At 71.3% G+C, this 461,373-nt stretch carries 382 protein-coding genes, 6 tRNA genes, 3 rRNA genes, 1 other RNA gene, 3 pseudogenes and 2 riboswitches (2 of these 397 cut by a window edge); of the genes and pseudogenes, 180 read left to right on the forward strand and 215 right to left on the reverse strand.

Translation table 11 applies throughout. From position 1 onward, the window contains the following. On the forward strand, positions 1-822 hold the 3' portion of the coding sequence (locus RI138_RS09805; protein ID WP_311119592.1) for a heavy metal translocating P-type ATPase. Its footprint begins 1,656 nt before the window's first position; the window shows 822 of its 2,478 coding nt (coding positions 1,657-2,478); its start codon lies beyond the left edge, outside the window; its stop codon occupies positions 820-822. Between the two features lie 594 nt (positions 823-1,416). Here RI138_RS09805 and RI138_RS09810 read toward each other — a convergent pair. The 3 genes from RI138_RS09810 to RI138_RS09820 all read right to left on the reverse strand — a co-directional run bounded on the left by RI138_RS09810 (position 1,417) and on the right by RI138_RS09820 (position 5,769). Further along, on the reverse strand, positions 1,417-2,715 hold the full coding sequence (locus RI138_RS09810; RefSeq protein ID WP_096632892.1) for a citrate synthase: 1,299 nt from the start codon (positions 2,713-2,715) through the stop codon (positions 1,417-1,419). 214 nt (positions 2,716-2,929) lie between these two features. Then, positions 2,930-5,155 (reverse strand): SF1B family DNA helicase RecD2, encoded by a 2,226-nt coding sequence (recD2, locus tag RI138_RS09815; RefSeq protein WP_311119593.1) that lies wholly within the window; start codon positions 5,153-5,155, stop codon positions 2,930-2,932. 53 nt (positions 5,156-5,208) lie between these two features. After that, positions 5,209-5,769 carry a MarR family transcriptional regulator gene (locus RI138_RS09820; protein ID WP_398864233.1) on the reverse strand — a complete coding sequence of 187 codons (561 nt, stop codon included), beginning with the start codon at positions 5,767-5,769 and terminating at the stop codon, positions 5,209-5,211. Here RI138_RS09820 and RI138_RS09825 point away from each other — a divergent pair. After that, a pseudogene (locus RI138_RS09825) lies at positions 5,668-6,111 on the forward strand (MFS transporter); the annotation flags it as partial. The gene RI138_RS09820 and the pseudogene RI138_RS09825 overlap by 102 nt on opposite strands. A gap of 181 nt (positions 6,112-6,292) precedes the next feature. Continuing rightward, on the forward strand, positions 6,293-6,799 hold the full coding sequence (locus RI138_RS09830) for a DUF6584 family protein (protein WP_311119594.1): 507 nt from the start codon (positions 6,293-6,295) through the stop codon (positions 6,797-6,799). Here the strand turns inward: RI138_RS09830 and RI138_RS09835 are convergent. Then, positions 6,772-7,113, reverse strand: coding sequence for a hypothetical protein (locus RI138_RS09835; protein ID WP_311119595.1), 342 nt, complete (start codon positions 7,111-7,113; stop codon positions 6,772-6,774). The genes RI138_RS09830 and RI138_RS09835 overlap by 28 nt on opposite strands. 229 nt (positions 7,114-7,342) lie before the next feature. Here RI138_RS09835 and RI138_RS09840 point away from each other — a divergent pair, with 229 nt between their 5' ends. Continuing rightward, a complete protein-coding gene (locus RI138_RS09840) occupies positions 7,343-8,167 on the forward strand; it encodes a helix-turn-helix domain-containing protein (protein ID WP_311119596.1) in 825 nt (274 codons plus the stop codon). Then, positions 8,154-8,378 (forward strand): DUF397 domain-containing protein, encoded by a 225-nt coding sequence (locus RI138_RS09845; RefSeq protein WP_311119597.1) that lies wholly within the window; start codon positions 8,154-8,156, stop codon positions 8,376-8,378. The genes RI138_RS09840 and RI138_RS09845 overlap by 14 nt, the downstream gene beginning before the upstream one ends. A gap of 222 nt (positions 8,379-8,600) precedes the next feature. Here RI138_RS09845 and RI138_RS09850 read toward each other — a convergent pair whose 3' ends face one another. From RI138_RS09850 to RI138_RS09870, 5 genes are all read right to left on the reverse strand, one after another. Beyond that, complete coding sequence (locus tag RI138_RS09850) at positions 8,601-9,248, reverse strand: peptidoglycan recognition protein family protein (RefSeq protein WP_311119598.1); 648 nt, start codon at positions 9,246-9,248, stop codon at positions 8,601-8,603. A 142-nt stretch (positions 9,249-9,390) separates the two neighbouring features. Then, on the reverse strand, positions 9,391-10,272 hold the full coding sequence (locus RI138_RS09855) for a lysozyme (RefSeq protein ID WP_311119599.1): 882 nt from the start codon (positions 10,270-10,272) through the stop codon (positions 9,391-9,393). Positions 10,273-10,717: 445 nt separating this feature from the next. Beyond that, positions 10,718-11,551 (reverse strand): sugar phosphate isomerase/epimerase family protein, encoded by an 834-nt coding sequence (locus RI138_RS09860; protein WP_311119600.1) that lies wholly within the window; start codon positions 11,549-11,551, stop codon positions 10,718-10,720. Then, positions 11,548-12,702: a dihydrodipicolinate synthase family protein gene (locus tag RI138_RS09865; protein WP_311119601.1), complete on the reverse strand. Its 1,155-nt coding sequence runs from the start codon at positions 12,700-12,702 to the stop codon at positions 11,548-11,550. Before RI138_RS09865 ends, RI138_RS09860 begins: the two co-directional genes overlap by 4 nt. Then, positions 12,699-13,850, reverse strand: a complete 1,152-nt coding sequence (locus RI138_RS09870) for a Gfo/Idh/MocA family protein (RefSeq protein WP_311119602.1) — start codon at positions 13,848-13,850, stop codon at positions 12,699-12,701. The genes RI138_RS09865 and RI138_RS09870 overlap by 4 nt, the downstream gene beginning before the upstream one ends. 108 nt (positions 13,851-13,958) lie before the next feature. Between RI138_RS09870 and RI138_RS09875 the strand changes: the two genes are divergently transcribed. The 5 genes from RI138_RS09875 (at position 13,959) to RI138_RS09895 (ending at position 23,877) form a co-directional block, all read left to right on the forward strand. After that, positions 13,959-15,032 (forward strand): LacI family DNA-binding transcriptional regulator, encoded by a 1,074-nt coding sequence (locus tag RI138_RS09875; RefSeq protein ID WP_311119603.1) that lies wholly within the window; start codon positions 13,959-13,961, stop codon positions 15,030-15,032. A gap of 271 nt (positions 15,033-15,303) precedes the next feature. Then, positions 15,304-18,465, forward strand: a complete 3,162-nt coding sequence (locus RI138_RS09880; protein WP_311119604.1) for a type 2 lanthipeptide synthetase LanM family protein — start codon at positions 15,304-15,306, stop codon at positions 18,463-18,465. A 99-nt stretch (positions 18,466-18,564) separates the two neighbouring features. After that, on the forward strand, positions 18,565-18,762 hold the full coding sequence (locus tag RI138_RS09885; RefSeq protein ID WP_096625724.1) for a hypothetical protein: 198 nt from the start codon (positions 18,565-18,567) through the stop codon (positions 18,760-18,762). Positions 18,763-18,841: 79 nt separating this feature from the next. Continuing rightward, positions 18,842-21,763, forward strand: coding sequence for a helix-turn-helix transcriptional regulator (locus tag RI138_RS09890; RefSeq protein WP_311119605.1), 2,922 nt, complete (start codon positions 18,842-18,844; stop codon positions 21,761-21,763). A gap of 206 nt (positions 21,764-21,969) precedes the next feature. Next, the gene (locus RI138_RS09895; RefSeq protein ID WP_311119606.1) at positions 21,970-23,877 is read left to right on the forward strand and encodes an AfsR/SARP family transcriptional regulator; all 1,908 of its coding nucleotides are present in this window, start codon (positions 21,970-21,972) and stop codon (positions 23,875-23,877) included. Here the strand turns inward: RI138_RS09895 and lanKC are convergent. The 4 genes from lanKC to RI138_RS09915 all read right to left on the reverse strand — a co-directional run bounded on the left by lanKC (position 23,864) and on the right by RI138_RS09915 (position 28,389). Then, positions 23,864-26,479, reverse strand: a complete 2,616-nt coding sequence (lanKC, locus tag RI138_RS09900) for a class III lanthionine synthetase LanKC (protein WP_311119607.1) — start codon at positions 26,477-26,479, stop codon at positions 23,864-23,866. The two genes, RI138_RS09895 and lanKC, sit on opposite strands and share 14 nt — an antisense overlap. Positions 26,480-26,490: 11 nt before the next feature. Continuing rightward, positions 26,491-27,789, reverse strand: a complete 1,299-nt coding sequence (locus RI138_RS09905) for an MFS transporter (protein WP_311119608.1) — start codon at positions 27,787-27,789, stop codon at positions 26,491-26,493. Between the two features lie 190 nt (positions 27,790-27,979). Beyond that, positions 27,980-28,138, reverse strand: a complete 159-nt coding sequence (locus RI138_RS09910; RefSeq protein ID WP_179500030.1) for a hypothetical protein — start codon at positions 28,136-28,138, stop codon at positions 27,980-27,982. A gap of 92 nt (positions 28,139-28,230) precedes the next feature. Then, positions 28,231-28,389 carry a hypothetical protein gene (locus RI138_RS09915; protein ID WP_179500029.1) on the reverse strand — a complete coding sequence of 53 codons (159 nt, stop codon included), beginning with the start codon at positions 28,387-28,389 and terminating at the stop codon, positions 28,231-28,233. Positions 28,390-28,674: 285 nt separating this feature from the next. Between RI138_RS09915 and RI138_RS09920 the strand changes: the two genes are divergently transcribed. The 7 genes from RI138_RS09920 (at position 28,675) to RI138_RS09950 (ending at position 36,617) form a co-directional block, all read left to right on the forward strand. Further along, positions 28,675-29,826 (forward strand): radical SAM protein, encoded by a 1,152-nt coding sequence (locus RI138_RS09920; RefSeq protein WP_311119609.1) that lies wholly within the window; start codon positions 28,675-28,677, stop codon positions 29,824-29,826. Positions 29,827-29,888: 62 nt separating this feature from the next. Further along, on the forward strand, positions 29,889-30,572 hold the full coding sequence (locus RI138_RS09925; RefSeq protein ID WP_311122835.1) for an iron-containing redox enzyme family protein: 684 nt from the start codon (positions 29,889-29,891) through the stop codon (positions 30,570-30,572). Continuing rightward, on the forward strand, positions 30,569-30,787 hold the full coding sequence (locus RI138_RS09930; protein ID WP_096625710.1) for an aroma-sacti cluster domain-containing protein: 219 nt from the start codon (positions 30,569-30,571) through the stop codon (positions 30,785-30,787). Before RI138_RS09925 ends, RI138_RS09930 begins: the two co-directional genes overlap by 4 nt. Before the next feature lie 181 nt (positions 30,788-30,968). Continuing rightward, a complete protein-coding gene (locus RI138_RS09935; RefSeq protein WP_311119610.1) occupies positions 30,969-34,199 on the forward strand; it encodes an adenylate/guanylate cyclase domain-containing protein in 3,231 nt (1,076 codons plus the stop codon). A gap of 35 nt (positions 34,200-34,234) precedes the next feature. Next, a complete protein-coding gene (locus RI138_RS09940) occupies positions 34,235-35,128 on the forward strand; it encodes a S8 family peptidase (RefSeq protein ID WP_096625706.1) in 894 nt (297 codons plus the stop codon). Beyond that, a complete protein-coding gene (locus tag RI138_RS09945; protein ID WP_311119611.1) occupies positions 35,112-35,783 on the forward strand; it encodes a GAF domain-containing protein in 672 nt (223 codons plus the stop codon). The genes RI138_RS09940 and RI138_RS09945 overlap by 17 nt, the downstream gene beginning before the upstream one ends. 45 nt (positions 35,784-35,828) lie before the next feature. Beyond that, on the forward strand, positions 35,829-36,617 hold the full coding sequence (locus RI138_RS09950) for a sugar phosphate isomerase/epimerase family protein (RefSeq protein ID WP_311119612.1): 789 nt from the start codon (positions 35,829-35,831) through the stop codon (positions 36,615-36,617). A gap of 57 nt (positions 36,618-36,674) precedes the next feature. Here the strand turns inward: RI138_RS09950 and RI138_RS09955 are convergent, their stop codons facing one another. Beyond that, positions 36,675-37,853, reverse strand: coding sequence for a 4-hydroxy-3-methylbut-2-enyl diphosphate reductase (locus RI138_RS09955; RefSeq protein ID WP_311119613.1), 1,179 nt, complete (start codon positions 37,851-37,853; stop codon positions 36,675-36,677). A gap of 176 nt (positions 37,854-38,029) precedes the next feature. Further along, positions 38,030-39,421: a hypothetical protein gene (locus RI138_RS09960; RefSeq protein WP_311119614.1), complete on the reverse strand. Its 1,392-nt coding sequence runs from the start codon at positions 39,419-39,421 to the stop codon at positions 38,030-38,032. Between the two features lie 340 nt (positions 39,422-39,761). On the opposite strand from RI138_RS09960, the gene RI138_RS09965 reads away from it, so the two are divergent. The 8 genes from RI138_RS09965 to RI138_RS10000 all read left to right on the forward strand — a co-directional run bounded on the left by RI138_RS09965 (position 39,762) and on the right by RI138_RS10000 (position 49,274). Beyond that, positions 39,762-40,724, forward strand: coding sequence for an ACP S-malonyltransferase (locus RI138_RS09965; RefSeq protein ID WP_311119615.1), 963 nt, complete (start codon positions 39,762-39,764; stop codon positions 40,722-40,724). 207 nt (positions 40,725-40,931) lie between these two features. After that, positions 40,932-42,764, forward strand: coding sequence for an acyl-CoA dehydrogenase family protein (locus tag RI138_RS09970; RefSeq protein WP_311119616.1), 1,833 nt, complete (start codon positions 40,932-40,934; stop codon positions 42,762-42,764). Continuing rightward, positions 42,761-43,834, forward strand: coding sequence for a 3-oxoacyl-ACP synthase III family protein (locus tag RI138_RS09975; protein WP_311119617.1), 1,074 nt, complete (start codon positions 42,761-42,763; stop codon positions 43,832-43,834). Before RI138_RS09970 ends, RI138_RS09975 begins: the two co-directional genes overlap by 4 nt. Then, positions 43,831-44,673 carry an SDR family NAD(P)-dependent oxidoreductase gene (locus tag RI138_RS09980; protein ID WP_311119618.1) on the forward strand — a complete coding sequence of 281 codons (843 nt, stop codon included), beginning with the start codon at positions 43,831-43,833 and terminating at the stop codon, positions 44,671-44,673. The genes RI138_RS09975 and RI138_RS09980 overlap by 4 nt, the downstream gene beginning before the upstream one ends. A gap of 16 nt (positions 44,674-44,689) precedes the next feature. Continuing rightward, positions 44,690-45,766, forward strand: a complete 1,077-nt coding sequence (locus RI138_RS09985; RefSeq protein WP_311119619.1) for a beta-ketoacyl-ACP synthase III — start codon at positions 44,690-44,692, stop codon at positions 45,764-45,766. A 10-nt stretch (positions 45,767-45,776) separates the two neighbouring features. Beyond that, entirely contained in the window at positions 45,777-46,037 is a 261-nt protein-coding gene (locus tag RI138_RS09990; protein WP_096625686.1) for an acyl carrier protein, read from the forward strand. Continuing rightward, positions 46,034-47,257: a beta-ketoacyl-[acyl-carrier-protein] synthase family protein gene (locus RI138_RS09995; protein WP_311119620.1), complete on the forward strand. Its 1,224-nt coding sequence runs from the start codon at positions 46,034-46,036 to the stop codon at positions 47,255-47,257. The genes RI138_RS09990 and RI138_RS09995 overlap by 4 nt, the downstream gene beginning before the upstream one ends. Positions 47,258-47,402: 145 nt before the next feature. Then, a complete protein-coding gene (locus RI138_RS10000) occupies positions 47,403-49,274 on the forward strand; it encodes a glycoside hydrolase family 3 protein (protein ID WP_311119621.1) in 1,872 nt (623 codons plus the stop codon). Positions 49,275-49,386: 112 nt separating this feature from the next. Here RI138_RS10000 and RI138_RS10005 read toward each other — a convergent pair whose 3' ends face one another. The 3 genes from RI138_RS10005 to RI138_RS10015 form a co-directional block, all read right to left on the reverse strand. Then, entirely contained in the window at positions 49,387-50,871 is a 1,485-nt protein-coding gene (locus tag RI138_RS10005; RefSeq protein ID WP_311119622.1) for a S28 family serine protease, read from the reverse strand. A 97-nt stretch (positions 50,872-50,968) separates the two neighbouring features. Beyond that, entirely contained in the window at positions 50,969-51,334 is a 366-nt protein-coding gene (locus RI138_RS10010) for a hypothetical protein (RefSeq protein ID WP_311119623.1), read from the reverse strand. Positions 51,335-51,480: 146 nt separating this feature from the next. Beyond that, positions 51,481-55,254 carry an ABC transporter ATP-binding protein gene (locus tag RI138_RS10015; RefSeq protein WP_311119624.1) on the reverse strand — a complete coding sequence of 1,258 codons (3,774 nt, stop codon included), beginning with the start codon at positions 55,252-55,254 and terminating at the stop codon, positions 51,481-51,483. A gap of 183 nt (positions 55,255-55,437) precedes the next feature. Here RI138_RS10015 and RI138_RS10020 point away from each other — a divergent pair, with 183 nt between their 5' ends. Beyond that, positions 55,438-55,806 (forward strand): type II toxin-antitoxin system RelE/ParE family toxin, encoded by a 369-nt coding sequence (locus tag RI138_RS10020; RefSeq protein ID WP_311119625.1) that lies wholly within the window; start codon positions 55,438-55,440, stop codon positions 55,804-55,806. 27 nt (positions 55,807-55,833) lie between these two features. Next, the gene (locus RI138_RS10025) at positions 55,834-56,286 is read left to right on the forward strand and encodes a helix-turn-helix domain-containing protein (RefSeq protein ID WP_096625674.1); all 453 of its coding nucleotides are present in this window, start codon (positions 55,834-55,836) and stop codon (positions 56,284-56,286) included. Positions 56,287-56,297: 11 nt separating this feature from the next. Here RI138_RS10025 and RI138_RS10030 read toward each other — a convergent pair whose 3' ends face one another. The 3 genes from RI138_RS10030 to RI138_RS10040 form a co-directional block, all read right to left on the reverse strand. Further along, on the reverse strand, positions 56,298-57,980 hold the full coding sequence (locus tag RI138_RS10030; RefSeq protein ID WP_311119626.1) for a thiamine pyrophosphate-binding protein: 1,683 nt from the start codon (positions 57,978-57,980) through the stop codon (positions 56,298-56,300). Continuing rightward, on the reverse strand, positions 57,977-58,957 hold the full coding sequence (gene speB, locus RI138_RS10035; RefSeq protein WP_311119627.1) for an agmatinase: 981 nt from the start codon (positions 58,955-58,957) through the stop codon (positions 57,977-57,979). Before speB ends, RI138_RS10030 begins: the two co-directional genes overlap by 4 nt. Before the next feature lie 107 nt (positions 58,958-59,064). Then, complete coding sequence (locus RI138_RS10040) at positions 59,065-59,235, reverse strand: hypothetical protein (RefSeq protein ID WP_311119628.1); 171 nt, start codon at positions 59,233-59,235, stop codon at positions 59,065-59,067. A 124-nt stretch (positions 59,236-59,359) separates the two neighbouring features. Here RI138_RS10040 and RI138_RS10045 point away from each other — a divergent pair, with 124 nt between their 5' ends. From RI138_RS10045 to RI138_RS10110, 14 genes are all read left to right on the forward strand, one after another. Then, positions 59,360-61,027, forward strand: coding sequence for a PucR family transcriptional regulator (locus RI138_RS10045; protein WP_311119629.1), 1,668 nt, complete (start codon positions 59,360-59,362; stop codon positions 61,025-61,027). 91 nt (positions 61,028-61,118) lie between these two features. Beyond that, a complete protein-coding gene (locus RI138_RS10050; RefSeq protein ID WP_096625666.1) occupies positions 61,119-61,385 on the forward strand; it encodes a hypothetical protein in 267 nt (88 codons plus the stop codon). A 99-nt stretch (positions 61,386-61,484) separates the two neighbouring features. Further along, positions 61,485-62,828 carry a type VII secretion integral membrane protein EccD gene (gene eccD / locus RI138_RS10055; RefSeq protein ID WP_311122836.1) on the forward strand — a complete coding sequence of 448 codons (1,344 nt, stop codon included), beginning with the start codon at positions 61,485-61,487 and terminating at the stop codon, positions 62,826-62,828. A gap of 55 nt (positions 62,829-62,883) precedes the next feature. Beyond that, positions 62,884-64,116 carry a MinD/ParA family ATP-binding protein gene (locus RI138_RS10060; RefSeq protein ID WP_311119630.1) on the forward strand — a complete coding sequence of 411 codons (1,233 nt, stop codon included), beginning with the start codon at positions 62,884-62,886 and terminating at the stop codon, positions 64,114-64,116. Positions 64,117-64,121: 5 nt separating this feature from the next. Next, positions 64,122-68,114 (forward strand): type VII secretion protein EccCa, encoded by a 3,993-nt coding sequence (gene eccCa, locus RI138_RS10065; RefSeq protein WP_311119631.1) that lies wholly within the window; start codon positions 64,122-64,124, stop codon positions 68,112-68,114. A 137-nt stretch (positions 68,115-68,251) separates the two neighbouring features. Then, a complete protein-coding gene (locus tag RI138_RS10070) occupies positions 68,252-69,670 on the forward strand; it encodes a DUF6177 family protein (protein WP_311119632.1) in 1,419 nt (472 codons plus the stop codon). A 141-nt stretch (positions 69,671-69,811) separates the two neighbouring features. Beyond that, complete coding sequence (locus RI138_RS10075; RefSeq protein WP_311119633.1) at positions 69,812-70,144, forward strand: hypothetical protein; 333 nt, start codon at positions 69,812-69,814, stop codon at positions 70,142-70,144. Between the two features lie 55 nt (positions 70,145-70,199). After that, entirely contained in the window at positions 70,200-70,511 is a 312-nt protein-coding gene (locus RI138_RS10080) for a pore-forming ESAT-6 family protein (RefSeq protein ID WP_311119634.1), read from the forward strand. Between the two features lie 58 nt (positions 70,512-70,569). After that, positions 70,570-70,995, forward strand: a complete 426-nt coding sequence (locus RI138_RS10085) for a DUF6507 family protein (protein WP_096625744.1) — start codon at positions 70,570-70,572, stop codon at positions 70,993-70,995. Next, positions 70,992-73,967, forward strand: coding sequence for a hypothetical protein (locus tag RI138_RS10090; protein ID WP_311119635.1), 2,976 nt, complete (start codon positions 70,992-70,994; stop codon positions 73,965-73,967). Before RI138_RS10085 ends, RI138_RS10090 begins: the two co-directional genes overlap by 4 nt. Positions 73,968-73,978: 11 nt before the next feature. Next, the gene (locus RI138_RS10095; RefSeq protein ID WP_311119636.1) at positions 73,979-74,836 is read left to right on the forward strand and encodes an immunity 49 family protein; all 858 of its coding nucleotides are present in this window, start codon (positions 73,979-73,981) and stop codon (positions 74,834-74,836) included. Between the two features lie 230 nt (positions 74,837-75,066). Next, positions 75,067-75,777 carry an immunity 49 family protein gene (locus RI138_RS10100; protein WP_311122837.1) on the forward strand — a complete coding sequence of 237 codons (711 nt, stop codon included), beginning with the start codon at positions 75,067-75,069 and terminating at the stop codon, positions 75,775-75,777. A 226-nt stretch (positions 75,778-76,003) separates the two neighbouring features. Next, entirely contained in the window at positions 76,004-76,774 is a 771-nt protein-coding gene (locus RI138_RS10105; protein WP_311119637.1) for a hypothetical protein, read from the forward strand. 150 nt (positions 76,775-76,924) lie between these two features. Continuing rightward, positions 76,925-77,854: an immunity 49 family protein gene (locus RI138_RS10110; RefSeq protein WP_311119638.1), complete on the forward strand. Its 930-nt coding sequence runs from the start codon at positions 76,925-76,927 to the stop codon at positions 77,852-77,854. A 300-nt stretch (positions 77,855-78,154) separates the two neighbouring features. Here RI138_RS10110 and RI138_RS10115 read toward each other — a convergent pair whose 3' ends face one another. After that, positions 78,155-78,607, reverse strand: coding sequence for a hypothetical protein (locus RI138_RS10115; protein ID WP_311119639.1), 453 nt, complete (start codon positions 78,605-78,607; stop codon positions 78,155-78,157). Between the two features lie 346 nt (positions 78,608-78,953). Here RI138_RS10115 and RI138_RS10120 point away from each other — a divergent pair, with 346 nt between their 5' ends. Both RI138_RS10120 and RI138_RS10130 read left to right on the forward strand, forming a co-directional pair. Then, on the forward strand, positions 78,954-79,871 hold the full coding sequence (locus tag RI138_RS10120) for an alpha/beta hydrolase (protein WP_311119640.1): 918 nt from the start codon (positions 78,954-78,956) through the stop codon (positions 79,869-79,871). Between the two features lie 167 nt (positions 79,872-80,038). Next, the gene (locus RI138_RS10130) at positions 80,039-80,533 is read left to right on the forward strand and encodes a hypothetical protein (RefSeq protein ID WP_311119641.1); all 495 of its coding nucleotides are present in this window, start codon (positions 80,039-80,041) and stop codon (positions 80,531-80,533) included. A 10-nt stretch (positions 80,534-80,543) separates the two neighbouring features. Here RI138_RS10130 and RI138_RS10135 read toward each other — a convergent pair whose 3' ends face one another. After that, positions 80,544-80,888: a hypothetical protein gene (locus RI138_RS10135; RefSeq protein ID WP_311119642.1), complete on the reverse strand. Its 345-nt coding sequence runs from the start codon at positions 80,886-80,888 to the stop codon at positions 80,544-80,546. Between the two features lie 132 nt (positions 80,889-81,020). Between RI138_RS10135 and RI138_RS10140 the strand changes: the two genes are divergently transcribed. Both RI138_RS10140 and RI138_RS10145 read left to right on the forward strand, forming a co-directional pair. Further along, on the forward strand, positions 81,021-81,818 hold the full coding sequence (locus tag RI138_RS10140) for a helix-turn-helix domain-containing protein (protein ID WP_311119643.1): 798 nt from the start codon (positions 81,021-81,023) through the stop codon (positions 81,816-81,818). After that, complete coding sequence (locus tag RI138_RS10145; RefSeq protein ID WP_311119644.1) at positions 81,811-82,020, forward strand: DUF397 domain-containing protein; 210 nt, start codon at positions 81,811-81,813, stop codon at positions 82,018-82,020. The genes RI138_RS10140 and RI138_RS10145 overlap by 8 nt, the downstream gene beginning before the upstream one ends. A 53-nt stretch (positions 82,021-82,073) precedes the next feature. Here RI138_RS10145 and RI138_RS10150 read toward each other — a convergent pair whose 3' ends face one another. From RI138_RS10150 to RI138_RS10165, 4 genes are all read right to left on the reverse strand, one after another. After that, positions 82,074-84,461, reverse strand: coding sequence for an excinuclease ABC subunit UvrA (locus RI138_RS10150; protein ID WP_311119645.1), 2,388 nt, complete (start codon positions 84,459-84,461; stop codon positions 82,074-82,076). 89 nt (positions 84,462-84,550) lie between these two features. Continuing rightward, entirely contained in the window at positions 84,551-84,967 is a 417-nt protein-coding gene (locus RI138_RS10155) for a VOC family protein (RefSeq protein ID WP_096625736.1), read from the reverse strand. Between the two features lie 10 nt (positions 84,968-84,977). Beyond that, entirely contained in the window at positions 84,978-85,397 is a 420-nt protein-coding gene (locus tag RI138_RS10160; RefSeq protein WP_311119646.1) for a helix-turn-helix transcriptional regulator, read from the reverse strand. 51 nt (positions 85,398-85,448) lie between these two features. Beyond that, a complete protein-coding gene (locus tag RI138_RS10165; RefSeq protein ID WP_311119647.1) occupies positions 85,449-85,790 on the reverse strand; it encodes a DUF5713 family protein in 342 nt (113 codons plus the stop codon). Positions 85,791-85,999: 209 nt separating this feature from the next. On the opposite strand from RI138_RS10165, the gene RI138_RS10170 reads away from it, so the two are divergent. The 3 genes from RI138_RS10170 to RI138_RS10180 all read left to right on the forward strand — a co-directional run bounded on the left by RI138_RS10170 (position 86,000) and on the right by RI138_RS10180 (position 89,169). Next, the gene (locus RI138_RS10170) at positions 86,000-87,157 is read left to right on the forward strand and encodes an acyl-CoA dehydrogenase family protein (RefSeq protein WP_096625640.1); all 1,158 of its coding nucleotides are present in this window, start codon (positions 86,000-86,002) and stop codon (positions 87,155-87,157) included. A 101-nt stretch (positions 87,158-87,258) separates the two neighbouring features. Next, positions 87,259-88,152 (forward strand): acyl-CoA thioesterase, encoded by an 894-nt coding sequence (locus RI138_RS10175; RefSeq protein WP_096625638.1) that lies wholly within the window; start codon positions 87,259-87,261, stop codon positions 88,150-88,152. A 51-nt stretch (positions 88,153-88,203) separates the two neighbouring features. Then, positions 88,204-89,169: a cation diffusion facilitator family transporter gene (locus RI138_RS10180; protein ID WP_311122838.1), complete on the forward strand. Its 966-nt coding sequence runs from the start codon at positions 88,204-88,206 to the stop codon at positions 89,167-89,169. A gap of 100 nt (positions 89,170-89,269) precedes the next feature. Here the strand turns inward: RI138_RS10180 and RI138_RS10185 are convergent, their stop codons facing one another. Next, complete coding sequence (locus tag RI138_RS10185; protein ID WP_311119648.1) at positions 89,270-89,704, reverse strand: YdeI/OmpD-associated family protein; 435 nt, start codon at positions 89,702-89,704, stop codon at positions 89,270-89,272. 140 nt (positions 89,705-89,844) lie between these two features. Beyond that, positions 89,845-90,696, reverse strand: a complete 852-nt coding sequence (locus RI138_RS10190) for a phosphatase (RefSeq protein ID WP_311119649.1) — start codon at positions 90,694-90,696, stop codon at positions 89,845-89,847. Between the two features lie 418 nt (positions 90,697-91,114). On the opposite strand from RI138_RS10190, the gene RI138_RS10195 reads away from it, so the two are divergent. Both RI138_RS10195 and RI138_RS10200 read left to right on the forward strand, forming a co-directional pair. Continuing rightward, a complete protein-coding gene (locus RI138_RS10195) occupies positions 91,115-92,800 on the forward strand; it encodes a glycosyltransferase family 2 protein (protein WP_311119650.1) in 1,686 nt (561 codons plus the stop codon). 14 nt (positions 92,801-92,814) lie between these two features. Beyond that, positions 92,815-94,989, forward strand: coding sequence for an acyltransferase family protein (locus tag RI138_RS10200; protein WP_311119651.1), 2,175 nt, complete (start codon positions 92,815-92,817; stop codon positions 94,987-94,989). On the opposite strand, the gene RI138_RS10205 is transcribed toward RI138_RS10200, so the two are convergent. The 3 genes from RI138_RS10205 to RI138_RS10215 form a co-directional block, all read right to left on the reverse strand. Beyond that, positions 94,990-96,213: a DUF418 domain-containing protein gene (locus RI138_RS10205; RefSeq protein WP_311119652.1), complete on the reverse strand. Its 1,224-nt coding sequence runs from the start codon at positions 96,211-96,213 to the stop codon at positions 94,990-94,992. Between the two features lie 144 nt (positions 96,214-96,357). Then, positions 96,358-97,023 (reverse strand): GOLPH3/VPS74 family protein, encoded by a 666-nt coding sequence (locus tag RI138_RS10210; protein ID WP_311119653.1) that lies wholly within the window; start codon positions 97,021-97,023, stop codon positions 96,358-96,360. 93 nt (positions 97,024-97,116) lie between these two features. Further along, positions 97,117-97,737, reverse strand: a complete 621-nt coding sequence (locus RI138_RS10215) for an SACE_7040 family transcriptional regulator (protein ID WP_096625624.1) — start codon at positions 97,735-97,737, stop codon at positions 97,117-97,119. A 123-nt stretch (positions 97,738-97,860) separates the two neighbouring features. Between RI138_RS10215 and RI138_RS10220 the strand changes: the two genes are divergently transcribed. The 12 genes from RI138_RS10220 (at position 97,861) to glmS (ending at position 113,223) form a co-directional block, all read left to right on the forward strand. Continuing rightward, positions 97,861-99,483 (forward strand): carboxyl transferase domain-containing protein, encoded by a 1,623-nt coding sequence (locus tag RI138_RS10220; RefSeq protein ID WP_311119654.1) that lies wholly within the window; start codon positions 97,861-97,863, stop codon positions 99,481-99,483. A 7-nt stretch (positions 99,484-99,490) separates the two neighbouring features. Beyond that, entirely contained in the window at positions 99,491-101,443 is a 1,953-nt protein-coding gene (locus tag RI138_RS10225) for an acetyl/propionyl/methylcrotonyl-CoA carboxylase subunit alpha (RefSeq protein ID WP_311119655.1), read from the forward strand. A 20-nt stretch (positions 101,444-101,463) separates the two neighbouring features. After that, complete coding sequence (locus RI138_RS10230; protein WP_398864236.1) at positions 101,464-102,429, forward strand: hydroxymethylglutaryl-CoA lyase; 966 nt, start codon at positions 101,464-101,466, stop codon at positions 102,427-102,429. A gap of 7 nt (positions 102,430-102,436) precedes the next feature. Further along, positions 102,437-103,603, forward strand: coding sequence for an acyl-CoA dehydrogenase family protein (locus RI138_RS10235; protein WP_311119657.1), 1,167 nt, complete (start codon positions 102,437-102,439; stop codon positions 103,601-103,603). A 151-nt stretch (positions 103,604-103,754) separates the two neighbouring features. Next, on the forward strand, positions 103,755-104,621 hold the full coding sequence (locus tag RI138_RS10240; RefSeq protein WP_311122839.1) for a siderophore-interacting protein: 867 nt from the start codon (positions 103,755-103,757) through the stop codon (positions 104,619-104,621). 224 nt (positions 104,622-104,845) lie between these two features. Further along, positions 104,846-106,294, forward strand: a complete 1,449-nt coding sequence (locus RI138_RS10245; RefSeq protein ID WP_311119658.1) for a pyridoxal phosphate-dependent decarboxylase family protein — start codon at positions 104,846-104,848, stop codon at positions 106,292-106,294. Next, the gene (locus tag RI138_RS10250) at positions 106,278-107,555 is read left to right on the forward strand and encodes a lysine N(6)-hydroxylase/L-ornithine N(5)-oxygenase family protein (RefSeq protein WP_311119659.1); all 1,278 of its coding nucleotides are present in this window, start codon (positions 106,278-106,280) and stop codon (positions 107,553-107,555) included. The genes RI138_RS10245 and RI138_RS10250 overlap by 17 nt, the downstream gene beginning before the upstream one ends. Beyond that, positions 107,552-108,136, forward strand: coding sequence for a GNAT family N-acetyltransferase (locus tag RI138_RS10255; protein ID WP_311119660.1), 585 nt, complete (start codon positions 107,552-107,554; stop codon positions 108,134-108,136). Before RI138_RS10250 ends, RI138_RS10255 begins: the two co-directional genes overlap by 4 nt. Next, on the forward strand, positions 108,133-109,911 hold the full coding sequence (locus tag RI138_RS10260) for an IucA/IucC family protein (protein WP_311119661.1): 1,779 nt from the start codon (positions 108,133-108,135) through the stop codon (positions 109,909-109,911). The genes RI138_RS10255 and RI138_RS10260 overlap by 4 nt, the downstream gene beginning before the upstream one ends. A 170-nt stretch (positions 109,912-110,081) precedes the next feature. Beyond that, positions 110,082-110,951, forward strand: coding sequence for a DUF4429 domain-containing protein (locus tag RI138_RS10265; protein ID WP_311119662.1), 870 nt, complete (start codon positions 110,082-110,084; stop codon positions 110,949-110,951). An 86-nt stretch (positions 110,952-111,037) separates the two neighbouring features. After that, positions 111,038-111,313 carry a hypothetical protein gene (locus RI138_RS10270; protein ID WP_003968990.1) on the forward strand — a complete coding sequence of 92 codons (276 nt, stop codon included), beginning with the start codon at positions 111,038-111,040 and terminating at the stop codon, positions 111,311-111,313. Between the two features lie 80 nt (positions 111,314-111,393). Then, positions 111,394-113,223, forward strand: coding sequence for a glutamine--fructose-6-phosphate transaminase (isomerizing) (glmS, locus tag RI138_RS10275; RefSeq protein WP_311119663.1), 1,830 nt, complete (start codon positions 111,394-111,396; stop codon positions 113,221-113,223). 89 nt (positions 113,224-113,312) lie between these two features. Here the strand turns inward: glmS and RI138_RS10280 are convergent, their stop codons facing one another. Beyond that, on the reverse strand, positions 113,313-113,834 hold the full coding sequence (locus RI138_RS10280; protein WP_096625600.1) for a universal stress protein: 522 nt from the start codon (positions 113,832-113,834) through the stop codon (positions 113,313-113,315). A 369-nt stretch (positions 113,835-114,203) separates the two neighbouring features. On the opposite strand from RI138_RS10280, the gene RI138_RS10285 reads away from it, so the two are divergent. From RI138_RS10285 to RI138_RS10300, 4 genes are all read left to right on the forward strand, one after another. After that, entirely contained in the window at positions 114,204-114,461 is a 258-nt protein-coding gene (locus RI138_RS10285; protein WP_373558723.1) for a hypothetical protein, read from the forward strand. Positions 114,462-114,870: 409 nt separating this feature from the next. Beyond that, entirely contained in the window at positions 114,871-116,088 is a 1,218-nt protein-coding gene (locus tag RI138_RS10290) for a helix-turn-helix domain-containing protein (RefSeq protein WP_096625598.1), read from the forward strand. Between the two features lie 10 nt (positions 116,089-116,098). Then, positions 116,099-116,704, forward strand: a complete 606-nt coding sequence (orn, locus tag RI138_RS10295; RefSeq protein ID WP_096625730.1) for an oligoribonuclease — start codon at positions 116,099-116,101, stop codon at positions 116,702-116,704. A 120-nt stretch (positions 116,705-116,824) separates the two neighbouring features. Further along, positions 116,825-116,897: transfer RNA gene (locus RI138_RS10300), tRNA-His, on the forward strand. Positions 116,898-116,961: 64 nt separating this feature from the next. Here RI138_RS10300 and RI138_RS10305 read toward each other — a convergent pair. From RI138_RS10305 to RI138_RS10345, 9 genes are all read right to left on the reverse strand, one after another. Further along, complete coding sequence (locus tag RI138_RS10305; RefSeq protein WP_311122840.1) at positions 116,962-119,055, reverse strand: TerD family protein; 2,094 nt, start codon at positions 119,053-119,055, stop codon at positions 116,962-116,964. Between the two features lie 182 nt (positions 119,056-119,237). Further along, entirely contained in the window at positions 119,238-120,275 is a 1,038-nt protein-coding gene (locus tag RI138_RS10310; protein ID WP_311119664.1) for a LacI family DNA-binding transcriptional regulator, read from the reverse strand. Between the two features lie 118 nt (positions 120,276-120,393). Beyond that, entirely contained in the window at positions 120,394-121,851 is a 1,458-nt protein-coding gene (locus RI138_RS10315; protein WP_311119665.1) for a GH1 family beta-glucosidase, read from the reverse strand. An 85-nt stretch (positions 121,852-121,936) separates the two neighbouring features. Next, positions 121,937-122,857 (reverse strand): carbohydrate ABC transporter permease, encoded by a 921-nt coding sequence (locus tag RI138_RS10320; protein ID WP_311119666.1) that lies wholly within the window; start codon positions 122,855-122,857, stop codon positions 121,937-121,939. Between the two features lie 14 nt (positions 122,858-122,871). Continuing rightward, on the reverse strand, positions 122,872-123,885 hold the full coding sequence (locus RI138_RS10325) for a carbohydrate ABC transporter permease (protein ID WP_311119667.1): 1,014 nt from the start codon (positions 123,883-123,885) through the stop codon (positions 122,872-122,874). A gap of 82 nt (positions 123,886-123,967) precedes the next feature. Further along, complete coding sequence (locus RI138_RS10330) at positions 123,968-125,290, reverse strand: ABC transporter substrate-binding protein (RefSeq protein ID WP_311119668.1); 1,323 nt, start codon at positions 125,288-125,290, stop codon at positions 123,968-123,970. 342 nt (positions 125,291-125,632) lie between these two features. After that, complete coding sequence (locus RI138_RS10335) at positions 125,633-127,126, reverse strand: glycoside hydrolase family 18 protein (protein WP_311119669.1); 1,494 nt, start codon at positions 127,124-127,126, stop codon at positions 125,633-125,635. 261 nt (positions 127,127-127,387) lie between these two features. Next, complete coding sequence (locus RI138_RS10340) at positions 127,388-128,845, reverse strand: HAMP domain-containing sensor histidine kinase (RefSeq protein ID WP_311119670.1); 1,458 nt, start codon at positions 128,843-128,845, stop codon at positions 127,388-127,390. Beyond that, the gene (locus tag RI138_RS10345) at positions 128,842-129,573 is read right to left on the reverse strand and encodes a response regulator transcription factor (protein ID WP_311119671.1); all 732 of its coding nucleotides are present in this window, start codon (positions 129,571-129,573) and stop codon (positions 128,842-128,844) included. The genes RI138_RS10340 and RI138_RS10345 overlap by 4 nt, the downstream gene beginning before the upstream one ends. A gap of 135 nt (positions 129,574-129,708) precedes the next feature. Between RI138_RS10345 and RI138_RS10350 the strand changes: the two genes are divergently transcribed. Further along, a complete protein-coding gene (locus tag RI138_RS10350) occupies positions 129,709-130,254 on the forward strand; it encodes a hypothetical protein (protein WP_311119672.1) in 546 nt (181 codons plus the stop codon). Positions 130,255-130,269: 15 nt separating this feature from the next. On the opposite strand, the gene RI138_RS10355 is transcribed toward RI138_RS10350, so the two are convergent. Continuing rightward, positions 130,270-131,181: a spermidine synthase gene (locus RI138_RS10355; protein ID WP_311119673.1), complete on the reverse strand. Its 912-nt coding sequence runs from the start codon at positions 131,179-131,181 to the stop codon at positions 130,270-130,272. Positions 131,182-131,257: 76 nt separating this feature from the next. Next, positions 131,258-131,692 carry a hypothetical protein gene (locus RI138_RS10360; protein ID WP_311119674.1) on the reverse strand — a complete coding sequence of 145 codons (435 nt, stop codon included), beginning with the start codon at positions 131,690-131,692 and terminating at the stop codon, positions 131,258-131,260. A 253-nt stretch (positions 131,693-131,945) separates the two neighbouring features. On the opposite strand from RI138_RS10360, the gene RI138_RS10365 reads away from it, so the two are divergent. Next, positions 131,946-133,346: an ATP-binding protein gene (locus RI138_RS10365; RefSeq protein ID WP_311119675.1), complete on the forward strand. Its 1,401-nt coding sequence runs from the start codon at positions 131,946-131,948 to the stop codon at positions 133,344-133,346. A 131-nt stretch (positions 133,347-133,477) separates the two neighbouring features. On the opposite strand, the gene RI138_RS10370 is transcribed toward RI138_RS10365, so the two are convergent. After that, positions 133,478-134,074 carry a histidine phosphatase family protein gene (locus tag RI138_RS10370; protein WP_311119676.1) on the reverse strand — a complete coding sequence of 199 codons (597 nt, stop codon included), beginning with the start codon at positions 134,072-134,074 and terminating at the stop codon, positions 133,478-133,480. A gap of 242 nt (positions 134,075-134,316) precedes the next feature. Between RI138_RS10370 and RI138_RS10375 the strand changes: the two genes are divergently transcribed. From RI138_RS10375 to RI138_RS10405, 7 genes are all read left to right on the forward strand, one after another. Beyond that, positions 134,317-135,318 (forward strand): phosphatase PAP2 family protein, encoded by a 1,002-nt coding sequence (locus RI138_RS10375; protein WP_311119677.1) that lies wholly within the window; start codon positions 134,317-134,319, stop codon positions 135,316-135,318. A gap of 106 nt (positions 135,319-135,424) precedes the next feature. Then, positions 135,425-136,432 (forward strand): hypothetical protein, encoded by a 1,008-nt coding sequence (locus RI138_RS10380; protein WP_311122841.1) that lies wholly within the window; start codon positions 135,425-135,427, stop codon positions 136,430-136,432. Continuing rightward, positions 136,423-138,126: a hypothetical protein gene (locus RI138_RS10385; RefSeq protein WP_311119678.1), complete on the forward strand. Its 1,704-nt coding sequence runs from the start codon at positions 136,423-136,425 to the stop codon at positions 138,124-138,126. The genes RI138_RS10380 and RI138_RS10385 overlap by 10 nt, the downstream gene beginning before the upstream one ends. Positions 138,127-138,181: 55 nt before the next feature. Next, complete coding sequence (locus RI138_RS10390; protein WP_311119679.1) at positions 138,182-139,516, forward strand: AAA domain-containing protein; 1,335 nt, start codon at positions 138,182-138,184, stop codon at positions 139,514-139,516. A 127-nt stretch (positions 139,517-139,643) separates the two neighbouring features. After that, positions 139,644-139,985, forward strand: coding sequence for a hypothetical protein (locus tag RI138_RS10395; RefSeq protein ID WP_311119680.1), 342 nt, complete (start codon positions 139,644-139,646; stop codon positions 139,983-139,985). 221 nt (positions 139,986-140,206) lie between these two features. After that, entirely contained in the window at positions 140,207-140,896 is a 690-nt protein-coding gene (locus RI138_RS10400; protein WP_311119681.1) for a bifunctional DNA primase/polymerase, read from the forward strand. Then, positions 140,887-140,960: transfer RNA gene (locus RI138_RS10405), tRNA-Lys, on the forward strand. The genes RI138_RS10400 and RI138_RS10405 overlap by 10 nt, the downstream gene beginning before the upstream one ends. Before the next feature lie 66 nt (positions 140,961-141,026). Here RI138_RS10405 and RI138_RS10410 read toward each other — a convergent pair. Then, positions 141,027-142,271, reverse strand: a complete 1,245-nt coding sequence (locus RI138_RS10410; RefSeq protein WP_311119682.1) for a M6 family metalloprotease domain-containing protein — start codon at positions 142,269-142,271, stop codon at positions 141,027-141,029. Between the two features lie 397 nt (positions 142,272-142,668). On the opposite strand from RI138_RS10410, the gene RI138_RS10415 reads away from it, so the two are divergent. Continuing rightward, positions 142,669-144,603 carry a putative bifunctional diguanylate cyclase/phosphodiesterase gene (locus RI138_RS10415; protein WP_311119683.1) on the forward strand — a complete coding sequence of 645 codons (1,935 nt, stop codon included), beginning with the start codon at positions 142,669-142,671 and terminating at the stop codon, positions 144,601-144,603. Between the two features lie 20 nt (positions 144,604-144,623). Here the strand turns inward: RI138_RS10415 and RI138_RS10420 are convergent, their stop codons facing one another. Next, the gene (locus RI138_RS10420; RefSeq protein WP_311119684.1) at positions 144,624-145,739 is read right to left on the reverse strand and encodes an LLM class flavin-dependent oxidoreductase; all 1,116 of its coding nucleotides are present in this window, start codon (positions 145,737-145,739) and stop codon (positions 144,624-144,626) included. Positions 145,740-145,843: 104 nt separating this feature from the next. Continuing rightward, positions 145,844-146,608 carry a maleate cis-trans isomerase family protein gene (locus RI138_RS10425; protein WP_311119685.1) on the reverse strand — a complete coding sequence of 255 codons (765 nt, stop codon included), beginning with the start codon at positions 146,606-146,608 and terminating at the stop codon, positions 145,844-145,846. A 260-nt stretch (positions 146,609-146,868) separates the two neighbouring features. On the opposite strand from RI138_RS10425, the gene RI138_RS10430 reads away from it, so the two are divergent. The 7 genes from RI138_RS10430 to RI138_RS10460 all read left to right on the forward strand — a co-directional run bounded on the left by RI138_RS10430 (position 146,869) and on the right by RI138_RS10460 (position 152,284). Continuing rightward, positions 146,869-147,921, forward strand: a complete 1,053-nt coding sequence (locus RI138_RS10430; RefSeq protein WP_311119686.1) for a D-2-hydroxyacid dehydrogenase — start codon at positions 146,869-146,871, stop codon at positions 147,919-147,921. Between the two features lie 147 nt (positions 147,922-148,068). Further along, positions 148,069-148,971 carry an ectoine/hydroxyectoine ABC transporter substrate-binding protein EhuB gene (ehuB, locus tag RI138_RS10435; RefSeq protein WP_096625554.1) on the forward strand — a complete coding sequence of 301 codons (903 nt, stop codon included), beginning with the start codon at positions 148,069-148,071 and terminating at the stop codon, positions 148,969-148,971. An 18-nt stretch (positions 148,972-148,989) separates the two neighbouring features. Continuing rightward, positions 148,990-149,721 carry an ectoine/hydroxyectoine ABC transporter permease subunit EhuC gene (gene ehuC, locus RI138_RS10440; protein WP_311119687.1) on the forward strand — a complete coding sequence of 244 codons (732 nt, stop codon included), beginning with the start codon at positions 148,990-148,992 and terminating at the stop codon, positions 149,719-149,721. Then, entirely contained in the window at positions 149,718-150,359 is a 642-nt protein-coding gene (ehuD, locus tag RI138_RS10445) for an ectoine/hydroxyectoine ABC transporter permease subunit EhuD (RefSeq protein WP_096625551.1), read from the forward strand. The genes ehuC and ehuD overlap by 4 nt, the downstream gene beginning before the upstream one ends. Continuing rightward, positions 150,349-151,206 (forward strand): ectoine/hydroxyectoine ABC transporter ATP-binding protein EhuA, encoded by an 858-nt coding sequence (ehuA, locus tag RI138_RS10450; RefSeq protein ID WP_311119688.1) that lies wholly within the window; start codon positions 150,349-150,351, stop codon positions 151,204-151,206. The genes ehuD and ehuA overlap by 11 nt, the downstream gene beginning before the upstream one ends. A gap of 167 nt (positions 151,207-151,373) precedes the next feature. Continuing rightward, positions 151,374-152,126: an IclR family transcriptional regulator gene (locus RI138_RS10455; protein WP_311119689.1), complete on the forward strand. Its 753-nt coding sequence runs from the start codon at positions 151,374-151,376 to the stop codon at positions 152,124-152,126. An 84-nt stretch (positions 152,127-152,210) separates the two neighbouring features. Further along, positions 152,211-152,284 (forward strand) — tRNA-Lys (locus RI138_RS10460). 54 nt (positions 152,285-152,338) lie between these two features. Here RI138_RS10460 and RI138_RS10465 read toward each other — a convergent pair. From RI138_RS10465 to RI138_RS10480, 4 genes are all read right to left on the reverse strand, one after another. Continuing rightward, positions 152,339-153,991, reverse strand: a complete 1,653-nt coding sequence (locus RI138_RS10465; RefSeq protein WP_311119690.1) for an AMP-binding protein — start codon at positions 153,989-153,991, stop codon at positions 152,339-152,341. A gap of 26 nt (positions 153,992-154,017) precedes the next feature. Then, entirely contained in the window at positions 154,018-154,608 is a 591-nt protein-coding gene (locus tag RI138_RS10470) for a lytic polysaccharide monooxygenase auxiliary activity family 9 protein (RefSeq protein WP_096625543.1), read from the reverse strand. Between the two features lie 235 nt (positions 154,609-154,843). After that, positions 154,844-156,646, reverse strand: a complete 1,803-nt coding sequence (locus tag RI138_RS10475; RefSeq protein ID WP_311119691.1) for an SPFH domain-containing protein — start codon at positions 156,644-156,646, stop codon at positions 154,844-154,846. A 592-nt stretch (positions 156,647-157,238) separates the two neighbouring features. Then, entirely contained in the window at positions 157,239-158,534 is a 1,296-nt protein-coding gene (locus RI138_RS10480; RefSeq protein ID WP_311119692.1) for a peptidoglycan-binding protein, read from the reverse strand. 194 nt (positions 158,535-158,728) lie between these two features. Here RI138_RS10480 and RI138_RS10485 point away from each other — a divergent pair. From RI138_RS10485 to RI138_RS10495, 3 genes are all read left to right on the forward strand, one after another. Then, a tRNA-Lys gene (locus tag RI138_RS10485) sits at positions 158,729-158,802 on the forward strand. Positions 158,803-159,317: 515 nt separating this feature from the next. Further along, positions 159,318-161,246: a glycosyltransferase family 2 protein gene (locus tag RI138_RS10490; protein WP_311119693.1), complete on the forward strand. Its 1,929-nt coding sequence runs from the start codon at positions 159,318-159,320 to the stop codon at positions 161,244-161,246. Next, entirely contained in the window at positions 161,243-163,180 is a 1,938-nt protein-coding gene (locus tag RI138_RS10495) for a radical copper oxidase GlxA (protein ID WP_311119694.1), read from the forward strand. The genes RI138_RS10490 and RI138_RS10495 overlap by 4 nt, the downstream gene beginning before the upstream one ends. Positions 163,181-163,296: 116 nt before the next feature. Here the strand turns inward: RI138_RS10495 and RI138_RS10500 are convergent, their stop codons facing one another. From RI138_RS10500 to RI138_RS10560, 13 genes are all read right to left on the reverse strand, one after another. After that, the gene (locus RI138_RS10500) at positions 163,297-164,343 is read right to left on the reverse strand and encodes a glycoside hydrolase family 6 protein (RefSeq protein ID WP_311122842.1); all 1,047 of its coding nucleotides are present in this window, start codon (positions 164,341-164,343) and stop codon (positions 163,297-163,299) included. Positions 164,344-164,768: 425 nt separating this feature from the next. After that, positions 164,769-165,482 carry a class F sortase gene (locus RI138_RS10505; RefSeq protein ID WP_096628660.1) on the reverse strand — a complete coding sequence of 238 codons (714 nt, stop codon included), beginning with the start codon at positions 165,480-165,482 and terminating at the stop codon, positions 164,769-164,771. A gap of 1 nt (position 165,483) precedes the next feature. Beyond that, positions 165,484-166,044 carry a hypothetical protein gene (locus RI138_RS10510; RefSeq protein WP_311119695.1) on the reverse strand — a complete coding sequence of 187 codons (561 nt, stop codon included), beginning with the start codon at positions 166,042-166,044 and terminating at the stop codon, positions 165,484-165,486. 113 nt (positions 166,045-166,157) lie between these two features. Beyond that, entirely contained in the window at positions 166,158-166,964 is an 807-nt protein-coding gene (locus RI138_RS10515) for an HAD-IIA family hydrolase (RefSeq protein WP_311119696.1), read from the reverse strand. A 74-nt stretch (positions 166,965-167,038) separates the two neighbouring features. After that, positions 167,039-168,586, reverse strand: a complete 1,548-nt coding sequence (locus tag RI138_RS10520) for an alkaline phosphatase family protein (protein WP_311119697.1) — start codon at positions 168,584-168,586, stop codon at positions 167,039-167,041. A gap of 155 nt (positions 168,587-168,741) precedes the next feature. Continuing rightward, the gene (locus tag RI138_RS10525) at positions 168,742-169,794 is read right to left on the reverse strand and encodes a 2-aminoethylphosphonate ABC transporter substrate-binding protein (RefSeq protein ID WP_311119698.1); all 1,053 of its coding nucleotides are present in this window, start codon (positions 169,792-169,794) and stop codon (positions 168,742-168,744) included. A gap of 55 nt (positions 169,795-169,849) precedes the next feature. Then, positions 169,850-170,647, reverse strand: coding sequence for an ABC transporter permease (locus RI138_RS10530; RefSeq protein ID WP_311119699.1), 798 nt, complete (start codon positions 170,645-170,647; stop codon positions 169,850-169,852). Next, positions 170,634-171,557, reverse strand: coding sequence for a 2-aminoethylphosphonate ABC transporter permease subunit (locus RI138_RS10535; RefSeq protein ID WP_311119700.1), 924 nt, complete (start codon positions 171,555-171,557; stop codon positions 170,634-170,636). Before RI138_RS10535 ends, RI138_RS10530 begins: the two co-directional genes overlap by 14 nt. Further along, positions 171,554-172,657, reverse strand: coding sequence for an ABC transporter ATP-binding protein (locus tag RI138_RS10540; protein ID WP_311122843.1), 1,104 nt, complete (start codon positions 172,655-172,657; stop codon positions 171,554-171,556). The genes RI138_RS10535 and RI138_RS10540 overlap by 4 nt, the downstream gene beginning before the upstream one ends. 77 nt (positions 172,658-172,734) lie before the next feature. After that, entirely contained in the window at positions 172,735-173,487 is a 753-nt protein-coding gene (locus RI138_RS10545) for a phosphonatase-like hydrolase (RefSeq protein ID WP_311119701.1), read from the reverse strand. Between the two features lie 4 nt (positions 173,488-173,491). Then, complete coding sequence (locus RI138_RS10550) at positions 173,492-174,616, reverse strand: TIGR03364 family FAD-dependent oxidoreductase (protein ID WP_311119702.1); 1,125 nt, start codon at positions 174,614-174,616, stop codon at positions 173,492-173,494. A 229-nt stretch (positions 174,617-174,845) separates the two neighbouring features. Continuing rightward, the gene (locus RI138_RS10555) at positions 174,846-175,616 is read right to left on the reverse strand and encodes a GntR family transcriptional regulator (RefSeq protein ID WP_311119703.1); all 771 of its coding nucleotides are present in this window, start codon (positions 175,614-175,616) and stop codon (positions 174,846-174,848) included. 219 nt (positions 175,617-175,835) lie between these two features. Then, complete coding sequence (locus RI138_RS10560; RefSeq protein WP_311119704.1) at positions 175,836-176,849, reverse strand: peptidase; 1,014 nt, start codon at positions 176,847-176,849, stop codon at positions 175,836-175,838. 348 nt (positions 176,850-177,197) lie between these two features. Between RI138_RS10560 and RI138_RS10565 the strand changes: the two genes are divergently transcribed. Then, on the forward strand, positions 177,198-178,448 hold the full coding sequence (locus RI138_RS10565) for an ABC transporter substrate-binding protein (RefSeq protein ID WP_311119705.1): 1,251 nt from the start codon (positions 177,198-177,200) through the stop codon (positions 178,446-178,448). A gap of 14 nt (positions 178,449-178,462) precedes the next feature. On the opposite strand, the gene RI138_RS10570 is transcribed toward RI138_RS10565, so the two are convergent. After that, positions 178,463-179,476: a hypothetical protein gene (locus RI138_RS10570; protein WP_311119706.1), complete on the reverse strand. Its 1,014-nt coding sequence runs from the start codon at positions 179,474-179,476 to the stop codon at positions 178,463-178,465. Then, positions 179,469-180,074, reverse strand: coding sequence for an RNA polymerase sigma factor (locus tag RI138_RS10575; RefSeq protein WP_311119707.1), 606 nt, complete (start codon positions 180,072-180,074; stop codon positions 179,469-179,471). The genes RI138_RS10570 and RI138_RS10575 overlap by 8 nt, the downstream gene beginning before the upstream one ends. Before the next feature lie 170 nt (positions 180,075-180,244). Between RI138_RS10575 and RI138_RS10580 the strand changes: the two genes are divergently transcribed. The 3 genes from RI138_RS10580 to RI138_RS10590 all read left to right on the forward strand — a co-directional run bounded on the left by RI138_RS10580 (position 180,245) and on the right by RI138_RS10590 (position 182,759). Next, on the forward strand, positions 180,245-181,384 hold the full coding sequence (locus RI138_RS10580) for a hypothetical protein (RefSeq protein ID WP_311119708.1): 1,140 nt from the start codon (positions 180,245-180,247) through the stop codon (positions 181,382-181,384). A 191-nt stretch (positions 181,385-181,575) separates the two neighbouring features. Beyond that, complete coding sequence (locus RI138_RS10585; protein ID WP_311119709.1) at positions 181,576-182,172, forward strand: matrixin family metalloprotease; 597 nt, start codon at positions 181,576-181,578, stop codon at positions 182,170-182,172. A 140-nt stretch (positions 182,173-182,312) separates the two neighbouring features. Beyond that, positions 182,313-182,759: a hypothetical protein gene (locus RI138_RS10590; RefSeq protein ID WP_311119710.1), complete on the forward strand. Its 447-nt coding sequence runs from the start codon at positions 182,313-182,315 to the stop codon at positions 182,757-182,759. An 84-nt stretch (positions 182,760-182,843) separates the two neighbouring features. Here the strand turns inward: RI138_RS10590 and RI138_RS10595 are convergent, their stop codons facing one another. Then, positions 182,844-183,968, reverse strand: a complete 1,125-nt coding sequence (locus tag RI138_RS10595; RefSeq protein WP_311119711.1) for an ROK family transcriptional regulator — start codon at positions 183,966-183,968, stop codon at positions 182,844-182,846. A 74-nt stretch (positions 183,969-184,042) separates the two neighbouring features. On the opposite strand from RI138_RS10595, the gene RI138_RS10600 reads away from it, so the two are divergent. Further along, on the forward strand, positions 184,043-185,158 hold the full coding sequence (locus RI138_RS10600) for a Gfo/Idh/MocA family oxidoreductase (protein WP_311119712.1): 1,116 nt from the start codon (positions 184,043-184,045) through the stop codon (positions 185,156-185,158). Next, complete coding sequence (locus RI138_RS10605) at positions 185,155-185,637, forward strand: heme-degrading domain-containing protein (RefSeq protein ID WP_096628643.1); 483 nt, start codon at positions 185,155-185,157, stop codon at positions 185,635-185,637. Before RI138_RS10600 ends, RI138_RS10605 begins: the two co-directional genes overlap by 4 nt. A gap of 159 nt (positions 185,638-185,796) precedes the next feature. Here RI138_RS10605 and RI138_RS10610 read toward each other — a convergent pair whose 3' ends face one another. From RI138_RS10610 to RI138_RS10625, 4 genes are all read right to left on the reverse strand, one after another. Then, positions 185,797-186,657: a fumarylacetoacetate hydrolase family protein gene (locus tag RI138_RS10610; protein ID WP_311119713.1), complete on the reverse strand. Its 861-nt coding sequence runs from the start codon at positions 186,655-186,657 to the stop codon at positions 185,797-185,799. A gap of 136 nt (positions 186,658-186,793) precedes the next feature. Further along, positions 186,794-187,564: a YidC/Oxa1 family membrane protein insertase gene (locus RI138_RS10615; protein WP_311119714.1), complete on the reverse strand. Its 771-nt coding sequence runs from the start codon at positions 187,562-187,564 to the stop codon at positions 186,794-186,796. Positions 187,565-187,677: 113 nt separating this feature from the next. Beyond that, positions 187,678-188,016: a DUF6412 domain-containing protein gene (locus RI138_RS10620; RefSeq protein ID WP_311122844.1), complete on the reverse strand. Its 339-nt coding sequence runs from the start codon at positions 188,014-188,016 to the stop codon at positions 187,678-187,680. A gap of 135 nt (positions 188,017-188,151) precedes the next feature. Beyond that, positions 188,152-188,976 (reverse strand): class E sortase, encoded by an 825-nt coding sequence (locus RI138_RS10625; RefSeq protein ID WP_311119715.1) that lies wholly within the window; start codon positions 188,974-188,976, stop codon positions 188,152-188,154. Positions 188,977-189,295: 319 nt separating this feature from the next. On the opposite strand from RI138_RS10625, the gene RI138_RS10630 reads away from it, so the two are divergent. Then, positions 189,296-190,303, forward strand: coding sequence for an SEC-C domain-containing protein (locus RI138_RS10630; RefSeq protein ID WP_311119716.1), 1,008 nt, complete (start codon positions 189,296-189,298; stop codon positions 190,301-190,303). Positions 190,304-190,449: 146 nt separating this feature from the next. Then, positions 190,450-193,587, forward strand: coding sequence for a DUF3427 domain-containing protein (locus tag RI138_RS10635; RefSeq protein ID WP_311119717.1), 3,138 nt, complete (start codon positions 190,450-190,452; stop codon positions 193,585-193,587). Between the two features lie 326 nt (positions 193,588-193,913). Here the strand turns inward: RI138_RS10635 and RI138_RS10640 are convergent, their stop codons facing one another. The 5 genes from RI138_RS10640 to RI138_RS10660 form a co-directional block, all read right to left on the reverse strand. Beyond that, on the reverse strand, positions 193,914-194,378 hold the full coding sequence (locus tag RI138_RS10640; RefSeq protein WP_311119718.1) for a hypothetical protein: 465 nt from the start codon (positions 194,376-194,378) through the stop codon (positions 193,914-193,916). Positions 194,379-194,552: 174 nt separating this feature from the next. After that, positions 194,553-196,358 carry an alpha/beta hydrolase gene (locus tag RI138_RS10645; RefSeq protein WP_311122845.1) on the reverse strand — a complete coding sequence of 602 codons (1,806 nt, stop codon included), beginning with the start codon at positions 196,356-196,358 and terminating at the stop codon, positions 194,553-194,555. A gap of 8 nt (positions 196,359-196,366) precedes the next feature. Then, the gene (locus RI138_RS10650; RefSeq protein WP_257002262.1) at positions 196,367-196,822 is read right to left on the reverse strand and encodes a hypothetical protein; all 456 of its coding nucleotides are present in this window, start codon (positions 196,820-196,822) and stop codon (positions 196,367-196,369) included. Positions 196,823-196,962: 140 nt separating this feature from the next. Further along, positions 196,963-198,198, reverse strand: coding sequence for an FAD-dependent monooxygenase (locus RI138_RS10655; protein WP_311122846.1), 1,236 nt, complete (start codon positions 198,196-198,198; stop codon positions 196,963-196,965). Further along, the gene (locus RI138_RS10660) at positions 198,198-199,643 is read right to left on the reverse strand and encodes an MFS transporter (RefSeq protein ID WP_311119719.1); all 1,446 of its coding nucleotides are present in this window, start codon (positions 199,641-199,643) and stop codon (positions 198,198-198,200) included. The genes RI138_RS10655 and RI138_RS10660 overlap by 1 nt, the downstream gene beginning before the upstream one ends. A 65-nt stretch (positions 199,644-199,708) precedes the next feature. On the opposite strand from RI138_RS10660, the gene RI138_RS10665 reads away from it, so the two are divergent. The 3 genes from RI138_RS10665 (at position 199,709) to RI138_RS10675 (ending at position 202,526) form a co-directional block, all read left to right on the forward strand. Beyond that, the gene (locus tag RI138_RS10665) at positions 199,709-200,347 is read left to right on the forward strand and encodes a TetR/AcrR family transcriptional regulator (RefSeq protein WP_096628672.1); all 639 of its coding nucleotides are present in this window, start codon (positions 199,709-199,711) and stop codon (positions 200,345-200,347) included. A 231-nt stretch (positions 200,348-200,578) separates the two neighbouring features. After that, a complete protein-coding gene (locus RI138_RS10670) occupies positions 200,579-201,472 on the forward strand; it encodes an endonuclease/exonuclease/phosphatase family protein (protein WP_311122847.1) in 894 nt (297 codons plus the stop codon). Positions 201,473-201,647: 175 nt separating this feature from the next. Then, positions 201,648-202,526: an excalibur calcium-binding domain-containing protein gene (locus RI138_RS10675; RefSeq protein WP_311119720.1), complete on the forward strand. Its 879-nt coding sequence runs from the start codon at positions 201,648-201,650 to the stop codon at positions 202,524-202,526. Positions 202,527-202,547: 21 nt separating this feature from the next. On the opposite strand, the gene RI138_RS10680 is transcribed toward RI138_RS10675, so the two are convergent. Both RI138_RS10680 and RI138_RS10685 read right to left on the reverse strand, forming a co-directional pair. Then, the gene (locus tag RI138_RS10680; protein WP_311119721.1) at positions 202,548-203,054 is read right to left on the reverse strand and encodes a hypothetical protein; all 507 of its coding nucleotides are present in this window, start codon (positions 203,052-203,054) and stop codon (positions 202,548-202,550) included. A 125-nt stretch (positions 203,055-203,179) separates the two neighbouring features. Next, on the reverse strand, positions 203,180-204,019 hold the full coding sequence (locus RI138_RS10685) for an alpha/beta fold hydrolase (RefSeq protein WP_311119722.1): 840 nt from the start codon (positions 204,017-204,019) through the stop codon (positions 203,180-203,182). Between the two features lie 130 nt (positions 204,020-204,149). Here RI138_RS10685 and RI138_RS10690 point away from each other — a divergent pair, with 130 nt between their 5' ends. Next, positions 204,150-204,455 (forward strand): hypothetical protein, encoded by a 306-nt coding sequence (locus RI138_RS10690; protein ID WP_311119723.1) that lies wholly within the window; start codon positions 204,150-204,152, stop codon positions 204,453-204,455. A gap of 303 nt (positions 204,456-204,758) precedes the next feature. On the opposite strand, the gene RI138_RS10695 is transcribed toward RI138_RS10690, so the two are convergent. Further along, positions 204,759-206,159, reverse strand: a complete 1,401-nt coding sequence (locus RI138_RS10695; RefSeq protein WP_311119724.1) for a DUF445 domain-containing protein — start codon at positions 206,157-206,159, stop codon at positions 204,759-204,761. Positions 206,160-206,301: 142 nt separating this feature from the next. On the opposite strand from RI138_RS10695, the gene RI138_RS10700 reads away from it, so the two are divergent. Continuing rightward, positions 206,302-207,549: an SGNH/GDSL hydrolase family protein gene (locus tag RI138_RS10700; protein WP_311119725.1), complete on the forward strand. Its 1,248-nt coding sequence runs from the start codon at positions 206,302-206,304 to the stop codon at positions 207,547-207,549. Positions 207,550-207,680: 131 nt separating this feature from the next. Here the strand turns inward: RI138_RS10700 and RI138_RS10705 are convergent, their stop codons facing one another. The 4 genes from RI138_RS10705 to RI138_RS10720 form a co-directional block, all read right to left on the reverse strand. Then, positions 207,681-208,382, reverse strand: a complete 702-nt coding sequence (locus RI138_RS10705) for a DUF1707 SHOCT-like domain-containing protein (RefSeq protein WP_311119726.1) — start codon at positions 208,380-208,382, stop codon at positions 207,681-207,683. Positions 208,383-208,501: 119 nt separating this feature from the next. Continuing rightward, positions 208,502-209,482 (reverse strand): ABC transporter ATP-binding protein, encoded by a 981-nt coding sequence (locus RI138_RS10710; RefSeq protein WP_311122848.1) that lies wholly within the window; start codon positions 209,480-209,482, stop codon positions 208,502-208,504. 98 nt (positions 209,483-209,580) lie between these two features. After that, positions 209,581-210,456, reverse strand: a complete 876-nt coding sequence (locus tag RI138_RS10715) for an ABC transporter permease (RefSeq protein ID WP_311119727.1) — start codon at positions 210,454-210,456, stop codon at positions 209,581-209,583. Next, positions 210,449-211,249, reverse strand: coding sequence for an ABC transporter permease (locus RI138_RS10720; RefSeq protein WP_311119728.1), 801 nt, complete (start codon positions 211,247-211,249; stop codon positions 210,449-210,451). The genes RI138_RS10715 and RI138_RS10720 overlap by 8 nt, the downstream gene beginning before the upstream one ends. 200 nt (positions 211,250-211,449) lie before the next feature. Here RI138_RS10720 and RI138_RS10725 point away from each other — a divergent pair, with 200 nt between their 5' ends. Next, entirely contained in the window at positions 211,450-213,603 is a 2,154-nt protein-coding gene (locus RI138_RS10725) for a transglycosylase domain-containing protein (RefSeq protein ID WP_311119729.1), read from the forward strand. 43 nt (positions 213,604-213,646) lie between these two features. Here RI138_RS10725 and RI138_RS10730 read toward each other — a convergent pair whose 3' ends face one another. The 3 genes from RI138_RS10730 to RI138_RS10740 form a co-directional block, all read right to left on the reverse strand. After that, positions 213,647-213,967: a DMT family transporter gene (locus RI138_RS10730; protein ID WP_103511389.1), complete on the reverse strand. Its 321-nt coding sequence runs from the start codon at positions 213,965-213,967 to the stop codon at positions 213,647-213,649. A gap of 37 nt (positions 213,968-214,004) precedes the next feature. Then, positions 214,005-214,068: riboswitch (guanidine-III (ykkC-III) riboswitch) on the reverse strand. Positions 214,069-214,143: 75 nt separating this feature from the next. Beyond that, positions 214,144-214,485, reverse strand: a complete 342-nt coding sequence (locus RI138_RS10735) for a GroES family chaperonin (RefSeq protein WP_030629018.1) — start codon at positions 214,483-214,485, stop codon at positions 214,144-214,146. 49 nt (positions 214,486-214,534) lie between these two features. After that, positions 214,535-214,855, reverse strand: coding sequence for a DUF3618 domain-containing protein (locus tag RI138_RS10740; RefSeq protein ID WP_311119730.1), 321 nt, complete (start codon positions 214,853-214,855; stop codon positions 214,535-214,537). A gap of 141 nt (positions 214,856-214,996) precedes the next feature. Here RI138_RS10740 and bcp point away from each other — a divergent pair, with 141 nt between their 5' ends. The 5 genes from bcp (at position 214,997) to RI138_RS10765 (ending at position 218,683) form a co-directional block, all read left to right on the forward strand. After that, complete coding sequence (gene bcp / locus RI138_RS10745; protein WP_311119731.1) at positions 214,997-215,464, forward strand: thioredoxin-dependent thiol peroxidase; 468 nt, start codon at positions 214,997-214,999, stop codon at positions 215,462-215,464. 140 nt (positions 215,465-215,604) lie between these two features. Continuing rightward, positions 215,605-217,101 (forward strand): glycine betaine/L-proline transporter ProP, encoded by a 1,497-nt coding sequence (proP, locus tag RI138_RS10750; RefSeq protein ID WP_311119732.1) that lies wholly within the window; start codon positions 215,605-215,607, stop codon positions 217,099-217,101. Between the two features lie 111 nt (positions 217,102-217,212). Beyond that, on the forward strand, positions 217,213-217,878 hold the full coding sequence (locus tag RI138_RS10755; protein ID WP_311119733.1) for an HNH endonuclease signature motif containing protein: 666 nt from the start codon (positions 217,213-217,215) through the stop codon (positions 217,876-217,878). Beyond that, the gene (locus tag RI138_RS10760) at positions 217,875-218,537 is read left to right on the forward strand and encodes an HNH endonuclease signature motif containing protein (RefSeq protein WP_311119734.1); all 663 of its coding nucleotides are present in this window, start codon (positions 217,875-217,877) and stop codon (positions 218,535-218,537) included. The genes RI138_RS10755 and RI138_RS10760 overlap by 4 nt, the downstream gene beginning before the upstream one ends. Before the next feature lie 62 nt (positions 218,538-218,599). Next, positions 218,600-218,683: transfer RNA gene (locus RI138_RS10765), tRNA-Leu, on the forward strand. 49 nt (positions 218,684-218,732) lie between these two features. Here RI138_RS10765 and rdgB read toward each other — a convergent pair. The 4 genes from rdgB to RI138_RS10785 all read right to left on the reverse strand — a co-directional run bounded on the left by rdgB (position 218,733) and on the right by RI138_RS10785 (position 221,176). Further along, complete coding sequence (gene rdgB, locus RI138_RS10770) at positions 218,733-219,335, reverse strand: RdgB/HAM1 family non-canonical purine NTP pyrophosphatase (RefSeq protein ID WP_311119735.1); 603 nt, start codon at positions 219,333-219,335, stop codon at positions 218,733-218,735. Positions 219,336-219,409: 74 nt separating this feature from the next. Further along, positions 219,410-219,799 carry a hypothetical protein gene (locus tag RI138_RS10775; protein WP_311119736.1) on the reverse strand — a complete coding sequence of 130 codons (390 nt, stop codon included), beginning with the start codon at positions 219,797-219,799 and terminating at the stop codon, positions 219,410-219,412. A 121-nt stretch (positions 219,800-219,920) separates the two neighbouring features. After that, on the reverse strand, positions 219,921-220,658 hold the full coding sequence (rph, locus tag RI138_RS10780; protein ID WP_311119737.1) for a ribonuclease PH: 738 nt from the start codon (positions 220,656-220,658) through the stop codon (positions 219,921-219,923). Between the two features lie 215 nt (positions 220,659-220,873). Beyond that, a complete protein-coding gene (locus RI138_RS10785) occupies positions 220,874-221,176 on the reverse strand; it encodes a PTS glucose/sucrose transporter subunit IIB (protein WP_257002259.1) in 303 nt (100 codons plus the stop codon). A 153-nt stretch (positions 221,177-221,329) separates the two neighbouring features. Here RI138_RS10785 and RI138_RS10790 point away from each other — a divergent pair, with 153 nt between their 5' ends. Together RI138_RS10790 and RI138_RS10795 are read left to right on the forward strand one after the other, a co-directional pair. After that, entirely contained in the window at positions 221,330-222,589 is a 1,260-nt protein-coding gene (locus RI138_RS10790) for a PTS transporter subunit EIIC (RefSeq protein ID WP_096628593.1), read from the forward strand. Between the two features lie 258 nt (positions 222,590-222,847). Further along, positions 222,848-224,113, forward strand: a complete 1,266-nt coding sequence (locus RI138_RS10795; protein ID WP_096628591.1) for a PTS transporter subunit EIIC — start codon at positions 222,848-222,850, stop codon at positions 224,111-224,113. Positions 224,114-224,206: 93 nt separating this feature from the next. On the opposite strand, the gene RI138_RS10800 is transcribed toward RI138_RS10795, so the two are convergent. Further along, complete coding sequence (locus RI138_RS10800; RefSeq protein WP_311122849.1) at positions 224,207-224,686, reverse strand: GNAT family N-acetyltransferase; 480 nt, start codon at positions 224,684-224,686, stop codon at positions 224,207-224,209. 58 nt (positions 224,687-224,744) lie between these two features. Then, positions 224,745-225,497, reverse strand: coding sequence for an MBL fold metallo-hydrolase (locus RI138_RS10805; protein ID WP_311119738.1), 753 nt, complete (start codon positions 225,495-225,497; stop codon positions 224,745-224,747). A gap of 184 nt (positions 225,498-225,681) precedes the next feature. Here RI138_RS10805 and RI138_RS10810 point away from each other — a divergent pair, with 184 nt between their 5' ends. Continuing rightward, a complete protein-coding gene (locus RI138_RS10810; protein ID WP_311119739.1) occupies positions 225,682-226,200 on the forward strand; it encodes a type II toxin-antitoxin system PemK/MazF family toxin in 519 nt (172 codons plus the stop codon). Positions 226,201-226,332: 132 nt separating this feature from the next. Here RI138_RS10810 and RI138_RS10815 read toward each other — a convergent pair whose 3' ends face one another. From RI138_RS10815 to clpS, 10 genes are all read right to left on the reverse strand, one after another. Continuing rightward, a complete protein-coding gene (locus tag RI138_RS10815) occupies positions 226,333-227,283 on the reverse strand; it encodes a PLP-dependent cysteine synthase family protein (protein ID WP_096628586.1) in 951 nt (316 codons plus the stop codon). Then, on the reverse strand, positions 227,283-227,570 hold the full coding sequence (locus RI138_RS10820) for a MoaD/ThiS family protein (RefSeq protein WP_073872976.1): 288 nt from the start codon (positions 227,568-227,570) through the stop codon (positions 227,283-227,285). The genes RI138_RS10815 and RI138_RS10820 overlap by 1 nt, the downstream gene beginning before the upstream one ends. A gap of 97 nt (positions 227,571-227,667) precedes the next feature. Then, positions 227,668-227,796, reverse strand: coding sequence for a putative leader peptide (locus tag RI138_RS10825; RefSeq protein ID WP_018958487.1), 129 nt, complete (start codon positions 227,794-227,796; stop codon positions 227,668-227,670). 69 nt (positions 227,797-227,865) lie between these two features. Next, on the reverse strand, positions 227,866-228,663 hold the full coding sequence (locus RI138_RS10830; RefSeq protein WP_311119740.1) for an ABC transporter ATP-binding protein: 798 nt from the start codon (positions 228,661-228,663) through the stop codon (positions 227,866-227,868). Between the two features lie 135 nt (positions 228,664-228,798). After that, positions 228,799-229,839, reverse strand: coding sequence for a FecCD family ABC transporter permease (locus RI138_RS10835; protein ID WP_311119741.1), 1,041 nt, complete (start codon positions 229,837-229,839; stop codon positions 228,799-228,801). After that, the gene (locus RI138_RS10840) at positions 229,836-230,831 is read right to left on the reverse strand and encodes an ABC transporter substrate-binding protein (protein WP_311119742.1); all 996 of its coding nucleotides are present in this window, start codon (positions 230,829-230,831) and stop codon (positions 229,836-229,838) included. Before RI138_RS10840 ends, RI138_RS10835 begins: the two co-directional genes overlap by 4 nt. A gap of 58 nt (positions 230,832-230,889) precedes the next feature. Continuing rightward, positions 230,890-231,005: riboswitch (cobalamin riboswitch) on the reverse strand. A gap of 77 nt (positions 231,006-231,082) precedes the next feature. After that, the gene (locus RI138_RS10845; RefSeq protein WP_096628578.1) at positions 231,083-231,505 is read right to left on the reverse strand and encodes a Mov34/MPN/PAD-1 family protein; all 423 of its coding nucleotides are present in this window, start codon (positions 231,503-231,505) and stop codon (positions 231,083-231,085) included. Positions 231,506-231,652: 147 nt separating this feature from the next. Continuing rightward, positions 231,653-233,098: an amino acid permease gene (locus RI138_RS10850; RefSeq protein WP_311119743.1), complete on the reverse strand. Its 1,446-nt coding sequence runs from the start codon at positions 233,096-233,098 to the stop codon at positions 231,653-231,655. Between the two features lie 322 nt (positions 233,099-233,420). Continuing rightward, complete coding sequence (locus tag RI138_RS10855) at positions 233,421-234,032, reverse strand: DUF2017 domain-containing protein (protein WP_311119744.1); 612 nt, start codon at positions 234,030-234,032, stop codon at positions 233,421-233,423. A 55-nt stretch (positions 234,033-234,087) separates the two neighbouring features. Then, positions 234,088-234,405, reverse strand: a complete 318-nt coding sequence (gene clpS, locus RI138_RS10860; protein ID WP_311119745.1) for an ATP-dependent Clp protease adapter ClpS — start codon at positions 234,403-234,405, stop codon at positions 234,088-234,090. Between the two features lie 79 nt (positions 234,406-234,484). Between clpS and RI138_RS10865 the strand changes: the two genes are divergently transcribed. Together RI138_RS10865 and RI138_RS10870 are read left to right on the forward strand one after the other, a co-directional pair. Beyond that, the gene (locus RI138_RS10865) at positions 234,485-235,813 is read left to right on the forward strand and encodes a nicotinate phosphoribosyltransferase (protein ID WP_096628571.1); all 1,329 of its coding nucleotides are present in this window, start codon (positions 234,485-234,487) and stop codon (positions 235,811-235,813) included. A 254-nt stretch (positions 235,814-236,067) separates the two neighbouring features. Continuing rightward, positions 236,068-236,655 (forward strand): isochorismatase family protein, encoded by a 588-nt coding sequence (locus RI138_RS10870; RefSeq protein ID WP_311119746.1) that lies wholly within the window; start codon positions 236,068-236,070, stop codon positions 236,653-236,655. Positions 236,656-236,719: 64 nt separating this feature from the next. On the opposite strand, the gene RI138_RS10875 is transcribed toward RI138_RS10870, so the two are convergent. Next, entirely contained in the window at positions 236,720-237,082 is a 363-nt protein-coding gene (locus RI138_RS10875) for a hypothetical protein (RefSeq protein WP_311122850.1), read from the reverse strand. 250 nt (positions 237,083-237,332) lie between these two features. Beyond that, the gene (locus tag RI138_RS10880) at positions 237,333-239,735 is read right to left on the reverse strand and encodes an immune inhibitor A domain-containing protein (RefSeq protein WP_311119747.1); all 2,403 of its coding nucleotides are present in this window, start codon (positions 239,733-239,735) and stop codon (positions 237,333-237,335) included. 389 nt (positions 239,736-240,124) lie between these two features. Between RI138_RS10880 and RI138_RS10885 the strand changes: the two genes are divergently transcribed. After that, the gene (locus tag RI138_RS10885; RefSeq protein WP_311119748.1) at positions 240,125-240,445 is read left to right on the forward strand and encodes a hypothetical protein; all 321 of its coding nucleotides are present in this window, start codon (positions 240,125-240,127) and stop codon (positions 240,443-240,445) included. A 5-nt stretch (positions 240,446-240,450) separates the two neighbouring features. Here RI138_RS10885 and RI138_RS10890 read toward each other — a convergent pair whose 3' ends face one another. Further along, positions 240,451-241,104 (reverse strand): RDD family protein, encoded by a 654-nt coding sequence (locus RI138_RS10890; protein ID WP_096628564.1) that lies wholly within the window; start codon positions 241,102-241,104, stop codon positions 240,451-240,453. A 141-nt stretch (positions 241,105-241,245) separates the two neighbouring features. Then, positions 241,246-242,931, reverse strand: a complete 1,686-nt coding sequence (locus RI138_RS10895; RefSeq protein ID WP_311119749.1) for an RDD family protein — start codon at positions 242,929-242,931, stop codon at positions 241,246-241,248. 247 nt (positions 242,932-243,178) lie between these two features. Here RI138_RS10895 and RI138_RS10900 point away from each other — a divergent pair, with 247 nt between their 5' ends. Then, complete coding sequence (locus RI138_RS10900; protein WP_311119750.1) at positions 243,179-243,661, forward strand: SsgA family sporulation/cell division regulator; 483 nt, start codon at positions 243,179-243,181, stop codon at positions 243,659-243,661. Positions 243,662-243,683: 22 nt separating this feature from the next. Here the strand turns inward: RI138_RS10900 and RI138_RS10905 are convergent, their stop codons facing one another. Next, complete coding sequence (locus RI138_RS10905) at positions 243,684-245,051, reverse strand: FAD-binding oxidoreductase (RefSeq protein WP_311119751.1); 1,368 nt, start codon at positions 245,049-245,051, stop codon at positions 243,684-243,686. 97 nt (positions 245,052-245,148) lie between these two features. Between RI138_RS10905 and RI138_RS10910 the strand changes: the two genes are divergently transcribed. Beyond that, on the forward strand, positions 245,149-246,807 hold the full coding sequence (locus RI138_RS10910) for a tetratricopeptide repeat protein (RefSeq protein WP_311119752.1): 1,659 nt from the start codon (positions 245,149-245,151) through the stop codon (positions 246,805-246,807). Positions 246,808-246,889: 82 nt separating this feature from the next. On the opposite strand, the gene hppD is transcribed toward RI138_RS10910, so the two are convergent. Next, complete coding sequence (gene hppD / locus RI138_RS10915) at positions 246,890-248,035, reverse strand: 4-hydroxyphenylpyruvate dioxygenase (protein WP_096631043.1); 1,146 nt, start codon at positions 248,033-248,035, stop codon at positions 246,890-246,892. Positions 248,036-248,157: 122 nt separating this feature from the next. Between hppD and RI138_RS10920 the strand changes: the two genes are divergently transcribed. From RI138_RS10920 to RI138_RS10955, 8 genes are all read left to right on the forward strand, one after another. Further along, positions 248,158-248,631, forward strand: coding sequence for an Lrp/AsnC family transcriptional regulator (locus RI138_RS10920; protein WP_096631041.1), 474 nt, complete (start codon positions 248,158-248,160; stop codon positions 248,629-248,631). A gap of 46 nt (positions 248,632-248,677) precedes the next feature. Beyond that, positions 248,678-249,325 (forward strand): ABC transporter permease, encoded by a 648-nt coding sequence (locus tag RI138_RS10925; protein ID WP_096631040.1) that lies wholly within the window; start codon positions 248,678-248,680, stop codon positions 249,323-249,325. After that, positions 249,318-250,589, forward strand: a complete 1,272-nt coding sequence (locus tag RI138_RS10930; RefSeq protein ID WP_311119753.1) for a betaine/proline/choline family ABC transporter ATP-binding protein — start codon at positions 249,318-249,320, stop codon at positions 250,587-250,589. Before RI138_RS10925 ends, RI138_RS10930 begins: the two co-directional genes overlap by 8 nt. Beyond that, entirely contained in the window at positions 250,586-251,455 is an 870-nt protein-coding gene (locus tag RI138_RS10935; protein ID WP_311119754.1) for an ABC transporter permease, read from the forward strand. Before RI138_RS10930 ends, RI138_RS10935 begins: the two co-directional genes overlap by 4 nt. Before the next feature lie 86 nt (positions 251,456-251,541). After that, positions 251,542-252,432 (forward strand): glycine betaine ABC transporter substrate-binding protein, encoded by an 891-nt coding sequence (locus tag RI138_RS10940; protein ID WP_311122851.1) that lies wholly within the window; start codon positions 251,542-251,544, stop codon positions 252,430-252,432. Between the two features lie 118 nt (positions 252,433-252,550). Then, positions 252,551-253,144: an ArsR/SmtB family transcription factor gene (locus RI138_RS10945; RefSeq protein WP_311119755.1), complete on the forward strand. Its 594-nt coding sequence runs from the start codon at positions 252,551-252,553 to the stop codon at positions 253,142-253,144. A 41-nt stretch (positions 253,145-253,185) separates the two neighbouring features. Then, complete coding sequence (locus RI138_RS10950; protein WP_311119756.1) at positions 253,186-253,389, forward strand: hypothetical protein; 204 nt, start codon at positions 253,186-253,188, stop codon at positions 253,387-253,389. 25 nt (positions 253,390-253,414) lie between these two features. Then, complete coding sequence (locus RI138_RS10955; protein WP_311119757.1) at positions 253,415-254,737, forward strand: MFS transporter; 1,323 nt, start codon at positions 253,415-253,417, stop codon at positions 254,735-254,737. On the opposite strand, the gene RI138_RS10960 is transcribed toward RI138_RS10955, so the two are convergent. The 16 genes from RI138_RS10960 to RI138_RS11035 all read right to left on the reverse strand — a co-directional run bounded on the left by RI138_RS10960 (position 254,697) and on the right by RI138_RS11035 (position 273,065). Next, entirely contained in the window at positions 254,697-255,485 is a 789-nt protein-coding gene (locus RI138_RS10960; RefSeq protein WP_311119758.1) for a S16 family serine protease, read from the reverse strand. The genes RI138_RS10955 and RI138_RS10960 overlap by 41 nt on opposite strands. Before the next feature lie 67 nt (positions 255,486-255,552). Further along, a complete protein-coding gene (locus tag RI138_RS10965) occupies positions 255,553-256,197 on the reverse strand; it encodes an IclR family transcriptional regulator (RefSeq protein WP_096631029.1) in 645 nt (214 codons plus the stop codon). A 440-nt stretch (positions 256,198-256,637) separates the two neighbouring features. Continuing rightward, on the reverse strand, positions 256,638-258,422 hold the full coding sequence (locus RI138_RS10970) for a DEAD/DEAH box helicase (RefSeq protein WP_096631028.1): 1,785 nt from the start codon (positions 258,420-258,422) through the stop codon (positions 256,638-256,640). 156 nt (positions 258,423-258,578) lie between these two features. Next, on the reverse strand, positions 258,579-258,962 hold the full coding sequence (locus RI138_RS10975; RefSeq protein ID WP_311119759.1) for a type II toxin-antitoxin system death-on-curing family toxin: 384 nt from the start codon (positions 258,960-258,962) through the stop codon (positions 258,579-258,581). Further along, positions 258,962-259,159 (reverse strand): ribbon-helix-helix protein, CopG family, encoded by a 198-nt coding sequence (locus RI138_RS10980; RefSeq protein ID WP_398864242.1) that lies wholly within the window; start codon positions 259,157-259,159, stop codon positions 258,962-258,964. Before RI138_RS10980 ends, RI138_RS10975 begins: the two co-directional genes overlap by 1 nt. Before the next feature lie 44 nt (positions 259,160-259,203). After that, positions 259,204-260,703: an MFS transporter gene (locus tag RI138_RS10985; protein ID WP_311119761.1), complete on the reverse strand. Its 1,500-nt coding sequence runs from the start codon at positions 260,701-260,703 to the stop codon at positions 259,204-259,206. A 204-nt stretch (positions 260,704-260,907) separates the two neighbouring features. Beyond that, positions 260,908-261,654: a hypothetical protein gene (locus RI138_RS10990; protein WP_311119762.1), complete on the reverse strand. Its 747-nt coding sequence runs from the start codon at positions 261,652-261,654 to the stop codon at positions 260,908-260,910. A gap of 137 nt (positions 261,655-261,791) precedes the next feature. After that, a complete protein-coding gene (locus tag RI138_RS10995; protein WP_096631021.1) occupies positions 261,792-264,143 on the reverse strand; it encodes a xanthine dehydrogenase family protein molybdopterin-binding subunit in 2,352 nt (783 codons plus the stop codon). 97 nt (positions 264,144-264,240) lie between these two features. Beyond that, positions 264,241-265,911: a (2Fe-2S)-binding protein gene (locus RI138_RS11000; protein WP_311119763.1), complete on the reverse strand. Its 1,671-nt coding sequence runs from the start codon at positions 265,909-265,911 to the stop codon at positions 264,241-264,243. After that, positions 265,908-266,804: an FAD binding domain-containing protein gene (locus RI138_RS11005; protein WP_311119764.1), complete on the reverse strand. Its 897-nt coding sequence runs from the start codon at positions 266,802-266,804 to the stop codon at positions 265,908-265,910. The genes RI138_RS11000 and RI138_RS11005 overlap by 4 nt, the downstream gene beginning before the upstream one ends. A 340-nt stretch (positions 266,805-267,144) precedes the next feature. Continuing rightward, on the reverse strand, positions 267,145-268,794 hold the full coding sequence (locus tag RI138_RS11010) for a beta-N-acetylhexosaminidase (RefSeq protein ID WP_311119765.1): 1,650 nt from the start codon (positions 268,792-268,794) through the stop codon (positions 267,145-267,147). 4 nt (positions 268,795-268,798) lie between these two features. Continuing rightward, entirely contained in the window at positions 268,799-269,647 is an 849-nt protein-coding gene (locus RI138_RS11015) for a carbohydrate ABC transporter permease (protein WP_096631017.1), read from the reverse strand. Further along, positions 269,644-270,630: a carbohydrate ABC transporter permease gene (locus RI138_RS11020; RefSeq protein WP_311119766.1), complete on the reverse strand. Its 987-nt coding sequence runs from the start codon at positions 270,628-270,630 to the stop codon at positions 269,644-269,646. The genes RI138_RS11015 and RI138_RS11020 overlap by 4 nt, the downstream gene beginning before the upstream one ends. Before the next feature lie 2 nt (positions 270,631-270,632). Then, positions 270,633-271,937 (reverse strand): extracellular solute-binding protein, encoded by a 1,305-nt coding sequence (locus RI138_RS11025; protein ID WP_311119767.1) that lies wholly within the window; start codon positions 271,935-271,937, stop codon positions 270,633-270,635. A 240-nt stretch (positions 271,938-272,177) separates the two neighbouring features. Continuing rightward, on the reverse strand, positions 272,178-272,474 hold the full coding sequence (locus tag RI138_RS11030) for a DUF3039 domain-containing protein (RefSeq protein ID WP_006124925.1): 297 nt from the start codon (positions 272,472-272,474) through the stop codon (positions 272,178-272,180). Positions 272,475-272,504: 30 nt separating this feature from the next. Continuing rightward, the gene (locus tag RI138_RS11035; RefSeq protein ID WP_311119768.1) at positions 272,505-273,065 is read right to left on the reverse strand and encodes a YqgE/AlgH family protein; all 561 of its coding nucleotides are present in this window, start codon (positions 273,063-273,065) and stop codon (positions 272,505-272,507) included. 287 nt (positions 273,066-273,352) lie between these two features. Between RI138_RS11035 and murA the strand changes: the two genes are divergently transcribed. After that, the gene (gene murA, locus RI138_RS11040; RefSeq protein ID WP_032765061.1) at positions 273,353-274,693 is read left to right on the forward strand and encodes a UDP-N-acetylglucosamine 1-carboxyvinyltransferase; all 1,341 of its coding nucleotides are present in this window, start codon (positions 273,353-273,355) and stop codon (positions 274,691-274,693) included. A gap of 90 nt (positions 274,694-274,783) precedes the next feature. On the opposite strand, the pseudogene RI138_RS11045 reads toward murA, so the two are convergent. After that, a pseudogene (locus tag RI138_RS11045) lies at positions 274,784-275,391 on the reverse strand (AraC family transcriptional regulator). A 52-nt stretch (positions 275,392-275,443) separates the two neighbouring features. On the opposite strand from RI138_RS11045, the gene RI138_RS11050 reads away from it, so the two are divergent. Continuing rightward, positions 275,444-275,935 carry a DUF2000 domain-containing protein gene (locus tag RI138_RS11050; RefSeq protein ID WP_311119769.1) on the forward strand — a complete coding sequence of 164 codons (492 nt, stop codon included), beginning with the start codon at positions 275,444-275,446 and terminating at the stop codon, positions 275,933-275,935. Positions 275,936-276,049: 114 nt separating this feature from the next. Here the strand turns inward: RI138_RS11050 and RI138_RS11055 are convergent, their stop codons facing one another. The 6 genes from RI138_RS11055 to RI138_RS11080 all read right to left on the reverse strand — a co-directional run bounded on the left by RI138_RS11055 (position 276,050) and on the right by RI138_RS11080 (position 283,302). Then, positions 276,050-276,331 (reverse strand): HU family DNA-binding protein, encoded by a 282-nt coding sequence (locus tag RI138_RS11055; protein ID WP_003968811.1) that lies wholly within the window; start codon positions 276,329-276,331, stop codon positions 276,050-276,052. Positions 276,332-276,660: 329 nt separating this feature from the next. Then, entirely contained in the window at positions 276,661-278,097 is a 1,437-nt protein-coding gene (locus RI138_RS11060) for an NAD-dependent malic enzyme (protein WP_311119770.1), read from the reverse strand. A 425-nt stretch (positions 278,098-278,522) separates the two neighbouring features. Next, positions 278,523-280,901 (reverse strand): HelD family protein, encoded by a 2,379-nt coding sequence (locus RI138_RS11065; RefSeq protein ID WP_096631006.1) that lies wholly within the window; start codon positions 280,899-280,901, stop codon positions 278,523-278,525. Positions 280,902-281,039: 138 nt separating this feature from the next. After that, complete coding sequence (locus RI138_RS11070; protein ID WP_311119771.1) at positions 281,040-282,038, reverse strand: anti-sigma factor family protein; 999 nt, start codon at positions 282,036-282,038, stop codon at positions 281,040-281,042. After that, positions 282,035-282,622 (reverse strand): sigma-70 family RNA polymerase sigma factor, encoded by a 588-nt coding sequence (locus RI138_RS11075; protein ID WP_311119772.1) that lies wholly within the window; start codon positions 282,620-282,622, stop codon positions 282,035-282,037. The genes RI138_RS11070 and RI138_RS11075 overlap by 4 nt, the downstream gene beginning before the upstream one ends. 65 nt (positions 282,623-282,687) lie before the next feature. Continuing rightward, the gene (locus RI138_RS11080; protein WP_311119773.1) at positions 282,688-283,302 is read right to left on the reverse strand and encodes a CGNR zinc finger domain-containing protein; all 615 of its coding nucleotides are present in this window, start codon (positions 283,300-283,302) and stop codon (positions 282,688-282,690) included. A 132-nt stretch (positions 283,303-283,434) separates the two neighbouring features. Between RI138_RS11080 and RI138_RS11085 the strand changes: the two genes are divergently transcribed. Continuing rightward, the gene (locus RI138_RS11085; protein ID WP_311119774.1) at positions 283,435-284,067 is read left to right on the forward strand and encodes a GNAT family N-acetyltransferase; all 633 of its coding nucleotides are present in this window, start codon (positions 283,435-283,437) and stop codon (positions 284,065-284,067) included. Here RI138_RS11085 and RI138_RS11090 read toward each other — a convergent pair. The 7 genes from RI138_RS11090 to RI138_RS11120 form a co-directional block, all read right to left on the reverse strand. Next, positions 284,000-284,635: a GNAT family N-acetyltransferase gene (locus RI138_RS11090; protein WP_311119775.1), complete on the reverse strand. Its 636-nt coding sequence runs from the start codon at positions 284,633-284,635 to the stop codon at positions 284,000-284,002. The genes RI138_RS11085 and RI138_RS11090 overlap by 68 nt on opposite strands. A gap of 89 nt (positions 284,636-284,724) precedes the next feature. After that, entirely contained in the window at positions 284,725-285,867 is a 1,143-nt protein-coding gene (locus tag RI138_RS11095; protein ID WP_311119776.1) for a uroporphyrinogen-III synthase, read from the reverse strand. A 183-nt stretch (positions 285,868-286,050) separates the two neighbouring features. Beyond that, positions 286,051-287,388: a nitrate/nitrite transporter gene (locus RI138_RS11100; RefSeq protein WP_311119777.1), complete on the reverse strand. Its 1,338-nt coding sequence runs from the start codon at positions 287,386-287,388 to the stop codon at positions 286,051-286,053. 146 nt (positions 287,389-287,534) lie between these two features. Next, positions 287,535-288,737 (reverse strand): acyltransferase family protein, encoded by a 1,203-nt coding sequence (locus RI138_RS11105; RefSeq protein WP_311119778.1) that lies wholly within the window; start codon positions 288,735-288,737, stop codon positions 287,535-287,537. Then, positions 288,734-290,974 carry a bifunctional polysaccharide deacetylase/glycosyltransferase family 2 protein gene (locus RI138_RS11110; protein ID WP_311119779.1) on the reverse strand — a complete coding sequence of 747 codons (2,241 nt, stop codon included), beginning with the start codon at positions 290,972-290,974 and terminating at the stop codon, positions 288,734-288,736. Before RI138_RS11110 ends, RI138_RS11105 begins: the two co-directional genes overlap by 4 nt. After that, positions 290,975-291,649 (reverse strand): hypothetical protein, encoded by a 675-nt coding sequence (locus tag RI138_RS11115; RefSeq protein WP_311119780.1) that lies wholly within the window; start codon positions 291,647-291,649, stop codon positions 290,975-290,977. 161 nt (positions 291,650-291,810) lie between these two features. Continuing rightward, positions 291,811-292,782 carry a LysR family transcriptional regulator gene (locus tag RI138_RS11120; protein ID WP_311119781.1) on the reverse strand — a complete coding sequence of 324 codons (972 nt, stop codon included), beginning with the start codon at positions 292,780-292,782 and terminating at the stop codon, positions 291,811-291,813. A 102-nt stretch (positions 292,783-292,884) separates the two neighbouring features. On the opposite strand from RI138_RS11120, the gene RI138_RS11125 reads away from it, so the two are divergent. Together RI138_RS11125 and RI138_RS11130 are read left to right on the forward strand one after the other, a co-directional pair. Further along, positions 292,885-294,357, forward strand: coding sequence for an MFS transporter (locus tag RI138_RS11125; RefSeq protein WP_311119782.1), 1,473 nt, complete (start codon positions 292,885-292,887; stop codon positions 294,355-294,357). A gap of 66 nt (positions 294,358-294,423) precedes the next feature. Further along, entirely contained in the window at positions 294,424-296,184 is a 1,761-nt protein-coding gene (locus tag RI138_RS11130) for a serine/threonine protein kinase (protein WP_311119783.1), read from the forward strand. A 100-nt stretch (positions 296,185-296,284) separates the two neighbouring features. Here RI138_RS11130 and ssrA read toward each other — a convergent pair. From ssrA to ftsE, 5 genes are all read right to left on the reverse strand, one after another. Continuing rightward, positions 296,285-296,671, reverse strand: a transfer-messenger RNA (tmRNA) gene (ssrA, locus tag RI138_RS11135). Between the two features lie 98 nt (positions 296,672-296,769). Next, entirely contained in the window at positions 296,770-297,258 is a 489-nt protein-coding gene (gene smpB, locus RI138_RS11140) for an SsrA-binding protein SmpB (RefSeq protein WP_311119784.1), read from the reverse strand. An 18-nt stretch (positions 297,259-297,276) separates the two neighbouring features. Beyond that, the gene (locus tag RI138_RS11145; RefSeq protein WP_311119785.1) at positions 297,277-298,464 is read right to left on the reverse strand and encodes a S41 family peptidase; all 1,188 of its coding nucleotides are present in this window, start codon (positions 298,462-298,464) and stop codon (positions 297,277-297,279) included. 67 nt (positions 298,465-298,531) lie between these two features. Next, entirely contained in the window at positions 298,532-299,452 is a 921-nt protein-coding gene (ftsX, locus tag RI138_RS11150; protein ID WP_096632941.1) for a permease-like cell division protein FtsX, read from the reverse strand. Positions 299,453-299,512: 60 nt separating this feature from the next. Beyond that, entirely contained in the window at positions 299,513-300,202 is a 690-nt protein-coding gene (gene ftsE / locus RI138_RS11155) for a cell division ATP-binding protein FtsE (RefSeq protein WP_003968787.1), read from the reverse strand. Positions 300,203-300,462: 260 nt separating this feature from the next. Between ftsE and RI138_RS11160 the strand changes: the two genes are divergently transcribed. After that, positions 300,463-300,663 carry a hypothetical protein gene (locus tag RI138_RS11160; protein WP_030589144.1) on the forward strand — a complete coding sequence of 67 codons (201 nt, stop codon included), beginning with the start codon at positions 300,463-300,465 and terminating at the stop codon, positions 300,661-300,663. Positions 300,664-300,857: 194 nt separating this feature from the next. Here the strand turns inward: RI138_RS11160 and RI138_RS11165 are convergent, their stop codons facing one another. From RI138_RS11165 to RI138_RS11180, 4 genes are all read right to left on the reverse strand, one after another. Beyond that, entirely contained in the window at positions 300,858-301,754 is an 897-nt protein-coding gene (locus RI138_RS11165) for a hypothetical protein (protein WP_311119786.1), read from the reverse strand. 328 nt (positions 301,755-302,082) lie between these two features. After that, the gene (prfB, locus tag RI138_RS11170) at positions 302,083-303,189 is read right to left on the reverse strand and encodes a peptide chain release factor 2 (protein ID WP_096633081.1); all 1,107 of its coding nucleotides are present in this window, start codon (positions 303,187-303,189) and stop codon (positions 302,083-302,085) included. A gap of 81 nt (positions 303,190-303,270) precedes the next feature. Beyond that, complete coding sequence (locus RI138_RS11175; RefSeq protein WP_311119787.1) at positions 303,271-304,518, reverse strand: serine/threonine-protein kinase; 1,248 nt, start codon at positions 304,516-304,518, stop codon at positions 303,271-303,273. Between the two features lie 174 nt (positions 304,519-304,692). Next, complete coding sequence (locus tag RI138_RS11180; protein WP_311119788.1) at positions 304,693-306,363, reverse strand: serine/threonine-protein kinase; 1,671 nt, start codon at positions 306,361-306,363, stop codon at positions 304,693-304,695. Between the two features lie 630 nt (positions 306,364-306,993). Here RI138_RS11180 and RI138_RS11185 point away from each other — a divergent pair. The 5 genes from RI138_RS11185 (at position 306,994) to RI138_RS11205 (ending at position 317,185) form a co-directional block, all read left to right on the forward strand. Further along, a complete protein-coding gene (locus RI138_RS11185) occupies positions 306,994-310,833 on the forward strand; it encodes an FHA domain-containing protein (RefSeq protein WP_311119789.1) in 3,840 nt (1,279 codons plus the stop codon). 160 nt (positions 310,834-310,993) lie between these two features. Next, positions 310,994-312,361, forward strand: a complete 1,368-nt coding sequence (locus tag RI138_RS11190) for an ABC transporter substrate-binding protein (protein WP_311119790.1) — start codon at positions 310,994-310,996, stop codon at positions 312,359-312,361. A 97-nt stretch (positions 312,362-312,458) separates the two neighbouring features. Beyond that, entirely contained in the window at positions 312,459-313,745 is a 1,287-nt protein-coding gene (locus RI138_RS11195) for a carbohydrate ABC transporter permease (RefSeq protein ID WP_311122852.1), read from the forward strand. A gap of 100 nt (positions 313,746-313,845) precedes the next feature. Beyond that, entirely contained in the window at positions 313,846-314,742 is an 897-nt protein-coding gene (locus RI138_RS11200) for a carbohydrate ABC transporter permease (RefSeq protein WP_311119791.1), read from the forward strand. 178 nt (positions 314,743-314,920) lie between these two features. Continuing rightward, a complete protein-coding gene (locus RI138_RS11205; RefSeq protein WP_311119792.1) occupies positions 314,921-317,185 on the forward strand; it encodes a bifunctional glycosyltransferase/CDP-glycerol:glycerophosphate glycerophosphotransferase in 2,265 nt (754 codons plus the stop codon). A 29-nt stretch (positions 317,186-317,214) separates the two neighbouring features. Here the strand turns inward: RI138_RS11205 and RI138_RS11210 are convergent, their stop codons facing one another. The 6 genes from RI138_RS11210 to RI138_RS11235 all read right to left on the reverse strand — a co-directional run bounded on the left by RI138_RS11210 (position 317,215) and on the right by RI138_RS11235 (position 327,930). Further along, positions 317,215-318,357 carry a glycosyltransferase gene (locus RI138_RS11210; RefSeq protein WP_311119793.1) on the reverse strand — a complete coding sequence of 381 codons (1,143 nt, stop codon included), beginning with the start codon at positions 318,355-318,357 and terminating at the stop codon, positions 317,215-317,217. Further along, a complete protein-coding gene (locus tag RI138_RS11215; protein ID WP_311119794.1) occupies positions 318,354-321,278 on the reverse strand; it encodes a bifunctional glycosyltransferase/CDP-glycerol:glycerophosphate glycerophosphotransferase in 2,925 nt (974 codons plus the stop codon). The genes RI138_RS11210 and RI138_RS11215 overlap by 4 nt, the downstream gene beginning before the upstream one ends. Further along, positions 321,275-324,730: a bifunctional glycosyltransferase/CDP-glycerol:glycerophosphate glycerophosphotransferase gene (locus RI138_RS11220; RefSeq protein WP_311119795.1), complete on the reverse strand. Its 3,456-nt coding sequence runs from the start codon at positions 324,728-324,730 to the stop codon at positions 321,275-321,277. The genes RI138_RS11215 and RI138_RS11220 overlap by 4 nt, the downstream gene beginning before the upstream one ends. 220 nt (positions 324,731-324,950) lie before the next feature. Further along, positions 324,951-325,850, reverse strand: a complete 900-nt coding sequence (locus RI138_RS11225; protein ID WP_311119796.1) for a TylF/MycF/NovP-related O-methyltransferase — start codon at positions 325,848-325,850, stop codon at positions 324,951-324,953. A gap of 11 nt (positions 325,851-325,861) precedes the next feature. Next, positions 325,862-326,677: a methyltransferase domain-containing protein gene (locus tag RI138_RS11230; protein ID WP_311119797.1), complete on the reverse strand. Its 816-nt coding sequence runs from the start codon at positions 326,675-326,677 to the stop codon at positions 325,862-325,864. Between the two features lie 113 nt (positions 326,678-326,790). Beyond that, the gene (locus RI138_RS11235) at positions 326,791-327,930 is read right to left on the reverse strand and encodes a CDP-glycerol glycerophosphotransferase family protein (protein ID WP_311122853.1); all 1,140 of its coding nucleotides are present in this window, start codon (positions 327,928-327,930) and stop codon (positions 326,791-326,793) included. Between the two features lie 164 nt (positions 327,931-328,094). On the opposite strand from RI138_RS11235, the gene RI138_RS11240 reads away from it, so the two are divergent. Then, positions 328,095-331,601: a bifunctional glycosyltransferase/CDP-glycerol:glycerophosphate glycerophosphotransferase gene (locus RI138_RS11240; protein WP_311119798.1), complete on the forward strand. Its 3,507-nt coding sequence runs from the start codon at positions 328,095-328,097 to the stop codon at positions 331,599-331,601. 124 nt (positions 331,602-331,725) lie between these two features. After that, entirely contained in the window at positions 331,726-332,931 is a 1,206-nt protein-coding gene (locus tag RI138_RS11245) for a hypothetical protein (RefSeq protein ID WP_311119799.1), read from the forward strand. A 155-nt stretch (positions 332,932-333,086) separates the two neighbouring features. Here RI138_RS11245 and RI138_RS11250 read toward each other — a convergent pair whose 3' ends face one another. Further along, a complete protein-coding gene (locus RI138_RS11250) occupies positions 333,087-333,695 on the reverse strand; it encodes a TetR/AcrR family transcriptional regulator (protein ID WP_311119800.1) in 609 nt (202 codons plus the stop codon). Between the two features lie 165 nt (positions 333,696-333,860). Between RI138_RS11250 and RI138_RS11255 the strand changes: the two genes are divergently transcribed. Both RI138_RS11255 and RI138_RS11260 read left to right on the forward strand, forming a co-directional pair. Next, the gene (locus tag RI138_RS11255; RefSeq protein WP_311119801.1) at positions 333,861-334,784 is read left to right on the forward strand and encodes an ABC transporter permease; all 924 of its coding nucleotides are present in this window, start codon (positions 333,861-333,863) and stop codon (positions 334,782-334,784) included. Further along, positions 334,777-335,565: an ABC transporter ATP-binding protein gene (locus RI138_RS11260; RefSeq protein ID WP_096630207.1), complete on the forward strand. Its 789-nt coding sequence runs from the start codon at positions 334,777-334,779 to the stop codon at positions 335,563-335,565. Before RI138_RS11255 ends, RI138_RS11260 begins: the two co-directional genes overlap by 8 nt. A 252-nt stretch (positions 335,566-335,817) precedes the next feature. Here the strand turns inward: RI138_RS11260 and RI138_RS11265 are convergent, their stop codons facing one another. Beyond that, entirely contained in the window at positions 335,818-340,845 is a 5,028-nt protein-coding gene (locus tag RI138_RS11265; RefSeq protein WP_311119802.1) for an NAD-glutamate dehydrogenase, read from the reverse strand. 444 nt (positions 340,846-341,289) lie between these two features. Here RI138_RS11265 and RI138_RS11270 point away from each other — a divergent pair, with 444 nt between their 5' ends. Continuing rightward, a complete protein-coding gene (locus RI138_RS11270) occupies positions 341,290-341,844 on the forward strand; it encodes a DJ-1/PfpI family protein (protein ID WP_311119803.1) in 555 nt (184 codons plus the stop codon). A gap of 134 nt (positions 341,845-341,978) precedes the next feature. Here the strand turns inward: RI138_RS11270 and RI138_RS11275 are convergent, their stop codons facing one another. Further along, the gene (locus RI138_RS11275; protein WP_311119804.1) at positions 341,979-342,656 is read right to left on the reverse strand and encodes an HAD family hydrolase; all 678 of its coding nucleotides are present in this window, start codon (positions 342,654-342,656) and stop codon (positions 341,979-341,981) included. 71 nt (positions 342,657-342,727) lie between these two features. Beyond that, positions 342,728-343,234: a DUF6912 family protein gene (locus RI138_RS11280; RefSeq protein ID WP_311119805.1), complete on the reverse strand. Its 507-nt coding sequence runs from the start codon at positions 343,232-343,234 to the stop codon at positions 342,728-342,730. Positions 343,235-343,511: 277 nt separating this feature from the next. On the opposite strand from RI138_RS11280, the gene RI138_RS11285 reads away from it, so the two are divergent. Next, positions 343,512-343,952 carry an Rv3235 family protein gene (locus tag RI138_RS11285; protein ID WP_311119806.1) on the forward strand — a complete coding sequence of 147 codons (441 nt, stop codon included), beginning with the start codon at positions 343,512-343,514 and terminating at the stop codon, positions 343,950-343,952. Positions 343,953-344,020: 68 nt separating this feature from the next. On the opposite strand, the gene secA is transcribed toward RI138_RS11285, so the two are convergent. After that, entirely contained in the window at positions 344,021-346,849 is a 2,829-nt protein-coding gene (secA, locus tag RI138_RS11290; protein ID WP_096630214.1) for a preprotein translocase subunit SecA, read from the reverse strand. 240 nt (positions 346,850-347,089) lie between these two features. Here secA and RI138_RS11295 point away from each other — a divergent pair, with 240 nt between their 5' ends. Together RI138_RS11295 and RI138_RS11300 are read left to right on the forward strand one after the other, a co-directional pair. After that, on the forward strand, positions 347,090-347,701 hold the full coding sequence (locus tag RI138_RS11295) for a GNAT family N-acetyltransferase (RefSeq protein ID WP_311119807.1): 612 nt from the start codon (positions 347,090-347,092) through the stop codon (positions 347,699-347,701). Between the two features lie 49 nt (positions 347,702-347,750). Continuing rightward, on the forward strand, positions 347,751-348,938 hold the full coding sequence (locus tag RI138_RS11300) for a winged helix-turn-helix domain-containing protein (protein ID WP_311119808.1): 1,188 nt from the start codon (positions 347,751-347,753) through the stop codon (positions 348,936-348,938). 52 nt (positions 348,939-348,990) lie between these two features. Here RI138_RS11300 and RI138_RS11305 read toward each other — a convergent pair whose 3' ends face one another. From RI138_RS11305 to mtnA, 7 genes are all read right to left on the reverse strand, one after another. Beyond that, positions 348,991-349,746 (reverse strand): response regulator transcription factor, encoded by a 756-nt coding sequence (locus RI138_RS11305; RefSeq protein ID WP_311119809.1) that lies wholly within the window; start codon positions 349,744-349,746, stop codon positions 348,991-348,993. Between the two features lie 181 nt (positions 349,747-349,927). Further along, on the reverse strand, positions 349,928-350,617 hold the full coding sequence (gene hpf, locus RI138_RS11310; protein WP_096630220.1) for a ribosome hibernation-promoting factor, HPF/YfiA family: 690 nt from the start codon (positions 350,615-350,617) through the stop codon (positions 349,928-349,930). Between the two features lie 326 nt (positions 350,618-350,943). Further along, positions 350,944-351,672, reverse strand: a complete 729-nt coding sequence (locus tag RI138_RS11315; protein WP_311119810.1) for a ComF family protein — start codon at positions 351,670-351,672, stop codon at positions 350,944-350,946. A 119-nt stretch (positions 351,673-351,791) separates the two neighbouring features. After that, the gene (locus RI138_RS11320) at positions 351,792-353,627 is read right to left on the reverse strand and encodes an LpqB family beta-propeller domain-containing protein (protein WP_311122854.1); all 1,836 of its coding nucleotides are present in this window, start codon (positions 353,625-353,627) and stop codon (positions 351,792-351,794) included. Between the two features lie 28 nt (positions 353,628-353,655). Then, complete coding sequence (gene mtrB, locus RI138_RS11325) at positions 353,656-355,695, reverse strand: MtrAB system histidine kinase MtrB (RefSeq protein WP_311119811.1); 2,040 nt, start codon at positions 355,693-355,695, stop codon at positions 353,656-353,658. Between the two features lies 1 nt (position 355,696). After that, positions 355,697-356,386, reverse strand: coding sequence for a two-component system response regulator MtrA (mtrA, locus tag RI138_RS11330; RefSeq protein WP_007448372.1), 690 nt, complete (start codon positions 356,384-356,386; stop codon positions 355,697-355,699). 4 nt (positions 356,387-356,390) lie between these two features. After that, complete coding sequence (mtnA, locus tag RI138_RS11335; protein WP_311119812.1) at positions 356,391-357,533, reverse strand: S-methyl-5-thioribose-1-phosphate isomerase; 1,143 nt, start codon at positions 357,531-357,533, stop codon at positions 356,391-356,393. Between the two features lie 140 nt (positions 357,534-357,673). Here mtnA and RI138_RS11340 point away from each other — a divergent pair, with 140 nt between their 5' ends. Genes RI138_RS11340 through RI138_RS11360 form a run of 5 tightly spaced genes read left to right on the forward strand, consistent with a single transcriptional unit; the run spans position 357,674 to position 363,163 of the window. Beyond that, the gene (locus RI138_RS11340; RefSeq protein ID WP_311119813.1) at positions 357,674-358,885 is read left to right on the forward strand and encodes a hypothetical protein; all 1,212 of its coding nucleotides are present in this window, start codon (positions 357,674-357,676) and stop codon (positions 358,883-358,885) included. A 4-nt stretch (positions 358,886-358,889) separates the two neighbouring features. After that, the gene (locus RI138_RS11345; RefSeq protein WP_311119814.1) at positions 358,890-359,579 is read left to right on the forward strand and encodes a DUF4129 domain-containing protein; all 690 of its coding nucleotides are present in this window, start codon (positions 358,890-358,892) and stop codon (positions 359,577-359,579) included. After that, complete coding sequence (locus RI138_RS11350) at positions 359,576-360,814, forward strand: DUF4350 domain-containing protein (RefSeq protein WP_311119815.1); 1,239 nt, start codon at positions 359,576-359,578, stop codon at positions 360,812-360,814. The genes RI138_RS11345 and RI138_RS11350 overlap by 4 nt, the downstream gene beginning before the upstream one ends. Next, on the forward strand, positions 360,811-361,839 hold the full coding sequence (locus tag RI138_RS11355; protein WP_398862793.1) for an AAA family ATPase: 1,029 nt from the start codon (positions 360,811-360,813) through the stop codon (positions 361,837-361,839). The genes RI138_RS11350 and RI138_RS11355 overlap by 4 nt, the downstream gene beginning before the upstream one ends. 10 nt (positions 361,840-361,849) lie before the next feature. Beyond that, on the forward strand, positions 361,850-363,163 hold the full coding sequence (locus RI138_RS11360) for a DUF58 domain-containing protein (RefSeq protein WP_311119816.1): 1,314 nt from the start codon (positions 361,850-361,852) through the stop codon (positions 363,161-363,163). 164 nt (positions 363,164-363,327) lie between these two features. Here the strand turns inward: RI138_RS11360 and rrf are convergent. The 4 genes from rrf to RI138_RS11380 all read right to left on the reverse strand — a co-directional run bounded on the left by rrf (position 363,328) and on the right by RI138_RS11380 (position 370,180). Continuing rightward, positions 363,328-363,444, reverse strand: a 5S ribosomal RNA gene (gene rrf, locus RI138_RS11365). 79 nt (positions 363,445-363,523) lie between these two features. After that, positions 363,524-366,644 (reverse strand): 23S ribosomal RNA (locus tag RI138_RS11370). Between the two features lie 305 nt (positions 366,645-366,949). Then, a 16S ribosomal RNA gene (locus RI138_RS11375) occupies positions 366,950-368,474 on the reverse strand. The 16S, 23S and 5S rRNA genes sit together here, the layout of an rRNA operon. 698 nt (positions 368,475-369,172) lie before the next feature. Continuing rightward, positions 369,173-370,180 (reverse strand): stage II sporulation protein M, encoded by a 1,008-nt coding sequence (locus RI138_RS11380; protein WP_096627077.1) that lies wholly within the window; start codon positions 370,178-370,180, stop codon positions 369,173-369,175. A 119-nt stretch (positions 370,181-370,299) separates the two neighbouring features. On the opposite strand from RI138_RS11380, the gene RI138_RS11385 reads away from it, so the two are divergent. Further along, the gene (locus tag RI138_RS11385) at positions 370,300-371,211 is read left to right on the forward strand and encodes an RDD family protein (protein ID WP_311119817.1); all 912 of its coding nucleotides are present in this window, start codon (positions 370,300-370,302) and stop codon (positions 371,209-371,211) included. Here RI138_RS11385 and RI138_RS11390 read toward each other — a convergent pair. From RI138_RS11390 to RI138_RS11425, 8 genes are all read right to left on the reverse strand, one after another. Beyond that, positions 371,208-371,873: a hypothetical protein gene (locus RI138_RS11390; protein ID WP_311119818.1), complete on the reverse strand. Its 666-nt coding sequence runs from the start codon at positions 371,871-371,873 to the stop codon at positions 371,208-371,210. The genes RI138_RS11385 and RI138_RS11390 overlap by 4 nt on opposite strands. 242 nt (positions 371,874-372,115) lie before the next feature. Further along, positions 372,116-373,573 carry an adenosylhomocysteinase gene (gene ahcY, locus RI138_RS11395; RefSeq protein ID WP_311119819.1) on the reverse strand — a complete coding sequence of 486 codons (1,458 nt, stop codon included), beginning with the start codon at positions 373,571-373,573 and terminating at the stop codon, positions 372,116-372,118. Between the two features lie 275 nt (positions 373,574-373,848). After that, complete coding sequence (locus tag RI138_RS11400; protein ID WP_311119820.1) at positions 373,849-374,946, reverse strand: cation diffusion facilitator family transporter; 1,098 nt, start codon at positions 374,944-374,946, stop codon at positions 373,849-373,851. Between the two features lie 112 nt (positions 374,947-375,058). Beyond that, positions 375,059-376,279 carry a mannose-6-phosphate isomerase, class I gene (gene manA / locus RI138_RS11405; protein WP_311119821.1) on the reverse strand — a complete coding sequence of 407 codons (1,221 nt, stop codon included), beginning with the start codon at positions 376,277-376,279 and terminating at the stop codon, positions 375,059-375,061. Between the two features lie 69 nt (positions 376,280-376,348). Further along, on the reverse strand, positions 376,349-377,485 hold the full coding sequence (locus tag RI138_RS11410) for an SIS domain-containing protein (protein ID WP_311119822.1): 1,137 nt from the start codon (positions 377,483-377,485) through the stop codon (positions 376,349-376,351). A gap of 274 nt (positions 377,486-377,759) precedes the next feature. Continuing rightward, a complete protein-coding gene (locus RI138_RS11415; RefSeq protein ID WP_096627071.1) occupies positions 377,760-377,942 on the reverse strand; it encodes a Trm112 family protein in 183 nt (60 codons plus the stop codon). A gap of 525 nt (positions 377,943-378,467) precedes the next feature. Then, positions 378,468-379,835, reverse strand: a complete 1,368-nt coding sequence (locus RI138_RS11420; RefSeq protein WP_311119823.1) for a phosphomannomutase/phosphoglucomutase — start codon at positions 379,833-379,835, stop codon at positions 378,468-378,470. A gap of 116 nt (positions 379,836-379,951) precedes the next feature. Then, on the reverse strand, positions 379,952-380,380 hold the full coding sequence (locus RI138_RS11425) for a DUF3499 domain-containing protein (protein WP_096627069.1): 429 nt from the start codon (positions 380,378-380,380) through the stop codon (positions 379,952-379,954). A 470-nt stretch (positions 380,381-380,850) separates the two neighbouring features. Here RI138_RS11425 and RI138_RS11430 point away from each other — a divergent pair, with 470 nt between their 5' ends. Further along, positions 380,851-381,279 (forward strand): metallopeptidase family protein, encoded by a 429-nt coding sequence (locus RI138_RS11430; RefSeq protein WP_311122856.1) that lies wholly within the window; start codon positions 380,851-380,853, stop codon positions 381,277-381,279. 191 nt (positions 381,280-381,470) lie between these two features. On the opposite strand, the gene RI138_RS11435 is transcribed toward RI138_RS11430, so the two are convergent. From RI138_RS11435 to RI138_RS11445, 3 genes are all read right to left on the reverse strand, one after another. Continuing rightward, a complete protein-coding gene (locus RI138_RS11435; RefSeq protein WP_311119824.1) occupies positions 381,471-383,015 on the reverse strand; it encodes a DUF5719 family protein in 1,545 nt (514 codons plus the stop codon). Beyond that, positions 383,012-386,911, reverse strand: a complete 3,900-nt coding sequence (locus RI138_RS11440; protein WP_311119825.1) for a glycosyltransferase — start codon at positions 386,909-386,911, stop codon at positions 383,012-383,014. Before RI138_RS11440 ends, RI138_RS11435 begins: the two co-directional genes overlap by 4 nt. 529 nt (positions 386,912-387,440) lie before the next feature. Next, positions 387,441-387,704, reverse strand: coding sequence for a WhiB family transcriptional regulator (locus RI138_RS11445; protein WP_014046372.1), 264 nt, complete (start codon positions 387,702-387,704; stop codon positions 387,441-387,443). A gap of 678 nt (positions 387,705-388,382) precedes the next feature. Between RI138_RS11445 and RI138_RS11450 the strand changes: the two genes are divergently transcribed. The 3 genes from RI138_RS11450 to RI138_RS11460 are packed head-to-tail and all read left to right on the forward strand — an operon-like array spanning position 388,383 to position 391,196. Further along, complete coding sequence (locus tag RI138_RS11450) at positions 388,383-388,883, forward strand: cysteine dioxygenase (protein WP_311119826.1); 501 nt, start codon at positions 388,383-388,385, stop codon at positions 388,881-388,883. Between the two features lie 13 nt (positions 388,884-388,896). Then, positions 388,897-389,853, forward strand: coding sequence for a 2-phospho-L-lactate transferase (gene cofD, locus RI138_RS11455; RefSeq protein ID WP_311119827.1), 957 nt, complete (start codon positions 388,897-388,899; stop codon positions 389,851-389,853). A gap of 2 nt (positions 389,854-389,855) precedes the next feature. Then, positions 389,856-391,196: a coenzyme F420-0:L-glutamate ligase gene (locus tag RI138_RS11460; protein ID WP_398864246.1), complete on the forward strand. Its 1,341-nt coding sequence runs from the start codon at positions 389,856-389,858 to the stop codon at positions 391,194-391,196. Positions 391,197-391,266: 70 nt separating this feature from the next. Here the strand turns inward: RI138_RS11460 and RI138_RS11465 are convergent, their stop codons facing one another. From RI138_RS11465 to RI138_RS11475, 3 genes are all read right to left on the reverse strand, one after another. Beyond that, positions 391,267-392,271 (reverse strand): DNA-3-methyladenine glycosylase family protein, encoded by a 1,005-nt coding sequence (locus tag RI138_RS11465; protein ID WP_311119829.1) that lies wholly within the window; start codon positions 392,269-392,271, stop codon positions 391,267-391,269. 134 nt (positions 392,272-392,405) lie between these two features. After that, positions 392,406-393,497, reverse strand: coding sequence for a mannose-1-phosphate guanylyltransferase (locus RI138_RS11470; RefSeq protein WP_311119830.1), 1,092 nt, complete (start codon positions 393,495-393,497; stop codon positions 392,406-392,408). Between the two features lie 81 nt (positions 393,498-393,578). Beyond that, positions 393,579-395,129 (reverse strand): peptidoglycan recognition protein family protein, encoded by a 1,551-nt coding sequence (locus tag RI138_RS11475; RefSeq protein WP_311119831.1) that lies wholly within the window; start codon positions 395,127-395,129, stop codon positions 393,579-393,581. A 137-nt stretch (positions 395,130-395,266) separates the two neighbouring features. Between RI138_RS11475 and RI138_RS11480 the strand changes: the two genes are divergently transcribed. The 4 genes from RI138_RS11480 to RI138_RS11495 all read left to right on the forward strand — a co-directional run bounded on the left by RI138_RS11480 (position 395,267) and on the right by RI138_RS11495 (position 401,389). After that, the gene (locus RI138_RS11480; protein WP_311119832.1) at positions 395,267-396,019 is read left to right on the forward strand and encodes a TIGR03089 family protein; all 753 of its coding nucleotides are present in this window, start codon (positions 395,267-395,269) and stop codon (positions 396,017-396,019) included. A 208-nt stretch (positions 396,020-396,227) separates the two neighbouring features. Continuing rightward, entirely contained in the window at positions 396,228-397,640 is a 1,413-nt protein-coding gene (locus tag RI138_RS11485; RefSeq protein WP_398862801.1) for an LCP family protein, read from the forward strand. Positions 397,641-397,863: 223 nt separating this feature from the next. Next, a complete protein-coding gene (locus tag RI138_RS11490; RefSeq protein ID WP_311119834.1) occupies positions 397,864-399,639 on the forward strand; it encodes an LCP family protein in 1,776 nt (591 codons plus the stop codon). Positions 399,640-399,925: 286 nt separating this feature from the next. After that, the gene (locus RI138_RS11495; RefSeq protein ID WP_398864248.1) at positions 399,926-401,389 is read left to right on the forward strand and encodes an LCP family glycopolymer transferase; all 1,464 of its coding nucleotides are present in this window, start codon (positions 399,926-399,928) and stop codon (positions 401,387-401,389) included. An 83-nt stretch (positions 401,390-401,472) separates the two neighbouring features. Here RI138_RS11495 and RI138_RS11500 read toward each other — a convergent pair whose 3' ends face one another. Then, a complete protein-coding gene (locus RI138_RS11500) occupies positions 401,473-402,501 on the reverse strand; it encodes a glycosyltransferase family 2 protein (protein WP_311119836.1) in 1,029 nt (342 codons plus the stop codon). A gap of 135 nt (positions 402,502-402,636) precedes the next feature. Between RI138_RS11500 and RI138_RS11505 the strand changes: the two genes are divergently transcribed. Then, complete coding sequence (locus RI138_RS11505) at positions 402,637-404,199, forward strand: LCP family protein (RefSeq protein ID WP_449343294.1); 1,563 nt, start codon at positions 402,637-402,639, stop codon at positions 404,197-404,199. Between the two features lie 129 nt (positions 404,200-404,328). Here the strand turns inward: RI138_RS11505 and RI138_RS11510 are convergent, their stop codons facing one another. Next, on the reverse strand, positions 404,329-404,895 hold the full coding sequence (locus tag RI138_RS11510) for an acyl-CoA thioesterase (protein WP_311119837.1): 567 nt from the start codon (positions 404,893-404,895) through the stop codon (positions 404,329-404,331). A 117-nt stretch (positions 404,896-405,012) separates the two neighbouring features. Here RI138_RS11510 and RI138_RS11515 point away from each other — a divergent pair, with 117 nt between their 5' ends. Beyond that, positions 405,013-406,335 carry an LCP family protein gene (locus RI138_RS11515; RefSeq protein WP_311119838.1) on the forward strand — a complete coding sequence of 441 codons (1,323 nt, stop codon included), beginning with the start codon at positions 405,013-405,015 and terminating at the stop codon, positions 406,333-406,335. A gap of 30 nt (positions 406,336-406,365) precedes the next feature. Here RI138_RS11515 and RI138_RS11520 read toward each other — a convergent pair whose 3' ends face one another. After that, positions 406,366-407,412, reverse strand: a complete 1,047-nt coding sequence (locus tag RI138_RS11520; RefSeq protein WP_311119839.1) for a DUF5954 family protein — start codon at positions 407,410-407,412, stop codon at positions 406,366-406,368. 607 nt (positions 407,413-408,019) lie between these two features. On the opposite strand from RI138_RS11520, the gene RI138_RS11525 reads away from it, so the two are divergent. Both RI138_RS11525 and RI138_RS11530 read left to right on the forward strand, forming a co-directional pair. Then, positions 408,020-408,985, forward strand: coding sequence for a hypothetical protein (locus tag RI138_RS11525; protein WP_311119840.1), 966 nt, complete (start codon positions 408,020-408,022; stop codon positions 408,983-408,985). A 64-nt stretch (positions 408,986-409,049) separates the two neighbouring features. Next, on the forward strand, positions 409,050-409,220 hold the full coding sequence (locus RI138_RS11530) for a hypothetical protein (RefSeq protein WP_311119841.1): 171 nt from the start codon (positions 409,050-409,052) through the stop codon (positions 409,218-409,220). On the opposite strand, the gene RI138_RS11535 is transcribed toward RI138_RS11530, so the two are convergent. From RI138_RS11535 to RI138_RS11560, 6 genes are all read right to left on the reverse strand, one after another. Next, complete coding sequence (locus tag RI138_RS11535; protein ID WP_311119842.1) at positions 409,221-409,823, reverse strand: hypothetical protein; 603 nt, start codon at positions 409,821-409,823, stop codon at positions 409,221-409,223. Positions 409,824-409,852: 29 nt separating this feature from the next. Further along, positions 409,853-410,455: a hypothetical protein gene (locus RI138_RS11540; protein ID WP_311119843.1), complete on the reverse strand. Its 603-nt coding sequence runs from the start codon at positions 410,453-410,455 to the stop codon at positions 409,853-409,855. Between the two features lie 3 nt (positions 410,456-410,458). Then, entirely contained in the window at positions 410,459-412,708 is a 2,250-nt protein-coding gene (locus RI138_RS11545) for a DUF6571 family protein (RefSeq protein ID WP_311119844.1), read from the reverse strand. Between the two features lie 14 nt (positions 412,709-412,722). Beyond that, on the reverse strand, positions 412,723-413,184 hold the full coding sequence (locus tag RI138_RS11550; protein ID WP_311119845.1) for a hypothetical protein: 462 nt from the start codon (positions 413,182-413,184) through the stop codon (positions 412,723-412,725). A gap of 295 nt (positions 413,185-413,479) precedes the next feature. After that, positions 413,480-414,316: a class I SAM-dependent methyltransferase gene (locus RI138_RS11555; RefSeq protein WP_311119846.1), complete on the reverse strand. Its 837-nt coding sequence runs from the start codon at positions 414,314-414,316 to the stop codon at positions 413,480-413,482. Beyond that, positions 414,313-414,783 (reverse strand): hypothetical protein, encoded by a 471-nt coding sequence (locus RI138_RS11560; protein ID WP_311119847.1) that lies wholly within the window; start codon positions 414,781-414,783, stop codon positions 414,313-414,315. The genes RI138_RS11555 and RI138_RS11560 overlap by 4 nt, the downstream gene beginning before the upstream one ends. A gap of 97 nt (positions 414,784-414,880) precedes the next feature. On the opposite strand from RI138_RS11560, the gene RI138_RS11565 reads away from it, so the two are divergent. Together RI138_RS11565 and RI138_RS11570 are read left to right on the forward strand one after the other, a co-directional pair. Further along, complete coding sequence (locus RI138_RS11565) at positions 414,881-415,453, forward strand: dihydrofolate reductase family protein (RefSeq protein ID WP_096627045.1); 573 nt, start codon at positions 414,881-414,883, stop codon at positions 415,451-415,453. A 301-nt stretch (positions 415,454-415,754) separates the two neighbouring features. After that, positions 415,755-416,348, forward strand: a complete 594-nt coding sequence (locus RI138_RS11570; protein WP_311119848.1) for a MepB family protein — start codon at positions 415,755-415,757, stop codon at positions 416,346-416,348. A gap of 115 nt (positions 416,349-416,463) precedes the next feature. Here the strand turns inward: RI138_RS11570 and RI138_RS11575 are convergent, their stop codons facing one another. Continuing rightward, positions 416,464-417,621, reverse strand: coding sequence for an acyl-CoA dehydrogenase (locus RI138_RS11575; RefSeq protein ID WP_311122858.1), 1,158 nt, complete (start codon positions 417,619-417,621; stop codon positions 416,464-416,466). A gap of 206 nt (positions 417,622-417,827) precedes the next feature. Here RI138_RS11575 and RI138_RS11580 point away from each other — a divergent pair, with 206 nt between their 5' ends. Then, entirely contained in the window at positions 417,828-419,171 is a 1,344-nt protein-coding gene (locus RI138_RS11580) for a UDP-glucose dehydrogenase family protein (RefSeq protein WP_311119849.1), read from the forward strand. Between the two features lie 183 nt (positions 419,172-419,354). After that, positions 419,355-420,557 (forward strand): GDSL-type esterase/lipase family protein, encoded by a 1,203-nt coding sequence (locus RI138_RS11585; protein ID WP_311119850.1) that lies wholly within the window; start codon positions 419,355-419,357, stop codon positions 420,555-420,557. A gap of 124 nt (positions 420,558-420,681) precedes the next feature. Here the strand turns inward: RI138_RS11585 and RI138_RS11590 are convergent, their stop codons facing one another. The 3 genes from RI138_RS11590 to RI138_RS11600 are packed head-to-tail and all read right to left on the reverse strand — an operon-like array spanning position 420,682 to position 423,575. Then, complete coding sequence (locus RI138_RS11590) at positions 420,682-421,875, reverse strand: dipeptidase (protein ID WP_311119851.1); 1,194 nt, start codon at positions 421,873-421,875, stop codon at positions 420,682-420,684. Between the two features lie 9 nt (positions 421,876-421,884). Further along, positions 421,885-422,427 (reverse strand): 5-(carboxyamino)imidazole ribonucleotide mutase, encoded by a 543-nt coding sequence (gene purE / locus RI138_RS11595; protein ID WP_311119852.1) that lies wholly within the window; start codon positions 422,425-422,427, stop codon positions 421,885-421,887. Then, positions 422,424-423,575 carry a 5-(carboxyamino)imidazole ribonucleotide synthase gene (locus RI138_RS11600; RefSeq protein WP_311119853.1) on the reverse strand — a complete coding sequence of 384 codons (1,152 nt, stop codon included), beginning with the start codon at positions 423,573-423,575 and terminating at the stop codon, positions 422,424-422,426. Before RI138_RS11600 ends, purE begins: the two co-directional genes overlap by 4 nt. Before the next feature lie 175 nt (positions 423,576-423,750). Between RI138_RS11600 and RI138_RS11605 the strand changes: the two genes are divergently transcribed. Further along, positions 423,751-424,281 (forward strand): GtrA family protein, encoded by a 531-nt coding sequence (locus RI138_RS11605; protein ID WP_311119854.1) that lies wholly within the window; start codon positions 423,751-423,753, stop codon positions 424,279-424,281. Positions 424,282-424,359: 78 nt separating this feature from the next. Here the strand turns inward: RI138_RS11605 and RI138_RS11610 are convergent, their stop codons facing one another. Together RI138_RS11610 and RI138_RS11615 are read right to left on the reverse strand one after the other, a co-directional pair. Next, on the reverse strand, positions 424,360-425,625 hold the full coding sequence (locus tag RI138_RS11610; protein ID WP_096627034.1) for an ATP-binding protein: 1,266 nt from the start codon (positions 425,623-425,625) through the stop codon (positions 424,360-424,362). A gap of 52 nt (positions 425,626-425,677) precedes the next feature. Further along, a complete protein-coding gene (locus tag RI138_RS11615) occupies positions 425,678-426,355 on the reverse strand; it encodes a response regulator transcription factor (protein WP_096627080.1) in 678 nt (225 codons plus the stop codon). 491 nt (positions 426,356-426,846) lie between these two features. On the opposite strand from RI138_RS11615, the gene RI138_RS11620 reads away from it, so the two are divergent. Further along, on the forward strand, positions 426,847-428,331 hold the full coding sequence (locus RI138_RS11620) for an oligopeptide:H+ symporter (RefSeq protein ID WP_311119855.1): 1,485 nt from the start codon (positions 426,847-426,849) through the stop codon (positions 428,329-428,331). A 103-nt stretch (positions 428,332-428,434) separates the two neighbouring features. Here the strand turns inward: RI138_RS11620 and RI138_RS11625 are convergent, their stop codons facing one another. The 6 genes from RI138_RS11625 to RI138_RS11650 form a co-directional block, all read right to left on the reverse strand. Continuing rightward, positions 428,435-429,832: a hypothetical protein gene (locus RI138_RS11625; RefSeq protein ID WP_311119856.1), complete on the reverse strand. Its 1,398-nt coding sequence runs from the start codon at positions 429,830-429,832 to the stop codon at positions 428,435-428,437. 14 nt (positions 429,833-429,846) lie between these two features. Continuing rightward, entirely contained in the window at positions 429,847-430,977 is a 1,131-nt protein-coding gene (locus RI138_RS11630) for a hypothetical protein (protein WP_311119857.1), read from the reverse strand. Next, a complete protein-coding gene (locus RI138_RS11635) occupies positions 430,974-432,020 on the reverse strand; it encodes a hypothetical protein (RefSeq protein ID WP_311119858.1) in 1,047 nt (348 codons plus the stop codon). Before RI138_RS11635 ends, RI138_RS11630 begins: the two co-directional genes overlap by 4 nt. Before the next feature lie 68 nt (positions 432,021-432,088). Continuing rightward, positions 432,089-432,793, reverse strand: a complete 705-nt coding sequence (locus tag RI138_RS11640; RefSeq protein ID WP_311119859.1) for a peptidase — start codon at positions 432,791-432,793, stop codon at positions 432,089-432,091. 333 nt (positions 432,794-433,126) lie between these two features. Beyond that, a complete protein-coding gene (locus RI138_RS11645) occupies positions 433,127-433,618 on the reverse strand; it encodes an ATP-binding protein (RefSeq protein ID WP_311119860.1) in 492 nt (163 codons plus the stop codon). Between the two features lie 218 nt (positions 433,619-433,836). Further along, complete coding sequence (locus RI138_RS11650; protein WP_311119861.1) at positions 433,837-434,205, reverse strand: STAS domain-containing protein; 369 nt, start codon at positions 434,203-434,205, stop codon at positions 433,837-433,839. A gap of 284 nt (positions 434,206-434,489) precedes the next feature. On the opposite strand from RI138_RS11650, the gene RI138_RS11655 reads away from it, so the two are divergent. Then, positions 434,490-435,452 (forward strand): RNA polymerase sigma factor SigF, encoded by a 963-nt coding sequence (locus tag RI138_RS11655; protein ID WP_311119862.1) that lies wholly within the window; start codon positions 434,490-434,492, stop codon positions 435,450-435,452. A 238-nt stretch (positions 435,453-435,690) separates the two neighbouring features. Here RI138_RS11655 and hutI read toward each other — a convergent pair whose 3' ends face one another. From hutI to hutU, 4 genes are all read right to left on the reverse strand, one after another. Then, positions 435,691-436,863: an imidazolonepropionase gene (gene hutI / locus RI138_RS11660; RefSeq protein WP_311119863.1), complete on the reverse strand. Its 1,173-nt coding sequence runs from the start codon at positions 436,861-436,863 to the stop codon at positions 435,691-435,693. Between the two features lie 86 nt (positions 436,864-436,949). Then, positions 436,950-438,317, reverse strand: coding sequence for a formimidoylglutamate deiminase (locus RI138_RS11665; RefSeq protein ID WP_311119864.1), 1,368 nt, complete (start codon positions 438,315-438,317; stop codon positions 436,950-436,952). Next, on the reverse strand, positions 438,308-439,591 hold the full coding sequence (locus tag RI138_RS11670; RefSeq protein ID WP_311119865.1) for an allantoate amidohydrolase: 1,284 nt from the start codon (positions 439,589-439,591) through the stop codon (positions 438,308-438,310). Before RI138_RS11670 ends, RI138_RS11665 begins: the two co-directional genes overlap by 10 nt. Beyond that, on the reverse strand, positions 439,591-441,249 hold the full coding sequence (gene hutU / locus RI138_RS11675) for a urocanate hydratase (RefSeq protein WP_311119866.1): 1,659 nt from the start codon (positions 441,247-441,249) through the stop codon (positions 439,591-439,593). Before hutU ends, RI138_RS11670 begins: the two co-directional genes overlap by 1 nt. A 192-nt stretch (positions 441,250-441,441) precedes the next feature. On the opposite strand from hutU, the pseudogene RI138_RS11680 reads away from it, so the two are divergent. The 5 genes and pseudogenes from RI138_RS11680 to RI138_RS11700 form a co-directional block, all read left to right on the forward strand. Continuing rightward, a pseudogene (locus RI138_RS11680) lies at positions 441,442-441,996 on the forward strand (amino acid permease); the annotation flags it as partial. A gap of 158 nt (positions 441,997-442,154) precedes the next feature. Continuing rightward, positions 442,155-442,568: a hypothetical protein gene (locus RI138_RS11685; protein WP_311119867.1), complete on the forward strand. Its 414-nt coding sequence runs from the start codon at positions 442,155-442,157 to the stop codon at positions 442,566-442,568. A 143-nt stretch (positions 442,569-442,711) separates the two neighbouring features. Further along, on the forward strand, positions 442,712-443,458 hold the full coding sequence (locus RI138_RS11690) for a transcriptional regulator (protein WP_311122859.1): 747 nt from the start codon (positions 442,712-442,714) through the stop codon (positions 443,456-443,458). Between the two features lie 38 nt (positions 443,459-443,496). Then, on the forward strand, positions 443,497-443,970 hold the full coding sequence (locus RI138_RS11695; RefSeq protein WP_311119868.1) for a roadblock/LC7 domain-containing protein: 474 nt from the start codon (positions 443,497-443,499) through the stop codon (positions 443,968-443,970). A 116-nt stretch (positions 443,971-444,086) separates the two neighbouring features. Continuing rightward, positions 444,087-444,461: a hypothetical protein gene (locus tag RI138_RS11700; protein ID WP_096627020.1), complete on the forward strand. Its 375-nt coding sequence runs from the start codon at positions 444,087-444,089 to the stop codon at positions 444,459-444,461. Positions 444,462-444,486: 25 nt separating this feature from the next. On the opposite strand, the gene RI138_RS11705 is transcribed toward RI138_RS11700, so the two are convergent. Both RI138_RS11705 and RI138_RS11710 read right to left on the reverse strand, forming a co-directional pair. After that, positions 444,487-445,026, reverse strand: coding sequence for a hypothetical protein (locus RI138_RS11705; RefSeq protein WP_311122860.1), 540 nt, complete (start codon positions 445,024-445,026; stop codon positions 444,487-444,489). Between the two features lie 168 nt (positions 445,027-445,194). Then, a complete protein-coding gene (locus tag RI138_RS11710) occupies positions 445,195-446,040 on the reverse strand; it encodes a MurR/RpiR family transcriptional regulator (RefSeq protein ID WP_311119869.1) in 846 nt (281 codons plus the stop codon). Between the two features lie 689 nt (positions 446,041-446,729). On the opposite strand from RI138_RS11710, the gene RI138_RS11715 reads away from it, so the two are divergent. The 4 genes from RI138_RS11715 (at position 446,730) to RI138_RS11730 (ending at position 450,756) form a co-directional block, all read left to right on the forward strand. Beyond that, entirely contained in the window at positions 446,730-448,976 is a 2,247-nt protein-coding gene (locus RI138_RS11715; protein WP_311122861.1) for a glycoside hydrolase domain-containing protein, read from the forward strand. A 54-nt stretch (positions 448,977-449,030) separates the two neighbouring features. Continuing rightward, positions 449,031-449,465 (forward strand): hypothetical protein, encoded by a 435-nt coding sequence (locus RI138_RS11720; protein WP_311119870.1) that lies wholly within the window; start codon positions 449,031-449,033, stop codon positions 449,463-449,465. Positions 449,466-449,483: 18 nt separating this feature from the next. Beyond that, a complete protein-coding gene (locus RI138_RS11725) occupies positions 449,484-450,215 on the forward strand; it encodes a hypothetical protein (protein ID WP_311119871.1) in 732 nt (243 codons plus the stop codon). Between the two features lie 124 nt (positions 450,216-450,339). Then, positions 450,340-450,756 carry a hypothetical protein gene (locus RI138_RS11730; protein WP_311119872.1) on the forward strand — a complete coding sequence of 139 codons (417 nt, stop codon included), beginning with the start codon at positions 450,340-450,342 and terminating at the stop codon, positions 450,754-450,756. Between the two features lie 533 nt (positions 450,757-451,289). Here the strand turns inward: RI138_RS11730 and RI138_RS11735 are convergent. Then, positions 451,290-452,696 carry a cystathionine beta-synthase gene (locus tag RI138_RS11735; protein ID WP_096627014.1) on the reverse strand — a complete coding sequence of 469 codons (1,407 nt, stop codon included), beginning with the start codon at positions 452,694-452,696 and terminating at the stop codon, positions 451,290-451,292. A gap of 159 nt (positions 452,697-452,855) precedes the next feature. On the opposite strand from RI138_RS11735, the gene RI138_RS11740 reads away from it, so the two are divergent. The 3 genes from RI138_RS11740 to RI138_RS11750 all read left to right on the forward strand — a co-directional run bounded on the left by RI138_RS11740 (position 452,856) and on the right by RI138_RS11750 (position 456,479). After that, on the forward strand, positions 452,856-453,857 hold the full coding sequence (locus tag RI138_RS11740; RefSeq protein ID WP_311122862.1) for an SGNH/GDSL hydrolase family protein: 1,002 nt from the start codon (positions 452,856-452,858) through the stop codon (positions 453,855-453,857). Between the two features lie 156 nt (positions 453,858-454,013). Next, a complete protein-coding gene (locus tag RI138_RS11745; protein ID WP_311119873.1) occupies positions 454,014-455,234 on the forward strand; it encodes an acetyl-CoA C-acetyltransferase in 1,221 nt (406 codons plus the stop codon). A gap of 390 nt (positions 455,235-455,624) precedes the next feature. Further along, a complete protein-coding gene (locus RI138_RS11750) occupies positions 455,625-456,479 on the forward strand; it encodes a hypothetical protein (RefSeq protein WP_096627011.1) in 855 nt (284 codons plus the stop codon). Between the two features lie 18 nt (positions 456,480-456,497). Here RI138_RS11750 and RI138_RS11755 read toward each other — a convergent pair whose 3' ends face one another. Then, a complete protein-coding gene (locus tag RI138_RS11755; RefSeq protein WP_096627010.1) occupies positions 456,498-456,815 on the reverse strand; it encodes a hypothetical protein in 318 nt (105 codons plus the stop codon). A 100-nt stretch (positions 456,816-456,915) separates the two neighbouring features. Between RI138_RS11755 and RI138_RS11760 the strand changes: the two genes are divergently transcribed. Continuing rightward, the gene (locus RI138_RS11760; protein ID WP_096627009.1) at positions 456,916-457,146 is read left to right on the forward strand and encodes a DUF4287 domain-containing protein; all 231 of its coding nucleotides are present in this window, start codon (positions 456,916-456,918) and stop codon (positions 457,144-457,146) included. 98 nt (positions 457,147-457,244) lie between these two features. Here the strand turns inward: RI138_RS11760 and RI138_RS11765 are convergent, their stop codons facing one another. Beyond that, positions 457,245-458,126: a Bax inhibitor-1/YccA family protein gene (locus tag RI138_RS11765; protein ID WP_311119874.1), complete on the reverse strand. Its 882-nt coding sequence runs from the start codon at positions 458,124-458,126 to the stop codon at positions 457,245-457,247. Between the two features lie 208 nt (positions 458,127-458,334). Further along, positions 458,335-458,420 (reverse strand) — tRNA-Leu (locus RI138_RS11770). A gap of 589 nt (positions 458,421-459,009) precedes the next feature. On the opposite strand from RI138_RS11770, the gene RI138_RS11775 reads away from it, so the two are divergent. After that, positions 459,010-459,780 carry an ABC transporter ATP-binding protein gene (locus tag RI138_RS11775; RefSeq protein WP_096627007.1) on the forward strand — a complete coding sequence of 257 codons (771 nt, stop codon included), beginning with the start codon at positions 459,010-459,012 and terminating at the stop codon, positions 459,778-459,780. Positions 459,781-459,847: 67 nt separating this feature from the next. Further along, positions 459,848-461,373, forward strand: partial view of an ABC transporter permease gene (locus tag RI138_RS11780; RefSeq protein WP_311119875.1) — the 5' portion only. 1,009 nt of this gene lie beyond the right edge of the window; only the first 1,526 of its 2,535 coding nucleotides appear in the window; its start codon is at positions 459,848-459,850; its stop codon lies beyond the right edge, outside the window.

Below are 461,373 nucleotides of genomic sequence, written 5' to 3' on the forward strand. Positions count from 1 at the left end.
CTCGCCGGAGCACTGGAGAACGCCTCCGAACACCCCATCGCCCAAGCCGTCGCCACCGACACCACCGGCCCCCTCCCCACCCCCGACGACTTCACCAACATCCCCGGCCTCGGCGTCCAGGGCACCGTCGAAGGCCACGCCCTCCTCGTCGGACGCGAACAACTCCTGACCGACGCCGCGATTCCCCTCCCGCCCGAGCTGTCCGCGGCCCTGGCGGAGGCCGAGGAGAACGGGCGTACCGCCGTCGTCGTGGCCTGGGACGGGGAGGCGCGGGGTGTGCTCGGAGTGGCCGACACGGTCAAGGACAGCAGCGCGGCCGCCGTGGCCGAACTGCGCACCCTCGGGCTGAGGCCCGTGCTCCTGACCGGTGACAACCGGGCCGTGGCGGAGACGGTCGCGGCCGAGGTCGGCATCGAGGAGGTGTACGCGGAGGTCATGCCGCAGGACAAGGTCGACGTGGTCAAGCGCCTTCAGTCCGAGGGCCGTTCGGTGGCGATGGTCGGGGACGGCGTCAACGACGCGGCGGCTCTGGCCACCGCAGACCTGGGGCTGGCGATGGGCACCGGGACGGATGCGGCGATCGAGGCGAGCGACCTCACCCTGGTTCGTGGAGATCTCAAGGTGACAGCTGACGCAATCCGCCTCTCCAGGCGTACTCTGGCCACCATCAGGGGCAACCTCTTCTGGGCCTTCGGGTACAACGTCGCGGCCTTGCCCCTGGCTGCAAGTGGCCTGCTCAACCCTATGATCGCGGGAGCCGCCATGGCGTTTTCGTCCGTGTTCGTCGTCACGAACAGCCTACGGTTGCGTGCCTTCACGTAACTTCCACAAAGAGATTTAGATCACACCGCTATTGGGGTAACCATCCGGTGGGTTCGTGAGTCTTAGAGTGCGATGCCAAGGATGTCTTGGGGGACGTCCGATGGAGTGTCTTGGGGGACGCTCCTGTTGGCAAGCGTTGGCCGGGGCACGTGCACCGGGGAGCTTTGAGCGGCCCTCCCGTGCGTACGTACCCCGGCAGACCGCAGCACAACAGAACAACGGGAGCTTCGACTCCCTACAGACGCCCGGCCGGATCCCGTGGGGGGAATCCGCTCCGGGATATGGGAAGCGCCCCGGCCGTCGACCCGTGGGGGGATCGGCGGCGGGGCGTTTCTCGCGCGCTCAGCACCTCAGCGCCCCCCTTTCAGCGCCCCCCTTTCAGCGCCCCCCTTTCAGCGCCCCTCCTTCAGCCCCCTCCTTCACCGCCCACCTTCAGCTCAGCGGCCTCCCCGTCGGCGGGCTCAGGCAGGGCGCACACACCTGCCCGCCCCCTGAACGCCGAATCGCCCCGGACACCGCGCTCTGTGCGAAGCGCGGTACGCGGGGCGAAGGCAGTCGGCCGAAGAGGCCGGGTGGTGCGGGGAGGGCTCCGGGTCAGCGGCCCTCGACCGGGACGAAGTCACGCAGGACCTCGCCGGTGTAGATCTGGCGCGGGCGGCCGATGCGGGAACCCGGCTCCTTGATCATCTCGTGCCACTGGGCGATCCAGCCCGGAAGGCGGCCGAGCGCGAAGAGCACGGTGAACATCTCGGTCGGGAAGCCCATGGCCCGGTAGATCAGACCGGTGTAGAAGTCCACGTTCGGGTAGAGGTTGCGCGAGACGAAGTACTCGTCGGAGAGCGCGTGCTCCTCCAGCTTGAGCGCGATGTCGAGCAGCTCGTCGGACTTGCCGAGCGCGGACAGCACGTCGTGGGCGGCAGCCTTGATGATCTTGGCGCGCGGGTCGAAGGACTTGTACACCCGGTGGCCGAAGCCCATCAGGCGGACGCCGTCCTCCTTGTTCTTCACCTTGCGGATGAAGGAGTCGACATCGCCGCCGTTGGCCTGGATGCCTTCCAGCATCTCCAGCACCGACTGATTGGCGCCACCGTGCAGGGGGCCCCACAGCGCGGAGATGCCGGCGGAGATCGAGGCGAACATGTTCGCCTGCGAGGAGCCGACCAGACGCACGGTGGAGGTCGAACAGTTCTGCTCGTGGTCCGCGTGCAGGATGAGCAGCTTGTCCAGCGCCGAGACGACGACCGGGTCCAGCTCGTACTCCTGGGCGGGGACCGAGAAGGTCATGCGCAGGAAGTTCTCGACGTACCCGAGATCGTTGCGCGGGTAGACGAAGGGGTGCCCGATCGACTTCTTGTAGGCGTACGCGGCGATCGTAGGCAGCTTCGCCAGCAGGCGGATCGTCGAGAGGTGGCGCTGCTTCTCGTCGAACGGGTTGTGGCTGTCCTGGTAGAACGTGGACAGCGCGCTGACGACCGAGGACAGCATGGCCATCGGGTGGGCGTCGCGCGGGAAGCCGTCGAAGAACCGCTTGACGTCCTCGTGCAGCAGCGTGTGCTGGGTGATCTCGTTCCTGAAGGCGGCCAGCTCGTCGACCTTCGGCAGGTCACCGTTGATCAGCGTGTACGCGACCTCAAGGAACGACGAGCGCTCGGCGAGCTGCTCGATCGGGTATCCGCGGTAGCGCAGGATGCCCTGCTCACCGTCGAGGTACGTGATGGCGGATTTATAGGCGGCGGTGTTGCCGTATCCGCTGTCCAGCGTGACCAGGCCGGTATTGCTCCGAAGCTTCCCGATGTCGAAGCCCTTGTCGCCGACGGTGCTGTCGATCACCGGGTAGGTGTACTCGTCATCGCCGTACCGCAGTACTACAGCGTTGTTGGTGTGCTCGCTCACGTCATCCCTCACCGACGTAGTGCCTCTTCTTCGAGGTGCCCTGACTGTCTCCACCCTCCCCCATTCGGCTCAGGAGAGTGCACTCGGGGTCGTCCATTGGACCTACTGACGGCACTGAGTGCCGCCAACTTACTCATCCTGCCCCCTTGACTCCGGTTCCGGAAGGCCTCCGTGATGTTTCCCACCGATTTGATCGATCATTTTTGTGTAGGGGTCACGAGAAGTCTTCTCCTGAGCCGCCCCGGAGCCGGAAATCCAGTGCCGTACAGCGTCTGCCTGCGGAAACCGTGCGGACCGCCTGGCCGATCGCCTTACGGGACCCGACCAGCACGACGAGCTTCTTGGCCCGGGTCACGGCGGTGTAGAGGAGGTTGCGCTGGAGCATCATCCAGGCGCTGGTGGTGACGGGGACGACGACGGCCGGATACTCGCTGCCCTGGGAGCGGTGGATGGTCATGGCGTACGCGTGGGCCAGCTCGTCCAGCTCGTCGAAGTCGTAGCCGATCTCCTCGTCCTCGTCGGTGCGGACGGTGAGCCTCTGTTCGTCCGCGTCGAGGGCGGTGACGATGCCGACCGTGCCGTTGAAGACGCCGTTCTCGCCCTTGTCGTAGTTGTTGCGAATCTGGGTGACCTTGTCGCCGACGCGGAAGACTCGGCCGCCGAACCGCTTCTCGGGGAGGTCGGGGCGGCCGGGGGTGATGGCCTGCTGGAGCAGCCCGTTCAGGTGGCCCGCGCCGGCCGGACCGCGATGCATCGGCGCGAGGACCTGCACGTCACGGCGGGGGTTGAGACCGAACTTGGCCGGAATGCGACGGGCCGCCACGTCCACGGCGAGCTTGCCCGCGTCCTCCGTCTCGTCCTCCACGAAGAGGAAGAAGTCGCTCAGTCCTTCGGTGAGCGGGGGTCGGCCGGCGTTGATCCGGTGCGCGTTGGTGACCACACCCGACTGCTGGGCCTGGCGGAAGATCCGGGTGAGGCGCACGGCCGGGACCGGGCCGCCGTCCGCGAGCAGATCGCTCAGCACCTCCCCCGCGCCGACCGAAGGCAGCTGGTCGACGTCACCCACGAGAAGCAGATGGGCACCGGGTGCCACGGCCTTGACGAGCTTGTTGGCGAGCAGCAGATCGAGCATGGATGCCTCGTCGACGACGACCAGATCGGCGTCCAGCGGCCGGTCCCGGTCGTACGCCGCGTCCCCGCCGGGCTTCAGTTCGAGCAGCCGGTGCACGGTGGACGCCTCGGCTCCGGTCAGCTCGGCGAGCCGCTTGGCGGCGCGGCCCGTGGGCGCGGCCAGCACCACCTTGGCCCGTTTCGCCCGGGCCAGCTCGACGATGGACCGGACGGTGAACGACTTCCCGCAGCCGGGCCCGCCGGTCAGGACGGCCACCTTCCGGCTGAGCGCGAGCCGTACGGCCTCCTCCTGCTCGGGCGCGAGGCTGGCCCCCGTACGCGTGGCGAGCCAGGCCAGCGCCTTGTCCCAGTCCACGTCCTGGAAAGCGGGCATCCGGTCCTCGCCGGTGTTCAGCAGCCGCCGTACCTGCCCGGCGAGCGACAGCTCGGCCCGGTGGAACGGCACCAGGTAGACAGCGGTGACCGGCTCACCCCCCTCCGGTGACGGCACCTTCTCCCGTACGACACCCTCCGGGTCCGCGGCGAGCTCCGCCAGGCACTCGATGACCAGCCCGGTGTCGACCTGGAGCAGCTTCACCCCGTCCGCGATGAGCCGCTCCTCGGGAAGGAAGCAGTGCCCCTGGTCGGAGGACTGGGACAGCGCGTACTGAAGCCCGGCCTTGACGCGCTCGGGGCTGTCGTGCGGAATGCCGACCGCCTGGGCGATCCGGTCGGCGGTCAGGAAGCCGATGCCCCAGACGTCGGCGGCCAGCCGGTAGGGCTGGTTCCTCACGACGGAGATGGAGGCGTCCTCGTACTTCTTGTAGATGCGGACGGCGATGGAGGTGGAGACGCCGACGCCCTGGAGGAAGACCATGACCTCCTTGATCGCCTTCTGTTCCTCCCACGCGGCCGCGATCATCTTCGTGCGCTTCGGGCCGAGGCCGGGGACCTCGACGAGGCGCTTCGGTTCGTTCTCGATGATGTCGAGGGTGTCGACACCGAAGTGGGTGGTGATCCGGTCGGCCATCACCGGCCCGATGCCCTTGATCAGCCCGGAGCCGAGGTAGCGGCGGATGCCCTGGATGGTGGCGGGCAGCACGGTGGTGTAGTTCTCGACGGTGAACTGCTTGCCGTACTGGGAGTGCGAGCCCCAACGGCCCTCCATCCGCAGCGACTCACCGACCTGCGCACCGAGCAGCGCACCGACCACGGTGAGGAGGTCACCGCCTCCGCGCCCGGTGTCGACGCGGGCGACGGTGTACCCGTTCTCCTCGTTGGCGTACGTGATCCTCTCCAGGACCCCTTCGAGGACGGCCATGTTGGACATGTACCGACGCTACCGGTTGGCACTGACAGGGCGGTTCGCGGCCCCAAGCCCCGTCACGGGGTGCGGGGGCCGGGCCCGCCGCCCCGGTACTCGTTCGCCGGCAGGGTGTCCATGGTCGAGCGCAGCAGGTCGATGAAGTCCTCGAACCGCTGGATCCCCTGCGGCGAGTACGTGGACATCGCCTCGGCCATCCGTTCCGCGTACGGCCCGAAGAACGCCTCCGCGCGCGGCCGGATGTCGGGGCTGCTGCGCAGCGTGACGACCCGGCGGTCGGTGCTCTCACGGGTGCGGACGATGTGCCCGGCCTGTTCGAGCCGCTTGAGGAGGATGGCCGTCGCGCCGGAGGAGAGCGAGACGCGCTCGCTGAGGCGGGCGGGCGAGAGCGGTGTGCCCTGGTCCTCGGCGTACAGGATCTCCACCAGGGCGGCGGCATCGGTGGAGTGCGGCCCGAGCCAGGTCGCGAAGCGGCGCGTGAACTCGGTGCGGTACGCCAGTGGCTCGGCGTCGCCGCCGTGGCCTTGGGCGTCGCACTGATCGTCGTGGACATCACGATCGTCAATGTGATCCTCGCGCCGATCACCGAGGACCTCTCCATCGCCTCGTCCGAGGCCCAGTGGATCCAGGAGTCCTACGCGATCACCTTCGCGACCCTCCTCCTGGTCACCGGCCGCCTCAGCGACCTCTACGGCGCGCGCCGGATCCTCCTGCTGGGCCTCCTCGTGTTCGGCGCGACGAGCCTGCTCGCCACCCTCGCACCGAGCGGCGGGCTGCTGATCCCGGCCCGGTTCGCCCAGGGCGTCGGCGGAGCGATGATCCTGCCCACCCCGCCGGCCCTACTGAACGCCACCTTGGCCGCGGCTGTGGGGCCGCTGCGTACGGCCACGGCGGCGGAGGCGGCGCGCGAGGCGATGGCGGTGGGCGTGCAGGTGTCCGGGTACGTGTGCGCGGGGCTACTGCTCCTGGCACTGGCGGCGATGCTGTTCATGTCACCGGGGGCGGGGCCGAAGTTCCGGGCCGAGGAGGAGCCGAGCGGTCGGCAGGAGGCGCCTGGCCGGGCCCGGTGAACTTCGCTGAGCCCCGGTGAACCGCTGAACAACTCACTCGCACGTCCCACTTCCCAGCCCCCATGATGAACGCATGGCCCTGAACGACACTCTGGCCCGCGTCGACGCGGACCTAGCCGCCGGACGCCTACCGGTGGCGAGGCAGCGCCTGCGCGGCCTGGTCTCCTCCTGCCCGCACGAGCCCGCGCCCCGCCGCCGCCTGGCCGAGGTCTACCGCCTGTACGGCGAAACGGCGCAGGCCGGCCGCTGGATGTACCTGGAGGAGGACCGCTCGCCGGAGGAGACGGCGGCCTTCGAGGAGCGGTACGCGAACGCCATAGGCCTGATGCGCGCGGTCGCCTGGCGAGGCACGGAGGCGGACGCGCCGACACCGTTCGCCGCCGAGCAGCTGGCTGCCGTACGCGAGGCCGCCTCGGAGACCTTGGGCCGGCCGGTCACGTGGGACGGGCTGGTGGAGGTGAAGGGGGACGCGCGGGAGATCAGTCCGCTGACCGACGCCTTGACGGGTGCCGGGTGCCTGCTGTTCGCGATCGCTTTTCTGGGGATCTGGGCCTACGGGCTGGTCTCGCTGTTCGACTGAGGCTGGGGCTGAGCGAGTGCGGCCTCCAGTCGGGAACCTCGGCTCTCCGCGATGCGCTGGACATGCTCCAACGACTCGGCCAGTCGGCGGGCGAGGAAGTGGATCTCGGGCGCGGTGACGCCGGGCCCGGTCAGTAGATCGTCGGCGTGGCCGAGCAGTTCGTAGGCCATGTCGAGCTGGATCTCCTCCACCTCATCGGCCCTCCGCGACACACGGCCGGCGCCGTCGCCCACGACGTAGCAGGGCTTCCCGCCAGTGCCTGTCCACGGCAGCAACCGTGCGACGGAGGCGCCACTCCCACCGGTCACCCTCATGCGACAGCCTCGCTTTCGGGGCCGAGGCGAAGGCTCGGGGGGCGTGGCAGCGGGTTCAGGGCACAGGCAAGGGCGTACGTCATTGGGGGGCCTGCTTTCTTGTCTTTCGGGCCGGACGGGCATCGCTTCTTTGCGTAGCGAACCCATCACAGAGTGGGGTCGGAGGTCGCTACGCTTCCAGGGGGTCGGGCATGACAGCACGCTGGTCAGATCGAGGAGTTGGGCGCGCATGAAGTCGAACGACAGGCCGCGCACGGCACGGCAGAAATACGGCGAGGAACTGAAGCTGCGCCGCCTGGCCGCCGGGATGACACAGGAGGCACTGGCCATACAGGTCGTCTGCTCGCCGACGCTCATCAGCCACTACGAGGCGGGGCGGCGGTTGCCCAGTCCGGACGACGCCCGGCGGATCGACCGGGCGCTGGGGACGGACGGGTTCTTCGAGCGGTGGCTGGAGGATCTGGAGACGAAGTACACCGACCACTTCGCGGCCGTGGCGGAGCTGGAGCTGCAGGCGGTGCTCATCCAGCAGTTCGCACTGACGCTCGTACCCGGCCTGTTGCAGACGAACGACTACGCACGGGCCCTGTTCCAGGCGTACCGGCCCAACCACCGCCGGGAGGAGATTGACCAGGACGTTGTCATTCGAACAGAACGCGCCCGTCTCCTCGACGGCCCGATGAATCCGGTGGTGTGGACCCTGCTGGACGAGGCGGTGCTGCGGCGGCGGGTCGGTGGCCCGCAGGTGATGGCCAGGCAGCTGCGGAAGATCGCGGATATGGCCGAGGCGGGACGACTGCGGCTGCACGTGCTGCCGTTCGAGGCGGGAGCCCACTCCCTCCAGCAGAGCCTGCTGACGCTGATGAGCTTCGCGGACTCGGCGCCGGTGGCGTACGTCGAGGGCTTTCAGACGGGAAACTTGATGGACAATCCGCGCTTGGTGGCGTCCAGCCGTACGGCCTACGATCTCGCTCTGGGCGATGCGTTGTCGCACCAGGAATCGGTGGCCCGTGTACGGGCCGCAGCGGAGGAGCACGAACATGGTCAGCAGTAGGCGGAGCGCCCCGGACGCGTCCACGCTCACGGGCTGGTTCAAGTCCAGCTACAGCGGCGGGGACCAGGGCGAATGCCTTGAGGTCGCGTACGGCCACGCCACCGTCCCCGTACGCGACAGCAAGGCCCCCGCAGGCCCTGCGCTGGCCTTCTCCGCCCAGGGCTGGTCGGCCTTCGTCACCGCCGTCAAGCACGGCAGCCTCTCCGCCTGACCCACGGCCTCCGACCAGCGGCCCCGTCACGGCCCCCGATCTGACGGGGCCGCCGTCATGGTCCGTTCTCCTCTGCGGCAGCACCCTGGTGATGACGGTCCTCGGCCCCCGCCGCGAGCTGGGCACGCTGCGGCCGGTCGGCTCCACCCGGCAGGCGGCCACTTCGCGCGAGGCGGTTCTCCCGTGCCCGCCGACGGGCATCCAGGCGAGGTCGCCTCGCGCTCAGCCGATGCTCGCCGCGACCTCGCTGCGAAGCTGCGGCAGTTGGTCGTGCAGCACACCCGGGCAGAGGGTGTCGCCGAAGTCCTGGTGGCCGTAGATGCGGGTCGGTGCGATGGCGTACTGCTCGCAGACGTACGCGCAGAGCACCACCAGGACCTCCCACTGAGCCTGCGGCGGCTGTGCGCCGTCGTGGTACGCGCCCTCGTTGGCGATGCCGATGGCTTCCTCGTTCCGGCCGGAGGTGTGCGCGCCCTGGACGAAGTCGCTGCCGCTGCGCAGCGTGCCGAGGCTGCGGTGGCGGCCCTCGGTGATCCAGCCGCCCCGGCTGACGAGGAAGTGGTAGCCGGTGTCGGTCCACCCGTTCTCGTCCATGTGCAGGTCCTGGACCCAGTGGGCGTGGCGGTGGGCCTGGGCGCGGGAGCCGTCGGAGGTGTTGGCGCTGACCGTGTGGTGCACGATGATCATGGTGGGCCGCTTTCCCACCAGGCTCAACGGGCCTTGGGGAGGACGGGCATTCCACTGGGACGTGCTGTCGATGTCCGGTTCGACGGTGCCGAGGGCGTGGGCCGTACCCGGTAAGGCGACGGCGGCCAGGCCGCCCGCACCGGCGAGCAGGACGTGACGACGGGACGGCTGCGGAAGGTTCACGGCGGGCTCCTGGTGTGTGGTCGTTCCGGCCCGGCGGGCGGACAGCGGGCCGGTGAGGGCGGCCAGGGGTGGCGGTGGGTACGGCGGCCGGGTGCGCCACGGACGGGACGGGCCCACCCGGCCGCCGCGAAGGGCGGGGCTGCTACGCCGTGTTGCCGGCGAGGGCCTGGAGCCGGGCGAAGCTCCCGTTGAACTTGTTGCGGTCCACATCGCCGGAGACCCCGCTGACCCGGCCGGTCGCCGTGTACTGCCAGATCGTCCAGGTGGGGAAGCCGTTGGGGATGTTCGGGCTGCTGGTGCCCCAGTGTGCCACCCACAGCGGTGACTTGGTGGCCATGCCGGTCCAGTTGCCGGTGCAGGTGTTCCACCAGCCGGCAGTCGTGTAGATGACGACGTCCCGGGTGGTGCGCGCCTTGTACGTGTTGTAGAAGTCGTTGATCCACGTGCGCATCCGGGTCGTGGAGAGGCCGTAGCACATGGCGCCGTAAGGGTTGTGCTCGATGTCCAGCACACCGGGGAGGGTCTTGCCGTCCTTGGACCATCCTCCGCCGTTGCTCGCGAAGTAGGCCGCCTGGGTGGACCCGTTGGAGATGTCGGGGCGGGCGAAGTGATACGCACCCCGGATCAGACCGGCGTTGTAGGAGCCGGTGTAGTTCGCGTTGAAGCGGCTGTCCTTGAAGGTCGTCCCCTCGGTGGCCTTCATGTAGGCGAAGTCGATGCCCGCGGCCTTCACCGAGCCCCAGTTGATCGCCCCCTGCCAGTGGGAGACGTCGATGCCCTGGACGCCGCTGGTGTCCATCGGTGCGACCCCGCCCGCCGCCGAGGACGCGGGCCCTTGCTCGATGCGGGTGCCCGCACCCATCCACGCCTGCCCGGACCGGACCGGCTCGTCGGGTGCGGGCGGCGCGGCGGCGGCCGCACCCGTGCCTGTCAGGACCAGTGCCACGGCACTGCCGAGAGCGGCGGCCGGTAAAGCCCCTCGGGATCTCTTGATTCGGCGGGACGGAGAACGGTACGCGGGCATAGCCACCTCCGGGCACGTTGACGAGGAAGAGATCCAGGGCACTCGGCCATTGAATGCCATGGACATGCCATGAGTAATGCACGGACGGGAAGGGGCGTAAAGAGTCCATTTGGTGTAGACCTGTGACGCCACTCCTCACCTGCGAAGACGCGTCGGAGCGGCGAGAATTTTCATTTCTGAAGGCCGCCGACCTGGGGAGGTCAGCTGTACGGAATGAAGGCCCTGCGAATACGAGGGCCGCGCATACGAGCACCACAGCGGAGAGGACCACAGCGAAACGGGGCCCGGCCTCGCGGCCGGACCCCCCTCGCTTTCCCCTCCCGTCGGGCCTTCCCGTTCCCCCCGGACCCCTCCCCGGAAGTCCCGACGCCCTGTGTGACCCGGGAGGCCGGCCAAAGGTTGCAACCCTTTGCGATCTCTTTACCTTCGGCTCGGATCGGTCCTCTCAGCAGGCATGTTGCACATAGCGCCCGATCACTTCCGCGAGCACCTCCGCCCCGTCACGGGCCCACAGCTCCTCGTTGAAGATCTCCACCTCGATCGGTCCGCCGTACCCGGCCGATTCCACTTGCCGGCGGAACGAGCGGAAATCCACGCTGCCGTCGCCCAGCTGCCCCCGGCCCAGCAGCACCCCCGCCGGCAGCGGGGTGATCCAGTCGGCCAGCTGGAAGGCGTGGACGCGGCCCCCCGCCCCCGCACGGGCGATCTGCTCCGGGGCGCGGTCGTCCCACCAGAGGTGGTAGGTGTCGACGACGACCCCCACCCGCTCGGCCGGGAAGCGTTCCGCGAGGTCCAGGGCCTGGGCGAGGGTGGAGACCACACAGCGGTCCGAGGCGAACATCGGGTGCAGCGGTTCGATCGCGAGGCGAACGCCGCGTTCGGCCGCGTACGGGAGGAGTTCGGCCAGCGCGTCCGCCACCCGCTCGCGTGCCCCGTACAGGTCACGGCTGCCCGGCGGGAGGCCGCCCGAGACCAGCACCAGGGTGTCGGTGGACAGCGCCGCCGCCTCGTCCAGGGCCGCCCGGTTGCCGTCCAGCGCGCGGGCCCGCCCGGCCGGGTCCGGGGCCGTGAGGAAACCGCCCCGGCAGAGGCTGGTGACGGTCAGACCCGCGTCCGCCATCAGCGCCGCCGCGCGCTCGACGCCGTACGCCTGGACCGGCGCCCGCCACAGGCCCACCTTGCCGATGCCCGCCTTGACGCAGCCCTCCGCCAGCTCGGGCAACGACCACTGCCTGATGGTCTCCTGGTTGAGCGAGAGGCGGGAGAGCTGATCGTTCACCGTGCTCCTCCGTGGACCGCCAGCAGTGCTCGCATACGGTGTGCGGCCAATTCCGGGTCCGGGAACAGGCCCAGGCCGTCGGCCAGTTCGTACGCCTTCGCCAGATGAGGCAGCGAGCGCGCCGACTGGAGACCGCCCACCATCGTGAAGTGGTCCTGATGACCGGCCAGCCACGCCAGGAGGACCACGCCGGTCTTGTAGAAGCGGGTCGGCGGCCGGAAGAGGTGGCGGGAGAGTTCGACCGTGGGGTCGAGCAGGGCGCGGAAGGCCTCCGTGTCGCCCGTGTCCAGTACCCGTACCGCGTGCGCCGCCAACGGGCCCAGCGGGTCGAAGACGCCCAGCAACGCGTGGCTGAAGCCACGTTCGTCGCCCGCGATCAGCTCCGGGTAGTTGAAGTCGTCACCCGTGTAGCAGCGCACCCCGCCCGGGAGGCGGCGGCGGACGTCGATCTCGCGGTCCGCCTCCAGGAGGGAGATCTTGATGCCGTCGACCTTGTCGGGGTGCTCCGCGATCACCTTCAGGAAGGTGTCCGTCGCCTCGTCGAGGTCGTCGCTGCCCCAGTAGCCCTCCAGCGCCGGGTCGAACACCGGGCCGAGCCAGTGCAGGATCACCGGCTCGGTCGTCTGGCGCAGGAGGTGGGCGTACGTGGCGAGGTAGTCGTCCGGGCCGCTCGCCGCCCGGGCCAGCGCGCGGGAAGCCATCAGGATCGGCTGTACGCCGTTCTCCTCGGCGAGCGCGAGTTGTTCCTCGTACGCCGAGGTGACCTCGGCCAGGGTGGGCGTACCGCCGTCGGGCAGCTGGTCGGTGCCGACGCCGCACGCGATCCTGCCGCCCACCGTCTTCGCCTCCGCCCCCGAGCGGCGGATCAGTTCGGCAGCGCCCGCCCAGTCCAGGCCCATCCCGCGCTGTGCGGTGTCCATCGCCTCCGCCACGCCGAGGCCGTGCGCCCACAGGTGGCGGCGGAAGGCGAGCGTGGCGTCCCAGTCGAGGGCCGCCGGGCCGTCGGGGCTGATGTCGGCGTACGGGTCGGCGACGACATGGGCCGCCGAGAAGACCGTACGGGAGGTGGGGGGCGGCGCTGTCGGCGTGAGGTCCAGCGGGGTGCCACGCGGGGTGTACGAGCCCTGGGGCAGGGGAACAGCAGCCGTCACAGCGTCAGCTCCGGCACCTCGAAGCGGCGACCACCGGCGGACGACTTGAGGCCCAGTTCGGCGAGTTGGACGCCCCGGGCCCCGGCCAGCAGGTCCCAGGTGTACCGCTCGTCCTGTGCCACATGGCGCAGGAACAGCTCCCACTGCGCCTTGAAGCCGTTGTCGAACTCCTGGTTGTCCGGGATCTCCTGCCACTGGTCACGGAAGGACTCGGTGGCCGGGAGGTCGGGGTTCCAGACCGGCTTCGGGGTCGACGAGCGGTGCTGGACACGGCAGTTGCGCAGGCCTGCCACCGCCGAGCCGTGCGTTCCGTCGACCTGGAACTCGACCAGCTCGTCGCGGTTGACCCGGACCGCCCAGGAGGAGTTGATCTGCGCGACCGCCCCGCCCGCCAGTTGGAAGATGCCGTAAGCGGCGTCGTCGGCGGTCGCCTCGTACGGCTTGCCGTGCTCGTCCCAGCGCCGCGGGACGTGCGTCTGGACGTGCGCCGTCACGGAGGTGACCCGGCCGAACAGCTCGTGGAGCACGTACTCCCAGTGCGGGAACATGTCGACGACGATGCCGCCGCCGTCCTCCGCGCGGTAGTTCCAGGACGGGCGCTGGGCCTCCTGCCAGTCGCCCTCGAAGACCCAGTAGCCGAACTCGCCCCGGACGGAGAGGATCTCACCGAAGAAGCCGGCGTCGATCAGGCGTTTCAGCTTGCGCAGCCCCGGGAGGAAGATCTTGTCCTGGACCACGCCGTGCCTGATGCCCGCGTCACGGGCGAGGCGGGCCAGGTCGAGGGCCCCCTCGACGTCCGTGGCGGTCGGCTTCTCGGTGTAGACGTGCTTGCCCGCCGCGATCGCCTTCTTGATCGCCTCCACCCGGGCCGAGGTGACCTGGGCGTCGAAGTAGATGTCGACCGTGTCGTCCGCGAGGACCGTGTCCAGGTCGGTGGACCACTCGGTCAGGCCGTGGCGCTCGGCCAGTTCCTCCAGGGCGTGGGCGCGGCGGCCGACGAGCACCGGCTCGGGCCACAGCACCTCGCCCTCGCCGAGATCCAGGCCGCCCTGCTCGCGGATGGCGAGGATCGAACGCACCAGGTGCTGCCGGTATCCCATGCGTCCCGTGACGCCGTTCATGGCGATGCGCACTGTCCTGCGTGTCACGAAGTTCCCTCCATACCGCGTAGCAAGCGCTTTCTATCCGAGATGACGCTAGCCTGCCGACAGCGGCCGGACAAGAGGGGGCCGCACGTGACCTCCCGGAGGACAGCGATGACAGTCACCCTGGCGGATGTGGCGGCCCGCGCCCGGGTGTCCCCGGCCACCGTCTCCCGAGTGCTGAACGGCAATTACCCGGTGGCGGCGTCGACCCGGGAGCGGGTCCTGCGTGCGGTGGACGACCTGGACTACGTGCTCAACGGGCCCGCCAGCTCACTCGCGGCAGCCACCTCGGACCTGGTCGGCATCCTGGTCAACGACATCGCCGACCCGTTCTTCGGGATCATGGCGGGGGCCGCGCAGACGCAGATCGGCGGGCCCGGGGACGGCTCGGGCCGGGCGGGCGGCGAGAAGCTGGCCGTCATCTGCAACACCGGCGGCTCCCCGGAACGCGAGCTGACCTACCTCACCCTCCTCCAGCGCCAGCGCGCCGCCGCCGTCGTCCTCACCGGCGGCGCGGTCGAGGACCCGGCGCACCAGGCCGCGATGACCGCGAAGCTGGTGAAGCTCGCGGACGCGGGCACCCGGATCGTCTTCTGCGGGCGGCCCCCGATGCCCGAGGGGGACGCGCTCGTCGCCGCGCTCGCGTTCGACAACCGGGGCGGCGGCCGCCGGCTCACCGAGCACCTGGTCTCCCTGGGCCACCGCAGGATCGGCTACGTCGCCGGGCCCCCGGAACGGACCACCACCCGGCACCGGCTGGAGGGCCACCGGGAGGCGCTGCGGGCTGCGGGGCTCGGCCCGGTCCCAGCCGACGAGGAGCGGCTCACCGTGCACGGGCCCTACGACCGGCGTTCCGGGTACGAGGCCACGCTCGAAATACTGCGCCGGGCACCGGACGTGACCGCGATCGTCGCCGCCAACGACACCGTGGCGCTGGGTGCCTGCGCGGCCGTCCGGGACCAGGGGCTGCGCATCCCGCAGGACATCTCGGTGGCGGGCTTCGACGATCTGCCGTTCTCGGTGGACGCGGTTCCGGCTCTGACGACGGTACGGCTGCCGCTCTTCGAGGCGGGCGCGCGGGCGGGCCGGCTCGCGATGGGCAAGGAGAACCCGCCGCCCGGCGGCATCGCGACCATCGCGGCCGAGCTGATGATCCGGGGGTCCACGGCTCCGCCCCGGGGGTGAGCCGGACGGCAGGCCCGATGCGCCTCGCGATGCCGCCCGGGGGGGCGTCCCGGCCGGCAGTCCGAGCGGCGGTCCCGGCGCGGCCGTGACGGGCGGGGCTGTGGCGGGCGGGCCATCGGGCCGACCACGTCCGCGATCCGGCTGAGACGGAAACAGCCGGTTGAGAAGCAGCCGATGCCGAATCCGCCCCCGGCCGTGACCGGTGTCTGCGGGCAGAGGGCGAAAGTTGGGGGCAACTCCCCCATGCGCCGCCACCCCACTCCCCGCCACGATGAACGCGGGCGGCCCGACCGGGACCGCCCCGGGACCGGGGAGGTGCGGTGCGGTGGCGGAGAAGGATCTGATCGACAGAGGCTTGGACGGTGGCCTCGGCACACACAGCGCCCGCGCTCCGCGCAACGGCCGCCCGGTCGCCCCGTCCGCCACCACCGCCCCGCTCCGGGACCGGAACGGGCAGCCCTGGTGGCTTCCCGGCGTCGTCGGCGACAGGCCCGCGAGCGAGCCCGCCTGGGCCGTCTTCGCCCGGGCCGCCGTCGCCGCCGCGCCCGTGGACGTGGAGGTCGCAGACCGGGCCTACCCGGGGCTCAGCGGTTTCGGACCGGTGGTCGCGCCGTTCGTGGAGGCGGCGGCCGTACGGCTGCGGGGCGCGCTGACCGTGGACAGCGCCGCGCCCGGTCCGGCGGGCGACTCCGACGCCGTACTCACCGACTTCCGGCGCCACCTGGCACATCGGCTCTGCCGGATCGCCGCGCGCACCCTCGTCACCGAGTTGCACGAAGCCCGTCGGCTCGGCCGGCTGAGCGGAGCGGGGCCAAGGGAGCGTTTCCGGGACTTCGTACGGGTGACCGCCCGCCGTGACGGCCTCGCCCTGCTCGTCACGGGCTATCCCGTGCTGGCCCGTCTCCTGGCGACAGCCAGTCTGAACGCGGGCGACGCCTTCGCCGAGATGGCCGCGCGGCTGGCCGCCGACCGGCATCTGCTGTCCTCGTCGGGGGTGTTGGGCGACCGGGCCGGACTCCCGGGCGGAGTGTTCGGCGGGGGCGCGGGCCCCGGGGCCCTCACCGGCGTCGAGGCCGGTGCGGGCGACAGTCACCGCGGAGGGCGGTCGGTGATGCTGCTGCGGTTCGCCGACGGCGCCCGGCTGGTCTACAAGCCACGTCCGATGAGCGCGCACCTGCACTTCAACTCCCTTACCGAGTGGTTCGGTTCGCTGCCGGAGGCACCGCAGCTTCAAGTGCCGCGCGTGCTGGACCGGGGGGCGTACGGCTGGGCCGAGTTCGTCGAGGCGCGGCCCTGCCCCTCGGTGGCGGAGACCCGGCAGTTCTACCGTCGGCAGGGGGCTCTGCTGGCGCTGCTGCACGCGCTGGACGGCACGGATCTGCACCACGAGAACGTGATCGCCTGCGGCCCGCACCCCGTCCTGGTCGATGTGGAGACCCTTTTCCACCTGCCCCTGGGGCCCGCCCGCTCCTCCGACCCGGCCGCCCGCGCCCTGCACGACTCGGTCCACCGAGTGGGCCTGCTGCCCCAGTTGCTCGTCGGGGACACGACCGCGCTCGACATGTCCGCCATCGGCGGGGGCCGGGCGGGCGCGTCCCCGATCGAGACCGCCGACTGGGCGGAGACCGGAACGGACCGCATGCGCCTGGTGCGGCGGGCCGGGCGGTTCACCGAGTCCGCCAACCGGCCCCGGCTCGGCGGGGTGGCGGCCGCCCCCTCCGCGTACACCGAGGAGCTGTGCGACGGGTTCCGTGCCGGGTACACCGCGATCTGCGAGCACCGGGGCGAACTGCTCGGCGAGGGCGGGCTGTTGCGGATGTTCGACCGGGACGAGGTCCGTTTCGTACCCCGGCCGACCTGGACGTACACGACGCTGCTGGACGAGTCGACCCACCCCGACCTGATGCGGGACGCCGCCGAGCGGCACCGGGTGCTCTCGCTCCTGCGCACCCCGCCCCTGGGCGCGCCCGCGCTGCCCGGCCTGGAGGACGAGGAGATCGCGGAGCTGTGGCGCGGGGATGTGCCGGTGTTCACCACCCGGCCGGGCGCCACCGAGCTGTGGGGCGGTTCCGGCCGTACGGTGCCGGGGGCGGGCTCGGAGGCGGGGGCGGTTCCGGGGCCGGGTTCCGTGGGCGGCGAGGGGGGCTCACGGGACACCTCCGGAACCACCGGTCTCGCCCGGGTGGAGGCGAAGATCCGCGCGATGGACAGCGTGGACCGGCAGGACCAGGAGCGGATCGTCCGGGCCGCCATGGTCAGCACCTCGCCCGAACCGGCGCACCGGGCGGCCGTGGGCGACCGGGCGCGCAGTGCGGCGCGGGCCCCGGAGCCCGAGCAACTGCTGTCCGCCGCCGTGTCGGTGGGCGACCAGCTCGTCTCGCTCGCCTACCGGCACGCCGGCCGCACCAACTGGGTCGGGCTGGAACTGCTCGGGGAACGCTACTGGCGGCTGACGCCGATGGCGGCGGACCTCGCGGGCGGTTACACCGGCCCCGCGCTGTTCCTGGCCCAGCTTGCCGCGGTCACCGGGGCGCCCCGGTACGCCGAGGCGGCCCGGGAGGCGCTCGCGCCGGTGCCGGGGCTGCTGGACGGGCTGCACGACCGGGCGGACGAGCTGGGGGCACTGGGCTCGGGAGCCTTCGCGGGTCTCGGCGGGATCGCCTACGCGCTGACCGAGGTGGGCTCGCTGCTGGACGACGCGGAGGTACTGGACCTGGCGGGCCCGGCGACCCGGTTGAGCTGTGCGGCGAGCGAGGCCGAGGACGGGTTCGGGGTGCGCGGCGGGGCGGCGGGCGGCCTGGTGTCCCTGCTGGCGGTGCACCGGGTCACCGGGCGGGCCGAGGCGTGGCGGGGAGCCGAGCGGATCGCCGAACGGATCGCGGCCGGCCCGCTGCCCGATACCGGGGGCTTCGCCGACGGGGCGGCGGGGATCGGCTGGGCCCTGCTGCGCTTCGCCGCCGCCGGGGGCGACGCCCGTCACCGGGCCGCCGGGCTGCACGCCCTGCGCCGGGCCGCCGCCTCGACGACGGGCGGGCCCGCGTGGTGCGACGGGGCCGCCGGGGTGGCGCTCGCGGTCGCGGACAGCCCGGACGCGCTCGCCGACCCGGAGCTGTCCAGCTGGTCCACGAGGGTCACGGGCGAGCTGGCCGACACCGGCCCACTCGCCAACGACAGCCTGTGTCACGGCGAGTTGGGGCTCCTCGAACTGCTCGGCCACCGCTCACTGCCCGCCTCGCGGGCCCCGTGGGTGCGGCGGGCCGGGACACTGCTCGCCGCGGCGGACCGGGACGGGCCCCAGTGCGGGACCCCCGGCCGCGTGCCCCACCCGGCGCTGCTCACCGGGCTGTCCGGGATCGGTCACGGACTGCTGCGGGCGGGGTTCCCCGACCGGATCGGCTCCGCCCTGCTCCTGCGACCCTCCCGGGCTCCTTGATCCGCCGTTCCACCACTTGACGACCCGCCGTTCCACCACCTGACAACCCGCCTGTTCCACCACCTGACGATTCGTCCACCACCAGAGGATGAGGCAGATATGACTCAGTACGACGAAGCGGCCACGCAGGCGTCCGACGAGACCGGGGACGGGGGCGCGGCCGAGCACCCGGCCGGACGAATCTCCCTCGGTTCCACCGGAGGGCTCGGCGCCCGGAGCAGACTCCTGAGCGTCTCGGAGGGCGAGACCGGCTACAGCCACGATCTGCCGTGGACCACCATGACGTCCCCGTTCTGACCGAATCTCGCCAACTCGACGCGAAATCAGCCAGATTGATCCGCTGCCCTAGAAGTTGAGGCTCCAGTAACCTGCGGCCATGCGAGCGACTTCGCCGGTCATCGTAGGTCGGCACGACGAGATCGGACTGCTGAGCGGCGCCCTGGACTCCGTACAACGGCGTTCGGGGCGCGCGCTGTTCCTCCTCGGGGAAGCCGGCATCGGTAAGTCCCGGCTGGTGGGCGAGTGCGCGTACCGGGCCTACGAGCTCGGGATGCCGGTGCTGCGCGGCCGGGCCACCTCGACCGGTCTCGTCGTCCCGTTCCGCCCGCTGGCGGAGGCGCTGGCCTCCCGGTTCCGGGCGGCCGGAACCCCGGACGACCCGGAGCTGACGCCCTACCACCCGGCGCTGGCCCGGCTGGTTCCGGAATGGCGCAAGGGCAGTGCGCCGGGCTATCCGGAGACGGTCGTGGAACTGGCCGAGGCGCTGCTGCGGCTGCTGTCCGTGCTGGGCCGGGAGGCGGGCTGCGCGATCCTGCTGGAGGATCTGCACGACTGCGACACCGAGACCGTCGCGGTCGTCGAGTACGTCATCGACAACCTGGCCGAACTGCCGATCCTGCTGCTGGGCACCCTGCGCCCGGAGCCGGGGGCGGCGCTGGACCTCGTACGCTCCGCGGAGCGTCGGCACGTCGCGGCGGTGCGGGAGTTGGGGCCGCTCGGCGAGGCGCAGGCGCGGGCGCTGACCGGGGCGTGTCTGGAGGCGCGGCCGGAGGAGATACCCGACGCGGTGCACCGGCGGCTGGCCGAACGCGCCGCGGGCAATCCTTACTTGCTGGAAGTGCTGCTGGCCGACCTGCTCGACACCGGGCGGCTGTGCCGGACCGACGGCGGGTGGGCGGCGACGGAGCAGCCGGAGGGATCGGTGCCCTCGGACATCGTCCGCAGCTGGGCCCGGAGACTGGAGCGGCTGGACGAGCCGGTGCGGGAGCTCCTGCTGGCGTCGGCCACGCTGGGCAGCCAGTTCTCGGTGACCGTGCTCCAGACCGTCACCCGTTTCGAGGGCCGGGCCCTGTTCTCGCATCTGCGGTCGGCGGTGGAGGCCGGGTTCATCGCCCCGGACGGCGCGGCCCCCGACCGCTACGCCTTCCGGCACTCGCTGACCGCCGAGGCTCTGATCTCCTCGCTCGCCCCGGCCGAGCGTGCCTCCCTGGCCCGCCGGGCCGCCGCGGCCATCGAGGACTCCGGGCAGCCGCTGGACGAGGACGGGCGGCAGCTCGTCGCCTCGCTCCAGCTGGCCGCGGGCAACCGGGCCGCGGCGGCCCGTCAGTTCGCGGAGGCGGGAAGACGGATGCTCGCTTCGGGGGCGTACGGCTCCGCCGTGGTGCTGCTGGAGCGGGCGCAGTCCCTGGCCGCCGAGGGTGACCGCTCCGCCGTCGCCGAGTCGTTGGCCCTGGCCCGGGCGAAGGGCGGTGATCTGGACGGCGCGCTGACGCTGGCGGACGCGCTGCCGCCGGTCCCGGCCCGTTCCGAGGCCGCCGCCCGGCGCGGCGAGGCGCACATCGAGCTGGCCTGGGTGGCGGTCATGACGGAGCGGACCGCCGACGCGACCCGTCAGGCGGACGCCGCCCGCGCCCTGCTGGGCCCCGACCCGCTCGCCGGCCGGCGGGCCGCGCTCGCCGTGGTCGACGGGCATCTGGCCCTGTTGCCGGGCAACGGGCGGGCCCCGCGGGGTCCGGCGGAAACCGAGCGGGCCGTACGGGAGGCGGCGGAGACCGCCGAGGCCGAGGGGCTGCCCGTGGTCGCCTGCCAGGCCTGGCAGTTACTGGCGCTGCTGCGGCGGGAGCAGGGGTTCGACGCGGCGGACGGGGCGCTGGAGCGGATGCTGTCGCTGTCCACCGAACACGCCCTGCCCATCTGGCGGGTGGAGGCGCTGGTGCGGCTGGGGGCGAACGCCTTCATGCGGACCGGGGACGCCTCCCGGCTGCTCTCCGCGCGGGCGGCGGCCGCCGAGCTGGGCGCGCTGATGCTGACCCGTACGGTCGACGGGCTGCTCGCGATGAACGCGGTGCTGTGCGCCCGGTGGGAGGAGGCGCAGGAGATCATCGACCGCTCGGCCCGGGCCAGCGCCCGGGTCGGTGATCTGTCGGCCCACCGCTATCTGCTGCTCGCCGGGGCCACGCTGGCGGCGCACCGGGGACGGCGGCGGGAGATGGACCGGGCGCTGGCCGCGTTCCGGCGGGCCGGGGGCGAGCAGTCCCTGCTGGTGCCGCTGCGGTCGGGCCTGTGCCGGGCGTTCGGCGCGCTGCTGGAGGAGGACCGGGAGCGGGCGGCGGCCGAGCTCGACGAGGCGCTGGCCTGGGAGGCGGACCACCCGAGCTACTACTACCTGAGCGGGCGGTACGGGCTGCGCCCGCTGCTGCGGGTCCTGGCGGGCGAGGCGGACCGGGCGGAGCTGGAGGCGGCGCGGTCGGCCCCCGGGGGGACTCTCGCGTGGAACCGGCAGTTCCTGGAGCTGGGCGGTGCGGTCCTGCTGGGCCGGGCGGGGGACGCGGCCGGGGCGGCCTCGATGATGGCGTCCTTCGAGGTGTCCGCCGCGCCCTTTCCGGTCGCCCGCCATCTGGGGCTGCGGCTGGCCGCGGACCCGGCCCGCGCGGACGGCTGGGGCGAGCCGGTGGCGTGGTTGCGGACCGCCGAGGAGTTCTTCTACGGGGCCGGGGTGCAGCCGGTCGCCTCCGCGTGCCGGGCGGCGCTGCGGCAGGCCGGGGCGAGCGTGACCCAGCACCGGGGCGGCTGGGACCGGATTCCGTCCCCGTTGCGGAGCAGCGGGGTGACGCCGCGCGAGTACGAGGTGTTCGTGCTGCTGCCCGAGCGGCCCGGGAACCAGCAGATCGCGCGGCGGCTGTCCATCTCACCGCGCACGGTGGAGAAGCACATGGCCAGTCTGCTGAGCAAGACGGGGCGCGCGGACCGGGCCGCGCTGTGCGAGTTCGCCGCCGAGTGCGCGGTGGACTCCGCCTGAACCGTGGGGCCGGGGGCCCGGGGGTCGGGCGCCGGGGGTCGGGCGCCGGGGGTCGGGCCCGCAACATGGGGGCCCGGGGCGGTTTCGGTCGGGTGTGCGGGCGGAAAATGCGGGTGGGGCCCCGATGCGGGGCGGTCCGGGTGGCGGCAGGATCGAGGTGCGCGTACGGCAGTCTGCCGCCCGTCCCCGTTCCCGGAGGCCCGCTGATGACCCGTCCTCCCGTCCCCGCCGGTTCGCCCCCCGCCGGTGGCGTGCACGTCTCTCTGCTCGGCCCGCTCACCGCCCGTACCGGCGACGGCCGTGAGCTGCCGCTCGGGCCGCGCAAACAGCGCCTCGTCCTCGCCACGCTGCTGGCCCGCCCCAACACCCCCGTACCGGTGGACGTGCTGACCGACGCGGTGTGGCCGGACGATCCGCCGCGAACCGCCCGCAAGAACCTCCAGGTCTACGTCAGTGCGGCCCGCACCCTGCTGGGCCCGGCCGGGGAGGACGGGCGCGACCGGGTGGTGCACGGCTGCGGCGGCTATCTGCTGCGGATCGGCGAGGGCGAGTTGGACGCCCTGCGCTTCGGGGCGCTGGCGCGCGCCGGGCGGGCGGCGGCCGAGCGGGGGGACCGGCCGGGGGCGGCCCGGCTGCTGCGTGCGGCGCTGGATCTGTGGGCGGGGCCGCCGCTGAACGATCTGCGGGACTCCGCCGTGGTGGCCGAGGAGGCCGACCGGCTGGAGGCCCGCTGTCTGACGGTCTACGAGGACTGGGCGGAGACGGAGACGGAGCTCGGCCGGGCGGCCGTAGCGGTGGACGGGTTGCGGGACCTGGTGGATCGGCATCCGCTGCGGGAGCGGCTGCGGGCCGCCTGGATGAACTCCCTGCACCAGTGCGGCCGTCAGGCCGAGGCGCTGGCGGTCTACGACGACTACCGGCAGCTGATGGCCCGGGAGCTGGGGCTGGAGCCGAGCCCGGCGATGGCGGCGCTCTACCGGGCGGTGCTCGGCCGGGGGCGCGAGGTCCGGCGGCCCCCGGCCCCGGAGGCGGTCCGCGCGGTGGCGCTGCCCGCGGACACCGGGGCCTTCACCGGCCGCCGTGACGAACTGCGCGGGCTGCTGGGGGCGCTGGACGGCGGCGAGGAGCGCGTGGTGGTCCTCTCGGGTCCGGCCGGGTCGGGGAAGTCGGCGCTCGCGGTGCGGGCGGCGCATCTGCTCGCCGACCGCTTCCCCGACGGCCGCGTCCAGGTCCGGATACGGCGGGAGGACGGTACGGGGCGCGGGGTGGCGGAGGTGCTGGCGGAGCTGGGGAGGCTGTGCGGGGTGCCGGGGACCGCCTCGGCGTCGGCGGCGGGTCCCTTCGACGACGTACGGGCCGACGGCCCCGCCGCCCCGGCGGTGCTCGCGGAGGCCTGGCAGGAGTGGCTGGCGCGCCACCGGGCCCTGATCCTCCTGGACGACGTTCCGGACGAGGCGTCCGTACGCGGGCTGCTGCCCCGGTCGGGGAGCTGTCGCGTCCTGGTCACCGCCCGGCGTCCGTTGGCCGGTCTGGCCCCGGTGCACCGGATCGCGCTGGCCGACCTGGCGGACGGTGAGGCGCTGGAGCTGCTGGGCAAGCTGATCGGGGCGGGGCGGCTGAGGGCGGACCCGGCGGCGGCGCTGCGGATCGTCCGGGCGTGCGGGGGGCTGCCGCTGGCGGTCGGGGTGAGCGGGATGCGGCTGGCGGTTCTGCGTCATCTGCCGCTGGCGGAGTACGCGGCCCGGCTGGAGGACCCGTCGGCCGCACTGGACGAGCTGGTCGCCGGGGACCTCTCCGTACGGCGGTGGATCGCGTCCGGCTGGCGGGACCTGGCCGACGGGGACCGCTGGGCGCTGGGGCGGCTGGCCGGGCCGGGCGAGGACCGCGGTTTCACCCTGGACCGGGCCGCGGCGGCGCTGGGCTGCGGGGAGCGGGCGGCGCTGCGGGCCGTGGAGTCGCTGATCGACGCCGGGGCGGTGTCCTCGCCCGCCGGGGAGGTCACCGCCCATGCCGCGCTGTACGAAGTGCCGCGCCTTCTGGGCCTGTTCGCCCGCGAGCGGGCCACGGGGGCCGGCCCCGGCGCATCGGCGGCCGCCGCCCTCATCCCAGGGTGAGCAGACTCAGCAGGTCGTGCGGCCGGTGGCCGCCGCCCCCGGGGGCGGCGGCCGTATCGCTGCCCTCCCCGGCTTCCGCCCCGGCCAGGAAACTCAGGGCGAGGAGCAGCCCGGCCGCCCCCGTGGCCAGGTCGGCGGAGCAGCGCCGCAGCCTCGCCCCGGGCACCAGCAGCCGGTCCCCGTCGGCGACCAGGTGCCAGGACAGGTTGCGTACGGAGGCGAGGACCTCGGGCCCGGCCGGGCCCTCCTCCAGCTGGCGGGCGGTGGAGACGAGTCCGGCGCGGCCGGTGAACAGGCCTGGTTCGCGGACGAATTCGTTGCCACAGCCCTTGCGCACCCCGGGCAGCAGGCCGGCCAGCGCGGGCGCTTCCTCCCGGGCCAGGTAGGCGCGGGCGACGAGGGCGAAGCCGCCGCTGCCCTGGTCGAGGTAGAGCAGATGGCGGCGGCCGTCCTTGACCTGGACCGTGCCGTCGGGCATTTCCACGCAGTGCCCGGAGTCCCGGTACAGGGCGGTGCGGGCGGCGCGCAGGAGCCAGTCCTCGCCGGTGAGCGCGTGCAGTTCGAGGTGGAGCAGGGCGGCGCCGCTGAGCCCGCGCAGCAGTCCGGCGGAGGGCGGGGCGGCCGGGCCGTCCGGCACCGCCTCGCCCCGGACCAGGCAGTCGAGGTCCCAGGCCGTGCGCAGGGCGGTGTCCACCAGCTCCGGGTCCGGGGCCCCGGGGCCGACCGTCGCCAGGCGGAGGGCGGCGAGCGCGACGCCCGCCCGGCCGGTCAGCAGGTCGGCCGAGGGGGACGGGTGGGCGGCGGCGACGGCTCGGGCGAACAGCTCGCGCCCCTCGTCCGTGCGGCCGAGCAGGGCCAGCGCCACGGCGGTGCCCGGGAGACCGTCGTAGAGGCCGCCCGGGGAAGCGGGGTCACGGCGGCGGGCGGCGTCGGCCAGCCAGTTCGTCCACTCGGCCGGGACGGGGGCCCCGGTCCGGTGGAGCGCGTAGAGGACGCCTGCGGCCCCGTGCGCCAGGTCGGTGCCGCCGGTGGCGAAGGACTTGGGGTCACCGGGGAAGAGCCGGTCGCGGCGCTCGGGCGTCGCGCCGGCGTGGATGCCCGCGAGCAGCCGGGTGCGCAGTTCGGCCCAGTCGGGCGCGGGTCCTTCGAGGAGGGCCGCGATCTCGCTCTCGCGGTCGGCGGCGCTCTCCGCCGCACGCAGGAGGGCCGGGCGGGGCGGACCGGCGTCGGGTGCGAGACCGTAGCGCCCCCGGGCCCAGGATTCCAGGGCCAGGGCCTTGGCCCGGTCATGGGCGGCCATCTCGGTCAGCGGCATCAGCATGGTGAGCCAGGTCGCCCACAGGGCGTAGGCGTCGGCCTCCGCGCCGGGGGTGCCGGGCGGGGCCTGGAGGCCGGGCGCTCCGGCCAGCGGGGTGCGGTCGTCGTCGAGCGCGGTGGCGTACTCGAAGTCGACGAGGGCGAGACGTCCGTCGGGCCGCAGGATGATGTTGGAGGGGTGCAGGTCACCGAAGCGCAGTCCCCGGCCGTGCACCTCCGCCAGGGCGGCGGCCAGTTGGCCGGTGACCCGGTCCACCCACGCGGTGTACGGGGCGAGTTCGGCCGGGGTGCGGGCGCCGCGCACCAGGGCGAAGCGGGCGACGATCTCGTCGAGCAGGGTGGGCCCCTCCACGTACTCCGTCATCAGGAACCGGTGCTCCCACACGGTCCGCACCCCGTACACCCGCGGTACGCAGTCGAGCCCGGCGAGCGCCTTCAGCGCCCGGTGCTCGCGCTCCAGCCGGGTCACGGCGTCGTCGCCCACCGCGTCGAGTCCGCAGTGCGGGCGGGCCTCGCGCAGCACGACCCGGTTGCCGGTCTCCCGGTGCCGGGCGAGGTAGATGCCGCCCGCGTTGGAGAACTGGAGGGCCTCGGTGACGGTGTACGGGAAGGAGTCGTCGCGGGCGGCCGCGCGGGCGGCGAGGTGCGGACGCAGCTGCTCGGGCACCCGGACCCATGAAGGCACCCGGAAGACCACCCCGCGCTCGTCGGGCACGAGTTCACCGGAGGGGTGGCGCAGGGCGGGCACGCGCTCGCCCCGGGCGTCACGGCACCAGCGGTCGACGAAGGCTCCGTACCGTACGTAGACGGGCGCGTCCCCGATGCGCAGGTCGCTCAGGATGTAAGGGCCCCGGCGGCCGGACAGGGCGCGGGTCAGCTCGTCGAGCACCCGGGTCAGGGCGGCCCCGTCGGGCGGGTAGAGGGTGAGGAACTTCCCCGCGCTGCCCCGGGACATGTACTTCCCCGACATCAGCAGGAGAGCCTGCTCGCTGCGGAGGAACTTGAACGGCACCCGGTGCCTGAGGCAGATCCGGGCGGTGTCCCGCAGAGTCCGCGCCGCCTCCTCGGGGACGGTGGACACATGGATCTTCCAGCCCTGTTCGGCCGGTTCGCCGTCCTCCGGCAGCAGCGAGGTCCACAGGCCGCCCGCCACGCGCCGCCAGCCGGGGGGCGGCTCGGCGGCGTCGAGCGGGTAGCGGGTCTCCTGGTCGGGGAGACGGGCCGGGGTGTCGTAGTACCTGCGGTCGGCGAGGCAGTAGAGCTGGGTCTCCTGGATGCCGGGCACGGCGTTCCTCCTCAGGGTGTGCCGGGACGGCCGGCGGTGTCGTGGGCGGGTCGGGCCGGAGCCTCTTCCGGTGCGTCCCCCGGGCCGGAGCGGGTGGGTGACCCGTCGGCGGACGCCCCGGCCCGTACGGCGGGGGCGAACGTCACCACCGCCGCCGAGAGGGCCAGCACACACCCGGTCGCGACGAAGGCGGTGCGGCTGCCCAGGGCTGTCAGCAGCGCGCCGCCCGCGAGCGGGCCGAACGGCTGGACGATCGAGGACAGGAAGGAGGCCGCGCTCTGCACCCGGCCGACCCGGTCCTCGGGGGTGACGATGAGCAGGGTCGACAGGAAGCCGATGCTGGCGACCGTCGACAGGCACATGCACAGCGCGCACAGCAGACCCGCCAACAGCGGGCTGCTGAGCCAGGCCAGCACTCCGGCCGTCAGCACACAGCTCCAGCAGGTGATGACGAGGAGGGGCCGCACATGGCGGTCCGGGGCGATCCGGGGCGCGAGCAGCGCACCGGCGAGGGCTCCGGCCGAGACGCAGGTGATGACGAACCCGCCGCCGAGCCCGGAGCGTCCGCCCTCGGAGAAGACGGCGAGCGCGGTGAACGTGAGGGCCCCGAACGCGAAGTTCATGCCGAGGCCGAAGACCAGCAGCACCGTGCGCAGATAGGGAAGTCGCCACAGGAAGCCGAGCCCGGCGGTGAGTTCGGCGCGGCTGAAGACCGAACCGGCCTTCGCCCTGGCCGCCGAGCGGGTCCGCACGAGGGCCACGCAGACGGTCGACAGGAACAGGCCGAGGAACTGGGCCGTGAAGGGCAGTGCCTGGTGGACCCCGAAGAGCGCGCCGCCGACGAGCGGGCCCACCAGCCGGGTGGTGGCCGTACGCGCCTGGAGCCGTGCCGTCGCCGTGCCCAGCTGGTCCGCCGGCACGACCGCGCGCATCAGACCGAAGGCGGCGGGGGCGTAGACGCTGTTCAACACGGCTCCGGCGGTCGCGACCAGCAGGACGAGCGCCATGGGGGCGCGCCCGTACCAGACCGCGACGGTCAGGGCGGCGACCGCGATCAGGCTTCCCCCGTCGCACAGCCGCATCAGACGGCGGCGCTCGATCCGGTCGGCCATGACCCCGCCCGGCAGCATCGTGATCAGCACCGCGCAGATGGACACGGTCCCCACGGTGCCCGCCTGCACCGCGGATCCGGTCTCCTTGAGGATCAGCAGCGGCAGCGCGAGGGCACTCATCTGGCTGCCCAGAACGGCGAAGAGGCCGCTCATCCAGAGCAGCCGGAAGTCCCTGTTGGAGCGGAGCGGCGTGGCCATCGGGGGCTCCCGGAGATCGTCGGTGCGGGGAGGGCTGGGCGGGGCGTGCGTTACGTGGCGGAGGGGGGCGGAGCGCGGCGGGACGGCTCTCCCGTGCTCGCGGAGCCGTCCCGTACCACCCGTCCGCGGGCCGGGCACCGGGGAGACGAGGTGTCCGCCTCGTCCCGCCGCGGTGCCCGGCCCGGTGCGATCAGCGCTGCGATTCGACGACGCTCAGCACGCTGATGCAGTTGCCGTCGGTCGTCTCGCCGCCCTGGACGGACGTCTCCTGGAGGTCCAGCACGGAGTGAGCCTCGACCTCGGGCGTCTCGTCGGTGCCGTCGGCCGCGGGCTTGGTGTTCTCGGACATGGTGATCTCTCTCCATCCACTCGTCACTGCGGAACGGGAACTGCGGAACGGGAACTGCGGGGCACGCGCCCCTCGGTCACCGGTGCGTGAGGTCAGTTCTCGACGACGCTCAGCACGCTGATGCAGTTGCCGGGGACCGAGATGTCACGGTCGCCCTGGACGGACGTCTCCTGGAGGTCCAGCACGGAGTGAGCCTCGACCTCGGGCGTCTCGTCGGTGCCGTCGGCCGCGGGCTTGGTGTTCTCGGACATGGCGATCTCCATCCACTCGTCACTGCGGTGCGGCGGGCCGGTGCCTGCCGTTGCCGAGAAAGCTAGGAAGCCCGGCCTGGCGATCGCTTCGGCGCCGGTATGGCACCGGTATCGGGCCAGCTCGGACTGGTGGGAGCACCCCCCGACGGTTCCGGCCGGGGCCCGGGGGCCCGTCCTGAGCTGGGCCCATACCGCTGCCGAAGCGTTGCCGGGCCGTCCTCGAACCGGTGCCGCGCAGCCTGGGTACGCGCCCGACGCGCCCCGGCCCCGAAGGAGGCGGCCCGCATGGAACTCGCCGAACTCGTCGCACGGCGGCCCTTCCCGGCCGCAGGTCTGCTCCTCGGACTCACCCGGCGCTGCCCGCTGAGCTGCGCGCACTGCTCGACCGAGTCGGGCCCGTTCACCCGCCAGGAGCCGGACTCCGGTCAACTGGAGTGTTTCGTCGCCTCGTTCACCCAGGAGAACCGGCCGGACGTGGTCATGCTGACCGGCGGCGAGCCGCTGCTGCTGCCCGGGCTCGCGGAGCGGCTGAGCACGCTGGCGCGGGCCGCCGGCTCCCGTACGGCCCTGCTCAGCGGCATGTTCTTCGCCCGTTCCGGGGGCCGGCCGAACGGGCGACGGACCGGTCAGCGGGCCGGCCGCCGGGCCGGGGCGATTCCGCCCGCGATCCTGCGTGCGATCCGCTCCGTGGACCACTTCTCGGCCTCCCTGGACGTCCACCACGAGCGCGAGGTGCCCCGCGCCGACGTGTTCCGCGCCCTGCACCTCATCCGGGACGAGGGCGTGGCCGTGAGCCTCCACCTCACCGGAACGGGCGGCTCCGACCCGTATCTCGCCGACATCACCCAGGCCGTACAGGGGGAGTTCGGGGGCAGCGTGCCGTGTCTGGTCAACGAGGTGCGGCCGTTCGGCCGGGCCGCGGCCTGGGCGCGGGCGGCCCGCCCCGGCCCCGACCCCGCCTCGGCCTCCCCGTGCTCGATGGCCGCCTGGCCGGTGGTCGCCTTCGACGGACGGGTGCTGGCCTGCTGCAACCAGGACACCGTGGACCGGCGGCCGGTCCCGGCCCATCTGGACCTCGGCCACATCGCCGACGACGACTGGGGAACGGTGCGCCGCCGGGCACTGGAGTCCCCGGTGCTGCGGATGCTCCGCACGGTCGGCCCCGCTCACCTGGCCGCCCGGTACGGCTCCGGCGCCGCGCGCGGCTCCTACTGCGACGGCTGCCGGGCGCTGGGCGGGGACGAGGCGGTGGCGGCGGGGGCGCGTGCGGTGGCGGGCGGGGCCGCCGGGGAACTGCTGGACCTGGCGGCCGCGCTGCACGGCTCCCGGGAGGGGGCGCGGGGCGTGGTGCGCCGCCACGGCTGCGCGACGTACGCGCCGCTGGTCCTCGCGGGCGGGCCGCCACCGCGGGAGACCGACGCGGGGGACGCCCGGTGAGCGGGGCGAGGCAGGCTGACGGGGTCCCCGGCGCGGCCGCCCGGCTTCGGACCAAACTCCTGCTGCTGGAGCCGGAGTTCCGGGGCGCCACCCACCACATGTGGCGCGCGGAGGGGCTGTTGCCGCGCTACCGGACGTATCTGTGCACCATGCACGCCGTCATCCGCGCCTCCGTCCCCCTGATGGAGCTGGCCCTGGAACGCGTCCGGCGACGGGTCTCGTCCGGCGATCCGTCGGCCGCCCCGCTCGCCGCGTATCTGGAGGAGCACATCCGGGAGGAGGAGGGGCACGACGCCTGGTTGCTGGAGGATCTGCGGGCGGCGGGCGGCACGCCCGACGAGGCGCTGGCCCCGATGCCCTCGCCCCTGGTCGCCGCGCTCGTCGGGGCCCAGCACTACTGGATCGAGCACCACCACCCGGTCGCCCTGCTCGGCTACATCGCCGTCCTGGAGGGCTACGCCCCCGCCCCCGGCCTCACCGACCGCATCGCCCGGCGGACCGGGCTGCCCACCGCGGCCCTGCGGACCGTGCGGGAGCACTCGGTGCTGGACACGGGACATCTGGACGAGCTGTACGCACTGCTGGACCGGCTGCCGCTGACCCGGGAGCTGGAGGCGACCGTGGCGGTCAGTGCGCTGCACTCCCTGGACGCGCTCACCCGGCTGTTCGTCCGGCTCGGGCGCTCCGTGGCGGCGCCGTCGCCACGGGGAGCCGGACCTGTCTCACTGATGGGAGTCACACCATGACCGGACCACCCGAGAGCGCCGGACGGCCGCCGTTGCCGGACGCGTTGTACGAGGCGGGCTTCCCCGTGGACCTGCTCACCGAGGAGCAGCGCGAGGTGCTGAACGCGCTGACCCCGCAGGAGCTGGCCCTGCTGCTCGACGTCAAGAGCCGACTGGACGCCGTGGGGCCGGAGGTCCAGGCGCACGGGGAGATCGCCGGGGGCGCACTGTTCTGACCCGCGGCCGGTGACCGATCACCGGTACGGGCCCGGCGTCCGGTTCACCGCCGCCGGGCCCGTACCCGCCGGGGCACGAACATCCGGTGCGCGCCGGGCCCGTGCCTGTCAGGACGCAAGCCCCAGGTGACCCGCCGGACACCCCCTTGACCGCACGGCTCCCGGGAGAGAAGGACCCGCCATGAACTGCCCATCGTGCCAGCAGGACCTGCCGTCGACGGCCCGGTTCTGCTCGTCCTGCGGGACCCGGTGCGCGAGCACCGCGGCCGACCCGGCCCCCGCCCCGCCCCCGGGTGACGAACGCAAGCCGGTGACTGTGCTCTTCTGCGACCTCGTCGGGTCCACGGCGCTGTCCGGGGTGCTCGATCCGGAAACGCTGCGGACGGTGACGCTGCGGTACTTCGAGGCGATGAGCGCGGAGATCACCGCCCGGGGCGGTACCCCGGAGAAGTTCATCGGTGACGCGGTGATGGCGGTGTTCGGGGTGCCGGTGGTCCGCGAGGACGACGCCCGCCGGGCGCTGGCGGCGGCGCTCGGGATGCGCCGGGCGCTGGCCCGGCTGAACGAGGAGCTGGCCGCCACCCTCGGCATCGAGCTGGCCACCCGGGTCGGCGTCAACACCGGTCAGGTGGTGGCCGGTTCGGATGCGACGGCCCGGCAGGCGCTGGTGTCCGGGGAGACCGTGAACATCGCCGCCCGGCTGGAGCAGAACGCGGGCCGCGGCGAGATCCTCATCGGTCCGGGGACTCTGCTGGCCGCCGGTCCGACGGTCCGCGCCGAGCCCACCGGACCGCTGCGGCTGAAGGGCAAGCGGGAGAGCGTGGAGGCCTACCGGCTGCTGGCGCTGGGCGGCGACGACCCCGAGCTGCTGCGCCGCTTCGACGTGCCCTTCGTCGGCCGCCGCGCCGAACAACAGGCTCTGGACACGGCCCTGGAGCGGGCGGTGCGTGGCGGCGGCGGGCTGCTGCGGGTCACCGGGGAGGCGGGGATCGGCAAGACCCGGCTGGTACGGGAGTGGCTGACGCGGCGGTACGCGTCCGGCGGGCTCTCGTACGGGGCGGGGCGGTGCCGCAGTTACGGGGACCACAGCACCCTCGCCCCGCTGGCCGACGCGGTCCGCTCCCTGCTGGCGTCCGGGCCGCCGGGCCCGTCCGGGGGCGGTACGCCGGGCGGGGAAGCCGGTGGTCCGGCCGTCGACGACGCGATGGCCCTGCTGTCCGGCGGCCTGCTGCGCGACGGTACGCCGAACGCCTCCTTCGAGGACATGTGCGCGGCCCTGACTGCGGTCCTGGACCAGGCCGCCCGGCGCCGCCCGGTCGTCCTGGTCCTGGACGACTGGCACGCGGCGGCCCCGCTGCTGGTCCGCACGGTGCGCCGCCTCACCGACGGGACGGGGTGCGCGGGCGTGCTGGTGCTCTGCGCGGGACGGCCGGAAGGACCGGAAGGGGGCGACGGGCCGGGCGGGGGCGGCGGACATCCCTGCGGGGCAGGGCAGTTCCAGCTCGCCGGCCTCCCCCGGGAGGAGGCGGTCCTGCTCGCCGCCGGGCTGGCCGGGCAGGGCGGCCGCCCCGGCCCGGTGGACGACCGGCTCCTGGCGCGGGCCGGGGGAAATCCGCTCTACCTGGAGCAGTTGCTGATCGGCGACCGGGCTGTCCCGGAAGGCGCCTGCCGCCCCGGCGAGGAGCTGCCGCCCACCCTCCAGGCCCTGCTGGGCGCCCGGATCGGGGCCCTGGCCCGGCCGGAGCGCTCGGTGGTGGACCTGGCCGCCGTGATCGGCCGGGAGTTCACCGCCCCGGAGCTGGTCCGGCTGGAGCTGGCCGTACGGGCCGGGGAGGGCCATGGGCCCGGCCCGCTCGACGGGGCGGCCGGTCCCGGACCCGGGCACCGGCTGCGGGTCGAGGAGGCGTTGGCGGGGCTGGCCCGCCGCCGACTGGTGGAGTCGGGGCCGCCGGGCGGCGGCCGGGAGGCGGAGGCGTACCGCTTCAGCAGCGGTCTGGTGCACGAGGTGGCATACGCCTCGCTGTCCAAGCGGGCCAAGGCGGAGCGGCACGCCTGGGCGGCGGAGCTGCCCAGTGTGCTGCGGAGCGGGGACGGCGCGGTCGGCGGGCATCTGGAGCGCGCCTACCGCTACCGCGCCGAGCTGGGCCTGCTGGACGACACGGCCCGGCGGCTGCGCGAACGGGCGGCCGCCGCGCTGGGCCGGGCCGGTGCGCAGGCCGCCGCCCGGTCCGATCTGCACTGGGCGCACGGCCTGCTGGAGCGGGCGGTGGACCTCGGCCCCGGGGACGCCGCGGCGACGCGGCGGCTCGGCGAGGTGCGGGTGGCGCTGGGACGGGCCCGGGAAGGGGCCGAACTACTCTTGCGGGTAAGGGACATGGGAGCCGATCCGGTGGAGGCGGCGCACGCCCGGCTGGCGCTGGCGGTGCTGGATCCGGGTGGCCGCGGCCCTGGCCCGGCGGCCACGGCCCGCGCCGTGCTGCCGGTGTTCGAGGCGGCCGGGGACGCGACCGGCCTGGCGCGCGCCCATCTGCGGCTCGCCCAGCAGTTCCAGCGGTCCGGACGGCATGAGGAGGCGGAGCGGGACCAGGCCAGGGCGCTGGAGCAGGCTGTGGTGGCCGGTGCGGAGCCGGAGCGGGCCGGGGCGCTGGGCGCGATCGGCGTCTCGCTGTGGCGCGGCCCCGTTCCGGCGCCCGCCGCCGTGGTCCGCTGCCGGACGCTGCTGGCGGCGCACGGAGCGGGTCGCCCCACGGTCCGGGTCACCCTCAACTGTCCGCTGGCGGTGCTGTACGCGCTCCGGGACCGGCCCGAGGAGGCGTCCGGCGCGCTGGCCGAGGCCGAACGGCTGGCCGGGAGGCTGGGGTTCGCCGAGGCGGAGGTCTTCCTGCCGGTGTTCCGGGCCACGGTGGCCGCGCTGCTCGGCCGGAGCGAGGAGGCCCTCGCGCTGCTGGACCGGGCGGACGAGGCGGCCCGGCGCACCGGGGCGGCCGGGATGCGGACGGCGGTGGCGCTGGACGCGGCCCGCCTGGAGCTGGATCGGGGCCGGGCCGACCGGGCGGCCCGGTGGGTGGCGGACGTAGCCGACCCGGCGGAGCTGAGCCGGGCGGACGCGGTGGACCTGGCGGGTCTGCGGGCCCGGCTGACGGCGGCGGAGCGGCCGGGCGAGGCGCTGGGGCAGGCGGATCGGGCGGTGCGGGCCTCGCTGCTCACCGACTCCCCGTTGGTTCGGGCGACGGCCGAGCTGGACCGGGCGCACACCCTCGCCGCGCTGGGCCGGGAGACGGAGGCCCGGGCGTGCGCCCGGTCGGCCGAGGCCCACTTCACGGGCAAGGGGCATCTGCCCGGGGCTCGACGGGCCGCGGACTTCCTCGCCCGGCCGCCCTCGGCCGTGGCCACGACGAGAGAGCGGAGCTGACCGATGACGACCGCGGAAGCGATGGGGGCCCGACCATGATCGGCGAGACTCCCGCCACGACGCGTACCGCCCCGGGGCAGGGGCTGACGTGGAGTCTGCGCGGGCGTGGCCCCGGCGACGTACCGGTGCTGGCGGACCGGGTGCCGCCGGGCGGCCGGCCCGCCGGGACGGCCACCGGGCGCGGGGTCCGGGTGTGCGTGGTGGACTCCGGCGTGGAGCGGGATCATCCGCTGGTCGGCCCGCTGGCCGGTTCCTGGGTGGTGGTCAAGGACGGGGAGAGCGGGGAGATCACGGTGGAGCCGACGACCACCGGCGACACCTGCGGGCACGGCACCGCGTGTGCGGGCATCGTCCGCCGGACCGCCCCGGACTGCGAGATCCACAGCGTACGGGTGCTCGGGGAGCGGTTCTCCGGCACCGGCGACATCCTGATGGCCGGACTGCGCTGGGCGGTCGAGCAGCGCTTCGACGTGGTGAACCTGAGCCTGTCGACCACCCGCACCCGGTTCGCGCAGGAGCTGCACAAGCTGGCCGACAGCGCCTACTTCGCCCGTACGGCGATCGTCGCCTCGGCGCACAACACTCCGGTGGAGAGTTTCCCCTGGCGGTTCGCTTCGGTGATCTCGGTGGGCAGCCACCAGGAGGACGATCCCGCGCTCCACCTCTACAACCCGGACCCCCCGGTGGAGTTCTTCGGTCCCGGCCAGAACGTGACCGTGCCGTGGCTGGGCGGCCGGACGATCCGCACCACGGGGAACAGCTTCGCCACCCCGTACGTCGCCGGGCTCTGCGCCCGGGTGCTGTCCGCGCATCCCCGGATGACGGCCTTCCAGCTCAAGAACGCCCTCTATCTGTCCGCGGCCAACGTGCGTCACGCGCCGCGTCCTTCCACAGCGGCAGGAGATATCCGTGATGACCCCGAGAACTGATTCCGCACCTCTCCTCTCCTCCCCCACGTCCTCCGCTCCCCCCACGCCCACCCCTGCCTCCGCCCCCGCCTCCGACGCGCCGCGCAGCGAACTGCTCCAGTCGGTGGTCGACGTGGCCCGTGCCATCTTCGGGGCCGAGGCCAGTTCGGTCTTCCTGCTCGACGAGGAGGCGGACGAGCTGGTCTTCCAGGCGGTGTCCGGGCAGGGCGAGGAGTTCCTGGTGGGCCGCAGGTTCCCGGCCGGGCGGGGGATCGCCGGGTGGGTGGCGACCTCCGGGGAGCCGATGGTGGTGGACGACCTGACCTCCGACGCCTCCTTCGACCGTTCGCTGGCGGAGTCGACCTCCTATGTGCCCAACGCCCTGATGGCGGCCCCGCTGATCAGCGACTCCCGAATCCTCGGTGTCCTGGAGGTGCTGGACCCCTCCCCGCAGGCCCGGTCGAACCTGCGGGAGCTGGACCTGCTGGCCATGTTCGCCCGGCAGGCCGCCGCCGCCCTGCGGGTGATCACCCCGGAGCGGGTACGGGAGCCGGAGCGGGTACGGGAGGCAGAGCATGTCCCGGCCCTGCCCGGGCAGGTGCTGGAGGGGGCGGAGCGCGAGGACGCGCTGAAGCTGCTGGGTAATCTGGAGCGGCTGCTGCGCGGCGCCGCCTGAGCACACCGCTCGCGGCGCCTCGGCCGCCAGGGAGGGACACGCACGATGAAGCTCGCCTTCTCGACCCTCGGAGTGCCGGGGACACCCCTCGCCGAGGTCGTCCGGCTGGCCGCCGGGCACGGCTACCAGGGCGTGGAGCTGCGCGTCCACCCCGAGGAGCCGGTGCACCTGGGGCTCTCACCGCTCGAACGCGCCGATGTCGGCGAGGTGTTCAAGGCCGCCGGGGTGGAGATCCTGGCCCTCGCCGGGTACGTGAGGGTGGCCGCCGAGGGGGATGACGGACCGGTCCTGGCGGAACTGGCCGAGCTGGTGCGGCTCGCCCGGGACCTGGGGGCGCCGTACGTCCGGGTCTTCCCCGGCGGCGGCGATCAGGACCGGGAGGCGGCCGACGCGACCGCCGCCCGGAGGCTCGGGGCCGCCGCGCCGTACGCCGCCGAACTGGGGGTGAGCGTCCTGCTGGAGACCCATGACTCGCACCGCGCGGCGGTGGCCGCCGCGCGGGTCGTGGCCGCGGTCGGGCATCCCCGGATCGGTGCGGTCTGGGACGTGCTCCACACGTGGCTCGCCGGTGAGGAGCCCGCCGCCAGCCATGCCGTGCTCGCCCCGCACCTGGGGTACGTCCAGGTGAAGGACGTCGCATCGGCGCGGGACCTCACCCCGTTGGTGCCGGGGGCCGGGGCGCTTCCGCTGGCGGCCTGCCTGGACGGGCTGGCTCCGGACGCGTGGGTGTGCTGGGAGTACGAGAAGCGCTGGCACCCGGAAGCGGCGGGGCTGCCGGGTCTGCTGGACGCGGGCCGCGACCACCTGTTGCGGCTCGGTGCGCCGAAGCGTTGACCGGGGCTGCACCCGGCGCCCGGCACCGATCTCTCCACCGGGAACACGGGGCCGCCTTCAGACGGTGGCCCGTGACGCGGTGCGGGCACGGGAGGGCGGGGGCAGCGCCACGGTCTCCGTACGCACCACGCGCCAGATGTGGCTGGCCGGGCCGAGGCCTCCCAGGATCTGCGCCACGCTCCGGCTGCCCGGAGCCCCCTCCTGCCGGGCTCCGGCGCCGGAGCCCGTACCGACGTCCGCGCCCGGCCCCAGGTCCGGGTCCGGGACGGTTCCCGGGGCCGTCTCCGGGGCCGCCGTGTCCAGGACCGTGACCGTAGCCCCGTCGATGTCCTGCGGGCCGAGGCGGTCCAGGCTGGTCAGCTCGCGCACCCGGACCCCCGTGCGGGCCGCCCGCGCCAGGGCTGTGCCGGCCAGCGGGCCACCGCTCCGGCCGGTGACGAGGAGCGCGTCGGACTGGGCGAGGACGGAGCCGACCGCCGTGTCCAGGTCGTCCATCGTGTAGCACCACTCCCCCGGGTGCTGTCCGCGCAGCCGCGGAAAGCGCCGACGCAGCACTCCGAGGATCCCCACCGCCTCGGAGACCACCGCCCCGGGAGCGACGACGAACGCGAGCCGGTCCGGGTCCCTCACCCAAAGCGCCTCGGCCTGCCGTAAGGTCGCCGCCCGCATCACCTGGCCGGCGGGCATGCGGCGCGGCCACGTACCGGAGCCGGTGACCGGCTCGCCCACGACGACGACCTCGTCCCCCCGGTCCGCCGAGCGGTGGAGCGAGCGCTCCGCGTACCCGGCCGACGGGCAGTCCCGGCCGACGGGGCACCCGCACGCCAGCCGCCCGCCGTCACCGGCCGCCGCCTCACTGACGTGCAGAACCCTCCGGGTCCGCAGCACCGCGCCCCAGGACTCGATCTGGTGGCGCGCGAAGGCCAGGGCCGCGGCCTCGTCGCTGCGGGCCGCGACGGCGAGGCCGCGGTGTCCGCCCTCCGGGCTCGCGTAGGAGACCGCGAAGACCGTCGTCGGCGGCGCCGGCTCCTGCCTCCCGCCGGGTCCCGACGCGGGCCAGGGCAGCGTCGCCACCGCGAACCCGGCCCGGAGGGCATGGGCCGAGAGCAACGGGTGGGCGGGGCAGTCCATCCAGCCTCGCCGGGGATGCCGCCATGTCGTCGCGACGGAGAGCGCCCCCGGGGCGATCCGGAGAGACGTGGAGGAGAAGACGTCGGAGCGTTTGCTTCGGTTCATACGATCCTGCCGATGGGCCGCGAGGTCTGCGGGAGAAGGGGAGAGAGTGGTGAGAGGGGTGAAGGTTGTGTGAGGTGGTAGGAGAACCGCGGGAGGCGGGGGACACAGCTTGACGAAGATCGTCAAGGCCATCCAACCGAGCGGCCCCGCCCCGGCCTTCCTGCGACGCCCGCCACTCACTCCCCTGGCGCAGCGCTCCGCCCGCGCCGCAGCTCGTGCGCGCGTGCGTGGAGCGCGGCCACCGCCGGGCTCGTGGTGTACGGACGGCTCTTGGCGATCATCAGGCGCACCCGGTCGTCGGCCCGCGCGCTGTGGATGCGAGGGTAGACGTCGAGGAACCTGTGCCAGGCATGGCACGCCTGTTCCAGGTGACCGATGGCCAGTCGGTTCTCCGCGAGCTCCGCGAGCCCCAGGGCGCGGGAGCGGCGCTCGTCGGCGGGGCGGTGGCGCAGGGAGATGTCGAGCGCCGCGGCCGCGGTGCGGCGGTCGCCCCTGCTCACCGCCACGGAGGCGCGCTGGAGCGCGAGCGAACCGGGGTGGAACGCGCCGACGGGTGAGTCACCGTTCGACGACCTCTCCAGGCAGCGGTCGGCCGCCGCGAGGTGACGGGCGTGCCGGACGTCCCCCCGGGCGGCCAGGGCGACGGCCAGCTGGCCGTGGAAGAAGGCCTGTTGGTGGGGCGGGGCGTACCGGAGGCTTTCCTGTACGGCCTGTTCGGCGAGGTGGTGGGCCTCGCCGAAGTGCCCCAACGCGTGTGCCTGCACGCTCAGTCCGCGCAGCGCGAGGCCGTGCCCGATCCGGTCGCCCGCCTCCCGGGCGAGCTCGGCTCCGGTGAGGTAGAGGCGTTGGGCGGCGGCGTGGTGGTTCATGTCGAAGTGGGTGAACGCGCACAGGTAGGTGAGCCGGGAAGCCACGGTGAGCAGTTCGCGCCGGACTCCCGGGGTCATCTCGCGCTTCAGCCAGGGCAGCACGGTGACCGACAGGTACTGGCGCAGCGGCTCGTGGACCCGGCCCGCGCCGAAGACGGCGTCCCCCTGGGAGAAGAGGGCGAGCATCTCCCGGGCGGACATGACATGGACCGTGCCCACCTGCCTGGGAATGCCTGCCTGCCTGACCGGGGCGGCCTGCCCGGCCGGGGCGGGCCCGGCGGGAGGGGTGACCGGCGGTCCGGCCGATGTCACCAGGGCGGCGAGCGAGTAGGCGCCGACGAGAGTGACGCCGCGCCGATCGACGGCGTTCAGCACGTGCTCCAGGCGTGCCACGGCGCCCTCCTCACCGGCTGGCGCCACGGGGGCGCGGCCGGGGCTCCGGGGGGCGCTCAGCCCGGTGTCCTGCTCCCGCACCGTCCGGCCCAGTCGTCGGGAGAGGGCTTCGGCGACCAGGGAGGGCACGGGGCGGCGCGGGCGGCTGCCCGCGAGCCAGTGCGCCACCGCGGTGCGGTCGTAGTGCAGTGCGTTCCCCTGCGCGGCGCCGAGCGCGTTGACCTCGCGCGCCAGCCGCGCACCGCTCCACCCGGCCTCGCCCAGGAGGATGCGCAGCGCCTGGTTCGGTGTACGGCGTGCTCGCACGCTCTCCACCCTCCCCCCATCGGCCGCCGAGGAGGCGCGGCCGTTCAACATCGTTCTGTTTTCAACATGTTGGCCGCCCGCCCCAGGCGGCACGGGCAGCCGCCTGACGCAGACTCAGCGTGGAGGCCCTTCCCGGCCGCGCACAGTGCCCATCCGGGGCGCATGCCCTGCCGACCGTGCGCTCCTTCGCCCGGCGAGCTCGCCGAACGGAGTTCCGCCGCCCCTGTCACCGTCCCCTTCGTCGCCGTGCGCCCTCCGCGCCGGTCCGCGATCCGTCCTCTCCTTTCCACTCCCCTTCCGTCCCCGAGCCTCATCGGCCGTCTCCGATCGGAGGAACGTCATGAACACCGGCCCGTCCGTCCGGCCCGTCCATCTGTTTCCGGGCCAGGGCGACTTCTCCGTCAGCGCGCTGGTGAACGCCGCCCGCGCCGGTGACGAGCTGCGCACCGCCGTCCGCGAGGTCTTCGAACAGGTCGACCCGGTCGCGGAGGAGTGCGGGCTGCCGCCCCTCGGCCCCCGGCTGCTGGGGCCTGAGCCACCGAGCGGGCGCGACCTGGCGCTCGCCGCGCCGGGGGTCTCCCAACTGGCCCAGTTCGGTGCCTCGGTGGCCGTGCACCGGGCGCTGTGCCGGGCGTACGGGGAGCCGGTCGCGGCGGTCGGGGTGAGCTTCGGCGAGATCGCCGCGCTGACCGCAGCCGGGGTGTTCTCGGTCGGCGACGGCGCGCGCGCCGCCCACGACCTCGCGCTCGTCCTGACGTCGTGCCCCGGCGGGCTGACGGTCCTGGCCTGCTCGGAACGGTGCGCACAGGTCCTGCTGGACCGGGCGGGGGCCGGGGACGCGGTGGTGGCCGTGGTCAACGACGAGGCGTCGGTGGTGGTCTCGGGACCGGTGGCGGCGCTGGCCCGGGTCGAGAAGGCGGCCGCGGACCGGCAGGTGGCCGCGGTGCGTCTGCGGCTGCCGTTCTCCTCGCACCATCCGTCGCTCGGTGCGGCTGCCGGGTCCTTCACCGCCGCGCTCCGGGCCTACCCCCGGTCCGAGGCCCGCTTCCCGGTCCACTCGGCGGTGGCGGGCCGCCGCTACCGCCCCGGGGACGATCTGGCGGCGTGCCTGGCCGACTGCCTGATCCGACCGGCCGCCGTACCCGCCGTACTGCGCCAGCTGTCCGCGTACCGGCCGGGCGTCCTCTACGAGGCGGGCACGGGGGGCGCACTCGCGTCCAGCGCCCGCAAGGTCCTGGACGCGCTGCCGTCCCCGGCTCCGCCGGTGCACGCCCCGCTCACGGAACTCGGCTTCCCCTGGTGACCGGCCCCGCCACGGCCGTCCCCGGGCAGCCGCGCCCCGCCCGCCTGCCCGCACCGCAGGACCGGCACGACCGGCACCGCCCGCCCTCGAACCGGCCCATCCACCCAGGAAACGAGCCCACCCGCGAACCCGCCCATCCACCCAGGAAACGAGCCCACCCGCGAACCGGCCCATCCGCCCAGGAAACCCCCGCCCACCGGAGAACCCATGCCGCTGCTCACCTCCCTGCCCGAAAGCGCCCGTGACGAAGTGCGCCGACTGATCGAGGGCTTCTGCGATCCGCCGTCCCTCGCCGCCCTGTCCGCTCTGCGCAAAGCGCTCGCCGACGACCCCGGTCCGGTCCACGGGCCCGGCGGGGGTGAGGTGCTGCTGCGACGGCTGCGGGCGATGAGCGAGGCGCTGCCGCCCGGCGCGGGCATCCTCGACGACCCCGCCCGGCTCGCCGCCGTCCACGCCTGCGCCGCCGTCGCCGACCCGCCCCTCTGCCTGGCGGGCCTGGTCCACCATCTGCTCTGCCTGGGCTCGCTGACCGAGCTCTCCGACGACCCCGAGGGTCTGGAGCCCCGGCTGTCGGCGCTGCGGGAAGGGCGCGCCAAGGGCGTCTACCTGATCACCGAGGTGGGCCAGGCCAACAGCCACCTCGCCACCGGCACCCGCGCCGACTTCGAACCGGCCGACGGCTCGTTCGTCCTGCACACGCCCGAGCCGGGCGCCGCCAAGTTCGGGAGCGCAGGTACGGGGGGCGTCGAGCAGACGGGCGTGGTCCTGGCCCGGCTCTTCGTCGAGGGCGTCGACCGCGGGGTCTTCGCGTTCATGGTCGCCCTCACCGACGAGCGGGGTCCGCTCCCCGGGGTCGAGTTGTCCGCGCCGATCGCCCTGGACGCCCTGCCGCTCGACTACGTACAGGTACGGTTCCACCGCCTGCGGGTGGCGCCTGCCCACTGGCTCTCCGACGGGGCCCGGATCAGCCATGACGGCAGGACGACGTTCCACGATCCCGCCGGGTCCCCGGAGCAGCGCCTCCAACGGACCCTGCGGGTGGGGCAGGGGCTGTGGGCAGCCATGCCCGCCGTCGCCGCCGCCACCTCCCGCCGCTCCGCCGTCCGGGCCGTCGAATACGCCCGGCAGCGCCGTACTCAGAGCCGGCTCGCCCCCGGGGTGCCCCTGCTCGCGTACCGGAGCCAGCAGACCGTGGTCCTCGGCGCGCTGGCCGACGCGTTCGCCCTGACGTGCGCCGCCGACGGGGCCCTGTCCGTACGGACCGGAGCCGGCAGCGCCGCGTCATCCCCGCCGGGCGGCGAGGAGGCCATGGGGTTCACGCCGTGGGCGGCCGTCAGCCGACCGCTGGCCGCCTACAAGGCCGTCACCGTCCGGACCGCCGCCCGCCTCACCGCCGAGTGCCAGCACCGGTGCGGCTTCTCGGGCCAGCTGACCGTCAACCGCCTCGCCGCCTACCAGAGCTTCCACCACGCCTTCGACACAGCGGGCGGCGACAGCCAGCTGATCTTCTACGACATAGGCCGCGCCCTCGTGGAGGAGGACCGGGGGAAGGAGCCGGAGCCGCAGGAGACCCCGGACCCCACCTCCCCGCACTGGTGGCCCACCCTCCTCCGACTCCATCAGGCCGCTCTCACAAGGGAGTTGATACGGCGCGGCGCGGCCGATGCCTCCCTGGACCCCTTCGAGCGGTGGAACCCGTTGCTGGAGCAGGCCGGCGTCCTGGGCGAGGTCCGGGCCGTGCTGCTCATGGCCGATGACGTCACCCGCGTACTGGAACGGCTCCGCGACCCCGACCTCGTCCGGGCCCTGACTCCCCTGGCTGCCCTGCACGGCATCCTCTCCGCCCGCCGCTGGGCCGGTCCGCTGCTCGCCCTCGGGACCCTGGAACCGGCGGAGTTCGAGGCGCTGCCCGGCGTCGTCCACCGGCTGTGCGATGCCGTGCTGGAGCAACTGCCACTGTTGGTCGAGATATTCGAGGAGCAGGGCGAGCGGGACGCTCTGGACGCCGCGCTCGTCTGGACGCGCGGGGCCACCTCATGACCGCCGCCCGACGCGTCGGAGTCCTCGGACTGGGCACCCACCTCCCGCCCGGCGTCCGCACCAACGAGGACGTGGCCCGCGATGCCGGAGTGACCGCCCAGTGGATCGGCGAGCGCACCGGCGTCCTCACCCGTCATGTCGCGGGCCCCGACGAGGCGGCGTCCGACCTTGCCGCCCACGCGGTCCGGTCGGCGGTCCGGGCCGCGGGTATCGACGCCGCCGACATCGGCCTGCTGGTCTGCGCGACCTCGACCCCCGACGAGCTGGGGCCCGCCACCGCGTGCCGTGTCCAGGCCGCCGTGGGCGCGCACCGGGCCGTCGCCCTCGACGTCGGCGCGGCCTGCTCCGGCTGGCTGTTCGCGGCCAAGGTCGCCCACGACTGGCTGCGCGGTGCCGAACAGGACGGCTACGCGGTGGTGGTCGGGGTGGAGGCGTACTCCAAGTTCCTGGACCGCACCGACCGGGGCACCTCGGTGCTCTTCGCCGACGGGGCGGCCGCCGCCGTACTGGGGGCGGTGGACGAACCGTACGGATTCGCGGACTTCCGGCTCGGCTCCGACGGGACGCAGGCCGGGCTCGTCCTGATCCCGGGCGGTGGCAGCCGACTGCCCGCCGCCCCGGCCACGCTCGCCGCCGGGAGCCACCACATCCGCATGGACGGGCGGAGCGTCAGCCGCTTCATCGTCGACGTGCTGCCCCGGCTGATCACCGAGGCACTCCACCGGGCCGGTCTCGGTGTGAAGGACATCGCGTGCTTCGTCTGCCACCAGCCCAACCCCGTACTGCTGCGGCGGCTCGGCGGCGAGCTCGGCATCCCCCCGGACCGGCTGGTCGTCGTCGGTGACGAGGTCGGCAACATCGGGGCCGCCAGCGCCGCGTACGCGCTCGCCGCCGCTGCCGCCCGGCATGGGCTGCGGCCCGGGGACCGGGTGCTGCTCACCGTGTTCGGCGCCGGGATGACCTGGGGCAGCGCACTCCTCACCTGGAGCGGGGCCCGCGCGCTGATGCCCCTGCCCACACCCACCTCCGACCCCTCCGTATCGAACGTGTCAGAAAGGAACCTGCCATGAACGCTGTGGACCTCTTCCGCCTTGACGGCGCCCGCGCCCTGGTGACCGGCGGCTCGCGGGGCATCGGCCGGGCCGTAGCGGAAGGCCTCGCCGACGCGGGGTGCGACCTGGTGGTGACCGCCCGGACGCTGTCCGCCCTCGACTCCACCGTACGGGCGGTGGAGGACCGGGGCCGCAAGGCCGTCGCCCTCGACGGGGACCTCGCCGGACCGGGCGTGGCGGCAGCCCTGGTCGACCGGGCCGCCTCGGCGCTCGGCGGGCTCGACGTCGTCGTGCACAACGCGGGCACCCTGCCCACGGCCGAGGACGGCAGCCCGCTGCTTCTGCCGCTCCAGCACGCCGAGCAAGGGGACTGGGAGACGGTGATCACCGTCAACCTCAACGCCACGGCCGCCGTCTGCCGGGCGTCCCACCCCTATCTGCTGGAGTCGGCGCGGGCGAGCCTGGTCCTGATGTCCTCCGTCGCCGGGGTCGTCGGCACCCCGATGATGGAGGCGTACGCGGCCACCAAGGCCGCCCAGTTGTCGCTGGCGCGCAGCCTGGCCGTCGGCTGGGCCCGGCAGGGGATCCGCGTCAACGCGCTCTGCCCGGGGTGGACGCGTACGGACATGACCGCGTTCGCCAGCGAGGCCGACGTCCTGTCGGACTGGCTCACCAGCCATGTGCCGATGGGCCGTTGGGCCACGACGGACGAGGTGGTCGGCGCTGCCCTCTTCCTCGCCTCCCCCGCCGCGTCGTTCGTGACCGGCCACGCGCTGGTCGTCGACGGGGGGCTGGCCGTGCCGGACGGTGGTCTGGCCGGCCACCCGAAGCCGTCCTCGCCCTTCGCGGCGGCCTGAGGTCCGAGGCCTGAGCATGCAGACCACGCGCACCACCACCGCCGTCGTCTCCGGTGTCGGCTCCTGCCTCCCGCCGCCCGTGGTCGACAACGAGGCCGTCATCGCGCGCGGCGCGCTGCTGACCGACGCCGACTGGATCCGGGGCCGCACCGGGATCGAGCGCCGCCGCCATGCCCCGCCCGGTACGAGCACCGGCGACCTGGCGGTCGGCGCGGGCCGGGCGGCGCTCGCCTCGGCCGGGGGCGCCCGCCCGGACCTCGTCCTGCTGGCCACCTCCACCCCCGACCACCCCTGCCCGGCGACCGCCCCGGAGGTCGCCCACCGGCTCGGGCTCGGAACGGTGGCCGCGTTCGACGTGTCGGCGGTCTGCTCGGGGTTCCTGTACGCGCTGGCCGTGGCGACCGGCCTGGTGCGCGGCGGGATGTGCGCCACGCCCCTGGTCATCGCGGCGGAGACCTACACCGCCATCGTCGACCCGTCCGACCGGACGACCGCCCCGATCTTCGGCGACGGGGCCGGTGCCGTGCTCCTGCGGTCCGGCGTACCGGACGAGCCCGGGGCCGTCGTCGCCACCGACCTCGGCGCGGACGGCAGTGGGCGGGCCGCGATCACGATCCCGGGCGGCGGCGCCCGTCACCCCCGCCATCTGCCGCCGCCCGCCCCGGACGCGCACTTCTTCCACATGGAGGGCCGTGCCGTCTACGCGCACGCCGTGCGCCGTATGACACGGTCCTCCGAGGCCGTGCTGCGGCGGGCGGGCTGGACGGCCGACTCCGTACGGGCGTTCATCGGCCACCAGGCCAACCAGCGCATCCTGGACTCCGTCGGCGACCGGCTGGGGATCGCGCCCGCGCACCGGTTCGGCAACATCCGCGAGCTCGGCAACACCGCCGCCGCTTCCATCCCCCTCGTCCTCGCCGACCCCGCCGTTCAGCGGGCGCCCGGTGAACGCTGCCTGCTCACCGCGTTCGGCGGCGGCTTCACCTGGGCGTCCGCCGCGCTGACCTGGCCCGGTGTCAGTCCGCTGGCCGAGGAGCCGGACGCGGCCACGCCTCTCCGTACAGCCCCTTCCGTACCGCCACGACCCCTGTGAGGAGCCCCCGATGGAGCACGTCTACACCCGCCTCGTGACCCTGCTCGGCGACAAGTTCGAGGTCGCCGCCGATCTCATACGCCCCGACGCCACCCTCGGCGACCTGGAACTGGACTCCCTGGCCGTGGTGGAGCTCTACGTCACCCTCCAGGAGGAGTGGGGCGTCCCGCTCGACGACTCCGAGGCCGCCGCCGAACTGACCGTCGACGAGGTGGCCCGCTCGGTGGCGGAACTGCTCGACGCGGACCGGGCGTCCGGGGCCACACCGTGAGCGAGGACATCGCCGTCACCGGGATCGGCCTGGTGACACCCGGCGGCATCGGCACCGAAGCGACCTGGAGAGCGGTGTGCGCCGGGCGGGCGACGGCGCGCACCGACCCCCTCCTGGCGGACGCGGGCGCGCCGGTGCGGCTCTCGTGCCGGGTACCGCCGCAGGAGCGGGTACGGGGGCGGCTCTGGCGCTTCGACCCCGCCACCCGGTTCCTGCTCACCGCCGCCCGCGAGGCCCTCGCCTCGGCGCGGCTCGATCCGGCCGAGTGGACGCCGGGGCGGGTCGCGGTGGTCGTGGGCACGGCGGCGGGCGGCATCGGCACCCTGGAGACCCAGCACCGCAAACTGCTCACCTCCGGGCCCGGCGCGCTCTCCCCCATGACGCTGCCCGCGTTCCTGCCCAACATGGCCGCCGGGCAACTCGCCCTCGAACTCGGCTCCACCGGGCCCTCGTTGCAGACCTCGACGGCCTGTGCCTCGGGCGCGACAGCGATCATCACGGCCTGTCTGCTGCTACGGGCGGGGGCGTGCGACATCGCCGTCGCGGGCGGCACGGACGCCATGGTCACACCCCTGTGCGCCTCGGCGTTCGCCAAGACGGGCGCACTGTCCCGGCGCGAGCGCGACCCCGGTGGCGCCTCGCGCCCGTTCGACCTGGACCGCGACGGTTTCGTGCTGGGCGAGGGCTGCGGGGTGCTCATCCTGGAGCGCGCGGACCACGCCGCCGCCCGGTCGGTCCGGCCGACGGCGCTCCTCGCCGGGTACGGGGCCACCGGCGACGCCCACCACCCCACCGCCCCGCACCCCGAGGGCGCGGGGCTGCGGGCGGCGACCGGGGAGGCGCTGGCCCGGGCGGGGCGCACCCCGGGCGAGGTCGACCACATCAACGCCCACGGCACGAGCACCGCGCTCAACGACGCGGTGGAGGCCACGGCGATCCGGAAGCTGTACGGCTGCGGGGACGGCCCTTCGGTCACCTCGGCCAAGGGCGTCCTGGGGCACACCATGGGGGCGGCGGGCGCGATCGAGGCGGCGCTGACCGTGCTGAGCATCGCCCGCGCGACCGTTCCCCCCACGGCCAACTTCACGACCCCTGACGACGCCACGGCGGGCATCGACATCGTCCGCACCGCCGCCCGGCCCCAGCGTGTCCGTCTCGCCCTCAGCCACTCCCTGGGCTTCGGCGGACACAACACGGTCCTCGCTCTCACGGGTGTCTGACGGGGTGCGCGGTGGGCACGGCGGCGGGCCGCCACTCGTTCGCGCGCGTGTCGCCCCGCCTGCGGCCGGGACCCTTGACCGGAAGTTACTTTCCCTATAAGCGTACCTTCTTGGAAGTTTCTTTCACCCCCGGGAAGGAGCTCACGTGCCCCACCGCACCTCCAGACGCACCCTCCTCACCGCCACCGCGGCCGCCACCGCGGCGGCGGCCACCGGCGCCCTCGCCGCATCCGGCACCGCATCCGCGCACCCCGCGAACACCCACACCGACCGCCGGCTGCGGCGGATCATCGCCGGGATGAGCCTGGAGGAGAAGGTCGGCCAGCTCTTCGTGATGCGGGTGTACGGACACTCCGCCACCGACCCGGACCAGGCCGACATCGACGCGAACCTCAAAGAGATCGGGGTCCGCAACGCCGCCGAGCTGATCTCCACGTACCACGTCGGCGGCATCATCTACTTCACCTGGGCGCGCAACACCCGCGACCCGCACCAGATCGCCGACCTCTCCAACGGCCTCCAGCGCGCCGCCCTCGCCGAGCGGCACCGCGTCCCGCTGATCGTCTCCACCGACCAGGAGCACGGCATCGTCTGCCGGGTCGGCGAACCCGCCACGCTACTGCCGGGCGCGATGGCCCTGGGCGCGGGCGGCTCGCCCTCCGACACCCGCCGGGCCGCCTGGATCGCGGGCACCGAACTGGCCGCTCTCGGCATCAACCAGAACTACGCCCCGGACGCCGACGTGAACGTCGACCCGGCCAACCCGGTCATCGGCGTACGGTCCTTCGGCTCCGAACCCGAAACGGTCGCCGACCTGGTCGCGGCCCAGGTGAGGGGCTATCAGGGTGCCGGGATCGCGTCGACCGTCAAGCACTTCCCCGGGCACGGCGACACCAGCACCGACAGCCACACCGGACTGCCGGTCATCGAGCACACCCGCGCGCAGTGGGAGGAGCTGGACGCCCCGCCGTTCCGCGCCGCGATCCGCGCCCGTATCGACGCGGTCATGACCGCGCACATCGTGGTGCCCGCGCTCGACCCGGCCGAGGACCCGGCCACGCTCTCCCGGCCGATCCTCACCGGCATCCTCCGCGAGGAACTGGGCTTCGACGGGGTCGTCGTCACGGACTCCCTCGGTATGGAGGCGGTGCGCATGAAGTACGGCGACGACCGCGTCCCGGTGCTCGCCCTGCTGGCGGGCGTGGACCAGCTGCTGAACCCGCCGAATCTCTCCGTCGCCTGGAACGCGGTGCTGGAGGCGGTCAGAAGTGGCGAGATCAGTGAGGCGCGGGTCGAGGAATCGATCCTGCGCATCCTGCGGCTCAAAAGCCGACTGGGCCTGTTCCGCGATCCGTTCGTCAGCCGCCGGGGCGTGGACCGTACCGTCGGCATCCGCGCCCACCTGGCTTCCGCCGACCGGATCGCCGAGCGCACGACGACCCTGCTGGAGGACCCCGGCTCCCTGCTTCCGCTCTCCCGCCGCTCCCACCGCGACCTCCTGGTGGTGGGGGCCGATCCCGCCTCCCCCTCCGGGACGACGGGCCCGCCGACCAGCACCCTGGCCCATGCGTTCGGCGAACTGGGATTCACCGCACGGGCGCTGTCCACCGGAACGGCCCCGGACCAGGCGAAGACCGCCGAAGCCGTGGCCGCCGCGCAGGGCAAGGACGCGGTGATCGTGGCGACGTACAACATCACGGCGGGCAACTCGCAGCGCACCCTCGTCACCGCCCTCGTGGCGACCGGTGTCCCGGTGATCACCATCGCGGTCCGCAACCCGTACGACATCGCCCATCTCACCGGGACCGGGATCGCGGCCGCCCTCGCCGCGTACTCCTGGACGGACGTCGAACTGCGCGCCGCCGCCCGGGTGATCGCGGGCCACGCCGACCCGCGGGGCGGGCTGCCGGTTCCGGTACAGCGCGCGGACGACCCGACGCGGGTGCTGTACCCGGCGGGCCACGGGCTGTCGTACCAGCCCTACGCCCTCCGGACGGCGGCGGTCCCGCGCCGCTGACACCACGCACCCCGCGCACCGGCGTCGTCGCGCCGCTGCTGCCTGTGGGGTGCGCCCGCCGGTCACCGGGAGAGGGAAGGTGACCGGCGGGCGCGCCCGCGGAACCGGGTTCCTACCGGCGCAGCACGGCCTCGTCGCGCTCGATCTCGCCGTTGCGCCGGTCCAGCTTCTTGTTGAACTTCGCCAGCGGCTTGGCCTTCGCCGGGTCCGCCTCGACGGCCGCCGGGGCGACGCCCGCCCAGCGCAGGATCGCGGCGGTGGCCTTCGCCCTCTGAGCCTCGGGGAGACCCGAGACCCGGGCACCGTGGTTGCCGCCGGGGACGGTGAAGACGTAGCTGTCCTTCGACCCGCGCCCGAGCCGGAAGGGCTCGGCGCTCCACGGGTCGTTCTCGCCGTTGACGTACATCATCTGCCGGGCGTTGCGCTTGACCCAGCGGTCGATGTCCCGCATCGCGCCCCGGTCGAACTTCATCGGGATGGAGCGGGGCACGAAGTTACGCGGGGGCTGGTAGCCGTAGCGGCTCAGCTTGCGGAGCCAGGGCTGCTTGATGTCCGGCGAACCGAGTTCGGTGCCCGCCTGGTAGTAGTACGGGGTGTACGGCTCCAGGCCCTGGTCCGCGTAGAAGGAGAAGCCGGAGATGGCGTCGACGGAGTTCCAGATGTCGTCGTCGGTGGCCTTCTTGGCGTCGGCCGGAATGTCCGCGCAGTCGGCCAGCAGGCTGTACTGCCAGAACGCCCACCCGTAGTCCAGGACCGTGGCCTCGTAGGCGCGGTCGAGGGAGCCGGTGGTGTTGAAGGTCCAGCCGTTGGCGGCGGCCTGCTCCTTGTACTTCTTCTGGAGCGGGGCCCGGCGGATCAGCGCCTCGCGCTGCACGCCTGCCAGCTTGTCGCGGCACTCCTTGGTACCGACCGTGCGGAAGAACCGGTCGTACGCCGAGTCCGCGTTGTTCACGACGTCGTTGGGCGCGACGTAGGCGACGACGCCGTCCATGTCCTTCGGGTAGAAGCGCTCGTAGTACGTGGCGGTCATGCCGCCCTTGGACCCGCCGGTGGCCAGCCACTTCTTGCCGTAGATCTTCTTCAGCGCCGTGAACACCCGGTGCTGGTCGCCGGCGCCCTGCCGGATGTCCAGCTTGGACCAGTCGGCGGGGGCCGGGCGGGACGGGGTGAAGAAGCGGTACTCCAGGGAGACCTGGTTACCGTCGATGATCTGCGTCGGCTCGCTGCGGCTCGGGTTGGTCGAGACGTTGTAGCCGCTGGTGAAGAACACCGTCGGGCGGTTCACGTCCTTGTGCAGCAGGGTGAGGCGCTGCTGGAACGTACCCCTGGACGGATGCCGGTGGTCGACCGGCTGGGTGTAGTTGAGGACGAAGTAGCGGTACCCCTCGTACGGCTTCTCCTCGATCAGACTCATCCCCGGGATGGCCAGGATGCGGTCCTTGATGTCCTCGCTGGTCGCTTCGCCGCTTCCGGCAGCGCCGCTGCTCTGCTTCGCGGTCGGTTCAGCGGCGGTGGCCGCACCGGCCGAGGCCCCCGTCGCACCGGCCGTGCCTATGAGCACCGCGAGCGAGAGAACCCCTGTGAGCGCCTTGCGCATGCACCCTCCCCTTGATTCACAACAGTCGCCGTGAACTTATCGGGGCAACACACGCCACGCCAGACCCAGTTGTCCGTGACAGCTCGTCAGTCCACCGTCAGCACAGAATCCAGCCGGTGGACACCGACTTACCGGCGATCGAGCCGGTGGCCCGGACACACCGGTTCAGCGCGTTGACCGTGACCGGGCCCGCCATCTTCGTGAACGAGCCCTTGTCCGAGACGACGCGGCCGCCGCGCGGCTGGAGGGCGACGCTCATGACCCGCCGTTTTCCGGGCTTCTTGGCGACGGTGACGGCACAGGCGTGGGCGCGGCTCTTGTAGACGCGCAGCTCGCCCGTGGAGAACCCGACCGTCTTCGCCGGGCGGCCGGAGCAGACGGAGGCGGCCTGCGCGGTGCCGGGTGCGCCGACCAGCAGCGCCGACCCGGCCAGCAGCGGCAGAACGAGGAGCTGGACCAGCACCGGCCGCCGCACCGCTCCCCCGGGTCTCGCCGATCCCGTCGACCTCGTCACTCTTTCGAACACGCTTGCCCCCACCTGACATCCGTACGCACCGCTGCGCTCCTGGCTACGACGCAGCAGGCCTCCGGGTGGTTGCGTCGCGCCGCTCACACCCCCGCGGGCTCGTCCTCCCCTATGCCCTCGCCTATGAAGGCGCGCCACAAGCGGGCGTACTGCCCGTCCCGGGCCAGCAGCTCGGCGTGTGTGCCGTCCTCGACGACGCGCCCGTGGTCCATCACCACGACCCGGTCGGCGCGGGCCGCGGTGGTCAGCCGGTGGGCGACCACCAGCGTGGTGCGGCGGCCGGTGAGCCGGTCGGTGGCCTGGTTGACCAGGGCCTCGCTGGCGAGGTCCAGGGCGGCGGTGGCCTCGTCCAGGAGCAGGACGTCCGGGTCGACGAGCTCGGCGCGGGCCAGCGCGATGAGCTGGCGCTGTCCGGCGGAGAGGTTGCGGCCGCGCTCGGCGACCGCGTGGAGGTAGCCGTCCTCCAGCGTGGCGATCATCTCGTGCGCGCCGACCGCACGGGCCGCGGCCTCCACCCGGGCGTCGGTGGCGTCGGGCAGCCCGTAGGCGATGGCGTCGCGGACCGTACCGGCGAAGAGGTACGCCTCCTGGGGGACGACCCCGAGCCGGTGCCGGTAGGCGGTCATGTCGAGCTTGCGCAGATCGGTGCCGTCGGCGGTGACCCGGCCGCCCGTGGGGTCGTAGAACCGGGCGACCAGCTTCACCAGGGTCGACTTCCCGGCCCCCGTCTCGCCGACGAAGGCGACGGTCTGTCCGGCCGGGATGCGCAGGTCGATGCCGGTGAGGGCCTCTTCCTCCTTCCCGTACGCGAAGGAGACGTTCTCGAACGCGATCTCACCGCGCAGGGAGGGCACGTCGAGCGGTTCGTCCGGGGCGGCGGTCGAGGTGCGCTCGCGCAGCAGTTCCTGGATGCGGCCGAGGGAGACGGCGGCCTGCTGGTAGCCGTCGAAGACCTGGGAGAGCTGCTGGACGGGGGCGAAGAAGAGGTCGATGTAGAGGAGGTAGGCGACCAGCGCGCCGGTGGTGAGCGTGCCGTTGTCGACCCGGCCCGCGCCGACGATCAGCACGGCGGCCGCGGCGACGGAGGCCAGCAGCTGGACGAACGGGAAGTAGACGGAGATCAGCCACTGGCCGCGTACCCGGGCCTGGCGGTAGTGGTCGCTGCGCTCGGCGTAGCGGGCTGCCCCGTCGTGCTCGCGGCCGAAGGCCTGGACGATACGGAGACCGGCGACGGACTCCTGGAGGTCGGCGTTGACGCCACTGATGCGCTCGCGGGCCAGTTCGTACGCCTTGACGCTGCTGCGCCGGAAGAAGACCGTGCCGACGATCAGCACGGGCAGGGTCGCGAAGACGATCAGGGCGAGCTGGATGTCCAGGACGAGCAGGGCGAGCATGATGCCGAAGAAGGTGACCACGGAGACGAACGCGGTGACCAGCCCGGTCTGGAGGAACGTGGAGAGCGCGTCCACGTCCGTCGTCATCCGGGTCATGATCCGGCCGGTCAGCTCGCGCTCGTAGTAGTCGAGGCCGAGCCGCTGGAGCTGGGCGAAGATCTTCAGGCGGAGCGAGTAGAGGACCCGCTCGCCGGTCCGGCCCGTCATCCGGGTCTCGCCGATCTGGGCGGCCCACTGGACGAGCACGACGGCCAGGGCGATCGCGGAGGCCGCCCACACCGCGCCGATCGAGACCTGGGTGACGCCCTCGTCGATGCCGTGCCGGATCAGGACCGGCAGGAGCAGGCCCATGCCCGCGTCGACGGCGACGAGCCCGAGGCTGAGGAGCAGGGCCCCGCCGAAGCCGCGCAGCAGCCGGCGCAGCCCGTAGGACTCCTCGGGCAGCACGGCGCGCGCCTCGTCGACGTCGGGGGTGTCCGTGGCGGGCGGCAGGGCCTCGACCTGGGCGAGCAGTTCGGGCGTGGCGGGCGTGCCGGCGACGGTGGTGTCCCGCTCCTCCTCCCTGCGGACCCACAGCTCGGGCGTGATGCCCCGCTCCGCGTCGAACTCGGCGTCCAGCTCCTCCTGGAGGGCGCGGTCGCCCCCGGGGTCCGCCTCGGGGTGCGGTGGCCGGTGGCCGGGCGAGGTGCCGCCGAGCTCGTCGGGGTCGGTGAGGAGGCGGCGGTAGAGGGCCGAGGTGCGCTCCAGCTCCTCGTGGGTGCCGAGGGCGGCGAGCTTCCCGCCGTCGAGGACGGCGATGCGGTCGGCGAGTTGGAGGGTGGAGCGGCGGTGGGCGATGAGGAGGGTGGTCCGCCCCTCCATCACCTGTTTCAACGCCTCGTGGATCTCGTGCTCGACGCGGGCGTCGACGGCGGAGGTCGCGTCGTCGAGGAGGAGCAGCCGGGGGTCGGTGAGGATGGCGCGGGCGAGGGCGACGCGCTGGCGCTGGCCGCCGGAGAGGGTGAGTCCGTGCTCGCCGACGGTGGTGTCGTAGCCGTTCGGCAGCTCGGCGATGAACCGGTCGGCCTGGGCGGCGCGGGCGGCCTGTTCGATCTGCTCCTGGGTGGCGTCGGGGAAGCCGTAGGCGATGTTGGCGCGGACGGTGTCGGAGAACAGGAAGCTGTCCTCGGGGACGAGCCCGATCGCGGAGCGCAGGGAGGCCTGGGTGAGCTCGCGGACGTCGTGGCCGCCGATCAGGACGGCCCCGTGTGACACGTCGTAGAAGCGGGGCAGCAGGAGGGAGAGGGTGGACTTGCCGCTGCCGGAGGCGCCGACGATCGCGACGGTCTCGCCTGGCTCGACGGTGAGCGAGAACCCGTCGAGGACCGTCCGCTCGGGGGCTCCGCTTCCGGCGTCGCCGTCAGCGGCGGAGCGCAGCGGAGCGTATCCGAAGCGGACGTCGTCGAACTCGATCCCGGCCGGGGCGTCGGCGGGCAGCTCCTTCGTGCCGTCCTTCAGGGAGGGCTCGGCGTCGATGAGCTCCAGGACGCGTTCCACACCGGCGCGGGCCTGCTGGCCGACGGTGAGGACCATGGCGAGCATCCGGACCGGGCCGACGAGCTGGGCGAGGTAGGTGGAGAAGGCGACGAACGTGCCGAGGGTGATCTCACCCCGGGTGGCCAGCCAGCCGCCGATGGCCAGCATGGCGACCTGCCCGAGCGCGGGCACCGCCTGGAGGGCCGGGGTGTAGCGGGAGTTCAGCCGGATGGTGCGCAGCCGCCCGGCGAACAGCCTGCGCCCGACCTCGCGGAGCTTGCCGGTCTCCTGGTCCTCCTGGCCGAACCCCTTGACGACCCGGACCCCGGAGACGGCCCCGTCGACGACTCCGGCGACGGCGGCGGCCTGGCTCTGGGCGTACCAGGTGGCCGGGAAGAGGCGGGTACGGGAGCGGCGGGCGATGTACCAGAGCGCGGGGGCGACGGCGAGGGCGACGAGCGTCAGCGGCAGCGAGAGCCACGCCATGATCACCAGGGAGATGAGGAAGAGCAGGATGTTCCCGATGGTCATCGGGAGCATGAACAGCAGCCCCTGGATCAGCTGGAGGTCGCTGGTGGCCCGGCCGACGACCTGCCCGGTGGACAGCTCGTCCTGACGCTTCCCGTCGAGCCGGACGATGGACGCGTACATGTCCGTACGCAGGTCGTGCTGGACGTCCAGGGCGAGCCGGCCGCCGTAGTAGCGGCGGATGTAGGTGGCGATGTAGACGAGGACGGCGGCGGCGACGAGCAGCCCGGTCCAGACCGCGAGGGAGCGGGTGTGCTCGGTGACGACGTCGTCGATGATCACCTTGGTGATGAGCGGGACGAGGGCCATGACGGCCATCCCGGCGAGCGACGAGCCGAGGGCGAGCACGACATTGCGCCGGTACCGCCACGCGTACCCGGTCAGCCGCCGGCCCCACCCCTGTTGCTCTGCGCCCGTCACGCGTTGCCTCCCGTCCGGTTCGATCTTCCGGAAGGGACCAACGCGGCGGGGGGCTGATTTCATCCCTCCGCGACAATCCTCCGCCGAGCACCAGGTCAACGGAGCGCACCCCCGTCACTCGTCCGGCGGACTTCCTGCCCACCCCAAGTGGATATACACTGCTGGATATATACGCTCTGCAATATGGAAGAACCCTTCATCATCGAGATCGAGCCGGAGGTCCGACTGTGGCTGACGAACCTGTCGGCGAGTGATTACGAGCGGGCGGCCCACGCGGCGGGCAGGCTGGTCCGGAGCGCGACCACACTGGGCGAACCGCACTCCCGGTTCATCGGGGACGGAGTGCGGGAGCTCAGGTTCGAGATGGGGCGCAATCGTGAGGCCGTACGGATCTCGTACTGGCTGGCGCCACAGCGCCGGGTCGTCCTGCTGACCGTCTTCCGCAAGACGCGGCAGCGCGAGAATGCGGAGATCGCCCGGGCCAGGCGCGCCAAGGCGATCTGCGAGACGGAACACGAGCCCGCCCACGACACATTCATCCGCGATGTCTAGACGCGACGTCGGGAAAGGAAGAGCCACATGGTGAGTCACGCGCAGTGGAAGCTTGCCCGGGACCGGAAGGTCGCCGAGAGCATCTCGGAGGGCGAGGACAGCGCCGAGAGCGCGGAGCGCGTACGGCGCCGCCGGGAGCTCGATCTGGCCTGGGATCTCGGGCAGGCGGTCTACGACCGGCGTACCGCGCTGGGCCTGGCCCAGACCGATCTGGCGCGTCGAGCGAACATGACCCAGCCGCAGGTCTCGAAGCTGGAGTTGGGCGGCTCCATGCCCACCGTGCCCCTGTTGGTCCGGCTCGCGCGGGCGATGGACGCGGACTTCAGCCTGCGGCCCGACGCGGAGGGTGTCGTCGGTGTCGCCTTCATTCCGCGCACAGCCGACGCAGAGGCAGGCGCGGAGCCGCCCTCCACGGAGCCCGCGTCCGCCACCGAAGCGGAGGCGGACACGAGCACGGAGAGGGCGGCGGCCACCGGCTGAGGAATGCGGGCCTACAGATGCGTCGGCTCGAACATCCGCAGCAGGGCCGGGAGCACGACGACGGACGGCCCCGGGGCCGCCAGGGCCTTCGACAGGTCGGCGGCGAGCGACTCCGGTGTCGTACGGACGGCCGGTACGCCGAAGGACTCGGCGAGGGCGACGAAGTCCGGGCGGGTCAGTTCGGTGGCCGTGGCCTCGCCGAAGGCGCCCGTCATGTACTCGCGCAGGATGCCGTAGCCCCCGTCGTCGACGATCAGCCAGGTCAGCGGCAGGTCGTACTGACGGGCGGTGGCCAGCTCCGCGATGGAGTACATCGCGCCTCCATCACCGGAGACCGCGAGCACCGGCTTCGTCGGGTCGGCGGCGGCAGCCCCGATGGCCGCCGGGAAGCCGTAGCCGAGACCGCCCGCGCCCTGGGCGGAGTGCATGGTGTTGGGGTGCCGGGCGTCGAACGCGGACCAGGCCCAGTACGACAGGATCGTCATGTCCCAGAAGCTGGGCGCGGCGTCGGGCAGCGCCTCGCGGACGGCGGCGAGGACCTGCTGCTCCAGAGTGAGGCCCTGGGCGGCGATCCGGGACCGCACCTTCTCCAGCACCGTACGTACGCGCTCCGCGACGCCCGCGTCCTGCCGCGGCTCGACGGCCTCCAGGAGGTCGGCCAGCGCCTCGCGGGCGTCGGAGTGGATGCCGAGCGCGGGGTGGTTGGACTCCAGCTTCCCGGCGTCGGCCTCGATCTGGATGACCCGGCCGCGCGGGCGGAAGGTGTGGTAGTTCGAGGAGAGTTCGCCGAGGCCCGAGCCGACGACGAGCAGGACGTCCGCGTCCTCCAGGAAGTCGGTGGTGTGCCGGTCCTCCAGCCAGGAGCGCAGCGAGAGCGGGTGCTCCCAGGGGAAGGCGCCCTTGCCGCCGAAGGTGGTGACGACGGGCGCGTCGATCTTCTCGGCCAGCGCGCGCAGCTTGCCGGAGGCGTCGGAGCGGACGACTCCCCCACCCGCGATGATCACGGGCCGTTCGGCGTTCGACAGCAGGTGCGCGGCGGCGATCGTCAGCTCGGGGCGCGGGTGGAGCTCGCGCGGGGTGGCGTCCATGGGGCTGACGACCGGCAGGGTCGTCTCGGTGAGCAGCACGTCCTGCGGGATCTCGACCCAGACCGGCCCGTGCGGGGCGCTCAGCGCGGACTCCCAGGCGGCGGCGATCGCGGACGGGATCTGCGAGGCGGTCCGCACGGTGTGCACGGACTTCACGATGTCGCGGACGGATGCCTGCTGGTCGCGCAACTCGTGGAGATAGCCGTGCCGCCCGCCGCCGAGCCCCGCCGCCGGGATCTGGCTGGAGATCGCGAGGACGGGCGCGGAGGCGGCGGCCGCCTCCTGGAGCGCGGCGAGCGAGGTGAGCGCACCGGGCCCGGTGGAGAGCAGCAGCGGCGCGACCTCGCCGGTGATCCGGCCGTACGCGTCGGCAGCGAAGCCCGCGTTGTTCTCGACACGGAGCCCGACGTACGAGAGGGCTGAGCGGCGCAGCGCGTCGAACATGCCGAGCGCGTGCTGCCCGGGCAGGCCGAAGACGGTGGTCGCGCCGAGCCCCTGGAGGGACTCGACGACCAGGTCACCGCCGTTGCGGCCGGGCGGCGGGGTCAGTACGGCGGCGGCCTGCGCGGGGGTGAGCCGCGGCCGGTCGTCGTGATCGTGGCTCACTTGGCGTCCTTGGCTTCCTTCGCCGCCGCGATCTGGCGGGACATGATCGTCGTCAGCTCGTACGCGGCGTGCGAGGCGGCCACGGAGGTGATCTCGGCGTGGTCGTACGCCGGGGCGACCTCGACCAGGTCGGCGGAGACCAGGTGGCAGGAGGACAGCCCGCGCAGGATCTCCAGGAGCTCACGGGAGGTGAGGCCGCCCGCCTCGGGGGTGCCGGTGCCGGGGGCGTGCGCCGGGTCCAGGACGTCGATGTCGATGGAGATGTAGAGCGGCCGGTCGCCGATGCGCTGGCGCAGCTGGTCGGCGATCTCGTCGACGCCGCGTCGCATGACGTCGGCGGAGGTGACGATGCCGAAGCCCATTTTCTCGTCGTCGGTCAGGTCCTGCTTGCCGTACAGCGGCCCGCGGGTGCCGACGTGGGAGAGCGCGGAGGTGTCGAGGATGCCCTCCTCGACGGCCCTGCGGAACGGGGTGCCGTGGGTGTACTCGGCCCCGAAGTAGGTGTCCCAGGTGTCCAGGTGCGCGTCGAAGTGGAGCAGCGCGACGGGCCCGTGCTTCTTGGCGACGGAGCGCAGGAGGGGCAGCGCGATGGTGTGGTCGCCGCCGAGCGTCATGAGGCGTGCGCCGGTGGACAGCAGGTCGTCGGCCGCGCCCTCGACGGCCTCGACGGCCTCGTTGATGTTGAACGGGTTCGCCGCGATGTCCCCGGCGTCCGCGACCTGCGCGAGGGCGAACGGCGACGCGTCCTGGGCCGGGTTGTACGGGCGCAGCAGCCGGGAGGCCTCACGGATCGCGTTGCCGCCGAAGCGGGCGCCGGGCCGGTAGGAGACCCCGGTGTCGAAGGGCACGCCGACCACGGCGACGTCGGTGCGGCCGACCTCGTCGAGCCGGGGCAGCCGGGCGAACGTCGCGGGCCCGGCGTACCGCGGGACGCGGGAGGAGTCGATGGGGCCGCGCGGCGCTTCGGTGCTGCTCATGGGGGGGTGTGCCTTTCCTTCGTTTTCGTACGGGTTTCGGATTTCGTACGGTGTCCAGTGTGCGGGGTGATCGGGCGTGCCCCGAATCCGGCCCGGGGGGGGCGTCCTCAGACGCCGGACGGGCTCGGTTCGGCGGGGGCCTCCGCCGCGGCTCCGTCGTCCGGGCCGCCCCGCCCCGCCCCGCCAGCCGCTCGCGCCAGGCGGCCGGCAATGCCCCACCAGCCCATGGCGAGCATGCCGGCCAGGCAGACGACGATCACGGCGTGGTCGACAGCCATGGCTTCCTTCCGTCTCGCTCGCGCAGATGGCAAAGAGCAGGTGGCAGATGCAGGTGCGAGGAAGACGGTAGGTGGCCGAACGGCGGCGCTGAAGTGTACGTTTCCTCCATTCTCGACGTGCTGAATGGAGGAAACGCCCATGCCGACTCCGTCCGCGGGGGCTTCCTCGTCTTCCGCGGGGGCTTCCGCGTCTTCCGCAGGGGCTTCCGCGTCTTCCGCAGGGGCTTCCGCGGGAGCCACGCCGGTGAGCGGGCCCCCCACCCCGCCCATCCCGCTCAGGGAGCTCCTGGCGAGCAAGGGCCTGGGCCTGCGCCGGATCGCGGGCCCGGCCGAGGCCGACCTCCTCTGGGTGCACACCTCGGAGATGGCCGACCCGTACCCGTACCTGCTCGGCGGTGAGCTGCTGCTGAGCGCCGGGGTGCTGCTCACGGACCCGGACCACTATGTCGCCCGGCTGGTGGAGGCCGGGGCGGCGGCCCTCGGCTTCGGGGTGCGCCCGGTGCACGAGACGGTCCCCGAGGCGCTGATCGAGGCATGCGACCGGCACGGGCTGCCGCTGCTGGAGGTCCCGCCGGAGACCCCGTTCACCGCGATCGCGCGGGCGGTGTGGCGCCTGATGGCCGAAGCCCGCCACCGCGAGCTGCGCCGGGTGACCCGCGCCCAGCAGGCCCTGGCCTCGGCCGCGGCCCGCCCCGACCCCGTACCGGCGGTGCTCCACCAGCTGGCGACGCAGCTCGGCGGCCGGGCGGTGCTGCTGACGGCGAAGGGCGAAGAGGTGCACGCGGCGGAGCGCCTCCCGGCCGAGGAGACGCACGCAGGGGGCCGCAGCCCGGCCGAGGAGACGCACACGGGAGGCCGCAGCCCGGCCGGGGAAACCCATGCGGCGAGGCGTCACGCACCCCAAGGGCCGGCTGCGGAGGCGCTGGCCCGGCTGGCCCGGGTGGTCGCCCGCGTACGCCCCGGCTCCCCCGCCTCGGCCACCGACACCCACGGCGGCACCCACCTCTCGGCGTACGCCCTGGGCGGCGGCGAGGGCCTGGTCCTGGCCCTCGCGACCCGGCGACGGGAGCCCGGCGACCACACGGTTGCGGGCATCGCGGTCGTCCTGCTCTCCCTCCTCGCCGCCCCCCACCAGGGCGCGGACGCGGCGGGCCGCTCAGCAGCCCTGGTCCGCATGCTCCTGGGCGCCTCCCCCGCCGAAGTGGCCCCGCTGGTCGGCCCCGAGGGCCCGTGGACGGTGGTCCACGCCCGCCGCACGGACGGCACCCCCGCGGACGCCCTGACGGCGGGCACCCTGGGCGCCTCGCTGGGCTCGGCCCTGGTGGACGCGGGGAGGGGCGGCGGGGACGCGGTACGGGTGCTGGTGCCGGGAGGCGGTGAGCCCACCCGGGTCGCCCCCCAACCCGGCTGGACGCTCGGCGCGTCGGCCCCCACCCCCCTCACCGCTCTCGACGCCGCCGACACCCTGGCCGCCCGCGCCCTGGCCCGCGCGGAGGCGACCCGCGCCCCGCTGGCGGTGGACTCCCCCGCGAGCGGCCTCGCCGCGCTGATCCCGCCCGACCAGGCGGCCGCCCACGCCCGCACCCTGCTCGCCCCGCTCACCGCGCCCCTGGCCGACACCCTGCGCTGCTGGCTCTCCCTCCACGGCAGCTGGGACCGCACGGCGGTGGCCCTCGGCGTCCACCGCAACACCGTCCGCCAACGCATCGGGCGGTGCGCGGCGTTGCTCGGCAGGGACCTGGACGACATGGACGTACGGACGGAGTTGTGGTTCGCGCTGCGGCAGGGGTGACGCGTATCGGACGGCGGTGCCCGGTCCCGGCGACCCTGGTGTGCACTCCACGCCCGCCCCTCGGTATGTTGCAGTGGCAAAGGGGGATCGCATGGCACGGGATTACGACAGTCAGCTGCTGGAATCGGTGGGGGTACGCCGACGCCGGATGCGGGACGCCCTGCTCTTCGGTGCCGGACGCGCACGGCGCACGGCCGACGAACGGCTCGGGAAGGTATTCGCGGGCATCGCCATCACCGCCGTGCTGTGCGCCGGGTGCGTGGGCTGGTCATTCCTCCAGCACACCCTGGACAAACAGAAGGCCGAGCAGGAAAAGCAACAGCAGCAACGGCAGGCGCAGCGGTACGAGCCCCGGTGAATTTCTCCCGAGAGGCCGGAATCACGGTGCACTTTGCCCAATTGGCCCGAAATTCCGGAAAGTCGCGATGATAGGTTGCCGTAAATGGCGAGTACAGCAATAACATCCCGCACGGAACTGAGCCGGGTGACCCTCGTCGGCGAGCGGCGGCGGGCCGACATCGTGCTGCCCTCCGATACGCCTATCGGCCAACTGCTTCCGGACATTCTTCAGTTGCTGGACGACCGGGCCGCCTCACGGCCGCTGACCCGGCAGTTGATCACCTCCGACGGCTCGGCGCTGCCGCACGACAGCACCCTTGCCTCGGCCGGGGTCAGCGACGGGGCCGTGCTCCGCCTGGTCAGGACCCACGCCGCGCCGCCCGCCCCGGTGGTCCACGACGTCACGGACCAGGTGGCCGACAGCCTCGACCTACAGGCCTGGCGCTGGCGTCCGGCCGTGCGACGGGTCGGCGCAGGCGCGGCGACCGTGGTGTTCGCGGTGCTCGCCGCCCTGCTGGCCCGCCGCGAGTTCCCGCTCGACGCGCTGGCCGGCGCCCTCGCGGTCGTCACCGCCGTCCTCCTGGTGGGCGGCGCGCTGATCTCCCGGCTCGGGTCCGGCAACCGCGGTCTGGCGACCGCGCTGCTGTTCGTCTCCGGCGGCCTCGGCGTTCTCACGGCCTGGACCGCCGCCGACGCGTACGGCTGGCCGGGCCCCGCCCGGCTCGCCGCGGTGGCGGCGGCGGTGGCCCTGGCGCTGACGCTGCTCGGCGTCTTCTCCCCGCTGGGCCGCGGGGGCCTCATCGGCGCCGGGGCCACGGCGGCCGTGACGGCGGTGTGGGAGGCCGTGGCCGCGGTGGAGTCCGATCCTGCCCGGATCGGCGCGGTGATGGCCGTGTTCTCCATGGTCCTGCTCGGCATGCTGCCCCGCCTCGCCCTGATGGCCTCCGGGCTCACGGCGCTCGACGACCGGCGCTCGGGCGGAATGTCGGTGAGCCGCCACGACGTGTCCAACGCGCTGGCCGCCACGCACCGCGGGCTGGCCCTCGCCACCGTCGTCACCGCGGTGTCGGCGGCAGCGGCGGGCTGGCTGCTCACCCTGGCCGCGCGGCCGACCGTGTGGACGGTGCTCCTGTCCTCGCTGGTCGCGGTGGTGCTGCTGTCGAGGGCCCGCGCGTTTCCGCTGGTGGCCGAGGTGGTGGCCCTGTTCGCCGCCGCGGGGGTCCTGTTCGTACGGCTCGTGATGCTGTGGATGGAACAGGCGTCCGGGGCAGCGGGCCCCGTGGCCGTGCTCGGCGCGGCGGCGCTGCTGCCGCTGCTCGCCCTGGCGGTGGAGCCTCCCGAGCACGTACGGGTGCGGCTGCGGCGCACCGCCGACCTGGTCGAGTCGATCGGCATGGTGGGGATGTTCCCGCTCGCCATCGGGGTGTTCGGTATGTACGGCCAGCTGCTCAACAAGTTCTGACATCCATGCGCGGGCGGCTCCGGTCGGGGCGGCGGAGCGGAGAAGAAGGGCAGACATGCCGAACGCGGACAACTGGCAGGGTGATGTGCTGCGCGATCTGAGGGGTACACCCCCGCGGCAGGCGGCGAGCTCCGGCGACCGGCACGGTGACCACCCCGGCGACCGCCCCGGTGGCCCCCCTGGCGACCGCCCCGGTGACCGGCACGCGGCGGGCCCTGACGGCGGCCCTCCGGCCCCTTCAGCACCCACCGAGCACCTCGCTGCCGCCCCCGCCGGACACAACCCCCCGGCCACCCCGGCCATCCCGGCCGCCCCGGCCCCGCGCTCCCCCGCCCCCCGTCCGGCAGGCCCCCGGCGCCCCTACCGGTCCCCCGACTCGCGGCCCGTGGTGGACGGCGCACTGACCGGCACGGCACGCAAGCCGCTGCGGGGTGAACCGCTCGTCGTCCGGGCGTCGCGCGCCGTGCGCCGTATCGTTTCCTCCTCGGCGGCCCGCGAGGTCGCCGAACTCACCCGGACCGCCGGGACGCTCCAGCAGCCGGTCACGACCGGGCGGCAGATCGCCGTCACCTCCATCCGGGGCGGTGCGGGCAAGACGACCGTGGCGGCCCTGCTCGGCACGGCGTACGCGCACTACCGCCAGGACCCGGTCCTCCTCGTCGAGGCCGATCCCGCGCTCGGCTCGCTGCCCCTGCGCGTCGGCGCGGAGACTCTGCGCTGGACCACGGCCGATCTGGCCGACCTCGTGGAACCACAGATGTCGCTGCTCGACGTCACCGGCTACCTCGTCCAGCTCCCCGACAACGCCTGGCTGCTGCCCGGCAGTCAGGGCCGCATCGGCGCCATGCTGGACGCCTCCGCCTACGAGCGGGTCATGGTGGCGCTGCGCCGCTACTTCGGCGTGACCGTGGTCGACTGCGAGACGCTGCCCGCCGAGGTCGCCCGAGTCGCGCTCTCCGCCGCCCAGGCCCGGGTCCTGGTCGCCCCCGCCACACTGGACGGCATCACCAGCACGTACGCGGTCCTCCAGTGGATGCAGGGGCTGCCCCGCCACATGATCGAGGGCACCGTGGTCGCCCTCACCGCTACGACGGCCCGCCCGGGGATCGACCTGGCGGCCGCCGCCGAGAAGCTCCGGTCCACCGGCGCGGCCGTGCACGTGCTGCCCCACGACCGGCATCTGGCGCAAGGCGGCGCCCTGCGCACCGAACTGCTCGCCCGGCCGACGCGGCTCGCCGCCACCCGGCTGGCCGCCGAGGTCTTCCAGCTCTCCCAGAAGCGCCGGTAACGCCCATGAGTACGCGTCTGATCCACCGCCCCGCCCGGACCACCCGCCCGCCGGCCGCCCCCGCGCCCCGCACCATCGAGGCCCCGCCCAACCTCCCCGAGGGCAAGGCGGGCAACATCGCGATGTCGCTGCTGCCCGTGGCCGGGGTCATGTCGTCGGTCGTGATGATGACGGTCGTCCGCAACAGCCAGTTCGCCGCACTCGGCGCACTCGTCCTCGTGGTCACCGTCATCGGTTCCGTCGCCCTGCTCTTCTCCCAGCGCGGCAAGGCCCAGCGCACCCGTCGCACCCAGCGCGAGGCCTACCTGGCCTACGTGGAGGACCTGCGCGAGGAGCTCTCGGCGGAGGAGCGCGAGCGGCGTGAACACGCCGACGTGCTGAACCCCCCGCCCTACGCCCTGTACGACATCGTGCGCGACCCGGCGCGCCTGTGGGAGCGGCGCAGGGTCGACGACGACTTCCTGCGGGTACGGGTCGGCACCGGCGAGATGCCCGTACGGGATCTCCAGATCGCCGAGCCGGGGTCGACGGTGCTCACGCCGCCCGACCTCTTCATGCTCAACGAGGCGTCGGCGCTGGTGAACCGGTTCCGCAACGGCACCGAGCTGCCGCTCACCGTCCCGCTGGACCGGATCGGCAACGTCAGCGTGATCGGCGCCCGCGAGGACTGCCTGCGGGTGGCCCGCGCGCTGCTCGTCCAGGCCGCCGCCCTGCACGCCCCCGACGACGTGGCGATCGCCCTCGCCGCGCCCGGCGACCGCATGGACGACTGGGAGTGGGCGAAGTGGCTGCCGCATCTGCTCGACACCGAGCGGTTCGACGGCCCGGTCGCCGCCCGCCGCATCGCCCCCTCCGCCCCTCAGCTCGCCCGGCAGCTCGGTCCGGAGCTGCGCCGCCGGGCCTCGTACGCCGCCGAGGTCCGGCGCGGGCTGGCCGGGCGGGACGCGCTGTCGATGAACTCCCGGCTGCTCGTCGTCACCGACGGGCACGGCGAGGACGCGGTCGACCTGCCGCGCCCGGACGACGCCGTGAGCCTGCGCGAGATGGGCGTCACCGTCCTGCACCTGCTGGAGCGGCGGGTGCAGGAGCCGGGGCACGTCTCCGTACGCATCACCGTCGACGGCACGGACGTGACCATCGAGGACCTCCGGGCCCCGGAGCCCCTGGAGGCCCACGGCACGGTGGACGAGGCGGGCATCCCGTACGCCGAGGGCCTGGCCCGGATGCTCGCGCCGCTGCGGCTGTCCGCCGAGTCGCTCGCCGACGCCCCGCTGTCGGGGCCGGTCGAGTTCGCCACGATGCTCGGCATCGACGACGTGGCCCGGCTCGACCTGGACCGGCTGTGGGCGCCGCGCGGCGAACGCGCCTTCCTCCGTGTCCCGATCGGCATCAGCGACTCGCACGAGCCGGTGCTGCTGGACCTCAAGGAGTCCTCCGAGCTGGGCATGGGCCCGCACGGACTGTGCGTGGGCGCGACCGGTTCGGGAAAATCGGAACTGCTGCGGACACTCGTCCTCGCTCTGGTGGCCACGCACCCGCCGGAGGACCTGGCACTCGTCCTGGTCGACTACAAGGGCGGGGCGACGTTCGCCCCGTTCGCGGACCTGCCGCACGTGGCCGGGGTCATCACCAACCTGGAGAACCAGGCGGGGCTCGTCGAACGCGTCCACTCCTCCCTCGCCGGTGAGGTCAAGCGCCGCCAACAGGCACTCAAAGACGCGGGGAACGTCGCCGACATCGGGGACTACGCGGCCCTCCGCGCCGAGAAGCGGCCGGATCTGGACCCGCTGCCGCATCTCTTCGTGGTGATCGACGAGTTCGGCGAACTGCTCACCGCCAAGCCGGACTTCATCGACCTGTTCCTCTCCATAGGCCGTATCGGCCGCTCCATCGGCGTCCATCTGCTGCTCTCCAGCCAGCGCATCGAGGGCGGCAAGCTCAAGGGCCTGGACACCTATCTCTCCTACCGCCTCGGTCTGCGGACCTTCTCCGCCGACGAGTCCCGCACGGTCCTGGACACCACGGACGCCTTCCACCTGCCTCCGCTGCCCGGATTCGGCTACCTGAAGGTCGACACGAGCCACTACTCCCGCTTCAAGGCCGGTTACGTGTCCGGGGGTTACCGAGGCCCGGTCCGCACCGCCGACGAGGAGGAGGCCGGTCCGCTCGCCCTGCCGTACGAGGCGTTCAACACCCTGGCCGGTCCGGACGAGACCCGGCACTCCCCGGAACCCGCGTCCCGCCGCCGCGAGACGGGCCCCACCGAACTCGGCGTCATGGTCGATCAGTTGACCGGTGCCGCGCCGCCCGTACGGAGCATCTGGCTGCCCCCGCTGCCCACCGCCACCGCCCTCGACACCGTCGCCGGTCCGCTGGACATCGGCCCGCACGGGATGCGGCTGGCCGGAGCCGGCACGGCGGGCGACCGCAGACCGCTGCGCGTCCCGGTCGGCCTGCTCGACGACCCGGCGCGGCAGTGGCAGGGCAAGTGGTTCCTGGACCTCACCGTGGCGGGCGGCCACGCGGCGGTGATCGGCGGACCGCAGTCGGGCAAGACGACGCTGCTGCGCACCCTCGTCCTCTCCCTCGCGCTCACCCACACCCCGCGCGAGGTCGGCGTCTACGGTCTCGACCTGGTCGGCGGCGGCCTCCAGGCGCTGTCGGGGCTGCCGCACGTGGGCGGCATCGCGGGCCGCGCGGACCGGGAGCGGGCGGCCCGCACCGTCGAGGAGGTCCGCACCATGCTCGCGCTGCGCGAGGACCTCTTCCGCGAGCACGGCATCGATTCGGTCGAGCAACTGCGCACCCTGCACGCGGCGGGCAGGCTGCCCGAACTGGCGTCGGCCGAGATCCTGCTCGTCATCGACGGATTCGGCGCGCTCCGCGACGACTTCGAGGAGCTGGACGACGCGATCGCCGACATCCTCAAGCGGGGCGGCGGTTACGGCATCCACGTGGTCGCGGGAATGCTGCGCTGGAACGACGTGCGCATCGCCATCCAGTCGAACTTCGGCACCCGCGTCGAGCTCCGGCTGAACGACCCCAGCGAGTCCAGCATCGACCGCAAGCTCGCCGAGACCCTGTCACCGGACGAGCCCGGCCGGATCCTCACCGACGGGAAGCTCTTCGCCCAGGTGGCCCTGCCGCGTACGGACGGGGCCGCCGACACGGTGGACCTGGGGACGGTCCTGGAACGCACGGCCCGCTCGGTCCGCGCCACCTGGAGCGGCGAAGTGGCCCAGCCGGTACGGGTGTTGCCGCACGTTCTGGAGCCGCACACGCTACCCGGTCCGGCGGCCGAGCCCACCCGCGTACCGATCGGGCTCGACCAGTCCGCCCTCGCACCCGTACTGCTCGACCTGTTCGAGCACGACCAGCATCTGCTGGTGCTGGGGGACAGCGAGTGCGGCAAGACGAACCTGCTGCGGACGATCGCGCACGGCCTGATCGACCGGTACCGCGAGGACGAGCTGGTGTTCGCCGTGATGGACCCCCGGCGCTCGCTGCGCGGTGCGGTGCCGGAGGAGTTCAACGGCGGCTACGCGTACAACTCCAAGCTGTGCGCGGGCCTTTCGGCGGGCATCGCCACCGAACTGGAGAAGCGGCTGCCCGACGAGAACGCCCGCCTGGAGGACCTGGAGCCGGGCAACTGGGGAAAGGGCCCGCGCATCGTGGTCCTGGTCGACGACTACGACGTACTCACGACCGCCGGACAGTCTCCGCTGTCGGCCTTCCTCCCGTACATCCCCTCGGCGGTCGACATCGGCCTCCACTTCGTCCTGACGCGCCGGGTCGCCGGTGCGTCGCGGGGCATGTACGAGCCTTTGGTCCAGGGCCTGCGGGAGTCCGGGGCCTCGGCCCTGCTGATGACGGGCGACCGCAGCGAGGGCCAGCTGTTCCCCGGCGTGTACGCGTCCCAGCAGGCACCGGGACGCGGCGTGTTCATCCGCCGGGGCCAGCCGAACCGCCTGATCCAGACGGCGTACAGACCGATGTGACCCGCATCCGTCTGATCCGGACGGCGTACAGACCGCTGCGAGCCGCATCCGTCTGATCCAGACGGCGCACAGACCGCTGCGGCCCACGCACCCCCATTCATCTCCCGCCGACGCAGGAAGGCCAGGACGCCCCTCCCATGACCAAGGACGTCATCGCTCTCACCCCCCGGATGCCCGATCCCTGGGCCGTGTTGGCCGGCCTGCTCTCCGGCGGCCCGGACAAGCTGGTGGGCACGCGGGGCGAGGGGGCCGTGGTGCAGCTCTGCGACACCGAGGGCCGCCCTCTCGTCTCCGTGGAGGCCCCGCTGCTGGTCTCCGTCGAGGGCGAGGCGGAACGGCTGCTCGGGACCACGGCGCCCCCGGTGCCGTACTGGTGGACGGAGGCCCGCGCCACCACGGGCGTCGCGGAGGCGGAACAGCTCGCGGGTACGTTCGCGACCCGGCTGGTCTCGCTGATCGGCGGCTCGGCCTGGCCGCCGGACGCCACCGGCTCGCTCGCCGTGGTCAAGACCGACGGGGTGAGCGTGGCCCCGGAGCCGGCGGCGGCCCAGCCCGCGATCGACGTCCTGACCGAGAAGGTCGCGGTCGTCATCCAGGACCGCCCGGTGGTGGCGATGACAGCGTGGCTCTCGGACGCGTTCCGCGCGGCGGCGGAGGCCGGGATCGGCCTCCAGATCGTCAGCCCGGCGGGCACCTCGCTCTCCCCGGCCGTACGGGACACGCTGGGCGGATGGCCGTCCCGCTGGATCGTCCAGGACGAGGAGGACGGCTACTACGACGGGCTGACCGGCGCCGTACTGCGCTGGCAGGACGGCATGTTCGCCCCGCTCGTCTCCCCCGAGGCGACGGAGGGCGACCCGAGCACTCCGGTGGCGGCCGCCTACCAGCGGGTCCGCGACACCGGTGAACGCCAGCTCGCCCTGACCTTCCGCATGGTGCACCCGGCGGACGAGCGGCTGGTGCTCGGCGGCGGCCTGGAGACGGTGTGGCGGGAGCTGACGGGCCGGCCGCCCGCGGGCTGGGGCACCTCGGAACCGGCGACCCTCCCGTGGTCCCCGGCCCGGCTGACCGACCTCGCGCACGAGCGGGCGCCCGAGCCGACCTGGTTCGTCGTGGTCGGCCACCGCGACCGCCCGGGGATCGCCACCGTACGCGTCACCCGGACGAAGGCGGGCGTGGAGGAGGAGGTCACGCTCGCGTTCGGCTACGGCAGCGACGAGAAGCCCCCGCTGGACGCCCTCCCCGCGGCGGCCGAGGCGCTCGCCACCCGCCACCGCCTCCAGTCGATGCTCGTACAACTTCGCAAAGCACGACGCGACCTGGCCGTACCGCCGCGCTTCGAGGGGCCGGGGGTCCCGCTGGCGTTCGTCCTGGGCCCGGAGGAGGTCCGCGCGATGCCGGACGACCGGGCCCGCCGCACTCCGTTGTCCGAGCCGCCGGTGCAGCTCGGCCCGAGGACGAGGCCTGCGCTGTACTACCCGCTGCCGGGGGACCCCTCGGACCTGTCGGGGTGGCAGGACTTCGAGAGGCTCGTACGGCATCTGAAGGGCGCTTAGGGCACGGGCGGCCTTCTGCCCGATGTCATGAGTTGGTCACCAATGACGATCGGCTCGATTGCTGATTGCAGTAGTGACGCTTGAGTTGATAGACATGAATCCGAACATTCATATGATCATTCGAGACGGTGGGGGAACCCGATGAAGTTCGACATGGGGTCGTCGGTCCTGTCGACGTTGGTGTCGCATTCGCAGGGCGCGAGTACGGACCTGGGCACGCTGATCCGGCAGTTGATCGCGGCGGCGGAACCGTTGGAGGGGAAGTTCAACGGGGCGGGAAAAGTCGCCTTCGACGATTTCAAGAACCGTGCGGACGAGATCACGGCCGCGCTGAACGCGTCGCTCTCCGGAATCCTGGGCGGTCAGTCCGGGATGGACGCGGCGTTCGGCTCGGGTGATCAGGAGCAGGGCGAGAACGCGAAGTCGCAGATGGCGTCGGCGAATTTCGACGCGGCGAGGTTCGGCGGCCGCTGACAGCGGCGCAGCGACAGGCACGTACAGGTTTTCACTGACGGGGAGTTGATGGGTGATGGCGGGCAGCACGGACCGGCGGTCGTACGACACGAGTGCCTCGACCGAGGTACAGGGGAACATGCAGGCGGTGATCGCCCGGCTGGAGCAGGTGATCACGGCGCGGGACACGCAGGTCAAGGCGGCGATGAACGACTTCGCCGCTGACGGTGTGGCGGACGAGTACCACGGCAAGGAGCTGCGGTGGAACGCGACCTCGCAGGAGGTGCGGAACATCATTCAGCTGCTGCGTACGACGCTGGAGAAGAACGACGGCACGGCCACGCAGACGCTGGCGCGGGCGAAGGCGGCAGTGGACAACATCGGCTGACGCAAGAGCGGGTAAGGACAGCGGTTCAGGACTGGTTGGGCGTTTCGGGGGCTTGTCGGTGTCGGCGTGGGATATCAAACCGCAGGGTGTTCAGGGTCAGCTGAAGGTGGTCGGGGGGCATGCCGGTGACCTGGAGAAGGCGCTGACCGCGTTGATGAAGAACTTGTCGCAGGCAGCGCAGGCGGCGGGTACGGCGGTGCCGGGCACGGCGGCGAGCACTCCGTTGCAGGGCCCGGTGGCTCCGGGGCAGGCCCCGTTGTCACGGGCGGCGACAGGTCCGGTGGCTGCGGCGCTGGGCCAGTACGCGCAGGCGCGGCAGTCGCAGCTGAAGTCGATGGCCGAGCGTATCCAGGCGGCGGTTCTGGGTGCGGCGACGGCGACGAACGAGTACGTGGAGGGCGACCTCGACACCGCGAAGCAGGCGCAGAACGCGGCGAAGTCGGTCCGCCTGGACGTGCTGAAGGACTTGGGGGCCGGCAAGTGAGCGAGAACCAGCCGGTGAATCTGGAGGGCATACCGGTCTTCACGGGTGACCTCGCGCTGCTGGACACCACGGTCACCGCGCTGAGCAAGGGCGGGGCGAAGATCGCCACGGCCGCGGGGGACATCCACAGCAGCTTCGGCGGACTCCAGGCCTTCTACAAGGCTCCGGAGGCGGAGCAGCTGTTCGCGGTGACGAAGCCGGTCGCGGACCGGGGTGCGTCATTGAAGTCGGACGTGGCGACCATCGCGAGTGCGCTGAGTGCCTACTCGGACGACGCCTACCCGCTGGTCGAGAAGCTGAAGCAGCTCAAGCGGGATGCGGGGACGTTCCTCGCCAAGGCCGACGCGGACGACAAGTGGCGCGAGGACGGCGACCTGGTCGAGGAGAACAACAACCGCCGTAACGAGATCGCCGAGACCTGGGCGGCGTTCCAGGCGGTGGAACGGGCCTGCCACAACAAGATCATCGCCCTGGTGCCGGGCGGGCAGAAGCTGAAGACCAACGACGGTTCCAACGGCAAGGGCATGTACGGCTACGACGCCGAGGCCATGAAGAACGCCAAGGGCCTGCCCTGGGGCGACCCGGTCCAGGAATCGAAGCCCTGGTGGCACCTGCACGAACACGCCTGGGACTTCGCCAAGGGCGTCTTCGTCGACGGCGTCTGGGGCACGATCAAGGGCCTGGGCACCCTGTTCGGCACCGAGGGCTGGGACGCCGCGAAGCAGGCCTGGACGGGCCTGGGCAAGCTGGTCACCGGTATCGCGATCTCCAGCACCCCGCTGGCGGGCGCGTTCTGGATGACGCCGGAGGACCAACTCCCCTCCTGGCTCCGGGACTCACGCACCGCGATGAAGGAGACCGGCAAGGCCCTCCTGGCCTGGGACCAGTGGAGCGAGAACCCCTCGCGCGCCGCCGGCGCGGTCACCTTCAACGTCCTGACCACCGTCTTCACCGGCGGCACGGGCGGAGCCGCCGCCGGCGCGGGCAAGGCGGCGGCCGCGGCGAAGGCCCTGTCGTTCGCGGGCAAGGCGGGCCGGGCCATCGACCCGATGACGTACCTCTTCAAGGGCGCGGGGGCGGGCTTCACGAAGATCAGCGATGTGATGTCCGGCCTCAAGGGCATGGGCAACGTCGAGATCCCCACGGTCCCCGAGGGCGCGGTCACCCTCCCGGACGGCGGATTCAAGCTCGCCGACGGCACCCTGCACCTGCCCGAGGGCGCGGCGATCCCCGACAGCGCGTTCGCCCTCCCGAAGAACACGGTCAAGCTCCCGGACGGCATGGACATCCCCGCCGGAGCGCTCGACCTCGGCGACGGGGTGGTCCGCCTCCCCGAAGGCATGGCCCCACCGGCCGGTTCCCTGCCCATCGCGGAGGGTTCCCTCAAACTCCCCCAGGGCACCACGGCCCTGCCCGAGGGCACCATCAAGGACGTCGACGCCGACGGCAACGTCATCCACCTCGACCGCGAGGGCAATATCCTCACGGAGGACGGCACCCTCAAACAGCACCACACCGCCGCCCCCAAGGACACACCCACCGACGACGCCCCCATCAGAACCGACACCGACAGCCCCCTGCCCCGCACCCCCGCCGAACAGTCGGCCCTCGTCGGCGCAGGCGCCCGCACCGGCGGCGACCCCATCCGCCTGAGCGCGGACCTGGGGGACACGGGCCGACTCGGCGACGACCTCGGCCGCACGGGCAACGGCGGCTCGCACCTCGACAGGACACCGGGCGGAACCGCGAACAACCTGCCGGGCGGTACGGCGGCCGCGAACAACCTGCCGACCAACAGCCTGGACAACGCCGCACCAGGCGGCGGCCCGGCCCAGGGTGGCCGGGGTGACCACGTGCCGACGAACAACCTGGACAATGAAAGGCCCGGTCCACCCCGAACAGACAGTACGGGCGCGGGCGGCAGCTATCCCGAACCCCCTGCTACCGGAGTTGGCCACAACACGCCCGGCGGATCTGCGGTGGACAGCACCGTGCCGGGCCCGTCGGCAGCGGACACCGGTGGGCGTAACAACGATGTCCCCGCGCGATCCTCTGACGAGGCTGCGGCCATCGCGGAGTACGAGGCGGCTCGCGACGTTCCTCCCTCTGAACGGACTCCTGAGCAGCGTGCGGCGATCACCCGTGAACACGTGCGACTGGCGAACGAGGGTGGTCCTTGGTTCAAGGAGAACTACGACGAAATCGGCCGCCGTGAGAGCTCTCGCCGAAAGGTCGACGGCCAGCTCCTGCCAAAGCTGGCCAGGCGGGACGACGGTGGCTGGATGGCAGCGGACGATCTGCCGTACGCAAATGGTGAAAGCTACCGGCTGGAGCCCATGCACCGAGGGCGCGACACCGTCAGCCCTGAGGATCTCAAGCACTTGGACGACGTTTCAGCGAAGCGCCGGGCTGGAATGGAGCTCACCGCCGCAAGGAAGGATTACCAAACCACACCCTCCCTCGACAACGCCGACACGCTCGCCAAAGCACAGGCGAAGTACGATGCGACAGTCGGTGAGGGAGTACCGAACAACAGCAAGCTGGGGGAAGCCCTGGGCGAAGACGCGGCCCGTCGCCACCTCATGCTTCAGGGTGGGTTCGAAGGCTCCCGGGAGATCACAGATCTTCCCAACACGCCCAACGGCTCCAAGCGGTTCGACCAACTCTGGCGAACCAAGGACGGCAATCTGGTGATCGTCGAGGCAAAGGGCCCCAACGCCAACCTGGACTGGCGCCGGGGTAACGGAAGCCTCGACAGTGGCACCATGGTGAAGCAGGGCACTCTGGAGTACGTGCGCACCATCGTCGCCGATATGGAGTCGCGCGCGCTGACATCGCCGCTCGACGCCAAATATGCACAGGAGATCCGTGCCGCAATCGAGAACAAAACTCTGCAATACGTTCTCGTTCAAGCCTCGGAGAATCCAGGCACGTACGCTGGAGCCCATATGAAGCATTTCAAGATTTTCTGAGGAGAATCAAGTTGACGGTCACCATTTCCCGCCATCCCTTTCCAAGGGAGAACGCTGCGGCAGGCATCTCCGTACTGGAGAACAATGCGGAGGGATTGATCGAGAGCCTGGAAACCAGCTCCACCCGGCTGGGTGACGCCTTCGAGCTGACGCTCACGCTCGCGAAGTCCCACTGCCTCCTGGACACCGAGGCATCCCGCCTTCCCACCTGGAAGGCGTGGGTCAACGCCATGCAGGTCGGCTCGGCAACGTTCGCCACGGCGACCATGGTTGAAGGAGAGGTCCACTGCCGCATCGCGGAGAAGGACCGGGCACTCCACGCCACGGGCCCGCAGTACTACGCGCATGCAGGTGCATGGCTGACGGCCTTCTACCTCGCCGTGGCCTGTCGGGAGAAGAACCGGCTGACCGCCCTGTGCCAGGTTCCCGTGTCTCTGCTCAGGCAATCGAGCGCACCCTTTGACGAGTTCGTCTACGCCTGGATCGAAACACTTCAGGACTACTGGCTCGGGGGCCCTGATCTGGGCGCCAAGCTGGTGGCGGCGATCGATGGAACGGATCCGTCTCGGGATCACATCAGCGACCCCGAGACGACGGCGAAGATCCTCTACCCACCGATGGAAATGTTCCACCGCCTGGTTCGCGAGGATCACTCCGGTTTCAACCAGGCCCTCGCCGACGCCCTCCAGTGGCACAAGGAGTACTGGAGCACAGAGGACAACTCCCTTCAAGCCACCGGCTTGGTTGCCCTCCCTGCTCTCGCGGTGGCATGCCTCGCCTACGACGCGGGCTTCCCCATCGAGGTCGAATCCGAGTACCTTCCGATCGCCCTTCTGGAGCGGGACTGGCCGGGGGAGTTCCCAACCTGATCAACCCTTCGCCGGGCCGCTTGCGCTTGCCCTGCGGGCCCCCGGAATTCTTTCCGTCTCATAGGGGGAGCTCTGGCATGGATGAGGCTTTTAACCGACATACTCCGCCTTCAGGATCCGATGCCGAGCAATCCGCGGGACGTCTGAGCAAGCACACTGTCCGGCGCATCGAAAATCTGGAGGATTCCACAGAGTTGATCGACTTCGCTTTCAGTAGTGCTGTTTCGGCCATGCTTGCACATTGCGCGGCCGACCCCAGGGCAGCGGCGGTGGAGACGTGGGAGTCGACAGTCAATTCGATGCAACTGGGATCAGCACTCTTCGCTGTTGCCCATTCGACCGAAGGTGCCGTCGAGTGCCGCATCAACCGGAAGCTGCGGACTCTATCGGTCGCTGAGTCTCACCCAACCGCCGATGCGGGTATGTGGCTGTCGGCGTTCTGGCTGGCCGTCATCTGCCGTGACCAGGACCGGATGACCCAGCTCAGCGAGATCCCCCTGGAACGGCTGCGCTCACCCGAGGGCTCCTACGACGAGTACATCTACCACTGGGTCGACACCCTCCAGAGCTGGTGGCTCCGACGCCCCGACCTCGCGGACAAACTCATCGCCACCATCGAGGCGTCCGACCCCGCCGTCGCCCGCATTGCCCCACAGGACCTGCTCCAAGGCGTGCTCTACCCACCGATCAACCTCTTCTACCACTACGTCCGCAACGACCGTGAAGGCTTCGTTCCCGCCCTCGCCGACGCCCTCAAACTCCACAAGGCCTACTGGACCCTCGACGAAGAACGCGCCATGGACATCGACGGCAGCATCGCCCTCGGCGCCCTCGCCGTCGCCTGCCTCGCCTACGACGCAGAATTCCCCCTCGACATCGAATCCGACTACCTCCCCAAACACCTCCTCCAGCGCTCCTGGCTCGGCGAATTCCCCACCTGAGTCAATCCGAGGAAACTTGCCGAGGTTGTAGCAGACGCGCGGGCTGTCGAAGTACCCACGCAAGATGTATGGATGTTGCCGGTGACAGAAACTGAGAGTTTGGGACCGTCCGAAAGAAACTCGGCCTGAAGCACCCCAAAACGCAGCTAGCCCCGGATTTGTCCAACCTCGACGACTTCGTGAAGGATGTTTTCCAAGAGCTGCGATCCAAGGGGCTGAAACTGAAGTGAGCAACAACCCTTCACGTAATGTGTCGGACCGGCTGCGCGCCATCGACTGGGCCGACGACGCCGCGGCTTTCCGCCACGCCCACTCACGCGCTCTGCTCATGCGGGAGTACCTGCGCCGAGCAGCTCTGTGGGCCCAGGCGTACGAAGCGGAGCAGTCCTGGCCGTTCTTCGACATCACCGGACACGTCGACGCCGGCGTCACCATCCCGCCCGACGTGGCCGAGGAGCTGGAGCAGCTCCTCAAGGAACTCGCCCCCGCCTCGCTGCGGACCACCTGCCGCGGGGCCGTCCGGTGGGCCGAACTGCGCGCCGCCCACGGTGACCTGCCGAAGGACCTGCCCGACCCGTACGAGCCGCTGCTGCTCATGTACGAGCGGGGCGGCGGCTACTACCTGGAGGAGTACCTCGACCTCAACGGCGTGATGATCCCGCTTCGGGACGTACGGAGCAACGCCTCCGCCACCCCCTTCATCACGCTGGCCCCGGCCACCCTCGACGCCCTGGACGCTGAGGGCGAGATGACGTACTTCGCGAAGATCAGCGACGGATATCCCCAGCACAGTCCTCGCGGCATCGTCCGTCGACGCGTCGACGACGACGGCCGGACCCACGACGAGGCGTTCACCCGCAACCTCCGCTGGGAACCGACCGAGTACCTCAGGCTGTACGACCTCGGCCACAACGAGACCGACCACGTGCGGATCACCGAGATCGAGGCGGCCGCGTTCATCGAGTCCCTGACGGAGAAGTTCACCGAAACCTCATAATGCTGGCACCCGTCGCTCGGGCCCCACTGTGCCCGCGCCGCGGGCACGGAAGCGGGCCAGGGATCCTTCATATCTCGGTTCAACGGCAGAACCGGCCGGGCAGGGGGCAGAGAACTCCAGTACTTCAGCCTCTTCGAGGATAAAGACCCCGTGACCATCACCGTGCAACGTCACACCATCTCCCGGCAGCTTCTGCCCCGGCGAGAACCCTCCATCCCGAAGCACACGGCGCAACTGCTTGCGAGAATCGAAGATTCTCCCTTTGCCCTTGAAAGCGTCATGTCTACCGCTTTGGTCACAGCCTACGAACGGACTTCCGTCGACCCTGATGTCTCATGGGTCGAATCATGGGAGGCCTGGGTCACAGCCATGCAGGCCGGATCGGCCATCTTTGCGGCGGCCACAGCAACCGAAGCCAACGTGCAGTGCCTCATTCACCATGAGAAACGCACTGTTTCAGCCTTCACACAGTCTGAAACCTTCGTCGATGTCGGCCATTGGGTCACGGCCTTCTATCTTGCGGTGATCTGCCGCAACGGTCAGCGGCTTACAGTCCTTTGCCAGATCCCCATCGCCAAACTACGTGAGTCGGGGGCGGTGTACAACAAATACCACTACGCCTGGATCGAAACACTTCAGGCATTCTGGCTCGGCCGGGAGGATTTCTCCGATGAACTCGTTGAAGCCGCCTCAGGGACCCAACCCGGCTCTATGTCAACTACCGACCAAGACTACGTCTCTCGGATCACGTGGCCTCCGATGGACCTCCTCCGATGGCGTGCGACCGGCCAGCACGACGAGTTCAATCGTGCCCTTGAAGAAGCGCTTCGCGCCCACAAGGACTACTGGTCGGCTGACCAGGAACGCGCCGACTCCTGCTACGGCTGGGTGGCCCTGGCTCCACTCGCCATGGCCTGCTTCGCGCTCGATGCGGGTTTTCCCATCGAAGTCGATTCAGACTACTTGCCCAAGCACCTCTTGAAGGCAACATGGGCCGGAGAGTTCCCCACCCGAATCAACCCATGGAGAAGGTGCTCGCATCACGGCCGTGAACCCCGGGGCTGCCGGACGCCTGACTGAGCGGCCCACAGGACGTCGAAACACTGGACGTGATCGGCCTCGATCCGAGTGTCACTTATCCGTGCAGCAGTCCCGTTCTCGCACCCTTGACTGTGCGTGACTGTGGCCATGCCTCTTTGTGCGGCGGACCAACAGGTAACGGAGTTTGATACGTCGGAAGCATGGATAACGGTCATGCAGGTCGACTCGACACCGTTAAATTCGGCCACGGCCGCAGAAAAGGCCCCAAGCCATAGAAGGCCCGGAGTCATGCCGTATCGGACTCACCGATGAGGTCGCCCGCCGTGCTCGAACGGCTGGTCACGGCGGCCCGGGGCCAGGGGCTGGGTGACCGTGCACACGCTGGAGGCCGACGCCGGTCAGGGGCTGCCCGGGGTCGTCGACGCCGACCTCGTCCGGGCGTCGGCGTCCCTGCACCACCCGGGCGGCCCCCGCCAGCACCCTGGTCGGCATCCGCGCCGTGCTGCGCCCGGTGAGCTGGAGGACCGCTGCCACGAGGAGCTCGACGGCCTGCACGCCGATCGGCTGCCGCGACGGGGGCGACTGGGGCCCCTGCTGGCGGCCTCCGGCCTTCCCGTGGCGCAGGAGCGCATGGAGCTGTGGGAGCTGCGCACCCGGCTGCCCGAGGGGGCGGGCTGGTACGCCTACTTGGTCTTCGGACACATCCGGGGCGCTCTCGAAGGGCGCGTCGACGCCGAAGACCTGGCCGCCCTCGACCGGGTCATCGACGGCGGCCCGCGGGACGTACGCCACGGGACGACCTCGGCGTACGGTCCACCCGCCGTACGTGGACCACGGTCCGGAGCACGGCGGCGTTCACCGCTTCCGCGCCCCAGCTGCTCCGCTCCCGTTCCTTGGCCCGCTCATAGACCTTGCCGAACCACGCGAAGGAAACAGTGCCGGGTCGGCAGTGTGCCGTTCGCGGAGAGCGGTCCGGTCAGCGCCCGCCGTACGGTCGTCGTGCTCGGCGCCGCCGGGCTGTTCATGACAGACGTCATAGCCAGCCCGGCGGCAGGACCGAACGGCCCCCGCACGCGCGGCGATAGCATGCCGCTGAGACCCGGATGGCCGTTGTGACCCGGATGGATGAGGAGGGCGCGTGCGATTCGCGCTGGACGCTCTGCTGGCCGACGTGCCCGCCGAGCAGGTCGACGAAGCCCGTGACTTCTACGCGTCGAGAGCTGCGGGCCGTGGGCCCAGGACGTTCGAGGAGCTCAAGGAGGTGCGGGAGCAGAAGTGCGTCTTCCGTCCCGCTGATCCGCCTGCCGTCGAGGAGACGGTCGAGGCCGCGGGAGTACGCGTTCCGGTGCGGATCCTCCTGCCCGTCGGCGGTCCGCCGCGCGGTGTCTACCTGGGCATCCACGGCGGCGGCTTCTACTCCGGCTCCGCGGCACGGGGCGACGAACGCCACCGCGAGCTCGCGGACGCCCTGGACATCGCCGTCGTCAGTGTCGACTACCGGCTGGCGCCCGAGCACCCCTGGCCGGCCGCGCCCGACGACTGCGAAGCGGCGGCGCTCTGGCTCGTGGAGGAGGCCGAAGCCCGCTTCGGGACCTCCCGGCTCGTGATCGGCGGCAGCTCCGTGGGAGCCAACCTCGCCCTGACGACCCTGCTCCGGCTGAGGGACAGGGGCGTCGTCGACCGGTTCGCCGCTGCCGCACTCCGCTACGGCGCCTACGACTTGAGCGCGCAGACCCCGGGCGGTCGTCTCTACGCGGACGAATACTTCATCCAGGCGTACGCCGGCCATGTCGTGGACCGCACCGCTCCCGATATCTCCCCGCTCTACGGCGACCTGCGCGGGCTGCCCCCGGCGCTGCTGGTCGTGGGCGGCAACGACGTGCTGCTGGAGGACAACCTTGCGCTGGCAGGCCGGTTGTCGGCGGCGGGGAACGACGTCGAGGTCCGCGTCTACCCCGAGTCGCCTCACGGCTTCACGGGCCACCCCACCGCCATGGCCGCAACGGCGCTCAGCGGCATCAGCTCCTGGCTGCACGACCGGCTCAGTCAGCCCTGATACGAGCGAGCAGGTGCATGTCGTGCCGACCGTCGTCGTGCACGGCGGCGCCGCACTTGGTGCCTTCGAGACGGTAGCCGGTCTCTACGGCAACTCCGCGAGGTCGCCGTCCCGCTCTTCACGCGGCTGATCGGAGGTCGGCCTCCTTCCTCTCCTACTCTCGGGGCATGAACCTGTTCGGCGGCGGTGACGGTCACCACCTGGAGATGACCAACGGCGGCACAGCCGCGTTCGTGGACGTGCTCATGCTCGCCGTCTCCACGATGGCCCGCGAGCCGTGGGACTTCCGCTTCGCCGCCCTGCTGACCCTCCAGGACCAGAACGTGGTGGGGCGTGGGGCGGTCGGTTTCGACCTGGCGGAGCTCGACTGGGGGGACACGCCGCAGGAGCGGGCGGCAGCCAAGGACTTCCTGCTGCGCGTCCTCGATCTGGCGCTGTCCCGCCACCGATGGGAGGAACTGGCCTACGAGGCGCCTCGGGCCGAGGGGCACCTGCGCACGTACCGGGCGATGGTGGAGGCGTTCGACCCCGCGACCGCGAAGGCCGACGCGGATGTCCTGCCCGGGCCGCAGGAGGCCGCGACGGCCTCGTGCGTACGTCACCGGGTGTTGGACGCGCTGCCGTTCTGGGAGGCGTGCGTGTTCTGCACGGCCGGGCTCTGAGGTCCCCGTCTCACGGCCCCAGCCGGACCAGCCCCGGTCCCGTCGGGTGGTCGGGCTCGAAGGCGTCGGGAATCCCCAGCCTCAGGCCTCGGCTCCGGGCGACCCGGTGAACGTCCCGCAGCGAGTACGCCAGGGCCGCCGCGAGGTGGCGTAGCTGGACGGACGTGGACCGGTCGTCATCCACCATGTCGTCGGCGTGGTCGAGGAGTTCGTACGCCATGCCCAGCTGCATGGCCTCGACCCGGTCGGCCGCACGCGAGACCTGTCCCTCGCCGTTGCCGACGACGTAACAGGGTTTGCCGTCCACTCCGACCCAGGGAAGCAACCGTGCGGAATTCGGTGCCTGTTCGCTCATGGGTGCGTCAACTCCGTCGCAATAGGGGGTGGTTCTTCGCCGAGTAGCGATCCACTCACAGAGTGCGAGCGGCGCGGCTAGGCTCGCCAGAGGGTTTGTGGTGACACCGCGTTCGTCGCACGGGAGTTGGCTGTGAGTAATACCTATGGCACATGGTTGAAGGCTCAGCGGGAAGTGGCCGGCCTGACGCAACAGCAGCTCGCGGATCTGGCGTTGATGACGCGGTCGCACATCTCGCACATCGAGGCGGGGCGCCGCATGCCGAGCGAAGAGGATGCTCTGCGGCTGGACAGGGCCCTGGGCACGGGGAATGTGCTGGCAACCTTCCGCCCTCAGGAGGATGGCCGTTCGGTCGCGGAACACTTCGAGGGAGCCAGGAAGCTCGAAGAGCAGGCAACGTTCATCTGCGAGTTCGCCGTCGCCTTCTTTCCTGGAATCCTTCAGACCCGCCGATATGCGGATGCGGTGCTGGGTTCCGCCTTTCCGCCATACAGCGACGAGGAACGTGACGAGGCCGTTGTCTCACGTCTGGAGCGGGGCAAGATCCTGGATCGCCCCATCTCACCCGTAGTTTGGGCGCTGCTGGACGAAGCGGTCTTCCGGCGTGTGGCGGGGAGCGCGGAGATCATGGCGGAGCAGATCATGCACGTGGTACGTCTGGCAGAGCGTGGCCGGATCCGCGTCCACGTACTGCCCCTGGGCGGCCCCATCTGCACGCTGCACCAGAGCATGGTGACGCTGATGCGTTTCGCGGATCAGCCACCGGTGGCGTACTCCGAAGGCACGAAGGTGGCCAAGTTGCATGATGCGCCGCACTTGGTCGAGCGAATCCAAGGCGCTTACTCTCTGGCCATGAGCGACGCGCTGTCCCTCTCCGAGTCGCTGAACGCGCTCAGGGCAGCGGCAAAGGAGTACGGGCACCGTGACTGAACGCACTACACCGCTCCCCGGCTGGCGGAAGTCCTCGTACAGCAGCCCCGACAAGGACAGCTGCCTAGAAGTCCAGGACCACCACCCCACCGCCGTCCCCGTCCGCGACTCCAAGGTCCCCGGCGGGCCGGCCCTGCTCATCCCCGCCGCCGGGTGGACCTCCTTCGTGGACGCGGTCAAGGGCGGTGCCCTCTCCGTCTGATCCGGCAGTGCGACGGGGCGGACGGAGAGGGCACCGGGCCATACGGCCCCGCCTCACTCCCCCACGTACTCCGCCAAGTGCTCCCCCGTCAGCGTCGTGCGGGCTTCCACCAGTTCGGCCGGCGTGCCCTCGAAGACGATCCGGCCGCCGTCGTGGCCCGCGCCGGGGCCGAGGTCGATGATCCAGTCCGCGTGGGCCATGACCGCCTGGTGGTGCTCGATGACGATTACCGACTTTCCGGAGTCGACCAGGCGGTCCAGCAGGCCGAGGAGCTGCTCGACGTCCGCGAGGTGCAGGCCGGTGGTCGGCTCGTCCAGGATGTAGACGCCGCCCTTGTCGCCCATGTGCGTTGCCAGCTTCAGCCGTTGGCGCTCGCCGCCGGACAGCGTGGTGAGCGGCTGGCCGAGGCTGAGGTAGCCGAGGCCTACGTCCGCGAGGCGTTGGAGGATCTTGTGCGCGGCCGGGGTGCTCGCCTCGCCGGAGCCGAAGAACTCCTCGGCCTCGGAGACCGACATCGCCAGCACCTCGCTGATGTCGCGGCCGCCGAGGTGGTAGTCCAGGACCGAGGCCTGGAAGCGCTTGCCCTCGCAGTCCTCGCAGGGGCTGGAGACGCTGGCCATCATGCCCAGGTCGGTGAAGATGACGCCCGCGCCGTTGCACGTGGGGCAGGCGCCCTCGGAGTTGGCGCTGAACAGGGCGGGCTTCACTCCGTTGACCTTGGCGAAGGCCTTGCGGATCGGGTCGAGCAGGCCCGTGTACGTCGCCGGGTTGCTGCGGCGCGAACCCCGGATGGGGCTCTGGTCGACCGAGATCACGCCCTCGCCCGCCGGGATCGACCCGTGCACGAGCGAGCTCTTTCCGGAGCCGGCGACCCCGGTGACGACGGTGAGCACGCCGAGCGGGATGTCGACGTCGACGTTCCGGAGGTTGTGCGCCGTCGCGCCGCGAATCTCCAGCGCGCCGGTGGGCTTGCGGACCTCGTCCTTGAGGACGGCCCGGTCGTCGAGGTGGCGGCCGGTGACGGTGCCGGAGGACCGGAGGCCTTCCAGCGTGCCTTCGAAGCAGACGGTGCCGCCTGCCGTACCGGCCCCGGGGCCGAGGTCGACCACGTGGTCGGCGATGGCGATGGCCTCCGGCTTGTGCTCCACGACGAGCACCGTGTTGCCCTTGTCGCGGAGGCGGAGCAGGAGGTCGTTCATCCGCTGGATGTCGTGCGGGTGCAGGCCGATGGTGGGCTCGTCGAAGACATACGTGACGTCGGTGAGCGAGGAGCCGAGGTGGCGGATCATCTTGACGCGCTGCGCCTCGCCGCCGGACAGCGTGCCCGAGGGGCGGTCGAGCGCGAGGTAGCCGAGGCCGATCTCCACGAACGAGTCCAGGGTCTGCTGGAGAGCGGTCAGGAGCGGGGCCACGGAGGGCTCCTCCAGGGCGCGGACCCATTCCGCGAGGTCCCGGATCTCCATCGCGCAGGCGTCCGCGATGCTGATCTTCTTGATCTTCGAGGAGCGGGCGCCCTCGGTCAGCCGGGTCCCCTCGCACTCGGGGCAGGTGGTGAAGGTGACCGCCCGGTCCACGAAGTCCCGGATGTGGGGCTGCATCGACTCGCGGTCCTTGGACAGGAACGACTTCTGGATCTTGGGGATCAGCCCTTCGAAGGTGAGGTTCGCGCCCTCCACCTTCACCTTGGTCGGCTCCCGGTAGAGGAAGTCCTGCATCTCCCTCTTCGTGAACTTGGCGATCGGCTTGTCCGGGTCGAGGAAGCCGGACTCCGCGTACGTCCGTACGGTCCACCAGCTGTCCGACTTCCAGCCGGGGATGGTGAACGCGCCCTCGGCGATCGACTTGGAGTCGTCGTAGAGCTGGGTGAGGTCGATGTCGGAGACCGTGCCCCGGCCCTCGCAGCGGGGGCACATCCCGCCGGTGCGGCTGAAGGTGGCCTTCACCGCCTTCTTGTTGCCGCGCTCCACGGTGATCGCGCCGCTCGCCGAGACCGAGGGCACGTTGAAGGCGAATGCGCCGGGCGGGCCGATGTGCGGCTTGCCGAGCCGGCTGAAGAGGATGCGGAGCATGGCGTTGGCGTCGGTGGCGGTGCCGACGGTGGACCGGGGGTCGCTGCCCATCCGCTGCTGGTCGACGATGATCGCGGTCGTCAGCCCGTCGAGCACATCGACGTCGGGCCGCGCCTGCGTGGGCATGAAGCCCTGCACGAAGGCGCTGTACGTCTCGTTGATCAGCCGCTGGGACTCCGCGGCGATGGTGCTGAACACCAGGGAGCTCTTGCCCGACCCGGAGACGCCGGTGAACACCGTCAGCCGGCGCTTCGGCAGCTCGATGCTGACGTCCTTGAGGTTGTTCTCCCGCGCGCCGTGCACGCGGATCAGGTCGTGGCTGTCGGCGGCGTGCGGCGCGGGCGGCTGCGTGGTCTTCGTTCTCGGAGCCATGCTCGTCGTTTCTCCGTAACTGGGGCGTGGAGCCTGCTGGTGCACGGGGGCCGGGGCCCGGCGGGGCCCCGGCCCTCATCGGGCGGGTGTTACTTCTTGCTGGACTGGGTGATGCGCAGCATGTTGCCGGAAGGGTCGCGGAAGGCACAGTCCCGAACGCCGTACGGCTGGTCGATCGGCTCCTGGAGCACCTCGCCACCCGCGGCCCGGACCTGCTCGAAGGCGGCGTCCACGTCCTCGGCGGAGAGGATCACACCGCGCAGCATGCCCTTGGCGAGCAGCTCGGCCATGGTCTGCCGGTCGGCTGCCGGGGCGTTCGGGTCGGCGAGCGGGGGTTCGAGGACGATCTCCACGTCCGGCTGAGCGGGGGACCCGACGGTCACCCAGCGCATGCCTTCGAATCCGACGTCGTTGCGCACTTCCATTCCCAGGGCGTCGCGGTAGAAGGCGAGCGCCTTGTCGTGGTCGTCGACGGCGATGAAACACTGCGAGAGGTTGATGTCCATGCGTTTCACGCTAAGGGCGGGGTGAGGGATTTGCTTCTCCATTCCTGACCGGTCGCGTGAGCATCTTGGCGACGCACGCCGGGATGGTCTCCCCGGCGTCGTGGGGGCGGGCCCGGTAGGCGCTCGGGGTCTCCCCCACCAGCTCGGTGAAGCGGGAGCTGAACGAGCCCAGCGACGTACAGCCGACGGCGAAGCAGACCTCCGTGACCGACAGGTCGCCCCGGCGCAGCAGCGCTTTGGCCCGCTCGATGCGGCGGGTCATGAGATAGCTGTACGGGGTCTCGCCGAAGGCGGCACGGAAGCTGCGGGAGAAGTGGCCGGGCGACATCAGGGCGGCGCGGGCCAGCGAGGGGACGTCGAGCGGTTCGGCGTACTCGCGGTCCATGCGGTCACGGGCCCGACGCAGCCGGGCCAGATCCTCCAGCCTCACTCCCTCACCCTCCCACGGTCGCCGACGCCCGGCCCGTCATCCAGAAACGGGTCACCACTCGCGCTCGGCGATCAGTTCCTCCGGGTCCGCGTCCGTGAAGCCGTACGCCGTCGCGATGGTCCAGAAGGCCTCGCCTATCTCCTCGCGTGCGACGGTCTCGATCTCGCTGCCCGCCGCCTCGAACTCGGCCTCCAGGTCGTTGAAGGCCTCGGTCGCCACCGCCGTCAGCGCGTACAGGGCGGTGAGGTCCGTGGGCTCCTCGGCCTCGATCCGCTCGCACAAGGCCCGCAACACCGCCGCGCCCTTGTCCAGGAGGTGGTCCGGGAAATAGTCGTCCTCGTACAGCAGGGCCAGGAACGCGTGCCCCGCCAGCTGCTCGTTCGTGATCGTCATGGTGGTCCCCCGATACGTCCGACGGCGTTGTTCCGATACTCCCCCACAGGACTGACAATCGGGCCCTGACGCCGGACCCGCCCGTCTCCGCGTGCCGAGCATCACCCTGGACAGCACACCCGACTGGCGGGTAACTTCGAAGGGAGTCTGAGCAAGCGCTTAGCCACGTACGACCTGTATCAACCGACTGCCGACCTAGGAGGCATCCCGTGCGCCGTACGGTATTCAACGAGGACCACGAGGCGTTCCGGGAGACCATCCGCGCCTTCATCGCGGCCGAGGTCGTGCCGGTCTACGACGAGTGGTTCGCCGCCGGTCAGGTGCCGCGCGACTTCTACCTCAAGCTCGGTGAGCTGGGCATCTTCGGCATCGAGGTCGACGAGGAGTACGGCGGCGCGGGCATCGACTCGCACAAGTACGAGGCCGTCATCTACGAGGAGACCGCACGCGCGGGTGTCACCTTCGGCGGCTCCGGCGTCCACACGCTGCTCGGCCTGCCCTACGTGAAGATGCTCGCCTCCGACGAGCAGAAGAAGCGCTGGCTGCCGAAGTTCGCGACCGGCGAGGAGATGTGGGCCCTCGCGATGACCGAGCCGGGCACCGGTTCCGACGTCGCGGGCATGAAGACCACCGCCAAGCTTTCCGAGGACGGCACGCACTACGTCCTCAACGGCGCCAAGACCTTCATCACCGGCGGTGTGCACGCCGACCGCGTGATCGTCTGCGCCCGTACCGCCGCCCCGCGCGAGGACGACCGCCGCTTCGGTATCTCCCTCTTCGCCGTCGACACCAAGTCCGCGGGCTACTCGGTCGGCCGCAAGCTCGACAAGCTCGGTCTGAAGACCTCCGACACCGCCGAGCTGGCGTTCGTCGACGTCAAGGTCCCGGCCGAGGACCTCCTCGGTGAGGAGAACAAGGGCTTCGGCTACCTCGGCACCAACCTGGCCTCCGAGCGCTGGGGCATCGCCTTCGGCGCGTACGCCCAGGCCGCGGCCGCCGTCCGGTTCGCCAAGGAGTACGTGCAGGAGCGCACGGTCTTCGGCAAGACCGTCGCCTCGTTCCAGAACACCAAGTTCGAGCTGGCCGCCTGCCAGGCCGAGGTGGACGCCGCCCAGGCCGTCGCCGACCGCGCGCTGGAGGCCCTGGACGCCGGTGAGCTGACGGCGGCGGAGGCCGCGTCCGCCAAGCTGTTCTGCACCGAGGTCGCCCACCGCGTCATCGACCGCTGCCTCCAGCTGCACGGCGGCTACGGCTTCATGAACGAGTACCCGATCGCCCGCCTGTACGCGGACAACCGCGTCAACCGCATCTACGGCGGCACCAGCGAGGTCATGAAGTCGATCATCGCCAAGTCGATGGGGCTCTGAAACACCGCCGATGGCGCTGTGAACACTGCCGATGGGGCTGTGCACAGTTCAGCAGCCCGGTTCGGTGAGGACCACGTTTCCGTAAGGACCACGTTCCCTTCATGAGCGCAGCACTCGATTCCCTGCTCGATCTGCTCGACCTGGAGCAGATCGAGCGGGACATCTTCCGGGGCATGAGCCGCAGCGCGGTCGTGCCCCGGGTGTTCGGCGGGCAGGTCGCGGCCCAGGCGCTGGTCGCCGCGGGCCGTACCGTCCCGGCCGAGCGGGCGGCCCACTCCCTGCACGCGTACTTCCTGCGGGCGGGCGACCCGGGCGCGCCGATCGTCTACAGCGTCGACCGCATCCGCGACGGGAAGTCCTTCACCACCCGCCGGGTCGTCGCCGTCCAGCACGGGCAGCCCATCTTCCACCTCTCCGCGTCCTTCCAGACGTACGAGGACGGCATGGAGCACCAGGCGGACATGCCGCCCTCGCCCGATCCGGAGACCCTGCCCACGGCCGCCGAGATGCTGCCCCGGTACGCGGACCGCTTCAGTGATCCGGGGATGGTGGACCGGCTGATCGAGGCGCGGGACGCGGTGGACCTGCGGTACGTGGACGCGCCGCCGTTCGGCACGGTGGGCGAGGCGCGCGAGCCGCGTTCGCAGGTGTGGTTCCGGACGAACGGCAAGCTGGCCGACGACCCCCTGCTGCACGTCTGCATGGCCACCTATGTCTCCGACATGACCCTGCTCGACTCGGTGCTGCTCGCCCACGGGCGGGGCGGCTGGGCGGTCGGGGACGTGGTGGGGGCGAGCCTGGACCACGCCATGTGGTTCCACCGGCCGTTCCGGGCCGACGAGTGGCTGCTCTACGACCAGGAGTCGCCGTCGGCCTCCGGTGGGCGGGGACTGGGCCAGGCCCGTATCTACACAGCCGACGGACGCCTGGCGATCACCGTCATCCAGGAGGGTGTCGTCCGGGTTCCGCGTGCCCCGGGGATGAGCACCATCTGAAGGTCCATTTCGGACATACTCCCCTCCATGAGCGACTCCACGAGCGACTCCATGAGCGACGCGGCGGCGGAGAGCGCAGCTGATGGCGGGGAGTCCACGTTCACGGTGGTCGTGGCGGCCGTCGCCAACCTCGGCATCGCCGTGGCGAAAGCCGTCGCCGGGCTGGTCAGCGGCTCCAGCGCGATGCTCTCCGAGGCCGCCCACTCGGTCGCGGACACCGTCACCGAGGTCATGCTCCTCACCGCGCTGAAGCGGAGCGGGAAGCCGGCCGACGAGGCCCACCCCCTCGGCCACGGCCCCGAGCGCTACATCTGGGCGCTGCTCGCCTCCATCGCCACCTTCGTCGGCGGGGCCGTCTTCTCCGTCTACCACGGGGTGCACACGCTGATCGCGGGCGAGGAGCTGGGCGATCCGCTCGTCTCCTACATCGTCCTCGGCGTCGCGTTCCTGCTGGAGGGCTACTCGCTGCGGACCGGCGTCAAGCAGGTGCGGCGCGAGGCGTCACGGCTGCGGGTCCCGGACGCGTACTACCTGCGCCACACCCCCGACACCGCCGTGAAGGCCGTCGTGATGGAGGACTCGGCGGCCCTGGTCGGGCTCCTGCTGGCGGCGGGCGGGCTGCTCGGCGGGCAGCTGACGGGTTCGGGGGTCTGGGACGCGATCGCGTCCTGTCTGATCGGCCTGCTGCTCGTGTACGTGGCCTGGGTGCTCGGCCGGTCCAACGCGCAGCTGCTCATCGGGCGGCCGCTGCCCGCCGCGATGCGGTCCGCGGTGCGCGAGGAGCTGCTTTCGGTGCCGCACATCGTGGACGTACTGGAGCTGACCACGCTGATCCAGGGGCCGAGCGAGATCCTGATCGCCGCGAAGATCGACTTCCGGGACATGGCCACTGCGGAGGAGGTCGAGTGGGCCTGCGACGAGGCGGAGGACCAGTTGCGGGAGCGGTTCCCGTCGGTCCGGCGGGTCTATCTGGACCCGACACCGGGACGCTCGCAGCGGCGGCGCCCCGGCCTCTGACCCGTCTTACGGGGTGTGGGCCCGCCGACGGAACTGACGCTTTCTGAAATGCCGATACGCCCTGACGTGCCTGATACACCCTGACACGCCCTGACCCGTCTTACGGCGTCAGCTCCGCGACCGCCTTCGCGATGCGCCGCTCGCGCGTCGCGACCGCCTTCGCTCCCTCGATCGACGTCACGTGCGCCTTCTGACGGCTGGGCGACAGGGCGCGGAACGCCTCCGCGGCCCCCGGCACGGCCGCGAGCGCCGCCGCGAGGTCCTCGGGCGGCTCCACCGTGCGGGGCGCGGTGTCGAGGGTCAGTTCCACCTCGATGGCCTGCCCGCCGCCGATGCCGGTCTCCTTGCGCTTGTCGGCGCTGAACGGGATCAGGTACCGGCCGCCCATCGGGGCGATCGTCGAGCGGTACGAGAACCCGTTCACGGTCACGTTCACCGGCGGGCGCTTTCCCGCGCCGAGGGCCTCGACCACGTCCTCCGGCACCTCGATACCCGTGTTGTTCCCGGTCTGGAACATCGTCGTACTGAACTTCATGGCCCTGGCCCTTCGTCCTGGCCGACCGCCTCCCGCAGAGGCGGCCGCTCATCAGGGGAGACACCCGCCGGGCCGGAAACTCATCGCTCAAGCCCGCCGCGTTCACGCACGTGCCTTCACCCACTCCGCCTCCACGGCCTCTATACGGCGGACCCCTCCGCGACCGCCCCCGCAAGCTCGGCCTCCTCGGGCCCGGTCCCCTCGGGCTCCGCCTCCAGCAGCCCCGCCGCGTGCAGCAGGTAGTCCGTCATCGGGTCGTAGAAGCGCGGGTCGGTCACGTGGTCGTCCAGCGGGACCGTGACCTGAAGGGTGCCCTCCGCCTCCCCGAGGAACAGGGCCGGGTCGTTGCAGTCCGCGTAACCGATCGCGTCCAGCCCCCGCTGTCCCGCGCATCCCGCCCAGCCGTGGTCCGCGACGACCAGGTCGGGCAGCGGGCGGCCCAGCTGGGCCATGGCGTCCAGGATGGCGGCCATCGGGGCCGGGGAGTGGGTGTGCCAGAGCGTCGCCCCGCGTTCCAGCATCGCGACGTCGGCGAACTGGAAGACCATGCCCTCGTCCGCGGTCAGCCCCGAGGGAATCCGGACGATCTCGCAGCCGGCCCTGCGCAGGGCGTCCGCCGTCTGCCGGTGCACGTCCAGCAGGCCGCCCGGGTGGCCGGTGGCGAACAGGACCCGCTCGCGCCCGGCGGCGGCCTTGCGCAGCCGGGCGGCCATCCGCTCCAGGGCGTCGACCGTCAGCTCGGGGTCGATGGTGTCCTGGCCCTGCCGGTGCGCGGGGTCGTCGTTCACCCCGCAGCGCTCGGCCATCACGGCCAGCACGTCCTGCTCGTCGCTCCACCGGTCCCCCAGCTCCAGGCCCAGCCAGTAGTGACGGTCGCCGTTGGCGAGCTTGCGGTAGTGGGAGAGGTTGTTGTCGCGGGGTGTGGCGACGTCTCCCGCGATACGCGAACGGACGAGGTGGTCGACGAGGGCGGCACGGCTGGGTATCGGCATGGACCCATTGTGCCGTCCGGTGTGCGGGCTGTGCCGGGTGTCTTGCCCGGTGGACCGCCCCACGCGAAGTCCGTGGACCGCCCCGCGAGGTCCGTGGACCGCCGCGCTAAGTCTTTCGGGACTGTTCACCGTGGCGTGACCTGCTCCTCCCTCCGGCGGGCGGGCGCCGGGCTCGAATGGGATCACCAAGAGGTCTGGACCAGAGGTCTGGACCAATCGAGTTGCGCCAATCCTCGTCGATCCCCTGTCTCATTCCGCTCATCGCGGCACTTTTGCACAAGTGGTCTATACCTATGGCGCTAGGGTGCCAGCGGAATCAGGCACGCCGGGACCAGGCGCTCCGGGACCAGGTACGCCGATCAGCCATGCCGGGGCCAAGCGCGCCGAAACGGGCACATTCGTAGCCGTGGGGGGCTTCATGACCGTGCATCACCTTCCGCAACCACCGTCCGACGAAGAGCTGTACTGGTACTTCGGGCCGCAGCGCCGCTGGGTCCTGGTGAGCAGCTCCCTGGCCTTCGTGTTCACGGCGGCGACGATGTTCACCTTCGCGCTGCGGACCCCGGCCCTGTGGGCGTTCCTCGCGGTCCTCGGGCTCAACGTCGTGGCCCTGCTGCTCTCCTCCGTGAACAGCCTGCGTCAGCGGCGGCTGACCCGGGCCTCCCACGAGGTGCTGGTCCGCGCCTGGCGACCCGCCCGGCTGCCGACCGTCGACCTCTACCTGCCGACCTGCGGCGAACCGCTCCCGGTCCTCGCCAACGCCTACCGCGCGGTCGCCGCCCTCGACTGGCCCGGCGCGCTGACCGTCTGGGTGCTGGACGACGCGGACCGGGGCGAGGTGGCGGCCCTGGCGGCCGAGCACGGCTACCGCTACGTCGTACGCCCCGACCGGGGGCGTCTGAAGAAGGCGGGGAACCTCAACCACGCGCTCACCCTGTCGGGCGCCGAGTTCATCGCGATCCTGGACGCGGACTTCGCACCCCGGCCGGACTTCCTGCGGCATCTGGTCCCGTATCTCGCGGACCCCGCCGTCGGCATCGTGCAGAGCCCGCAGTGCTTCGACACCGACGCGGGCATGGACTGGATCCAGCGCGCCGCCGGATCCGCGCAGGAGTGGTTCTTCCGCTGGATCCAGCCCTCCCGGGACGCCAGCGACGCCGCGATCTGCTGCGGCAGCAACGCCGTCTACCGGCGGAGCGCGATCGACCTCGCGGGCGGCTTCGCCCGGCTCGACCACAGCGAGGACCTGTACACCGGACTGGCCCTGCACGAGCGGGGGTTCCGCACCCAGTACGTGCCCGTCCTCGTCGCCAAGGGCACCTCGCCCGACACGGTCACCTCGTTCGTCAACCAGCAGTACCGGTGGGCGATGGGCAATCTGCACCTGCTCGGCGCCCCGGTCCTGAAGCGGATGCGCGCACCCTGGCGGATGCGGCTCTGCTTCTACGAGGGTGTCCTCGGCTATCTGACCACGGCCGTGAACACCTTCGCCGCGCCGCTGCCGCCGCTGGTGATGATGTTCTGGTACCCGGACCACATCCGGCCCTGGCACGTGCTGCCGCTGCTCGCCCCGCTGTGGCTGTGGCACGTGCTGCTGCCCCGGATCAGCCGCACCCGGTGGCGGGTGGAGGTGATCCGGGCGGGCGTCCTCACCAGCGTGGCCGCCGCGACCGCGTTCTGGCACACCCTGCGCGGCCGCAGCGCCGCCTGGGTACCCACCGGGGCCCGTACGACGCGGAGTTCGGGCTCGATGGCCCGGCGGGTGGTGGGCGTCTCACTGGTCTGGCTGGTGCTGTCCAACGGGGCCGCGTCGGCGGGCCTCGCGCTGGCCGTGGCCCGTAACGGCTGGGAGCCCACCTGGGGGCTCGGCCTCTACGTCCTGGTCCAGTTGCAGATCAACGTCCCCCTGATCCGCGACCTGCTGACCGAGCTGCGCCCGCCCGCGAAGGCGCCGGAGCCGCTCGCCGCACGGCCACGGCCGCGGACCCGGACGGGCGTGCTGCCCCGCCGCTGGCCCGAGTCCCTCGCCGCGTCCGCGGTCCTCCTGCTCACCGGTCTGATCGCCTCGGGGTGGGTCAACCCGATGCTTCCGTGGTCAAGTTGAAAGGCCCTGTCACCATGCCCTCCCTTCCCCTCGCTCCCGGCCCGCACCGGAAGCGGTCCACTCACCCACCCGCGGCACCGCCCTCCCCCGGGGGCGCCGAGTCGGGCCCCAGCCCGCACCGGTCCGCGTTCCGGCCCGACATCGAGGGGCTGCGCGCGGTCGCCGTCCTCGCGGTGCTCGCCTTCCACGCCCAGATCCCCGGCACGGCGGGCGGCTTCGTCGGCGTGGACGTCTTCTTCGTCATCTCCGGCTATCTGATCACCGGGCTCCTGGTCCGGGAGGCGATCACCACCGGGCGCATCCGGCTCGGGGACTTCTTCTCCCGCCGGGCCCGGCGGCTGCTGCCCTCCGCCGCCGTGGTGCTCGCGGCGGTGGCGGTGGCCGGGGCCTGGCTGACCGTACCGCTGCTCCGCACCGACCTGGAGCACGACGTCCTCGCGGCGGCGCTCTCCGTCGCCAACTGGCGTTTCGTGGCCCAGCAGACGGACTACCTGGCCACCGGGCACGACCAGAGTCCGCTGCTGCACTTCTGGTCGCTCGCGGTCGAGGAGCAGTTCTATCTGTTCTGGGCCCCGCTACTGGCCGTCATCGTCCTGGTCACCGCCCGCGCGGTCCGCCGGGGCCGGGCCGTGCGCGCGGTCGTGGCGCTCGTGACGGCGGCGGTGGCCGTCGCCTCGTTCGCCCTGTCCCTGCACTGGACGGGGGAATCGGTCTCCCTCGCGTACCTGGGAACGCCCTCCCGGATCTGGCAGTTCGCCGTCGGCGCGCTGCTGGCGCTGCTGCCGTGGCACCTGCTGCGCGGACCGCGGCCGCTGCGGCTGGTGTGCGGGTGGGCGGGGGCCGCCGCGATCGTCTGGTGCGTCGTGTCGTACGACGCCTCGACCCCGTACCCCGGTTGGGCGGCGCTCGTCCCGACCCTGGGCACGGCCGCCGTCGTCCTCGCCGCGATACCGGGGCGGGGCGAGCGTGAGGTCCAAGGCGCCTACGGGGTGGGCAGGTTTCTGGCGATGCGGGCTCCCCGCGCGATCGGGCGGCTCTCCTACACCCTCTATCTGTGGCACTGGCCGGTGCTCGTTCTGGCCGAGGCGCGCCTCGGCCCGCTCGACTGGCCCGCGAGGACGGCGCTGACGCTGGCGGCCGCACTGCCCGCCCTCGCCACCCTGCGCTGGGTGGAACAGCCGCTGCGCCGCAGCCGCACGGTCTCCGAACTGCCGCGCCGGGGACTGTCGGTGGGGATCTCCGCGATCGTCCTGCCGGTGGTGCTCGCGCTGGTGGTCGGCACGACGACGCTGCATCTGATGGGCCCGACCACGCCGGTCGACCCGAGGGGCCTCCCGCCGGGCGCGGCGTCCGGCCCCTCCCTGCTGGCCCGGCCCGACGGCGCCCCGCTCGCGGGCGGGCCGCTGGTCCCGGGCCCCGCCCAGGCGCGCAAGGACTTCCCGCCGGACGGGTCCTGCCAGGTCGCCCCGGCGGTGACGCGCAGCCCGGAGTGCCTGTTCGGCGCGGCCGACAGCCCGGACCGGATCGTGCTGCTCGGCGACTCGCACGCCGGGCAGTGGTTCTCCCCGATGCTCGCGATCGCCTCGCAGCGCGGCTGGGCGCTCCAGGAGCTGGTGAAGCAAGGCTGCCCCCTGCCGGAACTGACGGTGAAAAGCCCACAGTTGGGGCGCGCCTACCGGGAGTGCGACACCTGGCGGGCCGACACCCTGGACCGGCTGCGGAACGGCCCGAAGCCCCGGCTCATCGTGATCGCCTCGCTCAACCACTACACGGACGATGACGAGCTCCTCGCCTCCGCCTGGGAGAAGACCCTGAAGCGGCTGCGGGCGACCGGGGCGCCGATCGTCCACATCGAGGGAACCCCCGTCCCCGGCACGGACGTCCCGGCATGCGTCTCCGGCAGCGTGGCCGACCCCGCGGCCTGCGCGTTCAGCCGCGCGGACGCCGTCCCGCCGGACCCGCTGGCACGCCGGATCGCGGCGGGCGCGGTACCGGGCGTACGGTCGATCGGCGTGAACCCGGTGCTGTGCCCGGGAGACGGCCCCTCCTGCCCGGCGGTACGGGAGCGAATCCTGCTCTACCGGGACGACGCGCACCTGACGAACGTGGCGGCCGTCGTGCTGACCCCGCGCCTGGAACGACTGCTGACGGACTCCGGCGCACTGCCGCCGGCCGGACGGAGCGACTGATCAGCTCGCGGTGCCGGACGGCCTTCTCCACAACGTCACCGCGCGCAGCAGCGTTTCGACCGGGCCGAGCCGGTGGCGGCTCATCAGCCGGGCGGAGGCGGCGAGTTGGCATCCGTAGAAGAGGAGGGCCCCGGCCATGGCGGCGGCCGCGCCGACCCGGCCGTGCAGCGCGGCCCCGTAGCCGGTGAAGACGAGCGCCATCACCAGCGACTGCGCCAGGTAGTTGGTGAGCGCCATGCGGCCCGCCGGGGCGAGGCGGGCCGCGAAGCGCGCGCCGCGTGGGGTGGTGAACCACAGGAGCAGCCCGCTCGCGTACGCGGCACTGAGCGCGGGCGCGGTGAGCATGCCGACGAGGAACAGCGGGATCTCCCAGCGGGCGTCGAGCGGCCCCACCGTGCCCGCCGCCATCAGAGCGCCGCCGGGCAGCCCGGCGGCGAGACCCAGGACCAGGGTGCGGCGCAGCCAGTCGGCGCGGTCCCGGACGGCGGTCAGCAGTCCCCGCTTCCCCGCCACGAACCCGGCCAGGAACGCGGCGACGACCATGCCGCCCATCATGAACAGCCCGGCCAGGACGTCCGGCAGCGCGCCGATGTTGGCCCGCACCACCTCGCCCGCACCGCCCCGGTAGGCGGCGGCCAGCTCGGCGGCCTCCGCGGCGAGCGCGGTGTCCTCGTCGCCGGTGTCCACCAGGGCGACGGCGGCCCCCAGAAGCAGATAGAGCCCGGCGACGACCCCGTACACCCACAGCGCGGCGCGCCACATCCTGCCCGGGTCGGCGGAGCGGGCGGCGAACAGGATCAGGCCGAGTACGGCGTACGTGGTCAGGATGTCGCCGGGGTAGAGCAGCACGGCGTGCAGGACCCCGAGGACGAACAGCGCTCCCAGGCGGCGCAGCATCCTGGGAGCGAAGGCGGCGCCGTCGCGTTCGGCCGAGGCGGTCTGGAGGGTGAAGCTGTAGCCGAAGAGGAACGAGAACAGCAGGTAGAACTTGGTCTGCACGAACATCGTGACCAGCCAGTGGGCGACCTGGTCCACGCCGCTGGTGTGCGGTCCGCCGCCGCGCTGCCCGTCGAGGCCCGCCATCACGAGGACGTTGGCGAGGAAGATCCCGCAAAGCGCGAAGCCGCGCAGCGCGTCGACCTCCACGATCCGGCGCGGCGGCCTGGCGGTCCGGGGCCCGGCGGACCGGGTGTCGTGCTCGATCGTTTCCCTGCGCTGTGACACGCGGTCCCCCTGGCTGGTGGTGCCGGCGAAGGCCGCCCCCTTCTGGTCAGGACCGGGGCGGCCGGGCGGTTCTCTGTCGGAGGTCGCGGCAGAGGCGACAGCAGTGGTGGCGGCGGCGCTTCAGGCAGCGGCTACGGCAGCGGCTCAGGGCACCGCGGAGAGCACGGTCACGACGGTGACGGTGCTGATCGCCGCCTGGAGGTCGCGGATCGCCTCCCGTACGCTCACGCCCGCCCAGTGGCCGTCGGCGATCTCCGCCATGCGCGGGGCCACCTGCTTCTTCGGCAGACCGGGGAACGTCTGCGGGTGCATGCCCGTGGCGTGCAGCAGGGCGATCAGCGCGCTGGTGCGGGCGTCCGGCTCGGCCCCGTGCAGCACGACGGCGGCCAGCCGGGCGCGCAGCTCGCGTTCGACCGAGCCGTCGGCCTCCGGGTAGCGGCGGACCGGGAAGACACCGAGCACCCGGTGCTTCTCCTCGACCACCAGGCCGCGGGCGACGAGGCTGTCCACGACGTCCTGGGAGCCCTTGGCGTGGTCCCGGGTGAGCCAGGCGACCACCTTGCGGCTGCTGGAGGTCCCGTGGACCCAGCGCGCCAGCCGGTCGAGCCGCCCGTCCAGGAGCGGGTCCCCGGTCGGGGACGGGTCGAAGACCTCGACGCGGCCGCCCTTGACCGTGACGCGGCCCGCCATGACCAGCTCCAGGAGCATGCCCGCGGCCACACCCCAGCGCGCCGCGGTCTCTCCCTTCGCCGCGCCGGTCGTGTCGTCCAGCGACAGCAGCATGATCTCTTCGCCCAGCAAGACGGCCATGGTCAGGCTCCCCGTTCCTCTTCGTCCTGATCGGACAGACGCGAAGAGCCCTTCCCGGGTTGCCCAGGGCCGCCCAGGTGATGGAGCTCCTGCTCAGGAGGGTTCCGCGGCAGCCGCGAACGCGCCTCGCGCCAGCCGGTGCAGCAGCGCGGCGGTGGCCTCGCGGCCCGGTCGGGCCTCGGGCCGGGCCAGGTGCGGGGTGGAGTTCAGCAGGCCGAAGACGGCGTGCACGGTGACCCGGGCATGGTTCTCGGCCAGCGACGGGTAGAGGGCGCGGACGACGCCGACCCAGACCTCCACGTACTCGCGCTGGAGCCGGCGCACCCGCTTGCGGTCCGTGTCGCGCAGCCGGTCCAGCTCGCGGTCGTGGAGGGTGATGAGGGGGCGGTCGTCGAGGGCGAAGTCGATGTGGCCCTCGATGAGCGCGTCCAGCAGGGCCTCCGGGGAGCCGTCGCCGCCCGCGGCGTCCTCCGTGACCCGCAGCAGTCCGCCCTCCAGCAGGCGTTCGCTGATGCCGACCAGCAGCTCGGCGAGCATCGCGTCCTTGCCGGGGAAGTGCCGGTAGAGGCCGGGGCCGCTGATCCCGACGGCGGCGCCTATCTCGTCGACGCCGACACCGTGGAAGCCGCGCTCGGCGAAGAGGCGGGCGGCCTCCCGGAGGATCTGCTCGCGGCGGGTGGGGGCCGCGACGCGGGCGGCGGCATGGGTGCTCATGAGGATTCATTCTAGACAGGGTCGTTAGCGGTCGTTAACCTGAGGGAAACGCGTTAACGCTCATTAACAGCCGACCATCGTCAACGGCTAACTATCGCGGTACGGGCAAGGGGGCTCGACACGATGCAGCAGGCACCGGTCCTGGCGAGCGCGGCCGATCCCGCCTCGGAGGCCTGGCAGGCCAACGAGGCGGCGCATCACGCGCTCTCCGACGAGCTGGCGGGGCGCCTCGCCACGGCACGGCTGGGCGGGGGTGAGAAGGCGCGGGCCCGCCACGAGGCGCGCGGCAAGCTGCTCCCCCGGGACCGGGTGGACACCCTCCTCGACCCGGGCTCCCCGTTCCTGGAGCTGGCCCCGCTGGCGGCGAACGGGATGTACGGGGACCAGGCCCCGGCCGCAGGCGTCATCGCGGGCATCGGGAGGGTCTCCGGCCGCGAGTGCGTGATCGTCGCCAATGACGCGACCGTCAAGGGCGGCACGTACTACCCGATGACCGTGAAGAAGCACCTGCGCGCCCAGGAAGTGGCCCTGGAGAATCGTCTCCCCTGCCTCTACCTGGTCGACTCGGGCGGCGCGTTCCTCCCGATGCAGGACGAGGTCTTCCCCGACCGGGACCACTTCGGGCGGATCTTCTACAACCAGGCCCGGATGTCGGGGGCGGGCATCCCGCAGATCGCGGCGGTGCTGGGCTCCTGCACGGCGGGCGGGGCCTACGTACCGGCGATGAGCGACGAGGCCGTCATCGTCCGCAACCAGGGCACGATCTTCCTCGGCGGCCCGCCGCTGGTGAAGGCCGCGACCGGCGAGGTCGTCACGGCGGAGGAGCTGGGCGGCGGCGAGGTCCACTCCCGGATCTCCGGTGTGACCGACCACCTCGCGGAGGACGACGCGCACGCCCTGCGCATCGTCCGCAACATCGTGGCCACGCTCCCGGACCGCGCCCCGCTCCCCTGGTCGGTCGAGCCGGCCGAGGAGCCGAAGGTGGACCCGGCGGGTCTGTACGGCGCGGTCCCGGTGGACTCCCGGACGCCGTACGACGTGCGCGAGGTCATCGCCCGGGTGGTGGACGGCTCGCGCTTCCAGGAGTTCAAGGCGGAGTACGGCACGACGCTGATCACCGGCTTCGCCCGCATCCACGGCCACCCCGTGGGCATCGTCGCGAACAACGGCATCCTGTTCGCCGAGTCGGCCCAGAAGGGCGCGCACTTCATCGAGCTGTGCGACCAGCGCGGCATCCCGCTCGTCTTCCTCCAGAACATCTCCGGCTTCATGGTCGGCCGCGACTACGAGGCGGGCGGCATCGCCAAGCACGGCGCGAAGATGGTCACGGCCGTCGCCTGCACCCGCGTGCCGAAGCTGACGGTCGTGGTCGGCGGTTCGTACGGGGCGGGCAACTACTCCATGTGCGGCCGGGCCTACAGCCCCCGCTTCCTGTGGATGTGGCCGAACGCCAAGATCTCGGTGATGGGCGGCGAGCAGGCCGCGTCGGTCCTGGCCACCGTCAAGCGCGACCAGTTGGGCGACGACTGGAGCGCCGGGGACGAAGAAGCGTTCAAGGCCCCGATCCGCGCCCAGTACGAGACCCAGGGCAACGCCTACTACGCCACCGCCCGGCTCTGGGACGACGGCGTGATCGACCCCGTGGACACCCGGCAGGTCCTCGGCCTCGCCCTGACCGCCTGCGCCAATGCCCCGCTGCCCCAGAAGGACCCGGCCGGGCCCGGCTTCGGCGTCTTCCGGATGTGAGGAACAGATGACGATGTTCGACACCGTGCTCGTCGCCAACCGCGGCGAGATCGCCGTCCGGGTGATCCGGACCCTGCGGGAGCTGGGGGTGCGCTCGGTCGCGGTCTTCAGCGACGCGGACGCGGACGCCCGGCATGTACGGGAGGCGGACACGGCGGTACGGATCGGCCCGCCGCCCGCGTCGGAGAGCTATCTGAACGTGACCGCGCTGCTGGAGGCCGCCCACCGCACGGGCGCGCAGGCCGTCCACCCCGGATACGGCTTCCTCGCGGAGAACGCGGAGTTCGCGCAGGCCTGCACGGACGCGGGACTGGTCTTCATCGGCCCGCCCGCCCCCGCGATCTCGCTCATGGGCGACAAGATCCGGGCCAAGGAGACGGTCGCGGCGGCCGGAGTCCCGGTGGTCCCCGGCTCCTCCGGGAGCGGCCTGACGGACGCCGAACTGGAGGAGGCCGCAAGGGAGATCGGTACGCCGGTCCTCCTGAAGCCCTCGGCGGGCGGCGGCGGCAAGGGCATGCGCCTGGTCCGCGACGCGGCGGTGCTGGCGGAGGAGATCGCGGCGGCCAGGCGCGAGGCACGGGCCTCGTTCGGCGACGACACGCTCCTCGTCGAGCGGTGGATCGACCGCCCCCGCCACATCGAGATCCAGGTCCTGGCCGACGGCCGGGGCCACGTGATCCACCTGGGCGAGCGCGAGTGCTCCCTCCAGCGCCGCCACCAGAAGATCATCGAGGAGGCCCCCTCGGTCCTGCTGAACGGGGAGACCCGGGCCGCTATGGGCGAGGCCGCCGTGCAGGCGGCCCGCTCGTGCGGCTACGCGGGCGCGGGCACGGTGGAGTTCATCGTGCCGGGCGACGACCCGTCCTCGTACTACTTCATGGAGATGAACACCCGCCTCCAGGTCGAGCACCCGGTCACCGAGCTGATCACGGGCCTGGACCTGGTGGAGTGGCAGCTGCGAGTGGCGGCGGGTGAGCGACTGCCGTACGCACAAGAGGACATCCGCCTGAACGGCTGGGCGATCGAGGCCCGCGTCTGCGCCGAGGACCCCTCCCGCGGCTTCCTGCCTTCCGGCGGTACGGTGCTGGCGCTGCGCGAGCCGCAGGGCGGCGGGGTCCGGACGGACTCGGGGCTCAGCGAGGGCGTGCCGGTGGGCAGCCTGTACGACCCGATGCTGTCGAAGGTCATCGCGTACGGCCCCGACCGCGCCACGGCCATCCGCAGGCTGCGGGCGGCCCTGGCGGACACGGTCATCCTGGGCGTTCCGACCAACGCGGGCTTCCTGCGCCGCCTGCTGGCCCACCCGGACGTGATCGCGGGCGACCTGGACACGGGGTTGGTGGAGCGCGAGGCGGAGGGCCTGGTGCCGGACGGAGTGCCGCACGAGGTGTACGCGGCGGCGGCCGCGGTCCGCCGGGACGCACTGGAGCCCCGGCCGGACGCGGGGGGCTGGACGGACCCGTTCTCGGTACCGAGCGGATGGCGGACGGGGGGTGTGCGGGCCCCGCTGAGGTTCCCGCTGCGCGTCTCGGGCGCGGACCCGGTGACGTACGAGGCTCCGTCGGGAGCTGTGGTGGCACCGGACCGCGTGACGGTCGAACGGGACGGCGCGGTCGTCCACTTCCACCGCTCCGGCGACTGGCTGGGCCGGGACGGCGACACCTGGCACGTCCAGGACCACGACCCGGTGGAGGCGTCCCTGAGCGGGGCGGGCCGGAGCGGGGCGGACACGCTGGCGGCGCCGATGCCGGGCACGGTCACGGTGGTGAAGGTGGCCGTCGGGGACCGGGTCGAGGCGGGACAGAGCCTCCTCGTGGTGGAGGCGATGAAGATGGAGCACGTGATCTCGGCCCCGCACGCGGGCACCGTCACCGAGCTGGACGTGACGGCGGGCGCGACGGTGGCGATGGACCAGGTCCTGGCGGTCGTGGCCCCCGCCGCCGGTCAGGAGGACGCATGACGACACAGCGAGCACTGCCCATGAAGGTCCCGGCCCCCGGCCTGCCCGCCCGGGTCCAGATCCACGAGGTGGGCGCGCGGGACGGCCTCCAGAACGAGAAGGAGACGGTCCCGACGGAGGTGAAGGCGGAGTTCATCCGCCGTCTGGCCGTGGCGGGCCTGACCACCATCGAGGCGACGAGCTTCGTACACCCGAAGTGGGCGCCCCAACTGGCGGACGCGGAAGCCCTGTTCCCCCTCATCGGCGAGATCGCGGACGTGGGTGACGTCTCCCTCCCGGTCCTCGTGCCGAACGAACGCGGACTGGACCGGGCGCTGGCGCTCGGGGCCCGGTCGATCGCGGTGTTCGGCTCGGCGACGGAGACGTTCGCGGCCCGCAACCTGAACCGCACGGTCGACGAGTCGCTGGCGATGTTCGAGCCGGTGGTGGCCCGGGCGAAGGCGGAGAAGGCGCATGTCCGCGGATACCTCTCCATGTGCTTCGGCGACCCGTGGGAGGGCGCGGTGCCGGTGGCGCAGGTGGTCGGGGTCGCGAAGGCGCTGATGGACCTGGGCTGCGACGAGCTGTCGCTGGGCGACACGATCGGGGTGGCGACGCCGGGCCACGTGACGGCGCTGCTGACAGCGCTGAACGAGTCGGGCGTGGCGACACCCTCCATCGGCGTGCACTTCCACGACACGTACGGCCAGGCGCTGTCCAACACGCTGGCGGCGCTCCAGCACGGGGTGAGCACGGTCGACGCATCGGCGGGCGGCCTGGGCGGCTGCCCGTACGCGAAGAGCGCCACGGGCAATCTCGCCACCGAGGACCTCGTGTGGATGCTCGACGGCCTGGGCATCGAGACGGGCGTCGACTTGGACGCCTTGACCGCCACCAGCGTCTGGCTGGCCGAACACCTGGGCCGACCGAGCCCGTCCCGCACGGTCCGTGCCCTGGCCGCAAGCTCCCCAGCCCCTTCCTCTTCTCCCGCCTCCCACAAGGAGTGAGTTACCCATGTCCCTGGACCACCGGCTGACCGCCGAGCACGAGGAACTGCGCCGCACGGTCGAGGAGTTCGCGCACGACGTGGTCGCGCCGAAGATCGGCGACTTCTACGAACGCCATGAGTTCCCGTACGAGATCGTGCGCGAGATGGGCCGGATGGGCCTGTTCGGGCTGCCGTTCCCGGAGGAGTACGGCGGTATGGGCGGCGACTATCTGGCGCTCGGGATCGCCCTGGAGGAGCTGGCCCGGGTCGACTCCTCGGTGGCGATCACCCTGGAGGCCGGGGTCTCGCTGGGCGCGATGCCGCTCCACCTCTTCGGCACGGAGGAGCAGAAACGTCGCTGGCTGCCGAAGCTCTGCGCGGGCGAGGCGCTGGGCGCGTTCGGCCTGACGGAACCGGACGGCGGCTCGGACGCGGGCGGCACGCGCACGACGGCGGTGCTGGACGAGGCAAGAGACGAGTGGGTGATCAACGGATCGAAGTGCTTCATCACCAACTCCGGTACGGACATCACCGAGTTGGTCACGGTCACCGCGGTGACGGGCCGCAAGGAGGACGGCCGCCCCCTGATCTCCGCGATCATCGTCCCCTCGGGCACCCCCGGCTTCACGGTCGCCGCCCCCTACTCCAAGGTCGGCTGGAACGCCTCGGACACCCGCGAACTGTCCTTCTCCGACGTCCGCGTCCCGGCGGCGAACCTCCTGGGCGAACCGGGCCGTGGCTACGCCCAGTTCCTGCGCATCCTGGACGAGGGCCGCATCGCGATCTCCGCCCTGGCGACGGGCCTGGCGCAGGGCTGTGTGGACGAGTCCGTGAAGTACGCGGCCGAGCGCCACGCCTTCGGCAGGCCGATCGGCGCCAACCAGGCCATCCAGTTCAAGATCGCCGACATGGAGATGCGGGCCCACATGGCCCGCATCGGCTGGCGCGACGCGGCCTCGCGCCTGGTGGCGGGCGAGCCGTTCAAGAAGGAAGCTGCGATCGCGAAGCTGTACTCCTCGACGGTCGCGGTGGACAACGCCCGCGAGGCGACGCAGATCCACGGCGGCTACGGCTTCATGAACGAGTACCCGGTGGCGCGGATGTGGCGCGACTCGAAGATTCTGGAGATCGGTGAGGGGACGAGCGAGGTGCAGCGGATGCTGATCGCACGGGAGTTGGGTCTGCCGTCCTGATGTGCGTGAGGCACGCCGCCGGATCACATCCCCGCCCAGACACCCCCACCATCCGGCAAGGTTAGGCTAACCTTCCTTCGGACTGCCTTAGCCGGAAGCCGGGCCCGTCCGCCCGCGGCTCCGGCCCGCCCCGGAGGAGCTCCCGTTGACGCTGACGACGACTGCGACCACCCCCGACGTCGCCCCGTTCCGGTTCTTCGACCTGACCGTCCTGCGGACCAGGCGGCTGGGGCCCTCCATCCTCCGGATCACTCTCGGCGGCCCGGGGGCCGAGGGCTTCCGGGCCGGGGGGCGCGACCAGAGCCTGTCACTCTTCCTGCCGCGACCCGGCCGACGCGAGGCCGTGGTCCCGGAGGGGGAGAACGGGGCCTGGTACCCGAAGTGGCGGGCGCTGCCCGAGGACGTACGCGCGGTGATGCGCTCGTACACCGTGCGGGCCCAGCGGGCGCTGCTCGACGGTTCCACCGAGGTGGACATCGACTTCGCGCTGCACGGTGAGGGCGGGCCCGCCTCCCGCTGGGCGCTGACCGCCGCGGCCGGGGACCGGCTGAAGGCGCTGGGGCCCGCCGTCGCGGACAACACCTCCGTACGCTTCCGGCCGCCGGCGGGCACCGACTGGGTCCTGATCCATGCCGACGAGACCGCCCTGCCCGCTGCCGCCGCCATCCTGGAGTGGCTGCCCGCCGACATGCCCGCCCGGGTCTGGCTGGAGGTCCCGTGCACCGAGGACCGGCAGGCCCTGAACACCGCGGCGAAGGCCCGGATCACCTGGCTCGTACGGAGCGAGGAGGCCGTCTCCGGCGTGGAGGCCGTGCGCGCCGCCGAGCTGCCCGAGGGCACGCCGTACGCCTGGATCGCGGGCGAGGCCTCCGGGGTGCGGTCGCTGCGCCGCCATCTCGTCCAGGAGCGGGGCTTCGACCGCAAGCGCGTGACGTTCGTCGGCTACTGGCGGCGCGGGCTCAACGAGGAGCAGGTGCGCGACACGGAGTCGGCCACCGGGGCCGACATCTCGGAGTAGGCCCTGCGGCCATCCGCCCCGCTTCTCCGCTTCCCCGCTCCAGCGGCCCACCGAGTCCGCCCGAAGCGGGAGTAAACCGGACAAGCGCTACAGCCCGGAGGGGGCGAGGGGCGATCGATTCAGGCTTAGGTTAGGCTACCCTCACTTCGACGTCGCGTCTCTCGCCCCCCGTCCCCTGCCCGGAGGGCCGCGATGAAATTCCCCTCACCCGGGAGGACCCCTTCATGCGTTCGCACCTGCTCAACAACACGACTGCGGAGCACTATCGGAGCACCGTCTCCGCAGGAGTGGACCGGGTCGCGGCCGCCCTCGCCGCCACCGAGAGGCCCTTCAGCGGGGTCGGTGTCGACGAACTCGCCCCCGTCGTCGACGCGATCGACCTCGACCGGCCACTGGGCGATGCCTCCGCCGCCCTGGACGAGCTCGGCGAGGTCTACCTCCGCGACGCCGTCTACTTCCACCACCCCCGCTACCTCGGGCATCTCAACTGCCCAGTCGTCATCCCCGCCGTGCTCGGCGAGGCCGTACTCTCCGCGATCAACTCCTCCCTGGACACCTGGGACCAGAGCGCGGGCGGCACCCTCATCGAGCGCCGGCTGATCGACTGGACCACCGAGCGGATCGGGCTCGGCCCGGCCGCCGACGGGGTCTTCACCAGCGGCGGTACGCAGTCCAACCTCCAGGCCCTGCTGCTGGCGCGGGAGGAGGCGAAGGTCCGGCCCGAGCACCTCACCCGGCTGCGGATCTTCACCTCCGAGTGCAGCCACTTCAGCGTCCAGAAGTCCGCCAAACTCCTCGGCCTCGGCCCGGACGCCGTCGTCTCCGTCCCCGTCGACCGCACCAAGCGCATGCAGACCGTGGCCCTCGCCCACGCCCTGGAGCAGTGTGTCGCCGAGGGCGCCATCCCGATGGCCGTCGTCGCGACCGCCGGCACCACGGACTTCGGGTCCATCGACCCGCTGCCCGAGATCGCCGCGCTCTGCGAGAAGTTCGCCGTCTGGATGCACGTGGACGCCGCGTACGGCTGCGGACTGCTCGCCTCCCGCGAGCGGCGCGGACTGCTCGAAGGCATCGCCCACGCCGACTCGGTCACCGTGGATTACCACAAGTCCTTCTTCCAGCCCGTGAGTTCGTCGGCCCTGCTGGTCCGCGACCGGGCGACCCTGCGGCACGCCACGTACCACGCGGAGTATCTGAACCCGCGCCGGATGGCCGAGGAGCGGATACCCAACCAGGTCGACAAGTCCCTCCAGACGACCCGCCGGTTCGACGCGCTCAAGCTGTGGATGACGCTGCGCGTCATGGGCGCCGACGGCATCGGCGAACTGTTCGACGAGGTCTGCGACCTGGCCGCCGAGGGCTGGAAGCTGCTCGCCGCCGACCCGCGCTTCGACGTGGTGGTCCAGCCGCAGCTCTCCACGCTCGTCTTCCGCTACATCCCGTCCGGCGTCACCTCCCCGGCCGAGATCGACCGGGCCAACCTTTACGCCCGCAAGGCGCTGTTCGCATCCGGCGAGGCCATCGTCGCGGGCACCAAGGTCGGTGACCGCCAGTACCTGAAGTTCACCCTGCTCAACCCCGAAACGACCGCGGAGGACATCGCCGCGGTTCTCGATCTCATCTCCGGCCACGCCGAGAAGTACCTGGGAGACTCCCTTGACCGCGCTTCCTGACCCCCACGACTTCATCGGGATCGGGCTCGGCCCGTTCAATCTCGGACTGGCCTGTCTGACCGAGCCGATCGACGAACTCAACGGTGTCTTCCTGGAGTCCAAGCCGGACTTCGAGTGGCACGCCGGGATGTTCCTCGAAGGGGCCCATCTCCAGACGCCGTTCATGTCGGACCTGGTCACCATGGCCGACCCGACCTCGCCGTACTCGTTCCTGAACTACCTCAAAGAGCGGGGCAGGCTCTACTCGTTCTACATCCGGGAGAACTTCTACCCGCTGCGGACCGAGTACAACGACTACTGCCGCTGGGCCGCCGCGAAACTGAGCAGTATCCGGTTCAACGAGACCGTCGAACTCGTGACGTACGACGAGGACACGGCCCTCTACACCGTACGGACCGCCTCCGGCGAGGAGTTCCGCGCCCGGCACCTCGTACTCGGGACGGGCACCCCGCCGTACATACCCGAGCCCTGCCAGGGGCTCGGTGGGGACTTCATCCACAACTCCCGCTACCTGGAGGGGAAGGCCGAGCTCCAGAAGAAGAAGTCCATCACCCTGGTCGGCAGCGGGCAGAGCGCGGCGGAGATCTACTACGACCTGCTCTCCGAGATCGACGTGCACGGCTACCGGCTCAACTGGGTGACGCGCTCGCCGCGCTTCTTCCCACTGGAGTACACCAAGCTGACGCTGGAGATGACCTCCCCGGAGTACATCGACTACTTCCACGCGCTGCCCGAGGAGACCCGCTACCGGCTGGAGACCGGGCAGAAGGGGCTGTTCAAGGGCATCGACGGGGAGCTGATCGACGCGATCTTCGACCTGCTCTACCAGAAGCACCTGCCCGGCCCCGTGCCGACCCGGCTGATCACCAACTCCGCCCTCACCAGCGCCCGTTACGACGAGAAGGGCGGGGCGTACAGCCTGGGGCTGCGCCAGGAGGAGCAGGGCAAGGACTACTCCCTGACCACCGAGGGCCTGATCCTCGCCACCGGCTACCGCTACGAGGCCCCCGCCTTCCTCGCGCCCGTCGCCGGGCGGCTGCGCCACGACAGCCGGGGCCGTTTCGACGTGGCCCGCAACTACAGCATCGACACCACCGGGCGCGGGGTCTTCCTCCAGAACGCCTCGGTGCACACCCACTCGATCACCTCGCCCGACCTGGGCATGGGCGCCTACCGCAACGCGTACATCATCGGCGAGCTGCTCGGCCGCGAGGTCTACCCGGTCGAGAAGTCCATCGCCTTCCAGGAGTTCGCCGTATGAGCCGCACCGACACCGACCGCCCCGGCACCGGCCGTGCCGAGGGAATCGGCACGTTCACCGTCCGCCCGCTCGACCCCCTCGCCGACGCCGAGCTGGTGCACGGCTGGGTGACGCACCCCAAGGCCGCCTTCTGGCTGATGGGCGACGCGAAACTCCAGGACGTGGAGCGGGAGTACATGGCGATAGCCGCCCACCCGCACCACGACGCGTTCATCGGGCTGCACGACGGCGAACCCGCCTTCCTGATCGAGCGCTACGACCCCACCGAGGTCGAGCTGAAGGGGCTGTACGAGGCGGAGCCCGGCGATGTCGGGATGCACTTCCTGGTCGCCCCGACCGACACCCCCCTCCACGGCTTCACCCGGGCCGTGATCACCGCGGTGATGGACTTCCTGTTCGCCGACCCGTCGGTGCGCCGGGTCGTCGTCGAGCCCGACGTCACCAACAGCGCCGTGCAGACCCTCAACAAGGCCGTCGGTTTCGAGGTGCTGCGGGAGATCGCCAAGCCGGAGAAGGACGCCCTGCTCAGCGCCTGCACACGGGAGCAGTTCGAAGCAGCAACCGGAGGTAACGACCGATGACGACCGCCCTCGCCGACAGCGTCGCCCACCTCTCCCCGGAACGCTGGGCCACCGCAAACCGACTGCTGGTCCGTAAAGCACTGGCGGAATTCAGCCACGAACGGCTACTGGCTCCCACACCTCTGGGCGAGGACCACTTCACCGTCCGTAGCGACGACGCCTCCACCGAGTACCGTTTCACCGCACGCCTCTTCGCCCTGGACCACTGGCAGGTCGCCGCGGAGAGCATCACCCGGCACCGGAACGGCGTCGAACTCCCTCTGGACGCCGTCGAGTTCTTCATCGAGCTGCGGCACACCCTCGGGATCTCCGACGAGGTCCTGCCGGTCTACCTGGAGGAGGTCTCCTCCACCCTGGCCGGAACCGCCTACAAACTCACCAAGGAACCGGCCACCTCCGGCCGGCTCGTCGCCGCCGGCTTCCAGGCCATCGAGACCGGGATGACCGAGGGCCACCCCTGCTTCGTCGCCAACAACGGACGGCTCGGCTTCGGCGTGGACGAGTACCGTGCCTACGCCCCCGAGGCCGCAGCGGAGATCCGCCTCGTCTGGCTGGCCGCCCGCCGCTCGCGCGCCACCTTCACGTCGGGTGCCGGAATCGACTACGAGGCCCTGGTCGAGGGCGAGTTGAGCGAGGCGACCCGGGAGCGGTTCGCCGGGGCGCTGCGCGGACTCGGCCTGGACCCGGACGACTACTTCCTGCTGCCCGTCCACCCCTGGCAGTGGTGGAACAAACTGGCGGTCACCTTCGCCGGTGAGCTGGCCGAACGGCATCTGGTGGTGCTCGGGGAGGGCGAGGACTGCTATCTCGCCCAGCAGTCGATCCGCACGTTCTTCAACACCGACCACCCGGAGAAGCACTACGTCAAAACGGCGCTGTCCGTCCTCAACATGGGCTTCATGCGCGGGCTTTCGGCCGCGTACATGGAGGCCACCCCGGCGATCAACGACTGGCTGGCCGGTCTCATCGAGCGTGACGACCTGCTGCGCGGGGCCCGGTTCTCGATCATCCGGGAGCGGGCCGCGATCGGCTACCACCACCGGTCCTACGAGGCGGCGACCGCCAAGGGCTCCCCGTACCGGAAGATGCTCGCCGCCCTGTGGCGCGAGAGCCCGGTGCCGGGCCTCCAGCCGGGCGAGCGGGTGGCGACGATGGCCTCCCTGCTCCACACCGACCACGAGGGCCGCTCGGTGGCCGGGGCGCTGATCGCCGAATCCGGGCTGGACGCGCAGACGTGGCTGCGGCACTACCTGGACGCCTATCTGGTGCCGGTGCTGCACAGCTTCTACGCCTACGACCTGGTCTACATGCCGCACGGCGAGAACGTGATCCTGGTCGTGGAGGACGGGGTCGTCACCCGCACGATCTTCAAGGACATCGCCGAGGAGATCGCGGTGATGGACCCGGACGCGGTGCTGCCGCCGCAGGTCGAGCGCATCCGGGCCGAGGTCCCCGAGGACATGAAGCTGCTGTCGGTCTTCACCGACGTCTTCGACTGCTTCTTCCGCTTCCTCGCGTCCGGCCTGGCCACCGAGGGCATCCTCGACGAGGAGACCTTCTGGCGGACGGTCGCGGCCTGCGCGCGCGGCTACCAGGACTCGGTGCCGTACCTCTCGGACAAGTTCAAGGAATACGACCTGTTCGAGGCGGAGTTCGCACTGTCCTGCCTCAACCGGCTCCAGCTGCGCAACAACCAGCAGATGGTCGACCTCAACGACCCGGCCGGCGCGCTCCAGTTGGTCGGCCACCTGAAGAACCCGATCGCCGGGTACTGAGCGAACGGCCCCACCGACCGGTGAGCGCCCGAGGACGGTCCCTCGGGCGCTCACCCCTTCCCGCCTCCGGAGCCGACCGGACACACACCGTGAGCGGAAACCGACCGGATCGCCGGGTACGAGGGACGACCCCGGGGGTCGGCGGGGCGACGGCTGGCAGAATCGCGGCCATGGCAGAAATCATCCAGCGCGACGGAACGTGGACGTTCGACGGGGAGACGGTACGCATCGTGCCGGGGGGAAAGGCGCATCCGCTCCGGCAGGCGCTGGGTGAGATGTCCGTGCCGGTCCAGGCCGTGGCGGGCATCTCGTTCGAGCCGGACCGCAAGGGCGGGCGGCTACGGCTGCGGCTGCGCGGCGGCGCCTGCCCGGTGCTGCGGGCCGCCGACGGCCGCCTCAAGGACGGCGCGGACCCCTATCTGCTGACCGTGGAGAAGGACCGCACGGGCGTCGCGGAGTACTTCGTCGACGAGGTCCGCAACGCGCTGCTGATCGAGCAGGTCCCGGGCACCCCGGTGGACCGCTTCCTGCTGCCCGGCCCGGCGCTGCCGGTCTCCGGCGGGGGCGGCGACGGCACGGCGTCCTTCGACGGCGAGACCATACGGCTCACCTGGAACTGGAAGGCCGAGGAGTCCAAGACCTCGGCCGGACCCTCTTCCTTCCCGCTGACGCGGATCGCGGGGGTGCGCTGGCTGCCCGCGATCGGCCTGGAGTACGGCTACCTCCGCTTCGAGCCGACGGACGGCCCCTCCGCGGCGCCGCCGAAGCACGACCCGTACTCCCTGGAGCTGTGGGGGCTGTCGAAGAAGGAGTACACCGCGGTGGTGGTCGCGGCGGCGGTGCTGGCCCGACTGCCCGGGGCCGACTCGGCGGTGGACGGGCCCGGGGCGGCCCCGGCCCTCACGAAGGCGGCCGCTCCCGCCGCTGACCACGACGCCCTGCTGCGGCGGCTGCGGGAGCTGGGCGAGCTGCACCTGGCCGGAATCCTCACCGACGAGGAGTTCAGCACCGCGAAACAAGCCGTTCTGCGCAGCATGTGACCCGATCCGGAGGCCTTAAGCCGCCCCCCTGCCCGATTTCGGGCAGATTTCTTGCATAAGAGCGCCCCGGCACGCAATATCGACGGGTGCTTGAACGCCGCTCGTCGCACGACGACCTCATCGATCACCTCGTCCGCTCCACCGCGCTCCAGCGCGGTGAGGCGGCCCGGGTGATCCTCGACGTGCTGGCGTACTTCGACGAGAGCACCGACGACTTCGTCCGGCGCCGCCACCGTGAACTGCAGTCCGGCGGCCTGGTCAACACGGAGATCTTCGAGCGGATCGCGGCCGAGCTGCCGCACCGCGCGGTGGCGCCGCCGGAGCTCTCGCTCCGCCAGCTGCGCCGCATCGTCTACGGCTGAGCGAGCCGGGCGCCCGTGCGCGGGGCGCCGAACACATGCAAGTACGGGAACGTGTACGTCGATGGAGGGGCAGAGAATCCATGTGCGGGATCGTCGGATATATCGGAAAGCGTGATGTGGCACCGCTGCTGCTGGAGGGTCTTCAGCGGCTGGAGTACCGGGGGTACGACTCCGCGGGCATCGTCATCACCGGCAAGGCCACGGCGGGCAAGCCGGGCGTGCTGAAGATGGTCAAGGCCAAGGGCCGGGTCCGGGAGCTGGAGGCCAAGGTCCCCAAGCGGTTCGCGGGCACCGCCGGCATCGCGCACACCCGCTGGGCCACCCACGGCGCCCCGAGCGACGAGAACGCCCACCCGCACCTGGACGCGGAGAACAAGGTCGCCGTCGTCCACAACGGGATCATCGACAACGCCTCCGAGCTGCGCGCCAAGCTCGTCGCCGACGGGTTCGCCTTCCTCTCCGAGACCGACACCGAGGTCCTGACCCACCTCATCGCCCGGGCCCAGGCGGACACGCTGGAGGAGAAGGTCCGCGAGGCGCTGCGCTCGGTCGAGGGCACCTACGGCATCGCCGTGATGCACGCCGACTTCAACGACCGCATCGTCGTGGCCCGCAACGGCTCCCCGGTCGTCCTCGGCATCGGCGAGAAGGAGATGTTCGTCGCCTCCGACGTCGCCGCTCTGGTCGCCCACACCCGCCAGGTCGTCACCCTGGACGACGGCGAGATGGCCACCCTGAAGGCCGACGACTTCCGTACGTACACCACGGAGGGCTCGACCACGACGGCCACGCCGACCACCGTGGAGTGGGAGGCCGAGTCGTACGACATGGGCGGCCACGACACGTACATGCACAAGGAGATCTCCGAGCAGGCCGACGCCGTGGACCGCGTCCTGCGCGGCCGGATCGACGACCGGTTCTCCACCGTGCACCTGGGCGGCCTCAACCTGGACGCCCGCGAGGCGCGCGGGGTGCGCCGGATCAAGATCCTCGGCTGCGGCACCTCCTACCACGCGGGCCAGATCGGCGCCCAGCTGATCGAGGAGCTCGCCCGCATCCCCGCCGACGCCGAGCCGGCCTCCGAGTTCCGCTACCGCAACCCGGTCGTGGACCCCGACACCCTGTACATCGCGGTCTCCCAGTCGGGTGAGACGTACGACGTGCTGGCCGCCGTCCAGGAGCTGAAGCGCAAGGGCGCCCGGGTCCTCGGTGTGGTCAACGTGGTCGGCTCCGCGATCGCCCGGGAGGCCGACGGCGGTACGTACGTCCACGCGGGCCCGGAGGTCTGCGTGGTCTCCACCAAGTGCTTCACCAACACCGTGGTCGCCTTCGCGCTGCTGGCGCTGCACCTGGGCCGCATCCGGGACCTGTCGGTGGCCGACGGCAAGCGGATCATCGACGGGCTGCGGAAGCTGCCCGAGCAGATCAGCGAGATCCTCGCGAACGAGGACGAGATCAAGCGGCTGGCGGCGGAGTACGCGGACGCCAGGTCGATGATGTTCATCGGCCGGGTGCGCGGCTATCCGGTGGCCCGTGAGGCATCGCTGAAGCTGAAGGAGATCTCGTACATCCACGCGGAGGCCTACCCCGCCTCCGAGCTGAAGCACGGCCCGCTCGCGCTGATCGAGCCCGCGATGCCGACCGTGGCGATCGTGCCGGACGACAACCTGCTGGAGAAGAACCGCGCCGCGATGGAGGAGATCAAGGCCCGCAGCGGCCGCATCCTCGCCGTCGCCCACCAGGTGCAGGAGAAGGCCGACCACACCATCGTCGTGCCGAAGAACGAGAACGAGCTGGACCCGATCCTCATGGGCATCCCGCTCCAGCTCTTCGCGTACCACACGGCGCTCGCGATGGGCCGCGACATCGACAAGCCGCGCAACCTGGCGAAGTCCGTGACGGTGGAGTAGTCGCCGGTACGTACGTGAGTGGGCCCCGCACGGTCGTGAGGACGGTGCGGGGCCCAACGCGTGCGTCGGCCAGGGCTTCTGGCTGGTGCTCAGGGAATGACGATGACGGGGCGCTGTGCGCGGCGGGCGAGGCGGCCCGCGACCGAGCCGAAGATCCGGCCGACGATGCCGTGCGTGGAGCCCACGACGATGGCGTCGGCGGCGTACTCCCGGCCGACCTCCTCCAGTTCGTGGCAGATGTCACCGCCGCGCTCGACCAGCACCCAGGGGACCTCGGAGAGGTAGTCCGCGCAGGCCAGCTCCAGGCCGAGGACCTCGGTGCGGTGGTCGGGGACGTCGACGAAGACAGGGGGCTCGCAGCCCGCCCAGACCGTCGTCGGGAGCCGGTTGGCGACATGGACGATGATCAGGCCCGAGCCCGACCGTCCGGCCATGCCGATGGCGTACGCCAGGGCCCGCTCACTGGATGTGGAGCCGTCGAAACCGACCACGACTCCGTGGCGGAAGGCGGGATCGCACGCATGGCGCGCTTCTTCGACCGGTCGCGTCTCCGACCCGGGGTCGGCTACCTGCTTGCGGTCTTTGGGTTCAGGGATTTCGTGACCGGCCATCGGTGTCTCGGCGAAGAGAGTCCTCGTGAGGAGGGAGCGGTTTCGAGCGGTGCATCAGCTGGTGAGCCTGGTGGGTGAGCTCTGTCCGGGAATCATCTTCCCAATCCCATACCCCCAAGGGTACGGCGTCACTCCTCCACTGCCCAGATGCCCGCAAAAGCGCGCGTGACGCTGGAGGGAGCATGCCCGAGGCTGTCCGGGATGGCAATGCCGGTTGTGTCGTACACGGGCCCCGGGGACCCCGAACACCGTCGGCCGCCCCGTTTTTCCGGGCGGCTCCACAGCCGCCCGGCGCACCCGACAGTGACCCCCGCACCCGGTCTCCGTTAGCCACACCGTCACCGAGTCACCACCCCAGGGAGCGATGCCGTGCCGACCCCCGTGCGACCCCCGTCCGAGCCGAGCCCTGCACCGGCGCACGACGCTGCGGGCGATGTGGTCCGCTGGGCCGTCTTCAGTTGCCTTCTCGTACCGGCGGTTCTCGTGGCCCACGGCACATCGGTCGGCAGTGCGGCGCTCTGGGCCCTCGGGCTCGCCTGCGTCACGACCGCCTGCCGAATCCTGCTGCGGAGGTCCGAGCGCACCCCGGCCCATGTGGGCGAGGGAGCGCATCGGCGCGGCCGCTAGACGGCGTTGTGCGCCGGGCGTGACCGGATCCAGCACACACAACCGATGGTTTTCAGCCAACTTCACCCAGGTGCCGAACCCTTAGCCGGATGGCCGGACAACCCACCGCCCACCAGGCAGGAAGAGACCGCGCGGTACGCTTTCACCCGACGCGGACGGGCCACGTTCGTGAGGGGCACTTCCCTGTGCGCTTCGCGAGTGAAACGCTTCGTGATCGAACGCTTCACGCCACGTTTCCTTATCGACATAGAGCTGGTGGGGGAAGGTGTCACGGCGGGACCACGCGACGCAGTAGATTCGATCTTGGAAATCGGAGACTGGGGACACGTGCAACACCGAGGGGAAACGTGCAGGAGCGACAGGCCCGTAAGGACCAGGGAGACGCGAACACCGAGGGGGGCTTAGCGTCATGAGCCAGGACTCCGCCGCCGCGACGGAGGCCGCACGCAAGCTGACCGGGCGGCGACGCCGGGAAGTCGTTGCCGTGCTGCTGTTCAGCGGCGGCCCTATCTTCGAGAGCTCCATCCCGCTCTCCGTTTTCGGAATCGACCGGCAGGACGCGGGAGTTCCCCGCTACCGCCTGCTGGTCTGCGGCGGCGAGGACGGACCGCTGCGCACAACGGGCGGACTCGAACTGACCACACCGTACGGCCTGGAGGCGATCAGCAGGGCAGGCACCGTGGTGGTGCCAGCCTGGCGGTCGATCACCTCGCCGCCGCCCGCCGAGGCACTGGACGCGCTGCGGCGCGCCCATGAGGAGGGCGCCCGCATCGTCGGTCTGTGCACGGGAGCCTTCGTGCTCGCGGCCGCCGGCCTGCTGGACGGACGGCCGGCCACCACACACTGGATGTACGCACCGACACTGGCCAAGCGCTATCCGTCGGTGCACGTCGATCCGCGCGAACTCTTCGTGGACGACGGCGACGTACTCACCTCCGCCGGTACGGCGGCAGGTATCGATCTCTGCCTCCATATAGTCCGCACCGACCACGGCACGGAAGCCGCCGGGGCACTCGCCCGTCGGCTCGTCGTGCCGCCGCGGCGCAGTGGCGGGCAGGAGCGCTACCTGGACAGGTCTTTACCGGAGGAGATCGGCTCCGACCCGCTCGCCGAGGTCGTGGCCTGGGCCCTGGAGCATCTGCACGAGCAGTTCGACGTGGAGACGCTCGCGGCGCGCGCCTATATGAGCAGACGGACCTTCGACCGCAGGTTCCGCTCGCTCACGGGGAGCGCACCGCTCCAGTGGCTGATCACCCAGCGGGTGCTTCAGGCACAGCGGCTGCTGGAGACCTCCGACTACTCGGTCGACGAGGTCGCGGGCCGCTGCGGCTTCCGCTCCCCGGTCGCGCTGCGCGGGCACTTCCGCCGCCAGCTCGGCTCCTCCCCCGCCGCGTACCGGGCCGCCTACCGGGCCCGTCGTCCGCAGGGGGTGGCGGAGAGTGCCGCGACGGTGGTCGAGACGATGGTGCCCAGCCAGGGGCCACCGTCCGGACGCCGGGGCGCGCCGGGGCCGTCAGCGCCCGTCGCGGTGGTGGCGGCGGTGGGCTCCGGGGAGCACTCCCTGCCGGGTCCCGACGCGTACGTTCCCGGTCGCCCGGCCCTGCCGGGACAGCGGAGTGCCCCGTAGGGTGGGGCGCATGAACGACCGCATGGTGTGGATCGACTGCGAGATGACCGGGCTCTCGTTGACGGACGACGCACTCATCGAGGTGGCCGCCCTGGTCACCGACTCGGAGCTGAACGTGCTCGGTGAAGGGGTGGACATCGTGATCCGCCCGCCGGACGCGGCCCTGGAGACCATGCCCGAGGTGGTGCGGCAGATGCACACCGCCTCGGGCCTCCTCGACGAGCTGGCCGGGGGCACCACCCTGGCCGACGCCGAGGAACAGGTCCTGGCATATGTCCGCGAGCATGTGAAGGAGCCGGGCAAGGCCCCGCTCTGCGGAAACTCGGTCGGCACCGACCGCGGTTTCCTCGCCCGGGACATGCGGGAGCTGGAGGGCTATCTCCACTACCGGATCGTGGATGTGTCCTCGGTCAAGGAGCTGGCCCGCCGCTGGTATCCCCGGGCGTATTTCAACAGCCCGGACAAGAGCGGCAACCACCGCGCACTGGCGGACATCCGTGAATCCATCGCGGAGCTCCGCTACTACCGGGAGGCGGTCTTCGTCCCGCAGCCCGGCCCGGACTCCGAGCGCGCCAAGGAGATCGCGGCGCGCCATGTGGTCCCGGCCACACCGTAGGAACGTGCTGGTCACGGGCGTAAACGCGCCCGTGGACCGGCTCCGGGAAACGGGGGCGCGAGCACCCTCCCGGACCCTGTACACTTTTTCTCGGCCGGTCGGAAACGACCGGACGACATGGTGGGTATAGCTCAGCTGGCAGAGCACCTGGTTGTGGTCCAGGATGTCGCGGGTTCAAGTCCCGTTACTCACCCTGCTGAAAGGGCCCCGGTCTTTGGACCGGGGCCCTTTCGCGTGCCGTGGAGCCGGGCCCGGCGTCAGTCGGCCGCCGGTTCCCCCGTACGGGAGCGGCGGGAGCCCGGCAGCTCCAGGTGCGCGACGACCTGCGCGTGGAAGCGGTCCACGGCTTCGTCGACGCTGCGGATGAAGCCGGTCTCGGCGCTGCCCCGCCCGTTGCCCATGCCCTTGAACAGGGAGAGCCTGAAGCCGGTCATCCGCGCCCCGTCCTTGGGCACGAGGTCGGCCGGTTCCGGGCGCAGCCGCTCCAGGGTGCCGCGCGGGCCCGCGCCCTCGCCGTCGACCAGCGTCTCGATGTGCAGGTCGGCGGGGGCCTCGGAGAGCCACCGGATCAGCCGCTTGGCCCGGCTGAGCGGGTAGGCCCCGTCGGGGGCGGGCACCTCGATGGAGGTGCGGAGCTTGCCGGTGCGCAGGTCGGCGGTGATGGCCAGGACGCCCGGGGTGCCCTCGATGCGGATCTCGGCGTTCAGCCTGCCCTGCTCGCAGAGGTGGTCGGCCAGCGCGGTGCGGCGGGCCCGGGGGTCCACGCCACGCCGGGTGCGCTGGACGGGCAGGACCTTCTGGCCCAGCTCGCCGCCGAGCCGCAGGCAGACCTGCCGTACGAGACGCTCCCAGTTCTCGATGACCTCCAGTGCCCGGTTGTCGCCGGGGCACAGGGTCTCGTCGTCGATGCCCCGGCGCACGGGCACCCAGGCGGCTCCCATGTTCTGGAAGCCGTGGCAGCCGGAGTTCTCGTGCTGGAGGTAGTGCAGCAGTTCCTGGAGCAGCCAGGCGTGCGCCGCGTTGCCGACGCCTTCGTGGCGGATCAGCATCTGCGCCTGGTGCACGACCTCGGCCCAGGACAGGTGCCACAGGGCCACCTTGTGCTTGCGCCGCCCGTCGATCCGGACGTCGACAAGCGGGCTGCCGTCGAGCGCGACGTCGTTGGAGAGCGTGATCACGGCCTCGTAGCCCCGGCGGGCGGCGATGTCCATGTACGCCTGCACCTGGTCGGGCTTGAGGGCGTTGCCATTCGTCTTGGTCTCGACGAGGGCGGTCCACAGCTTGCCCGCCCGCTCCACCCGGATGATCCCGTCCGGTCGGCGGGGCGATTCGCCGTGCGGCAGGGAGACCTCGGTGTAGGTCTCCATCCGCCCGGCCGGAGCCCCGAACCCGGCGGTCAGGCGACGGCCGAACTCGGGGACCTGCGCCATCACGGAGAGCACGACGGAGGTGGCGCGCGTCTCGCGGTCGCGGTCGCTCTTGAGCGCCGAGACGGGGAAGAGGCGGGCGGTGCGCCAGGTGTCGTTGTCGGCGAGGGACTTCTTGGCCGCGCGGGGAAGCGTGACCTTCTTCTTCGCCGTACGGGGGCGGCGGGCGCGCTTGGGTACGGGGGCGGAGCCCGGGACCTCGGGCTCGGCGGGCGGTTCCGGTGCGGTGGGCGGAGGCGACGTGTCCGCCGGGTCGGCACCTCTGGACTGGGCGGGGACCCCTGCCGGTGCGGCGGGCTGTTCCCCGGGCGGCCCGGGTGCGGCGGGCTGTTCCGGGGCGTCCGGGGCGTGCCCCTCCGCCTCGGACGCCGGTTCCTCCCGCTCCGCGTCGTCGTCGATGTCGACGCCGTAGTCCGTCGCCAGTCCGGCCAGACCGGAGGCGTACCCCTGGCCGACCGCACGGAACTTCCACTCCCCCGCGCGCCGGTACAGCTCGCCGAAGATCAGCGCACTGACCTCGTCGACGTCCTGGACGGTGAACCGGACGAGGCCTTCGCCCGCGCTGTCGGCGAGGGTGAGGCGCAGGTCGTCCAGCTCGCCGAAGCGGGAACTGCCGTAGCGGCTGGCGGCGACGACCACCTTGTCGACCTCCTGCGGGACGGCGTCCAGATCGAAGGTGATCCGGCCCTCGCTGCCGTCCGCCGTCGGGGTCTTCCCGAGCAGCTGCACGCTGCCGTCACCCGCCACGGGGTTGTTGTAGAAACAGAAGTCGATGTCGCTGCGGACCTTGCCGTCGCCGTCGAGCAGGAGGACGGACACATCGGCGTCCCCCTCCCCCGTGGCGCTGCTCCAGCCCAGGCTGACCATCACCGAGCCGATGTCCTCGCTCAACGCCGTGAGACCGACGTTGGCACCCTTGACCATGTCGTGCAAGAGGCCCCCCATATGCACCGCCGCACGGAACGCACCCGGGCAGCTCGCCGCGTGACGTGTGTGGTGCGTCACACATTCGCCGTACTCCGCGAAACACTAGCCGTCGGAGCCGGGGGGCGTGGAGGACTCGTGAAATACGGAAGCCTCGCTACCGTCACGAGCCTCGCCACTCCTCACGAGGAGTCGCGGACCACCAGCTCCGTGGGCAGTACGACCGTGGGGCGTTCGGCGCCCGGGGCGCGGCCCGCGATCTCGTCCAGGAGGAGCTGGGCCATGCGGCGGCCCATCTCCTCGATGGGCTGGCGGACGCTGGTGAGGGCCGGGTGCATATGGCGGGCGACCACCGAGTCGTCGAAGCCGATCAGGGCCACGTCCTCGGGGATGCGGCGGCCCGCCTCGCGCAGGACCTGGCGGGCCCCGGCCGCCATCACGTCGGAGGCGGCGAAGACCGCGTCGAGGGCGGGGCGGCGGGCGAGGAGTTCGCGCATCGCCCGCGCACCGCCCTCCTCCGTGAAGTCGGCGGGGGCGATCAGGTGCTCGTCGGGTGCCAGGCCGGCCTCGGAGACCGCGGCGCGGTAGCCGTCCAGGCGGCGCTGGGCCCCGTAGACCTCCAGGCGGCCGGTGATCGTGGCGACCTGGCGGCGGCCCCGGGAGACCAGGTGCTCGACGGCGGCGCGGGCACCCTCGAAGTTGTCCGAGTCGACCGAGGCGAGGGGTTCGGCGGCGTGCCGGGCGCCGCTGATCACGCACGGCATGCCCAGCTGTTCCAGCAGCTCGGGCAGGGGGTCGTCGGCGTGCACGGCGACCAGCAGGACGCCGTCGACGCGGTGGGCGGTCAGGTACTGGGCGAGGCGGCGGCGCTCGCGGTCGTTGCCGGCGAGGGTGAGGAGCAGCTGCATCTCGGTGTCGGCCAGGGCCGCTCCGACGCCCCGGACTATGGCGGAGAAGTACGGCTCCGCGAAGAACCGGGTCTCCGGCTCGGGCACCACGAGGGCGATGGCGTCGGTGCGGTTGCCCGCGAGGGCGCGGGCGGCGCGGTTGGGAACGTATCCCAGCTCGGCGACGGCCGCCTCGACCGCCTCCCGGGTCGCCTCGCTGACCCGGGGCGAGCCGTTGATGACCCGCGAGGCGGTGCCCCGGCCGACGCCGGCCCGGGCCGCCACCTCTTCGAGCGTGGGCCGCCCGCCGCTCCGTACTCGCGCTGCCGCCATGGCTGCCTCCCCGTTCCCGGTCAATTTCTCACAGCCGTAACGTCAATCCAAGTCCCGGATCGATCACCCCGGCGGGTGTGGCAGCCACGGTTTGGGAGCGCTCCCAGGCGGCTTTCGCTCACGCCTCCGGGGGCAGCGCGTGGCGGGCGATCACCTCGCTGTACCAGTGGGCGCTGGACTTCGGCGTACGGCGCTGGGTCGTGTAGTCGACGTACACCGCGCCGAAGCGCTTGGAGTAGCCGTAGCCCCATTCGAAGTTGTCCAGCAGGGACCAGAGGAAGTAGCCGCGTACGTCCGCCCCTTCGGCCACCGCCCGCCGCACCGCCGCCAGGTGACCGTGCAGATAGGCGATCCGCTCGGGGTCGTGGACCCGGCCCTCCTCGTCCGGGTCGTCTGCGAAGGCCGCGCCGTTCTCGGTGACCATCAGCGGGAGGTCCGGGTGCTCGCGGGAGACGTCCATGAGGAGGCTGTACAGGCCGTCCGGGTCGACCGACCAGTTCATGGCGGTGCGCGGCTTGCCCTCGGCGAGATGGAAGGCGACATGCTCCGAGCCGGGCCACGGCGAGTGCTCGCTGCTTCCGTGGCCGTCGTTGCGGGTGTCCCCGGCCCCGGAGGCGGGGGTGGAGACGATGGTGGGGGTGTAGTAGTTGACGCCGAGCACGTCGAGCGGGCGGGCGATCGCGGAGAGGTCGCCCTCGTGGACCAGCTCACTCCAGTTCAGCAGGTGTTCGGTGTCGGCCAGCAGGTCGTCCGGGTACGCGCCCCTCAGCATCGGGCCGGTGAAGATCCGGTTGCCCACCGCGTCGATCCGGCGGGCCGCGTCCGCGTCCGCCTCACCGCCGGTCAGCGGGCGCACCTGGTGGAGGTTGAGGGTGACCGAGAGCTGCGCGGCAGCGGGGAGGTTCGCGCGCAGCGCCTCGGTCGCCCGGCCGTGGGCGAGGTTGAGGTGGTGGGCGGCCCGCAGCGCGGCGACCGGTTCGGTCCGGCCCGGGGCGTGGACCCCGGAGCCGTAACCGAGGAAGGCCGAGCACCAGGGCTCGTTCAGCGTCGTCCACATCCCGACCCGGTCGCCGAGGGCCCGGGCCATGACGGCCGCGTAGTCCGCGAACCGTTCGGCCGTCGCACGCTCCGGCCAGCCGCCCGCGTCCTCCAGCTCCTGGGGCAGGTCCCAGTGGTAGAGGGTGGCGACGGGCGTGATGCCCGCCTCCAGCAGCTCGTCGACGAGCGAGCGGTAGAAGTCCAGGCCGCGTTCGACCGCCGGGCCGCGGCCGGTGGGCTGGACGCGGGACCAGGAGACGGAGAAGCGGTACGCCTTCAGCCCGAGCCGCTTCATCAGGGCGACATCGTCGCGGTAGCGGTGGAAGTGGTCGGCGGCCACGTCTCCGGTGTCGCCGCCGAGCACCTTGCCGGGCGAGTGGCTGAAGGTGTCCCAGATGGACGGGGTGCGGCCGTTCTCGGTCACCGCCCCCTCCACCTGGTACGCGGCCGTGGCCGCGCCCCACAGGAAACCGGCCGGGAAGGGGGCCGTGGTGGCGGGGGCCTGCTGCGGGGCCGCGTCGGGTCGTACGAGGGTCATGGGGGAGCGCTCCCGGAAGGGTAGGGGGGTGAGGAGTGAGAGGTGTGGAGAGAGATGTGGAGTGAGAGGGAGGGCGGGGGGGGCTTCAGCCCTTGACCGCGCCTGACATGATCCCGCCGACGATCTTCTTGCCGAACACCACGAACACCACCAGCAGCGGCAGCGTGCTGATCAGCGCGCCCGCCATGACGATGGACTGGTCAGGGGTGTAGGAGGCGCTGAGCTGGCCGAGCGCCACCTGAAGGGTCGGGTTCTGCTGGTTGAGGGCGAGATAGGGCCAGAAGAAGTCGTTCCACGCCTGCACGAAGGTCAGCATCCCGAGCACCATCATCGCGGGGCGCGCCACCGGCAGCACCACGCTGCGCACGATGCGGAAGTTGTTCGCACCGTCGATCTTGGCCGCCTCGATCAGCTCGTACGGCAGTGCCTCGATCAGGTACTGCCGCATGAAGAACACGCCGAACGCGCTCACCAGCGTCGGGAAGATCACCGATTCGAGCTGACCGCCCCAGCCGAGGCCCGACATCATCATGAAGAGCGGGACCACGCTGAGCTGCGGCGGGATGGTGAGGGTGGCGATCACCGCGGTCATCAGCCAGCCCCGGCCCCGGAAGCGCATCTTGGCGAACGCGTACCCGGCGAGCGTGCAGAAGAAGAGCGTGGCGGCCGTGATGGAGGCGGAGACGATGAAGCTGTTGACGATCGCCTTGCCGAGGTTCGCCTGTTCCCAGGCCGTCTGGAGGTTCTCCAGCAGCTTGCCGCCGGGCAGGAACGGCGGTGTGGAGGCGAGGACTTCGTCCTGGGTGCGGGAGGCCGCGACCAGGGTCCAGTAGAGCGGCAGCAGCGAGCCGAACCCGACGACGGCGAGCGCGAGGTAGGCGAAGGGGCCGCCCTTCAGCTGCTGGCCCGCCCCCATCCGGAAGCGGCGCGGGCGGGGCGGTCCGCCGCTCCTGGGGACCGTCGCGAGCTGCCCGGGGGCGGTGCGTGTGGGGCTGGTCATGGTCATGGAAGCGCTCCCGGTCAGGCCGCGGAATCGGACGTGCGGACGTAGCGGCCGATGAGCCAGTTGGCCGCGGCGACGAGGAGCAGGAGCGCGAGCATCGCCCAGGCCACGGCGGCCGCCGGGCCGAGATGCCCGAGGTTCCAGCCGTAGTTGTAGAGGTAGATGCTGAGCGTCTCGTACTGGTTCTCGTTGCCGCCGGTGGCGCCCAGCGCGCCGCCCTCCAGCAGCAGTGGCTCACCGAACAGCTGCATGGACCCGATGGTCGAGATGACGATGGTGAACAGGATCGTCGGCCGCAGCGAGGGAATGGTGACCTTGCGGAACTGCTGCCAGCGCGACGCGCCGTCCAACGAGGCCGCCTCGTAAAGGTCGTTGGGGACTGCCTGCATCGCGGCGAGGTAGATCAGCGCGTTGTAGCCGGTCCAGCGCCAGATCACGATGACCGCGATGGCGATCTTCGAAGTCCAGTGCCCGTTCGCCCAGTTGACCGGGTCGAAGCCGACGAGGCCGAACGCCCAGTTCAGCAGACCGCCGTCGGCCCGGAAGACCAGGGCGAAGACGAGGGCCGCCGAAGCGACGGACGTCGCGTACGGGGTGAGGATGACCGTGCGCCAGAACGTACTGGCGCGGAGGCGGTAGTTGAGCAGGTGCGCGAGGCCGAGCGCGACCAGGAGCTGCGGGACGGTGGAGATGACGCCGATCAGGAAGGTGTTGCTGACCGTGGTCCAGAACTCGGGGTCGTGCAGGATCGTGTCGAAGTTCTCCCAGCCGACCCACTCCATGGTGTCGAGGCCGGTCATCTCCACCCGGTGCAGGGCGATCCAGCCGGTGTAGAGGAGCGGGTAGAGCCCGAAGGCCCCGAAGACGAGGAAGAAAGGCGCGATGTACGCGTACGGGGAGGCCTTGTCGTCGAACCGCCACAGTCGGCTGCGCCACAACTGCCGCCGCCCGGGGTGAGGTTCGGGCGGTTCCTGCTGCGGGGCGCGGGGCGGCGGCACGTACGCGTCCCGGGCGGGGGTCGGGGTTGCCACGGGCGGGGGTCCTTCCCTGGAGTGACGGCGGGATGCCGGGGCGGGCGGGCCGGGGCGCGTGCCCCGGCCCGGGCGGTTCGGGTCAGCCGATGGCCTTGTCGACCGTCCGCACGGCCGCGTCCCAGGCCTTGTCCGGGCTGGTGCCACGCTGCTCCATGTTGTTGATCTGCGTGGAGATGGAGTCCTTGATCACGCCGTCCTTCGGGCCGAGGACCGCCTCGGGGATGGACTTCGCACCGTCGGCGTAGATCTGGCCGATCGGCGCGTCGTTGAAGTACGGCAGGGTCGCGTTCTTCACGTCGGGCAGCTCGTAGGCGCCCTGGTTGGAGGGGAAGACCCCGATCGCCTTGAAGACGGCGGCCTGCTGCTCGGGGGCGGTCAGCCACTTGACGAGCTTGGCCGCCTCCTCCACGTTCTTCCCGGACTTCGGGACGGCGAGGAACGAGCCTCCCCAGTTGGCCGAGGTGGCACCGGGGGCGCTGGTGATGTCCCACGTGCCCTTGTTGGCGTCACCGGCGTACGTGGAGATCTGCCCGGCCATCCAGGCGGGGCAGACGACCGTGGCGACGGTGCCCTTGCGCAGGGCCGCCTGCCACTGGTCCTCGAACTGGGCCAGGCCCTGCGTCAGCTTCTTGGACGCGGCCTCGGCGGCGAGGTTCCAGCCCTTCCTGACGCCGGCGCTCTCCTTGTACACGGGCTCGCCGCTCGCGTCGTAGTACTGCTCGGGGCTGGAGCTGACCACGGCGTTGAACATGGCACTCGCGGAGTCCATGAAGTACGTGCCCTCGGGTGCCTTCTTCTTGTACCGCTCGCCGAGCGCGAGGAAGTCCTCCCAGCCGCCCTCGGTGAGCTTCGCGACCTCGGTGCGGTCGGTGGGCAGCCCGGCCTTCTCGAACAGATCCCGGTTGTAGCAGAGGGACATCGGACCGATGTCGGTGCCCGCGCCGATCACCGCGCCGCCGGGGGCGGTGGCCTGCTTCGCCTTCCACGACACCCACTGGCCGGTGTCGATCACCTTGGACAGGTCGGCGAAGGAGTCCGCCTTGGTGTCGACGATCTCCTTGATCCGGCCGACCTCGATGCCGTGGACGTCGGCGAGGCCGCTGCGGGAGTTCAGCTGCTGGAGGAGCTTGGGGTAGTAGTTCTTCTCCTCGGCGGTGGTGTCCTCCTTGACCGTGATCTTCGGGTTCAACTCGTGGTATTTCTCGAAGAGTCCGGCCTCCTTGTATCCGAACTGACCGAAGTCGGCGACGGTCAGGGTGATGTTCCCGTCCGCGTCGGGCCCCTTGCCGGAGTCGGACGAGCCGCCGCATCCGGCGAGCAGGAGGGCGGTGACCGTCAGGCCAGTGGTGGCCACGGTCGCGGTTCTACGGCGTCGGCCGACGACGCTGCGGGTGATGCGCATTCCACTGCTCCTTGTTACGGGGAGTTCTGCGGGAAGTCCTGCTGGGAGTCCCACGGGAAGTCCTGCGGGAGGAAGCGCGCGAGATCCTCTCCCGCTATCTGTGGGAGCGCTCCCATGCGCCGATGCCGGAAGGTTCCTGCCTCGAAGGGGTGGGTGTCAAGAGTTGAAGACGATTCCGTTGCCGGGCGATGTCGGGCACGCCGAAGCGCACCCCGGCCGGATGGGGGTGGAGTCCGGCCGGGGTGCGCGGGTGGGGGCGTGGGTGGTCGGGGAGGTAGGGCGGGGGTGTGCGCGGGGTGGTACGGGGGTGGGCGCAGGGGGCGTACGAGGTTGGGTGCGGGGCTACTTGTACGCGGCGAACGCCTTCGTGAAGGCCAGTGGCTCCTGGTCGATCGAGCTGCACGTGGCGTCGGCGGCCGGCTTGGGGCCGCCCGGGCAGGCCTTGTCGCGGGTGCCGGACCACATAGCGAGGCGGCCGATGCCCTTCTGCTCGGCGAACTTCACCAGTTGCGCCGCGTCCTCGACGGTGAAGACCTCGGTGACGACGTCGTTCACGCCGATCATCGGGGTGACGGCGACGGCTTTCCACGCGGCGGCGTCCGAGAGCCCGAGAACTCCCCTGATCTGCGCCTGGGTGGCGGTCGCCGCCTGGATCGCGTACTCGCCCATGTCGTCGCTGTAGGCGGGCCCGTAGTCCATGGCCATGATGTTGACCGCGTCGACGCGGACACCGTTCTTCTTCGCGTCGGCGAGCAGGTCGATGCCCGGCCGGGTCAGGCCCTCGGGCATCACGGGCAGGGTGAAGGCGACGTCCAGGCCGGGGTACTTCTTCTGGAGCTGGGCGATCGCCCGGGCGCGGCGGGTGTTGGCGGCCGCGTCGGGCAGGGCGGCGCCCTCGATGTCGAAGTCGACCTTGGTCAGGTCGTAGGCGTCGACGACCTTGCCGTACGCGGCGGCGAGATCGGCGGAGGAGGAGCAGTTCAGGGCCAGTTCGGCACCGGCCGCACCGCCGAAGGAGACCCGGACGTCGCCGCCCTTGCCCCTCAACGCGCCTATCTGCTTGGCCACTTGGTCGTCACCGAGGCCGGTGACACCGCCCCACCGCGGGGCGCAGCCGCCGCCGGAGGTGATGAAGGCGAGGTGAAACTCCTGCACACCGGTCTTCGTGGCGGTGTCGAGGAGGTCGTAGGCGGGGTACAGCGAGGTGTCGATGTACGGGGCGAACCCGGCGGGGCCGGCCTCCCCACCGCCACCGGGGGTGCCGGTGGCGGTGGGGGTCGGCGTGGGGGGCGGAGTGGCCGGGGCCGTCGCGGTGGGGGACGCGGTGGGGTTGGCCGTCGGCGTGGGGGCGGTGGTCGGGGTGGTGGCCGGGCGGCCGCTGGGCGTGGGGGGCGGGCCGCCGCCCGCGGAGCAGGTGGCGTCGTTGATGAGGCAGGAGGCCGGGTCGCCCGCGGTGCCGGTGCCGGAGGCGACGAAGCCGACGGTGACGGACTTGCCCGGGGCGAGCTCCTTGTCCCAGCTCGCGGGCTTCACGGTCACGTGGTCGCCCTTGACCGTGTGCTCGCCGTTCCAGAGGGAACTGATCGTCGTGCCGGCCGGGAGGTCGAACTCCAGGGTCCAGTCGGTGAGGGTCCTGTCGGTCTCGTTGGTGACCACGTACTGCCCGGTGTAGCCGCCGGTCCAGTCGCTGGTCCGGGTGTACGCGGCACCGACCGCGGCGGCCTGGGCCGTACCGGTGAGCGCGAACACCGTGCCACCGGCGATCGCCGCGGCGACGACCGCGCCGATCACCTTGGTACGGGTGCTCGCCGTGCGGCGGTGTGTACGGGAACCCATCACGTGCTGCCTGCCTCTGGTGTGCCGCGGATCGCTGATCGCTGAGCGGGGTTGCGGAGATGTGGGGATGTGGGGATGCGGAGCACGCTACCGGCAGCGAAACGGGCAAAGGTGGCTTTACGGAAGGGAGTTGGCGTTCTTAGGGCGCGCTTAAGGAACGGATGGGTCCGGGTTAATACAGCGGCCGGGTCGGCGCACGGGAGGGACCGAGTCGGCACACGGGAGGAGACCGGGCGACGCAGGGGTGTGGGCCGGGGGGACTCAGGGCCGGGGAGCCGCGCCCGTCGTGGTCCGGAGCTCGCGCCGGCGCTGGTGGCCGACCCGGCGGCCGTGGCCGCGGCGGCCGCGTTCGGGGCGACTGCCGTGCAGAGCGATCCAGATCCGGACCTCCGTGCCGCCGAGCACGGAACGGCCGATGCGCAGGTCGCCGCCGGTGGACTCGGCGACCCGGCGCACGATGTCCAGGCCGAGCCCGGTGGAGCCGACCTCCCCGCCCTCCGTGTCGCGCCCGCTGGCCCCCCGGGCGAGGGCCGCCTCCGGGTCGGCGATACCGGGGCCCGCGTCGGAGACGAGCACGATGACCGCGTCGCCGCTGTGGTGGACGTCGACCGCGAAGGCGGTGCCCTCGGGAGTGTGCCGGAAGACGTTGCCGAGCAACGCGTCGAGAGCGGCGGCCAGTTCGGGGCGGGCGACGGGGATGCGTACCGTACGGTCCACTCCCGCGAGGCGCACCTCGCGGCCCTCGTCCTCCGCCAGTGCCGACCAGAAGCCCATGCGTTCGCGGATCACTTCGGATGCGTCGCAGCCCGCGCCCGCGCCGGTCTGCACGCCCTGGGTCTGCGGGCGTTGCTCGCGGGCGGTGCGGATGATCGTGTCGACCTCGTGCTCCAGCTGCTGGACCGCCGCCCGGGTCTGTTCGGCCGCCGGACCCTCGCCGAGGGACGCGGCGTTCAGCCGGAGGACCGTGAGCGGGGTGCGCAGGCGGTGCGAGAGGTCGGCGGCGAGCTCGCGCTCGTTGGCCAGGAGCTGGACGACCTGGTCGGCCATGGAGTTGAACGCGACGGCGGCGGACCGGAGTTCGGTGGGGCCGTCCTCGGGGACCCGGGTGCCGAGGCGCCCCTCCCCCAGGTCGTGGGCGGCGCCCGCGAGGCGCTGGGCGGGCCGCACCATCCGTACGCCGAGCCGGTCGGCGACCGCGACCGAGCCGACGATCAGCGCGACGCCGACGCCCGCCAGCATGAGCCAGGCGGTGGCGACGCCGTTGGAGACCTCGCCCTCGGGGACGAACACCTCGACCACGGCGATGTCCCCGGTGCTCAGGGCGGTCGGCTGGAGGAGCGCGAAGCCGTCGGCGACCTCGGCGATGGAGGCCCGCCCGTCCGCCCGTACGGTCTCGATGTCCTTGGGGGTGGCGCGCCGGGTACCGATGTCCAGGGGCCCGGCCCCGCCCTCGGCCCGGTCCCCGTCCGCCGCGTCGCCGGGGATGTGGACGGCGAGGTGACCCCGGCCGCCGGGTTCGGTGGACAGGACGGCCCGGGTCAGCTCCTCGTGGTCGGTGGTGATGGTGAGCGTCGGAGCGATCGTGGCCGCCTGGCGTTCGGCGTCGGAGAACGCCCGGTCGCTGGCCATCTCCCGGATGACGAGTCCCAGCGGTACGGCGAAGGCGATCACGACCATGGCGGTGACCGCCAGGCAGACCTTGACCAGGGCCCATCTCATGCCGGCGGCTCCGCGGCCGGCGCACCGGCGTGCGACGCGTCGGCCGGCGGCTGGAGTTTCACGCCGACGCCGCGCAGGGTGTGCAGATAGCGCGGGCGGGCCGCGGTCTCCCCGAGCTTGCGGCGCAGCCAGGACAGGTGGACGTCGATGGTCTGGTCGTCGCCGTAGGACTGCTGCCAGACCTCGGCCAGCAGCTCCTTGCGGGCGACGACCACGCCGGGCCGCCCGGCCAGGAAGGTCAGCAGGTCGAACTCTCGCCGGGTCAGGTCGAGTTCGGACCCGTCCAGCTCGGCGCTGCGGCGCAGCGGGTCGATGGAGAGCCCGCCGACCCGGATGATCCTGGGCGGCGGCGCCTCCCCGCCCGTGGTCCGCGAGCGGCGCAGCACGGCGGCCATCCGGGCGGAGAGGTGTTCCACGGAGAACGGCTTGGTCAGGTAGTCGTCCGCGCCGTCGTTGAGCAGCCGGACGATCTCGCTCTCGTCGTCCCGCGCGGTGGCGATGATGACGGGCACGTCCGTGATGGAACGCAGCATCTTCAGCGCCTCACGGCCGTCCAGATCGGGCAGCCCGAGGTCGAGGATGACCACGTCGAAGCGGAAGTGCGCGACCTCGCGCAGCGCTTCGAGCGCGGTGCCCACGCTCCGTACCGTGTGGGAGGCCTCACTGAGGTGCCGGATGAGGGCGGAACGTACGAACTGGTCGTCCTCGACCACGAGCACACTTGCCATGGGCGGCACCGTACGCCATGCGGACGGGCCCGGTCCCGTGGCCGCCGGAAACCTCCCCAAAGGCCCGGGAGGCCCGGAGGGAGAGGGATCGGAGGTGGGGGACAGCCCGGGTCCGGGTGGTGCAGAATGCGCCGGATGCAACGAGGACTCGTCCATACGATCGCGTGGTCGCTCGCCACCGGCGCGGCGGTCACGCTGTCGTGGTGGGGTGTGCACACGGTCATGACGGGGACGGCCTACGACCCGCCCCGGGCCGTGCCGATCTCGGTGGGTTCGGGGCCTCCGCAGCGCATCGGGCAGAGCACCGGCGAACCGCTCGTCTCCTCGACGCACCGCGCCTCGCCGTCGCCCTCCCCCTCGCCGCGCACCAGCAGCGGGAGCCCTTCGCCGTCGGCCCCGGACCCCTCCCGTACGCCGTCGGGCACCCCGGCGAAGCCTGCCGCGCCCCCGGGGTCGGGCGCGGTGAAGAGCTATCGCACCGACGGCGGCCGGGTGGTCTTCGAGCTGGGCCGCAGCTCGGCGAAGCTGGTCTCGGCGACGCCGGAGCCGGGCTGGTCGATGCGGGTGTGGACGAACGACGCGTGGATCCGGGTCAACTTCGAGGGCGCGAACGGCGCGACGTATTCGGTGTTCTGCACCTGGAACGGACATCCGCCGCTGGTGCAGATCGTCGACCCGTAGCGGAGTTCGCGGCGCTCAGGGGTTCTCGAAGACCGAGGGCGGGGGCGCCGGCGACGGTTTGGCGGCCGCGTCGGTGACGACGGCCGCGCCCCCGGTGAAGTCGGTGAGCGCGCGGCCGTGTTCGACGCGGCCGGGGTGCGGGTCGCTCGCCACCCGGCGGGTGAACTCGGCGACCGGGAGCGGCAGGGCCGAGGCGTACAGGACCGCGTTGCCGAAGCGGCGGCCCCGCCACACCACCGGGTCGGCGGCGAGCGCCAGTTCGGGGAAGACGGCCGCGGCGGTCGCGACCTGCCCGCGCAGATGGGCGAGCGGGGGCCCGTCGGCGAGGTTGGCGGCGTAACTCCCGCCGGGCTTCACGACCCGGCGCACCTCGGTGAGGAACTCGGCGGAGGTGAGGTGGGCGGGCGTGCGGGCCCCGCCGAACACATCGGCGATGACGAGGTCGGCCCAGCCGTCCGGGAACCTGCCGAGCCCTTCGCGGGCGTCCGTCGCCCGGACCCGGACGCGGGCCTGGGCGTCCAGCGGCAGATGGTCGCGGACGAACCGCACGAGGGGTGCGTCGACCTCGACGATCTGCTGGGTGGAGCGGGGGCGGGTCGCGGCGGCGTACCGGGCGAGGGTGAACGCGCCGCCGCCCAGGTGGAGGACGTGCAGCGGCTGCTGCGGGGGCGCGGCGAGGTCGATGATGTGGCCGAGCCGCCGCTGGTAGGCGAACGACAGGTACGTGGGGTCGTCGAGGTCCACGTGGGACTGCGGGGCGCCGTCGATCAGGAGCGTGCTGCCGCGCGGCCGCTCCCGGTCGGGTATGAGCTCGGCGAGTCCGCCGTCGACCGGGCAGGAGACCTCTTCCCGCTCGGCGCGGCGCTGTTCCTTCTTCCTGCCCGCTGCTCCGCCCTTGCCCCCGGCCGGTCCTCCTCGACGTGCCACGTTCGCTGATCCTCGCTGGTGGGGGCCCGGGTCACCGGCCGCGGCGGAGTGTTCCGCCCGTGCGGCCATTATGGGCTCAGCAGCAGTTGTCGGCCGCCTCGATCAGCCGGGCCGCCTGGTCGAGGGCGGCGCGCAGTGCGGCGGGATCGGTGACCGGGGTGCCCTTGGCGGGCGGGAGCAGCCAGCCGGTGCCGGAGACGGGCGGCTCGGCGGGGACGCGCAGCCCGCGGCCGTCCGTCCTCGTACAGGCGCTGCCCGGTACGTCCCAGGCGTCGGCGGTGCCCGGTGGGACGAGGAAGCCGAGGGTGTCGCAGGCTCCGTCGTGCAGGACCGGGCCGACGGCCTCGTGGTCGGCGCCGCGGCGGAGGATGTCGACGGCTTCCAGGCCCTGCCGTGCCGGGACCGTGACGAGGTCGCAGGACTCGTGCTCCGGCACCGGGTTCGCCGCCGGGGCCGCCGAGCATGTTGTCGCGGTCGTCCATGAACCGGTCTCCCGGCCGAGATGCAACAAGGGAACCTCTCCTCTCATCGCCGAATCATCGCCGAACGGAGCCGCACTCCGTCTCCACATGGACCAACGGCACGGGTGCGTCAAGGGCTACGGGCCCACACCGCCGCAAAGGGTGGCAGTTCATGGCGGATCAAGGGAGAGATGCCCCTTTTGCGAAGAAACGCTGCGTGTGTGTCCTGTCACAGCAGGTACGTTCTTGCTCCGCCGGGACACCGGAAAACAGGAACCCGGCCGCACCAGAGAGGGGCCGGCCATGGGGTCGACAGGGGCAGTTCCCAACCTCGCCTTCCGCCGACTGCGCGGTCAGCGTTCCGCCGGGGAGTTCGCGGCGGCGGTGCGCAGAGCGGCGCGGGAGATCGGGGAGCAGGTCGCGTGCGACGCCCGCTACGTGGGGCGCGTGGAGTCCGGGGAGATCCGCTGCCCCAACTACGCCTACGAACGGGTCTTCCTGCACATGTTCCCCGGGGCGTCCCTGGCCGACCTGGGGTTCTCGGCCCGCGAGACCGTACGCGGGAGGGGGGCGCGGGTCGTGTCCGAGCCCCCGCCCGAACCTCCGCCCGCGCCCGTGTCCGTACCTGTGTCCCCACTCGCGCTTCACAGCGACATCCACGAAACCGACGAGGAGAGCGACGTGCTGCGTCGCGTATTCATGACGAGCGGGACCGCCACGGTGGCGGCCGCTTCCCTGGGGCTCGGCGAGGCGCCCGCCTCCGCCGCCACCCGGGTCTCCCTGCCCGCGCAGCGCCGGGTCGGCGAGACGGAGGTGAGCGCCGTCGAGAAGGCCGTACGGCAGATCCGGCTGCTGGACGACCGGCACGGCGCGGACGGGCTGTACCGGCGGGCCGCCCAGCCGCTTCGCGCGGCGTACGAACTGCTGGACGCCGGGACCACCGCGCGCCGCGCCACCGCGGACCGGCTGCACGCGGGAGCGGGCGAGCTGGCCATCTCGGTGGGCTGGCTGGCCCATGACTCGGGCCGCTTCGACGACGCACGCTCGCACTACGCGGAGGCACTGGCCACGGCCCGGCTGTCCGGGGACGCGGGTCTTGAGGCGCACGCGTTCTGCAACACGTCGTTCCTGGCCCGGGACGCGGGGCGGCCGCGGGAGGCGGTACGGGCGGCGGAGGCCGGACAGCGGGCCGCCCGCACCCTGGGCTCGCCCCGGCTGCTGGCACTGCTCGCGCTGCGGGAGGCGGGGGGCCGGGCGGGGCTCGGTGACCGTACGGGGTGCGACCTGGCGATCGGGCGGGCGCGGGCAGCGTTCGAGCGGGGGCCCGCGGCCGGGGACCCCGAGTGGATGAGCTTCTTCCGGGAGGCGGAGCTTGAGCTGCTGGAGGCGCAGTGCTGGTCGGCGCTGGGCGACTGGTCCCGTGCCGCGCGGCACGGGCGCCGGGCCACGGCACTCCAGGACGCGCACTTCACCCGGAACCTGGCGCTGTACCGGGCCCAGCTGACGGGCGACCTGGCCCGGGCGGGGCGGGTGGACGAGGCGGCGGCGACCGGGCACCAGGTCCTGGACCTGCTGACCCGGGTCCGGTCCTCGCGGATCCGGGGGATGCTGGCGGGGGCGGCACGAGTGCTGGAATCCCGGGGCGGGCCGCCCCCGGTCACGGCGTTCCTGACCCGGCACGGGGGGTCGGCGGTGGTGCGGTGAGCGGTGAGAGCTTTCCGGCGGTGCGCGTGGTCAGCCCGTCCGGACCGGGCGGCTGCCCCCGCCGCCGTTGCGGGGCGCGTGGTCAGCCCGTCCGCAGGGCTCCGGGCAGCGGGCACCGCCGCTCCCAGCGCCTACCGCTCCAAGTGCCCCGTGTCGTTCCAGCGCTCCACGGCCGGCAGGCCGTACGCCCAGCCGAGGACCGACAGTGACGTCGGCTCCAGGCGGATGCGGGCGCCGAAGGACAGGTCCTCGCCCAGCCACCGCGCCCCCAGGGCCCGCAGAATGTGGCCGTGGGCGAAGACCAGCACGTCCCGGTCCGCCGACCGCGCCCAGGCGACGATCTCGTCCGCGCGGGCGGTGACGTCGGCGACGGACTCCCCGTCCGGGACCCCGTCACGCCAGATCAGCCAGTCGGGCCGGTCCGCCTTGATCCGGGCCGGGGTGAGGCCCTCGTACGCCCCGTAGTCCCATTCCATCAGCGCATCCCACGTCTCGGCCCGCTCACCGAAGCCGGCGAGCTCGCACGTCTCGGCGGCCCGGACGAGCGGGCTGGTGCGGACCTCGACACCGGGCAGCCCCGCCCAGGGGGCCCGGTGCAGCCGCTCGCCGAGCAGCTTGGCGCCCTCGCGGCCGGCGTCCAGGAGCGGGATGTCCGTCCTGCCGGTGTGGTTGCCCTGGACCGACCACTGGGTCTGGCCATGCCGGGCAAGCAGGATGCGCGGTGCCATAACGGCTCTCCCTGGAACGCTGGTGCTGGGGGTTCCATCATCCCGTACGGCACGCGCAGGCAACCTCCGGGACCGTACCTACGTCCCATCCTGAGCAGCCGTCCCACCGAAGCCACGGACCACGGCGGGGACCGCTGCGTACGGGACGTCCGGAAGAGGACCCCCGGGGGAATCGGCGGCACTGTGCCGCCGTACGGTTGAACGCTCGCCGTCGGCCGCATGAACATGGGGAGAGCTACCGGATGCCGCACGCCACCGCGCCGCTCGCGATTGGTCATCGGCCCCGCTGGTGGACGGAGCTGCCACTGATCGCGGTGGTGTACGCGCTGTATTCGGTGGGCCGCCTCCTGGTGCACGGCGACGTGTCGACGGCGGTCGGCAACGGCCTGGCGATCCTGCGGCTCGAACAGGCACTGTTCCTGAACGCCGAGCATCCGCTGAACCGGCTCTTCACCACCACCCCGTCCATAGGCATACCCGCCGACTTCGCGTACGCCTCGCTGCACTACGTGGTCACCCCGGCCGTCCTCGTCTGGCTGTTCCGGCGCAGGCCGGCCTCCTACCGTGCGGCCCGGGTCTGGCTGATGAACTCGACGCTGCTGGGCCTGGTCGGCTTCACGCTGATGCCGACCTGCCCGCCCCGGCTGCTCGACGCGAGCCACGGCTTCGTCGACACGATGGCGCAGTACAGCAGTTACGGCTGGTGGGGCGAGGGGGCGAGCGCGCCGCGCGGGCTGAGCGGGATGACCAACCAGTACGCGGCGATGCCGAGCCTGCACGTCGGCTGGTCGATCTGGTGCGGAATCCTGCTGTGGCGGCACGGCCGCCACCCCCTCGTACGGGCGGCGGGAATCGCCTATCCGCTGCTCACCACGATCATCGTGATGGGCACCGCCAACCACTACTTCCTGGACGCTGTCGCGGGCGCCGCGGTGATGGCCGTCGGAGCCCTCCTGACCAGGCCCGTCATCCGGTTCGCCGACCGCTGCAAGGACTGGGGCAGGGCCCGGATCGCCCGTCCGGTCGCGGACCGTTTCCGGGGTGGCCGGGCCACCGCCGCCGCGGATGTTCCGGCGACCGTGTCCCCCGATGTCAGTGCCGGGTGCAAGACTTCGCCGGGTGAGCGAATCCCCGGCCAGCGGACCTCCTCCGCAGATCCCCCCGGCACGGCAGTCGGAGGCGCGGCAGCCCGAGCCGCCGCCGACGCGGCCGCGAGCGACGACGCTCCGGCAGCGGCTCGCTGAGCTGCGCGGCCCCTCCGTAGCACCGCATCCGCTCGACGCCCGCGCACTGGCCGCCCTCGCCGCGAACCCCGGCTGCAAGCGGCGTGCCCTGCTCGACGGAGCCGGGGTGGACAAGGGCGTGCTCGCCGCCGCACTCGGCTCCCCCGCCCCCTTCGGGCAGTCCCAGTTCGCCTTCATGCGGGGCAACGCGTTCGAGGCGAAGGTCAAGGCCGACGGCGGCGCCGAGCTGCTGCGCCTGTTGTACGAGCGCCTCGGCGACGGCGCTGCGGCCCCGGGTGCGGACGTGTTCGCGCCCGATCTGAGCGCCGCCGGTCCCGAGGGCCGCGCCGCGCGCACCGCGCTCGCGCTGCGGGAGGCGACGGCCGCGGGCGGCTGGGCGCTGCTGGACCACCCGATGCTGGCGCTGGAGGTGGCGGGTTCCCCCGCCTATCTGGAGCCGGACGCGGTGGTGGTGCACCCCGACGGCCGGTGGACCGTCGTCGAAATCAAGTCGTTCCCCATGATCGACGCATCCGCCGACGCCGCGAAGGTCGGTGCGGCAGCCCGGCAGTCCGCGGTGTACGTGCTGGCGCTGGAGCGGGTCGCGGCGGTGACCGAGGGCGCGGAGGTCGGCCACCGCGTGCTGCTGGTCTGCCCCAAGGACTTCTCCAACCTGCCGACGGCCTCCGTCGTCGACGTACGCAAGCAGCGGGCCGTCACCCGCCGCCAGCTGACCCGGCTCACCCGGATCGAGGACCTCGCGGACGCCCTGCCCGCGGGGACGACGTTCGATCCCGCGTGCTCGCCGCAGGAGCTGGAGACCGCCGTCTCCTCCGTTACCGCCGCCTACGCGCCCGAGTGCCTGGCCGCCTGTGAGCTTGCGTTCCACTGCCGGGCGAAGTGCCGGGCCGAGGGGGCTGTGGAGGCGCTCGGCCGGAGTGTGCGCGGTGAGCTGGGCGGGCTGACCACGGTGGCCGGGGTGCTGGCGGCCGCCGCGGGCAAGGAGGGCGACCCCGCCGATCCGACGGTCGCGGCCCTGCGCCGGGCCGCCGCGCTGCGCGCCGAGGCGCTGGAGAGCGCGGCGGCGCTCCGTGGGCGGGGACAGTCCCTGGAAGGGGCGGCCGGATGTCGCTGATCACCACGCTCGCCCGGCTGGAGGCCGTCGACTCCGGCCGCGCCCAGCCGCTGGCGACGGTCCGCCACCGCCATCTCACGGACCGGCCGCTGGTGCTGGTGCCGCTGACCACCGCAGGCGAGGCCGGGGCTCCGCTCGGGGCGCTGGTCGGCACGGACCGGGAGGCGCCCAGGCTGCTGGCCGTCGCCCAGCCCCGCGACCGGGATCTGCGGTTCGCGTTCCTGGCCGAGCTGGCGGAGACCGTCCTTCCGCACATCGAGGCGTACGCGGACGTCGTCGAGCCCGCCGAGCGCAACGAGACCGATCCGGCGACCGGCAAGAAGACCAAGGTCGAGGTCGAGCTGTGCACGGACGCGGCCCAGCTGATCGTGCCGAGCCGGGCGGGCATCGAGTTCGTGCGGCTGCTTGGCCGGTCCATGCGTTTCCGCCGGACCGCCGACGACGACCCGGACACGCCCTATCCGGCCCCGGTGCGCGTCCCGCTGCTCGGCCGCTGGCTGACGCATTACGGGGAGCGGGCCCGGGTGCCCGGCTCCTCACTGCTGCTGGCCACCACGGATCTGCTGAACCGGCACTGGGCGACCGGGCAGAGCAGCCTGGAGGACCAGCACCTGGGCGCGCTGCTCTCCTGGATCGATCCGCCGGACGGCTCCTCGGGGGCCGAGGCGGCGCTCCGGGCCGAGCTGGCCCGGGACGGTGCGGGCCAGCTGCTCTGCCCGCCCGCGGGTCCGGCCACCGACCCGGACTTCGACAACCGTCTCCTCGCCCCCGCCATCGAGCGCTACGACCGGGCCCGTTCGGCGCTCGCCTCCGCCGAGGACGGGCTCGCGGCGGATGCCCGTCTCGGTGAGCTGAGCGGCGCCGAGCGGGAGATCCGCTCCCTGCTGGCGCGGGTCATGCTGCCGACCTGGGACGCGGTGTGGCGGGGTCTCGACCTGCTGCGGGAGCTGCCCGAGGGGTCCCGGGCCGAGGACCGCTGGACCCGGGACCGCTGGTCGTTCACGAGCCACCGCGACCGGGTGCGCTCGGGCGAGCCGCCGCAGCCGCGCCACGACGACGCGGTGACGGCCGCGCAGAAGCTGGCCTCCCGGGAGACCGCCCAGGCCCAGCTGGAGGCCCAGGAGGCGCTGGACGATCCGCTGGTGCTGGCGGGGCGGCGGCTGGCGGGCGAGGCGTTCCTCGCCGAGGTGGCCGGGGTGGAGATGGCGTACACCGAGTCCAAGCGCCCTTCCCCGCGCCCGCTGGTCACCGTCCGCACGGGCGAGTGCCCGCACCTGGGCGAGCGGACGAAGGTGTATCGCTCGCTGGACGGCAAGCCGCAGACGGCGGAGTTCGTAAGGTACGCCTCCGAGGCCCCCGGTGACGGTCCGGAGGTCCCCGGTGGCGGTCTTGAGGCCCTCGGTGACGGTCCGGAGGCCTCTGGTAACGGTTCCGAGAGCCCGGCCGACGACGGCGGGGTCCTGCTCGTGCTGAGGATCCTGGACCGGATGGGCCGGGGCAAGGAGCCCGCGCCCGGTTCGGTGCCGGAGCCCGGGGAGCGGATCGCCTGGACCCTGTTCGAGCACGACCAGCGCTCCGGCCCGAAGCTGCCGGACCCGGAGGACACGCCGTGGACCCACGGCGGCCCGCCGGGCGCGGACGCCGCCACGCGCGCGGAGTATCCCGACCCCGTGACTCCGGAGGACCTGCTGTGACCCCGAACCTCATCACGGGACCTGTTGTGACGGCCGCCGTCCGGGAGGGCTCGCTGTGAACACCGTCTTCGATCCGGGCGCGGCGGCGGCGCGGGCGACCGGCGCGATCCTGGACGACACCCTGCGCGGGAGTGCGCGCGGCATCGTCGTGGACTCGCCACCCGGCGCCGGTAAGTCGACCCTGGTGGTCCGGGCGGCTCTGGAGCTCGCCGCCGCCGGTCGCCCGCTGATGGTGGTCGCGCAGACCAACGCCCAGGTCGACGACCTGGTGGTGCGCCTCGCGGAGAAGGAGCCGGAGCTGCCGGTGGGGCGGCTGCACAGCAACGACTCCGACCCGTACGACAAGGTGCTGGACGGCCTCGACAACGTGACGAAATCGGCGAAGGCGGCCGATCTGGCCGGACTCGACGTGGTGATCTCGACGGCCGCCAAGTGGGCACACGTGAAGAACGTGGAGCCGTGGGGCCACGCGATCGTGGATGAGGCGTACCAGATGCGCTCGGACGCGCTGCTGGCCGTGGCCGGGCTGTTCGAGCGGGCGCTGTTCGTCGGGGACCCGGGGCAGCTGGACCCGTTCTCGATCGTCGGCGCGGACCAGTGGGCGGGGCTGAGCTACGACCCGTCGGCGAGCGCGGTGTCCACGCTGCTCGCTCACAACCCGGATCTGCCACAGCACCGGCTGCCGGTGTCGTGGCGGCTTCCGGCGTCGGCGGCCCCGCTGGTGTCGGACGCGTTCTACCCGTACACGCCCTTCCGCAGCGGTACGGACCACGGGGACCGGACGCTCTCCTTCGGGGTGGCCTCGGACGGGTCGGGCCCGGACCGGGTGCTGGACGAGGCGGCGGAGTCCGGATGGGGGCTGCTGGAGCTGCCCGCCCGGCACACCCCGCGTACGGACCCCGAGGCGGTGCGGGCGGTGGCGCTGGTGGTCCGGCGGCTGCTGGACCGGGGCGGCGTCGCCACCAGCGAGCGGGCGGACGAGCCGGTGCCGGTGACCGCGGACCGGGTGGCGGTCGGCACGGCCCACCGCGACCAGGCGGCGGCGGTACGGGCGGCCCTCGCCGAGCTGGGCGTCACGGGGGTGGCGGTGGACACGGCGAACCGGCTCCAGGGCCGCGAGTTCGACGTCACGGTGGTCCTGCACCCGCTGTCGGGCCGCCCCGACGCGACCGCGTTCCACCTGGAGACGGGCCGCCTGTGCGTGCTGGCCTCGCGGCACCGGCACGCGTGCATCGTGGTCTGCCGGGAGGGGGTGGCCGAGCTGCTGGACGAGCACCCGTCCACGGAGCCGGTCCAGCTGGGTGTCACGGTGAAGTTCCCCGACGGCTGGGAGGCCAACCACGCAGTGCTGGCCCACCTCGCGGAGCGGCGGGTGCGGTGGCGGCCCTGAGCACGGGCGCGCCCCCGCGCCCCCTGCGCACGCCCCGGCCCCCTTGCGTGGGGTTGGACAATGGAGGGTGGCCGTGCGGCACGTCCGGGCCGTCCGGTCACCAGGTCGTCCGAGGAAGGAACACCACATGACACAGTCCGAGCGGAACGAACGGCAGCGGCTGCGCCCCGCGCCGCTGCTCTTCGAGCCGTCTCAGGCCACGGCGGACCCGGAGCACTTCTTCGACCTGGAGTCGATGGAGGACCCCCGGGAGCTGCTGGCCCGCGCGACCGAGCTGACGCATGCCTTCCGCGCGGCGACGGACCGGTCGGTGGAGTTCCAGGCGATAGCGGCGGCGCAGCTCGCCGATCCGAGCCGGTTCGACCGGCTGACAGCGGCGGACGTCGCGGAGCGCGCGGAGTGGACCGAGGACTACGCGAAGAAGATGATCGAGTTCGGCCGGTCCCTGCTGGACACCTCCAGAACCTGATCCGCGAACCTGATACGGGAACCTGATACGGACCTGATCCGGACCGGGCCACGAACCTGACCCGCCCGACCCCTGCCGCCCGACGCCTGCCGTCGGCAGCAGGCCGGGGGTCAGGTCCCGTGGCATATTCCGGCGGGCAAGATACTCCTTCCGCTCCCGCCCTGTCCCGGTTTCCGGCAACTCTCGGAAACAGTTCCGTCACTCCCGGTAGACCTTGCTGCATGAGCGCATGGCTGAAAGACGAAACGACCCTTCAGGCCGGTGCCGCCGTCGCGCACCACGGCGTCGACATCTTCGCCCTGCTGCGGGACCAGACCGGAGCACAGGCCGCCCAGGTCACCGCCGCCGGTGCCGCCTGGCTCGCCGGGGCCTCGGCCCATCCGCGCAGCACGCTCGCCCAGTGGGAGGAGCGCCCCGGTGCGCCCGGGGTGCTGCCCTGCGGTTCCGCTTTCGATGTCGTCAACGTGCCCGCGCTGTTCGGGCGCCGGATGCTGGAGCAGCTCTGGTCCGAGGGCCCCGGCTCCGGCCCCGTCGCCTCGCACCGGGGCCGGATGCTGCTGTTCGCGGCCCCCGGGACGGCCCAGCGACTGCCGTCGCTGCTCGCCTGGGAGGAGTGGGGGGCCGGCGGCCGCGCGGGCTCCGGCGAGCAGCGGGGCGGGGTACCGCCGCTGCTCTGCCACGGCACCGGGGACGCCGTGACCGTACCGCCGCTGACCTGCGCGTCGTCCGACGGCGGGCCGCGCTGGCTGGTGGCGCCGGACACACGTAACCCGTGGCTGCCGGGCCCCGACGTGCTGCTCTGGGCGTGCGTACGGGTGAGCAGGTCGGCGACCTCCCGGGGCACCGCGTATTCGATTTTTCCTCGGGCGGATCAGGGTGCTAATGTCTACGACGTCAGCAGGCGCCGTTAGCTCAGTTGGTTAGAGCAGCTGACTCTTAATCAGCGGGTCCGGGGTTCGAGTCCCTGACGGCGCACCGACGGAAGAAGCCCCTCGCGAAAGCGGGGGGCTTCTTCGTGTGCGCTCCCCCGGATTCCGGTTTTCAGACGCCGGTGGTGATCCGGACCGTCCAGGAGCCGGCCGGGGTACGGTCGGCGACCTCGATGCGGGTGCGGTCGCCGGGGACGGTGAAGGTCTCCCCGACCCCGAGCGGGGCGTCGGCGAGCGGCGGGTACACCGAGCGGTCCCAGCAGGCCCCGGTCTCCGGGTGGGTGTCCACCACCTCGACGGGCCCGCCGCCGGAAGCCGTCCCGCTGCGGATGCGGTAGATCAGGATGCCCTCGGTGCAGGTGCTCCGGTCGTTGCCGGTGGCGCTGCGGGCCTCGATGGCCAGGGCGCTGTCGAGGCCGGTGCGGACGACGGCGAGCCGGGTCCCGATCGACCCGCCGGGCACCGGGGCGGCGGCGACCGGCTCCAGGGTGAGGTCGGCCGAGCCCTGGACGCAGACGACCTGCCGCCCGCCCAGCCAGCCGAGCTTCCACTTGTGCCAGCCGAACAGATCCGGGGCGAGGCCGAACTGGCTGCCCATGACGTCCCAGTCGCCGACGTACGTGTCCCAGTCGCCCTTGCCGTCGACGGGCCGGTGGTAGAGGTCGGCGAGGTCGAAGACGTGCCCGGTCTCGTGGGCGAGGACGTTGCGGTCCGGGGGGTGCTGCTCGAAGAGCGTCACCACGCGCCGGATGTCGGTGCCGTCGGCGCGCAGCGGCGTGTCGAAGTTGACCACCTTGGTGGCGTCGGAGTCGACGCCGGGGGCGTCGGGGTCGGCGACCAGGTAGACGATGTCGTAGGCGGAGAAGTCGACGTCAGCGTCGGCGGCGGCGATGGCGTCCCGCAGATAGGCGGTGCGCCGCTCGGCTTTCCAGTCGCGCTCCACGGCGTACCAGGTCGAGTCGCGCGGCATCTGCGTCCAGCCGCGCTGCGGGTGGGGGCGCAGCGTGAATCCGCCGTAGCTGGCGCGCTCGAAGAAGCGGGTGGTGGAGGGGAAGTGATCGGCAGTCAGCACCTCGGGGGTGAGGGTGGGCTCGGAGTCCGGGAAGGACAGGAAGATCATGACCGCGTCGAGGCTCCGGTCGGGGCGCGGGTAGGCCGTGTTCCAGGTGTCCAGGCCGAGCGAGTGGTGCGCCGATGTCCGGGTCAGGGCGCACGGAGCGGCGTCGCCCCGCGCGGCGGCCACGGCGGGTCCCGCGACGAGCGACATGGCGGCGAGCGCCAGGAGGGAGGTCGCGGAGGCCGCCACACTGCGCAGCGTCGGCCGTTCCGCTCCCCCGGGTCCGCGACGGCACGGCACATCGACCTCCGGGTGGGGAAACGCGGTCCATCTCGTCCACCCTGTGCCGGTTCACGGTGGCACGTCCTGTTGTGCTGCCCCACTCGGGTAAGCGGTCAATACCACCACCCACGCCTTCACGGAACGTCACTATCGGCCAGTTAAATCGGCCATTGCAACAGATACGCACAGAAATGATCAGGACCGGGCAAACCGGAACGTGCCCTCGCGTCCGCTGACACTCCTCGCACGGCCCCCGGCGGAGCCCCGCACCGGACGGCGAGCTGGAACGGCCGACGCGGCACCCTCTATGCTTCACCACGCTTTCCCGCGTGGAACGGGCCCCTTGACGGGGCCGCCACCCGGTGACCTGTCCGACCCCACCTGTTCACGACAATCTTCACAGCGGGAGCGAGCGGTGAGCGGAACCTCCGAAGGGCCGAGGGCCCCGGCAGGCACGGCCCCCGGCACACCCCCCGCGCCGGTCACGGAGCGTCACACGACGGCCCCGCATCCGGCCCCCGATCCGCCCGCCGCCCAGCACCCCGACGCGGCCCCCGCCCCGCCGGCCGCCGTCGCCGATGACGGCCCCTCCGCGTCCGAGCTGCGCGACTACCGCGCCGCCTTCAACGCCGCCACGCTCCCCATGGCCGTCGTCGACGGCCGCGGCCAGGTCCTGCGAGCCAACGAGGCGCTCGGCGGGCTCCTGGGCGCGGCGGCGACCGCCCTCGCCCGGCAGCAGGCGTGCGAGCTGTTCGACCTCGCCTCCGACGACCGCACCTGGCTCGCCTACCGCGAGGTGCTCCAGGGCCGCCGCTCCCGGTTCCGCTGCACCCGCCGCCTCAAGCACCCCGACGGGCGCTTCCTGTGGGCCGAGGTCACCGTCGTACCGATGACCGGCACCTCGGCGGCGGAGCCGGCCCGGGTCCTGCTGACCGTCGCGGACATCAGCGACCGCCGGGAGCTCCAGGAGCGGCTGCGCCATCTCCAGATGCACGACCCGGTGACCCGGCTGCCCAACCGGACGCTGTTCTTCGAGCGCCTCGCCTCGGCCCTGGAAACCCCGCCGTACCAGGACGACTCGATGCCGCCCCGGCAGCACGCCCGGATCGGGCTCTGCTACCTGGACCTGGACGGCTTCAAGGCGATCAACGACACCCTGGGCCACCGCACCGGGGACCGGCTGCTGGCCGCCGTCGCCGGGCGGCTCACCGACTGCGCCGAGAACGACGCGTCCCGCACCCCCGGCGGCAGTCGGCTGGTGGCACGGCTGGGCGGCGACGAGTTCGCGATCCTGGTCGAGGACTCGGCCGGGACCCAGGAGCTCACCGACCTGGCCCGCTCGGTCCTCGCCGCGCTCCAGCAGCCGTTCGACCTGGCCGGGCAGCGGTTCTCGGTCTCCGCGTCGATCGGCGTGGTGGAGCGGGCCGCGGCGGGCACCTCGCCCACCGGTCTGATGCAGGCCGCCGACACCACGCTGTACTGGGCGAAGGCCGACGGCAAGGGCCGCTGGACCCTGTTCGACCCCGAGCGCAACGCCCATCGCATGACCCGGCAGTCGCTGTCCTCCACGCTCCGGCCCGCCGTGGAGCGCGGGGAGTTCACGCTGGAGTACCAGCCGCTGGTCGGGATGGCGGACGGGGTGCTGCGCGGGGTCGAGGCGCTGGTGCGCTGGAACCACCCGCAGTTCGGGGTGCTGTCGCCGAATCGGTTCGTCGGCATCGCCGAGGAGGACGGTTCGATCGTGCAGCTCGGCCGGTGGGTGCTGCGCACCGCGTGCCGGCAGGCCCGGCGCTGGCAGCTGGACCACCCGGCCGAGCCGCCGCTGTTCATCAGCGTCAACGTCGCCGTACGCCAGGTCTGGGACTCCGACCTGGTCGCCGACGTGGCCGAGATCCTGGCCGAGACGGAGCTCGCTCCCGGGCTGCTCCAGCTGGAGCTGACCGAGTCCGCGGTGATGGGCTCGGGCGGCCGCCCGCTGCGGGCACTCCAGGCGCTGAGCGACATGGGCGTACGGATCGCCATCGACGACTTCGGGACCGGGTATTCGAACCTCGCCTATCTGAGCAGGCTGCCCGTCTCCGTACTGAAACTGGACGGCGCGTTCGTGAAGGGCTTCCGGTACGAGGACGGTACGCACCCGAGCCCGGCCGACGAGACGATCGTGGAGGCCATGGTGCAGCTGGCGCACCGCCTGGGCCTGACCGTCACCGCGGAGTGCGTGGAGACGGCCGGACAGGCGGAGCGGCTGCGGCGGATCGGCTGCGACACGGGGCAGGGCTGGCTGTACTCGCGGGCCGTGGCGCCGGAGCGGATCGCCGGGCTGATCGGGTCCCGGCCGCTGGAGGGCTGACCGGGACCACGGGACAGCGGTCAGGAGGCCGCGGGCAGTCCGTACGCGTCCGCGATCAGGTCGTAGCTCCGCAGTCGGGCGTCCCCGCCGTGCGCGTTCGCGGTGATCATCAGCTCGTCCGCGCCCGTGCGCTTGGCCAGGTCGTCCAGGCCGGTGCGGACCTCGTCGGCGGTGCCGTGGACGACGTTGGCGAGCCAGCCGTCGACGAACTCCCGTTCCATCGGGGAGAAGGCGTACGCCTCCGCCTCCGCCGGGCTCGGGATCAGCCCCGGCCGTCCGGTGCGCAGCCGGACCATCGACAGAGCGCCGGTCAGCACCTGGCGGCGGGCCTCGCGCTCGTCGTCGGCGGCCAGCGCCGAGACTCCGATCAGGGCGTACGGGGCGTCCAGCACCGCGGAGGGCCGGAAGGACTCGCGGTACAGGTCGAGCGCCGGGATGGTGTTCTGTGCCGAGAAGTGGTGCGCGAAGGCGAACGGCAGCCCGAGCGTCCCGGCCAGCCGCGCGCTGAAGCCGGACGAGCCCAGCAGCCAGACGGGCGGCCGGTGCGCGGACTGCACCCCGCCGGGGGCGGTCGCCTGGACCGGGCCCGGTACGGCGTGGATGCGGCTGTACGGATGCCCGTCGGGGAAGTCGTCGTCCAGGAACCGGATCAGCTCGCTGAGCTGCTGCGGAAAGTCATCGGCCCCTTCGTTGAGCCGGTCGCTGCGGCGCAGGGCGGCCGCCGTCGCACCGTCGGTGCCGGGGGCCCGGCCGAGGCCCAGGTCGATCCGGCCGGGGGCCATCGCCTCCAGGGTGCCGAACTGCTCGGCGATCACGAGCGGGGCGTGGTTGGGCAGCATGACCCCGCCGGAGCCGAGCCGGATGCGCTCGGTGTGGGCGGCGATGTGCGCGAGGATCACGGCCGGGGAGGACGAGGCGACCCCGGGCATGGAGTGGTGCTCGGCGACCCAGTAGCGGTGGAAGCCGCGGCTCTCGGTGAGCCTGGCGATCTCCACGCCGGTGCGCAGGGCCTGGGTCGCGGTGCGGCCCTGCCCCACGGTGACCAGGTCGAGGACGGACAGCGGAACGGGGGCCGTGCCGACCGCCGTACCTCGGATTCCGTCGCCGCCCGTCTCGTCGCCTCGGATCTCGTCCACGTGTCGGCCCTCTCCCGGTGGTACTCGTCGTACGTATCGGAGGGGTGCAACAGGAGGATGGCTCCGTTTATTCCGCCGGGCCGCCTTCTCCCCGGGACGGGTCCCTACTCCCGTACCTCGATGCCCTTCGGCTCCAGCGACCCGGGCACCGGCTCACGGGTGGAGAACAGCGTGCCGAGCGTGGGGGCCCAGATCCTGCGGTCGGTGAGGCGCAGCCCCTCCCACACCGTGACCTGGTTCCCCGTGAGGACCGGCTTGCCGAGCGCCTCCTCCAGTTCGGGGATGTACGCGGCGGTGTGCAGGGACGTGCCCGGGATCAGCACCGCCTCGGCGTCCGGGTCGTCGGCCTCCAGCGCCAGCCGCTTCACCCGCTCCGGCCCCCAGGACCCGGCCTCGGCCGAGGAGGCGGCCCCACCGGACGCGGCCCCGACGGCCTCGACGCCCGCCGACGCCAGGAACTGGGCGAGGAGCCCGGTGACGTCCTCGGAGTAGGGGGCCGCGACGGCGACGCGGCGCGCGCCCAGCTCCCGTACCGCGTGGGCGAAGCCGATCGAGGTGCTGGAGGCGGGCAGCCCCGCCGTCCTGGCGAGCGTGGCGACCTGCTCGTGGGCGCCCTCCCAGCCGTACCCGAAGCTGCCTCCGGTGGACGCCCAGACCAGCGCCTCGGCGCCCGCGAGGCGCAGCTCCTCGATGCCCTCGGCGATCCGGCCGGGCGCGCCCCGCTCGCGCAGTGCGCCGGGGTGGCAGGCGTCCTCGCCGGGGTCGGTGGCGAACAGGGGCAGCCGGATGTCGGTGTCGAGCAGGATCTCGATCCGTGGGAAGTCGTCCTCGGCGGCGTGGCCCGGGTAGAGAAGTCCTACGGTCGTCATGTCCACCCTTCCTGTACGTCGACGGCCTGCCGCGCGGCACCGTCCCCGTTGCGGGTGCGGCGGCCCGCCGGACCTGCCGGGCGGGCCGTGACCGCGCGACCGGTCACTAATGCCCCGACTTGTTCCCAGTATTCCTCCGGTGGGCCCGAGGTGTCGGGCGCGCGGCCCGGCGTCGTTGACGGCGGGGGGCCCTGCTGCGAGCGTGGGCGCGTCCGACCGCTGTTCCCGCGTCCGTACCGCTGCCGGAGGGCCGACCCGCGATGCCGAACCCCGTGCTGCTCGTCCTCGACGCCGATCCGCCCCAGCCCCCGCGCCTGGGCCGGCTGACCGGCCGGGTGGACGTGCGGTACGCGGACGCCTCCTCGCTCGCCGGGAAGCTCCCGTACGCCGACGTCCTGCTGGTGTGGGACTTCACCTCCGACGCGGTACGGGAGGCCTGGCCGGGTCCGGGGGCGCGGCCGCGGTGGGTGCACACGGCGAGCGCGGGCGTGGACCGGCTGCTCTGCCCGGAGCTGGTCGCCTCCGACACCGTTCTCACCAACGCGCGGGGAGTCTTCGAGCGGCCGATCGCGGAGTACGTGGCGGGGCTGGTACTGGCGTTGGCCAAGGACCTTCCCGGCACCCTGGAGCTCCAGCGGGAGCGGCACTGGCACCACCGCGAGGGACAGCAGGTCGCCGGCACGCGGGCGGTGGTGGTCGGGGCGGGGCCGATCGGCCGGGAGATCACCCGGCTGCTGCACGGCCTGGGGGTCACGGTGGCCCTGGTGGGGCGGACCGCCCGGCGCACCATCCACGGTGTGGCGGATCTGGACCGGCTGGCGGCCCGGGCCGACTGGGTGATCGCCGCGGCCCCCCTGACCGACGCGACGCGCGGGATGTTCGACTCCCGCTTCTTCGGTCTGCTCCAGCCGTCGGCGCGGTTCATCAACGTGGGGCGGGGGGCCGCCGTGGTGGAGGCCGACCTCGTGGACGCGCTGAACCGCCGCTGGCTCGCGGGCGCGGCGCTCGACGTGTTCGAGGACGAACCGCTGGGCCCGGACAGCCCGTTGTGGGATGTTCCGGGCCTGTTGGTCTCGCCGCACCTGAGCGGGGACACGGTGGGGTGGCGCGACCGGCTGGGCGAGCAGTTCGTGGCGATGTACGAACGGTGGGCGCGGGGCGAGCCGTTGCCGAACGTGGTGGACAAGGAACGCGGTTACGTCCCGTCCCCGGACACGGACACAGGCACGGGCACGGAGGCGGGCGCAGGCACGGACACGGACACCGAGACCGGCACGGAGACCGAGACCGAGACCCGCACCGGCACCGGCTGATCCCTCGCCCTCCACCCGCCCCAGGGCACGGGAACGTCACCTTCCGGCCACTGTTCGGTTACAGGCCCCGGCTTCCTGCATAGACGTACGGGACGGGGCAGGCGCTCACCCTGTCCGGACTGTTCGACCTCCAGGAGATTGCGAACCATGGCTGAATTCCCGAACCTGTCCCGCCGGGGTTTTCTCAACGGAACGGCGGCCGTGGGCGGCCTCCTCGTCGTTCCCGGCCTGCTCACCGCGTGCAGCAAGACCGACTCCGGCGCCGCGACCGGTGAGGGCGCCCTCGACAAGCTCCGCAAGCAGGGCTTCGTGCGCGTGGCGTACGCCAACGAGGCGCCGTACGGCTACCTGGAGGGCAAGGAGCTGAAGGGCGAGGCCCCGACCCTGCACCGGGAGATCTTCAAGGCGCTGGGCGTGGATGAGCTGAAGCCGACGCTCTCCGAGTGGGACGGGCTGATCCCGGGCCTCCAGGCCGGGAAGTACGACGTGGTCAGCGCGGGCATGGCCATCACCCCGGAGCGCTGCGGCAACGCGATCTTCTCCGAGCCGGAGTTCATCTCGCCGACCGCGCTGATGGTGAAGAAGGGCAACCCGAAGAACATCACCGACCTGGCCTCCGCCAAGGAGGCCGGGATCACCGTCGGCGTGATGTCCGGTGCGGTGGAGGGCAGTTACGCCGAGGGCGCGGGCATCCCCGAGGACAGGATCAAGACGTTGCAGAAGCCGCAGGACGGGGCCGACGCCGTCAAGGGCGGCCGGATCGACGCGTTCCTGCTCACCGGGATCTCGCTGCGCTGGCTGGCGAAGACCAACCCGGACACCGAGGTCACCGAGGCGTTCCTGCCGAAGCTCGACGGCAAGGAGCAGTTCTCGCCGGGCGGCGCGGTCTTCCGCAAGGGCAACGAGGACCTGCGGGACTCCTTCAACCGGGAGCTCAAGAAGATCGTCTCGGACCGCTCGCGCTATGTGCAGCTGCTGGAGCCGTACGGGTTCGGGGAGACGGAGATCCCGCCCGCCGACCTGAAGACCGCGGATCTGTGCAAGGGCTGACGGGGCGGACGCACACGCATGAGTGACTTCTTCTCCCTCCTCGTCGAGGAGTTCCCCCAGGTCCGTTCGGGCCTGTGGGTGACGCTGGAGGCCACGGTCCTGGGCGCGCTGCTGGCCGGGGCGCTGGCCTTCGCGCTCGGGCTGATGGCGGGCAGCAAGCTGCTCCTGGCGCGCGGGTTCTCCCGGGTGGTCGTGGAGTTCTTCCGGGGGACCTCCCTCTACATCCAGCTGTTCTGGCTCTACTACGCGATGCCGCTGCTGACCGGCTACGAACTGACCCCGCTGATCTGCGGGGTCGTCGCGTTCGGCCTCAACTACGGTGCGTACGGTGCCGAAGTGGTGCGCGGCGCCATCAACTCCGTACCGCGGGGGCAGTACGAGGCGGCGATTGCGCTCAACCTCAGCCCGGCCAGGCGGCTGTGGAAGGTGATCCTGCCGCAGGCCTGGGTGCAGATGATCCCGAGCTTCACCAATCTGCTGATCCAGCTGCTGAAGTGCACCCCGCTGCTGTGGCTGATCTCGGCCGCCGATCTGATGACGGTGATCCAGCAGCTGCGCGACCGTACCGGTGAGACCCTGACCGCCTATCTGACCCTGCTGGCCGCCTACTTCGTCCTGGCCTACGCGCTGACCCTGCTGATGAACCTGCTGGAGCGCGGCGCCAAGCGGCGGCTCGGCCTGGACACCGGTGCCAAGGGCCTGCTCAAGAGCCGTAGCACGACCGCGACCGCCGTGGGAGGTACCCGGTGAACGGCTTCGACTGGAACGCCGTCGGGGAGTCCCTGCCCCTGCTGCTGGAAGGGTTCCGGGTCACCCTGCTCGCCACCGTGCTCGGCACTCTGGTGGCGGCCGTGCTGGGGCTTGCCGTCGCGGTGGCCGGGCGCGCCCCCAGCAAGTTCGTCACGGTCCCGGTGCGGGCCGTCACGGAGTTCGTGCGCTCCACCCCGCTGCTCGTCCAACTGGTGGGGGCCGCAGCACTGTTCAGCTCGGTGGAGCCGCTGTACATCGGGATCGCGGTGCTGGGCGTCCACTACGCCGCGTACACCTCGGAGGTCTACCGGGCCGGGATCGACGGCGTACCGAAGGGGCAGTGGGAGGCGTGCCGCGCGCTGTCGCTGTCGCCCCGGCGCACCTGGCAGGCCGTGATCCTGCCGCAGGCGGTGCGCAATGTGCTGCCCGCCCTCGGGAACTACGCGATCTCGATGTTCAAGGAGACCCCGTTCCTGGCCGTGATCACGGTGCAGGAGATGGTCTTCGAGGCCCGGAAGTACGGGGCCGACCACTTCGCGTACACCGAGGTGTTCACCCTCGCCGGCCTGATCTTCCTGGTCGCGAGCTACCCCACGTCGCTGCTGATGAGAAAGCTGGAGAAGCGCCTTGGCCACTGACCCCTCCCTCCTCAAGAAGACGGCGGCCCCGGCCTCCCAGGGCACTCCCGAGGACGCGGCCTCGGCGGCCGGGCGCACGGGCGAGCCGCTGGTGCGCTTCGACAAGGTGGTGAAGCGCTACGGCGACCATGTGGTCCTGGACGAGCTGGACTTCACCGTCGACCGCGGCGAGCACGTCACCCTGATCGGGCCCAGCGGCTCGGGCAAGACCACGATCCTGCGACTGCTGATGACGCTGGAGAAGGTCAGCGACGGGGTGATCTGGGTGGACGGCTCCCCGCTGTCGCACGTACGGGCCCCGGACGGCTCCCTGAAGCCCGCGGGGGAGAAGCAGCTGCGGGAGTCCCGGAAGAAGATCGGGATGGTCTTCCAGCAGTTCAACCTCTTCCCGAACATGAAGGTGCTCCAGAACATCACCGAGGCCCCGGTCAGCGTGCTGGGCAAGAGCCGCGAGGAGGCCGAGAGCCGGGCCCGGGAACTGCTGGACCTGGTCGGGCTCTCGGCGAAGGTCGACGCCCACCCCTCGCAGCTCTCCGGGGGCCAGCAGCAGCGGGTCGCCATCGCCCGCGCCCTGGCCATGGAGCCGGAGATCCTGCTCCTGGACGAGGTGACGTCCGCGCTCGATCCGGAGCTGGTGGCCGGGGTGCTGGAGCTGCTGGAGGACATCGCCAGGAACACCGACATCACCATGGTCTGCGTGACCCACGAGATGAACTTCGCCCGGGATGTCTCGGAGAAGGTGCTGATGTTCGACGCGGGCCGGGTCGTGGAGTCCGGACCGCCGGAGAAAATCTTCTCCGATCCGTCGCACGAACGTACGCGCGAGTTCCTCAACGCGGTGCTGTGACCTCGCCGTTAGCCCCCTGCTCATGACGTTGGCATATGCCAGACGGGTGCGCCCCAGTTGACAGCCCTGGGGCGCGCCCGCTGACTCGCCAACTGCCGCCCCGCGGGTGGGTTTCGGCCGCTATCGTGGGGCGAAAGCTTGCGGTCACAACCTGGTAGGGGGAAACCGTGGCATTGAAGCCCGAGCCGACCGCGCCGTTCCACTCGGTGCAGTACGCCCTGCGCGTGCTCGAATCGGTCTCCAAGCACGGCAACGGTGTGACCGATGCCCAGATCTCCCGCGAGACGGGCCTGCCGACCGGCCACCTCGCCCCGCTCCTCCTCACACTGCGCCGCGAGGGCTATGTGGAGCAGGTCAGTGACGGCGCGTACGTCATCGGCGCCTCGCTGCTCCTGCTCGGCTCCGGGGCGGCCCGCCGCCAGGCCCTGGAGGTCCGGCTCCAGCACACCCTGACCCAGCTGCGCGACGCCGTCGGCGCGGCGGTCTACCTCAGCCGGTATGTGGACGGCGAGATCAGCGTGACGCAGGTGGCGGACGGGCCGCTCACCCCGGCGGTGAACGAGTGGGTGGACTTCCGCTCCTCCGCGCACGCCAGCGCGGTCGGCAAGTGTCTGCTGGGCCAGCTCGACCACGACGGGCGGCGCGATCACCTCTCCCGGCACAAGACGGCCCGGCTCACCTCGCGGACGATCACCAACGAGAAGATCCTCTTCTCCCAGCTCGACGCCCAGTCGGCCACGGTCCCGGTGCTGGACCTCCAGGAGTACGCGGTGGGCACCGTCTGCGCGGCCGTGCCCCTGACGGCCGGGGCCTCGGCGGGCTGCCTCGCCCTGTCCCTGCCGATCGAGGACGCGCACCGGCTGCGGGCGGCGGCCGACATCCTGGGCCGGCAGGCCGCTCCGGTGCTGCTGGCGCTGTAGCCGCCGGGGCCGGGCTCTCGGGGCCTCAAGGAGGCGGGTGTCATCAGCACCCCTCGGGACCAGGTATTATTTTCGAGTCAGCAGGCGCCGTTAGCTCAGTTGGTTAGAGCAGCTGACTCTTAATCAGCGGGTCCGGGGTTCGAGTCCCTGACGGCGCACGACACGCAGTGGGCGGTCTCCTTCGCGGAGGCCGCCCACTGTGCTTTTCCCCCTCACCGAGCCCTTCCCCGTTCCTCGTACTGTGCGAGCAGAGCGGCAAGGCTCCCGTCGTCCAGTGGTGCGTACGTACCGTCGCCGTGCCGGTCCCACCACACCGGATCCGCGCAGCGGAAGCCGGCCTTGCGCAGCGCCACCCGGTGGACCTTGTTCGTCGCGGTGACCGGCATCCGCTCAACGATCCGGACGAACCGCGGTGCCATCTTCGTCCCCAGGTCCGGCTGGACGCGCAGGAACGCGGTGAAGGCCCCCGGGTCGAAGGCCGCGCCCGGCCGGAGGGCCAGGGCGGCCATCACCCGGTCGCCGGTGACCGGGTCCGGGACGGCGTAGACCGCGGCTGCGGCCGCCTCCTCCCAGCGGGCCAGGATGTGCTCGATCATCGCGGCGGCCAGGTTCTCGCTGTCGACCCGGAGCCGGTCGTCGGTGCGGCCCGCGAAGTAGAGGTAGCCGTCGGCGTCCCGGTAGAAGAGGTCGCCGGTCCAGTACCAGCCGCGCCGGGCCCGTTCCGCGTCCGCCTCCGGGTTGCGCCAGTAGCCCTCGAAGGGCGTCGGCCCCCGGTTGACCAGCTCACCGATGGCCTCGTCCCCGTTGAGCAGCTTGCCGCCCGCGTCGAAGCGGGCCGGAGCGCGCTCCGCACCGGTCTCCGGGTCGACGACGGCGAGGTCGTCACCCGGAGCGGCCCGGCCGATCGCGCCCGTCGGGGTGCCGGGACTCCGCTGGATCGCCGCGCCGCCCTCGGAAGAGCCGTACCCCTCGACCAGCTCCACGCCGAAACGCTCCCGGAACCGGGCCGCGTCCACCGCGCCCGCCTCGGTGCCGAAGCCCAGGCGCAACGGATGCTCCCGGTCGTCGGGGCGCTCGGGGGTGGCCAGCAGATACTGCACGGCCCGCCCGACGTACGTGAAGTACGTCGCCCCGTAGGCGCGTACGTCGTCGAGGAAGGCGGAGGCGGAGAAGCGGGGGCGCAGGGCTATGGCGGCCCCGGCGGCGAGCGCGGGGGCCCAGTCGGCGAGCACCGCGTTGCCGTGGAACATCGGCATGCAGATGTAGTGGACGTCGGCGGGCCGGACCCCGAAGTGTCCCGCGAGGGAATGCCCGGCCCCGGCCAGACGGCCCTGGGTGCAGATCGCCGCCTTGGGCGCGCCGGTGGAGCCGGAGGTGAAGTAGAGGAGCATGCGGCTGCCGGGGCCGACCGGGGAGACGAGGGCGTCGCCGGGGCGTGCGCCCGCGTAGGGGGCGAGCAGGGCGGCGTACGCCTCGGTATCGGTGACCAGGACCCGCACGCCCGGCAGCTCCAGGTCCGCGAGGAGCGGCAGGTGGGCCCGCGCGGTGATCAGGAGCGGGGCCTCGGTGTGCAGGATGTCGCGGGCCAGCTCGGGGCCGCGCCGGGTGGGGTTGATCCCCGCGACGGCGGCCCCGGCCAGGGCCGCCGCGCTGAGCCACATCGGGAAATCAGGGGTGTTGTCGAGCAGTACGCCGAGGTGCGGTTCGCTGCGGCTCGGCAGCAGATCCGCCAGGAGCGCCGCCCGGGCGGCGGCGCCCTCGACCACCTGGTGATGACTGAGCACGGTGGGGCCGTGCTTCAGGGCGGGCCGGTGGTCACCCCATTGACGTCGTACGAGTTCCGCGACGGTGCCGGTACGCCTCATGGCGCCGCACGATAACTGATGGAGCGTCAGAACTTAACGTCCGAGCACGCGTAGAAGGCGTTGGCGGTGTCCGCCACGTTCCACACGGCGAGGATGATGTGCTTGCCGCTCTTCTGGGTGGGGATCGTGCCCTGGTGGGTCAGGGTGGCCGGCGGCTGCTGGTTCCCGTAGGGCACGGTCATGAAGGGCTGCGATTCGAGTGCGGCCCGGGTGAGCGGCTTGGTCGAGTCCCAGCCGTTCTTGGTGATGTAGTAGCGGAAGTCGCTGGTGGAGTGGCGGGCGGTGAACCGCCAGCGGAAGCTGTAGCCCTGCCCGCCGGTGACCTGGGTGGCGGGCCAGTTGCCGCCACGCGGGTCGTCGAGCTGAGCGAACCGTCCGTTGCCGCCGGAGCAGATCCTGCCGTCCGCCGGCCCTGCCGCCGGGAAGCCCTTGGGCCCCTCGACGCTCTGCGGCTCCCACTGGATGCTGCCGCAGTTGGCGACTGTGCCGTTGGCGCAGAGTTTCTGACGGCTGATGGGGGAGTCCGTGTAGCCGTGGCTGCCGGCGGTGTTGGTCGCGAGCACCGAGACGCCCGCTATCGCCAGGCCGATCACGGCCGCGCTTGCTCTTTTCCGCATTTGCTGTCGCTCCTCTAGAACGTGGGGGAGGTTCCATGAGCCTTGCTCGACATGCTGCGCGCGCTTGGTGCGTGTGATGGGCACGTGCCGGTTGATGGGTTCGGCGGTTGCACGTGCCAGGTGACGCGTAGTGCATCCTGCGGTCTAGACCAAGTATCAGATTATTGACACGTCATGAACATGTCCAGACCAATGGGCGCCGTATTCCATCGGCCCGCCCCGGCTCCCCCGCGCCTCAGGCCCCGTCCCCTCCCCCACTGCGGCCCGTGTAGAACGCGACGGTCAAGTCCTTGACGAGGGCCTTGCGTTCGTAGTCGTCGAGCTCGACGATGCCGCGGGTGGTGAGCCGGTTGACCGTGTCGTCGACCGCGTCCACCACGGAGGTGAGCACGCTGTCGCGGTGCTTGGCGTCGATCGCGGCGATCCGCCGCCGCTGCATCGCCGCCGCGACCTCCGGGGCGTACTCGATGCCGGTCGGCTGCGCCGAGTACACCTCCACGCCCACGGGTTCGCAGTCCGCCTTCAGCATCCGGGTCAGAGCGTCGCCGACCGCCTCCGCGTCGCGCAGGGTCGGGGCGTCCTCGTGGAACGCGTCGGCGGGCAGCTGGGACAGGACCCGGGCCATGGCAGCCTCGACCTGGGCGCTGAGATATGCCTCGTGGTCCTCGATACCGAGGGCGGCCCGCACGGTGTCCTCGACCCGCCAGACGACGAGGACCACCGCGCGCAGTGCGGTGCCGTTGGCGTCGACGGCGGGCAGCGGTTCGCTGCGCCAGTGCCGCAGCCGTACGTCGACACGGCGGCGCAACAGCAGGGGCGAGACCCAGACGAGGCCGGTGCGGCGGACGCTGCCCCGGTAGTCGCCGAAGAGCGTCAGCACCCACGCGTACCCGACCCGCCCGCGGCCCAGGCCGCCGAGCGCGAGGAGCACCACGGCGGCCAGGAGGGCGAGCAGCGCCCAGCCGCCCGCCCCGACGCCCACGTCGGTACGGGGGCCGATCCCGACGGCGGTCTGCCAGGCGGCGGGCAGCACCCCCCGCCACCACAGGACAGCCAGCCCACCGGCGATTCCGGCCGCGCCGGTGAGCAGGGCGGCGTACCCGGGCAGCGCGGGCCCGGGACGCTCGGCGAGCCGGGGGTCGGCGACAGGGGCGGGCCGGGTCGAGGGCTGCACCCGCGTCTGCGGCGTACGCGGCACGGGCGGCCGCCGGGTCGCGGGCGCACGCTCCCCACCGGCCGCGCGCCCGGCGACGGCTGCGGGCAACGCCGCTGCGCCGTCGGGCTCCAGGTCGTCCCGGAAGAGGAGGTGTACGGGGATGGAGGCGGTGGACTCGTTGGCGATGACGGAATGGCGGCGCCCGGGGGACGTGGCGGATGCGGTGGGCGCGGGGAGGGGTACGGAGGCGGAGCCGGAGGCGGGAACGGAGAACGTGGCGGATGCGGCCCGGTCCTCCGGCCCGAGGTCCAGTACGAGATCCAGCTCGGTGTCGGGCCCGGAGTCGCCCACGGCCCCCCTGCCGGGGCCGCTCCCGGCGCCCGGCTCGGCCCCGTAGGAGGGGTGCGGGGTCCACTCCTCCGCGGGTTCCGTCCTCAAACGCCGGACGGGCTTGAGGTGGAGGTTCCCGTCCAGGGGGACGGGGCGGGCGGGGGCGGAGGCCGGGCTGTTGGGCCCTGGGGCCGGAGCGGGGCGGGCGGGGGCGGGGCGGTTGGGCTCTGCTGCCGGAGCCGGGTGGGCGGGGGTCGGGCCCGGGCGGCCGCGGGCGGGGCGGTCGGCCCCCACGGCCGGAGCGGACCGGGCGGGAGCCGGACTCGGGCGCTCGGCTCCCGGGTCCGATGCGGCGCGCGCGGCTTCGCCGTCCGGGGCGGGGCGGGTCAGGTCCCGGCCCCGGTCCGGCGTGACCGGGCCGTGGCCCGGAGCCGGGCGGGCCGGGCCCAGGCGCAGGCGCTCCCCCGGCGGCTCCGGGTGAACGGTCCGCAGCGGCGCGGGCTCGGCCGCACCGGCACGGCCAGGCGTCGACTCGGCCAGACCAGAACGCACAGCCGTCGACTCTGCCGCACCAGAAAGCACAGACGCCGAATCAGGCACACCGGAACGCGCAGGTGACAGCTCCTCCCGGCCCGCATCCACCACCGACGCCGACGCCTCTGACGCCGACGCCGACGCCGACAACGCATCGCTGCCGCCACCGTCACCATCCACCTCGCCGCCGATCGGCCCGAACAGCGGCGGCGGGACCTTCCTGTCGGCTCGGCGGGTAGGCGGTGTCGCGGCCTCGCCGCCCGCACCTTCCCCGCCACCGCCACCGGCTCCGGCCCCGGCCCCGGCCAACGGCGGCGGCAGAAGCGGTGTCGCGGCCTCGGCTCCCCCGCCGCCGTCGGCACCCCCGCCCGCGCCCCCACCGAACAGCGGCGGCGGGCTCCCCTTGCCCGGCGGGGCGAAGAGGAACGGCGGGAGGTGGTCGTCCAGCGGGTGGGGGGTGGGATTCGAGGTGGAGGTGGGAGCGGGGGCAGGGGCAGAGGTCGGGGTGGGAGTAGAGGTGGGGGTGGGGGTGGGGCGGGTGGGCTGGTTGTTGGGGGTCACCGGTTCCCGGTTCCTTTCCGTCACGTCCGTACGTCCGTCGTCACATCCGTCACGCGAAGAGCCGGCGCCAGGTCTCCGGCCCCGGATATCCGTCGGCCGCCCCGCCGCGCCAGCCCTGGGCCCGCTGGAACGCCTCGACGTTGCGGCGGTCGGCCTCGGTCCAGAGCGGGCTGGGGCCCGACACGTAGTGCTTGCCGTATCCCTTCTTCACCAACTGTCTGCCGAGCCGGTCGACATGGCCGTTGGACTGCCCCGGCTTGAAATAGCCGCGCCCGGGGAAGGCGACGGCCGTATTCGGGCTGCCGCCCGCCCCCGCGGCCGGGATGTCGCGGCCCTTGCCGGTGGTCAGCAGTTTCCAGGTGTCCGGGCCGGGGATGCCGTCGGCCTCCGCGCCCCGCCAGCCCTGGGCCTGCTGGAAGGCCTGGGTCGCCCGCCGGTCCGCCGAGCTCCATACGGGGCCGGGGCCGACCGCGTAGAAGCGCTTGCCGCCCCGCTGGACCAGCATCCGGCCGAGCTGGGTGACGTACTTGTTGTTGCTGCCGGGGCCGAACCGCGCAGCGCCGGGGAAGGCCGTGGCGGAGCCCGAGCCGGGCGAGCCGCCGGTGACGCCCTTGTAGCGGTAGGCGACATAGCGGTCGGAGTTGTTCCAGTACGCCATGGGCGTCGACTGCTTCCGCGTCTGCGGACGCGCCTGCTCGTAGGCGACGTAGTGGCTGCGCCTGTAGTCCGTCCAGCCGCCGAAGATCGTGACGTGGGAGCCCTTGGCGGGGTCGGCCGGGTTGTGGAAGAGGAGGATGTCGCCGGGCTGGAGGTCGGCGCGGGCGATCCGGGTCCCGTACCGGGCGAGGCTGCCGGTCCACTCGTTGCTTCCGAGGTTCCAGGCCATCGACACGTAGCCGGAGCAGTCCTGGCGGTACCCGTCCGACCAGTACTTCTCCATGCTGTACGGGACCTTCGCGGCCACCCACTTCTTGGCCCGGTTGATGATGTCGGCCCGGGTCGTCCGGCGCGCGTCCGGAGCGGCGGACGGCGGGCCCGAGGCGCCGGACCCCTTCAGCGGGCCCGTCTCGCCCTGCGGGGTGGCCGGCTCGGGGTGGTCACCGCCCCCGTCGGCGTGCGGGGCCCCCGGGGCGGGGTCGGCGGCGGCCGCAGCACCGGCGGCCCCGCAGGAGAGGACCACCCCGGCGGCGGTGGCCAGCACCAGGGCTCGGCGGGCGCCGTGCGCGGCCGGGTGGCCGCCGTACCGCACCGGCAGGGCCCTCGCGGCGGCGCGGCGGCGCACGGCGCACCCCGCGCACGTGCAGTCGATGGCGGGCTCGTACTCCTCGAAGACCGGCACAGGCATGCGATGTCCCCTCCGCACTCGTCACTCGTCAAGATCTCTGGGTGCAGCCGCGACGGGCGTCAGCGTTCTCAACTATCCCGACGTATCGCATTTTGACGGACTTATGAGAAAAAACGACCATCTGACGGGGCGTGGCGTCCGGTAAATGGTCCGGAGCACCCCTCGGAGTCGGGTAGAGTTCTTCAGGTCAGCAGGCGCCGTTAGCTCAGTTGGTTAGAGCAGCTGACTCTTAATCAGCGGGTCCGGGGTTCGAGTCCCTGACGGCGCACGCACAGTCAAGGCCCCCTCACTTTTAGTGAGGGGGCCTTGATCATTCCCCGTCCGACACCCGGTGACACCCGAAGTCGCACACGCACAGCAACGACGGGAGCATCGGACCGTCACGAAGCAGTGACGGAGCGAAAGGGGGCGCTGATCGTCACTTCATCACGCCCCCTCCATAACTGGCGCCCAAATCGTGCGTATGGCCGGTAAACAGTCCGTTTCACCCTTGCGATCCCGTTCAGTGTCGGACAATCTGTCTGGGGGCCGACGCCCCCAAGGGGGCTGCTGATCCATACAGTTGACGCAGCAGAGCGTGACGTTCCGGTTATCTGCGCCGAGGGGTGGGGGTCCCGCTCAAGGGCGGACGCCGAGGGGGCATCATGCAACCGGAAGGCTGCCGATCCATGTCTGTGGGAACGGTGGCTCGCCACCGTATGCGTGCCCGGTGAAGAACGGGGACCCACCGCGCACGAAGAGACCGAGCAGTCACGCACCAGCATGCGTGCGGGGGGATGACCCATGACGTCGACGCCGCCAGGCGACCGGCAGGAGAACGACGCTTCCCGGACGACACAGCTCCGGATACCGCAGCAGCTGCGGACCGGGGCGCCGCGGCGGCGTGCGCGGAAAGAGAAAGAGCTGCCGCGCTACGACTACGAGCACTACAGCCGGCTCGCCGGCCCGCTGACGCAGCCGCCCGCGGGCAAGCCGTACAAGGTGCAGTACCGCTCGCTCATATCCCAGGAGCCGCACCGGGTGCGCGCGGCGCTCCTGCTCGGCGCGGCGCCGCTCGTCTCGCTCGGCCTCTTCGCCTGGCTGATGCAGCCCAGCCACTGGACGGACCGCGACCCCAACCTGGACAACGACCTCCTGCTGGTCCTCGACATCATCATGCTGGTCTCGATCGGCCTGATCGAGCTGTTCCGCACGATGAACGTCCTGTCGAACGCGCACGCCACCCTCGTCGCCCGGGACCCGGTTCCGGTGGTCCCGGAGACCGGCACCAAGGTCGCCTTCCTCACCTCCTTCGTTCCCGGCAAGGAACCGCTGGAGATGGTGACGAAGACCCTGGAGGCGGCCGTGAAGATCCGCCACCGCGGTCTGATGCACGTCTGGCTGCTGGACGAGGGCAACGACCCCGCGGTCAAGGAGGTCTGCGCCCGGCTCGGTGTGCACCACTTCTCCCGCAAGGGCGTGGCCCACTGGAACCAGGCCAAGGGCCCGCACCGGGCCAAGACCAAGCACGGCAACTACAACGCCTGGCTGGACGCGCACGGCGGCGACTACGACTTCTTCGCCTCGGTCGACACCGACCACATCCCGCTGCCGAACTACCTGGAGCGGATGCTCGGCTACTTCCGCGACCCGGACGTCGGCTTCGTCATCGGCCCGCAGGTCTACGGCAACTACGACACCTTCGTCACCAAGGCCGCCGAGTCGCAGCAGTTCCTCTTCCACGCGCTGATCCAGCGCGCGGGCAACCGCTACGGCGCGCCCATGTTCGTCGGCACCAGCAACGCGGTCCGGATCTCGGCGCTCAAGCAGATCGGCGGCCTGTACGACTCGATCACCGAGGACATGGCCACCGGCTTCGAGATCCACCGCCACCGCAACCCGGTCACCGGCAAGAAGTGGCGCTCGGTCTACACCCCGGACGTGCTGGCCGTCGGCGAGGGCCCGACCGCCTGGACGGACTTCTTCACCCAGCAGCTGCGCTGGTCGCGGGGCACGTACGAGACGATCATCGGGCAGTTCTGGAAGGGCTTCGGGACCATGCCGCCCGGCAAGCTCTTCAACTACACGATGATGATCATCTTCTATCCGATGTCGGCCCTGAACTGGATCCTCGCGGCTCTCAGCTGCGCGCTGTTCCTCGGCATGGGCGCCTCCGGGGTCCAGATCGACCCGACGATCTGGATGATGCTGTACGGCAACGCCTCCGCCCTCCAGATCGGCCTGTACATCTGGAACCGCCGCCACAACGTCTCGCCGCACGAGCCCGAGGGCTCCGGCGGTCTCGCGGGCATGGTGATGTCCGCGCTCTCCGCCCCGATCTACGCCCGTTCGCTGATGGACGCGGTGCTGCGCCGCAAGAGCTCCTTCGTGGTGACCCCCAAGGGCGACTCGTCCAGCCCGGACACCCTCTTCGGCACCTTCCGCATCCACCTGTTCTTCATCGTCGTCTTCGGCGCCTCGATGGTCTCCTCCTTCTTCCTCGGCCACAGCCACCCCGCGATGGTCACCTGGGCCTCGCTCGCGCTGCTGATCACCGCCGCGCCGATCATCGGCTGGAAGTACACGATCCGCGCCGAGAAGAAGAAACGCCGGGCAGGCGGAGGATCGCACCGCAGCGGCGGACCGGCCCCGGAGCCGCGGCCCCAGCCCCTGCCCGGGGCACCCGGGAACGACCAGACCATGCAGATCGCCCTTGGGGGACGTAAGAAATGAAGTACCGTCCGAGCCGCCGTACACGCCGCCTGGCGATCAGTACGGCGGTGGTTCTCGCGCTCGCGGGAGCGAACGGGCCGTGGCTGTACCGCTTCAGCACCGAGCGCTACCACGAGTACAAGATCAACCAGCAGGAGTACAAGGCGGCCAACGGCCACTGGTCCTTCCTGGACATCCCGTCCGAGTTCAGGATCAACACGATCCACGCGGCGCTGCTGCACACCGGCAAGGTGCTGCTCGTCGCGGGCTCCGGCAACAACCAGAAGAACTTCGACGCGAAGAGCTTCCGCTCGGTGCTGTGGGACCCGAAGACGGACACCTTCAAGAACATCCCCACCCCCAAGGACATGTTCTGCGCCGGGCACACCCAGCTGCCCGACGGCAAGCTCCTCATAGCCGGCGGCACCAAGCGCTACGAGAAGCTGGAGGGCGATGTCACCAAGGCCGGCGGCCTGATGATCGTCCACAACGAGGACCCGGACAAGCCGATCACCCTGCCCGCGGGCACCCGCTTCACCGGCAAGGAGAACGGCAAGACGTTCGTCTCCAAGGACCCGGTGCTGGTCGAGAAGGCCACCAAGGTCTTCGACAAGGAGACCGGCGCGTTCCTGCGCAACGACCCCGGGCTCGGCCGGATCTACGTCGAGGCGCAGAAGGCCGGCAAGAAGTACGAGACCGGCACCGAGGACAACTACCGAGTGGCGGGCCTGTCCGGCTCGGACACCCGCAACGTCTACGGGATCGCACAGAAGCTGGCCCTGGACAAGAAGGACTTCCAGGGAATCCGTGAGGCCTTCGAGTTCGACCCGGTGGCGGAGAAGTACATCACCGTCGACCCGATGAAGGAGGCCCGCTGGTATCCGACCCTGACGACGCTGGAGGACGGCAAGGTCCTCGCACTGTCGGGTCTGGACGAGATCGGGCAGATCGTCCCGGGCAAGGACGAGATCTACGACCCGAAGACCAAGGAGTGGGAGTACACCGGCATCGAGCGGAGGTTCCCCACCTACCCGGCGGTCTTCCTGCTCAACGACGGCAAGCTCTTCTACTCCGGCTCCAACGCCGGGTACGGCCCGGCGGACGTCGGACGCGACCCGGGCGTCTGGGACCTGTCCACCAACAAGTTCAAGAAGATCCCCGGGCTCAGCGACCCGGACCAGATGGAGACCTCGGCGACCGTACGGCTGCCCCCCGCCCAGGACGAGAAGTTCATGGTGATCGGCGGCGGCGGGGTCGGCGAGTCGGAGAAGTCCAGCGAGAAGTCCCGGCTGGTCGACCTCCAGAAGAAGAACCCCAGGTTCACCGACGGCGCGTCCCTCTCCGAGGGCACCCGCTACCCCAGCGCCTCCCTGCTCCCCGACGACTCGCTGCTGGTGACCGGCGGCTCCAACGACTACCGGGGGCGCAGCGGCTCGGACGTGCTCCAGGCCCGGCTGTACGACGCGAAGAGCGACACGTACAAGCGGGTCGCCGATCCGCGGGTGGGCCGGAACTACCACTCGGGTTCGGTGCTGCTGCCGGACGGGCGGGTCATGATCTTCGGTTCGGACTCGCTCTTCTCGGACAAGGCCAACACCCGGCCCGGCGTCTTCGAGCAGCGCATCGAGATCTACACCCCGCCCTACCTCTACCGGGACTCCCGGCCCGAGCTGACGGCCGGGCCCAAGAAGATCGAGCGCGGCGGTACGGGCCTGTTCACCACGCAGCACGCCTCCTCGATCACCTCGGCGAAGCTGATGCGGCCCTCGGCGGTCACCCATGTCACCGACACCGACCAGCGCACCATCGCGCTGGAGATGAAGAAGTCGGCGGACGGGATCACCGTCACCGTGCCGGAGAACCGGGCGCTGGTGCCCGCGGGCTGGTACATGCTGTTCGTCACCGACGCCGAGGGCACGCCGTCCGAGGGCATGTGGGTCGAGGTGCCCGAGTAGCCACACATACGTGGGCGGCGCTGCGGGCCGCGCCCCGGAGGCCGTCTCCCCGGGGCGCGGCCTTCCGCCGCTCCGGGTGACGTCTCCCGGGCCCGGCCTTCCGCTGCTTCGCGTTGCTACTTCGTGGCGCGGACCAGGCCCAGCGCGTACTCCGGCCACCAGTCGCCAGCCTTCGGGCCGCCCTTGCAGTCGCCGTCGGACTCACCGGGACGCTTGATCCACAGATAGGCGTCGACGAGGTCATCGCCGGTCTGGGTGGTCGGGGCCTCGCCGAGCGCGCGGCCCGGGGGGTTGCACCAGCTCTCGGCGGGGTCGCCGCCGGTGTAGGGGCCGTTGCCGTTGCGGCTGGTGTCGATGACGAAGGGCTTGTTGCCGATCTTCTCCGACAGCTTCTTGCCGAACTCCGTGGAGACGGCCGTCGTCTGGAAGTTGGAGACGTTGAGCGAGAAGCCGTCGGCCTCGGCGATCCCGGCCCGCTGGAGCGGCTGGTAGAGCGCGTCGGGCGACTGCCAGCCCGCGTTGCCCGCGTCCAGGTAGACCTTGGTGGCGGGCTGCTGCTTCAGCCTCTGGATCGCACCCTTGAGGAGGTCGTAGCGCTCCTCGTGGAACTCCTGGGGCGTGCAGCCGTCGACCAGGTGGAGCAGGGCGTCGGGCTCCAGGATCACGGTGGCGCTGCGGTCCCCGATGCCCTTGGCGACGCTGTCCAGCCAGGAGCGGTACGCATGGCCGTCGGCGGCGCCGCCCTTGGAGAACTGGCCGCAGTCACGGTGCGGGATGTTGTAGAGGACCAGCAGGGCGTCCCGGTCCGCGGCGGCGGCCGCCTCGGTGACGCCCTTCACCTGGTTCTCCGCGTTGTCCGGACTTATCCACTCGCCGACCGGCTGCTCGGCGATCTTCCGGATCAGCGCGGCCTTCTCGCCGTCGCCGTCCTTCTCATACGCGGCGACCTGGCGGGCCGCGTTCCCCTCGGGGTTGACCCAGTACGGGTCCTTGGCCTTGGGCTGCTGGGAGACGGTCGGCGCGGCGTCCTTGTCACCACCGTCCCCGTCACCGGAGCAGCCCGCCAGCAGCAGGGCCGCCCCGACCGCCGCTGCCGTACCGGTCGTCCTCAGGCCCGCCACGCGCTTGCGCGTCCGGGACCGGCCGGTGTAACTGCCGTACATCCACTCCCCCTTGGGTGCACTGCCTGCACTGTCGCTCACTGGATTCACCGATGGGCTGCCGGTCCGCACCATCCTGGCACAGCGGCGGAGAGCCCACGGGGCCGGTCGGCTGGGCGCCCGGCCCCGTGACGACGGGCTCATCTCCCACCCTTACAACGGTCACACAGAGGCACCGGTTCCGGACATCCTGTTCGAAAACCGGTGATGCTCGCGGCCGCTCCCCCTACAGTGACGACAGGCCACGCGACCTCCCGTTTCGCGCCAGGCGACTCCCGCGGCCGGGCGCAAGCGGTCGAGGACCGGCCCGGTCGGCGCGCCCCGAGAGGCGGCCGACCGGGCCGGGTGGAACGCATTCCGTTGTGCGTGTTCCGGCGTGCGTGTTCCGGTGAAGGTGTTCTCTTGCGCGTGTTCCGTGGCGCGGCGGGTCAGATCCGGCCCCCGTGTGCCGCCTGGACGCGCTCCCCGCCACCGGGGGCGTCCTTCGCGCCCGTGAGGTAGGCCGAGACCACCACGTTCGCCGAGTAGGAGCGGGTCCGGTGGTCGTACGTGCCTCCGCACGTGATCAGCCGCAGCTCGGCCCGGCCGTCCTCTCGGGGCCCGTACGCCGTCCTCGCGTCGAAGCGTTCGCGGGTGACGACCTGGACGTCGTCCACGGTGAACTCCGCGACGCTGCCGTCGGTCCGGGTGACCTTGATCTTCGCACCGGGCTTCACCGCGCTGAGCCCGTAGAAGACGGCCGGTTTCGTCTCGGTGTCGACGTGGCCGACGAACAGGGACGCGCCCTTCGCGCCGGGTGCGGTGCCGTCGCCGTACCAGCCCGCGGTCTTCGGCATGCCGTACGGGGGCGGGTCGATGGCCCCGTCCTCGTCGAGGCCGCGCGCGATCACCGGGGCCGAGATCCCCGCGGAGGGGACGTCGACACGCTCGGGGGCGACACCGTCGAGCGGGTCGTGGGCCGGGGGCAGCGGGGTGCCGAGGGGGCGGCCGACCGCGGCCACGTCACCGGTGGTGGGCCCGGACAGGCCGCCGAGCCCGCCGCCGGCCTCCCGGCCCCAGAGCCACAGGCCGAGCAGCAGCACGGCCCAGGTGACTCCCGTGAGCAGTCGCCCGGTGCCTGCCGGGCGGTCCGGGGCGCTCATGTCAGTGGCCGGCCGGGCCGCGTCGGCGGCGCGAGCTGCGCAGGGCGACGGCGACGGCCGCGACGGCGGCGAGCACCAGACCGGTCACCGCGTGCCGGGTGCCGGGCCCCTCGGACTCGACGGCCCGTTCGGCGAGGGTGGCGGTGCCTCCGCCGCCCGCCTTGACGGGTGCGACGGGCGAGGGCCGTTTGTGGTGGATGACGGTGAGGGTGCCGGTCGCCTTGCCGTTGCTGTCCTCGCACGTCACCCAGACGTCGTAGGAGCGGGGTTCGGCGTCGGACCGGATACGGGCCTCGGCGAAGAGGCCCTTTCTGTCGCCGGGGCGGAACTGGACGGCCGAGGCGAAGGCGTCGGAGTTGCCCTTGGCCCGGCGGCCCTTGCCGCAGACGTCGACCCACAGTTCCACCTGCCCGCCCGGGGCGATCGTGGACGGGGTGACCGAGACGGTGCCTCGGTCGTCGTCACCGGCCGGGGCGGCCGGGGATGCCAGCGCGACGGGGGCGGGCACGGCTATGAGCGCGGCCGCCGCTGCGGCACAGAACGTGATGGGCATGGAACGCATCGTGAACCTCCTACAGGAAGGTTCACGCCTGCGGCCGGGCCCCGCATCCGCAGCCCCCCATTCGGGCGAGACCCGGGCGGCGCCCGGACCACTGCGGATGCGGTTCGCTCAGGTCAGGAACGGTCGGCCTGGTCCGGCAGATCGATGAGATCGACCAGGTCCGCGATGGAGTCGACGACGGTGGACGGCCGGAACGGGTAGCGGTCGATGTCCGCGACACCGGTCAGCCCGGTGAGGACCAGGAAGGTCTGCATCCCCGCTTCCAGGCCCGCCAGCACGTCGGTGTCCATCCGGTCGCCGATCATGGCGCTGGTCTCGGAGTGCGCGCCGATGGCGTTCAGCCCGGTCCGCATCATCAGCGGGTTGGGCTTGCCCGCGAAGTACGGCTCCTTGCCGGTGGCCTTGGTGATGAGGGCGGCGACCGAACCGGTGGCGGGCAGCGGGCCCTCGGCGGACGGGCCGGTCTCGTCGGGGTTGGTGCAGATGAAGCGGGCGCCGCCGTTGATCAGCCGGATCGCCTTGGTGAGGGCCTCGAAGCTGTACGTACGGGTCTCGCCGAGCACCACGTAGTCGGGGGCGTGGTCGGTCAGGACGTACCCGATGTCGTGCAGGGCGGTGGTGAGGCCCGCCTCGCCGATGACGTACGCGGTGCCGCCGGGGCGCTGGTCGTCCAGGAACTGGGCGGTGGCGAGCGCGGAGGTCCAGATGTTCTGCACGGGCACGTCCAGGCCCATGCGGCTGAGCCGGGCGTGCAGGTCGCGCGCGGTGTAGATGGAGTTGTTGGTGAGGACGAGGAAGGGCAGCCCGGAATCCCGCAGCCGCTTGATGAAGGCATCGGCACCGGGGATGGGGGTGCCCTCGTGGATGAGGACGCCGTCCATGTCGGTGAGCCAGGATGTGATCGGCTTGCGCTCTGCCATGTGTCGGGACTCCTGCCGTACGCACTGCGTGCTGGGGGTGCCCGGACCACGCCGTCCCGGCACCCCCAGCATAATTAGCCGGTGGCGACCTTGACCCCGTCGATCACCCAGTACCAGTTGTTGCTGCCGGTGTAGTGGAACCGGAAGCTCACGTTGGCGGCCCCGGCCGGCACGTCCAGGGTCAGGGACTGGGGCTGGGAGATCACGTCGGACGTGTAGCTCTTCACGACGACGGGGGTGCCGCCGTTCCAGGAGGCGAGTACCCGGGCGCTCTGGCTGCCCTCCTGCCGGTAGAGGGTGGTGAAGCCGAGCGTCACGGTGGACCTGCCGCCGACCGCGTACGCCGGGGTGACGAGCGTGGAGTCGTACCGGCCGGAGGACGCCTTGTCGTCCCACTCGTCGGAGTCGGCGACCGCGAAGACCCCGCGTGAGCGGACGTTCAGCTCACGGGACTGGTCGCGGTGGCTGCGGCTCCAGAACTCGTCGGTGGCGAAGGCCCAGCCGCGCCACTCGGTGACGCCTCCGGTGCCCATCGCTGAGTTGACGACCGACCAGCCGCTGGGCGCGGTGTGCGTCCAGCCGAGGACGCCCGCCGGGATGCCGGTCTCGTCGACGCGGGCGGAGAGGGAGGGGTACAGCGCCTCGAAGGGGTCGGTGGAGCGCTCCTGGATCGGCTTGCCGTCCAGGCCCCAGGCGGGGTCCGGGGCTATGCCGAGCTGCTTGAAGACGGTGGCGGCGACATCGACGAGACGGGTGTCGCCGGGCGTGGCACCGGCGGCGATGCCGGGGCCCTGGGCGAGGACGAAGGTGCGCCGCTCCTCGATCGCGCTGCCGCCGTGGCCGCCGGAGTCGGTGTGGCCGTGGTCGGTGGCGACGATGACGGTCCAGCGCTCGGTGGCGTACGAGGGCCGGGCCCTGATCGCGGCGAGGAGGCGGCCGAGGTGGCCGTCCACGACGTCGGTCGCCTCGCGGTAACGCGGGCTGGCCGCACCCAGGTTGTGGCCGACGATGTCGACCTGCCCGAAGTAGACGAACAGGACGTCCGGGTTCTGGTCGCGGAGGATCGACTCGGTCTCGGCGGCGATGGTGGCGTCGTGGCCGGTGTAACCGTCGCGGTCACCGTCCAGCACGAGCTTGGCGTCCGCGCCCGGGGTGACGGTGCCCTGGGTGTCCAGGGGCTTCCAGTCGACGGCCGCGTAGGTGGAGAGCTGGGGGCGGACCTGGGCGAGGCGGGCGAGGAAGCCCGGGTACTGCCCGTAGTTCTTCCCGGCGAAGGAGTTGTCCTTCACGCGGTGCTTGTCGGGCCACACTCCGGTGGAGATGGTCGACCAGCCGGGGCCGGAGGAGGTGGCGGCCATCGGGTTGGCGTACAGCAGGGAGGTGCCGTACGTGCCGTTCGCCATCATCGACTTGAGGTGCGGGGCGTTCGCTGCGGCGATGACGTCGTGGCGCAGCCCGTCGATGCCGACGACGAGCACCTTGTCCTTGCTGGTGCCGTCGGGGAGGGTGGACGCGGCGTACGCGGCGGGGGCCGTGGCAAGGGGGCCGACGGCGGCGGCGGTGGCCGCTGCGGCGGTGGTGGCGAGCACGGAGCGGCGGGACAGGGGTCGGGACCGGGACACGTGATCCTCCGGAGAGAGGGGCGGGTGGGTCGGGGCTGGACGTGAACTGCCTGATGGACCAGACCTGTTACCTTGGCGAGACAAGCGGGCCGAGTCCAGACCTTCGCATTGCGGGAACAGACGTTCGCAGGAATCCGTGGCCGAAAGGTGGCCGGTCAGCTTCCGGTGGCCGACTTCCAGGCGTCGATGTACGTGTCCAGGTTGGCGCCGATGTCCGACCAGTCGGGCTCGAAGATCTCCACGCCCTCCATCAGCCCGGCCAGTTCGACGGCGTTGGCGTCGGTGGCCTTGATGTCCTTGCGGGCCGGGAAGCCCCCGCCGACCACGCTGACGTCGCGCTGCGCCTGCTCGGAGAGGAGGAAGTCGAGCAGCTTCTTGCCGTTCTCGCTGTGCGGGGCGTTCGCGACGAGCCCGGCCGCGTACGGGAGAGCGAAGCTGGTGGGCTTTCCGCCCTCCTTCGCGGGGAACCAGATGGCGAGGTTGGGCATGTCCTTGGACTGCGCGAAGTTCATCTGTACGTCCCCGTTGGCGACGAGGAGTTCCCCCTTGTCGACCTTGGGGGCGAGCTTGCCGGTGGAGGCGGAGGGCCCGACGTTGTTGGCCTGGAGCTTCTTGAGGTAGGCCATGGCGGGTTCCTGGCCGCCGAAGTCGTGCATGGCCTTGATGAGGACGGCGGTGCCGTCGCCCGCGACGCCGGGGGTGGAGTACTGGATCTTCTCCTTGTAGGAGCCCTTCAGCAGCTCCTCCCAGGTGGTGGGGGGCGCCTTCAGCTCCTTCTTGTTGTGGATGAAGGCGAAGTAGTTGTTGACGATGGAGGTCCACTTCCCGTCGGCCGCCCGGTCGGCGCCGTCGACCCGGTCGGCGCCCTCCGGCTCGTACGCCGTGAGGAGCCCCTTGGCGTCGGCCTGCTGGATGAAGGGCGGCAGGGTGACGAGGACGTCGGCCTGGGTGTTGGCCTTCTCCCGGGCGGCGCGCTGCATCATCTCGCCGGAGCCGCCCTCCACGTACTTGACCTTGATGCCGGTCTTCTTCTCGAAGTCCTTGAAGACCTTGTCGTACCAGCCGTTGCCGTTCTCGCCCTTGAGGCCGTCGGCGCTGTAGACGGTGACGGACTTCTCATCGGCGGCGGAGGAGCCACCGCACGCGGTGAGGGTGAGGGCTGCGAGGACGGCCAAGGGAAGGGCGAGGGTGCGGGCAGGCTTGCGCATGGGTTGTCTCCAGGTGAGGGGGTGGGGGTGAGGCAGGAAGCGGTACGGGGGCGGGTCAGCGGTACGAAGCGCGCGTCCGGATACGGGAGACGGCGGCGAGCACGAGGAGCGTCGTCGTCATCAGGACCACGGCGAGCGCGGCGCCGGTGAAGAGCGAGCCCCGGTCGGTGGCGGCGAAGATCTGCACCGGGAGCGGGGTCCAGTCCGGCGGGTAGAGCATGATCGTGGCGCTCAACTCCCCCATGGACAGGGCGAAGCAGAGCCCGGCGGCCGAAGTGAGCGAGGGCAGCAGCAGCGGCAGCCTGACCCGCCACAGGACGCGGGCGGGACCGGCACCGAGACCGGCGGCGGCCTGTTCGTACATCGGGTCCAGGCGGCGTACGGCGGCCGCGACCGACTGGTAGGCGAACGCGGTGACCAGGACGGTGTGGGCGAGGATCACGATCCAGCGCGTCCCGTTGAGCAGGATGGGCGGCTGGCTGAACGCCACCAGAACCGCGAGGCCGACGACCACCGAAGGCACGGCGACCGGCAGGATGAACAGCGCGTCCACGAGCCGCTTCCCGCGCTCGCGGAGAGAGGCGGCGGCGAGAGCGGCCCAGCCACCGAGGGCGAGGGCCAGCACGCTCGCGGCCAGGGCCGTGACCAGGCTGGTGGTCAGCGCCTGGAGCGAGTCGCCGTTGGTCGCGGCGGCGTAGCGTTCGGCGGTGGGCCCGGAGGGGAACGCGCCGGACCAGTTGGTGGCGAGGGACGCGGCGAGGATGACGAGCAGGGGCACCGCGAAGAGCGGGACGAAGAGGAGGAGGAAGACGGCCCAGGTGGCCCACTTCCCGGCCCGGCTATGCACCAGCACGACGGCTCACCACCCGGTAGAGGCTGTAAAGGCCCACGGAGACAGCGATGTTGACGACGGCGACGACGCAGGCGGCCGCGTAGTCCGACTCCAGGATCGCCTTGCTGTAGACGAGCATCGGCAGCGTCGTGACGTCCTTGGCCCCGGTGAACAGGACGATCCCGAACTCGTTGAGACACATCACCAGGACGAGGCTGCCGCCCGCCGCGAGCGCCGGGAGCGCCTCGGGCAGGATCACCTGCCGGATGATCCGGACGGGTCCCGCGCCGAGCGAGGAGGCCACCTCCAGCTGCCCGGTGTCGAGTTGTGAGAACGCGGCGAGCAGCGGGCGCATGACGAACGGCGTGAAGTACGTGATCTCGGCGAGCAGCACACCCCAGGGGGTCGTCAGGAAGTGGAAGGGCCCGTCCGCTGCCCCGGTGACGTCGGTCCACAGCCCGTTGGCCATACCGACCGAGCCGTAGATGAACAGCAGGGCCAGCGTGATCAGGAAGGACGGGAAGGAGAGGAAGACGTCGACGAACCGGGCCACCGCCCTGCCGCCGGGGAACGGGACGAACGCGATCACCAGCGCGAGGACGAACCCGAGGACGAGGCAGCCCACGGTCGAGCCGACGGCGAGCCACACGGTGGTGGCGAGCGCGTCGCGGAAGACGGCGGAGGCGAAGACCTCGGCGTACGGGCCGAGTGAGGCGCCGCCCTCTTCGGGGGTGAAGGACTGCTGGACGACGAGGGCGAGGGGGTAGAGGAACGCGAGCGCGAGGACGACGACGGGCGGGAGGGCCCAGACCCAGGTGGGGATGGAGCGGGAACGTGCGGAGGCGGGGTTGGGGGCGGGGGCGGGTCCGGTGGGGAGGGGGACGGCTGAAGCTGTGCCGGTGGCGGCCGGGGTGGTGGCGGTGGGGGTCATGAGCTGCCCCCCGTCGTTCCCGCCGGCAGCAGCACCGCGTCCTCGGCCGCGAAGTGCAGGGTGACACGGTCGCCGAGGGCCGGGGGCTCGCGCAGTTCGCGGAGGTCGGCCATGACGTGGTGTCCGTCGACGTCTGCGTGGACGCGGTGGGTGGAACCGCGCCACTGGACCTCGGTGACTGTGCCGGTGAGCCCGTTGGGCCCGACGCCGAGGCCGACGAGGTGCGGCCGGACGCAGAGGGTGGCGGTGGCTCCGGGGGCGGCGGTGTCGGTGGGGACGGCGAGGGGGCGGCGGGCGGTTCGACCATCGTCGCCCTCGGGGCGGTGCTCGGGGCCGTTCTCGGGGCTGCTGAGCTCGACGCTCCCCTCGCCTGTGACGGTGACGGGGAGCAGGTTGGCGTTGCCGACGAACGAGGCGGTGAACTCCGTACGGGGTCGGCGGTAGAGCTCCTCGGGGGTGCCGCAGTCCTGGAGCCGGGCGCGGTCCATCACGGCGATGCGGTCGGCCAGGGTGAGCGCCTCGACCTGGTCATGGGTGACGTACAGGATGGAGACGTCGGGCAACTCGCGGTGAAGTCGGGCGAGTTCGGCGAGCATGCCGGAGCGGAGCCGGGCGTCGAGTGCGGAGAGCGGTTCGTCCAGGAGCAGGACGCCGGGGCGGATCGCGAGAGCGCGGGCGATGGCGACGCGCTGCTGCTGGCCGCCGGAGAGTTCGCGCGGGTGGCGGTCTGCGTACGCGGCCATGCCGACGAGTTCCAGGGCCTCGGCGACCCGGCCGGGGATCTCGGCCTTCGGGGTGCGGTGGGCTTTGAGCCCGAAGGCCACGTTGTCCTTGACCTTGAGGTGGGGGAAGAGGGCGTACTGCTGGACGACCATGCCGATGCCACGCCGGTGCGGGGGCAGGGCGGTGACGTCCCGGCCACCGAGGAGGACCCGCCCGGACGCGGGCCGGACGAACCCGGCGACCGCGCGCAGGGCGGTGGTCTTGCCGGAGCCGGAGGGTCCGAGGAGGGCCATGACCTCGCCGGGTTCGACGGTGAGGTCGAGCCGGTCGAGGACGACGGTCCGGCCGTACGCGACGGTGACGCCGTCGAAGCGGATGCCGCTGGGGGCGGTGGGGGTGGGGGTGGGGACGGTGGCGGTGGCGGTGGCGAGCGGGTTGGAGGTGGGGAGGTCCGTCACGCCTCGGCCCGCGCGATCAGGTCGGGCAGCTCGGCGACCGACCCGAGGACATGGGTCGCGCCGTGCCGGTCGAGCTGGTCCCGGCCGTGGGCACCGGTGAGGACCCCCGCGACGAGCCCGGCGCCGGAGCGTACTCCGCTGAGCATGTCGTACGAGGTGTCCCCGGCCACCACGATCCGCCGCACGTCGTCCACCGCACCCGTGCGCAGGAGGGCGGCCAGCACCATGTCCGGGTAGGGGCGCCCCCGGCCGCCCGCGTCGGCGGGGCAGAGGGTGAGGGGGACGAGGTCCCGCCAGCCGAGGGCGGCGAGGATGGCGTCCTGGGTGGTGCGGGCGAACCCGGTGGTCAGGACGACGGTCCGCCCCTCTGCGGTGAGCCGCTCGACGGCTTCCCGCGCGCCGGGGAGCGGGGCGATGCGGCCGCCGTCGACGAGCGCCCCGTACGCCTCCTCGAAGGCGGTGTTGGCGTACTGAGCCCTCTCCTCCTCCTCGAAGAGGTGCCGGAAGACGGAGATCTTCGACTCGCCCATAGTGGCGCGAACATAGGCGAGTTGACGCTCGTGCTCCTCGGATTCCGGCTCCACTCCCAGGCGTTGGGCTGCGGCGGAGAAGGCCTGCTCGACGAGACCGCCGTCGGCGACGGTGGTCCCGGCCATGTCCAGGACGACAAGTCCGAAGCGGTTACCGGCCGCCGCCTGTGCCGCTTGGGTTGCTTGGGTTGCATGCGTTGCTTGCGTTGCTGAAGTCATGAGGTCACCAGCCCAGTTGGTCGGCGGTCGTTTCGGCGATGGCGGGCGAGCACGTCATGCCACGCCCGCCGGGTCCGGTCACGAGCCAGACCCCGTCGCGCACCTGCTGCCGGTGGACGACCCGGGAGGTGTCCGCGCACTGGGCGTAGACACCTGCCCAGCGGTGGCGGATGCGCGGCAGCGGGCGGCCGAGGAAGGACTCGACGACCCGGACGAGGTGCTCGTACGGCTCCTCGACGGTGTCGAAGGCGAAGGGGTGCTCGTACTCGTGGGTGTCCCCGATGGTCAGCCCGCCGTCGCCACGCTGCACCATGAGGAGTTGCATGCGGTGTTCGGCCGCGACGGGGTCCTGCGGCTGCCCGGCGTTGAGGGCGTCGAGAGCCTCGCTCCGGTACGCGGGGTAGTAGCGGAAGCTGTCGGCGTCGGCGACCGAGGTGGTGAGGGGTTCACCGAGCGGGTCGGTCTGCATCATCTGGAGCCGGACGCGCCGCACGGGCAGTTCGGGCCCGGTGAGTTCGCGGACGAGCCCGCCGAGCCAGGCGCCGGTCGCCAGGATGACGGCGTCGCCGGTGTGGACGTCACCGTGGTCGTCGCGCACCGAAGCGGTTCCGGCGACGTCCCGCACTTCGCGGCCGCCGAGGTAGGTGTAGCGACCCGAGTCCAGCAGCTCCTGCTTCAGGGCGAGTTGGGCGGTGCGTGGTTCGACCGCCGCGTCCCGCTCGCACCACAGGGCAGCGGTGAACGCGCCGCGCAGGGCGGGGTTGAGCGCGCGGGCCTCGGCGGCGGTGAGCAGCTTGTAGCCGCGCGCCGCCGCGTCCGGCCGGACGAGCGCCGCCTCGGCGACGGCGACCTCGCGGGCGGTCCGCAGCGGGGTGAGCGAACCGCAGGCCCGGAAGCCGAGCCCGGGCACCCGCCGCCCGATCTCCTCCCACAACTCCCTTGCGCGCAGGGCGGTTTCCAGCTCATCGCCACCGGCCCGGCCACTGACCCATATCTGTCCGAAATTGCGGAGCGATGCCCCGCGCGCCTCACTCTCGCGCTCGATCTGTACGACCTCGTGGCCGCGACTGACTGCGTGCCAGGCGTGCATGGTTCCCACCACGCCGGCTCCTACGACGATGACTCTCACGGCGGCCACGCTCCTGGGGGCGGGTGTCCCGGGTGCGTCCGGTCACCGACGGGACGGTGAACGACCCATCAAGTTTGGACCAGAACCGTTATCTTTTCGTTACAAGAGGCGGACTGGTCATCACCGCCGGATTCCGAGTCAGCCCCGCCTCGGCCCCGCCACACAGGTCCGCCGCGGCCCGACTCGGCCCTGCCTCCCCACCCCGCCTCAGTCCCGCCTTCGTCCCGCTTCAGTCCCGCCCTTCGCCCTTCAGATGGGCGGAGAAGGAGAAGCGGTCCCCCCGGAACAGGGTCCGTACCCGCTCCAGCGGCCGCCCCTCCGTGTCCCGGGAGAGCCGGTGGATCAGGAGCATCGGCAGGGCGGGCGGGGTCCCGATGAGCAGGGCCTCGCGGGGCGTCGCGAGGACCGTCTCGATCCGCTCGTCCGCGTCGCCGAAGGCGATGCCGAGGCCTTCGCGGAGGTGGGCGTAGAAGGAGGAGTCGGGGTCGAACCGCGTGTCCAGGTCCGGGACGCGGTCGACGGCGACGTACGTGCTCTCCAGGCCGACCCGCTCGTCGTCGGCGAGCAGCACGCGCTCCAGGTGCCAGACCGGTTCGCCCCGCCCGACCCCGACCTCGGCGGCGAGCACCTCGGGGCAGGGGAAGCGTTCCAGGCCGATGAGGTTACGGCCGGGCCGTCTGCCCTGGCGGCGGACTCCTTCGGTGTAGCTGGCGAGGGAGAGCGGCTGTTCCAGCTTGGGTCCGGCGACGACGGTCCCGCGCCCCTGCCGCCGCAGCCGCCCTTCCAGGAGCAGTTCGCGCAGGGCCTGGCGGACGGTCTCGCGCGAGACCTCGTGCTGCTGGGCGAGCTCCCGCTCGGTGGGCAGGAGCCCGCCCTCGCCCAGCTCGTCCAGCAGCACCGCGATGCGGGCCTTGACGGCGTAGTACTTCGGGATGCGGCCGTGCTCGGGGATGCCGGAGCGGATCGGTGCGCCAGGTGCCTGGCCGTTCGGGTAGTCCACGGCCCGATGGTGGCAGACGTACGTGAACACCTGGGCGGGGGTACGGATAGGAGGGGTACGGAGATACGGGCACGCGGGGGGCGTTCGGTCCGGGCCGTCGGGGTGAGCTGCGCGGGCGGGCGGGGGATTCGCTTCAGGCCGCGCGGGACGGACAGCAGAGGCGGGCGCGGGGCGAGGGTTCGGTGCAGGTCGCGGGCGGATGCCCGGCCCGGGTGGTCGTCAGCCCGCCGTGCGCCGCGAGCGGCGGGCGTAGGCCAGGAGGGCGGTTCCGCCGAGCAGCAGGGCTCCGGCGGTGGCCCCGGTCCAGGCGAGGGATGCCGGTCCGGTGCGGGCGAGTTCGGGGAGCGGTCGGCCGGCGCCGTCGCGGGGAGGAAGGCCGGGGCGCTCCTTGCCCCCGTCCCTGCCCCCGCCGTCGCCGTCCCCGGCCTCCGGGAGGGCCTCCTTGCCCGCGCCGGTGCGCCCGGGGTCGGGGCGTTCCGGTTCGCGGACGCTGTCTGTGGCGCCGTCGACGATCACGAACGGGTACTCCTCCGACTCCCCCACCCAGTCACCGTCCTCGCGCCCGCCGCCCTTGGCCTCGTCCCGGTGGAGGCGCTGGACGACAGCGGCGTGGGCGGTGACCGGCCCGGGGTCCGTGTCGGAGGTGAACGCCATCCGGACACGTACGGCCACGGTCTTTCCGGCGGGGACGGTGAGCCCTCGGAACGCGTTGTCCGAGTCGCCCGAATCGCGTGCGGCGCCCGCCCTCTCGCCCCCGAAGACGCCGATCTGCTCGTCGTGGTCGGTGGTCTCCCAGGCGGCGCGGTGCACGGCGCCGGGCCGCCCGGGCTCGGTGAACTCCAGCTGGATCTGCTCCGCGGCCAGCCGTCGGTCGCGGTCGGCGAGGACGAGGACAGGGTGCAGGGCCCGGCAGGAGGCGTCGGTGGTGTTGGTGAGCTCCAGGAACCAGGTGCCGTAACCGCCCCCGGAGGCGTACGTGCCCGGGGCGCCCTGAATCCGGGTCTCGATGGGGAACTCCTTGGCGTCCGGGTCGCCACAGGCGGGCTGCTCGTCGAGGGCCGCGGCCTCGGCGGCTAAGGAGACCTGAGTGGCCGGAGCCGACAGGGCGGCCGCCTGCGGTCCGCCCAGAAGCACGGCGGGCACCGCGATCCCGGCGGCCATCCCGAGGGCGGCGAGCACGCGGCAGTCACGCAGCCGCGCACAGGAGGTGGGGGACACAGAGGTGGGGGGCATGAGGGAGGCACCCTTCGCTGCTCGCGAACGACCGGGGCGATGGCCACCGGTGATGGCCTCCGACGCAACCACGCGCGCGCGAACCCAGAGAGTCGACATGCCGACCCAATTAATAGGATCACCCGACTGAAGGGCTGTCCGAGGGTGACGACAACTGCGGGCGCCCCCAGGCGGATGGCCCTGTCACTGACCGATGCCCTGAAACCGCGGGTATGGCATGATCCGAATCGAGGGCTCACAGCGGGTGAGGGAGCCTCACGTCGAAGGATCGCTGGGGGGAACGTGACCGGTAGCGCCTCGGCCGAAGTCGCCATCGGTTTTTGTCTCACGGCGGGGAACTGAATCCGGATGCCCCGCCGCCGACGGGTCGCCGCCTGCTCTGCGCTCGTATTCGCTCTTCTGCTCGCCGGATGCGACCACCACCGCGACGATTCCCCCGTTGACGTCACCGTCTGGATGTATCCGGTCATCACCGATCCCCAGGCGGACGCCGCCTACTGGAAGGGGATCGAGGAGAAATTCGAGAGGGCGACACCCGGTGTCCGGCTCACCGTCGAGCGCATGCCGTGGTCGGGCCGGGACTGGCGAATCGCCGAGGCCCTCGCCGGTGGCAGCGGTCCGGACGCCATTCTGCTGATGCCGGACCAGATTCCCTATTTCACTTCCCAGGGAGCGCTCGCCCCGGTCGACACCGCACTGCAGGGCGTCCTGGGAAGATTTCTCCCCACCGCTCTGGACGCGGTGACGGAGGGCGGCCGAATCTACGGCGCACCCATCTACCAGACCGTGACGACCACGATCTACAACAAGCGGCTGCTGTCCGAGGCCGGTGTCACCACACCCCCTGCGACATGGGAGGAGATCAAGGCGGCCGCCCCCAGACTGCACAGCAAAGGTATCGCCCTCTTCGACTACTCCGCATCCGACGACGCATCCCTGAACCTGAATTTCTACCCTCTGCTGTGGCAGGCCGGAGGCCGGGTCTTCACCGAGGACGGAGACCGGGTGGCGTTCAACGGGCCGGAGGGGGTCGAGGCCCTGACCTTCCTCACCGACCTCTACCGGCAGGGCGCGATTCCCTCGTCGGCAATGAGCAATACCAACCGTCTCGGCGGCCAGGCGCTCGGCAGACAGCAGGCCGCGATGGGTTACTCCGTCATCCTGGCCGACGCCGATCTGGCTGCGCGGACCTGGGGCAAGGAGAACGTCATGGTAGGCGGGCCGCTCCAGGGCCCCGCGCGGGAAGCCGGGTTCGGTGCCCCAGGCGCCCTCGCCGTCAATGCCGAATCCCGGCACCGGGCAGAAGCCAAGGAGTTTCTCACCTTCATGGTCCAGCCGGAGCAGATTCGCTCGCTGGGGAAGGCGAGCGGCTACCTTTCACCCCGCACAGATGTCGTCGTCCCCAGTGACTCGCCGTACGCGAGGCAGTACCAGGCGGCGCTGGCCAGCGCATCTGCCGGAGAGCCGCACCCGGCGTCACGACAGGTGATGTCGCTGCTCGCGCCGGAGATACGAGCGGCGCTGACCGGCCGGAAGAGCCCGGCCGCGGCACTCGACGCCGCAGCCGAAGCCGCCGACGTACTGCTGCGCCCTTCCTGAATCCGGTCCGCCGGTCAGGGGCGTTCACCCGCCCGGTCCACAAGGGCCGTCGAAGCACGGGTGGCCGTGGCGAGGACCGTTCCCTTCGGTACGAAGGGGCCTCCGGAGGACTTGCCTCCGACGTAGTAGTCGAGCCCTGCCACATACCGCACGCCACGGTAGGCGAAGGAGTCGGGATCGAGCAGGACCTGCATGCTGTTGCGTTCATCCGAGTTGTCGCGGTACGTGCCGTTCACCCCGACGGCGAGGACGTTCCGACCCACACCGTCGGTAACCTGAACCGGCTCGGTCGCCCCTGCCAACTTCCTGATGACGTCGTACAGAGTCCGGGCCTTGTGCTCGGGGACGTCGGGCGCGGCGGAGAGCACTCCCACCACTTCGGCGAAGTCCCGCTGGTCCTGCGTCAGACGAAGGGCGCCCGCGAAGCGGGTGGGCGCGGATCGCGCGCGGATGAGGTTCAGGGCGGCCGAGGGGTCGACCGGCAGCTGGGCCACGAGGTCGTGGGCGCCCCCGGGCGAAAGCATCTGCCAGCCGGCCTGGTAGTTCCCTTCCCAGACATCCACGTCGTCCGGCCTGCTCGTGCTCTCGTCAGGGGTGGCCAGGGCAGAGCCGTCGTATCGGATCCACTTGTCCTTGCGCTGCTGCGCCGCCGGAACCGCGCGGCACGTCCGCGAGGCGGGGCTCAGGTTGAAGGAACCGACCTCGCTGTAGCCGTCGGTGCTGGCACCGGTCCCGCACTGCCAGGTGTCCCAGCGCACCTCCTGGTACACCCAGGGCTGGGAGCGGGGTTCGGGCGCGGCAGGGGGCGTGTCCTCATGCCGCAGGACCAGCGTGGACAGCACCGCGACAGCCACGACCGACGCAACGGCACCGACCATGGAGAACCGCCCTCGCGAGCACGCGGCGATCCGGCGCGGACGGGCCCCGGCGATCTCCGCCCGCATCCGCCGGTGAATCGGGGCTAGCCTGGCGTCATCGAACTCCGGGATCTCGGCCCGGAACCGCCGGACCTCGCCTATCTCATCCACTGCCGACCATCTCCGCGAAATCATGTACGAGCCTGGGGTCCACGCCACCGAGCGCGAGGCGGACCTTCCTCCGCGCCCGATTGAGACGGGACCGGACCGTACCCACCGGAATGGACAGGGCCTCGGCAACCTCCTGGTAGTTGAGGTCCGCCCAGGCGACCAGCAGTAGGACGTGCCGGTCTCCCGCCGAGAGCTCGGCCAGCGCACCGGCCAATGACGACTGCGCGGCCTGGGCCGTGACACGGTTGTCGCTGCGTTCGGTCCAGGCGTCGGCGACGGGATCATGGCCGGTTCGGGCCATTGCCCTGAGAGCCCGAACCTCGGCGCGGCGCTGCTTCCCGATGAGGTTGGCTGCTATCCCATAGAGCCAGGGTTGAGCGTTCGGACGGGTGAGGTCGTAGCGGGACCGGGCCCGGAAAGCACTCAAGAAGGTATCGGCGGTGATGTCCTCTGCCGCATCCTCGCCCAGTCGGCGCGCCACGTAGCGGTGGATGGCGGCGACATGGCGGTGGTAGAGCTCACCGAAGAGCTCGGGCTGGACCAGCGAATCGGCGATCACACGGGCGTCGTCATCAGGTCTTCCGGGCGAGCCGTTCACGCGGATCTCCGAGTCTGTGGTGTGGGGTGCACTCGTCTTTACCCGGATGTCCCGAACGGGTTCACGCCCCTCGTGAACCCGTTCGGGACATCCGGGTAAAGAGAGGTGTCGAGCACGCGCCCGATGGGCGCCAGGGGGTGGAGTTCATGGTGAGCAACATAGTGAGACTCGTGGTCACGAGATCGGCCGGCGTAATGGCGGCGATCATGGCCCTTCTGGCCACGATGCTGGTCACGGCAGGACCGGCGCAGGCTGCCTCCCCCCTGCCCGGCGGCAAGGCGAACTGGGTCGTCTCCGTCGGCTACCTCGACCTGGCGACGAAGAACAACTACCGGAACTGGGTACGGCTCGGGTACTACGCCTTCCGCAACGACGGCACGGTGACCACGAACTACTGGACCTGGAACCAGCGGGAACAGCCGAAGCGGGTGAACGCCATGACGGCGAACTGCGGCGGCACCGTTCCCACCTGTCCCGTACGTACGGTCGACGGATTCACCGACGATCCTATGGGCGGCTACCAGGGCACTTTCACCTACACACCCGACGACCGACTCGCCGTGACCTGGACCAAGACCGCCGCAGGTACTGCACTGGGGCAGCCGGTCACCGAGTACTGGAACGTCACCACCGGGCTGGCGGACGGACGAGCGGCCCGCATCACCAGCCCCACCTTCTACGGCGCTTACGGCAACGACGTTGCGATCCCGGCGCCCGGCACCTTCTCCACGTACGCCAACTTCGGTGTCGGCTACGGCAGCAACGCCTCGCTGGGCCGCGAAAGCCGGGCCACGATGAGTCAGCTCGTCAACGACCCGCGCTACAACTCGGAGCCCTATCGGGGCGCCTACGTCGTGGCCAAGGCATCGTCGTCGGTTCCCGCCACCCGAACCGGGATCGTGGGCCGGGAGGGAACGGGTGGGGCCTGGAGCTTCGGCGCGGCGTCGAACCCCTGGAGACTGTGTGCCGGCAGCCCCTGCATGGGCTGGCTCCAACCCAACACCTCGTGTGCGAGCACCGACAAGAACCGCGTCCGCTACATCGGCGAGGTGGGCGGTGGCCGCCGCAACACCGAGGAGTACTGGTGCCGATCCCTGGCGCAGGGCAAGCCCTGTTACGCCTATAACTCCCACCCCCGCCCCATGTTGCAGGTCATCGACGACGCAGGGGAATTCCAGGGCTGGGTCGGCGTCGAGGCCTTCACCCATGTATCCACCAGGACCGGGCTGCCGGATAGCAGCTGGGTTGAGGGGTACTGGGGGATATTCGACATGGTGTCGACGGGGCTGCGGCCAGAACTGCCGAGCTGAACAGCCTCTCTCTCCTCTCCTCCTACGGACCTGGACCGGAAGTTCTCTCAGGCAATTTTCGGCGCACACCCCTAACCAATTACCGGGCAGCGAATTCGCTCGCATAAAGCTCCGGCCGAGCGTTGACTTCACTCCAGAACTTGGGAATCATTTCACCGCGAGAAAGAAATACCCAACAGGGAGGAATTCACATGAAGAGCTGGAAGAGCATTCTGACGGTGCTCGTCGTCTCGTCCGCCACGATCGGCATGCAGGCATCACCGGCGGCCGCCGCCACGCATCCGAAATTGGGCTGCAAGTTCGCCAGTGGAACCATGAAGTGGCAGGACGCGACCACCACGTCAGGCTACGCGGCAGCTGCGAAGAACGCGATCGAAGCCTGGAACTCCACGAGCACACAATTCAACATCAACAAAACCACCAGTGGAGCGAACATTCGGGTCGCGAACGGGAACTTCGGGAACACCTGGAAGGGACTCCAATTCGTCGGGATCACACTCGACACGAGCCAGGAAGTTCCGACATGCAACAGCACTGGCACCTGGCGCACCACCATGGTCACGTGGTGGAACGACTACCACACCCAGCACTACGCACCGTCGAAGCGACAGGCCATCATGGTTCATGAGATCGGGCACGCCCTCGGCCTCGCCCATGTGGCCGCACCGTCGGGCTCCAGCTGCAGCAAGGTCACGGTCATGGATATCGCCATCGACAGGTGGTACGACAAATGCGGCTTCTGGAAGCCGCGCCCGGGCGACATCGCGGGCGCGAACGAGATCTACTGATCGACCGGAACGTGAAGACCTCTCGGAAACGGCGCCACGCGGTCCGGTCGGCCGCGACAGGGGCGGTCACCCTGGTCATCCTCTCGTCGAGCAGTTGCACTGCGGAACAGAACCGGAACGAGCCGAGGCAGCGAATCTCCGTGTCGCAGATCAACCGCTACACCGATCTCGACCGGATGCAGGAGGACAGCGTTGCGGTGGTTGTCGCCCGCGCCGCCGATTCCATCGCCGTAACGCATAACGGATTCCCGATCACCGTAACAAATATCAGGATCTCGAAGGTTCTGACAGGAAGCATTCCGGGATCGGCCGCGAAGGTGCAGCAACTCGGCACGGATAAGGTTGATTCACCTGACACGTCCCGCTTGATGAAAAACGGACAGACCTACCTTCTCTACCTGAGCAAGAATGACGGGAAGGATGATACGGACCATTTTGTCATCACCGGCGGGGACGGAATCTACGTCCTGCAGGGCCACCGGTATCTTTATCAAGGAGGCCCTCCAGCCGGACCAGGCAAATCATTGCCTGCCGAGCTTCCATCTGACGAGACAGAAAGGAAAGTGACCTCACAGATAGAACAGTGACAGCGCTGACAGCGTGAAAGATCCAAGCCCGTTCTCGTGCTGCTCCGAACGAGAACGGGCCCCCGCACCTTCGGCTTCGGGTCGTCATGCCCCCCGCTCCCCCACCCGCCCGAACACCGGCGCGAGCACCAGCTGCGCCGCGCCCTCCGCGACCGGCCGGTCACCACCAGCCGCGACGGTGACGGTGACGCTCACCCCCGCGCCCGCCCCGCCCCGTGCGGCCCGCTCCTCGATCACGGCCCGCACGCCCCGTACGTACGCGTCCTCGTCGGCCGCCACCGTGCGCCCGCCCAGCACCACCCGGTCGATGTCGAGCAGGCCGACCAGATTCGCCGCGCCCGTTCCGAGGACCCGGGCCGCCTCGCCCCGGTCCCCGCGCGCCTCGGCGGCCAGGCACAGGGCCTCGATGCAGCCGCGCCCCCCGCACTCGCACAGCGGCCCGTCCAGCTGGAGGGTCTGGTGGCCGAACTCGCCCGCGCCCGTCCGCGCGCCCCGGTGCACCTCGCCGCCCAGGACGAGGCCCGCGCCGAGCCCCGTACCGAGGTGGAGGTAGGCGAAGTCACCGCTCGGCCCGCCCCGGGCGAGGGCCAGAGCGAGGGCAGCGGCGTTGGTGTCCTTGTCGACGACGACCGGCAGCCCGGTCCGCTCGGCCAGCGCGTCGCGCAGCGGGTACCCGTCCCACTGCGGGAACCCGGTCACCCGGTGCAGCACGCCGTCCCGGTGGTCCAGCGGACCGGGTACCGCGACCCCCACGCCCAGCAACGGCTTGTGCGGCTCGGCTGCGCGCAGGTCCCGGACGGCTTCCGCGGCGTCGCCGAGCACCTTCTCCGCCGGAGCGCCGAAGTCGAGGGGGGCTCTGGTGACCGCGACCGACCGGCCCGCGAGGTCGACCAGAACGGCGGTGAGCCCGTCACGGTCCAGGTGCAGCCCGACGGCGAACTGGGCGTCGGGGACCAGCCGCAGCACCGTGCGCGGCTTGCCGCCGGTGGAGGGGCGCAGGCCCGCACCGACGGCGAGCCCGTCCTCCCGCAGCCGGGCGGTGATCTTGCTGACGGCCTGCGGGGTGAGGCCGGTGCCCTCGGCCAGCTCCAGCCGGCTGATGCCCTCCGCCCCGGCCCCCCGCAGCAGGTCCAGCACCAGCGCGGCGTTGTGGTGGCGCAGCGCCGGCAGATTCACCCCGGCCGGGGCCTTCGCCCTGCTCGTGTTCACGGTCCACTCCCCTTCACCGGTCCCATTGTGCCGGTCGCTTGCACTTTGGCAACAGCGTTGCTTAAGTGGAACTCATGACTGTCAACGCCCCCGCCCCTCTCCGCGTGGCCCTCGTCGGCTACGGCCTGGCCGGGTCCGTCTTCCACGCCCCGCTGATCGCCGCGACCGGCGGCCTGGTTCTCGACACGATCGTCACGTCGAACGAGGAGCGCCGGGCCGAGGCCCGCGCCGCGTATCCGGACGTGCGGTTCACCGGCTCGCCGGACGAGCTGTGGGAGCGCGCCGACGAGCTGGACCTCGTCGTGATCGCCGCCCCGAACAAGACGCACGTCCCGCTGGCGACGGCCGCGCTGAAGGCCGGGTTGCCGGTGGTCGTGGACAAGCCGATCGCCGGAACCGCCGGCGAGGCCCGCGAGCTCGCGGCGCTGGCCGAGGAGCGAGGGCTGCTGCTCTCGGTCTTCCAGAACCGCCGCTGGGACAACGACTTCCGTACCCTCGCCGCGCTGATCGCCGACGGCGAGCTGGGCGAGGTGCAGCGCTTCGAGTCCCGCTTCGAGCGCTGGCGGCCGCAGCTGAAGGGCGGCTGGCGCGAGTCGGGCGACCCGGAGGAGATCGGCGGTCTGCTGTTCGACCTGGGCAGCCATGTCGTCGACCAGGCCCTGGTGCTGTTCGGCCCGGCGGTCCAGGTGTACGCGGAGTCCGACATGAGGCGTCCGGGCGCGGCGGCGGACGACGACACGTTCATCGCGATCACCCACGCCAACGGGGTCCGCTCGCACCTGTACGTCAGCGCCACCACGGCCCAGCTCGGCCCACGCTTCCGGGTGCTGGGCTCGAAGGCGGGCTATGTGAAGTACGGCCTGGACCCGCAGGAGGCCGCCCTGCGCGAGGGCCTGCGCCCGACGGCCGGTGAGCCGTGGGGCGAGGAGGGGCCGGAGCTGTGGGGCCGCCTCGGCTCCGGCGAGTCCCCGCTGACCGGCGGCGGCACCCCGGTCCGTACGCTCCCCGGCGACTACCCCGCGTACTACGCTGCCGTCGCCGCCGCCGTACGCGGCTCGGGCCGGAACCCGGTCACCGCGCTCCAGGCGGCCGCCTGCCTGGACGTACTGGAGGCGGCCCGCCGCTCGGCCCGCGAGGGCGCCTCGGTCACGCTTCTGCCGCACCACGACGAAGAGGAGCAGCACGCATGAGCACCACCTCCTCCCCCACCATCGCCGAGCTGATCGCCCAGGAGCGCCGGCTCACCCTCCCCCGCTTCTCCTGCGACGACGCGCTCGCGCTCGGCAGCCTGCTGGTCGCGCTGGCCCGGGAACGGCATGCCCCGGTGGCGATCGACATCCGGCGCGGCGCGCAGCAGCTGTTCCACGCGGCGCTGCCCGGTTCGAGTGCGGACAACGACGCCTGGATCGACCGCAAGCGCAAGGTGGTCGAGCGGTACGGCGAGAGCTCGTACCTGGTCGGCACCCGGTTCCGCGCGAAGGGCACGACGTTCGAGGAGTCCTCGCGCCTGGACCCGGACACGTACGCCGCGCACGGCGGTTCGTTCCCGATCGCGGTGGAGGGCGCGGGGGTGATCGGCGCAGTCACGGTGTCCGGGCTGCCGCAGGCGGAGGACCACGCGATGGTGGTCGAGGCGCTGGAGCAGTTCACGGCGACGCCGGGGGCGTGAGAGACGTACGCGTGAGAGACGTACGCCCGTGAGAGGACGTACGTACGAGGGCGGGTACGGGACCGGCGGATACGGGTACGGCGGGTACAGGACCAGCCGGTACGGGACCGGGGGTGCCGTCACCGGCGAAGTGACAGCGCCCTCCGGGCTCCGCCGGGCCTACGCCCCCTTCAGCTCCTGCCGCTGTCTGCCGAGCCCTTCGACCTCCAGCTCCACCACATCGCCTGCCTTCAGGTACGGCTTCGGCTCGGGCTGCCCCATCGCGACCCCGGCGGGCGTACCGGTGTTGATGATGTCGCCCGGGTGGAGCGCCATGAAGTGGCTGAGGTAGCGGACGACCTCGCCGACCGGGAAGATCTGGTCGGCGGTGGTGCCGTCCTGCTTCAGCTCGCCGTTGACCCAGAGGCGCAGCGGCAGGGCCTGCGGGTCGGGCACCTCGTCGGCGGTGACGAGCCAGGGGCCCAGCGGGTTGAACGTCTCGCAGTTCTTGCCCTTGTCCCAGGTGCCGCCGCGCTCGATCTGGAACTCGCGCTCGGAGACGTCGTGCGCGGTCGCGTATCCGGCGACGTGCGCGAGCCCTTCCTCCGCGGAGCCCAGGTACCGGGCCGTACGCCCGATGACGACCGCCAGCTCGACCTCCCAGTCCGTCTTACGGCTGCCGCGCGGCACGAGCACCGTGTCCTCGGGTCCGACGACGGTGTCGGGGGCCTTGAAGAAGAGGATCGGTTCCGCCGGAATCGCCGCACCCGTCTCGGCGGCGTGGTCGTGGTAGTTCAGCCCGATGCACACGATCTTGCCGATGCGTCCCAGCGGCGGCCCGATGCGCAGCCCCGCCGGATCGAGGGCGGGCAGCACACCGGGCGCGTCGGCGGCCGCCCGTACCCGGGCGAGCGCGGAGGCGTCGGCGAGCAGTTCGCCGTCGATGTCGGGGACAATCCCCGACAGATCACGCAGTGTCCCGTCGCGGTCGAGAAGCGCGGGGCGCTCGGCGCCCGCCGTACCGACTCGAAGCAGCTTCAACGGTCCAACTCCTCTTGGTCGAGGTGAAGCCTTTCGGCGGGGTGCGGCCGACGAAGGGCTTGGCTGATCCTCCAAGAGTTGCGATCACTCCGCAAGACCTCGTTCACACACTGGACCGGCGCACTGACCGGCCGGTTTACGCCGCTGTGGCCATGGCGCCGCCGGGCGCGGACATGTCTCGGTACAGCCAGGCCCGCTCGACGGCGGTCCAGGTGGTCGTGGTGACGACGTACAGGGCGGCGGCGAGCGGGACGACGGCCACCGTGATCAGGGTCGCGAAGGACAGCAGCGGCATCACCTTCGTCATCGCGTCCAGGCCCGGCATCGGCTGCCCGTCGGGGCCGGTGGCGGGCGTCATCGGGTTGGCCGCCAGCTGCCGCTTGGTCCGTCCGTAGCTGAACGTGGCGACGGCCGCGACGAGCGCGAAGAGCCCCAGGTAGACCCACCCCTGCGCACCGAACACCCCGCCGTGCGCGAGGGCGTCGTGCCAGCGCCCGCCGAGCGGCGCGCCGAGCAGGTCGTGGCTGAGGAGCGCGTTGGGCTCGCCGCCGATGGAGCCGCTGGAGAACAGGTGGTAGAGCAGGAAGAACGCGGGCATCTGGAGCAGGCTCGGCAGGCAGCCGGAGAGCGGCGATACCTTCTCGGCGGCGTGCAGTTCCATGATCGCCTTCTGCATCCGCTCGGGGTTCTTCCCGTGCTTCCTGCGGAGCTCGGCGATCTGCGGCTGGAGACGGCTGCGCGCCTTCTGGCCTCGGGCGGCGGCCCGGGAGAGCGGGTGGACGGCGAGCCGTACGAGGGCGGTGAACAGGATGATCGCGACGGCGGTGGAAGCGCTGTGGAACAGCGGCTGGACCAGGTCGGCGAGGGAGCCGACCAGGCTCGCGAAGGCGGACATGAAGGCGGACATGGGTGAGCCCTCCGGGGGTCTCGTCGTGCCGGGAGAAGTACGTGGTGCTCGGTACTCGGCATGACGACCGGCGTGGAAGGGCGCAGGGCGCTACGGGATGAAGTGCGGGAGCCCTACGCGGCGACGGCGGCCGTCAGGAGGGCGTGCCCGGGTGCTCGGGGCCGGGTGCGGCCGCGGGCGTCGGGGTCTCGTTGCGGCAGGAACGCGGTGCGTTGCTCCCGGTCCCTGATGGCCGTACGGACCCGGGTGCGGGGCACCGGCGGCGCGCAGCGGGCGCTGATGACGGAGCAGGCGAGGAGCGCGGATCCGGCCGCGGCGGTGGCTGCGAGTGCGACGGCGGCGGAGAGGCTGCCGCCTTCGGCGAGGAGGACCTCGGTGAGAAGGAGGACGAGGAGTCCGACGGGCCGGAGCAGCCGGGCGAACGCGTGCCGCAGGACGTCGGCGTCCCGCATGGCGCTCACCCCCCTGTCCGTGGTCCCGTTCATCTTCATCTTTCGTTATACACGACCTTTCCTCGTACACGATGACCGGATTCGCCCAGCGGCACTGCTCGTGCGCGCGTTGTTCACCGCGGGCTCATCGCCGGCTCATCGCGGGCTCATCGCGGTGAGCTTCCCCCAGACGACGAGCCGGTAGCGGGAGCTGAACTCGGGGGTGCAGGTGGTGAGCGTCAGGTAGTACCCGGGCTCGCTGTACCCGACGGAGGTCGTGATGTTGCTGCGCGGCACGGGCGCGATGACCCCGCTGTCGGAGGGGGCGGTCCGCGCGAGGCGCTTGTCGACGGTGTACGTGTAGACGGCGTCCCGGGTCTCGACGGTGATCCGGTCGCCGCGCCTCAGCCGGTCGATGCGCCGGAAGGGCTCACCGTGGGTGTTGCGGTGCCCGGCGAGCGCGAAGTTCCCGGCCTGCCCGGCCTGTGCGGTGCGGACGTAGTGCCCGACATACCCCCGGTCGAGCACCCCGCCCTTGCTGGTGCCCTCGGCTACGGGGGCGGTGAGGCCGATACGGGGGATGCTCAGTACGGCGTAGGCCTGGTCCCAGCGGGGGGTGGAGGGGCGGGTACGGCTCGCGGAGGCGTCCGGCGCGGCGGGCGCACCGGACGCACGACCGGAGGAAGACGGACCAGGGCCCCCCGCACTCTCATCCCCCGTATCGGTCCCCATCTCCGTACGGTCGTCACGGTCGTCACGGCCCTCAGCAGCAGGGGATTCGTCCCACTCCCGCTGGAGTTCCTGAACGGTCCGCCCGGCGTCCGCGCGCGCTTCCCGGTTGGTCCACCACAGCTGATGGGCGACGAGGAGCAGGAGGACGAGCCCGAGGGTCACGACAAGCTCGGCGGACACCCAGAGCCCGCGGGCGAGTACGTACCGCGCGTGCCCTCGCACCGCGGGAACCGCCCCACGCTCCGGCATCGCCGCCACCCTTCTCCAGTCTTCGCGGGGCCTCTCCACCCTGGCGAGGCTCCTCCGACCTGGTCGGGCTTCTCCAACCCCGGCGGAGCTTCACCAACCCTGCGGGCTTCGCCACGCTTGCAGGGGCTGTTCCGCTTTGTGAGGCTTTCCGGCCTTGCGGAGCCGGACGTAACCTCTCCCTCTCCTTCCGTCTCCGCCTCCGGGGGCGCGAACGATAGGGCCAAACCCCACAACTCTCCAGCCTCCTCCCGCTTCTCCTCACTCCTCCTCCTTCGCCCTCTTCTCCCTGCCACGGCTCTCCGGCAGTACCGTGTGATCCATGCGCCCCGACACGCCTGCCGACCACATCACCGAAGCCGAGCGTCTGCTCCGCACCGCGGCGCAGTACCCCGAGGACCACGAACCGCTGATCCTCCAGGCCGCGGCCCATCTGGAACTCGCGGGTGACCGCGCCCGCGCGAGCACGCTCTACGACGACCTCCTCGCCGCCCCCGAGTCCACCGTCGACAACCCTTACCTGATCAAGGCCCTGAAGGCCGCCAACCTCTGGGAGTACGGCCACGAGGCCGAGGCTCGCGCGATCATCGACGGCCTCCGCACCGCGGGCCCGCTGAACGCGGCGCCGTGGCAGGTGGCCGCCGAGACCCTGGAGGCCCACGACGAGCTGGAGTCGGCACACGACTTCTTCTCGACCGCGCTGACCCTGCTACTGGCTCCCGGCGAGGAAGTCCCGTACGCGACGCAGTCGCTGCTGACCGGACGTCACCGGGTGCGCCGACTGATGGGGCTGGACCATGACGCCTGGGACGAGCTGGCGGGCGATCTGCACACCGCCCCGGTCCCCCTGGACGAACTCCACGACCCCAAACGCCTGTGGTCGCTGGGCTCCTCGGACCCGGTCGAGCTGAAGGCCGAGATCGCCCGCCTCCGCGCGGAGCTGGGCACCTACCGCACGGCACTCTCGCGCCCGTTCCCGGTGGCGGTACTGCACTGGCCCGAGCAGGAACTCCAGGAACTACTGGCCGCCTACCCCGAGTTGACCGAGGAGTACGTGGACCGCGAGACCCACCTGTCGCGCCTGGAGGCATCCCTGCGCGACCTCCACACGACGGGCACCCCGAACCTGGGCATCGTCACGGGCACGGTCCCCTCCTACGAAGCGTTCGCCGCCTCCGAAGCCACGTCCCCGGCCGACCCGGGCCTCCTCCCCCAGTACGCCACCACCCTCGCCGCCCGAGGCCGCGCCACCCCCTGGCCCCCGTCCCGCACGGCGGCCTGCTGGTGCGGCTCGGGGGAAACGTACGGGGCTTGCCACGGGGTCGGGTAACGCTGACTGCATGTCCTTGGCAGGGGCCGACAACCACGATGTGCGATGTCGGCCCCTGCTTGTTTTGGCAACCATTGCTTCGACTGTCAGTCCTCCTTGGTACAACTGCACATGTAGTACGCAGCCAAATGAGGGGGACTCTAGGCATGCCCAACGGCATTTCGGACAACGCACCAGTTGCTGGGCTCTATGAGTCGCTCATCACGCATCGGCTCGCCGAACGGATGAAGCAGCTCGACTCGACGGGCTGGCGCTCCATCGATGCCTCAGTCGGCCGAGAATCGGCGCCCCACGTGCTTTCCCGCCACATCGGCACCACTGTGCGGCAGGTACTCCAGGGCCTCTCCCCAGCCGAGCAGGTGATTGCGGCCAATCACATTCTGGAATCGCTCAACACCATCGAGGGTGCGACAGAGTGGGTTGATCTCATCACTGATGGGCCGCGACAGCTGCTCGCCGTCGCGGAGCAGGAGGCACCAGGCGTTTACGCGATACGCCCCGCAACGCCGTTGTCCGAGACAGCGCTCATTACGAATTCCCCCGAGGACCCCAGTCTGGGCTTCGAGCTGCGCGCCGAGCTGGCCACAGCTGATCGCGTCGACCTCCTGTGCGCCTTCGTGAAGTGGCACGGTCTTCGCGTCCTGGAAAAATCCCTGTCATCGGCGCGCGACCGCGGTGTCCCCATCCGTGTGCTGACAACGACCTACATCGGCGCCACCGAACGACGCGCTCTAGACCGCCTGGTACGAGACTTCGGCGCTGAGGTCAAGGTCAACTATGAGCTCCGCTCCACCCGTCTGCATGCCAAGGCGTGGCTCTTCCGCCGTGCCAGCGGCTTCGACACGGCGTACGTCGGCAGCTCGAACCTCTCCAAGGCAGCGCTTCTGGATGGGCTTGAGTGGAACGTTCGCCTTTCCTCCGTCGCTACGCCCTCGGTGATCCGCAAGTTCGAGGCAACCTTCGACGCGTACTGGAGTGAGCCCTCTTTCGAGCCGTACGACCCCGACAAGGACGCACAGCGGCTGGACGACGCTTTGTCCCGTGCCGGTGGCAGCGGTCGCCCCGGCGCTACGAGCATCACCCTCTCCGGTCTGGAGGTTCGCCCGTACCCACACCAACGGGACATGCTCGAACGCCTCGAAGTCGAACGCACGGTGCACGACCGGCACCGAAATCTCCTGGTCGCAGCTACAGGCACCGGGAAGACCGTCATGGCGGCTCTGGACTACAAGCGCCTACGCCAGACGCTCGGCCGCGACCCGCGCCTACTCTTCGTAGCGCATCGCAAGGAGATCCTTGAACAATCCTTGCGTGTCTATCAGAACGTCCTTATCGACGCGAACTTCGGTGAGCTGTTGTTCAGTGGCGAGATCCCTAACCGCTGGAACCACGTGTTTGCCAGTGTCCAGTCGCTCACCGCGCAGGCTCTGGACCGTATCGCTCCGGGTCACTTCGACGTCATCGTGATCGACGAGTTTCATCACGGCACATCGCCTACCTACCGCAAGGTCATGGACCACTTCCAGCCCCAGGAACTCTTGGGGCTGACCGCAACCCCGGAACGCATGGATGGCTTGAACATCCAGGACGAGTTCTTCGATGGCCGAATCGCGGCGGAGATGCGGCTCTGGGAGGCGCTGGAGAACGAGCTCCTGAGCCCCTTCCACTATTTCGGCGTCACCGACAACACGGACATGAGCGCTGTCACGTGGAAACGTGGAGCCTACGACTCAACAGCGCTAAGCAATCTGTTCACAGGCAACGACGCACGAGCTCGGCTCGTGGTACAAGCGGTGAAGGACAAGGTCGCCGACGCGGACTCGATGCGCGCCTTGGGATTCTGTGTGTCGGTCGCGCACGCGCACTTCATGGCTGACTTCTTCCGACGAGCAGGACTCAAGGCCATCGCACTGTCCGGCGAAACTCCGCCACTTGACCGCAAGACCGCCCTTGACGACCTGCGCTCCGGAGCGCTCCAAGTCATCTTCTCCGTCGACCTGTTCAACGAGGGACTCGACATCCCAGACGTCGATACCCTGCTCCTGTTGCGCCCCACGTCCAGCGCCACGGTCTTCCTTCAGCAGTTGGGCCGCGGGTTGCGTCGCACTGAGGACAAGGCGGTCCTCACTGTCTTGGACTTCATCGGTCAGCACCGCAAGGAGTTCCGCTTCGAGGAGCAGTTCCGCGCCCTGACGAACCTGACGCGCAACCGACTCCTCAACAACATCGAGCAGGACTTCCCACAGCTGCCCTCCGGCTGCCAGATCATCCTTGAGACGAAAGCCAAGGAACTGATCATTGACAACATTCGCACACAGATCGCAGTCAATGTCACACAGTTGGCCCGCGAGGTCGCTTCCTACGCGACGCCACGCCTTGCAGACTTCCTCAAGGAGAGCGGCCGGGAACTCAAGGAGCTATACCGCGGCAACGGAAACTCGTGGACAGGCCTATTGCGTCGAGCGAAGCTGCTGGACGCTGTCGGCCCTGATGGCGAGTTGCCACTCCTGAAGCGGGTATCGGCCTTCCTGCACGTCGATGACCCACTGCGCGCTACGGCATACAGCAAGCTGCTCGCCGATGATGCTCCCGCCTACGACGAGCTCAGCGAGCAGGAGCGGGGGTACGCCCGCATGCTCTTCTTCTCGCTCTGGCCGCTGGGCGGTGGCTTCCCCAGCTACCAAGCGGGGCTGGACTCACTCCACCATCAGCACGCGTTCCGCGACGAGCTGAGGCAAGTACTCGCCCACGTTCTACAGCAGGCCGACCATGTTCCAGCGCCGCTCCTCGGCACACACGCCGCCATCCCGCTGACCGTCCACGCCTCGTACAGCCGCGAAGAGATCCTGCCCGCCCTGGGCCAGGCCGCGGTGGACGGCTTCAAGCCGGGCCACTTCCGCGAGGGCGTGAAGTGGTGCGAGAACATCCAAACCGACGCCTTGCTCGTCACCCTAGAGAAAGACGAGAAGGACTTCTCACCCGAGACTCGCTACAAGGACTACGCCCTCAACGACTCACTATTTCACTGGGAGTCACAGAACCAGACATCGGAGAGCTCAACCACCGGCATCCGCTATCAAACCCACAAGGAGAAGGGCACTCACGTCCTCCTCTTCGTGCGCCGATACAAGAAGACAGATATCGGCGGCCCCCAGCCATGGATGCTGTTGGGCCCAGCGGAGTACGTTAAGCACACGGGAAGTAACCCTATGGCGATCGAGTGGAAGCTCTCTCATCAGATTCCGGCCGATGTATTGACCTACTCAGCAATCGCTGCCAGCTGACCAGCTCAACGCGAAGGCAGGCGCTTCAACGCGGGCTTTCGCGTGGCCGGGTGTAGCAATGGCGTCCGAGGCAGACTACTGAGGTTCAAATCGTGGCTGAAGAGGGCCCCCAGCGCGTCCCGGTGGCCCGGTGCACCGCCGAACGCCTCATGCGCGAGCTCGGCAACACCGGCGCGGTCCGCGGCGAGCGGGTGATCGCCACGAACCCCGACGTGCACACGGAACGAGCCCCCGACCTCGTAGAGCCGAGAGTCCGGGTTGGCACACCAGGCGGCGTGGGGGCGGAGGTAGAGCCGCGCCCAGGCACACCCGAGGGCGCAATGGCCTCAGAACCGCTGGACCTTCTGGCCTTCCGGAGTCTGATAGCACCCGGAGACGACCGTCAGGCTCAGCTTCGGGGGGGTTCGCTTCGCATAGTGGGTGATATTCACACTGTGCTTCTTCTTGTCATTGTCAGCTGTGAGGTTGATGTTCTTGTTCTTACTCGTGTCGTGCCCATACTCAACGATCTTCCAGCCATGCTTGGGAAGTTCTTCCCTGAGCCGCTCCATCACATCATCGAGCTGACTGGGTGACTCCGGAGTGAAGCTCCAAGGGTGAAAGATTTGAAAGTACTTGTCAGGATCTTTCCCACCACATTCCGAGACGCCCGGGCCGGTGTCTGACCCTTTGCCTCTAATGCCGATCAAATCATAAATCTCACTGGAGATTTTCTCTGCCTCGTCAGCGGCAGCGAGCGATGTGCTGGTACCTGCCAAGGGTAGGTCATCGGATTTGTTGGCGTCAGTCATGCTGCATCCAGTAAGGGTAGTGAGAGCGATGAACAAGGTGAGCGCTTGTGCGCCCAGTCTGGTTTTCACGATGAGCCTCAGTGGGTCGGGCCGGAACACGGGCCGGTCGATACGGACGGTAGTCGCGTGGGCTGGTGCTCAGATGGTCTGGCGTCCCGTCGTACGCCTGAAGCTCTATCGCGCCCTTGTGTATGCAGAAGGCAGCGGTTCGAGCTTGACGTCGTCGCCGTGCCCTGCGACCACCAGGCCCTGATTCCGGAGGCTCTGGGTGTCCTCTTTCCAGTAGTCACTGTGGCCGCTGGTGTCTGTCGTCATCTGATTGGCGCCGAAGACGGGGTCACTTGGGATGATCCATACGCCGTCCCGGTCGTTCCCCCCATGACCGAATCGACCAATGTCCGGGACCACGTCCCAGTCCGCTTCCTGGTTCCAGACGTGCCCCTTCGGAACATCCAGCTGCTCGGCCTTGCTGACCTGGACCCCAGGACTGCCGGCAAGGATCACATCATCCGCGTTCAGCTCACCCTGCCGGGCTGCGGAACCAATGAGGGTCGTGCCGTACGAATGACCGATTGCCGTGCGATGCGGGTCCGACTCGGCTGTATGAGAGGCGTCGAGGCCGTCGAGGAAGCGGTTGTAGGCAGGCGCACCGTCGTCCGCGTAGTGACTGAATGGCGAATCCTTCACGATGCTCTGCGGTGCGTCATATCCGAGCCACGTAATCGTGGAAACCGATGCCCCATCAGCCTCGTCGGTGGCCACACGCCACACATTTGCCATCCGATTGATATCTCCACTGATGCTACTCAGATTCGACGTCGTGCCCGGTACGTACACCGCCTGATGATCAGCCGTGTCAGGGTTCCCGTTCGCGAGGATGGCACGACCGTTGCCTTCCGTGCTGAACCCAAGCAGGTACGCCTCGGGAAGACCCTTGATGCCGGTCGAGTCGAAGCGCTCCTGAATGCTCTTCATCCCGTCACGAGACTTGATGAGCTCCGCGTGCCGCTCACCATATTTCTCGTTCCACTTGGTCCAATTGTCGTTCTGGATGACGGCCGGGTAGGTGCCGTTGGGGTTGGGAGAGTACCTCGTGGGCTCCGGCATCCTTTCGAGTTCCAGCTCTACACGTGCCCTGGCTTGCGCCAGCACTGCACGGTTGGCCTCGTCACGAGTCTCAGCAGGCAGACCGTCCAACGCTCCGACCACGGCAGCGTTCAAAGCTAGGTGAGCGGACTGCTCCTCAAGGCTGAGCCCCTTCCACCATGACGCGTTGTCCTTCGGGCTGCCGTCCTTCGGCGGCTCCGGGAGGGAGTCGAGGTAGTCCTTGCCCGCCTCGCGGACACCTCCCAGGTCCGACTGCGTGTCGGCCCAGTCGCGCTTGGAGACGACCAAGTCGTCGTCGGCCTTCAGCGCACGCAGCTTCGGTGCCCATTTGGCATCCGCGTCCGTGGCTTCCTTCAAGGCGTCGGCGATCCGGTTGGCATAGGCCATCGCCCTGCCGTAGTTCGGGTTCGGGTGGATGTTGGCCGCCTGGCGCTCCAGCGCGTCGGACATCGGGCTGCCCCCGGCGCTCCCGGTCACCGTGCCGCCGTCGGCGGGCTTCTCGTCACCGGGCTTCTTGCCTGCCGGATACGAAACGGATCCGTCGGGGTTGACCGTGCAACCGTCGGCCCGGGCGTCCTCGACAGCCGCCTCCAGCTTCCGCTTGGCCGCTGCCATGTCGAATGCGAGACCACTCAGCGCGGTGCTCACCAGGCCGCACTCGGTCTGCGCGTAGTGGAAATTCGCCGACAGTTTCTTGAGCTCGTCGAGAGCAGCCTTCGCTGCCTCGCCCTGCAGCTGGTTGCGGACCCCCGCGCTAATCTGGTTGTCGACCGTGTCCTTGGCCGTGGAGGCCATGTCACCGGTCGCCCGGTATCCGTCCGCGGCCTCTTCGTACTCGGACGGCTTGAAGGCTTTCAACGTGGCCAGGTTCATGAGCTGAATCACCGCTCCTTTGCCTGGCCGCCAACGGCCTCGGTGTCCCGATACCTCACCGCGAGCCTGTCCAGCTCCGCCTTGACTTCCTGCTCGGACTTCGACAGATCGTGGCCTGCCTTCTGCAGCAGCCCGCCCAACGTGTCACAGCGGCCGCTCACGTCGCCGACGTACTTCTTCCAGGAGTCGTAGAGCTCCTTCTGCGCCGCGGCGCTCCGGCATCCCCCGGTGTCACCGAGCCCCGTCTGCCCCTCGGTCAGCTTCGTCAACGCCTTGCCAACACCGTCCTTGAGACCCAAGACGCCCTCGCCGGCCTTCACCCATGCCCTTTTGTTCGTCTTCAGATCTCCTGAAGCCGGCCCAGCTGAGGCCCTGTCCTCCGACGGGGCCCGATTCAGCTGCATGTGGACAGTACCGTGCGCCGACGCATCAGCTTTCAGTTGCTCCCACTCGTCCCACGCCACCGCGAAACTCTCCCCACATCCCCGTTTCCCGTGCCCTGATTCCGGGCGCCTCGGGCCGAGTGGACATTCTCTCCGGCGTCGACGGGACAAATCAAACACAGGGTTTGCCATAGCCAGACTTCCGCTGTCGGCCAAAGGGATCAGGCCACATCGGTGAACTCGGGCAAGGTGAGGGCCGAATGGGCCGGGCGGCCGGGTTTTTGTGGCGGGATTGTGCTGAGCTCGCGCAGCCCCCTGTTTCGCTGCTCCAACGCGCGGGCCGTGGCGGGGAAGAGGGTGGCGGCGCCCTTGCCTGCCTGGTCCTGGTTCAGGGTGACGAATGCGCGGGTGTCGTGTTCGTAGGCGGCGAAGCCCGTGGTGTGGTCCCGGGCCGCCAGGGAAGCGGCGAGCATGTAGGAGCCCACCAGGGCGAGGCTGGTGCCCTGGCCGGTGAGGAGCGAGGGGGCGTACGCGGCGTCGCCGACCAGGGCGGCCCGGCCGTTGGACCAGCGGGGCATGCGGATCTGGCTGACCACGTCGAAGAAGAGGTCGTCCGCGATGTGCAGGGCGGTGAGCATCTCCGGGATCTGCCAGGCCGATTCGGCGAAGGCCTCGGTGAGCAGGGCCCGTTGGGCTGCTGGGTTCCGGAAGGCGTCGAACGGCGGGGTCGGGCGGGTGAGGTTCAGGAAGGCGTGGACCTCGTCGGCGTTGTCGCCCGCCGCGTAGAGGGCCGCCGCCCTGCCCGGGGCGTTCCACAGCACGGTTTCGCGGCAGAGGCCGAGGGTGTTGCGCATGGTGAACCCGGCGAAGCAGTGGCCGAGGTAGCTGTGGAACTGTTCTTCGGGGCCGAACAGCAGTCGCCGGGTGTGCGAGTGCAGGCCGTCCGCGCCGAATACCAGGTCGAACGTACGGCTGCCGCCCCGGCGGAAGGTGACGTCGACCCCGTGGTCCGGCCGGTCGAGGGTGTCGAGGGTGTCGATCGAGTCGCCGAACAGGAACTCCACGTCGTCGCGGACCGCCGTGTGGAGAGCGCGGGTCAGCTCCCCGCGCGGCACCTCCAGGTCCTGGCCCGCGACGCCTCCGGTGACGGTGTGCGGGGCGAGGGAGGCCACCTCGCCGCCGTCCTCGTCGAGGAAGGTCAGCCGGCGCAGGTCGATGTGGGCGTCCCGCAGTCGCGGCAGGATTCCCATCCTCCGGACGACCTCCAGTGCGGTGCCGCGTACGTCGACGGGGTAGCCGCCGCCGCGCAGGGCGTCCGCCCTCTCGACCACCGTGACCTCGAAGCCGTAACGGTTCAGCCAGAAGGCGAGGGCGGGCCCCGCGATGCTGGCCCCGGATATCAGGGCGGTGCGCCTGGGAGTGGTTCGGTTGCCGCTCGGCAGATCGATGCGGGGCATCATTCTTCGGCTCCTTTGCTCATGGTGCGGGTGACCAGCAGGGACAGCGCTGTGACGACGGCGGCCAGGGCGAAGCCGGTGACGAAGGCGGATTCGGCCGGGACGTCCGACCCGGGCGGGGTACCGGCGGTGAGGATCGCGCCGCTGATCTGCACACCCACGGCGTAGCCGATCACGCGGGTGACCAGGACCAGGCTGGTGGCGATGCCGGTGTCGCCCCGGTCGACGGTGGTGGCGGTGCTGGTCACCATCGCCGTGACGATCAGTCCGTTGGCGAGCGCGATCATCGCCTTGCCGAGGACGAGGTGCCAGACCTCGCTGTGCACGGCTGCCAGGCCGAACAGCCCGGCGGCCATGATGGCTGTCCCCGCGGTGACCACGGCACGCGGGCCGAAGCGCCGCGCCCCGAGCCCGCTGATCGGCCCGGCCAGCGACGCGACCACGGCCCCGGGCAGCAGGAAGAAGCCGATCCGGGTGGCGCCGGCCCCGAAGCCGTACGCGTCGGAGGGCACCGCGAACAGCTGCGGGACGAGATGGACCGGCACCGCGGTGCCGACGCACAGCACGAACGTCAGCACGCACGACTTCCACACCACCGGCCGGGCCAGCATGCGCAGATCGACCATCGGCGAGGCCGCGCGGCGCTCGACCGCCGCCCATCCGGTCGCGCAGGCGGCCGTGATCACGAGGAGGGCGCCGAGCACGAGGGGCTGCGAGGAGGCGAGGTCGGCCGCCAGCGCGAGGGCGAGCATGAGCGTGACCAGGGTCCCGCTCAGGAGAACCAGGCCGGGCCAGTCGACCCCGGCATCGTCAGGCCGGGCCGGCGGATCGTTCGGCATCAGACGGTTCACCAGCAGGGTGGCCCCGATGACCGCGAGCGTCGGCAGCGCGAACATCCAGTGCCGGGACAGTCCTTCGGCCACGGGCCCGGCCGACAGGGTGCCCGCCATCCCGCCGCCCACGAACAGCCCGCTGACCACCCCGATGGCCACCTTCGACTCCCCCTCGGGGAGGTGCTTGCGCACCAGGATGAACGAGAGGGGCAGTGCGCCCACCATGGCCCCTTGCAGCACCTGACCGAGCAGCAGCACCGGCAGGCCGGTGGCCAGGGCGGAGACCAGGCCACCGGCACAGACCACCGCCATCAGACGGATCAGGACCCGTTTCCCGCCGTAGCGGTCGCCGAACCTGCCCGCGACCGGTGTGACGAGCGCGCCGGTGACGAGGAGCGCGACGCTGAGCAACGCCCCTTCGGAGGGGCTCATCGCGAGCTCGCGTTGCAGGAGCGGGAGCGTCGGTGTCACCACCGACTCCAGGGCGCCGGTGGCGACGGCCAGTGTGCCGAGGGCCCCGACGGCGGCCCTTCCGATACGAACCGGGGGAGCTGGGCTTTCCGTTGAGCCGGCTGAGCCGGCTAAGCCGGTTGGTGCGTTCGTTCCCGTCATGGACAGTCCCTTCCGTCAACACTTCTACACTACACCGTGCAGTGTAGAAGCGTTACGATGTGCTCATGCCGCCCACGAAGACCCTGCGCGAGGGGTCCGCGCCGAAGCGGGCCGCCATCCTTTCGGCGGCCCGCGAGCTGTTCCTCACCGACGGTTTCGACCGGTCCAGCGTCGACGCGGTCGCCGCCCGGGCCGGAGTGTCCAAGCGGACGGTCTACGACTACTTCGGCGACAAGCAGACCCTGCTGCGAACGGTCGTCGACTCCGTCGGGCAGTCACTGGTCACCGCTGTCCGGCGCACCCTCGACGACACCCTCACCGACCGCACCGAGGCCGCCGGTCTCGAAGACGCACTGGTCACGTTCTCGATGCGCATCGCGACCGACATGCTCGGCTCGGCGGAGTACGCCACGCTGCGACGGCTGGTCCGGGCGGAATCCGGCCACCTGCCGCACCAGGACTACAACCCCATGGCCGACACCCCCGACGAGGCGATCGCCGAGCGACTCGCCGCGTTCGCCGCGGCCGGGCTGCTCGACGTCCCCGACCCCCGGCTAGCGGCCGACCAGTTCCTCGCGCTGACCTTCGGCGTCGCGCTGGACCGGCTCGGTTCGGCGAACGCGGCGGAGGACTCCCGCGTCCGGCCACTCGTCGTCGAGGGGGTGCGGACCTTCCTCCGGGCCTACCGAACCCCTTCCCCATAGGGGCGCGGCACGGTCGGCCCGGCCGAGCGGAAACCGTTCCCCCCTGGACGCTCGTCCTATGAAGCTACGGAGCAGGGAACGGGCAGCGGACAGAAAGACGTGGTGGAGCGGGTGCGGGTGCGGTTTCAGTTGCGGGAGCGGGCGAGCCGTCGTGGGGCGCCGTCGGCCGGGTGGGGCGCCGTCGGCGCGGGCAGCCGGCGGCGGGGGGCGGTGCTCGCCGGGCTCGCGGTGATGGTGGCCGGGGTGCTGGGCCTCCACCGGTGGATTCCCAACTCGCCCGGGCAGGTAGGCAGTCTGGTGGAGAACTTCCTCCCGTGGGCCGGGCTGGCCGTCGTCCTGCTGCTGGTCCTCGCCCTGGTGCGGCGGTCGGCGGTCGCCCTGGTGGCGGTGCTGCTGCCGGTGGCCGTCTGGACGCATTCCTTCGGCGCGCTGCTCCTGCCGGAGGCCGATCCCGGTGCGCGGGACCTCGTCGTCGTACAGCACAACGTCAGTGACGAGAACCGCGACCCGGCGGGGACGGCCCGTGCGCTGGCCGCCGCCGGGCCCGATCTCATCGCGCTGGAGGAGCTGGTGCCTCCGGCCCTGTCGGTGTACGAGAGGACGCTGGCCGCCGAGTACCCCCATCACGCCGTCCGGGGCACCGTCGGGCTGTGGTCGAAGTACCCGTTGTCCGGAGCGCGGTCGGTGGACATCAAGCCGGACGGAATCGCGGAGGGGTGGAGCCGTGGGCTACGGGCCGTGGCCCGTACGCCGCACGGCGAGGTCGCCGCGTACGTCGCCCACCTGCCCTCCATGCGCATCGGAACGGGCGGTCTCGCGTCCGCCTGGCGGGACGAGAGCGCCCGGCTGCTGGGACGGGCCATCGCCGCCGAGGAGACCGGGGCGCTGATTCTGCTCGGGGATCTCAACGGGGCCGTCGACGACCGCGGGTTGAGGCCTCTCGCCTCGCAGCTGAACGTTGCCGAGCGCGGGTTCGCCTTCAGCTTCCCCGCCTCTTTCCCGGTGGCCCGGATCGATCAGGTGATGGCCCGCTCGGCCACCGTCGGTCACCTCCGCGCCCTGCCCGCCACCGGCAGCGACCACCTGCCGGTCGCTGCCCGCGTCAGCCTGGAGCCCCCACGCTGACGGCGAGCGGGTCGCCGCCCACGGCTGACCGGCCCCCAGCCCCTCCATGGTTCGTCCATGTTTTCATCACAATTCCGCTTCGCTTCCCCCATGCCCCTGAAACCGCCCCGGGCCCGCTGCGAGCATCGGCTGCTCCACCGCACCACAGCGCCGAGTTCCGCCTTGGGGGCAACACATGCAGACGACGAAGCAGTCACGGCAGCCGAGGCGCGACTTCCTCCGGATACCGGTGGGGGCCGTCGCGCTCGCGCTGTTCCTCGCGGGGTGCGGGGGCGGCGGGGGCGATACGGACGACGGGGGCGGGAAGGGTGCCGCCAAGGTCGCCGCGTCGGCCAGTCCATCACCCTCCGTGCAGCGGGCCCTTGCCCTCATGGACGACGAGGAGCAGCGCGCGGTGGCCGGGAAGAGCCTGGACATCGACGCCCTGGACAACGACTCCATCACCCTGGAGAGCGGCGACGCGGCGGCCCTGCTCGACGCCTACGACCCGGATGACCTGACCCTGAGCGTCGCCACCGCCCCCGGCCACGGGACCGCCACGGTGTCCGGGGCCTCGATCGCGTACACCGCCGCGACCGGGTACGCAGGCGAGGACACGTTCACCTACCGGGTGCTCGTCACCGGGGCCGACGTACCTGCCGCCACGGCCGTCGTCCGCATCGACGTGACCGCGCCGAAGCCGAGCCCGAAGCCCACGGCCAAGCCCACGCCGAAGGCGACGACCGCGGCGCCGGTGTACTACGAGAACTGCGACGCCGCCCGCGCCGCCGGGGCCGCACCCGTCGAGAAGGGCGACCCCGGCTACGCGCCCCACCTGGACCGCGACGGCGACGGCGTGGGCTGCGAGCCGTGGGGCGGCGGGTCGTCGTCCTCCTCCGGCGGGAGCGGCGGCGGTTCGAGCAGTGGTGGTACGAGTGGCGGGGGCGGGGGCAGCAGCACGTACTACGCGAACTGCACCGCCGTACGGGCCGCGGGCGCCGCGCCCATCCGTGCCGGGGAGCCCGGCTACGGCCGGCACCTCGACCGCGACGGGGACGGCGTCGCCTGCGAGTAGAGGCAGGGGCCGGGGGCTTTGTCAGCGGTAGTCGTCCGGGTGGTCCTGCATCCAGGTGTTGATGCCGTCACGGGTGCCGACGATCTCGGAGAAGTACTTCTCCAGGTGCGCCGTGGACCGGTCCTCGCCCAGCTTGCCGAACAGGACCTTCATGTCGGCGAGGGGCTTCTTGAAGTGGCCCGGGCCCTTGCTGTCCGCCCGCATCGCCTCGTCCAGCTCCGTGAGCTCCCGGGTGACCCGGCCGAGGAAGTAGGCGCAGTCGCCCGCGCCGGGGGTGCAGGTGTCGCCGAGCGTCGCCTGCAACGTGGCGAAGGCGTCACGGACCAGCTCGGGGGCGGGCGATGGGGCGGCGGTGTCCGGCGCCGCGGTGGCCGCCCGCTCGGCCTTGTCCGTGTTCTCGGCGTCCTCCGCGGTGCGGGTGGGGTCCACGTCCGCCGAGGAGGACGCCGAGGCCGCGGGGCCGTCCGCGCCGGAGCCGTCCCCGCCCGACGCCTGGGTGCAGGACACCAGCGCCGCGGCCACGACCACGGCAAGCGCACCTGCGCGCAACCCCGTTCGGGTTGAGCGGCGAACACCCGCGCCATCGGTACGGACGGTGGTGCGGGCAACGGTACGGAACTGCATGAGACCCCCTCGCGCGAAGGGTCCAGACCTTACACGGCGCCCTCGGCCCGGGTTCCTGCGAGGAAGGCCGCCATCTCCCCGTACACCGCAGCGGAGTCGTCCAGATGGGCGTCATGGCCCGCCCCCGGGATCACGCTCACCCGCGTATCCGGGTGGCGGGCCCGCATCCGGTCCGCCTCCTCCGGCTGCATCGCGCCGCTCTCGCCCCGCACCACCAGTACCGGGCAACGCACCCGGTCCCAGGCGTCCCAGTAGTCGCGGTGCGCGTTCTCCTGAACCGTGGCCACCATCACATCCCGGTCCACCCTGGGGTACAGGCCGCCGGGGCCGGGTGCGAGGCCCGCCGCCCACGCCCGGCCCGCCGGGCCGCCGCCGAAGAACGCGGTGGCCGCCTCCGCGTCCGGGAACGGCACGGGCCAGGAGTCGAGCCAATCGCCTATCTGTACCGGCAGCCCGGGGTTCGGGCCTGCCGGGCCCGCCTCGATCAGGATCAGCGCCCGGCACGCCTCCGGGTGCGCCGCCGCGGCGAGCAGCGCGGTGAGACCGCCCATCGACTGTCCGACCAGCACCGTGTCCTCGCCGGACAGGCCCAGGGCGCGCGCCACGGCCAGGACATCGCGGACGTGCGCCGCGCGCGACACGTCATCGGGGCGGCGGGTGCTCGCCCCGCTGCCCCGGGCGTCGAACGCGACCACGCGGTGGGTCGCCGCGAACCGGGCCGCCAGCGCGTCCCACTCGCCGCAGTGCCCGGCCAGCCCGTGCAGCAGGAGCAGGGGCGGGCCGTCGCCCCCGTGGTCGGTACAGAAGAGGCGTACGGGGGCCGCCTGCACCTCGTCGCCGCTCGCCACCGTGACCGTGAACGTCCTCACCTGGTTCCCCCTGTCCAGCCCCGCTTGTTCGCCCGCCCGTCGGCGACGCCGTACCGGACGTTAGCCTCAGGAGCGGAATCGGACCACGGGCATACGACAGACATACGACGGACACACGAGGGAAGCGACGATGGCGAACGTTCCGGTGGCGGCAGTGGCGGCGAGCGGGCTCGTCGGGGGCTACGGCGTCGCCCGGTGGACCGGGAAGCGCCCGCTCGGCGGCGTCGCGCTCGCCGCCGCCGGGTCCCTCGCCGCGTACGAGTGGAACCGCCAGGCCGGGCCGCGCGCGGCCGCCGGGCTGACCGCCGCGTACGTCGCCGCCTTCGCCGGGTCGCACCCGCTCGCCAAGAAGGTCGGCGCCTGGCCCGCCGTGTTCACCGTCGCCGGGGGCGTGGCCGCCGCTTCCTGGGCCGTCACCCGCCGCGCCCGGCGTTAGTCGGGAGAGCCCTTCGTTCCGGTCAGAGGGAGCCGTTACGACACCGCGCGCTCGGTGCGAGCCGCGCACGCGGGCAGGGCGGGCAGGGGCTGAGGCCGGAACAGGTCGACGACTTCGCCGACATCGGCGAGAGCGTCGTGGCCGAACTGACCGAAGCCGGTGGGCGACAGAGAAAAGGCGCGCGGCGTTGAACACCCGCCGCGCCGCGCCCGTACTACCGGGCAACTCCCCCGTGTAAGCCGGGTGCGTGCCCGTACACGACAGGACGGGTACGCACCCGGAGCCCACAGCCCCGTAGGGCCCTCAGCCGCCCAGCGCGTGCGACACCGTGTAGATCGCCAGGCCCGCCAGCGCACCCACCACCGTGCCGTTGATCCGGATGAACTGGAGGTCGCGGCCGATGTGCGCCTCGATCTTCTTCGAGGTCTGGTCCGCGTCCCAGCCCGCGACCGTCTCGCTGATGAGGGACGTGATCTCCGCGCGGTACGTCGTCACGACATACACCGCCGCGTCCTCCAGCCAGCCGTCCAGCTTGGCCTGGAGCCGTTCGTCGTTCGCCAGCCGGGCGCCCAGCGACATCAGCGACGCGCGCGCCCGCAGCCGCAGTTCGCTGCGCTCGTCCTCGGCCGCCGCGATGATCATCGTACGGACGGAGGACCAGGCGGACGCGATGACGTCCTGCACCTCGCTGCGGCCCAGGATCTCCGACTTCAGCCGCTCCACCCGGGCCCGGGTGTCCTCATCGCTCTGGAGGTCGGCCGCGAAGTCGTTGAGGAACGTGTCGATGGAGCCGCGCGCCGGATGCTCCGGCATGTCCCGCATCTCCGTGACGAACCGCAGCAGTTCCTTGTAGACCCGCTCCCCCACTCGCTTGTCCACGAACCGCGGCGTCCAGCCCGGCGCCCCGCCCTGCACCGCGTTCATCACCGAGTCGCCGTGCTCCACCAGCCAGTCGTGCGCCCGTACGCAGACGAGGTCGACGACCTTGCGGTGGCCTCCGTCGGTGACGACCTTCTCCAGCATCTTGCCGAGGCTCGGGCCGACCTCAGCCGCGTCCGCGCGCCGGGTGATCGCCTCACCGACCACCGCCTGGACGTCGGAGTCCCGCAGCACCGTCAGCGCTCCGCGCAGCGCCGTCGCCGACTCGGCGGTCACCCGGTCCGCGTGGGCGGGCTCCGCCAGCCAAACACCGAGCCGCTTTCCGACGCCCAGCGCGTGAATTCGGTCACGAATGACGTCTCCGGAGAGAAAGTTCTCACCCACGAAGGAACCGAGGGACTGTCCCAGCTGATCCTTCTTGGTAGGGATGATGGCGGTGTGGGGGATCGGCAGACCGAGCGGGCGCCGGAAGAGCGCCGTGACGGCGAACCAGTCCGCCAGGGCGCCCACCATCCCCGCCTCGGCAGCCGCCGCGACGTAGCCCGGCCAGCCCCCCACACCTGAGCTCTTCGCCCAGGTGGCCAGCACGTACACGAGCGCGACGAGCAGGAGGAGGCCGGTGGCCGTGGTTTTCATGCGCCGTACGCCGCGCTGCTTCTCCTCGTCGGCGGCGGTGTACGCGAACGAGGCCAGCGGCCCCGCGCCCGGCCCGGGCCCGAAGCCCGCGCCCGGGCCTCTTCCGGAGCCCGGGCCCGGGCCCGCTGACTTTCGCTCGGCTTTCTGCCCCTGCCCCGCGTCCTGCTCTTCGGATCCGGTCCGTTCCATCCGCTCCACCCGTCCGCGTACGCCTCGCCCCCGTGACGTACGCATTGTCCCTACCTCACCTACTCCCGGGCCGCACGTCGAGTTCCCGACGGCCTGCCGCATCATGGGACCAGCACGATCATCACAAGGAGAAACACCGCACATGCCCAGGCGCCAGGGGTATGCCCTGCTCATCGCCCTCGTGGCGGGCACCGTCGCGCTCGCCGCCGCCGTCGCCTTCGGCACGACGCTGCTCTCCGGCCCCCGGCCGACGCCGCCCCCGCCCGCCGAGACCCATGCGGCCGCCCGTAACCCCGTCGCCCCCGCCACCTCGGGCGGCAACTGGGTCGCCACCTGGACGGCCGCACCGGTCCGGGCCGAGCCCAACACCCCGAACGGGCTACCCGGACGCACCATCCGAAACATCGTCCACACCAGCATCGGCGGGAACGTAGCCCGCATCACGCTGTCCAACCTCTTCGGCACGGTCCCCCTGGTCGTGGACCAAGCCACCGTCAACACCAGGCCGGTGACCTTCAGGGGCGCCGCCGCCGTCACCATCGCCGCGGGCGGACGGATCGTCAGCGATCCCGTCGTCGTGCCCGTCGCCCCCGACTCCGACCTTGAGGTCGGCTTCCGCACCCCGGAGCCCGGCGGGCCGGTCACCTACCACCCCAACAGCCACCAGACGTCCTACCTCGTCGACGAGCGCGGCACCCGGCCCACCACGAACTGGCGCTACCTGACCGCCGTGGACGTCCGCAACGAGAGGGCCCTCGGCGCGATCGTCGCCCTCGGCGACTCCCTGACCGCGGGCAGCCGCTCCACCACCGACGCGAACGCCCGCTGGACCGACGTCCTCGCCGACCGGCTGGGCGGCCGGTACGGGGTCGCCAACGCGGGCATCTCGGGCAACCGGGTCGTGGGCATCGGGCGCGGCACCGGTGGCGAAGCCGGGACCGACCGGTTCGAGCGCGACGTCCTGTCGGTCGCCGGGGTCCGGACGGTCATCGTGGCCCTCGGCATCAACGACGTACAGCAATCCCCCCAGGAGACCGACCCCCAGCGCATCGTGGACAGCCTGCGCTCCCTCACCGAGCGGGCGCACGCCCGCGGGCTCACGGTCGTCGGCGCGACGCTGACCCCGTTCGAGGGCTTCCCCAGCTGGACGCCCGAGCGCAACGCCGTACGGCTGGCGGTCAACGAGCAGATCCGGGCGGGGACGGTGTTCGACGCGTACGTCGACTTCGACGAGGCGGTACGCGATCCCGCCGCGCCGAACCGGCTGCTCACCGCGTACGACTCCGGCGACCACCTGCACTTCAACGACGACGGCTACCGCGCGCTCGGCGACCGGGTGGACCTGGCGTCCCTGGACCGGGCCCCTGCCCCCCGGTCCGACGCACTGTGAGCGGCCGCTGAGCGGCACCCCGGCCCCGATCGGCCGGAGGCGCGGTGAGGCGCTGCGAGGCGTGTGAGGCGCTGCGGGACGCTGCGAGGCGCGTGACGTGCTGAACAGCCGCGTCGGCCCCGCCCTCCCCCTCAGAGTTCCTTGCGGGTGCCGCCGTCCGGGCCCTCCGGACCGCGTCGGCGGCGCGCCTCCAGTTCCGCCTGTTCCGCCTCCTTCAGGCGGCGGCGCTCCGCCTTCGTCCGCTTGCGCTCCACGCCGACGCCGCCCATCAGCGCGAAGCCGGTGATCCGCACGTACGGGGCGTCGGGCGCGGGCTCGCCCTCCTCGTTGGAGCCCTCGCCGAAGCCGCCCATGATGCCGACGCCCCTGACGTCGACGTTCAGCTCCGGCGGCGCGGTCACATGCAGACCGCCCATGATCGTGATGCAGCGGATCACGGTCTCGCGGTCCTCGAAGTGCGCCTCGCGCAGGTCGATCTCGCCACCGCCCCACATCGCGAACGCCGTGAACTTCCGGGCCACCGTCCAGCGGCCCTTCCGGTTGAAGCCGCCCCAGAGCGCGAACCCGCCCTTGGAGGTCGCGGTGCCACCGATCCGGGCGGGCCAGTTCGCCGCGGAACCCCGCAGCGGGGCGGGCGCGGACGCGCCCACCGGGGCCACCGCCGAGCCGGGCGCCGGAAGGTCCTGGACGAGCGGCTCCAGCTCCCCGTGTGTACGCGCCTTGTAGGCCGTTTCGAGGCGCTGCTCGAACTCGTCCATCTCCAGTCGGCCCTCGGCCACGGCCTCGCGCAGCAGCTCGGCGATCCGTTCACGCTCGGTGTCGGATGCGCGCATTTCCGGACGTTCACTTGTCATACCGCGCAGCCTATTGAACGCACCCGCTCAAGGCACAGACGCGCAGGCCAAGCAGTCGCGCCCGCCGTCCCGGAGAGGGGCCGTCAGGGCAGGAACCGTCAGGGCGCCGACTCGTACATCCTCGCGATAACCGCCTCGATGTCCGGTTCCCGCACCGACAGGTCGACCAGCGGGTATTCAGCCGCGATCCGCGCCACCAGCGGGGCCGCCGAAGCCTCGGCGGGGAACGCCAGCCACTGACGGGGGCCCTCCACCCTGACCGCTCGCAGCACGGGCCCCGACGGGCCGGACGTCAGCTCGATCGGCGGGAGCTCGCGCTCCAGGTCCACCACCAGCATCCGCTCGCTCTCCCCCGCCTCGTGGAGGCCGGCGAGGGAACCGTCGTACATCAGACGGCCGTGGTCGATCACCATCACCCGGCTGCACAACTGCTCGATGTCGGTCAGGTCGTGCGTCGTCAGCAGGACCGTCGTCCCGCGCTCGGCGTTCAACTCCTTGAGGAACTGGCGCACTTTGACCTTGGAGATCACATCGAGCCCGATCGTCGGCTCGTCCAGGTACAGCACCTCCGGATCGTGCAGCAGTGCCGCCGCGATGTCGCCGCGCATCCGCTGACCGAGGGAGAGCTGCCGTACGGGGACGTCCAACAGCGCGCCCAGGTCGAGGAGTTCGACACAGCGTTCCAGGTTCTCCCGGTAACGGCGGTCCGGGATGCGGTACATGCGGTGCATCAGCCGGTACGAGTCGCGCAGCGGCAGGTCCCACCAGAGCGTGGTCCGCTGGCCGAAGACGACGCCGATGCGGTGCGCCAGGCGCGTACGTTCCCGGGAGGGGTCGATGCCCGCGACGCGCAGCCGGCCGCCGCTCGGGGTGAGGATGCCCGTCAGCATCTTGATCGTGGTCGACTTTCCCGCCCCGTTCGGGCCGATGTAGCCGACCATCTCACCGCGCGGGACCTGGAAACTGATCCCGTCCACGGCCCGGACCTCGTGCCGTTCGCGGCGCAGCAGACCGGCCTTCCGGCGGACCTGGAAGACCTTCTCGACGCCGTCGAGGGTGATGAAGCCGTCGCCGCCCATGCCCGTGACCTCCTGCGTAGTCCTGTCCGACAACCCGTCCGGCACCCTGTCCGGCCTCCCGTCCGACACCCAGCCCGAGGGGTCCGACTCCCGTTTCCTCAACTGCCCGTACTCCGGTACGCCCGCAGCCCCGCCCGCCACGCGAGACCCGCCAGCACCCAGCAGCCCGCCGCCACCGCCGGCGGCAGGAAGGCCACCCACTGCGGCAGATCGACCGGGTACTCCCGGTCCAGTACGTAGAGCGCGGGCAGCCAGCTGACGAAGGCCAGCGGGACCACGAACGTCACGCCGCGCACCAGGTCCTTCGCGAAGACCGTCGGCGGGTACTGGAGCAGCGTCGTCCCGCCGTACGTGAAGGAGTTCTGCACCTCGGAGGCGTCCTGCGCGACGAACTGGAACGCCGCCCCCGCCACGAAGACCGAGCCGAAGATCGCCGCCCCGCTCACCACCATCACCGGCAGCATCAGCACCTTCAGCGGCGACCACGCGATGTCCAGGGTGATCAGCGCATAGCCGAGGACCAGCAGCCCCTGGGTGATCCGCCCGGCCCGGCGCAGCGCGAACCGGTCCGCCGCCACCTGCGCCAGCACCGGCACCGGCCGCACCAGCAGCGTGTCCAGCGTGCCGTCCCGGACCCGGCGGCCCACCCGGTCCATCGACCCCAGCAGCAGGTCGCACAGCCCGAACGCCGTCGCCGAGAGCCCGTACAGCAGGGCGATCTCCGGGAGCGTGTAGCCGCCGAGCGCGTCGACGTGCGTGAACATCAGCAGGATCGTCACGAAGTCGAAGGCCGTCACCGCGAAGTCCCCGAGCGCGGTCATCACGAACGAGGCCCGGTACGCCATCGTCGAGCGCACCCACATCGCCATGATCAGCCCGTACGCGCGCAGCCCCTCCAGCAGCCGGGGCCGCTCCTCGAACGCGAAGCCGCCCGCCTCCCGGCCCTCGTCGGCCCGTACCGCCGTCTCAGCCACCCTGGACCACCACCCTCCTGGTCGCCGCGGTCTGCAACAGGCGCCCCGCCAGCAGCAGGACCACCGCCCAGCCGCCCTGGAACGCGTACGCCTCCACCAGCCCCCACCCCGTGTGCCTGCCGAGGAACACATCGGCCGGGACCTGGAGCAGCGAGGACCACGGCAGCGCCCGCGCCACCTCGCCCAGCAGGCCGGGAAACAGGTTCAGGGGCAGCAGCATCCCGGAGAAGAACAGCCCGGCCAGCGACGCGATCCGCATCGCTCCCGCCGCGTCGAGCAGCCAGAACGCCGACAGCGCGACCAGAAAGCGCACCGCGAAGCTGACGACGAGGCCCAGGAACACCGAGACGAGGAACGCGGGCCAGGTCCACAGGGAACCGGGGAGCGCCAGGTCGAAGGCGAGCGCCCCCAGGAACATCGGTGCGACGCCCCGGCCCAGCAGGTGGAAGGCCGCCCGGCCCAGGTCGGCCGCCAGCCACCACAGCTGGAGGTCTGCGGGGCGGTACAGGTCGACGGCGATGTCCCCGGTACGGATCCGCTCCGCCAGCTCGTCCTCGAAGCCGCCGCCCATCATGGCGCAGGCCATCAGCAGTGCCTGCCCGAGCCAGACGTAGGTCAGCGCCTGCGCGGTGTCGTAGCCGCCGAGCTGCGGGCGTTCGTCCCACAGGGCGATGTAGGTGTACGCCACGATGAAGCCGAAGACCGTGTTGGTGAACACCCCCGCGGCCGTGGCCGTCCGGTAGGTGGCGTAGCGCCGGAATCCGCCCGCCGCCACGACCGCGTAGAGCCGCACGCCGCCCCCTCTCCCCCGCCGCCGACCGGCTCCCGACACCAAAGCCCGCGAGCTTAGTACGCGCGCGGAGGCGGCCGCGACCGTGTTTCTGACGGCCGGTGAGGCGACCGGAGGAGGGAACGCACCATCGGAAACCGCAGTTTTTGTGACTAAACGGGCACTATGGAAGAACTGTCCACGCCCGAGGAGCCCTCACCGATATGAGCGACGAGCCGCAGAACTGGGCCCCCCGCGACCCCTCGGGCGCGATGGCGGCACCCGGAGGCGACCGCCCGCGGAAGCCGGGAAGGACACCGCGCAAGGGTCACCCGAAACGGCCCCGGCGCACCGGCTGGCGGCGCGTCCTCCCCACCTGGCGGATGGTCCTCGGCACCGCGCTGGGCCTGGCCCTCCTCCTCGGCGGCGGGCTCATCGCCGGATACCACCTCGTCGACATCCCGGCCGCCAACGCCGCCGCCACCGCCCAGTCCAACGTCTACCTCTACAACGACGGCAGCGTCATCGTCCGCGACGGCGACGTGAACCGGGAGAAGGTGAATCTCTCCCAGGTCCCCCTCACCGTCCAGCAGGCCGTACTGGCCGCCGAGGACCGCGACTTCCACTCCCAGCCCGCCGTGGACGTCAGGGCGCTGCTCCGGGCGGGCTGGAACACCGTGACCGGCAAGGGCAAGCAGGGCGGCTCCACCATCACCCAGCAGTACGTCAAGAACTACTACCTCGGCCAGGAACGGACCGTCGTCCGCAAGGCCAAGGAGCTCTTCATCGCGGTCAAGCTCAACCGCGAGGAGAGCAAGGACCAGATCCTTGAGGGCTACCTCAACACCAGCTACTTCGGCCGTAACGCCTACGGCATCCAGGCCGCCGCCCAGGCGTACTACGGCAAGAACGTCGAGGACCTCACCACCGCCGAGGGCGCCTACCTCGCCACCCTGCTCAACGCCCCCAGCGCGTACGACGTCGTCGCCCACCCCGACAACGAGCCGGCCGTGCTGCGCCGCTGGAACTACGTCCTGGACGGCATGGTCAAGGAGCACTGGCTCGACGCGGCCGAACGGGCGACGACCCGGTTCCCCGCACCCGGCGAGGCCAAGCCCCCGACCGGGCTCTCCGGACAGCGCGGATACATCGTGCAGGCCGTCGAGGACTACCTGAGCCGGCGCGGCATCCTCGACGAGGAGACCCTCGCCACCGGCGGCTACCGCATCACCACCACCCTCGACAAGGCCAGACAGGACGCCTTCGTCAGGGCCGTCGACACGAACGTGATGGCCAAGACCAGCGACGAGCGCGAGATCGACCGCAACATCCGCGTCGGCGGGGCCTCGATCGTCCCCGAGACCGGGGCGGTCGTCGCCCTGTACGGCGGCATCGACTACACCAAGCAGTACGTCAGCAACGCGACCCGCCGCGACTACCAGGTCGGCTCCATCTTCAAGCCGTTCGTCCTCACCTCCGCCCTCGTCAACGGCTCCACGACCGGCGACGGCCGGCCCATCACCCCCAACACCGTCTACGACGGCTCCAACAGACGCCCCGTCACCGGACCACAGGGCGCCACCGACTACGCGCCCGCCAACGAGGACGACGTCGACTACGGCTCCATCACCGTACGCACCGCCACCGACAAGTCCGTCAACTCCGTCTACGCGCAGATGGCACAGGACGTCGGCCCCGGCAGGGTGCGGGACACCGCCGTCGCCCTCGGCATCCCCGCGAAGACCCCCGACCTCACCGCCTCCCCCTCCATCGCCCTCGGCACCGCCAACGCCAGCGTCCTGGACATGACCCAGGCGTACGCCACCCTCGCCGACCACGGCCGGCGCGGCCCGTACGTCCTCGTCGACAAGGTCACCAAGGGCGGCACCGAGATCGAACTGCCCGAACGCACGACCGAACAGGCCGTCAGCCGCGAGGCCGCCGACACGACCACCGCGGTCCTGCGCAGCGTCGTGGAGGGCGGCACCGGCACCGCCGCCCAGGCGGTGGGCCGCCCCGCCGTGGGCAAGACCGGCACCGCCGAGGAGGACCGGGCCGCCTGGTTCGCCGGGTACACCCCCGACCTCGCGACCGTCGTCGCCGTGATGGGCCAGAACCCGGACACCGGCGCCCAGACCCCGCTGTACGGAGCCCTCGGCCTGTCCCGCGTCAACGGCGGCGGCGTCCCCGCCGAGACCTGGGCCGCCTACACGGAAGCGGCACTGCGCTCCTCCCCGGCCCGGGAATTCGACCTGGAGACGGCCCCGGGATCCGACGAGGTGGACGAACCCGACCTCGACGAGGACCCCGGCAGCGGCACGGACCCGTCCGGCCCGCCGCCGGCCGCCCACTCCGGCGCCCCCACGGACACCGGGTGACGCGGCGGGGACCCAGCGCCTCACGACCGCAGTGCCCCGAGGCTCAGTGCCCCGAGGTCGCCTTCAGACCCACCACGGCCACCAGCAGCAGACACACGAAGAAGATCCGGGCCGCGGTCACCGGCTCGTTCAGCACGACCATGCCCAGGATCGCCGCACCGGCCGCGCCGATACCGACCCACACGCCGTACGCCGTACCGATCGGCAGCGTCTTCGCCGCGTGCGACAGCAGCACCATGCTCGCCACGATCCCGAGCCCCGTGAACACGCTCGGCCACAGCCGGGTGAACCCCTCGGTGTACTTCATCCCGATCGACCAGCCCACTTCGAGCAGACCGGCAATGACCAACAGAACCCACGCCATGACAGGCACCTCCGACGACAACCACGCGAACAGAACGGGTGCGTCGTCTTTGCCAACCCGGTACGGCGCGTCTCGTCGGGGTGCTTCCACCGTAGCAAGAAAGAGGGAAAGGGCCTGGTGACACCGGTCACCAGACCCTTCCCCGCGCTCTCCTGGAGCGCTTCTCCGAGGGGCGCCTACAGATACAGCCCGGTCGAATCCACCGACCCCTCGAACCGGTCGGCGGCCACCGCGTGCAGATCGCGCTCCCGCATCAGGACGTACGCCACGCCCCGCACCTCGACCTCGGCACGGTCCTCGGGGTCGTACAGCACGCGGTCACCGGGCTCGACCGTCCGCACGTTCTGCCCGACCGCGACCACCACGGCCCAGGCGAGGCGCCGGCCCACCGCGGCCGTCGCCGGGATCAGGATGCCGCCGCCGGAACGGCGCTCCCCCTCGGACGTGTCGTTCCGTACCAGCACCCGGTCGTGCAGCATCCGGATGGGCAGCTTGTCGTCGTGGGTGTTCTCGCTCACGCCCGCAACCTACCTGCCGCACCCCGGACCGTACGCCTCCGGGTACGGATCACGCGCGGCGGCGCTTCTTCGACGCGGTGAGCAGCCCCACCACACCCACCACCAGCAGCACCGCGGGAATCACCCGCTCCAGCCGCGGCGAGCCGTCCTCCGCGACGAACTGCGCCTTCACATCCGACACCGAGCGGTTCACCGCGACGAAAGTCCGGCCGACCGTACGGTCCACGGACTGGGCCGCCTTCGCCTTCGCGTCACCGATGATCGTCTTCGGGTGTACCCGCACCCCGATCTCGTCGAGCACCACAGCGAGCTGCTCCCGCCTGCTGATGATGTCCGCCTCGATCTGCGCAGGGGTCCTGGCATCCGACACTGCGCCGCCTCCGTGGTCGTCGTCCGGTCAACCTTCATCTGAACCTTCGTCGACAGTCTGTCAGCTCGAACCTCCGCACACCCGACGGCACCCCTATTACGCTCGGTCCCGTCCGACCCATGCGCCACCCGAGGAGAACCCATGAGCGAGCGACTGAAGCCCGGCGACACCGCTCCCGCCTTCACCCTTCCCGACGCCGACGGCAACGACGTGTCGCTCGCGGACCACAAGGGCCGCAAGGTCATCGTCTACTTCTACCCGGCCGCGCTCACCCCCGGATGCACCAAGCAGGCCTGCGACTTCACGGACAACCTCGACCTGCTCGCGAACGCCGGGTACGACGTCATCGGCGTCTCCCCCGACAAGCCGGAGAAGCTCGCGAAGTTCCGCGAGACGGAAGACCTCAAGGTCACCCTGGTGGGCGACCCCGCCAAGGAGACCCTGGCGGCGTACGGCGCCTTCGGCGAGAAGAAGCTCTACGGCAAAGTGGTGACGGGTGTGATCCGGTCCACCGTCGTCGTCGACGAGGACGGAAAGATCGAGCACGCGTTCTACAACGTGAAGGCGACGGGCCATGTAGCCAAGATCATCAGGGACCTCGGCATCTGAGCCCTCCCGACGTCCGGGCGCCGGAATCGCACGCCGGGACGGTGTGAGGGAGATCGCACCGACCCGCGAAGCCGGTTTGCGGCCGCCATGACCGCGCAGAAGCCTTTCCTGGAACACCCTCCGAGGAAAGGACCCCGGCCATGGCGGCCCCCGACCCCCACCAGGCGGCCGACCCAGCAGCGGTCAAACGCCACCCCACGCTCTTCCGGGCCATCCGGAAGCGCCGGAATCCGCGGCTGCGCCGGACGGACATCACGGTCACCGACGACGCCGCGGTCAAGCGGGCCGTGAAAGCGGCGTCGCTCGGGAACGCCATGGAGTGGTTCGACTTCGGCATCTACTCCTACCTGGCCGTCACGATCGGGCACGTGTTCTTCCCGTCCGGGAACGAGACCACGCAGCTCCTCTCCTCCTTCGCGACCTTCGCGGTGGCCTTCCTCGTACGGCCGCTCGGCGGCATGTTCTTCGGCCCGATGGGTGACAAGATCGGCCGCAAGAAGGTCCTCGCACTGACGATGATCCTGATGGCGGTCGGCACGTTCGCCATCGGCCTCATCCCCTCGCACGGGACGATCGGGGTCTGGGCCGCGGTCCTGCTGATCTTCTTCCGGATGCTCCAGGGCTTCTCGACGGGCGGTGAGTACGGCGGTGCGTCCACGTTCATCGCCGAGTACGCCCCCGACAAGCGCCGCGGCTTCTTCGGCAGCTTCCTGGAGTTCGGCACCCTGGCGGGCTACGTCTGCGCGGCGGGCCTCGTAACGACCCTGTACGCCCTTCTGAGCGACGCGCAGATGGAAACCTGGGGCTGGCGCATCCCCTTCCTCGTCGCGGGCCCGCTGGGCCTGGTCGGCCTCTACCTGCGCCTGCGCCTGGACGAGACCCCGGCCTTCCAGAAGCTGGAGGGCGGCACCGCGCACGCGAGCGAGGCGGCGGACGGCGTCGAGACGACGGCCAAGGGCGACCTGGCCAAGATCTTCCGGCAGTACTGGCGGACGCTGATCCTCTGCATCTGCCTGGTCGGCGCGTACAACGTCACCGACTACATGCTGCTGTCGTACATGCCGACGTACCTCTCCGACGAGCTCGGCTACAGCGAGACCCACGGGCTGCTGATCCTGCTGGCGGTGATGGTGCTGCTGATGGCGGTCATCAGCCAGATCGGCAGGGCCTCCGACCACTTCGGCCGCAAGCCGCTGCTGATGACCGGGATGCTGGGCTTCCTCTTCCTCTCGCTCCCGGCGTTCCTCCTCATCCGGGTGGACGGCATCTTCCCGATCACGGTCGGCATGCTGCTGCTGGGCCTCTCCCTGGTCTGCATGCTCGGCACGATGTCGGCGGCGCTGCCGGCCCTGTTCCCGACGAACGTCCGCTACGGGTCCCTGTCGGTCGGCTACAACCTCTCCGCGTCGCTCTTCGGCGGCACGACGCCGCTGGTGATCACGGCTCTGATCAGCTGGACCGGCTCCAACCTCATGCCCGCGTACTACGCGATGGCGGCGGCGCTGGTCGGGGTGATCGCGGTGGCCTGCATGAAGGAGACCGCCCAGAAGCCGCTGATCGGGTCCCCGCCGTCGGTGGAGACGGAGGAGGAGGCGGCGGCGCTGGTGCGGGCGCAGGCGCCGGAGCCGAAGTTCTGAGGCCTTTCCCTTTGAGTGCCCCCTCCGGATTCCGGACGCAACCATCTGATAAACGGTTCGTTACTCCGTACGAGGCTGCGAACGTGCGGCCGGAATCGGAGGGGCAGGGTCATGGGGAAGAGCCCGTACACGCGGGAACGGCTGGCGGAGGCCGCGTCGTCGTCGCGAACTCTTTCGGAGGCGTTGACGAAGCTCGGGGTGGATCCGAAGAGTCCGACGCGGCGGTATCTGCTCGACCGCATGCGAAAGCTCGGCGTGGACACCCGCCACTTCGAGAGCGAAAGCGTGCGCTGGACGAAGGAGGTCCTGCAAGCGGCGGTCGGTTCCTCGACCAACATGTGCGAAGTGCTGCGGCGCCTCGGCCTTGAGGTGGTCGGAGGTCAGCACACCCACATCAGCCGCCGTGTGAAGGCTTTGGGGATCGACACATCGCACTTCTCGGCACCGCCGAGGACCGGCGACATCCGCCGTCGGCATCCGGAGGAACTGCTGGTCGACCAGAGCCAAAACCTCGCACGCCGCATACCCGGCGAGCGGCTCAAGCGGGCCATGATCGCTCTGGGCGCCGTGGAACGGTGCACCCTCTGCGACACGGGCCGGATGTGGCGGGAGAGGCCTCTGCCACTTGAGGTCGATCACATCGACGGCAACTGGCGGAACAACCGGCCGGAGAACCTTCGACTCCTCTGCCCCAACTGCCATTCGACGACCGACACGTACCGCGGCCGCGGCCGCGGCAAAGGGCTTCGCACCTCGGCACGGAGTGAAGCCCGGTGAGCGCCCGCAACAGCTATACACGGGAGCGGTTGGCCGAGGCAGCCCGCCGGTGCGCCGACATCCAGGAGGTCATCGCCTTTCTGGGCACCCGCCCCTATGGCAGGCTCAGCCGCTACCTGTTCGCCCGCTTCGAGCATTTCGGGATCGACGTGTCCCACTTCTCCCGCCGCGGCTACCACAGAGCCGGAGAACGTCCTTCGACCGCAGAACTCGCGGAAGCCGTCGCCGCTGCCGTTTCGATCGCCGACGTCCTCAGGCGGCTGGGCCGGGCGGACACCACAAGCCAACGACAGCACTTACGCACCTGGACAGCCGACGACGGACTCTCCACCGCACATTTTCTGGGGCAGGGCCACCAGCGGGGGCAAGCCGGACCCACCCCGCTCAGGACCGCTGAACAGATCCTGGTGAAGAACGAGGGCAAACGCCGTACGAAGACGGTCCTGTTACGGCGGGCACTGCGGGAAGTCGGCCTCGCGGAGGAGTGCGCCGAGTGCGCGACCCCGGCCCTCTGGCTGGGCAAGCCCATGACGCTGGAGGTGGATCACATCAACGGTGACTGGAGCGACGACCGCAGGGAGAATCTGCGGCTCCTGTGCCCGAACTGCCACGCGGTGACCCGCACCTGGTGCAGGGGTGGCAAGGTCGCGCCGACCTGAGGATCTCTCCCTGATATCCAGCGCGCTCACTCCGCAGAGGGCAGTAAGCTGAGATCTGCTGCGCGGCCGTGGCCAAACTGGTATCGGCGGGTGTTTTAGGGGCATCTGGGAGAAATCCTGTGTGGGTTCGAATCCCACCGGCCGCACGCCCACGAGAAGGGGCCGTCCCGAGCGGGACGGCCCCTTCTCCACGCTTCACCCCACCAGCTCCCGTACCACCGGCACCAACGCCCGGAACGCCTTGCCGCGATGGCTGATCGCGTTCTTCTCCGCCGCCGTCAGCTCCGCGCACGTGCGGGTCTCGCCCTCCGGCTGGAGGATCGGGTCGTAGCCGAAGCCGTTCGTACCGGACGGGGCGTGGCGCAGGGTGCCGTTCAGGCGGCCCTCGACCACGCGTTCCGTGCCGTCGGGGAGGGCGAGGGCGGCGGCGCAGGCGAAGTGGGCGGCGCGGTGGGTGTCCGCGATGTCGCCGAGCTGGGCCAGGAGCAGGTTCAGGTTGGCCTTGTCGTCGCCGTGGGTGCCGGACCAGCGGGCCGAGAAGATGCCTGGGGCGCCGCCGAGGACGTCCACGCAGAGGCCGGAGTCGTCGGCGACGGCGGGGAGGCCGGTGGCGCGGGCCAGGGCGTGGGCCTTGAGGAGCGCGTTCTCGGCGAAGGTGACGCCGGTTTCCTTGACGTCGGGGATGTCGGGGTACGCGTCCGCGCCGACGAGGTCGAGGTCGAGTCCCGCGTCGGCGAGGATGGCGTGCAGTTCGGTGATTTTCCCGGCGTTGCGGGTGGCGAGGATCAGGCGCGTCATGGGCCCATTGTCGCCGGTCGCCGTCGGTCCGCGGCCGCTCCCCCTGCGGCGTGCAGACCTTGCCGATCTCCGCTTTACGGCGTGCAGACCTTGCCGATCTCCGCGGCCGCGTCCGTCACCGGGGTGATGTCGGGGGTGGCGTCGCCCTTCTCGATGGACTCGCGCACGTTGGTGACGCCCGCCTGGAGGTCGTCGACCGCCTTGGAGAGGTCGGCGTCGTCCGTGGTGTCGTTCAGGTTCTTGAGTTCGCGGTCGATGTCGTCCAGGGCTTCGGTTGCCTGGGTGATGTCCTCGGAGGCGCTGGAGACGGCGTTCTGGAGGTTGCCGACGCTGGTGGCGATGGCGTCGGCGGTGCGTACGCAGTCGAGCGCCTTGTCGAGTCCGGCGCAGCCCACGGCCGTGGTCAGCGTCAGCAGGGTGGCGGCGGCGGCGAGTACGAGGCGTTGGTGGCGGCGCGAAGCCATGGTGGGGTCCCTCCCCGGGGATCGTTACGTGGACGGACGCACGGTTCGACCCGTGCGTCCGTGTCCGTAACGACGCTCTGTGGTGCGCATGTGGTTGCTTCTTTACCCGGGGGGCGGGTCGTTACGCGTCCTGCGTGCTCGCGAGTGCGTCGCGCTGGAGCGTGGCGAGGTCCACGCAGCCCGCCGTGGCGAGGTCGAGGAGCGCGCCGAGTTCCTTGCGGTCGAAGGGCGCGCCCTCCGCGGTGCCCTGGACCTCGACGAAGCGGCCGTCGCCGGTGCAGACGACGTTCATGTCGGTCTCGGCGCGGACGTCCTCCTCATAGCAGAGGTCGAGGAGGGGGGTGCCGTCGACGATGCCGACGCTGATGGCGGCGACGGTGTCGGTGAGGGGCTTGCGTCCGGCCTTGACGATCTTCTTGCCCTGGGCCCAGGTGACGGCGTCGGCGAGGGCCACGTAGGCGCCGGTGATGGCGGCGGTGCGGGTGCCGCCGTCGGCCTGGAGGACGTCGCAGTCCAGGACGATGGTGTTCTCGCCGAGGGCCTTGTAGTCGATGACGGCGCGCAGGGAGCGGCCGATCAGGCGGCTGATCTCGTGGGTGCGGCCGCCGATCCTGCCGCGTACGGCTTCGCGGTCGCCGCGTGTGTTGGTGGAGCGGGGCAGCATGGAGTACTCGGCGGTGACCCAGCCCTCGCCGCTGCCCTTGCGCCAGCGGGGGACGCCTTCGGTGACGGAGGCGGTGCAGAAGACCTTGGTGTCGCCGAAGGAGATGAGGACTGAGCCTTCGGCGTGCTTGCTCCAGCCGCGTTCGATGGTGACGGGGCGGAGCTGTTCGGGGGTGCGGCCGTCGATGCGAGACATGGGCCCGACTTTATCCGCTGACGGGGGTGGCTCCGTTCGGGTGCGGTCGGCGGCCGTACGGGGGACGCGCCGGCGGCCGTAGCGGGGACGCGCCGGTGTGTGGGGCCCGGTACGGCGCGGGCCCCGCACCGAGTCACGTGGGTGCGGGGCCTGCGGGGTCTGCGGGATGCGGAGCCCGGCCGTCGGTGCGGCGTGCGCCGCCGAGGGTCAGTCGGTCACATCATGTCTTCGATGTCGGCGGCGATGGGGTCGGCGTCGGTGCCGATGACGACCTGGATCGCGGTGCCCATCTTGACGACGCCGTGGGCGCCGGCGGCCTTCAGGGCGGCTTCGTCGACCTTGCTGGGGTCGTGGACCTCGGTGCGGAGGCGGGTGATGCAGCCTTCGACCTCGTCGATGTTGTCGATACCGCCGAGCCCGGCGACGATCTTCTCAGCCTTGGTGGCCATGTCCTTCTCCCTGGTTCTTCGCGCGCAGACGGCCGCCCGCTGCGGGTCCGTTTCGTCACGGTAACGCACGGTTGGCCCAACTTCGCGGGCGGGTAACCGAACGATCCCCAAAGATGACGATCACCGGTCCCCTGCCTCCGGGGCGGGGCCCGGACCGTGACGCAACTGGTCTACACCAGTTTGCAACGACCGCCAAACGCGATGTGTTCCGGGAGGACGCCCATGAGTTCGAGCGCCGCTGCGGCACCGCAGCGAAAATGGTGGAACGGACCGGTCCAGGGCCTCCAGAAGGTCGGGCGGAGCCTCCAGCTCCCGGTGGCCGTCCTCCCGGCGGCGGGTCTGCTCGTCAGCCTCGGCAACCTCTTCGCCTCCTATCTGCACGGGGCCTTCTGGGAAAAGACGTCCCTGGTGCTGCTCAACGGCGGCACCGCGATCCTGGACGGCAAGCTCGGCCTCCCCCTGCTCTTCTGCATCGGCGTGGCCATCGGCTTCGCGAAGAAGGCGGACGGCTCCACCGCGCTGGCGGCCGTGGTGGGCTTCCTGGTCTACCGGGGTGTCCTCGGGGCGTTCCCGATCGACGACACCGTGACGGACGATCTGCCCCTGGGCGAGCCGCAGAACCCCGGAGTGCTCGGCGGCATCATCATCGGCCTGCTGACCGCGGTCGTCTGGCAGCGCTACCACCGGACCAAGCTGGTGGACTGGCTCGGGTTCTTCAACGGGCGGCGCCTGGTGCCGATCCTGATGGCGTTCCTCTGCGTGATCCTCGGCGTCCTGTTCGGACTGCTGTGGCAGCCGGTGGGCGACGGCCTGACCTGGTTCTCCGAGCGGCTGATCAACCTCGGCTCGTGGGGCGCGGCGATCTTCGGCTTCGCGAACCGGCTGCTGATCCCGGTCGGCATGCACCAGTTCCTGAACACGTTCTTCTGGTTCCAGGCGGGCGAGTTCACCGGGGCGGACGGCCAGACCGTGCAGGGCGACATCTCCCGCTTCTTCGCCCAGGACCCGTCGGCCGGGCAGTTCACCTCGGGCTTCTTCCCGATCATGATGTTCGGTCTGCCCGCCGCCGCCCTGGCCATCACCCACACCGCACGGCCGGAGCGCCGCAAGGAAGTGGGGGGTCTGATGGTGTCGGTGGCGCTGACCTCGTTCGTGACGGGGGTGACCGAGCCGATCGAGTTCTCGTTCATGTTCGTCGCGCCGCTGCTGTACGGCGTGCACGCGGTGCTCACCGGAGCCTCGATGGGCATCACCTGGCTGCTGGGGGTGCATGCGGGGTTCAGCTTCTCGGCAGGGTTGATCGACTACGTCGTCAACTGGCATCTCGATACGAAACCATGGCTGATCATCCCGATCGGCGCGTGCTTCGCGGTGATCTACTACGTGGTCTTCCGCTTCGCGATCACCAAGTTCGACCTCAAGACTCCGGGGCGCGAACCGGAGGAGATCGAGAAGGAGATCGAGAGGGATCTGACGAAGTAGCAGTACACCGGGGCTTTGCCCCCGGCCGCCGAAGGCCCCTGGACCAGCTGGTCCGGGGGCCTTCGGCATGTCACCGAACGTGCTGGATCTGCTACTGCGAATCAAGGGGGAATTGCAGGTTCCTTATCTAACCCTCACCGTGCTAAAACTGGTCTACACCACTGAGTGGTCCAGACCACGGCAGTCTGCCGCGTCTGTCGAGTCGCCGCCTCCCCGCATCGATGACCTGGGCGGCACTGTGCCCCATGGAGGAAGTTGATGACCACGGCTGAGACCGCACCCGCGGCCGAGAAGAAGAAGGGCGCCGGCGTGATGGCCGTCATGCAGCGCATCGGCCGCAGCCTCATGCTGCCGGTCGCCGTGCTGCCGGCCGCCGCGCTCCTGGTCCGCCTCGGCAATGAGGACATGCTGGGCCGCGACTCGTTCCCGGCCTTCATAACGAAGCTCGCCGGCTACATGGCCGCGGGCGGCGGCGCGCTCCTCGACAACATGGCGCTGCTGTTCGCCGTCGGCATCGCGATCGGCTTCGCGAAGAAGTCGGACGGCTCCACCGCCCTGGCGGCCGTCACGGGCTACCTGGTCTTCAAGAACGTGCTCGCCACCTTCACGGACAGCAACCTGCCGCAGGTCGCCAGCGTCGTCGACGGCAAGATCGTGATGAACGACGCGCCCGTCAACGCCGGTGTCCTCGGCGGTGTCGTGATGGGCATCATCGTGGCCCTGCTCTACCAGAAGTTCTACCGGACGAAGCTGCCCGACTGGGCGGGCTTCTTCAGCGGCCGCCGTCTGGTCCCGATCCTCTCCGCCTTCGCGGGCCTCGTCGTCGGTATCGTCTTCGGTCTGATCTGGCCGGTGCTCGGCGCAGGCCTGCACAACTTCGGCGAGTGGCTCGTCGGCTCCGGCGCGGTCGGCGCGGGCATCTTCGGTGTAGCCAACCGTGCGCTGATCCCGGTCGGCATGCACCACCTGCTGAACTCCTTCCCGTGGTTCCAGGCAGGCGAGTACAACGGCAAGCACGGCGACATCGCCCGGTTCCTGGAGGGCGACCCGTCGGCCGGACAGTTCATGACCGGCTTCTTCCCGATCATGATGTTCGCCCTTCCGGCGGCCTGCCTCGCGATCGTCCACTGCGCCCGCCCGGAGCGCCGCAAGGTCGTCGGCGGCATGATGTTCTCCCTCGCGCTGACCTCGTTCGTCACCGGTGTGACCGAGCCGATCGAGTTCACGTTCATGTTCATCGCCCCGGTGCTGTACGCGATCCACGCGGTGCTGACCGGTGTGTCGATGGCCCTGACCTGGGCGCTCGGCATGAAGGACGGCTTCGGCTTCTCGGCCGGTCTGGTCGACTTCCTGCTGAACCTGGGCATCGCGTCGAAGCCGTGGATGCTGGTCCTGGTCGGCCTCTGCTTCGCGGTGATCTACTACGTGGTCTTCCGCTTCGCGATCATCAAGTTCAACCTCCCGACCCCGGGCCGGGAGTCGGACGAGGAGCTCGCCGAGCTGCAGAAGGCCGAGGCGAAGTAGCCTCCGCCACGCCCGCACGACGAAGCCCCCGCTTCCCGAAGATCTCTTTCGGGGCGGGGGCTTCGTCGTACCTGCCGTACGGTCGCCTCACACCTAGCGTACGGGCACGGGCACGGGCAGGCGGTAGATCTGGCGGGAGCCGCCCTCCGGGCCGGGGTCGGTCGGCTCGCCGGGCTCGAAGCCGAGCTTCTCGTAGAAGACGCGGGCCCCGCTGTCCACGGCCCCGGGGTGGTCGGGCCCGAAAGTGACCACTTCGACGGTCCCGGGCCCGGTGACGTACCGGCGGAGCGCCTCGGCCATCAGCAGGCGGCCCACGCCCGCGCCCCGGCAGTGCTCGGAGGTGACGAGCCAGTGCACGTGGTACGCGGGCGGGGCGGCGCCGAGCAGGAGGCCGCCGAGGATGCCGGGTGCGGTGGCGGACTCGGCGACCAGGGCCGCCCCGTCACGGATGTGGTCGTTCACCGCCCGGTGGAAGCCCGGTTCCGCCACCATCGGCCCGAACCAGTGCTCGACCTGGGACGCGAGGGTCAGGAAGCCGGCGAGGTCGGCATCGCGGGCGGGTCTGATGGTGATCACGCGGGCAGTCTCGCAGAGCGGGCCCGGGCCTGCCGCGGATTCCGGGCGCCGGGGCTCAGACCTCGTACACCGCGCCCGGTACGGCCAGTTCGACCGGGCCCGGGTAGACGGCGCGGGCGTCGGCGAGGTTGCGGTCGGCGTCGGTCCACGGGGGGATGTGGGTGAGGACGAGCCGGCGGGCGTCGGCGCGGGTTGCCGCCTCGCCTGCCTCGCGGCCGTTGAGGTGCAGGTCGGGGATGTCCTCCTTGCCGTCGACGAACGATGCCTCGCACAGGAACAGGTCCACGTCCCGGGCCAGGTCCTCCAGTGCCCCGCAGGTCCCCGTGTCGCCGGAGTAGGCGAGGGTGGAGCCGCCGTGCTCGATCCGGATGCCGAAGGTGTCGACGGGGTGGCAGAGCTTCTCCGTGCGGACCGAGAAGGGCCCGATCTCGAAGGACCCGGACTTCAGGGTGTGGAAGTCGAAGACCTCGCTCATCGCCCGGTCCGAGGGGGTGTCGCCGTGGGCGGCGGTCAGCCGCTGCTCGGTTCCCTCGGGGCCGTAGACCGGAAGGGGGACGGGGCGGGCGCCGTCGTGACGGTAGTAGCGCACGACGAAGTACGCGCACATGTCGATGCAGTGGTCGGCGTGGAGGTGGCTGAGGAAGATCGCGTCGAGGTCGTAGAGACCGACGTGGCGCTGCAACTCGCCGAGGGCGCCGTTGCCCATGTCGAGGAGCAGCCGGAAGCCGTCGGCCTCTACGAGGTAGCTCGAACATGCCGAACCCGTGGACGGGAACGAGCCGGAGCAGCCGACGACGGTGAGCTTCATGGAGCGTGAACCTCCGATACGTGGGAACGGGGAGGGTTCGTGCGAGTTCTGCGGGAACGTTTTGCGGTTCGTCGAGCGTAAGGCGCGAAACTCCGCGTCGCTCCTTCGCTGCCTGCCGTTGTGGGGGAACTCACCTGCTCTGTCACCGGTTCGATGGAAGCGGGCCCGCCGGTACGGTCGGGGGATGGACACGTTCTGGTGGGTGGCGCTGGTCGCCGTGGTTCTGCTCGCGCTCGTCGCGGCCGTGGTGGACGGGCGGGGGCGCTCGGACCGCGGGCCCCGCACGCGGCGGCCCCGGCAGCCGGGGGCGACGGCTCGGACCCGCCCGCCCGGGAAGCCTTCGGGGCCGTCGGGCCCGGTGGGGCGCGGGGACGGGCGTACGCCGCGGGCGGGTGAGGTGTGGTGGGCCGATGTGCCGTACGAGGACGGGCCCGGGTCCAAGGACCGGCCGTGCCTGGTCCTCTCCGTACGGGGCCGGGGGCGGAGGCGTACGGCACTCGTCGCCAAGATCACCAGCAAGCATCACGAGGAGCGGCCCGGGGTGATCGCGCTGCCCCCGGGGACGGTGGGGGATGCGCGGGGGCGGCGGAGCTTTCTGGAGACGGATGAGCTGCGGGAGGTGCGGATCGCCGGGTTCCGGCGGAGGGTGGGCGCGGTGGACGCGGAGCTTTGGGAGCGGGTGCGGGGGCTGGGGGCGGGGTGAGGGGCGGGGCCCTGGTTTCGGGGCTCTGCCCAGGGCCCCGCTCCTCAAGCGCCGGAGAGGCTGAAAGATGCCCTCGAACGCCGGACTGCCTGGAAGGACGTCCTCGAACGCCGGACGGGCTTGACCTGCGGCCTACGCCCAGAGCTGGCCCTGGAGCGTTTCGATCGCCGCTTCCGTCGTCTCGGCCGTGTAGACGCCCGTCGACAGGTACTTCCAGCCGCCGTCCGCCACGACGAAGGCGATGTCGGCGCTCTCCCCCGCCTTGACCGCCTTCTTGCCCACGCCGATCGCCGCGTGGAGTGCGGCTCCGGTGGAGACGCCCGCGAAGATGCCCTCCTGCTGGAGGAGTTCGCGGGTGCGGGTGACCGCGTCGGCGGAGCCCACGGAGAAGCGGGTGGTGAGGACCGAGGCGTCGTAGAGCTCGGGGACGAAGCCCTCGTCGAGGTTGCGGAGGCCGTAGACCAGGTCGTCGTAGCGCGGTTCGGCGGCGACGATCCGGATACCGGGGCGGTTCTCGCGGAGGTAGCGGCCGACGCCCATGAGAGTGCCGGTGGTGCCGAGGCCCGCGACGAAGTGGGTGATGGACGGGAGGTCGGTGAGGATCTCCGGGCCGGTGGTGGCGTAGTGGGCGCCCGCGTTGTCCGGGTTGCCGTACTGGTAGAGCATCACCCAGTCCGGGTGCTCGGCGCTGAGTTCCTTCGCGACGCGCACGGCGGTGTTGGAGCCGCCCGCGGCCGGGGAGGAGATGATCTCGGCGCCCCACATGGCGAGCAGGTCGCGCCGCTCCTGCGAGGTGTTCTCCGGCATGACGCACACGATGCGGTAGCCCTTGAGCTTGGCCGCCATGGCGAGCGAGATGCCGGTGTTGCCGCTGGTGGGCTCCAGGATGGTGCAGCCGGGCGTCAGCCGGCCGTCCCTCTCGGCCTGTTCGACCATGTGGAGCGCCGGGCGGTCCTTGATCGAGCCGGTGGGGTTGCGGTCCTCCAGCTTGGCCCAGATGCGGACGTCCTCGGACGGGGACAGCCGCGGGAGGCGGACGAGGGGGGTGTTCCCCACGGCCGCCAGCGGGGAGTCGTACCGCATCAGCGCATGCCGCCGGCGACGGCCGGGAGGATCGTGACGTTGTCGCCGTCGCTGAGCTTGGTGGAGATGCCGTCCAGGAAGCGGACGTCCTCGTCGTTGAGGTAGACGTTCACGAAGCGGCGGAGCTGTTCACCGTTCGCACCGTCGACGAGTCGCTCACGGATGCCGGTGTGGCGGCTCTCCAGGTCGGCGAAGAGGTCGGCGAGGGTGTCCCCGTTGCCTTCGACGGCCTTCGCGCCGTCGGTGTAGGTGCGGAGGATGGTCGGAATGCGGACCTCGATGGCCATGGCGTGGGCTCCTGTCGAAAGCGGAGAGGTGGCGTGGGGCGCGCGTTTATGCCCCCGCGCAGGGGGGTGGTACGTGGGTGGGCGCGCGGACCGCGGCTCAGGCCGGGCGGCTCACGGGCAGGCTTCGGGCGGGACAGATCGCGCTGGCGAGCCTGCACAGGTCGACGTGCAGCCGCGCGACGAGCAGCGTGCCCGGCGTCTTGTTGCTCACGTCATGGGGAACCATGCGGGCATCGTATCGATTCCCGGTCCGGAAACCCGAGTGTGATCTCACATGATGGATGGTGAGCGACCATTATGCGGACTCACGCCGGCTGGTGCGGTCCTGCGGGAGGTAGACGACCGTGGGTGCGCCCGTCTTCGGGTGGGTGCTGACCTCGGCGGCGACGCCGTACACCTCGCCCAGCAGCTCCGCCGTGAGGACCTCCTCGGGGGTGCCGGAGGCGACGACGCGGCCGTCCTTGAGTACGTAGATGCGGTCGCAGTAGTACGCGGCGAGGTTGAGGTCGTGCAGGGCCAGGAGGTTGGTGGTGCCGAGCTCGCGGACCAGGGAGAGGATCTCCAGCTGGTAGCGGATGTCCAGGTGGTTGGTCGGCTCGTCCAGGACGACGAGGGAGGGCTGCTGGACCAGGGCGCGGGCGACGAGGGCGCGCTGGCGTTCGCCGCCGGAGAGGGAGGCGAACGTACGGGATTCGAGCGCGGCGATCCCCACCCGGGCGAGGGCCTCGGTGACCAGGGCGGTGTCGGCGGCGGTGTCCGCCTCCCAGAACCGCCTGTGCGGGGCGCGGCCCATCGCGACGACCTGGCCGACGGTGAGCTCGAAGCCCGCGTGGCTCTCCTGCGGGACGGTGGCGATGCGACGGGCGCGGGCCTTCACGGGGAGGGCGGCGAGGTCGTCGCCGTCCAGGAGGACCCTGCCGTGGGTGGGGCGCAGGGTGCCGTAGACGCAGCGCAGGAGGGTGGTCTTGCCACTGCCGTTGGGGCCGACGAGGCCGACGGTCTCGCCGTCGGCGGCGGTGAGGTCGACGGCGTCGACGAGGTGGCGGCCTTCGCCGGTCCCGTACGAGAGGCGCTCGGTGCGCAGGGTGGTCACGGGCGGGCTCCGGCGAAGGGACGGGCGAAGGAGAGACGGGGGCAGGGGCTCATGTGGGCACTCCCAGCGGAAAGGGGCTCATGCGGGCACTCCCGATGGAGAGGGGCTCATGCGGGCGCTCCCGGCGGGAAGGGCTCATGCGGGCGCTCCCTCGGGTCTGCGCCGCAGCATCCACAGGAAGAACGGGCCGCCCGTGAGGGCCGTGAGCACGCCGACCGGGATGTCCTGCGGGGCCGCGAGCGTCCGGGCGGCCAGGTCCGCCAGGACCAGGAACACCGCCCCGCCGAGCGCGGCCACCGGGAGCAGCGCGCGGTGCGAGGCGCCCACCGCCATCCGGGCCATGTGCGGGACCATCAGGCCCACGAAGCCGATCGCCCCGCTGTACGCGACCAGCACCCCGGTCATGAGGGAGGCGAGGACGAAGACGGCGGCCCGGAAGCGGGCGGTGTCCAGGCCGAGCACGGTCGCGCCCTCCTCCCCCACCAGGAGCAGGTCGAGCGGGCGGGCCAGGGTGAGGAGCACGGCGGTGCCGATGACCAGGGTGACCGTGGGAAGCGCGAGCATGTCCCAGCGGGCCGCGCCGAGACCGCCGAGGGTCCAGTAGAGGACCTCTTGGAGGTGGTCGGCGCGGGCGGAGGTGACCAGGATCAGGCTGGTCAGGGCGGACAGGATGTAGGAGACGGCGACCCCGGCGAGGACGAGCCGGTTGGTGGTGAGGCCGCCCCCGCCGCGCGCCAGGGTGTAGACGAGCAGCAGCGAGAGCAGCGCGCCGGCGAACGCGGCGGCGGGGATCGTGACGGTGGTGGCGAGGGTGGCGCCGATACCGAGGACGATCACCAGGACCGCGCCGGTGGAGGCCCCGGAGGAGACGCCGAGGAGGAACGGGTCGGCCAGCTGGTTGCGTACGAGGGCCTGGAGGACGGTGCCGATGACGGCGAGTCCGGCACCGACGACGATACCGAGCAGGACCCGGGGCAGCCGCACGTCCAGGACGATCGTGCGGAACGGGCTCGCCTCCGCCCGCCCGGTCAGGATGTCGAGCACCTGGCCGGGCGGGATGCGGACGGAGCCGAGGGCGAGGGCGGCGAGCACGGCGACGGCCAGGAGCACGGCGAGTACGCCGAGCACCAGGGTGTAGCGCAGCAGCCGCCGCGGTGCGGGGGTGCGGCAGGTCACGAGGTGGTGGCCGCCGGGTGGAGCTGGGCCGCGAGCTTCTCGACGGCGGCGGGGACGCGGACTCCGAGGACCGCGTCGGAGAGGGGCATGACCGCGAAGCGCTTGTTCTTGATGGCGGGGACGTCGGCGAGGGCCGGGTCGGTGAGGAGGCGCTTCTTCTTCTGTTCGACGGTGGTGGAGCCGTAGTTGTAGATCACGACGACCTCGGGCTTGCGGGCGACGACGTTCTCCCAGGAGGCGTCCCCGAAGGGCTTGTCCAGGTCGGCGAAGATGTTGGTGCCGCCGGCCCGCTTGATCAGCTCGTTGCCGATGCCCTTGCCGCCCGCGGTGAACGCGGTCTTGTCGCCGCTGTCGTAGACGAAGACGGGGAGCGGCTTGAGGTCCTTGAGCTTCTCGGCGGTGGCCGCGTTGTCGGCCTTGGCCTGCTTGACCCAGGCCTCGGCGCGGTCGGTGACGCCGAAGGTGCGGCCGACCTCGCGGACCTCCTCGTAGAGGGTCTCCATCGGGGTGTCGGCCTCGGCGCAGCTCTCGGTGTTGAGCCGGGTCTCGATGCCGGACTTCTTGAACGCCTCGCGGCCGCGGCCGTCGCCCGCGGTGAAGGCGCTGCCGTAGCCGCCGTAGACGAAGTCGGGGTTGGCTGCGAGGACCTGCTCGTAGGAGGGGTACTTCTTGGCGAGGACCGGTACGGAGGCGTAGTCCTTCTCGTACTTCGGCAGGACCTTGTCGTCGAGGTAGGCGGTGCCGACGAGGGACTTGGCCAGGCCCAGTTCCAGCATGATCTCGGTGACGTGCTGGTTCATGGTGACCACGCGCTTCGGCGGGGCCTTGAAGGTGGTGGTGACACCGCAGTTGGTGACGGTGTACGGGAAGCCGTCGCTCTTTTCCGACGCCTTGTCCCCGGTGGCGTTGTCGCCGTCCGAGGAGGAGCAGGCGGTGAGGGCGAGCGGGAGCAGCACGGCGGCGGCTATGAGCGCGGGGGTGCGCCGGGACATGGCAGGGCCTCTCCGGGGGATTTCCGCGTCCCCTGGTCGATGCGGGAAGGCGGCGGGCCAGTTCCTGGCTTCCGGGCCGCCCTCCGGTGCGGAGTCGTCCGCTGGGGAGTCGTCCGCGTGGGAGGGGGCCCGGTCACAGTGGCGGGACCGTGCCGGAATCGCACCGGCTTCCTGGTTCCTGCTGCCTTTGTGGTCGGGTCTGGGGTGCAGTGTGCCAGACCCGTGCGGCGGCCCTGCGATCTGCCCGGGGTTCAGTACGCCTCGACGACCTGCACGTCTTCCTCGGTGATCTCGCCGTCCACAATGCGGTACGAGCGGAACTGGAAGGGGCCCGCGCCGTCGGTGTCGGCGGTGGAGACCAGGACGTAGTGCGCGCCGGGCTCGTTGGCGTACGTCACATCGGTGCGGGAGGGGTAGGCCTCGGTCGCCGTGTGCGAGTGATAGACGATCACGGGCTCCTCGTCGCGGTCGTCCATCTCGCGGTAGAGCTTGAGGAGGTCGCCGGAGTCGAACTCGTAGAACGTGGGCGAGCGGGCGGCGTTGAGCATCGGGACGAAGCGCTCGGGGCGGTCCGTCCCGGCCGGGCCCGCGACGACTCCGCACGCCTCGTCGGGGTGGTCGGCACGGGAGTGGGCGACGATCTGGTCGTAGAGCGTCTGGGTGATGGTCAGCATGGCGCCAGGATAGGACGGCGGGCCCCCGCGTACCGGAGGGTGGTACGCGGGGGCCCGCATGCTGGACACCGTCGGTCGTGGGGGCGGACGACGGCGTCCGGGAGGAGGGTGGTCGTGGACCCGGTGGCCGCCGGGTCCGCCCTCGGGTCAGCGCTTGGCGAAGGAGGCGTTCTCCGGGTTGCGCGCCTGGAGCATCCGGTAGGAGACGAAGAGGACGAGGGCCCACAGCGGTGCGCAGTAGAGCGAGATCCTGGCGTCCTTGTCGACGGCCATCATCACGATGACGAACCCGATGAAGCAGAGCGCGAACCAGCTGCTGTACGGGGCTCCGGGGGCCTTGAACGAGGACTGCGGCAGCATGCCCGCGTCGGCCATGCGACGGTAGCGGATCTGGCTGAGCAGGATCATGATCCAGGCCCACATACCGGAGATGGTCGCGAAGGAGACGACGTAGTTGAACGCCTCGCCGGGCCACTGGTAGTTGATCCACACGCCGACGAGCATCAGGGCGGCGGAGAACGTGGTGCCGACGAGCGGCAGGCCGTTCTTCGTCAGCTTGGTGAAGGCCCGGGGGCCCTGGCCGTTGAGGGCGAGGTCGCGGAGCATGCGGCCGGTGGAGTACATGCCGGAGTTGCAGGAGGAGAGCGCCGCGGTGAGGACGACGAAGTTGACGATGGCGGCGCCGATGCCGAGCCCCATCTCCTCGAAGGCCTTCACGAACGGCGAGACACCGGGCTTGAAGGTGGACCACGGCACGACCGACAGGATCATGATGAGGGCGCCGACGTAGAAGACGGCGATGCGCCACGGCACGGTGTTGATGGCCTTGGGCAGCACGGTCTCGGGGTCCTTGGACTCCCCGGCGGTGACGCCGACGAGCTCGACGGCGAGGAAGGCGAACATGACGATCTGGAGCGTCATCAGCATGCCGCCGATGCCGTTGGGGAAGAATCCGCCGTCGTTCCAGAGGTTGGCCACGGTCGCGGTGTCACCGGCATCCGAGAAGCCGACCGTCAGGACGCCGGCGCAGATGAGGATCATGCCGACGATCGCGGTGACCTTGACCATGGAGAACCAGAACTCCAGCTCACCGAAGAGCTTCACGGAGATCAGGTTGGCGCCGTACAGAATGACGGTGAAGACCAGGGCGGACAGCCACTGGGGAATGTTCCACCAGTACGTCATATAGGTGGCCGCGGCGGTGACTTCGGTGATTCCGGTGACGACCCAGAAGAGCCAGTAGGTCCAGCCGGTCACGAATCCGAAGAACGGGCCGAGGAATTCCCGGGCGTACTCGGAGAAGGAACCGGACACCGGGCGGTACATGAGGAGTTCGCCCAGTGCCCGCATGATGAAGAAGATGACGAGCCCGGCGAGGACATAGGCCAGGATGAGGCTGGGCCCGGCCCGGTCGATGGCCTTGCCCGCGCCGAGGAAGAGTCCGGTGCCGATCGCCCCGCCGATGGCGATCATCTGAATCTGACGAGCTCCCAGACCTCGCTGGTATCCCTCGCCGCCGGTCCCGGCGTCCCCGGCGTCACCGCCGGGCCGCCCCTTGTCGACCTGTCCCTCGTCGACCTGCGCCGATGTCATGTGTGGTGCGCCTTTCTCCACGCCGATCCGCGCCGTGCAGGCTGCGGACCAGGTCCTGATCCCCCCGGATATGGATGGAGTGCCGCCGGCGTTCGGCCGGCTTTGACGCCCCCGGAGACAGGGGTGGCGTCGCCGGGCGGTCGTGAAGATCTATCACGGCCGCCACAGGACACCCTGGGACATTCTGTGGCGCACCCCACAGATAAAAGCGGACAAGAAACCTCATCCGTCACGAACAACGCTTATGACTTGGGGGGATCATTACCCGGATCTGAGCGTCCGTTGAGCGAACGGACCCGCCTCGCCGGTCGGCGCGGGACGGCTACGGCATCAGCGTCTCGACAAGCGTTTCCTGGAGTGCGCCCAGCCAGAGATAGGCCATCACCATGGGCTTGCGCGGGTCGCTGTCGGGGAGCCGGTAGAGCGACCCCTCCTGCCCCTCGTCCTCGTCGGAGACCTCCAGCCGGGTGCCGATGGTGAGGCGCAGGTCGTTGAGGGCGCCGAGCCAGCTGCGGCACTCGTCGCCGGTGAGGGTGAGCACGGCGCCGCCGTCCCCGGCGGGCGAGAGCCCGTCCAGAGTGCGGACGACGGTGAGGGCGTCCTCGCGCTTGCGGGAGCGCAGGTCGTTCTCGGTGAACCGGCGGAACTCGGCGGACAGCTCCCGCAGATCCTCCTCGGACCTGCCCTGCGGGGCGGACCCGTCGGGCCCTCCGTACGCGTCCGGGAAGAGCCGGGCGAGCGCCGGGTCGGAGGGCGGCTTGCTCGGCCCCTCGGCGAAGAGGGCGGCGAGCGGGTCCTCGCCCTCGGCGGGCTCGTCACCGGGGCCGATCAGTTCGAGCAGCTGGACGGCGAGGGAGCGCAGGATCGAGATCTCGACCTCGTCGAGCGCGACGGCCGCGCCGCCGCCTGGGGTGGCCTCGAAATGGCCGGCCATGGATTCTCCGATGGTGGGTCGAACGGGGCGGGGGGTACGGCGGTGCGCGCGGGCGCTAGTTGCGGTCCTGGGTGAGGGTGGCCCACAGCCCGTAGCCGTGCATGGCCTGGACGTCACGTTCCATCTCCTCGCGGCTTCCGCTGGAGACGACGGCGCGGCCCTTCTGGTGCACGTCGAGCATGAGCCGGTGGGCCTTGTCCTTGGGGTAGCCGAAGTAGGCCTGGAAGACGTAGGTCACGTAGCTCATGAGGTTGACCGGGTCATTGTGGACGAGCGTCACCCACGGGACGTCCGGCTCGGGGACCGCGAAGGTCTCCTCTGCCGAATCGGGACGTTCGATCTCTACGGGGGTAGCAACGCTCACTTGTCCCATGCTGCCACTCGGACGGCCCCCGCGCACAAACGGACCCCACATCTCGTCACTCTGACGAATAGGGGGTAGCATCCCAGCCATGAACTCAGCGGACCTCGGGCGACGGGTCGGCGTTCCGTCGACCGCGCTCTTCACCGACCAGTACGAGCTGACCATGGTGCAGGCGGCCCTCAAGGCCGGCACCGCCGACCGGCACGCGGTCTTCGAGGCGTTCACCCGCCGACTGCCCGAGGGGCGGCGCTACGGGGTCGTGGCGGGCACCGGGCGGGTGCTGGACGCGGTGGAGAACTTCCACTTCGACGACGAGATCATCGGCTTCCTGCGCCAGCAGGGGATCGTCGACGAGCCGACCCTCCAGTGGCTGGCGGACTACCGCTTCACCGGTGACATCTGGGGCTACCCGGAGGGCGAGGTCTACTTCCCGGGCTCGCCGATCCTGCGGGTCGAGGGCAGCTTCGCCGAGTGCGTGCTGCTGGAGACGGTGATCCTCTCCATCCTCAACCACGACTCCGCCATCGCCGCAGCCGCCTCGCGGATGTCGGCGGCCGCCGGAGGCCGCCGGCTGATCGAGATGGGCGCGCGGCGGACGCACGAACTGTCGGCCGTCGCCTCGGCCCGCGCGGCGTACGTCGGCGGCTTCGACGCCACCTCCGACCTGGCGGCGGGCTTCCGCTACGCGATCCCGACCGTCGGCACGAGCGCGCACGCCTTCACCCTCCTCCACGACACCGAGCGCGACGCGTTCCTGGCGCAGGTGGACTCGCTGGGCCGGGGCACGACGCTGCTGGTCGACACCTACGACGTGACCGAGGCGGTCCGCGCGGCGGTGGAGATCGCGGGGCCGGAGCTCGGAGCCGTACGGATCGACTCCGGGGACCTGCTGCTGGTCGCGCACCGGGTGCGGCAGCAGCTGGACGAGCTGGGGGCGACGGACACCAAGATCGTGGTGACCTCGGACCTGGACGAGTACGCGATCGCCTCGCTGGCCGCCGCGCCGGTGGACGCGTACGGGGTCGGCACCCAGCTGGTCACCGGGAGCGGGCACCCCACGTGCTCCATGGTCTACAAGCTGGTCGCCCGCGCCGGTTCGGCGGACCCGGCCGAGCCGCTGCGGCCGGTGGCCAAGAAGTCGCTGGGCGCGAAGTCGTCGGTCGGCGGGCGCAAGTGGGCGGCGCGCCGGCCGGACGAGCACGGAGTCGCCGAGGCCGAGGTGGTCGGCACCGGACCGGTCCCGGCGGAGCTGGCCGACCGGCAGCTGCTGGTGGAGCTGGTACGGGGCGGCGAGGTGGTCGCCCGCGAACCGCTGGACGCGGCCCGGGAGCGGCATGTGGCCGCGCGCGCGGGGCTGCCGATGTCGGCGATCCAGCTGTCGCGGGGCGAGCCGGTGATCCCGACCGAGTACGTCTGAGGGCGGTCCGGGGCGGCCCGGCGAGGGGCGCCCCGGCACCCGGACCGTCTCGTTCCGCCCCGGGGGTTTGGTGGACGGGCTTGATTGTGAGGTTCCAGTCCCTAGGCTCGAACTCCCAGGCACTCCGTTCCCCGGGTTCGAACTCCCGGACACCCCGTCGGCCGGTCACCCCGAGCCACGACCACCGATCCACTCGAACCACTCGATCCGCCCGTGAGACATCCCGCTCCCTCCCCCACCGAAGGACACCCGCCATGCACCGCGCATTGATCGTCGTGGACGTTCAGAACGACTTCTGCGAGGGCGGCAGCCTCGCGGTGGCGGGCGGTGCCGACGTCGCCGCCGCCATCACCGACCTGATCGGCGACGCCCAGCCCGGCTACCGCCATGTGGTGGCCACCCGCGACCACCACGTCGACCCGGGGGACCACTTCTCGGCCACCCCGGACTTCGAGCACTCCTGGCCGGTGCACTGCGTGGCCGGTACGGAGGGCGTGGGCTTCCACCCGAACTTCGCGCCCGCCGTCGCCTCCGGCGCGATCGACACCGTGTTCGACAAGGGTGCCTATTCGGCCGCGTACAGCGGCTTCGAGGGCTCCGACGAGAACGGCACCGGCCTCGCCCAGTGGCTGCGCGAGCACGAGGTCACCGAGGTGGACGTGGTCGGCATCGCCACCGACCACTGCGTCCGGGCCACCGCGCTGGACGCCGCCCGCGAGGGCTTCGTCACGCATGTGCTGCTCGACCTGACCGCGGGCGTCTCCGGGGCGACCACGGAACGCGCCCTGGAGGAGCTGCGCACCGCCGGGGTGAAGCTCTCGGGCACCCCGGTCGTCGCCTAGGTCCCGTAAGGCCCGCAAGCCCCCCTGCCACCACGCGCCTCCTCCAGCGCCTTCCGGACAGCCCTCAGGCGGCGGGGCGGGCCGGTCCGGCGTGCCCGGAGGGCCCCAGCAGGGCTCTGATCGGGTGCCACAGCTCCTGGCACGACTGGGACGACTGCGGCGGGTGGGGCGACTGCGGCAAGTGCGGCGACCGGGGCACCAGGCCGCCCGGCCGCCCGGAGGTGTCCGCTCGCCCTGAGGCGTCCGGCCGCCCGGAGGCATCCGCCTGGGGTACGCCCCGCCACAGCAGGCCGTCCGGGTGGTGCAGCACCGCCGTGACCTCGTCCGGCGTCGGCGGCCGGTCGTTCCCGCGCAGATAGACCGCCCGCAGCCCCAGATTGCGCAGCCTGGTCAGGGCGCGCGCCCGGTTCGCCGCGTGCACCAGCACCCGTACGGGGGCCCCGGGCCCCGCTCCCGTACCGGCGCGGGATGCCGTTCCCTCCGTCGGCCTGGTGAGGGTGAGGGCCACCACCACCGTGCCGTTCGGCAACCTGCAGAAACCTCCGCCTGCCATGCTCCACGCTCCCCCGTGAGACGCCGTGTCAATAAGGATGTGAACAAGACGCACCTAAACACGATCGGCCGCCGCCCGCTAGAGGGCGACGGCCGATCATGCTTTGACCTGCGGTTTTACGGGACTATCGGCCCGAGGGGCTGACCAGCACGGTCATCGTGGAGCCGTTGCGCGGCTCGTGGACGATGGAGATGCGGGTGTTCGTGTCAGGAACCTTGACACTGCCCGTGGGGTTCTCCTTGTACCAGTAGGTGCCCCTGCGGTCGTCGAAGACCGGGTTGCCGAACGAGGGCTTGATCCTCACCGGGACGTCCGCGTTGTGGAGCGTGAAGCCCTTGTTCGGGTACCAGCTGAACGGCGCGTCGAACGGCTGGATCTTGTTGCGCAGGAGCGAGCCGTCCTTCCACTTCAGCGGCTTGGCGTGCGAGTCGATCGGCAGGATCAGACCCTGGCCCGGGTGGACCGAGGTGTTGTTGTCCTTCTGCGAGGTGTCCCACAGCCAGATCAGCAGACCGGTCTGGTACGCGTAGTGCTCGACCCAGCTGGGGCGGGTGGCGGAGAAACCGAAGTTGTACGGGCCGACCTTGAGGGTCTCGTCGTAACTGACGTACTGCCGGTTCTCCGCGATGTAGTACTGCGGGTAGTCCGCCGTGAACGACTCGCCGATCCGCGAGAAGCCCTTCGACGTCCAGCCGTTGTCGTCGCCCTCGGCGTTGTCCGAGAAGAGCGTGGCGCCGTCGGCCGTGATGGTGATCTCGTCGGCCGTGAAGCCCTTGCCGCTCACGCCGCCGTCCGTCTGGTAGCGGAAGCGGAGGTCGATCTTCTTGCCCGCGTAGGCGTCCAGGGAGAAGGAGAGCTCCTTGTGGTCGCCCGAGACGTCGGTCAGGGCGGGCTTGTCACTGGCATCGCGCGGGAGGGCCTTGCCGTCGGCGGTGCCGTCGAGCGCGGTCCAGCTGCTGCCGCCGTTGTCGGACACCTCGGTGTAGAGGTAGTCGTAGTCGGCCTCGATGTCGTACCAGCCCGAAAGGTCCAGCGTGGCCTTGGACTTGCCGGTCAGGTCCACCGAGCGGGTCAGGGTGTTCGACAGGTCGTCGCCCATGTCGCTCCACCACTGCTTCGCACCCTCGGCGGGCTTGACGACGGTGGTGGTGACGGCCTTCTCCGGCAGCTCGACGACGAGCGCCTGCGGGTTCTTGGTGTTGTACGCCGAGACGCCCAGCTTGTGCAGCGAGGTCTTGCCCGCCTTGGCCGTGTCGTAGTCGAGCCAGCCCAGCTGGAGCTTGTCCCAGGAGGTCATGTCGCCCGGCAGGTTGCCGATCTCGCCGTCGCCGGTGCCGAGCCAGGAGCCCGCCGACATCAGGGACCAGAAGCCGACCGAGTTCTCGCCGCCGCCGGAGGTGTCGTACAGGTCCGGCAGACCGAGGTCGTGGGCGTACTCGTGGGCGAAGACGCCCAGCCCGCCGTTCTCGGGCTGGACGGTGTAGTCGCCGACCCAGATGCCCGTGTCGCCGATCTGGGCGCCACCGGCCTTGTTGTACTCCGGGCCGGTCGAACCGGCGTTGGTGCCGTACGCGTACCAGCGGTGCGCCCAGATGGCGTTGGTGCCCTCGGCGCCGCCGCCGGCCGACTCGTCCTCACCGGCGTGGACCAGCTGGAAGTGGTCGATGTAGCCGTCGGGCTCGTTGAAGTTGCCGTCGCCGTCGTGGTCGTAGCGGTCCCACTGGTCGTACTCGGCCAGGTTCGCCTTGATCTCGGCGTCGGTACGGCCCTTGGCCTGCTGGTCGGCGACCCAGGCGTTCACGCCGTCGCGCACCGCGTCCCAGACGTTGGCGCAGTTGGACTGGCCGCAGTAGTTGGAGCCGTAGCGGGCCTCGTTGTACTCGACCTTCACCCAGTCGGAGACCTCGCCCTCGACCGAGTAGCGGCCCGAGGAGGTCTTCTCGTAGTAGGTCTTGAGCGAGTGGACGCCCTTGCCCTCGCCGAAGTAGAGCTTCTGGAAGTGCTCCCGGTTGTAATCGGCCTTCCAGGCGGTGCTGTTGTCCTTCTCCGGGTCCGGCTCGGCGATCTCGTTGTGCGCCGGGCCGGGGGCGCCGCCGTACTTCTTCACCGGCGGCTTGGGGCCGTCGCCGTCCGGGTCGTACATCGTGGTGTCGTCGACCTTGTCGCCGAACTCCAGCAGGATGGTGAAGATCTTGTCGGTCTTCTCCCGGCCGAGCTCCACGTACTTCTTGTTGTCGAGCTTGACGACCTTGGAGCCGCCCCGGTTCGACACCTTCTTGTCCCCGGACAGCACCTCCTCCAGCGCGGCCTCCCGCTGCGCCGCCTGCTGTTCGCTGAAGGGGCCTTCCAGGTTGTGCTCCACATGCCCCTTCGCCGGCGCCGGGTCCTGGCGGTCGACGATGGGGGCGGCGGAGCCCGACGTGGTCTCATGCGCCTGGGCGGTGGCGAAGGTCGACGCCGTCGCCGCAGTCGCGGCCATGGCCACGACAACAGCAGCGGCGCGAAGCGCCCGTCTCTGATTGGTCACTTGATGCAGTCCTCCCCGGGCGTCCGCGCAGCGGCCAGGGGGGTATGGAGAGGGCCGCCCGCGTAAACGCGTCACAAGTGACGACATTCGATCGAAGTTATGAGAGAAAAGACAGACCTTGACTTGAACAGGCCAAGTGCACTATGCAGGACGGCCATTCCGGTATGCGGACGGCAAATAACTCACCAGGAATGAGCACCGTCGTCAACAGGCGCGCCGGACAGTCCGGTTGGCCGAGACGTGACTCCGTGCGCCCCCTGTGCACCAGTACCGTGGGTTAGGTCACGCTTACCGCCGGTCCGGCTCGGGCATCCACCGTCGTAGGGTCGCTCGACACCGCGACCGCGTCGACCGCCCGCCCATCCGACGTCCCGAGGACGGAAACCGCCATGCCGCGTCCGACTGCCGCTCAGTTCGCCTACGGTTCGGCCACCGTCGTCGTCACCGCCCTCGCCCTGCTGCTCCTGTTCCGTACGGAGTCGGGCGTCGGCGTGGCCGCCATCGGCACGGCCTCACTGGTGCTCGGCCTGCTGGCGGCCCTGACCCTGCCCGCCGCGACAAAGAGCGCCGCACCGACCGCTGCCGCCACCCGTACACACCGGGCCCTGGAGGAAGTCGGAGCGCGGGAGCGGGTTCCGGCGGCCCGTCCGCCCGCCCCCCCGTCCGCCCCCACGTCCGCACGGGCGGGTGAGCACTCGCTGCGCCGCTGAGCACCCTAGGGGACGACGACCACGACGGTCTTGGCCGCCTTGTCCTGGAGTCCCTGCCGATAGGGCTTGTCGGTGAACATCAGCACGATGTTGATCAGCCACCACAGGCACGGGCAGCACAGCAGCGCCGGGGCCCACAGCACGACGGCCCGCGTCAGCGCGGCGTTCGTGTCGGGCACCCGCCCGTCGCTGAGCATCGCGACCCGCAGCTTCAGCAGCCGCTTGCCCACGGTGCGGCCGTCCTTGTGCGTGAAGTACGTGTCGTACGCGACGTACACCACCAGGCCGATGAGCGACCACACCAACTGCTGGCCGGTGTAAGCGGCGTTGAACCCGCTGTCCCCGCCCCCGTCGACGTCGACCGCGCCGCCCCACGGCAGCGAGATCAGATACAGCGGGATCGAGATGATGAGGAAGTCGATGAGCCGCGCCAGGATGCGCTTGCCGGGCTCGGCCAGCGGCGGCATCCCGGCCAGCGGGTCGGGCGCCCCGAAGCCGCCGCCGCTGCCGTACGGGTCGTTCGGCGGCGGGGGCGGCGGAGGGGGCGGTGTACTGCCGTACGGCTGACCGTCGGACGGCGGCGGGGGCTCCTGCGGCTTCTTGAGGAACGGATCGTCGTCCTCGGGCGGCTGGCCGGGCGTCGGCTGGTCGTTGCTCATGGGGGCAGTGCATCCCGCCCCACCGGGGCCCGCAACGGCTCAGGTGCGTTCGGGGGACGCGCAGCGGCATACGAGTCTAAACAGGTTTGCCGCCGCCCGCCCGGCCACGCTCTTCCGGAACGCGGTCAGCCGGTCAGCCTGTCAGCCGGCGACGAAGGTGCGGGCCGCCTTGTCGTGCCAGCACTGGCGCCAGGGGCGGTCGAACAGGCACCAGAGCACGTTGACCACCCCGAGGGCGAGGACGCCCAGCACGCCGTAGACGAGCCAGCGGCGCAGGGCCGCGCCCAGCGAGGGCGTGTCGTGGGACTCGATGTCCCGTACGTCGAGCCCGAAGAGCTTCTTGCCCAGCGTCCGGCCCCACTTGGCGGTGGGCAGCGCCTCCAGGAGGAAGCCGAGGAGCAGGAACGCACCGAGCACGGCACCCAGCAGCGCCCCGGTGGTGGCGTCCAGCAGCCAGACGGTGACGGTCTCTCCTGTCCGCTCCGCCGCGGTGATCTTCCGGTCGATGTGATCGAGCGCCTGCGCGGTCAGCGGTACGGCCACCGCCCCGACGGCCGCGCCGAGCACGAGGTTGTCGACCAGCCGGGCGGCGAGGCGCTTGCCGAGACCGGCGGGCCGGGCCGAGGCCTGCGAGCGGGCGAGCTGCTGGAAGGGGTCGTCGACCGGCGGCTTCCAGGGCACGACGGGCTGCTGGTCGGCGCCGGCGCTCTGAGACTGCTGGGGCTGCTGGGGCGCCTGCCGCGGGTCGGGCTGGGCCAGTTGGTGGACCTGCTGCGCCCAGGAGGCCGATCCGCCGCCGGGCCCGGGGGTCAGGGGGGAATGCAGAGCGGCCGGGGCCGGCTCGGGGGCGGTGGACGAGGCCGGGGCCGGCGTCGGGGCAGGGGCGGGAGCAGGGACCTGGACCGGGCCCTGGAGCGGGCCGTGGGGTGTCGCGGGCGGGGCCGGGGCCGGGGTCGGGGCCTGCGAGGTCGTCGGGTTCGGGGCGGCCGGGGCGTTCCGGGCCGCCGGAATGGGCTGCGGGGCCTGCGGTGTCTGCGGGCCCTGTGGGGCGCCGGAGTCCGGCTGTGCGGTCCCGGGGGCCGTGGACCGGCCGCCCGCGCCGGGCGCCCGGATCGTCATCGTGCCCTCGCCGGGGGCGGACCCCGCCTCTTGCCGGTTCGACGGACCGGCCTCGCCGCCCCGGCCGACGGCGCGGATCGTGACGGTGCCCTCGGTGGGCGGGCGCGACCCGGCCGGGCCGGGGGCCCGGTCGCCGCCGTCCCGCATCCCCGGCAGGGCCCCGCCGGTCGGGTCCTGCGCCACGGAACCGCGCGGGTCGACGGGCGGCGAAGCGGCGGCCGCCCTCGGGTCCGCGGGCCGACCGGGCTGCGACGCCGGGGCCCCGGGCTCCGGCGTCGCACCGCCCCAGGAGACCCGACGGTCCCGTTCGCCGCCGAAGCCGGTCTGCCGGGCGGTGTCCGCCTGCCAGACGGACGCGGCCTCCGGGCCGTCCGGCCCGGCCGGGCCGGAGGCGCCGGAAGGGCCGGAGGATGCCGGGGCCGCGTCGTCCTCCTCGTCGAAGAAGATCGGACCGGTCTCGTCCGCGGGGGTCACGGGAGCCGCGGGAGTCATGGGAGCCGACGGAGTCGCCGGTGCCGGGGCCGGGGCCTGGGCCTGGGCCTGAGGACTTCCCGGGGAGCCCGGGGCGGCCTGCTGGGGCGCGGGGCGGCTCGTACCGGGGACCCAGGACGCACCGTTCCAGTACCGGACGTATCCGGGGATGGACGGGTCGGGGTAGTAGCCCTCGCGGGGGCTTTCGTCACCGGGTGCCGGAGTTGGCGCGCTCATCAGCGGGTCCCGTATCTCTTCGAGGCCTCAGGCCGTCCCCGCCGGGCGGGCGGACGGCCTCAATACAAGGGTCCACATCTATCAGACAGCCGCCCGCCCCCGGGCCGGTCCGCCTGTTTGGGACCACTTTCGAGATGACCCGAAGTTTTTTTGAGAAGTCGCGTAATAGGTGGCGGGGAGGGCGCTCTCTCCTTGTGCGGGACGGTCACGGGACCGGCCCACGAGCACCGGAAGGTCGTGCATTCTCATGATGAACATCGTGGAACGTGAGCTGGAGCTGAAGCTCGTCCTGTCCCCCGAGCGGTCCATCCCCGTACCCGCCCGGCTGACGTATCGCACCGACGACCCCTACGCCGTGCACGTCGCCTTCCACATCGGCTCCGAGTCGCCCGTGCACTGGACGTTCGCCCGGGAGCTGCTGGTGGAGGGCGTGTTCCGGCCGTGCGGGCACGGGGACGTACGGATCTGGCCGACGAAGGTCGCGGGCCGCAGCGTGATCTGCGTGGCCCTGACCTCCCCCGACGGCAACGCCCTCCTCGAAGTGCCCTCGGCCGCCGTGGCCGCGTGGGTCGAGCGGACGCTGCGGGTGGTGCCGCCGGGCACCGAGAGCGACCGGCTCGGCATCGACGAGGCACTCGCGGAGCTGCTGGCCCCGCTGCCCGCCGACGACCTGTGGCTGGGCGACCCGTGGTCGGCGGACGAGACGCCGTCGCAGGACGGTGAGGCGTGAGGACCCTCGTAGGAAGCGGGTGTCAGAAGAGCTTGCCGGGGTTGAGGAGGCCGAGCGGGTCGAAGGCGGCCTTGATGGAGCGCTGGAGCTCGATGCCGGTCTCCCCCAGTTCGCGGGCGAGCCACTCCTTCTTGAGGACACCGACGCCGTGTTCGCCGGTGATGGTTCCGCCGAGCTCCAGGCCGAGCGCCATGATCGCGTCGAAGGACTCCCTGGCCCGGCGGGACTCGTCGGGGTCGGCGTGGTCGAAGCAGACGACGGGGTGGGTGTTGCCGTCGCCCGCGTGGGCACAGACGCCGATGGTGAGGTCGTACTCCTCGGCGATGGCTGCCGTGCCCGCGAGCATCGCGCCGAGCTGCGAGCGCGGGACGCAGACGTCGTCGATCATCGTGGCGGACTTGACGGTCTCCAGCGCGGTGAGCGACATCCGGCGGGCCTGGAGGAGGAGTTCGGACTCGGCCGGATTGTCGGCCGGGACGACTTCGGTGGCCCCGGCGGCGGTGCACAGCTCCCCGACGGCGGCGAGGTCCGCCGACGGTTCGGGGGTGTCGAAGGCACAGAGCAGCAGGGCCTCGGTGGACTCGGGCAGGCCCATGGAGGCGAGCTGGTTGACGGCACGCACGGTTGTCCGGTCCATCAGTTCGAGGAGTGACGGGGTGTGACCGCGCTCCATGATCCGGCACACAGCGTCACAGGCAGTGGCCGCCGAGGGGAACTCGGCGGCGAGGACGAGCTGCTGCGGCGGCTGCGGTTTGAGCGCTAGGACGGCCTTGACGACGATCCCGAGACTGCCCTCGGAGCCGACGAAGAGCCGGGTGAGGTCATAGCCGGCGACGCCCTTGGCGGTGCGGCGGCCGGTGGTCAGGAGCCGCCCGTCGGCGAGGACGGCCTCCAGGCCCAGGACGTATTCGGCGGTGACCCCGTACTTCACGCAGCACAGGCCGCCGGACGCGGTGCCGATGTTGCCGCCGATGGTGCACGTCTCCCAGCTGGAGGGGTCCGGCGGGTAGTACAGCCCGTGTTCGCCGACCGCGCGTGAGAGCACCGCGTTGATGACGCCCGGCTCGACGACGGCGATCCGGTCGACCGGGCTGATCTCCAGGATTCGGTCCATCTTGACCAGCGAGAGCACGATGCAGCCGTCCGAGGCGTTGGCCGCGCCGGACAGGCCGGTACGGGCGCCCTGCGGGACGACCGGGACGCGCAGCGCGGTCGCGGTGCGCATGACGTGCTGGACCTGCTCGACCGTGCGCGGGAGGACGACGACGGCCGGGGCGCCCGCCTCGCAGAAGCTCGCCATGTCGTTCGCGTAGGACGCGGTGACGTCCGGATCGGTGATCAGGGCCTCGGGAGGCAGTCCCGCGCGCAGCCGTTCGAGGAGATCGCTCATGATCCAAGCGTGTCACCCGGGGCCAATGGTGTGAACCCGTATGCGCCAGCGATCCCAAGGCGCGGTGTGCTCGTATGACTGACGCACAGTGATGGCCATGGATGTCATGCCCCAGCAGGATCCCGAGTCCCGCCGGCCGCCCGAGCCGTCCCCGCACGACCCCCACGTGATGCCCGCCGAAGGCGCCACCGCCGTACCGCAGCCTCCTCCCAGTCTGCGGACCACCCTGCGCCGGGCCGCGCTCGGGGCGGTCGCCGCGGGGGTGCTGCTGGCCGGGGCGCTGGTGGCGGTACCGGACGGGAAGGACGACGGCCCGAAGGAGCCGGGGCCGGTCGAGCGGGCCGAGGCGGCGGCCGCCGCGGGCTCCCCCGCCGCGCTCTCGGACCTCACGGCGCTGATCGGGGACCGGCAGAAGTGGGTGGAGTCGCACCCCTCCGACGCCCCGTCCTGGGCGACGCTCGGCACGGCGTACGTGGAGTGGGCGCGGCGCTCGGCGGACCCGGCGTACTACGCCCGCGCCGAGCAGGCCCTGAAGCGGTCGCTGGAGGTCCGGCCGGGCGAGGACGGCAACGGGGAGGCGTGGGTGGGGCTCGCGGCGCTGGCCAACGCCCGGCACGACTTCCTCGCGGCGAAGCGGTGGGGCGAGACCGTGCGGAAGCAGCAGCCGAAGACCTGGAGCGTGTACCCCGTCCTCATCGACGCGTACACCGGGCTCGGCGACCGCAAGGCGGCGACCGCGGCGACGGAGAAGTTCGGCGAGCTGCGCAAGGGCGTCCCGGCGCTGGCCCGCACCGCCGAGCTGTACCGGGGCCAGGGCTGGCGCGAGGACGCCCTGGCCACCGCCCGGGAGGCGGCGGACCGGGCGACCACGCCCGCCGAGAAGGCCGAGGCGCTGCACCGTCTTGGCGAGCTGGCCTGGGAGCGGGGCGAGCCGGCGGAGGCGGTGGCGCAGTTCGACGCGGCGCTGAGCACGGAGGCCGGTCATCACGCGTCGCTGGCCGGGAAGGCCCGGGCCCTGGTGGCGCTGGACCGCACCGACGAGGCGCTGGCCGCGTACCAGAGCGCGATCGAGAGGCTGCCGCGCCCGGAGTACGTCCTCGAACTGGGCGAGCTGTACGAGGCGCAGGGCCTGGACGGGGATGCCCGCAGCCAGTACACGAAGCTGCGGGAGATGGTGGCCGCGGCGAAGAAGGCCGGGGTCGACGAGTCGCTGCTGCTGGCCCGGTTCGAGAGCGATCACGGCGACCCGGAGGCGGCGGTGGAGCTGCTGCGCGCCCAGTGGCGGGCGCAGCACCGCAGTGCGGCGGTGGCGGACGCGCTGGGCTGGGCGCTGCACCGGGCGGGCAGTTCGCAGGAGGGCCTGGAGTACGCGGCACAGGCCGTGGGCACGGGCGTGCGGAACGCCTCGTACGCGTACCACCTGGGCGTGATCCAGCGGGAGCTGGGGGACTACGGTCCGGCCCGCCGCCATCTGGAGGAGGCCCTGCGCACCAATCCGGCGTTCTCGCCGCTGGCCGCGCCGCTGGCGAAGCAGGCCCTGGAGACGCTCGGCGACCCGCCGCCGGGCGGCCCCGGCGTCATGTGGGCGCCCCCGCAGCCGCCCGCCCCCGAGCCGAAGCCGAAGACGGAGCCGAAGACGGAGACGGAGACGAAGAAGACCGAGGCCCCGGCTCCGGCTCCCTCGAAGTCCCCGGACCCGGCCCCCTCCCCGTCGGCTTCGGCATCCGCTTCGGCATCCGTTTCGAAGAGTCCGTGAGGCGGACGGCGCAACGGTGAACGCCGCCGCGGTCCGGGGTACTGCCCCGGGCCGCGGCGGCGTTCTGCACCGGCAGCGCGGATCAGAGGTTGCCGCGCTTGGCCTGCTCGCGCTCGATCGCCTCGAACAGGGCCTTGAAGTTGCCCTTGCCGAAGCCCATGGAGCCGTGGCGCTCGATCATCTCGAAGAAGACGGTCGGGCGGTCCTGGACCGGCTTGGTGAAGATCTGGAGCAGGTAGCCGTCCTCGTCGCGGTCGACGAGGATCTTCAGCTCGCGCAGGGTCTCCACGGGCACCCGGGTCTCGCCCGCCCACTCGCCGAGCGTGTCGTAGTAGGAGTCGGGGACGTCCAGGAACCGGACGCCCGCGGCCCGCATGGTGCGCACCGTCGAGACGATGTCGTTGGTGGCGAGCGCCAGGTGCTGGACGCCGGGGCCGCCGTAGAACTCCAGGTATTCGTCGATCTGCGACTTCTTCTTCGCGATCGCCGGTTCGTTGATCGGGAACTTCACCTTCTTGGTGCCGTCGGCCACGACCTTGGACATCAGGGCCGAGTACTCGGTCGCGATGTCGTCGCCCACGAACTCCTTCATGTTCGTGAAGCCCATGACCTCGTTGTAGAAGGCGCACCACTCGTTCATCTTGCCGAGCTCGACGTTGCCGACGCAGTGGTCGATGGCCTGGAAGGTGCGCTTTGCGGGCGGCTCGACCATCGGGTCGGCGGCGACGTAGCCGGGGAGGTAGGGGCCGTCGTAGCCGGAGCGCTCCACCAGGGTGTGGCGGGTCTCGCCGTACGTGGCGATGGCGGCGAGGACGACGGTGCCGTTCTCGTCCTTGACCTCGTGCGGCTCGGTGATGCCCCGGGCGCCGTGCTCGACGGCGTACGCGTAGGCCGCGCGGGCGTCCGGGACCTCGATCGCGAGGTCGATGACCCCGTCGCCGTGCGCGGCGACGTGGTCGGCGAGGAACGTGCCCCACTCGGTGGAGGCCTTGATCACCGAGGTGAACACGAAGCGGGCGGCGCCGTTGGTCAGGACGTAACTCGCGGTCTCGCGGCTGCCGTTCTCCGGTCCGGAGTAGGCGACCAGTTTCATGCCGAAGGCGGTCGAGTAGTAGTGCGCGGCCTGCTTGGCGTTGCCCACGGCGAAGACGACCGCGTCCATTCCCTTGACCGGGAAGGGGTCGGCCTGCCGGGCGGTTTCGGGGCTGGTGTGCAGAGTCTCAGTCATGTTCGAAGGCTCTCCCCACATCGCAAGGTGCGCAATAGTTCGCGTATTCACTGGTCAATCTGCCCAGTCCATCGCCATGATGGCCGGGCTATCTGTACAGGCTGACCATCGAAGGCGGGATCATGGCGATCGATCATCTGGACGGGCGGCTCATCGTGCTCCTGGCACGCGAACCGCGGATCGGTGTCCTCGAAGCCTCCCGGCGGCTCGGGGTGGCGCGCGGGACCGTGCAGGCGCGGCTGGACCGCCTTCAGTCGAATGGCGTCATCCGGGGTTTCGGCCCGGACGTCGATCCGGCGGCACTCGGCTATCCGGTCACCGCGTTCGCCACGCTGGAGATCAAGCAGGGCCAAGGGGCCGACGTACGGGCCCATTTGGGCGGGGTGCCGGAGGTGCTGGAGCTGCACACCACCACCGGCCACGGAGACATGCTGTGCCGGCTCGTCGCCCGCTCCAACGCCGATCTTCAGCGGGTGATCGACCGGGTTGTCGGATTTGATGGCATTGTCCGGGCCTCCACGGCCATCGTCATGGAGAACCCGGTTCCGCTGCGGATCATCCCGCTGGTGGAACAGGCGGCCGAGGACACCGACTGAGCCGAGGGCCGAGGGCCGAGGACCGACTGAGCCGAGGGAGTGCCGTGTGAGTTTCTGGGAGTATCTGAACACCCGCCACCAGCAGCTCCTGACGGACGCGTTCCAGCACGTCAGCGCGGTCTTCCAGTGCATGGTCATCGCCACCGTGCTGGGCGTGCTCATCGGGGTGGTGAGCTACCGCAGCGGCTGGGGCGGCTCGCTCGCCATCACCTCCACGGCGACGGTCCTCACCATCCCCTCCCTCGCCGCGATCGGTCTGCTGATCCCGCTGGTGGGTCTCGGCGTCGCGCCGACCGTGATCACCCTGACCCTGTACGGACTGCTGCCGATCGTCCGCAACTCCGTCGTCGGGCTGCGGGGCGTCGACCCCTCGCTGGTCGACGCGGCGACGGGCATCGGGATGTCCCGGCTGGCCCGGCTCTGCCGGGTGGAGCTGCCGCTCGCCTGGCCCCCGATCCTGACCGGCATCCGGGTTTCCACCCAGATGCTGATGGGCATCGCCGCCATCGCCGCGTACGCCTCCGGGCCCGGCCTCGGCAACGAGATCTTCCGGGGCATCGCCTCGCTGGGCAGCGCCAACGCGATCAACCAGGTCCTCGCGGGCACGCTGGGCATCGTCGTGCTCGCCCTGCTCTTCGACGCCGCGTACGTCCTGCTGGGGCGGCTGACCATCCCGAGGGGAATCCGTGCCTGAGACCGAGACCGATCCCGCTGTCACGACCGCGGACGGGGCCGCCGCCACCTCCGGGGCCACCATCCATCTGGAGAACCTGACCAAGAGGTACCCGGGCAACCCGAATCCGGCCGTCGACAACGTCTCCATGGACATCAGGGCGGGCGAGACCGTGGTCTTCGTCGGCCCGTCCGGCTGCGGGAAGTCCACAACGCTGAAGATGATCAACCGGCTGATCGAGCCGTCCTCGGGCCGGATCAGGATCGGCGACGAGGACGTCACCGACATCGACCCGGTGAAGCTGCGCCGCAAGATCGGGTACGCCATCCAGTCCTCGGGCCTCTTCCCGCACATGACGGTCGCGGACAACATCGCCCTGGTCCCGAAGATGGTCGGCTGGTCGAAGTCCCGGGTGAAGAACCGGGTGGAGGAGATGCTCGACCTGGTGGGCCTGGACCCGCGCGAGTACCACGGCCGCTATCCGCGCCAGCTCTCCGGCGGGCAGCAGCAGCGCGTGGGCGTGGCGCGGGCGCTGGCCGCCGATCCGCCGGTGCTGCTGATGGACGAGCCGTTCGGGGCGGTCGACCCGATCACCCGCGACCACCTCCAGGACGAGCTGATCCGGCTCCAGCACGAGTTGCACAAGACGATCGTGTTCGTCACCCACGACTTCGACGAGGCGATCAAGCTCGGTGACCGGATCGCGGTACTGCGGGAGCGGTCGCACATCGCACAGTTCGACACCCCCGAGGCGATCCTGACGAACCCGACGGACGACTTCGTCTCCGGCTTCGTCGGCGCGGGCGCGGCCCTCAAGCGCCTCAACCTCACCCGCGTACGGGACGTGGGCATCGCGGACTTCCCGACGGTGACGGTCGAGGACCCGCTCCAGACGATCTTCAACAAGCTGCGCAACGGCCCGCACAACGAGCTGCTGATGCTGGACCGCAGGAACCGCCCGTACAAGTGGCTGCGGCGGGGCGATCTGATGCGGGCGCGCGGTTCGCTGGCGCGGGCCGGGCAGCTGGTGCACGACACGGTGACCCGGGACGCCACGCTGCACGACGCACTTGAGGCGGTGCTGACCGACAGCGGGGGGCGGGTCGCGGTGACCGGGCGGCGCGGCGAGTTCATCGGGGTCGTCGACATGAAGACGCTGATGGACAACGTGCAGGAGCTGCTGGAGGCCGACCGGCTGACCGCCATGGAGCACCAGCACGAGCTGGAAGAGCTGCGCGTCCACCAGACGGAGCAGGAGCTGGAGGGGGGTGGCGGCGGAGTATGAGCCCCAGTCAGCCCTCCGGCTCCGGCAAGGGCCCGGCCGCCCCCACCCGGCCGCCGGGCGAGCACGACGTCAAGGGCCACGCGTTCCACGACGAGGAGAGCGACCCCTCCCCCGCCCCGGCCGCGCCCGCGCGCCGGATCACCTGGCGGAAACTGGCGATGATGCCGGTGGTGCTGGCGGTCATCCTGGTCGTCACCTACGTATGGATCACCAACATCCACCTGGACTCGATCGCGGAGAACTCGCTCTCCGGCGGCAATGTGCAGCTGCGCTGGTGGCAGCACGTACGGCTGACGGCGATCTCCACGTTCTGGGTGCTGATCATCGCGATCCCGCTGGGCATCGCGCTGACCCGGCGGCGGCTGCGGAAGGCCGCCCCGGCGTTCACGGCGCTGGCCAACATCGGGCAGGCGACCCCGGCGATCGGTCTGCTGGCGCTGCTGGTGATCTGGCTGGGCATCGGCCCGCGCACCGCGATCATCGGCATCGTGATCTACGCGGTGCTGCCGGTGCTCTCCAACACGGTGGCCGGTCTGCGGGCGATCGAGCCGAACATGATCGAGGCGGCGCGCGGGATGGGGATGTCCGGCCGGGGCGTCCTGATGAAGGTGGAACTCCCGCTCGCGGTGCCCCTGATCCTGGCGGGAGTACGTACGGCCCTGGTCCTGAACGTGGGCACGGCGACGCTGGCGACGTTCGGCGGGGGCGGCGGGCTGGGTGATCTGATCACCTCGGGCATCCAGACGCAGCGGATGCCGGTGCTGATCATCGGCTCGGTGCTGACCGTGGTGCTGGCGCTCCTGGTGGACTGGCTGGCCTCACTGGCCGAACTGGCGCTGACGCCGCGCGGGCTGGAGGAGCGGTGAGGAAGGCGACGTACGGTATCCGGGTCCTGGCGGCCGCGTCCTTGGTGCTGCTGGTGGGCGGCTGCGGGCTGAAGAGCGGTTCGCCGATGGTGGACGACGTGTCGCCGGGGTCGGTCGGCCGGGGCGAGCCGCTCAAGGGCGCGACGCTGACGGTGACCTCGAAGAACTTCAGCGAGAACATCATCCTCGGCCAGATGACCGGCCTGGTGTTCAAAGCGGCCGGGGCGGAGGTCCTGGACCGGACGAACCTGCCGGGCTCGATCAGCGCCCGCGAGGCCATCATCAACGGCGACGCCGACGCGCAGTGGGACTACACCGGCACCGGCTGGATCACGTTCCTGGGCCACGCGGACCCCATCGACGACCCGCAGGAGCAGTACGAGGCGGTACGGGACGAGGACCGGGGCAATGGGGTCGTGTGGCTGCCGCCCGCCCCGCTGGACAACACGTACGCGCTGGCCATCAGCAAGGAGAACAACGCCCGGTACCGGCTGAGGACCCTCTCGGACGTGGCCGCTCTGGCGAAGAAGGACCCGGGCGCGGTGACGATCTGCGTGGAGAACGAGTTCGCCTCACGCGACGACGGGCTGCCCGGCATGGAGAAGGCGTACGGAATGAGGATCCCGGCGGCCAACATCCAGAAGATGGACGCCGGGATCATCTACACCCAGGTCTCCGAGTCCGACTCCTGCCTGCTGGGCGAGGTGTTCACCACCGACGGCCGGATCAAGGCGATGGACCTGGACGTCCTGGAGGACGACCGGCACTTCTTCCCCAACTACAACGCGTCCCCGGTCATCCACGAGGCCACCTTCGAGAAGTACCCGGTGATCGCGGAGCTGCTGGACCCGCTGGCCCGGAAGCTGACGACCGAGGTCGCGCAGACGCTGAACGCGAAGGTGGACGTGGACGGGGAGGACCCGCACGAGGTCGCGAAGGAGTGGCTGGTGGAGGAGGGGTTCATCGAGGAGGGGTGAGCCGCATGGCGTGAGTTGCCTGAGGCGCCTTGCCCGAGGCACGTTACAAAGACTTCGTTGCAAAGATCTGTTGCAAAAAACCCTTGCAAAGCAAGCTTTGCAACTCTACAGTCGCGGCATGGCAGAGAACGAGAACGGCGTCGCCCACAAGCTCCACACCGTCGACGCCCGCACCCTGCGCGCGATCGCGCACCCGCTGCGGATTCGCCTGCTCAACGCGCTGCGCGAGTTCGGCCCGGCGACCGCCTCCAAGCTGGGCGAGCGACTGGGCGAGTCGAGCGGCGCGACCAGCTACCACCTGCGTCAGCTGGCGGAGAGCGGCCTGGTCGAGGACGCTCCGGAGCTCGGCAAGGGCCGCGAGCGCTGGTGGCGGGCGGTCCACGACGGCTCGACCTTCGACAGCGCGGACTTCCGGACGCACGCCGACCCGGAGGTGCGCGGAGCCATCGACGTCGTACTGCACGAGACGGCCACCACCCACGCCCAGGAGCTCAACACCTGGCTGGGCACGATGGGCGACTGGCCGGAGGAGTGGCAGCGCAGCTGGGACATGAGCGACTTCAAGGTCCGCCTCACCCCGGAACTGGCAAGGGAGATGGCCGAGAAGATGCACGAGCTCGTGCAGAGCTACCGGGACCGCGTCCCGGAGGGCACCGAGGGATCGGCTGTCGTCCGCACTCACCTGCACGCCTTCCCGCGCCCCTCCGAATGAGCACCCCACCCCAACACCCGACGGACCGAAGGGAATTACTCATGCACTCCGACATCCACCACGTCCTGCACGCCACCCGGGCGGTCGAACTCCACACAGAGGCAGCGAAGTTCGACTCCGGGGCGGCGGATTTCCAGATCCCCCGCATGGGCCTCCGCAGCCGGATCGGCTGGACCCTGGTCGAGGTGGGCTTGCGGCTGACGACCCGGAGCACCCCTCCGGCCGCCGCATTCCGCACGGCGTAACACCGGACTCGGGGGAGGTACGACCATGGGGCACCGCGCCCCGCTCGCCGCCACGCTCGCGGCCAACTCCATTTCCACCGCCGGGACTTCGCTCACCCTGATCGGGGTGCCGTGGTTCGTCCTGGAGACCACCGGCAGTGCGGGCCGGGCGGGTGTCGTCGCCTTCTGCGCGACCCTGCCGATCGTCCTCGCCGCGCTCGTCGGCGGACCGGTCATCGACCGGATCGGCCGCCGCCGGATCGCCATCGCCTCCGACGTCGTCTGCGCGTCGGCCATCGCGGCGATCCCGCTGCTGCACTTCGCCGACGCCCTCGACTTCTGGCTGCTGTGCGCGCTGATGGCGCTCAACGGGTTCGCCCACACCCCGGGCAACACCGCGCGCTACGTCATGATCCCCGACCTCGCCGAGCACGCGGGAACCACGCTCCCCCGGGCCGCCAGCCTCTTCGACGCGGTGTCGCGCGGGGCGCGGATGGTCGGCGCGGCCCTGGCGGGCGTCCTCATCGCCTTCGTCGGCGCGGAGACGGTCCTCCTGCTGGACGCGGCGACGTTCGCCCTGTCCGCCCTGCTGATCTCCGTCGGCGTACGGGGTGTCCGCGCGGCCGAACCGCGCACGGCCGAGACGCCCGTCTCGCTGCGCGCGTACGGCACCGAGCTCCGCGAGGGGTATGCCCACGTGCTGGGCGACCGGCTGCTGCTGGCGATCGTGGTCATGGTGATGTTCATGAACGGCACGGACCAGGGATGGCACGCGGTCCTTCTCCCCGTGCACGCCGGGACCGAGCTGGGCGGGGCACGGGACATCGGGCTGCTGACCGCACTGTTCGGGGCGGGCGGGCTGACGGGGGCCCTGCTGTACGGGGCGGTGGGGCACCGCTTCCCGCGGCGGGCGGTGTTCACGGTGTGCGTGATCCTGTGCGGTGTGCCGAGGTTCCTGGTCGCCGCGGTGACCGGGACGACACCGCCGCTGGCGGTGACCATGCTGCTCGGCGGTATCGCGGGCGGCGTGCTGAACCCGATCCTGACGACGGTGCTCTACGAACGCGTACCCGACCGGCTGCGGAGCCGGGTCTCGGGGGCGCTGACCGCGGGCTGCGAGTTCGCCATGCCGGTGGGCGGTCTCGTGGCCGGGTTGCTGGTGGAGGGCGCGGGCGCGACGGGGGCGCTGCTGGCGATGGGCGGGGTGTACCTGCTGGCCACGCTGAGCCCGCTGGTGTTCCCGTCCTGGCGGACGCTGGACGACCCGCCGCTGGTGAAGGCCGGAGGGACCGGCGCGGCCGACGGGGTCGGCAGCGGGATCGGCGGGGTCAGCAGCTCGGAACCTTCCCGCCCTTCTCCAGCGCCTTGAGCGAGTCCACCGCGCCGCCCAGCGTCGTGACGGGGATCAGCCGCAGCCCCTCGGGCCGCTCCGCCTCCGCCTCCCGGCACTCGGCCTTCGGCACGAGAAAGACGGTCGCCCCGTCGCGGTGGGCGCCCTGCGTCTTCATGGACACCCCGCCGACCGCGCCGACCTTGCCGTCCGCGCTGATCGTCCCCGTACCGGCGATGGTCCGGCCGCCGGTCAGATCGCCGCCGGAGCCGTCACCGACGAGCTTGTCGATGATGCCGAGGGAGAGCAAGAGACCGGCGCTCGGACCACCGATGTCACCGAGGTCGACGTCGACCCGCATCGACCCGGGCTCGCGGTCCAGGTAGTTCAGGGCGGCGTCGACGGCGACGTTCTGCGACTCCTTCATGTCGTTCAGATTGTGCTGCTCGATCTCCTTCTCGGAGCCGCCGGTGGGGTAGACGGAGTCCCGGGGCATGACCGCCCGGTCCGTACGGAACCAGCCATCGATCACCGAGCCGATGCGGACGTCCGCCTTCGGCCCGGTGGCGAGGATCGTGGTCATCCGCAGCTGCCCCTCGGTGGCCCGGGTCTCCGCGCCGGTGATGGTGATCACCGGTCGGCCGCCGTCCTCGCCGAGCACGTCCGCGGTCACGCCGGCCCGCGCCAGGGTGAACGGGAGCGGCGCGAGGGCCGCCGTACCGAACAGGGCGAGGACGGGCAGCGCGCAGAGAGCGAGCGCGCGGAGGCGCGAGAGACGAGTGAGCACGCACCCAATCTAACCGGCGCGCCCTGGCGGAAACGCGCCAGGCGTACGTCTCCCCGTCGACCCGGCCCTAACGCAGCGCGTCGGCCACTTCCCGGGCGGCGTCGAGCACGCGGGGTCCGACACGTTCCGGTACGGCGTCGGCGAGCATGACCACGCCGACGCTGCCCTCCACGCCCGAGACCCCGATCAGGGGCGCGGCAGCCCCGCTGGCGCCGGCTTCTAGTTCGCCGTGGGTGAGAGTGTAGCCGGGGTGGCCGGAATCCGTCGTCTGCCGGGCGGACAGGATGGCCCGGCCCGCCGCGCCCCGGTCCAGCGGGTGACGGAATCCGGCCCGGTAGGCCACGTGGTAGTCGGTCCAGGTGGGCTCGACGACGGCGACCGCGAGGGCGTCGCTGCCGTCGACGAGGGTGAGGTGGGCGGTGGCCCCTATGTCCTCGGCCAGGGAGCGCAGCGCGGGGAGCGCGGCCTCCCGGACGAGCGGGTGCACCTGTCGGCCGAGCCGCAGCACACCGAGGCCGACCCGGGCGCGGCCGCCCAGGTCGCGGCGTACCAGGGCGTGCTGCTCCAGGGTGGCGAGCAGACGGTAGACGACGGTCCGGTTGACACCGAGTTTGTTGGACAACTCGGTGACGGTCAGTCCGTGATCGGTGTCGGCGAGCAGTTTGAGGACGCGCAGTCCTCGGTCGAGCGTCTGGGAAGTCTCCGCTGTCACGACGCCCTCTCCTCTTCGGGGTGAGCGACGACGGCCGGCTCCGGGGGTTGCGACGCCGGTCCCAGCGGCAACGCACGGAGAGGCCGCCGGTCTGGCAAGGCACCGGCTGCGCTCCGCGGCGGCGTTGCCACGGGGCGTTCATATGGCGGGGACAGTAGCGAGCCGGTCCGCTCAGCGGAAGTCCTCGTCCAGAATCCGGTCTCCGGATACGGGGCCCCGGTACCGCCCGCGCATAAGCACCGGTCAGCGGGACGGCGTCCGGAAAGCGAACATCTACGCGCGTTAACGTGTCACGACACCGATGCGACACGGCCACCCACGCAGGTGAACCAGCGTTAACAGCACGTCAACGGCCACGGCAGAAATTTCCCGCGAACGCACTCGGCCCGTACGGAGAGTGCCTCTCCGTACGGGCCGACGCGGTGCCGGCCGGGGGCCCGTCACGTCATCCGGGTCGCCCACTCCTGGACCTTGGCGATGCGCTGCTGGATCTGGCCCGCGGTCGCCTCGGCGCTCGGCGGGCCGCCGCACACGCGGCGCAGCTCGGTGTGGATGACACCGTGGGGCTTGCCGCTCTGGTGGGTGTAGGCGGAGACCATCGTATTGAGCTGCTTGCGCAGGCTCAGAAGCTGCTTGTGGGTGACGACGGGCCGCGCCTCGGCGGGCTTCTCCAGGAGGTCGGCCTCCTGGGCCGGCTTCTGGCGGCTGTGCGCGATCTGCCGGCTCTGCCGCTTCTGAAGGAGAAGCTGCACCTGGTCCGGTTCGAGAAGCCCGGGGATGCCCAGGTAGTCCTGCTCCTCCTCGCTGCCGGGGTGGGCCTGCATGCCGAACTCGGCGCCGTCGTACAGCACCCGGTCGAAGACCGCGTCGGACTCCAGGGCCTCGAAGGGCAGCTGGTCCTCGGTCTCCTCGTCCTCCAGCTTCTCGGCGTCGGCGAGGAGCTGGTCCTCCTCGGCGAAGGGGTTCTCCTCGTCGCTGCCCTTCTTCGGCTTGTCGAGGACGTGGTCGCGCTCGACCTCCATCTCGTTGGCGAAGTCGAGGAGCATCGGGATGGTCGGCAGGAAGACGGAGGCGGTCTCGCCGCGGCGGCGGGAGCGCACGAAGCGCCCGACGGCCTGGGCGAAGAAGAGGGGGGTCGAGATCGTGGTCGCGTAGACGCCGACGGCCAGGCGCGGCACGTCGACGCCCTCGGACACCATGCGGACGGCGACCATCCAGCGCGACTCGTCGGCGCTGAACCGGTCGATCTTCTTCGAGGCGGCCTTCTCGTCGGAGAGGACGACGGTCGCGGACTCCCCGGTGACCTTCTTGAGGATCTTGGCGTACGCGCGCGCCGACTCCTGGTCCGTCGCGATGACGAGCCCGCCCGCGTCGGGGATGCCCTTGCGGACCTCGGTGAGCCGCTTGTCGGCGGCGGCGAGCACGTTGGGAATCCACTCCCCGGTCGGCGCGAGCGCGGTCCGCCAGGCCTGCCCGATGGCGTCCTTGGTCATCGGCTCACCGAGCCGGGCGGCGATCTCGTCCCCGGCCTTGGTGCGCCAGCGCATGTTGCCGCTGTAGCTGAGGAAGATCACGGGGCGGACGACGCCGTCGGCCAGGGCGTTCCCGTACCCGTAGGTGTAGTCGGCCGAGGACCGGCGGATGCCGTCGTTGCCCTCCTCGTACGCGACGAAGGGGATCGGGTTGGTGTCCGAGCGGAACGGCGTACCGGTCAGCGCGAGCCGCCGGGTCGCCGGGTCGAACGCCTCCTGGCAGGCCTCGCCCCAGGACTTCGAGTCACCGGCGTGGTGGATCTCGTCGAGGATCACGAGCGTCTTGCGCTGCTCGCAGCGGTTGCGGTGCAGCATCGGCCGTACGCCGACACCGGCGTACGTCACGGCGACGCCGTGGTACTCCTTGCTGAGCGGACCGGCGCTGTAGTCCGGGTCGAGCTTGATCCCTATCCGGGCGGCCGCCTCCGCCCACTGCTTCTTGAGGTGCTCGGTCGGGGCCACCACGGTGACCTGCTGGACGACATGGTGGTGCAGCAGCCATGAGGCGAGGGTCAGCGCGAACGTGGTCTTGCCGGCGCCGGGCGTCGCGACGGCGAGGAAGTCGCGCGGCTGCTCCTGGACGTACCTCTCCATGGCGCCCTGCTGCCAGGCTCGCAGCTTGCCCGCCGTGCCCCAGGGGGCGCGGCCGGGAAAGGCGGGTGAGAGGTGGTGGGAGGCGGTGGTAGTAGTCACGGTCTCCGGTTCGGGGCTCTCGGGTACGTGGGGCGCTGCCGGCCCGGGAGCGGTCCCGATGGACCTCGCCCGCGATACGACAACCGGGCCACCTTACCGGGGGGCCGGTTGAAACCCGCTACGAACAAGCCGCGCCGAAGCCCGACGAGACCGTGCTCACATCGCGTCGTGCAGCGCTCTCAGCCGCCCTGCGATCTGGTCCACGTCCTCAAGGCTGCCCATGGCCACTTCGATGACGAGTTTGTACGCCTCGTCCTGGTCGACCTCCACCATGTCGGCCCCGTTGATGTCGAGGAACACGACCGTGGACATCCACGCCATACGCTTGTTGCCGTCAACAAGCGGGTGGTTCACAGCCAGGGACTGCAACAGCCCGGCGGTCTTCTGGAACAGGTCCGTGTACGCCTCGACACCGAACATCTGCGACTGCGGCCGATGAACCGCCGAGCTGAGCAACCCCAGGTCGCGCACCGCGACCTGCTGCCCCCCGCAGGCGAGCTCCGCCAGGTCCAGGACTTCCTGAACCGTCAGGTATTTCACTACTCCCCCAGCCTCCGCAGCAGATCAGCGTGGCGCACCGCGTACTTCGCACCGAGCCGGCGAACCGACTCCCGGTCGGCCTCGACCTCCAGATAGCGGTCGATGGCCTGAAGCACTATGGCGTGCATGCTCCGCCCCTCCTGCTCAGCACGCTGCTTGAGGGCTTCGGTCTGGTCGTCACGGAGACGCAGGTTCATGGCCATACCAGAACGGTACCACCCATGGGGTCAAAGCAGTACCACTACCTCTCCCGCACCCGGGTCGCCACCCAGGCCCCCACCACCGCCACCCCCGCCATCGGCAGGAACACGGCGGCGAACGCCGCCGGGTGCGAGCCCGAGGCCCCCGCCCCCACCGCGGCCCCGTGCGCGGCCGCCCCCATCGCCCCGCCCCCGAGCGCGGCGAAGGCGGCGCCGCCGGTCGCCAGGAGCAGCACGTTGGAGAGCCCGTCGGAGATCTGGAGGGCGGCGGAGTTGGAGCCCGCGTCCTCGGGGGCCGACAGCTTCAGCAGGAGCACGCTGGTGGAGGCGATGACCATGCCCATCCCGAAGCAGCCGAAGGCCCAGGCGACGGCGACGATCCAGACGGGGACGGCGTCGATCAGTACGGAGGGCGCCGCCGCGATCGAGGCGGCGACCAGCACCATGCCACCGACCATCAGCCGCTCCCGGTGCGGCTCCATGCGCGGCCGGGACTGTACGTACGAACCGAGCGCCCAGGTCGCCCCGCCCACGGCCAGCGAGAGCCCGGCCAGCGTCGGGGACAGCCCCCGCTGGGTGACCAGCATCAGCGGTACGAAGGACTCGGCGGCGATGAACGACCCGGCGGCGACCCCGCGCAGCAGCACCACCGAGGGCAGCCCGCGCCCGGCCCGTACGGTGCCGGTGGGCAGCAGCCCCCGTACGGCGGGCACCAGCAGGGCGACGCCGAGCGCGGCGGGCAGCAGGGCGAGCCAGTTCAGCTCCTGCCCGGCGTACTGGAGCAGCCCCGCCCCCGCCGAGATCCCGAGCGCGAGCCGGATGCGGCGGCGGTCGTACGGTGCGGCCGCGGCGGCCGGGTCCGCGGGCCCGGAGGCCATCCGCCGGATCGCCGGGAGCGCCAGGGCCAGTGGGATCACCACGAGCACGGGGATGCCGGCGAAGACCCAGCGCCAGCCGAGGTGCTCGGTCACCGTTCCGGAGGCGAGCGGCCCGACGACGGAGGGGATCACCCAGCTCGCGGCGAAGGCGGCGAGGATGGCGGGCCGGATGCGCTCGGGGTAGGCCCGCCCGATGACCACGTACAGCGCGACGATCACCAGCCCGCCGCCGAGCCCCTGGACCGCCCGCCCCGCGATGAAGACCCACATGCTGCCCGCCGCCCCGGAGAGCAGCAGCCCGGCGCCGAACGCGGTGATCCCGGTGGCCAGCGGCTGGAGCGGCCCGCGCCGGTCGGCCCACTGCCCGGAGAGGACCATGGCGAAGAGGCTGGTGGTGAAGTACGCGGAGAAGGCGAACGCGTAGAGCGGGATGCCGTTCAGCTCCCGTGCGGCGACCGGCATGGCCGTACCGACCGCCGTCGCCTCGAACGCGATGAGGAACACCACGGAGACGATGCCGATGCTGAGCGCCCGGTAGGTGCGCCCCAGAACCCCTTCGCCGTCCGCGCCGACGGGGAGGCGGGGCGGCGGGCCGGAGGGCAGGTCATCGCTGGGCGCGGGGCGTGCGGCGTCGGTGCCGTCATGTGGTTCGAGGGCGGTCATCGCCCCAGAGTAAGGGGCATAACTCGGTTTGAACCCTGTCGATATATGGTCCGGCCCTCGGCCCTTGGTCGTAGGTCCCGGGCCGGACACGAACGGCGTAGGGCAGTCGCATCGCGTCCCGGCAGGATTCCCTGAGCGGGCGGAAGTGGTCGCCCCTCGCGCGGGCGCGGCCACCTCCGCGTACGCACACGCGTGGGGCGCCGCTCACGCCTTGAGCGCGTCGATCACCTCGCGCACGTCGCTGATCAGCGCGCCTTGGTACGGAGAGAGCTCGGGAAGGACGGGCCCGCTGTCCGGGCCGTCGTCACCCTCACCGTCGTACAACGTCGAGACGGATATGCCCAGCGTGATGACAGCGCCGCCGTCCAGCACGGACACCTGCGAGGAATCGTCGTCCATCGTCACCAGATAGGCGCTGTCCCCGAGATCGGGAATCCTCTCCGCCTTGACGACCTCGGTCCCGAAGGGGTCCCTCTCCTTGATCAGCGCCTCGAACTCGGGCCCCGGATCGGTCTCCTTGTGCAGCTCGATCCTCATCGGGACATAGAGCTGGACGGACCACCCGGCCGCCGCGTCCTCCTCGGGGGCCTCGAAGGGAGTGAGCGAGACCGCGCAGTCGACGCGGTCGACGGCAGGATGCTCGATCCGCCCCGGCTGCTCGGACGGGCCGTCTTCCGCCTTTCCGGCGGCGCCGGAGAGCGCAGTGAGCTTCATCGCGGCACAGGGCTCCTCCCCCAGCCGGTACCCCCGCAGATCCGGCTTCCCGTCACCGAAACCGTACGTGAACACCGCCGCCGCCCACACCGCGGAGGCGACGACCGCTCCGCCCAGCCCCCACAGCAGCCCCGCCCCGCGCCGCCGCCCGGATGCGGGCTCGCGGTCGAACCCGCTCACCGCCTCCGCGGGCGCACCCGGTTCGAACTCCCCCACCAGCTCCGGCTCGGAAATCACGCCTGGCCACTCCCCCTGGATCAACGACGGTCGGAAAGCACGCCTGGCCGCTCCCCTCGATCAACGACGGCACAAGCCTTCGGCGGGGCTCAGAACGTCACGCGCATCGTACTGAGCCGGTGGTCGGCGGCCTGCCCTCAGCCCTTCGGCGTCGCCACCGCCGCCTGAGGCCTGATGGGGAGTCGGTTCACCGGGCGGCCCGTCGCGGAGCGGACCGCTGAGGCCACGGCCGCCGGGGTGGTGACGACCGGGACGGCGGAGGCGGGCTTGGCGCCGAAGGGGGCTACCACGTCGCGTTCCTCGACCAGCTTGACGATGCGGATGTCGGGGGCGTCCAGGGAGGTCGGGAGCGCGTAGCCGGTCAGGTCGGGGTGGCGGACGATGCCTCGGGCGGTGCGGAGGTTCTCGGTGAGGGCAGCGCCGATGCCCTGGGTGATGCCCGCCTCGATGCGGATCGCCAGCTGGGCCGGGTTCAGGACGCGGCCGACGTCCTGGGCGACCGCCACCTCGACCACGCGGACGGAGCCGAGCTCGATGTCGACGTCGACCACCGCCCGTACCGCGCAGAACGCGAGGCCGACGAACGCGTCGCCCTGGCCGGACTCGTCGAGGGGTTCCGTGGGGTGGGGGCGGCACTGGGCGGTGGCCCAGAGTTCCTTGCCGTCCATCGCCTCCATGACGGTGGTGGACAGGACCCCGTCGTAGGAAGTGATCTTGCCGTCGGCGATCTGGAGCAGCTCCGTGGACATGCCGAACTTGTGGGCCAGCGGCTGGAGGAGCTGGGTGCGGACCATCTTCGCCGCCCGCTCCACCGCCCCGCCCGACACCCAGGTGTGGCGGCCGTGCGTCGCCGGGCCCGCGGGCGGTTGGTCGGTGTCCACCGCCGCCACGTGGACCTCTTCGACGCCCAGGGTCTCCTGGACGATCTGGCGGGCGAGGGTGGTGAAGCCCTGGCCCGTCTCGACCGCCGCGCAGATCACCGTGGCCACGCCGTCGTGCACCCGGACCGTGGCCGTCGAGACCTCGTCCGTGCCCTCGGCGCCGAGCATGTGGACCATGCCCACGCCGTAGCCCACGCCCCGGCGCACCGCCCCGGGCTCCCCCGCGCCCTCGGGTCCGCCCGGCAGCAGCCAGTCCTCCTCCGGGGTGTCCTTGGGGAGGGACGGGAGGGGGTGGTCGCGGACCGCTCGGAGCAGTTCGGCCACCGGGGCCGGGCAGGTCACCGTCTGGCCCGTGGGCAGGATGTCACCCGTCGACAAGGCGTTGCGCAGGCGGAGTTCGGCCGGGTCGATGCCCAGCTTCGCGGCCAGCTTGTCCATCTGGCCCTCGTACGCCGCGCAGACCTGCATCGCGCCCTCACCGCGTACGTGACCGGAGGGCGGGTTGTTCGTGCGGACCGCCCAGCCCTCGATGAAGGCGTGCGGGACCACGTACGGGCCGCAGGCGAAGGCCACCGCGGCGGCGAGCGATTCGGAGGAGGAGTCGGCGTACGCGCCCGCGTCCAGCAGGATCTGGGCCTCCACCTTGACCAGCCGGCCCTCCGCGTCCGCGTGGTGGCGGTAGCGCAGGAGGGTCGGGTGGCGGTGGGTGTGGCCGAGGAAGGACTCCTCGCGGGTGGCGGCCAGCTTCACCGGGCAGCCGGTGCGCAGGGCGAGCAGGCCCAGCGGGATCTGGAAGCCGGGGTCCTCCCGGTCGCCGGTGGCGCCCGGCACTCCGGTGACGACGACCTTCACCCGGTCCGGCTCCAGGCCGAAGCAGGCGGCGGCCAGGTCGCGGTCGGTGTGCGGGTCGGTGGAGGCCGTGTAGATCTCGACGCCCCCGTCCGGGCGGGGCACGGCGAGCCCGGCCTCCGCCCCGATCGGGGCCGGGTCCTGGCGGCCGATGCGGTAGAGGCCCTCGACGATGACCTCGCCGGTCGCCTCCGCGTCGCCGTAGCGCAGGGGGATGTGCCGGATCAGGTTGCCGTCGGGGTGCAGGGGCTCCGCCGCGAACGCCTTCTCCGGGTCCGTGACCGGCTCCAGCACCTCGTACTCGACCGCGATGGCGGCGGCCGCCAGGCGCGCGGTGTCCGGGTGGTCGGCGGCTACGGCGGCGATCGGCTCGCCGTGGTGGCGGACCAGCTCGGAGGCGAACACCGGGCGGTCCACGACATGGCGGCCGTAGCTGCTGTCCCCCGGCACGTCCTCGTGCGTGACGACCGCGCGCACCCCGGGCATCGCGACGGCGGCGGAGGTGTCGATGGACAGGATCCGCGCGTGCGGGTGCGGGGAGCGCAGCACGGAGGCCCACAGCAGGCCCTCGGCCCAGAGGTCCGCGGCGTACGGGAAGGTGCCCTCGGTCTTCGCCCGGGTGTCGGCGGCGGGCAGCGAGGCCCCCAGGCCGAGCTGGGGCTGCTCCTGGTCCTGGTCCGGGCCGCCGCCGCTCATCGCGTCGATCCTGGGCAGGCTGGTGCTGGTCGCGTTGGCCGCGGTGGCCGCGTCGCCGCTCACGCCGCCTCCTTGTCGTTCGCCCCGCCGGTGCGGCGGCGGGGAGCGGGCCCTGGGGTCGCGGGGTGGTTCTGCTGTACGGCTGGGCCTCGGGCGTGCCTCACAGCGCTTCCCCCTCGTGAGGGTACGGCTGCTGCTGTACGCCGCCGGCGCCCGGCTCGGCCTGATGCGGGATGCGCGCCTCGTCCGGGGCCGGAGCCGCCGCCTCCGCGCTCGCCTCGCGGGCCGCGACGACATCGGCGACCGCGTCGAGCACGCCCCGGTAGCCGGAGCAGCGGCACAGGTTGCCGCAGAGGGCCTGCCGGGTCTCCAGCTCGCTGGGGGCGTGGTTGCCCTCCAGGAGGTCGTGGACGGTCATGGCCATGCCGGGGATGCAGAAACCGCACTGGACGGCTCCGCAGGCGGACAGGGCGCGCTGGACGTCGGACGGCTCGCCGTCGACGGCGAGCCCTTCGACCGTGCGCACCTCGCTGCCCGCCGTGGTGGCCGCGGGGACCAGACAGGAGGCGACCAGACGGCCGTCCACTTGCACGTTGCACGCGCCGCACTCGCCCTGCGAGCAGCCGTCCTTGGCCCCGGCGAGGCCGAGCCGCTCGCGCAGCACGTAGAGCAGCGACTCCCCGATCCAGGCGTCGCTGACCGGGCGGTCCATGCCGTTCACGTGCAGGACGTAGGAGGCGGAGGGGTGCTCGCTCGGGGCGGGGGGATGTGCCGCGGCGGAGGGGGCGGGGGCCTCGGGCACCTGGGCAGCGTCCGCAGCCGCGTCCTGGGTGGCGTCCGCGGGTGCGTCCTGGGTGGCGTCCGTAAGCGCGTTCTGGGTGACGCCCGGGGGTGCGTCAACGTCAGCGTCCGTGTCCGGGGCGCGAGTGGCTCCCGTGGGCGCGTCCGCGTCCGTGGGTGCGTCCGGGGCGGCGGGCTCCCCTTCGGCCTCCGGCTCCGCTTCCGCTTCCGCCGTTGCCGCTGCTTCGGGGGCTGCCACTGCTTCGGCGGTGGCAGCGGAGGGGTGGGCCTGCGTCGGGTGTTCCGCCGTCGGAGCCCCGTCCGGCGTCACGCCCTCCGGCTCCGGCTCCGGTTCCCGTTCCGCTTCCGGTCGGGGTTCCGGTGCGGCCCAGGGGGCGGGAGCGCCGCCCGGCAGGGTGGCCGGGGGCATGGTGTCGGTGTACCACTGCGGGGTATGCGCCGAGGCCAGGAACTCGCCCGATTCGTCCGGGAGATCCCCGTCCGCGACCGGGATCGTCCACTGACCCGTGTGGCCGGTGGGGGCGGTGTGGCCCGCGAGGTCGGCGTGCCCCGGGTGGGCGGCCTCCCCGGCCGGTTGTTCCGCCTCCACCTCCGCGATGGCCTCCGTGAAGTTCCACTGGGCCGTGGCGTGCGACGTGTCCTGGTACGGGCCCGTGTAGCCGTCCTGCCGGTTCGGCTCGGGCCACTGCACCGCGCCGGACTCCTGGGCGGCGGCGGCCTCCTGGGCCCGCTGCTCGGCCTGCGCCTGCTGGGTCTGCGTCTGGATCACCCAGCTGCCCGTCGCCGCCGGGTCGAGACCGGCGGCCGGGGTCAGCGGCAGGATCATCGGCGGGACGTACCCGTGGCCGGGGGCGGCCAGCGGGATGTTCGCCAGGTCCTCCGGCGGAAGCTGGACGAACGCGGTGGCGTCGGCGTCGTACTCGCCGCTCTGCGGCGTCGGCTCCCAGCCCCCGTAGCGCGGATCGGGCCCGGCGGAGCCGTCCTGCCCGCCCTGCTGCCCGGGCTGGTTGGGGTGTTCCTCATTGCTCACGACAGTGCCCTCCCCAGCGCGCGTCGGGCGAGCGCGGCGACGGTGCGCCGCAGGTGCAGGACGGCCGGGGACAGCGGCGGGGCCTCTGACCCGTCGGCCGGTGGTGCGTGGTCCGGGATGCAGGCCGCCGCGACGTACTCGCCGAAGGCGGCCAGCGCGTCGGGGGCCAGGCCCCGTTCCCCGTCCCAGTCGATCAGCGAGGCGATCCAGCGCTCCGCCTCCAGCGGGCGCAGCGGCATCGGGGCGATCGCGCCGACCGCGCAGCGCACCCCGCGACGGGCCGGGTCCAGCACGATGGCGACCGAGGCGGTGGCGCGGCCGGGTCCGGTGCGACCGGTGGCCTTCAGGAACACCTGCGGGGCGTGCAGCAGCGGTACGCGGACGAAGCCGATCAGCTCGGCCGGGCCCAGCATCTCGCGCCCGGCCAGCAGGTGCGAGACGGGGATCTCACGGCGGGCGCCACCGGGGCCCGCGATGACCAACTCGGCCTCCAGCGCGGCCAGCACCGGCAGGGCGTCGCCGGTGGGCGCGGAGGTGGCGATGTTCCCGCCGAGCGTTCCGGCGTTACGGATCTGGGGCGGGCCCGCGGCGCGGGCGGAGGCGGCGAGGGCGGGGATGAGCGCGGCGAAGTCGGGGCGCCCCATGCGGGCGTGGGTGAGACCGGCGCCGAGCAGTGCGTGGCCGTCCTGGTAGTGCCAGCCGCGCAGCTCGCTGATCCGGCCGAGGCCGACCAGCCCCGAGGGACGCAGAAGCCCCTTGTTGACGGCCGCCATCAGGTCCGTGCCCCCTGCAACCGGAACGGCTGCGGGCATGGCGCCGAGTGCCGCCACGGCCTCGTCGAGCGAGGCCGGCAGCGTCACCGACTGCATCGCCTGCGGTGCGTGCGTGGTCAACCCAGCTGCCCCTTCCCGGTCTCCCGGCTGTCCCGCCTGTTCCGCCGTACGGTACGTGCTCACAGCCCGGACGTGGCAACTCTGGCACATCTTCCGATCGGACCGGCGCGAGGGTCCGCGAAGGGTGCTTCCGTCCCTGACCTGCGGGATGATCCGGTTTCGCACCTCTTCGACGCAGAGGGTGAATTGCCACTCTTCAGCGAGGCTTGTACGACTTATACGGTTCGCGCCCCCTGGTTGGTTCCCCGACGGCTCCCGGCAGTTCCCCGCGGCCGACCGCGACGCACCGCGGCCGCCGCAGTCGTGGGGACCGCGGCGGCCGCTTCGGAACGCATCCCGCTCAGACCACCGGCGGCGGCCCCTCCAGCGGTCGGCCGAGGACGCCGGGGCGCCGCTGCCACGGCAGGGGGCCGGCCGGCGGGCGGTAGTCGACGCCCAGGGCGTCGAGCCGGGCGTAGTGGGCCGCCATCCGGGCGTCGAAGGCGGCGAAGTCCCGCTCGTCCGGGGCGGGCAGGGCGGACCAGGCGACCTCCGAGAAGGCCGCGAGGCGCGGGAAGACCTGGTAGTCGACGCGGGCCCGGGTCTGCATCACCTCGGTCCAGACATTGGCCTGGGTGCCCAGGATGTGACGGGTCGCCTCCTCGGAGAGGCCCGGCGGAACGGGCTCGAAGCGGTAGACGTCCTCCAGGGTGCGGATGAACCCGATGGGCATCGGTTCGTCGGGGCCGCCGTCCTGACGGTGGTCCAGATACACCTGCTGCTCGGGGCACATCACCACGTCGTGCCCGGCCTCCGCGGCCGCGATGCCGCCTCCGTAACCGCGCCAGGAGGAGACGGCCGCGTTCGGGGGCAGGCCGCCTTCGAGGATCTCGTCCCAGCCGATGAGGCGGCGGCCGCGTTCGGTGAGCCAGGTGTCGAAGTGCCGGATGAACCACGACTGGAGTTCGTCCTCGTCCTTGAGGCCGAGGTCGACGATCTGGTTCTTGGCGGTGAGGGACTGCTGCCACTGGTCCTTGGGGCACTCGTCGCCGCCGATGTGGACGAACGGCGAGGTCTCTGCGGGGAACAGCTCCAGCACTTCTTCGAGGACGCCTTCGAAGAAGCGCAGGGTGTTGTCAGTGGGGGCGAGTACGTTCGGGTTGATGCCCCAGGTGTCCCAGACGGAGAGGGTGGTGGTGTCGATGACGTCGGTGTTGCCCAGCTCGGGGTATGCGCTGATGGCGGCCTGCGAGTGGCCCGGGACGTCGATCTCGGGGACGACCCGGATATGCCGCTCGGCGGCGTAGGCGACGATCTCGCGGATGTCGTCCTGGGTGTAGTAACCGCCGTGCGGGGTCTCGTCCCACAGCTCGGAGGCCCGGTGGCCGTATTTGGTGCGTGAGCGCCAGGCGCCGGTCTCGGTCAGGCGCGGGTAGCGCTTGATCTCGATGCGCCAGCCCTGGTCGTCGGTGAGGTGGAAGTGGAAGACGTTCAGCTTGTGGGCGGCCAGCAGGTCGAGGTAGCGCAGGACGTCGTCCTTGGGCATGAAGTGCCGTGCCACGTCGAGCATCAGGCCGCGCCAGGGGAAGCGGGGTTCGTCCTCGATGACCACCATCGGGACCTCCCAGGTGCGCCCCTGGGCGATGGGCGCGCGCCGGAAGGCGTCCGGGCCGAGAAGCTGACGGAAGGTCTGCGCCCCCCAGAAGAGGCCGGCCGCGCCGCCTCCCTCGACGCGGATCGCGCGGCCGTCGACGACGACGCGGTACGCCTCGGGGGCGAGCGCCTCGTCGAGCGAGAGGGCGATGCCGTTGTCGCCCGTTCCCTCCCTCAGGGGCAGTCCGGTGGCCGCGCCGACCGTGGCCCGCAGCCAGCGGGCGACGCCCTCGGCGCCCGGCCCGGCGCTGAGCACGGTCTCCTCGTCCAGCGGGTGCGGCCCCGGCCCGGGAGGCACCCGGCTCACCTTGCGCGGCGCGGGGATCAGGCCGAGTGCCGTCGTGTCCTCGGATGTCATGACGTCAGTCCTTAACCGCTCCGCCCAGTCCCGAGACGAGGCGTCGCTGTACGAGTACGAAGAAGACGAGCACGGGGATGGTCATCACCGTCGAGGCGGCCATGATTCCTCCCCAGTCGTTCTCGTCCGGCTTGAAGAAGACCAGCAACGCCATGGGCAGCGTCGACTGGGAGGTGTCGCTGATGATGAACGACTTCGCGAACAGGAAGTCGTTCCAGGTGGTGATGAAGGAGAAGACGCTCGTCGCCACGAGCCCCGGGAAGACCAGCGGGAAGAGGATCTGCCACAGGAAGCGGGTGCGGCTGGCCCCGTCGATGTAGGCGGCCTCCTCCAGGGCTTCGGGTACGGCCTTGACGAAGCCGCGCAGCATCCAGATGGCGAACGGCAGCGAGAAGGCGAGGTGCGGCAGGATCAGCGAGCCGAGCGTGTTCAGCTGGCCGAAGTCCCGCATGAGGAAGAACAGCGGGATGGTCAGCGCCTCCACCGGCACCATCTGCGCGACCAGGAACATGATCAGCAGGGTGGTGCGGAACTTGAAGCGGAAGCGGGTCACGGCGGTGGCGGCCAGGAAGGCGATCAGCGCGGAGGCGATGACGACCGTGCCCGCCACCAGCAGGCTGTTCAGGAAGTAGCGCCCGAAGTCCTGCTGTTCGAAGACCCGGCGGAACGAGTCGAGCGAGGGGGCCAGCGTCCAGGGGCGGGCCTCGGTGGACTGGATCTCCCCGGCCGGTTTGAAGGCGGAGAGCACCATCCAGTAGAGGGGGAAGGCGACCGCGACGGCGATGAGCAGGGCGGCGGCCTCGGCGGCCAGCCTGCCGGGCCGCCGGACGCGCAGAAGGGTGCGTGCGCTCACAGTTCCTCCCCCTGACGCCTCACCAGGCGCAGATAGACGAGCGTGACGGCCAGCAGGATCACCAGCATCACGACGCCGATCGCCGATCCGAGGCTGTACTGCGAGGACGCGAACGCCTTCTGGTACGCGTACACGTTGAGCACCAGGTTCTGTCCGGCGATGCCGCCGCCGTTGGTCATGACGTAGATCTGGGTGAAGACCTTGAAGTCCCAGATGATCGACTGGATGGTGACGACGATCAGGATGGGCTTGAGCATCGGCGCCATGATGGTGCGCCAGATCCGCCACTGGGAGGCGCCGTCCAGCGAGGCCGCCTCCAGCACCTCGGTGGGGATGGCCCGGATGCCCGCGTACACGGTGACCATGACGAACGGGAACGAGCACCACAGGACTTCGAGGAGGACCAGTGCGAAGGCGCTGTAGCGCCCGTACGTCCAGGAGAAGTCACCGAGCCCGAGCACCTTGTTGACCGGGCCGAAGTCGGGGTCGAAGAGGAAGACCCAGACGGTGGAGCCGGTGATCGCGGGGGTCGCCCAGGCGCCGAGCGCGGCCATCATCAGCGCCAGCCGGGGCAGGGCGCGGATGCGGGTGAGCAGGACGGCCAGCGCGCAGCCGACGAACAGGGTGGAGATCACGCAGGCCGCGGCGAAGAGGACGGTGGCCAGCAGGACCTGCCAGAACTGGCTGTCGTTGAAGAGGGTGGCGTAGTTGCCGAAGCCCTGGAAGGTGGTCGGTTCGCCGCCGCTGACCTGGGCCTGGGTGTACTCCAGGAACGAGATCAGGCCGAGCTGGTAGATCGGGTAGACCAGCAGTCCGGCGAGCAGGACGAGGGCTGGCAGCAGATAGAGCCAGGGGGTCCAGCCGGAGTGCCCCCTGGGCGACACGGACCGGCCGCGCCGGGGCGGGCGGGCGGGTGCGGTCCCGCCGCCCGCCGCGGACGTACCCGCGGCCGGGTCCTTGTACGGAGTGGTGTGCGTGGTCATCGTCAGCCCGCGTCGGCGAACGCCGCGTCCATCTTCTTCGCCGCGTCGTCCGAGGCCCGCGCCACGTCCTTACGGCCGGAGACGATCTCCTGGAACATCGTCGGCAGGACCAGCGAGGCGTCGATCTGGCCCCAGCCGGGCGAGGCGGGGACGAACTTGGCGCCCGCGCCGAGGGTCCGCACGAACGGGGCGACGAAGGGCTGCTTCTTCGCGGCGTTGTCCAGGACGTCGGTGTAGGTGGGCAGGAAGCCCATCGCGTCGAACATCTTGGCCTGGGTCTGCTTGCCGGTGAGCGACTTCATCAGGTCGACGGCGAGGGTCCGGTGCGAACTGCTCTTGAGCACGCCGATGTTGTTCCCGCCCGCGAAGGCGGGGGCGATGGAGTTCTCGGCGACGCCGGGCAGCGGGACGACCGCGTACTTGCCCTTGACCGAGCCCGCCTCGACAGCCGCGTGGCTGAAGTCGCCGCCGATCGCCATGGCGGCCTTGCCGGAGGCGAAGGCGGTCACGGTGGCGTTGCCGCCCATGGAGGCGCACTTGGCGGCCGGGCAGTTGTCGTCGCCGAAGAGGGAGGTGTAGGCCTCGATGCCCTTGCGGGACTTCTCGCTGTTGATGCCCGACTTGTACGTTCCCCCGCTCTCGCCCGCGAGTTCGCCGCCGTTGGCCCAGATGAAGGGCATCGCGCCGTAGGTGTACGCGCCGCCGACGGCGAGGCCGTAGAGGTCCGGCTTGGCCTTGCGGATCTTCTTGGCGGTGGAGATCAGCTCGGCCTGGGACTTGGGGGCCTCGATGCCGAGGTCCTCGAAGACGTCGGTGCGGTAGTAGAGGGCCCGGACGCCGACGAAGAAGGGCGCGCCGTAGACCTTGCCGTCGACGGTGACGGACTGCTTGGCGATCGGGTCGGCGTCCCTGGCCTCGTCCCAGGCGTTGAACTCCTCGGTCACCTCCGCGAGTCCGCCGTCCTTGACGTATCCGGCGGTGTCGGTGTTGCCGTACTCGATGAGGTCCGGGGCGCTCTTGGGGTCGTTGAACGCGGCCTTGACGCGCTGGGCCCGGGTGTCGACGGGTATGTACTCGATCTCGACCTTCGCACCCTCGTGGGCCTTCTCGAACTCGGCGACGGCCGCGTCGACGACCTTCTCCTTGGGCTTGTTGCCGACCTCCTGGAAGAGCCAGACACGGAGTGTGCCGGTCTTCTCGTCACCCTTGGCGCTGGTGTCGGAGGTCTGCGGCGCGCAGGCGGTGGCGGTGAGGCCGGCCAGCACAAGCGCCGCTACTGGGGCGGCAATTCGGGCAGAAAGCTTCATCCGGAACCCCTACCGGTCATGCGTTGCAACATATGCAACGTGCGTTTCGTTCTGCACAACTGGCAGGAGAGTAGATCCGCGCCCGTACGCCGACAAGTGGTCTCCACCACTCTGTGACCAGCGAATGCAGCCCGTGCAACGCGACGGCCCGGTCACCACCGGTGACCGGGCACGGAGAAGGCCCCCGGGCCACGCGGTGTCGCGCGGCCCGGGGGCCTGAAAGCCGAAGGAGGGGCGGACCTACTTCTTGTCCTTGCCGCCGCCCTTGCCCTTGTCCTTGTCGCCGCCTGCGCCCATGGACTCGTAGATCTCCTTGCACATGGGACAGACCGGGTACTTCTTCGGGTCGCGCCCCGGCACCCAGACCTTCCCGCACAACGCGACCACGGGAGTGCCCTCCAGGGCGCTCGCCATGATCTTGTCCTTCTGGACGTAGTGGGCGTAGCGCTCGTGGTCGCCGTCGCCCCTCGACACCTGCGGCGTCGGCTCAACGAGGGTTCCCGTACCTGCCCCGCGATCGGGCTCAAGAGTGCTCATAACCGCCAAGGGTACTGAAAGAGACGGGCATCAGTTGAGCGAAGGGTCGTCCGGGTACGTGGCGATCATCGCGAGCTCGCTGCGCTGGCGGCGGAGCACCGCGCGCCAGAGCTGTTCCGGGCGCGGGGAGGACACGTCGCCGGGCTCCGACTCGACCACGTACCACGCGCCCTCGTTCAGCTCGCCCTCCAGCTGACCGGGGCCCCAGCCCGCGTAACCGGCGAAGATCCGCAGCGAACCGAGGGCCGGGCCGAGCAGCTCCGGCGGGGTCTCCAGGTCGACCAGACCGATCGCCCCGTGCACCCGGCGCCAGCCGAGCGGGCCCTCGTCGCCCGGGATCACCGCCACGCCGAGCGCGGAGTCGAGCGAGACCGGGCCGCCCTGGAAGACGACGTCCGGCTCGCCGGCCAGCCCGGCCCAGGACGTGAGGATGTCACCGACGCCGACCGGGGTCGGGCGGTTCAGGACCACGCCGAGGGAGCCCTCCTCGTCGTGGTCGAGGAGCAGCACCACCGCGCGGTCGAAGTTCGGGTCCGCGAGGGCGGGTGTGGCCACGAGCAGTCGCCCTGTGAGCGAGGACACCTCGGTCATGGCAGAAATGATCCCGCATATTCGCCCTCCGCGGGGGCCGAGTGGACGGGATGGTCGCCCCACGAGAGCGAGCGCAGCTCAGGGCGCACGGAGGCACGGGGAGCGCACTGTGCGGCGGGGGCGCGGTGGGCCATCCGGACGGTAACCCTCCGCAAGATCCGGTGAGCGGAGGGTGTTGTGGCGGATTCATGACGTTCGTACACCCCCCTTCGTCTTACGGAAGGGGGGTGGGAGGCCATTACCCTTTTCGTTGGCCCCCTGCCCGACCACTCCGGAACGCGAGATACATGACCGGCACAGACGATGTCCTGCTTGTCCACGGCGGCACCCCGCTGGAGGGCGAGATCCGCGTCCGAGGCGCCAAGAACCTGGTGCCGAAGGCCATGGTCGCCGCGCTGCTCGGCAGCGGGCCCAGCCGCCTCCGCAACGTTCCCGACATCCGTGACGTACGGGTGGTCCGGGGGCTTCTCCAACTGCACGGCGTCACCGTCCGCCCCGGCGACGAGCCGGGCGAACTGATCCTCGACCCCTCGCACGTCGAGTCCGCGAACGTCGCCGACATCGATGCCCACGCGGGTTCGTCGCGCATCCCGATCCTCTTCTGCGGCCCGCTGCTGCACCGCCTCGGCCACGCCTTCATCCCGGGCCTGGGCGGCTGCGACATCGGCGGCCGGCCGATCGACTTCCACTTCGAGGTCCTCCGACAGTTCGGCGCGACCATCGAGAAGCGGGCGGACGGCCAGTATCTGGAGGCCCCGCAGCGGCTGCGCGGCACCAAGATCCGGCTGCCGTACCCCTCGGTGGGCTCCACCGAGCAGGTGCTGCTCACCGCCGTCCTCGCCGAGGGCGTCACCGAGCTGTCCAACGCGGCCGTCGAGCCGGAGATCGAGGACCTCATCTGCGTACTGCAGAAGATGGGCGCGATCATCTCCATGGACACCGACCGGACCATCCGGATCACCGGTGTCGACAAGCTCGACGGTTACACCCACCGGGCGCTCCCGGACCGCCTGGAGGCGGCCTCCTGGGCGTCGGCGGCGCTGGCGACCGAGGGCAACATCTACGTGCGCGGCGCCCAGCAGCGCTCGATGATGACCTTCCTGAACACCTACCGCAAGGTCGGCGGCGCCTTCGAGATCGACGACGAGGGCATCCGCTTCTGGCACCCGGGCGGCGCGCTCAACGCCATCGCGCTGGAGACCGACGTCCACCCCGGCTTCCAGACCGACTGGCAGCAGCCCCTGGTGGTCGCGCTGACGCAGGCCGCGGGCCTCTCGATCGTCCACGAGACGGTGTACGAGTCCCGGCTCGGCTTCACCTCCGCGCTCAACCAGATGGGTGCGCACATCCAGCTCTACCGCGAGTGCCTGGGCGGCTCGGACTGCCGCTTCGGCCAGCGCAACTTCCTGCACTCGGCGGTCGTCTCGGGACCGACGAAGCTCCAGGGCGCCGATCTGGTCATCCCCGACCTGCGCGGCGGCTTCTCGTACCTGATCGCGGCGCTGGCGGCCCAGGGGACCTCCCGGGTGCACGGCATCGACCTGATCAACCGCGGCTACGAGAACTTCATGGAGAAGCTGGAGAAGCTCGGCGCGAAGGTCGAGCTGCCGGGCGGTTCCCTGGTCTGACCCCGCACAGTGCTGCCGCACACAGCACTGCGCACCTCATGAGCGGCCCGCCGCCCCGCCCCCTCAGGAGGGGCCGGGGCGGCGGGCCGCTCATGCGTCAGAAGGCCCCGCGGCGGCCCTCGAACGGGCGTACCGGCCCGGGGTGGTACCCGCGATCCGCCGGAAGTGCCGGGTGAGGTGGGACTGGTCGTGGAAGCCGACAGCGGTCGCCGCCTCGCCGGGCGGCATCCCGTCGAGCAGCAGGCGGCGGGCCCGGTCGACGCGGCGGGCCGTCACGTACTGGTGCGGCGCGATGGCGTAGGCCGCGCTGAAGGCCCGTACGAGATGGGTGGGGTGCGCGTGGACCAGCCGGGCGGCCTCGGCCAGCGTGACCCCCTCGCACAGCCGCTCGTCCAGAAGCTCGCGCAGGTCCCGCGCGACGCCCCGCGGAAGCCGCCGGAGGTCGCGGGCGAACCGTTGTGCGGGACCTGCGGCGGCAGCAGGCTCACCGTGCCGTCCGGGGTGCCGCGCTCGTGACGGTCCAGGTCGTAGCGGACGGCCCCGTCGTCGACGATCAGAAGCGTCCAGGCGTCGTGCACGTGCATGGGGTAGGCGGCGTGTTCGGTGAAGCGGGCGTGGAAGACCTCCACGATGCCCGGGACCGCCGGACGCCAGGCCGACATCTCCTGCCGTGGCATCGCGTCCTCCTGCCGTGGCATCACGCAAAGAACGTACAAGACCCCGGCCGGGACCACCGGCCAGTCTCGGACCATGAGAAACACGACCACCGGGACCACCGGGACCACCGGGACCACCGGGACCGCAGAGAGCGCAGAGAGCGAGAACGCTCCCGTCCGCTTCGATACGAGGATCGCGGTGCTGCTCCGCGACGACCTGGAGACCTGGCAGCGCCTGAACGTGACCGCCTTCCTGGTCAGCGGCCTGGGCACGGCGGCGCCCGAGGTGATCGGCGAGCCCTACGAGGACGCCGACGCCACCGCGTACCTGCCGATGCTGCGCCAGCCCGTGCTGGTCTTCGAGGGGGCGAAGGAGACGCTGACCGCCGCGCACACGAAGGCGCTCTCCCGGTCCCTGGCGACGGCCGTGTTCACCTCGGACCTGTTCGGTACGGGGAACGACCGGGACAACCGGGCCGCCGTACGGGCAGTGGGGCGGGACGCGCTCGATCTGGTGGGCCTTGCCGTGTACGGGCCGCGCAACGCCGTGGACAAGGCCCTCAAGGGCGCGCGGCTGCATCCCTGACCCCGGGGAGCCTCACCCGCGTGCGGGCGCCCGAGCGGGGCGCATGTGCCCCTGGCATGCATGAGGGCGGCCACCCCTGGTCGGGAGTGGCCGCCCTGCTTGCGCCTTCGAGGGTTACTTGCCCTTGGCGGCTTCCTTGAGCTTCGAGCCCGCGGAGACCTTCACGCTGTAGCCGGCGGGGATGTTGATCGGGTCGCCGGTCTGCGGGTTCCGAGCGGTGCGAGCGGCACGGTGGGTGCGCTCGAAGGTCAGGAAGCCGGGGATGGTGACCTTCTCGTCGCCCTTGGCGACGATCTCACCGACGGTCTCGGCGAGCGCGGCCAGCACGGCGTCGGCGTCCTTGCGAGTCACCTCGGCGCGGTCGGCCAGGGCGGCCACCAGCTCACTGCGGTTCATGTTGTTACTCCCGTGTTCTTCTTGCCTGTGAGGCGTGAGATCGAAGCCGATGCTGCCAGGGCCCTCTGACAGTCCCCGGACCCGGGTCTGATGTCAGACCCTCTCGCCCGATTACGCATCCTGCCCCCACCAGCGGCGGGAAAGCCAATCCGGAACCCTTCGGGGTCAATGAAAAGCGCCACGGTTTGCTCGTGGTGACGCTCCGTCGACTTGGCCGAGCGGTCCGCAGCGGATGCCGGGCCCCGCAAGGCCCACTGCCCGCCCACCCTAAAGGGGCGTTTGGGGCGCCGCGACCCGCGACGCGCCGTAGGGGCCCGCCGGGCGCCGGGTCAGGGGGACGTGGAGGAGGCCGGGCCGGTGCCCGCGGCGGCCTTCGCGGCGGCCCGGACGGCTCCGGCGACCGCGCCCGCGACCTTGTCGTTGAAGACCGAGGGGATGATGTAGTTCGCGTTGACCTCGTCCTCGGCGACCACGTCGGCGAGGGCTCCGGCGGCGGCGAGCATCATCTCCGTGTTGACGGTGCGGGACTGGGCGTCCAGCAGACCGCGGAAGACACCCGGGAAGACCAGCACATTGTTGATCTGGTTGGGGAAGTCGGAGCGGCCGGTGGCGACAACCGCCGCCGTCTGGCGGGCGATTGCCGGATCGACCTCGGGGTCCGGGTTCGCGAGCGCGAACACGATCGCACCGTTCGCCATCGCCGCGACGTCGTCGCCGTTCAGCACGTTCGGGGCGGAGACGCCGATGAAGACGTCGGCGCCGACGACAGCCTCCTTGAGGGTGCCGGTGACACCCTCGGGGTTGGTGTTGTCGGCGATCCAGCGCAGCGGTGAGCCGGAGGACGCGGCGACCAGGTCCTCGCGTCCGGCGTGCACCACACCGTGGATGTCGGCGACGACGGCGTGCTTGACGCCCGCGGCGATGAGCAGCTTCAGGATCGCCGTACCGGCGGCTCCGGCACCGGACATGACGACGCGTACGTCCCCGATGCTCTTGCCCACCACGCGCAGGGCGTTGGTCAGCGCGGCCAGGACGACGATCGCGGTGCCGTGCTGGTCGTCGTGGAAGACGGGGATGTCGAGGGCCTCGCGCAGCCGGGCCTCGATCTCGAAGCAGCGGGGGGCGGAGATGTCCTCCAGGTTGATGCCCGCGAAGCCGGGGGCGATCGCCTTGACGATCTCGACGATCGCGTCGGTGTCCTGGGTGTCCAGGCAGATCGGCCAGGCGTCGATGCCCGCGAAGCGCTTGAAGAGGGCCGCCTTGCCCTCCATGACGGGCAGCGCGGCCATCGGGCCGATGTTGCCCAGGCCCAGCACCGCGGAGCCGTCCGTCACGACTGCGACGGAGTTGCGCTTGATGGTGAGGCGGCGCGCGTCCTCGGGGTTCTCGGCGATGGCCATGCAGACCCGGGCGACGCCGGGGGTGTAGATCATCGAGAGGTCGTCGCGGTTGCGGATGGGGTGCTTGGACGCCATCTCGATCTTGCCGCCGAGGTGCATCAGGAACGTACGGTCGGAGACCTTGCCGAGCACGACGCCCTCGATGTCGCGCAGACCTTCGACGATCTCGTCCGCGTGCGAGGTGGAGGAGGCCGCGATGGTCACGTCGATCCGCAGCTTCTCGTGGCCGGAGGCGGTCACGTCGAGGCCGGTGACCGAGCCCCCCGACGACTCCACGGCCGTGGTGAGCTGGGAGACCGCGGTGCCGCTCGCGGGCACCTCCAGCCTGACCGTCATCGAGTACGAGACGCTGGGCGCCGTTGCCATGGCCGAGTCCTTCGCTTTCCTTAGCTTCATTGCCGCGCAACCGGAACCCTCGTTCCGGACACGCTTCCCGATCGTCGCACCTACCGACTGGTAGCCGGTAATGACTGCCGCCTTTCGGAAAGTAGTTTCCACCATACGAGAAGTGACCCGTTCGGCGGAACCCCCAACCGCTGCGCAAACGAGAACAGACCCGCGCCACCAACAGGTGACGCGGGTCTGTCTTCTTCGCTCAGGTGGCACCGGCCCGCCATGCTCGCCTCGCGGCAAGTGGTCGCTCGTAGCGACGAAGGTTGGGCCCGGGGGCTTGGATCGAGCCGGTGCCAGTACCACGGTAACAAAGACCCACGAGAAGTGATTCCCGTGCGACAGGTTGACCCGCGAAACCCGCGCGGACCACCCGATCGGCCATTCCCAGGTGGCCGGTGTCAGTCCCTCAGCAGGTCCGGGACCCCGTCCTCGTCCGGCAGGTCGCGCTCCCCCGAGACCACCGTGAGCTGCTGCGTCGCCCGGGTCAGCGCCACGTACAGCACCCGCAGTCCGGCCGGGGACTCGTCCGCGATCTCCGCGGGCGAGACGACCACCGTGGCGTCGTACTCCAGGCCCTTCGCCTCCAGGCTGCCCAGCGCCACGACCCGCTCCCCCAACTCGGCGAGCCACCCGCGGGCCTGCGCGCGCCGGTTCATCGCGACGACCACGCCGACCGTGCCGTCCACCTCCGCGAGCAGCCGCCGCGCCTCCTCACGGACCGCGGCGGCCAGGTCGCCGCCCTCGACCGGCACGAAGCGCGGCACCACCCCGGTCGACCGGACCGCCGCCGGGGACTGCGTCCCGGGCATGGCCAGCGCCAGCACCTTCGCGGCCAGCTCCGCGATCTCCGCCGGGTTGCGGTAGTTGACGGTGAGGGTGAAGCGGCGGCGCGGCCGGGAGCCGAGTGCCTCGTCCCGGGCGGCGGCCGCCTCGTCCGGATCGGACCAGGAGGACTGGGCCGGGTCGCCCACGATCGTCCAGGTGGCGTGCCGGCCCCGGCGGCCGACCATGCGCCACTGCATCGGAGTGAGGTCCTGGGCCTCGTCGACGATGACGTGCGCGTACTCGGTGCGCTCCGCCGCCAGCCGCTCGGCCCGCTCCCACTGGGTCTCCTCGCGCTGCGGCATCAGCTCCTCCAGGCCGGAGAGCTGGTCCAGCGGGTCCATCTCGCGCTTCCGCTTCGGCCGGTGCGGCGTGCCGAGGAGGGCCTGGAGCTCGTCCAGGAGCGCCACGTCGTGGACGGAGAGCGGACCACTGCCGTCCGCGTCCAGCCGCTTCAGGGAGCGGGCCAGGCGGCGCACCTCGCCCTGGTTCAGAATCCGCCGTCCCCAGCGGGCCAGGCGCTTCTCGTCCGCCATCGCGGCCAGCACCCGGCGCGGGGTCAGCTCGGGCCACCAGGCGTCGAGGAACTCCAGGAACGGGGTCTCGGTCGAGACGTCCTCGTCGAACGAGGAGCGCAGCTCCGCGATCAGCTGAGGGTCGGTGTAGCGGCCGCGCCCCGAGGACTTGTTCCACAGGGCGTCCAGCAGCAGCTTGCGGGCGCGCGGGCGCAGCAGATTGACCGGCGCGGTGCCGCCGAGGGCGTTGTGCCGGATGCGCTTGAGCTCCTCGGCCTCCAGCTCGATCCGGGCGCCGAACGCGACCACCCGCAGCCGGTCCGGGGTGGCCGTGGGGCGGCCGCGCTCGGGCTCGTCGCCGAAGGAGAGCTGGCCCTCGTCCGCCTTCGGCGCGGAACGGCCCTGCTCCAGCGCGCCCCTGGCCGCCTTGCGCAGCACATGGAGCATCCGGGACGAGCCCTTGACGCGGGCCACGGCCGGTTCGTCGTACGCGGTGGCGCCTTCGACGCCCGCCGCCTCGTCCGACAGCGAACCGATCGCGCGGATCGCGACCTGGCCCTCCTCGCCGAGCGAGGGCAGCACCCCTTCGGTGTACGCGACCAGCAGCGGCGTCGGCGAGACGATCAGGATGCCGCCCGCGTACCGCCGCCGGTCCTGGTAGAGCAGATACGCCGCCCGGTGCAGGGCGACCGCCGTCTTTCCGGTGCCGGGGCCGCCGGTGACCTCGGTGACGGAGGCGGCGGGGGCCCGGATGACCAGGTCCTGTTCGGCCTGGATGGAGGAGACGATGTCCCGCATGGTGTGGCTGCGGGCCTGGCCGAGGGCGGCCATCAGCGCGCCGTCGCCGATCACCGGCAGCTTCTCGCCGTCGAGGAACGCGGTCAGCTCCGGGCGCATCAGGTCGTCCTCGACCCCGAGGACCTTTCGGCCCTTGGAGCGGATGACCCGGCGGCGCACGACCCGGCCGGGGTCCTTCGGGGTGGAGCGGTAGAACGGGGCGGCGGCCGGGGCCCGCCAGTCGATCACCAGCGGCGCGTAGTCGCTGTCCAGCACCCCGATCCGGCCGATGTGGAGCGTCTCCGCGATGTCGGCGGTGGCGTCCTCGCGTACGGAGTCGTCGGCCGGTTCGACGGAGGTGTACGCGCCGTCCGGGCCGCGCTCCCCGTCCTTGCCGAGCAGCAGGTCGATCCTCCCGAAGAGGAAGTCCTCGAACTCGCTGTTCAGCCGGTTGAGGTGAATCCCGGCCCGGAACACCTGGGCGTCGCGCTCGGCGAGCGCGCCCGGCGTACCGACCTGGCCGCGCTTGACGGCGTCGTTCATAAGGAATTCCGCCTCGTGGATCTTCTCCTCAAGGCGGTGATAAACCCGGTCGAGATGTTCCTGCTCGACACCGATCTCCCGGTCCCGCAGCGATTCGACAGCGGCATCCTGCGCGGCCACCGAGGCCCCCTTCTGACGTGCACTGGGCAGCCGTCAACCCTATGCGAAGGGGGCCCCGAGCGCACCTGCCGCCCGGATACCGATCGCGCGTCGCGCCGGGAGGGGCGGATGGAGCGGATGGAGCGGGCAGGGCACGGCTCAGGCTCCGATCTCCACCAGCCGCTCCCCGTCGAACGTCCGCACCTCGAAGCGGTCGATGTCCTCGCGGTCCATCGCCGCCCCGCCGTGCACGTACAGCGGGGCTTTCGCGGTCGGGTTCGTGGCGCCCTCGATGCCGTATCCCCACCGCGGGACGGACCAGGAGGTGACGACCTCCTCCTCGCCCGTTTTGGAGACGGCGATCAGGGTGCACTTCTGCGGTCCCTTGACGTTCTTCAGCTCCAGGACCGTATGGGTGCCCCAGGCCTTTTCCTCCATGCCGACGGTCGCGCCGACCCGGGTGGTGGGGTCGGTGGCCGACACCTTCTCCGTCATGTGCTCGAAGAAGGCGTCCTCGGCCGGGCTGGTCGGGTGCGGGTCGCCCGCGGCCACCGGCGGTCCGCCGTCGTCGCCCGCCGTGACCGCGACGGCGGCGACCGGGCCGCCGATGATCAGGGCGGCGGCCGCGGCGACCAGGTAGCGGCTGCGCCTGCTGCGCCGGTGCCGCTTGCGCGCGACCTCGTCCATCAGCCCTCCGAGCAGTCGGGGCGCGGGCCGCTCGGGAACCTTCGGTACGGGGCGGGCGCCGGGCGGCGCCGCGGGCGCGTCGGCCAGCAGCGCTAGTACGGGCTCCATCCCGGCGAACTCGTCGAGATGGGCGGCGCACCGGGCGCACCCGGCGAGGTGGGCCTCGAAGGCGCTCGCCTGGGCGTCGTCCAGGATGCCGAGGACGTACGCGGCGGCAGCGTCGTGCTCGGACCCTTCGGGCGGTACGGCGAACGGCTCCTCACGCCCGGAGGGACCGGAGGGACCACCGGGTCCGGACAGGTACGCGGGGCCCGCGCCAAAGGCGGGGCCCGCGCCGTAGCCGTGGCCGGAGGCGGGCGCGGGCCCTGAGGGGTGTGCAGGACCCGCGGGATACGGGGGACTTGAGGGACCGGACGGCGGGCGGGGGCCGGGAGGCCGGGGCCCGAACGGCTGCCACTCGTGGTCACTCATGCCGTGATCCCCCTCTCTTCGAGTGCGAGCTTCATCGAACGGAGTGCGTAGAAGACCCGGGACCGTACGGTCCCGCTGGGGACGCCGAGTACTTCGGCGGCCTCATTGACCGTACGTCCCCTGAAGTAGGTCTCGACCAATGCTTCCCGGTGCGCGGGAGTCAAATCGTCGAGCGCATCCGAGAGCGTCATCAGCCACAGCGCCTTGTCGATCTCGTCCTCCGCGGGAATGACCTCCAGCGGCGACGGATCGACCTCGCGCGGCCGGGCCTGCCGGCTGCGGTGGCCGTCGATGACGATGCGCCGGGCGACCGTCACCAGCCAGGGGCGGACGGAGCCGGTGGCCCGGTTGAGCCGGCCGGCGTTCTTCCAGGCACGGATGAGCGTCTCCTGCACCACGTCCTCGGCCCGCTGGCGGTCGCCCGCCACGAGTCGGAGGACGTACGCGAGCAGCGGCCCGGCGTGTTCGCGGTACAGCGCCCGCATCAGCTCCTCGTCGGGTATCCCGGAGGAGGACGGGGGCGGCTCACCGCGATGTCGAGCCCTGTGCGGACGGTCATCGGCCACGGCCGCATCCTTGCGCACCCGAACCTCCCGGTCGAGACCCTGAATCGAGCTCTTCGACCATCGATACGGGGACGGGGCCCGGTTCATTCAACGCCGGGCGGAAATTCTTTTTCGAGCGCCCGCCGCCGGTGCCTGGCGACCCGTTCGCGGTTGCCGCAGACCTCGCCGGAGCACCAGCGCCGCCGCCCGCCCCGCGAGGTGTCCAGGTAGAGCCGCCGGCAGTCCTCGCCCTGGCAGCGGCGCAGGGCCGCGCGCGCCACCGGATCGGTGAGCAGGTCCACCGCGTCCCGCGCCACGACGGCGAGGAGCCCCGGGCAGTCGGGGGCGGCGCTCAGGGCCCGTACCAGCTCACCGTCGGCCGCGCGCACCGCCCGCAGCCCCGGGGGCGCCCCGGCCGCCAGGGCGTTGACCCGCTCCAGCATGCCGTCCGCGCGCGGACCGCCCGACTGAGCCTCCATCAGGAGGTCCAGCACCGCGCGCAGTTCATGGAAGCGGGCGACCCACGTGTCGTCCAGCACGGGCAGCGCGGTGCCCGGCGGTACGAGCCGGGCGGCGGCCAGCCATCCCGCCAAGTGCTCGGGGTCCGGCAGCTGTTCGCTTGCCCCGGGCGCCCCGCCCGCGCTCCCGGTGGCCACCAGGTCTAGGCAGATCCGGCCCGCGTCGAACCGCCACACGTGCGCATACCTGCCCGTACCCATGCGCGGGTCACCACCTCGGCGTCACCGGCGGACTGCCACCCCCAGAGTGCCCCTGCCGGGGCCCGGCCGGAACCCCCGCCACCGCCCGGGCCGGGCCCCGGCCGCAAGGCCGGTGCCGCTACCGTGGCAGCCATGAACGGTCACGGGGGAACACTCGGGGAAGACCTCACGCTCACCGCCGGCGCTCTGCTGCTGCGCCCGTGGCGCGAGGAGGACGCGTCGGCGCTGCTGGCGGCCTACGACGACCCGGCGATGCGGCAGTGGATCAGCACGCCCGTGTCCACGCCCGAGGAGGCGGAACGCTGGCTGGCGGCGCAGCGCGCGGGGCGGGAGTCGGGCAGCCGGTTCAGCTTCGCCGTGACGGACACCGGCCGGGGCGGGGAGCTGGTCGGCAACCTCGCACTGAAGTGGCCGGGACCGGGGCCCGAGCGGGCCGAGGTGGGGTACTGGACGACGGCGGGGGCGCGCGGCAGGGGCGTGGCGTCACGGGCCCTGGCCGCCCTCACCGACTGGGCGTTCACGGCCTTCGCCGACGAGGGGCTGGTCCGGCTTGAGCTGCTGCACCAGGTGGACAACGTGGCCTCCTGCCGGGTGGCGGAGAAGTGCGGGTACCCGTTCGCGGAGTTGCTGAGCGCACTGCCGCCCGACTACCCGCTCGACGGTCACCTCCATGCCCGCGAGGCGCCCGCGGCGGAGGTCAGGCGAACGGCGGATCGTCGTGCAGCAGCCGCTGGAACAGGTGGTGGTCGCGCCAGCGGCCGTTGATGTGCAGATAGCCGGGGGCCGTGCCGATCCGCTCGAACCCGGCTTTGGACAGCACCCGTTGGGAGGCCGCGTTCTCGGTGACGGTCGCCGCCTCGACGCGGTGCAGGCCGAGGCTGTCCCGGGCCGCGTCGCAGACCGCGCCGACGGCGGCGGTGGCCAGGCCGCGTCCGGCGTGGTCCACGTCGACCCAGTAGCCGAGGCGGGCGTTGCGGTAGGGGCCGCGCTCGATGGCGCTGAGCGTGAAGGCGCCGATGACCCGGTCGTCGGCGTCCGCGAGGGCCCACGGCATGGCACGTCCCGCGTCCCGCTCGGCGAGCAGCGCGGTGAGCCGGGCGGCCTGGCCCTCGGGGGCGTAGAAGCCCTCCGGGCGTCCGGGTTCCCAGCGGCGCATGTACGCGCGACTGCGTGTGAGGGCCGTGGCGAAGGAAGGCGCGTCGGCGAGCGCGGCGGGCCGGAGGGTCACGTCGGGGGTGAGCGGGCGGGTGAGCGGCTGGGCGTGGGCGGTCGTCCCGTCGTGCGGGCGCGTGCGGTCAGTCGTCCCGTCGTGCGGGCGCGTGCGGTCAGTCATCCGGCCACGCTAACCGGGCCCGTGCGTCCCGCCCCACCGGATTCCGGCGGAACGCGTCCCCGGCCCCGGGCCACCCCCGTACAGCCCCCTCAGCGCCCGTACTTGCTGTCCGCCGACGGGTCCAGCGCCAGCCGGTAGCCGCGTTTGACGACGGTCTGGATCAGCCGGGGCACACCCAGCGCCGAGCGCAGCCGGGCCATCGCCGTCTCCACCGCGTGTTCGTCGGTGCCGCTGCCGGGCAGGGCCCGCAGCAGCTCCGCGCGGGCCACCACCCAGCCCGGGCGGCGGGCCAGGGCGTGCAGGAGGGCCATGCCCGCGGGCGGCACCGCGCGCAGTTCGTCGTCGACAAGGACCGCGTGGCCCCGGATCTCCACGCGGTGTCCGGCGATCGGCAGGATGCGGGCGGTTGGCGGGAGCTGGGCGCACATCAGCTGGACGAGAGGGCCGAGCCGGAAGCGTTCCGGCTGGACCGTGGCGATGCCCCGGGCCTGGAACGGCAGGGCGGTGACCGGTCCGACGCAGGCGACGAGGACGTCGTCGCGCAGGGCCCCGAGGACTTCCGGGAGCACCCCGCGGGTCTCGGCGCGGCCCAGGAACGAGGCGGCGGCGGGGGCGCTGGTGAAGGTGATCGCGTCCAGGCCCCGGGCGGCGGTGACGTCGAGCATCCGGTCGAGCGGGGCGAGGTCCTGCGGGGGCATCCAGCGGTAGACGGGTACGACGACTACGTCGGCGCCCGCGGCGGTCAGGGACTCCACGAAGCCGGGCAGCGGTTCGCCGTGCAGCTGGAGGGCGACCCGGCGGCCCGCGACGCCCTCGGCGAGGAGCCGGTCGAGGACCTCGGCCATCGACTCGGACCCGGGCGACCAGGCCTCGGTCAGCCCGGCGGCCCTGATGGCGCCCTTGACCTTGGGGCCCCGGGCGAGGAGTTCGACGCCGCGCAGCCGCTCCAGGAGGGCGTCGCCGATGCCCCAGCCGTCGGCGGCCTCGATCCAGCCGCGGAAGCCGATCGCGGTGGTGGCGACCGCCACGTCCGGGGCGTGGTCGATCAGCTCCTTGGTCGAGGTGAGGAGTTCGCTGTCGTCGGCGAGCTGCACGATCCGCAGGGCGGGGGCGTGCAGGACGGCGGCCCCGCGGCGTTTGAGGAGGGTGCCGAGCTCCTCGGCACGACGGGCGGCGGTCACCCCGACCGTGAAGCCCGCGAGGGGCCCGTGCGTTGCGTCGTCGTCCTGCATTGGCGTGTTCCCGGCTCCTGTTGGTCCCGCTGGCTCTCGTCTGGTCCCGTGCTTCCCGTCAGTACTCGTCGGCACTCACCGGTACTCGTCGGTACGGAGCCCGAGACTGCCAACCTCGCGTGACAGGCTCGGTCCTCCCGTATTTCCCGGCCGTTACGTCGCCCGTCGCCGGACCGCCGCTTCCTACACCTCCGCGTAACCGATCTGCGGCTTCGTGGGCACGGGAGCGGGTGCGGGTCGGCGAAGGTATACCGCCCAGGTGACCGCGGAGCACACGCCGTAGAAGGCGAGGAAGGACCAGAAGGCCGCTGTTCCGGTGCCGGAGGTCTGGAAGGACTGGCGGAAGGCGAGGTTGATCGCGAGGCCGCCGAGCGCCCCGACGGCCCCGATGAGCCCCATGGCCGCGCCGGAGATGCGCCGCCCCTGGGAGGCGGCCGCCTCCCCGTCGAGCCCCTGGGCGAGCGCCTTGGCGTGGAAGATGCCGGGGATCATCTTGTACGTCGATCCGTTGCCGAGCCCCGTCAGGACGAACAGGGCGATGAAGCCGACGAGGAAGACCGGCAGCGAGGAGGACCGGGAGGCCTGGATGACGACGACGGTGGCGGCGGCCATCGCACCGAAGGTGGCCAGCGTGATCCGCGCACCGCCGTACCGGTCGGCGAGCCGGCCCCCGACGGGCCGGATCAGGGAGCCCAGCAGCGGGCCGATGAAGGTGAGCGACGCGGCCTGGAGCGGGGTTCGGCCGAACTGGGTCTGGAGCACCAGGCCGAAGGCGAAGCTGTAGCCGATGAACGAGCCGAAGGTGCCGATGTAGAGGACCGACATGATCCAGGTGTGCGGGTCGCGGACGGCCTCCAGTGCGGCCCCGCCGTCGTTCTTCACGGGCCGGAGGTTGTCCATGTACAGGGCGGCGCACACGGCGGACACGACGATCAGCGGGATGTAGACACCGAGCACGATCCGCGGGTGCGAGGCCCCCAGCGTGCCGATGACGAGGAGCCCGATGAGCTGGACGACGGGTACGCCGATGTTGCCGCCGCCCGCGTTCAGGCCGAGCGCCCAGCCCTTCTTGCGCAGCGGGAAGAAGGCGTTGATGTTCGTCATCGATGAGGCGAAGTTCCCGCCGCCGATCCCGGTGAGCGCGGCGACCACCACGAAGGTGGCGTACGAGGTGCCGGGCTCCATCACCAGATACGCGGCGAGCGTCGGGACGAGCAGGCTCACCGCGCTGAAGATCGTCCAGTTGCGGCCGCCGAACCGGGCGACGGCGAAGGTGTACGGCACCCGCACCAGTGCGCCGACCAGCGTGGCCGTCGAGATGAGGAAGAACTTCCCGGCCGGGTCGACGCCGTACTCCGGTCCCATGAACAGGACCATCACCGACCACAGGGTCCAGATGGAGAATCCGATGTGCTCGGAGAGCACGGAGAACCACAGGTTGCGGCGGGCGACACGCTCCCCCTTCTCCCGCCAGAACGTCTCGTCCTCCGGCTCCCAGGTCTCGATCCAACGGCCTGCCATCACGTGCCTCCACAGGGGGGGGTCGGGGTGTTGTCCCTGACGCTAGGGAGTGCGCGTTTCGGTGCGGTGCCGGGAGGTGACCTGTGGGCAACCTTGCTCTCACCGGGCCGTTCGCGGCCCGGTGAGATGCGGTCCCGGGACGCGGTCTACGGTCTCCCGTCCGGCCAGAGCCGCGGGCGGCGCCTGGCCGCGACGTCCTCGGCCCAGCCGAAGGCGAGGACGCAGAGCGCGATGAGGGCCCAGGTGAGCAGCAGCACGGGCACCCAGCTCTCCAGCAGCCACGGCACGTTCTCGCTCAGGGCGTCGACCGACCACAGCCGGTCGTAGAGCGTGGCGGCGGTCAGGATGCAGACGTTGTGCCAGAGGTAGACGGTCACCGCCCGCGAGTTGAGGAGCGTGATCGGCCGGTCGAAGGCGCGCAGCCGCCCCGGCCACTCGGTCCAGGAGGGGCTGTAGTGCAGCAGGAGCAGCACACAGCCGAAGGACCACAGGGCCTGGGCGAGCGGGATGGAGTCCAGGTCGAAGCCGCCGCGGAAGCCCTCGTGGCTCGCCCACCACAGCCCCGCCCCCGCGAACAGCGGGGCGATCGACGGCACGACGTAGGCGGGCAGGCGTTTCAGGGCGCCTTCCTGGTGGGCCATGCCGAGGACCCAGCAGGCGCCGAAGGTGGAGAAGTCGGTGATCGCGGAGTCGAGGCGGTCGGTGGTGGAGAACAGGCCGAGCCGCATCACGACGGCGAGCGCGAGGGGCGCGAGCAGCGTCGGCCAGGGCAGTCTGCGCAGCCCGCGCAGGATCAGCGGCGAGAGCAGGACGAACCAGAGGTAGGCCCGGATGTACCAGAGCGGTCCGGCCAGCTCCTGCGGCCAGCTCTCCCCCAGGAAGCCGGGGACGCCCGCCACGTCGTACGCGTACGGCGGATCGCTCAGCGGCAGCACCCAGTACGCCAGGTGCTGCCACCACCAGCCGGGGTGGCCCTCGGCGTCCGGGCCCCAGCCCTGGGCGGCCATGCCGGTGACGCCGATCGCCCCGAGCAGCCACAGCGGCGGCAGCAGACGGCGGACCCGGCCGCGGATCACCTGCGCGGCGGGCCGTTCCAGCGAGCGGGCCATCAGCGTTCCGGCGAGCGCGAACATCACGCCCATGGACGGGAAGACGATCGGCAGCCAGGCCCAGCCGGTGAGGTGGTAGAGGACGACCCGGAAGAGGGCGAGGGCCCGCAACAGGTCGAAGTACCGGTCGCGGACGGGCCTGTGGGGTGGGGGTACGGGGGCGGGGGCTTCCGGTACCTGGGCGGCCGGGGCCGGGGCGGCGGGCCCGGCGGCGGCCGTGGGCCGGGGCGGCGCGGTCATGCGTGCGGCCTCCGGCCCGTACCGTTCCCGCCGCCGGACCCGGCCGCGGCACGCTGCGGGGTCCGGGTGGAGGTGCCGCCGGGCGCCTCCACCGCCCCCGTACGGCGCAGCTTCTGCCAGCGCAGCCGGCCACCGGTGAGCGCGGTGATCCACGACTGGAGCAGCACCACGTACATGAGCTGGCGGTAGAGGATCTGCTGAAGCGGCAGCGAGATCAGATGCACCATGCGTTCCTTGTCCAGCCGGAACGCGTACGCCGCGCAGACCGCCTGCACCACCAGCACCCCGAACCACGCGGCCACGGTCTTCGCGGTCGGCCCGAAGACCAGTCCGTACAGCAGGAACACGTCGATCAGGGGCGCCAGCAGCGGGGCGACGACCATGAACAGGGAGACGAACGGCAGCCCGACCCGGCCGAAGCGGCCCGAGGGCCCGCGTTCGATCACCGCGCGGCGGTGCTTCCAGATGGCCTGCATCGTGCCGTACGACCACCGGTAGCGCTGGGACCACAGCTGCTGCACGGACTCCGGCGCCTCGGTCCAGGCGCGGGCGTTCTCCGCGTAGACGACACGCCAGCCGTCCCGGTGCAGGGCCATGGTGACGTCGGTGTCCTCGGCGAGGGTGTCCTCGCTCATCCCGCCGACCCGCTCCAGGGCCTCGCGGCGGAACGCGCCGACGGCTCCGGGGATGGTGGGCATACAGCCGAGTACGTCGTACATCCGGCGGTCCAGGTTGAAGCCCATCACGTACTCGATGTGCTGCCAGGCGCCGATCAGGGAGTCGCGGTTGCCGACTTTGGCGTTGCCCGCGACGGCTCCGACCCGGGGGTCGGCGAAGGGCTGGACCAGCTCGCGGACAGTGGACGGTTCAAACACGGTGTCGCCGTCCATCATCACGACGATGTCGTAACGGGCGTGCCGGATACCGTTGTTGAGGGCGGCCGGTTTGCCCGCGTTCTGCTGGCGCACCACCCGTACGCGGGGCAGCCGCATCGCTTCGACGAGGCCGGCGGTGCCGTCGGTGGAGCCGTCGTCGATGACGATGACCTCGATGGGGTGGTCACTGGCGACCAGCGAGCGGACCGTCGCCTCGATGCACTCGCGTTCGTTGTACGCGGGCACGAGGACGGAGACCGGGCGCATGAGGGGGTCGCCCCAGCGGAAGCCCTTGCGGCGGACCTTGCGGGCGTGGGCGAAGGACAGCAGCAGCATCAGCCCGAAGCGGGCCAGGACCAGGACGCCGATGACGGCGAGCCCGACGACCAGGACGCCGGTGATCCGCTCGGAGACGGCGACGGCGGAGACGAACGCCTTGCCCTTCCACAGCGCGAACCCGGTGACCGGGGTGTGCGCGCTGGGGGCGTCGAGGGCGGTGGTGAGCCGGGTGAAGGTGTAGCCCTTCTTCTTCAGGTCCGGCAGCAGGAGGTCCAGCGCGGCCACGGTCTGGGAGCGGTCGCCGCCGGAGTCGTGCAGCAGGACGATGGCTCCCTCGCCGTCCTTCGGCGTGGCCCGTTCGACGATGGCGCGGACTCCGGGGCGCTTCCAGTCCTCGCTGTCGGTGTCGTTGACGACCGTGAGGTAGCCGCGGCCGCCGATGTACTCGGTGACCGGCCAGGACTTGTTGTCCATGGCGTACGAGAACGAGGAGTACGGCGGCCGGAACAGCGAGCTCCGGATTCCGGCGGCGCCCGCCAGCGCCAGCTGGTTCTGGGAGAGCTCCCGGTCGATGCGCTCGGAGGTCTGGTAGGACAGGTCGGGGTGCCCGAAGGTGTGCAGGCCGATCTCGTGGCCCTCGTCGACCATCCGCCGGACCAGGTCCGGGTGGCGTGCGGCCATGTTCCCGGCGACGAAGAAGACGGCGTGCGCGTCGTACTCCTTCAGCTTGTCGAGCACCTTCGGCGTCCACACCGGGTCCGGCCCGTCGTCGAAGGTCAGGACGATCCGGTTGTCGGGTATGCGCAGTGTCCTGGGGACGCCCGCGCGGGCGTCGATGACGGGACCGCCGCCGAGGACCTCCTTCGGCACCTGGGAGGTGGGCGCGGGCGGCCGTACGCGGTGGTCGGCCTGGAACTCGTTGTGGACGTAACCGCGCAGCATCAACATCACGAGCAGGGCGACGAGCAGGGTCGAGGGCAGGAGGTAGCGCATGGGGAGCCTGAGCCGGCTCCGGCTCTGCTTCCGCTTCCGCGCGGCCCGCTTCGACCGGTCGTACCTGCCCCGCGGGGCGGGGGAGTTCATTTACGGGGCGCTCTCTTCTTGCACCGGGGGTTCGGGAGTCTCGGTGGGGCCGCTCGTCGGAGCGGGTGGCTCCGGTTCGGGCTCGGGGGACGGCGGCGGAGGCTCGTCCGGCGGCTTGGCGGCCGAGGTCGCGGGGGCCGGCTCAGTGGCCCCGCCGCCCCCGGTGCCGCTGGGCGGCGCTGCCGGGGCGGAGGCGGAGGGGCTGCCCGTCGATCCGGCGGGTACGACGACGGAGGTGGCCGAGGGGGCCGCGCTGCCGGGGGTACCGGACTCCGGGGCTGCCGGGCCGGAGGCGCCGGGGGTGGCCTCCGGTGCGCCGTCGGACGGGTCGGCGGCGTCGCCGGGCGCGGGGTCCGCCTCGGCCTCCTCCGCCTTCGCCTCCTCCTTGGGCTCGGACAGGGGCAGCCAGGGGGCACTGGAGCTGCCGCCGAGGACGGCGAAGACGAGGGTGACGGCGTAGGCGACGCAGACCGTGGCGAGGGCCCAGCCGAGGCGCCGGAAGGTCTTGCCGCGACGGCCGCTCTCGTCGACGAAGACCGGTCCTTCGGAACTGTCCGGCGGGGCGGGTTCACCGGGCAGCTCGGCGAGTTGACGCCCCAGCCCGTCGAGCTGCATCGTCGCGTCGTTGGGCTCGTGCGTGTGCCCGGTTCTCATGCCTTCGCGCCAGTTGTCCACGACTGAAGCCCAACCCCCACTCAAGAATCAGGCGCACGGAATTGACCGGTTCTCTACTGCCGGACTGGGCCCCCACCTGTCCGCGCGCCCTGACGTTCATCCACTCGGACGATGAATGTAGCGCACGGCATTGACGCCCAAGTGCCCCTGAACGGAGTTGATCAGGAACAGTTGCGCATCAGTGACAGATCCCCCTCGGGAAGCCAGGACCCGGGCGGTGGCACCATCCACCCCTGGGCATGTGCCAACTGGTCAGTAGCGTTGCGCAGGGCGTCCACCCCGGGGTGCTGGAGCCCCTTGCGCCAGACCAGGGCCACCGGCGAAAGCGGAACCGGATCGACGAGCGGGCGCAGCACCGTTCCCGGCAGCGTCGGGAAATCGACAACGGCGAGCACAGGGTGACCGGCTTTCGACATCACCCGTTGAAATTCGGCCACACCTACGGCGAGCGGGATGGGCGGGGCCAGCACGATGCCCCAGGCGGCGAACAGCTGTGCGGCGAGGTCGGTCCACTCCAACGTCCGCTCGTTTCCCGCCCCCGCGTAGACCGTCTCTCCGGACAGCTCGGACAGGGCGATGACCTCCCGGCCCGCGAGGGGGTGGGAGACCGGGAGCATCAGGGCCATCGGCTCGTACCGCACCGGCTGTACGGACAGCTGCGCGAGCACCGCGGGGCGCAGTCCGGCGGCCCGGCCGAAGGAGGCGTCGAGCCGGCCGGCCAGGATCTCGGCGGCGGCCCAGGTCAGCCCGGACTCGAAGCGGGCCATCAGCTCGCACTCCGGAACCAGCTCCCGGGCCCGCTCCAGCACCCGGGCGGCGGTCGCCCCCTCACTGTTCAGGTCGACGAGCAGCGGCCGGGCGGGCGAACCGCTGAAGGCCCCGGTGAGCTCGGCGTGCGCGTCGAGGACCCGGCGGGCGTACGGGAGGAGGCGCTCGCCGTCCGGGGTGAGGGCGACCTGACGCGTGGTGCGGACGAACAGCTCCGTACCGAGTTCGCGCTCCAGCCGCCGGATGTCCCGGCTCAGCGCCTGCTGCGCCACGAAGAGACGGGCGGCGGCGCGGGTGAAGTGCAGCTCCTCGGCGACGGCGAGGAAGGCGCGCAGGAGTCGGGGATCGGTGTCGGGGGCGGGCACGCGGCGAATCTACAGCGCGGGAGACCACTCACAACACCTCCGCGTGAATCGGCCCGGAGAAGGTGTTGGACCCGGGCAGCGGGCCAGGGTGAGTCTGACCGTATGCCGATACGCCCTGCCGCACCCCCTGCCGCCCGGCCGCTCCGGGCGGCCCGGCCCGCACCCTCCGCCACTCCCCTGCTCACGGTCGCGGGCGGCCATCTGATCGCGGCCCCGGGCGCCGCGCCGGAGCGCGTGGGACGGCGGCCGCCGAACCCGTATCTCCGGCTGCTGGCGACCCCCGGGGCCCGCGCGTTCACGGCGGGCAGCCTGATCGCCCGGCTGCCCATGGGGATGCTCGGTGTCAGCGCGGTCATCATGATCGCCGGGTCCCGCGGGTCGTACGCCCTGGCCGGGGCGGTGACCGCGACCGGGCTGGCCGCTACGGCCCTCGTCGCGCCGTTCACCGCCCGGCTCGTGGACCGCTTCGGGCAGGCGCGGGTCGCCGTGCCCGCCACCGCGATCGCCGTGCTCGGTTCGCTGGCCCTGGTGCTGTGCGTACACCGCGACGCCCCGGCCTGGACCCTCTTCGCCGCGTACGCCGCGACCGCCACCACCCCCAACACCGGCGGGATGGCCCGGGCCCGCTGGGCGCGTCTGCACCGGGGCGATCCGGCGGCCCTGCACACCGCGAACTCCTTCGAGCAGTCCGCCGACGAGCTGTGCTTCATGCTGGGCCCGGTCCTCGCCGCGACGCTCTGCGGGGCGCTGTTCCCGGAGGCGGGCACCCTGGCGGGGGCGCTGCTCCTGATGACCGGCGTCCTGGTCTTCACCGCCCAGCGCGCCACGGAACCGCCGGCCGCCCCGCGCGCGAGGGCGGTGTCCTCCCCCCTGCGCACCCCCGGGATGCCCGCGCTGCTGGCGGTCTTCCTCGCCACGGGTGCGGTGTTCGGGGCGCTGGAGGTGGTCTCCATCGCGCATGCCGGGGGCGCGATCCTGGCGCTCCAGGCGGCGGGCTCGGGGGCGGCGGGCCTGGTCTACGGTGCGCTGCGGCCCGCCCGGAACGTCCACCTCCGGCTGGTGGTCTGTCTGGCCGGGATGACGGCGCTGATGTCCCTGCCGCTGCTGGCCGCCGCCGCGTCGGCGTCCCTGCCCGTCCTGGCGCTCTGCCTGCTGCTCGCGGGCGCGGCAACGGCCCCCACCATGGTGACGGGCATGACGCTGGTCCAACGGGCCACGCGCCAGGAGCAGTTGAACGAGGGCATGACGCTCTCGGTGACCGCGCTGCTGGGCGGGGTCGCGGCCGGGGCGGCGGCCGGCGGATGGCTGGTGGAGCATGCGGGGACGGCCTCCGGCTACGCGGCCCCGGTGTGCGCGGCGGCCCTCGCGCTGGCCATCGCCCTCGCCGGCGCGGCGGGCCGCGGGGTCAGAGCCCGAGTCACTCCGGCCGGCGCCGCCCGCAGCCGGTGGCCCGGTACCACTGGACCGGGGGCTTCAGCTCGCGGCGCGGGCGGCGGGCGTCCCGCGGTTCACCGGACGCCCCGGCCGTCCGCCACGATCCGCGCTGCCAAGCCCACCGCACCGAACAGGAGTTGACCTGGCCAGATCGCTGGGAGAGGCTGGCCCGGCCGCTGTTCACGCGTACCCGGGGGGACTTCTCGTATGGCGACCACGACCGGAGGTCTGCGCGTCGGACCTGACTCGGCTCCGGACCGGTACCGGCTGCGGCGTTCCATCGGCCGCGGCGGCGAGGCGGTGCTCTACCTGGCCGACCTGGAGCTGTCCGGAGAGGCCGAGCCCGTCGTGGTGAAGGTCCTGGACACCCGCTCCACCATGACGGCCGAGGGCTTCGCCCGGATCAGCGCCGCGTGGAGCGACCAGGCGGAGCTGCTCCGCTTCGTGCACCGGGTCGGGGTGATCGGCGTACGGGAACACTTCGAGGGCCCGCCCCCGCACCCGCCGGGCCGGGCCGCGGAGAGCACCGGCCGCTGCCTCTACCTGGTGATGAACCACGTGGAGGGCCTGGACCTGCGGGACTGGCGGGCCGAACGCACCCTGGAGACGCCCGACGAGCGGCGCGAGGCCGTGCGCTGTCTGGAGCAGCTGGCCGAGGTGCTGGACCGGCTGCACTCGGGCAGCGCCACCCCGTCGGGCCGCGTGGTAGTGCACGGTGATCTCTCCCCCGGCAATGTGATGGTCGACTCCGACGGCCAGGCCACCCTGGTCGACTTCGGGCTGAGCAAGCTCGCCCCCGAACACCGCACGGCCGAGGTCTGGTTCACTCCCGGATTCGCGGCTCCCGAGGTCCACGAGGGCGTACGGTCCCCGGCCGCCGACCGGTACGCGTTCGGCGCCCTCGCCTACTTCCTGCTCAGCGGCGAGACCCCGCCCGCGACGCCGGAGCAGCTGCGCGAGCGGTTCACCGCGCTGCCGGAGGTCACCGGCCTGCCGCCCGAGCAGCGGACCGCCCTGCTCGCGCTGTACGAGGCCGACCCCGGCCGCAGACCGGAGTCCCTGACCGGGTGGGTGCGGCAGTTGCGCCCCGCGGTGGTGGCGACGACGTCCCGCGCGCGTACGGTCACCGCTCCTCCGCCGCCCACGTCCCCGCCGCCGGGTGGCGCGTTGCCCGGGGCCGCGCCGCCCGGGGCCGCTTCCTCCGCGCGCCCGCATTACGTCGCCCCGCAGACACCACCGACACCGCCGGGATCACCGACGCAACCGCCGGCGGCCTTGACAGCGCCGGACCCCGGGCGCCCCAGCCGGAAGTACCTGCTGCCGCTGGGCGCGGCGGCTGCCGTGACGCTGCTGGTGGTCGGCGCGGTCCTGGGCTCCCGGCTGGCCTCCGGCGACGACGACGGCGGCACCGCCTCCGGCAAGGGCCCGGAGGTGACCCGTACGGCCACCGAGAGCCCCGCGGCAGAGCCGAGCACCGAGCCCAGCACCCCGTCGGAATCGCCCGGGACACCGACGGCCGACCCGTCCGGCACCCTGGACGCGTCACCCTCCTCTGACTCTTCGGAGCCCGCCGCGAGGGAGCCCCAGTCCTTGACGGCGCTGACGCCGGTGGACGGCTCCTCGTGGGACACCGAACCGTCAGTCCTGAACACCCGGGAGTTCGAGACGGCGATGACCACGCGCCTGCCGTGCTACAACGGGACCAAGGTCACCGAATACAACCTGGAACGCGCCTGGTCCTCCCTCCGGTTCGTCGGCGGCATCACGGACGACTCCCCCCAGTCGCAGGGAAAGGTGACGTTCCTGGGCGACGGAAAGATCCTGGAGTCCGGAACCCTGTCCCTGGGCAAGGAACGGACCTTCGACGTGCCGGTCGACGGCGTACTGCGGCTGCGCGTCACCCTCGACACCGCGTCCGGCGACTGCAAAGGCATCGCCGCTCTCGCCGACCCCGTACTGGAACCCTGACCCGTCCCGCCCTGGGACCCGCCTGGACATGGGAGACGTCCGGACATGGGAAAAGCCTCCGCCCCGCGAGTGAACTCGCGGGGCGGAGGCTTACATGGGGTGGTGGAGATGGCGGGAATCGAACCCGCGTCCAACGGTGCGGAACCAGGGCTTCTCCGAGTGCAGTTCGCTGCGCTTTTCTCGGCCCCGGAGGTCACGCGAACAAGCCTCCGACAGGCTCAGCCACTGTTTGATTTCCTTCTCGGCCCCGTGGCCGGGCCGAGAAGTTTAGATCCCTAGTTGATGCCAGGATCCGGGTCGGGATCACCCCCGGGCTGACACTCCGCAGAGTCTTCGCTAGCTGCTAATTAGGCAGCGAGGGCGAAGGCGGAGGAATCGCGCTTGGAATTGGCGATTATTGTTTGCGACATATGGTTTACGAGATCATTGCCGCTTCCTCGACTCGCTTCCCCTGCTTCGACATCCGCTGTCGAAACCGATCATCCCCATGTTGATTTTTCAATCCGCGCACCTTCGCTGAGGTGCGTAGCCCATCGTACGTGACCAACGCGGGACGATGCCACCGTATTCCCGCCCACGGCCCGGTCAGGCGCTGCGCTGGCGCCGGCGGGCCGCCGCGATGGCACGGTTCGTCTCCCGCGTGTCCTGCTTCTCGCGGAGCGTCTGGCGCTTGTCGTACTCCTTCTTGCCCTTCGCGAGCGCGATCTCGACCTTGACCCGGCCGTCCTTGAAGTACAGCGCGAGCGGCACGATCGTGTGGCCCGTCTCCTGCGACTTCGACTCCAGCTTGTCGATCTCGGCCCGGTGCAGCAACAGCTTGCGCTTCCGCTTGGCCGCGTGGTTGGTCCAGGTTCCCTGGACGTACTCGGGGACGTGGATGTTGTGGAGCCACGCCTCGTGGTCGTCGATCTGGACGAACCCGTCGACCAGGGAGGCCCGCCCCATGCGCAGCGACTTGACCTCCGTCCCCATGAGGACGAGACCGCACTCGTAGGTGTCGATGATGGTGTAGTCGTGCCGCGCCTTCTTGTTCTGCGCGATCATCTTGCGCCCGGTGTCTTTTTCCTTCGCCATAGTGCGGTCATTTTCGCACTACGACCCACCCCCGAGGCCACTCAATACCGTCTCGGCCCGCTGCTGGGCCCGCCCGTGCACCACGAGGTCGGGGGTGATGCCCCGGCCGTCGACGTTGTGGCCGCCCGGGGTGCGGTAGTGGCCCACGGTCAGCTCGGCCACCGAGCCGCCGGGAAGCTTGCTGGGCATCTGCACGGAGCCCTTGCCGAAGGTGGGCGTACCGACAGTGACCGCGCGGCCCCGGTCCTGGAGGGCCCCGGTCAGCAGCTCGGCGGCGCTCATCGTGCCGCCGTCGACGAGGACGACGACCGGCCGGTCCGTGTCGCCGCCCGGATCGGCGTGCAGGGCGCGCTGCTCCCCGCGTACGTCGTACGTGGCGACCAGGCCGCCGTCCAGGAAGGCGGAGGCGGCGACGACGGCCTCGGCGACGAGACCGCCGGAGTTGGCGCGCAGGTCGAGCAGTATCCCGGCCCCCTCGGGTGCGGACCGGACCGCGTCCCGGACCTTGGCCCCGGCGCCCTTGGTGAAGGCGGCGACCTTGATGAGGACCGCCGAGGAGGGCTCCGCGCCCAGCCTCCGTACGGTGACCGCCTCGGTGGTCAGCCGGGCCCGCTCCAGGGTCCTGGTCCAGCTCCGCCCGTCCCGTACGAGCCCGAGCTCCACCCGGCTGCCCGCGGCCGCTCCCGTACCGTCACCGCGGAGTAACGCGACGACCTCGGCGACGGGGCGTCTGTCGATACGGCGGCCGTCCAGGGTGCGCAGCAGGTCACCGGCGCGGATACCGGCCCGGTCGGCGGGGCCGCCGGGCTGGACGCGGGAGACGCTGACGGCCCCGTCGTCCGTCCGTCGGGCGGAGAGCCCGACACCGGTGTACGAGCCGTCCAGGGCCTGCTCGAACTCCTCGTACTCCCGCTGGTCGTACACCGCGCCCCAGCGGTCCCCGCTGCGGCTGACGACCTCCTCGGCGGCGTCCTTCACGGACTTCCCGTCGGCCTGCGCGTCGGCGGCGGCGTCCTCGATCTCGTCGCGGTCGACCGGGGCGACGGTCGAGGAGACGGCCCGGGTCCGCGGGCCGGGGGCGGCATCGGGCTCCTGCGGCAGCGAACCGGTCGCCGCGGCGGTGGCGAGCACGCACCCGAAGACCAATGTCAGGGCCGCCCCGCGGCAAAGGCCGCGGGGCCCGAAGCGGTGCGTACAACCCGACATGGCGCCGAGTCTAGGACAAGCCTCCTGGGGCGGACGGGTACTTGCCCGTGCGCCCCAGGGGCACATGTCACACCTTCAGGTACTTGCGGAGCGCGAAGAGAGCCGCAACGGCCGGCATCAGGAGGCCGATCGCGAGCACCAGCGGGAGCTTGGTGAGGACCGCGTCCCAGCCGATGAAGTTGATCAGGTTCAGCTTCTCCTGGAGCGCGAGGCCGCCGTCGATGAGGAAGTACCGGCCGCCGAGCAGCATCGCGCAGGCCAGCACGCCGCCGATCAGACCGGCGACGGCCGCCTCCATGATGAAGGGGGCCTGGATGTAGAAGCCGGAGGCTCCCACCAGGCGCATGATGCCCGTCTCACGTCTCCTGCTGAACGCGGAGACGCGCACGGTGTTGACGATCAGGATCAGCGCGATGACCAGCATGAGGATCATCACGTAGATCGCGACGACGTTCATGCCGTTCATCAGCTCGAAGAGGTTGTCCAGGATGGACCGCTGGTCCTGGACGGACTGCACCCCGTCCCGTCCCGCGAAGGCCGTGGCGACGACCTTGTACTTCTGCGGGTCCTTGAGCTTGACGCGGAACGACTCCTGCATCTGGTCGGGCGTGATGTTGCCCGCCATCGGGGAGTCTCCGAACTGCTCCTGGTAGTGCTTGTACGCCTCGTCGGCCGTCTCGAAGTGAACGGGCTTCTGGACGGCGTCCATCTTCTCCAGATCGGCCTTGATCTGGTCCTTCTGCTCCTTGGTGACAGCACCCTTGGCACACTTGGGCATGTCCTTGGCGTCGTTCTTGTTGCAGAGGAAGATGGAGACGTTGACCTTGTCGTACCAGTAGTCCTTCATCGTGCTGACCTGCTCGCGCATCAGCAGCGCACCGCCGAACAGGGCGAGCGAGAGGGCGACGGAGACCACGACCGCGAAGGTCATCGTGAGGTTGCGGCGGAGACCGACGCCGATCTCCGACAGGACGAACTGGGCGCGCATGGCGTCCTTTCAGTGCAGTGCTCGATGCTCGAAATGCGCGGGGGCCCGAGGACCCCCGGGTCAGTGCTGGTAGCCGTAGACGCCGCGCGCCTGGTCGCGTACGAGACGGCCCTGTTCGAGCTCGATGACGCGCTTGCGCATCTGGTCGACGATGTTCTGGTCGTGGGTCGCCATGATCACGGTGGTGCCGGTCCGGTTGATCCGGTCCAGCAGCTTCATGATGCCCACGGAGGTCTGCGGGTCGAGGTTGCCGGTCGGCTCGTCCGCGATCAGCAGCATGGGGCGGTTCACGAAGGCGCGGGCGATGGCCACGCGCTGCTGCTCACCGCCGGAGAGCTCTCCGGGCATCCGCTCCTCCTTGCCGCCGAGGCCGACGAGGTCGAGCACCTGGGGCACCGCCTTGCGGATCTCACCGCGGGGCTTGCCGATGACCTCCTGCGCGAAGGCCACGTTCTCGGCGACCGTCTTGTTCGGCAGCAGACGGAAGTCCTGGAAGACCGTCCCCAGCTGGCGGCGCATCTGCGGCACCTTCCAGTTGGACAGCCGCGCGAGATCCTTGCCGAGCACATGGACCATGCCCGTGCTGGCGCGCTCCTCGCGCAGGATCAGCCGCATGAAGGTCGACTTGCCGGAGCCGGAGGAGCCCACCAGGAAGACGAACTCACCCTTCTCGATGTCCAGCGAGACATCGCGCAGAGCCGGTCGGGTCTGCTTCGGGTAGGTCTTGGAGACGTTGTCGAATCGGATCACGGATGCACCACGGTCGGCCGGGAGTAGGTGAGCGTGACCATACGCGAACCGGGCTCACGCGTGCAGGCGGCGTCCGACAATGGGCGATTTATGGCGAATGGCCGCCCGGAACGCATCGGGGCGGACCGGGCCTTGTCCGGCGGGCCGCGCCGAAAACGGCGCGAGCTGGCACAGTGGTGGGGGGAACGGTTGCGTTTCCCTGAGCGTTGTGCGGAGAGAACGCAAGCAAGCGGCTCCGCCGCGCGGGAGGAGGAATGCGCATGACCTATGACCGACTGGTGTGCGCGAACTGCGCGGCGCCCGTGAGCGAGGGTCGCTGCCGCGTCTGCCGTGCCGTGCGGCAGCAGATGCTGGAGGAGCAGGGCCAGGGCCCGCTGGCCGGGATGAGCCCCGTCATGCTGATCGCCCTGATGGTGGTGCTGCTGACCGCCCTCGCACTGCTGGCGCACCAAGCGGCCTGATCCGGCCCGCCGCCCCCCTGCCCGGCCCGTCCGGGGCTCGTAAACGTGTGCGTACGCCCGTCTGAGCGGGCCTGACGCCGGAAGGGCCCGGAGGGAGTGAACCACTCCTTCCGGGCCCTTCGTCATGCTGTACAGCGCCGCGTACGGGGGTCCCACTGGCTCGTTACGGAGCTCCGTACGGGCTCGTACGGGTCCTAGGCGACCGCACGACCGCCGCCGACCAGCCGCGGCAGGATGCGGAAGCCGATGCCGCCCGCGATCATCGTCGCGGCACCGATGACCAGGAAGGTGGTCTCGCCCGCACCGGTTTCGGCGAGTTCCTCCTTGCCCTTGCTCTGCTCGACGGGCTGGTTGCCGACGCTGTCGGTGTCGGTGTTGTTGTCCGTGCACTCGGCACCGTCGAGGTCGACGGTGCAGGTGCCGGCGCCGCCGTCGCCACCGGTCGCGGAGCCGGTGGAGCCGGTCGTACCGGCGGATCCGGTGGTTCCGCTCTGACCCTCGGACGTGTCGCCGGTGGTCTCACCCGTGGTCTCACCGGTTGTGGACGTCTCACCGGTGGTCTCACCCGTGGTCGTCTCACCCGTGGTCTCACCAGTCGTGGACGTCTCACCGGTGGTCTCACCCGTGGTCGTCTCACCCGTGGTCTCACCAGTTGTGGACGTCTCACCGGTGGTCTCACCCGTGGTCGTCTCACCCGTGGTCGTCTCACCCGTGGTCTCACCAGTTGTGGACGTCTCACCGGTGGTCTCACCCGTGGTCGTCTCACCCGTGGTCTCACCAGTTGTGGACGTCTCACCGGTGGTCTCACCCGTGGTCGTCTCACCCGTGGTCTCACCGGTCGTGGACGTCTCACCGGTGGTCTCACCCGTGGTCGTCTGCCCCTGGGTGACACCGCCCGGATCGCCGCCCTCGGTTGCGCCGGGCTCGTCGTTCTCGTCGTCCGGGCCCAGCTGGACCTGAACGTCGGCGATGCCGGAGTCGACGCCGATCTCCAGCGCCTGCGCCGCACCGGCCGCGGTCAGCGAGGCACCCGCGGCGATGACCACACCAGCGGTTATCCGCGCGACGCGGACACGCGTCTTGTTCGTCATGTGTTGCTACCCCCAGTAGCCGATCTCGTCATTGGAGCAGCCATATGCGGGCCACGGCCCTGCGGGGAATCGCTCTCGGCGGGGCCACGTCGTGCCGTGGTCACCCTGCCAGCCCCCCGGTTCACACCCGTCCCAGACATACGCATGCTGCTGTAGCACCCTGGCCAGAGTTGAGGACTACGTCAAGGCCGTTCCGTGCACTAGGCACCGATATGGGGGACTTGACGGCTAATCGGAAGCCCGACTGTGACGTATCGGGCACAGACCTCCGCAACGCAGAGGGGCCCGGACAGTCACCTGTCCGGGCCCAACCTCCGTACCGCTGAAACTACTTCTCCCGCTGCTTTCGCCAGCGGATGCCCGCCTCGACGAAGCCGTCGATCTCACCGTTGAAGACCGCTTCGGGGTTGCCCATCTCGAACTCCGTACGCAGGTCCTTGACCATCTGGTACGGGTGGAGGACGTACGAACGCATCTGGTTGCCCCAGGAGTTGCCGCCGTCGCCCTTGAGCGCGTTCATCTTCGCCTGCTCCTCCTGGCGGCGGCGCTCAAGGAGCTTGGCCTGGAGGACGTTCATCGCGGATGCCTTGTTCTGGATCTGCGAGCGCTCGTTCTGGCAGGAGACGACGATGCCGGTGGGCAGGTGGGTCAGACGGACCGCGGAGTCCGTGGTGTTGACGCCCTGTCCGCCGGGACCCGAGGAGCGGTAGACGTCGACGCGCAGCTCGGACTCGTCGATCTCGATGTGGTCCGTCTGCTCGACGACCGGGAGGACCTCGACGCCCGCGAAGGACGTCTGGCGGCGGCCCTGGTTGTCGAAGGGCGAGATGCGGACCAGGCGGTGGGTGCCCTGCTCGACGGAGAGGGTGCCGTAGGCGTACGGGACCTGGACGGCGAAGGTGGTCGACTTGATGCCCGCCTCTTCGGCGTAGGCGGTCTCGTAGACCTCGGTCTTGTAGTGGTGCTGCTCGGCCCAGCGGAGGTACATGCGCTGGAGCTTCTCCGCGAAGTCGGCGGCGTCGACGCCACCGGCCTCGGCGCGGATGGTCACCAGGGCCTCGCGCGCGTCGTACTCGCCGGAGAGGAGCGTGCGGACCTCCATCTCGTCCAGCGCCTTCTTCACGGACTCCAGCTCGGCCTCGGCCTCCGCCCGGGCGTCGGCGTCGCCCTCGTCCTCGGCGAGCTCGAAGAGGACTCCGAGGTCGTCGATGCGGCCGCGCAGGGCCTCGGCCTTGCGGACCTCTGCCTGAAGGTGCGAAAGCTTGCTGGTGATCTTCTGGGCCGCCTCCGGGTCGTCCCACAGGGACGGCGCCGCTGCCTGCTCCTCAAGCGCGGCGATCTCCGCCCTCAGCGCATCCAGGTCCAGGACGGCCTCGATCGACCCCATGGTCGAGGAGAGGGACTTCAGCTCTTCGGAAATATCGACGACTGCCACGGGTCCAGCGTAACGGCTGGACGGATGAAGCTTGCCCTCACCCGGGAAGCCGTCCGGAAGGCCGCCCGGGCGAGGGCCTTCTCACGGGGCCGCCGGGGCCGAGTTCTCGCTGTCCTGGGGCACCGGGTCCCCGTCACCGCCGCCGGTCGCCAGCCAGCCGCCCACCGCGACGGCCCCGCACAGGGCCAGGGCGGCGATGCTCAGGGTGATGCGGCGCTTACGGAGGGCGGCCGCCTTGTTACGGGCGGAGCCGGGGCGGGGGCGGCCCGGGGAGCGCGGGGCGCGGGCCGTGCCGAGGGGACCGCCCGCCAACTCGTCGGGGGCCGGGACACGCATGCTCGTGTGGGTGTCCCGGTTGGAGTCGGGCGCGGAGCCGGGCACCAGCGGGACCGCCCCGCGGCGGCGCGGCTCCTCGGCGGACGGGGCGTACTGCTGCTCGTCGTAGACCGGGGACTCCTGGTCGGTCTCGTCGGCGTCGGGCTCGTCCACCTCCAGGGGCGGGATGCCCGCCAGCAGCGGAAGCAGTTCCCGCAGCCGTACGGCGAGCTCCGAGGCGCGCAGCCGGGAGGCGGGGGCCTTGGCCAGGCACTGCACCAGGAGCTGCCAGAGCTCCTCGGGGATACCGGGGAGCGGGACGACCGTCTCGGTGACGTGGCGGCGCAGGACCGCGCCGGGGTGGCCGCCGCCGAAGGGGGTGAACCCGGCCAGCAGCTCGTAGAGCACGGTCGCCAGGGCGTAGATGTCGACGGCGGCGCGCGGCGGGAGGCCCTCGACGATCTCGGGGGCCAGGTAGTCCGGTGTGCCGATGATCTTCGTGGCCTTGGTTCGGCGCGGGGTGTCGATGAGCTTGGCGACGCCGAAGTCGGTGAGCAGGGCGGGATGGGCGCCGCCGGGGCCGAGGGGGCCCTCCATGTCGAGCAGGATGTTCTCCGGCTTGACGTCCCGGTGGACCACTCCGGCCCGGTGCGCGGCGGCCAGCCCGTCGGCGACGTCCGCGATGATCGCGACGGCGGCCTCGGGGGCGAGGCGGCGCTCGCGGTCCAGGCGGGTGCGCAGGTCGGTGCCGCGTACGAGCGTCATGACCAGGGCGAGGTCGTTGCCGTCCACGACGAGGTCCCGGACGGCGACCACGTGCGGGTGGTCGAGCCCGAGCAGAGCGGTGCGCTCCTGCACGAACCGGCCCACGAGCTCCTGGTCGGACGCGAGGTCCTCGCGGAGCAGCTTGATGGCGACCGGGCCCTCGGGCCCCTCGCCGAGCCACACCGTGCCGGCGCTGCCGCGCCCCAGGATCTGGTGGGCGGTGTACCGGCTGCCGATATTCCGTGCCAAGACTGCTCCCTCAGCGGCTGGCGGTGGACCCCCGGGCGACAAAGTCGTGGACCCCGGTCGACAAAGTTACGCGCCGTTGGGGGTGCCGCGTGCCCAGGATGGCCTCGACCTTCACTTCTCCGGGGCATTTCGCCCCGGAGAAGTCGACAAAGGGACAGAGTCGCTGCGGCGAGGTCAGGTGCCCGAGCCTCCGGTGGATTCGCCGATCTCGGAGATCCAGTCGGTGACCTTGCCGATCCCGTCGCCGATCGCTTCCCAGTAGCCCTTGCCCTGGGCGACCCAGTCCTGGAGCGGGGTCAGCTCCCAGATGAGCCAGCCCGCGACGATCAGGAGCACCACGGTGAACAGGCAGCCCTTGAGGCAGCCGAGGCCGGGGATGCGCATCGGGTTGGCGCCGCGCTGCCTCGGCGGACGCGGTTCCCGCGGCTGGCGCGGGGCGGGCTGCTGGGGCTGCTGCGGCTGCGGGGGCGCGTACTGCTGCCGCTGGGGCTGCTGAGGCTGCTGGTAGCGCTGAGGCTGGTGCTGCTGTTGTTGCTGCTGGTGCTGCGGCGGGTACTGCTGGTGCTGCGGGGGCGGCTGGCGGCGCTGCGGAGGCTGCTGCCGCTGGGGCGCCGGAGGCTGTGCCTGGCGCTGGGGGCGGCGGCGCAGCGGGTCCTGGCTCGGGTCCAGGTACTGCACCTGCGTCTGCTCGTTGCGGTCGCGGGCCGCCTGGAGCTGGGACTGCCAGGGGTGCGGGCCGTCCGGCTGCGGCGGGGTGTCGGGGCGCTGCGGCACGGGCGGCAGGACGGCGGTCGGGTCGGCGTGGCCGCCCTGGGCCCCGGGGGCGGTCTGCGGCAGCACGCTGGTGGCGGCGGCCGGGTCGTACGAGCCCGCGTTGCTCGGCAGCACCTGCGTGGGGTCAGCGGCCCCGGGCGTCTCCGGGACGGCCGTGGGCGCCGGGTCGGGGGCGAGCAGGGCGCCCACGCCTTCGGCGGCGGCGATCTGGGCGGAGTTCGCGTGGACGCCGATGCCCGCGGCGACCGTACGCAGGCCGCGGGCCAGGTTCTCGGCGCTGGGCCGCCGGTCCGGGTCCTTGCTCAGGCAGCGCTCCATGACCGTCCACAGCGGTGCGGGGACGGTGGAGGGGCGGCGGGGCTCCTCGCTGAGGTGCCGGTGCAGGACTTCGAGGGCGGTGCCCCCGGCGAACGGCGGGCGGCCGGTGACCAGCTCGTACAGCAGGATGCCCGCGCCGTAGATGTCCACGGCGGAGGTCTGCGGGCGGCCCTCGGCGGACTCCGGCGCGACGTAGGCGGGGGTGCCGACGAACTCGTGGGTCCGGGTCAGCCCCGGGGAGTCGGCCAGGCGCGCGATGCCGAAGTCGGTGAGCATCGGGGTCATCCCGCCGTCGCGCTCGTCGAGCAGCACGTTGGCGGGCTTGAGGTCGCGGTGGACGACGCCGTCGGCGTGGCTGGCGGCGAGCGCGTCCGCGATCTGCGCGGTGAGCAGGGCGGCGGCGACCGGGGTGAGCGGGCCGTTCTCGCGGAGGTAGCGGTGCAGGTCGGGGCCGTCGATCAGGTCCATCACCAGGGCGAGGAGATCGCCCTCGACGACGAGGTCGCGGGTACGCACGATGTTCGGGTGCGTGAGCCTCAGGAGGACCGAGCGCTCCCTCAGGAACCGCATGACGACATCGGCGTCGTTGGCCAGCTCCTCCTTGAGGACCTTGATGGCCACGGTCTCGCCGGGCTGTCCCGCGACGGCCGCCTCGGAGCCCGCGGTCTCCCGCTGGCGGGCTCGCCAGACGGTGCCCGTGGCGCCGCGCCCGAGCGGCTCCTCGAGCAGGTACTTGCTGCCTACCGGCCGCACGTCATGCGCTCCCTGCTGATCGTGGTGCTTGCGGTCCCCCGGGCCCCACCCGGATGTTCCGGCCCACTCTAAGGGGTGTCTCGCCGGTCAGGGCCGGTCAGGCCGCGGCGTCTGGTGCGGTGCATCGCAAGGCGCCGGAGCGTCCTCAATCGCGGAGCGATTCGGACGTTTCGGCAACGCGGCGAGGTGCCGTGCCAGGGGTCGCGGGCCCGGCCATGACCGGCGAGACACCCCCTGGTGCCGCCGAACGGGGCACCAGGTGGGGTTCATGTTTCGGGGTAAGACGGCCAGACCGGGCAGATGGTTGCCGCACGGCGGCTCACAGGTCTGCCGCGCGTTCGCGAGGCGGGCGGATGCCGCCCCCAACTCCCCGCCGCCCCCTCCGGGCGGCGGGATCCGGACGCAAGCGGTCACTTTTGCGCCCACAGCCGACCATTCAAGATCATTTAAAGGTGACCGCCGGGCGTGTTGTCAGCGGCAGGTGCAAGGATGCCTCCAGCACGGATCTGCGGGGTCGGAGTCTCGCGGTACGTGACGACCTGTACGGACGACGTGTCCGTGCCGGGTAGGGGGAATCACAGGGCGTTTCCCCTGCCGGGCACCCCCGCGCAGAAGGGACCGCCGACGGCGATGCAGATCCGGCTGACCGTCCTCGCGCCGCGCAGCGGCCAGACCCCGGCGCGCACCTGCGACGTGCTCGTCACCGCCCCCGCCGGGACGGCGCTGGCGGCCGTCGCCTCGGGCCTGGCCTCCGCCGTGGCGGGGCCCGAGAGCTCCCAGGGCGGCGGGGCGGTCGTGCTCTTCGCCGGACAGGAGCGGCTGGACGCGCACCGCATCGCGCTGGGCGAACCGCCACTGGTGGACGGTGCGGTGCTCTCGCTCCAGGTCCCCGGCGAGGACGAGGCGGCGGACGATGCCGTTCCGGCCCAGTTGCACGTGGTCGCCGGGCCGGACGCGGGCGGGGTCCATCTGCTGCACGGCGGGCAGATCCGGATCGGCCGCTCCGCCGAGGCGGACGTCCCGCTCGACGACCCGGACGTGTCCCGGCTGCACTGCGCGGTGACGGTCTCCGAGGACGGCCGGGTCTCGGTCGCCGACCTCGGCTCGACGAACGGCACCTCGCTGGACGGCGTCGAGGTGCACGACCGCCCGGTCCGCTTCTCGCCCGGCGCGCTGCTGCGGCTCGGTGAATCGGCCCTCCGGCTCACGGCGGGACACCGTGCGGCGACGCTGCCGACCGCCCCGGACGGCGAGGGACACCTGCGGGTGGCGCGCGTCGAGGCGGCGGGGGCCGGTGCGGCGGGCGGCGCCGCGGGTGAGCCGTTCGCCTCCGGAGCGTCCGGCCGCGCCGCGGGTGAGCCGTTCGCGGCGTACGGCCCCGACGGCGGCGGCCCTGGCCACGGCGCCGGGGCCGGGACCGGGACCGGCGTCGGGGCCGCGTTCGGCCTGCCGGCCCAGGCCTCCGGGCCTTCCGCCGGCGCCTCGTACGACACCGCCCGGCCGGACCGCGCGGACCGCGCCGAGGCCGGGCCTGGCGAGATCCCCGGACAGGGCACCCACGCCCGCGGCGAGCAGTTCGACTCCACCGCGACGCCCCGGCGCAGCGGCATAGGGGCATGGGCGCGGCGGCTCACGGGCGGCGGCAGAAGCGAACAGGCCTCGGGCCCGGGGGCGGGACGGCCCGGCGCGGCCGGATCCTCCCGCGCCCCGCGCGCTCCGGGCACCCCGCACGATCCGTACGGCTCGACGGCGTACGAGAGCTACGAGACCTACGAGTCGTCCGAGTCGACGGCATACGGCGCTTCCGCCGGTTCGTACGGCCCTTCGGGCGGCTCTCCGGGAACGCCGCCCGGCCCGGGCGGCTCGGAGGGCCCTGCGGCCGGGGGCGGCCATCTGGCGTCCCCCGCCTCCCCGCTCTCGCCCTTCTCCGCCCTGCCGTCCGCGCCCGCGGGCACCTGGCCCGATCCGGCGGCCGTGCTGCTGACCGCGCTCGGCCCCGGGCCCCGGCTCTGGGAGCGCCACGCGGCGCACCCGGAGGCGCTGGTGGTGCGGCTCGGGACGACGGACCGGGCCGATGTGCCCGCCGTGCCGGTGACCGTGGGGCTGCGGGAGGCCGGTTCGCTGGGGCTCGCCGGTCCGCGCGCCCGGCTGGCGGGGCTGGCCCGGGCGACGGTGGCGCAGCTCGCCGCGCTGCACTCCCCGTTCGACCTGGAGATCGTGCTCATCTCCACGGACCGCTCCCGCACGCTGGAGGAGCGGCGACGCGAGTGGGCCTGGCTGGGGTGGCTGCCGCATCTGCGCCCGACGCACGGTCAGGACTGCCGGCTGCTTCTCGCGTACGACCGTGAACAAGCGTCCGCCCGGACGGCCGAGCTGGTGCGCCGCCTCGACGAGGGCCCGCTCGGTCCGGGCTGGCCGAGTCTGGACCGGGCCGCCGTGACGGAGGCCGCCCGGGAGCACAAGGGCCCGCACACGGTGGTCGTGCTGGACGGCGACCCCGGTACGGCGGCGCTGCGCGAGACCACGGCCCGGCTGGCCGGAGCGGGTGCGGCGGCCGGGATCCATCTGATCTGTCTGGCCGAGACCCCGGCGTCCTCCCCCACCTCCCCGGTGGCCGCGACGTACGACGCCGCCTGCCGGGCCTCCATCGCCTTCCGCGAGTGCGGGGCGGTGGCGATGCTCAGCGGTGACGTCGCCACGGCGTTGCGCCTGCTGCGCACGGCGGGCGGACAGGCCGCGGGGCACGGCACGGTGGCCGCGGTGGACGCGGTGTCGGCGGCCTGGGCCGAGCGGTTCGGGCGGGCCCTGGCGCCGCTGCGCGAGGAGGGATCGGCCGCGCTGGCGGGCCGCCCGACGTCCGCCGCGCTGCCGCCGTCCGCCCGGCTGCTGGACGAGCTGGGCCTGGCCCGCGCCACACCGGCCTCACTGATGGCCCGCTGGGCGTCAACGGCGGAGGCCCAGCCGGGCGCCTCGGCCCCCAGGGCGGCAGCGGCTTCCCCGGCCGCCCGCGCGGACCTGGACAGCCCCGGCTCCGGCCGCACCCTCAGCACGGGCCCCCGCGTGGGCCCCCAGCGCACCGCGAGCACCCCCCACCAGCCCGATTCCGGCCACACGCCCTACCCGGCAGCGGGTACCCCCGACTCGGGCCGCACCCCGTACCCCGGCACCTCCGACTCCGACCGCACCCCGTACCCGGCCCGGGACGCGTACAACCCGGACCGCACCCCGTACCCGCCCCTGGACACCCACGGCTCCGGCCGCACGCCCTGCCCGGCAGCGGGCACCCGCAACCCGGACCGCGCCCCGTCCCCGGGCACCGGCACCCCCGACTCGGGCCGCACCCCCTACCCGCCCCTCGACGCCCGCGACCCCGGCGCGGCTCCGGCCGCCGCACCCGGGCACGCCGTGCACGCCGGGCGGCCGGTGCTCGTGCTCGGGGCCGGGCCCCGGGGGGCCCTGAGCGTCGATCTCGCCGACGAGGGGCCGCATCTGCTGATCGAGGGGCCTCCGGGCAGCGGCCGCACCGAGCTGCTGCGGGCCGTCGCCGCGTCGCTCGCCGCCGCGGCCCGGCCCGACCGGCTCGGCATCCTGCTCGTCGACGGTTCCGGCGGTGAGCGGGGCGAGCGCGGGGAAGGGCTGCTTCCCTGTACGGAGCTGCCGCACGTCTTCACGCACCTGGTGGCGTCCGACCCGGTCCGGATGCGGGAGTTCGCGCAGGCCCTGGGCGGTGAGCTGAAGCGGCGCGCCGAGCTGCTGGGCGACCTGGACTTCGCCGAGTGGCACGCGCGCTACGCCCGGCACGAGCAGCAGGCCACCCCCCGCGTCGTGGGCCAGCGGCCGCCCAGCGGCGCCGAGCGGGGGGGCGACCTGGAGTCCCCGGCCAGCGGCACCCTGCGGCTGCGCCCGGCCGCCGCGCGGTCCGCGGACCCGGGGCCGTCCCCGCTGCCCCGGCTCGTCGTCCTCGCCGACGACTTCGACGCGCTGGTCGCCCCCGCCCTCGGCAGCCCCGGACGCCCCGCCGCCGGTTCGGTGGTGCGGGCCCTGGAGGCCGTGGCCCGGGACGGCGGGCGGCTCGGGGTGCACCTCGTCGCCACCTCCGCGCGCCCCGACCGCACCGAGGACACGGAACTGGCCCGCGGCGCCCGGCTGCGCATCGTGCTGGACGCCCCCATGCTGCCGCCGTCCCCGGACGAACCGGCCCCGGGACGCGGCAGACTGGGACACCCGGACGGCCGGGTGACGCCGTTCCAGGGGGGCCGGGTCACCGGCCGTATCCCGCGTACGGCGACACTGCGCCCCACCGTCGTCCCGCTGGAGTGGGAGCGGATGGGCGATCCGCCGACCCGGCGCCCGGTCCGGGAGCTGGGCAACGGGCCCACCGACCTGGCGTTGCTCGCCAGCGCCCTGGAGCGCGCGGCCCGTTCCGTGAACGCCGAGCCGCTGCCCGGGCTTGTCCCGTTTCCGAACTGATCCCTCTGCTGACGTGACGTCACGAGGCGGTCACGATCGTCGCGTTGGGCCCGACGGCGGTATTGCGGGGCCCGTGCCCCGGGCGTAGGACTGTGCGCACGGACGATGGCGTCCGGGCACGCGGACGTGACCGGGCGCGTACGGAAGAGACGGGGCAGGCATGCGCACAACCTTCTCGATACGCAGGGCCGCGCTCGTGTTCGCGACGGTCGGCGCGCTCGCGCTCACCGGCTGTGGAAGCGACGACGGCGACGGCAAGAAGAAGTCGGGCGACGGCTCCGGCCAGGGCACGGACAACGCGCCCACGGTCACGCTGCCGAAACTGGACGGCGAGAGCATCTCCGTCGCCGCGGTCTGGACGGGACCGGAGCAGGCCAACTTCACCAAGGTGCTGGACGAGTTCGAGAAGCGTACGGGCGCGAGCGTCACCTTCGTACCGGCACAGGACCCGATCATCAACTTCCTGGGCACCAAGATCAAGGGCAGGCAGCCGCCGGACGTGGCGATGATCCCGCAGGTCGGGGCCGTACAGCAGGCGGTCGCGAAGAAGTGGGCCAAGCCGGTCGGGCCCGAGGCGCAGGCCCAGCTCACCAAGAACTACGCGCAGGTCTGGCAGGACCTCGGCGCGGTGGACGGCACCCAGTACGGCGTGTACTTCAAGGCCGCCAACAAGTCTCTGATCTGGTACAACGCCGCCGCGTTCGACAACGCGGGGGCGAGCGAGCCGAAGACCTGGAAGGACTTCCTGACCACGGCGGAGACCGTCTCGGCCTCCGGCGTCACCCCAGTCTCGGTCGGCGGCGCGGACGGCTGGACGCTGACCGACTGGTTCGAGAACGTCTACCTCTCCCAGGCGGGCCCGGAGAAGTACGACCAGCTGGCGAAGCACGAGATCCCGTGGACCGACCCGTCGGTGAAGGACGCGCTGTCCACGCTCGCCGAGCTGTTCGACAGGCCGGAGCTGATCGCGGGCGGTGCCGACGGGGCGCTCCAGACGGAGTTCCCGACGTCGGTGACGCAGACGTTCACCGGCGGCGACCAGCCCAAGGGCGCGATGGTCTTCGAGGGTGACTTCGTCGCCGTCAACATCGCGCAGACCGAGGCGAAGATCGGTACGGACGCCAAGGTCTTCCCGTTCCCGGCGGTCGGTGCGGACTCCCCCGTGGTGACCGGCGGCGACGCGGCGATCGCGCTGAAGGACACCAAGGGCGCGCAGGCGTTGCTGACGTGGCTGGCCTCGGCCGACGCGGCGAGGATCTGGGCCGGGGCGGGCGGGTTCATCTCCCCGAACAAGGCCCTGGACCTGAAGGCGTACCCGAACGAGGTGCAGCGCACCATGGCCGAGGCGCTGGTGAAGGCCGGTGACGACGTCCGGTTCGACATGTCCGACCAGGCCCCGCAGTCGTTCGGCGGGACGCCGGGGGCGGGCGAGTGGAAGATCCTCCAGGACTTCCTGAAGAACCCGAAGGACATCGCGGGGACCCAGAAACAGCTGGAGTCCGCGGCGGCCAAGGCGTACAAGAGCTGACGCGGTGGCGACCACGAACGCGGAGGGTGCCGGTGCGGCGCCCTCCGCAGACACGGACCCGCGCCCGTCCCCGCCGCCGTCGAAGACCCTCAAGAGTGTGACGGCCACCCGCCGGGCCGTCGCGGCGGTGTTCCTGCTGCCCACGCTGGTGCTGCTCGGCGCGCTGGTGCTGTATCCGATCGGGTACTCGGTCTACCGGTCGTTCTTCGACCAGGCCGGTACGGGCTTCGCCGGGATCGACAACTACACCGCGCTGTTCACCGACGACACGATCCTCACGGCGGTGAAGAACAACGCGATCTGGGTGGTCTTCGCCCCGACGGTCGCCACCGCACTCGGGCTGATCTTCGCGGTGCTGACCGAACGCATCCGCTGGGGCACCGCGTTCAAACTGATCGTCTTCATGCCGATGGCGATCTCGATGCTGGCGGCGGGCATCATCTTCCGGCTCGTGTACGACCAGGCCCCCGAGCGCGGGGTGGCCAACGCGGTCGCGGTGAGCGTGCACGACACGTTCACCGAGTCCGCGGGCTTCCCGAAGGCACGCCCGCTGCCCGTCCACCCGCTGGAGGAGGGCGACGGCGGGACCTTCGTGTCCAAGGAGCCGATCCGGGCGGGCCAGCCGCTGCGGGTGCCGCTGGTCGGTGTGGCCCCGGCGAAGATGCCGGGCGACGCGCGGCCGGCCGAGGGCGCCCCGGCGGCGTCCGGCGACGGAATCAGCGGCACGGCCTGGCTGGACTTCACCCGGGGCGGCGGCGGAGAGCCCAACGTCGTCGACCCGGAGGAGCTGGGGCTCAAGGGGCTGAAGGTCGAGGCGGTGAGGGACGGGAAGGTCGTCGCCACGGCCACGGCGCGCGCGGACGGTGTGTTCACCCTGCCCGCCTCGGCGGACGGAGCCCGACTGCGCCTGCCCGCCGACAACTTCCGCGAGCCGTACAACGGTGTCGACTGGCTCGGCCCGTCCCTCGTGACACCGGGGATCATCGGCAGTTACGTGTGGATGTGGGCCGGGTTCGCGATGGTGCTGATCGCGGCGGGCCTGGCCGGTCTGCCGCGCGAACTCCTGGAGGCGGCCAGGGTGGACGGCGCGAACGAGTGGCAGGTGTTCCGCCGGATCACCGTGCCGATGCTCGCGCCCGTCCTGGCGGTGGTCCTGGTGACGCTGATGATCAACGTGCTGAAGGTCTTCGACCTGGTGTTCATCATCGCGCCGGGCTCCTCCCAGGACGACGCGAACGTCCTGGCGCTCCAGCTGTACCGGTCATCGTTCGGCACGGACGCGGACCTGGGGATCGGCAGCGCGATCGCGGTGCTTCTGCTGCTGCTGGTGATCCCGGTGATGCTGTTCAACATCCGCCGGATGCGGAAGGAGGGGCGGCGATGACGCGTCCGACCCGCCCCGGGCCGCCTGCCGGCCGGGGGTCCGGGGGTCGCCCCCCGGGAGAACGCAGCAGCATCCGCCGGATGCGGAAGGAGGGGCGACGATGAGCGGCACACCGACGGTGAGCACCCTCGAAGCGGCCAAGGCCAGGCGGTCCCTCGGCGCGCGCATCGCCGCCCTCCTCGGCGGCGGGGTCATGCGGGTCCTGCTGATCCTGGTGGCCCTGTTCTGGCTGATGCCGACGATCGGCCTGCTGCTGTCCTCGCTGCGCGGACCGCAGGACATCGCGGCGACCGGCTGGTGGAAGATCTTCACCGCCCCGTCCGAGCTGACCTTCGAGAACTACCAACGCCTGCTGGACAATTCGGCGATCACCGGCTCCCTCCTCAGCACCATCATGATCACCGTGCCGTCCACCGTCCTGGTGGTGGTGATCGGCTCGCTCGCCGGATACGCCTTCGCCTGGATGGACTTCCCCGGCCGCGACTGGTGGTTCCTGCTGGTGGTCGGGCTGCTGGTGGTGCCGGTGCAGGTCGCGCTGATCCCGGTGTCCGAACTCTTCGGCACCATCGGGATCTTCGAGACGACGCTCGGGGTCGTGCTGTTCCACACGGCCTTCGGACTGCCGTTCGCGATCTTCCTGCTGCGGAACTTCTTCGCGGAGATCCCGCGCGAACTGCTGGAGGCCGCACGGCTCGACGGGGCGGGCGAGATCCGGCTCTTCACCCGGGTCGTGATGCCGCTGGGCGGTCCGGCGATCGCCTCGCTCGGGATCTTCCAGTTCCTGTGGGTGTGGAACGACATGCTGGTCGCGCTGATCTTCGCGGACTCCGGATCGCCGCCGATCACCGTGGCGCTGCAGCAGCAGGTACGCCAGTTCGGCAACAACATCGATGTGCTCGCGCCCGGGGCGTTCATGTCGATGGTGATCCCGCTGGCGGTGTTCTTCGCCTTCCAGCGGCAGTTCGTCAACGGCGTCATGGCGGGGGCCGTCAAGTAGGCCGGAAGAACCCTCAAGTCCGCACATCCGTACGTCAATCCGAAGCGGCCCGGCTCCCCGGAACCGGGCCGCTTCGCCGTGCGCGTCCCCCGATTGCCGCGTCCGGCGTAACCCTGTCATTCCATCCGACGTTTGAGGTCTGCCTGGTTCCCGCGAACGAACGACCCATGGATGTGTAGTGCCCCGGTTCTCCGTCATCGTGCCCGCATTCCGGGTCCAGGCGTATCTGCACGCGTGTCTGGATTCCGTGCTGAGCCAGTCCTTCAAGGACTACGAGATCATCGTGGTCGACGACCGCTCCCCCGACGCCTGCGGTCCGATCGCTGACGAGTACGCCCGCCGGGACCCCCGCGTCACCGCCCTCCACCTGCCCCGCAACACCGGTCTCGGCCCGGCCCGCAACGCCGGGATGGCCCGGGCGAGCGGCGACTACCTGATCTTCCTCGACGGCGACGACACCCTGCTGCCGGACGCGCTCCAGGCCATCGCCGACCGGATCGGGGCGACCGGCGAACCCGACGTCCTGATGTACGACTACGCCCGGACGTACTGGTCGGGCCGCAGCGTGCGCAACGTCCTGGCCGCCCATCTCGACGAGAGCGGACCGGCCTCCTTCCGGCTCACCGACCGCCCCGAGCTGCTGCAACTCCTCATGGTCGTCTGGAACAAGGCGTACCGCCGCGCGTTCGTCGAGGCCGAGGGCTTCACCTTCCCGCCCGGCTATTACGAGGACACCCCCTGGACCTACCCGGTGCTGATGTCGGCCGGGTCGATCGCGGTCCTGGACGCGGTCTGCGTCTCCTACCGGCAGCGGCGGCGCGGCAACATCCTCTCCACCACCAGCGAGAAGCACTTCGACGTCTTCGACCAGTACGACCGGGTCTTCGCGTTCATCGAATCCCGCCCCCCGCTGGCTCCCTGGCGGCCGGTGATGTACCGGCGGATGCTCGACCACTACTCGGCCCTGTTCGCCTCGCGGGACCGGCTGCCGCCGCACAGCCGGGCCGCGTTCTTCCGCCGGGCGACCGCGTCCTGCCGCCGCCATCACGCGCCCGGGGCTCCGGCCCCCCGCCGCGCGCTGCTGCGGCACGGGCTGATGCGGCTCGGTGCGCGGCGCACCTACCGGACGCTGTCGGGGGCCCAGCGGCTGGGCGGGCGGCTGCGGCGGGGCTCGGCCGCGGTGCGCCGGGCGGTGCGGAGTACGGCGCACCAGGTGCACTACCGGGTCCAGTTGCGGCTGCCGCTGCGCTCCCGGGACGCGGTGTTCGCCGCACGGGGGAACCGGGGCTTCACGGGCAGCCCGGCGGCAATCGAGGCGAAAGCGCGCGAGCTGGTCCCGGGGCTGCGGACGGCGTGGATCTGTCGCCCCGTCGATGCCCACACCGTGCCCACCGGCACCCGGCACCTCGCGCCGGACACCTTCGCCTACTGGACGGCGCTGGCCCGCTCCGCGTACCTCGTGAACAACGCCCCCTTCGACCACCGGCTGGTCAAGCGCCGGGGGCAGGTCCTGCTCCAGACCCACGAGGGCACTCCGCTGCGGACCGTGGGCACCGATCTCCTGGACCGGCCCGCCGCCGCCCGGGGCACCGACTTCGAGCAGCTGCTGCGCTCCGTGGACACCTGGGACTTCTCGCTCTCCGCGAACCCGCACGCCACCCTCGTACGGGAGCGGGCCTATCCGTCCGCGTACACGACGCTGGAGTACGGCTCCCCCAGCAACGACGTCTATCACCGCACCGGCCCGGCCGATGTGGCCCGGCTGCGCGAGACGCTGGGAATCCCGGCGGGCAGTACGGCCCTGCTGTACGCCCCGGAGCACCGCGACTACCGGCGGTCGCAGCGGCCGGTGCTGGATCTGGAGCGGCTGATCCGGGTCCTGGGCCCGCAGTTCGTCATCCTGGCCCGTACGCCCCACCCGGTCGCCCCCGGCTGCGGCCGCCGTACGCCGCATCCCCGGATCATCGACGTCGGCGCCCACCGGTCCGTCCAGACGCTGGCCCTCGCCTCCGACGCCCTGATCACGGACTACGCGTCGCTGATGTTCGACTACGTCAACCTGGACCGCCCGGTGGTCCTGCACCTGGAGGACATCGAGGCGTACGAAGCGGCACGGGGCACGTACTTCGACATCACCGCGTTCCCGCCCGGCATCATCGCCCGCAGTCAGGACGAGCTGTTCGACATCTTCGCCACGGATCACTGGCGCGGCTCCCGCTCGGCGCAGCTGCGGGCCGCCTTCAGGGCCCGGTTCTGCCCGTACGACGACGGGTACGCCGCCGAGCGCGTGGTGCGGCGGGTCTTCCTCGGGGAGACGGACGGGCTGCCGCTGCCGGTGCCGTCCACGGCTCGCCGGACGCCCGGTGCGCTGCCCGCGCAGGAGAAGAGGGCCCGGTCCTGGGCCCAGGAGCTCCCGGCGGGTTCAGCGCTCCAAGGGCGCTGAACCGGTCCGCGCCCGGCAGCGCTCAGTGCTCAGCGCTCCAGGAACGCGAACAATTCCTCCCAGCGGCGCAGCGTCTCCGGCTCGGAGAACCGCTGCGCCCCGGACCTCGCGCGGGCGCCCATCGCGTCGCGCAGCCGGGGGTTGCCGGTCAGCCGCAGCAGCCGGTCGGCGAGGGCGGCGACGTCCCCGGCGGGGGCCAGGAGCCCGTCCTCACCGTCCCGGACGATCTCGCGGACGCCGGGCGCGCAGTCGAAGGCGGCACACGGCAGACCGCAGGCCATCGCCTCCAGCAGCGCGAGCGGGAAGCCCTCGCCGCGGGAGGACTGGACGAAGACCGAGGACTGTGCGAGGGCACGCTCCACATCGTCGGTGCGGCCCATCCACTCCACGGACCCGTCGAGCCCGAGGTCCGTGCACTGCTGCTTCAGCGCGGCCTCGTCCTCCCCCGCCCCGTACACGCGGAGCTTCCAGTCGGGGCGGGCGGGTGCGACCAGGGCCCAGGTGTCCAGGAGCAGGTCGATGCCCTTCTGGTCGCTGAGGCGGCCGATGCTGGCGACGGTCCTCGCGGTGCGCGGGGAGGGCACGACGGGCAGCCGGGTGAGGGCGTTGGGCAGGAAGCCGACGTTGTTCATGCCGTCCCCGGCCCACTGGTCGGCGTCCTCCTCGGTGAGGACGAGCCAGTGGTCGAGGTCCTTGTAGTGATTCCTGATCCAGCGGTAGCGGTGGCTCGCGCGGGAGTAGTCGTAGGACTCGTGGCTCATCCCGATGACCCGCAGCCCGGTGGTGTCGGCCTCCCCGACCCACTCCATCGCCCACACCTGGGTGACGATGACGACCGCGCCGGGTCGGGCTGTCGCGAAGAGATCCGAGAGCCGCCCGACCGCCTGCTTCTTGGCGGCTGACCGGGCCGCTTCCCTGCGGCGGGTGGGGATGCGGAAGCGGTCGCGGATGCCGTGGGGCGTCCAGGGGGTCGGCGGGTGGGACGGGTAGAGGGCGGTGACGGGGTGGGCGGGCTGCCCGGGCAGCGCCATCTTGAGGTCGGAGGCGTGGATGCCGATGGTGTGGACCCGGTGGCCCTGGCCGGCGAAGAGGCGGGCGGTCTGATGCATCCAGCCGGTGACGCCGCCGAGTTCGTCGGTGCTGTTGGAGACGATGAAGATGTCGCGGCTCATCGGCCGGCCCCCCGGTCGTGGTCGGTGATGTGGCGGGCTCCCAGGGCGTCCCGGGAGCCCGGATGGCCCGGGGAAACCGGAGGACCTGGGGAAACTCGGGGCCCGAAGACGGCCGCGACGGTCCTGCGGGCCGCGTCACCCTCGTCGTAGATCCCGAACTCCGCCGCGAAGGCGGCGCGTTGAGCGGCGTGGCGCGTCTCGGTCTGCTTCAGCTCCGCGAGGACGGCGAACAGCTCGTCCTGGGTCTCGGCGACCGGGCCCGGGGCCTTCTCCCGCAGGTCGAAGTAGCTGCCGCGCTCGGCCGCGTACGTGTCGAGGTCGGGGGCGAACAGCACGATCGGCCGGTCGAGCAGTGCGAAGTCGAACATGATCGAGGAGTAGTCGGTGATCAGGACGTCGGTGAGGGCGAGGACCTCGCTGACGTCGTGGTGGCTCGATACGTCGACGACGGTCCCGGGCGGACAGAGCGGCAGCCGCGCGGTCTCCAGGTAGTGGGCCCGGACGAGCAGGGTGTGGGTGTCCCCGAAGCGCTCCGCGAACTCCCGTACATCCAACAGGAGTCGGGCCCTGCGCTGCTTGCCGGGGCCGCCCCGGAACGTCGGCGCGTACAGCACGGTCTTCTTGTGGTCGTCGAGCCCGAGCGCCCCGGCGAGCGGCGGGCGCGGCAGCCGCCCCTGGGTCTCGGACCGGGTGCGCTCGGCGACCAGGGCGTCGTTGCGCGGGTAGCCGGTGCGCAGGAGCCTGTCCTCGGGCAGCCGGTAGGCGCGGGCGAGGGTGCGCACGTCGTGCTCGGAGCGGACGAGGAAGCGGTCGAAGCGGTGGACGGCCTGCTGGAGCCGCTCGCGCTGCGGGGCGTTCTGGAGCCGCACGCGGGTCTCGTCGAAGCCCATCCGCTTGTACGCGGAGCCGTGCCAGGTCTGGAGGTAGGTGGTGTGGGAGGGCTTGCGCAGGGGGAGCGGGAAGCCCTGGTTGTCGACCCAGTACTCGGCGCGGGCCAGCGCCCACAGATACCGCCAGGACCAGCGGCGTACGAGGCGGGCGTCGTCCGGGAAGCCGTCCGGGGAGGGGTCGTAGGACCAGGTGGCGTGCAGCTTCAGGCCCTGGCGGCGGATCTCCTCGTACAGGGCGCGCGGGCTGTCGCCGTAACAGGTGCCCATGTGGCTCTCGAAGACGGCGGAGCCCCGGCGGACGGGAAGCCGGGTGAGCCAGGTGTTGTGGACGGAGGTCTTGAAACCCCGGGAGCGGTAGCGGCCCAGGCGCTTGCGCAGGGTGCGGACGAGGAGCTTCGCCTTGCGGGCGGGCCGGAAGTGCGTGGCGTAGCGGATCAGCCGGTGGGTGGTGCGGGCCGGGCGGCGGCGTGCGGTGAGGCGGAGCGCGAGGTGGTCCTTGACGGTGATGTAGGGCTCCCAGGTGTCCCCGGCGAGAGGCCCGAGGCGGGGCCGGGCGGCGAACCGGAGCGCGCCCGAAACCTGGTCCTGCGGGGCGAATGGATCGCTGACGGAGCGGGGGCCGTCGGGGCCGTCGGCCTGTACGGTCAGCCGCGCGTCCCACGCCGTGTCGCGTACGCCGACGGGGCGCAGGAGGCGTGCGATGTCGGCGCGCGCCCGCCAGGTGATCCCGGTCCCGTCGTGCCGCACCTCCTCGACCGGGAACGCGACGGCGCGCGCCCCGCCCCGTGCCCGGAACTCCAGGGTGGCGGTGAGCGGCGCGTCGGGGGCCGGTCCGCTGTGGCCGGGCAGCACGAGGCGTCCTTCGAGCAGCAGGAGGCCGCCGTCGGAGGCACATCGGATGAGCCGGTTCATCAGCCGCTGCTCACCGAACCCGCGGTACTGGTGGCCGAGTTCGGTGACATCGACCGGGCACCGCTCGTCCCACCGCACCCGCCCGCCCGGCCCTGTGACGAGCGGCGCGCACACGGTGGCGGGCCTGCTCAGCGCGTACGCCGCCGCGAGGACCCCCTCCTCGTCGCCCCGGGCCAGCAGCCGCACCGCGACCCGCTCAAGCGGGGGCAGGGTCGTGCGGTCCGGCGGGAAGGGGCCGGTCAGGGCGCGGGCGGCGGCTGCGGCGGCCCTCTCGCGGCGGGCGGCGGGCAGCCGGGGGAAGGACCGGACGAGCGGCACCAGATGGTCGCGGGCGAAGGCCTCCTCCCGCGCCTGGCGCAGTTCGGGCAGTCCGCGCGCGACGAGGGTGTTGGCGACCCTGCGGTGGGCCTCGACCAGGGCGGTGAGGTCGCGGGCCCGGTCCGGGACGGCCCGCCCGGTGACGATCAGGCGGCGCACCAGGGCGATCCGGCCGACCGCGGCGGCGGCGAGCGGGCCGAACAGGATCTCGCCGTGGGCCAGATCCTCCTCGTATCGCAGCCCGTGCAACCGGACGGCCTCGCGGCGCAGGCAGAATCCGGTCACCAGGGCGTCCCTGACGACGAGTTCGGGGGCCTCGGTGAAGCGGGCGAGGGTGCGGGAGCGGGCGTACAGCTCGCCCTGCCAGGACGGCTCCCGTTCCTTGCCCATCTCGTCGGCGGCCCGGCTCCAGCGGCCCGCGACCAGGTCGGCCCGGCTGCGTTCGCCCGCCTGCCAGAGGTTGCGGCAGGCGTGCCGCTGGAGGCGTTCGCCGGGGGCGAGCACCAGGACGTACCGGCCCGTCACCGCGTCCAGGCCCGCGTTGCGCAGGGCACCGGTGGTCCGGACGGCCGGGTCGGCGTGGACGAGGCGGACGCGGTCGGGGGCCCGGTCAGCCAGGGCGCGGGCGGCCGTGCGGGTGGCCGCGTCTGCGGTCGAGGCGAGGACGACGACGGCCTCGGAGGCGCGCAGCGACTGGCCGAGCACGGAGTCCACGGAGGCGCGCAGGGCTTCGGCCCCTCCTCGGCCCCCGCCGTCGCCGCCGTCCCCGCCCCCGGTGATCACACAGCTGAAGTCGCTCACGACTGCTCCCCCTTGAGCATCCGGTCGACGACGCGCGCGGCCGCGCTCCCGTCGTCGAGGTCGCAGAACGCCTCCCGGAACCGTTCGTACGCCTCCCGGTGCCCGGCGGTGGCGGCCTCCGGCTCGCGCAGGGCGGCCACGATCCCGGCGGAGTCGGGGATCAGGGGGCCGGGGGCGCGGCGCTCGAAGTCGAAGCAGAAGCCGCGCAGGGTGTCGCGGTAGTGCGCCAGGTCGTAGGTATGGAAGAGCATCGGGCGGCCGGTCTGCGCGAAGTCGAACAGGATCGAGGAGTAGTCGGTGACCAGGACGTCGCTGATCAGGAGCAGTTCGGCGACATCCGAGTGGCGCGAGACATCGCGGACGAAGCCGGTGTCCGGGACGCTGCCGCCGACGAGGTAGTGGCGGCGCACCAGCAGGACGTGGTCGTCCCCGAGTGCCTGGCGGGCCTCCTCCAGGTCGAGTCGGAGGTCGAGCCCGTAGCGGCCGCCCTGCTTGGGCCGGTCCTCGCGCCAGGTGGGGGCGTAGAGGATCACCCGCCGCCCCTCGGGGATCGCGAGACGTTCCCGTACGGCGGCGGCGATCTTGGCCCGGTCGGGGGCGTGCAGGAGGTCGTTGCGCGGGTAGCCGCACTCCAGGACCTCGCCGGTGTGGCCGAAGGCGCGGCGCAGGACGGGGGTGGCGAAGCTGTTCGGGGAGACGAGCACGCTCCACTGGGCGGCCCGGTGTTCCATGGAGGCCATGTAGGCGGTGTCGGCGTAGGGGGTGCCCGCGAGGTCGCGGCCGATGCGCTTGAGCGGGGTGCCGTGCCAGGTCTGGACGACGCACTGGCCCTGGGCCCGCTCGAACCACTCGGGGAGCTGGGTGTTGGTGACGATCCACCTGCTGCGGGCCAGCGCCTCGTGCCACTCCGCGCTGTGCAGCCCGACGGGGCGGACCCCGTCGGGCACGGCCGTCTGCTGGTCGCGTACGGCCCACAGATGCTCGATGCCCGCTCTCCTGTCGGCCAGTTCGCGGTGGACGGCGCGGGGCGAGTCGGAGTACTGCCGTCCGTCGAAGCTGGAGTAGAGGACGGCCGGGCGCAGTCGGTCGGCCGAGGTGACGCGCAGTGCGGCGTACCGCTCGCGCTGCACGCGCTGTCCGTAGGCCCCTCTCTCCTCGGCCGCCAGCGCACTGCCGGACTCCAGGACGAGCCGGTCGTGGTAGCGCCGCTGGAGGGTGAAGTCACGCCCATGAACGTGCTGTTGCCGGGGCAGGGTGTGGTGCAGGGAGGTGCTCAGCCGCAGCGGCCGGTAGGCCTCCGCATCACGCTCCCCGGGCTTCCGCAGGAACGGATACCACCGCCCCTCGGCCAGCGGCAGCGGCCCGCCGGGTCCTTCGACAGCGGCGGGTGCGAGCACGGCCCGGAAGCGGTCGCCCTCCCCTCGCTCCAGTGCGACGACGGCCTCCTCGTGGTGGCCGCTGTGGCGCAGGACCAGTTCGCGGGGGCCGCCGGCGGGCTCGGGGAACGTGCCGGTGAGAGTCAGCGACGCCTCGTCCCACTCCACGCCGGTGACGACGGGCTGCACGGCCCGGTCGGTGAGCACCAGGTCGCCGGAGGGGTTGGGGGCCGCGTACAGCTCACGGCCGCCGGGCAGTGGGTAGCGCCCGTCCTCGCCGTCGGTCCGGGCGGCGACGGTCAACGGCTTTTCCTCGCCGACGAGTTGGACGCCCCAGATGTCCTCCTCGCCGCGGAAGGCACTGAGCGGGATGTCCGCCGCCCGGGAGCCGAGCGAGCCGCGCAGGGCGAACTCCCGGGTCTCCTTGGTGCGCCACTCGGTGAGCCGCAGGGCTACGGGCCCGGCGTCGCCGAGGACCTTCACCTCCAGGCGTACGGCGTCCTCGACCGCCGACTGCCCGGTCAGGACGGCGGCGACGCGTTCGGTGCGCAGCTCCAGCTTGTTGCCGGACAGGACGGGGACGATACGGGTCCGCTCGTCGGTGTACGTCACGGCGGGCGGGGCGGGGGTGCCGACGAGCCGCATGGGGCCCCGGCGCGGACGGCCCGCACCGATGACGACGACCTCCGGCTTCCACGTTGCACGCAGGCCGCTGCCCGTGCCCTTGGCGGTGAGCCTGCGCGGGTCGACGACGGCCTCGAATCCGGCGCGGTCGTAGCGGTGGAGGGAGCGGCCGGAGCGGGCCGTGGCCTCGTCGCCCGGGACCGGACGCGTCCGCAGCGGGATCAACCGCTTCCCGGACCGCAGCCACCCGAGCCGCACCGGGCCGCCGGGGGCGTTGCGCACGTAGGCGTATCCGGTCAGACGGAGCAGCCCGTCCCGCCACACGGCCTCGGTGAGGTGGGCGTGGACGGGGAGGTCGGCGGGGGTCAGCGCGGTCGTGGCGGGCGGCAACGGGGCCTGGACGGCCGGGTGGTGGGCGCGGGGGCGGAGCAGCCCGCGTACATGGAAGGTGTCCCGGTCCTTCTTCTCGTCGGCGAGGAGGGCGAGGAGTTCGGCGAGGCGGCGTTCGCGGATGAGCTGCCACTTGACCCTGAGGTGCAGGGGCAGTTCGGTGAGGACGCCGGGCTCGACGGTGGCGGCGAAGGCGCCCGCGTGGTCGAGGAAGGCCTCGTGGAACTCCGCGTCGCCCTCCGGCAGGGCCTCGATGAACAGCCACAGGTCCCCGGAGAGCGCGTGGGCGTCGTAGCGCCGCTTGGCCTCGGCGGCTCCTGCCGCGCCCGGCCGTTCGGCGAGGAATCGGCTGACGGTGGTGACGGCGGTGACCCGGTCCCGGATTCCCTTGGGCACGGCCCGCCGGGTGGTGATGGAACCGTCCCGGTCCCGCCAGTGGTAGACGGGCTCCTCGACGACGTCGACCGAGCGGGCCAGGAAGTGGGCGGGCAGGACGACGGCGATGTCCTCGTACAGCACCCCGGTCGGGAAGGCGAAGGCGTGTTCGTCCCAGAAGGACCGGCGGAAGACCTTGTTGCAGGCGATGCGGTCGCCCAGCAGGAGCCAGTCCCGGGTGACATGGGTGGCCGAGCGGGCCTTCTCCATCGGCCTGCGGTACATCGGGGACTGCTCCAGCCCCCCGTCGGCCCGCAGCCTGAGCACGTTGCCGGTCGCGAAGTCGGAGCCGGAGCGGTCGAGTTCGGCCAGCATCCGGGTGTAAGCGCCGGGCGGGACGAGGTCGTCGCTGTCGACGAACGTCAGGAACTCCGCCTCGGGATCGGCCTCGCGGACCCCGGCGTTACGGGCCGCGCCGAGCCCGGCGTTCTCCTGCCGGACCAGCCGGAACCGGGGGTCCCGGTCCACGAACTCCTGGGCGAGGACTGGCCCGTTGTCGGTGGAGCCGTCGTCGACGAGGACGACCTCCAGGTCCTCCATGCTCTGTTCGGCGAGCGAGGACAGACAGGCACCGAGGTAGTCCTCGACGTTGTAGAGGGGGACGACGACGGTGAGACGGGGTGCCATCGCAGCGCACGATCCTTTCGGGCGGACGGCATCAGGGGGTGCCGGTCGAGGGGCATTGAGGGGCCATGGGGTACAACCCGCACCGGGGGGACCGGTCACCCGAGGGGGTCCATTCGGGTGACCGCGAGGGTGGGGTCACGCGTACGGGGGCGCGCCGGTGACGTGTTCGAGCCCCGTACCGGGAGGGGCACGGGGCTCGGTGCTGCCGTGGGGTCCGGCCTCAGGGTTTGACGGCGATCCGGCCCTCGTCCATGCGCAGCAGCAACAGCGGCTCGCCGGTCTTGTCGAGGAACTCGTCGACTGCCTGGCGAGATCCCTGCCAGTAGCCGTAGTCGTCGATCAGGAGGATGCCGCCGCTGACCAACCGGGAGTACAGGTGCTCCAGTTCATGCTTGGTGGAGGCGTACCAGTCGGTGTCCAGGCGCAGAATCGCGATCTGTTCGGGGGCCTGCTCGGGGACGGTGTCCTCGACCCGCCCCTGCACGTAGTGGATGCGCTCCTCGGGATAGGGCACATGACCGAAGCCCTCCTTGACGTCGTCCAGGGACGCGACGGCCCAGATCGGCCGGTCCTTGCCCTGGGCGTCCAGCAGCTCCTGGGCCGGGCGGCCGTCGCGGCGCAGGTCCTCGGCGGTGGGCGGGGTCATGCCCTCGTACGTGTCGAAGAGGTACAGCTCGCGCTCGGTCTCACCGACGGACAGCAGGGTCCGGGCGCAGGCCTGCATGGAACCGCCGCGCCAGACACCGCACTCGACGACGGCGCCGGGGATGTCGTGGCGGGCGATGTGCCGGGTGGCGAGGATGAAGGCGTTGAGCCGCTCCGGCGAGGTCATCGAGTAGGGCTTGACCGCCCGGATGATGTCCTTGGCCTCGTCGTCGTAGTCCTCCGGGAACGCGAGGTCCGGCTTCTTCGCCTTGGGCTTCGGCTTCGGCTTCGGGTCCGGGTCCGGGGCCGGGGCCGGGAGGGGGTCGGCCGGGGCCGGGGCGGGGTCGGCCGGGGCCGTACGGGCGGCGGGCACTGTGACGCGCCTGAGCTGATATCCGGTGAGCTGCTGAAGGACGCCGTTGACGGCGTTGCGCCAAGCCATGCCCCGGGACAGTACGCGCGGTTTGCGCGACATGTCATTTTTCGTCAACCTGCCATTGATCCCTGCTCCGGCACCTGTTCGGCTGCGGGGGCCTGTTCGGGGACGGGCGCGGCCTCCTGGGTTCCGGCGGTTACGGGGGCGGCCCCGGTCCTGCCGCAGCGCTCGCGGCCGTCCAGCGGGCGGGGCAGCGGGACGCCGTCCACGCCGCCGACCCGGTTCGCCCACCAGACCGCCAGCTCCCGCACGGCGAACATCGTCAGCCGGGGGTAGCGCTGCGGCTTGCGGAAGACACCGACGGAGTCGCCCCAGTAGGCGGCCTTCCTGTCGATGGCCCGGTAGTCGTGCCAGATGCCTTTGTGCGGCGGGAAGTCGGTGTAGGCCTCGCGCAGTTCGAGCCGGGAGTGAGCGGCAAGCGCGCGGAACCCGTCGGGGTAGTAGCGCCAGCAGTCCTGCGCGTCGTGGACGTGGCCGCGCGAGGGGGCGGTGATGAACGCGTGACCGCCCGGCTTCAGAACCCGGGCGATCTCCAGCATCGACGTCCAGAAGAACGGGATGTGCTCGAACGCCTGCCCGGAGAGCACGACATCGGCACTGCTGGACGGGGCGGGGATGCGGTACGGCTTCTTCATCACGGCGTCCACGTTGGGCCCGGCCTGCACGTCGACCCCGAAGTAGTCGATGGAGTGCCCGGCCAGCAGCGCCCGGTGGGTGCGGGTCTGCTTGCCGGAGATGCGGGAGCCGAGGTCGACGACGCGGTAGGTGCCGGACGCGGGCCCTCCGGCAACCCCTCCGGCAGGCCCTTCGACGGGCAGGTACTCCTTGATGCAGAGTTCCATCTGCTCGTAGGCGGACCGGTGCATGGGCGTCTCCCAACATGGCGGGGTGAGCGAACTGTTGGGCACAACGACCACGCGAGGCGGAGGAATCGGCGGGGGGAGCACGCCTTGAGCCATTCGGGTTGCGGGGCCCCGCGTCACCCGAGCGGCGCGAAGAACCGCCGTACCACGCGTTCGGCCGCGCGCCCGTCGTCGTACGGGCAGAACCGCTCCCGGAACGCGGTGCGCAGCGCGGCCGACGCCGGCGAGCGCCACTCCCCCGTCCGGAACACCTCGGCCAGTCGGCCGGAGGTGGTGGTGACGGTGCCGGGGGTGTCGCCGGGTCGGCCGGAGAGCAGGTCGAAGTACGTACCGCGCGTGGTCCGGTAGGCGTCCCAGTCGGGGGCGTGGACGACGATCGGGCGGTCCAGGCAGGCATAGTCGAACGTCAGGGACGAGTAGTCGGTGATCAACGCGTCTGCGGCGAGGCAGAGTTCCTCGACGCGCGGGTGGGAGGTGACGTCGATGACCCGGCCCCCTTCCGGCCCGGCGATCCCGGCCGACCGCCCGTAGAAGTAGTGGGCGCGGACCAACAGCACGTACGCCGGGCCCAGTTCGCGTGCCAGCCGCTCCGGGTCGAGGTCGGGGACGAAACCGTCGCGGTAGTCGCGGTGGGTCGGGGCGTAGAGCAGCGCGGTCTGCCCCTCCTCGATGCCGAGTCCGGCGCGGATCTTCGCGATGTCCTCGGTGGTGGCGGTGAAGTAGACGTCGTTACGGGGGTAGCCGAGGTCGAGCCGTTCGTAGGAGGCCTCGCCCGGGGCAGGGTAGACGCGGTCCCAGACCTCGGTGCTGTGCGGGTTGGCGGACAGGCTGAAGTCCCACTGGGCGACATGGGCGAGGATCTTGCCGAAGTCGGCCTTCCGGGCGAGGGCGGGGTAGGCGCGCTGGTCCAGGCCCATGGTCTTCAGCGGGGTCCCGTGGTGGGTCTGGAGGTAGCGCTGGCCGGGGCGCTTGGTGAAGCCGCCGGGGAAGCTGGAGTTGTTCACCAGGTAGGTGGCGGTGGCCATCGCCCGCCAGTAGGGGCGCGAGCCCTCGATGACGTACGGCACACCCGGCGGCATCCGGTCGCGATGCCGGGAGGAGACCACCCACAACCCCTCGATGTGCGGGGCGAGTTCACGGGCCCGGGCGTGGATCGCGGCGGGGTTGCAGGCGACGCCCCGGTTCCAGTACGCCCCGTAGACGGCGAGGTTCGGGTCGAGCGGGCGGTGAAGGTCGGTCCGGTAGGCGGCCCGCATCACCTGGCGACGGACGAACCGCTTCGCGGACGCGGCGGACAGGGCGGGCGCACGACGGGGCATGGGAGCCGAGGGTAGTCGTGGCCCGGCGCGCCCGGCCGCCCGCGTTCACCCGTTCGGGGCAGCGCAGGTGACCCCGGGGCCCACCCTCGGTTGACCAGGACATGAAGCCACCACTCCTCAGCGTCGTCGTCCCCGTCCACAACGTCGAGGACTACTTGGAGGACTGCCTGCGCTCGGTGGCGGACCAGAGCCTCGAAGCGATCGAGGTGGTCATGGTCGACGACGGTTCGACGGACGGCAGCGCACGGATCGCGGCGGAGTTCGCCGCCCGGGACGACCGCTTCCGGCTGGTCCGGCAGGAGAACGCGGGCCTGAGCGCGGCCCGCAACACCGGCGTCCGGCACACCACCCCCACCGTGCCCTACCTGGCGTTCGCGGACAGCGACGACATCGTCGTGCACGACGCGTACGAGCGGATGACGGCCTCGCTGGAGTCGACCGGCTCCGATCTGGTGACCGGCAATGTGTGGCGGCTGACCGGCCAGGGGCGGCAGCAGGCCTGGCAGTACCGCTGGCTGACCGCCCCCCGCCCCCGTACCCACATCACCCGGGACCCGCGTCTGCTGGCCGACCGGGTGGCGTGGAACAAGGTCTTCCGGCGGTCCTTCTGGGACGCGCACGCCTTCGCCTTCCCCGAGGGCAAGCTGTACGAGGACACCCCCGTGATGATCCCCGCGCACTATCTCGCCGGGTCCGTCGACGTCCTGCACGAGCACGTCTACTACTGGCGGGTGCGGGAGGGCTCGATCACCCGGCGGCGTACGGACGTCACCGGCGTACGGGACCGGATCGCCGCGTGCGAGGAGGTCAGCGCGTTCCTGGGCGGCCGGGACGCGACGCAGCGGCAGGCGTACGACGCGTCCTGTCTGCGCGACGACTTCGGGTACTTCCTGGACGGCCTGCCGATGGGCGGCCAGGCGTACCGGGCGGCGTTCCTGGAGGGGGCCGGGGCGTTCCTGGACCGGGCGGGGAACGGGGCACTGGAGGGGCTGCCGGTGGAGCTGCGCATCAAGTGGTCCCTGGTGCGCGAGCGGCGGCTGGACGAGCTGCTGGCGGTACTCGCCTTCGAACGGGCCAACGGGGCAGGCGTGTTCGCCGTGGAGGGACTGCCGGGGCGGCGGAGGGCGGTGTACCCCGGCGTGCGTGGCGCGAGCGCCCGGCTCGCACGTACGGACATCCCGGCGGTGGCCCGGCTGCTGGAGGCACGCTGGGGCGCGGACGGGAAGCTGCGGCTGCGCGGGTACGCGTATCTGCGCAACCTCCCGGCCGGGTCGGCGCGGCAGCGGGTCACGGTGGGGATGGTCCGGGCGGCGGGCGGGGGCCGTCAGGTGCGCGCGGTGCCGACGCGGTCCGTGCGTGAGCCCGAGGCGACGGTGAACTCCGGTCAAGAGCTGCACAGTTACGACCACGCGGGCTTCGAGATGGTCCTCGACCCGGACCGGCTGCCCGCGACGGCGGACGGCGGCTGGCTGGTCGGCCTGGTGCTCGCCGGGCGCGGGACGGTCCGCCGGGTTGCGGTGCGCGCCCCGGACGCGGGCGCGGACCAACCGCTGGTGCACGACCTGGGCGACGGGCGGCGGGCGGTGCTCGACTACCGGGGCGGCCGGCTGCGGCTGACGGTGTCGCGGCTGCGGGCACTGGCGGAGGCACACGGTGCGGTGGAGGCACACGGTTCGGCGGAGGGGGCGGGCACGCTGGAGCTCGTCGTCCGGGTCTTCGGCGGAGCGGCCTCCCCCACGGCTCTGCTGCTGGCACGCGAGGGGGCCGAGGAGCGTTCCTTCCCGGTGGAGTGCGGGGCGGATGGAGTGGCTGCGGCGGCTGGGGCCGGCGGGAGGTTCACGGTACGCATCCCGCTCGCCGGACTCGCCGCCGTACCGCCCGCCCCGCACCGCGCGCCGCGCGAGGTCGAGGCGGAGACCGGGGCGCGCTGGCGGGCCCGGCTGCTGCTCGCCGACGGCACCCGCGTGCCGCTGCCCGCCGCCCCGGACCTGCCGCCGCCCGCGTGCGCGGACGCGGCGGGGAACCTGGTGCTGGATACGGCGGGGGTGCCGGTCGCGGACCGGGTGGAGGTGGTGGGTGATGCGCGGGGAGCGGTGGTAGGTGGTGCGCGAGGAGCGATGCCCGACGTGTCAAGGGCGGTGCGCGTCTCGGGGACGTACGGCGGCGTCCACGGCACCGGCCCCGCCCGTCTCCTCCTCTGCCACGAGACGCTGCACGAGACGGTCCCGGTCGCGGAGGCGGCCGTGGACCGCGCGACGGGCCGGTTCTCCGCGCTGATCGTCCCGCCGCTCCCCGAGGGCCGCTGGGGCCTCCGGCTGGACGGTCACCCCGTGCGCGTCCTCACCTCGCTCGCCGCGCGCCTCCCGCGCGGTGACGGGGCTCTCGCCCCGGAGCGGCGCCACGGCGACCGGCTGACCGTCGTCGCGGGCCCCGCGCTCCCGGTCGCCGAGCGGAGCGCGTACGGCAGGCGGCTTCTGCGCGCCGCGCGCTACCGCGACCGGCGCACCTCGCCCCTCCGCGACACCGTCCTCTACGCGGGCGGCGACTCCCCGCGCGCTGTCCACGCCGAGCTGGTGCGCCGGGGCACGGACGCCGAGCACCTGTGGGTCACCGGGACCGCGCCCGGCCGCATCACGCACGTCCCGCCGGGCGCGACCGCCGTCCCCGTGCACAGCCCCGCCTGGTACGAGGCGCTGGCGCGCTCCCGCCGGATCGTCACGGACGAACAGCTGCCCGCGTGGTTCGAGCGGCGCGCGGGGCAGACCGTCGTCCAGACCTGGCACGGCACCCCGCTCGGCCGCTTCGGCACCGGCCTGGCGGACACCCTGTACGCCGACCACCAGTATCTCGCCACCCTGGCGCACCGTTCGGCCCAGTGGTCGGTGCTGGTCTCCCCCAGCCGCTTCGCCACCCCGTGGCTGCGCCGGTCGCTCGCGTACGGGGGCGAGGTGCTGGAGGCCGGTTCGCCCGCCAACGACGTGCTGTTCCCGCCGGACCGGGACAAGGCCGCCGAGGAGGTACGGCGGGAACTCGGCATCCCGGCCGAGCACCGCGTCGTGCTGTACGCCCCGACCTACCGCGACCAGCTGGCCCACCCCTCCTCCGCGTCGCCCGACCGCACGGCCCCCGGCCCGTACCGCTGGGACCCGGCGCTCGACCCGCACGCCCTGGCGCGGGCACTCGGCCCCGGGCACACCGTGCTGGTCCGCCGGCACCCCCGGGTCACCGGCGCCGCACAGGACGGGCCCGGCGTGCTCGACGTCTCCGGGCACCCGGGGGCCGCCGGGCCGCTCCTCGTCGCCGACGTCCTGGTCACGGACTACGCGGGGCTGATGTTCGACTTCGCCCTGACGGGCCGCCCGATGCTCTTCCACGCGTACGACCTGGAGCACTACCGGGACACGGTGCGCGGGTTCTGCCTGGACTTCGAGACCCGGGCTCCCGGGCCGCTGCTGGTCACGACGGACGAGGTGGCGCAGGCGCTGCGCGACACCGGGTCGCTGGCAGCCCGGCACGCCGACGCGTACGAGAGCTTCCGCCGCGACTACTGCGACCTGGACGACGGGGGCGCGGCGGCCAGGGTGGCGGACCGGCTGCTGGCGGACTGAGGGCCGTCCCGTCATCCCTGGTGGATCACAGCCCTTAGACACCTCTCGTCGGGAACCGGCACCCGGAATCCCCCGGACGAGTGGCGGCGGGGAGAGCGGGGCCGCCGCACGGAACCCATCAGATGTGTCCCTCTCCCCCACGACCTCCGTCCCGTCCGACCTCCCGCCCTCCGCCGCGCCCGACGGTGACGCCGCGGCCCGGCCTCCCGTGTGGCTTTCGCCGTATCTGCTGCTGGGCGGTCTGCTGTGGGCCGTGCTGTCGGCCGCCGCCTGGCAGGCGCCGCTGTGCTGCGAGGCGGGGCTCCAGGCGGCGGTCGTCGAACGGCTGCGGGTGAACCTGCTGCACCCGGCGTTCCCGATGACGGACCTGCCCGCGGTGGCGAGCTCGCACTACTCCCCGTACGCGCTCGTCCAGGGGCTGGCCGCCCGCGCCGCCGGATTCTCCGGGGCGTCCGTCGTGGCGCTGGCCGCCTCGGTCAACCTGCTGCTCCTGCTCACCGGGATCGGGCGGCTCACCCGGCTGCTGACACCGAACCGCTGGGTGCCGGTCCTCCTGCTGGTGCCGTTGGCCCTGATCCACTGGGCGGACCCGGCCCGGTGGAGCGCGCCGGGCACGTTCGCGGTCGCGGTCACCCTGCACCTGTGGGCGTGGACCGGTCGCACGGCGGCCCGCGTTCCCCGCCCGGGCGCCCCGAAACCGGGCCGGGTACCCCGGTGGGCCGAGGCGGCGGGCATCGGCGTACTGCTCGGGCTCGTGCTGCTGGTCCACCCCCCGACGGCGATCGGCGCGGCACTGGGGTGCGTCGCCCTGATCGCGGTCCGGACGCGGACCCGGGTCCGGCCGACCCTGCGGCGGTGGGCGTTCACGGCGGTGTGCGCGGTGGCCGTGGCGTCGCTGTGGCCGTACTACAACGGGCTCACCGCCCCGCGCACCCCGCCCGGCGGCCGGACCACGTCCCCGCCGGAGGCCGAGGGGGTGCGGGCGGCCGGGGAACCGTACTCCTGGGCGACCGCGTACGTCCCGGCGGGCGAGGTGGTCCTGACGGACAGCCGCCCCGCGATGTACGCGCTGGCCGGGCACGGGGCGTACGTACTGGCCGACGCGCTGCCGGACGCGGGGCTCGCGGCCGCGGAGCGGCGCGAGCGGAGCGGGGCGGTGGCCGCGTACCTGGACGCGTCGACCCCGCAGGCCCGGCGGGACCGGATCACCGCCCGGTACGGCGTGCGGTGGCTGCTGCTGACCCGCTTCCAGCGGCTGCCGGAGAACGCGACGGTGCTGGCGTTCAGTACGCGCACGGGCGAGGTGCTGGCGCGGGTACCGGGGCGCTGAAGGCCGGCCTTTGGCCGCCTCGGCGGTCGCCCCACCTCAGGTCCGCTTCTAGGCGGCGATCGCCGGGAAGCTCCCCGGTCTCCGCTCAGGCCTGCTTCAGCACTCATTTCTGCTTCAACGCTCAGGCCTGCTTCACCTTCGGCCTGCTTCAGCGCTCAGGCCTGCTTCAGCGCGGCGACCGCCGAGGCGGCCAGGTCGTCCAGGTAGCCCTTGGGGAGCTCGCCGCGGACGACGACAAGCCGCCAGTAGAGCGGCCCGACGATGAGGTCGAGCGCCCGGTCCGGATCGCTGCCCTCGGGCAGTTCGCCCCGGGCCACCGCCTCCCGCACGACGACGGCGGCGATGCCCTGCTGCTGGTCCAGCAGGGCGGCCTTGATCGTCTCGGAGATCTCCGGATTGCGGGCCGCCTCGACCAGCAGGTCCGGGATGACCTGCGAGGCGACCGGGTGGCGCAGGGCGTAGGCGGCCAGTTCGAGGACGGCGCGCACATCCCCGTACAGCGAACCGGTGGCCGGGGCGGGCATCCCCTGCGCGGCGACGGCCGCGACCAGGTCGAGGACGAGGGCGAGCTTGGACTTCCAGCGGCGGTAGACGGCGGTCTTGCCGACCCCGGCGCGCCGCGCGATGCCCTCGATGGACATCCGGGCGAACCCCACCGCCGCGAGCTCCTCGAAGACGGCGGCGCGGATGGCATCCGTCACGTCCTCGCGCAGGACGGCGGCGCCCGCGGGGGCTCGGCGGCGGGTTCCCCGTTCGGTGGTCATGGCCCGCATGATAGTCGGCCACGACGAAACGGTTGCGTTGCGACGTAAGGACGTCCTACTCTCGACGTTACGACGATACGGTCCCGTCCCAACGATGGCGTCCCTACGGGACCGTGCCGTTCCGCTCCTTTCCGCCCCTCCCGCTTCCGTCGAAAGTGATCGTTCGTGGCAAGCCAGACAGCAGCCCCGCCACCTCGGGTGAGCGCCCCCGTCCACGCCCCCGGTGAGCTGGCCGCCCTGGCCGCCCGGCACGGCCTGACGGTCAGCGGGGCGCGGCCGTCGCTGCCCGCGTACGTCCGGCAGCTCTGGGGGCGGCGGCACTTCATCGCCGCGTTCGCGACGGCCAAGCTGACGGCCCAGTACAGCCAGGCGAAGCTGGGCCAGATCTGGCAGATCATGACGCCGCTGCTGAACGCGACGGTCTACTACTTCATCTTCGGCGTCCTGATGGACACCAAGCGCGGGGTGGAGGACTTCGTCCCGTTCCTGGTCACGGGGGTCTTCATCTGGACCTTCACCAGCAGTTCGATCACGGCGGGCACCCGGGCGATCAGCGGCAACATCGGGCTGGTGCGGGCCCTGCACTTCCCGCGCGCCTCGCTGCCGGTGGCGCTCGCGCTGCAACAGTTGCAGCAGCTGCTGTTCTCGCTGGGCGCGCTGGCCCTGATCCTGCTGGTGTTCGGCCAGTACCCGCGCCCGTCCTGGCTGCTCGCCGTCCCGGCGCTCGCCCTCCAGGCGCTGTTCAACACCGGGGTGTCGATGGCCGTGGCCCGGCTGACGGCGAAGACCCCGGACATCGCGCAGCTGACGCCGTTCGTGCTGCGGACCTGGATGTACTCCTCCGGCGTGATGTGGAGCCTGGACCACCTGCTCGCCGGCGACCGGGTGCCGCACGCGGTGATGGTGCTGCTGGAGTACAACCCGGCGGCGCTCTACATCAACCTCATGCGGTACACGCTCATCGACAGCTACAGCGCGACGCAGCTGCCGCCGTATGCGTGGGCGGCCGCGGCCGGCTGGGCGCTGCTGTGCGGCGTGGCGGGATTCGTGTACTTCTGGAAGGCAGAGGAGACGTACGGACGTGGCTGAGCTCAAGGTTTCCGCAGACCCGGGCGTCCCCACCGTCGTGGTGGACGACGTCCACATCACGTACACGGTCAACGGCGCCCGTACGGGCAGGGGAAGCGCGACCTCGGCGCTCAGTCGGCTCACCTCGCGCCGCCGCACCCCCGGCGCACGCCAGGTGCACGCCGTGAAAGGGGTGAGCTTCGCCGCGTACAGGGGCGAGGCGATCGGTCTGATCGGCTCCAACGGCTCCGGCAAGTCGACGCTGCTCAAGGCGATCGCGGGGCTGCTCCCGCCGAGCCGGGGCAAGGTCCACACCCAGGGGCAGCCCTCGCTGCTCGGGGTGAACGCGGCCCTGATGGGCGACCTGACCGGCGAGCGCAATGTGGTGCTGGGCGGGCTCGCGATGGGGATGACGCGCGAGCAGATCCGCGAACGCTACGACGAGATCGTCGACTTCTCCGGCATCAACGAGAAGGGCGACTTCATCACGCTGCCCATGCGCACGTACTCCTCCGGCATGGGCGCACGGCTCCGCTTCTCCATCGCGGCCGCCAAGAGCCACGACGTACTGCTGATCGACGAGGCGCTGTCCACGGGCGACGCGAAGTTCCAGCGCCGCAGCAAGGACCGGATCAAGGAGCTGCGCGCCGAGGCGGGCACGGTCTTCCTGGTCAGCCACAGCAACAAGTCGATCACCGAAACCTGCGACCGGGCCCTGTGGCTGGAGGCGGGCACGCTGAGGATGGACGGCCCGGCGAAGGAAGTGGTAGCGGCATACGAGGCGTTCACGAACCGCAAGTAGCCGTCGGACCAGCCCGGCCGATTCCTCCTGACGCGACCCCGGGCCGTCCAGCCGCATCCGGCCCCGTCCGGCGTCCGGGGGCGAAGCCTCAGCCGGGGGCGCGCGTCATCTTCTCGACCCGCCCGCACGCATCCGGCCCGTCCGGCGCTTGAGGGTACCTTTCAGCCGGCACCCTTCAGCCCGTCGAGCCTCACGCCGAGGGGGCCGGCGCCCCTGACAGGCACCGGCCCCCTCACCCCCGTACGGCAGCGCCTAGGCGTGCGTACGCAGCAACGTCCGCATCGTCCGCATGGCCACCGACAGATTCGCCAGGTCGAACGCGTCCGAGCCCTGGATCTCCTCCAGCGTCGACCGCGACCGCGCCAGGATCGCCGCGTTCTTCTCCTCCCACGCCCGGAACCGCTCCTCCGGGGTGGACGTCCCGTTGCCCACGCTCAGCACGTCCGCCGTGAGCGCCGCGTGCGCCGCGTACAGGTCCTCGCGGATGGAGGCACGGGCCATGGACTGCCAGCGGTCGGCCCGCGGCAGCTCGATGATCCGGTCCATCAGCTGGGTGATCCGCAGCCGGTCCGCGAGGTCGTAGTACACCTCGGCGACCTCCAGCGGCTCCTTGCCCGTACGGTCGGCGATGGCGACGATGTCCAGCGCCGGGAAGGCGGACGAGAACCCGGCCACTCGCGCCGCCAGCTCGTCCGGGACCCCGGCGGCCGTCAGCTCGTCCAGGATCGAGTGGTACCAATCCAGGTCCGCGCCCCTGACCAGCTTGGGCAGCTCGTTCCAGACCCGCTCGACGCCGTCCCGGAACATCTCGATGGTCTCGGCGATGGCGACGGGCTGCGGCCGGTTGCCCAGCAGCCAGCGCGAACCGCGCTCGACCAGGCGCCGCGAGTGCAGCCGGATACGGGTCTGGACGTCTGCGGCGACCTTGTTGTCGAGCGCCTCGACGGCGTCCCACACCTGGGAGAGCCCGAAGATCTCGCGGGCCGTGAACTGGGCCCGCACGATCTCCTCGATCGACGCCCCGGTCTCCTCCCGCAGCCGGTGCAGGAAGGTCGAACCCGCGGTGTTGACCGTGTCGTTGACCAGGACCGTCGTGATGATCTCGCGGCGCAGCGCGTGCCCGTCGACCGCCTCGGGGAACCGCTCGCGCAGCTTGCTGGGGAAGTAGGCGTGCACCAGCTTCTGAAGGTGCGGGTCGTCCGGGAGGACGGTGGAGATCAGCTCGTCGGCCGCCGTGATCTTGGTGTAGGCGAGCAGGACCGCCAGCTCGGGCTGGCTGAGCCCCTTGCCGTTGCTCAGCAGCTCGCGGATGTGCCGGTCGGCGGGCAGGAACTCCAGCGCCCGGTCCAGAGCACCGTCGCGCTCCAGTCGACGCATGAAGCGCTGCTGGGCGTGGAGCAGGGACGGGGCCTGGGCACAGGCGTTGGAGAGCGCGACGTTCTGCGCGTAGTTGTTGCGCAGGACGAGCGCGCCGACCTCGTCGGTCATGTCGGCGAGCAGCTTGTTGCGCTGCTTGACGGTCAGGTCGCCGTCCCGGACGAGGCCGTTGAGCAGGATCTTGATGTTCACCTCGTGGTCTGAGGTGTCCACCCCGGCGCTGTTGTCGATCGCGTCGGTGTTGATCCGGCCGCCGTTGCGGGCGAACTCGATACGGCCGAGCTGGGTGGCACCGAGGTTGCCGCCCTCGCCGACGACCTTGGCCCGCAGGTCCTGGCCGTTGACGCGGATCGCGTCGTTGGCCTTGTCGCCGACGTCGGCGTTCGACTCGGAGACGGCCTTGACGTACGTGCCGATGCCGCCGTTCCACAGCAGGTCGACGGGGGCCTTGAGAATGGCCCGCATCAGGTCGGCCGGTGTCATCTTGCTCACCGACGCGTCGATGCCGAGCGCCTCGCGGATGTGGTTGTTCAGCGGGATCGACTTGGCGCTGCGCGGGTGGATTCCGCCGCCCGCGGAGAGCAGCTCGGTGTCGTAGTCGGCCCAGGAGCTGCGCGGCAGCTCGAACAGGCGGCGCCGCTCGGCGTACGAGGTCGCGGAGTCCGGGTTCGGGTCGATGAAGATGTGCCGGTGGTCGAAGGCGGCGACCAGGCGGATGTGCTCGGAGAGCAGCATGCCGTTGCCGAACACGTCGCCGGACATGTCCCCGACGCCGACGACGGTGAAGTCCTGGGTCTGGGTGTCGTGGCCCAGCTCCCGGAAGTGCCGCTTGACGGACTCCCAGGCGCCCCGGGCGGTGATGCCCATGCCCTTGTGGTCGTAGCCGGCCGAACCGCCGGAGGCGAACGCGTCACCGAGCCAGAAGCCGTACGCGACGGCGACCTCGTTGGCGATGTCGGAGAAGCTCGCGGTGCCCTTGTCCGCGGCGACGACGAGGTAGGTGTCGTCCTCGTCGTGGCGGACGACGTCGGCGGGCGGCACGACCTCCCCGGCGACCATGTTGTCGGTGATGTCGAGCAGCGCGGAGATGAACGTGCGGTAGGCGGCGATCCCCTCGGCGAACCAGGCGTCCCGGTCGACGGACGGGTCCGGGAGCTGCTTGGCGACGAAGCCGCCCTTGGCACCGACGGGCACGATGACGGTGTTCTTCACCATCTGCGCCTTGACCAGACCGAGGACCTCCGTGCGGAAGTCCTCCCGCCGGTCCGACCAGCGCAGACCACCGCGGGCGACCTTGCCGAAGCGCAGGTGGACGCCCTCCACCCGGGGCGAGTAGACCCAGATCTCGTACGCCGGGCGGGGCGCGGGCAGGTCCGGAATGGCCTGCGGGTCGAACTTCATCGAGACGTAGGAGTGCGGCGTGCCGTCCTCCGTGTGCTGGAAGAAGTTGGTGCGCAGGGTGGCCTTGATGACGGTGAGGAAGGACCGCAGGATGCGGTCCTCGTCCAGCGAGGCGACCTGGTCGAGGGCCCCGTCGAGCTCTTCGAGGAGGCCGTCGGTCAGCTCCGTGCCCGCGCTCTGGCGGCCGGGCGACATACGGGCCTCGAAGAGCGAGACGAGCAGCCGGGTGGTGTGGACGTTGTTGCGGAGCGTGGACTCCATGTAGTCCTGGCTGAAGGTCGAACCGGCCTGCCGCAGGTACTTCGCGTAGGCGCGCAGGACCATGGCCTGGCGCCAGTTCAGCCCGGCGCCGAGGACCAGCGCGTTGAAGCCGTCGTTCTCCGCCTCGCCCTTCCAGACGGCGGCGAAGGCCTCCTGGAAGCGGGTGCGGGCGTCATCGGCGAGGTAGCCGCCACTGCCGTTGACCAGGGGCATCCGCAGCCCGAAGTCGTAGATCCAGGCGTGGGTACGGTCCGCGCAGCGCAGCTCGTACGGGCGCTCGTCGACGACCTCGACGCCGAGCTGCTGGAGCGCGGGGAGGACGGCGGAGAGGGAGACCTGCTCACCCGTGCGGTAGATCTTGAAGCGGCGCTCGCCGGGGCCCGCGCCGACCGGCTCGTACAGGCTGAGGGCGAAGTCCTTCTCGCCCTCCTTGAGGGTCTCCAGGTGGACCAGGTCGGACACGGCGGCGCGCGGCGAGTGGTCGGCCTTGTAGCCCTCGGGGAAGGAGTGGCCGTACAGGCGCAGCAGCTCGGCTGCGCGCTCCTCGCCCAGCTCGGCGGTGAGGGCCTCCTGGAAGCCGTCGGCCCAGGAGCGGGCGGCCTCGACGAGGCGGGCTTCGATGCGGTCGGCGTCGGCGTCGGTGAGATGCGGCAGCTCGCTGCCCGCCGGGACCCGGATGACGAAGTGCAGCCGGGAGAGGATCGACTCGGTGTTCCAGGCGGTGAAGTCGACGCTGGTGCCGCCGAGCTCCTCCTTGAGGATGTCGATCAGCCGCAGGCGCACACCGGTGGTGTAGCGGTCGCGGGGGAGGTAGACGATCGCGGAGTAGTAGCGCCCGTACTCGTCCTGACGCAGGTAGAGCCGCAGCCGGCGGCGCTCCTGGAGGTAGAGGACGGAGGTGACGATGGAGCGGAGCTGGTCGACGGGCGTCTGGAACAGCTCGTCGCGCGGGTAGGTCTCCAGGATCTGGAGCAGGTCACGGCCGTCGTGGCTGTTGTACGAGAAGCCCGCGCCCTCGACGACCTCGGCGACCTTGCGGCGGATGACGGGCACCCGGCGCACGGACTCCGTGTAGGCGGCGGAGGAGAAGAGCCCGAGGAAGCGGCGCTCCCCGATGACATTGCCCTTGGCGTCGAACTTCTTCACGCCGACGTAGTCGAGGTAGCTGGGGCGGTGCACGGTGGCCCGGCTGTTGGCCTTGGTCAGGACGAGGAGCTTGTGCTCGCGGGCCTTGGCGCGGACGTCGGCGGGCAGGCGGTCGAAGGACGGGCTGACAGGGTGGGCCTCGTCCGCGCTGTGCTGCGGGTCGGAGCGCAGGATGCCGAGTCCGGTGCCGGGCACGGCGGCGAGGGCGTCGCTGTCCTTGAGCTCGTACTCGCGGTAGCCGAGGAAGGTGAAGTGGTCGGCGGCCAGCCAGCGCAGCAGCTCGCGGGCCTCCTCGACCTCCTCGTCGGCGAGGTCGTCCAGCGGTTCGCCGGGCAGGTCGTCGGCGATCCGGAGGGCGGCGTCGCGCATCTTCCCCCAGTCCTCGACGGTCTCGCGGACGTCGGACAGGACGCGCAGCAGGTCGGCGGTGATCTGCTGGAGGTCGGCGCGGTCCGTCTCGCGGTCGATCTCGACGTGGATCCAGGACTCGACGAGCGCGTCGTGCGGCAGCTCGGCCCCGCCGTCCTTGGCCTTCTCCTGGGCGCTTCGGGTGCCCTGGGGAGCGGGGAAGGCCTTCGGGGTGCCGGGGCCGCCGGAGAGAACCTCGATCAGCTTGCCGGTGACATCGCGGCGGACGGTGACCTGCGGGTGGATCACGACGTGGATGCCGCGCCCCTGCCGGGACAGCTCGTTGGTGACGGAGTCCACGAGGAAGGGCATGTCGTCGGTGACGACCTCGACGACGGAGTGGCTGCACGTCCAGCCGTTCTCCTCGACCGTCGGAGTGTGCACGCGGACGTTGGCTGTGCCCTGCGGGCGGTTCTCGGCCAGCCGGTAGTGGGAGGCGGCGGCTCCGTAGACGTCGACCGGGTCCCGGCCGCTGAGGTCCTCGGGAGCCGTATGCAGGTAGTACCGCTGAAGGTAGGCGAGCACCGTGTCCCGCCCCGGACGGGCGTCCTCGTCCGCCCCGGCGGCGGCGACCCGCACCCGGGGGGTACCGCCCGGGCCACCGACACCACCGCCCGGGCTGTTGTCAGCTACCTGGGCAGCCCGTGCGAGCAGCTCGGCCTTGGCTTCGTCCAGCTTGGTCTGCATGTCCTCTGGCTCCTGTCGCGCGCCGTTGCGTGACGTAGGTGAGAAAAACGACGTACCGCCACGACACGGGGTTTCCGGTCTGGGTCGACGCTATGCCGCTTCGAGAGTTCCCCGGGACCACATGGGCCATTTTTGACAGCCGGTCCGGGGTCGGGAGATCGCGGATCGCCCGGGCGCGGTGGCACTCCGGGCGGCGGTCGGGGGCTTCACTGCCCCCGAGGCGTATCGCGCTGATCACGGCACCAGGCTATCGCCCCCGCACCCCACCCCGTCATGAGCTGCTTGTGTACAAAAGAACCCCCCGAACTTTGACACTCTGGACAGTGCGCCGCGCCGCCTTGGCGAACTCCCGGAACCGGGGCAGTCTGTCCGTACAGCAGGAAACCAGGCCACCGGCAGGCCGACACCGTCCGCCGCGGGCCGACCGGCCCCGAGGAGCCCGCCATGCCGCAGAAGATCCTCATCGTCACCGGCGACGCCGCCGAGTCGCTTGAAGTCCTCTACCCGTACCAGCGGCTGCTGGAGGAGGGGTACGAGGTCGACATGGCGGCCCCCGAACGCAAGACGCTGCGTTTCGTGGTCCACGACTTCGAACCCGGCTTCGACACGTACACCGAGAAGCCCGGCTACACCTGGCCCGCCGACCTGTCGTTCTCCGAGGTGGACCCCGGGGCCTACATCGCCCTGGTGATCCCCGGCGGCCGTGCTCCCGAGTACCTCCGCAACAACGCCGAACTGCGGAAGATCATCGGCGCCTTCTTCTCCGCGGACCGCCCGGTGGCCCAGATCTGCCACGGCCCCCTGATCACCGCCGCCACCGGCAACCTCAGCGGCCGCCGCGTCACGGCTTACCCCGCCCTGGAGCCCGACATGCAGAGCGCGGGAGCGACGTTCCAGGACGCGGAAGCGGTGGTGGACGGCACCCTGGTCTCGTCGAGGGCGTGGCCGGACCACGCGGCATGGATGCGGGAGTTCCTGAAAGTGCTACGCACTCTTTGAGGCCCACCCGAAGGCAGATTCAAGCCCGTCCGGCGCTTGAGGGCGGGGTCGGGGGTCCGGGGGCCGGGGCAGCGCCCCGGATTCCCGCACCACGACCGCCCACACCGCCACGGAACCAGGTCCCCCCTCCCCTCTCACCCCACCAGCGCCTCAGCCAACGCCACCGCCTCCCCCAGGCTGTCCACCACCGGCACCCCCGCTGCCTCCAGGCTGCTCCGACTGTGCGACCCCCCGGTGTACAGCACCGCCCGAGCCCCCACGTGCGCCGCCGCCACCGCGTCGTCCAGCGCGTCCCCGATGACCACCGAATACTCCGGGGCTATGCCGTCCACCCCGGCCAGTGCCGCGAAGTGCCGCTCCATGTGGAGCGCCTTGCTCCCGCCGGACGGCCCCGTGCGCCCGTCGACGCGGACGAACCGCGGCTCGATGCCGTACCCGCGCACCACCGGGACCAGCTGCTCGTGCCCGTACATGCTCAGCAGCGACTGGCTGCGCCCGGCGCGCTGCCAGCCGGTCAGCAGCTCCTCGACCCCGACGGCGAGCCCGCAGGCCACCCGCTGCTCCGTGTAGTGCCGGTGGAAGCTCTCGTCCATCCGCTCCCACTCGGCCTCGGTGGGCATCCGGCCCATGAGCCGCTCGTAGAACCGGGGTATGGGCACGCAGTACATCTCCCGGTACTGCTCCAGCGTGACCGGCGCCACCTCGACCTCGGCGAACGCGGCGTTCGTCGCGTGGATGACGGCGTGGATGTCGTCGAGCAGTGTGCCGTTCCAGTCCCAGACCAGATGCGTGCGTGTCTTACCGGATGCCATGGAGAAAAAAATACCCGCAAGGTCTGACAACCCCGCCCCTGTCACCGCTGACCTGCGGAAACTCCGACTTCTCAGCTGACCAGCTGCCCGATCTCCTGAACCCCGAACCACAGCAGCTCATGGTCCTCGGCGCCGTCCACCGTGAACTGCGCGTCATCGTCCCCGAGGTCGGCCGCCCCCAGCGCCGCCGCCGCGGCGGCCACGTCCTTCTCGGCGTCGTCCGCGTCCACGTGCACTGCGGCCGCCTTGGCCAGCGGAAGCGCGCCGGCGAGGCGCACCTCACCGATCGACGCCGCACTCGGCCCCTGCCCGGGGTCGGCGGTCGCGGCCCCGTCCGGTACGTCGACGGCGACGACAACCCTGCGCCGCGCCTCGTCCGGGTTCCCGGCGATCATCCGGAGCGAGGCGGCGGCAGCCCGGTTGAGCGCCGCGTACTCCAGCTCCTCGATGTCGTCGGAGACGTACCACTCGCGCAGCCCGGGGGTCACCGCGTACGCCGTCAGCGGCCCGGGGCCGACCTCGCCCGCACCGTGCGCCGCTGCGAGACCGGAGAGGGTCAGGGGGACGTACACGCGCATGGCAGGCCGCTTTCGTAGGGGAAACCGCCCTCAGGATACGTGGGAACCGCCCCCTTTCGAGTTTCGGCAACTGGGGGCGTCCGTCCACCGCGGACGGCCCGTCACCCTCCCGCTGCCCCTTGTCGCGCAAGGACCGAGCCACTGATAGGTGAACCTGCCCCAGGGCCGGTACGCGCCAGGAGGCCCCTTGCGGCGCTGACGGCCGTCCCCGTAGAAGATCCCCAGCACAAGTTACTGCCCGGTATTTCACCGGGCCCGGTTCACGGGGGCGATGAATATGAGCGTGGACAGCACGCGGCCCACCGGCCGACGCGACCAGCGCAGGCCTCGGGTCGTACCTCCGCAGCGGTCCCGGCGGCCGCACCGGCCGCCGCGGCCCCACCAGTGGTTCGCCGAACGGCTGCTCGCGGTCCTCAGCGGCCAGCGCCCGGTGCACTGGATGCTCGGCCACACCATCGGCGAGGCCTACGACCAGCTCGCCGAACTGGCCCCCAGCAGCCCGCTCGGGGCCTCCCGCGGCAGTCGCCCGGTCCTTCGCCGCTGCCACGGCGCCCAGCCCGCCACCGGCGTGGTCGAGGCGTTCGCCAGCATCACGGCGGGCGACCGGGTGCAGGCCATGGCCTTCCGACTGGAGCAGGGCGCCGACCAGCGCTGGCGCTGCGCCGCCGTGGAACTGGGCGGCGAACGCCTCATCGCCGGCCGCCCCGGTCCGCGATGAGGCCGCAATTGCGGCAGGGGCCGGACACCCTGTGGTGTCCGGCCCCTGCCGCGGTTGTCCTGCCGGTACTACTTCTTGCGACGACGGCCTCCGCCGCCGCTGCTCTTCTGCGCCTTGCGGCGCTCCGCACGCGTCATGCCGTCCGTGGACCGCGTGGCACCGGCGCTGTCGGTGGCGAAGTCGCCCTCGACGACACCGCCCTCGCCGTCCACCGTGGGAGCGGAGAAGTGGAGCCGGTCCGGACGCTGCGGGGCCTCCAGGCCCTTGGCGCGGATCTCCGGACGCGGGGCGGCCCCGGCGGGCGCGGTCTCCTTGTCGAGCGAGGTGCGCTCGGCGGCGTCCTGCACCGGAACCTCCTCGACCTGCTGCTCGACCTGGACCTCCAGGTTGAACAGATAGCCGACGGACTCCTCCTTGATGCCCTCCATCATGGCGTTGAACATGTCGAAGCCCTCGCGCTGGTACTCGACCAGCGGGTCCTTCTGGGCCATGGCCCGCAGGCCGATGCCCTCCTGGAGGTAGTCCATCTCGTAGAGGTGCTCGCGCCACTTGCGGTCGAGGACGGAGAGGACGACGCGCCGCTCCAGCTCACGCATGATGTCGGAGCCGAGCGTCTTCTCGCGCTCCTCGTACTGCTCGTGGATGTCGTTCTTGATGGACTCCGCGATGAAGTCGGCGGTGACGCCCGCCAGGTCCCCGGCCGCGTCCTCCAGCTCCTCCACGGTGACCTTCACCGGGTAGAGCTGCTTGAAGGCGCCCCACAGCCGGTCCAGGTCCCACTCCTCGGCGAAGCCCTCGGCGGTCTCCTGCCGGATGTAGTCGTCGATCGTGTCGTCCATGAAGTGCCGGATCTGGTCCTGGAGGTCCTCGCCCTCCAGAACGCGGCGGCGCTCGCCGTAGATGACCTCGCGCTGCCGGTTGAGCACCTCGTCGTACTTCAGGACGTTCTTACGCGTCTCGAAGTTCTGCTGCTCGACCTGCGACTGGGCGGAGGCGATGGCACGGGTGACCATCTTGTTCTCGATCGGGACGTCGTCGGGGACGTTCGCCATCGACATGACGCGCTCGACCATCTGGGCCTTGAACAGGCGCATCAGGTCGTCGCCCAGCGACAGGTAGAAACGGGACTCGCCCGGGTCGCCCTGACGGCCGGAACGGCCGCGCAGCTGGTTGTCGATACGGCGCGACTCGTGACGCTCCGTGCCGAGCACGTACAGCCCGCCGAGCTCCTTGACCTCTTCGAACTCCGCCTTCACGGCCTGCTCGGCCGCCTCCAGCGCGGCGGGCAGCGCGGCCGCCCACTCCTCGACGTTCTCCACCGGGTCGAGGCCGCGCTGGCGCAGCTCCGCCTCGGCGAGGTCGTCCGGGTTGCCGCCGAGCTTGATGTCGGTGCCTCGGCCGGCCATGTTCGTCGCGACGGTGACGGCGCCCTTGCGGCCCGCCTGGGCAACGATCGTCGCCTCCCGGTCGTGCTGCTTGGCGTTGAGGACCTCGTGCTGGACGCCGCGCTTGGAGAGCTGCTGCGAGAGGTACTCGGACTTCTCGACCGAGGTGGTGCCGACCAGGATCGGCTGGCCCTTCTCGTGCTTCTCGGCGATGTCGTCGACGACCGCGGCGAACTTGGCGACCTCGGTGCGGTAGATCAGGTCCGACTGGTCGGCGCGGACCATCGGCCGGTTCGTCGGGATCGGCACCACGCCGAGCTTGTAGATCTGGTGGAACTCGGCGGCCTCGGTCATCGCCGTACCGGTCATGCCGGAGAGCTTGTCGTAGAGGCGGAAGAAGTTCTGCAGGGTGATCGTGGCAAGGGTCTGGTTCTCGTCCTTGATGTCCACCCCTTCCTTCGCCTCGATCGCCTGGTGCATGCCCTCGTTGTAGCGGCGGCCGGCGAGGATACGGCCGGTGTGCTCGTCGACGATCATGACTTCGCCGTCGATGACGACGTAGTCCTTGTCCTTCTTGAACAGTTCCTTGGCCTTGATGGCGTTGTTCAGATAACCGACGAGCGGGGTGTTCACCGACTCGTAGAGGTTGTCGATACCGAGCCAGTCCTCGACCTTGGCGACACCGGACTCATGGATGGCCACGGTCCGCTTCTTCTCGTCGACCTCGTAGTCGCCGGTCTCCTCGATGCCCTTGAGCTGGTTGCCCGCCTCACCCTTGGTGAGGCGCGTGACCAGCTTGGCGAAGTCGCCGTACCACTTGGTGGCCTGGTCGGCCGGGCCGGAGATGATCAGCGGCGTACGGGCCTCGTCGACCAGGATCGAGTCGACCTCGTCGACCACGGCGAAGTTGTGGCCGCGCTGGACGAGCTCGTCCTTGGACCACGCCATGTTGTCGCGGAGATAGTCGAAGCCGAACTCGTTGTTCGTGCCGTACGTGATGTCACAGGCATACTGCTCGCGGCGCTGGGCCGGGGTCATGTTGGCGACGATGCAGCCGACGGACAGACCCAGGAACTTGTGGACCCGGCCCATCAGCTCGGAGTCACGCTGGGCGAGGTAGTCGTTGACCGTGATCAGATGCACGCCCTTGCCGGAGAGGGCATTCAGATACGTGGGCAGGGTGCCGACAAGGGTCTTGCCCTCACCGGTCTTCATCTCGGCCACATAGCCGAGGTGCAGGGCGGCTCCACCCATGATCTGTACGTCGTAATGGCGCTGCCCGAGGACACGCTTGGCGGCCTCGCGGATCGTGGCGAACGCTTCGGGAAGCAGGTCGTCCAGGCTCTCGCCGTCCGCGTACCGTTCCTTGTACTCGTCGGTGAGCGCCCGCAGCTCGGCGTCGGAGAGGTTGACGAAGTCCTCTTCGATGGAGCTGACCTGGTCCGCGATGCGGTGCAGTTTGCGCAGGATCTTGCCTTCGCCTGCACGCATGAGCTTGTTGAAGACGGACACTGAGGCTGGTCTCCTTGCCGGTCGGGCCTGGCACTGGGTCGTGTAATGGACTCTGGCGCGGGCACGGCAGGTGGGCCCCACCGCAACGGCCATCGTAAGCGAGGACACCACCGCGTCGGGAGGGCTGCCGTCGCGTGGACCTCGCCGCACCCTTATAAGACAACGGTCCAGAGGCGCGGAAGGTGCCGGGAAGCCCCAAAAGTGCTCGCATCGAGGCGGCCGGCTCACCAGAATCGATCCATGGAGCCGATCGCCCTCACTACGGAACGCCTGATTCTGCGGCCCTTCGGCCCGCAGGACACGTACCGGGTGCACACCGCCTGCCAGGACCCGGACATCCAGCGCTGGACGGTGCTCCCCTCCCCGTACCGCCTCACCGACGCGGAACTGTTCACCGCGAAACTCTCCCCGGCGGGCTGGCAGGATGACTCCGTCTACAGCTTCGCCCTCGTCCTGCGGAACTCCGAAGCCCTGGTCGGCGCGCTCGGCGTGCACCGCCGCAGCCGCCCGGGAACGTACGAGATCGGCTACTGGGGAGCCCCGGACCACCGCGGTCGCGGATACGTCTGCGAAGCCGTGCTCGGCTCCGCCCGGTGGGCCTTCACCTCGCTCGGGGCGGACCGGCTGGAGTGGCGCGCCGAGGTCGGCAACACCGCCTCCCGTGCGGTGGCCCTGCGCGCGGGCTTCCGGATGGAGGGCGAGCAGCGGTCCGGGCTGCTCAACAAGGGAGTGCGGCGCGATGTGTGGACGGCCGCCCTCCTCCCCTGCGACCTGGGACTGCCGGGCGCCCATCCGTACCTCCCCGGGCGCGAAGCCCCGCGGCCCGGCGGGGCGCCGGGTGCCGTGCGATGAGCGGGCATCCGGACCAGGGCTGTCAGTGGTGCCGTCTAGGGTTCGACCTATGACGCCTGTGCCTCCTCCCGCAGTCGAACTCTCCGCCGACCAGGCCCGCCGTATCGCGCTGCGCGCCCAGGGCTTCCTGGGGGCTCCGGACCGCCGGGCGGGGGTGCCGGGGGTGCTGCGCCACCTCGGGGCCGTCCAGCTGGACACCATCTCGGTGCTGGCCCGCTCGCACGAGCTGATTCCGTACGCCCGGCTCGGCGCGGTGGGCCGCCGCACGGTGGAGGAGGCGTACTGGTCGGGCGGCCGCTCCTTCGAGTACTGGTCGCATGCCGCGTGCATCCTGCCGGTCGAGGAGTGGCCGCACTTCGCGTTCCGCCGCCGCGCCTACCGCTCCCGGCCGCACTGGCACCACGATCTTCCCGACGGCGCCTATGACACGGTGATCAAGCAGCTGCGCACCGAGGGTCCGTTGACGGCGACAGAGTTGGGCGGCGCGAAGAACGGCGGGGAGTGGTGGGACTGGTCGGCGTCCAAGGTCGCCGTCGAGCGGGCCCTGATGTTCGGCGAGGTGGTGTGCACCGAGCGGCGCGGCTGGAAGCGGGTCTACAACCTGGCCGAGCGGGCCATTCCGGATGCCGTGCTCCACGACGATCTGAGCGATACGGAGTGCAGGCGCCGGCTGGTCGCGCTGGCGGGCAAGTCGCTGGGCGTCGGCACGCGCAGTGACATCGCGGACTACCACCGGCTGAAGGGCGAGGAGTTCGACGCCGTGGTGGCGGATTCGGGCCTGGTGCCGGTCGTGGTGGAGGGCTGGACGAAACCGGCCTGGGCGGATCCGGAGGCGCTGGCCAAGGAGCCGCGCGGACGCCACCGTACGACGCTGCTGTCACCGTTCGACTCCCTGATCTGGGAGCGGGCGCGCACGGAGCGGATCTTCGACTTCACCCACCGGCTGGAGGCGTACGTCCCCAAGCAGAAGCGGATCCACGGCTATTTCGCGATGCCGTTGCTGGCGGGCGGCAAGCTTCAGGGCCGGGTCGACCCGGCGCGCGAGGGCACCACGCTGGTCGCCCGGCAGGCATCCCTGGCCGGCCCCAAGGCCGTGGCCCCGATGGCCGAGGCTCTGGTCGAGGCTGCGGGCTGGGTGGGCTGCACGGACATCCGGGTGGACCGGGTCGACGCCCCCGAGCTGCGCGACCCGCTCAGGACGGAGATCGGACGGGCGCTGCAACGCGCCTACCGCTGACCGGGTCCTCGCCGGGTGCTGAAGGCTGTCCCGTAGGGGAGAAGCGGGACCGTTACCTGATCTCAAGAATCTTCTCGCGCATGGCGTAGACCACGGCTTCCATCCGGGAGTGGAGCTGCAATTTCTCCAGGATATTGCGGACGTGGTTCTTCACCGTGTTCTCGGAAATGAACAACTCCTTGGCAATATCCCGGTTGTTCATGCCGGTCGCCACGAGCTTCAGCACTTCCAGCTCCCGTTCGGTGAGCCGGGGCGCCGGAACGAGCCGTCGCTCGTCGGTGCGCTGGATCATCGATTTGAACTCGGTGAGCAGCTTGGAGGCCATGGAAGGACTGATCTGGGACTGTCCGTCAGCGACCGCGCGAATGGCCGTGGCCACCTCGTCGGTGGAGATCTCCTTGAGGAGGTATCCGGTGGCGCCCGCCTTGATCGCGTCGTAGAGGTCGGCCTCCTCGTCGCTGATCGTCAGCATGATGATCTTCGCGCTGGGGGCCACCTCCTTGATGGAGGTACAGGCCTCGATGCCACCGCGTTTGGGCATCCTGACATCCATCAGGACGATGTCGGGCAGCAGGTCGGCGGCCTTGTCGACGGCCTCGGAGCCGTCTCCGGCCTCGCCGATGACCTGGATGTCCTCCTCCTGCGCGAGGACGATCTCCAGACCCCTGCGGAAGAGCGCGTGGTCATCGACCACGAGGACCCGGATGGGCTCCTTGCGTGAAGCGGCGTCCGCGTCCGCGCCGGTATACGCACCGGCGTCGTCGTCGGAGTGATGCGCATCGCGCACGGGCCCGAAGGTGTCCGCCATCGTTCCTCCCCCTGAAGGCCACGGCCTGTCTCGGTCGTTCGCCAACGGCACTTCGCGGAGCACCGATTGGCTCGGGCCGCCATGATTCCATGCCCAGGCGCGACCACGGTGATCGTGGGCTCGTACGCGGGTGCCCCCGGTGGCGGGAAAACGCCCCAGGGGCACACCGTCGAAAGTGGCGTCAGCCGCCGAGCGCGCCGCCCGCGCCACCGGCTTCGTCCGCGGCGAGCGGGTCGGTCCTCAAGTGGATGACGCCGTAGTCGTAGGCGTGTCGCCGGTAGACGACACTGGGCTCCTTCGTCTCGGAGTCGACGAACAAGTAGAAGTCGTGCCCGACCAGTTCCATCTCGTAGAGCGCCTGATCGAGCGACATCGGTGCGGCGGTGTGGGTCTTCTCGCGCATCACGAGCGGCCCTTCGCCCTGCACTTCGAGCGAGCCGACCATCGTGGTGGGGACGGGTGCCGACGACTGGTCGCCGACCAACTCGCCGTCCTCGTCGAACGAGGCGACGCCGGGAACCACGTCCCCGACCTCGGCAGCCGACAGGCGTCCGTTGCCACGGCGGCTGTAGCGCTTGTCGTGCTGCTTGCGCAGCCGGGCCTCCAGCTTTCCGGTGGCCAGGTCGAGCGCTGCGTAAGGGTCGCCCGCTGCCGCTTCCGCCCGGATGACCGGCCCCCTGGAGCGGAGCGTGATCTCCACCCGGTCGGAACGGTCGGCCTGGCGGGGATTCGGCTCCTTGGACACCTCGACGTCGAGGCTGATCACCTTGCCGTCGAACTTCTGGATCTTGTCCAGCTTCAGCTTCTCGGCCACGTGCTTGCGGAACCGCTCGGGCACCTCGGTCTTGCGGCCCTTGACGACGATGTCCACGCAGAACTCCGTTCCCGGATCGCTCCGCTCAGCGGCGGAGCATCTCCCTTTTGCACCAGGCCCCGGCGATCGCCAGGGCCTCGGACTCGGTGGCTTTCGCCTCCTCCTCCCCCGCCGGAAGGGTCGCAACCCCACCGACTCGCGTGCTTCTCCTACCGGTGAGTTACCTGCCCGAAACCTGGTGGTGCATTCATCGAGGTCCGGCATTCACCGTTCCTCACAACCGAACATAGCCTGCACACCAGGGTCTCGGCACCCGCTACTGGCACGTACCTCCGTTCAGGGGGTATTGCCCTCTCGATACCTGCAACGATGCAAGTTCTCGGTCAGTTCCGGTTTGTTTCGAAGGCGGACGGAGAAGCTGCGACGACCACCGCTCGGAACGTTGCGCGCCGGGCGGCCCCCCGGTCGGCGCCGAGCCCCTCGCCGACGGCCCGCGCCGCCTCCGCCAGGGTCGAACCTGTCGTCAACAGATCGTCCACCAGGATCACCCTGCCGTGACGGATCAGCCGCTCTCCCCCTGCCGTGAGCTCCAGTGCACCGGCCAGATTCGCCCGCCGCCGACGGGCCCCGAGCCCCGCCTGGTCCAGGACCGTGCGCCGCTGGCGCAGCACCGGGACCAGCCGGGCGGGCAGACCCGTGCGGCGCAGGTCCCGGGCGGCCGCCGCCGCGATCCTGCGCACCGGATCGTGACCGCGCGCAGCCGTCGCGGACCGGGCCGACGGCACGGGGATGAGCAGGAGGGGGCCCGGACCGCCCGGCCTCCCCGTCCCGGCCCGTACACAACCCGCCAGGGCCCGCCCGAGCGCCCCCGCAAGCCCGAGTGCCCCTCGCTCCTTGTGGGCCAGCAGAACCGCACGTACGGCGTTCTCGTACGGCGCCGCCGCGTACACCGGCGGAAGCCCCGGGGGCCGGGGAGAAGGACGAACACGGCGGGCCGGGGCGCCGTGCACCGCGGCTCCACAGGCCGCGCACAGCTCGGTGCGCGGTCTGCCGCAGCCTGCGCAGGACACCGGCAGGACCAGATCGGACAGCTCCCGCCACACGCCCCGCATGAGCCCACTGTGCCGGGCCCCGGGCAGCCGGACCACCCCTGTGGACAACTCGGCCACAGCCCGGCCTGGGCCAGACCCAGCCCCTGCCCCTGCCCCTGACCAGCCGGGATCGGAGGGGATCAGCCCGGGTATACCAGCGAGGTGCCCTCCTTGAGGACCGTCTGCCAGTTGTCCCCGCGCGAGAGCCTCACTATGCCGTCGTCCACCGTCTCCGCCATCAGGGGAAGCAGTTCGTCGTCCGCCGCGGCGACCGACTCGACCTGATTGACCCCGGGCAGCGCACCCGAAGACGACGTGGAACCGTCCGCCTGCACGTACCGCACCTGCTGGACTCCGCCCTCCTCCTTGCCGACCACCACCAGACGGCTGCGGCCGGACCAGGAAATGGCCGTCACGTCCGCGAGCTGCGGTGCGGCCTGGCGGAGATCCTCGACCGAGATCTCGGGCGACACCGCGGACCCGCGACGCTCGACCCGGCCGATCTTCAGCGTCGTGTGCCCGTCCTTCGACAGCAGCAGCGCGATCCGCACCCCGTCCGCCGACATACGGAGCGCTTCGATCCGGCTGCCGTCCAGGCCCGGAACCCGGACCTCCTGGGGCTCCCCCGCTCCTCCGGTCAGCCGCAGCAGCCGGGGACCGGCCGGATTCCGGTCGGCGACCCACAGGTCCCCGTGACCGTCCCAGCTCGGCGGGGACAGCCGGTCGGCGGCCTTCTTCGCGGTGCTGGTGACCAGGGGCGCGGCCAGCTCGTCCGCCGATTCCAGGGAGGTCACGTACAGGTTCTCCCCGTTGGCCGACACCGCGGCGGCCCGCCGCTCGTCCCGGGACACCCCGACCGAGCCCATCGGCACCGTGCCCAGACCGAAGGGGCCGACCAGCGGCTCGGGCGTCACGTCGCCCTCGGCGGCGCCGGGAAGCCGCTCCACCTGGCCCTTGTCGTTGATGAAGTACTGGCTGTCGGGCCCTCCGGAGCCGTTGTCGGCGGAGAACGCCTCGGCGTCATCGGCGTCCAGCGAGCAGAGCTTGCCGCGGCCGCCCTCCAGCTCCACGCGCTCGACCCGCGCCGAGGTCAGGTCCCCGAGGGTGTAGAGCACCTGGGCGGCCATCATCCGGCAGGCGCTCCGGTCGGCCTTGTCCGCCTTCTCGTTGAGCGGCACCTTCAGGATGTTCTGGTCGTCCGGCGCCAGCGCGGTGACGCCCTTGCGCAGCGCGGTCCCGGTCGGGAACCGGGAGTCGACCACCGGCCGCAGCCAGTTCGTCGGCCCGGCGAGCAGCGTCGTGACGGTCTGCGTGGCCGTGCTCATGCGCGTGACCGGATCGGTGCCGTTGCGTACGTGGACGGGGTCGGCGACGAGCATCCGCTGCCCGCCCGTCCGCCCGGTGGCGAAGTAGTACTTGTTCACGGAACGGTAGAGCCGCTTGAAGTCGGACTGCCCGAGGACCAGACCGTCCGGCACGACGTCGATGCGCCATTCCTGCTCCCCGTCCGGCCCCTTCTCCAGCACCAGGTGGAGGGTCTGGGAGTAGTCGGTGGGCGCGAGCGGCCGGTAGGAGCTCTGGACGTCTACCGCCGCGACCTTCTGGCCGGTCAGCGTGTAGGCCGTCTCCGTGTCCCGGGTGGCCCGGCTGGCCTCGTCGTGGAGGAGGGGCCCGCTGCGGTTGGGAGCCTGGGCGAGGACCGTGATGCCCCCGCTGGGCTGCCAGGTGCGCTGGGCGTCGGTGCTCAGGTACTTCCGCGTGGTCGCGAACGCGGGATCGTCACTGGTCATCGACTCCAGGAAGCCGTCGACGATCTCGCTGGGCGGCGCGCCCTCCCGGGGCGCCACGGCATACACCTGCACCTGGGAGTCGTCCGGCTGCGAGGCGTCGACCGCTTTGACGTCCCCCGTCGTCGGCATCGACCCGCACCCGGCCAGCACGACGATGGCGCAGCCGATCAGCGCGGACAGCCGCACCGCGCGTCCGTGGCCGCGCTGAAAGCGGTCAGTACCCACGAGTGGTGTCCTCCTGGTCGGAATTCAGTACACCGTTGACCGCGCGCCCACCGGAACCTTTGGGAGCCGGGCGCGCGACGACACGTGCTCCGCTGCCGGGCAGGGCCGCGGGGTGCACCGACGCGGGCGCCGGGTTCCCGACAGCGGGGCGGCACCCCGGCACCGGCAACGGCGAGCGCTCACCTGCGCCGGGCTGGTTCGGCACGGACATCAGACGGTGGTCGCCCGTCCCCGCCGGCGTGGCCTCGTCGCGCTCCCGATTCTCCCGGTTGCGCCGGGAGTCCTCGGGCTCCAGCGGTATCGGCGAACCACGCAGCGGCTCGTCCGCCGTACGCGGCAGGGTCAGCCGGAACTGGGACCCGCCGCCCGGCTCGCCCCATGCCTGGAGCCAGCCGCCGTGCAGCCGGGCGTCCTCGACGGCGATCGACAGGCCAAGACCGGTCCCGCCGGTCGTCCGGGCCCGCGCCGGGTCGGCGCGCCAGAAGCGGTTGAAGACGCGGGTCGCCTCGCCGGGCTTGAGCCCGACCCCGTAGTCGCGGACGGCCACGGCAACAGCGCCCTGCGCCACGCCCATCCGCACCACGACGTCCCGGCCCTCACCGTGCTCGACGGCGTTGACCACGAGGTTACGCAGGACGCGCTCCACCCGACGGGCGTCCGCCTCGGCTATCACCGGCTGGTCGTCGCCGATGACCAGGATTCGGCTGCCCTTGCGCTCGGCGAGCGGCTCGGCACCACCGATCACCCGGTGGACCACGGTCCGCAGGTCTATCGGCTCGGCCTCCAGGGCCGCCGCGCCCGCGTCGAAGCGGCTGATCTCCAGCAGGTCGGAGAGCAGCGACTCGAATCGGTCGAGCTGGTCGCCCAGGAGTTCGGCGGAGCGTGCGGTGACGGGGTCGAAGTCGACACGCGCCTCATGGATGACGTCGGCCGCCATCCGTACGGTCGTGAGCGGGGTCCGCAGCTCGTGCGAGACGTCCGAGACGAAGCGCCGCTGCATCCGGGAGAGCTCCTCCAGCTGCTGGATCTTCAGCTGGAGATTCTGGGCCATCTTGTTGAAGGCCTCACCGAGCCGGGCGATGTCGTCCTCGCCGGTGACCTTCATCCGTTCCTGGAGTTTGCCCGCCGAGAGCCGCTCGGCGATTCCGGCGGCCATCCGCACCGGCGTGACGACCTGCCGCACCACGAACCAGGCGATGGCTCCGAGGAGCACGACAACGAACACCCCGGCGGTCGCCAGCGTTGTCTTGACCAGCGACAGCGACTTCTCCTCCTGCGTGAGCGGGAAGAGGTAGTAGAGCTCGTAGGGGTGCTGGTCGATGTCGTAGAGCCGCTTGCCGACGACGAGCCCCGGCTGGGGCTCCTTGCCGTACGAATACCGGATCTCGGAGTACGTCTGAAACGCGCCCTGGCCCTTGCCGACGTCCTCGCGCAGGCGCTCGGGCACGCTGGATGCCTCGACACTGCCCGAACCGCGCGGCGCGCGATTGCTCGCGCCTTCGTTCACGGAGTCGGCGCTGAGCGCCACCACGTTGAACGCGTTCTTGCCGCCACTGGCGAGCTGGTCGACGAGCTCGGTACGCCAGGAGGTGCTGCCGGTCATACCGTCGGTGTCGCCGCTCCCCTGCCCGTCGGGGGCGAGGGCGGCATTGGCCTTCTCCTGGGCCGCGGCGAAACCACCGGCGGCCTGGGTCTGGGCGGCCTTGCCCTTCGCGTCGAGCAGCCCGTTGCGCACCTGCCCGATCACGACGAACCCGAGCAGCAGCACGACAGCCATCGACATCAGCAGGGTCCCCGCGACGACGCGGAGCTGCAGATTACGCCGCCACAACCGGACGGCGGGCAGCAGCGGACGACGGACCCACCGCATCAGCAAGCGCGGTACCGGCCCGCCGGGCGTCCGGTCCTCGAACAACCGGCCGCCCCGCAGGAAACGGCTCATACGAGATGCCTTTCGTCCCGGGGCGGCAGCCCGCTCCGTACGGACTCCCGGCTCCCCGGGTCCCGGAGCAGCGCTGCCTCGGGCCATCTCAGCTCGGTCCGGCCTTGTAGCCGACGCCTCGGACCGTCACCACGATCTCCGGCCGCTCCGGGTCCTTCTCGACCTTGGAACGCAGACGCTGAACGTGCACATTCACCAGGCGGGTGTCGGCCGCGTGGCGGTAACCCCATACCTGCTCCAGCAGGACTTCACGGGTGAAGACCTGCCATGGCTTACGGGCGAGCGCGACCAGCAGGTCGAACTCCAGCGGGGTCAGGGCGATGGACTGCCCCTCCCGCTTCACGGAGTGCCCTGCCACGTCGATGACCAGGTCACCGATGGTCAGCTGCTCCGGGGCGGGCTCTTCGGACCGCCGCAGACGTGCCCTGATCCGGGCCACCAGCTCCTTAGGTTTGAACGGCTTGACGATGTAGTCGTCGGCACCTGACTCCAGGCCGACCACGACATCGACGGTGTCGCTCTTGGCAGTGAGCATGACGATCGGCACACCGGACTCGGCCCTGATCAGCCTGCACACCTCGATGCCGTCCCTTCCGGGCAGCATGAGGTCGAGCAGCACCAGGTCCGGCTTGGCCTCACGAAATGCAGCCAGTGCCTTGTCGCCGTCCGCTACGAACGACGGCTCGAAACCTTCTCCACGCAGCACAATCCCGAGCATCTCGGCCAGTGCGGTGTCGTCGTCGACGACAAGGACGCGTCCCTTCATAATCGACATCATCCCATTAGCTAATCGTTACCTGCGATGACCTGGCACACAGCTCTGCCAGTCCGACCCCCGTGACCGGGGAAATGACACCCTCCTCGGTGACGATCGCCGTGATCAATTCCGGCGGTGTGATGTCGAAGGCCGGGTTGTACGCCGGGGCTCCGAGGGGTGCGACGACCATCCCGCCTCCTCCGCCGGCCGCTACACCATTCGGCGATGTGAGCTCCGTCACTTCTTGCCCGGAACGCTGCTCGACGATGATCGATGTGCCGTCCGGGGTCTCCAAATCCACGGTCGTCGTCGGCGCCACCACGATGAAGGGAACGTGGTGGTACTTCGCGAGCACGGCCAACGGATAGCTCCCCACCTTGTTGGCCACCGAGCCGTCCGCGGCGATGCGGTCCGCACCGATGAGCACGGCATCCACCTCCCCGGCGGCGAACAGCGAGCCCGCCGCATTGTCCGTGAGCAGGCTGTACGCCAACCCGTTGCGCGCCGCCTCGTACGCGGTCAGCCGCGCCCCCTGGAGCAGCGGCCGCGTCTCGTCCACCCACAGCCGCCGCAGCCGCCCCTGCCGGTGCACCCTCAACGCCACCGCGAAGGCCGTCCCCTCGCCTCCGGAGACCAGTGCCCCGGTGTTGCAGTGGGTGAGCAGCTGGTGCCCGCCGCCCGGTAGCAGCTCGTCCAGCAACGCCACCCCGTACTCCGCCATACGCCTGCTGGCCTGCGCGTCCTCCCGGTGCAGCGCCCGCGCTTCGGACAGCGCCGCCGCGGCAGCGGCCACCTCACCGCCGCCCTTCTCGGCGACCGTCCAGTAGGCCTGGGCCACCCGTCGCACCCCGTAGCCGAGGTTCACCGCGGTGGGCCGCGCCCGCTCCAGCAGACCGGCGGCCTCCGCCACGTCGTAGCCCCGCGCCGCCGCGAGCGCCACCCCGTACCCCCCGGCGATCCCGAGCAGCGGAGCCCCTCGCACCGCCAGCGCCCGGATCGCGCGCACCAGCGCGGGCACATCGGTGCACACCAGCTCGACCTCATCGGCGGGCAGCCGAGTCTGGTCGAGGAGCACCAGCACGGGGCCTTCGGGAGGTTCGTCCCAGCGAAGTACGGGAAGCGCGGGAGGCTCGATGCCCGCCGGCGATTGCGCGTCCTGATCAGCCATCTGCCCAGTCTGCCCGGTGAGCCGCCCACAAATGAAGGTGCGCAGGAGATAGAGCGGCTGATCCCTAGCGGACCGTCGCGTGGCACGATGGCTGCCAACCTGCCGCCCCGATGAGCGGTCAGGACGGTGAAGGAGCGAGAATGAACGACTCTCCGGGCTGGGCTTCGCCCGGATCTGCCCCCTCCGACGGCAAGGAGACGGCGATTCCCCGCCCCTCCGACCCCCAGGACGGAAGCGGCCCGACGGGACAGTGGTCCCCCGAGCAACCGCCTGCCGGGCAGTGGTCCCCACCGAGCACCCCCGGCAGCGGCTCCGGCGCACCTCCGCCCGCCTCCGGATGGGGAGGCGGCCCCCAGCGACAGGGCTGGGCAGGACCGCCGCCCACCGCGAAGCCCGGCGTCATCCCGCTGCGCCCCCTGAACCTCGGGGAGATCCTGGACGGCTCCGTCTCCGCGCTCCGCGCGCACTGGCGCACCGCGCTCGGCTTCAGCCTCGCGGTCTCCGTGATCGCCCAGATCGCCATCATCCTCCTGCAGCGCTACCTCCTGCCGGAACCGACCACCGTCGACCCGAACGCCACCGGTGCCGAAGCCATCCGACAGGCCTCCGAGTCCGCCCGGTCGACCCTGTTCTCCCTTGCCCCGGCCACTCTCATCACGATGATCGCGACACTCTTCACGGCGTCCGTCGTGACCGTGGTGATCAGCCGCTCGGTACTGGGCCGCCCCACCTCGCTCGCCGACGCCTGGGCCGAGGCCCGCCCTCGGATCCTCCCGCTGCTCGGACTGACCGTGCTGCTGGCCCTGCTCATGGTCGTGATCATGACCATCGGTATCGGCCCCGGCCTGCTGCTGGGCTCCGGGGCCGGTGCTGCGCTCGCCTTCCTCGGCTTCGCCGCCGCCTGCATCGTGGTGCTCTGGCTGCACGTCAGCTTCGCCCTCTCCGCCCCCGCCCTGATGCTGGAACGCCAGAGCATCGTCGCCGCACTGCGCAGGTCCGCCAAGCTCGTCCGCGGCGCCTGGTGGCGCACCTTCGGAATCCTGGCCCTGACCTGGCTGATGACCTTCCTGATGGCCTTCCTCATCTCCATCCCGTTCGGCGTCATCGCGGTGATCGCCGACGGAACCGCCCTCAGCGAGTTCTTCAGCAGCAACCCCCCATCCTTCGGCTGGCCCTTCCTGATCGTCTCGGGCATCGGTGAAGTGATCATCTCGACGCTGGTCTACCCGTTCATCGCAGGCGTGATGGCCCTGCTCTACATGGACCAGCGCATCCGCCGCGAAGCACTCGACCTCGACCTCGCACGGGCCGCGGGCCTGCCCGGCTACGACGTCGACAACCCCAGGAGCTGATGCGGTGTCGGGGGCGGGGGGCACCACAGCAGCACGGTCGGGCACCGGAGCGGGCGACATACCCGTGGACACTCCGCGGGTGCCCGCCCGGGAGGCAGCCGAGAGCGAGCTGTCCAAACCGATGTACCACGAGAACGACCCGAACTTCCTCCAGCGCGCCCTGAACCAGTTCTGGGACTGGGTCTCCGGCCTGTTCGACGCCGCCGCGGGCGCCGCCCCCGGTGGCCCGGCGGGCCTCGTGATCCTGATCGTCATCGTCATCGGCCTGGCCGCCGCCCTCTGGTGGCGGCTCGGCACTCCGAAGCGCACCTCCCGCGCCTCGGACGCCCTCTTCGACAGCGACGGCCCCCGCAGCGCGACCCAGCACCGCGCCGCAGCCGAGGCACACGCCGCAGCCCTGCGCTGGACCGAAGCCGTGCAGGAACGCATGCGCGCCATCGTCCGCTCCCTGGAGGAACGAGCCCTGCTCGACCCGCGCCCGGGCCGCACCGCGGACGAAGCCGCAGCCGAGGCAGGGCGCACTCTGCCCGAACACACCGCCCGCCTCCGGGCCGCCGCCCGGAACTTCGACGACGTCACATACGGCGGCCGCACGGCGGACCAGTCGGCGTATCTGGCCCTGCGCGCCCTCGACCTCGAACTCGACGAGGCCAAACCCCTGCTGCCCGGCACCGCCCGAGGAGCCACCGGATGACCCCGGCGACCACCCCTTCCCCCACCTCGACAGCGCCCACCGCGCACCAGGTCTGGGCCCGGGCCAGAGGCTTCCTGATCGTCGTCCTCGTCCTCGTCATCGCCGGCATCTCCTTCGCCGCCGTACGCTCCGGCGGGAACCACGGACAGCTCGACCCCCGCTCCACAGACCCCAAGGGCAGCCGAGCCGTGGCCGAACTCCTCAAGGCGCGCGGCATATCCGTCACCGTCGCCACCACCCTCGACGAAGCGACCGGCGCCACGGGTCCCGACACCACTCTGCTCGTCGCAGGCCCCAACCTCCTCACGCCCACGCAGCAACACCGCCTGACCGAGGCCACGTCCGCCTCCGCCGGACGTACCCTCCTGATCGCCCCCGGCGTACGCGCGGTCTCCCGCCTGGCCCCCGGCGTACGCGCCGAGCCCCACCGCGCGGTGAGCGCCCTCGCCGCTGCGTGCGACCTGCCCACCGCTCGCAGGGCAGGCACAGCGGACATGGGCGGCATCCGCTACACGACGCGGAACACCACAGCCATCGCCTGCTATCCGAGCGACGGTCACCCCAGCCTGGTCGTACTCCCGGATGGGCAGGACGGCGACACGGTCGTCCTCGGCTCCCCCGACTTCCTCCACAACGAGCGCCTCGACCAGCAGGGCAACGCCTCGCTCGCTCTCCAACTCCTCGGATCCCGACCGCATCTCGTCTGGTACCTCCCCTCTCTGGCTGATCCTTCGGCCACGGCCGACGACGGCGCTTCCGGTGACAGGGATGGGGAAGAGGCGCGAGAAGACACAGGCAGCGAGAGCAACTTCCTCGACCTCATCCCCTCCGGCTGGCTGTGGGGAACCCTGCAGCTCTTCCTCGCCGCAGTCCTCGCCGCAGTCTGGCGAGCCCGCCGCCTCGGCCCCCTGGTGACGGAACGACTGCCCGTAGCCATCCGCGCGTCCGAATCCACCGAAGGCCGCGCCCTCCTCTACCGCAAGGCCAACGCCCGCGACCGAGCCGCCGAAGCCTTCCGATCCGCCTCCCGCGCCCGCATCGCTTCCCTCATCGGTGTGCCCGCCCGTGACGCCCACACCTCCGTAGTCCTCCTCCCTGCCGTGTCCGCACGCATCCCCGACCCGGACCACGACCTCAGCACCCTGCTCTTCGGTCCGGCTCCGGCCACCGACACGGCCCTTGTCCTCCTTGCCGATCAACTCGACGCCCTCGAAAGAGAGGTACGCACTTCATGAGCGCCCCGACCCCCGAGCCGACCGAGCCCCCGGTGGCCCCCACCGGCCCCATGGCTCCCGCGGAACCGGAGCCGTCCGACAGCGCCCGCGCGTCCCTCGAAGCCCTCCGCTCCGAGATCGCGAAGGCGGTCGTCGGCCAGGACCCCGCAGTTACCGGACTCGTCGTGGCACTGCTCTGCCGAGGTCACGTTCTGCTCGAAGGCGTGCCCGGCGTCGCCAAGACCCTCCTGGTGCGTGCGCTCGCCGCGTCCCTCGAACTCGACACCAAGCGCGTCCAGTTCACTCCCGACCTGATGCCGAGCGATGTCACGGGCTCATTGGTCTATGACGCACGCACTGCCGAGTTCTCCTTCCAGCCGGGACCCGTCTTCACTCACCTGCTGCTCGCCGACGAGATCAACCGCACCCCTCCCAAGACCCAGTCGTCCCTCCTGGAGGCCATGGAGGAACGCCAGGTCACCGTCGACGGAACACCCCGGCCGCTGCCGGACCCCTTCCTTGTCGCCGCGACCCAGAACCCCGTCGAGTACGAAGGCACCTATCCTCTGCCCGAGGCCCAACTGGACCGGTTCCTGCTCAAGCTGACGGTCCCTCTCCCCTCGCGGCAGGACGAGATCGACGTGCTCACCCGTCATGCCGACGGCTTCAACCCGCGCGACCTGAAGGCCGCCGGGATACGGCCGGTCGCCGGTCCCGCGGACCTGGAAGCAGCACGAGAAGCCGTCGCGAAGACGACCGTCTCCCCCGAGATCGCCGGTTACGTCGTGGATATCTGCCGTGCCACGCGCGATTCCCCCTCACTCGCCCTCGGCGTCTCCCCCCGAGGCGCCACCGCACTGCTGTCGACCGCCCGCGCCTGGGCCTGGCTCACCGGCCGGGACTACGTCATCCCGGACGATGTGAAGGCCCTCGCACTCCCCACGCTCCGTCATCGCATCCACCTGCGGCCCGAGGCTGAGATGGAGGGAGTCACTGCTGACTCCGTCATCACCTCGGTGCTCGCTCACGTCCCCGTACCCCGATGAGGCGGTGACCATGGCCCTCACCGGACGTACCGCACTGCTTGCCGCCCTGGGGTCACTCCCCGTAGGCATCCTCGCCCCGAGCTGGATGGGGATGGTCGCGGTCAACGCACCGCTCTCACTAGCGATTCTGTGCGACTACGCCCTGGCAGCACCAGTGCGAACGCTCCGATTCACCCGATCCGGTGACACATCCGTTCGACTCGGCGACGCGGCCGAGGTGCAACTCACCGTGACCAACAGCTCGCGACGCCGCCTCCGGGCCCAGTTGCGGGACGCCTGGCCCCCCAGCAGCTGGCCCACGGGCACCGACCGCACCGCTTCCCGTCACACGCTGACGGTCCCCGCCGGGGAACAGCGCCGCCTGACCACCGTTCTGCGCCCCACGCGTCGCGGCGACCGCCAGGCCGAACGCATCACGGTCCGCTCGTACGGCCCGCTGGGCCTAGCCGCACGCCAGGGCCATCACCGAGCCCCATGGACCGTACGGGTCCTGCCACCGTTCACCAGCCGCAAGCACCTGCCGTCCAGGCTGGCCCGGCTGCGGGAACTCGACGGTCGCACCAGCGTTCTGACACGTGGTGAGGGCACGGAGTTCGACAGCCTCCGGGCCTACGTACCCGGGGACGACACCCGGTCCATCGACTGGCGGGCCACCGCGCGCCAGTCCGCCGTCGCAGTGCGAACCTGGCGTCCCGAACGCGACCGCCACATCCTGATCGTCCTCGACACCGGGCGCACATCCGCAGGCCGGGTGGGCGACGCTCCCCGGCTCGACGCCGCGATGGACGCCACCCTCCTGCTCACCGCACTCGCGACCCGAGCAGGTGACCGTGTGAACCTCCTCGCCTACGACCGCCGCGTCCGAGCCCGGGTGCAGGGCCGTACCGCCGCGGGCGACGTCCTGGCGACCGTAGTCAACTCTCTGGCAACCTTGGAGCCGGAGCTCGTCGAAACGGACTCCCGAGGCCTCAGCACCGCAGCCCTCACGGACGCCCCCCGCGGCTCCCTGATCGTGCTCCTGACGACGCTGGAGGCCGCCCCCATCGAGGAGGGCCTCCTACCGGTGCTGCCCCAGCTCACCCAGCGCCACACGGTCCTCCTGGCCGCGGTGTCCGACCCCCGGGTCGAGGAGATGGCGGAAGGCCGGGGGACAGTGGAGGCCGTGTACGAAGCCGCCGCCGCACGTCAGGCCCAGGCCGACCGCCGGCGCACGGCGGACAGGCTCCGGCGCCACGGCGTGACGGTCGTGGATGCCACTCCAGACGGTCTTGCTCCCGCACTTGCCGACGCCTATCTGGCGCTGAAGTCCGCAGGGCGTCTCTAGAACACTCGGAAAACCGTCGCGCTGCTGCGTGGCGTGGCCTCCTCCTCCCTCTCCCAGACGAGAGAGGGAGGAGGAGGGAGTTCACGGGCCCAGGGGCAGCATTACCCTCCCCGGAATGCAGAAAAGCCCCGTACCTTGCGGTACGGGGCTTTCCCGGAAAAATTGTTCGGCGGCGTCCTACTCTCCCACAGGGTCCCCCCTGCAGTACCATCGGCGCTGAAAGGCTTAGCTTCCGGGTTCGGAATGTAACCGGGCGTTTCCCTAACGCAATGACCACCGAAACACTATGAAATTAACCAACACCGGACAACAACACGGCCGTTCGTTATTTCAGAACTAACACAGTGGACGCGAGCAACTGAGGACAAGCCCTCGGCCTATTAGTACCAGTCAGCTCCACCCGTTACCGGGCTTCCACATCTGGCCTATCAACCCAGTCGTCTACTGGGAGCCTTAACCCCTCAAGAGGGTGGGAATACTCATCTCGAAGCAGGCTTCCCGCTTAGATGCTTTCAGCGGTTATCCTTTCCGAACGTAGCCAACCAGCCATGCCCTTGGCAGGACAACTGGCACACCAGAGGTTCGTCCGTCCCGGTCCTCTCGTACTAGGGACAGCCCTTCTCAATATTCCTACGCGCACAGCGGATAGGGACCGAACTGTCTCACGACGTTCTAAACCCAGCTCGCGTACCGCTTTAATGGGCGAACAGCCCAACCCTTGGGACCGACTCCAGCCCCAGGATGCGACGAGCCGACATCGAGGTGCCAAACCATCCCGTCGATATGGACTCTTGGGGAAGATCAGCCTGTTATCCCCGGGGTACCTTTTATCCGTTGAGCGACAGCGCTTCCACAAGCCACTGCCGGATCACTAGTCCCGACTTTCGTCCCTGCTCGACCCGTCGGTCTCACAGTCAAGCTCCCTTGTGCACTTACACTCAACACCTGATTGCCAACCAGGCTGAGGGAACCTTTGGGCGCCTCCGTTACTCTTTAGGAGGCAACCGCCCCAGTTAAACTACCCATCAGACACTGTCCCTGATCCGGATCACGGACCCAGGTTAGACATCCAGCACGACCAGAGTGGTATTTCAACGACGACTCCACAACCACTGGCGTGGCCGCTTCAAAGTCTCCCACCTATCCTACACAAGCCGAACCGAACACCAATATCAAACTGTAGTAAAGGTCCCGGGGTCTTTCCGTCCTGCTGCGCGAAACGAGCATCTTTACTCGTAGTGCAATTTCACCGGGCCTATGGTTGAGACAGTCGAGAAGTCGTTACGCCATTCGTGCAGGTCGGAACTTACCCGACAAGGAATTTCGCTACCTTAGGATGGTTATAGTTACCACCGCCGTTTACTGGCGCTTAAGTTCTCAGCTTCGCCAACCCGAAAGTCAGCTAACCGGTCCCCTTAACGTTCCAGCACCGGGCAGGCGTCAGTCCGTATACATCGCCTTACGGCTTCGCACGGACCTGTGTTTTTAGTAAACAGTCGCTTCTCGCTGGTCTCTGCGGCCACCCCCAGCTCACCGAGTAAATCGGATCACCAGTGATGGCCCCCCTTCTCCCGAAGTTACGGGGGCATTTTGCCGAGTTCCTTAACCATAGTTCACCCGAACGCCTCGGTATTCTCTACCTGACCACCTGAGTCGGTTTAGGGTACGGGCCGCCATGAAACTCGCTAGAGGCTTTTCTCGACAGCATAGGATCATCCACTTCACCACAATCGGCTCGGCATCAGGTCTCACCCTTAATGTGTGACGGATTTACCTACCACACGGGCTACACCCTTACCCCGGGACAACCACCGCCCGGGCTGGACTACCTTCCTGCGTCACCCCATCGCTTACCTACTACAAGTCTGGTTCATCGGCTCCACCACTACCCTCAACTCCGAAGAGATCGGGCCGGCTTCACGGACTTAGCATCGCCTGATTCAGTACTGGGCGTTTCAAAGCGGGTACCGGAATATCAACCGGTTGTCCATCGACTACGCCTGTCGGCCTCGCCTTAGGTCCCGACTTACCCTGGGCAGATCAGCTTGACCCAGGAACCCTTAGTCAATCGGCGCACACGTTTCTCACGTGTGTATCGCTACTCATGCCTGCATTCTCACTCGTGAACCGTCCACAACTCGCTTCCGCGGCTGCTTCACCCGGCACACGACGCTCCCCTACCCATCCACACAGGCGTTGGCCCTATATGTGTGAATGACACGACTTCGGCGGTACGCTTGAGCCCCGCTACATTGTCGGCGCGGAATCACTTGACCAGTGAGCTATTACGCACTCTTTCAAGGGTGGCTGCTTCTAAGCCAACCTCCTGGTTGTCTCTGCGACTCCACATCCTTTCCCACTTAGCGTACGCTTAGGGGCCTTAGTCGATGCTCTGGGCTGTTTCCTCTCGACCATGGAGCTTATCCCCACAGTCTCACTGCCGCGCTCTCACTTACCGGCATTCGGAGTTTGGCTAAGGTCAGTAACCCGGTAGGGCCCATCGCCTATCCAGTGCTCTACCTCCGGCAAGAAACACACGACGCTGCACCTAAATGCATTTCGGGGAGAACCAGCTATCACGGAGTTTGATTGGCCTTTCACCCCTAACCACAGGTCATCCCCAGGTTTTCAACCCTGGTGGGTTCGGTCCTCCACGAAGTCTTACCTCCGCTTCAACCTGCCCATGGCTAGATCACTCCGCTTCGGGTCTAGAGCGTGCAACTCAAACGCCCTATTCGGACTCGCTTTCGCTACGGCTTCCCCACACGGGTTAACCTCGCTACACACCGCTAACTCGCAGGCTCATTCTTCAAAGGCACGCAGTCACGACTGACAGCACAAGTGCTGCCAGCGACGCTCCCACGGCTTGTAGGCACACGGTTTCAGGTACTATTTCACTCCGCTCCCGCGGTACTTTTCACCATTCCCTCACGGTACTATCCGCTATCGGTCACCAGGGAATATTTAGGCTTAGCGGGTGGTCCCGCCAGATTCACACGGGATTTCTCGGGCCCCGTGCTACTTGGGTGGTTCTCAAACGAGCCGTTGATGTTTCAGCTACGGGGGTCTTACCCTCTACGCCGGACCTTTCGCATGTCCTTCGCCTACACCAACGGTTTCTGACTCGCCGACCAACCGGCAGATTGATCAAGAGAACTCCCACAACCCCGCATGCGCAACCCCTGCCGGGTATCACACGCATACGGTTTGGCCTCATCCAGTTTCGCTCGCCACTACTCCCGGAATCACGGTTGTTTTCTCTTCCTGAGGGTACTGAGATGTTTCACTTCCCCTCGTTCCCTCCACACTGCCTATGTGTTCAGCAGCGGGTGACAGCCCATGACGACTGCCGGGTTTCCCCATTCGGAAACCCCCGGATCAAAGCTTGGTTGACAGCTCCCCGGGGACTATCGTGGCCTCCCACGTCCTTCATCGGTTCCTGGTGCCAAGGCATCCACCGTGCGCCCTTAAAAACTTGGCCACAGATGCTCGCGTCCACTGTGCAGTTCTCAAACAACGACCAGCCACCCACCACCCCACCCCCGAAGGGACGAGTTCACTGGGGCCGGATCGAAGGACAGCCAAACGGCCATACCCTCAGATACCCAACAACGTGCCCGACCCGACCGATCCACCACCACGTTCCACGCCCCGAAGAGCAGTACTAACAGTGACCAACCAATCGTGCCGAATAGTCAACGTTCCACCCATGAGCAACCAGCACCGAACACTCGCCGGTGTACTGGCCTCTGACCAAACCGAAGCCTGGTAAGAAGTGCTCCTTAGAAAGGAGGTGATCCAGCCGCACCTTCCGGTACGGCTACCTTGTTACGACTTCGTCCCAATCGCCAGTCCCACCTTCGACAGCTCCCTCCCACAAGGGGTTGGGCCACCGGCTTCGGGTGTTACCGACTTTCGTGACGTGACGGGCGGTGTGTACAAGGCCCGGGAACGTATTCACCGCAGCAATGCTGATCTGCGATTACTAGCAACTCCGACTTCATGGGGTCGAGTTGCAGACCCCAATCCGAACTGAGACCGGCTTTTTGAGATTCGCTCCGCCTCACGGCATCGCAGCTCATTGTACCGGCCATTGTAGCACGTGTGCAGCCCAAGACATAAGGGGCATGATGACTTGACGTCGTCCCCACCTTCCTCCGAGTTGACCCCGGCAGTCTCCTGTGAGTCCCCATCACCCCGAAGGGCATGCTGGCAACACAGAACAAGGGTTGCGCTCGTTGCGGGACTTAACCCAACATCTCACGACACGAGCTGACGACAGCCATGCACCACCTGTATACCGACCACAAGGGGGCACCATCTCTGATGCTTTCCGGTATATGTCAAGCCTTGGTAAGGTTCTTCGCGTTGCGTCGAATTAAGCCACATGCTCCGCTGCTTGTGCGGGCCCCCGTCAATTCCTTTGAGTTTTAGCCTTGCGGCCGTACTCCCCAGGCGGGGAACTTAATGCGTTAGCTGCGGCACCGACGACGTGGAATGTCGCCAACACCTAGTTCCCAACGTTTACGGCGTGGACTACCAGGGTATCTAATCCTGTTCGCTCCCCACGCTTTCGCTCCTCAGCGTCAGTAATGGCCCAGAGATCCGCCTTCGCCACCGGTGTTCCTCCTGATATCTGCGCATTTCACCGCTACACCAGGAATTCCGATCTCCCCTACCACACTCTAGCTAGCCCGTATCGAATGCAGACCCGGGGTTAAGCCCCGGGCTTTCACATCCGACGTGACAAGCCGCCTACGAGCTCTTTACGCCCAATAATTCCGGACAACGCTTGCGCCCTACGTATTACCGCGGCTGCTGGCACGTAGTTAGCCGGCGCTTCTTCTGCAGGTACCGTCACTTTCGCTTCTTCCCTGCTGAAAGAGGTTTACAACCCGAAGGCCGTCATCCCTCACGCGGCGTCGCTGCATCAGGCTTTCGCCCATTGTGCAATATTCCCCACTGCTGCCTCCCGTAGGAGTCTGGGCCGTGTCTCAGTCCCAGTGTGGCCGGTCGCCCTCTCAGGCCGGCTACCCGTCGTCGCCTTGGTAGGCCATTACCCCACCAACAAGCTGATAGGCCGCGGGCTCATCCTTCACCGCCGGAGCTTTTAACCCCGTCCCATGCGGGACAGAGTGTTATCCGGTATTAGACCCCGTTTCCAGGGCTTGTCCCAGAGTGAAGGGCAGATTGCCCACGTGTTACTCACCCGTTCGCCACTAATCCACCCCGAAAGGCTTCATCGTTCGACTTGCATGTGTTAAGCACGCCGCCAGCGTTCGTCCTGAGCCAGGATCAAACTCTCCGTGAATGTTTACCCGTAATCGGGTGCACACACGAGAGCGGAACAACCGGTCGGAATAAGACCCGTTGTTCACAGCGTCCTCGCTGTGTTGTTGCCTACCGCCGCACATGGCGACCGTAGGACTTTCAAAGGAACCTCCAACCTGCACCAGGTGCAGGCCGGGGTATCAACATATCTGGCGTTGACTTTTGGCACGCTGTTGAGTTCTCAAGGAACGGACGCTTCCTTCGGTCCCGTTTCACCGGGGCCCTCCGGGCGCTTCCCTTCGTTCTTGCGTTTCCGACTCTATCAGACTCTTTCGTGTCCGATTCCCGGTCGAAGCGGGGTGCTTTCGAGGTTCTTCGCTTTCGCGTTTTCCCTTTCCGGCGGTTCCAACTTTACCAGACTCTTTTTCGTTCCGTTTCCGGTCCGAATTCGATTTCCGGTGGCCTGTGGAATGGCCTTGCCTTTCGGCTGATCCGACTTTATCAGAAGTTTTCGGTGCGAAGTGAGCGACCGGAAGGCTTGAGATAAAGGAGATCGGGGCGGCTCGGCGGAATGAGCAAACATTCCCTGCACGAGCAAGGTAGATCTTACGCGGTTGGCTCGAACCTGTCTAGTCCGAGGCAACCGTTAAAATCTACCTCCCCACATCCGCCGTGTCAACGGTTTTTGTGGGCGAGAAGGACACTAGCAGCTCGGCAGGGGCGATCGCACATCGACGGTCAGGCTGCGGAGGGAAGCTCGGCGCTCCGTTCGACGGCCGCCAGGTCGCCCGTGTCGCCGACTCGTGCCGCGCGGCCGCCCAGGATGTAGACGTACGCGAGAAATGCCAGCTCAGCGGCGATACCGATCGTGATCCTTGCCCAGGTCGGAAGGCCGGAGGGGGTCACGAAGCCCTCGATGAGCCCTGATACGAACAGGACCAGAGCCAGGCCGATCGCCATGCCCAACGCTGCACGGCCCTGCTGGGCCAGAGCTGTCCGGCGTGACAGGGGGCCGGGGTCGATCACCGTCCAGCCGAGGCGGAGCCCCGTGCCGGCAGCGACGAATACGGCGGTGAGTTCGAGCAGACCGTGGGGCAGAACCAGGCCGAGGAACACGTCCAGGCGGCCCGCGGAGGACATCAGGCCGATGCCGACGGCCAGGTTCAGCATGTTGAGGAACAGGATCCAGAGCACCGGTATGCAGAGGAACGCGCCCAGGATCAGGCACAGCGCCGCGGCCTGCGCGTTGTTCGTCCATACCTGGGCCGCGAACGATGCCGCGGGGTGGCTGGAGTAGTAGGCCTCGTACTCCCCGCCCGGCCGGGTCATCGCCCGGAGCTCCTCCGGAGCGGCTATCGCGGCCTGGACCTCGGGGTGTGTGCCTATCCACCAGCCCATGAGCGCTGCCAGTGCGGTGGACAGGATGGCGGTGGGGACCCACCAGTGACGCGAGCGGTAGACCGCTGCGGGAAACCCTGCTGTGAGGAATCGGGTCGCGTCGCGCCAGGACGCCTTGCGGCTGCCGGTCACCGTCGACCGGGCACGGGCCACGAGCTGGGTGAGGCGGGCGGTGAGCACGGGGTCGGGGGTGCTCGACTGGACCAGCGAGAGGTGGGTCGCCGTGCGCTGGTAGAGGACGACCAGCTCGTCCGCTTCCGCGCCGGTGAGGCGGCGCCCTCGGCGCAGGAGGTGTTCGAGGCGGTCCCACTCCGTGCGGTGGGCGGTGACGAAGACGTCGAGGTCCATGGGCGGCTGTTGCTCCTGGCAAGGGTGCGTACGGGTCCGTACTACTGCGGCGCGCTGCCGGTCAGCTTGGCAGACTGGGCCCGGCTGGGGCAGAGAAGGTCGGCGAAGGGTGGGGCCCGATGAGTGAGCTGGTGACCGGGGACGCGGTCGTTCTGGGGCTGAGGCCGGCGAGGTTGCCGAGTCGGGCCCTGGCCGCGGCGATCGATCTGTCAGTGACTTTCACCGTTTTCATTCTGATTTCCATCGTTTTGGGGATCGCCTCTGCCTCCTTGGACGAAGCGGCCGTCGCAGCGGTCGGGGTCGCGTCGTTCCTGCTGGTTCTGATCGGTGGGCCGGTCGCCGTCGAGACGCTGAGCCACGGCCGCTCGCTCGGGAAGCTGGCCTGCGGGCTGCGCGTGGTGCGCGACGACGGCGGACCTATCCGGTTCCGGCACGCTCTGGTGCGCGGGGCCATGGGGCTCGCCGAGATCCTCATGACGTTCGGTGCCGTGGCCTCCATCGCCTCCCTGGTGTCGGCGCGAGGGCGTCGGCTCGGTGATGTGTTCGCCGGGACCCTGGTCGTCCGGGAGCGGGTCACGGCGTCGGGGCGGTCCATGGCCGTGCCGCCTCCCCCGCCGTGGCTGGTCGGCCGGTTCTCGCAGCTGGACCTGTCCGCCGTGCCGGACGAACTATGGCTTGCCATACGGCAGTACTTGACGCGGATGCAGCAGCTGGACCCCGGCGTGGGCCGTTCCATCGCGGAGCGGCTGGCCGGTGAGCTGGTGTCGCGGACGGGAACGACGGCGCCGCAGGGCGTTCCGGCGGCCGCCTTCCTGGCTGCGGTGGTCCATGAGCGTCAGGCGCGGGATGCGCGGCGCGTGTTCGGTCCGGGGCGGGTGGAAGGGCCCGGTCTGTTCGTGCCTGCTGCGGGTGGTGGACCGACCCTGCCGGCTGGAAGTGCCGGAGCTCCCGCGCCTGGGGGGCGCTTGGATGCTGCGGGGGCCGCCGGGGGCGGGGGCTCGCCTTCTGCGGGGTTCGCTCCGCCCGGCTAGAGGGTGTACGGGGGCGAGGCGTCCGGTGCGGTCCGGGGCGGGGGGCCGGACGGGCGGGGCGACGGGGGTGTCTCCAGGTGTTCGAGCTCGATGCCGGGGGCGGCGAGGACCACATCGCCGGCGATGTGAACCGCGTGCTGTTCCCCGGTGTCCAGGGCGCTGACCTGGTATTCGTCCACGGTCAGGGGGCCGTTGTCAGTGGCGTGCGCTTCACTGTTCACCAGAGCCCAGGACTGATCGACGGTCCGGGGCGCGAGGACCGGGTCCGTGAAGGTGACCACGCGGACGCGGGTCGTGGGGGAATCGGGGGTGAGGCGCAGGAGACGGGTCATGGCGATGAGGAATGCGGGGGATGCGCCGGCGAAGGCGTGGGCACGGACGTTGCCTTCGGTGGCGTGAGCGCCGGTCGGGTCGGCCCGGACCCAGGTGACGCCTTCCAGGGCGGCTCCTCGGACCTGCCAGCTCGCGGCATGCAGTTCGAGACGGATGGGGCGGCCCAGCTCGTCCAGGGCCAGGTCGACGGAGCCGAGGTGGTCGCCCGAGGGGGACGTGGTCTGGGAGACGTAGCGCCAGCCGGAGGGGCCGGGGGCGCAGTGGAAGTGTTCTTCACCGAGGGGGGTGTGATCGTGAAGGTCGTGGAGCGAATACCTGCCGCGGGGCATGGGGTCCTTCGGGTTCCTCGGGCTGTTCGGGAGCGGTAGGGCGGTGGGGCGGTAGGTGGCGGTAACGGGAGCAGGCCCCCGACACGGGGGTGCGGGGGCCTGTTCTCGGACGCTGCTGGACCTGCTTGACCTGCTAGTTCTGCTGGTTCCGCTGGACTGCTGCCGAGGGCTGTGATGCCCCTCGGTGTGCGGGAGGTCGATCCTTCCGCACACCGAGGGGCGGACCGCCGGTCAGTAGCGCGTCAGTAGCGGTAGTGATCGGGCTTGTACGGGCCCTCGACCTCGACGCCGATGTACGCCGCCTGTTCCGGCCGCAGCGTGGTCAGCTTGACGCCGAGTGCGTCGAGGTGGAGACGGGCGACCTTCTCGTCCAGGTGCTTGGGCAGCACGTACACGTCGGTCGGGTACTCCTCGGGCTTCGTGAACAGCTCGATCTGCGCCAGCGTCTGATCCGCGAAGGAGTTCGACATGACGAAGGAGGGGTGGCCGGTGGCGTTGCCCAGGTTCAGCAGGCGACCCTCGGAGAGGACGATGAGGACCTTGCCGTCGGGGAACGTCCAGGTGTGGACCTGCGGCTTGACCTCGTCCTTCACGATCCCGTCGATCTTCGCGAGACCTGCCATGTCGATCTCGTTGTCGAAGTGACCGATGTTGCCGACGATCGCCTGGTGCTTCATCCGGGCCATGTCCTTGGCCATGATGATGTCCTTGTTACCCGTCGTGGTGACGAAGATGTCCGCCGTCTCGACGACCTCGTCGAGCGTGGTCACCTGATAGCCGTCCATCGCCGCCTGCAGCGCACAGATCGGGTCGACCTCCGTGACGATCACCCGAGCGCCCTGACCACGCAGCGACTCCGCACAGCCCTTGCCCACATCGCCGTAACCGAACACGACGGCCGTCTTGCCACCGATCAGAACATCCGTGGCCCGGTTGATCCCGTCGATCAGCGAGTGACGGCAGCCGTACTTGTTGTCGAACTTCGACTTCGTCACCGCGTCATTCACATTGATCGCGGGGAACAGGAGGGTCCCGTCACGATGCATCTCGTAGAGGCGGTGCACACCCGTCGTGGTCTCCTCCGTGACACCACGGATCTCGGAGGCCAGCTGGGTCCACTTCTGCGGGGACTCGCCAAGGGTGCGGTTCAGCAGGGTGAGGATGTGGGCGTACTCCTCACTGTCCGCGGTCGACGGGTCCGGGGCGGCGCCCGCCTTCTCGAACTCGACACCCTTGTGGACGAGGAGGGTCGCGTCACCGCCGTCGTCGAGGATCATGTTCGGACCGCCGGTGGAGGTGTTCGGCCAGGTCAGCGCCTGCTCCGTGCACCACCAGTACTCCTCCAGCGTCTCGCCCTTCCACGCGAAGACCGGGACGCCCGCGGGGGCTTCCGGAGTGCCGTTCGGGCCGACCGCGATGGCCGCGGCGGCGTGGTCCTGGGTGGAGAAGATGTTGCAGGAGGCCCAACGGACCTCCGCGCCGAGCGCGACCAGCGTCTCGATCAGCACGGCCGTCTGCACAGTCATGTGCAGCGAACCGGTGATCCGCGCACCCGCCAGCGGCTGAGCCGCGGCGTACTCCTTACGAATCGACATCAGGCCGGGCATCTCGTGCTCGGCGAGAGTGATCTCCTTACGCCCGAATGCGGCGAGGGAGAGATCGGCGACCTTGAAGTCCTGGCTGTTGGTTGCCGTCGTCATAACGGGCTGCTCCTCGTGATGGGTCGAGGGTGGGCTTGTCTGGGCTGACTCTGCGGTGGCGGGGCACACGAATGCCCGGGCGTTCGCAGTGCAGTCCGTCGGAGGCCCTCTGTCCCTCGCCCGGCTCGCTCCTGCCAGCCGGTCGACCGCCATCAGCAGCGACGTCTGTTATCCGTATCCGAATCTACACCGAACGGCCCAGTGAGCCCCAGCCCGTCTGGGCAGAGGGGCGTGTGGGAGGGGTCACCGGGCGATCGGGGCTGGTGTGTGGTGGGTCAGTGGCCGGAATCCTTCGGGGGGTGGCCGGTGCCAGAGGTCGTGCCAGAGGTCGTGCCAGAGGTCGTGTCGGTGTCCGTGCCGGGGATTGTGCCGGTGCCCGGGGCGGGGGTTGTGTCGGTGGATGTATTGGGGGTGGAGGGTGTGGTGGGGGGCTTGGCCGGGTTGGTTCCCTTTGTGGCTGCCTCCGCGTCGAAGATGTCCGGCTCCAGATAGATGACGCGGGCGATCGGGACGGCGTCGCGGATGCGGTTCTCGGCGGCGTTGATCGCGTTGGCGACCTCGGTCGCCGTGTCGTCGTGCTGGACCGCGATCTTGGCGGCGACCAGCAGTTCCTCGGGGCCCAGGTGGAGGGTGCGCATGTGGATGATCCCGGTGACGGTGTCTCCGTCGACCACGGCCGCCTTGATCTTCTCGACGTCCTCGATTCCCGCGGACTCGCCGAGCAGGAGGGACTTCGTCTCGGCGGCGAGGACGATCGCGATGACGATCAGGAGGATGCCGATGCACAGGGTGCCGATGCCGTCCCAGACCCCGTTGTCGGTGGCCAGGGCGAGACTGACGCCGCCGAGCGCCAGGAACAGACCGACGAGGGCGCCGAGGTCCTCCAGGAGGACGACCGGGAGCTCCGGGGCCTTGGCGTGGCGGACGAACTCGGTCCAGGAGCGATCGCCGCGCGTCTCGTTGGACTCCTTGATCGCCATACGGAAGGAGAAGGTCTCGGCGATGATCGCGAAGACCAGGACCCCGACCGGCCAGTACCAGGCCTCGATCGCGTGCGGGTGCTTGATCTTCTCGTAACCCTCGTACACCGCGAACATGCCGCCCACCGAGAAGAGGACGATGGAGACGAGGAATGCGTAGATGTAGCGCTCGCGCCCGTAGCCGAAGGGGTGCTGCGGTGTCGCCTCGCGCTTCGCCTTCTTGCCGCCGAGTAGCAGGAGTCCCTGGTTGCCCGAGTCGGCGAGCGAGTGGACGCTCTCCGCGAGCATCGACGAGGAGCCACTGAAGAGAAACGCCACGAATTTGGCGACGGCGATCGAGAGGTTGGCGACGAGTGCCGCCACGATCGCCTTGGTTCCGCCTGACGCGCTCATAGGTGCGTGCCGTCCCTTCGTCGGTGCGCGGCATCCGCCGCCGCGGTGAGGCGGCACATTGTTGCAGCCGACGAGCCGAAGTTGGACCGGACGGCGGGTGTCGGACCCTGGGTCAGGCGGCCACTGTGGCTCGGAAGAGCGTGCCCGCTCCGGCCGCTTCGACCGGTTCACCGGCCGGTACGAAGACCGACTCCCCCGGGCTCAGCGACAGCTCGCCGACCCGGACGGTTCCTGCAGTGCAAAGCAGGATCTGCGGGGTGGGGGCGGTCAGTACGGCGGGGGCCGCCCCGGACGCGAGGGTGTAGCGGGACAGGGCGAACTCGTCGACGGGGGTCTCGTACAACTCCTCGCCCGACGGGGCTGCCTCGGGGCGCAGCACGCCGGGTTCGGTCGCCTCGAAACGGACGATGCGCAGGAGTTCGGGGACGTCGATGTGCTTGGGAGTCAGGCCGCAGCGCAGCACGTTGTCCGAGTTGGCCATGATCTCGACGCCGAGGCCGTCGAGGTAGGCGTGGGGGACCCCTGCACCGAGGAACAGGGCTTCGCCGGGCTGGAGTTGTACGTAATTCAGCAGCATGGCCGCCAGGACGCCGGGGTCGCCGGGGAAGTGGTGGGCGATGCGGGCGTACGGGGCGTGGGCGCCGCCGAGGCGTTCGGCGGCGGCTGCCGCCTGCTCGACGGTCTCGGCCATCTCCGCCGGGTCCGCGCCGAGGATCGCGGTGAGCACCTCGCGGAGGGCGGCCTCTTCGGGGTGGGCGCGGAGGAGATCCACGTACGGCTTGAGGGAGTCGACTCCCAGCGCCTCCATCGCGTCCGCCGCCTCGGCGGGCCTGCGAAAGCCGCACAGTCCGTCGAAGGGGGTGAGGGCGCAGATCAGTTCGGGCTTGTGGTTGGCGTCCTTGTACGTGCGGTGCGGTGCGTCGATCGGGACGTCCCGGGCCTCCTCGTCGGCGTAGCCCTCGCGGGCCTGGTCCAGGTTCGGGTGGACCTGGAGGGACAGGGGGGCGCCGGCGGCGAGGAGCTTCAGGAGGAAGGGGAGGCGGGGGCCGAACCGGTCGACCGTGGTTGCGCCGAGTTCCCCCTCCGGGTCGGCTGCGATGACCTCGGTGAGCGCGAGCTCCGTGTCATCGGGCTCGGTGGTGCGGCTGGCCGTGCCGGCCTGGCCGGACCTGCTCGCCCGACCGGTCCTGCTGACCCGCGAGGGCGCTCCGGGGTGGGCTCCCATCCACATCTCGGCCTGCGGTTCGCCGGTGGGCTCGATGCCCAGCAGGGCGGGGATGGCCGTGGTGGACCCCCAGGCGTAGGGGCGCACGGTGTTGGACAGCCGGTCCATGAAGTCGTCCTCGGGGGTGGAGATATGGAGACACGGAGATGGGGGTGCGTTGGTGGTTCGGGGGAGGCGTCAGGGCTGGGGGGACGAGGCCAGCGACAGGTAGACCGCCGCGAAGTCGGTGATCGCGAGCAGTTCGGCGAGGGCCTCCAGGTCGCTGCCCGCGTCCGGTTCCAGTTCGCTGACGGGGGTGTCGTGGCCGAGCGCCAGCTCCCGGGCGGCCGGGTAGGCGCTGAGGCCGCCCGCGGGGCGGTCCCGGAGGAGAACCACTCGGGCTCTCAGCGTCTCCCCCTCCTCGACCCGGTCGCGGAAGAAGTCGTCGGGGTCGGCGCCCGCCGCGAAGTCCCCGGCCAGCAGCGTGCCGTGCGAGGGCAGGGCCTCGGGGAGTTCCGCGGCGAGGGCGGGACGGCCCGCCAGCTCGGCGAGTACAGCGGCGAAGCGGCGGCCGACCGGGCCTGCCGCGTCGCCCTCCGTCCACAGCAGGGGCAGACTGTCCGCGAGCTCGGCGGCGAGCGTCTTGGCCGGGTTGCTGTACGTGGCGATGGCCGGGCCACAGCGTTCCGCGGTGCGGTCGAGGCGGTCCGCCACCTTCTGCAGCTCCTCGGGGGGAGCCGTCACCAGGCCGACCCGGTCCAGGAGGACCAGGAGCGGGGTGAGCAGCGCCCACAGTGTGCCGGGGCCCGCGGCCGAGGTCTCCGCGTCGTACTCCCCGTGCGGGGCAGCCGCCATCGGGACCACCAGGCCGTGCCCTCCGTCGACCGACTCGCGCAGCGGCGAGCGGGTAGGAGCGACGGCGACGACCGTGCAGCCGCGGCGGTACGCCTGCTCGGCCAGCAGGGCGAGCCCCGGTTCGGAGCCGTCGGCGGTCGCGATGAGGAGCAGATCCACGGACCCGGCCCAGCCGGGCAGGGTCCAGCGCAGGGCGCCGGGGGCGGGGGCGACTCCTGTGGGGTGCATCCGGGTCACGGGGGCGGCTGCGCCCGCCAGTGCGCCGATCAGGTCGGCGACGCCGGACGCGGCGGTTCCGGGGCCTGCGACGAGGACGGCTCGGGGCCGGCCCTCCGGGGCCAGGCCACCGATGCCCGCCTCGGCGGCGTGCCGGGCGGCGGTACGTACGCGGGCGCCTGCCTCGGCCGCGCCGCGAAGCAGATCGCGGCGGTCGGCTCGGGCGAGGGCTTCCGGGGCGTCGAGCAGGGACTCGTCGAGCATGGCGGTGGGCCTCCGATCACCGGGTGGGGTGCGGGATGCGGGTGCGGGGCGGGGTGCCGGGGGGGGCAGGGGGTGCGCCTGTGGCCGTGCTGTGGTGCTGTGGTTCTGCCTCGTGGCGGTGCGTGGTGGCGATGCCTGCGGCGTGCCGGTCACACCTGGTCGCCGGGGGCGGTCGTAGCGAACGGTCCGCCTTGGGCGTGCCCTGCCCCGCGTACGGCCACCGGCTCTCGTACGTTTGTACGTCGTCGGTGCCCCGTACCCGCTTCGCTCGCGGTCAGGCGGGGCGGCGGGCCTCGTCCACGAGCAGCACCGGGATGCCGTCCCGGACCGGGTAGGCCAGGCCACAGTCCGCACCGGTGCAGACCAGCTCGGGGCTGTCGGCCGACGAGCGGTCGTCGAGCGGGGCGTGGCAGGCCGGGCAGGCCAGGATCTCCAGGAGGCCGGCTTCGAGCGGCATGGGGTGAGTCCCTTCGAGCATGCGAGTCCCGATCCACGTGGATCAGGCGTCGTCAGCCTACCGCTGGGGTGGCGGGGGCGCGGCCTGGCTGGGAGGAGGAAACGGGGGATGGGCGGGGTGGGGGGCGCGGTGGGCGGGGGCCGGGCGGAGCGGGGCCTCGGGTGGGGGCGCCTGCGGCGGGCTTTTCCCCTCCCCGCCCCTTCCCGTAACCGGGGCTCTGCCCCGGACCCCGCTCCTCAATCGCCGGAGGGGCTGGGGTAGGCCGGGGGCCGAGGGGTGGAGGGGCTGGGGCAGGCCGGGGGGAGGGGAAGAGGGCTGAGGAGCTGGGAGGGGAAAGCTGAGGTGGGCGGAGGAGCTGGGGAAAGCGGACGAGCGGTGAAGGAGACGCGCCGGTTGAACGGGACACCCCGGTTGAAGGGCCAGGATGCCCAACACCGGACAGGGTGGGTTACCAACGCGGCGGGAACCGGAGGATCGCCGGAGGGGGCAAACCAGCGGCCGAAGCCGCCGGAGGGAGAGGTCAAGCTAGCGCCTGATCAGGCTCAGGACCTCGTCGCGTACCGCCGCCATCGTCTTCTCGTCCCTCGCCTCGACGTTCAGGCGCAGCAGGGGCTCCGTGTTCGAGGCTCGGAGGTTGAACCACCAGCCGGGCGTCGTGACCGTGAGGCCGTCCAGGTCGTCGAAGGTGACGTCGTCGCGGGTGCCGTAGGTCTTCTTGACCTCGGTGAGACTTGCGGCCTGGTCTGCAACGGTCGAGTTGATCTCGCCGGAGCCCGCGTACCGGTCGTACTCGGCGACCAGCTCCGAGAGCGGCTTTCGCTGGCCGCCCAGCGCGGCGAGGACGTGGAGGGCGGCGAGCATGCCCGTATCGGCGTTCCAGAAGTCGCGGAAGTAGTAGTGCGCCGAGTGCTCGCCGCCGAAGATGGCGCCGTGCTCGGCCATCTCCGTCTTGATGAAGGAGTGGCCGACCCGGGTGCGGACCGGGGTGCCGCCGTTCTCGCGGACGACCTCGGGGACGGACCAGGAGGTGATCAGGTTGTGGATGACGATGCCCTCGCCGCCGTTGCGGGCCAGTTCGCGGGCGGCTACCAGGGCCGTGATCGCGGACGGCGAGACGCCCGCGCCCCGCTCGTCGACCACGAAGCAGCGGTCCGCGTCGCCGTCGAAGGCGAGGCCGAGGTCGGCCCCCTCGGCGAGGACACGGGCCTGGAGGTCGACGATGTTCTTCGGGTCTAGGGGGTTGGCCTCGTGGTTCGGGAAGGTGCCGTCCAGCTCGAAGTACATGGGTACGATGTCGAGCGGGAGGCCCTTGAGGACCGTGGGGACTGTGTGGCCGCCCATGCCGTTGCCCGCGTCCACCACGACCTTCAGGGGGCGGATCGCCGTCAGGTCGACCAGGCCGAGGAGGTGCGCCGCGTAGTCGGTGAGCGTGTCACGTTCCGTGATCGTGCCGGGGGCGGTGGAGGGGGCGGGCTGCGGTGCGCCTTCCGACCACTGTTCGACCAGTGTGCGGATCTCGGCCAGGCCCGTGTCCTGGCCGACCGGTGCGGCACCGGCCCGGCACATCTTGATGCCGTTGTACTGCGCCGGGTTGTGCGAGGCCGTAAACATCGCCCCGGGCAGGTCCAGCGCGCCCGAGGCGTAATACAGCTGGTCCGTCGAGCAGAGCCCGATGAGTGTGACGTCCGCGCCCCGGGCCGCCGCACCCCGGGCGAACGCCCCCGCCAGGGTGGGTGAGGTCGGGCGCATGTCGTGGCCGATCACGATCGCCTCGGCGTCCGTGACCTGGACGAACGCGGCCCCGAAGAGTTCGGCCAGTGATTCGTCCCACTGGTCGGGCACCACTCCGCGCACGTCGTACGCCTTCACGAGCTGCGACAGATCAGCAACCACGGCCGGTCCTCCTGGGGGTCTTTACGGACCGCCCAAACTACCCGGCCGGGTGATGTCTCAACTGTCGGCCTCAAGGGCAGCCCCTGCCGGCCTCAGGGAACGACCCCCCCTCAGCCTCAGGAATCAGGTGAGCGCAGCACCCTCAGGTGGCCTCGGCGGGCCACCTCCACCGGGTCCGCGGAACGAGGGCCCCGGCCCCCGCCGTCCGGCCCGCGGTCGTGCGGACGCGCCGCTTCCCGGACCGCGTTGGCCAGTGCTTCGAGGTCGTCGCCGCTGGGGTGCGTCGGTGCGGAGCCGTCGGAGAGCCGCACCACTTCCCAGCCCCGTGGCGCGGTCAGCCGCTCACTGTGTTCGGCGCAGAGGTCATAGCAGTGGGGCTCGGCGTAGGTGGCGAGCGGGCCGAGGACCGCAGTCGAGTCGGCATAGACGTACGTCAGTGTCGCGACGGCAGGGCGGCCGCACGCAGTGCGCGAACAGCGACGTACAGGGCTCACGATGTTGGACGGTACCGCACTCTTGAGCGGGCTGCGACGACTCTCCCTCACGTCACCCCACCGTGTCGCCCTGTGACCTGCGGCACAGTCGCACTCCGAGCGGCTACCCTGACCTGCGCCGCTGCGCGAGCACGGCGATCGTGGGGCCGCCCGGCCGGCCGCGGACGGGGGCCGATCCCCGCGTCGGGCGAGTCGTCAAGGATCGGATTACGGGCCTGAAAGGGGCTCAACCTTGGCCGGAATGTTCAACTGTGGACATCCGGAGCGGGCCCGGGAGACGGGCCGGGAGCGGGCCCGGAGCGGGCCCGGCTAAGGGGCCGGGAAAGGGAGCCCGCAGCCGGGCCGACAGCCAGGCCCGGAGCCGGGGCCGGGAGACGGACTGGAAGCGGGGCCAGGAAGGGGAGCCCGAAGCCGAGGCTGGAAGCCAGGCCCCGGGGGCCGAAGCCAGACCCGAAGATGACTCCCTATGCGTGCTGTCTCCGTGATCGAGACACTCCCCGGAGCGTTACGCTGCGTCGGTGATGGACAGTCCCGTACCTCCCCACCCGTTCGAGCCCCGGCCCCGACGCCGTGACCGGCACGGCCGCGGTATGCGCGGGCCGGTCGCACCGCCGCAGGTGCCGTTGTCGGCCAGCCGGGGGGAGACCTTCCGCGATCTGGTCCAGGACTCCGTGGAGCGGCTCGAACGGCGCTGGCCCCAGCTGGCCGAGGTCGACTTCGTCGTCCTCGAAGTGCCCGGTACGCCGGAGGAGACCGTTCCGCTCGGCAGTGCCGTCCCGGCGGGCAAGGAGCGGCCCGCGCAGATCGTCGTCTACCGGCGGCCCGTCGAGATCCGCACCAAGAGCCGCGAGGAGCGCGCCCTGCTCGTGCACGAGGTCGTCGTCGAGCAGGTCGCCGAGCTGCTGGGGCTCGCACCCGAGTCGGTCGACCCCCGGTACGGGCAGGACTAGCCCCACCCCACCCCCGTACGACGAGGGCAGGACTCGTCCCACCCGGCCCCGCCACCACGGCAGGACCCGTCCCGCCCGGTGCCCGGTACGGGCAGGGAAGCCGGACTCCTCCGGTCCGAGGCCCGTTCCGGCTGCCCCGTCGGGCCCCGGCCCGGTCCGAACCTCTGTCCCTGTCCCGCCGTCCGCTCGGTTCAGTCGTCCAGGACCGACAAGTCCTGCCTGGCCGACGGGACCGCGACCGTCCCTCCGTCGTCGGGGAGCGTCTGCACCGTGAACATCTGGACGCCGCCCTCCGTGAGTGCCAGGGAGCGCGACGCGTGCACCGGGCCGCCCGAGGTCGTCTCGACCGTCAGCGCGTACGTGCCCTTGAGCCCTTCGGGGGCCTTCGGGGTGACGGCGAGGGTCGTGCCGCTCTTGACCGTGTACGTCTCGACGGACGGTTCGCCGCCGCCGCTGCCCGCCGACGCGGTGACCTTCACCTTCGCCGTGGCGCCCGGGGCGGTCAGGGACAGTGTCGAGCCCTTGGCCCGGTTGTCCGCGACGCTCGAACGGGCGCCGACCGGTCCGGTGGCCGGGATGTAGGCGACCTCCTGCTCGTCGCCGCTGCCTCGGACCACTCGTAGCGCGGCCACGATCGGCGTCGCGCGGTTCTTCTCCACGGGGGTGAGGCGCAGGGAGCCCGGTTCGTCGCGGGTGACGTCCTTGAGGTCGGCGGTCGCGGTCATGCCGGACTTGATGTGGAGGGTGGCGTTCCCGGCCGGGGAGAACGTCGCGTTCTTCCCCATGAGCTGGACCTTCACGTCCGCGTCGTCCTCGCCGGGTGCGAACGCCACCAGCTGTACGGAGGTGGCGTCGGCCGGAATCCCCGGCATCACGAGCGTGCCGGACGGGTCGTCGGACGCGGTGATCCAGTCGCTGCCGGAGGTGTCGTCGGCGCTCAGGACGACCGCGCCGATCCGTCCGGAGCGGGTGGTGACGTGCGCGGTCAGCTCGTCGACCGCTTCGTCGGTGAGGGTGGACAGCAGGAGCGCGACGCTGGAGCGGGCGGGCACGGTGACGCCGTCGCCCACGTCGGACTTGAGCGCGCCCTTGGGGCCGTACAGCTCGATGTCCGCCACGGCGGCGGCGTCGTCGGGGTTGGTGAGGTGCACGTAGTCCTGGCGGGACTTCGCGGTGCTCGCGCCCGGGAACCAGAAGTCCGTGCCGGGGGCGGTGCAGGTGACCCCGAGCAGGCCCCGCGCCCCGCCCGCGGTGACCTGGGTGGTCTGCTGGGCGGTCCAACCGGGGGCGAGCCGGCCGGTGGCCGTGCCGACGAGGGCCGGGGCGTCGGAGCCGTCCGCCTCGACGACGACCGGCTTTCCGGGCTCCTTCACAGCGAGGACCGGCTTCTCGGCCTTCTTCCTTGCCTTCTCCGCCGCTTCCTCGGCCTTCTCGGCCTTCTCCGGGTCGGTCTCGTCCTCGTCGTCCTCGTCGACAGTCGGCAGTGCCGGCTTCAGTTCGGCGGTGGCCTTGGCGTCGCCGCCCTCACCCGCCGGGGTGAACGCGGTGTACTGCGTCTCCGCGAGCTCGGAGCTGCTCGGCGCCGGGCAGACCAGGCTGGAGCGCTCGACCGGGAGCAGCGCGGCGGCCTTCGCCTCCGGGGCCGCCGGGCCGTCGGGCGCGGTGACCGTGGCGAAACCGGTGATGGCGGCCAGGGCGACGGCACCGGCGATCAGGGACAGGTGGGTGGACTTCACTCGGACTCGCCTCGCGATGCGTTACCGGACGGCCACGGGGCCTGACCCGGGGCCGGGGGGCCGGGTTGTTCGGCCTGTTCGCCGTTCCCGGTGGGGTGCTGGTACGGGTGGTGCGGCTGTGGCGGGTAATGCTGGCCGGTGTACTGGCCGTACTCGTCGTACGCGGCGCCGCCGCTGCCCTGGTCGTTGTACTGCTGTGCGTACGGGCCCTGGGCGCCGCCGTAGCCGCTCTGATCGCCGTAGCCGCTCCGGTAGTCCGTGTCCTGCTGTTGGTACTGCTGGTGCTGGGCGTACGGGTCCTGTTGGTACGTCGCGTAGTAGTCGGCGCCCTGGGGCTGCCGGCCGTCCCATTCCCCGTACTGCTGGTGCGGAACTTCCGCGTAACCGCTGGTGGCCTCTTGCGGGTCGTGCGCCGGAGCGTGCGCCGTGGGGCTCGCGGCGTACGGGTCGGCGGTCTGCTGCGCGGGGATGTACTCCCCCGGGTCTCCTTGCGCTGCCGCGTCCGTCGTGCCGTCCGCCCGGTAGTTCTGCCCGGACTCCCGGGACCCTCCGGACCCTCCGGGCTCCCCGGGTCCTCCGGGCTCCCCGAACGCCCGGGACTCCTCCGCCGCGGCCGCTGCCTCGGCCTGGGCCGCGGCGCGCAGCCTGCGGGCACGGCGCCCCTCGCCGTCGACCGGCTCGGCGGCGACGGCCAGCGCCTCCTCGGGCAGGTCGTCGTCGATCTCCCGGCGGCGGCCCGGCAGGGCCATGACCACGAGGACGACGGCGAGTGCGGCCTGCGCCCAGATCCAGGCGGTGTGCGTGATCGGGGCGTCGTAGGTGAGGTCCAGGCGGCCACCGTCGGCGGGGAGTTCGAATCCCTGGGCCCAGCCGTCGACGGTCTTGCGGGTCAGGGGCTTGCCGTCCAGGGTGGCCTGCCAGCCCGGGTCGGCGGTGTCGGCGATCCGCAGGACGCGGCCCGCTTCGCCGGACGGGATCTCGGAGTGGGCCTCGACGGGCCCGGAGCCGACGGGGAGGTGCTCACCCTCGCCGGACGCCGGGGCGATCATGACGCGGGCGACCTGGCGGTCCACCCGCCACAGGGCGCTGCCGTCGAGCTGGCTGAGGCGGCTGAGGCCGGGGGTCGCGTCGAGGACCCGGCTCATCTGGCGCGGTGCCCCGTCCCGTACGAGGACGTAGCGGATCGCGAAGCCGCTGAGCTGGTCGCCCTGGTCGGCGCCGGAGCCCGCGACGAGGTTGGCGACGACCTTGTCGAGGTGGCTGCTGGCCCCGCCCGCCTCGGTCAGTTCTCCGTCGCCGAGCCGGGCGCCCGATCCGCGGACCAGGCTGTACGCGACGGAGTCGGGCGAGGTGCCGCCGAGGACGAGGGTGCGCGGCTGGTCGCGGGTGCCGCTCTCCTCGGCCACGAACGCGGGCACCTGGACGGGGTCGCGCCGCTCCAGCGGGCCGTCCGCACCGCCGATCATCCAGCCGAACGCGGCCAGGACCGGGGCCAGCCCGGCGGCCAGGGCGATCAGCGCGGCGACGGGCTGGCGCCAGCCGAAGCTCTGCTCGGCGACCCGGATGCGGGCCCCGTCCGCGCCCACCAGGGCGGCGGCGATCAGGGCGGTGCCGTAGACGAGGGTTGCGGGCCCGGCCCAGGTCGTTCCGTTGGTGAGGGCCGCGAAGAGCAGGCCGACGAGCGCGACCGCCCAGGCGGTCCGGACGGCGAGCTGCCGCTCCCCGCGCAGCAGCGCGGCGAGGGCCGCCAGCACGATGCCGAGGAGCAGGGCGCCGCCCGCCGCACCCGGGCCGCCGGGGCTGATGCCGAGCAGGTCGAGGCCCGAGGCCGACCCCGTACCGAGGTCCATGCCCGCCTCCGTGAGGAGGGCGGACGGGTTCGTCAGGAGGGTGAGCGACCAGGGGGCGAGGATCAGCACCGGCGTGCCGACGGCGGCGACGAAGCGGAGTCCGTACGCCATGATGTCGCCGCGCCGCAGCACCAGCACACCGAGGCCGAGGACCACGGCGAGCGGCCAGACGACCGGCGTGAACGCCATCGTGAAGGTGAGGAGCAGCGTGTACGCCCAGGTGGCACGCCAGCTGCCGCGCTCCCCCGCCTCCCTGTCGGCACGCAGCCCGTGGGCGGCGACGCCCGCGCGGGCGATCAGCGGAAGCAGGACGAGGAGGACGGCGGTGCCGATGCGGCCGGTGGCCAGGGCTCCGGTCGCGGCGGGCAGGAAGGCGTACGCGACGCTCGCCCAGGCCCGCAGCAGCCGCGAGGGCAGCAGCGGCCGGGAGGCGAAGTACGCGGTGAGCCCGGCCAGCGGGATCGAGCAGACCAGCAGCACGCTCACGGCGAGGCCGGTGGAGCCGAGGAAGAGGACCGACAGGGCGGCGAGCAGCGCGAGGTAGGGCGGGGCGGTCTGGGTGCCGCCCGTCCCGACGGCGTGCCAGGCGTCCGCGTACCGTCCCCAGAGCTCGTCGGCGTCGGCGGGGACGGGCAGCAGCGCGCCACCGGCCAGCGCGCCGCCGCTGAGCAGGTTGCGGCAGGCGATGAGCGAGACTACGAGCAGCAGCGCGAAGAGGATCGGCCCGGGTTTGCGGCCGATGCGCTTGAGCCGGGCGAACTGATCGACTTCGAGGAAGTCGGCGTCGTCGCCGCCGGGCCCGGACTCGACGGCCCCGTGCCGCGAACCGCCCGAGTCGGCTTCCGCACGGCCGCCGAAGTTGCCCGCGACCTGGTCGACGGTGGCCCGGACGGTGGCGCCGGGCGGCGGGAACAGGGCGCGCAGTTCGGCCGCGTCGACGACGCCCTTTCCGCGGTCGCGGCGGGCGGCGAGGATGCGGCCGGGGCGCAGCAGGGTGCCCAGCAGGCCGGTGACCTCGTCGAGGGCCTGTCCCGGCACCTTGCCGACGAGGTAGGCGACGGTGCGGAGCAGGGTGCCGACGACGAGCCGGAGCAGCACCCAGGGCAGGGCCTTGCCGCGTGCGTTGACGAGCATCGTGTAGGCGGCGCCCGCCTTGTCGACGCGGTGCGGGCTGGCGACCGAGCGGCCCGCGCAGTCGATGGGGCGGCGCTCGCGGGCGGAGGCCTCGGCGTGCCGCAGGACGGCGTCCGGGGCGACGAGGACCCGGTGCCCGGCGAGGTGGGCGCGCCAGCACAGGTCGACGTCGTCGCGCATCAAAGGGAGCCTGCGGTCGAAGCCGCCGAGCTCCTCGTAGACGTCGCGGCGGATGAGCATGCCCGCGGAGGAGACGGACAGGACGGTACGGACCTGGTCGTGCTGGCCCTGGTCCTGCTCACGGCGGTCCAGGCCCGTCCAGCGGCGGCCGCTGTTGGCGATGGAGACGCCGACTTCGAGGAGCTGCTTGCGGTCGTACCAGCCGCGCAGCTTGGGCCCGACGATCGTGGCGTGCCGGTCGGTGTCCACGACGCGCAGCATCTCGGCGAGCGCGTCCGGCTCGGGCGCACAGTCGTCGTGCAGCAGCCAGAGCCACTGGACCGGTTCGCCGTGCGGCAGCTCGGGCAGGTCGTAGTTCTCGTCGACCCAGGTCCGGCTGACCGGGTCCCAGCCGCTGGGGCGCTTGAGGTAGGGGAGGTCGTCCGGGGTCAGGACCCCGGCCGTGCGGGCCGCCTCGTCGACGGCGGTGCCGAAGCTCGTACGGCGTGCGAGGTGCAGGACGCGGTCGTCACCGAGCGCCTCGGTGACCAGCCGGGCGGAGTCGTCGGCGCTGCCGGTGTCGGCGGCGACGATGTTCTGTACGGGGCGTTCCTGCCCGAGCAGCCCGGCCAGCACGTCGGGCAGCCAGCGCGCGCCGTCGTGGGAGACGAGCACGGCGGTGACGACGTGCCGGGGGAACTCTGGGGCGGCGGCGGCCGCGTTCGGCGCCGCCGAGTGGCTGTGCACGGACATCGAGGTACGGGCCCTCCGGCCGGGTCCGGGGGCATGTCCCCGGGGCTGCATCGGTGTACACGCGCGCCCCGGCGGGGCGTTGGTGCGTCTCGGACGGGGCCCCACACTAACGGTACGGATACGTGGCGGGGTCCCCGAGCGGGTGAAGGGCCGGGCGCGGACGGGCGATGGGCATGCGGTGGACATGCGGACGGCCCGGCGCCCGGGCCCTCCGGGGAGGGGCGGACGACGGGCCGTCGCGGTTTGCCGTTCGGGGGGCTGTGGTCCGGAGTCCGGGGGCTACGGAGAGCCGGTGGCCGGCGGGAGGGGCTGCATCGGCCGGAGGTCCGGCGTACGGCGGTGCGTAAGCACAGAGGGCGTGGAGTACGGGAGTGAGTGGGGCGCTCGCCCGGGATGCAGCCCCGGAGCGCCGTCCGTTCCATGAACCGTCGTCCGCCCCAGAACCATCGTCCGTCCCAGAACCGCCGTCCGTCCCAGGGCCATCGTCTCGTCCCGGAAACCGTCGTCCGTCCTGGAACCGTCGTCCGTCCTAGATCGCGGCCTTCTTGAGGCGCCGCCGCTCCCGCTCGGAGAGTCCGCCCCAGATACCGAAGCGCTCGTCGTTGGCGAGGGCGTACTCCAGGCACTCCGAGCGCACCTCGCAGGCGAGGCAGACCTTCTTGGCCTCGCGGGTGGAACCGCCCTTTTCGGGAAAGAAGGACTCGGGATCGGTCTGGGCGCACAGTGCGCGCTCCTGCCAGCCGAGTTCCTCGTCCGCGTCCTCGACCAGCAGTTGCTGGAACAGCTCGGTCATGTGCGCCCCTCGTCTGTCTCTTGCGTCCCGTGATGCAGCCTTTTGCGGCTGAACGACACGAGTGAAATTACAAGTGTGTAGCTCTGGGACAGTCAAGCGAGGATCTGCTATTGGCCCAGGGATTCACTCTGCGGAACCAAGCGTATACAGAAAGTGTTCAAATCGCCAAAAATCTGACATATGCCACCGGCCCCGCTCCCGCGCACTCTCTCTTGATCAAGACGAACGGAAGTCTCTTCATGTTGCGATTCGATCACTGAAGCGACCAGGATCACATTCAGGTCACGGAGCGTCAGCCACGTTTGGAGGCCCGGATGGTGCGCCACATGTCCCCGCCCGCGAGTGCATAAACCTTTCTCCGGAACCGCCGACCGGAAGGGGTGAAACAATGCACCCAAATCGGTCATTGGGTTGACAGCGGGCGGGGGGAGCCGTTCTCCTTGACCCCATGCCAGCGACCACAGCCATGCACACGACCCACGTCCGTGGGTTCCGCAGCGCTGTCCAGGCCCGCTGTTGCTGTTCCAGCTGTCACAGCTGTTGATGCCGTAGCGCTCCAGCTCTGATTCAGCCTTCTCCGGTTTCCCGATCGGCCCCTCTGGCCGCTCGACCCCTCTTTGCTCAGCTCATCGTGACTCCCTGCACGTGCACCCCCCATGCCGAGGAACCACCGCAGCCATGAACAGTGACAGCGACCTTCAGATCGCCGGCGACATTCTTGAGGTCCAGCACCTCCTCCAGCCCGCCCGCGAGCACCCCTCCACCCTCTCCGAGTTCGTCGGCCTCGCGCGCTCCATCGCGGCCGACCACGCACAGTGGGCCGGACTCGTCGAGTACGACTCCACCTCCCGCTGGTACCACCGTCTGCGCACGGGCCCGGGCTATGAGGTGTGGCTGCTGAGCTGGGTACCCGGGCAGGGCAGCGGGCGTCACGACCACGGCCGCTCCGCCGGCGTGCTGACGGTCCTGGAAGGGGAGTTGACCGAGCGCACCGAGCGGGGGACCCGGACGCTCGGTGCGGGTGCGCAGCGCGCCTTCGCCCCGGGTTACGTCCACGAAGTGGTCAACGACTCGCTCGAACCGGCCGTGAGTCTGCACGTCTACTACCCGGGCCTGACCGAGATGCCGATGCACGCGTCGCAATCCGCCCCGACGGGCGTGGATGTCGTACCCGCCTGACAAACTGCTGTGCATGCGCATTGTTGTTCTGGCCGGTGGTATCGGCGGTGCCCGCTTTCTGCGCGGCCTCAAGCAGGCCGCGCCCGACGCGGACATCACGGTGATCGGCAACACGGGTGATGACATCCATCTGTTCGGGCTGAAGGTCTGCCCCGACCTCGACACCGTGATGTACACCCTCGGCGGTGGCATCAACGAGGAGCAGGGCTGGGGACGGGCCGACGAGACCTTCCAGGTCAAGGAGGAGCTCGCGGCGTACGGAGTGGGCCCCGAGTGGTTCGGGCTCGGTGACCGTGACTTCGCGACCCACATCGTCCGTACGCAGATGCTCGGTGCGGGCTATCCCCTCAGCGCGGTCACCGAGGCGCTCTGCGCCCGTTGGCAGCCGGGCGTGCGGCTGCTGCCGATGTCCGACGACCGGATCGAGACGCATGTCGCCGTCGAGACGGACGGCGAGAGCAAGGCCGTCCACTTCCAGGAGTACTGGGTGAAGCTTCGCGCCTCGGTGCCGGCGCAGGCGATCGTGCCCGTGGGGGCGGAGCAGGCCAAGCCCGCGCCGGGGGTGCTGGAGGCCATCGGCTCCGCCGACGTCATCGTCTTTCCGCCGTCCAACCCGGTCGTGTCCATCGGCACGATCCTCGCGGTGCCTGGCATCCGCGAGGCCATCGCCGAGGCCGGGGTGCCGGTCGTCGGCCTCTCCCCCATCGTCGGGGACGCCCCCGTGCGCGGTATGGCGGACAAGGTGCTCGCCGCGGTGGGCGTCGAGTCGACGGCCGCGGCGGTGGCCCAGCACTACGGCTCCGGGCTGCTGGACGGGTGGCTCGTCGACACGGTGGACGCCGGTGCGGTGGAGGAGGTCGAGGCGGCCGGTGTCCGCTGCCGGGCGGTGCCGCTGATGATGACGGACGTGGACGCGACGGCGGAGATGGCCCGTCAGGCGTTGACGCTGGCCGAGGAGGTACGGGCGTGAGCATCGCTCCTGGTGCTGTCGGTGGCGGTGCTGTCGGTGGCGGTGCGCCCTCGTTTCAGGTCTGGGCGTTGGGCGGGCTGCCCGAGGTCCGGGCCGGGGACGATCTCGCCAAGCTGATCGCCGGGGCCGAGCCGGGGCTCGTCGACGGTGACGTCCTCCTCGTCACCTCGAAGATCGTCTCCAAGGCGGAGGGGCGGATCGTCCAGGCCGCGGACCGCGAAGCCGCCATCGACGCCGAGACCGTCCGGGTCGTGGCACGGCGCGGGACACTGCGGATCGTGGAGAACCGGCAGGGTCTGGTCATGGCCGCCGCCGGTGTCGACGCCTCGAACACCCCGGCCGGGACCGTTCTGCTTCTGCCCGAGGACCCCGATGCCTCCGCCCGGGCCATCCGGGACGGGCTGCGGGACACGCTGGGCGTCGAGGTCGGCGTCGTCATCACGGACACCTTCGGACGGCCTTGGCGCAACGGGCTCACCGATGTCGCGATCGGGGCCGCGGGGGTGCGGGTGCTGGACGACCTGCGCGGGGGGACGGACGCGTACGGCAATCCGCTCAGCGCCACGGTCGTGGCCACGGCGGACGAGCTGGCCGCCGCCGGGGATCTGGTCAAGGGGAAGGCGGCGGGGTTGCCGGTCGCCGTGGTGCGGGGGTTGCCGCACGTGGTGGCCTCCGGGGAGGACGAACCCGGCGCCCGTGCGCTCGTCCGCGGTGCGGCCGACGACATGTTCCGGCTCGGGACGTCCGAGGCGGTGCGGGAAGCGGTGACCCTGCGGCGTACGGTGCGCGAGTTCAGCGACGAGCCGGTGGATCCGGGGGCGGTGCGGAGAGCGGTGGCCGCGGCGGTGACCGCTCCTGCGCCGCATCACACGACGCCGTGGCGGTTCGTGCTGCTGGAGTCCACCGAGTCACGGACCCGGCTGCTCGACGCGATGCGGGACGCCTGGATCGCGGATCTGCGGCGGGACGGGAAGAGCGAGGAGTCGATCGCCAAGCGGGTGCGGCGCGGTGATGTGCTGCGCAACGCGCCGTATCTGGCGGTGCCGTGCCTGGTGATGGACGGCTCCCACACGTACGGGGACGAGCGGCGGGACACTGCGGAGCGCGAGATGTTCGTGGTCGCGGCGGGGGCGGGTGTGCAGAACTTCCTCGTGGCGCTGGCGGGTGAGCGGCTCGGGTCGGCGTGGGTGTCCTCGACGATGTTCTGCCGGTCGGTGGTGCGGGAGGTGCTCTCGTTGCCGACGTCGTGGGATCCGTTGGGGGCGGTGGCGGTGGGGCACGCGGCGGGGGTGCCCCGGGAGCGAGGGGTTCGGGATGCGGAGGCGTTTATCGCTGTGCGGTGAGGTGTGCGCCGGGAGGGGGCGGGGCTGAGGGAGGCCGGGAGGCTGAGGTGGACCGAGAGGCTGGAGCCGGCTACAGCGCCGCGATGTTTCCCGGGGTCATCCTCGGGCCCCGGCGCTCAGGCAGGCGGCCCGCCAGCAGGATCAGGCGTGTTGCCCTGTGGCGCTGGCCCTCGTACGGACTCAGCAGGGTCAGCATCTCCTCGTCGTCCGCGTGACGGTTGTCCGCCAGGGCGTGGCCCACGATGCCCGGGAGGTGGTAGTCGCCCACCGTGACCGCGTCCGGGGCTCCGTTGGAGCGCTGGAGGGTTTCGGCAGAGGTCCAGGGACCGATTCCCGGGATCAGTTCCAGGCGGACCTTGGCCTCGGGAAGCGGCATCGCCGATGCCTCCTCCAGCCTGGGGGCGACCCGTACGGCCCGCAGGATCGTCGACGAGCGCTTGGTGTCGACCCCTGCCTTGTGCCACTCCCAGGACGGGATCATCGCCCAGGTGCGCGCGCCCGGCATGACGTGGAGGCCCAGGTCGGCCGTGGGGCCGGGGGCCGGGGTGCCGTAGCGGCGGATCAGGAGTCGCCAGGCCCGGTACGCCTCGTCCGTGGTGACCTTCTGCTCCAGGATCGAGGGAATCAGCGACTCCATCACCAGGCCCGTGCGCAGCAGCCGCAGCCCGGGCCGCCGGTGCCGGGCCGCGGCGAGCAGGCGGTGGTGCGGGGTGAAGGCGTCCGGGTCGTCCTCCGCACCCAGGAGCGCGGGCAGCCCTGCCAGCAGCCACTCCGCGCCCGGGCCCCAGGCCGCCGCCCCGATCCGGCCACCGCGCTCCGCCACCCGCAGGGTCCCGGGGCCCTCGGGCGTCCGGGTCGCCCGCCAGAACGCGCCGTCCCCGGTCATCCGGAACGTGGGGTCGGCCGGGCCCCGGCGCAGAGGGCTCAGGACCAGGCGCAGGTCCAGTGGGCCGGGCGGGGTCCACTCCCGGGTCCGCTCCTCTGTCCCCTCCCGGGTCGGCCCCGGCCGCCGTACCGGGGCTGCCTGGGACGGCAGCGCCGGGCGCGCGGTGCGTGGGGCGAATCGTCCTGCCACGGGGGGGCCTCGTCAGGAGTGCGGGAGAAGGAACCCTTCGAGAGTACGGGGCGAAGCCCACCGGTCCCAGAAAAGAGCGAAGCCCACCGGTCCCAGGAAAGAGCGGAGCCCACCGGTCCCAGGACGAGCGGAGCCTACTGGTCCGACGAAAAGCGGATCGACGCGTCCGGGAGGGCCGCGCCGCACCAGATCCTGACCCCGTCGCGCAGCTCGTTGTCCGCGCCCACCTGTGCCCCGTCGCCGATCACCGCGCCCGTCAGCACCGTACGGCTGCCGATCCTCGCGCCCGCCCCGATCAGTGAGTCCGTGATCCTCGCGCCCGCCTCGACGGTCGCTCCCTCCAGCACCGTCGAGCCGTCTATTCTCGCGCCCGCCCCGATCACCGCGCCGGCGCCGACCACCGTGCCGCCCGTGAGCTTGGCGTCGGTGGCCACCGTGGCCGTCTCCAGGACGAGGCGGTCGCCGCAGCGGCCCGGGACCGCCGGGGACGGGGCGCGGCCGAGGACCAGGTCGGCGGAGCCGCGTACGAAGGCCTGCGGGGTACCCAGGTCCAGCCAGTACGTGGAGTCGACCATGCCCTGGAGGTGGGCCCCGGAGGCGAGGAGTCCGGGGAAGGTCTCGCGCTCCACCGAGACCGGGCGGCCCTCGGGGATGGTGTCGATGACCGAGCGCCGGAAGATGTACGCACCGGCGTTGATCTGGTCGGTGACGATCTCCTCCGGCGTCTGCGGCTTCTCCAGGAACGCCGTGACCCGGCCCGCCGCGTCGGTGGGCACGAGGCCGAAGGCGCGCGGGTCCTCGACCCGGGTCAGGTGGAGCGAGACGTCCGCCCCGGAGTCGTTGTGCGTGGCGACCAGGGCCCGGATGTCGAGCCCGGTCAGGATGTCGCCGTTGAAGATCAGGACCGGTTCGTCCGGCCCCGAGGACAGCTTCGGCGCGACGTTGCGGATGGCTCCGCCGGTGCCGAGCGGCTCCTGCTCGGTGACGTACTCGATGTGCAGACCGAGCGAGGAGCCGTCGCCGAAGTACGGCTCGAACACCTCGGCCAGGTAGGACGTGGCGAGCACTATGTGCTCCACCCCGGCCGCCCTGGCCCGTGCCAGCTGGTGGGTCAGGAAGGGGACGCCCGCCGCCGGGACCATCGGCTTCGGGGTGTGCACCGTGAGCGGGCGCAGTCGGGTGCCTTTGCCACCGACCAGGAGAATCGCTTCTTTTGCCTCTGTCACAGCACCGTCTCTGCTTTCCTGCTGGGGCCTGGCCCGGTTGGTGGCTGGCCAGTCTAAGCAGACCGGTCGGAGATGCCCCGGTCAGCGGCCCTGCAGTTTGGCGGAGGTGGTCCGGGCCGTGCCGAGCTTCTTGTAGAGACGCGCTCCGGGGCATTCGGTTGCGAAACCGTCCCGATGGCCCGAGATGACGTTCATTTTGACCTTCCTGCCCTTCGTGTACTTGTTGCTTCCGGCGGAGACGAGGGTGACCTTGCTCTTGGGGTTGGCCCCGAACAGTCCGAGCTTCCAGGCGGTGAGCTTGGAGACGGCGGTCACCGCTGCGGCGGGCGGGTTGGTGGAGGTGTAGGTGCCGAGCACCGCGACGCCCATGGTGTTGGTGTTGAAGCCCAGGGTGTGGGCGCCGAGTACCGCCCTCGTGACGCCGCCCGCCCGGCCCTCGTAGATGTTTCCGCACTTGTCGACGGCAAAGTTGTAGCCGATGTCGCGCCAGCCGCTGCTCTGGGTGTGGTAGCGGTAGATGCTGCGGAGCACCGAAGGGGCCTGCTTGCAGGTGTAGTTGTTCCCGGTCGCGCTGTGGTGCACGAAGGCCGCCTTGACGGACCTGGTGTACACGAAGTTCCGCTCGCGGAGCCTCTCGTCCGCGCCCCAGCCCCTACGGGTGACGATCCCCGGACGGGGTCCGATGTACGGCTTCGCCCCGGCCGCGACGATCGCCGCCTCCTCCTCCGTCTCCGCCTTGGTCAGCGCGGGGATGAAGGTCGCGCCGAGCGGGGCGAGTTCCGCGTTGACGGCCGAGGTGGCGGCGGATTCGGCGGTGAGCGCCTCCGGCACGGCCACCACCGTGGTGGGCGGCGGGGTGTCGGCGAACCTCGCCGGGGTCGTGGCGGGGAGCTTCACCGGGGTCGCGGCCCGGTTGACGGGGGCGCCCCGGGCGGGTTCCGGCTCCGGGTCCTCGCCGGGGTCGACGAGTTCGAGGCGCAGCCCCTCGGGGAGCGGCGCGGCGATGGTCCGGTTCTGCGGATCGGGGGCCTCCGGGCGTACGCGGACCTCGACGCCGTCCGAGTCGCCGACCCAGAGCGGGGCCGTCGCCCCGCGCACGGTGCCGGTCTCCCGCTCGGCGCTGCCCAGGTCGGCGGTGTGCTCGGCGTTGTGCGTCTCGACGTCCTGCCAGTCCGACCAGTCCGTCGTCCCGGTCGCCCGGGTACGGACCTGGACCGTGCCGTGCAGCTCGGCCCCGGCATCGTCCCAGACCACGCCCACCAGGGAGAACGGGCGGGCGTCACGCTGGGCCAGGCCCTGGCCCACCGCGCCCGCGACCCGGTTCGACGGTGCGGCAAGGGGTTCCAGGGGCAGGGACTGCGTCGAACCGGCGGGCTCGGCCGCGGACGCCATAGCCGCGGCCGCGCGGGGCTCCCCGGTGCCGAGGACAGTGCCGCGCGGGCCCGTGGCGGTGTCGGGGCGGGTCTCTCCCTCGGGCGCGGCTTCGAGTCGTACCGACGGCGGGCCCGCTCCCGGGGTCCCGTGGGACACGGAGGGGGGACGGGCAGGGGCGGAGGCGGCGGGGACGGCGAGCGGCAGGGTGAGGGCCGCCGCGCAGGTGACGCCGACTGAGGTCACGAATAGTGCACGCATACGCATGATCCTGGGCATAAACGCCTGAATCCGGCCACCCGGGCATCGACCCATAAGTGACGCCCCGTCTGCCGAACCGGTGTACGTGACACCCGTTCAGCCCGCCCCCCACGGCGTCCCCGCGTACGCTTGCGCGGATGAACTCCAGCGACCGCACCCCCGCCGACCTGCTGCGATCCGCTCTCGCCGCGGACCCCGCCCGCCCCCTGGTCACCTTCTACGACGACGCCACCGGAGAACGCGTCGAACTGTCGGTGGCCACCTTCGCCAATTGGGTGGCCAAGACCGCCAATCTGCTCCAGGGCGACCTGGCCGCGGAGCCCGGCGACCGGCTCGCACTCCTGCTTCCCGCGCACTGGCAGTCCGCCGTCTGGCTGCTCGCCTGCTCCTCGGTCGGAGTCGTCGCCGACATCCAGGGCGACCCGGCCGCCGCCGACCTCGTCGTGACCGGCCCCGACACCCTGGAGCGGGCGCGGGCCTGCCGGGGTGAGCGGGTCGCGCTCGCCCTGCGCCCGCTGGGGGGCCGGTTCCCGCAGCCGCCCGAGGGGTTCTCGGACTACGCGGTGGAGGTTCCGAGCCAGGGCGACCGCTTCGCGCCCTTCGCCCCGGTGGACGCCGACGCGCCCGCGCTGGCCGTGGGCGGGGCCGAGCTGACGGGTGCGCAGCTCGTCGCCCGGGCCCGCGAGGACGCCGACGCCCTCGGGCTCGTACCGGGATCGCGGCTGCTGACCGGGCGTACGTACGACACCTGGGACGGGCTGAGCGCCGGGCTCTTCGCCCCCCTGGCGGCCGGCGGGTCCGTGGTCCTGTGCCGCCACCTCGGGCAGCTGGACGCGGACGGGCTCGCCAAGCGGATCGAGAGCGAGCGGGTCACCGGCACCGCGGAGTGAGGCGTCCGGGCGCCGCCAACAGCGCGGTATGACAAGCGCTCTGAGGTGCACTCGTCCGGCCCACAGCGGGCCGAGTCCCCGGTACCGATCGCCGGGGCGGGTAGATGATCGGCGGTACAGACCACTCTCCCGGCAGCACACAACCAAGCGCGAGGTTCAGCCGTCTACTCCTGCGACCGGCGGCCCATCGCGCCGCCGAACGTGAAGGATGGACGCAGACGTGACCGACAGCGCTGGCCCCCCGGCCGACCCGGACCGCCCGGCCGGGGACACGCCACCGGGCAGGTCGCAGGAGGAGTCCGGGCCGGACGACCGGGCCACCGACGAGAAGGCCGCCCCGGACGCGACGCCCGCACCGGACGGCACTCCCGCCCCGGACGCCGGACCCGAAGACGCCGACGACACCGGCACCAGCACGAGCACGAGCACCGGCACCGAAGCCGCGCAGACCTGGGCCGACCACCCCAAAGACGCCGTCATGGCCGCCCGCCGGAGCCACTGGCTGCGCTGGACCGCCCTCGCCGCCTCGTTTCTCGTGCTCGTCGCCGCGGGCGTGGGCTGGTGGATGTACAGGAAGCTCGACGGGAACATCACCCCCGACACCAGCGCCGCCGCCGAACTCAGGGCGTACGAGGAGGAGCGGCCGGAGCAGGTCGTCGTGGACGCCCAGAACATCCTGCTCATCGGGTCCGACAGCCGCGCCGGGGACAACCGCGAGTACGGGCGGGACGACGGCGGCAGCGAGCGCTCGGACACCACGATCCTGCTGCACCTCGCGGCGGACCGGAAGAGCGCGACCGCGGTGTCCGTACCCCGCGATCTGATGGTGGAGATCCCCAGCTGCCGCACCGGGGACGACAAGGAGACCCGGGAGCGGTTCGGACAGTTCAACTCGGCGTTCGCGCTCGGCGGTACCGCCTGCACCATCCGGACCGTGGAGCGGATGACCGGCATCCGTATCGATCACCACATGGTCGTCGACTTCAACGGCTTCAAGGAGATGGTCGACGCCGTTGACGGGGTCGAGATCTGCCTCAAGGAGCCGATCGACGACAAGGACGCGCGCCTGGAGCTCCCGGCCGGACGGCAGAAGCTGAACGGCGAGGAGGCCCTCGGTTACGTACGGGCGCGCAAGACCCTCGGCAACGGCAGCGACACCGAACGGATAGAGCGCCAGCAGCAGTTCCTCGGCGCCCTGGTCAACAAGATGCAGAGCAACGGTGTCCTGCTGAACCCGACCCGGCTCTACCCGGTGCTGGACGCGGCGACCAGGTCGCTGACGACGGACCCCGGGCTGGCCTCGCTGCGCGACCTGTACGACCTGGTGCGGAGCATGCGCGATGTGCCGACCGATCAGGTGCAGTTCCTGACCGTGCCCCGGCAGCCGTACCGCCAGAACCCGAACCGGGACGAACTCGTCGAACCGGACGCGGGCGAACTGTTCGAGCAACTCCGCGAGGACCGGCCCGTGGCGGTCGTCCCGGCCGACGAACTCAAGGACGCGGAGAGCGTGCAGGAGCGGGAGGAGAGCGGAAAGCCGGACGGCGCCGGGTCCGAGAGCCCGACGCCGGCGCCCACCTATTCGGGCTCAAGCGCGGCCGACAACCTGTGTGAGCAGTAAAGCAATACCCAAGACACCGAAGACAATCGACGCGGAATGGGAAGAATGCCCGCTTGTAAGGGGCGTGGAATATGTCACGCACGTCGCCCCACCAGGAAAGCGCCGGATAGTGTGGCGCGATCCGGTGCTTCCGGCCGTCAGGTCGTGCACTGCTGGAGCGAAGGAACGAGCGCCTTGCGGGGGAGGGCGCCTCGCGTGGCACCGACGGAGGATCTGGGCAACCGTGGACGCGCATAGCCGTGGGCGGGCGGACGATATCGACCCCGCCGACCAGTGGGTACTCAACCCGCAGACCGGCAATTACGAACTGCGACTGAATCACTCCGCTGGGGAATCGAGCAGCCCTTCGCGTACGGCCACGGCTACCGAAGGAACGGGGCGCCGCGGCGACTCCCGGGCCGGTTCGGGTGGTCGAGGGGCCGGTACGCGTGAACGTGAGGGCGCCCCGGACGGGCCGCGCCGCGAGGTCCCCGGCCAGCGCAGCCGCCGCAGCTCCCAGGGCGGGCGCGGGGCCGCCGAGCCGCCCATGTCCGGCCACCGCCGGAAGCGAAAGACCAAGAAGTCGCGCAAGAAGAAGGCGCTGCTGTGGTCGGGCGGGGTCATGGCCTTCGTCGTGGTGGGCACCTCGCTCGGCGCGTACCTGCTGTACGAGAAGCTCAACGGGAACATCGACGCCATTGATGTGGGTGACGCCGGCAACAAGGACGTCGTCCCCGACGGCCCGATGAACATCCTGATCATCGGTACCGACAAGCGCACCGGCAAGGGCAACGAGGGCTACGGCGACAACGGCAGCGTGGGCCACGCCGACACCAACATCCTTTTCCACGTCTCCGAGGACCGCACCAACGCGACGGCGATGAGCATCCCGCGCGACCTGATGACCGAGATCCCCGAGTGCGAGGCGAAGCAGCCGGACGGGACCTCCACCGTCATCCCCGGCACCCCGAAGGAACGCTTCAACACCAGCCTCGGCCAGAACGGCCGTGATCCCGGCTGCACCATGAAGACGGTCGAGAACATCACCGGCGTCAAGCCGGATCACTTCATGATGGTCGACTTCAACGCGGTCAAGGAGCTGACCACCGCGGTCGGCGGCGTCAAGGTCTGCATGGCCAAGCCGATCGACGACCCGAAGTCGCATCTGAAGCTGCCGCAGGGCGAGTCGAAGGTGCAGGGCGAGGACGCGCTGGCCCTGCTGCGCACCCGGGACAGCTTCGGCAACCGGAGCGACCTCGACCGGATCAAGGTGCAGCAGCAGTTCCTCGGCTCCATGATCCGGGAGATGAAGTCGAGCGACACCCTGACCAACCCGAAGAAGCTGTACAAGCTGGCCGACGCGGCCACCAAGGCCCTGACCGTCGACACGGCCATCGGCGACGCGAAGAAGCTGATGACGCTGGCGCAGGAGATCAGCAAGGTCGACACGAAGAACATCACCTTCCTCACGATGCCGGTCATCGACAACCCGGCCGAGCCGAAGCCCGTCACCGTGGTCGTGGACCCGGTCAAGGGTGAGCAGCTCTTCGCGATGCTGCGCGCCGACACCTCTCTGACCGAGGTGAAGCAGAAGGAGAAGGCCGCCAAGGGCAAGCAGGCGGCCCTGCTCAAGGGCCCGAAGGCCGAGCCCGCCGACGTACGCGTGGACGTCCTCAACGGCGGTGAGATCCCCGGTGCGGCGGGCGCGACCGTCACCTGGCTCCAGAACGAGCAGGGGGTACTGAAGTCCGCCAACAAGGCCAACGCACCGGAGAAGATCAAGAAGACGACGCTGGAGTACGCGCCCAACCAGGCCGATCAGGCCCGGGCGCTCGCCGCGATGATGGGGCTGCCCGCCACGGCCATGAAGCAGGGCGCCGCCGACGCCGAGGGTCTTGAGGCGATGGTGCTCACGCTGGGGGCGGACTTCAAGGGCGCGGGGCAGCCCATCACCGGGCCGGCGAAGGCTCCGGAGGGCGTCGAGCAGGCAAGCGCCGACAAGGCGGTATGCGCCAAGTGACACTGGGGCACCGCGCCACGGCGGAAATCTGAACAGCATGGGGGGTCCCGTGGGACGGAGCAGTACACGCGGGGAGGGGACGCGATCACGCGTCCGCCGCGCCGATCAACCCGGCCAGGGCGAGAAGCCGTACGACGGCGACGGGCCGGGGGGCGGCCACGGACCGGGGCACGGGCCGGAGGGCGGCGAAGTCGGCCGTCGGGCGGCGAAGGGCCGCCGCGGCGGTGACGGCGGCCGGGCCCGCGGGCGCAGCAGCCGCCGTGCCCCGAAGAGCGGGAAGCGGCGGGTGCTGCGCTGGAGCGCCTGCGTGCTCTCCGTGCTGATACTCGGCACCGGCGGTGCCGGTTACTTCTACTACGAGTACCTCAACAGCAACATCAAGAAAGAGGATCTGACCCTCGGCGACAAGCCGATGGCCGATCACAAGGCCAACGCGGCCGGGCAGACCCCGCTCAACATCCTGCTCATCGGTTCCGACGCCCGGGACTCCAAGGCCAACCAGAAGCTGGGCGGCGCGAAGGAGACCTTCGGGGCTCCGCCGCTCGCCGACGTACAGATGCTGCTCCACCTCTCAGCCGACCGCAGCAATCTGTCCGTGATCAGCATGCCGCGCGACACCATGCTGAAGATGCCGAAGTGCACGGCCCCGGACGGCGAGGTCTTCCCTGCCAGCACGGGGGACGTGCAGACCAACCAAAGCCTGGGGCGCGGGGGTCCGGGGTGCACGGTGGCCACCTGGTACGAGCTGACCGGCATCCGGATCGATCACTTCATGATGATCGACTTCGCGGGTGTGGTGTCGATGGCCGACGCGATCGGCGGCGTCCCGGTCTGCGTCGACGCCAACATCCACTCGCTGACCTCCGACGGCAAGGGCTCCGGGCTGAAGCTGGAGGAGGGCACCACGTACGTCAAGGGCGAGCAGGCCCTCCAGTGGCTGCGCACCCGCTACGGCTTCGAGGACAACACCGACCTCGGGCGGGCCAAGGCCCAGCACCAGTACATGAATTCCATGGTCCGCGAGCTGCGCAAGGGCACCAAGCTCACCGACCCGGCGAAGCTGATGAACCTCGCCGAGGCCGCCACCAGCGCGCTGACGGTCGACAAGGGCCTGGACACGGTCAAGAAGCTCTACGACCTGGCCGAGGAGTTCAAGAAGGTCCCGACGAAGCGCATCACGATGTCGACCATGCCGAACGTGTACGGCACCGGCACCAACAAGGGCCGGGTGTACCCGAAGGCGGGCGACGCGGAGCAGCTGTTCCGGATGGTCCGGGAGGACGTACCGCTGGACGGCAAGCCCTCCAAGCGGAAGGCCGCTGAGCCGAAGGACCCGTCCGCCCCGGTCGGCGAGATCGCCGTGGCCGTACGGAACGGGACCGCCACCGACGCGCTCGGACCGGCCTCCGGTCGGGCGACCGACGTGTCGGACCAGCTGAAGGAGGCGGGCTTCGCGCGGACCACCATCGACCCGGACAATGTGACCGGGGCGGCGCGGACCGCGATCCTGTATCCGAGTGCGGACCTGGAGGGCGACGCGCAGGCGGTCGCCAAGGCGCTCGGGATTCCGCTGTCGCAGGTGAAGAAGTCCACGGACGTCTCGGGGATCTCGCTCGCGGTGGGCGCCGACTGGCGCGAGAAGGGCGTCTACCCGGTGTCCAAGGGCGAGGAGAAGACCCCGGAGTCGGCGGGTGCCCTCAACGGGGAGAAAGAGGCCTGCATGGAGGTCAATCCGGCCTACACCTGGTGACGGCATAACAGTCCGTACGTACGAAGGGCCCCACCGTTCAGCGGTGGGGCCCTTCGTACGTGTCGAGTGTCCGGTCGGTCCGGTCAGACCGTCTCGCTGCTCCCCGCCAGCGACGGGCGGCGGCTCGCGATGACCTTCTTCGCCAGGGACCGGGGGCTGGTGAGGAAGCCGAAGCCCCAGCACATGTGCATCGTCGCCAGCGCCACCGGGATCTGCGCGCGGGCCTTCAGCGACAGCCCCTTGCCCGCGGGCACCGACCCGGCGAGGATCGCGGCCGCGTAGGCGCCGGGGACGACCAGCGCCCACGGGGTGACGGTCGCGCCCAGGACCAGGCCCGCCGCGATGGCGACGACGGCGGTCGGCGGGGCCAGGTAGCGCAGGTTGATCGAGCCGGAGTGGTAGCGGGCGACGACGTGGCGCCAGCGGCCGTAGTCCTTGTACTGCTTGGCGAGCGCCTTCACCGAGGGGCGCGGGCGGTACTGGACGCGCAGCTCGGGCGAGAACCAGATGAGCCCGCCCGCCTCGCGGATGCGGAAGTTCAGCTCCCAGTCCTGGGCGCGGATGAACTCGACGTTGTAGCCGTCGGCCTGCTCCAGCGCCTCGCGGCGGAAGACGCCGAGGTAGACCGTCTCGGCCGGGCCCGCCTGGCCGCCCGTGTGGAAGGCCGCGTTGCCGACGCCGATCTTCGAGGTCATCGCGGCGGCGACGGCGTCCTCCCAGGCGTTCTCCCCCTCGGCGTGCATGATGCCGCCGACGTTCTGCGCGCCGGTCTCCTCCAGGAGGCGGACGGCGGTGGCGATGTAGTTCGGCGAGAGCATGCCGTGGCCGTCGACCCGGACGACGATCGGGTGGCGGGAGGCCTTGATCGCCGCGTTGAGGGCTGCCGGGGTGCGGCCGGTGGGGTTGGGGACCGTGTGGACCCGGGGGTCCTCGGCGACCAGTTCGGCCGCGATCTCGTCCGTGCGGTCGGCGGAGGGACCGAGCGCGATCACGACCTCCATCTCACCGGCGTACTCCTGCTCCAGGATGTGCCGGACCGCGTTCCTGAGATGGCGTTCCTCGTTGAGCACCGGCATGATCACGGAGACGGCGGGGTACTGCGCGGCAGACATGTGGTCCTCGGGGGGTCCTCGGGGGCGCCGGGGGTTTCGCACCCCAGGAGGCGGCTCTGTTTCGGCCGCCACGTTACCGCGAATGGGGGACACCGGTGCGCGCGCCGCCCGGTGGCGGGCCGGGGCGGAGATCCTATGGGCCTACCGTCGGACGGTCCCCCCTGCACCACGGAGGTGTCTCCCCCCGTGCCCACGCCGCAACGACCACAGCGCCCGTCGCACCCCCGCACCACTCCCCCGAGGCGCCGTCCTCCCCAGGGTGCGCGGCCGGTCCGCTCGCGCAAGCAGGACGAACGGCCGCGCTGGGGCATGCGGGTGGCCACCGGTCTGTCCGTGCTGGTGCTGGGCGCGGGTGGGATCGGTCACGCCGTGGTGAGCAACCTGGAGACCGGGATCGGCCGGGTCGACCCGTTCAAGGACATGAAGAACCGGCCCCAGGGCGGCCGCGGCACGAATCTGCTGCTGGTGGGCACCGACGGCCGGGACACCATCACCGAGGAGGAGCGGAAGAAGTACCGGCTCGGCGGCGCGCCCTGCCACTGCACAGACACGATCATGCTGGTCCATCTGTCGGCCGACAAGCAGCGGGCGAGCGTCGTCAGCCTCCCCCGGGACAGCTACGCAGAGATGCCCGCCCACACCGACCGCACCACGGGCAAGCACCACGAGAGCCACCCGGTGAAGCTGAACGCCGCTTACGCGGAGGGCGGGCCGACGCTGACCGTGCGGACCGTCGAGAACATGACGGGCGTCAAGATCGACCACTATCTGGAGGTCGACTTCACCAGCTTCATGAAGACGGTCGACGCGGTGGGCGGGGTGAAGATCTGCACGGCCCGGCCGATGAAGGACTCGTACACCGGGCTGAACCTGCCTGCGGGCACGCATGAGTTGGACGGCGGCCAGGCCCTCCAGTACGTGCGTTCGCGCCATATCGACGTGGCCGCCGACCTGGGCCGGATGGAGCGCCAGCAGAAGTTCATGGCGGCGCTGATCAAGCGGGCGACGAGCAGCGGGGTGCTGCTGAACCCGGTGAAGTTCCAGCAGGTCTCCGCCTCGGTGCTGGGCTCGGTACGGGCGGACAAGGGGTTCGGTACGGAGCAGATGCTGGCGCTCGGCCGGGCGATGAAGGACTTCAGTCCGGCCTCGTCCGAGTTCACGTCCGTGCCCATCGGCAACCCCAGCTTCCCCGTCAAGGGCATCGGCTCGACGGTGCAGTGGGACGCGGCGAAGTCGAAGAAGCTGTTCCAGGCCCTGCGCGAGGACCGGCCGCTGGCCCCGGAAAAGCCGAAACCGAAGCCCGCGGCGGGCCCGCGGCAGCCGCCCGCCACGCTCGTCGACGTGGCGCCGAAGGAGATCCGGGTCCAGGTCTACAACGGGACCCCGAAGGACGGCCTCGGCCAGACCGTCGACGAGGGGCTGCGCGCCACCGGGTTCGCCACCACGGGAGGCCCGCTCAACGGGGAGCTGCAGGACCTGAAGCGGACGCTCGTGGAGTACGACCCGCGCTGGGACCGGTCGGCGAAGTCCCTGGCCGCCGCCCTGCCCGGAAGCGAGCTGAAGGCGGTGAAGGGCCAGGGCGGAACGATGAAGGTGACGGTGGGCTCGGACTTCACGAAGGTGCAGCGGGTGAAGGCGGAGGCCCGGCAGACGGGCGAGTTCTCCACGGTGACGGGGGACGAGGTGGTGTGCCCGTAGGGTTCCGGAAGCCTGTACGGGTTCTCGGGAGCCCCTAGGGTTCCGGAGGCTGTAAGGACCTCCGAAAGCCCGTAGGGTTCCGGAGCCTGCAAGGGTTCTCGGAAGCCCGTAGGGCTGTCGCGGACGGGGTCAGTCGTCGATGCCGTCCGCCGCGCGCTTCTCGCGCAGTTCCTTGATCGCGCGGCGGCGGGCGAGGCGGTGGGTGCGCCGGATCTGCGCCTCCTGGTAGCGCCGCTTGTCGCGCTCGGTCTCGGGAATCACCTGCGGTACGGAGCGCGGTCTGCCGTCCCCGTCGACGGCGGCGAAGACCAGATAGGCGCTGCCGACCTGCTGGGCGGGGGTCGACTCGTTCCAGCGCTCGGCCATCACGCGGACGCCGACCTCCATCGAGGAGCGGCCGGTCCAGTTGACCTGGGCGCGTACGTGGACGAGGTCGCCGACGCGGACCGGCTCCAGGAAGACCATCTCGTCCATCGAGGCGGTCACGGCGGGGCCACCGGAGTGCCGGCCGGCGACGGCGCCCGCGGCGTCGTCGACCAGCTTCATGATCACGCCTCCGTGCACCGTACCGAGGAGGTTGGTGTCGCTGCCGGTCATGATGTGGCTGAGCGTGGTCCGGGAAGCCGCGGTCGGCTTGCCCGGAATCTCGCCATCCGAGCGGCTGGCCTGATCTGAACGGGTGGCCTGATCTGTCATACAGTCCACCTTATGCGCGGGCCCCGATCCCGCAGAATGCATCAGGTTCGCAACAGCCCTGGTGCGATTTCCCTTACACCCTGTAATAGCCGTGGCAAGGGGCGGCACACTGGTCGGATGAACGATTGGCCCGATCGACGGACCGGCGACGGCAGCGAGCGCTACGGCCGGGGCAGCGCCAGCCCCCAGCCCGAGAGCGCGCGGTCCATGCCGCACGTCCAGCGCCGCCCGGCACCGCCCCGCAGGCCGCAGATGCCGCCGCAGAGGCCTCAGGTTCCGCCGCAGAGCCAGGGGTACGACGACCGCTACCAAGCCCCGGCCCCCGGTTACGGCGACAGCCCCGACGCCGGTTACGACAGCGGCTACAACACGGGCCAGGTCTACGGCGGCGGCAACGGCTCCGGCCGGGGCGGCGGCCGTCGCGGTGGCGGTGACGGCGGTTACGTCCAGGGTCGCCCCGCCCCGGACTGGCGCCGCCGGATCAAGCTCGGCGCACTGACCCTGGCGGTCGCCCTCCTCGCGGTCTCCGTCTCGACGTACTTCTGGGCCGACTCGAAGCTGAAGCGCGAGGTCGACCTCTCCAAGGTGATCGAGCGGCCGGAGGCGGGCGACGGAACGAACTACCTGATCGTCGGCTCCGACAGCCGTGAGGGCATGTCGGCCGAGGAGAAGAAGCGGCTGCGCACCGGTTCCGCCGAGGGCAAGCGCACCGACTCGATGATGATCCTGCACGACGGGTCCAGCGGCCCGACGCTGATCTCGCTGCCGCGCGACTCCAACGTCGAGATCCCGTCCTTCAAGGGCTCCGAGTCCGGCAAGATGTTCCCGGGCACCGGCCGCCAGGTGAAGCTGAACGCCGCCTACGCCGAGGACGGGCCCGAACTGCTGGTGCGGACGGTGGAGTTCAACACCGGGCTGCGCATCGACCACTACGTCGAGATCGGCTTCGGCGGCTTCGCGCAGATCGTGGACGCGATCGGCGGGGTCGAGCTGGACATCCCGAAGGCGTTCAAGGACAAGAAGTCCGGCGCCGACTTCCAGGCGGGCAAGCAGACGCTGAACGGTGAGCAGTCCCTCGCCTTCGTCCGGACCCGCTACGCGTTCGCGGGCAGCGACCTCGACCGTACGAAGAACCAGCAGAAGTTCCTCGCGGCGCTGGCGAGCCAGACGGCGACGCCGTCCACGATCCTCAACCCGTTCAAGCTGTACCCGACGATGGGCGCGGGCCTGGACACGCTGATCGTGGACAAGGACATGTCGCTGTGGGCGCTGGGCAACATGTTCTTCGCGATGAAGGGCGTCACGGGCGGCGACGGTACGTCGATGAACATGCCGATCTCCGGCAGCATCGGGAGCAACCTGGTCTGGGACAAGGCGAAGGTGAAGCAGCTCGTGGAGCAGCTCAACAACGACGAGAAGGTCACGGTCAAGGGCAACTGACCGCCTCACCCTCACGTCACCTCACCTCACTTAGGAGCCGTGCGTGATGTTCCCGTGCTCGTCCATGAGGGGATGGATCTGGGAGGGGCCGTAGTCGTCCACGTCGGACGGGCGCGGCCGCTCCGGCCCGTCGGGCCCGATCCGCATCATGCGCTCGACACGGACGACCTCGTACCGGCGCCCCCGCAGAACGAGTTCGTTGGGCCTCCGGCGTGCGGTGAACTTCTTCGCGGCCCGCTCACGGAGGGCCGCCTCCTTCTCGTCCACCTTCATCCACTCGGGCAGCTCCGGCATGTCCGGCAGATCCGGCAGCTGGGGCACGGGCCGGGTCAGGTGGTGGACGAGGGCGCGCCGGGCGCCCTGCGGGGTCGAGTACTGCCCGGTCACCATCGACCAGGACAACTCCTTCCGCTCCACCACCCGGAACGTCGCCGGGAGGAGCACCACCCCCGGATGGGTGGTCAACGCCCGCCGGGAGTCGGCCCGAACGTCCTTGGGAAAGCGGTCGGCGGTGTAGGAGAGGTTCAGCAGCCCCATCCGGTCGATCCCCTCGGACAGCCCGACGGCGGCCGCGTGGTCGACCACGAAGCCCTCGGTGCGGGAGGCGTCGGGCGCGTCCAGGTCCCAGCTGTCGTCGTCCGGATCGGTGGCCCGGGGCGGCTCCAGCCGGTCGTCGCCGATCCGGGCGAACTCGTCGGCCCGCACGACCCGGTAGCGGACTCCGTCCGCCGTCACCTCGTTGACCGGCTTGGTCTCCAGCTGGGCCACGGCCGCCAGCAGCGACCGCCGCACAGCGGGGTCCTCGGTCTCGTCCCTCGCCTTGAACCACAGGTGCGAGTTCAGGTCGTCCCGGGCCATCTGCGGGAACCCGGTGCCGAGTTCACCCATCAGCCGCCAGCGCGGCCGGTCCCCGCCCCGCTGCTCGGCGAGCCCGAACAGCGGCCCCCGGACCACGATGCTCGGGTACTTGCGGACCGAGGCGAACGCGTCCACCTCGGTGACCTCGGAGACCGGGTCGTCGCGGTGGGTGACGTTGATGGTGAGATGGTCCGGCGACTTCCCCGGGTGATCGTCCATGCACTCAGTGTGCCGAAGCGGGGCCGTTGGTGTCAGGGTTTCCACCACAAAAGGCTTGCCGGCGCTGATGCCGACGAGCGCGCTCCACTGCCCCGCTGGGCCGGAGCGCCCTCGGGTCATGCGGGGTAGTGCGTACCCTCAACTGCCGGAGGCGTACGGGACGAAGCCCTCTCCCGTATCCGTTCTGTGCGCCGCCGCGCTGTGCCTGCCGTCTTCCTCAACCATGGTGCGCAGCGCAGGGACGGCGGGTCGCGCCAAGAGACGGACCTCCGGGAAACCACCCGAAACCGCTGCTCACACCGGGTCGTGGCGCGGCACGATCCGGTGAGGGTCCACCGGGTCGTGGCCGACCGCGACCCGGTGGACCGCGACATCAAGTACTTAAAGAACCAAGAGAAATTACCCAACCCCACCCCACCCGATCCCGGTGGTCAGCTGCGGGAGGGGCTGGTCACTCACACGGGCGAGATTCACCAACTGGGCTGGATTTCGCACGGGTTGGCAGGCATATGCTCACGCTGACCACAACCCCAGACATGAGACGGCCCCCGCCGGGACGGCAATCCCGAACGAGGGCCTGACCACCAAGGAAGAAGAGACCTTCCCGATGGATACCCAGCACGATATCGCCCTCGCCCATGCCCTCACCGGGATTCACGAGCCTCTCCCGCCCTCCGGCGTGATCCACGTAGCGATCCCGCACACGAGCCGGTTCACGATCGTCGGCAACCACCTCGCGCAGCACGCGGAGCTCTCCCTCACCGCGATCGGGATCGGCGTACACATCCAGTCGCTGCCCGCCGGGTCCCAGGTCGGCATCAAGGCGCTCACGGCCCGCTTCGCCGAGGGCGAGACGACGATCGCCTCCGCCCTGCGCGAGCTGGAGACCCACGGCTACCTGCACCGGACCCGCGTGAGGCTGGCGAACGGCCGGATGGTCACCCGCACCGTGTTCTGCAACCGTCCGGGTGCGTTGCCGCGGGGCGGGGCTGTGGTGGTGCCGATGCCGGTCGTGGCGCCCCCGGCGCCCGTGCCGGTGGGACCCCCTGTGCTGCCCGTGGTGGCGGCTGCGGTGCCTGAACCCGCGCCCGAACCCGCCCCCGTACCGGAAGAATCACACCCCCCGGTACGCGTACCGCCGCGCACCGCGCCCAAGCCGCCGCGTCGGCCGCTCCCCCAGCCCCGCGAGCTCACCCCGGAGCTGCGCCGGGCCTCCTCCGCGCTCCTCGCCGACCTGCGGCGTCACGCGGAAGAGCTGGTGCTCTGTGAGCAGGACATCGAGGAACTGGTCCCCGGTGTGGCCGCCTGGCTGGAGCGCGACACGCCCCCCGACGCGATCCGCCATGCCTTGACGGCCGACCTCCCGCAGCCGCCCAGAAGCCCGGCGAAGCTCATCAGGCACCGCCTCACCGTGCTCCTGCCGCCGCCGCTGCCCGGCACCTCGGATCTGACCCCGGTCCGCCGTACCGTCGTCATCCCCCTCCAGAACTGTGACCGCTGCGACCACGCGTTCCGTGCCACCTCACCGGGCCACTGCCGTGGCTGCCGGAGCGAGCTGCTGGGAGCGGCCTAGCGCGAAGGGAACGCCCCTTGTCCCCGGGCACGACATCCCTGGGCACGATCGAGGAGCGCGCACCATGACCATCGCCCCGGACGACGGCGAGGACGTCACCATCGGAGTGGACGATCCCGACCAACGGCCTGCCGCGTTACACCTGACGCCGCCGCTCGATGCCCTCCCCCGTGCTGGCGGCGCACGGTATTCGGCGCACAAGGCGGCGGGGGGGGATGGATTGGTCGGACGATGATCAATCCGCGCAGTCGTACTTCTTGACGAGCCTGGTGGCCGCTTCCCGCATCACGGTCACGTTGTTGCGCAGCGCGATGTCCGCGTCGACAGGCCGCTCCCTCTCCAGCCTGGCCAGCTTCTCCTCATCCTGAGAGGGCACGTCGAGCCACACCCTGATGTACGGGGCGGTCGAGCCCATACGGACGGGGCAGCCTGCAGGCAACGTGACCGCAGCCTCCTCGGGGAGCGCCCAGCCGATAAGCCCGGGACCGAGAGAGGTGGAGCCCTCCTTGCGGCCGGGGGGGCTCGGGGTGTCCTCTACAACCAGTTTGTAGACCACCCGAGGGTTGTCGTTGTCGTCGTACGGGTTGGCGCGCAGCACGCGGCACGCTTTGAACACTGCGGTGTCAGTGGTCCTGCCCTTGCTCTCCCACTCGTCCGTGCTGACCTCGCCCCCCTGGCCGTCGTCGATCAGCTCCGCCGTCTCTCGGCTGAGCGCACCATGACACAGGCTCTGCGGCAACGGCGCCTTCTCCACGTTCTCGGGCCAGACGCTCGCCGTCACCACCGCCACCCCGGCAACACCGAGCGTGGTCGCCAACGGCAGCCACTTCTTGTCCATCGGTTGTTGTCCCCTCCGCCCGTCGGATGTCAGGCGGCGCAGTCGTGCTTCTTGACGAGCCTGGTGGCCACTTCCCGCATCACGGTCACGTTGTTGCGCAGCGCGATGTCCGCGTCAACAGGCCGCTCCCTCTCCAGCCTGGCCAGCTTCTCCTCATCCTGAGAGGGCACGTCGAGCCACACCCTGATGTACGGGGCGGTCGAGCCCATACGGACGGGGCAGCCTGCAGGCAACGTGACCGCAGCCTCCTCGGGGAGCGCCCAGCCGATAAGCCCGGGACCGAGAGAGGTGGAGCCCTCCTTGCGGCCGGGGGGGCTCGGGGTGTCCTCTACAACCAGTTTGTAGACCACCCGAGGGTTGTCGTTGTCGTCGTACGGGTTGGCGCGCAGCACGCGGCACGCTTTGAACACTGCGGTGTCAGTGGTCCTGCCCTTGCTCTCCCACTCGTCCGTGCTGACCTCGCCCCCCTGGCCGTCGTCGATCAGCTCCGCCGTCTCCCGGCTGAGCGCACCATGACACAGGCTCTGCGGCAACGGCGCCTTCTCCACGTTCTCGGGCCAGACGCTCGCCGTCACCACCGCCACCCCGGCAACACCGAGCGTGGTCGCCAACGGCAGCCACTTCTTGTCCATCGATTACTGTCCCGTCAACTTGTTGGCCTCGGCCAGGCCGGTGAGGTACCACTCCTTGGCCTTCGCCTGGAGGTGGTTCTCGAACTCGCCGGGGCTCGCGTCCAGCTCCTCCTTCGTCAGCCCGCGTTTCGTCGCCACCCCGCGCAACATGCCCTTCAGCTGTTCCTCGCCGTCTTCGTAATGGACAATCCTGTTCTTGCGGGTCTCGGCGTCGACCTTGGCGTTCTCCTCGTTCAGGTCATCGCTCAGGCCCCAGTCCACCGAGCGCTGCATCCCGTCGCCAGCGAACGGGATGGGGGTCAGCAGCCCCCCGACGATGTGGTAATTGAGCATCTTCTCGTAGGCATTGGCGTCCTTCTCCGCCTGGCCCAGGTCGGCGATGACGTCGTCACGCACGCCATCGAGGTGACCGAGCACATTCGCGGACTGCTGAACCCAGGCCCGCAGCTCCTGATCTTCCTTGCGGAAGGACTCCGCCGGGAAGCCTTCGAGCCCTTCACCGATGACCACGGTCTGCGAGCCATGGATCATCTTGTAGGCGTTGGGGTCTTCTACTGTGGCGCGGATGATCCGGGTGAGGTCGCCCCGGTCGATCTCCAGCTGGTTGAAGTCGGTCGGCCCGTCCATCTCCTTGCCGAGGATCTGGTGCACGTCGGAGCCGTAGTCGGCGATCATGTCGGCCATCGGCAGGCGCATGGTGACGGGGATGGCGCTCTGGTCCTTGTGGAGCGCCTCCGTGTACTCGTCCATCACCCGCTCGAAGATCGCGGTCTCGGCGGCATCGTGGTGAGCCGGTGCCAGGTGCAGCTCCGAACCCGGCACGCGGCCGGTGGCCGCGGCCTCAAGAGCGAGGCCGAGCTCGGCGCGGGCCGAGGTGTACTGCTTCTCGTCCGGCATCTTGCTCTCGACTTCGCCGCCGGGCCACTTCCGGTCCTCCAGAAAGTACTTGAGGTTGTCGGTGGTGTTCGGGTCGAAGTAGTGGGTCGAGGCGGACGCGTTGCGGCTCATGGCGTTCAGCAGGCCCTTCATCGGGTCCTCCTGCGTGCCCTGCCAGTGCCTCAGGGGTCCGTCGTAGGCGTCGTCGTTGTCCGTCTCCCACTCACGGATGGTGTCGCCGACCTCGGTCAGGAAGGCCTCGCTGTAGACCGGGTCGTCCTCGTCCTTCTTCCAGGGCGAGGACTTTTCCTTGGGGTCCTTGTTCGGGTCGTACACGGCGTTGTCGCCGGCGTCGGCGGCCATCAGGTCCGTGAGGTCCTTAAGGGTCGCGGCGCCGCCCACGATGAGCCCGGGGTGCTGGCGGACCAGGCCGTTGCCGTCGCGGGCCGTGGTGATGAGCTTGTCGGTCCAGACCGAGGTGACGCCACCCGGGGAACCGATCGAGGAGTCGGGTCCGGTGGCGGTGGCGAGGGAGCCGGACAGCGCCTTGTAGAGGCGGGCGTCGGTGCTGGAGACCTGGCCGTCGCGGCCGCCCGACTCCAGGCTGCTGGCGAGCAGCAGCACGGCCTCCTGCTGGTCACGGCTCCGGTAGCTGAGGTTCGTCATCAGCTGCTCGGCGAAGGCCGTCGAGTCCTTGCCTTCCTCGGCGATCGTGAGGAGCCGCTCGCGCTCGTCGTCGTCGAGGTGTTCCCAGCGGGCGTAGAGCTTGGCGGCCTCACGGCCGTTCTCCGCCTGCTGCTTCTCCTCGGCGCGCATCCTCTTGGCGTCGGCGAGGCCGTTGAGTTCGGTGCTGCCGAAGTCGTTGGCGTGGTTGCGGATCAGTGCCCGCAGGCCCCAGGCGCAGAGCTCATCGGCTTCGTTGGCACGCTTCAGGATCCCTTCGAGCTTGCCGCGCAGCGCCTCGAACTGAGCCTCGGTGGCGAGGGGCTCGGTGCTGTCCTTCGAGCGGCGGTCGGGGTGTATCCGGTGGCTGAGAACGCCGTTGGGGTAGATGACGATGCCCGGCGGGGGGTTCTCGTACGCGTACTTGAGGTCGTCCTGGGCCGATTTGAAGAGGGCGTGGGCGTCCTTGAGGAGGTCACGTACCGACTCCGCTTCGGTGACAGCGTCACTGAACTCATTGGCGGTCTTGGTGACGAACTCCTTGGTGACGGTGGCGTTGTCGCCCGCCCAACTGGACTTGTCCGCCTTGGACTTCATTGCCTTGGCGTCGGTCTGGAGAGGGGATTCCAGCTTGCCGATCATCTCGGTCCACTGGGTCACCGCAGTGGCGAGCGGGGCGAGCCGGGCGGTGAGGAGCTGCTCGAAGGTGGGCACGGTGACGGCTCTCCTTACCGGAAGTACTTGCTGATCTGAGAGGCGGGGACAGCCCCGTCGTCCCCAGGGGCGACGGGGCCGACTATGCGCAGCTGTGTCTCGATCCACTCGTCGTCGGCCTTCTTCGACGCCTTCGTGTAGTCGAGGTGGTTGGAGATGTGGGCGCATGCCTGGAGGAGGGTCTTCACCTGCTTCTCCCAGGTTTCGATCACTTCCGTGAACGCCGCGCCGGTGTCGAACCCGTCGCCCTTGAGGCCCTTACCGGCTGTCTCGCTCGCCGCCTTCGCGTGCTTACCGGTCCGTTCGAGGCCGTTGAACAGGTTGAAGGCGGCGTGGCCGATATCCCCCAGCTCGTCGTCCGAGACTACGTAGTCGGCCGACCCCTTCGCCGGGCCGGAACCCCCGGTGCCGCCGGCCTGGTTCAGCCTCATGGCGGCGGCGGCCTTCAGCTCGCCCCATTCCTTCGCGAATGACATGATCCCCACCCCGCATACCGCTAAGGAGCCGCTCCCCGCGCCACGATACCCGTGTGATCAAACGATCCAGCAACAGTGCGTCACTGGGTTCCCGAGCAGGCACAAAGGCTCCGTTGAGGCGGTCAACCCCGCAAAACACCCCGCACTCTGACGGAGTTGCTGACCGAGCTCCGGTGAACAGCATCCTGTTCGTCAGCGCTCGGCAGGATCACTGCGGCTGACGCCGGTGCGCCGCACAAGCCACGTGCCTGGCGAAACAAGCCACGTGCCTGGCGAATCACCCATGAACTACCCCCTACGCTCCTCCGTGTGCCAGCAACGCAACGTGCGGGAGCGCCAACCTGCCCTTCGTCGACTGGAATTCGGCACACAGTGCGTCGTACGCCTGCCTGGCCGCCGCCACCCCCTCCGTCCCCCGGCCGTTGAGGACCTGCCCGATCGCGCCGATCCCCCGCTCGGCCCCCGCCCACCACGTATCGGGGTCACAGCGGTGCTCCCAGGCCACCTCGGGGCACCGCACTCCCAGGAACCCGGCCGCGTCGAGCAGGGCGGCCAGGCCTTCCGGGTTACGGGGGAAGTCGTCCTCGGGGGCGAGTGCGGGGAGCCAGTCGGGGCAGGTGAGCCCGGCGGCCTGCGCGGCTCGGCCGATCAGGGTCTGGCCGGGCGCTCCGGGCGACCGCCAGATGGTGACCGCGACCCGGCCGCCGGGGCGGGTGACCCGGCGCAGCTCGGCGAGCGCTTCGCGCGGGCGGCCCACGTGGTTCAGGACGAAGTTGCCGACGACCGCGTCGAACGCGTCGTCTTCGTAGGGGAGCTCGGGGAGCCGGGCGATGCACGCCGCGATGCCCGGCACGGCCCGGCGGGAAGCGTCCACCATGCCGGGTTCGGCGTCGACCGCGTGCACGGCGGCACCGCGTGCGACGGCCGCGAGGCTGACGGTTCCGCTGCCGCAGCCCACGTCGAGGCCCCGGGAGCCCGGACCTACCTCGGCGGCGTCGAGGAGAGCCGGTACCGGGTGGGCGCAGAGGCGGGCGTAAGTGCGGTCGTACGCCTCGGCCTTGCCGGACCAGATGCGCCGCTCGGCACGGTCGAAGGGGGTGGTGGTGCGTGATGCCCTTGGAGACGTGGTCATCCGGCCACTCCCTTCGGTTCGAGTTCGGCGAAGTCCTCGTGGAGCGCGTCGAGGTGGCGGCCGGTCGGTTCACCGGCCGGGGTCAGCTCCGCGATCCGCCAACGGGGCAGCTGCTCCTCGACCTCGGCGGGCAGCGACCCGTCCGCCGGGTCGGCCAGGGCGTACAGCACCCCGAACGCGGTCTCCCGGGCCACCTCACGGGCCAGCGCGCCGAGGTCCTCGGGGGTGAGCCCGGCGTCGAGGGCGCGGTCGACGGCGTCGGCGGCCGTGCCGTCGGCGCGGTAGGCGGCCACCCACTTCCCGGCGGCCGTGGCCCAGGCGTCGACGTCCTGCCACACCGTGCGCAGCAGCCGGTAGCGGGCGAGCTGCGGCAGCCCCTCGTAGACCTCGGACTCGGCCCAGTCGCGGGCGTCGCCGTCCGCGCCCAGGGCGGTGAAGAGGGCGGTCAGTCTGTCGAGTTCAGTCATGTGCCGGGAGGCTAACCGATGAGTTTCTGCGCGGCGCGCGGTCAGTACATCCGTAATAGTGAGACGTAAGAGCCCAGCGACATATCCAGGAGACCTGATGCGCACCCTGATCAGCACCGCGTTCGTTTCGCTCGACGGCGTCGTGGAGGCCCCGGGCGGCGAGCCCGGCTACCGGAACTCGGGGTGGACCTTCAAGGACGTGGAGTTCCTCCCGGAGGCCTACGCCATCAAGGACCAGGAGCAGAAGGAGGCCGCCGCCATGCTGCTGGGCCGGGTCAGCTACGAGGCCTTCAGCCCGGTATGGCCGGGTATGGAGGAGTTCGCGTCGTACAAGGTGATGCCGAAGTACGTCGTCTCCACCACCCTCGCCGAGGACGATCTGGTGTCCGACTGGGGCGACACCACGATCCTGCGCTCCCTGGACGAGGTGGCCGCCCTGAAGCGGACCGAGGGCGGCCCGATCATCGTCCACGGCAGCGCCGCCCTGAACCGGAGCCTCGCGGACGCCGACCTCATCGACCGGTACAACCTGCTCGTCTTCCCGCTCCTGCTCGGCGCGGGCAAGCGCCTGTTCAGCGAGACGGACAAGGACCGCCAGAAGCTGAAGCTGGTCGAGCACGAGGCGTACGCGAACGGCATCCAGAAGAACGTGTTCGACGTCGTCCACTGACACCGCGGTTCTCGGGGCTGCGGTTTCGGGATCGTGACTCTCGGGCCTGCGGTTCTCGGGCCTGCGGGGCCGGGAACCGCACACGACTTCCGTCCCGCAGGTGCCATCCGGGCGTCCTGGGACGACTACTCGGGGCGGACCTGTGCGGCCTGCATGCCCTTCGTCCCGCGCTCCCTCGCCCGACGGACTGGCTGGGCGCGCGAGTGAGCCCTCCGGCCTGGGCACATCCGGAATGACTAGACGAGAGATACGCCCCCAGCCGAGTCGGCGACCGTCCATGCGTTCGTGACAGGGTGATCGAATGGCGACGAACCGCGAGTACTCACCCGATCCCCAACCGACCGGCGTCACGCCGTGGCCGGACACCGCCCCGGTCCACGGTGATCTCCTCGCGGCGAAGGCCCTCGTCTACGACCCTTGCGGGTTCACCTGCTCGCAGCCGGTCCCCGAAGCCGAGAGTGCCGAGTACGCCGCCCACACGTTCACGCTTGACGGACTCGCCGTCCGGTTCCGCGCCGCCAAGACGACCCCCACCAAGGTCGGCCAGTTCGTCACCGTGTGGAAGAGGTCCCCGGGCGGGCCCATCCAGCCCTTCGACGCGTCGGACTCCGTCGACCTGTTCGTCATCAGCACCCGCGACCAGCACCACCTCGGCCAGTTCGTCATTCCCAAGGACGTGCTTTGCCGGCACGGTGTCGTGTCGGTGAACGGTGCCGGGGGGAAGCGGGCCTTCCGCGTCTATCCGCCCTGGGTGACCACCACCAACCGCCAAGCCGACAGGGCGCAGGCGTGGCAGCTGGACTACTTCCTGCACCTGCCCCAGGACGGGTCCGTAGACTCCACCCGTGCCCAGGAGCTCTACCGCCCGTGGGGTGGCGCCGGCCCGGCCGGATGAAGCGCCGGCACGACACCCGTCCGCGCGACGGCCCCCTGACTTCCCGCCCTCGCATGACAACGGCCCCCGGCAGGTGGCGAATTCCGGGGGCCGTTCCGCGCGCTGCGCCGGGTCGTTACGGCAGGTTCCTCGCCATCACGATCCGCTGAACCTGATTCGTGCCTTCATAAATCTGGGTGATCTTGGCGTCGCGCATCATGCGCTCGACGGGGTAGTCCCGCGTGTAGCCGTAGCCGCCGAGGAGCTGGACGGCGTCCGTGGTGACCTCCATGGCGACGTCGGAGGCGAAGCACTTGGCGGCGGCGCCCTGGAAGGTGAGGTCCGCGTCTCCGCGCTCGGACTTGGCGGCGGCCGCGTAGGTGAGCTGGCGGGCGGCCTCGATCTTCATGGCCATGTCGGCGAGCATGAACTGGATGCCCTGGAAGTCCGCGATCGGCTTCCCGAACTGCTTGCGCTCCTGGACGTACCCCTTGGCGTAGTCCAGCGCGCCCTGGGCGATGCCGAGGGCCTGGGCCGCGATGGTGATGCGGGTGTGGTCCAGGGTCTTCATCGCGGTGGCGAAGCCGGTGCCCTCCTCGCCGATCATGCGGTCGGCGGGGATGCGGACGTTGTCGAGGTAGACCTCGCGGGTCGGGGAGCCCTTGATGCCGAGCTTCTTCTCGGGGGCGCCGAAGGACACGCCCTCGTCGGACTTCTCGACGACGAACGCGGAGATGCCCTTGGAGCGCTTGGCCGGGTCGGTGACCGCCATGACCGTGTAGTACTCGGAGACGCCCGCGTTGGTGATCCAGCGCTTCACACCGTTGAGGACCCAGAAGTCGCCGTCGCGCACGGCCTTCGTCTTCATGCCCGCCGCGTCCGATCCGGCGTCCGGCTCGGAGAGGGCGTACGAGAACATCGCGTCGCCCTTGGCGAGCGGGCCCAGGTACTTCCGCTTCAGCTCCTCGGAGCCGGAGAGGATCACCGGGAGCGAGCCGAGCTTGTTGACGGCCGGGATCAGGGAGGAGGAGGCACAGGCGCGGGCCACTTCCTCGATCACGATGACCGTGGCGAGCGCGTCGGCACCGGCGCCGCCGTACTCCTCGGGTACGTGGACGGCGTGCAGGTCCGAGGCGACCAGGGCGTCCAGCGCCTCCTGCGGGAAGCGGCTCTCCTCGTCGACCGCGGCGGCGAAGGGGGCGATCTTCGTCTCGGCGAGCGCACGGATGGTCTCGCGGAGCATGTCGTGCTCCTCGGCCGGACGGTACAGGTCGAAATCGGTCGAACCCGCCAAGACGCTCACTCCCCAAATGCTAACTACCGTTAAGTAACTCAATTTTAGTGTGCCGACCGCCCGACGGCATACGCGACCAGCACGTGAGCTTGCCGACAGGGGTGGGGCATAGGGGACCTATCGGGTGGATGGAGCTGCGAATTCCGGCCTCTCCCGCCCCGACTATGCTCGGTCCGCACCCTCGTCCGTACCCCCAGGAGCACTCCATGGCCCTCAGGATCACTGTGATCGGCACCGGCTATCTCGGCGCCACCCATGCCGCGGCCATGGCCGAGCTGGGCTTCGAGGTCCTCGGGCTCGACGTCGTACCGGAGAAGATCGAGCTGCTCTCCACCGGGCGCGTGCCGATGTACGAGCCGGGGTTGGAGGAGCTGCTCCAGAAGCACGTCGTGGGCATCGAGGGCTCCACCGGGCGGCTGCGCTTCACCACCTCCTGGGAGGAGGTCGGGGAGTTCGGGGACGTGCACTTCATCTGTGTGAACACTCCGCAGAAGCACGGCGAGTACGCCTGCGACATGAGCTACGTGGACAGCGCCTTCGAGTCGCTCGCCCCGCGGCTCACCCGGCCCGCCCTCGTCGTCGGCAAGTCGACCGTCCCCGTCGGCTCCGCCGCCCGCCTCGCGGCCCGCCTAGCCGAGCTGGCTCCGGTGGGCGAGGGCGCCGAACTGGCCTGGAACCCGGAGTTCCTGCGCGAGGGCTTCGCCGTGAAGGACACCCTGCACCCCGACCGGGTCGTCGTCGGCGTGCAGAGCGAGGGGGCCGAGAAGCTGCTGCGCGAGGTGTACGCCGTGCCGGTCGCGGAGGGCTCGCCGTTCGTGGTGACCGACTTCCCGACCGCCGAGCTGGTGAAGACCTCCGCCAACTCCTTCCTCGCCACCAAGATCTCCTTCATCAACGCCATGGCCGAGGTCTGCGAGGCCGCCGACGGGGACGTCGTGAAGCTCGCGGAGGCCATCGGGCACGACGAGCGGATCGGGAGCAAGTTCCTGCGGGCCGGGATCGGGTTCGGCGGCGGCTGTCTGCCCAAGGACATCCGCGCCTTCATGGCACGCGCCGGTGAGTTGGGCGCCGACCAGGCCCTGACCTTCCTCCGCGAGGTCGACTCCATCAACATGCGCCGCCGCGGCCACATGGTCGAGCTGGCCCGGGAGGCCGTGGGCGGCGAGTCGTTCCTCGGCAAGCGGGTGGCGGTGCTGGGCGCCGCGTTCAAGCCCGACTCCGACGACGTACGCGACTCCCCCGCCCTCAATGTCGCCGGGCAGATCCACCTCCAGGGCGGTCAGGTGACCGTCTTCGACCCGAAGGGGATGGACAACGCCCGGCGGCTCTTCCCGACCCTCGGCTACGCGGACTCCGCGCTGGAGGCCGTTCGCGGTGCGGACGTCGTGCTGCATCTGACGGAGTGGCGCGAGTTCCGCAAGCTGGACCCGGCGCAGCTGGGTGAGGCCGTATCCCGCCGGATCATCCTGGACGGGCGCAACGCCCTGGACAGCGCGGTCTGGCGCGAGGCCGGGTGGACCTACCGGGCGATGGGGCGGCCCAAGGCCTGAGGCCCCCTGACCTGGGTCCGTCGGGAAGCCCGACTTCCCTTTTCTCTTTCGTCCGGCTTTCTCGTCTCGTGCTCGTCTCGTCCGGCTTCTTGTTCGTCCGGCTCCTTTTCGGCCGTGCGGGCAGAAATCCGTGCGGGCAGAAATGCGTGTGCGCTCCAAGCATCCGGTTGGCAAGGTAGGAGCATGGACGACTCGTACGACCCCGCTCCCACCTCCGACGCCACCCAGTGGATCTCCACCCCGCTCACCGACGCCCTGCTGCGCGGCGCCCTCGAACTGGAGCGCACCGATCGCGGCGGCCTCCTCCCCCACCGGCTGCCCGCCCGTGCCCGCGCCCAGTTCGGCGGTGACGGACAAGTGGCCCAGGCCGAGGCGCAGCCCTCCGGTGTGCGGGTGGTGTTCCGTACCCGGGCCACCGCCGTCGAGCTGGACGTCCTCCGTACGAAGATGGGGTACCGGGGTGTTCCGCCCCGCCCGGACGGCGTGTACGAGCTGTACGTGGACGGCGAGCCGGCCGGCCGGGCCACGGCGGGCGGCGGCAACGTGGTCATGGTCGACATGTCCGACGGGTCCCGCGAGACGATCCCCGGCCCGGTCGGCGCGGTGCGGTTCGCCGGGCTGCCCGAGGGTGAGAAGACCGTCGAGATCTGGCTGCCGTACACCGAGACCACCGAGCTGATCGGGCTGCGAACCGACGCCCCCGTGAGCGCCGTGGAACCGGGCGGGCGGCGGGTGTGGCTGCACCACGGCAGCTCCATCAGCCACGGTTCCGCCGCCGAGAGCTCCGCCACGACCTGGCCCGCCCTGGGGGCGGCCGCGGGAGGTGTGGAGCTGGTCAACGTCGGCCTGGGCGGCAGCGCGCTGCTCGACCCGTTCACCGCTCGCGCTCTGCGGGACACCCCGGCGGACCTGGTCAGCGTCAAGGTCGGAATCAATCTGGTGAACCTCGACGGGATGCGGCTGCGCGTCTTCGGGCCCGCCGTACACGGATTCCTGGACACGATCCGCGAAGGCCATCCGACCGCGCCGCTACTCGTGCTCTCGCCGGTGTACTGCCCCATCCACGAGGACACCCCGGGGCCCGCCGCGCCGGAGTTCAGCGACGGGAAGGTCGCGTTCAAGGCCATGGGGGACCCGGCGGAGGCGGCGTTCGGCAAGCTGACGCTGAACGTCATCCGCACGGAGCTGGCCCGGATCGTCGAGGAGCGGGCGGCGGACGATCCGAACCTGTACTACCTGGACGGCCGCGAGCTGTACGGCGAGGCGGACTTCGCCGACCTGCCGCTGCCCGACCAGCTGCACCCGGACGCGGCGGCCCACCGCCGCATGGGCGAGCGCTTCGGGGCACTCGCCTTCGGTCCGGGGGGACCGTTCGCGGCGGCGTAGCCGGTTCGGCGGGCCCGCGTGCCCGCTGCCCGGCAGCCCGCGTGCCGGGTCCGCCGCCCCGTAGCCCGCGTGCCGGGTCCGGCGCCCCGCCGCCCCCGTACGTACCGAGGCGGCGGGCCGCACGTCAGCCGAGCGGGCCGTCCAGCTCCGCGATCGTCGCGTGGGACGGGCCGCGTACGCTCTGCTCCTCGCGGGCGACGGCTTCCGCGTCGCGCAGCACCCGTACGGCGTTCTGCCAGGTCAGCTTGGCGAGGTCGCCCTCGGACCAGCCGCGCCGCAGCAGCTCGGCGATGAGGTTCGGGTAGCCGGAGACGTCCTCCAGGCCGCGCGGGGTGAACGCGGTGCCGTCGTAGTCGCCGCCGATGCCGATGTGGTCGATGCCCGCGACCTCGCGCATGCGGTCGAGGTGGTCGGCGATGGTGGCCACCGTGGCCTCGGGGCGCGGGTGGGCCGCCTCGAAGTCCTCGTGGATGCGCATCGCGACCGGGGTGGTGTCCAGGTGGTGCAGGCCGTGCTCGCGCATGTTGCGGTCGGCGGCCAGGGTCCAGGCGACGGCCTCGGGCAGCACGAACTTCGGGACGAAGGTCGCCATCGCGACGCCCCCGTTGGCCGGGAGGGCCGCGAGCACGTCGTCGGGAATGTTGCGCGGGTGGTCGCAGACCGCGCGGGCCGAGGAGTGCGAGAAGATCACCGGCGCGGTGCTGGTGGCGAGCGCGTCGCGCATGACGCCGTCGGCGACGTGCGAGAGGTCGACCAGCATGCCGATGCGGTTCATCTCGCGGACGACCTCGTGGCCGAATGCGGAGAGACCGCCGAGGCGCGGCAGATCCGTCGCGCTGTCGGCCCAGTCGATGTTGTCGTTGTGGGTGAGCGTCATATAGCGGACGCCCAGGTCGTACAGCGCGCGCAGGGTGCCCAGGGAGTTGTTGATGGAGTGGCCGCCCTCGGCCCCCATCAGTGAGGCGATGCGGCCCTCGGCGCGGGCCTTCTCCAGGTCGTCGGCGGTGAGCGCGCGCCGCAGGTGCGTGGGGTAGCGGGCGATCAGCTCGGCGACGATGTCGATCTGCTCCAGCGTGGCGCTGACCGCCGCGTCGCCGGTCAGGTCGGTGCGCACGTACACGGACCAGAACTGGCCGCCGACCCCTCCCGCCCGCAGCCGGGCCAGGTCGGTGTGGAGCAGGCCGCGCTGGTCGGCGGCGATGTCCCGGGCGTCCAGGTCGTAGCCGACCTGCTCGCGCAGGGCCCAGGGGAGGTCGTTGTGGCCGTCGACGACGGGGTGGGCGGCGAGGAGTTCGCGGGCCCGCTGCACGTGGTCCATGCGCCTGCCCTACTTTCCGAAGCCGAAGGAGTCGGAGCCCTGGACCTTGGCCCGCAGGCGCTTGCCCTTCTCCGTGGCCTGGTCGTTCAACTCCTGGAGGAACTCCCCCATCCGCTCCTGGAGCGCGGGGTCCTGCGTGGCGAGGATGCGGGCGGCGAGCAGGCCCGCGTTGCGCGCGCCGCCGACCGAGACGGTGGCGACGGGGACCCCGGCGGGCATCTGGACGATGGAGAGCAGGCTGTCCATGCCGTCCAGGTACTTCAGCGGCACCGGGACGCCGATGACGGGCAGCGGGGTGACGGAGGCCAGCATGCCGGGCAGGTGGGCGGCCCCGCCCGCGCCCGCGATGATCGCCTTCAGGCCACGGCCCGCGGCCAGCTCTCCGTACGCGATCATCTCGCGCGGCATGCGGTGGGCGGAGACGACGTCGACCTCGTACGGGATCTCGAACTCGTCGAGCGCCTTGGCCGCCGCCTCCATGACGGGCCAGTCGGAGTCCGAGCCCATCACGATGCCGATCACGGGTGCGGCCGGTGCGGAGGGGGAAGTCATTCGGTGATCGTTCCTCGCAGGTAGTCGGCCGCGTGCCGGGCGCGCTCCCGCACGTCCGCCAGGTCGGCGCCGTAGGTGTTGACGTGGCCGACCTTGCGGCCGGGCTTCACGTCCTTGCCGTACATGTGGATCTTGAGCTGCGGGTCGCGGGCCATGCAGTGCAGATACGCCTGGTACATGTCCGGGTAGTCGCCGCCCAGGACGTTGCACATGACCGTCCAGGGGGCGCGCGGGCGCGGGTCACCGAGAGGCAGGTCGAGGACGGCCCGTACGTGGTTGGCGAACTGGGAGGTGATCGCGCCGTCCTGGGTCCAGTGGCCCGAGTTGTGCGGGCGCATCGCCAGCTCGTTGACCAGGATGGCGGGCTTCCCGTCGGGCCCCCGGGTCTCGAACAGCTCCACGGCCAGGTGGCCGACGACGTCCAGCTCGGCGGCGATGCGCAGTGCCAGCTGCTGGGCCTCGCCCGCCAGCTGCTCGTCCAGCTCCGGGGCCGGGGCGATCACCGTGTCGCAGACGCCGTCGACCTGGAGGGACTCGACGACCGGGTAGGCGACGGCCTGACCGTGGGGCGAGCGGACGATGTTGGCCGCCAGCTCCCGCACGAAGTCGACCTTCTCCTCCGCGAGGACCGGGACCCCGGCGCGGAACGGATCGGCCGCGTCCGCCTCGGAGCGGACGAACCACACGCCCTTGCCGTCGTACCCGCCGCGCACGGTCTTGAGGATGACGGGGAAGCCCCCGACCTCCTCGGCGAACGCGGCGGCGTCGGCCGGGTCGCTCACGATGCGGTGGCGGGGGCAGGGGGCGCCGATCTCCGTGAGTTTGGCCCTCATCACCCCCTTGTCCTGGGCATGGACCAGGGCGTCGGGCCCGGGGCGCACGGGGATGCCGTCCGCCTCCAGGGCCCGCAGATGCTCGGTAGGCACGTGCTCGTGATCAAAGGTGATCACGTCACAGCCCTGTGCGAAGGCGCGCAGCGTGTCCAGGTCGCGATAGTCGCCGATGACGACCTCGCTCACCACCTGGGCGGCCGAGTCCTGGGGAGTGTCACTGAGGAGCTTGAATTTCAGGCCGAGGGGGATGCCCGCCTCGTGGGTCATACGGGCGAGCTGACCGCCGCCGACCATGCCGACTACCGGGAACGTCACGCCTCCAGGGTATCCGCCACGCCGGTGCTCCCCGGACGGCCGTACGGATGCTGTGCTGCTCGCCGCCCCGCGGACTCAGGGGCGTCACACGGGAGGGCTGGTTAGCATGGCTGGGTTGACGTGTGTGCGTCGACGCCATCCAGACGCCTTCCAACGGACGGGGCCAGCGATCACCATGAGCGAACGGGGCGCACTGCGGACCCGGCTTGAGCTGCTGGCCCGGGAGGTCGCCAAGTTCGGCGCGGTCGGCGCTTTCGGCCTGCTGGTCAATATCGCGGTCTTCAACCTGCTGCGGCACACGACGGACCTCCAGGTGGTCCGGGCGAGCGTGCTGGCGACCTTCGTCGCGATCCTCTTCAACTACGTGGGCTTCCGCTACTGGACCTACCGGGAGCGCGACAAGACCGGCCGGACCCGTGAGCTGACGCTGTTCCTGCTGTTCAGCGCGGCGGGCGCGGTGATCGAGACGGGCGTGCTGTACCTGGCGACGTACGGCTTCGGCTGGAACACGCCGCTCCAGAGCAATATCTTCAAGATCGTCGGCATCGGCATCGCCACCCTGTTCCGCTTCTGGTCCTACCGGACCTGGGTCTTCAAGACGCTGCCCGCCACGGAGACCAAGGAGACCGTGGTGAACGCGGAACGGTTTCTGGAGCAGCGTCGGCCGGCGGAAGAGCGAGTAGCGCCCGACCCCGTACGGAACTGACGCGACGCGCTCGCCCGGTGCAGCCCCCGTACGGAACTGATGCGGCGCCTTCGTCGTTGTCAGCGCACCGGGCGCTGTTCAGCGCACCGGGCGCTCGGGTTCCTTGCGGTCCAGCGGGACCCGGCTGAGGAAGAGCGCGAAGACCGCCGGGTGCTGCTGGAGCAGTTCGAGCCGCCCGCCGTCCGCCTCCGCGAGGTCGCGGGCGACGGCGAGGCCGATACCGGTGGAGTTGCGGCCGCTGATGGTCCGCTCGAAGATCCGCGCCCCCAGCTCGGCGGGGACGCCGGGGCCCTCGTCGGTGACCTCGATGACGACCTGGTTGCCGGTGACGCGGGTGCGCAAGGCGACGGTGCCGCCGCCGTGCATGAGGGAGTTCTCGATCAGCGCCGCGAGGACCTGGGCGACCGCGCCCGGGGTGCCGACGGCGCGCAGTCCGTGCTTGCCGGAGCAGACGAGGGCCCGGCCGGTGGAGCGGTAGGCGGGGCGCCACTCCTCGATCTGCTGCTTGATGACCTCGTCCAGGTCGAAGACGACGGCGGATCCGGTCCGCGGGTCGCGGGAGTTGGTCAGCAGCCGCTCGACGACGTCGGTGAGGCGCTCGACCTGCGTCAGGGCGATGTTCGCCTCCTCCTTGACCGTCTCGGGGTCGTCGGTGACGGAGATCTCCTCGATCCGCATGGAGAGCGCGGTCAGCGGTGTCCGCAGCTGGTGCGAGGCGTCGGCGGCGAGGCGCCGCTCGGCGGTCAGCATCCGGGCGATCCGCTCGGCGGAGGCGTCCAGTACGTCGGCGACCCGGTCCAGCTCCGGCACCCCGTACCGCTTGTGGCGCGGGCGGGGGTCGCCGGAGCCGAGGCGCTCGGCGGTCTCGGCGAGGTCGGTGAGCGGAGAGGCGAGCCGGTTGGCCTGGCGTACGGCGAGGAGCACTGCGGAGACGATCGCGAGCAACGCCACCGCGCCGATGATCAGCAGCGTGCGCCCGACCTCGCGGGTGACGGAGGAGCGGGACTCCTCGACGGTGACCTTCTCGCCCTGCTCGCCGGTCTCGGTGGCGCGCAGGACGCTGCCGTCGGGGCGCTCGCCGACGGTGATGGGGGCCCGGCCCGGGATCTCGATCAGGGCGAACCGACTGGGATCGATCTGCTCGGACAGCACTCCGGAGTTGATCACTTCATCGCCGAGCAGACGGCTGTCGACCACGCTCATCAGCCGCAGAGCCTCGGACTCGACGCTCTCCTGGGCGCTGGCGCTGATGGTGCGCGTCTCCACGATCACCAGCGATACGCCGAAGACGGCGATGACGACGAGCACCACGGCGAGCGTGGAGTTGATCAGTCGGCGGCGCATGTCCGCCGGACCCGTTGCCGTACGTCGTCAAAGTGCATGGGTGCTTCGTACGTCAGCTCTTCTCGAACCGGAAGCCGACGCCCCGGACGGTGGCGATGTAGCGCGGATTGGCGGCGTCGTCGCCGAGCTTCTTGCGCAGCCAGGAGATGTGCATGTCGAGGGTCTTGGTGGAGGACCACCAGGTGGTGTCCCAGACCTCGCGCATGAGCTGGTCGCGGGTCACGACCCGGCCCGCGTCCCGGACCAGGACCCGCAGCAGGTCGAACTCCTTGGCGGTGAGCTGGAGCTCCTCCTCGCCCATCCAGGCCCGGTGCGACTCGACGTCGATCCTGACGCCGTGGGTGGCGGGCTGCGGGACGGGCTCGGAGGCGCCGCGGCGCAGCAGGGCGCGGACCCGGGCGAGCAGCTCGGCGAGGCGGAACGGCTTGGTGACGTAGTCGTCGGCGCCGGCGTCCAGGCCGACGACCGTGTCGACCTCGTCGGCGCGGGCCGTCAGCACGAGGATCGGGATGGTGTGCCCGTCGGCACGGAGTCGGCGGGCGACTTCGAGACCGTCCATCCCGGGCAGCCCCAGGTCGAGGACGACCAGGTCGATGCCGCCCTGGAGTCCGGCGTCGAGCGCGGACGGGCCGTCCTGGCGGACCTCGACCTCGTAACCCTCCCGACGCAGGGCGCGGGCCAGTGGCTCCGAGATGGATGCGTCGTCCTCGGCGAGCAGTACACGGGTCATGGAGTGATGGTAGTCCGGACGGGGAGCCGGGAGTGAGGCCTGCGACGTCACCTGCGGGTCAGCTCCACAAAGAGGACAAGGACCTTGGAATATGCGAGCCTGGTTCCACTAAGACCTGTGATCCATATCTCAAGTCCTTTTATATCCTGCCGTGTCGTGTCGTATGGTGTCCCGACGCCTGTTGCACTACTCAAGGACCTTTGGGCAGCCATGAGCGCCAAGGGTCTCTTTTGTGTGCGGGACCGGTCACGCCGGTCCGCCCTGAGTGAATGACCTGTGAGCCGGGCCCGGAGCGCGAAGACGCGCCCCGGGTGTGGATCCCGATGCGGTTCTTCCCCGCCCCGTCGCCGAGCGCCCCGTCAGGAGCGCGGCCGCGAGGGGCGAATCCCCCTCAGGCGTCGGGGATGGGGGTGACCGCACCGGTGCCGGCTGCCCCCCACCGGGCGCGTACCGCTCACGAGGCGACGCGTCCCGACCAGCAAGGATCGACCATGGCGTCCAGCCTGACGAAGGACTCGGCCAGTTCCGGCGAGAAGACCTTCTTCGGCCACCCCCGCGGCCTGGCCACTCTCTTCATGACGGAGATGTGGGAGCGCTTCAGCTATTACGGCATGAGGGCACTGCTCCCGCTCTACCTGATCGCGCCCGGCGGGCTCGACATGAACCCCGGCACGGCGACCGCGATCTACTCGGTCTACCTGTCGCTGGTGTACCTGCTCGCCCTGCCCGGCGGCTGGTTCGGCGACCGGGTCTGGGGCCCGCGCAAGACCGTCGCCGTCGCCGGCGGGGTCATCATGGCGGGGCACCTCGTCCTGGCCCTGCCCTGGGAGGGCACGTTTTTCGGCGGCCTCGGCCTCGTGGCCATCGGATCGGGTCTGCTCAAGTCCAACATCTCGACGATGGTCGGCCACCTCTACGACGGCCCGGAGGACCCGCGCCGCGACGGTGGCTTCACGATCTTCTACATGGGCATCAACATGGGCGCCTTCGCGGCTCCCCTGGTGATCGGTACCGTCGGCGAGAACGTCAACTGGCACCTCGGCTTCGCCCTCGCCGCGCTCGGCATGGGCCTGGGTGTGCTCCAGTTCCTCATGGGCACCCGCCACCTGAACGAGCGCAGCCTCGTCGTCCCGAAGCCGCTCTCCCAGGACGAGCGCGCCTCGACGCTGCGCAAGTCGATGATCTGGCTGGGCGTCGCGGCCGTCTTCTACATCGGTACGGTCGTCACCGGCGTCTACACGCTGAACTGGCTGCTGGTCCCGATCACCATCGCGGGTCTCGTCATTCCGGTGATGGTCCTGACGCGCATCAAGCGCGACAAGGAGCTCAGCGCCGCCGAGCAGTCGAAGATGTCCGGCTACATCTGGTTCTTCGTGGCCGCCGCGATCTTCTGGATGATCTACGACCAGGGCGGCTCGACGCTCGCGATCTTCGCCGAGTCCTCGGCGGACAACAGCGTCTTCGGCTGGGACTTCCCGGTCTCCTGGTACCAGTCGGTCAACCCGGTCCTGATCATGGCGCTCGCGCCGGTCTTCGCCGCCTTCTGGCTCGCCCTGAACCGGCGCGGCAAGGAGCCGAGCACGATCGTGAAGTTCAGCTCCGGTCTCGTTCTGATCGGCGCCTCGTTCTTCGTCTTCCTGATGCCGCTGACCATCGCGGGTGACGGCCACAAGGCCGCCGCGATGTGGATGGTCGCGATCTACTTCATCCAGACCGTCGCCGAGCTGACGCTCTCCCCGGTCGGCCTCTCCGTCACGACGAAGATGGCTCCGGCGAAGTACGCCAGCCAGATGATGGGTGTCTGGTTCCTCGCCGTCACCGCCGGTGACTGCACCACGGGCCTGCTCTCGCTGGCCGGTGTGGGGCTCAACGGCACCGGGGTCGTGGCCCTGGAGGCGACGCTCGCCGTCGTGGCCGGTATCGCGATCTTCATGTACCGCGGCAAGGTCAAGCAGCTGATGGGCGACGTCCGCTGACCGGCGGCATCCGCTGACGGGTAACGTCCACTGATGGACGCCCTGTAGGACGTACGGCAAGGGCCGTCGCACCGGAACTCTCCGGTGCGGCGGCCCTTGCGCGTCATGCCGTGCCGCGCAGCCTCCGCCACGGGGTGAACGTGAACACCGCACCGCCCAGCAGGATCGCCGTACCGGCGACCAGGCCGAGCGCGCGCAGGGCACCGTCGTCCTCGGCGCCGGTGGCTGCCAGGCCTCCGCCGGAGTCCGTGCCGCCGGCGGACGCCGCGGCTCCGCCCGAGCCCGCAGTGCCGCCGCTGTCGCCCCCGCTGCCGCCGGACGCGCCGCCCGGCTGGGCGGAGGTGTCCAGCTCCAGGGAGACGGCCACGTCGTCGGGCGGGGTGCACGTGGTCGTCGTACCGGCGGCCATCACCGTCAGGACGCCGGGGCTGAGCGTGGACTTCCCGCTCGCGCCGGGCTTGTACGTGCCGGTGAGGTCGGGGATCTCGATCGGGGCGCCGGTCTTGATGACCTCCTTGTTCAGCGGCCCCTCGACCTTGACCGTGCCCGAGTCCGCCCCGCCGAGCTCGACGTCCATCGACGGCTTGACCTGGTTGGCCGGGATGTCGATCGGGCTGTCCATCACGGACTCGCTGAACTCCACGGTGAGGTCGTAGTCCCCGCCGTTCTTCTTGGCGCTGATCCGGACCGGTGAGGTGGCGTCCTTGTCGCCGATCGGGGTCTTGCACGCGTAGGCGACGGACACCTCCCTGCCGGGGAAGTCGGTCTCGCCGCCGCCCCCGCCCGTGCTCCCGCCGCTGTCGGTGCCGCCGCTGTCCGTACCGCCGTTCGTACCGCCGGAGTCACCGCCTCCGGATGTGGTGCCGCCGGAATCCGTGCCACCGGACGTCGTACCTCCGGTGTCGGCGCCGCCCGTCGTCGTACCGCCGCTGTCCGTGCCGCCGGAGGTCGTGCCGCCCGCGGTGGAGCCGCCGCCCTCCGTCACCTTGATCGTGGCGCCCGGCTGGACCTCCTCCTTCGGGGTGCACTTGGTGTTCGTGGAGATCGGCTTGGACACGTTGATGTTGTACGCGCCCGGGGTCAGCGTGATCTCCCCGGCGGTCTCCAGCTTGAGCGTGCCCTTCATGTCGGACAGCACCATGGGGCTGTTCTTGGGAATGGGCGGGTTCTGCCGCGGGCCCTCCAGCTTCAGTTCACCGCTCGCCGCCCCACCGAGGGTGACGGTGCCGGTCGGCTTGACGGTGTCGGCGCCCAGGTCCAGTACGTCCGGGTTCTTGGACGCGGCCTCGACCGTCTTCCAGACCACCTCGACCTCGTCGCCGACCTCTGCCTCGGCCGGCGCGGTCAGCTCCACCTTCGTGGTGCCCTGTACGGCGGGCAGTCCCGAGATCGGCGGCGGAATGCATTCCGTCGCGTAGCTGACCTCGGCGGCCTGGGCCGGACTCGCGGCCATCAGGATGCCCGCGCCGCCGAGCATCAGCGCGACTCCGGCCGCGCTCATCCTCCGTTGCGTACTCACGCTTGTCCCTTCGTCGTGGGTCGGGGTCGGTTCTCTGACGGTGCGGAGTCCGGGGTGAACCACGGCAGCGCGGCCGTGGTCGAGTTCGTGCTCGTGCTCGTGGTCGAATTCGTGCTCGTGGGTGGCTTCGGTTCGGTGGCTCCCCCGCGCGCTCGCGCTCGCGTCGTACGGTGCGCGTGGCGTGCCGCGGCTGTTCCGGCCGGGCGCGGGCGGACCTTGTCCACGACGGCCATGCCGATACGGAAGAGGGCGGCCGGGACGACCAGGCAGAGCAGGACCCAGAACAGCGTGACGCCCCAGGGCCGGCCCACCCCCCACGGCTGTTCGGCCAGCACCTTGTCCCCGTACCGCAGGGAGACCTGGTAGTCGCCGTGCGCGCCCGCGGACAGCTCGACCGGCAGCTTGATCTGCGCCTTGCCGCCGGGCGCGACCGTGCCGCGCCACTGGCGTTCCTCCCACTGCGGGGCGTAGACGCCGTGCGCGGTACCGATCTCGAAGACGGGGTCCTTCACGGGACCGGTGCCAAGATTGCCGACGGTGAAGACCAACTGCCGGGCGGGCGGCGCACCGAACCAGGTGAGCAGCGAGCTGTCACCCTCCAGCCGGGTGCTGGCCAGCACCGCGAGTTTCCCGTCCCCGGTCTCCCTCGGCAGCTCTTCCGTCGGGTGGCCCGCCACCGTGAACACGGCGTCGACCAGGACCTGTTCACCAGTAACCGTGGCGACGTGCACCACGCAGGGGCACGGCTTCGGCGGCTCGGCCACCGGCAGCTTCTTGCTGAACGCGCCCTTCTTGTCGGTGGTGACGGCCCGTCCGTCGGCGTTGGCACAGGAGTTGGTGCCGCCGATCACACCCCGCTCCGGCGTGGACTGACCGCAGATCAGCAGCATCAGCAACGCGTCGGAGCGCCAGCCGCTGCCCCTGACGGTGATCTCGCCTCCCTTGCCCGCCTCCTTCTTGGAGAGGCTGACGGTGGGGTCGCCGTCGGCCGCCCGCGCGCCGGGGGCGGCCGTCAGGACGAGCAGAAGGGGCAGGAGGGCGAGAAGAGCGGCCAGGAGGAGGGAGAGGGAGAGGCGAGCCGGGGGTGCGGTGCGTCGGAGGGCTACGGGTCCGGACTGCTGCGTCACGATTGCGCTCCCGCCTTCGCCATGGGCCTTGTCTCGGCCGGCTGTTCCGCTTCCGCTTCTTCCGCTTCTGCTGCTTCTGCTGCTTCTGCTGCTTCTGCTGCTTCTGTCGTGGGCTGTCGCCCGTCTCCTTCCGTGGTCCCCGGCGGTGCTCGGCGGGTTCGCCTGCGCCGGTACTCGCCGGTCCCGAGCAGTGCCAGGAGCCCGAGGGCCGCCAGCCCGGCCCCGACGGCCGGAAGCACCGGGACGTACGTCGCCGAAGCCTCGCCCTCGTCCCGGGCACCGCCGTCCGCGGTGACCCTCAGCCGTACGGTGACCGCGTCCAGGGCGGGGGCGTCCGGCCAGGGTTCGGTCAGCTCCACCCGGCGGCCGGGGGCGAGCTCCAGCGGCAGAGGCCGTTCCGGGCGATCCAGAATCGTGCCGAACACTCCCTCGGCGCGCACCGCCAGCCGGGGCCTCAGCACCGCGTTGCCCCGGTTGACGAGGGCGTAACGGATGGTCCGGCCGGACACCTCGACGTCCTCCACGGTGAGCGCCGCCAGCGTGGGGCCGCCGATCCGCACCCGTACCGGAACCCGCTCCTCCGCGCCCCCGCCGACCGCCACCGCCTCCCCTGACACGTCACCGGGCCCCGCGCCGGACGGCACCGCGAGGGCGAACGGCACATCGGCGCGGGTCCGGGCCGGAACGGTGACGGTGTCCGCGGCGAACCGGAGCCAGGACCCGGCCCGGCCGTCGCCCCGCAGCCGTACGGTCAGCGGGGTGCGGGCGGAGTTGGTCACCGACAGCCGGTCCTGGAGCACCATGGCGGGGGTGCCCTCCAGGTAGACGTACGGCCGGGCGTCCCTGCCGTCGCTCCCGCCGCCCGCGGGGCGTACCGTCCAGCCCGCCCGGGCCCCGGGGCCGTCGTCGGCCGCCACCGGGGGCGCGGCGAGCGCACACAGCAGCGCGGCGAGCACCGCCGGGAGGCCGAGCAGCGCCCGGCGAACGTACGCGTACGGGACCGGGTTCGGCGCCGAGCGGACGCATGGGGTCGGCAGCGGCATGAACAAAGCTCCCTTGCTTCGTGGCCGAGGCTCACGGAGTCAGCGCTTCGTGGCCAAGGCTCGCGGGTTCAGCCCGTGGAGCGCTGTCCTCGCCGGGTCAGCCAGAGCACTCCGGCCGCCCCGGTCAGCAGCACGGTGCCGCCGAGCGTGCCGAGCGCCGCCGCCGAGTCGAGGGGGCCGGTGCGGGGCAGTTCGCCGCCGCCCGAGGACCCGCCGGTCGCGCCGCCGCCGGTGGAACCCCCGGTGGAGCCGCCCGATGAGCCGCCCGCGCCCTGGACGTCGAGTTCGAGGGAGGGGCCGGGACTGTTCTTGGGCGTACAGGTGGTGGTCGTACCGAGGGCCTTGATGGTGAGCACCCCGGCGGTGAAGGTGACCTTGCCGCTCTTCTTCGGGGTGTACGTCCCCGACAAGTCACTGATCTTGATAGGGGTGTCGGGCGGGATCGCCTCGGCGTTCGCCGGTCCGGAGACCTGGACCCTGCCCGTCTCCGCACCGCCCAGTTCGATCACGGCGCTCGGGTTCATGGCCCCCTTGCCCAGTTCGACCGGGCTGGAGGAGACGCCCTTCTGGAAGGACATGGTGAGCTTGTAGCCGTTGCCGCTCCTGACGCCCTTGATATCGATGGGCGAGACCGCCCCCTTGGGCCCGATGGGCGTCACACACTGGTAGTTGACGTCCACGACCTCGGCGTGTGCGGCGGGCGCGCCCAGCACCACCATCGAGCCTGCCAGCGCAGTCGCCAGCGCGAGAGTTGTCCGTCTCCGGTTCGACACCTCGTGTTCCCCTCATGCCGGACGTCGCCGCGCACCACGACCCTTACGGGTGAACGTTGCTGACGACACATCAGATTGGGCGCTCAAGGTACGCCCGGGGCCTGATGGAGGGAAGACAAAGAGCGCGCCGATCCGGCGCGCTCCTCTCGGTGCGGGTGGCGCGGTTCGTCGGTACCGATACGGCTCCGCCCGCCGGCACGGGATTGTGCGGTTCGTCGGTACCGATACGGCTCCGCCCGCCGGCACGGGATTGTGCGGTTCGTCGGTACGAGCGTGGCTCCGCTCGCCGACGCGGGGTCCTGCGGTTCGTCGGTCCGGGTGTGGCTCGCGGGGCTACGCGGGAGCGGCGAGCTCCGCCCAGACGGTCTTGCCCGGCTTCTCCGGCGTACGCACGACGCCCCAGTCCAGACAGAGGCGCTGCACGATGAACATGCCGTGCCCTCCGGGACGCCCGGCGCGGTGAGGCGTTCGGGGAGCGGGCTGCCCTGCCCCCCGGTCGACGACCTCCACCCGCAGCACCTTGGGCGTGCGGCCGATCCGAAGCTCCTCGGGGCCCTCGGCGTGCAGGCAGGCATTGGTCACGAGCTCGGAGACGACCAGCAGGACATCCTCGGCGGCGGCCCGGCGGTCCGCGCTGGACGCCGGGAGCCAGCCCCAGTCGCACAGGGCCTGCCGGGCGAAGTCACGGGCCATGGGGACGATGCCGCTGGCCTGCCCGAGGGAGAGCGTGCGCCACTGCCGGTCCGCCGGGACGGGCGAGGCTGCGCCCGCTTCGTCCGGCTCGCGGCCGAGGTCGCCCGGCGGATGCTGCCGGGTGGTGCTCATCAGCGCTTCACCTCACCGATTCGCCATGTCGCCATGTCGCCATTGAACAGATAATGGTCAGTTACCGAGTGTGCCGGGCCCTCACTGGGCGCCGCCGGGGTGTCTCCTGCCCTGCCGCTTCGCAACAACACCCACTTCGGGCACACGATCGCGTGACACGGGCGACATCGGAGGCATCAGGGCCGCCGGGGCGTCGGGCGGGTCACACGCGCGTGGGGTCAGGTGTCCATGGCGTCGGCGAGCGTGGCGTGGACGGTGAAGACCGCCTCCGCGCCCGTGATCTCGAACACCCTCGCCACAACGGGCAGCATTCCGGCCAGATGAACCCCTCCTCCGGCCGCCTCCGCCTTGAGACGGGCACCGAGCAGCACGTTCAGCCCGGTGGAATCACAGAACTCCAGTCGCGAACAGTCGACCACCAGGCGTGACCGCCCCTGCTCGACCGCACTCTCCAGAGGTTCGCGCAACAGATCGGCGGTGTGGTGGTCAAGCTCACCCACCGGCGTCACGACCTCGCTGCACCCCTCGGTCCGGACCTCGACCTGAAGCCGACCCCGGTTCGCACTGCCGACCGTCCCGCGGTCCATGCCTGTCCCTCTTCGCCGTTCGTCACTTGCGCTTCACTGCCTGCGCGGCCGTATGCGGAGCTGCCGCCGACGTGCGTAAAACAGTACGCGTTCCGCTCGCCCCGCGGTAGTCGGAGACCTCAACAAACCGGACATATGGCAGCAATTGGCGCTTGTAACTGCTGGCAGGAACCGGGTAAGGGTAGAGGGACACCCAAAACACGACCGGCTTTGGAGGCGCCGCTTCACCGCAGGAACACGTATGGGCATCGGCAGCCATATGCCGAGAACGATGGAGGAGAAGCATGTCACCCCGGCTCGACGAAGCGCGTACCCACAACGCGCCGTCGGCATGTCCTCAGGGACCGACCAATTCCGACTCCCCCGCCGCGAGCGCCGTACCCGGCCCGCGTGCCAGCACCACCAGCACCACCTCTGAGCTTTCCGGCGAGGGCTTCGACGGGCTTGAGGGGCTTCCCGAGATCCCGCCCTACGCCGAAGTAGGGGCCCTGGACGCGCGGGCCCTGTCGAAGACGCTGTTCGAGCGGCTGGAGTCCCTCGAAGAGGGCACCCACGAGTACAGCTACGTCCGCAACACCCTCGTCGAGCTCAACCTCGCGCTCGTCAAGTTCGCCGCTTCCCGGTTCCGCTCCCGCAGCGAGCCGATGGAGGACATCGTCCAGGTCGGCACCATCGGCCTGATCAAGGCGATCGACCGGTTCGAGCTGAGCCGCGGTGTGGAGTTCCCCACCTTCGCCATGCCGACGATCGTCGGCGAGATCAAGCGTTTCTTCCGCGACACCAGCTGGTCCGTACGCGTACCGCGCCGGCTCCAGGAGCTCCGGCTCGACCTGGCGAAGGCGGGCGACGAGCTGTCGCAGCAGCTGGACCGCGCGCCCACCGTGGCGGAGCTGTCCGAGCGTCTCGGCATCACCCCGGACGAGGTCGTCGAGGGCATGTCCGCGAGCAACGCCTACACCGCGAGCTCGCTGGACGCCAAGCCCGAGGAGGACGACAACGAGGGCGCGCTCGCGGACCGCATCGGCTACGAGGACCACGGCCTCGAAGGCATCGAGTACGTCGAGTCGCTGAAGCCGCTCATCGCCGCGCTTCCCTCGCGCGACCGCATGATCCTCTCGCTCCGCTTCGTCAGCAATATGACGCAGTCGGAGATCGGCGAGGAGCTGGGCATCTCGCAGATGCACGTGTCCCGGCTGCTCTCCAGGACGCTGGTCAAGCTCCGCAAGGGCCTGACCCTGGAGGAATGAGGGTCTGACCCTGGAGGAATGACCGGCGTGGCCCTTCACGGGGCGCCATGCGCCGTCGAGCAGTGCGGAAGGACCCGCCCCGGATCGCCGGGAGCGGGTCCTTCCGCGTGACCGGGCGATGCGCCTGCGCCGGACCGGCTGCTCACCCGGGCCGAGTCCGGACCGGCTGCTGACCGGGCCGAGTACGGTGCCCGAGGCGCCCGGCTCCGGTACCCGCACCGCCCGTCACAGCGCCCCCTCACACCACCCGCTGGCCGCTCCGCCACACCGCGCTGACCAGCGGGACACCCGGCCGGTAGGCGAGGTGGACGTGGCTCGGGGCGTCGAGGAGGACCAGGTCGGCGCGGGCGCCGGGGGTGATGCGGCCGATGTCGGTGCGGCGCAGGGCCGCGGCCCCGCCCGCGGTGGCGGACCACAGGGCCTCGTCGGGAGTCATCCCCATGTCACGTACGGCGAGGGCGATGCAGAACGGTACGGACGAGGTGAACGACGAGCCGGGGTTGCAGTCCGTGGAGAGCGCGACGGTGGCCCCCGCGTCCAGCAGGCGGCGGGCGTCGGGCCAGGTGGCGCGGGTGGAGAACTCCGCGCCGGGGAGCAGCGTGGCGACCGTGCTGCCCTGTCCGAGCGCGTCGACGTCGGCGTCGGTGAGGTGGGTGCAGTGGTCGGCGGATGCCGCGTCGAGCTCGACGGCCAGCTGCACGCCGGGGCCGTACGACAGCTGGTTGGCGTGGATACGCGGGTGCAGCCCCCTGGCACGCCCCGCCGTGAGGATGGCGCGGGCCTGGTCGCCGTCGAACGCGCCCTGCTCGCAGAACACGTCGATCCAGCGGGCGTGCGGGGCGCAGGCCTCCAGCATCGGGCCGGTGACCAGGTCGACGTAGCCCGCGGGGTCGTCGGCGTAGTCCGGGGAGACGATGTGGGCGCCGAGGTAGGTGACCTCGTCGGTGTGGCGGCTTGCGATGCGCAGGGCGCGGGCCTCGTGCTCGACGGTGAGGCCGTAGCCGGACTTGGTCTCGAAGGTGGTCGTGCCCTGGCGCAGGGCCTCGGCGAGGTAGCGGGCGACGTTGGCGGAGAGCTCGTCGTCGGAGGCGGCTCGGGTGGCGGCGACCGTGGTGCGGATGCCGCCCGCACGGTAGGGCTGCCCGGACATCCGGGCGTTGAACTCCTGGGTGCGGTCGCCCGCGAAGACCAGGTGGGAGTGGGAGTCGACGAAGCCGGGGATCACGGCCCGACCCGCCGCGTCGAGGACGTTGTCAGTGGCGGGTGCTTTGCTTGATTCACCGGTCCAGACGATGCGGTCGCCCTCGATGACGACGGCCGCGTCCTGGATCAGGCCCAGGGGGGTCCCGTTGCCGAGGGAGGGGTCATTGGTGACCAGGCTGGCGATGTGGGTGACGGCGGTGCTCGTCATCTGGAGAGTGTTCTCCTTACGTTACGGGCAGGGCGGGGGCGGTCGTGCCGAGCGGCCGGTGGTCGGCCCCGCGCGGCGGCCGGTGGTCAGTCGTGCCAGGCGGTCACGGCTGCTGCGAGTGCTCGGGGCACATCCTCGATCCTCGTGTGCCTGCCGTCCCGGACGATGTGCCGCCCCGCCACGACCGTGTGCCGCACATCAGCGGCGGAGGCGGCGAATACGGCGGTCTCCGCTGCCAGCCGGGGCACAGGCCCGGCCGTTCTGACGGAGTCCAGGGCGACGGTCGTCAGATCGGCGGGGGCGCCCGGTTCCAGGACGCCCGCCTCGGGGCGGCCGAGTGCGGCGTGCCCGTCGGCGGAGGCGGCCCGGAGCAGGGCGGCGGCCGTCCAGTGACCCCGGATGTGGGTGCGCAGACGCTCGTTGAGCTCCATCGCCCGCGCTTCTTCGAAGAGGTCGATCACGGCGTGGCTGTCGCTGCCCAGCGACAGCGGCGAGCCCGCCTGCTGGAGGGCGACGGCGGGGCCGATGCCGTCGGCCAGGTCGCGTTCGGTGGTGGGGCACATGCAGGTGCCGGTGGTGGAGGAGCCGAGCAGAGCGATGTCCTCCTCCGTCAGATGCGTGTTGTGGATGCCCGTGGTGCGCGGGCCGAGGACCCCGTGGTCGGCCAGCAGCCGGGTGGGGGTGCGGCCGTGGGCGGCCCGGCAGGCGTCGTTCTCCGCGGTCTGCTCGGAGAGATGGACGTGGAGAGGGGCGCCACGCTCCTCGGCCCACTGTGCGACGGTGGCCAGCTGGTCCGCCGGGACCGCGCGAACGGAGTGGATGGCCGCGCCGATCAGGGTGTGGTCGTCGCCCTTGAGGAGGGAGGCTCGCTCGGCCCACGCCTCGGCGGTCGTGTCGGAGAAGCGCAGCTGGTGCCGGTTGGGCTGTTCGCCGAATCCGGCAGCGAGATAGGCGGTGTCCAGCAGGGTGATCCGGATGCCCGCCTCGGCGGCGGCCGCGATCAGCGCCTCGCCCATGGCGTTCGGGTTGGCGTAGGGCGTGCCGCCGGGCGCGTGGTGCAGATAGTGGAATTCGCCGACGGAGGTGATGCCGGCCAGGGCCATTTCGGCGTACGTGGCACGGGCCAGGTCGAAGTAGGTGTCCGGGGTGAGCCGGGAGGCCGTCCGGTACATGAGCTCGCGCCAGGTCCAGAAGGTGCCCGAGCCCACCTGGACGGTGGCGCGCAGGGCCCGGTGGAAGGCGTGGGAGTGGGCGTTGGCGAGGCCGGGGAGGGTCAGACCACGCAGGACGGTCGCGCCGGGCGGCGGTGTCCCGTCCCCGGTCCTGATCCCGGCGATGCGGCCGCCCGCGACGTCCAGGGTGACGCCTGGCTCGACCTGGTTGCCGAGCCAGGCGTGGTCCATCCAGTACGTCGCGGTGACGGGCGCGCCCCCGGCCCGATTCGTCAGCTGCACGCGAGACCTTCCAGTACGTCGGCGAGCGCCTCCACCCCGGCTGTGCAGTCGTCCTCGGCTGCGTGCTCGGCAGGTGAGTGCGAGATTCCGGTGGGGTTGCGCACGAAGAGCATGGCGGTGGGCACCGAAGCGGACAAAATACCCGCATCGTGGCCCGCGCCGGTGCCGAGGACGGGCACGGGCCGGCCCGTGTCGCCGGTGCCCTCCAGGATCTTGCCCAGTTCGTCGCGCAGGGCGTGCTCGAACTCGACCACGGGCGTGAAGGACTCCCGAACGACGTCGAGATCGATCCCGGCCCGCTCGGCGTGCTCCCGGGCGGCGCGCTCGATGCCGGTGACGACGGCGTCCAGGGTGGCCTGGTCGGCGGCGCGGGAGTCGAGCCAGCCGCGTACGAGGGAGGGGATGGCGTTGACGCCGTTGGGCTCGACCGCGATCTTGCCGAAGGTGGCGAGCGCACCGGTCAGTTCGGCCTCACGGCGGGCGGCGAGCACGGTCTCGGCGTACGTGAGCATAGGGTCGCGGCGGTCGGCGAGGCGGGTGGTGCCCGCGTGGTTCGCCTCGCCCCGGAAGTCGAACCGCCAGCGGCCGTGCGGCCAGATGGCCGAGGCGATGCCGACGGGGTCGCCGGTGAGGTCGAGGGCCCGGCCCTGCTCGACGTGGAGTTCGACGAACGCGCCGATCCGGGCGAGCCGTTCCGGGTCGGGGCCGATGGCCTCGGGGTCGTATCCGGCGCTCTCCATGGCGGCGGGCAGGGTGATCCCGTCCGCGTCGCGGAGACGGCGGGCGTTGGCGACGGCGAGCTGCCCGGCGGCGAGCCGGGACCCGACGCAGGCCAGACCGAAGCGGGCGCCCTCCTCGTCACCGAAGTTGGTGATGGCCAGCGGCCGGGTGAACTCCACTCCCCTGCCGCGGAGTTCATCGAGCGCGGCAAAGGAGGAGACCACACCGAGCGGTCCGTCGAAAGCCCCGCCGTCCGGGACGGAGTCCAGGTGGGAGCCGGTGACGACGGCGTCCCCGGCCAGGGGGTCGCCGAGCCAGGCCCACTGGTTGCCGTTGCGGTCGGTCTCGTGGATGAGCCCGCGCGCCTCGGCCTGCGCACGGAACCAGGCCCGGCAGTCGAGGTCCGCCGCCGACCAGGCGTAACGCCGGTAGCCGCCGCTGTCGGGGTGGCGCCCGACGGGAGCCAGCTCGCGCCACATCGAGAGGAAGGAGTCACCCGCGCTCCACTGCTGCGACCCCGTATCGGGTGGGGTGGCGGATGCGCCCGCGGGCATCAGTTGCCCTCCGCCATCGGTACGCGAACGCCCTTGTCCGTGGCGACGGACTCCGCGATGCCGTAGCCCGCGTCGACGTGGCGGATGACTCCCATGCCGGGGTCGTTCGTCAGGACGCGGCGGATCTTCTCGCCCGCGAGCTTCGTGCCGTCGGCGACGGAGACCTGGCCCGCGTGGATGGAGCGGCCCATGCCGACGCCACCGCCGTGGTGGAGGGAGACCCAGGAGGCGCCGGAGGCCACGTTGACCATGGCATTGAGCAGTGGCCAGTCGGCGATGGCGTCGGAGCCGTCGAGCATGGCCTCGGTCTCACGGTACGGGGAGGCGACCGAGCCGCAGTCCAGGTGGTCGCGGCCGATGGCCAGCGGGGCGGCCAGTTCGCCGCTCGCGACCATGTCGTTGAAGCGCTCGCCGGCCTTGTCGCGCTCGCCGTAGCCGAGCCAGCAGATGCGGGCGGGCAGGCCCTGGAAGTGGACGCGCTCGCCGGCCATCTTGATCCAGCGGTGCAGGGACTCGTTCTCCGGGAAGAGCTCCAGCATCGCCTTGTCGGTCTTGTGGATGTCGGACGCCTCGCCGGACAGGGCGGCCCAGCGGAAGGGGCCCTTGCCCTCGCAGAAGAGGGGGCGGATGTAGGCGGGGACGAAGCCGGGGAAGTCGAAGGCGCGGTCGTACCCGGCGAGCTGGGCCTCGCCGCGGATGGAGTTGCCGTAGTCGAAGACCTCGGCCCCGGCGTCCATGAAGCCGACCATGGCCTCGACGTGGCGGGCCATCGACTCGCGGGCACGCTGGGTGAAGTCGGCGGGCTTCTCGGCGGCGAGGTCGGCCATGTCGTCGAAGTCGACGCCGAGCGGGAGGTAGGCCAGCGGGTCGTGGGCGCTGGTCTGGTCGGTGACGATGTCGATGGGCGCGCCCTCGGCGAGCATCCGGGGCAGCAGCTCCGCCGCGTTGCCGAGGAGGCCGATGGAGAGCGGGCGGCGGGCGTCGCGGGCCTCGACGGCGAGCTGGAGGGCGTGCTCCAGGCTGTCGGCCTTGACGTCCAGGTAGCGGTGGTCGATCCGGCGCTCGATGGCGCGCGGGTCGCAGTCGATGCAGATCGCGACGCCGTCGTTCATGGTGACGGCGAGCGGCTGGGCGCCGCCCATGCCGCCGAGTCCGGCCGTCAGCGTGATGGTCCCCGCGAGCGTGCCGCCGAACTTCTTCGCGGCGACGGCGGCGAAGGTCTCGTAGGTGCCCTGGAGGATGCCCTGGGTGCCGATGTAGATCCAGGACCCGGCGGTCATCTGGCCGTACATGGTGAGCCCGAGGGCCTCCAGACGGCGGAACTCCTCCCAGTTGGCCCAGTCGCCGACCAGGTTGGAGTTGGCGATGAGGACGCGGGGCGCCCATTCGTGGGTCTGCATGACGCCGACGGGCCGCCCGGACTGGACGAGCATCGTCTCGTCCTGCTTGAGGGTCTCCAGCGTGCGGACCATCGCGTCGAACGAGCGCCAGTCGCGTGCCGCCTTGCCCGTGCCGCCGTAGACGACGAGCTTGTCGGGGTGCTCGGCGACCTCGGGGTCCAGGTTGTTCTGCAGCATGCGCAGGGCGGCTTCCTGCTGCCATCCCAGGGTGCTGAGAGCGCTGCCGCGCGGCGCTCGTACGGGGCGGGGTCCTGACATGGCGGTGCCTCCTCGCGACGGTGAATATCTATTCACATCCTGATGCCCTGAATAGTCGTAGTCAACAGGTGCGGTTCGCGCCGCGATGGGGAGGGCGTGCTCCCTACCCACCCGGCGGCGGCACCGGAAGCACCGGTGAGCGCTGCTGACACACACCCCCACAACCGCCCGGCGCCCGAGGGCGAGGGCGAGGGCGAGGGCGGATCGCCGCTGGAAGCGGTGAAGGCGGGCGGCGTCGATTTTCCGCCGAAACTCTTCGCGCCGATCACCCTGTCCGCTGTCGCCAACTCGGCCCTGATCACCATCACGACGGCCTCGCGACTCTGCTACGGCATGGCCGACGAAGACATCCTGCCGCCCGCCCTGCGCAAGGTGCCGACCCGCCGTCGCACCCCCTGGGCCGGGATCGCCTTCGTCTCCGCCCTGACGATCGGCCTGGTCTCCACGGGCGGGATCGAGGGGCTCGGCGAGGCCACCTCCTTCCTGCTGGCGTGCGTCCCCGCCGTGGTCAACATCGCCGTGCTGGTGCTGCGCGGAGACCGGGCGGACCACCGCCGCTTCCGTACACCGACCGCCCGACCCGCGCTCGGCGCGCTCACCTCGCCGACACTGGCGAGTCCGCTCACCAACCAGAGATCCGACGTGTACGTGCACGCCGGCGCCCTGCTGCTCGCCGGGATCGGGCTGCGGGCGGCCGACAAGGCAGTACTGACGGCCCGCGAGAAGTCCGGCCCCGCGCACACCTGACGGAGCCTCACCCTCCGCCTGGACCGCCGCATTCAAGCCGCTCCTCTACACCCTGGAACGCATGTACCAAAGGAAAATGCCAGAACCCCCACCCGCCGTGAGCACGATGCGTAGCCTCTGCGTTACAGCCGTACGCCAGGTCGGGAGGGGAAATCCGCGTGCCCGGAATCGACGAGTGCCTGCTCGAAGTCATGAGGCTGCCCGGTGCCCGGGGCGCCTCGGTGGTCGACTGGACGAGCGGTCTCGCCCTCGGCACCATCGGGGAATCCCCCAACGGCGACCACGAGGCGACGGCAGCCGAGACGGCGGAAGTCGCCCGGATGACCGCCGAACAGCCCGCCTTCGCCCGCCTGTCGACCGGGGGCGGCACCGAACGCCCCGGAGAAGCGCCGAGCACCCCCGTCGAGGACGTCATCGTCACCACCCACGACGGGTACCACATGCTCCGTTTCGTCGAGACGGCTTTCGACAGCAGCGTCTTCCTTCATCTGTGGCTGGACCGCTCCGAGGGCAACCTCGCCTTCGCCCGGCTGCGCCTGGGTGAGCTGGCCGAACGGCTGGTACTGGCATGAGCGCGATAGCCGCCGCCCCCGGCGCACAACCTGACGCACATCCCGGCGCAGGGCCGGGTGCTCGCTCCGGCGACTCCTCCGGCGCTCGCTCCGGCGCACAGTCGGAGGCATCGGCCCCGGACCGGCTCCCGGTCCTCTCCCCGATGCTCCAGCGCCTCGCCACCGAGCGTGCCACCGGCGCCCTGATGCGCGACCGCGGCACGCTCTATCTGGCCGACGGCCAGGTGGTGCACGCCGAGAGCCCGGCCACCCCCGGCATCGATGTGCTGCTCACCACCGGCGGGACACTGCGGCACGAGGGCTGGTGGGACGCCGTGGCCCAGGCGGGGGCGGGACGCCGGGTCGGCCGCTATCTGGTGGACAGCGGTCATGTGCCGGGCGGCGCGCTGGAGCTGTGCCATCTGGGCGCGCTGTACGACGCCGCGTTCTTCGCGCTCGCCCCGACCGGTACGCCCGCCCGGTTCCGTTACGGGGTCTCGCACTGGATCGGCCCGGTGCGGCCGGTCCCGGTGGCCGCCGTGGAGCGCGAGACGCTGCGCAGACGGGAGTTCCTGGACCGGATCTGGCCGGACGCCGCCTGCGACAGCGCGCCGCTGGTCCGGACGGCGGCTCATCTCGCCGATGCCCCGGTCCCGGCCCGGCAGCGCCGCGTCCTGGAGCTGGCCGACGGGGTGCGCACCGCCTCGGACATCGCCCAGGCGCTGGGCCGTTCGGCGTTCCACATCCTGGTCGACCTGCGTCGGCTCGCCGCGGCCGGTCTGGTGGCGGCGGTCCGCTCGCAGCCGCCGCCCGGCGCCACCGCACCCGGCCGGATCACGCTCCCCGAGGTGACGGCCGACCCCGATATCGCCCTGCTGCGCCGACTCCGAGACGCATTGGAGGCCCTGTGATACGCGCGCTCAGACAGCGTGCCGGGAGGAGACAGCTGATGGTGCCCGAGGCCGAAGTGCGGGATGTCCTCGACGAACTCCAGCGGTTACGCGCCCGGGTCCCCCTGCTCTCCGGGGCGCTGGCCGCCTCGACCGACGGGCTCGTCCTGGCCCACGACACCCCGGGCGTCGAGGCGGAGGGCGTCGCCGCCCTCACCGCCGCCGCCCTCGGCGTCTCCATCCGGATGACCGACGCCACCGGCCGCGGCGGCTTCCGGGAGCTGCTGGTCCGCGGCGGCAGCGGCTACATCGCGACCTACGCCGCGGGCTCCTCCGCCGTCCTGACCCTGCTGGCCGAGGACCGCATCAACGTCGGCCGCCTCCACCTGGAGGGCCGCCGCGCGGGCGCCCGCATCGGCGAACTCGTCGACTCCGCCCTGGAACGCGCCGAGCGCCCCGCCCCCGCATCCCGTACCGCCCCGCCCCGCCCGGCCGGCGCCCCGAACAGCGCCCTGCCGCAGCGCCCCACATAGCCCCCACTCGTAGCACCAAGACCACCGGGACTGACGCCATCACGCGGAAACCCACGCCACTCACACAGAAACGGACCCGGTCACCGCGACCGGCCACGGAAAGGAAACGAGCCTCCATGGCGAACACCGAAGCGTCACTGAAGGAAGCGATGACCTCGATCGAGGGCACCACGGGTGTCGCCCTCGTCGACTACACGAGCGGCATGGCCCTGGGCACGCTCGGCGGCGGCAAGGACTTCAACCTGGAAGTCGCCGCCGCGGGCAACACCGACGTGGTCCGCGCCAAGCTCCGCACCATGGAGCACCTGGGCATCAAGGACGAGATCGAGGACATCCTCATCACGCTGGGCACCCAGTACCACCTGATCCGGCTGCTCAAGACCCGGGGCAACAACGGCCTCTTCCTCTACCTGGTGCTGGACGCAGGCCGCGCCAACCTGGCGATGGCCCGTCACCAGCTGAAGAAGATCGAGGCGGACCTGGAGGTCTGACCTCGGTCCGTCAGCGGTTCCGGCCTCACCGGCGGCGACGCCGCGCCCCGCCCGGCGCGGCGTCCCCCGCCTCCGGGCCCGTCGTCCGGTGCGCCCTGACCCGCTTGCCGACCGGGCTGCCGTGCCCGGCCCAGTCGGTGCGCACCCAGTACAGGACGTCCTCGCCGCGTTCCCGCTGCCCGATCCGTACGGCCTTCAGCCAGAGGCCCGCGCCCGCTCCCGCGAGCAGCAGTCCGCCGGCCCCCGGCAGCGCGAACGAGGACGCAACCGCCCCGACGAACGCGGCAAGCAGCCACCACCGGCGCCCGCGCCGCCAGGCCCGTACGGTCACGGCCCGGTCCTGGAGGAAGTCGCCGCGCCCGGCCCGGGAGGCGCCCCGCGCCAGTTCCGCGTACCGCCCGCCGCGCGCCACGAGCACCACGGCCGCAGTGATCAGGAAGAGCGCGGCCCCGGCGAGCAGCCCGATCCGGCGCCCGGTCAGCCCGGGTACGAACGCTCCCGCCGCCGCGGCCACCAGACCCGACCACCACAGCGGCGCCGCCCCGGCCCGTACGGCCACGGCCACTCTCGCCAGCGACTGTCCTCCGCGCGCCACCTGCGTACCCCTCTCGCTCCCTGTCTGCCGGACGACCCTGTGCCGGTCGTTCCGGGCGCGGAGGTTAGCGGCCGTACATGAGGAATGCCTGAGAGAGGAACGCCTGAGAACCGGCGAAGGGGCCCATCGCGGGGCCGCTCACTCCACGAACAGGCCGCGGGCCGCCGCCCGTACGTCGAACTCCTCAAGCCGCGCCTGGGCCTCGGGGAGTTCGTCGCAGATCGCCTCCAGCAGCACCCGCCCCAGCAGCATCGGGGCGCAGACGGTGTCGAAGGAGAGCCCGGAGCCGATGGCCGCCGGAAGCAGCAGATCGCTGTGTTTGGCGACGGGCGCGAAGGCCGAGTCGGCGACCGTCACGACGGCCAGCCCCTGGTCCTTGGCGTACGCCAGCGCGTCCACGCACTCCCTGGGGTGGCGAGGCAGCGCGAAGCACATCAGGGCGGTGGCCCCGGCCCGCCGGGCGGAGTCGATCCGGTCGAGGAGCATGCCGCCGCCCTCATCGAGCACCCGGACGTCGGGGTGCACCTTGGCGGCGAAGTAGCCGAAGCCGCGGGCCTGTGAGGACGCGGCGCGCAGCCCCAGCACCGGCAGCGGCCGCGACCCTGCCAGCAGCCGGCCCGCCCGCTCGACGGGGGCGGGGTCGGCGAGCAGGTCGGACAGGTGCTGGAGGTTCTCGATCTCGGCGCGGACGGCCTGCTGGTACTCGTTGTACGTGTCTCCCGCGTCCTCCGGCTCCGCGTCGGCGGGGGCGACCTCGCGCAGGTGCCTGCGCAGCGCCGGGTAGCCGTCGAAGCCGAGCGCGACGGCGAAGCGGGTGACGGAGGGCTGGCTGACCCCCGCCAGCTCGGCCAGCTCGACGCTGGACAGGAACGGCGCGTCGGCGGCCCGGCGGACCATGCAGTGCGCGATGCGCCGCTGGGTGGGCGTGAGCCGGTGGCCCTCGAAAAGCCGCTGCAACCGTGCGGCGGGGCTGCTCCCGCTCATGGTGTCCCCTTGCTGAGTCCATCGCGCCACGACCGGCGCCGACTGTTCTATTCAGCCAGGAAGGTCGCTGTATGTCCATATGCAGGGGTGGGTCGGGAGCGGAACAGGGCGAGCAGGGAGGGGACGGATGTGTGGGCGGTGCCGACGGATACCCCGGAGCCCGTCGCGATCGACGCCAAGCGCTCCCGACGATACGAGGCATTCCGTCTATCACCGACGGACAAGGAACCCCGTTCACAGTGCACGCACCGGCGGTAAAACCAAGAACTTTCCCCGGGTTGCCAGCCAGATTGCGCCAATAACATGGCGGGAACATCACCTCCGGCCACTGATTGATCGAACTACGCTGGCAGCGTCAACCGGACGGAAGGATATTTAAGAGAGCGCTGAAAACATGAGGCCCACGAGTGCAATCTACTCACGAATAGGCTGGAACATTCGTGATGGTGGTCGCTTCCGCGCTCCTGGCGGGTGAATACGCCACTCCCGCCGCTGACGAAGAGGGGAAACCGTTCACCCACCTGGTGAACACGTCCCCTTTTCTCCGACTGCGCCATTTTGATAACAATCCCGACCCCACTCCGCACATGAAGCTTTCGCTGTGCCCGAACCAGCCGAGCAAGCCGTGCCGTGTCGATGAGGGAACCTTTTCCCGCTTGAACCTGCTCCACTCACGGACAAGGAAGAAAATGACCGACGAAATGGTGCTTCGCGCCCAGAGATTCATCAATACCACCTACGGGAACGGGGCGACCCTCGGCATACCCAAGCTTGAGGAGAACGGTCGTACCGGCTGGACCGTCATGTACGCCCTCACCCGCGCCTTGCAGTACGAGATGGGCATCAGCGCCCTGTCGAACAACTTCGGCCCCGGCACCCTGTCAGCACTTCAGGAGAAGTACGGAAAGCTCGACGAGACGACGATCCCGTCGGCAAAGTTCTGCCGGATCATCCAATCCGCCCTCTACTGCAAGGGTTACGACGGCGGTGACATCGACGGAATATACAGCTCCCGCGTCAAAGCTGCGGTAACGAAGCTGAACAGCGACATGGGTATCGGTGTCACCTATCCCGGCAGTGCTCTGTGGCCGAAGGCGGTCAAGGGCCTGTTCAATATGGACGCCTACGTCACCGTCAACGACGGCTCGGCCACCGTTCGTTCCATCCAGCAGTGGCTGAACGGCCGATACATCCAGCGCAAGGACTTCTACGTCATCCCCTGTGACGGTCACCACTCCCGCGACGTCGCCAGGTCGATGCTCCTGGCGATCCAGTACGAACTGGGTATGGCCGACGGTGTCGCGAACGGGGCGTTCGGTCCCGGTACCCGGGCCGGCTTGAAGAGTCACACTGTGTCGACCGGGGCCTCCGGCGTGTGGGTGCAGCTGTTCACAGCCGCCATGGTGCTCAACAAGCGTCCGGTGTCCTTCTCCAGCTCGTTCACCTCCGCGCTGGCCAGTGAAGTCAGCGCCTTCCAGTCGTTCCTGCGGATCGCGGCCAACGGGCGGGGCGACTACCCGACATGGGCCTCCCTCCTGGTCTCCTACGGGGATCAGACCCGTCAGGGCGAGTCGTGCGACGGCATCACGAAGATCACGCCTGCCCGCGCGCAGACTCTGAAGGCAGCCGGATACAAATATGTCGGCCGTTACCTGTACAACCCCTCGACGACGTCCCTCCCCGAGAAGGAGATTCAGCCGGGGGAGCTCGCGACCATCAAGGAGTACGGACTCCGCTGCTTCCCGATCTACCAGACGTGGGCACGCTCGGTCGACTACTACAGCGTCGCGCAGGGCGTCACGGACTGTCTGACGGCGGCGTTCAAGGCCGAGGAACACGGGTTCAAACCCGGGGCGCGCATCTACTTCGCCGTCGACTACGACGCGGTGGACGAGGACGTGACAGCGTACATTCTGCCGTACTTCCGGAGCGTCAAGGAGCAGATGGACAGGCTGGGCAGCCCGTACAAGATCGGGGTCTATGGCCCGCGCAACGCATGCTCCCGTATCTCCGAAAAGGGGTACGCGGACGCCAGCTTCGTATCGGACATGTCCTCCGGATTCTCCGGCAACCTCGGCTATCCCATGCCCGAGAACTGGGCCTTCGACCAGATCGTGACCAAAACAATTGGTTCGGGCGACGGCCTGATCGAGATAGACAACAACATCGCCTCCGGCCGGGACACCGGCCAGGGCGACTTCTACCCGCCTCCCTCCCAGAAGCTGGACACCGGATTCGACGTGGATTTCTGGTCGGCCCTGTTGAAGGAGGTCGAGGAATACATGCAGTCGATCGGTAGACCAGGTGGCACTGAGCGCCTGTACACCCTTCGGGAGTGCCTTGAAACGATCATGGCGCATGACGCCGCGATCACCTCGGCGTCCCGTAGCCACCGCATGCGCAAGGCCCTTGTCCAGACGTCGGCCTTCTGGGAGTCCTGCCACTACAGCTATCAGGACGTGACGGAAGACGCAGGCGTCGTGCTCCACCACACCGGTGTCATACCGGACTGGGGCAAGGGCCTGCCCGGTGTCACCAGGACGGTCGACAGCAGCACGGGAATCGCCAGGATCTCGGGCCGCACGTGCATCCTGTCGCGCAACAACTCGATCCGTGCGGGGCTTCTGGACGGCAAGGTCCTGGATTCCGCCGCGGACAGCGATCGTTGGGCCATGTGGCAGAAGGTCAATCAGGACAAGGTGTTCAACCTGACCACCGTGCCGCACCTTCACATATGGGCAGCCGATGGGAAGAAGGGCGACGTCGAGGAGGAGGCCCCGATCCGCCGCCCCTCCCTCGACTACACCGAAACGGAGACCTTCGAGGTCCTCCGCCGGTACCCGGCCAGGGGCACGGAAACTGAGGCACACGCGCGGGAGAGGATGCCGCTGTACGCCATCTTCGAGAAGTACAACCGCATCGTTCGTGAAGCCTGACAGACCGTGGTCATCGCCTCCGACCCCTGGCGAGGACACGACCCAGGAACCCTGATGGTCGTCTTCTTCGTGGGAATCACAACGCTCGTGAGCATCACGGCCTACCTGTGCTCACGGCTCGCACGGCGGACCCGGCCGCGCTACACGTCTGTCCGTGCCGGGCGGGACGTGGCGCTGGCAGCGATCGCTGCGGGAATCGCCCTCTACCTGTGGGGACTTCTCCACGTCCTTTTCCTTGAGGACCAGGAGCAAGCCCAGGAGTGCGAGCGGCAACGTCCCGAAGGGGTGCCGTCCCTCGTCGGCCGCAGAGGGGACTTCCTCCCACTGCGGCTCGTCTGCGAGGCATCGAACGGTCGCGACTACTCCGTCCTCATCCCCGAATACATCAACCCGACCATCGCCGTCCTGACACTGCTGGCGCTTCTCAGCGCCGTCGCCTCCGTCGTTCTCCACCCCATGCAACGCACTGCGTCGCGGAAGAAAGGCTGACTGTTGAGCCTCACCGACATGTCCCGCAGAAACGCTCTCATCACCGCGGCCGGCGTCGCCGCCGTCGGCATCACCTCCTCCACCCTCCTCGCGACGCCGGCTGCGGCCGCGCCGCGGCCCCTCAGGAACGACGAGCTCAAAGCAGCCTTGCGCCGGGTGGAGGCGCGGCGCCGCCGCATCCTGACCGACCGGGCGTCCGCCAACGGATGGGAGATGGAGAAAGCCACCGACGACGAGGGCGACATCGCCACACGTCACGTGGAGGGCACCCCGCTGAGCGTCCCGGTTCGCACGGGAGACGTCGAATCGGTCCTGGCCCATGTGATCCGCCGATTCCACTACGAGGTCGAGGCTCTGGGGCTGCGCGGCGAACCGAACCCGCTCGTGGGGTGGGCGGCCCCGTCGTCGATACGCGACAGCCGGCTCCCCGAGTCGAACCGGGCCTCGGGAACCGCCGTCGTCGTTCGCCCGGACTCCTACCCGCCCGGAGTGCGGGGCGGTTTCACCTCCCGACAGGAGCTGACGATCCGCGACATCCTCGCCGACGCCGAGGGCGTCGTTCGCTGGGGCGGCGACGATCGCCACCCGTACGAGGGGCTGTTCTATCTGAACGTACCTCCGGGGGACGCTCGTCTGGCCCGGGTCGCTGCCAGGATCCGCGCCTGGCGCGAGGTTCCAGGCGCGGGCGCCGGACTCGTACCCGACGTGACGGCACCTTCCCGGCGCCGACGGGCCTCCCAGTTCCGCTGACCGCCCCTCGGCTCTCCTCCCTGCCCCTCCGGGGGCCGTACACCCTCTGGAGGGGGTTAGCCCCACAAAATTCGGGGGCTAACCCCACTGTCACGGGGGCCCGGGCTTCCGTACCGTGGTCGGCATGGAAGCCCGGGACCAGGAACTCAAGAAGGAGCTCGCCGCCACCCTCCATGCCCGTGGCGAGCTGGGAGCGGAGTATGAGGCCGCGCTCATCGACTCGTTCCTGGAGAAGGTCGAGCAGCGCCTCGACACCACGCTCGACCGCCAGGTCCGCAGGCAGCTGGCCGAGCAGCAGGTCACCATGGCCCGGGGTGCGCGGCCGACGCAGCCGGGGAGCTTCGGGGAGCGGCATGGTCTGGGGATCGTCTCGCTGGTCCTGGCCGTCCCCCTGTCCGCGATCGGTGTGGCGAACGCCGGGATCGAGGGACTGGTCGTGGCCTGGCTCGGCATCGTCGGGGTCAACGCGTTCCAGGCGGCACGGAACGGACAGCTGTTCCGTCGCCGGGACGAGCGCGCGATATCCGACTGGAAGGACTGAGCGGCTGAGGGAACGCCGAAAGGGCTGAGCGCTGGAAGGGCTGAGCGCTGGAAGGGCTGAGCGCTGGAAGGCCTGCGCCCGGATGGTGTCGCGCGGCATGACCGTGCGGCCGGACCCGCGAAGGAGCCCGGCCGCAGCGGAGTATGTCGCGGGGCCGCCGCACCCCCGGTTGCCCGGGGGGCGGGACGACGGCGGTCCCCGCGAGGGACGCGGTCCGGGTCAGGGCCGGATTCCCGCGTCCGGGCGACGGTGGAGGTCCGGGAGCCGCTCCGTAGTCCGGTGTCGCCGTTCTGGGTGCCGGCGGGTTTCCCTGCCGACACCCACCAATGTGCCGGAGCGGTGTTAAGCGGGTGCTGCGCGAACGTGACACGCTCGTACCGTTTTCGCGAAGCCCTGTTTCCGGGACGCTGGGACGCCGGGACCCGAAGCCCCGTTGCCGAGACACCGGGTCCCCGAACCTCCGGACCACCGTGGCACCGAGCCGCCCCGGACGCAGCCCGGTCCCAGGGGCCCCGGAAACCGCTGCCGACCCGTCAGGCCTTCGTCGTGCCCGCGTCCTTGGCGAGGAACGCCAGCAGGTCCTGGCGGCTCACCACACCCTTGGGCTTGCCCTCGACGAGCACGATCGCCGCGTCCGCGCCGTCCGTGCCGCTGAGCACGGCCATCAGGTCCTCGACCGGTTCGCCGGAGCCGACCTGCGGCAGCGGGGCCGACATGTGCTTCTCCAGCGGGTCGGTCAGCGAGGCACGCTGGGTGAACAGCGCGTCCAGCAGCTGCCGTTCCACGACGGAGCCGATGACCTCGGCGGCCATCACGTCCGGGTGGCCGGCGCCCGGCTTCACGATCGGCATCTGGGAGACGCCGTACTCACGCAGCACCTCGATGGCCTCGCCGACCGTCTCCTCCGGGTGCATGTGGACGAGGGAGGGCATCGGGCCCTCCTTGAAGTCCAGGACCGCGCCCACGTTGGCGGAGGCGCCGGAGTCCTCCAGGAAGCCGTAGTCGGCCATCCACTCGTCGTTGAAGATCTTGCTCAGGTAGCCGCGGCCGCTGTCGGGGAGCAGCACCACGACGACGTCCTCGGGGCCGAGCCGCTTGGCGACCTCCAGGGCGCCGACGACCGCCATGCCGCAGGAGCCGCCGACGAGCAGCCCCTCCTCCTTGGCAAGTCGGCGCGTCATCTGGAAGGAGTCCTTGTCGGACACCGCGACGATCTCGTCGGTGACGTTCCGGTCGTAGGCGCTCGGCCAGAAGTCCTCGCCGACGCCCTCGACCAGATACGGCCGACCGGAGCCGCCGGAGTAGACCGAGCCCTCCGGGTCCGCGCCGATGACCTGGACCGCGCCGTCGCTGATCTCCTTGAGGTAGCGCCCGGTGCCGCTGATCGTGCCGCCGGTGCCGACGCCCGCGACGAAGTGGGTGATCTTCCCCTCGGTCTGCTCCCACAGTTCGGGACCGGTGGTCTCGTAGTGCGAGCGCGGGTTGTTCGGGTTGGAGTACTGGTCCGGCTTCCAGGCGCCCGGCGTCTCGGTGACCAGCCGGTCGGAGACGTTGTAGTAGGAATCGGGGTGCTCGGGGTCAACGGCCGTGGGGCAGACGACGACCTCGGCGCCGTACGCGCGCAGCACGTTGATCTTGTCCGTGGACACCTTGTCCGGGCAGACGAAGATGCACTTGTAGCCCTTCTGCTGCGCGACGATGGCGAGGCCGACGCCGGTGTTGCCGCTGGTCGGCTCGACGATCGTGCCGCCGGGCTTCAGCTCCCCGCTCTGCTCGGCCGCCTCGATCATGCGCAGCGCGATGCGGTCCTTCACGGACCCGCCGGGGTTGAAGTACTCGACCTTGGCCAGGACGGTCGCCTGGATACCTGCCGTGACGTTGCGCAGCCTCACCAGCGGGGTGTTGCCGACAAGACTGATCATCGAATCGTGGAATTGCACCGTGTACTCCGGGATCTCCGAGATGGTCCGGCCCAGAGTATGCGTACGGGGAGGACTCTGCGTACGGGAAGGAGTACACGGAGGTCCTCGCGGGGCAGGTAGGTAGGTGTACGGCTGTACGGCGAGGAGGAGGTGGACCGGACTGTGTCGAGAGCAAGGGTGGCACGGCGGATCGCGGCGGGCGCGGCTTACGGCGGTGGCAGCATCGGGCTGATCGGTGCGGCGGCCGTGGGCGTGTTCCTGGCGGAGGTCCAGCTCGCGAAGAGGCAGGTGGGGGGCGGGACGGCTCCGGTTCCGCCGAGTGCGGACGGGCGCTACGGGGTGGCGTTCGCCGGTCCGTCCGATCCCCTGCGGCTCGGGATGCTCGGGGATTCGACGGCGGCTGGCCAGGGGGTGCGGCGGGCCGGGCAGACCCCGGGGGCGCTGCTCGCCTCGGGGCTCGCGGCGGTCGCCGAGCGGCCGGTGGATCTGCGGAACGTGGCCCTGCCTGGGGCCCGGTCGGACGATCTGGAGCGGCAGGTCTCGCTGCTGCTCGCGGACCCGGCGCGCACCCCGGACGTCTGCGTGATCATGATCGGGGCGAACGATGTCACCCACCGGATGCCCGCCACCCAGTCGGTGCGCTGTCTGACGACGGCGGTGCGCAGACTGCGGACGGCGGGGGCCGAGGTGGTCGTCGGGACCTGTCCGGACCTGGGCACGATCGAGCCGGTCTACCAGCCGCTGCGCTGGCTGGCCCGGCGGGTGAGTCGGCAGCTGGCGGCCGCGCAGACGATCGGGGCGGTGGAGCAGGGCGGGCGCACGGTGTCTCTGGGGGATCTGCTGGGCCCGGAGTTCGCGGCGAACCCGCGCGAGCTGTTCGGCCCGGACAACTACCACCCGTCGGCCGAGGGGTACGCCACGGCGGCCATGGCGGTCCTGCCCACGCTCTGCGCGGTGCTGGGCCTGTGGCCGGAGAGCGACCGGCTGGACGGTGCGCGGCGGGAGGACATCCTCCCGGTGGCGAAGGCGGCCTCCCAGGCGGCCCGGGAGGCCGGTACGGAGGTCACGGGGGCCCGGGCGCCCTGGGCTCTCCTCAAGCACCGCAGGCGGCGGCGTCTGCCCTCCTCCACCGAGCCCGTCCCGCACCCGCACCCGGACGCCGCCCACGGGCACGCGTAGCGGCGGCCGCCATCCGCAGGAGGCGTGCCTGAGCAAGCGCTTAGAAAAGAGTTCCGCATCACACGGCCTGCCGGGTGACCCCGGCGATACGTCCGGGTAACTTCCAGAGGAGTTCTGCCTGTCCACACAGCCTTCCAGCCCTCATGGAGCCGCGTGATGCCCGAAGCCGTGATCGTCTCTGCCGCCCGTTCGCCGATCGGCCGCGCCTTCAAGGGGTCCCTGAAGGACCTGCGCGCGGACGACCTGACCGCCACGATCATCCAGACCGCGCTGGCCAAGGTTCCCGAGCTGGACCCGAAGGACATCGACGACCTGATGCTGGGCTGCGGCCTGCCCGGCGGCGAGCAGGGCAACAACCTGGGCCGCATCATCGCCGTACAGATGGGGATGGACCACCTTCCCGGCTGTACGGTCACCCGCTACTGCTCCTCCTCGCTCCAGACCAGCCGGATGGCGCTGCACGCGATCAAGGCGGGCGAGGGCGATGTCTTCATCTCGGCCGGTGTCGAGATGGTGTCCCGCTTCACCAAGGGCAACTCCGACAGCCTGCCGGACACGCACAACCCGCTGTTCGCCGAGGCCGAGGCCCGTACCGCGGCCCGCGCCGAGGAGTCCGGCGCGGGCTGGCACGACCCGCGTGAGGACGGCCTGGTCCCGGACGCGTACATCTCGATGGGGCAGACGGCCGAGAACCTGGCCCGCTCCAAGGGCGTCACCCGCCAGGACATGGACGAGTTCGGCGTACGGTCGCAGAACCTCGCCGAGGAAGCCCTGAAGAACGGCTTCTGGGCGCGGGAGATCACCCCGGTCACCACCCCCGACGGCACGGTCGTCTCCAAGGACGACGGCCCGCGCGCGGGTGTCACGCTGGAGGGCGTGCAGGGCCTGAAGCCGGTCTTCCGCCCCGACGGCCTGGTCACCGCGGGCAACTGCTGCCCGCTCAACGACGGCGCGGCCGCCCTGGTGATCATGTCCGACACGAAGGCGCGCGAGCTGGGCCTGACCCCGCTGGCCCGGATCGTCTCCACCGGCGTCTCCGGCCTCTCCCCCGAGATCATGGGCTACGGCCCGGTCGAGGCCAGCAAGCAGGCGCTGAATCGGGCGGGCCTGACCATCGGCGACATCGACCTCGCCGAGATCAACGAGGCGTTCGCCGCCCAGGTCATCCCGTCCTACCGGGATCTCGGCCTGCCGCTGGAGAAGGTCAACGTCAACGGCGGCGCGATCGCGGTCGGCCACCCCTTCGGCATGACCGGCGCCCGCATCACCGGCACGCTGATCAACAGCCTCCAGTTCCACGACAAGCAGTTCGGCCTGGAGACGATGTGCGTGGGCGGCGGCCAGGGCATGGCGATGGTGATCGAGCGGCTGAGCTGAGGCGCAGCGGAGGGTAGGGGGCGCGCGAGGTACGAGTGCGGCACCTGCCCGCAGCGGAGGCGAAGCCCAGCGCGACCACAAGCACGAGCGGCTGAGCTGAGGCCTCGCAGGCGCGGAAGGCCCGGCTGGACCTTCCGCGTCGCGGGGTTTTCGAACCCCGTCGAGCTCCGACCGTGACCGAATCTCCCCCAGGATGTGATCTGCACCCCGGGGGAGAGTCGTTTCCGCAGGTCACAGCATTTTGGACCTAAACATCGGACCGAAAGACCTGTCCATTTCGTGACGTAATGCACTGACAGCCCGTACCCCGACAGGCCAAGCTGATGTAGGAAGTCGGGGGTATCGATTGAAACCGGGAGTATGTCAGTGAGCGCCATGTCATTTGCCCTGTTGCTGACCACCGCCGCTGCCACGGCCGTCGGCGCCGCCGCGCTGCACGCCGCTCACGGGCTGCGCAAGCAGGTCGCGGCCCTGCGTACCGAGCTGGCCGACGGCTACGCCCGGGCCGCCTCCGTGCCACCGCAGAGCCGCAGTACGGCCACCCCCGCCGAGGAGATACGCGCGGCGGTCGCCGAGGCGCTGGCCGAGGAGCGGGAGCGGGAGCTGGCCGAGGCGCGCGCCTTCTGGGCGGCCCAGGAGGCCCGTGACGCCGCCGACGCCCCGTCCCTGCTGGGCGGTCTGTCGGGCCTCGGTGAGGACACCGCCCCGTACTACCTGCCCCGGCAGGCCGACTTCGCCGGTCTGGAGTCCCTGGACCTCGAAGCGGCCGAGGCGATGGAGGAGCTGGTCGAGCTCAGCGAGCGCACCCTCGCGGAGCACGAGGCCGGTGAGCTGACCGACCTTCCCGAGATCGCCGAGTTCCCCGAGGACTCCCCCGAGCTGGCCGCGGCCCGCCGCCGCCACCCCTCGCACCCGGACTTCGTCCCCGTACAGACGCCCGTGGTCACCGACCACGAGCGCACCGTGAGCCGTCTCGAAGAGCTGGCCGACCTGGCGACCGAGCTGACCGATGTGCGTCCCGGCCCGCTGGGCACGCTCGATGTGTACGTCTTCGCCGACGGCACCACGCTCTGCATGACCCCCGGCCACCGCGAGACCGCCGAGCGGCTCTCCGAAGCGCTGCGGGCGGGTCGGCAGCCGGTCCTGCTGGGCGGCTCGGGCGTCTCCGGCGCCTATGCGCTGACCTTCTCCTGCGGCGAGGACAACGTCTACATCCTCGCGGACCGCGTCATCGCCTCGTTCTGACCGGACGGCTCGCGCTTCCTAGCGGAAAGCCCGCGCCGCCGCTTCCTCGACGTATCGCACGGCCTCGTCCAGCTCCTGGGACGGGGCCGTTTCCAGTGCCACGGCCAGGTCCCGCCCGGCGACGGCGAGTTGGTCGCCCACGACGAACATCCCGGCGTCCGGCAGCTCACGCGGCCCGGAGTCCGGGCTCTCCAGGCGCTGGGCCCGGGCGGCGAGTTCGCGGGCGGTGGCCAGGGCGTCGGCGGCCAGGCCGCGCCGGAGGCGGCTCTGCGGGGCCGAGCGCAGCCGGTCGGCGAAGCGGTCCACGGCCTGGATGAGGGGCGTCGTATCGAGCACTCCGCGACCCTACGCGCCCTCACGGCATGGTTGCCAACGGTCGTCCGCTCGGGCACGGTGTCGGGAAGGAACAGCTACGCGCACTGCGTCGGAGGCGCCGATGTCGCATGTCTTCTCCGAAGAAACCCATCGCAATCTGCTCGCCCGCATCCCTCAATGCACCGGTCGTGAGATCTCCGACTGGCTCCGGACCGTCGACGAAGGCCCCTCTCTCATCCGCTTCGAGGAGAAGGTCAGCTGGCTGCGCGGTGAGCACGAGCTCGCCTATGGCCACGCCAAGGCGATCATCCACGAGCACGACCTGAGGCGGGCCGCTCGCAAGCTGTTGTGAGCCGCGCGCCCCGGACACGGAAGGGCCCGCAGGCATCGTGCCTGCGGGCCCTTCCGGTGTTGCGGGTGTTACGGGTGGTGCGGGTCCTGCGCGGTGGGTCAGTCGTCGCCGCTGAGGATCGCGACCAGGCGCAGCATCTCGATGTAGATCCACACCAGGGTCACGGTGAGGCCGAAGGCCGCCAGCCAGGCCTCCTCGCGCGGAGCGCCGTACGCGATGCCGTCCTCGACCTGCTTGAAGTTGAGGGCGAGGATGCACGCGCCGATCACGATGGCCACGATGCCGAAGATGATGCCGAGCGCACCGCTGCGGAAGCCGAGGCCGTCACCGCCGCCGAACACGGCGAACAGCATGTTGACCATCATCAGCAGCATGAAGCCGATGGCGGCGGCCATCACGAAGCCGTAGAAGCGGCGCGTGACCCGGATCAGACCGGTGCGGTAGGCGATCAGCACACCGGCGAAGACCGCCATCGTGCCGAGCACCGCCTGCATCGCGGCACCGGGAGCGACGTAGACACTGACGATGTTGCTGACGATGCCGAGGAAGACACCCTCGAACGCCGCGTACGTCAGGATCAGCGCCGGCGAGGGCCGGCGCTTGAACGAGTTCACCAGCGACAGCACGAAGCCGATGAGCGCGGCGCCGATGGCCACGCCGTAGGCGCTGCCCAGGTTCGCCTGGTCGACCGGCATGACCCACCACGCGATGGCGGCGGCCACGATCACGGTGCCGAGCGTCATCGCCGTACGCGTCACCACGTCGTCGATGGTCATCGCGTCGGTGCGCGCGGGCGCCGGGGCGCCGGGCTGGGTGCCCTGTGCGTAAGGGTTGGTGGCGTACGGGTTTGCGGCGGTGCCCTGCGCGAACGGGTTGGTCCCCGCCGTGGCGGCCCCGGCCTGCGGCGCCGCGTTGAAGCTCGCGTGGCCGTTGTCGCGGCTGAACCCCCGTCGCGAGAAGACCGGGTTGCTGCTCCTCATCTCACTCCTCCATGGCCACACTGCATGGCCTCGCGACAAGAGTAATGGGTAGGCAAAAGAATGACCCTAGTGCCAGGGGAGGATCTTTGCGGCAGCCGTGCCGTCCCGGCCCCCAGGAAGCCGCCCGGCGCCCGGCGTACGGGGCCGGGGCCGCGATCACCTCATCGGTCACGGTCAGGGCCGTCCGGGTCACGCTCGGTGCGGTGCGTGGTGCCCGGAGCCGGACTCGAACCGGCACGCCCCCGAGGGGCAGCGAGGTTTAAGCTCGCCGTGTCTACGTTCCACCATCCGGGCGTGCCGCGCGGCTCCGCGTTGGCTACCGACCCTATCCGGGGGCGTCCCTCGATCAGCGGAACAGTGGCGCGATGTTGTCTTATTTTATTGACCGCTTGAGGGGTCGTCAGCACACCCGGCCGGGCCGCCCAGCGCCCGCGCCCGATCCCGGCCGGGCGACACGCCGTGTTGGGAATGACGGAAAGTCGCCGCACCCGTACGGCCCAATACGCCAGGTCCGCGCCAGGCTTCGCCAGGGTGTCCGCCACCCTCGGGTCCCGTGGCGCCCGGGGAGGCGCGCCATCCGCCCCGAGACCTCCTCCGGGCGCGTGCCCGGCCCACCGAGAGCGCCGGTCACCCTGCGTAGCCGTCGAGTGGCGGAAGCAGGACCCGGCGGGGTGGGGCTCCCCCGGGCTCAGGGTCGGTGTCATACCCCAGGAGGACGGATTCACCCCTGCGATGCGACTCAAGACGGCCACCGGAACGGGCTTCCGGAGTGACGCCCCGGCGCGATCGGGACGTAACGATGGAGTAAGTCCCCGGGCAGCGCCGTCAGCGCCCGCCCCGCACCTCGTGTGCCATCCGCATCACCCGAACCAGGAGCGTCCCTGTGACCACCACCCCCACCGTTCACCGCGCCACCGCGGTAGCCGCCCGCGCCACGGAGCTGTCGAAGGTCTACGGCCAGGGTGAGACGCAGGTCGTCGCCCTGGACCGGGTGACCGTGGACTTCCCGCAGGGCGAGTTCACCGCGATCATGGGCCCCTCGGGTTCCGGCAAGTCGACGCTGATGCACTGCGTCGCCGGTCTCGACAGCTTCAGCAGCGGTTCGGTCCGCATCGGCGACACCGAGCTCGGGACGCTGAAGGACAAGCAGCTCACCCAGCTGCGCCGGGACAAGATCGGCTTCATCTTCCAGGCGTTCAACCTGCTGCCGACGCTCACCGCGCTGGAGAACATCACCCTGCCGATGGACATCGCGGGCCGGAAGCCGGACGCCGCCTGGCTCCAGAAGGTCATCGACATGGTGGGGCTCTCCGAGCGGCTCAAGCACCGCCCGACCGAGCTCTCCGGCGGTCAGCAGCAGCGCGTCGCCGTGGCTCGTGCCCTGGCCTCGCAGCCCGAGATCATCTTCGGTGACGAGCCGACCGGAAACCTGGACTCCCGCTCCGGCGCCGAGGTCCTCGGCTTCCTGCGCAACTCCGTGCGCGAGCTGGGCCAGACCGTGGTGATGGTCACGCACGACCCGGTGGCCGCCTCCTACGCGGACCGGGTCATCTTCCTCGCGGACGGCGCGGTCGTCGACCAGATGATGCACCCCACCGCCGACGGAGTCCTCGACCGTATGAAGGCGTTCGACGCGAAGGGCCGCACCAGCTGACGCGTACGGCCCAGGGCCCGACCGCGTCCCCCTCCCCCTTCCGGAACCCATCCCAGGACACACAGACATGTTCCGTACCGCCCTGCGCAATGTGCTCGCGCACAAGGCCAGGCTGCTGATGACCGTGCTCGCCGTCATGCTCGGCGTAGCGTTCGTCTCCGGCACCCTGGTCTTCACCGACACCCTCGGCAACGCCTTCCGCAACCAGTCGGCCAAGAGCTACGACGACGTCGCCGTCGCCGTCTCGACCCACGCCGGCGGCCGCGACGACAAGACCCCCGGCCTCGACGAGGCCACCCTGGACAAGATCCGCGGCCTGGACGGCGTGGCCTCCGCCACCGGCCGGGTCAACGGCTTCGCCGGCGTCGCCGACCCGGACGGCAAGCTGATCGGCAACGGCTGGTCCAACACCGGCGGCAACTTCGCCCCCGGCAAGGACGGCAAGGACGGCGCGTACGACTTCACCCAGGGCACCGGCCCGGTGAAGAACGGTCAGATCGCGCTCGACAAGGACACCGCGGAGAAGGGCAAGTACCGCGTCGGCGACCCGGTGCGGGTCGCCACCAACGGCCCGGTGAAGGAGTACACCCTCTCCGGTGTCTTCACCACCGAGGACGGTGCGGTCAACGCGGGCGGCAGCCTCGTGCTGTTCGACACCCCGACCGCCCAGAAGCTCTACCTGAAGCCCGGCGTCTTCCAGGACGCCACCGTGACCGCCGCCGCGGGCACCTCCGACCAGAAGCTGCTGGACGAGATCCTGCCGCTGCTGCCCGAGGAGGCGACAGCGCAGACCGGCAAGGCGCTCGCCGACCAGCAGGCCGAGGACATCGAGAGCGGCCTCACCAGCCTCAACACCATGCTGCTGGCCTTCGCGGGCATCGCCCTGTTCGTCGGGGTCTTCCTCATCGCCAACACCTTCACCATGCTGGTCGCCCAGCGGACCCGTGAGCTGGCCCTGATGCGGGCCATCGGCGCCTCCCGCCGCCAGGTCAAGCGCTCGGTGCTGATCGAGGCCGCCGTCGTCGGCACGCTCGCCTCCGTCATCGGCTTCGCCCTCGGCCTCGGCCTCGCCACCGGCCTGCGCTCCGCCATGGGTCTCCTCGGCGGCAAGATCCCCGCCGGCCCGCTGGTCGTCTCGCCGACCGCCGTCATCTCCGCCCTCGCGGTCGGCATCCTGATCACCGTGCTGGCCGCCTGGCTGCCCGCCCGCCGGGCCGCGAAGATCGCCCCGGTGGCCGCGATGAGCAGCGTGCACGCCACGGCCTCCGTGAAGTCCCTGGTCGTACGGAACTCCATCGGCGGCGTGATCGCCCTGCTCGGCGCGGCGGGCATCGTCGGCGGCGCGGCCTCGGGCGGCACCTCGGGCCGTCAGCTGGTCGCGGCCGGGGCGTTCTTCGCCCTGATCGGCATCATCATCCTGATCCCGCTGCTGTCCCGTCCGGTCATCGCCCTCGTGCGGCCGCTGCTGAAGAAGCTGTTCGGCGTCTCCGGGAAGCTGGCCTCGCAGAACGCGGTCCGCAACCCGCGGCGTACCGGAGCCACGGCCTCCGCGCTGGCGATCGGACTGACCCTGGTCACCGGGATCTCGGTGCT

It is taken from the genome of Streptomyces durocortorensis (genome assembly GCF_031760065.1).
GTDB lineage: Bacteria > Actinomycetota > Actinomycetes > Streptomycetales > Streptomycetaceae > Streptomyces.

Bases quoted from the DNA above. Each gene is read 5' to 3' on its own strand.
- recD2 (WP_311119593.1), bottom strand. From the start codon at position 5,155: ATGTCCAACATGGCCGTCCTCGAAGGGGTCCTGGAGAGGATCACGTAC.
- RI138_RS09830 (WP_311119594.1), top strand. From the start codon at position 6,293: ATGGCCCTGAACGACACTCTGGCCCGCGTCGACGCGGACCTAGCCGCC.
- RI138_RS09835 (WP_311119595.1), bottom strand. From the start codon at position 7,113: ATGAGGGTGACCGGTGGGAGTGGCGCCTCCGTCGCACGGTTGCTGCCG.
- RI138_RS09840 (WP_311119596.1), top strand. From the start codon at position 7,343: ATGAAGTCGAACGACAGGCCGCGCACGGCACGGCAGAAATACGGCGAG.
- RI138_RS09845 (WP_311119597.1), top strand. From the start codon at position 8,154: ATGGTCAGCAGTAGGCGGAGCGCCCCGGACGCGTCCACGCTCACGGGC.
- RI138_RS09855 (WP_311119599.1), bottom strand. From the start codon at position 10,272: ATGCCCGCGTACCGTTCTCCGTCCCGCCGAATCAAGAGATCCCGAGGG.
- RI138_RS09875 (WP_311119603.1), top strand. From the start codon at position 13,959: ATGACAGTCACCCTGGCGGATGTGGCGGCCCGCGCCCGGGTGTCCCCG.
- RI138_RS09880 (WP_311119604.1), top strand. From the start codon at position 15,304: ATGAACGCGGGCGGCCCGACCGGGACCGCCCCGGGACCGGGGAGGTGC.
- RI138_RS09885 (WP_096625724.1), top strand. From the start codon at position 18,565: ATGACTCAGTACGACGAAGCGGCCACGCAGGCGTCCGACGAGACCGGG.
- RI138_RS09890 (WP_311119605.1), top strand. From the start codon at position 18,842: ATGCGAGCGACTTCGCCGGTCATCGTAGGTCGGCACGACGAGATCGGA.
- RI138_RS09895 (WP_311119606.1), top strand. From the start codon at position 21,970: ATGACCCGTCCTCCCGTCCCCGCCGGTTCGCCCCCCGCCGGTGGCGTG.
- RI138_RS09905 (WP_311119608.1), bottom strand. From the start codon at position 27,789: ATGGCCACGCCGCTCCGCTCCAACAGGGACTTCCGGCTGCTCTGGATG.
- RI138_RS09910 (WP_179500030.1), bottom strand. From the start codon at position 28,138: ATGTCCGAGAACACCAAGCCCGCGGCCGACGGCACCGACGAGACGCCC.
- RI138_RS09915 (WP_179500029.1), bottom strand. From the start codon at position 28,389: ATGTCCGAGAACACCAAGCCCGCGGCCGACGGCACCGACGAGACGCCC.
- RI138_RS09920 (WP_311119609.1), top strand. From the start codon at position 28,675: ATGGAACTCGCCGAACTCGTCGCACGGCGGCCCTTCCCGGCCGCAGGT.
- RI138_RS09930 (WP_096625710.1), top strand. From the start codon at position 30,569: ATGACCGGACCACCCGAGAGCGCCGGACGGCCGCCGTTGCCGGACGCG.
- RI138_RS09935 (WP_311119610.1), top strand. From the start codon at position 30,969: ATGAACTGCCCATCGTGCCAGCAGGACCTGCCGTCGACGGCCCGGTTC.
- RI138_RS09940 (WP_096625706.1), top strand. From the start codon at position 34,235: ATGATCGGCGAGACTCCCGCCACGACGCGTACCGCCCCGGGGCAGGGG.
- RI138_RS09945 (WP_311119611.1), top strand. From the start codon at position 35,112: ATGACCCCGAGAACTGATTCCGCACCTCTCCTCTCCTCCCCCACGTCC.
- RI138_RS09950 (WP_311119612.1), top strand. From the start codon at position 35,829: ATGAAGCTCGCCTTCTCGACCCTCGGAGTGCCGGGGACACCCCTCGCC.
- RI138_RS09955 (WP_311119613.1), bottom strand. From the start codon at position 37,853: ATGAACCGAAGCAAACGCTCCGACGTCTTCTCCTCCACGTCTCTCCGG.
- RI138_RS09965 (WP_311119615.1), top strand. From the start codon at position 39,762: ATGAACACCGGCCCGTCCGTCCGGCCCGTCCATCTGTTTCCGGGCCAG.
- RI138_RS09970 (WP_311119616.1), top strand. From the start codon at position 40,932: ATGCCGCTGCTCACCTCCCTGCCCGAAAGCGCCCGTGACGAAGTGCGC.
- RI138_RS09975 (WP_311119617.1), top strand. From the start codon at position 42,761: ATGACCGCCGCCCGACGCGTCGGAGTCCTCGGACTGGGCACCCACCTC.
- RI138_RS09980 (WP_311119618.1), top strand. From the start codon at position 43,831: ATGAACGCTGTGGACCTCTTCCGCCTTGACGGCGCCCGCGCCCTGGTG.
- RI138_RS09985 (WP_311119619.1), top strand. From the start codon at position 44,690: ATGCAGACCACGCGCACCACCACCGCCGTCGTCTCCGGTGTCGGCTCC.
- RI138_RS09990 (WP_096625686.1), top strand. From the start codon at position 45,777: ATGGAGCACGTCTACACCCGCCTCGTGACCCTGCTCGGCGACAAGTTC.
- RI138_RS10005 (WP_311119622.1), bottom strand. From the start codon at position 50,871: ATGCGCAAGGCGCTCACAGGGGTTCTCTCGCTCGCGGTGCTCATAGGC.
- RI138_RS10020 (WP_311119625.1), top strand. From the start codon at position 55,438: ATGGAAGAACCCTTCATCATCGAGATCGAGCCGGAGGTCCGACTGTGG.
- RI138_RS10025 (WP_096625674.1), top strand. From the start codon at position 55,834: ATGGTGAGTCACGCGCAGTGGAAGCTTGCCCGGGACCGGAAGGTCGCC.
- speB (WP_311119627.1), bottom strand. From the start codon at position 58,957: ATGAGCAGCACCGAAGCGCCGCGCGGCCCCATCGACTCCTCCCGCGTC.
- RI138_RS10040 (WP_311119628.1), bottom strand. From the start codon at position 59,235: ATGGCTGTCGACCACGCCGTGATCGTCGTCTGCCTGGCCGGCATGCTC.
- RI138_RS10045 (WP_311119629.1), top strand. From the start codon at position 59,360: ATGGAGGAAACGCCCATGCCGACTCCGTCCGCGGGGGCTTCCTCGTCT.
- RI138_RS10050 (WP_096625666.1), top strand. From the start codon at position 61,119: ATGGCACGGGATTACGACAGTCAGCTGCTGGAATCGGTGGGGGTACGC.
- RI138_RS10060 (WP_311119630.1), top strand. From the start codon at position 62,884: ATGCCGAACGCGGACAACTGGCAGGGTGATGTGCTGCGCGATCTGAGG.
- eccCa (WP_311119631.1), top strand. From the start codon at position 64,122: ATGAGTACGCGTCTGATCCACCGCCCCGCCCGGACCACCCGCCCGCCG.
- RI138_RS10070 (WP_311119632.1), top strand. From the start codon at position 68,252: ATGACCAAGGACGTCATCGCTCTCACCCCCCGGATGCCCGATCCCTGG.
- RI138_RS10075 (WP_311119633.1), top strand. From the start codon at position 69,812: ATGAAGTTCGACATGGGGTCGTCGGTCCTGTCGACGTTGGTGTCGCAT.
- RI138_RS10080 (WP_311119634.1), top strand. From the start codon at position 70,200: ATGGCGGGCAGCACGGACCGGCGGTCGTACGACACGAGTGCCTCGACC.
- RI138_RS10100 (WP_311122837.1), top strand. From the start codon at position 75,067: ATGCTTGCACATTGCGCGGCCGACCCCAGGGCAGCGGCGGTGGAGACG.
- RI138_RS10130 (WP_311119641.1), top strand. From the start codon at position 80,039: ATGAACCTGTTCGGCGGCGGTGACGGTCACCACCTGGAGATGACCAAC.
- RI138_RS10135 (WP_311119642.1), bottom strand. From the start codon at position 80,888: ATGAGCGAACAGGCACCGAATTCCGCACGGTTGCTTCCCTGGGTCGGA.
- RI138_RS10150 (WP_311119645.1), bottom strand. From the start codon at position 84,461: ATGGCTCCGAGAACGAAGACCACGCAGCCGCCCGCGCCGCACGCCGCC.
- RI138_RS10155 (WP_096625736.1), bottom strand. From the start codon at position 84,967: ATGGACATCAACCTCTCGCAGTGTTTCATCGCCGTCGACGACCACGAC.
- RI138_RS10165 (WP_311119647.1), bottom strand. From the start codon at position 85,790: ATGACGATCACGAACGAGCAGCTGGCGGGGCACGCGTTCCTGGCCCTG.
- RI138_RS10175 (WP_096625638.1), top strand. From the start codon at position 87,259: ATGAGCGCAGCACTCGATTCCCTGCTCGATCTGCTCGACCTGGAGCAG.
- RI138_RS10180 (WP_311122838.1), top strand. From the start codon at position 88,204: ATGAGCGACGCGGCGGCGGAGAGCGCAGCTGATGGCGGGGAGTCCACG.
- RI138_RS10185 (WP_311119648.1), bottom strand. From the start codon at position 89,704: ATGAAGTTCAGTACGACGATGTTCCAGACCGGGAACAACACGGGTATC.
- RI138_RS10190 (WP_311119649.1), bottom strand. From the start codon at position 90,696: ATGCCGATACCCAGCCGTGCCGCCCTCGTCGACCACCTCGTCCGTTCG.
- RI138_RS10195 (WP_311119650.1), top strand. From the start codon at position 91,115: ATGACCGTGCATCACCTTCCGCAACCACCGTCCGACGAAGAGCTGTAC.
- RI138_RS10200 (WP_311119651.1), top strand. From the start codon at position 92,815: ATGCCCTCCCTTCCCCTCGCTCCCGGCCCGCACCGGAAGCGGTCCACT.
- RI138_RS10210 (WP_311119653.1), bottom strand. From the start codon at position 97,023: ATGGCCGTCTTGCTGGGCGAAGAGATCATGCTGCTGTCGCTGGACGAC.
- RI138_RS10215 (WP_096625624.1), bottom strand. From the start codon at position 97,737: ATGAGCACCCATGCCGCCGCCCGCGTCGCGGCCCCCACCCGCCGCGAG.
- RI138_RS10220 (WP_311119654.1), top strand. From the start codon at position 97,861: ATGCAGCAGGCACCGGTCCTGGCGAGCGCGGCCGATCCCGCCTCGGAG.
- RI138_RS10225 (WP_311119655.1), top strand. From the start codon at position 99,491: ATGACGATGTTCGACACCGTGCTCGTCGCCAACCGCGGCGAGATCGCC.
- RI138_RS10230 (WP_398864236.1), top strand. From the start codon at position 101,464: ATGAAGGTCCCGGCCCCCGGCCTGCCCGCCCGGGTCCAGATCCACGAG.
- RI138_RS10235 (WP_311119657.1), top strand. From the start codon at position 102,437: ATGTCCCTGGACCACCGGCTGACCGCCGAGCACGAGGAACTGCGCCGC.
- RI138_RS10245 (WP_311119658.1), top strand. From the start codon at position 104,846: ATGCGTTCGCACCTGCTCAACAACACGACTGCGGAGCACTATCGGAGC.
- RI138_RS10255 (WP_311119660.1), top strand. From the start codon at position 107,552: ATGAGCCGCACCGACACCGACCGCCCCGGCACCGGCCGTGCCGAGGGA.
- RI138_RS10260 (WP_311119661.1), top strand. From the start codon at position 108,133: ATGACGACCGCCCTCGCCGACAGCGTCGCCCACCTCTCCCCGGAACGC.
- RI138_RS10265 (WP_311119662.1), top strand. From the start codon at position 110,082: ATGGCAGAAATCATCCAGCGCGACGGAACGTGGACGTTCGACGGGGAG.
- glmS (WP_311119663.1), top strand. From the start codon at position 111,394: ATGTGCGGGATCGTCGGATATATCGGAAAGCGTGATGTGGCACCGCTG.
- RI138_RS10280 (WP_096625600.1), bottom strand. From the start codon at position 113,834: ATGGCCGGTCACGAAATCCCTGAACCCAAAGACCGCAAGCAGGTAGCC.
- RI138_RS10290 (WP_096625598.1), top strand. From the start codon at position 114,871: ATGAGCCAGGACTCCGCCGCCGCGACGGAGGCCGCACGCAAGCTGACC.
- orn (WP_096625730.1), top strand. From the start codon at position 116,099: ATGAACGACCGCATGGTGTGGATCGACTGCGAGATGACCGGGCTCTCG.
- RI138_RS10305 (WP_311122840.1), bottom strand. From the start codon at position 119,055: ATGGTCAAGGGTGCCAACGTCGGTCTCACGGCGTTGAGCGAGGACATC.
- RI138_RS10310 (WP_311119664.1), bottom strand. From the start codon at position 120,275: ATGGCGGCAGCGCGAGTACGGAGCGGCGGGCGGCCCACGCTCGAAGAG.
- RI138_RS10315 (WP_311119665.1), bottom strand. From the start codon at position 121,851: ATGACCCTCGTACGACCCGACGCGGCCCCGCAGCAGGCCCCCGCCACC.
- RI138_RS10320 (WP_311119666.1), bottom strand. From the start codon at position 122,857: ATGACCATGACCAGCCCCACACGCACCGCCCCCGGGCAGCTCGCGACG.
- RI138_RS10330 (WP_311119668.1), bottom strand. From the start codon at position 125,290: ATGCGCATCACCCGCAGCGTCGTCGGCCGACGCCGTAGAACCGCGACC.
- RI138_RS10335 (WP_311119669.1), bottom strand. From the start codon at position 127,126: ATGGGTTCCCGTACACACCGCCGCACGGCGAGCACCCGTACCAAGGTG.
- RI138_RS10340 (WP_311119670.1), bottom strand. From the start codon at position 128,845: ATGAGATGGGCCCTGGTCAAGGTCTGCCTGGCGGTCACCGCCATGGTC.
- RI138_RS10345 (WP_311119671.1), bottom strand. From the start codon at position 129,573: ATGGCAAGTGTGCTCGTGGTCGAGGACGACCAGTTCGTACGTTCCGCC.
- RI138_RS10350 (WP_311119672.1), top strand. From the start codon at position 129,709: ATGCAACGAGGACTCGTCCATACGATCGCGTGGTCGCTCGCCACCGGC.
- RI138_RS10365 (WP_311119675.1), top strand. From the start codon at position 131,946: ATGGGGTCGACAGGGGCAGTTCCCAACCTCGCCTTCCGCCGACTGCGC.
- RI138_RS10370 (WP_311119676.1), bottom strand. From the start codon at position 134,074: ATGGCACCGCGCATCCTGCTTGCCCGGCATGGCCAGACCCAGTGGTCG.
- RI138_RS10375 (WP_311119677.1), top strand. From the start codon at position 134,317: ATGCCGCACGCCACCGCGCCGCTCGCGATTGGTCATCGGCCCCGCTGG.
- RI138_RS10385 (WP_311119678.1), top strand. From the start codon at position 136,423: ATGTCGCTGATCACCACGCTCGCCCGGCTGGAGGCCGTCGACTCCGGC.
- RI138_RS10395 (WP_311119680.1), top strand. From the start codon at position 139,644: ATGACACAGTCCGAGCGGAACGAACGGCAGCGGCTGCGCCCCGCGCCG.
- RI138_RS10400 (WP_311119681.1), top strand. From the start codon at position 140,207: ATGAGCGCATGGCTGAAAGACGAAACGACCCTTCAGGCCGGTGCCGCC.
- RI138_RS10425 (WP_311119685.1), bottom strand. From the start codon at position 146,608: ATGACGACCGTAGGACTTCTCTACCCGGGCCACGCCGCCGAGGACGAC.
- RI138_RS10430 (WP_311119686.1), top strand. From the start codon at position 146,869: ATGCCGAACCCCGTGCTGCTCGTCCTCGACGCCGATCCGCCCCAGCCC.
- ehuB (WP_096625554.1), top strand. From the start codon at position 148,069: ATGGCTGAATTCCCGAACCTGTCCCGCCGGGGTTTTCTCAACGGAACG.
- ehuC (WP_311119687.1), top strand. From the start codon at position 148,990: ATGAGTGACTTCTTCTCCCTCCTCGTCGAGGAGTTCCCCCAGGTCCGT.
- RI138_RS10465 (WP_311119690.1), bottom strand. From the start codon at position 153,991: ATGAGGCGTACCGGCACCGTCGCGGAACTCGTACGACGTCAATGGGGT.
- RI138_RS10470 (WP_096625543.1), bottom strand. From the start codon at position 154,608: ATGCGGAAAAGAGCAAGCGCGGCCGTGATCGGCCTGGCGATAGCGGGC.
- RI138_RS10480 (WP_311119692.1), bottom strand. From the start codon at position 158,534: ATGCCTGTGCCGGTCTTCGAGGAGTACGAGCCCGCCATCGACTGCACG.
- RI138_RS10490 (WP_311119693.1), top strand. From the start codon at position 159,318: ATGACGTCGACGCCGCCAGGCGACCGGCAGGAGAACGACGCTTCCCGG.
- RI138_RS10495 (WP_311119694.1), top strand. From the start codon at position 161,243: ATGAAGTACCGTCCGAGCCGCCGTACACGCCGCCTGGCGATCAGTACG.
- RI138_RS10500 (WP_311122842.1), bottom strand. From the start codon at position 164,343: ATGTACGGCAGTTACACCGGCCGGTCCCGGACGCGCAAGCGCGTGGCG.
- RI138_RS10505 (WP_096628660.1), bottom strand. From the start codon at position 165,482: ATGAGCGCCCCGGACCGCCCGGCAGGCACCGGGCGACTGCTCACGGGA.
- RI138_RS10510 (WP_311119695.1), bottom strand. From the start codon at position 166,044: ATGCGTTCCATGCCCATCACGTTCTGTGCCGCAGCGGCGGCCGCGCTC.
- RI138_RS10515 (WP_311119696.1), bottom strand. From the start codon at position 166,964: ATGGCAGAGCGCAAGCCGATCACATCCTGGCTCACCGACATGGACGGC.
- RI138_RS10525 (WP_311119698.1), bottom strand. From the start codon at position 169,794: ATGCGCAAGCCTGCCCGCACCCTCGCCCTTCCCTTGGCCGTCCTCGCA.
- RI138_RS10535 (WP_311119700.1), bottom strand. From the start codon at position 171,557: ATGACCCCCACCGCCACCACCCCGGCCGCCACCGGCACAGCTTCAGCC.
- RI138_RS10545 (WP_311119701.1), bottom strand. From the start codon at position 173,487: ATGACTTCAGCAACGCAAGCAACGCATGCAACCCAAGCAACCCAAGCG.
- RI138_RS10560 (WP_311119704.1), bottom strand. From the start codon at position 176,849: ATGCCCCCCACCTCTGTGTCCCCCACCTCCTGTGCGCGGCTGCGTGAC.
- RI138_RS10565 (WP_311119705.1), top strand. From the start codon at position 177,198: ATGCCCCGCCGCCGACGGGTCGCCGCCTGCTCTGCGCTCGTATTCGCT.
- RI138_RS10585 (WP_311119709.1), top strand. From the start codon at position 181,576: ATGAAGAGCTGGAAGAGCATTCTGACGGTGCTCGTCGTCTCGTCCGCC.
- RI138_RS10600 (WP_311119712.1), top strand. From the start codon at position 184,043: ATGACTGTCAACGCCCCCGCCCCTCTCCGCGTGGCCCTCGTCGGCTAC.
- RI138_RS10605 (WP_096628643.1), top strand. From the start codon at position 185,155: ATGAGCACCACCTCCTCCCCCACCATCGCCGAGCTGATCGCCCAGGAG.
- RI138_RS10615 (WP_311119714.1), bottom strand. From the start codon at position 187,564: ATGTCCGCCTTCATGTCCGCCTTCGCGAGCCTGGTCGGCTCCCTCGCC.
- RI138_RS10620 (WP_311122844.1), bottom strand. From the start codon at position 188,016: ATGCGGGACGCCGACGTCCTGCGGCACGCGTTCGCCCGGCTGCTCCGG.
- RI138_RS10625 (WP_311119715.1), bottom strand. From the start codon at position 188,976: ATGCCGGAGCGTGGGGCGGTTCCCGCGGTGCGAGGGCACGCGCGGTAC.
- RI138_RS10630 (WP_311119716.1), top strand. From the start codon at position 189,296: ATGCGCCCCGACACGCCTGCCGACCACATCACCGAAGCCGAGCGTCTG.
- RI138_RS10635 (WP_311119717.1), top strand. From the start codon at position 190,450: ATGCCCAACGGCATTTCGGACAACGCACCAGTTGCTGGGCTCTATGAG.
- RI138_RS10640 (WP_311119718.1), bottom strand. From the start codon at position 194,378: ATGACTGACGCCAACAAATCCGATGACCTACCCTTGGCAGGTACCAGC.
- RI138_RS10645 (WP_311122845.1), bottom strand. From the start codon at position 196,358: ATGAACCTGGCCACGTTGAAAGCCTTCAAGCCGTCCGAGTACGAAGAG.
- RI138_RS10655 (WP_311122846.1), bottom strand. From the start codon at position 198,198: ATGCCCCGCATCGATCTGCCGAGCGGCAACCGAACCACTCCCAGGCGC.
- RI138_RS10660 (WP_311119719.1), bottom strand. From the start codon at position 199,643: ATGACGGGAACGAACGCACCAACCGGCTTAGCCGGCTCAGCCGGCTCA.
- RI138_RS10665 (WP_096628672.1), top strand. From the start codon at position 199,709: ATGCCGCCCACGAAGACCCTGCGCGAGGGGTCCGCGCCGAAGCGGGCC.
- RI138_RS10670 (WP_311122847.1), top strand. From the start codon at position 200,579: ATGGTGGCCGGGGTGCTGGGCCTCCACCGGTGGATTCCCAACTCGCCC.
- RI138_RS10675 (WP_311119720.1), top strand. From the start codon at position 201,648: ATGCAGACGACGAAGCAGTCACGGCAGCCGAGGCGCGACTTCCTCCGG.
- RI138_RS10690 (WP_311119723.1), top strand. From the start codon at position 204,150: ATGGCGAACGTTCCGGTGGCGGCAGTGGCGGCGAGCGGGCTCGTCGGG.
- RI138_RS10695 (WP_311119724.1), bottom strand. From the start codon at position 206,159: ATGGAACGGACCGGATCCGAAGAGCAGGACGCGGGGCAGGGGCAGAAA.
- RI138_RS10700 (WP_311119725.1), top strand. From the start codon at position 206,302: ATGCCCAGGCGCCAGGGGTATGCCCTGCTCATCGCCCTCGTGGCGGGC.
- RI138_RS10705 (WP_311119726.1), bottom strand. From the start codon at position 208,382: ATGCGCGCATCCGACACCGAGCGTGAACGGATCGCCGAGCTGCTGCGC.
- RI138_RS10710 (WP_311122848.1), bottom strand. From the start codon at position 209,482: ATGGGCGGCGACGGCTTCATCACCCTCGACGGCGTCGAGAAGGTCTTC.
- RI138_RS10725 (WP_311119729.1), top strand. From the start codon at position 211,450: ATGAGCGACGAGCCGCAGAACTGGGCCCCCCGCGACCCCTCGGGCGCG.
- RI138_RS10730 (WP_103511389.1), bottom strand. From the start codon at position 213,967: ATGGCGTGGGTTCTGTTGGTCATTGCCGGTCTGCTCGAAGTGGGCTGG.
- bcp (WP_311119731.1), top strand. From the start codon at position 214,997: ATGAGCGAGCGACTGAAGCCCGGCGACACCGCTCCCGCCTTCACCCTT.
- proP (WP_311119732.1), top strand. From the start codon at position 215,605: ATGGCGGCCCCCGACCCCCACCAGGCGGCCGACCCAGCAGCGGTCAAA.
- RI138_RS10755 (WP_311119733.1), top strand. From the start codon at position 217,213: ATGGGGAAGAGCCCGTACACGCGGGAACGGCTGGCGGAGGCCGCGTCG.
- rdgB (WP_311119735.1), bottom strand. From the start codon at position 219,335: ATGACGCGCCTGATCCTCGCCACCCGCAACGCCGGGAAAATCACCGAA.
- RI138_RS10775 (WP_311119736.1), bottom strand. From the start codon at position 219,799: ATGGCTTCGCGCCGCCACCAACGCCTCGTACTCGCCGCCGCCGCCACC.
- rph (WP_311119737.1), bottom strand. From the start codon at position 220,658: ATGTCTCGCATCGACGGCCGCACCCCCGAACAGCTCCGCCCCGTCACC.
- RI138_RS10790 (WP_096628593.1), top strand. From the start codon at position 221,330: ATGAGTTCGAGCGCCGCTGCGGCACCGCAGCGAAAATGGTGGAACGGA.
- RI138_RS10795 (WP_096628591.1), top strand. From the start codon at position 222,848: ATGACCACGGCTGAGACCGCACCCGCGGCCGAGAAGAAGAAGGGCGCC.
- RI138_RS10805 (WP_311119738.1), bottom strand. From the start codon at position 225,497: ATGAAGCTCACCGTCGTCGGCTGCTCCGGCTCGTTCCCGTCCACGGGT.
- RI138_RS10810 (WP_311119739.1), top strand. From the start codon at position 225,682: ATGGACACGTTCTGGTGGGTGGCGCTGGTCGCCGTGGTTCTGCTCGCG.
- RI138_RS10815 (WP_096628586.1), bottom strand. From the start codon at position 227,283: ATGCGGTACGACTCCCCGCTGGCGGCCGTGGGGAACACCCCCCTCGTC.
- RI138_RS10820 (WP_073872976.1), bottom strand. From the start codon at position 227,570: ATGGCCATCGAGGTCCGCATTCCGACCATCCTCCGCACCTACACCGAC.
- RI138_RS10825 (WP_018958487.1), bottom strand. From the start codon at position 227,796: ATGGTTCCCCATGACGTGAGCAACAAGACGCCGGGCACGCTGCTCGTC.
- RI138_RS10840 (WP_311119742.1), bottom strand. From the start codon at position 230,831: ATGTCCCGGCGCACCCCCGCGCTCATAGCCGCCGCCGTGCTGCTCCCG.
- RI138_RS10845 (WP_096628578.1), bottom strand. From the start codon at position 231,505: ATGCTGACCATCACCCAGACGCTCTACGACCAGATCGTCGCCCACTCC.
- RI138_RS10850 (WP_311119743.1), bottom strand. From the start codon at position 233,098: ATGACATCGGCGCAGGTCGACGAGGGACAGGTCGACAAGGGGCGGCCC.
- RI138_RS10855 (WP_311119744.1), bottom strand. From the start codon at position 234,032: ATGGCCGGCCATTTCGAGGCCACCCCAGGCGGCGGCGCGGCCGTCGCG.
- clpS (WP_311119745.1), bottom strand. From the start codon at position 234,405: ATGGGACAAGTGAGCGTTGCTACCCCCGTAGAGATCGAACGTCCCGAT.
- RI138_RS10865 (WP_096628571.1), top strand. From the start codon at position 234,485: ATGAACTCAGCGGACCTCGGGCGACGGGTCGGCGTTCCGTCGACCGCG.
- RI138_RS10870 (WP_311119746.1), top strand. From the start codon at position 236,068: ATGCACCGCGCATTGATCGTCGTGGACGTTCAGAACGACTTCTGCGAG.
- RI138_RS10885 (WP_311119748.1), top strand. From the start codon at position 240,125: ATGCCGCGTCCGACTGCCGCTCAGTTCGCCTACGGTTCGGCCACCGTC.
- RI138_RS10890 (WP_096628564.1), bottom strand. From the start codon at position 241,104: ATGAGCAACGACCAGCCGACGCCCGGCCAGCCGCCCGAGGACGACGAT.
- RI138_RS10895 (WP_311119749.1), bottom strand. From the start codon at position 242,931: ATGAGCGCGCCAACTCCGGCACCCGGTGACGAAAGCCCCCGCGAGGGC.
- RI138_RS10900 (WP_311119750.1), top strand. From the start codon at position 243,179: ATGATGAACATCGTGGAACGTGAGCTGGAGCTGAAGCTCGTCCTGTCC.
- RI138_RS10905 (WP_311119751.1), bottom strand. From the start codon at position 245,051: ATGAGCGATCTCCTCGAACGGCTGCGCGCGGGACTGCCTCCCGAGGCC.
- RI138_RS10910 (WP_311119752.1), top strand. From the start codon at position 245,149: ATGGATGTCATGCCCCAGCAGGATCCCGAGTCCCGCCGGCCGCCCGAG.
- hppD (WP_096631043.1), bottom strand. From the start codon at position 248,035: ATGACTGAGACTCTGCACACCAGCCCCGAAACCGCCCGGCAGGCCGAC.
- RI138_RS10920 (WP_096631041.1), top strand. From the start codon at position 248,158: ATGGCGATCGATCATCTGGACGGGCGGCTCATCGTGCTCCTGGCACGC.
- RI138_RS10935 (WP_311119754.1), top strand. From the start codon at position 250,586: ATGAGCCCCAGTCAGCCCTCCGGCTCCGGCAAGGGCCCGGCCGCCCCC.
- RI138_RS10940 (WP_311122851.1), top strand. From the start codon at position 251,542: ATGGTGGACGACGTGTCGCCGGGGTCGGTCGGCCGGGGCGAGCCGCTC.
- RI138_RS10945 (WP_311119755.1), top strand. From the start codon at position 252,551: ATGGCAGAGAACGAGAACGGCGTCGCCCACAAGCTCCACACCGTCGAC.
- RI138_RS10950 (WP_311119756.1), top strand. From the start codon at position 253,186: ATGCACTCCGACATCCACCACGTCCTGCACGCCACCCGGGCGGTCGAA.
- RI138_RS10955 (WP_311119757.1), top strand. From the start codon at position 253,415: ATGGGGCACCGCGCCCCGCTCGCCGCCACGCTCGCGGCCAACTCCATT.
- RI138_RS10980 (WP_398864242.1), bottom strand. From the start codon at position 259,159: ATGAACCTGCGTCTCCGTGACGACCAGACCGAAGCCCTCAAGCAGCGT.
- RI138_RS10985 (WP_311119761.1), bottom strand. From the start codon at position 260,703: ATGACCGCCCTCGAACCACATGACGGCACCGACGCCGCACGCCCCGCG.
- RI138_RS11010 (WP_311119765.1), bottom strand. From the start codon at position 268,794: ATGACATCCGAGGACACGACGGCACTCGGCCTGATCCCCGCGCCGCGC.
- RI138_RS11020 (WP_311119766.1), bottom strand. From the start codon at position 270,630: ATGACCACGCACACCACTCCGTACAAGGACCCGGCCGCGGGTACGTCC.
- RI138_RS11025 (WP_311119767.1), bottom strand. From the start codon at position 271,937: ATGAAGCTTTCTGCCCGAATTGCCGCCCCAGTAGCGGCGCTTGTGCTG.
- RI138_RS11030 (WP_006124925.1), bottom strand. From the start codon at position 272,474: ATGAGCACTCTTGAGCCCGATCGCGGGGCAGGTACGGGAACCCTCGTT.
- RI138_RS11035 (WP_311119768.1), bottom strand. From the start codon at position 273,065: ATGACCGAGGTGTCCTCGCTCACAGGGCGACTGCTCGTGGCCACACCC.
- murA (WP_032765061.1), top strand. From the start codon at position 273,353: ATGACCGGCACAGACGATGTCCTGCTTGTCCACGGCGGCACCCCGCTG.
- RI138_RS11050 (WP_311119769.1), top strand. From the start codon at position 275,444: ATGAGAAACACGACCACCGGGACCACCGGGACCACCGGGACCACCGGG.
- RI138_RS11055 (WP_003968811.1), bottom strand. From the start codon at position 276,331: ATGAACCGCAGTGAGCTGGTGGCCGCCCTGGCCGACCGCGCCGAGGTG.
- RI138_RS11060 (WP_311119770.1), bottom strand. From the start codon at position 278,097: ATGGCAACGGCGCCCAGCGTCTCGTACTCGATGACGGTCAGGCTGGAG.
- RI138_RS11070 (WP_311119771.1), bottom strand. From the start codon at position 282,038: ATGAGTGACCACGAGTGGCAGCCGTTCGGGCCCCGGCCTCCCGGCCCC.
- RI138_RS11080 (WP_311119773.1), bottom strand. From the start codon at position 283,302: ATGGGTACGGGCAGGTATGCGCACGTGTGGCGGTTCGACGCGGGCCGG.
- RI138_RS11085 (WP_311119774.1), top strand. From the start codon at position 283,435: ATGAACGGTCACGGGGGAACACTCGGGGAAGACCTCACGCTCACCGCC.
- RI138_RS11090 (WP_311119775.1), bottom strand. From the start codon at position 284,635: ATGACTGACCGCACGCGCCCGCACGACGGGACGACTGACCGCACGCGC.
- RI138_RS11095 (WP_311119776.1), bottom strand. From the start codon at position 285,867: ATGCAGGACGACGACGCAACGCACGGGCCCCTCGCGGGCTTCACGGTC.
- RI138_RS11100 (WP_311119777.1), bottom strand. From the start codon at position 287,388: ATGGCAGGCCGTTGGATCGAGACCTGGGAGCCGGAGGACGAGACGTTC.
- RI138_RS11105 (WP_311119778.1), bottom strand. From the start codon at position 288,737: ATGACCGCGCCGCCCCGGCCCACGGCCGCCGCCGGGCCCGCCGCCCCG.
- RI138_RS11110 (WP_311119779.1), bottom strand. From the start codon at position 290,974: ATGAACTCCCCCGCCCCGCGGGGCAGGTACGACCGGTCGAAGCGGGCC.
- RI138_RS11125 (WP_311119782.1), top strand. From the start codon at position 292,885: ATGCCGATACGCCCTGCCGCACCCCCTGCCGCCCGGCCGCTCCGGGCG.
- RI138_RS11130 (WP_311119783.1), top strand. From the start codon at position 294,424: ATGGCGACCACGACCGGAGGTCTGCGCGTCGGACCTGACTCGGCTCCG.
- smpB (WP_311119784.1), bottom strand. From the start codon at position 297,258: ATGGCGAAGGAAAAAGACACCGGGCGCAAGATGATCGCGCAGAACAAG.
- RI138_RS11145 (WP_311119785.1), bottom strand. From the start codon at position 298,464: ATGTCGGGTTGTACGCACCGCTTCGGGCCCCGCGGCCTTTGCCGCGGG.
- ftsX (WP_096632941.1), bottom strand. From the start codon at position 299,452: ATGCGCGCCCAGTTCGTCCTGTCGGAGATCGGCGTCGGTCTCCGCCGC.
- RI138_RS11160 (WP_030589144.1), top strand. From the start codon at position 300,463: ATGACCTATGACCGACTGGTGTGCGCGAACTGCGCGGCGCCCGTGAGC.
- RI138_RS11165 (WP_311119786.1), bottom strand. From the start codon at position 301,754: ATGACGAACAAGACGCGTGTCCGCGTCGCGCGGATAACCGCTGGTGTG.
- RI138_RS11185 (WP_311119789.1), top strand. From the start codon at position 306,994: ATGCAGATCCGGCTGACCGTCCTCGCGCCGCGCAGCGGCCAGACCCCG.
- RI138_RS11190 (WP_311119790.1), top strand. From the start codon at position 310,994: ATGCGCACAACCTTCTCGATACGCAGGGCCGCGCTCGTGTTCGCGACG.
- RI138_RS11200 (WP_311119791.1), top strand. From the start codon at position 313,846: ATGAGCGGCACACCGACGGTGAGCACCCTCGAAGCGGCCAAGGCCAGG.
- RI138_RS11210 (WP_311119793.1), bottom strand. From the start codon at position 318,357: ATGAGCCGCGACATCTTCATCGTCTCCAACAGCACCGACGAACTCGGC.
- RI138_RS11220 (WP_311119795.1), bottom strand. From the start codon at position 324,730: ATGGCACCCCGTCTCACCGTCGTCGTCCCCCTCTACAACGTCGAGGAC.
- RI138_RS11225 (WP_311119796.1), bottom strand. From the start codon at position 325,850: ATGTCGCGCAAACCGCGCGTACTGTCCCGGGGCATGGCTTGGCGCAAC.
- RI138_RS11230 (WP_311119797.1), bottom strand. From the start codon at position 326,677: ATGCACCGGTCCGCCTACGAGCAGATGGAACTCTGCATCAAGGAGTAC.
- RI138_RS11235 (WP_311122853.1), bottom strand. From the start codon at position 327,930: ATGCGGGCCGCCTACCGGACCGACCTTCACCGCCCGCTCGACCCGAAC.
- RI138_RS11240 (WP_311119798.1), top strand. From the start codon at position 328,095: ATGAAGCCACCACTCCTCAGCGTCGTCGTCCCCGTCCACAACGTCGAG.
- RI138_RS11250 (WP_311119800.1), bottom strand. From the start codon at position 333,695: ATGACCACCGAACGGGGAACCCGCCGCCGAGCCCCCGCGGGCGCCGCC.
- RI138_RS11265 (WP_311119802.1), bottom strand. From the start codon at position 340,845: ATGCAGACCAAGCTGGACGAAGCCAAGGCCGAGCTGCTCGCACGGGCT.
- RI138_RS11270 (WP_311119803.1), top strand. From the start codon at position 341,290: ATGCCGCAGAAGATCCTCATCGTCACCGGCGACGCCGCCGAGTCGCTT.
- RI138_RS11275 (WP_311119804.1), bottom strand. From the start codon at position 342,656: ATGGCATCCGGTAAGACACGCACGCATCTGGTCTGGGACTGGAACGGC.
- RI138_RS11280 (WP_311119805.1), bottom strand. From the start codon at position 343,234: ATGCGCGTGTACGTCCCCCTGACCCTCTCCGGTCTCGCAGCGGCGCAC.
- RI138_RS11285 (WP_311119806.1), top strand. From the start codon at position 343,512: ATGAGCGTGGACAGCACGCGGCCCACCGGCCGACGCGACCAGCGCAGG.
- RI138_RS11295 (WP_311119807.1), top strand. From the start codon at position 347,090: ATGGAGCCGATCGCCCTCACTACGGAACGCCTGATTCTGCGGCCCTTC.
- RI138_RS11300 (WP_311119808.1), top strand. From the start codon at position 347,751: ATGACGCCTGTGCCTCCTCCCGCAGTCGAACTCTCCGCCGACCAGGCC.
- RI138_RS11305 (WP_311119809.1), bottom strand. From the start codon at position 349,746: ATGGCGGACACCTTCGGGCCCGTGCGCGATGCGCATCACTCCGACGAC.
- RI138_RS11315 (WP_311119810.1), bottom strand. From the start codon at position 351,672: ATGCGGGGCGTGTGGCGGGAGCTGTCCGATCTGGTCCTGCCGGTGTCC.
- mtrB (WP_311119811.1), bottom strand. From the start codon at position 355,695: ATGGCCCGAGGCAGCGCTGCTCCGGGACCCGGGGAGCCGGGAGTCCGT.
- mtrA (WP_007448372.1), bottom strand. From the start codon at position 356,386: ATGATGTCGATTATGAAGGGACGCGTCCTTGTCGTCGACGACGACACC.
- mtnA (WP_311119812.1), bottom strand. From the start codon at position 357,533: ATGGCTGATCAGGACGCGCAATCGCCGGCGGGCATCGAGCCTCCCGCG.
- RI138_RS11340 (WP_311119813.1), top strand. From the start codon at position 357,674: ATGAACGACTCTCCGGGCTGGGCTTCGCCCGGATCTGCCCCCTCCGAC.
- RI138_RS11350 (WP_311119815.1), top strand. From the start codon at position 359,576: ATGACCCCGGCGACCACCCCTTCCCCCACCTCGACAGCGCCCACCGCG.
- RI138_RS11355 (WP_398862793.1), top strand. From the start codon at position 360,811: ATGAGCGCCCCGACCCCCGAGCCGACCGAGCCCCCGGTGGCCCCCACC.
- RI138_RS11360 (WP_311119816.1), top strand. From the start codon at position 361,850: ATGGCCCTCACCGGACGTACCGCACTGCTTGCCGCCCTGGGGTCACTC.
- RI138_RS11380 (WP_096627077.1), bottom strand. From the start codon at position 370,180: ATGGACCTCGACGTCTTCGTCACCGCCCACCGCACGGAGTGGGACCGC.
- RI138_RS11385 (WP_311119817.1), top strand. From the start codon at position 370,300: ATGAGTGAGCTGGTGACCGGGGACGCGGTCGTTCTGGGGCTGAGGCCG.
- RI138_RS11390 (WP_311119818.1), bottom strand. From the start codon at position 371,873: ATGCCCCGCGGCAGGTATTCGCTCCACGACCTTCACGATCACACCCCC.
- ahcY (WP_311119819.1), bottom strand. From the start codon at position 373,573: ATGACGACGGCAACCAACAGCCAGGACTTCAAGGTCGCCGATCTCTCC.
- RI138_RS11400 (WP_311119820.1), bottom strand. From the start codon at position 374,946: ATGAGCGCGTCAGGCGGAACCAAGGCGATCGTGGCGGCACTCGTCGCC.
- manA (WP_311119821.1), bottom strand. From the start codon at position 376,279: ATGGACCGGCTGTCCAACACCGTGCGCCCCTACGCCTGGGGGTCCACC.
- RI138_RS11410 (WP_311119822.1), bottom strand. From the start codon at position 377,485: ATGCTCGACGAGTCCCTGCTCGACGCCCCGGAAGCCCTCGCCCGAGCC.
- RI138_RS11415 (WP_096627071.1), bottom strand. From the start codon at position 377,942: ATGCCGCTCGAAGCCGGCCTCCTGGAGATCCTGGCCTGCCCGGCCTGC.
- RI138_RS11430 (WP_311122856.1), top strand. From the start codon at position 380,851: ATGGACAGTCCCGTACCTCCCCACCCGTTCGAGCCCCGGCCCCGACGC.
- RI138_RS11440 (WP_311119825.1), bottom strand. From the start codon at position 386,911: ATGTCCGTGCACAGCCACTCGGCGGCGCCGAACGCGGCCGCCGCCGCC.
- RI138_RS11445 (WP_014046372.1), bottom strand. From the start codon at position 387,704: ATGACCGAGCTGTTCCAGCAACTGCTGGTCGAGGACGCGGACGAGGAA.
- RI138_RS11450 (WP_311119826.1), top strand. From the start codon at position 388,383: ATGAACAGTGACAGCGACCTTCAGATCGCCGGCGACATTCTTGAGGTC.
- cofD (WP_311119827.1), top strand. From the start codon at position 388,897: ATGCGCATTGTTGTTCTGGCCGGTGGTATCGGCGGTGCCCGCTTTCTG.
- RI138_RS11475 (WP_311119831.1), bottom strand. From the start codon at position 395,129: ATGCGTGCACTATTCGTGACCTCAGTCGGCGTCACCTGCGCGGCGGCC.
- RI138_RS11480 (WP_311119832.1), top strand. From the start codon at position 395,267: ATGAACTCCAGCGACCGCACCCCCGCCGACCTGCTGCGATCCGCTCTC.
- RI138_RS11485 (WP_398862801.1), top strand. From the start codon at position 396,228: ATGGACGCAGACGTGACCGACAGCGCTGGCCCCCCGGCCGACCCGGAC.
- RI138_RS11500 (WP_311119836.1), bottom strand. From the start codon at position 402,501: ATGTCTGCCGCGCAGTACCCCGCCGTCTCCGTGATCATGCCGGTGCTC.
- RI138_RS11505 (WP_449343294.1), top strand. From the start codon at position 402,637: ATGGGCCTACCGTCGGACGGTCCCCCCTGCACCACGGAGGTGTCTCCC.
- RI138_RS11510 (WP_311119837.1), bottom strand. From the start codon at position 404,895: ATGACAGATCAGGCCACCCGTTCAGATCAGGCCAGCCGCTCGGATGGC.
- RI138_RS11515 (WP_311119838.1), top strand. From the start codon at position 405,013: ATGAACGATTGGCCCGATCGACGGACCGGCGACGGCAGCGAGCGCTAC.
- RI138_RS11520 (WP_311119839.1), bottom strand. From the start codon at position 407,412: ATGGACGATCACCCGGGGAAGTCGCCGGACCATCTCACCATCAACGTC.
- RI138_RS11525 (WP_311119840.1), top strand. From the start codon at position 408,020: ATGGATACCCAGCACGATATCGCCCTCGCCCATGCCCTCACCGGGATT.
- RI138_RS11530 (WP_311119841.1), top strand. From the start codon at position 409,050: ATGACCATCGCCCCGGACGACGGCGAGGACGTCACCATCGGAGTGGAC.
- RI138_RS11535 (WP_311119842.1), bottom strand. From the start codon at position 409,823: ATGGACAAGAAGTGGCTGCCGTTGGCGACCACGCTCGGTGTTGCCGGG.
- RI138_RS11540 (WP_311119843.1), bottom strand. From the start codon at position 410,455: ATGGACAAGAAGTGGCTGCCGTTGGCGACCACGCTCGGTGTTGCCGGG.
- RI138_RS11550 (WP_311119845.1), bottom strand. From the start codon at position 413,184: ATGTCATTCGCGAAGGAATGGGGCGAGCTGAAGGCCGCCGCCGCCATG.
- RI138_RS11555 (WP_311119846.1), bottom strand. From the start codon at position 414,316: ATGACCACGTCTCCAAGGGCATCACGCACCACCACCCCCTTCGACCGT.
- RI138_RS11560 (WP_311119847.1), bottom strand. From the start codon at position 414,783: ATGACTGAACTCGACAGACTGACCGCCCTCTTCACCGCCCTGGGCGCG.
- RI138_RS11565 (WP_096627045.1), top strand. From the start codon at position 414,881: ATGCGCACCCTGATCAGCACCGCGTTCGTTTCGCTCGACGGCGTCGTG.
- RI138_RS11570 (WP_311119848.1), top strand. From the start codon at position 415,755: ATGGCGACGAACCGCGAGTACTCACCCGATCCCCAACCGACCGGCGTC.
- RI138_RS11580 (WP_311119849.1), top strand. From the start codon at position 417,828: ATGGCCCTCAGGATCACTGTGATCGGCACCGGCTATCTCGGCGCCACC.
- RI138_RS11585 (WP_311119850.1), top strand. From the start codon at position 419,355: ATGGACGACTCGTACGACCCCGCTCCCACCTCCGACGCCACCCAGTGG.
- RI138_RS11590 (WP_311119851.1), bottom strand. From the start codon at position 421,875: ATGGACCACGTGCAGCGGGCCCGCGAACTCCTCGCCGCCCACCCCGTC.
- purE (WP_311119852.1), bottom strand. From the start codon at position 422,427: ATGACTTCCCCCTCCGCACCGGCCGCACCCGTGATCGGCATCGTGATG.
- RI138_RS11605 (WP_311119854.1), top strand. From the start codon at position 423,751: ATGAGCGAACGGGGCGCACTGCGGACCCGGCTTGAGCTGCTGGCCCGG.
- RI138_RS11610 (WP_096627034.1), bottom strand. From the start codon at position 425,625: ATGCGCCGCCGACTGATCAACTCCACGCTCGCCGTGGTGCTCGTCGTC.
- RI138_RS11615 (WP_096627080.1), bottom strand. From the start codon at position 426,355: ATGACCCGTGTACTGCTCGCCGAGGACGACGCATCCATCTCGGAGCCA.
- RI138_RS11620 (WP_311119855.1), top strand. From the start codon at position 426,847: ATGGCGTCCAGCCTGACGAAGGACTCGGCCAGTTCCGGCGAGAAGACC.
- RI138_RS11625 (WP_311119856.1), bottom strand. From the start codon at position 429,832: ATGAGCGCGGCCGGAGTCGCGCTGATGCTCGGCGGCGCGGGCATCCTG.
- RI138_RS11635 (WP_311119858.1), bottom strand. From the start codon at position 432,020: ATGCCGCTGCCGACCCCATGCGTCCGCTCGGCGCCGAACCCGGTCCCG.
- RI138_RS11645 (WP_311119860.1), bottom strand. From the start codon at position 433,618: ATGAGCACCACCCGGCAGCATCCGCCGGGCGACCTCGGCCGCGAGCCG.
- RI138_RS11650 (WP_311119861.1), bottom strand. From the start codon at position 434,205: ATGGACCGCGGGACGGTCGGCAGTGCGAACCGGGGTCGGCTTCAGGTC.
- RI138_RS11655 (WP_311119862.1), top strand. From the start codon at position 434,490: ATGTCACCCCGGCTCGACGAAGCGCGTACCCACAACGCGCCGTCGGCA.
- hutI (WP_311119863.1), bottom strand. From the start codon at position 436,863: ATGACGAGCACCGCCGTCACCCACATCGCCAGCCTGGTCACCAATGAC.
- RI138_RS11670 (WP_311119865.1), bottom strand. From the start codon at position 439,591: ATGCCCGCGGGCGCATCCGCCACCCCACCCGATACGGGGTCGCAGCAG.
- hutU (WP_311119866.1), bottom strand. From the start codon at position 441,249: ATGTCAGGACCCCGCCCCGTACGAGCGCCGCGCGGCAGCGCTCTCAGC.
- RI138_RS11690 (WP_311122859.1), top strand. From the start codon at position 442,712: ATGCTCCAGCGCCTCGCCACCGAGCGTGCCACCGGCGCCCTGATGCGC.
- RI138_RS11695 (WP_311119868.1), top strand. From the start codon at position 443,497: ATGGTGCCCGAGGCCGAAGTGCGGGATGTCCTCGACGAACTCCAGCGG.
- RI138_RS11700 (WP_096627020.1), top strand. From the start codon at position 444,087: ATGGCGAACACCGAAGCGTCACTGAAGGAAGCGATGACCTCGATCGAG.
- RI138_RS11710 (WP_311119869.1), bottom strand. From the start codon at position 446,040: ATGAGCGGGAGCAGCCCCGCCGCACGGTTGCAGCGGCTTTTCGAGGGC.
- RI138_RS11715 (WP_311122861.1), top strand. From the start codon at position 446,730: ATGACCGACGAAATGGTGCTTCGCGCCCAGAGATTCATCAATACCACC.
- RI138_RS11720 (WP_311119870.1), top strand. From the start codon at position 449,031: ATGGTCGTCTTCTTCGTGGGAATCACAACGCTCGTGAGCATCACGGCC.
- RI138_RS11725 (WP_311119871.1), top strand. From the start codon at position 449,484: ATGTCCCGCAGAAACGCTCTCATCACCGCGGCCGGCGTCGCCGCCGTC.
- RI138_RS11730 (WP_311119872.1), top strand. From the start codon at position 450,340: ATGGAAGCCCGGGACCAGGAACTCAAGAAGGAGCTCGCCGCCACCCTC.
- RI138_RS11745 (WP_311119873.1), top strand. From the start codon at position 454,014: ATGCCCGAAGCCGTGATCGTCTCTGCCGCCCGTTCGCCGATCGGCCGC.
- RI138_RS11760 (WP_096627009.1), top strand. From the start codon at position 456,916: ATGTCGCATGTCTTCTCCGAAGAAACCCATCGCAATCTGCTCGCCCGC.
- RI138_RS11765 (WP_311119874.1), bottom strand. From the start codon at position 458,126: ATGAGGAGCAGCAACCCGGTCTTCTCGCGACGGGGGTTCAGCCGCGAC.